General features: G+C 72.3%; 293 protein-coding genes, 1 rRNA gene and 2 pseudogenes. 117 read left to right on the plus strand and 179 right to left on the minus strand.

Translation table 11 applies throughout. The features are described 5' to 3' along the window. Both ACFYYW_RS30935 and ACFYYW_RS30940 read left to right on the plus strand, forming a co-directional pair. Positions 1–204, plus strand: a pseudogene (locus ACFYYW_RS30935) (hypothetical protein); the annotation flags it as partial. After that, positions 201–371 (plus strand): hypothetical protein, encoded by a 171-nt coding sequence (locus tag ACFYYW_RS30940; RefSeq protein WP_387653824.1) that lies wholly within the window; start codon positions 201–203, stop codon positions 369–371. The pseudogene ACFYYW_RS30935 and the gene ACFYYW_RS30940, both read left to right, overlap by 4 nt. A gap of 123 nt (positions 372–494) precedes the next feature. Here ACFYYW_RS30940 and ACFYYW_RS30945 read toward each other — a convergent pair whose 3' ends face one another. The 5 genes from ACFYYW_RS30945 to ACFYYW_RS30965 all read right to left on the minus strand — a co-directional run bounded on the left by ACFYYW_RS30945 (position 495) and on the right by ACFYYW_RS30965 (position 3982). Continuing rightward, positions 495–1061 carry a DUF4291 domain-containing protein gene (locus ACFYYW_RS30945; protein WP_387653827.1) on the minus strand — a complete coding sequence of 189 codons (567 nt, stop codon included), beginning with the start codon at positions 1059–1061 and terminating at the stop codon, positions 495–497. 54 nt (positions 1062–1115) lie between these two features. Beyond that, positions 1116–1499: an SMI1/KNR4 family protein gene (locus ACFYYW_RS30950; RefSeq protein ID WP_387653830.1), complete on the minus strand. Its 384-nt coding sequence runs from the start codon at positions 1497–1499 to the stop codon at positions 1116–1118. A 98-nt stretch (positions 1500–1597) separates the two neighbouring features. Continuing rightward, positions 1598–2197: an SMI1/KNR4 family protein gene (locus ACFYYW_RS30955; RefSeq protein WP_387653833.1), complete on the minus strand. Its 600-nt coding sequence runs from the start codon at positions 2195–2197 to the stop codon at positions 1598–1600. Positions 2198–2279: 82 nt separating this feature from the next. Further along, positions 2280–2846, minus strand: coding sequence for an exonuclease domain-containing protein (locus tag ACFYYW_RS30960; protein WP_387653836.1), 567 nt, complete (start codon positions 2844–2846; stop codon positions 2280–2282). Between the two features lie 80 nt (positions 2847–2926). Beyond that, a complete protein-coding gene (locus ACFYYW_RS30965; RefSeq protein WP_387653839.1) occupies positions 2927–3982 on the minus strand; it encodes a winged helix DNA-binding domain-containing protein in 1056 nt (351 codons plus the stop codon). A 9-nt stretch (positions 3983–3991) separates the two neighbouring features. Here ACFYYW_RS30965 and ACFYYW_RS30970 point away from each other — a divergent pair, with 9 nt between their 5' ends. Together ACFYYW_RS30970 and ACFYYW_RS30975 are read left to right on the plus strand one after the other, a co-directional pair. Beyond that, on the plus strand, positions 3992–5170 hold the full coding sequence (locus tag ACFYYW_RS30970) for a cysteine desulfurase-like protein (protein ID WP_352326538.1): 1179 nt from the start codon (positions 3992–3994) through the stop codon (positions 5168–5170). Between the two features lie 43 nt (positions 5171–5213). Beyond that, a complete protein-coding gene (locus ACFYYW_RS30975; RefSeq protein ID WP_352326539.1) occupies positions 5214–5810 on the plus strand; it encodes a CoA pyrophosphatase in 597 nt (198 codons plus the stop codon). Positions 5811–5828: 18 nt separating this feature from the next. On the opposite strand, the gene ACFYYW_RS30980 is transcribed toward ACFYYW_RS30975, so the two are convergent. The 3 genes from ACFYYW_RS30980 to ACFYYW_RS30990 form a co-directional block, all read right to left on the minus strand. Next, positions 5829–7496, minus strand: a complete 1668-nt coding sequence (locus tag ACFYYW_RS30980; RefSeq protein WP_364417302.1) for an acetolactate synthase large subunit — start codon at positions 7494–7496, stop codon at positions 5829–5831. A 116-nt stretch (positions 7497–7612) separates the two neighbouring features. After that, a complete protein-coding gene (locus ACFYYW_RS30985) occupies positions 7613–7924 on the minus strand; it encodes a hypothetical protein (RefSeq protein ID WP_352326542.1) in 312 nt (103 codons plus the stop codon). An 84-nt stretch (positions 7925–8008) separates the two neighbouring features. Continuing rightward, on the minus strand, positions 8009–9979 hold the full coding sequence (locus ACFYYW_RS30990) for a HelD family protein (RefSeq protein WP_387653844.1): 1971 nt from the start codon (positions 9977–9979) through the stop codon (positions 8009–8011). Positions 9980–10045: 66 nt separating this feature from the next. Between ACFYYW_RS30990 and ACFYYW_RS30995 the strand changes: the two genes are divergently transcribed. The 5 genes from ACFYYW_RS30995 to ACFYYW_RS31015 all read left to right on the plus strand — a co-directional run bounded on the left by ACFYYW_RS30995 (position 10046) and on the right by ACFYYW_RS31015 (position 14425). Continuing rightward, complete coding sequence (locus ACFYYW_RS30995; RefSeq protein WP_387653847.1) at positions 10046–10660, plus strand: TetR family transcriptional regulator; 615 nt, start codon at positions 10046–10048, stop codon at positions 10658–10660. Between the two features lie 239 nt (positions 10661–10899). Next, positions 10900–11577, plus strand: a complete 678-nt coding sequence (locus ACFYYW_RS31000) for a lysophospholipid acyltransferase family protein (RefSeq protein WP_387653850.1) — start codon at positions 10900–10902, stop codon at positions 11575–11577. Positions 11578–11655: 78 nt separating this feature from the next. Continuing rightward, entirely contained in the window at positions 11656–13230 is a 1575-nt protein-coding gene (locus ACFYYW_RS31005) for a penicillin-binding transpeptidase domain-containing protein (protein ID WP_387653852.1), read from the plus strand. 86 nt (positions 13231–13316) lie between these two features. Continuing rightward, the gene (locus tag ACFYYW_RS31010) at positions 13317–13961 is read left to right on the plus strand and encodes a GntR family transcriptional regulator (RefSeq protein ID WP_387653854.1); all 645 of its coding nucleotides are present in this window, start codon (positions 13317–13319) and stop codon (positions 13959–13961) included. Then, positions 13958–14425, plus strand: coding sequence for an OsmC family protein (locus tag ACFYYW_RS31015; RefSeq protein ID WP_387653855.1), 468 nt, complete (start codon positions 13958–13960; stop codon positions 14423–14425). Before ACFYYW_RS31010 ends, ACFYYW_RS31015 begins: the two co-directional genes overlap by 4 nt. A gap of 24 nt (positions 14426–14449) precedes the next feature. Here the strand turns inward: ACFYYW_RS31015 and ACFYYW_RS31020 are convergent, their stop codons facing one another. Beyond that, positions 14450–14728: a DUF3040 domain-containing protein gene (locus ACFYYW_RS31020; RefSeq protein ID WP_352328164.1), complete on the minus strand. Its 279-nt coding sequence runs from the start codon at positions 14726–14728 to the stop codon at positions 14450–14452. Between the two features lie 134 nt (positions 14729–14862). Here ACFYYW_RS31020 and ACFYYW_RS31025 point away from each other — a divergent pair, with 134 nt between their 5' ends. The 6 genes from ACFYYW_RS31025 to ACFYYW_RS31050 all read left to right on the plus strand — a co-directional run bounded on the left by ACFYYW_RS31025 (position 14863) and on the right by ACFYYW_RS31050 (position 27867). After that, positions 14863–15906: an Rv2578c family radical SAM protein gene (locus tag ACFYYW_RS31025; RefSeq protein WP_387653856.1), complete on the plus strand. Its 1044-nt coding sequence runs from the start codon at positions 14863–14865 to the stop codon at positions 15904–15906. Positions 15907–16074: 168 nt separating this feature from the next. Continuing rightward, a complete protein-coding gene (locus ACFYYW_RS31030; RefSeq protein WP_387653858.1) occupies positions 16075–18723 on the plus strand; it encodes a GTP-binding protein in 2649 nt (882 codons plus the stop codon). Between the two features lie 272 nt (positions 18724–18995). Further along, positions 18996–22130: a PDZ domain-containing protein gene (locus ACFYYW_RS31035; protein ID WP_352328285.1), complete on the plus strand. Its 3135-nt coding sequence runs from the start codon at positions 18996–18998 to the stop codon at positions 22128–22130. A gap of 134 nt (positions 22131–22264) precedes the next feature. After that, positions 22265–23647, plus strand: coding sequence for a glycosyltransferase family 4 protein (locus ACFYYW_RS31040; protein ID WP_387653861.1), 1383 nt, complete (start codon positions 22265–22267; stop codon positions 23645–23647). Positions 23648–23897: 250 nt separating this feature from the next. After that, positions 23898–24611 (plus strand): HNH endonuclease family protein, encoded by a 714-nt coding sequence (locus ACFYYW_RS31045; protein ID WP_352328283.1) that lies wholly within the window; start codon positions 23898–23900, stop codon positions 24609–24611. A 79-nt stretch (positions 24612–24690) separates the two neighbouring features. Beyond that, positions 24691–27867: a S8 family serine peptidase gene (locus tag ACFYYW_RS31050; protein WP_387653863.1), complete on the plus strand. Its 3177-nt coding sequence runs from the start codon at positions 24691–24693 to the stop codon at positions 27865–27867. Between the two features lie 86 nt (positions 27868–27953). On the opposite strand, the gene ACFYYW_RS31055 is transcribed toward ACFYYW_RS31050, so the two are convergent. The 3 genes from ACFYYW_RS31055 to ACFYYW_RS31065 all read right to left on the minus strand — a co-directional run bounded on the left by ACFYYW_RS31055 (position 27954) and on the right by ACFYYW_RS31065 (position 30324). Then, positions 27954–28817, minus strand: a complete 864-nt coding sequence (locus tag ACFYYW_RS31055; RefSeq protein WP_387653865.1) for a CU044_5270 family protein — start codon at positions 28815–28817, stop codon at positions 27954–27956. Further along, positions 28814–29374 (minus strand): RNA polymerase sigma factor, encoded by a 561-nt coding sequence (locus ACFYYW_RS31060; protein ID WP_387653867.1) that lies wholly within the window; start codon positions 29372–29374, stop codon positions 28814–28816. The genes ACFYYW_RS31055 and ACFYYW_RS31060 overlap by 4 nt, the downstream gene beginning before the upstream one ends. A 119-nt stretch (positions 29375–29493) precedes the next feature. Then, positions 29494–30324, minus strand: a complete 831-nt coding sequence (locus tag ACFYYW_RS31065; RefSeq protein WP_352329028.1) for a GDSL-type esterase/lipase family protein — start codon at positions 30322–30324, stop codon at positions 29494–29496. Between the two features lie 218 nt (positions 30325–30542). Between ACFYYW_RS31065 and ACFYYW_RS31070 the strand changes: the two genes are divergently transcribed. Further along, positions 30543–31778, plus strand: coding sequence for an isochorismate synthase (locus ACFYYW_RS31070; RefSeq protein WP_352329030.1), 1236 nt, complete (start codon positions 30543–30545; stop codon positions 31776–31778). A gap of 6 nt (positions 31779–31784) precedes the next feature. Here ACFYYW_RS31070 and ACFYYW_RS31075 read toward each other — a convergent pair whose 3' ends face one another. Continuing rightward, the gene (locus ACFYYW_RS31075) at positions 31785–32405 is read right to left on the minus strand and encodes a YigZ family protein (protein ID WP_387653870.1); all 621 of its coding nucleotides are present in this window, start codon (positions 32403–32405) and stop codon (positions 31785–31787) included. 135 nt (positions 32406–32540) lie between these two features. Here ACFYYW_RS31075 and ACFYYW_RS31080 point away from each other — a divergent pair, with 135 nt between their 5' ends. The 3 genes from ACFYYW_RS31080 to ACFYYW_RS31090 all read left to right on the plus strand — a co-directional run bounded on the left by ACFYYW_RS31080 (position 32541) and on the right by ACFYYW_RS31090 (position 37538). Further along, positions 32541–34568, plus strand: a complete 2028-nt coding sequence (locus ACFYYW_RS31080; RefSeq protein WP_364417286.1) for a hydantoinase/oxoprolinase family protein — start codon at positions 32541–32543, stop codon at positions 34566–34568. Continuing rightward, complete coding sequence (locus tag ACFYYW_RS31085; protein WP_387653872.1) at positions 34565–36193, plus strand: hydantoinase B/oxoprolinase family protein; 1629 nt, start codon at positions 34565–34567, stop codon at positions 36191–36193. Before ACFYYW_RS31080 ends, ACFYYW_RS31085 begins: the two co-directional genes overlap by 4 nt. Positions 36194–36317: 124 nt before the next feature. After that, the gene (locus ACFYYW_RS31090; protein ID WP_387653874.1) at positions 36318–37538 is read left to right on the plus strand and encodes a hypothetical protein; all 1221 of its coding nucleotides are present in this window, start codon (positions 36318–36320) and stop codon (positions 37536–37538) included. A 21-nt stretch (positions 37539–37559) separates the two neighbouring features. Here ACFYYW_RS31090 and ACFYYW_RS31095 read toward each other — a convergent pair whose 3' ends face one another. From ACFYYW_RS31095 to ACFYYW_RS31135, 9 genes are all read right to left on the minus strand, one after another. Next, the gene (locus tag ACFYYW_RS31095) at positions 37560–39065 is read right to left on the minus strand and encodes a PucR family transcriptional regulator (RefSeq protein WP_387653876.1); all 1506 of its coding nucleotides are present in this window, start codon (positions 39063–39065) and stop codon (positions 37560–37562) included. Then, positions 39062–40117 carry a DUF917 domain-containing protein gene (locus ACFYYW_RS31100; RefSeq protein ID WP_387653878.1) on the minus strand — a complete coding sequence of 352 codons (1056 nt, stop codon included), beginning with the start codon at positions 40115–40117 and terminating at the stop codon, positions 39062–39064. The genes ACFYYW_RS31095 and ACFYYW_RS31100 overlap by 4 nt, the downstream gene beginning before the upstream one ends. Beyond that, the gene (locus tag ACFYYW_RS31105) at positions 40114–41049 is read right to left on the minus strand and encodes a hypothetical protein (RefSeq protein ID WP_364392849.1); all 936 of its coding nucleotides are present in this window, start codon (positions 41047–41049) and stop codon (positions 40114–40116) included. Before ACFYYW_RS31105 ends, ACFYYW_RS31100 begins: the two co-directional genes overlap by 4 nt. Continuing rightward, entirely contained in the window at positions 41046–42365 is a 1320-nt protein-coding gene (locus tag ACFYYW_RS31110) for an MFS transporter (RefSeq protein ID WP_364392852.1), read from the minus strand. The genes ACFYYW_RS31105 and ACFYYW_RS31110 overlap by 4 nt, the downstream gene beginning before the upstream one ends. 212 nt (positions 42366–42577) lie before the next feature. Then, positions 42578–42994: a nuclear transport factor 2 family protein gene (locus tag ACFYYW_RS31115; protein WP_352324761.1), complete on the minus strand. Its 417-nt coding sequence runs from the start codon at positions 42992–42994 to the stop codon at positions 42578–42580. A gap of 88 nt (positions 42995–43082) precedes the next feature. After that, complete coding sequence (locus ACFYYW_RS31120) at positions 43083–44042, minus strand: alpha/beta hydrolase (protein ID WP_352324760.1); 960 nt, start codon at positions 44040–44042, stop codon at positions 43083–43085. A gap of 108 nt (positions 44043–44150) precedes the next feature. Continuing rightward, positions 44151–44906: an ATP-binding cassette domain-containing protein gene (locus ACFYYW_RS31125; RefSeq protein ID WP_387653881.1), complete on the minus strand. Its 756-nt coding sequence runs from the start codon at positions 44904–44906 to the stop codon at positions 44151–44153. Next, complete coding sequence (locus ACFYYW_RS31130; protein ID WP_352324758.1) at positions 44903–45943, minus strand: ABC transporter permease; 1041 nt, start codon at positions 45941–45943, stop codon at positions 44903–44905. Before ACFYYW_RS31130 ends, ACFYYW_RS31125 begins: the two co-directional genes overlap by 4 nt. A gap of 34 nt (positions 45944–45977) precedes the next feature. Next, positions 45978–46958 (minus strand): sugar ABC transporter substrate-binding protein, encoded by a 981-nt coding sequence (locus tag ACFYYW_RS31135; RefSeq protein WP_387653883.1) that lies wholly within the window; start codon positions 46956–46958, stop codon positions 45978–45980. Positions 46959–47088: 130 nt separating this feature from the next. On the opposite strand from ACFYYW_RS31135, the gene ACFYYW_RS31140 reads away from it, so the two are divergent. Further along, a complete protein-coding gene (locus ACFYYW_RS31140) occupies positions 47089–47727 on the plus strand; it encodes a TetR/AcrR family transcriptional regulator (protein WP_352324756.1) in 639 nt (212 codons plus the stop codon). On the opposite strand, the gene ACFYYW_RS31145 is transcribed toward ACFYYW_RS31140, so the two are convergent. Together ACFYYW_RS31145 and ACFYYW_RS31150 are read right to left on the minus strand one after the other, a co-directional pair. Then, the gene (locus ACFYYW_RS31145; protein ID WP_387653885.1) at positions 47724–48566 is read right to left on the minus strand and encodes an HpcH/HpaI aldolase/citrate lyase family protein; all 843 of its coding nucleotides are present in this window, start codon (positions 48564–48566) and stop codon (positions 47724–47726) included. The genes ACFYYW_RS31140 and ACFYYW_RS31145 overlap by 4 nt on opposite strands. After that, the gene (locus tag ACFYYW_RS31150; RefSeq protein WP_387653887.1) at positions 48563–49750 is read right to left on the minus strand and encodes a CaiB/BaiF CoA transferase family protein; all 1188 of its coding nucleotides are present in this window, start codon (positions 49748–49750) and stop codon (positions 48563–48565) included. The genes ACFYYW_RS31145 and ACFYYW_RS31150 overlap by 4 nt, the downstream gene beginning before the upstream one ends. 60 nt (positions 49751–49810) lie before the next feature. Between ACFYYW_RS31150 and ACFYYW_RS31155 the strand changes: the two genes are divergently transcribed. The 4 genes from ACFYYW_RS31155 (at position 49811) to ACFYYW_RS31170 (ending at position 52767) form a co-directional block, all read left to right on the plus strand. Further along, positions 49811–50464, plus strand: a complete 654-nt coding sequence (locus tag ACFYYW_RS31155; RefSeq protein ID WP_387653889.1) for a GntR family transcriptional regulator — start codon at positions 49811–49813, stop codon at positions 50462–50464. A gap of 110 nt (positions 50465–50574) precedes the next feature. After that, positions 50575–51300: a hypothetical protein gene (locus tag ACFYYW_RS31160; protein ID WP_352324752.1), complete on the plus strand. Its 726-nt coding sequence runs from the start codon at positions 50575–50577 to the stop codon at positions 51298–51300. After that, a complete protein-coding gene (locus ACFYYW_RS31165; protein WP_387653892.1) occupies positions 51297–51998 on the plus strand; it encodes an HAD family hydrolase in 702 nt (233 codons plus the stop codon). Before ACFYYW_RS31160 ends, ACFYYW_RS31165 begins: the two co-directional genes overlap by 4 nt. Positions 51999–52026: 28 nt before the next feature. Beyond that, a complete protein-coding gene (locus ACFYYW_RS31170; RefSeq protein ID WP_352324750.1) occupies positions 52027–52767 on the plus strand; it encodes a GntR family transcriptional regulator in 741 nt (246 codons plus the stop codon). Here the strand turns inward: ACFYYW_RS31170 and ACFYYW_RS31175 are convergent. The 3 genes from ACFYYW_RS31175 to ACFYYW_RS31185 all read right to left on the minus strand — a co-directional run bounded on the left by ACFYYW_RS31175 (position 52711) and on the right by ACFYYW_RS31185 (position 55771). Next, positions 52711–53358, minus strand: coding sequence for a DedA family protein (locus tag ACFYYW_RS31175; protein ID WP_352324749.1), 648 nt, complete (start codon positions 53356–53358; stop codon positions 52711–52713). The genes ACFYYW_RS31170 and ACFYYW_RS31175 overlap by 57 nt on opposite strands. Positions 53359–53539: 181 nt before the next feature. Then, the gene (locus ACFYYW_RS31180) at positions 53540–54043 is read right to left on the minus strand and encodes a MarR family transcriptional regulator (protein ID WP_352364113.1); all 504 of its coding nucleotides are present in this window, start codon (positions 54041–54043) and stop codon (positions 53540–53542) included. A gap of 84 nt (positions 54044–54127) precedes the next feature. Beyond that, positions 54128–55771, minus strand: coding sequence for an FUSC family protein (locus tag ACFYYW_RS31185; protein ID WP_387653897.1), 1644 nt, complete (start codon positions 55769–55771; stop codon positions 54128–54130). A 261-nt stretch (positions 55772–56032) separates the two neighbouring features. Between ACFYYW_RS31185 and ACFYYW_RS31190 the strand changes: the two genes are divergently transcribed. Continuing rightward, positions 56033–56431 (plus strand): DUF3592 domain-containing protein, encoded by a 399-nt coding sequence (locus ACFYYW_RS31190; RefSeq protein ID WP_352324746.1) that lies wholly within the window; start codon positions 56033–56035, stop codon positions 56429–56431. Between the two features lie 25 nt (positions 56432–56456). On the opposite strand, the gene ACFYYW_RS31195 is transcribed toward ACFYYW_RS31190, so the two are convergent. After that, complete coding sequence (locus ACFYYW_RS31195; RefSeq protein ID WP_387653900.1) at positions 56457–58541, minus strand: alpha-galactosidase; 2085 nt, start codon at positions 58539–58541, stop codon at positions 56457–56459. Positions 58542–58820: 279 nt separating this feature from the next. On the opposite strand from ACFYYW_RS31195, the gene ACFYYW_RS31200 reads away from it, so the two are divergent. Then, on the plus strand, positions 58821–59153 hold the full coding sequence (locus ACFYYW_RS31200) for an STAS domain-containing protein (protein ID WP_352324744.1): 333 nt from the start codon (positions 58821–58823) through the stop codon (positions 59151–59153). Between the two features lie 36 nt (positions 59154–59189). Further along, complete coding sequence (locus ACFYYW_RS31205) at positions 59190–60605, plus strand: RNB domain-containing ribonuclease (RefSeq protein WP_387654294.1); 1416 nt, start codon at positions 59190–59192, stop codon at positions 60603–60605. 147 nt (positions 60606–60752) lie between these two features. Here ACFYYW_RS31205 and ACFYYW_RS31210 read toward each other — a convergent pair whose 3' ends face one another. From ACFYYW_RS31210 to ACFYYW_RS31255, 10 genes are all read right to left on the minus strand, one after another. Further along, the gene (locus ACFYYW_RS31210) at positions 60753–60923 is read right to left on the minus strand and encodes a hypothetical protein (RefSeq protein WP_352331507.1); all 171 of its coding nucleotides are present in this window, start codon (positions 60921–60923) and stop codon (positions 60753–60755) included. 251 nt (positions 60924–61174) lie between these two features. Beyond that, positions 61175–61753, minus strand: a complete 579-nt coding sequence (locus tag ACFYYW_RS31215; protein ID WP_387653904.1) for a TetR/AcrR family transcriptional regulator — start codon at positions 61751–61753, stop codon at positions 61175–61177. A 129-nt stretch (positions 61754–61882) separates the two neighbouring features. Beyond that, positions 61883–63532 (minus strand): ABC transporter ATP-binding protein, encoded by a 1650-nt coding sequence (locus ACFYYW_RS31220; protein WP_387653907.1) that lies wholly within the window; start codon positions 63530–63532, stop codon positions 61883–61885. A gap of 578 nt (positions 63533–64110) precedes the next feature. Further along, positions 64111–66837, minus strand: coding sequence for a DEAD/DEAH box helicase (locus ACFYYW_RS31225; protein ID WP_352328569.1), 2727 nt, complete (start codon positions 66835–66837; stop codon positions 64111–64113). A gap of 79 nt (positions 66838–66916) precedes the next feature. Then, positions 66917–67801 (minus strand): diacylglycerol/lipid kinase family protein, encoded by an 885-nt coding sequence (locus tag ACFYYW_RS31230; RefSeq protein ID WP_387653910.1) that lies wholly within the window; start codon positions 67799–67801, stop codon positions 66917–66919. Positions 67802–67817: 16 nt separating this feature from the next. After that, positions 67818–68723 (minus strand): twin-arginine translocase subunit TatC, encoded by a 906-nt coding sequence (tatC, locus tag ACFYYW_RS31235; RefSeq protein ID WP_387653912.1) that lies wholly within the window; start codon positions 68721–68723, stop codon positions 67818–67820. A 35-nt stretch (positions 68724–68758) separates the two neighbouring features. Continuing rightward, positions 68759–69115: a Sec-independent protein translocase subunit TatA gene (tatA, locus tag ACFYYW_RS31240; protein WP_387653915.1), complete on the minus strand. Its 357-nt coding sequence runs from the start codon at positions 69113–69115 to the stop codon at positions 68759–68761. A 13-nt stretch (positions 69116–69128) separates the two neighbouring features. Then, positions 69129–69347: a hypothetical protein gene (locus ACFYYW_RS31245; protein ID WP_387653918.1), complete on the minus strand. Its 219-nt coding sequence runs from the start codon at positions 69345–69347 to the stop codon at positions 69129–69131. Continuing rightward, complete coding sequence (locus ACFYYW_RS31250; RefSeq protein ID WP_387653920.1) at positions 69344–70312, minus strand: helix-turn-helix transcriptional regulator; 969 nt, start codon at positions 70310–70312, stop codon at positions 69344–69346. Before ACFYYW_RS31250 ends, ACFYYW_RS31245 begins: the two co-directional genes overlap by 4 nt. After that, positions 70309–71271, minus strand: coding sequence for a WYL domain-containing protein (locus ACFYYW_RS31255; protein ID WP_352328580.1), 963 nt, complete (start codon positions 71269–71271; stop codon positions 70309–70311). The genes ACFYYW_RS31250 and ACFYYW_RS31255 overlap by 4 nt, the downstream gene beginning before the upstream one ends. Before the next feature lie 38 nt (positions 71272–71309). Between ACFYYW_RS31255 and ACFYYW_RS31260 the strand changes: the two genes are divergently transcribed. After that, positions 71310–72377 (plus strand): DUF3866 family protein, encoded by a 1068-nt coding sequence (locus tag ACFYYW_RS31260; protein ID WP_387653923.1) that lies wholly within the window; start codon positions 71310–71312, stop codon positions 72375–72377. Here the strand turns inward: ACFYYW_RS31260 and ACFYYW_RS31265 are convergent. The 8 genes from ACFYYW_RS31265 to prcB form a co-directional block, all read right to left on the minus strand. Next, entirely contained in the window at positions 72323–72802 is a 480-nt protein-coding gene (locus ACFYYW_RS31265) for a DUF3291 domain-containing protein (protein WP_387653926.1), read from the minus strand. The genes ACFYYW_RS31260 and ACFYYW_RS31265 overlap by 55 nt on opposite strands. A gap of 33 nt (positions 72803–72835) precedes the next feature. After that, positions 72836–73483 (minus strand): helix-turn-helix domain-containing protein, encoded by a 648-nt coding sequence (locus ACFYYW_RS31270; protein ID WP_364341809.1) that lies wholly within the window; start codon positions 73481–73483, stop codon positions 72836–72838. A gap of 19 nt (positions 73484–73502) precedes the next feature. Then, positions 73503–74429 (minus strand): FKBP-type peptidyl-prolyl cis-trans isomerase, encoded by a 927-nt coding sequence (locus ACFYYW_RS31275; protein ID WP_387653929.1) that lies wholly within the window; start codon positions 74427–74429, stop codon positions 73503–73505. 94 nt (positions 74430–74523) lie between these two features. Next, entirely contained in the window at positions 74524–75423 is a 900-nt protein-coding gene (locus ACFYYW_RS31280; protein WP_387654297.1) for an FKBP-type peptidyl-prolyl cis-trans isomerase, read from the minus strand. Positions 75424–75551: 128 nt separating this feature from the next. Then, positions 75552–76910 (minus strand): Pup--protein ligase, encoded by a 1359-nt coding sequence (gene pafA / locus ACFYYW_RS31285; protein WP_125642647.1) that lies wholly within the window; start codon positions 76908–76910, stop codon positions 75552–75554. 136 nt (positions 76911–77046) lie between these two features. Next, positions 77047–77616: a hypothetical protein gene (locus tag ACFYYW_RS31290; protein ID WP_387653933.1), complete on the minus strand. Its 570-nt coding sequence runs from the start codon at positions 77614–77616 to the stop codon at positions 77047–77049. 153 nt (positions 77617–77769) lie between these two features. Continuing rightward, positions 77770–78645 (minus strand): proteasome subunit alpha, encoded by an 876-nt coding sequence (gene prcA, locus ACFYYW_RS31295; RefSeq protein ID WP_387653936.1) that lies wholly within the window; start codon positions 78643–78645, stop codon positions 77770–77772. Positions 78646–78666: 21 nt separating this feature from the next. Further along, on the minus strand, positions 78667–79515 hold the full coding sequence (gene prcB, locus ACFYYW_RS31300; protein ID WP_387653939.1) for a proteasome subunit beta: 849 nt from the start codon (positions 79513–79515) through the stop codon (positions 78667–78669). Positions 79516–79685: 170 nt separating this feature from the next. Here prcB and ACFYYW_RS31305 point away from each other — a divergent pair, with 170 nt between their 5' ends. Genes ACFYYW_RS31305 through ACFYYW_RS31325 form a run of 5 tightly spaced genes read left to right on the plus strand, consistent with a single transcriptional unit; the run spans position 79686 to position 84876 of the window. Continuing rightward, positions 79686–81050 carry an extracellular solute-binding protein gene (locus ACFYYW_RS31305; RefSeq protein ID WP_387653941.1) on the plus strand — a complete coding sequence of 455 codons (1365 nt, stop codon included), beginning with the start codon at positions 79686–79688 and terminating at the stop codon, positions 81048–81050. Beyond that, positions 81025–81951, plus strand: a complete 927-nt coding sequence (locus ACFYYW_RS31310; protein ID WP_387653944.1) for a carbohydrate ABC transporter permease — start codon at positions 81025–81027, stop codon at positions 81949–81951. The genes ACFYYW_RS31305 and ACFYYW_RS31310 overlap by 26 nt, the downstream gene beginning before the upstream one ends. Next, positions 81948–82766: a carbohydrate ABC transporter permease gene (locus ACFYYW_RS31315; protein WP_352364067.1), complete on the plus strand. Its 819-nt coding sequence runs from the start codon at positions 81948–81950 to the stop codon at positions 82764–82766. Before ACFYYW_RS31310 ends, ACFYYW_RS31315 begins: the two co-directional genes overlap by 4 nt. Further along, a complete protein-coding gene (locus ACFYYW_RS31320) occupies positions 82763–83809 on the plus strand; it encodes an ABC transporter ATP-binding protein (protein WP_387653947.1) in 1047 nt (348 codons plus the stop codon). The genes ACFYYW_RS31315 and ACFYYW_RS31320 overlap by 4 nt, the downstream gene beginning before the upstream one ends. A 32-nt stretch (positions 83810–83841) precedes the next feature. Continuing rightward, complete coding sequence (locus tag ACFYYW_RS31325; RefSeq protein WP_387653950.1) at positions 83842–84876, plus strand: DNA polymerase IV; 1035 nt, start codon at positions 83842–83844, stop codon at positions 84874–84876. Between the two features lie 97 nt (positions 84877–84973). On the opposite strand, the gene ACFYYW_RS31330 is transcribed toward ACFYYW_RS31325, so the two are convergent. Next, positions 84974–85183, minus strand: coding sequence for a ubiquitin-like protein Pup (locus ACFYYW_RS31330; protein WP_132622197.1), 210 nt, complete (start codon positions 85181–85183; stop codon positions 84974–84976). Between the two features lie 149 nt (positions 85184–85332). Here ACFYYW_RS31330 and ACFYYW_RS31335 point away from each other — a divergent pair, with 149 nt between their 5' ends. Next, positions 85333–85737 (plus strand): hypothetical protein, encoded by a 405-nt coding sequence (locus tag ACFYYW_RS31335; RefSeq protein ID WP_387653952.1) that lies wholly within the window; start codon positions 85333–85335, stop codon positions 85735–85737. A 25-nt stretch (positions 85738–85762) separates the two neighbouring features. Here the strand turns inward: ACFYYW_RS31335 and dop are convergent, their stop codons facing one another. From dop to ACFYYW_RS31365, 6 genes are all read right to left on the minus strand, one after another. After that, the gene (dop, locus tag ACFYYW_RS31340; protein WP_352327588.1) at positions 85763–87280 is read right to left on the minus strand and encodes a depupylase/deamidase Dop; all 1518 of its coding nucleotides are present in this window, start codon (positions 87278–87280) and stop codon (positions 85763–85765) included. 86 nt (positions 87281–87366) lie between these two features. Beyond that, positions 87367–88446 carry an acyltransferase family protein gene (locus ACFYYW_RS31345; RefSeq protein WP_387653955.1) on the minus strand — a complete coding sequence of 360 codons (1080 nt, stop codon included), beginning with the start codon at positions 88444–88446 and terminating at the stop codon, positions 87367–87369. Positions 88447–88512: 66 nt separating this feature from the next. Next, a complete protein-coding gene (locus ACFYYW_RS31350; protein ID WP_387653957.1) occupies positions 88513–89532 on the minus strand; it encodes a pyridoxal-phosphate dependent enzyme in 1020 nt (339 codons plus the stop codon). Positions 89533–89597: 65 nt separating this feature from the next. Then, on the minus strand, positions 89598–91856 hold the full coding sequence (gene hypF / locus ACFYYW_RS31355) for a carbamoyltransferase HypF (RefSeq protein WP_387653959.1): 2259 nt from the start codon (positions 91854–91856) through the stop codon (positions 89598–89600). Positions 91857–92063: 207 nt separating this feature from the next. Next, positions 92064–93827 (minus strand): proteasome ATPase, encoded by a 1764-nt coding sequence (gene arc / locus ACFYYW_RS31360; protein ID WP_352364052.1) that lies wholly within the window; start codon positions 93825–93827, stop codon positions 92064–92066. A gap of 204 nt (positions 93828–94031) precedes the next feature. Next, the gene (locus tag ACFYYW_RS31365) at positions 94032–94883 is read right to left on the minus strand and encodes a tRNA (adenine-N1)-methyltransferase (protein ID WP_352326892.1); all 852 of its coding nucleotides are present in this window, start codon (positions 94881–94883) and stop codon (positions 94032–94034) included. A 55-nt stretch (positions 94884–94938) separates the two neighbouring features. Here ACFYYW_RS31365 and ACFYYW_RS31370 point away from each other — a divergent pair, with 55 nt between their 5' ends. After that, positions 94939–96030: a GNAT family N-acetyltransferase gene (locus ACFYYW_RS31370; protein WP_387653963.1), complete on the plus strand. Its 1092-nt coding sequence runs from the start codon at positions 94939–94941 to the stop codon at positions 96028–96030. A gap of 188 nt (positions 96031–96218) precedes the next feature. Next, a complete protein-coding gene (locus ACFYYW_RS31375) occupies positions 96219–96689 on the plus strand; it encodes a hypothetical protein (protein WP_387653965.1) in 471 nt (156 codons plus the stop codon). 368 nt (positions 96690–97057) lie between these two features. Here the strand turns inward: ACFYYW_RS31375 and ACFYYW_RS31380 are convergent, their stop codons facing one another. After that, positions 97058–98572 (minus strand): FHA domain-containing protein, encoded by a 1515-nt coding sequence (locus tag ACFYYW_RS31380; RefSeq protein WP_387653967.1) that lies wholly within the window; start codon positions 98570–98572, stop codon positions 97058–97060. A 317-nt stretch (positions 98573–98889) separates the two neighbouring features. Beyond that, complete coding sequence (locus tag ACFYYW_RS31385; RefSeq protein WP_352326888.1) at positions 98890–100026, minus strand: site-2 protease family protein; 1137 nt, start codon at positions 100024–100026, stop codon at positions 98890–98892. Between the two features lie 116 nt (positions 100027–100142). On the opposite strand from ACFYYW_RS31385, the gene ACFYYW_RS31390 reads away from it, so the two are divergent. From ACFYYW_RS31390 to ACFYYW_RS31400, 3 genes are all read left to right on the plus strand, one after another. Then, entirely contained in the window at positions 100143–101003 is an 861-nt protein-coding gene (locus ACFYYW_RS31390; RefSeq protein ID WP_352326887.1) for a RecB family exonuclease, read from the plus strand. A gap of 72 nt (positions 101004–101075) precedes the next feature. After that, positions 101076–102251 carry a sensor histidine kinase gene (locus ACFYYW_RS31395; RefSeq protein WP_352326886.1) on the plus strand — a complete coding sequence of 392 codons (1176 nt, stop codon included), beginning with the start codon at positions 101076–101078 and terminating at the stop codon, positions 102249–102251. Next, the gene (locus tag ACFYYW_RS31400) at positions 102248–102931 is read left to right on the plus strand and encodes a response regulator transcription factor (protein WP_352326885.1); all 684 of its coding nucleotides are present in this window, start codon (positions 102248–102250) and stop codon (positions 102929–102931) included. The genes ACFYYW_RS31395 and ACFYYW_RS31400 overlap by 4 nt, the downstream gene beginning before the upstream one ends. Positions 102932–102988: 57 nt before the next feature. Here the strand turns inward: ACFYYW_RS31400 and ACFYYW_RS31405 are convergent, their stop codons facing one another. From ACFYYW_RS31405 to metH, 8 genes are all read right to left on the minus strand, one after another. After that, entirely contained in the window at positions 102989–104020 is a 1032-nt protein-coding gene (locus tag ACFYYW_RS31405; RefSeq protein ID WP_387653972.1) for an ABC transporter ATP-binding protein, read from the minus strand. Beyond that, on the minus strand, positions 104017–105045 hold the full coding sequence (locus ACFYYW_RS31410) for an ABC transporter ATP-binding protein (protein ID WP_352326883.1): 1029 nt from the start codon (positions 105043–105045) through the stop codon (positions 104017–104019). The genes ACFYYW_RS31405 and ACFYYW_RS31410 overlap by 4 nt, the downstream gene beginning before the upstream one ends. Continuing rightward, complete coding sequence (locus ACFYYW_RS31415; protein WP_352364030.1) at positions 105042–106055, minus strand: ABC transporter permease; 1014 nt, start codon at positions 106053–106055, stop codon at positions 105042–105044. Before ACFYYW_RS31415 ends, ACFYYW_RS31410 begins: the two co-directional genes overlap by 4 nt. 93 nt (positions 106056–106148) lie before the next feature. Next, positions 106149–107915, minus strand: a complete 1767-nt coding sequence (locus tag ACFYYW_RS31420; RefSeq protein ID WP_387653976.1) for an ABC transporter substrate-binding protein — start codon at positions 107913–107915, stop codon at positions 106149–106151. 63 nt (positions 107916–107978) lie between these two features. Further along, complete coding sequence (locus ACFYYW_RS31425; protein WP_352330502.1) at positions 107979–108977, minus strand: ABC transporter permease; 999 nt, start codon at positions 108975–108977, stop codon at positions 107979–107981. Positions 108978–109251: 274 nt separating this feature from the next. Further along, positions 109252–109716, minus strand: a complete 465-nt coding sequence (locus ACFYYW_RS31430; RefSeq protein WP_387653979.1) for a cellulose synthase — start codon at positions 109714–109716, stop codon at positions 109252–109254. Between the two features lie 85 nt (positions 109717–109801). Continuing rightward, positions 109802–110443, minus strand: coding sequence for an HAD family hydrolase (locus ACFYYW_RS31435; RefSeq protein ID WP_387653982.1), 642 nt, complete (start codon positions 110441–110443; stop codon positions 109802–109804). Positions 110444–110464: 21 nt separating this feature from the next. Then, positions 110465–113929, minus strand: a complete 3465-nt coding sequence (metH, locus tag ACFYYW_RS31440) for a methionine synthase (protein ID WP_352325652.1) — start codon at positions 113927–113929, stop codon at positions 110465–110467. A gap of 307 nt (positions 113930–114236) precedes the next feature. Here metH and ACFYYW_RS31445 point away from each other — a divergent pair, with 307 nt between their 5' ends. After that, the gene (locus ACFYYW_RS31445; protein WP_352325653.1) at positions 114237–115091 is read left to right on the plus strand and encodes a PAC2 family protein; all 855 of its coding nucleotides are present in this window, start codon (positions 114237–114239) and stop codon (positions 115089–115091) included. Positions 115092–115429: 338 nt separating this feature from the next. Here the strand turns inward: ACFYYW_RS31445 and ACFYYW_RS31450 are convergent, their stop codons facing one another. Then, positions 115430–116332, minus strand: coding sequence for a sirohydrochlorin chelatase (locus ACFYYW_RS31450; RefSeq protein ID WP_387653985.1), 903 nt, complete (start codon positions 116330–116332; stop codon positions 115430–115432). After that, complete coding sequence (locus ACFYYW_RS31455; protein ID WP_387653987.1) at positions 116329–117594, minus strand: uroporphyrinogen-III synthase; 1266 nt, start codon at positions 117592–117594, stop codon at positions 116329–116331. The genes ACFYYW_RS31450 and ACFYYW_RS31455 overlap by 4 nt, the downstream gene beginning before the upstream one ends. A gap of 254 nt (positions 117595–117848) precedes the next feature. Here ACFYYW_RS31455 and ACFYYW_RS31460 point away from each other — a divergent pair, with 254 nt between their 5' ends. Beyond that, the gene (locus ACFYYW_RS31460) at positions 117849–118331 is read left to right on the plus strand and encodes a peptide deformylase (protein ID WP_364392895.1); all 483 of its coding nucleotides are present in this window, start codon (positions 117849–117851) and stop codon (positions 118329–118331) included. On the opposite strand, the gene ACFYYW_RS31465 is transcribed toward ACFYYW_RS31460, so the two are convergent. The 3 genes from ACFYYW_RS31465 to ACFYYW_RS31475 form a co-directional block, all read right to left on the minus strand. Beyond that, positions 118267–118551 carry a WhiB family transcriptional regulator gene (locus ACFYYW_RS31465; protein ID WP_352325670.1) on the minus strand — a complete coding sequence of 95 codons (285 nt, stop codon included), beginning with the start codon at positions 118549–118551 and terminating at the stop codon, positions 118267–118269. The genes ACFYYW_RS31460 and ACFYYW_RS31465 overlap by 65 nt on opposite strands. Positions 118552–118674: 123 nt before the next feature. Then, a complete protein-coding gene (locus ACFYYW_RS31470) occupies positions 118675–119595 on the minus strand; it encodes a glycosyltransferase (protein ID WP_387653990.1) in 921 nt (306 codons plus the stop codon). After that, positions 119592–120185 (minus strand): D-glycero-alpha-D-manno-heptose-1,7-bisphosphate 7-phosphatase, encoded by a 594-nt coding sequence (locus ACFYYW_RS31475; protein WP_387653993.1) that lies wholly within the window; start codon positions 120183–120185, stop codon positions 119592–119594. The genes ACFYYW_RS31470 and ACFYYW_RS31475 overlap by 4 nt, the downstream gene beginning before the upstream one ends. A 172-nt stretch (positions 120186–120357) precedes the next feature. Here ACFYYW_RS31475 and ACFYYW_RS31480 point away from each other — a divergent pair, with 172 nt between their 5' ends. Genes ACFYYW_RS31480 through ACFYYW_RS31520 form a run of 9 tightly spaced genes read left to right on the plus strand, consistent with a single transcriptional unit; the run spans position 120358 to position 129799 of the window. Then, a complete protein-coding gene (locus ACFYYW_RS31480) occupies positions 120358–121989 on the plus strand; it encodes a carbamoyltransferase C-terminal domain-containing protein (RefSeq protein WP_352325658.1) in 1632 nt (543 codons plus the stop codon). Next, entirely contained in the window at positions 121986–123005 is a 1020-nt protein-coding gene (locus ACFYYW_RS31485; RefSeq protein WP_387653995.1) for a glycosyltransferase family 2 protein, read from the plus strand. Before ACFYYW_RS31480 ends, ACFYYW_RS31485 begins: the two co-directional genes overlap by 4 nt. Then, a complete protein-coding gene (locus tag ACFYYW_RS31490) occupies positions 123002–124225 on the plus strand; it encodes a glycosyltransferase family 9 protein (RefSeq protein WP_387653998.1) in 1224 nt (407 codons plus the stop codon). Before ACFYYW_RS31485 ends, ACFYYW_RS31490 begins: the two co-directional genes overlap by 4 nt. Further along, positions 124222–125412 carry a glycosyltransferase gene (locus tag ACFYYW_RS31495; RefSeq protein WP_387654001.1) on the plus strand — a complete coding sequence of 397 codons (1191 nt, stop codon included), beginning with the start codon at positions 124222–124224 and terminating at the stop codon, positions 125410–125412. The genes ACFYYW_RS31490 and ACFYYW_RS31495 overlap by 4 nt, the downstream gene beginning before the upstream one ends. Before the next feature lie 2 nt (positions 125413–125414). Continuing rightward, the gene (locus ACFYYW_RS31500; RefSeq protein WP_352325663.1) at positions 125415–125963 is read left to right on the plus strand and encodes an SIS domain-containing protein; all 549 of its coding nucleotides are present in this window, start codon (positions 125415–125417) and stop codon (positions 125961–125963) included. Then, positions 125963–127306, plus strand: coding sequence for a PfkB family carbohydrate kinase (locus ACFYYW_RS31505; protein ID WP_387654003.1), 1344 nt, complete (start codon positions 125963–125965; stop codon positions 127304–127306). Before ACFYYW_RS31500 ends, ACFYYW_RS31505 begins: the two co-directional genes overlap by 1 nt. Next, on the plus strand, positions 127303–127977 hold the full coding sequence (locus ACFYYW_RS31510; RefSeq protein ID WP_352325665.1) for an SDR family oxidoreductase: 675 nt from the start codon (positions 127303–127305) through the stop codon (positions 127975–127977). Before ACFYYW_RS31505 ends, ACFYYW_RS31510 begins: the two co-directional genes overlap by 4 nt. Beyond that, on the plus strand, positions 127968–128840 hold the full coding sequence (locus ACFYYW_RS31515) for a glycosyltransferase family 9 protein (RefSeq protein WP_387654006.1): 873 nt from the start codon (positions 127968–127970) through the stop codon (positions 128838–128840). The genes ACFYYW_RS31510 and ACFYYW_RS31515 overlap by 10 nt, the downstream gene beginning before the upstream one ends. Beyond that, entirely contained in the window at positions 128837–129799 is a 963-nt protein-coding gene (locus tag ACFYYW_RS31520; protein ID WP_364392904.1) for a UDP-glucuronic acid decarboxylase family protein, read from the plus strand. The genes ACFYYW_RS31515 and ACFYYW_RS31520 overlap by 4 nt, the downstream gene beginning before the upstream one ends. Before the next feature lie 222 nt (positions 129800–130021). Here the strand turns inward: ACFYYW_RS31520 and mshC are convergent, their stop codons facing one another. From mshC to ACFYYW_RS31545, 5 genes are read right to left on the minus strand one after another with little or no spacing between them, the layout of a single operon-like run. After that, entirely contained in the window at positions 130022–131239 is a 1218-nt protein-coding gene (gene mshC, locus ACFYYW_RS31525) for a cysteine--1-D-myo-inosityl 2-amino-2-deoxy-alpha-D-glucopyranoside ligase (protein ID WP_364392907.1), read from the minus strand. After that, entirely contained in the window at positions 131236–131892 is a 657-nt protein-coding gene (locus tag ACFYYW_RS31530) for an NRDE family protein (protein WP_352327875.1), read from the minus strand. Before ACFYYW_RS31530 ends, mshC begins: the two co-directional genes overlap by 4 nt. Before the next feature lie 31 nt (positions 131893–131923). Continuing rightward, the gene (locus ACFYYW_RS31535; protein ID WP_352327876.1) at positions 131924–132688 is read right to left on the minus strand and encodes an SCO1664 family protein; all 765 of its coding nucleotides are present in this window, start codon (positions 132686–132688) and stop codon (positions 131924–131926) included. Further along, a complete protein-coding gene (locus ACFYYW_RS31540; RefSeq protein WP_352363409.1) occupies positions 132685–133233 on the minus strand; it encodes a DUF3090 domain-containing protein in 549 nt (182 codons plus the stop codon). The genes ACFYYW_RS31535 and ACFYYW_RS31540 overlap by 4 nt, the downstream gene beginning before the upstream one ends. Before the next feature lie 9 nt (positions 133234–133242). Continuing rightward, entirely contained in the window at positions 133243–133929 is a 687-nt protein-coding gene (locus ACFYYW_RS31545; RefSeq protein ID WP_352327878.1) for a histidine phosphatase family protein, read from the minus strand. 146 nt (positions 133930–134075) lie between these two features. Here ACFYYW_RS31545 and ACFYYW_RS31550 point away from each other — a divergent pair, with 146 nt between their 5' ends. Further along, complete coding sequence (locus tag ACFYYW_RS31550; RefSeq protein ID WP_352327879.1) at positions 134076–135023, plus strand: aldo/keto reductase; 948 nt, start codon at positions 134076–134078, stop codon at positions 135021–135023. A gap of 127 nt (positions 135024–135150) precedes the next feature. Then, complete coding sequence (locus ACFYYW_RS31555; RefSeq protein WP_387654015.1) at positions 135151–136044, plus strand: hypothetical protein; 894 nt, start codon at positions 135151–135153, stop codon at positions 136042–136044. A 7-nt stretch (positions 136045–136051) separates the two neighbouring features. Here the strand turns inward: ACFYYW_RS31555 and fabI are convergent, their stop codons facing one another. Both fabI and ACFYYW_RS31565 read right to left on the minus strand, forming a co-directional pair. Then, the gene (fabI, locus tag ACFYYW_RS31560; RefSeq protein WP_352327881.1) at positions 136052–136816 is read right to left on the minus strand and encodes an enoyl-ACP reductase FabI; all 765 of its coding nucleotides are present in this window, start codon (positions 136814–136816) and stop codon (positions 136052–136054) included. A 1-nt stretch (position 136817) separates the two neighbouring features. After that, a complete protein-coding gene (locus tag ACFYYW_RS31565; RefSeq protein ID WP_352327882.1) occupies positions 136818–137513 on the minus strand; it encodes a beta-ketoacyl-ACP reductase in 696 nt (231 codons plus the stop codon). A gap of 77 nt (positions 137514–137590) precedes the next feature. Between ACFYYW_RS31565 and ACFYYW_RS31570 the strand changes: the two genes are divergently transcribed. Both ACFYYW_RS31570 and ACFYYW_RS31575 read left to right on the plus strand, forming a co-directional pair. After that, complete coding sequence (locus ACFYYW_RS31570; RefSeq protein ID WP_352327883.1) at positions 137591–139084, plus strand: TldD/PmbA family protein; 1494 nt, start codon at positions 137591–137593, stop codon at positions 139082–139084. A 14-nt stretch (positions 139085–139098) separates the two neighbouring features. After that, on the plus strand, positions 139099–140457 hold the full coding sequence (locus ACFYYW_RS31575) for a metallopeptidase TldD-related protein (protein ID WP_352327884.1): 1359 nt from the start codon (positions 139099–139101) through the stop codon (positions 140455–140457). 197 nt (positions 140458–140654) lie between these two features. Here the strand turns inward: ACFYYW_RS31575 and ACFYYW_RS31580 are convergent, their stop codons facing one another. After that, positions 140655–140867, minus strand: coding sequence for a dodecin (locus ACFYYW_RS31580; RefSeq protein WP_125642491.1), 213 nt, complete (start codon positions 140865–140867; stop codon positions 140655–140657). A gap of 99 nt (positions 140868–140966) precedes the next feature. Between ACFYYW_RS31580 and ACFYYW_RS31585 the strand changes: the two genes are divergently transcribed. Then, the gene (locus ACFYYW_RS31585) at positions 140967–141281 is read left to right on the plus strand and encodes a DUF3099 domain-containing protein (protein WP_352331545.1); all 315 of its coding nucleotides are present in this window, start codon (positions 140967–140969) and stop codon (positions 141279–141281) included. A gap of 314 nt (positions 141282–141595) precedes the next feature. On the opposite strand, the gene ACFYYW_RS31590 is transcribed toward ACFYYW_RS31585, so the two are convergent. From ACFYYW_RS31590 to ACFYYW_RS31600, 3 genes are all read right to left on the minus strand, one after another. Further along, positions 141596–142414: an NTP transferase domain-containing protein gene (locus ACFYYW_RS31590; RefSeq protein WP_387654020.1), complete on the minus strand. Its 819-nt coding sequence runs from the start codon at positions 142412–142414 to the stop codon at positions 141596–141598. 1 nt (position 142415) lies between these two features. Then, complete coding sequence (gene moaA, locus ACFYYW_RS31595) at positions 142416–143405, minus strand: GTP 3',8-cyclase MoaA (protein ID WP_352330876.1); 990 nt, start codon at positions 143403–143405, stop codon at positions 142416–142418. 126 nt (positions 143406–143531) lie between these two features. Continuing rightward, on the minus strand, positions 143532–143897 hold the full coding sequence (locus ACFYYW_RS31600) for a helix-turn-helix domain-containing protein (RefSeq protein WP_352330878.1): 366 nt from the start codon (positions 143895–143897) through the stop codon (positions 143532–143534). Positions 143898–144008: 111 nt separating this feature from the next. Between ACFYYW_RS31600 and ACFYYW_RS31605 the strand changes: the two genes are divergently transcribed. After that, positions 144009–144662 carry an NAD(P)H-binding protein gene (locus ACFYYW_RS31605; protein ID WP_352330880.1) on the plus strand — a complete coding sequence of 218 codons (654 nt, stop codon included), beginning with the start codon at positions 144009–144011 and terminating at the stop codon, positions 144660–144662. A 157-nt stretch (positions 144663–144819) separates the two neighbouring features. Here ACFYYW_RS31605 and ACFYYW_RS31610 read toward each other — a convergent pair whose 3' ends face one another. The 3 genes from ACFYYW_RS31610 to ACFYYW_RS31620 form a co-directional block, all read right to left on the minus strand. Beyond that, a complete protein-coding gene (locus ACFYYW_RS31610) occupies positions 144820–145314 on the minus strand; it encodes a hypothetical protein (RefSeq protein WP_387654024.1) in 495 nt (164 codons plus the stop codon). A gap of 153 nt (positions 145315–145467) precedes the next feature. Further along, positions 145468–146568, minus strand: coding sequence for a hypothetical protein (locus ACFYYW_RS31615; RefSeq protein ID WP_387654026.1), 1101 nt, complete (start codon positions 146566–146568; stop codon positions 145468–145470). 89 nt (positions 146569–146657) lie between these two features. Then, the gene (locus ACFYYW_RS31620; protein WP_387654029.1) at positions 146658–148502 is read right to left on the minus strand and encodes an AMP-dependent synthetase/ligase; all 1845 of its coding nucleotides are present in this window, start codon (positions 148500–148502) and stop codon (positions 146658–146660) included. A 148-nt stretch (positions 148503–148650) separates the two neighbouring features. Between ACFYYW_RS31620 and ACFYYW_RS31625 the strand changes: the two genes are divergently transcribed. Together ACFYYW_RS31625 and ACFYYW_RS31630 are read left to right on the plus strand one after the other, a co-directional pair. Beyond that, on the plus strand, positions 148651–150141 hold the full coding sequence (locus ACFYYW_RS31625; protein WP_387654032.1) for a peptide MFS transporter: 1491 nt from the start codon (positions 148651–148653) through the stop codon (positions 150139–150141). Between the two features lie 11 nt (positions 150142–150152). After that, entirely contained in the window at positions 150153–150767 is a 615-nt protein-coding gene (locus ACFYYW_RS31630; protein ID WP_352327323.1) for a trimeric intracellular cation channel family protein, read from the plus strand. 49 nt (positions 150768–150816) lie between these two features. Here the strand turns inward: ACFYYW_RS31630 and ACFYYW_RS31635 are convergent, their stop codons facing one another. After that, complete coding sequence (locus ACFYYW_RS31635) at positions 150817–152223, minus strand: PLP-dependent aminotransferase family protein (RefSeq protein WP_387654035.1); 1407 nt, start codon at positions 152221–152223, stop codon at positions 150817–150819. Between the two features lie 87 nt (positions 152224–152310). Here ACFYYW_RS31635 and ACFYYW_RS31640 point away from each other — a divergent pair, with 87 nt between their 5' ends. The 3 genes from ACFYYW_RS31640 (at position 152311) to ACFYYW_RS31650 (ending at position 156060) form a co-directional block, all read left to right on the plus strand. Next, entirely contained in the window at positions 152311–152913 is a 603-nt protein-coding gene (locus tag ACFYYW_RS31640; protein ID WP_352327321.1) for a hypothetical protein, read from the plus strand. Between the two features lie 76 nt (positions 152914–152989). Next, positions 152990–154759, plus strand: a complete 1770-nt coding sequence (locus tag ACFYYW_RS31645; protein WP_387654038.1) for a glycoside hydrolase family 15 protein — start codon at positions 152990–152992, stop codon at positions 154757–154759. A 131-nt stretch (positions 154760–154890) separates the two neighbouring features. Next, positions 154891–156060 carry an NAD(P)/FAD-dependent oxidoreductase gene (locus tag ACFYYW_RS31650; protein ID WP_352327319.1) on the plus strand — a complete coding sequence of 390 codons (1170 nt, stop codon included), beginning with the start codon at positions 154891–154893 and terminating at the stop codon, positions 156058–156060. Positions 156061–156144: 84 nt separating this feature from the next. On the opposite strand, the gene ACFYYW_RS31655 is transcribed toward ACFYYW_RS31650, so the two are convergent. After that, on the minus strand, positions 156145–157017 hold the full coding sequence (locus ACFYYW_RS31655; protein WP_387654041.1) for a UbiA family prenyltransferase: 873 nt from the start codon (positions 157015–157017) through the stop codon (positions 156145–156147). Positions 157018–157143: 126 nt separating this feature from the next. Between ACFYYW_RS31655 and ACFYYW_RS31660 the strand changes: the two genes are divergently transcribed. The 4 genes from ACFYYW_RS31660 to ACFYYW_RS31675 all read left to right on the plus strand — a co-directional run bounded on the left by ACFYYW_RS31660 (position 157144) and on the right by ACFYYW_RS31675 (position 160794). After that, entirely contained in the window at positions 157144–158217 is a 1074-nt protein-coding gene (locus tag ACFYYW_RS31660) for a type III polyketide synthase (protein WP_387654043.1), read from the plus strand. Positions 158218–158251: 34 nt separating this feature from the next. Continuing rightward, the gene (locus ACFYYW_RS31665; RefSeq protein ID WP_387654045.1) at positions 158252–158773 is read left to right on the plus strand and encodes an isoprenylcysteine carboxyl methyltransferase family protein; all 522 of its coding nucleotides are present in this window, start codon (positions 158252–158254) and stop codon (positions 158771–158773) included. Between the two features lie 45 nt (positions 158774–158818). Next, positions 158819–159832, plus strand: a complete 1014-nt coding sequence (locus tag ACFYYW_RS31670) for an NAD(P)/FAD-dependent oxidoreductase (RefSeq protein WP_387654048.1) — start codon at positions 158819–158821, stop codon at positions 159830–159832. A 107-nt stretch (positions 159833–159939) separates the two neighbouring features. Beyond that, complete coding sequence (locus ACFYYW_RS31675) at positions 159940–160794, plus strand: dioxygenase (RefSeq protein WP_387654050.1); 855 nt, start codon at positions 159940–159942, stop codon at positions 160792–160794. On the opposite strand, the gene ACFYYW_RS31680 is transcribed toward ACFYYW_RS31675, so the two are convergent. Further along, on the minus strand, positions 160757–161368 hold the full coding sequence (locus ACFYYW_RS31680; RefSeq protein WP_387654053.1) for a TetR/AcrR family transcriptional regulator: 612 nt from the start codon (positions 161366–161368) through the stop codon (positions 160757–160759). The genes ACFYYW_RS31675 and ACFYYW_RS31680 overlap by 38 nt on opposite strands. Positions 161369–161467: 99 nt before the next feature. Between ACFYYW_RS31680 and ACFYYW_RS31685 the strand changes: the two genes are divergently transcribed. After that, positions 161468–162430, plus strand: coding sequence for an NADP-dependent oxidoreductase (locus ACFYYW_RS31685; protein WP_387654055.1), 963 nt, complete (start codon positions 161468–161470; stop codon positions 162428–162430). Between the two features lie 107 nt (positions 162431–162537). Here ACFYYW_RS31685 and ACFYYW_RS31690 read toward each other — a convergent pair whose 3' ends face one another. Continuing rightward, positions 162538–164127, minus strand: coding sequence for a glycoside hydrolase family 27 protein (locus ACFYYW_RS31690; protein WP_387654057.1), 1590 nt, complete (start codon positions 164125–164127; stop codon positions 162538–162540). Between the two features lie 236 nt (positions 164128–164363). Between ACFYYW_RS31690 and ACFYYW_RS31695 the strand changes: the two genes are divergently transcribed. Next, positions 164364–164966, plus strand: coding sequence for a hypothetical protein (locus ACFYYW_RS31695; protein WP_364419860.1), 603 nt, complete (start codon positions 164364–164366; stop codon positions 164964–164966). Between the two features lie 60 nt (positions 164967–165026). On the opposite strand, the gene ACFYYW_RS31700 is transcribed toward ACFYYW_RS31695, so the two are convergent. Beyond that, on the minus strand, positions 165027–166616 hold the full coding sequence (locus tag ACFYYW_RS31700; protein ID WP_387654060.1) for a protein kinase: 1590 nt from the start codon (positions 166614–166616) through the stop codon (positions 165027–165029). Positions 166617–166808: 192 nt separating this feature from the next. Here ACFYYW_RS31700 and ACFYYW_RS31705 point away from each other — a divergent pair, with 192 nt between their 5' ends. Next, positions 166809–167777, plus strand: a complete 969-nt coding sequence (locus ACFYYW_RS31705) for an NAD-dependent epimerase/dehydratase family protein (protein ID WP_387654062.1) — start codon at positions 166809–166811, stop codon at positions 167775–167777. Positions 167778–167820: 43 nt separating this feature from the next. Here ACFYYW_RS31705 and ACFYYW_RS31710 read toward each other — a convergent pair whose 3' ends face one another. The 6 genes from ACFYYW_RS31710 to ACFYYW_RS31735 all read right to left on the minus strand — a co-directional run bounded on the left by ACFYYW_RS31710 (position 167821) and on the right by ACFYYW_RS31735 (position 185133). Beyond that, a complete protein-coding gene (locus ACFYYW_RS31710; protein ID WP_387654064.1) occupies positions 167821–168909 on the minus strand; it encodes a helix-turn-helix domain-containing protein in 1089 nt (362 codons plus the stop codon). Positions 168910–168966: 57 nt separating this feature from the next. Then, positions 168967–171399 (minus strand): S8 family serine peptidase, encoded by a 2433-nt coding sequence (locus tag ACFYYW_RS31715; RefSeq protein WP_387654066.1) that lies wholly within the window; start codon positions 171397–171399, stop codon positions 168967–168969. Positions 171400–171529: 130 nt separating this feature from the next. Then, a complete protein-coding gene (locus tag ACFYYW_RS31720; protein ID WP_387654068.1) occupies positions 171530–173203 on the minus strand; it encodes a BTAD domain-containing putative transcriptional regulator in 1674 nt (557 codons plus the stop codon). A 269-nt stretch (positions 173204–173472) separates the two neighbouring features. After that, positions 173473–173778, minus strand: coding sequence for a hypothetical protein (locus ACFYYW_RS31725; RefSeq protein WP_387654070.1), 306 nt, complete (start codon positions 173776–173778; stop codon positions 173473–173475). After that, complete coding sequence (locus tag ACFYYW_RS31730; RefSeq protein WP_387654072.1) at positions 173778–180626, minus strand: polymorphic toxin-type HINT domain-containing protein; 6849 nt, start codon at positions 180624–180626, stop codon at positions 173778–173780. Before ACFYYW_RS31730 ends, ACFYYW_RS31725 begins: the two co-directional genes overlap by 1 nt. 76 nt (positions 180627–180702) lie before the next feature. After that, positions 180703–185133 (minus strand): LamG-like jellyroll fold domain-containing protein, encoded by a 4431-nt coding sequence (locus tag ACFYYW_RS31735; protein WP_387654074.1) that lies wholly within the window; start codon positions 185131–185133, stop codon positions 180703–180705. 190 nt (positions 185134–185323) lie between these two features. Between ACFYYW_RS31735 and rraA the strand changes: the two genes are divergently transcribed. Both rraA and ACFYYW_RS31745 read left to right on the plus strand, forming a co-directional pair. Beyond that, positions 185324–185794 carry a ribonuclease E activity regulator RraA gene (gene rraA / locus ACFYYW_RS31740; RefSeq protein ID WP_387654076.1) on the plus strand — a complete coding sequence of 157 codons (471 nt, stop codon included), beginning with the start codon at positions 185324–185326 and terminating at the stop codon, positions 185792–185794. Between the two features lie 77 nt (positions 185795–185871). After that, positions 185872–186183, plus strand: coding sequence for an EthD family reductase (locus tag ACFYYW_RS31745; RefSeq protein WP_387654078.1), 312 nt, complete (start codon positions 185872–185874; stop codon positions 186181–186183). Positions 186184–186237: 54 nt separating this feature from the next. Here ACFYYW_RS31745 and ACFYYW_RS31750 read toward each other — a convergent pair whose 3' ends face one another. Beyond that, positions 186238–186795: a hypothetical protein gene (locus ACFYYW_RS31750; protein ID WP_387654079.1), complete on the minus strand. Its 558-nt coding sequence runs from the start codon at positions 186793–186795 to the stop codon at positions 186238–186240. A 401-nt stretch (positions 186796–187196) separates the two neighbouring features. Then, positions 187197–187466, minus strand: a complete 270-nt coding sequence (locus ACFYYW_RS31755) for a hypothetical protein (protein WP_387654081.1) — start codon at positions 187464–187466, stop codon at positions 187197–187199. Positions 187467–187574: 108 nt separating this feature from the next. Here ACFYYW_RS31755 and ACFYYW_RS31760 point away from each other — a divergent pair, with 108 nt between their 5' ends. The 6 genes from ACFYYW_RS31760 (at position 187575) to ACFYYW_RS31785 (ending at position 193235) form a co-directional block, all read left to right on the plus strand. Beyond that, a complete protein-coding gene (locus tag ACFYYW_RS31760; RefSeq protein ID WP_387654082.1) occupies positions 187575–188807 on the plus strand; it encodes a sensor histidine kinase in 1233 nt (410 codons plus the stop codon). Continuing rightward, the gene (locus ACFYYW_RS31765) at positions 188795–189433 is read left to right on the plus strand and encodes a response regulator (RefSeq protein WP_387654085.1); all 639 of its coding nucleotides are present in this window, start codon (positions 188795–188797) and stop codon (positions 189431–189433) included. Before ACFYYW_RS31760 ends, ACFYYW_RS31765 begins: the two co-directional genes overlap by 13 nt. 181 nt (positions 189434–189614) lie before the next feature. Beyond that, entirely contained in the window at positions 189615–190973 is a 1359-nt protein-coding gene (locus ACFYYW_RS31770; RefSeq protein ID WP_387654087.1) for an erythromycin esterase family protein, read from the plus strand. 144 nt (positions 190974–191117) lie between these two features. Then, complete coding sequence (locus ACFYYW_RS31775; protein ID WP_364421180.1) at positions 191118–191648, plus strand: hypothetical protein; 531 nt, start codon at positions 191118–191120, stop codon at positions 191646–191648. Between the two features lie 3 nt (positions 191649–191651). Further along, the gene (locus tag ACFYYW_RS31780) at positions 191652–192128 is read left to right on the plus strand and encodes a Tfp pilus assembly protein FimT/FimU (protein WP_387654090.1); all 477 of its coding nucleotides are present in this window, start codon (positions 191652–191654) and stop codon (positions 192126–192128) included. Positions 192129–192200: 72 nt separating this feature from the next. Beyond that, positions 192201–193235, plus strand: coding sequence for a DUF5685 family protein (locus tag ACFYYW_RS31785; RefSeq protein WP_387654093.1), 1035 nt, complete (start codon positions 192201–192203; stop codon positions 193233–193235). A gap of 27 nt (positions 193236–193262) precedes the next feature. On the opposite strand, the gene ACFYYW_RS31790 is transcribed toward ACFYYW_RS31785, so the two are convergent. Both ACFYYW_RS31790 and ACFYYW_RS31795 read right to left on the minus strand, forming a co-directional pair. Further along, positions 193263–193997 (minus strand): GNAT family N-acetyltransferase, encoded by a 735-nt coding sequence (locus ACFYYW_RS31790; protein WP_387654096.1) that lies wholly within the window; start codon positions 193995–193997, stop codon positions 193263–193265. Between the two features lie 120 nt (positions 193998–194117). After that, complete coding sequence (locus tag ACFYYW_RS31795) at positions 194118–194768, minus strand: nitroreductase family protein (RefSeq protein ID WP_352326979.1); 651 nt, start codon at positions 194766–194768, stop codon at positions 194118–194120. A 132-nt stretch (positions 194769–194900) separates the two neighbouring features. Here ACFYYW_RS31795 and ACFYYW_RS31800 point away from each other — a divergent pair, with 132 nt between their 5' ends. Next, positions 194901–195731, plus strand: coding sequence for an SAM-dependent methyltransferase (locus tag ACFYYW_RS31800; RefSeq protein WP_387654100.1), 831 nt, complete (start codon positions 194901–194903; stop codon positions 195729–195731). Between the two features lie 3 nt (positions 195732–195734). On the opposite strand, the gene ACFYYW_RS31805 is transcribed toward ACFYYW_RS31800, so the two are convergent. The 5 genes from ACFYYW_RS31805 to ACFYYW_RS31825 form a co-directional block, all read right to left on the minus strand. Next, entirely contained in the window at positions 195735–199904 is a 4170-nt protein-coding gene (locus tag ACFYYW_RS31805) for a trypsin-like peptidase domain-containing protein (protein ID WP_387654301.1), read from the minus strand. A 134-nt stretch (positions 199905–200038) separates the two neighbouring features. Then, positions 200039–200596, minus strand: a complete 558-nt coding sequence (locus ACFYYW_RS31810; protein ID WP_387654079.1) for a hypothetical protein — start codon at positions 200594–200596, stop codon at positions 200039–200041. A 365-nt stretch (positions 200597–200961) separates the two neighbouring features. Beyond that, the gene (locus ACFYYW_RS31815) at positions 200962–202992 is read right to left on the minus strand and encodes a M14 family zinc carboxypeptidase (protein ID WP_387654103.1); all 2031 of its coding nucleotides are present in this window, start codon (positions 202990–202992) and stop codon (positions 200962–200964) included. A 78-nt stretch (positions 202993–203070) separates the two neighbouring features. Next, a complete protein-coding gene (locus tag ACFYYW_RS31820; protein WP_387654106.1) occupies positions 203071–204003 on the minus strand; it encodes an alpha/beta fold hydrolase in 933 nt (310 codons plus the stop codon). A gap of 87 nt (positions 204004–204090) precedes the next feature. After that, the gene (locus tag ACFYYW_RS31825; RefSeq protein ID WP_387654109.1) at positions 204091–205518 is read right to left on the minus strand and encodes a PucR family transcriptional regulator; all 1428 of its coding nucleotides are present in this window, start codon (positions 205516–205518) and stop codon (positions 204091–204093) included. Positions 205519–205607: 89 nt separating this feature from the next. Here ACFYYW_RS31825 and ACFYYW_RS31830 point away from each other — a divergent pair, with 89 nt between their 5' ends. The 5 genes from ACFYYW_RS31830 (at position 205608) to ACFYYW_RS31850 (ending at position 212148) form a co-directional block, all read left to right on the plus strand. Then, positions 205608–206699 (plus strand): DUF917 domain-containing protein, encoded by a 1092-nt coding sequence (locus ACFYYW_RS31830; protein ID WP_387654111.1) that lies wholly within the window; start codon positions 205608–205610, stop codon positions 206697–206699. Next, positions 206696–208012 (plus strand): hydantoinase/oxoprolinase N-terminal domain-containing protein, encoded by a 1317-nt coding sequence (locus tag ACFYYW_RS31835; RefSeq protein WP_387654113.1) that lies wholly within the window; start codon positions 206696–206698, stop codon positions 208010–208012. The genes ACFYYW_RS31830 and ACFYYW_RS31835 overlap by 4 nt, the downstream gene beginning before the upstream one ends. A 137-nt stretch (positions 208013–208149) precedes the next feature. Further along, a complete protein-coding gene (locus ACFYYW_RS31840) occupies positions 208150–209469 on the plus strand; it encodes a cytosine permease (RefSeq protein ID WP_352329663.1) in 1320 nt (439 codons plus the stop codon). A gap of 104 nt (positions 209470–209573) precedes the next feature. Continuing rightward, entirely contained in the window at positions 209574–211091 is a 1518-nt protein-coding gene (locus ACFYYW_RS31845) for a hydantoinase/oxoprolinase family protein (RefSeq protein ID WP_352329662.1), read from the plus strand. Next, the gene (locus ACFYYW_RS31850) at positions 211084–212148 is read left to right on the plus strand and encodes a DUF917 domain-containing protein (RefSeq protein ID WP_387654116.1); all 1065 of its coding nucleotides are present in this window, start codon (positions 211084–211086) and stop codon (positions 212146–212148) included. The genes ACFYYW_RS31845 and ACFYYW_RS31850 overlap by 8 nt, the downstream gene beginning before the upstream one ends. On the opposite strand, the gene ACFYYW_RS31855 is transcribed toward ACFYYW_RS31850, so the two are convergent. The 7 genes from ACFYYW_RS31855 to ACFYYW_RS31885 form a co-directional block, all read right to left on the minus strand. After that, on the minus strand, positions 212118–212405 hold the full coding sequence (locus ACFYYW_RS31855) for a YchJ family metal-binding protein (protein ID WP_352329658.1): 288 nt from the start codon (positions 212403–212405) through the stop codon (positions 212118–212120). The genes ACFYYW_RS31850 and ACFYYW_RS31855 overlap by 31 nt on opposite strands. 159 nt (positions 212406–212564) lie before the next feature. Beyond that, complete coding sequence (locus ACFYYW_RS31860) at positions 212565–213416, minus strand: NAD-dependent protein deacetylase (RefSeq protein WP_387654119.1); 852 nt, start codon at positions 213414–213416, stop codon at positions 212565–212567. A 9-nt stretch (positions 213417–213425) separates the two neighbouring features. Then, positions 213426–213806 carry a VOC family protein gene (locus ACFYYW_RS31865; protein ID WP_387654121.1) on the minus strand — a complete coding sequence of 127 codons (381 nt, stop codon included), beginning with the start codon at positions 213804–213806 and terminating at the stop codon, positions 213426–213428. 209 nt (positions 213807–214015) lie between these two features. Further along, positions 214016–214873 carry a hypothetical protein gene (locus tag ACFYYW_RS31870; RefSeq protein WP_387654124.1) on the minus strand — a complete coding sequence of 286 codons (858 nt, stop codon included), beginning with the start codon at positions 214871–214873 and terminating at the stop codon, positions 214016–214018. Positions 214874–215026: 153 nt separating this feature from the next. Continuing rightward, positions 215027–215878 carry a hypothetical protein gene (locus ACFYYW_RS31875; protein ID WP_387654127.1) on the minus strand — a complete coding sequence of 284 codons (852 nt, stop codon included), beginning with the start codon at positions 215876–215878 and terminating at the stop codon, positions 215027–215029. A gap of 232 nt (positions 215879–216110) precedes the next feature. Next, positions 216111–217901, minus strand: coding sequence for an ABC transporter ATP-binding protein (locus ACFYYW_RS31880; RefSeq protein ID WP_387654130.1), 1791 nt, complete (start codon positions 217899–217901; stop codon positions 216111–216113). Positions 217902–217954: 53 nt separating this feature from the next. Next, entirely contained in the window at positions 217955–219727 is a 1773-nt protein-coding gene (locus tag ACFYYW_RS31885; protein ID WP_387654133.1) for an ABC transporter ATP-binding protein, read from the minus strand. 297 nt (positions 219728–220024) lie between these two features. Between ACFYYW_RS31885 and ACFYYW_RS31890 the strand changes: the two genes are divergently transcribed. From ACFYYW_RS31890 to ACFYYW_RS31910, 5 genes are all read left to right on the plus strand, one after another. After that, on the plus strand, positions 220025–226018 hold the full coding sequence (locus ACFYYW_RS31890; RefSeq protein WP_387654136.1) for a phospholipase A2: 5994 nt from the start codon (positions 220025–220027) through the stop codon (positions 226016–226018). Between the two features lie 152 nt (positions 226019–226170). After that, on the plus strand, positions 226171–229176 hold the full coding sequence (locus ACFYYW_RS31895; protein ID WP_387654139.1) for a BTAD domain-containing putative transcriptional regulator: 3006 nt from the start codon (positions 226171–226173) through the stop codon (positions 229174–229176). Between the two features lie 70 nt (positions 229177–229246). Continuing rightward, on the plus strand, positions 229247–229618 hold the full coding sequence (locus ACFYYW_RS31900) for a hypothetical protein (protein WP_387654142.1): 372 nt from the start codon (positions 229247–229249) through the stop codon (positions 229616–229618). A gap of 74 nt (positions 229619–229692) precedes the next feature. Beyond that, complete coding sequence (locus ACFYYW_RS31905; RefSeq protein ID WP_387654144.1) at positions 229693–232008, plus strand: ATP-binding cassette domain-containing protein; 2316 nt, start codon at positions 229693–229695, stop codon at positions 232006–232008. 205 nt (positions 232009–232213) lie between these two features. Then, positions 232214–234937, plus strand: a complete 2724-nt coding sequence (locus ACFYYW_RS31910) for a BTAD domain-containing putative transcriptional regulator (protein ID WP_387654147.1) — start codon at positions 232214–232216, stop codon at positions 234935–234937. An 88-nt stretch (positions 234938–235025) separates the two neighbouring features. Here the strand turns inward: ACFYYW_RS31910 and ACFYYW_RS31915 are convergent, their stop codons facing one another. Both ACFYYW_RS31915 and ACFYYW_RS31920 read right to left on the minus strand, forming a co-directional pair. Then, on the minus strand, positions 235026–235901 hold the full coding sequence (locus tag ACFYYW_RS31915) for a hypothetical protein (RefSeq protein ID WP_387654149.1): 876 nt from the start codon (positions 235899–235901) through the stop codon (positions 235026–235028). A gap of 41 nt (positions 235902–235942) precedes the next feature. After that, positions 235943–236836, minus strand: coding sequence for an LD-carboxypeptidase (locus ACFYYW_RS31920; protein ID WP_387654152.1), 894 nt, complete (start codon positions 236834–236836; stop codon positions 235943–235945). 101 nt (positions 236837–236937) lie between these two features. Here ACFYYW_RS31920 and ACFYYW_RS31925 point away from each other — a divergent pair, with 101 nt between their 5' ends. Then, positions 236938–237822 (plus strand): sulfotransferase family protein, encoded by an 885-nt coding sequence (locus ACFYYW_RS31925; protein WP_387654155.1) that lies wholly within the window; start codon positions 236938–236940, stop codon positions 237820–237822. On the opposite strand, the gene ACFYYW_RS31930 is transcribed toward ACFYYW_RS31925, so the two are convergent. The 5 genes from ACFYYW_RS31930 to ACFYYW_RS31950 all read right to left on the minus strand — a co-directional run bounded on the left by ACFYYW_RS31930 (position 237794) and on the right by ACFYYW_RS31950 (position 243423). Then, positions 237794–239683 carry an ABC transporter ATP-binding protein gene (locus ACFYYW_RS31930; protein ID WP_387654158.1) on the minus strand — a complete coding sequence of 630 codons (1890 nt, stop codon included), beginning with the start codon at positions 239681–239683 and terminating at the stop codon, positions 237794–237796. The genes ACFYYW_RS31925 and ACFYYW_RS31930 overlap by 29 nt on opposite strands. 103 nt (positions 239684–239786) lie before the next feature. Next, positions 239787–240614 (minus strand): enoyl-CoA hydratase/isomerase family protein, encoded by an 828-nt coding sequence (locus ACFYYW_RS31935; protein ID WP_387654161.1) that lies wholly within the window; start codon positions 240612–240614, stop codon positions 239787–239789. Positions 240615–240759: 145 nt separating this feature from the next. After that, positions 240760–240975 (minus strand): helix-turn-helix domain-containing protein, encoded by a 216-nt coding sequence (locus ACFYYW_RS31940; protein ID WP_125642298.1) that lies wholly within the window; start codon positions 240973–240975, stop codon positions 240760–240762. Between the two features lie 113 nt (positions 240976–241088). Beyond that, positions 241089–242687 (minus strand): ABC-F family ATP-binding cassette domain-containing protein, encoded by a 1599-nt coding sequence (locus tag ACFYYW_RS31945; protein ID WP_352325517.1) that lies wholly within the window; start codon positions 242685–242687, stop codon positions 241089–241091. A gap of 157 nt (positions 242688–242844) precedes the next feature. Next, positions 242845–243423 carry a TetR/AcrR family transcriptional regulator gene (locus ACFYYW_RS31950; RefSeq protein ID WP_387654165.1) on the minus strand — a complete coding sequence of 193 codons (579 nt, stop codon included), beginning with the start codon at positions 243421–243423 and terminating at the stop codon, positions 242845–242847. Positions 243424–243509: 86 nt separating this feature from the next. Here ACFYYW_RS31950 and ACFYYW_RS31955 point away from each other — a divergent pair, with 86 nt between their 5' ends. After that, positions 243510–244334, plus strand: coding sequence for an NAD(P)H-binding protein (locus tag ACFYYW_RS31955; protein ID WP_387654168.1), 825 nt, complete (start codon positions 243510–243512; stop codon positions 244332–244334). 23 nt (positions 244335–244357) lie between these two features. Here ACFYYW_RS31955 and ACFYYW_RS31960 read toward each other — a convergent pair whose 3' ends face one another. Next, positions 244358–245011, minus strand: a complete 654-nt coding sequence (locus tag ACFYYW_RS31960; protein ID WP_387654171.1) for an acVLRF1 family peptidyl-tRNA hydrolase — start codon at positions 245009–245011, stop codon at positions 244358–244360. Positions 245012–245130: 119 nt separating this feature from the next. Here ACFYYW_RS31960 and ACFYYW_RS31965 point away from each other — a divergent pair, with 119 nt between their 5' ends. After that, positions 245131–246156 (plus strand): EAL domain-containing protein, encoded by a 1026-nt coding sequence (locus ACFYYW_RS31965; protein ID WP_352325522.1) that lies wholly within the window; start codon positions 245131–245133, stop codon positions 246154–246156. 104 nt (positions 246157–246260) lie between these two features. Here the strand turns inward: ACFYYW_RS31965 and ACFYYW_RS31970 are convergent, their stop codons facing one another. The 6 genes from ACFYYW_RS31970 to ACFYYW_RS31995 all read right to left on the minus strand — a co-directional run bounded on the left by ACFYYW_RS31970 (position 246261) and on the right by ACFYYW_RS31995 (position 250850). Further along, complete coding sequence (locus ACFYYW_RS31970; RefSeq protein ID WP_352325523.1) at positions 246261–246866, minus strand: response regulator transcription factor; 606 nt, start codon at positions 246864–246866, stop codon at positions 246261–246263. Next, positions 246863–247996 carry a sensor histidine kinase gene (locus ACFYYW_RS31975; protein ID WP_387654174.1) on the minus strand — a complete coding sequence of 378 codons (1134 nt, stop codon included), beginning with the start codon at positions 247994–247996 and terminating at the stop codon, positions 246863–246865. The genes ACFYYW_RS31970 and ACFYYW_RS31975 overlap by 4 nt, the downstream gene beginning before the upstream one ends. Next, a complete protein-coding gene (locus ACFYYW_RS31980) occupies positions 247993–248727 on the minus strand; it encodes an ABC transporter permease (protein ID WP_352325525.1) in 735 nt (244 codons plus the stop codon). Before ACFYYW_RS31980 ends, ACFYYW_RS31975 begins: the two co-directional genes overlap by 4 nt. Further along, positions 248727–249611, minus strand: coding sequence for an ABC transporter ATP-binding protein (locus tag ACFYYW_RS31985; protein ID WP_352325526.1), 885 nt, complete (start codon positions 249609–249611; stop codon positions 248727–248729). The genes ACFYYW_RS31980 and ACFYYW_RS31985 overlap by 1 nt, the downstream gene beginning before the upstream one ends. A 70-nt stretch (positions 249612–249681) precedes the next feature. Then, the gene (gene hisG / locus ACFYYW_RS31990) at positions 249682–250527 is read right to left on the minus strand and encodes an ATP phosphoribosyltransferase (protein WP_352325534.1); all 846 of its coding nucleotides are present in this window, start codon (positions 250525–250527) and stop codon (positions 249682–249684) included. A gap of 59 nt (positions 250528–250586) precedes the next feature. Further along, positions 250587–250850 carry a phosphoribosyl-ATP diphosphatase gene (locus ACFYYW_RS31995; RefSeq protein ID WP_189652386.1) on the minus strand — a complete coding sequence of 88 codons (264 nt, stop codon included), beginning with the start codon at positions 250848–250850 and terminating at the stop codon, positions 250587–250589. A gap of 150 nt (positions 250851–251000) precedes the next feature. On the opposite strand from ACFYYW_RS31995, the gene ACFYYW_RS32000 reads away from it, so the two are divergent. Further along, positions 251001–252023, plus strand: a complete 1023-nt coding sequence (locus ACFYYW_RS32000) for an aminotransferase class V-fold PLP-dependent enzyme (protein WP_387654177.1) — start codon at positions 251001–251003, stop codon at positions 252021–252023. A 75-nt stretch (positions 252024–252098) separates the two neighbouring features. Here ACFYYW_RS32000 and ACFYYW_RS32005 read toward each other — a convergent pair whose 3' ends face one another. The 11 genes from ACFYYW_RS32005 to ACFYYW_RS32055 all read right to left on the minus strand — a co-directional run bounded on the left by ACFYYW_RS32005 (position 252099) and on the right by ACFYYW_RS32055 (position 262861). Then, entirely contained in the window at positions 252099–254015 is a 1917-nt protein-coding gene (locus tag ACFYYW_RS32005) for a DEAD/DEAH box helicase (RefSeq protein ID WP_387654179.1), read from the minus strand. A 308-nt stretch (positions 254016–254323) separates the two neighbouring features. Next, a complete protein-coding gene (locus ACFYYW_RS32010) occupies positions 254324–254683 on the minus strand; it encodes a metal-sulfur cluster assembly factor (RefSeq protein ID WP_352325530.1) in 360 nt (119 codons plus the stop codon). Continuing rightward, entirely contained in the window at positions 254680–255117 is a 438-nt protein-coding gene (gene sufU, locus ACFYYW_RS32015; protein WP_352325531.1) for a Fe-S cluster assembly sulfur transfer protein SufU, read from the minus strand. Before sufU ends, ACFYYW_RS32010 begins: the two co-directional genes overlap by 4 nt. Positions 255118–255119: 2 nt before the next feature. Further along, complete coding sequence (locus tag ACFYYW_RS32020; RefSeq protein WP_352325532.1) at positions 255120–256376, minus strand: cysteine desulfurase; 1257 nt, start codon at positions 256374–256376, stop codon at positions 255120–255122. After that, on the minus strand, positions 256373–257119 hold the full coding sequence (gene sufC / locus ACFYYW_RS32025) for a Fe-S cluster assembly ATPase SufC (RefSeq protein ID WP_352325533.1): 747 nt from the start codon (positions 257117–257119) through the stop codon (positions 256373–256375). The genes ACFYYW_RS32020 and sufC overlap by 4 nt, the downstream gene beginning before the upstream one ends. A gap of 2 nt (positions 257120–257121) precedes the next feature. After that, positions 257122–257439, minus strand: coding sequence for a non-heme iron oxygenase ferredoxin subunit (locus ACFYYW_RS32030; RefSeq protein ID WP_352325535.1), 318 nt, complete (start codon positions 257437–257439; stop codon positions 257122–257124). Further along, positions 257436–258557, minus strand: a complete 1122-nt coding sequence (gene sufD, locus ACFYYW_RS32035; RefSeq protein WP_352364378.1) for a Fe-S cluster assembly protein SufD — start codon at positions 258555–258557, stop codon at positions 257436–257438. Before sufD ends, ACFYYW_RS32030 begins: the two co-directional genes overlap by 4 nt. Beyond that, positions 258557–259969 carry a Fe-S cluster assembly protein SufB gene (gene sufB / locus ACFYYW_RS32040; protein ID WP_352328769.1) on the minus strand — a complete coding sequence of 471 codons (1413 nt, stop codon included), beginning with the start codon at positions 259967–259969 and terminating at the stop codon, positions 258557–258559. The genes sufD and sufB overlap by 1 nt, the downstream gene beginning before the upstream one ends. Continuing rightward, entirely contained in the window at positions 259966–260664 is a 699-nt protein-coding gene (locus ACFYYW_RS32045; RefSeq protein WP_352328768.1) for a metalloregulator ArsR/SmtB family transcription factor, read from the minus strand. Before ACFYYW_RS32045 ends, sufB begins: the two co-directional genes overlap by 4 nt. A 91-nt stretch (positions 260665–260755) precedes the next feature. Beyond that, entirely contained in the window at positions 260756–261991 is a 1236-nt protein-coding gene (locus ACFYYW_RS32050) for a multidrug effflux MFS transporter (protein WP_387654185.1), read from the minus strand. 93 nt (positions 261992–262084) lie between these two features. Further along, a complete protein-coding gene (locus ACFYYW_RS32055) occupies positions 262085–262861 on the minus strand; it encodes a VOC family protein (protein WP_387654188.1) in 777 nt (258 codons plus the stop codon). A gap of 156 nt (positions 262862–263017) precedes the next feature. Between ACFYYW_RS32055 and ACFYYW_RS32060 the strand changes: the two genes are divergently transcribed. The 3 genes from ACFYYW_RS32060 (at position 263018) to ACFYYW_RS32070 (ending at position 265742) form a co-directional block, all read left to right on the plus strand. Then, positions 263018–263926 carry an ABC transporter ATP-binding protein gene (locus ACFYYW_RS32060; RefSeq protein ID WP_352328762.1) on the plus strand — a complete coding sequence of 303 codons (909 nt, stop codon included), beginning with the start codon at positions 263018–263020 and terminating at the stop codon, positions 263924–263926. Further along, positions 263923–264693: an ABC transporter permease gene (locus ACFYYW_RS32065; RefSeq protein WP_387654190.1), complete on the plus strand. Its 771-nt coding sequence runs from the start codon at positions 263923–263925 to the stop codon at positions 264691–264693. Before ACFYYW_RS32060 ends, ACFYYW_RS32065 begins: the two co-directional genes overlap by 4 nt. 131 nt (positions 264694–264824) lie before the next feature. Continuing rightward, a complete protein-coding gene (locus tag ACFYYW_RS32070) occupies positions 264825–265742 on the plus strand; it encodes an EamA family transporter (protein ID WP_352328758.1) in 918 nt (305 codons plus the stop codon). A gap of 256 nt (positions 265743–265998) precedes the next feature. On the opposite strand, the gene ACFYYW_RS32075 is transcribed toward ACFYYW_RS32070, so the two are convergent. From ACFYYW_RS32075 to ACFYYW_RS32085, 3 genes are read right to left on the minus strand one after another with little or no spacing between them, the layout of a single operon-like run. Continuing rightward, positions 265999–266667, minus strand: coding sequence for a GntR family transcriptional regulator (locus tag ACFYYW_RS32075; protein ID WP_352328043.1), 669 nt, complete (start codon positions 266665–266667; stop codon positions 265999–266001). Between the two features lie 12 nt (positions 266668–266679). Further along, the gene (locus tag ACFYYW_RS32080; RefSeq protein WP_387654194.1) at positions 266680–267693 is read right to left on the minus strand and encodes an ornithine cyclodeaminase family protein; all 1014 of its coding nucleotides are present in this window, start codon (positions 267691–267693) and stop codon (positions 266680–266682) included. Further along, positions 267690–268670, minus strand: coding sequence for a proline racemase family protein (locus ACFYYW_RS32085; RefSeq protein WP_387654196.1), 981 nt, complete (start codon positions 268668–268670; stop codon positions 267690–267692). Before ACFYYW_RS32085 ends, ACFYYW_RS32080 begins: the two co-directional genes overlap by 4 nt. A 117-nt stretch (positions 268671–268787) precedes the next feature. Between ACFYYW_RS32085 and ACFYYW_RS32090 the strand changes: the two genes are divergently transcribed. Together ACFYYW_RS32090 and ACFYYW_RS32095 are read left to right on the plus strand one after the other, a co-directional pair. Then, positions 268788–269774: a heme A synthase gene (locus tag ACFYYW_RS32090; protein WP_387654199.1), complete on the plus strand. Its 987-nt coding sequence runs from the start codon at positions 268788–268790 to the stop codon at positions 269772–269774. Between the two features lie 22 nt (positions 269775–269796). Then, positions 269797–270504 (plus strand): vancomycin high temperature exclusion protein, encoded by a 708-nt coding sequence (locus ACFYYW_RS32095; RefSeq protein ID WP_387654202.1) that lies wholly within the window; start codon positions 269797–269799, stop codon positions 270502–270504. Here ACFYYW_RS32095 and ACFYYW_RS32100 read toward each other — a convergent pair. Both ACFYYW_RS32100 and ACFYYW_RS32105 read right to left on the minus strand, forming a co-directional pair. Further along, a complete protein-coding gene (locus ACFYYW_RS32100) occupies positions 270480–271670 on the minus strand; it encodes a PrsW family intramembrane metalloprotease (protein ID WP_352364398.1) in 1191 nt (396 codons plus the stop codon). The genes ACFYYW_RS32095 and ACFYYW_RS32100 overlap by 25 nt on opposite strands. A 125-nt stretch (positions 271671–271795) precedes the next feature. After that, complete coding sequence (locus tag ACFYYW_RS32105) at positions 271796–272740, minus strand: heme o synthase (protein WP_352364400.1); 945 nt, start codon at positions 272738–272740, stop codon at positions 271796–271798. A 335-nt stretch (positions 272741–273075) separates the two neighbouring features. On the opposite strand from ACFYYW_RS32105, the gene tkt reads away from it, so the two are divergent. Genes tkt through pgl form a run of 6 tightly spaced genes read left to right on the plus strand, consistent with a single transcriptional unit; the run spans position 273076 to position 281135 of the window. Continuing rightward, on the plus strand, positions 273076–275106 hold the full coding sequence (gene tkt, locus ACFYYW_RS32110) for a transketolase (RefSeq protein ID WP_387654304.1): 2031 nt from the start codon (positions 273076–273078) through the stop codon (positions 275104–275106). Between the two features lie 7 nt (positions 275107–275113). Further along, on the plus strand, positions 275114–276205 hold the full coding sequence (gene tal, locus ACFYYW_RS32115) for a transaldolase (protein ID WP_364393688.1): 1092 nt from the start codon (positions 275114–275116) through the stop codon (positions 276203–276205). Further along, positions 276202–277818 (plus strand): glucose-6-phosphate isomerase, encoded by a 1617-nt coding sequence (locus ACFYYW_RS32120; RefSeq protein ID WP_364393691.1) that lies wholly within the window; start codon positions 276202–276204, stop codon positions 277816–277818. The genes tal and ACFYYW_RS32120 overlap by 4 nt, the downstream gene beginning before the upstream one ends. A gap of 1 nt (position 277819) precedes the next feature. After that, positions 277820–279421: a glucose-6-phosphate dehydrogenase gene (gene zwf / locus ACFYYW_RS32125; protein WP_364417364.1), complete on the plus strand. Its 1602-nt coding sequence runs from the start codon at positions 277820–277822 to the stop codon at positions 279419–279421. Beyond that, the gene (gene opcA / locus ACFYYW_RS32130) at positions 279421–280335 is read left to right on the plus strand and encodes a glucose-6-phosphate dehydrogenase assembly protein OpcA (protein WP_352323011.1); all 915 of its coding nucleotides are present in this window, start codon (positions 279421–279423) and stop codon (positions 280333–280335) included. Before zwf ends, opcA begins: the two co-directional genes overlap by 1 nt. A gap of 26 nt (positions 280336–280361) precedes the next feature. Next, positions 280362–281135, plus strand: coding sequence for a 6-phosphogluconolactonase (pgl, locus tag ACFYYW_RS32135; RefSeq protein WP_352323012.1), 774 nt, complete (start codon positions 280362–280364; stop codon positions 281133–281135). Between the two features lie 3 nt (positions 281136–281138). Here pgl and ACFYYW_RS32140 read toward each other — a convergent pair whose 3' ends face one another. From ACFYYW_RS32140 to add, 4 genes are all read right to left on the minus strand, one after another. Continuing rightward, the gene (locus ACFYYW_RS32140; protein ID WP_387654208.1) at positions 281139–281717 is read right to left on the minus strand and encodes a hypothetical protein; all 579 of its coding nucleotides are present in this window, start codon (positions 281715–281717) and stop codon (positions 281139–281141) included. Continuing rightward, entirely contained in the window at positions 281710–283815 is a 2106-nt protein-coding gene (locus ACFYYW_RS32145; RefSeq protein WP_387654211.1) for a hypothetical protein, read from the minus strand. Before ACFYYW_RS32145 ends, ACFYYW_RS32140 begins: the two co-directional genes overlap by 8 nt. Next, positions 283812–284063, minus strand: a complete 252-nt coding sequence (locus ACFYYW_RS32150; protein ID WP_352323015.1) for a hypothetical protein — start codon at positions 284061–284063, stop codon at positions 283812–283814. The genes ACFYYW_RS32145 and ACFYYW_RS32150 overlap by 4 nt, the downstream gene beginning before the upstream one ends. Positions 284064–284192: 129 nt before the next feature. Continuing rightward, the gene (gene add, locus ACFYYW_RS32155; protein ID WP_387654214.1) at positions 284193–285212 is read right to left on the minus strand and encodes an adenosine deaminase; all 1020 of its coding nucleotides are present in this window, start codon (positions 285210–285212) and stop codon (positions 284193–284195) included. Positions 285213–285314: 102 nt separating this feature from the next. Here add and ACFYYW_RS32160 point away from each other — a divergent pair, with 102 nt between their 5' ends. Next, positions 285315–286154, plus strand: coding sequence for a class I SAM-dependent methyltransferase (locus ACFYYW_RS32160; RefSeq protein WP_387654216.1), 840 nt, complete (start codon positions 285315–285317; stop codon positions 286152–286154). A 208-nt stretch (positions 286155–286362) separates the two neighbouring features. Here the strand turns inward: ACFYYW_RS32160 and ACFYYW_RS32165 are convergent, their stop codons facing one another. Both ACFYYW_RS32165 and ACFYYW_RS32170 read right to left on the minus strand, forming a co-directional pair. Beyond that, positions 286363–287232: an oxidoreductase gene (locus tag ACFYYW_RS32165; protein ID WP_387654219.1), complete on the minus strand. Its 870-nt coding sequence runs from the start codon at positions 287230–287232 to the stop codon at positions 286363–286365. Positions 287233–287271: 39 nt separating this feature from the next. After that, positions 287272–288096, minus strand: a complete 825-nt coding sequence (locus ACFYYW_RS32170) for a hypothetical protein (RefSeq protein WP_387654222.1) — start codon at positions 288094–288096, stop codon at positions 287272–287274. Between the two features lie 74 nt (positions 288097–288170). Between ACFYYW_RS32170 and ACFYYW_RS32175 the strand changes: the two are divergent. Then, positions 288171–288587: pseudogene (locus tag ACFYYW_RS32175) on the plus strand (Clp protease N-terminal domain-containing protein); the annotation flags it as partial. Positions 288588–288834: 247 nt separating this feature from the next. Here the strand turns inward: ACFYYW_RS32175 and ACFYYW_RS32180 are convergent. Together ACFYYW_RS32180 and ACFYYW_RS32185 are read right to left on the minus strand one after the other, a co-directional pair. Beyond that, positions 288835–289305, minus strand: coding sequence for a hypothetical protein (locus tag ACFYYW_RS32180; protein ID WP_352323020.1), 471 nt, complete (start codon positions 289303–289305; stop codon positions 288835–288837). 190 nt (positions 289306–289495) lie between these two features. After that, positions 289496–289864 carry a helix-turn-helix transcriptional regulator gene (locus ACFYYW_RS32185; protein ID WP_387654224.1) on the minus strand — a complete coding sequence of 123 codons (369 nt, stop codon included), beginning with the start codon at positions 289862–289864 and terminating at the stop codon, positions 289496–289498. Between the two features lie 167 nt (positions 289865–290031). On the opposite strand from ACFYYW_RS32185, the gene ACFYYW_RS32190 reads away from it, so the two are divergent. Further along, the gene (locus ACFYYW_RS32190) at positions 290032–290415 is read left to right on the plus strand and encodes an STAS domain-containing protein (protein ID WP_387654227.1); all 384 of its coding nucleotides are present in this window, start codon (positions 290032–290034) and stop codon (positions 290413–290415) included. A 238-nt stretch (positions 290416–290653) separates the two neighbouring features. Continuing rightward, positions 290654–291187, plus strand: a complete 534-nt coding sequence (locus tag ACFYYW_RS32195) for a hypothetical protein (RefSeq protein WP_387654229.1) — start codon at positions 290654–290656, stop codon at positions 291185–291187. Positions 291188–291295: 108 nt separating this feature from the next. On the opposite strand, the gene ACFYYW_RS32200 is transcribed toward ACFYYW_RS32195, so the two are convergent. Further along, entirely contained in the window at positions 291296–292312 is a 1017-nt protein-coding gene (locus ACFYYW_RS32200) for a GNAT family N-acetyltransferase (RefSeq protein WP_387654231.1), read from the minus strand. 336 nt (positions 292313–292648) lie between these two features. Between ACFYYW_RS32200 and ACFYYW_RS32205 the strand changes: the two genes are divergently transcribed. Continuing rightward, the gene (locus ACFYYW_RS32205) at positions 292649–294025 is read left to right on the plus strand and encodes an NAD(P)/FAD-dependent oxidoreductase (RefSeq protein ID WP_387654233.1); all 1377 of its coding nucleotides are present in this window, start codon (positions 292649–292651) and stop codon (positions 294023–294025) included. 39 nt (positions 294026–294064) lie between these two features. Beyond that, complete coding sequence (locus ACFYYW_RS32210; RefSeq protein ID WP_387654236.1) at positions 294065–295669, plus strand: amidohydrolase; 1605 nt, start codon at positions 294065–294067, stop codon at positions 295667–295669. 49 nt (positions 295670–295718) lie between these two features. On the opposite strand, the gene ACFYYW_RS32215 is transcribed toward ACFYYW_RS32210, so the two are convergent. The 5 genes from ACFYYW_RS32215 to gap all read right to left on the minus strand — a co-directional run bounded on the left by ACFYYW_RS32215 (position 295719) and on the right by gap (position 299484). Further along, positions 295719–296063 (minus strand): RNA polymerase-binding protein RbpA, encoded by a 345-nt coding sequence (locus ACFYYW_RS32215; protein WP_082310244.1) that lies wholly within the window; start codon positions 296061–296063, stop codon positions 295719–295721. Positions 296064–296137: 74 nt separating this feature from the next. Next, positions 296138–296368 carry a preprotein translocase subunit SecG gene (secG, locus tag ACFYYW_RS32220; protein WP_090942947.1) on the minus strand — a complete coding sequence of 77 codons (231 nt, stop codon included), beginning with the start codon at positions 296366–296368 and terminating at the stop codon, positions 296138–296140. A gap of 99 nt (positions 296369–296467) precedes the next feature. After that, positions 296468–297253 carry a triose-phosphate isomerase gene (gene tpiA, locus ACFYYW_RS32225; RefSeq protein WP_352323027.1) on the minus strand — a complete coding sequence of 262 codons (786 nt, stop codon included), beginning with the start codon at positions 297251–297253 and terminating at the stop codon, positions 296468–296470. 1 nt (position 297254) lies between these two features. Further along, positions 297255–298442 carry a phosphoglycerate kinase gene (locus ACFYYW_RS32230; protein ID WP_387654240.1) on the minus strand — a complete coding sequence of 396 codons (1188 nt, stop codon included), beginning with the start codon at positions 298440–298442 and terminating at the stop codon, positions 297255–297257. A 37-nt stretch (positions 298443–298479) separates the two neighbouring features. Beyond that, positions 298480–299484: a type I glyceraldehyde-3-phosphate dehydrogenase gene (gap, locus tag ACFYYW_RS32235; RefSeq protein ID WP_352323029.1), complete on the minus strand. Its 1005-nt coding sequence runs from the start codon at positions 299482–299484 to the stop codon at positions 298480–298482. Between the two features lie 182 nt (positions 299485–299666). On the opposite strand from gap, the gene ACFYYW_RS32240 reads away from it, so the two are divergent. Next, the gene (locus ACFYYW_RS32240) at positions 299667–300365 is read left to right on the plus strand and encodes a hypothetical protein (RefSeq protein ID WP_387654243.1); all 699 of its coding nucleotides are present in this window, start codon (positions 299667–299669) and stop codon (positions 300363–300365) included. A 187-nt stretch (positions 300366–300552) separates the two neighbouring features. On the opposite strand, the gene whiA is transcribed toward ACFYYW_RS32240, so the two are convergent. The 7 genes from whiA to ACFYYW_RS32275 all read right to left on the minus strand — a co-directional run bounded on the left by whiA (position 300553) and on the right by ACFYYW_RS32275 (position 307131). Further along, positions 300553–301533 (minus strand): DNA-binding protein WhiA, encoded by a 981-nt coding sequence (gene whiA / locus ACFYYW_RS32245; RefSeq protein ID WP_138714326.1) that lies wholly within the window; start codon positions 301531–301533, stop codon positions 300553–300555. A gap of 72 nt (positions 301534–301605) precedes the next feature. Continuing rightward, a complete protein-coding gene (yvcK, locus tag ACFYYW_RS32250) occupies positions 301606–302562 on the minus strand; it encodes a uridine diphosphate-N-acetylglucosamine-binding protein YvcK (RefSeq protein ID WP_352323040.1) in 957 nt (318 codons plus the stop codon). Positions 302563–302573: 11 nt separating this feature from the next. Continuing rightward, a complete protein-coding gene (rapZ, locus tag ACFYYW_RS32255) occupies positions 302574–303440 on the minus strand; it encodes an RNase adapter RapZ (protein WP_352323031.1) in 867 nt (288 codons plus the stop codon). 44 nt (positions 303441–303484) lie between these two features. Beyond that, on the minus strand, positions 303485–305389 hold the full coding sequence (uvrC, locus tag ACFYYW_RS32260; RefSeq protein WP_352323041.1) for an excinuclease ABC subunit UvrC: 1905 nt from the start codon (positions 305387–305389) through the stop codon (positions 303485–303487). A gap of 105 nt (positions 305390–305494) precedes the next feature. Next, entirely contained in the window at positions 305495–305947 is a 453-nt protein-coding gene (locus tag ACFYYW_RS32265) for a Rieske (2Fe-2S) protein (RefSeq protein WP_387654247.1), read from the minus strand. A gap of 76 nt (positions 305948–306023) precedes the next feature. Continuing rightward, positions 306024–306491, minus strand: a complete 468-nt coding sequence (locus ACFYYW_RS32270; RefSeq protein ID WP_352323033.1) for a Rieske (2Fe-2S) protein — start codon at positions 306489–306491, stop codon at positions 306024–306026. Positions 306492–306714: 223 nt separating this feature from the next. Further along, positions 306715–307131, minus strand: coding sequence for a Rieske (2Fe-2S) protein (locus ACFYYW_RS32275; RefSeq protein WP_352323034.1), 417 nt, complete (start codon positions 307129–307131; stop codon positions 306715–306717). A 220-nt stretch (positions 307132–307351) separates the two neighbouring features. On the opposite strand from ACFYYW_RS32275, the gene ACFYYW_RS32280 reads away from it, so the two are divergent. Beyond that, positions 307352–308098 carry a DUF2306 domain-containing protein gene (locus tag ACFYYW_RS32280; RefSeq protein ID WP_387654250.1) on the plus strand — a complete coding sequence of 249 codons (747 nt, stop codon included), beginning with the start codon at positions 307352–307354 and terminating at the stop codon, positions 308096–308098. A gap of 178 nt (positions 308099–308276) precedes the next feature. Here ACFYYW_RS32280 and uvrA read toward each other — a convergent pair whose 3' ends face one another. After that, on the minus strand, positions 308277–311117 hold the full coding sequence (gene uvrA, locus ACFYYW_RS32285) for an excinuclease ABC subunit UvrA (RefSeq protein WP_352323036.1): 2841 nt from the start codon (positions 311115–311117) through the stop codon (positions 308277–308279). Positions 311118–311334: 217 nt separating this feature from the next. On the opposite strand from uvrA, the gene ACFYYW_RS32290 reads away from it, so the two are divergent. Further along, positions 311335–312126 carry a maleylpyruvate isomerase family mycothiol-dependent enzyme gene (locus tag ACFYYW_RS32290; RefSeq protein ID WP_387654253.1) on the plus strand — a complete coding sequence of 264 codons (792 nt, stop codon included), beginning with the start codon at positions 311335–311337 and terminating at the stop codon, positions 312124–312126. Continuing rightward, entirely contained in the window at positions 312123–312779 is a 657-nt protein-coding gene (locus ACFYYW_RS32295) for an MBL fold metallo-hydrolase (protein WP_387654255.1), read from the plus strand. The genes ACFYYW_RS32290 and ACFYYW_RS32295 overlap by 4 nt, the downstream gene beginning before the upstream one ends. A 1-nt stretch (position 312780) precedes the next feature. On the opposite strand, the gene ACFYYW_RS32300 is transcribed toward ACFYYW_RS32295, so the two are convergent. The 13 genes from ACFYYW_RS32300 to ACFYYW_RS32360 form a co-directional block, all read right to left on the minus strand. After that, on the minus strand, positions 312781–313056 hold the full coding sequence (locus ACFYYW_RS32300) for a hypothetical protein (protein ID WP_352323039.1): 276 nt from the start codon (positions 313054–313056) through the stop codon (positions 312781–312783). Positions 313057–313091: 35 nt separating this feature from the next. Then, a complete protein-coding gene (pssA, locus tag ACFYYW_RS32305) occupies positions 313092–313919 on the minus strand; it encodes a CDP-diacylglycerol--serine O-phosphatidyltransferase (protein ID WP_357983442.1) in 828 nt (275 codons plus the stop codon). Next, positions 313906–314547 (minus strand): phosphatidylserine decarboxylase, encoded by a 642-nt coding sequence (locus ACFYYW_RS32310; RefSeq protein WP_352329585.1) that lies wholly within the window; start codon positions 314545–314547, stop codon positions 313906–313908. Before ACFYYW_RS32310 ends, pssA begins: the two co-directional genes overlap by 14 nt. A gap of 108 nt (positions 314548–314655) precedes the next feature. Beyond that, on the minus strand, positions 314656–315639 hold the full coding sequence (locus ACFYYW_RS32315) for a TerC family protein (protein ID WP_352329586.1): 984 nt from the start codon (positions 315637–315639) through the stop codon (positions 314656–314658). Between the two features lie 176 nt (positions 315640–315815). Then, a complete protein-coding gene (locus ACFYYW_RS32320; protein WP_387654259.1) occupies positions 315816–316931 on the minus strand; it encodes a glycosyltransferase in 1116 nt (371 codons plus the stop codon). 677 nt (positions 316932–317608) lie between these two features. Then, a complete protein-coding gene (murJ, locus tag ACFYYW_RS32325; RefSeq protein ID WP_387654262.1) occupies positions 317609–319201 on the minus strand; it encodes a murein biosynthesis integral membrane protein MurJ in 1593 nt (530 codons plus the stop codon). A gap of 72 nt (positions 319202–319273) precedes the next feature. Then, positions 319274–320125 (minus strand): hypothetical protein, encoded by an 852-nt coding sequence (locus ACFYYW_RS32330; protein WP_387654264.1) that lies wholly within the window; start codon positions 320123–320125, stop codon positions 319274–319276. Position 320126: 1 nt separating this feature from the next. Then, the gene (locus tag ACFYYW_RS32335; protein WP_387654267.1) at positions 320127–321101 is read right to left on the minus strand and encodes a copper transporter; all 975 of its coding nucleotides are present in this window, start codon (positions 321099–321101) and stop codon (positions 320127–320129) included. Beyond that, complete coding sequence (steA, locus tag ACFYYW_RS32340) at positions 321098–322294, minus strand: putative cytokinetic ring protein SteA (protein ID WP_387654308.1); 1197 nt, start codon at positions 322292–322294, stop codon at positions 321098–321100. Before steA ends, ACFYYW_RS32335 begins: the two co-directional genes overlap by 4 nt. Positions 322295–322367: 73 nt before the next feature. Continuing rightward, entirely contained in the window at positions 322368–324077 is a 1710-nt protein-coding gene (recN, locus tag ACFYYW_RS32345) for a DNA repair protein RecN (RefSeq protein WP_352326211.1), read from the minus strand. A gap of 94 nt (positions 324078–324171) precedes the next feature. Further along, complete coding sequence (locus tag ACFYYW_RS32350; RefSeq protein WP_352326210.1) at positions 324172–325074, minus strand: NAD kinase; 903 nt, start codon at positions 325072–325074, stop codon at positions 324172–324174. Further along, positions 325071–325883, minus strand: a complete 813-nt coding sequence (locus ACFYYW_RS32355; protein ID WP_387654271.1) for a TlyA family RNA methyltransferase — start codon at positions 325881–325883, stop codon at positions 325071–325073. Before ACFYYW_RS32355 ends, ACFYYW_RS32350 begins: the two co-directional genes overlap by 4 nt. Further along, on the minus strand, positions 325880–326053 hold the full coding sequence (locus ACFYYW_RS32360) for a hypothetical protein (protein ID WP_352326208.1): 174 nt from the start codon (positions 326051–326053) through the stop codon (positions 325880–325882). Before ACFYYW_RS32360 ends, ACFYYW_RS32355 begins: the two co-directional genes overlap by 4 nt. Before the next feature lie 127 nt (positions 326054–326180). Here ACFYYW_RS32360 and ACFYYW_RS32365 point away from each other — a divergent pair, with 127 nt between their 5' ends. Next, a complete protein-coding gene (locus tag ACFYYW_RS32365; RefSeq protein ID WP_387654273.1) occupies positions 326181–326528 on the plus strand; it encodes an SCP2 sterol-binding domain-containing protein in 348 nt (115 codons plus the stop codon). Between the two features lie 537 nt (positions 326529–327065). On the opposite strand, the gene ACFYYW_RS32370 is transcribed toward ACFYYW_RS32365, so the two are convergent. After that, complete coding sequence (locus ACFYYW_RS32370; protein WP_387654276.1) at positions 327066–328037, minus strand: HAD-IIA family hydrolase; 972 nt, start codon at positions 328035–328037, stop codon at positions 327066–327068. A 121-nt stretch (positions 328038–328158) separates the two neighbouring features. Here ACFYYW_RS32370 and ACFYYW_RS32375 point away from each other — a divergent pair, with 121 nt between their 5' ends. Beyond that, positions 328159–328575 (plus strand): TipAS antibiotic-recognition domain-containing protein, encoded by a 417-nt coding sequence (locus ACFYYW_RS32375; RefSeq protein ID WP_387654278.1) that lies wholly within the window; start codon positions 328159–328161, stop codon positions 328573–328575. 810 nt (positions 328576–329385) lie between these two features. Here ACFYYW_RS32375 and ACFYYW_RS32380 read toward each other — a convergent pair. Further along, a complete protein-coding gene (locus tag ACFYYW_RS32380) occupies positions 329386–329811 on the minus strand; it encodes a tetratricopeptide repeat protein (protein WP_352326203.1) in 426 nt (141 codons plus the stop codon). Between the two features lie 114 nt (positions 329812–329925). Between ACFYYW_RS32380 and ACFYYW_RS32385 the strand changes: the two genes are divergently transcribed. Further along, entirely contained in the window at positions 329926–331545 is a 1620-nt protein-coding gene (locus ACFYYW_RS32385; protein WP_387654280.1) for a DUF1015 family protein, read from the plus strand. A gap of 82 nt (positions 331546–331627) precedes the next feature. Here ACFYYW_RS32385 and ACFYYW_RS32390 read toward each other — a convergent pair whose 3' ends face one another. Further along, the gene (locus tag ACFYYW_RS32390; protein WP_387654283.1) at positions 331628–332020 is read right to left on the minus strand and encodes a single-stranded DNA-binding protein; all 393 of its coding nucleotides are present in this window, start codon (positions 332018–332020) and stop codon (positions 331628–331630) included. 83 nt (positions 332021–332103) lie between these two features. Here ACFYYW_RS32390 and ACFYYW_RS32395 point away from each other — a divergent pair, with 83 nt between their 5' ends. Further along, complete coding sequence (locus ACFYYW_RS32395) at positions 332104–333057, plus strand: MBL fold metallo-hydrolase (protein WP_387654286.1); 954 nt, start codon at positions 332104–332106, stop codon at positions 333055–333057. Positions 333058–333137: 80 nt separating this feature from the next. On the opposite strand, the gene ACFYYW_RS32400 is transcribed toward ACFYYW_RS32395, so the two are convergent. After that, positions 333138–334166, minus strand: a complete 1029-nt coding sequence (locus ACFYYW_RS32400) for a hypothetical protein (protein WP_387654289.1) — start codon at positions 334164–334166, stop codon at positions 333138–333140. Here ACFYYW_RS32400 and ACFYYW_RS32405 point away from each other — a divergent pair. Continuing rightward, complete coding sequence (locus ACFYYW_RS32405; RefSeq protein WP_387654292.1) at positions 334110–335537, plus strand: hypothetical protein; 1428 nt, start codon at positions 334110–334112, stop codon at positions 335535–335537. The genes ACFYYW_RS32400 and ACFYYW_RS32405 overlap by 57 nt on opposite strands. Positions 335538–336541: 1004 nt before the next feature. Here ACFYYW_RS32405 and rrf read toward each other — a convergent pair. Continuing rightward, positions 336542–336619 (minus strand): 5S ribosomal RNA (gene rrf / locus ACFYYW_RS32410); the annotation flags it as partial.

Raw genomic sequence — 336619 nt, forward strand, 5'->3', positions numbered from 1 at the left:
TTCCCCGGCTGGCTACGCCAACGCATCGAAGCGATCATCTGGACGTTGAAAAACCAGCTCGGCCTCGAACGCCACAATGCCCGCACCACCGACGGTCTTTGGGCGCGGGTCAGCCAACGCGTCCTCGCCCTCAACGCCGCGATCTGGCACAACTGGAACACCGGCGCCCCCGTGAAACGATCACTGACTGCCTACGACCATTGACCCAAATTCACATCAGCGATCTAGCCCGGCACGCCCGCACGCCCGCTGAGCGCGAACAGCGCTCGGGGGCGAGGAGGCGAGAGCGCTTCACCAGATGGGGCGGCAAGGTGCGCGTGACGGCCCCACCCGCCAAGCAGGTCTACTCGCGCGGCGAGAGCGGCAGCTGACTCCCGCCTGCCGCAGCCGGTGGTGGACTCTTCCCGGTGTTGCCTGGCGGCATCACCCCACGGCGTCCGCGACCGGCCAGAACCGCGGCGAACGGCACACCCATGTGCCTCTCCGGCCGGCCGTCATTTGCCCGGGGAAAGGAGGCTTTCCAGCGTCCGCGGCAGTGGATACACCCGCTCGGCGGGGAACAGCCGCTGGGCCTTGGCGGCGTGCCCGGTCTGCGTCAACACCGTGGCCTTGCGGACCTGAGGAGTCAGGTCGGTGAGGCTGACGATCCAGTCGTCGGTGAAGGTGCGGATCAGCCTGCGGCCGATGCCGACCTGGATGCTGTAGTGGTTCAGTGCCGCGCCGCGCGACGAACGTTCCGGGTCCCACTGGACATGTACGGCCGCCTCGGCCACAGCCGCCGGATCCGCGGTCGTGAGCACGGCCTGGGACAAGGCCTCCTCCCACCCCTGCCGGGTCATCCGCACTGCGAGAACGCGCTCCTGACCGGGTTTGCGGGCCCAGTTGCTGCGATGCATGAGCCACAGGAACGAGGGCTTGATCCAGGTCATCCGGTGGAACGAGAACGGCGCAACGAAACGGCCCGCTCGCAGCGCCGCGTCGGCGATGACAGGCGCGTACGCCTGGTAGACCACGATCGTGTCAGCGTCGTAGTCCGCGCGAATCTGGTACTGGGGTGCCATGCGCTGCACCCTGCCATCCGGCGCACGCACATCGCGAAGCCTTTTCGCCTCCGGTCAGAGCGACTCGCTGACGGCTGTTTCGAGCGATTCGATCCAGGACGCGAAGTCCGCGGCCACGACGTCGAAGCCCGCAGGGTCCAGATCGCCCAGATCGGAGGAGAACACGGCGGAGTCCGGGTCGTCGGCACGCAGCAGGAATCCGCAGCCGCCGCTGTCGTCGCCGACGAGGAGGAATCCCGGCGCATACCGCGCGACCTCGTGAGTGGCGTTGCGTTCACCGATGTCCCCCGCCGAGTACACCACGACACCGGACTCCGTGTGCAGGCCGTCCCGCACCCGCCACAGCGCCACCAGCGGAGCCGGAAGGCTCATCGCCGTCTCGGCCCGCGCCCGCATCACGTCGTCCGGCGTCGCCAGCCTCGGAGCCACTCTCGCCACTCTGCACTCCTCCCGCCCGAAGCGCGGTTCGTCATGAGGCGACCGCGCCGGTCGCCGGCATCGACGAGCGGCTGCGACCAGCACTCTCGCGACCAGCCCTACTGGCCGGCTGACCGCGGCGAACCGAAGCCGGCGTCCGATCTCGCCTTCCAGCGCTTCTGTTCTTCGAGCCAGTGCACGTAGCGCGGCGAGGCGTTACGCAGGTCGACGCTGAGGGGGTAGGGGTCGTGCTCGTCCAGGAGCAGCATGCGCAGGAATTCGACCATGCCGCAGGGGAAGAGCGTGAAGTCCTCACGGGTGTGCCGGCCGCAGACCAGGACAGGCCACCGGTCGGGGTCGGGGTCGGTGGTCAGCCAGCACAGGATGTCGGGGCCCGAAGTGATGCCCCAGGCGAGGATGTGGTCCGGGTCGATGTCGAGCCCTTCCTGACCGCCCAGCATCTTCCAGATGTCACGGGCGTTCTCCGTCTCCTCCTCGAACGTCCCGGGGTCCCACTGGATGTACTCCTTGGGCAGCGGCATGAGGATGCCGACCTCGGCGAACGAGCCGGCGCCATAGACGGACATGAAGGCCATGTAGTCACGCGGGAACCGCGTGCCCCACCGCGCCTCTGCCGCCGACCAGTCGATCTCCTCGTCCGCGCCGAGATCCGGGGGCAGGATCTCGGTCAGCGCTGCGATGCCTGTCGGGCCTTCCACGGCAATCCCTTCGACGACGTGGCCGGGGAGTCTACGAGATCACACCGACACAACGCCGCGACGGGGTCGGTCGCACCGGGACCTAGAGGGCCGGCCATGCCCCGCGGCCCAACAGGTCGAGGACGAGTGCCGCGATGTTCCACGCGTCGTCCTCGCCGCGGTGATGGCGTCCCTCCAGCGGCAGTCCGGCGATCCGCAGAGCGTGATCCATGCCGGGTTTCTTAGGCAGCCCGTACGCCGCCGCGAACACGGCCTTGGCGTTGGTGTGGGTGCGTTCCGTCGGATGGCCGAACGGGTAGGCCACCCCGTCGGCCCGACTCTGCCGAGCGAACTGCCGGCGGTCGTACTCGCCCCAGCTCGCCCACGCACGCTCCCCGGCGTCGTGCTCCTCGACAAGGATCCGGCATGCCTCGGCGAAGGTGACGCCCTGTTCCACCTCGGCTTGCGTCAGGCCGGTCAGTTCCGTGCAGAAGTCACTCACCGCCGATCGGACCGGGCGGACCAGGATGCGGTGCCGGGAGACCCGCCGCCGTGCCGACACGTCCACGACGGTGAGGCCGATCTCGATGATCTCGTTGACGGAGCCGGGCGGCGGCTGTCCGTCCCAGCAGGTGGCTTCCACGTCGATGACGTTCAACAGGCGGCGCATGGCCCGAGGGTAGGGATACGCACCCGGTTCCGGCACCTCGATTTCTCACCACTCTCACCGACGCGACTGGCAGACCCTCTTCAGTTGGGTGGGGTGTGTTCGAGGGTGTGGGTGGTCGCGTCCGGTTCGGCGAAGGCGAGCAGTGCCAGGCCCTCCTCCTCCAGCACGTCCAGTGGCGTCGGCGCGGCGAAGGGGCTGATGAGGAGCTTGGCCTTCTTGCCGGACCGCTTGATCTGCCAGGTCCCCGCCGCGAACCCGTCCACCAGGTACGTGGCCTTGATCCGCAGGTTCTTGGTCGCCACCAGCGGCCTGAACTCGTCCGCCAGCACCCGCGTGCGGTCGGCGTGCCCCAGGACGAGGTTGTCGAAGTCGGGCAGGAAGCGCACCGGCGCGGGCACGTCGCCGCCCGGACGCGGCGCGCCGGGCAGGTCGAACAGTTCGCGTCCCGTCTCGTCGGCGAGCCTGTCCAGCTCCATCCCCTTCATGACGGCCCGCATCCCGCCCAGTCCCGACCAGGTCTGGACGTCGGCGGGCGTGGCCGGGCCGAACGCGGCGAGGTACCGCTCGACCAGGCGTTCCACGCTGGGCGCCGGGTCCAGTTCGACGGCGGGCAGCCCGAAGGCGGACTCGCGCGGGAAACTCCACCGGTCCTGCGTCGGCACCATGACCAGCGGCGTCATCATGCGCACGGCGTAACCGAGCACCCGCTCGTCCGTGCCGGGGAACTCCTTCAGCAGCAGCGGCCGCAGCTCGTTGAAGGTCAGCGGCCCGTCGGCGAGCAGCCGGTCGGCGACGGCGGCGACGGCCTCGAAGTCGACGCCCTCGAACCGGCGCGCGGCGGCGGCCAGCATGGGACGCAGCAGCGGACGGAAGGACGCGTAGTCCTCCGCCGTCACCAGGTGCAGCGTGGCCCGCATCATCGTCGCCCGCACCAGGTCGCCCGCGTGCAGCGAGTCGTGCAGGTCGTCGCGCCGGAACCCGGCCAGCCGCGTCCACACCCCCAGGTAGGGCGGCCGCGGCTCCTGGGCCTGCAGCCCGGCCAGCCGGTGCACGACGTCGGCCGGGCGGCCCTCGTGCCGGGCGAGGAGGTGCTGCCGGGCCAAGGTCGCGCGGTTGAGGTCTCTGAGGGTGAGCATCTACTTATCATGCCTTTCCCCCTGGAGTCCGTACGTTCCTCCTATCCTGCGCTTTCCGATGGTTTCGCCTACCTTGACGGCGCGGCCGGCACCCAGACGCCGCAGTCGGTGATCGACGCCATCTCCGCCGCCTACCGGGCCGGGCTCGGCAACGTGGGCGGCGCGTTCCCCGCCAGCCGCCGGGCGGACGAGATCGTCGCCGCCTGCCGGGCCGCCGTCGCGGACCTGGTCGGCGGCCGTCCCGAGGGCGTGATCCTCGGCCCGAACATGACGACGCTGACGTACCGGCTGGCCAGGGCGCTGACCGGGCCGGGCGACGAGGTGGTGGTCTCCAGGCTGGACCACGACGCGAACGTGCGCCCCTGGACCCAGACGGGCGCCGCCGTCCGCTGGGCCGAGGTGGACGCGGTGACCGGCGAGCTCCCGGTCGACCAGTACGCCGACCTGATCGGCGAGCGGACCAAGGTCGTCGCGGTGACGGCGGCCAGCAACATCCTCGGCACCCGTCCCGACGTGGCCGCCATCGCCGAGCTGGCCCACCGCGCGGGCGCCCTGCTGTACGTGGACGGCGTGCACGCCACCCCGCACGGCCCGGTGGACATGCGGGCGCTGGGCGCCGACTTCTACGCCACCAGCGCCTACAAGTGGTCGGGGCCGCACGTGGGGGCCGTCGTCGCCGACCCGGCGCTGCTGGAGACGGTCCGCCCGGCCAAGTTGCGGCCCTCCCCCGACACCGTGCCGGAGAGGTTCGAGACGGGTACGTCCGCGTTCGCCGACCTGGCCGGGGTCACCGCGGCCGTCGACCACCTGGCCGCCATGGTCCCCGGCGCCGGCACCCGCCGCGAACGTCTCCTCGCCTCGATGGCCGCCGCCGAGGAGCACGAGCTGGAGCTGTTCGCCGGCCTGATCTCCGGCCTGGAGACGATGCCCCACGTCACCCTGCTCGGCAAACCCGCCAGGCGCACCGCGACCGCCTACTTCACCGTCGCCGGGCACACCCCGCGCCAGGTCGCCGAGCATCTGGCCGGGCTGGGGGTGAACGTCTGGAACGGCCACAACTACGCCTGGGAGCTGACCGGCGCGCTCGGCGTGCGCGACTCGGGCGGCGCCGTCCGCGCGGGCCTGGTCCACTACAACGACCGCTCGGACGTCGACCGCCTGCTGGAGGGGGTGGCCGCCCTCTCCTGACGGGCCCTCGGCCCGTACGGGCGGGGCGTGAGATCCTGAGGGGATGCTGCCCCCGATCGACGTGCTGCGCGAGCAGGTCGCCGCTCGTCTCGCCGCCTTCGACCGCCGGGAGGTGCCGCCCGTCTCAGGGGTGCGCCGGGCGGCCGTGACGGTGTGCGTGCTGGAGGACGCCGAGCGCGTCCCGTACACGGTGCTGATCCGCAGGGCGGCGCGGGGGCGCAACCCGGGGCAGTGGGCGCTGCCGGGCGGGCGGCTCGACGACGGCGAGCTGCCGGTGGAGGCGGCGCTGCGCGAGCTGGCCGAGGAGGTCGGGGTGACCGGCGTGGCGGTGGCCGGGCTGCTCGACGACTTCGTCGCCGACTCCGGGTTCGTGATCACTCCCGTGGTGGCGTTCGGGGGCCGTCAGGAGCCGGTGGGCGACGCCCATGAGGTGGCCTCGGTGCACGCGGTGCCGCTGGAGCGGTTCCTCGCGCCGGGCGTGCCGCGCTGGCAGGGCGAGCTGCTGCAGATGCCGCTCGGTCCGGACATCGTGATCCACGCGCCGACCGGGGCGATCCTGTGGCAGTTCGCCGAGGTGGCGCTGCGCGGGCGCGAACAGCGGGTGTTCGACGTCGCGCAGCCCCACTGGACGAGAACCTGACCCGACCGCCCCCGCAGGCTAGAAGGGGCCGGTGAGTTCGCCGAGCTTGCCGGTCAGCTCCAGGTTGGCCGCGTAGTCGACGGGCACCGCGATCACCGACACCGTCTCGTCGGCCAGCGCCTTGCGCAGCGTGGGCAGCAGCTCCCCGGCGCTGGTGACCCGGTAGCCGCGGGCGCCGAAGCTCTCGGCGTAGGCGACGAAGTCGGGGTTGCCGAAGCGGATGCCCGAGTGGCGGCCGAGCTCCAGGTCCATCTTCCACTCGATCAGCCCGTACGCGTCGTCGACCCACACCAGGACCGTGATCGGGACGCGCTCGCGAACGGCCGTCTCCAGCTCCTGGGAGTTCATCAGGAACGCCCCGTCGCCGGTGGCGGCCAGCACCTTGCGGTCGGGGAAGGCCAGCTTGGCGGCCAGCGCCCCGGGCACCGCGAACCCCATCGAGGACAGCCCGTTGGAGACCAGCATCGTGTTGGGCTCGTACGTCGGGTACATGCGGGCCATCCACATCTTCACCGCGCCGGTGTCGGCCAGCACGATGTCCTCGCGGCCCATGGCCTGCCTGATGTCGGCGACCACGCGCCGCGGCGACAGCGGGAAGCCGTCCTCCGCGCGACCCTGCTCCAGCTCCTCGCGCATCAGCCGGCGGATCTTCTCGCCGGTGCCGTTGAGCTCGAAACGGCGCGGGACGGCGTCGGCGAGCGCGTCCAGCGACCGGGAGATGTCGCCGTGCACCCCGACGGCCACCGGGTAGTGGTCGTCGACCTCGGCGGGGAACCGGTGGAGGTGGATGATCTCCTTGTCGCGGTTCGGGTTGATCTTGACGGGGTCGAACTCCTGGAGCTCGTAGCCGACGCTGATCAGCGCGTCCGCCTCGTCGAAGCCGAAGTTGACGTAGTCGTGGCGCATGAAGCCGACCGCGCCCAGCGCGTGCGGGTGGTCGTCGGGGAAGACGCCCTTGCCGTTGAACGTGGTGGCCACCGGCAGCCCGAGCCGCTCGGAGAAACGCACCAGCGCGGCGGCGGCCCCGGCCCGGACGGCACCGTGCCCGGCCAGCACGATCGGCCTGCGCGCGCGGGCCAGCACGTCGGCCGCGCGGGCGATCTGGGCGGCCGAGGGGTCTTGGGGGCGTACGACGTTGACCGGCAGCGGCCCGAGGCCGGCCGGCACGGGAGCCGACTCGACGTCTTCGGGGATGGCCAGGTAGACGGCGCCGGGCCGCTCGGTCTGGGCGGTCTTGAACGCCTTGCGGATCATCTCGGGCAGGGCCAGGGCCGTGGGGGCGAGGTCGGCCCATTTGGTGATCGGCCGGAACAGCGACACCAGGTCGACCACCTGGTGCGACTCCTTGTAGATGCGGTCGAGGCCGACCTGGGCGGTGATCGCCACGACGGGGGTGCTGTTGGTGGTGGCGTCGGCCACGCCGAGCTGCAGGTTGATCGCGCCGGGGCCGAGCGTGGCCGAGGCCACCCCCGCCTTGCCGGTGAGCCTGCCGTAGATCTCGGCCATGAACGCCGCGCCCTGCTCGTGCCGGACGAGGATGTAGCGGATGGAGGAGTCGTTGAGCGCATCGACGAAGTGGATGTTCTCCTCGCCGGGGATGCCGAAGACGTACTCGACGCCTTCCGCCTCCAGGGCTCGCACGATCAGATGGGCCGCGTCCGCCTGCGAGGACACCTGCGGGGACATGGTTAACGCCTTCTTCCATGAGCGACTGCGTCCCTGACAGCACCCGGCAGGCGCGCTTCATTCCGGGACGCGGCCCTGTGCCCGCGCGACGGCGGATCTCACGCGGGCACAGCGGGTCAGGAGCCCAGCGCGCGCGTGGCCAGCGCGCCGAGGACCATGCCGACGACCATGCAGGCCGCGGCGGCGATGGCGGCCCACTTGCCCAGGGACTCGCCGCGGGTGTGGCCGACGATGCCCAGCACGATGCCGGCCAGGCCGAACAGGATCGGTATGAACAGGATGGCCACCGCGGCGCTGACGAACCCGATGATCGACAGGATCTGGGCGCCCTGCCGCTGCGGCGGCCGGTCGTAGGGCGGCGGCTGCGGCCGGCGCCCTTCGCGGGTGTGCTCGTCGTCGCCCGGGGGCGGTTCTTGCGAAGCGGTCATTCTCCGGCTCCCTCGTGAAGTGAATCACATCACACACCAGAGCCGTGGGCCTGTCGAGCCGCCGAGTCCAGACATCTGCCCATTTCAGAAGGGTTTTGACGGGCGGGAAAGCTGAGGGGGAAGGGGTTCGGCGTGGACGACGTCGAGCCGGGAGACCGCGCGGGTGAGGGCGACGTACAGGCGGTTGAGTCCGCGCGGCTCGGCCGCGACGACGGCGGCCGGCTCGGCGAGCACCACGTGGTCGTACTCCAGGCCCTTGCACATCGAGGCGGGTATGACGCTCAGCCGCTCGCCCAGGTCCAGCCCCTCGTCCCAGAGCGCGCAGGTGATCGCCTCGACGTGGGCGTCGGCCGCGATCACCCCGATCGACCCCTCGAACCCGCCCGCCTCCCGGACGGCCGCCACGACCCCCTTCTCCAGCTCGGCCGTCGCGATGACGCGCAGCCTGCCGTCGGCGCGGTGGGAGCGGGTGGGGGGCACGTCGGCGTCGAGCGCGGCCAGCAGCGTGTTGGCCAGCTCCACGACCACGCCGGGCACGCGGAAGCCGGTGGTCAGCTCGACGATCCGGCCGCCGGGACTGCCGAGCAGCTCCAGGTGCTCCGGCCACGACCTGGCCGCCCACGGCGTGGTGCCCTGGGCCAGGTCGCCGAGCACGGTCAGCGAGCCGTGCTCGCTGCGCCTGGCCACGGCCCGGCACTGCATGGGCGACAGGTCCTGGGCCTCGTCCACGATGACGTGGCCGTAGCCGCGGGGGCGTTCCAGCAGGCAGGCCAGCTCGTCCAGCAGCACCAGGTCGGCCTCGGTCCATGCGGCGCTCTTGGCGCCGCACGGCGGGCCTGGCCTGGCCAGCGCGGCGCGTTCGGCGTCGGTCAGCAGGCCCTGGGGCGGGGCGCTGAGGACCTCGTTCAGCACGTCCTCGGGGCGGACGGCGGGCCAGGTCGCGTCGAGCGCCGGGGCGAGCGCCCGGCCGATGCGGCGTTCCCAGGCGGCGTTGCAGGTCCGGCCGCGGGCCTCGGCCTGCCGCCGCATCGCCGCCACCGTCCTGGCCCTGACGCGTTCGCGGCCGATCCCGTACGGCAGGGCGGCCCGCCTGGTGTCCTCCACGATGCGGCGAAGCTCGTCCTCGCCGACGCGCCAGCGGTAGGAGCCGTCGGCCACCACGGCGGGCTCGGCGGGCCTGCGGATGCGGCCGTACAGCGCGCGGCGCAGCACCTCCGCCATCCGGACGTCGTGCTTGACCGCCGCGGCCGCCGCGGAGTCGACGGCCCGTACGGGGTGGGCGCCGAGCAGCCCTTCCAGGGTGGTCTGCTCGACGTCCACCTCGCCGAGCGCGGGCAGCACGGCCGAGATGTAGCCGAGGAAGGTCCGGTTCGGGCCGAGCACCAGGACGCCGGAGCGTTCGAGGCGGCGGCGGTGGGCGTACAGCAGGTAGGCGGCCCGGTGCAGGCCGACGGCGGTCTTGCCGGTGCCGGGGGCGCCCTGGACGCAGATGGTGGTGTCGAGGTCGGCGCGGACGAGGTCGTCCTGCTCGGGCTGGATGGTGGCGACGATGTCGCGCATCGGGCCGACGCGGGGGCGTTCGATCTCGGCGGCCAGGAGCGCGCCGCCGCCCTCCTGCCCCGCGCCGAGAAGCTCGTCCTCGTAGCCGGTCAGCGTGCTGCCCGACCAGCCGAAACGGCGGCGTACCTCGACGCCCTGGGGGTCGCGGGCGCCGGCGCGGTAGAACGCGCGCGCCACGGGCGCGCGCCAGTCGATCACCACCGGCGGCCCGCCGTGCTCGCCGGCGATGTGCCGCCGGCCGATGTGGTACGCCCGCCCGCGGTGCTCGGCCGAGTCCTGGCCGAAGTCGAGCCGGCCGAAGAACGGCGGCCCGTCGGGCTCCTCGCTCAGCTCCTTGGCCAGGCTCTTGAGATGGCGGCCGAGCCGCTCCGCGCTGTAGCGGTCGCCGGCGACGGTCTCGCCGACGATCACGTTCTCCCGCGCGCCCTCCAGCATCCTGCGCAGCCCCGCCCTGCATCGTTCGACGTGACGCCGTTCGTCGTCGAGCGTGCCCATGCCCACCTCCAAAGCGTTAACTCGGTTAAGACATTGACCAGGTTAACACTTTGATAGAGTGCGGTCATGACGGGACTGCGGGAGCTGCAGCGGCAGCGGGTGCACGAGGCCATCTCGACGGCGGCGATCGCGCTCTTCCTGGAACGCGGCTTCGACGAGGTGCCGGTGACCGAGATCGCGGCGGCGGCCGGGGTGTCCAAGCCGACACTGTTCAAATACTTCCCGACCAAGGAGGACCTCGTCCTGCACCGGTTCGCCGACCACAAGGGCGAGGCGGCCCGCGTGGTGCGCGGGCGGGCGCCCGGCGAGCACCCGGTCGCGGCGCTGCGCCGCCACCACCTCGACGGCCTGGCCGCCCACGACCCCGTCACCGGGCTCAACGACGACCCCGAGGTGCTGGCCTTCCACCGCATGGTGTTCGACACGCCCAGCCTGGCCGTGCGCCTGTTCCACCACATGAGCCAGGACGAGGCCGAGCTGACCGAGGCCCTGGCCGAGTGCATGGACGAGCTGACCGCCGCGCTGCTGGCCGCCCAGGCGCTGGCCGTGCAGCGGGTGCTGGCCCGCCGCACCTGGGCGCAGCTCGCCGGGGGCCGCCCTCTGGCCGAGGCCGAGGCCGACGCGGTGCGCGCCGCCGAACACGCCTTCGCGCTGCTCATGGACGGCCCCGCCGGCCCCTGAACTCCGGCGTCCAGGTCACGCGCGCCCCATCCGGCGGGCACGATTACCTCCAACGCCAGAGGCTGTGCTTAACTCGGAAATGCCGATGTGGCTGTGTCCCCCGGGCCGCAAATTACCGCCTTCACGGAATACCGTTCGGCTGGAACCGTGTTGTGCACCTCGCCGAGGAGGCGACCACCACATCGGCCTTAAAGCTTTCCGGGCGTCCCGCTGCCTTAGGGTGGCAAGGTTGACTGCCCATGATCCAGGAGAGCCCGTTGCTGTACGAAGTGGTCAAGTTCGCCGCCGCGCCGCTCGCCCACGCGATGTGCCGGCCGCACATCACCGGCGCCGCGAACGTGCCGAGGGTCGGCCCGGCCATCCTGGCGGCCAACCACCTCTCCGTGCTCGACTCCTTCCTGCTGCCCGCGCTGCTCCCCCGGCGCGTCACGTTCACCGCCAAGAACGAGTACTTCGACGGCAACCCCGTCTCCGGCTTCTTCATGCGCCTGGGCGGCAGCCTGCCGATCGACCGCGAGAGCGCCCACGCCGCCCAGGCCATGCTCGACGCCGCCGCCGAGCTGCTGGAGCGCGGCGAGCTGTTCGGCATCCACCCCGAGGGCACCCGCTCCCCCGACGGCCGCCTCTACCGCGGCAAGGTCGGCGTGGCCTGGCTGGCGCTCAAGACGGGCGCACCCGTGCTGCCGGTGGCGCTCAAGGGCACCGAGAAGGTGCTGCCGGTCGGCGCCAAGGTGCCCAGGCCCGCCAAGATCGGCATCTCGATCGGCCGGCCCATGCGTTTCGAGGGCGACCACACCAAGGCGCGCGACCGGCGCCGGGTCACCGACGAGGTCATGGAGGCCGTCCAGAAGCTGTCCGGCCAGGAGTACGTGCCCGCGTACGCCTCCAGCTTCAAGACCGCCAATGGAACGACGTGACCGGTCACCGCTAGGCTCTGACACCTGACGTCGAGGACCGGGGGCTGACCAGTGGCGCGGGGCCGTACCATCGCGATCGTGTCGGTGTCCGCCGTGCTCGTGGCGGGGGCCGCGGGCGGGGGCGCCTACTACCTGCTGCGCACCAAGGGCACGCCGGGCGAGACGGCGCAGCGCTTCGCCGCCGCCTGGCAGGCCGGCGACAAGGCCGCCATGACCGCCGAGCTGGCCACCCGGCAGCAGCTCACCGCCTACGACCAGCAGCGCGCCGCGCTCGGCGTCGAGTCGGCCACGGTCAAGCTGGGGCGCGTCGTCGAGGGCGACGGCCGGGCCAAGGTGCCCTACACCGCGACCCTGGCGCTGAAGAACATCGGCTCCTGGTCCTACGACGGGCAGCTCGACCTGGTGGTGGCCGACCGCACGTGGAAGGTCGACTGGCGGCCTGCCACGCTGCACCCGCAGCTGACCGCGGGGGCGGCGTTCGCCCTCAAGACGAGCTGGCCGCAGCGCGCGAAGATCACCGACGCCGACGGCGGCCGCATCGACACCGGCACGTCCGGCGGCTCGGTGCAGCAGCTCGTCGGCTACCTCGACAAGGCCACCAAGAAGGACGTCGCCAAGCTCGGCACCTCCTACAAGGTGGGGCAGGCGATCGGGCGCGGCGGCCTGCAGGAGACGTTCCAGAAGCGGCTGGCCGGCACCCCCACCACGCAGATCCAGCTCGGCGGCAAGACCCTCGGCACCATCGAGGGCACCGACGGCAAGCCCGTCGAGACCTCGCTCGACCCGCGGGCGCAGGCGGCGGCCGTGACCGCGGTCAAAGACGTCGCCAAGCCCACCTCCATGGTCGCCATCCGGCCCTCCACGGGCGAGATCCTGGCCGTGGTCAACAACCAGGGCGGCTTCAACCGGGCCCTCGACGGCCGCTACCCGCCCGGCTCCACGTTCAAGGCGGTCACCGCGATCGGCCTGCTGGCGGCCGGCCTGTCGCCCGCCGACAAGGTCACCTGCCCGATGTACGCCACCGTCGGCGGGCTGAAGATCCGCAACTCGGAGAAGGAGGAGTTCGGCTCGCTGTCCTTCCTCGACTCCTTCGCCCACTCGTGCAACACCACCTTCGCGCCGCTGGCCGAACAGCGGCTCGGCGCCGACAAGCTGCTCAAGACGGCAGAAGGCGTCGGCTTCAACCAGCCGCTCAACATCGGCGTGCCGGCCACGAAGGCCAGCTTCCCGCGGGCCCAGTCCGACGCCGAGCTGGCCGCCGAGTCCTTCGGCCAGGGCAGGATCACCGCGAGCCCGCTGTCGATGGCCTCGGTCGCCGCCGCCATCGCCGACGGCACGTGGCGGCCGCCCACGCTGGTGCCCTCGCTCAAGCAGCAGGCCGACGAGCAGCCGCTGCCCAAGGGGGTCAAGGAGCAGCTGCACAGCATGATGGCGGCCGTGGTCTCCAAGGGCACCGCCAGGGGCAGCGGCCTGCCGGCCGGCACCCACGGCAAGACCGGCACGGCCGAGTTCGGCACCGGCGACAAGCTCGACACCCACGCCTGGTTCATGGGGTTCAAGGGCGACGTGGCCTTCGCGGTGGTCGTGGAGGGGGGCGGCACGGGCGGCAAGGTCGCGGCCCCGGTCGCGGCCACCTTCCTCAAGGGCCTCTGACCTCTCCTCAAGGACAGCTCCTGCCTCCTCTCGCACGGCCGGTCGTGCATTGCATGCAATGTATGCAAAGAGCTAGAGTCGCGTCCGTGCAGAGCGATGTGGCCTGGAGCCGGTTGCGGGAGCTGATCCTCGACGGCGCCTACCCGCCAGGGGCGCGGCTGACCGAGACGGAGGTCGCGGCGGGCCTGGAGATGAGCCGCACCCCGGTGCGCGAGGCGCTGCGGGCGCTGACCGCCGACGGGCTGGTGCGCCCGGCCGGGCGTGGGGTGGTCGTCGTGGCCCTGGAGCCGTCCGCGCTGGAGGACGCCTACCAGGTGCGGGCGGCCCTGGAGGCGCTCACGGCCGAGCTGGCGGCCACCCGCCAGGGCGAGGGGCGCATCGCCCCCGCCGACCTGGCCTCGCTGCGGCAGGTCGCCGACGCCACGGCGGCCGCCACCGCGCAGGGCCGGCTCGGCGAGGCCGTCGGGCTCAACCGCCGCTTCCACCGGCGGATCGCCGAGCTGGCGGCCAACGCCGTCGCGCTGCACACGCTGGAGCGCGTGTGGGACCAGATCCAGGTGTCCACGTTGCGCTCGCTGGCGCCGCCGTCCCGTCCGGCGCACGTCTCCGGCCAGCACGAGCAGCTTCTCGCCGCGATCAGCGAGGCCCGGCCGCAGGACGCCGCGGCCATCGCCCGCGCGCACGTCCTCGACACCCGCGCCGTCACTCACAGCAAGGACGAACCCGCATGACCCGCCACCACACGTACACCACCACCGTGACCTGGACCGGCAACCGGGGCACCGGCACCAGCGGCTACCGCGACTACGACCGCGACCACGACCTGTCCGCCGAGGGCCCGCCGGTCATCGCGGGCAGCTCCGACCCGGCCTTCCGCGGCGACCCCGCCCGCTGGAACCCCGAGCAGCTGCTGGTCGGCTCGCTCTCCCAGTGCCACATGTTGTGGTATCTGCACCTGTGCGCCGAGGCGGGCGTCGTGGTCACCTCGTACGCCGACCACGCGGCGGGCACCATGGCCGAGAGCAGGACCGGCGGCCACTTCACCGAGGTCGTGCTGCGCCCCGAGGTGACCGTGGCCGCGCCGGAGATGGCCGAGACCGCCGCCCGCCTGCACGAGGACGCCCACAAGGCGTGCTTCATCGCCGCCTCGGTCAACTTCCCGGTACGCCACGAGCCGACCGTCCGCACGGCCTGAGGCAGGCCGACGATCCGGGAGAGGTCAGCGCGAGGCGGCCAGGGCCACGGCGGTGGCGGCCTCGTGCTGGAGCACCATGATCAGCAGGGTGGCCACCAGCGTCGCGATGAGCACCCAGCTGATCACGATGATGACCGTCGACCGGCGTGGCCGCCTGTGGCCCGGCTGCCCCTTCGCCCTCGCCTCGCTGCGACGGGCCCGCTCGTTGAACGACTCGAGCCGGGCGACGAGCCGCGGATCGTCGTCGACGAGGTGCTGCTCGATCTGGGCCAGCATTCGCTCCTCGTCCTGCGACCAGGCCATAGACGCACCTCCGGAACGCAAGCACTGTGGCGTGTTCCTCCCCAACCATGAAGATCATTAGCCTTGACGTGACCCCCTAATTACCGCCTCTTTTCGGTTTGCGATCACGCTCGAACTTTTGTTCTAATCATGGGATGCGCTGGGACAACCTGCGCCTGACCGGGCCCGGTCAGGCCGATCCAGCCGTGCCGTTGTTCGCCCGCGGCGCGGTCACCCGTACGTTCGACACGCCCGAGTTCAGAGGGATGACCTTCTACGAGGTCCAGGCCCGGTCCGTCATCAACCGGGTGCCGGGGGCGAGCCGGGTGCCGTTCGAGTACACGATCAACCCCTACCGCGGGTGCGGGCATCGCTGCGTCTACTGCTTCGCCCGCAAGACGCACGAATACCTCGATCTCGACGCCGGGGCCGACTTCGACTCGCAGATCGTCGTCAAGGTCAACGCGGCCGAGCTGGCCCGCAAGGAGCTGGCCGCGGCCCGCTGGGGCGGCCACCACGTGGCCATGGGCACCAACGTCGACTGCTACCAGCGCGCCGAGGGCCGCTACCGGCTCATGCGGGGCATCCTGGCCGCGCTGCGCGACGCCGCCAACCCGTTCTCGGTACTCACCAAGGGCACGCTGATCCTGCGCGACCTCGATCTGCTCACCGAGGCGGCCGAGGTCACCGACGTCAGCACGAGCATGTCGGTCGGGTTCGTCGACGAGGCGGTGTGGCGCGGGGCCGAGCCCGGAACGCCCAACCCGCGGCGGCGGCTGGAGGCGTGCGCCACGCTCAACGACAACGGGGTGGCGTGCGGGGTGCTGATGGCGCCGATCCTGCCGTACCTGACCGACTCCCCCGCCCAGCTCGAACGCACCGTCAAGGAGATCGCCGAGGCCGGCGCGACCCACATCGCCCCGATCGTCCTGCACCTGCGGCCGGGGGCGCGCGAGTGGTGGCTGAGCTGGCTCGGGCGCGAGCACCCGCGCCTGGTGCCGCGCTATCTGGAGCTGTACGGCCGCGGCGCCTACGCCCCCGCCTCCTACCAGGACCGCGTCGTCGCCCAGGTCAAGGAGCTGGCCCGGCGCCACGGGGTCGGCAGAGCCACGCCCGCCATGGCCCGCCGCGTGCCGCCCCGCCGGACGCCCGGCGCCGTCCCGGCCGTCGCAGAGCCGGAGCAGCTTCGCCTGTTGTGACCCCGTACGACTGGTATGACCCGGTTTAAATCGGTGGCCTGCCGGCCCGCCCCGCTGGCAGGATGACCGGGCACCAGCCGGACGACGTTCAGGAGCACGAGATGCGGCGCCGCCCAGAGATCTTCCAGCGCCCCATTGGCACGAGAGTTCTCGAGGGCTCCACCACTCATGCACATCCTGAACATCGGCATCCTCGCGCACGTAGACGCGGGCAAGACCAGCCTCACTGAGCGGCTGCTGTTCGAGACCGGGGTCATCACGCGCCTCGGCAGCGTCGACGACGGCAGCACGCAGACCGACAGCGGCGAGATCGAACGCCGCCGCGGCATCACCATCCGCTCGGCGGTGGCCTCGTTCACCATGGGCGACCTGCGGGTCAACCTGGTGGACACGCCGGGCCACGCCGACTTCGTGGCCGAGGTCGAACGCGCGCTCGGCGTGCTCGACGGCGCCGTCCTGGTGGTGTCGGCCGTGGAGGGCGTGCAGCCGCACACGCGGGTCCTGATGAAGACGCTGCGGCGGTTGCGGCTGCCCACGCTGATCTTCGTGAACAAGATCGACCGGATGGGGGCCCGGGAGGCGGGGGTGCTCGCCGAGGTCCGGCGGTGGTTGTCGCCGCGAGCGGTCGCGCTCAACACGGTGAGCGGCATCGGCGGCCCGTCCGCCACCACCCACCCCTTCACCTTCGCCCCACCCCCCTTCAGCACCACCCCGAGCGCCCCACCCCCTCACCCCCTCGCCTCCCCTCCCCTCGCCTCTGGGCCCGCTTCTCGCGACCTGGCTCCCTCCGAGCCCATCACCTCCGGGCCCCTCGCCTCCGGGCCCGCTTCCCGCGGCCCGGCTCCCTCCGAGCCCATCACCTCCGTTTCCCCGTCCTCCGGGGCCGCTCCCAGGGACCCGGCCCCCGCCACCCGACCCCTCCCCTTGACTTCCTCGACGTCCGGAGCGGCTTCCGGCGACCCGGCCGTCGCATCCCGCTCCCCCGTCGTCGCTCCCCCGGCCTCTGGGGGTGCTCCCCGCTCAGGGGTGGCGGGCGGCGGCTCGAAGGAGGTGGTGCGGGCCACTGGGCCCGTCGATGCCGATCCCGCCAGTACGGAGCCCGAGACGACGCATGACGCCAGGCCCGACGTGAGGCCCCACGCGAGTCCCGAGGCAGGGCCTGAGGCGGGGCCCGAGGCGGGGGTCAGCGCGAGGGCCGACCTCAGAGCCGACGCAGTGGCCGGCGCGGGGGCCGACGTGGGGGCAGGGGCCGACGCAGGGGACGGCTTGGAGGCGGCTGGGATGGTGGCGGCTGAGCTGTTGGCTGAGGGGGATGACGGGCTGTTGGAGTTGCTCGTCGATGACGTGGTTCCGGGGGCGGGGCGGGTGCGGGAGGCGCTTGCGGCGCAGTGCGCGGCGGGCGAGGCGCATCCGGTGTTGTTCGGGTCAGCGATCACCGGCGAGGGGGTGGCCGAGCTGCTCGGGGCGGTCCGGCTGCTTCCCGCGGTTCCCCAGCCCCCGGCCGGCGCGGATAGAAGCGCCGGCCGCATGACGGCGGCGGCCGGAGGCGGGCCCCTTGGGCTGGCGGCGGCTGTGGAGCTGGACCGTCACGGGGTGCGCGGCATGACGGCCGAGCCCGCGACGACCACGCCCACAACGGCGACACCCACGACGGCGGCGGCTACAAAAACGACGGTGGCTGCAACGACAGCGGCGGCTGAAGCGACGGCGGTGGGCGTGGTGTTTGTGGTGGAGCGGGGGCGGGGTGGGGAGAAGGTGGCGTATCTGCGGATGTGGAGCGGGGAACTCCGGGCGCGGGAGCGGGTGACGTTTCTGCGGCGGGGGCCGGGTGGGGGCGTCCATGCGTACGAGGGGCGGCCGAGCGGGGTGGTCGTCGTCGGGTCCGGGGCGCGGGTGGCGGTGGCGGGCGACATCGCCACGGTCCGGGGCGTGCCGGGGATCCGGGTCGGCGACCGGCTGGGCGATCCGGGCCCGGCGCAGCAGGCCCATTTCACGCCGCCCAGCCTGGAGACCGTCGTACGCCCCCGGGTCCCCGGCCAGGAGCCGCGCCTGCACGCCGCGCTGGTCGCGCTGGCCGAGCAGGACCCGCTGATCGGCACCCGTACGCTGCCCGGCGGCCGGACGTCGGTCCTGCTGTACGGGGAGGTCCAGAAGGAGGTCATCGGCGAGACCCTGGCCAGGGACTTCGGCGTGGAGGCGGAGTTCGAGCCGAGCCGTCCGGTGTACTTCGAGCGTCCGGCGGGCACCGGGACGGCCCGGGAGGAGATGCGCCAGGCCGGGGACGCGTTCATGGCGACGGTGGGCCTGCGGGTCGAGCCGGCCGCGCCGGGCTCGGGCGTGCTCTACCGGCTGGAGGTCGATCTGGGCTCGTTGCCGATGGCCTTCCACCGGGCGATCGAGGAGAGCGTGCGGGGCGGCCTGGGGGCGGGCCCGCACGGGTGGCCGGTCACCGACGTGCTGGTCACGCTGACGGCGACGGGTTACGCCTCCCCGGTCACGACCGCCGGCGACTTCCGCGGGCAGGCGCGGGCCGTGCTGGCCGCGGCGCTGCGCAGGGCCGGCACCAGGGTGTACGAGCCGTGCCACCGTTTCGAGGCGGAGGTGCCCGCCGACGCCTTCGCCGCCGTGTCGTCCCGCCTGGCCGGGCTGGGCGCGGTCCTGGACGGCACGAGCAGGCGGGACGGGACGTGGGTGCTCGAAGGGGAGATCCCGGCGGCGGCCGTGCACGAGGCCGAGCGGCGACTGCCGGGGCTGTCGCGCGGCGAGGGGGGGTGGTGGTCACGTCCGTCCGGAGATCGCCCGATTAGCGCGCGATAGGCGGTATGTCGGTTATCTGAGATAGATGGGTATTAATCCGCCATAGTGTGCCAATCGGGCGCAACCGTTTCAGGGGGAAACGATGGCTGACACGAAGAAGAAACCGGCCACCAAGTCGGGCAAGGCCAAGAAGCAGGCGATCAAGACGAGCCGCCAGGCCAAGGAGACCAAGAAGGAAACCAGAAGGACCGACGAGGGATGACCCCGTGAGGTGAATCGCGCAGCCGGGGGCCGGCGGCCCCCGGCTGTCCGGTGGAAGAGGAGCTGCGCACATGTCGGCCTATCTCCGCTTTCCCACTGTCTTTCAGGACGTGGTGGTCTTCGCCGCCGAGGACGACCTGTGGATGGTCTCGGCCCAGGGCGGCCGCGCGTTCCGCCTGACCGCCGGCGCGGCCGAGGCCGGCTACCCGCGCATCTCCCCGCGCGGCGACCAGATCGCGTTCGTCGGCCGGGAGGAGGGCCCGGAGGAGGTCTACGTGATGCCGGCCGTCGGCGGCGCCGCGCGCCGGGTCACCTTCCACGGCGCCCGCTGCACGGTCACCGGCTGGGACCACGAGGGCCGCATCCTGTACGCCAGCGACCAGTCCCAGCCGTTCGCCGGGCGCAAATGGCTGCACCGCGTGGCGCCGGGCGGGGTGCCGCAGCGGCTGCCGTACGGACCGGCGAACTCGATCGCCCACGGCCCCGACGGGATGATCGTGCTCGGCCGCAACACCGCCGACCCCGCGCGCTGGAAGCGCTACCGCGGCGGCACAGTCGGCGACCTGTGGATCGACACCGACGGCGACGGCGAGTTCAGGCGGCTGATCCGGCTGCCGGGGAACCTGGCCTCGCCGTGCTGGAGCGGCCGGCGGGTCTGCTTCCTGTCCGACCACGAGGGGGTCGGGAACGTCTACTCCTGCCTTCCGGACGGCGGCGACCTGCGCAGGCACACCCACCACGAGGACTACTACGCGCGCAACCTGTCCGGCGACGGCCACCGGCTGGTCTACCACGCCGGCGCCGACCTGTACCTGCTGGAGCCGGACGAGGAGCCGGACGACGGGCCGGACGACGGGCCCAGGCGGCTGGAGGTGCGGCTGGCCAGCTCCAGGACGCAGCGCAACCGCCGGTTCGTCGACGCCGAGGACTACCTCGACAGCGCGACCCTCAGCCCGGACGGCAGCGCGCTGGCGATCACCTCGCGCGGCAAGGCGTACGCGATGGCCGACTGGGAGGGCCCGGTGAGCCAGCACGGCGAGCCGGACGGCGTCCGCTACCGCTTCCTGACCTGGCTGAACGACGGCGTGCGGCTGATCGCCGCGGCCAGCGGCGAGTCCGACGAGGAGACGCTGGTCGTCCTGGAGGGCCACGAGGGCGGCTGCGGCGTCGAGGTGGCCCGGCTGGGCCGGATCAACGAGCTGGTCCCCGACCCCGCGCACGACCGCGTGGCCGTCGTCAACCACCGCCACGAGCTGTACCTGCTGGACCTGGCCACGGGCGCGGCCACCCTGGTGGAACGCAACCCGCACGGGCCGCCCGAGGACCCGGCCTGGTCGCACGACGGGCAGTGGCTGGCCTACGCCGGGCCGCTCAACGCCCAGACGACCGCGATCAAGCTGCACCACCCGGAGACCGGCCGGACGGTGGCCGCCTCCGAGCCGGTGCTCAAGGACTCGATGCCGGCCTTCGACCCCCAGGGCCGCTACCTGTACTTCATCGGCCAGCGGGTCTTCTCGCCCGTCTACGACCAGTTGCAGTTCGACCTGGGCTTCCCGCTGGGCACCCGGCCGTATGCGATCGCGCTGCGGGCCGACGCGCCCGACCCGTTCGTGCCGGGACGGCGTCCCCTCAACGGCAAGGACGAGGAGGAGGACGAGCCGGCGGAGGCCGTCCGGGTGGACCTGGACGGGCTGGCCGCCCGCGTCACCGCCTTCCCGCTGCCGGAGGGCCGTTACGAGGGGGTGGCTGGGCTCAAGGGCAAGGCGCTGCTGCTGACCAGCCCGCTGGAGGGCGAGAACACCCTGCACCTGTACGACTTCGCCAAGGGCAGGAACGAGACGTTCGCCGACGGCGTCACCGCGTTCGAGCTGGGCCGCGACCACAAGACGCTGCTGTACCGGGCCGGCAGCCGGCTGCGCGTGGTCAGGGCCGGCGAGGTGCCCGAGCACGACGACGACCCGCCGGGCCGCGAGAGCGGCTGGATCGACCTGTCGCGCATCAAGGTGTCGGTGGCGCCGGAGTCGGAGTGGCGGCAGATGTTCCGGGAGGCGTGGCGGCTGCAGCGGGAGAACTTCTGGACCGAGGACATGGCCGGCATCGACTGGCCGGGCGTCTACCGGCGTTACGAGCCGCTGGTGGACCGGGTCACCACCCGGGGCGAGTTCTCCGACCTGCTGTGGGAGCTGCACGGCGAGCTGGGCACCAGCCACGCCTACGAGAGCGGCGGCGAGTACCGTCCCGGGCCGGACTACAGCCAGGGCAAGCTGGGGGTCGACTGGGACTACCGGGACGGCGTCTACCACGTGCGCGCGATCGTCACCGGCGACCCGTGGGACCCCGAAGCCACCTCGCCGCTGAACCGCCTGGGGCTGGACGTGCGGCCGGGGGACGCGGTGCTGGCCATCAACGGCGCGCCCATCGGCCGCGCGGCCACCCCGAACGAGCGGCTGGTCAACCAGGCCGGCGAGGAGGTGGAGCTGACCCTGCGACGCGAGGAGCGGGTGTTCACGGTGACCGTGCGCGCGCTGGCCGACGAGCAGCCCGCCCGTTACCGCGACTGGGTGAACCTCAACCGCGCCGAGTGCCACGAGCGGTCCGGCGGGCGCATCGGCTACCTGCACGTCCCCGACATGGGCACCGAGGGGTTCGGCGAGTTCCACCGTGGCTTCCTGGCCGAGTACGACCGGCACGCCCTCATCGTGGACGTGCGCTTCAACGGCGGCGGGCACGTCTCGGCGCTGCTGCTGGAGAAGCTGGCCAGGCGGCGGCTCGGCTACGACTACCCGCGGTGGGGGGACCCGGAGCCGTACCCGCCGGAGTCGCCGCGCGGGCCGCTGGTGGCCATCACCAACGAGTGGGCGGGCTCGGACGGCGACATCTTCAGCCACACCTTCAAGCTGCTCAAGCTGGGCCCGCTGGTCGGCAAGCGCACCTGGGGCGGGGTGATCGGCATCTGGCCGCGCCACCGGCTCGCCGACGGGACCGTGACCACGCAGCCGGAGTTCTCCTTCGCCTTCGACGACGTCGGCTGGCAGGTGGAGAACTACGGCACGGATCCCGACATCGAGGTCGACATCACCCCGCAGGACTACGCCAAAGGCATCGACACGCAGCTGGAGCGGGCCATCGACGTCGCCCTGGGCCTGCTTGCCGAGCATTCGCCGCATACGCCGGATCCGTCGCATCGGCCAGGTATGCAACCTTAGGATCCTCTTGGGCGTCTAAAGATCATAGGCGGGGAAAGCGCACAGGGGATGACATGTGCACTCCGCTCGCGCGCGGCCTGACGACCGGCCTCGCGCGTACGCGAATGCAACCGAGCACAAGGGGGATCGTCCAGGTGCGCGCACTGGCACGCAGGGGGAAGTCGGCGATGGTCCGGTTGTACCGGGGGTACAACCGCCGCAAGGCACGCAACGCGCCGCCGCCGTCGACCGACCGCATCAGGATCCTGCTCCTGCACGCCAACGGCATGGGCGGGACGATCAGGACGGTGTTCAACCTGGCCGGTTACCTGGCCGAGAAGCACGACGTCGAGATCGTCAGCATCCTGAAGGAGGCCGAGGAGCCGTTCTTCCCGATCGACCCGCGGGTGCGCTTCCGCTTCCTGGACGACCGGCTCAAGCCGAGCCCCGATCCGCTGCGGGCGATGTTGTCGAAGTTCCCCAGCAAGCTGATCCCGCCGGAGGAGACGGCCTACCACCGCTTCACCCTGTGGACCGACTACAAGCTGGCCCGCTACATCCGCTCGCTCGACAGCGGCGTGCTCATGGCCACCCGTCCCGGGCTCAACCTGGCCATGGCGCAGTTAGCGCAGCCGGGCGTGATCACCATCGGGCAGGAGCACGTGGCCCTGCGCACCCAGGCCGAGCCGATGCAGAAGCTGATCAAGTGGCGGTACCGGCGGATGGACGCCCTGGTCACCCTCACCAAGGCCGACCTGCGCGACTACCGCAGCACGCTGCCGAAGAAGCCGAAGAAGCTGGCGCGCATCCCCAATGCCGTCCCGCCGATGAGCGGCGAGGTGTCCAGGCTGGACGCCAAGGTCGTCGTCGCCGTGGGCCGGATGACCCGGCTCAAGGGCTTCCACCGGCTGATCACCGCGTGGGAGACCGTCGCCGCCGCGCACCCCGACTGGAAGCTGCGCATCTTCGGCGCCGGGCCGCAGCAGGACAACCTGGCGGCGCAGATCGTCGAGGCCGGGCTCGAGGGCAAGGTGGAGCTGCCGGGGCCGACCAGCGACGTGGGGGCCGAGCTGGAGAAGGCGTCGATCTTCGTGCTCAGCTCGCGGCACGAGGGCTTCCCGATGACGATCCTGGAGGCCATGGCCAAGGGGCTGGCCATCGTCAGCTTCAACAGCCCGCACGGCCCCAAGGAGATGATCACTGACGAGGTGGACGGGCTGCTGGTCAAGCCGCGTACCAACGCCAACCTGGCGGCCGCGATCATGCGGGTCATCGAGGACGAGCCGCTGCGCCGGTCGCTGGCGGCGGGCGCGCTGGAGACGGCGCGCACGTACGACGTGAACGCGGTGGGCGAGAAGTGGGACGAGCTGCTGGCCGAACTGGTGGCCCGCCGCAACGGCACGTACGTCCGCCCGCTCCGCCCCGTCCCGGACGCCGCCCCCGAAGCCACCCCGGAAGCCGCCACCGAACCCGCCACCGGCCCCGGCGAGGCCGCCACGCCCGCCGAGGCCACCGAGCCGGCCGGTCCCCGGGCCTGACGGTCCCCGGGCCTGACGGTCCCCGGGCCTGACGGTCCCCGGGCCTGACGGGACGGGCGTCACGTCGCCGAGCCGGTTTTCCACCGGCTCGGCGAAGACGGGCGCCGGGAATCCCGCGCCACCGCCATTACCGCGGTGCGGCGTGAACCGCCTGGTGTGGGTGATCAGTGACGGAAGCCTTCCTGTGTCAAATCCGGCGATGGCGGGAATTCTCTAGACAACTTCGCCCGCGGGAACCACGGAGGGCCGCTTGAGCACGAAGGTCGCCGTCGCGATCCTCGCCGGAGCCGTCATCGTCGTTTCCTTCGCCGGCAGCGCCAAGAGCCCCGCCGCCACCGCCGCCAGCCCCCTCAGCAACGCCAGCGGGACGCTGCCCGGCCTCGCCCCGATCCTGTCCGACGGCGACAAGGCCAGGGCGCGCGGCCTCATCGGCCGCTTACGCGTCAAGGGCCGCGGCCCCAACACCGGCTACGCCCGCAGCCGGTACGGCGAGAACTGGGCCGACACCGCCACCGGCGTGCCCTACGCCCGCAACGGCTGCCGCACCCGCGACGACCTGCTCGCCCGCGACGGCACCGGCGTCGAGTACCGGCCCGGGTCGAGCTGCGAGGTCGTCGCCATGGAGCTGACCGACCCCTACACCGGCCGGCTCATCTCCTGGCACAAGTCCGAGGCCGACGAGGTGCAGGTGGACCACGTGGTGCCGCTCAACTACGGGTGGCGCATGGGCGCGCCGCGCTGGCCGATGGCGAAACGCCTGGACTTCGCCAACGACCCGCTCAACCTGTTACCCGTCGACGGCCGCGCCAACGAGGAGAAGGACGCCTCCGGCCCGGCCGGCTGGCTGCCTCCCCAGCGCCGCGTCCGCTGCGCGTACGTCACCCGGTTCGCCCAGGTCGCGCTCAAGTACGACCTGCCCGTGACCAGGGCCGACAAGAACGCCATGCTCGCGCAGTGCCGCTAGCCCCGGGCCCCAGGGAAGAAGAATCCACCCTTCTGTGAACAAGAGGAGAAACGCTCGATTTCTCTTCTTGTGAGGATCAATGATGTTAGGCAAGGGACTGCTGGCAGCGGTCCTGGCAGGCACGCTGAGTGTGGGCGCGACCACGGGAACCCGCCCGGCCGACGCGGGCCAGGCAGGCCCCGGACAGCCGCGCCCCGGCACGACCGGGGGCGTGACGCTGCTGACCGGCGACCGTGTCGTGGTCACGGGCAGGAGCTTCCGGGTGGAGCCGGGGGCGGGCCGGGAGGTGTACTTCTCCTCCGGATACCGCGACGGGCATCTGTACGTCGTCCCGTCCGACGCCGGGCCCCTGGTCGCCCGGGGAGTGCTGGACGAGCGGCTGTTCGACGTCACCCAGTTGCTCGCCTGGCGTTACGGCGACGCGGACACGCCCGACATCCCGCTGCTCACACAGTCGCCGGCGGGAACGGCCCCCGCGCTGAAGGGCTCCGCGACGACCCGGCGGCTGACCAGCCTGGGCATGACGGCGCAGCGGGTGGCCAAGAAGAGCGCCGGCGAGACGTGGCGGAGCCTGGTCGGCGGGGCGTCCACGCTGGCCGCGGGCAAGGGCAGGATCTGGCTGGACGGGCGGCGTTCGTACACCCTGGACCGCAGCACCCGGCAGATCGGCGCGACCGAGGCGTGGCAGCGGGGTCTCACCGGACAGGGCGTCACGGTCGCCGTGCTCGACAGCGGGTACGACCCCACGCATCCCGACCTGAAGGACGTGGTCACCCAGTCGCGGAACTTCTCCGACGAGCCCGACATCACTGATCGTCTCGGGCACGGCACGCACGTCACCTCGATCATCGCCGGCGCCGGCGAGAAGTACCGCGGCGTGGCGCCGGGAGCCCGCATCGCCTTCGGCAAGCTGGGCACGCAGATCAGCGACTCCGCGATCCTGGCCGGCATGGAGTGGGCCGCCACGGAGGTCAAGGCCAAGATCATCAACATGAGTTTCGGCAGCCCCGACGAACCCGGCCTCGACCCGATCGAACAGGCGGTGAACACCCTGTCGCAGAAGACCGGCGCCCTGTTCGTGGTGGCCGCGGGCAACGACGGCGGCGAGGGCACCGTGAACAGCCCCGGCAGCGCGGACGCCGCGCTGACCGTCGGCGCGGTGGACCGCTCCGACCAGCCGGCCGACTTCTCCAGCAGGGGCCCGCGCAGCGGCGACCACGCGGTCAAGCCGGACGTCACCGCCCCTGGCGTGGACATCGTGGCCGCCGCCGCGGCGGACACCGCCGACGGAACCCACGTGGCGATGAGCGGCACGTCGATGGCGGCCCCGCACGTGGCGGGAGCGGCGGCCATCCTCGCCCAGCGTCACCCCGGCTGGAGCGGGCAGCAGCTCAAGGCGGCGCTCGTCGGCAGCGCCCGGCCGACCGCCGGCGCCACGCCGTACCAGCAGGGCACCGGGCGGGTGGACGTGCCGCGCTCGCTGGACCAGGAGGTGATCGCCGCTCCCACCGGCGTGTGGGCCGCGTTCCCGTACGGGCAGCCGGGCGAGCGGCGGGCCACCGGGAAGATCACTTACACCAACGCCGGGACCGCGCCCGTCACCCTGGACCTCACGACCGACTCGGACGTGCTCACGCTCTCGCCACAGCGGCTGGAGGTGCCCGCGGGCGGGCAGGCGTCGGTCACGGTGACGATCGACGCCGAGGGCGAGAGCCCCGGCGACCATCCGGGAATCGTCACCGCCACGGCCGGTGACACGGTGGTCCGCACCCCGGCCGGGGCGTACGTGGAGCCGGAGTCCTATGACGTCACGGTGGCCGTCCTGGGCAGGGACGGGGCCGCCGCCGAGGACGTGCAGGGCGTCGTCTACGACCAGGCGACCGGCGCGCAGCGCACCCTCGTCTTCCACGGCGGCACTGCCAGGATCAGGCTGCCGAAGGGACACTGGAACCTCTACACCGAGATCGTCGGGAGGGCGGAGCACAGCCTGACGCTCGCGCACCGGCCGTTCGAGGTCGGCGACGCCGACGTGTCCCTGACGGTCGACGGCCGTGAGGCGAAGCGGTTCACGTTCACGGTCGACGACCCCACTGCCGTCCCCGATCCCGCGTTCGCGCTCACCATGGTCAACGGCCCCTGGAACGCCACGATGGCCGCGTTCAACTTCCGCGGCGGCTTCCACGTCCTCCCGATGCGGCAACCGGGGTTCGCCTACCTGGCCCAGACCGTCTGGACCAAGAAGGACACGACGCCCAGCCCGTACCGCTACGACCTCGTGGACCGCCGTACGGACGGCTTCCCCGACGCCCCCGGGTACGCCGCGCGGACCCGGGACATGGTCAAGGCGACCGAGACCTACCGCTCGGCCGTCCCGGGCGCCACCGGCACGCTGACCTCCGGGCCGGTGCCGCCCGGCGGCGCCCTTGCGGCGGGGCTGACCACCTGGGACATCCCGCTGCCGAGCAGCCTGACGCGGTACCTCACGCCGGGGCTGGCGTGGAACGACGAGTTCAGGGCGGGCGGCCTGACCGAGCTCGGCACCGGCCCGGTGCGCGACAGGAAGTTCACCCAGCTCTGGAACGCCGCGGTGACCGGCCCCTCGTTCGCCGTCACCGGCGGCAGCCGCACCGGCGACAGGCTCGACTTCCCCATCGACGGCATGTACACCAGCGGCGTCCCCGGCCGTACCGGCATGGACGAGACCGCGACCGGCACCCTCACCCTGACCGGGAAGGGAAAGGAGATCGCCAGGACCGGCATCTCCGGCTGCACCCCCTACCCGGGTGCGAGGTGCGTGCTCACCGCCAGGCTGCCGGAGGCGGACACCGCCTACACGCTGACCGCCTCCTCCCGGCGGCCGGAGGCGGGGCTGTCCACGGGCGTCGACGCCGTCTGGACGTTCCGCTCCGCCCGTACGGCCAAGGCCCGGCCCCTGCCGCTGATGGCCGTGCGCTACGCACCGCAGGGCCTCGACGACGGCAACCGCGCCGAGCCGGGCTCGCGGACCACCGTGCCGATCCGGGTCGAGCGGGCTCCCGGCGCCCGAGCGGCGGCCGTCTCCTCGATCACGCTGGAGGCGTCCGCCGACGACGGGCGGACGTGGCGGCCGGTGCGCGTCCTGGCGACCGGATCGGGCTGGACGGCACGGCTGGACAACCCGACCACTCCGGGGTACGTCTCGCTGCGCGCCACCGTCACCGACCAGGCGGGCGACGGCGTCACCCAGACCGTGACCCGCGCCTACGCCGTCGGCTGACGGCCGAGCCGCCGGTCAGGCGGGCGGACCGGGCACGGGCCGGGGCGTCCCCCCGGCCCGTGCCCGGTCGCGGGCAGACCTGCGATTCACCGAGGGAGCCGGTCGGTCCACTCGGTGTCCACGGAGAAGAACCCGGCGTTGAACGCGATGCTGCCGTCGTCGAGGATGACGAGGTCGGCGCGGACCACCCGGGCCTTGTCGGGATCGACGACCAGTTCGAGGTCGTCCTCACCGCCGTCGGGGTCGGGAAAGCGCAGATGCCGGCCGCCTTCGACCGCGCCCACGTCCACCAGCCCCGGTGTCGCGGCGAGCGCGCGGAACGCGGCCGAGCGGACCGCCGTGGGCGTCGGCAGGTCGGTGATCAGCGCGAGCAGGGTGAGGGTCGGATCGCCGCGGATCTCGGACGCGGACATGTTCGCCTCTTCGCCCTTGCGCGCGACGATCCACGCCTTCAGCGCCTCCGGGTCCGTCGGCAGCCCTTCGAGCTCCTCGAAGCTCACCTCGGCGCCCTTGAGGCTGAGCGTCCGCGCGGCCGGCGCCGGTACGACGGCGTCCGGGGGGCCGTCCTCCATGCCCCTGGTCCAGCGCCTGCCGTCGCGCCTGGTCCAGCTCTCCATCGGCGCGCTGCCCGTCTCGAACCCCTTGTGCGTGACGTGCCAGTACGTCCCGGAGCCTTGAGGCGTGCGTTCCGCGGTGACGGCGGCCATGAGCAGGACCTCCTTGCCCGTGACCGACGCGCCGTCGTTCACGGGCGCCCCCGCGGTGAACACGACCGCCGCGGCGGAACCGGCGGCGGCGGCCAGGGCGGCTCCCGCCACGAACCAGCCCATGCGCCGGCGCGCCCGGCCCGACCGCGCCCGTCGCCTGAGGCGCTCCCGGCCGCGCGCGACCGCCCCGGCGGACGGCTCCGGCTCGCCCAGCAGAGTGGCGATCTCGTCCAGGTCGTTCATGGGTGGGTCTCCTTGTCGGTGATGGCCTGGATCTTGGCGCGGGCCCGGCTGAGCCGCGACCCCACCGTGCCGAGGGAAATGCCGAGCGCCTGGGCGATCTCGTTGTAGCTGAGCTGGCCCAGCGCCAGGAGCAGCAGCACGTCACGCTCGCCGCCGTTCAGCGAGGCGAGCGCCATGGCCAGGTACGGCTGCGCGGTCGCGGCGGTGACGACCCGGTTCTCGTGCCCTTCCACGACCGGCACGGGCCCGAGCCGGGCCAGCACCCGGTACCGGCGGGCCTCCTTGTGACGATGCCGGGCCACCAGGTTCGTGGCGATGCCGAGCAGCCAGGGCCGCAGAGCACCTCTTTCCACCTCGAAGCGGTCACGCCGGTCGAACGCCAGCAGGAACGTCTCGGCGGCGATGTCCTCGGCCACCTGGGCGCCCAGGCGTCCGGCCACGTACCGGTAGACGTCATGGAAATACCGGTCGTACACGGCGGTGAACAGCTCAGGGTTCCGCCGGTAGCCGGCGACGAGGGCGGCGTCGGTCACCTGCTCGCCCACGTCGGCGGTCATGTGCCGGTCTCCGTCATGAGTGTGCCTTCCGGTGGGTGATCATTACTTTCACCCATCCTTTGCGGCGTACGCGGCTTTTCTTCCCGCGTGCCGGAAGGCGGCCACTCAGCAGGGCCGGGCTAGCGCGGGTCCTCCCAGACGAAGCCGTGCTCGAACGTCTGCTCGGCCAGCGCCTTCTGCCCGGCGAGGTTGGGGTGGAAGAAGTCCCACTTGCTGACGTGGTCGAGCGTGAACGGGAAGGAGAAGATCGCGCCCTCGTCGGTGTCGCAGGAGGGCCCCATCGCCGCGCAGGCCAGCGCCGCCTCCCTGTTGTAGGCCATCACCCGCGCCCGCACCCGGGCCCGCCGCTCGACGTCGGCCTTCTTCACCGAGGCCGGGTCGGCCAGCATCGTCTGGCAGATCCTCCCGACGGTCCAGAACGTACGGGCCAGCGGGTTGCCCTTGCCGACCTGCCACAACCGCCGCAGATCGGGGACGCTGGCGATGAACACCCTGGCCTGCGGCATGCCGGCACGCAGGGCCGACAGCGCGGCGTCCATGCGCCGGCGGTAGAGCGCGACCGGCGTCATCTCCCGCTCGGTACGCTTGCACGCGTCCTGGGCGCCTATGAGGATCGTCACATAATCGGCCTTCGCCGCGATCGCCTGGTTGACCTGACCGAGCAGATCGGCGCTCGTGGAACCGGGCACCGCGAAGTTCTCCCGATGGAGCGTTCCAGCCAGGCCCCGCAGCCGGAGGTAGTGGCTGTCCACCTGCGCGTTGTCGCCGGCCGCCCAGGAGCGGGCCGCGCAGGAGACGTACCAGCCGCAGGCGTTGAAGCCCGTGGAGATCGAGTCGCCCAGCGCCGCCATCGTCTCAGGGACGGGCTGAGCTGCGACGACGGCCTGCGCGGGGCCCGAGGCGGCCAGGACGAGGAGGGCGGTGACGACGGGGGACAGACGACCGATCATGGCCCCAAAGGTAGGGAGTCGATCATGGCCGCACCATGACCTTCAGGGGAGGTCTGCCTTTTCAGGACCGTCTTCCTATCGCCGCTTGACAGTGCGTCCGCGACCTGGGCGCCCTCAATAAACGTCAAGATCCGGTTATTTCCTGGCTCGTGGGCAGTAACACCGCATTAACGGGGGTCCGAGTCGAACGTGTTCAGTTCCCGCATAGAGTGTCTTGAGTGAGTGTCGCGCTCGGAACAACCCGCCCGCTACCGGTTCGCACCACCCCTGTCGGCGACCCCGGTGACCTGCTGGCATCCCTCCCGAAGACGGCGCCCTACGCCTGGATCAGGAACGGCGAGGGCCTGGTGGGATGGGGCCAGGCCGCCCGCGTCGCCGTGCCGCCGGGCCCCGGCCGCTTCGCCTGGGCCCGCGAGTGGCTGCGCACCGTCCTCGGCGACGCACCCGCCGACGACGCCGGGCGCGCCCCCGGCTCCGGCTCCGGCCCCGTCGCCTTCGGCAGCTTCACCTTCGACGAGGACGCCCCCGGGTCCGTGCTCGTCGTCCCCCGCGCCGTGCTCGCCCGCCGCGGCGGCCGCGCCTGGCTCACCACCGTCGGCGAGGCCCCGCTGGAGACCTTCAGCCCCATCCGCGAGCCCGGCCGCATCAGCTACGGCGACGGCAGCCTCACCGCCCCCCAATGGGAGCACGTCGTCGCCCGGGCCGCCCGCCGCATCCGCGACGGCGAACTGGAGAAGGTCGTGCTCGCCCGCGACCTGCTCGCCACCGCCGAGCACCCCATCGACGTGCGCCTGCTGCTGACCCGGCTGGCCCGGCGCTACCCCGAGTGCTACACCTTCTCCGTCGCCGGCCTCGTCGGCGCCACCCCCGAACTGCTCATCCGCCGCACCGGCCAGGAGATCGAGTCCCTCGTCCTGGCCGGCACCACCGCCCGCGGCACCGGCCCGGCCGACGACGTCGCCCGCGGCGCCGCGCTGTTCGCCTCCCAGAAGGACCGCCACGAGCACGAGTGCGCCATCGCCTCCGTGCGCCAGACCCTCGCCCCCCTCTGCTCCTCCCTGCACACCCCCGACGAGCCCGAACTCCTCGTGCTCCCCAACGTCCAGCACCTGGCCAGCCACGTCACCGGGCGGCTGGCCGACGGCGCGTCCGTGCTCGACGTGGTGGCCGCCATGCACCCCACCGCCGCCGTCGGCGGCACCCCGACCGACACCGCCATCAAGGTCATCCGCGAGCTGGAGGGCATGGACCGCGCCGGTTACGCGGGCCCCGTCGGCTGGATCGACGCCCACGGCGACGGCGAATGGGGCATCGCCCTGCGCTCGGGGCTGATCGAGGGCAACCGCGCCCGGCTGTTCGCCGGCGGCGGCATCATGGGCAACTCCGACCCGGCCGCCGAGCTGGCCGAGGCCCAGGCCAAGTTCCGCGTCATGCAGTACGCCCTGGAGGGCTGAGCGGCCTCAGCCGGGCACGTGCACACCCTCGCCCACCTCGACGCGGGCCCGGCCGGCCGTCAGCGCGGCCACCCACTCGCCGAACGCCGCCACCTCGTCCTCCCCCACCGCCACCGAGAACGTCACCCCGGCCGCGTAGGTCACCTCGCGCAGCGCGTAGCGGGAGGCGCGCAGGTCGTTCTCCACCCGGCCGGCCTGGTCGTGGGCCACCGAGACGCTCACCAGCCTGGCCGGGACCATCCGCACCGGCTGCACCAGGTCGAGCGTCTCGGTCACCGCTCCCCCGTAGGCGCGCACCAGCCCGCCCGCGCCCAGCAGGACGCCGCCGAAATAGCGCGTGACCACCGCGACCACGTCGTTGAACCCCCGGCCGACCAGCGCCTGGACCATCGGCGTGCCCGCCGTGCCGCCGGGCTCGCCGTCGTCGTCGCCCTTCTGCAGCCGCCCGCCGATCACGTACGCGGTGCAGTTGTGGGTGGCGCCGGCGTGCTCGCGGCGGCGGGCGGCGATGAACGCGGCGGCCTCCTCGACGGTACGGGCGGGGGCCAGCGCGCAGACGAACCGGGAGCGGCGCACCTCGGTCTCGTGCTCGACGCCGGCCGCGAGGGTGAGGTACGACTGGGACACGCCCGCCAGGCTACCGCCTTTACGTTGTAGATTTCTGAGCGGGTGCACCGGGTTGAGCGCGATGCACGGGAGGCGGCCCTTCCCTGTGCAGGACGCCCATGATCGCGGCGCCGTCCCGCGCGTACGGTGCGGCGCATGACCTATCGCGTCGCCATGGACATCGGCGGCACCTTCACCGACGTCGTCTGCTACGACGAGCGCACGGGGGCCGTCACCGCCTCGAAGGCGCCCACCACGCCGGGGGACCTGGCCGAGGGCGTGTTCGCCGCGCTCGGCCGGGTCGTGGACGACCCCGCGGACATCTCCTTCTTCGTGCACGGCACCACGCAGGGACTGAACGCCCTGCTGGAGCGCAAGGGCGCGCGGGTGCTGCTGCTGGCGAGCCGGGGCGCCGGGGACGTCTACCGGATCGCCCGCGGCAACCGCGACCGCATGTTCGACCTGCGTTACCGCAAGCCGTCGCCGCTCGTGCCGCGTCAGGACGTGATGGAGGCCGGCGGCCGTCTCGACCACCGGGGCCGCGAGCTGGAGCCCCTCGACGAGGAGGCGGTGCGGCGGGCCGCGCGGCGCGCCCGCGAGGAGGGCTTCGACGCCGTCGCCGTGTGCCTGCTGTTCTCCTTCGCCGACCCCGCGCACGAGCTGCGCGCGGGCGAGATCCTGCGGGCCGAGCTCGGCGAGGACGTGCTCGTGGTGCTCTCGCACGAGGTCGCGCGGGAGTGGCGCGAGTACGAGCGCACCTCCTCGGCCGTGCTGGAGGCCTACACCGGGCCGGTCGTGCGCAGGTACCTGGCCAGGATCGAGCGGCGCTTCGCCGAGCGCGGCCTGTCGGTGCCGGTGCACGTGATGCAGTCGTCGGGCGGGCTGGTCAACGCCTCGTACGCGATGCGGCGGCCGTTGCAGACTTTGCTGTCGGGGCCGGTCGGCGGCACGATGGGCGGCGTCGCCGCGGCCCGCATGCTGGGCCGGGAGAACGCGATCTGCGTGGACATGGGCGGCACCTCCTTCGACGTCTCGCTCGTGGTGAACGGGCGGCCCGACGTCAGCGCCGAGGCCCGCATCGAGGGCTACCCGGTGCTCATGCCCATCGTGAACCTGCACACCATCGGCGCGGGCGGCGGCTCGATCGCCTACGCCGAGGCGGGCGCGCTGCGCGTCGGCCCGGAGTCGGCCGGGGCCGTGCCGGGCCCGGCCTGCTACGGCCGGGGCGGCACCCGGCCCACCGTGACCGACGCGAACGTGGTGCTCGGCCGGGTGGACCCGGCCTGGTTCGCGGGCGGGCTGATGACGCTGGACGAGGAGGCGGCGGGCGCGGCCGTGGTCACCCTGGCGCGGGAGCTGGACCTGGACCCGCTGCGGCTGGCCGAGGGCGTGTGCGACGTGGCCAACGCCAAGATGGCCCAGGCGATCCGCACGCTGACGGTCGAGCACGGGGTGGAGCCGCGGGAGTTCGCGCTGGTCGCCTTCGGCGGCGCGGGCGCGATGCACGCCGTCTTCATCGCCCGTGAGCTGGGCATCTCCGAGGTGGTCGTGCCGCGCTTCCCGGGGGCGTTCTCGGCCTGGGGGATGCTGGAGGCGGACGTGCGGCGGGACCTGACGCACCCGTACTTCCGGCCGCAGGACACGCTCGACGGCGACGACCTGGCCGCGAACCTGGCGAGACTGGAGCGGGAGGCGCTGGAGGCGCTGGCCGGGCAGGGCGTCCCGGAGGAGCGGCGCCGGGTCGAGCACGCCGTGGACATGCGCTACGAGGGCCAGGACTACACGCTCACCGTCCCGCTGCGCGACGCCGCCGAGCCGGGCGAGCCGGGCTTCCTCGCCGCGGTCGCGGCCCGCTACGCCGAGGCCCACACCAGCCGGTACGGCCACGCCACCCCCGAGGCGCCGGTCGAGTTCGTCATGCTGCGCAGCACCGGGTTCGGCTCCTTCCCGCGCGCCGCCGCCGGGGCCGCCGAGCCGCGCGAGGAGACGTCCGGGAACGTCCGGGACGTGATCTTCGACGGGGTGGTGCACCGCACGCCCGTCTTGCGGCGGGCGGGCCTGTCCGGCTCGTTCGCCGGGCCCGCGATCGTGGTCGAGGAGACCGCGACCACGGTCATCCCGCCGGGCTGCCTGGCGGCCGTCGACGACAACGGTTTCCTCATCGTGAAGGTGGACGTCCAGTGATCGACCCCGTGACCACCGAGATCATCCGGTGTGCTCTGCTGCAGGCGGCCGAGGACATGAACACCACGCTGATCCGCAGCTCGTACACGCCGGTGATCTACGAGGCCAAGGACTGCGCGGTGGCGCTGCTCGACCGCGACCACAACGTGCTCGGGCAGTCGTCCGGCCTGCCGATCTTCCTGGGCAACCTGGAGGTGTGCACCCGCGAGACCGAGCGCATGTACGGCCGCGAGGTGTGGCAGGAGGGCGACGTGTGGGTGCTGAACGACTCCTACGTCGGCGGCACCCACCTCAACGACGTCACCGTCTACGGCCCGATCTTCGCCGGCGGCGAGCTGGCCGGGTTCGCCGCCTCCCGCGCCCACTGGCTGGACGTCGGCTCCAAGGACCCGGGCGGCTCGATGGACTCCACCTCGATCTTCCAGGAGGGTCTGCGGCTGGGCCCGGTGAAGGTGTACGCGGGCGGGCGGCCGTGCCGCGACCTGCACGAGGTGATCGCCCGCAACGTGCGCTTCCCGCACGCCACGCTCGGCGACATGCGGGCCCAGGTGAGCTGCGCGATGACCGGCCAGCGGCGGCTGCAGGAGATCGTCTCGCGCTGGGGCCTGGAGACGGTCATGGCCGCCCGGGACGAGATCTTCGCCCAGACCGAGCGCATGGAACGCCAGGCCATCGCCGCGATCCCCGACGGCGTGTACGAGGCGTCCGGCTTCCTCGACAACGACGGCATCGACCTGGCCACGCCGCTGCCGGTGAACGTGCGCGTCACGGTGTCGGGCGAGTCGATGCACGTGGACCTGACCGACTGCGCCGACCAGGCCCGCGGGCCGGTCAACTGCGGCGCGGCGCAGGCCGTGGCGGCGGTGCGGGTGGGGTACAAGCTCCTGGTGTCGGGGGACGTGCCGCTCAACGGCGGCTCCTTCCGCCCGCTGAGCGTCGAGACGCGGCCGGGCTCGATGCTGGCCGCGCGGTCGCCGGCCGCCTGCCAGTACTACTACTCCCACCTCGGGCTGCTCATCGACCTGGTGGTCAAGGCGCTGGCCCCGGCGCTGCCGGGCAAGGCGGCGGCGGCCTCGTACGGGGACTCGATGATCGTGCAGTTCACCGGGACCGACCCGCGTACCGGGAAGTTGTACGTCTCCCAGGAGGCAACCGTCGGCGGCTGGGGGGCGTGGGAGGGCGGCGACGGCGAGTCGTGCCTGATCAACAATGTCAACGGCTCGCTGCGGGACATGCCGATCGAGGTGCTGGAGACGCTGTTCCCGGTCCGGGTGCGCCGGTACGAGGTGCGCCCGGACACCGGCGGCGCCGGTCAGTGGCGCGGCGGCAACGGCGTGGTGCGGGAGTACGAGTTCTGCGGCGACACCTCGTTGTCGTTGTGGTTCGAGCGCTCGGTCACGCCGGCGTGGGGGCTGGCCGGCGGCGCGGCGGGCGCTCCCCCGCGGGTGACGCTCAATCCCGGCACGGCGGGCGAGCGCCGGATGCTCAAGGTCAACGCCCTGCCGGTGTCGGCCGGTGACGTGCTGCGCTGCGAGTCCGGCGGAGGCGGCGGCTACGGCCCGGCCGACCGCCGCTCCCCGCAGGCGCGCGCGGCCGACCTGGCCGAGGGCATGATCACGAACTGATCCGCATTCGACCGAAAATCGCACGGATTGTTCTCCGGTCTGTGAAGATGATCGACAACGCGGGGGCACGCGAAGCCTGGGGAGGCTGTGTCCCCGTCATGACCATCTTCACGAGGGGACTCTCATGACTGCGTTACGAACACGCCTTCTCGCGGGCTCGGCCGCGCTCGCCGCGGGCCTGGCCGCGGTCGCCGTGCTGACGCCGGCCGCGCCCGCCTCGGCCGCCCGGGTGGAGGCCGCCTGCTCCGACGCCCCCGGCGACGCCGCGGCGATCCAGGCCGCCATCGACTCCTCCAAGGACGGCGACGAGATCGTCATCAAGGGGCCGTGCCTGATCAACGCCACGATCAGCCTGGCCGACCGGCGCACCTACCGGGGCGACGCCAAGGCCGGCACGGTGCTCAAGCAGGCCGACGGCGCCAACCTGCCCGCGGTGCTGGCCTCCAAGGGCTGGCTGGAGGACACCGAGTTCAGCGGCGAGAGCGTGCGCGTCGAGCGGCTGACCATCGACGGCAACCGCGACCACAACACCGGCACGGTCGGCCTGCTGCTGCGCTCGTGGAACACCCGGGTCTACGACGTGGACATCTACGGCACGCCGTCCGACGGCATCCGCATCAGCAACCCGTCCAGGAACGGCACGACGCTGCGCAACACGATGGTCAACAGCGTCATCAGCGACGTCTACATCGAGGGCGCCGCCGAGGCCGGGATCCGCGTCGTCGACCCCGGCAACTCCGTCACCGACTGGACGCTGCAGCGCTCCTGGATCGGCTTCAGCGGCACCCACGCCATCCAGAGCGACAACGCGGCCGGCTGGACGATGAGCGGCCTGCACCTGTACGCGACCCCGAAGAACGCCATCGACGCCCACCGCTGCTTCGGCACCTCGATCCAGGACAACTACATCGAGGACTTCGGCGCCGAGAGCACGGCGGGCCAGACGTACTACGGCATCCGCTGCGACCTGCAGGGCGACGCCGCCACCACGATCACCGGCAACCGCGTGCACAAGTTCCTGCCGCCCCCGAACGCGCTGGCCGAGCTGCGCAAGGCCCGCCAGAGCGGTGCGGCGCCGCCCGAGCGCAAGATCGCCGCGACCGGCCCGCTCCCCGACGGCGTGGACTTCGTCTACCTGGCGCTGGACGCGGTCAACTACGGCGCGGGCCACGCCGCGATCACCGGCAACACCGTCGTCGGCCACGGCACCAAGCGCGAGACCGGCATCCTGCTGGCCAAGGGCGAGGGCGAGTCGATGTCGGTCGCCTCCTCGGGCAACCTCCTCGACGGCGTCGGGAAGCGGCGCAAGGTCGGCGCGGGCGTCCATCTCAACAGGGGTTACTGATCCGGCGACGCCGCCTCCCGCTCAGCGCAGCAGCACGTGGCAAGCGAGCTGCAGCGCCAGGCGGGTGGCGGCGTCGTCCAGGTCGAAGCCGGCGGCCTTGATGCGGTCCAGGCGGGTGGTGACCGTGTTGCGGTGCACGCCCAGGCGTTCGGCGGCCTTGAGCGCGCCGCCCTCGTCCAGCACGGCGGCCAGCGTCACCAGCAGCGTGCCGTCCTTGTCGACGGCCAGCAGCGGCTGGAGCACGACGGTCGCCGGGGCGCGCAGCACCCCCGCCGGGAGCGCGCCGAGCAGCTCGGCCGGTCCCATCCGGTCGGCTCGGGCCACCGTGCCCGCGCCGGCCACGAACGCCGCCGCCTCGGCGCCGAGCAGCGACTCCTCCACCGCCTCCAGCCCCTCCACCGCCGCGCCCACCCCGGCCGCGCACGGCCAGGGCATGCCGTGCACGCAGCGCCGCAGGTGCTCGGCGAGGTCGCCGGGCGGCTCCGGCGACCACCCGGCCCAGCCCTCGCCGCGCCGCAGCACCGGCACCTGGCCCAGCGCCGCGGTGACCAGCGCCTGCACCAGCGGCCCGTCGTCGGCCAGCGCCCCCATCGGGCGGACGTGGTAGGCGGTCAGCGTGCCGCGCACCCCCCACCCCAGCGCCACCGCCTCCGCCGGGGCTCCCTCCAGCCAGATGCCGCCGTCGCCGGCCGGCTCGTGGGCCGGCCGGCCGGCCGCGAGCAGCCGCCGGGCCAGCGCCGACTGCAGCGCGAAGTCGCGCGAGGCGCGCAGGCGCTCCTGGGCCGCCCACGCCGCCAGCGGGGCCACCGCCAGGCCCAGCACGGTCCGCACCACCGCGGGCCAGCCGGGCGAGCGGGACGTGCCGGCGGCCACCAGCGTCCCGAGCGCCGGGCCCTCCTGTCCGGGCACCTCGACCTCGGCCGCCCACCGGGACCCCGGCGGCCGGGCCGGCTCGTGCTCGCCCGGCGCGCGGGCGGCGCTCTGGCGGCCGGCGACGTGCAGGCCGTACCGGTCGAGGAAGGCCACCGACGTGCCGGGCAGCTCGGCGTTGAGCACCCCGAGCACCCGCCGCGCCGAGGGGCCGGCGTCGGCCAGCCGGGTCGCGCAGCGGGCGACGAGCTGGGTGCGGGCCGCCTCCGGCCTGGAGGCGGCCGAGGCGACCCGGACGGCGACGATCAGCGGGTCCTCGTCCACGAAGATCAGGGTGACGCCGAGCCGTTCGGCCAGCACCTCGCCCGACCCGGCGCTCAGGCCGCCCGACGGCGCGATCACGCAGGCCGCCGCCTGCTCCCAGGCCCGGCGCATGGCCATCTCGACCGCCCAGCCGCCGCCGGCCGCCGCGCCGATCAGCACGACCGCCGTGTGGGGCGTCACCGCGCCGAACACCGACAGGTCGTCCACGATGCGGACCTGGTGCACGGGGTTGTCGCCGCTGCCGTACATCCGGGCCCCGGCCAGCGGGCCCGCGTTGACCAGCTCCGCCACCGTGACCGGCGCCTCCCAGCCGGGCTCGCGCAGGCCGCTCACGGCGACTCCGCCCGCTGCTCGAACGGGATCCCGAACGCCCGCAGCCCGCCCAGCGCGAGCCCCGCGTCCGTGTGCCAGACCGGCGCGGCCTTGACCACCATGATCTCCACCTCCATGCCGGGCGCCGCCTTGTCGACGTCCACGACCAGGCCGTCGGCCGACGAGATCATGCAGATCTGGTCCGGCGCCATCGCCACCGGCGCCCCGTCGGCCAGGGCGAGCACGATCTCGTTGTGCGCCTCCAGCCGGACGAGCCTGCGCAGGCCGCCCGTCTCCTGCACCACGATGCTGGAGGGCAGCGAGGGCATGGCCACGTCGGCGCCGTGCCCCGTGCTGCCCTCGACGGCCAGGATGCGGCCCGCGCACAGCGTGCGCACCCCGTACGGGGCCGCCGCCGAGCGCGGCGCGCCGGCCACTCCGGCCGCCAGCAGCAGGCTGACCGTGCCCGGCACCAGCACCCGGGCCAGGTCCCCGGCCGCCATCGGGTAGCAGGCGGCCACCGCCCACCCGCCCACCGCCAGCACGACGGGACGCAGCAGCTCCTCCACCCGGCCGCCCGCGGTCTCCAGCAGCACCAGCTCCCCCGACGCCCCGGCCAGCGCCATCGGGGACGCGCTCAGCCCGCCCAGCGTGTACGTCGTCTGCTCCACCAGCGGGAACACCCGGCCCGTCCCGTCGCCGTCGACCAGCGGCACGCCCAGGGCCGCCGCGGCGACCAGCGGGATCAGCGCGTTCTCGGCCGCCAGGTTGAGCGCCGCCACGGCGCCGGCCCGCTCCCCCAGCCGCCGCTCCAGCGCCCGCACCGCCCGTACGGGCTCGTCGCCCGCGGGCAGCTGCTCGCCCAGCGCGGTCGTGGACCCGACCAGGCTGACCACCATGCACAAGGTCCCCGGGTCCAGCTCGTGCGCGGCGGCCAGCTCGACGCCGTCGCCGAGCACCGACTCCGCCCAGGCGAGGGTGAGACCGTAGGACGACTCGCCCGCGCCCGTGGCGAACAGCCGCGACCCCGCCGAGAAGCGGCGCAGCTCATCGGGGCCGACGAGCCGGGTCACGGCGTCGCGCCTTCGGCCGTGACGCGCACCCGGTAGAAGCCGTCGGGCAGGTAGGACAGCGGGTTGACGGTGGTCTCGGCGATCCGGGCGAAGCCGGGCGCGGCGCCGGCGCTGACCACCCGGGTCAGGGCCTCGTCCCTGGCGTCCTGCAGCGCCCGGTCCAGCTCGGCCCGGCCGCGGGCCTGCACGATGCGCTCCACCTGGGCCTCGGGACGGGCGAGCGCCGCCCCGTAGGCCGCGGCCAGCAGGTCCTCGCCCGCCGGCTCGATCACCTGGAACGGCGCCGGGACGTCCGCCGTGGCCAGGGCGGCCCGGCCGCGGCGCAGGCTGGTCGTCCCGCCGCGGTCGCAGGCCCGCGGGTACCTGCGGAAGTAGTGCGCCGACACCAGGCCGCTGCCGGTGCGGGCGAAGAACACCGGCACCCCGGGCAGCTCCCGCGCCACCCGGTCGGCGATCCGGCCCGCCTCGGGGCCGAGCGCCGCGTTCCGGATCGCGTGCGCCTCGCGTTCCCGCAGGCCGGGGCGGCCGAACTCGTACGACAGCGTGATCCTGGCCGCGGGCACCTCGGCGGCGATGATCGCGGCCACCGCCAGCTCGTGGTCGGCCAGCATCGGCGAGCCGGTCGCCGTCACCGCGAAGTCGAGCAGGCCGCAGCCAGCGGCGAAGGCGCGCACCGCGCCGGTGTCCAGCGGGGCCAGCGGGCGGCCGGTCAGGCTGTGCCCGCCGCGCACGATCGTGGCCACCCCCGGGTCGGCCACCGGCCGCAGCACCGGCGGGCACGGCCCGCCGACGCGGATCGCGGCCACCGGCGCGCGCGGCATCCCGTCGAGGTCGACCGCCACGCAGGCGCGTACGGCCTGCGACGGCGGCGCGCCGTCGCCGACGGCCACCACCGCCGGCGACGGCCCGTCCAGCGCGACGCCGAGGATCACTCCAGCTCGCGCCCTTCGGTCTCGGGCAGCGGCATGGCCAGCAGCGCCGTGGCCACCATGAACGCGTTGATCACCAGCATCGTCGCGGTGAAGCCGGTGGCGTGGGCCAGCAGCGCGCCCACGGCCGACGGCGCGACCGTGGTGGCCACGAGCTGGGAGGCCGTGGCCCAGGAGTAACCGGTGCCGCGCAGGGCGGTGGGGTAGAACTCGCCGTTCCAGGTGTTCCAGACGCCCCACGCGCCCAGGCTGAAGAACGACAGGACGAAGTTGCCCAGGTACAGGCCGGTCAGGCTGCTCGCCGTGGCGAACCACAGGCCGCCCAGCACGGCGGCGACGACGTAGAACAGGAAGACCTTCTTGCGGCCGAACCGGCCGGTCAGCAGGGACGCGCTCACGTACCCGGGGATCATCATCAGCGCGCTGAGCGCGGCGAAGCCGAGCGAGGCCGACAGCGACAGGCCCTTGGCCTGCAGCAGCGTCGGCAGCCAGGTCTGCAGCCCCCAGTAGCCCCAGTTGAAGACGAAGTTGAGCAGCAGCATGAGCACGGTGATCCGGGCCAGCCGGCCGCGGAACAGGTCCATGGGGTTGCCCGCGCGCTCGCTCGCCACAGTCCCGGCGACGGTGAACGTGGCCTCGGCGTCGGGGCTGCCCAGGAGACGGAGCACGGCCCGCGCCTCCTCCTGCCGCCCGCGGGCGGCCAGCCAGTACGGCGACTCGGGCACCCACGCCCTGATCGCGAACGCCCACAGCCCGGCCGCCGCGCTGGCGATGACCACGACGTGCCAGCCGAGCCCGCCGAGCGTCACCGAGGCGGCGATGGCCGCCAGCATGCCGATGGGCCAGCCGATCGACAGGTAGACCGCGGCCCGGCCCCGGTGCCTGGTCGGCAGCAGTTCCAGGAAGAGCGGGAAGGTGATCGTGTAGACCCCGGCCAGCGCGAGCCCGGAGCAGACGCGCAGCGCGACCAGGGTCTCCATGTTCGGCGCGAACGCCGAGGCGAGCGCGATCACGCCGTAGGCCAGCAGCGACCAGAACGCGGTCGGCCGGCGTCCGACGCGGTCGGCGAGCGGCCCCCAGACCAGCACGCCGGGGATCATGCCGAAGGCCACCGCCGACAGCACGACGCCGATCCCGGCCTCGTCGATGCCGAACGCCGGCCCGAGGTCGCCGGAGACGTAGACCAGGGCCAGCTGCTCCCAGGACTCGATGACGAAGGCGATGAACAGGGCGAGCGCGATGAGCACGTGCCGGCGGGAGAACGGCATCCGGTCGAACGCCGCCCCGATGGGGAGCGTCGGTGCGTCGGTGGCGGTCATGCAAGCTCCTCGGAGGGGGGCGCGAAGTATTGCCGCACCATAGGGCCGTCCCCCTTCCGCCTCGGTGTGCGCGACGCCCGGCCGGGGCCGGCCCGGCTGTGCGCGGCGCACTGCCGGGGTCGCTGCCGGATCACCGCCGCTGTCACTGCCGGGGCACTGCCGCTGTCACTGCCGGGGCCGTCGCGCCGCGCGCCCCGCGCCCGGTCACGTCGTCAGGGCGTGTCCGCGCGCACGTCGTCGGTGTGCGGCCTGGTGCACGAGCTGAGCGTGTTCTCGTGCACGTGCACGATCTTCCACTCGCCGTCCACCAGGCGCAGCACGCTCGTCGTCCGGACGAGTTCGGGGTCGCCCTGCTCGAAGTCCACCTGCAGCAGGTACCGGGCCAGGGCGGTGTCGCCCCACACGTCCACGATCTCGTCGATGGGCCGGACGGAGGTCTCCGCCGGGCCGTCCGACGGCCGCGCGTCGCGTACTCTGTCGAGCTGCCGCCTGCTGGTGATCAGGCCGGGCTCGGCGGAGTCCCAGATCGTGGCCTCCGGGTGGAGGAGCCGGTCGATGCCCTGCCTGTCGCCTCGCGCGTAGGCGTCGTACATGCCGGTAATAACGGCCCAGACAGCGTCGCGTGCCACGCTTCCGTACTCCTTTGGCTTGGTTGAGAAATATCGTTCTTTCTCACCGTATGGGCAGCGCGGAACGCAGGCGTCTTTACGTTGTAGATCAGGGGTTCAGCCACTCGCGCAGTTTGCCGACCGCCAGGCTCATGGCGGCCTTGTTGGCGTTGGTGTCGCGCAGCAGGTCCACCATGGCGAAGTCGTGCACCATCCCCGCCAGCTCGACCGCCGTGACGTCGTTGCCCGCCTCCCGCAGCCGGGCGGCGTACGCCTCGCCCTCGTCCCGCAGCACGTCGGCCTGGCCGTTCAGCACCAGGGCCGGTGGCAGGCCGCGCAGCTCCTGGTCGCTCGCGCGCAGCGGCGAGGCGTGGCTCTCCGCGCGCTGCGCCGGATCTGTCGTGTACTGGTCCCAGAACCACTTCATACCGTCCCGGTTGAGGTAGTAGCCCGTGGCGAACTGCTTGTAGGACTCGGTGTCGAAGTTCGCGTCCGTGACGGGGTAGAACAACACCTGGCCGAGCAGCCGCACGTCACCGCGCTCCTTGGCCATGAGCGTGAGCACGATCGACATGTTGCCGCCCACCGAGTCCCCGGCCACGGCCATGCGGGAGGGGTCCAGGCCCTTCTCCGCGCCGTGCTCGGCCACCCACTGGGCGGCGGCGTAGTTCTGCTCGATCTGCGTGGGGTACTTCGCCTCGGGCGCGCGGTCGTACTCGGGGAAGACGACGGCGGCGCCGGTGCGCACGGCCAGCTCGCGCACGAGCCGGTCGTGCGTGTGCGCCGAGCCGAACACCCAGCCCGCGCCGTGGATGTAGAAGATGACCGGCAGCGTGCCCGTGGCCCCCTTGGGCTTGACGATGCGCACCGGGACGATGCCCGTCGGGCCGCCCTGCACCTGGATCCACTCCTCGTCGATCTCCGGCTTGGGCACGCCCGGGTCGGACTGCAGCTTCTCCAGGACCTCGCGGCCCTGCTCGGGCGGGAGCTCGTAGATGAAGGGGCGCTTGGCGTTGGCGTCGGCGAACTCCTGCGCCGCCTTCTCCAGCACGATCTGCTTGCTGATCATCGTTGTCACGGTGGCCGTCCCCGGTCGTCAGTGTGGTCCACCCCGGTTCCTGCCTTGGCCTGCCTCGATCCGATCGCCCGGTTGCGTCAAATTCCCGTCAAGCGGCGCTCATTCGCGCCGGAGCTCGTGGTCCAGCTCCGCCAGCTCCGCGCCGCCGGCCATCAGCGCGGTCAGCTCGTCCTTGCCGATGTCGGACTTGGCGTACTCCCCCATGCTGGTCCCGCGGTTGAGCAGCAGGAACCGGTCGCCGACCGGGTAGGCGTGGTGCGGGTTGTGGGTGATGAACACCACGCCGAGCCCCCGGTCGCGGGCGCGGGCGATGTAGCGCAGCACCACGCCCGCCTGCTTGACGCCCAGCGCCGAGGTGGGCTCGTCCAGGATGAGGACGCGCGCGCCGAAGTGCACGGCCCTGGCGATGGCGACCGACTGCCGCTCGCCGCCGGACAGCGTGCCGACGGGCTGGTCGACGTCCCGGATGTCGATGCCCATGGCGCGCAGCTCCTCCGCCGCCGTCCGCCGGGCCCCGGCCACGTCGAAGGCGATCCCCTTGCGGGGTTCGGAGCCGAGGAAGAAGTTCCGCCAGACCGACATGAGCGGGATCATCGCCAGGTCCTGGTAGACGGTGGCGATGCCGCGGTCGAGCGCCTCGCGCGGGCTGGAGAAGCGCACCTCGGCGCCGTCCACCAGGTAGGTCCCCGTGTCGTGCTGGTGCACACCGGCGAGGATCTTGATGAGGGTGGACTTGCCGGCGCCGTTGTCGCCGAGCACGCAGGTGACCGAGCCCGCCTCCACCCCCATCGACACGCCGCGCAGGGCCAGCACCGAGCCGAACGTCTTGCCGATGTCGCGGGTCTGCAGGATCAATGCCGCACCTCCTCGGCGTAGCGCCGGACCATCCGGTTGGCCAGCGTGGCGAGCAGCAGCATGGCTCCGAGGAAGAACTTGAACCAGTCGGCGTCCCAGCCCAGGAACACGATGCCCTTGTCGGCCATGCCGAAGATCACCGCGCCGATGGAGGCGCCGACGGCGGAGCCGTACCCGCCGGTCAGCAGGCAGCCGCCGATGACGGCCGCGATGATGTAGATGAACTCCTGCCCGATGCCGATGTTGGCCTGGACGGAGGTGTAGCGCAGCGCCAGGATCGAGCCGACCAGCCAGGCGGCCACCGCCGTGGTCATGAACAGCGCGATCTTCGTCCGGGCCGCCGGCACCCCGACCGCCCGCGCGGCCTGCTCGTCGCCGCCCACGGCGAAGATCCAGTTGCCCGGCCTGGAGCGCATGAGCACCCAGGTGGCCAGCGCGGTGATCGCGATCCACCACAGGATCGCCACCCGGAACGACGTGCCGCCGATCTGGATCGTGCCCGCGAGCAGCGCGCTGGCGCCGTCGAACCCGGCCGCCCGGCGCAGCCCGCCGACCTGGACGGTTCCGGTGATGGCCTTGGTGACGCCGAGGTTGACGCCCTGCAGCATGAGGAACGTGCCCAGCGTGACGATGAAGCTGGGCAGCTTCGTCCGGGTCACCACCAGGCCGTTGGCGAACCCCACGGCGAGCGCCACGACCAGCCCGGCCAGCATCGCCGGCCACACGCCGAACCCGTAACGGGTGGCCAGCGTGACCAGGATCAGCCCGCTGGTGCCGGTCAGCACGCCCGCCGACAGGTCGAACTCGCCGCCGATCATGAGCAGCGCCACCGCGACCGCCATGATCCCGAGCGTGGCGGCCGGGTCGAGCCAGTTGGCGATCCCGGCGGGCGAGCGGAACACCTCCGACTGCGCGGCGAAGAACGCGAACACCACGACCAGCCCCACCACGGCGCCGAGCTCCGGCCGGACGATCAGGCGGCGGGCCAGGCCGACCCGGGCGACCCGCTCGTCGGCCCGCGCGGGGGCGGCCGTCATCGGCGCCCCTCCCCGCCTTCATGCCGGCGGCCGCTCATCGGGTGCCCGCCTCGGCCAGCTTGGCCACCTGCTCGGCGTTGTCCTTGGTGACGAACCCGGGCCCGGTGTTGACCGGCAGCCCGCCGCCGACGGTGTTGAGGTTGTCCTTGTACAGCTTCAGGAACGTGATCGGCAGGTAGCCCTGCAGGTACTGCTGCTGGTCGACGGCGAACAGGATCTCGCCGTCCTTGATCGCGGCGACCACGTCGCCCGACAGGTCGAAGGTGGCGAGTCTCGCCTGCGAGCCCGAGTCCTTGATCGCGTCCCTGGCCGCCACGGCGACCGCCGGGTTGAGCGCGAGCACGCCGTTGACCTGCTTGTCCGACTGCAGCTTGGCGGTGACCTTGGAGGTCACGTCGGCCAGGTTGGCGACGTCCACCTGCAGGCGCTCGACCGTGCCGCCCAGGGTCTGCTCGGCGCCCTTGCAGCGCTGGTCGAGGCCGACGTTGCCGGCCTCGTGCACGACGCACAGCAGCTTGGTGACGCCCGCGGCCTTGAGCTGCTCGCCCGCGCCGCGGCCGGCCACGTCCTCGGACTGGCCGACGTGGGTGAGGGCGCCGAACGCCTTGGAGGAGTCGGCCCCGGAGTTGATGGTGACGACCGGGATCTTCGCCGCGACGGCCTTGCCGACGGCCTCCTTGAGCGCGTCGGGGTTGGCCATGGAGACGACGAGGCCGTCCACCTTCTCCGCGACGGCCTGGTCGATGAGCTGCGACTGCTTGGCGGGGTCGCCGTCGCCCTGGTAGGTGACCTTGACGCCGTACTGCTTGCCGGCGGCCTCGGCGCCGTTCTTGACGACGTCCCAGAAGGCGTCCCCGGCGCCGCCGTGGGTGATGACGGCGAAGCGGCCGCCGCCGCCCGCCGGGGCGGCGGCCGAGCCTGGCGCGGCGCTCTGCGCGCCCTGCTCGCCGGGGGAGGAACAGCTGGTCAGGGCGAGTACGCCGGCCAGCGCCAGCACGATCGGGGTACGTCTCATCGAATACCTCCAAGACCAACGGGCTAGCCTGGTTCTACCGCAATGTGATCTCTTTGTATAGACATACGGACCAGCGCTTCGATCACCGTCGGAAGTAGAACGGAATCTTTCGTTCCCGTATGCTGGAGGCATGACCAGCGCACCCATGAGCGGCCGCAAGGCGCAGGCGGCCCGCAACGACGAGTTGATCCTCCAGGCGGCCAGGGCGGTCTTCACCGCCGATCCGGGCGCGCCCATCGCGGCCGTGGCCGAGAAGGCGGGCGTCGGGATCAGCGCGCTCTACCGCCGCTACCCCAGCAAGGAGGCGTTGCTGCAGAAGTTGTGCGGCGACGGGCTGAAGCTCTACGCCGCCGTGGCCCAGCGGGCGATGGACGACGAGGGCGACCCCTGGGAGGCGTTCGCCTCCTACCTGCGCGGCATCGTGGACGCCGACACCAACTCCCTGACGATCAAGCTGGCCGGCACCTTCCAGCCGACGGAGGAGCTCTACCACGACGCCGTCCACGCCGGAGACCTGGCCACCCGGCTGCACCGCCGGGCGGTCGAGGCGGGCGTGCTGCGGGCCGACGTCACGGTGGCCGACATCGCGCTGCTGTTCGAGCAGATCGCCTCGATCAAGCTGGGCGACGAGGAGCGCACCTCCCAGCTCCGCCACCGCTACCTGACGCTGATGATGGACTCGCTGCGGGTGCCGCCCGCCCACCGCGACCTGCCCGGCCCGGCCCCGGCGGACGAGGAGCTGCAGGTCCGCTGGTACCCCTCCCGTTAGCCGGGTCCGGGCCGGTCGGCGGGGGCGAGCCGGCGGGCCAGGTCCAGCACGCGGCGGGCCCTGGCCAGGACCGGGGCGTCCACGAAGCGGCCGTCGGGCAGGGCGACCGCCCCCGCGCCGGCGCCCGTGCCCGCCCGCTCGGCCGCCTCGACGATCTCGGCGGCCCTGGCCGTCTCCTCCTCGGTGGGGCGGAAGGCCCGCCGGATGGCCGGGAGCTGTGCGGGGTGGATGGCGGTCCTGCCGAACAGGCCGAGCGCGCGGCCGGCCCGGCAGGAGGCGAGGAGCCCGTCCTCGTCCTTGATGTCGGGGTAGACCGACATGGGCACCGGCGGCAGGCCCGCCGCCGCGGCGGCCAGGACGACCTGCAGCCTGAGCTGGTTCATGGCGGTCTCGTCGGTGAGGGACAGCTCGGCGGCCAGGTCCTGCTCGCCCAGCGCCACGCCGGCCACCCGCGGGTGCGCGGCCACGGCGCGGGCCTCGACGATCCCGGCCGCCGACTCCAGCAGCGCGTACATGGGGGCCGTGCCGGGCAGGGCGTCCAGCGCGGCGGCCGACTCGACCTTGGGCAGCCGTACGGCGTCGGCCAGCTCGCCCACGGCCGCCAGGTCCGCCAGGCCGCGCGCGGTCGTCACGTCGTTCACCCGGACGTGGATCGCCGGCCCGGCCTGCCTGGGCCCGCGCAGGTAGGCGACGGCGTGGGCGCGGGCGGCGTCCTTGGCGGCGGGCGCGACCGCGTCCTCCAGGTCGACGATGACGACGTCGGCGCCCGAGGCGGCGGCCTTGGCGAAGCGCTCAGGGCGGTCGCCGGGCACGTACAGCCAGGTGACGGGGGCGTTCACGCGATCACCCCGGCCGCGCGCAGGGCCGCGACGGTCTCGGCCGGGTAGTCCAGCTCGCCGAGCACCTCGTCGGTGTCGTGGCCGAGCGGGCGGCCCGGCCAGCGGATCTCGCCGGGCGTCTCCGACAGGCGGAACAGCACGTTCTGCAGGGTGACCGTGCCGAGCTCCTCGTCCGGCAGCTCGACGAACGTGCCGAGCGCGGCGTACTGCGGGTCGGTCGCCAGGTCGGTGACGTCGTAGATGGGGGCGACGGCGGCCTGGGCCTCCTCGAAGCGGGCGATCACCTCGTCGGCGTCGCGGGCGGCGATCCAGGTGGCGACCGCCTCGTCCAGCTCGTCCACGTGCTGGACGCGGCCGTGACCGCTGGCGAACCACGGCTGCTCGACCAGGTCGGGCCGCCCGACCAGCGTGACGACCCGCTCGGCGATCGGCTGGGCGCTGGTGGAGACAGCCACCCAGCGGCCGTCGCGGGTGCGGTAGGTGTTGCGCGGGGCGTTGCTGCTGGACCGGTTGCCGGTGCGCCGCGGCACCACCCCGAGCGCCTTGTACGCGGTCATCTGCGGCCCGAGCAGGCCCAGGATCGGCTCGATGATGGCCAGGTCGATCACCTGCCCGCGGCCGGTCGCCGCACGGGCGTGCAGCGCCACCATGATCGCGTACGACATGGCCAGACCGGCGATGCCGTCGGCCAGGGCCAGCGGCGGCAGGGTCGGGGGGCCGTCCGGCTCGCCGGTCATGGCCGCGAACCCGCTCATGGCCTCGGCCAGCGTGCCGAACCCCGGCCGCCCGGCCATCGGACCGATCTGCCCGAACCCGGTCATCCGGGCCACGATCAGCCGCGGGTTGGCCTTGAGCAGGTCCTCGGGCGCGAGGTTCCAGCGTTCCAGGGTGCCGGGACGGAAGTTCTCGATCAGCACGTCGGAGCGCTCGGCCAGGCGGCGCAGGATCTCCTGGCCCTCGGCGCGGGACAGGTCGACGGCGGCGGTGCGCTTGTTGCGGGACAACGACTTCCACCACAGGCCGACGCCGTCCACCGAGGCGCCGTGGCCGCGCGAGGGGTCGCCGCGGCGCGGGTGCTCGATCTTGATCACGTCGGCGCCGAAGTCGCCGAGCATCATCGCGGCGGAGGGACCGGCGAACAGCGTCGCCGCGTCGATGACCCGCAGGCCGGCGAGACTTGTCATAGTTTGTAAGTTATAAGAAATAAGTAATAGCCGCGACCGGCCGTGCGAGAGACTGGGGACATGACAGCCAGCGAGCCCACGCCGCCCATGAGCAAGGCCGACTACGTCTACAGCGTGCTGCTGGACGAGATCCGCGGCGGCCGCATCCCGGGCGGCACCGCCCTGCGCGCCGGGGCCGTCGCCCGGCGGCTCGGCGTCTCGGTCACCCCCGTGCGCGAGGCGCTGCGGCGGCTGGAGAAGGACCGGCTGATCAGCTACGAGGCCCACCACGGCGCGACCGTCATCGACCTCGGCGACGACGCCCTGGCCGAGTACTACGGGCTGCGCGCGGTCGTCGAGGGCCTGGGCGCGCGGCTGGCCGCCGCCCGGATCACCGCAGGCGACCTGGCCGGGCTGCGCGACCTGCACCGCGAGATGGCCGCCGACGCCGAGCAGGGCAGGCACGACCGGCTGGCCGAGCAGAGCAGCCGCTTCCACCTGCGCATCGTCGACATCGGCGGCCCGGCCTTCCTCGGCGCCCACGCCAGGTCGGTGCGCCACGGCGTCCCGGTGCCCGCCGAGGCGTCGCTGTGGCTCGACCCGGAGCAGGTCGGGCGGCAGCTCCAGGCGCACGAGCGGCTGCTGGCCGCCCTGGAGGCGGGCGACGCCGACGCCGCGGAACGCGTCATGATCGACCACATCCGGCAGGCGGGCGAGTACCGCAAGCACCACTGATGACAAACATCATCGTTCACCACCGGTTCATTGATTCAGCGTGACGGGTGTTGCACGATGAGTCACTCTGATGGTCTTGCCGCGACCCCGACGTCGAAGGAGCCGACACTGTGGCGGACGTGTGGACGCTCAATCCCGACTACCGCACCCCCCGGGTCCCCACAGACCAGGCCACCGAACCCGGCCCCTGGCGCCACCCCGACGGCCAGGTGATGAACGGCGCCTACGAGCGCAGGCGTCCCAGGCGGCGCACCGAGGTCGTCACCGTCTGGTACGGCTACGCGCTGAGCCGCTGCCTGGGCCCCCGCATGCCGCGTTTCAGCAGCCCGCTGGTCTCGGCCTGGAACCCGGTGCTGGCCCAGGGCCTGAGCTGCGACCCGGGGTCGCCGACGCCGTACCGCGACGAGCACTGGTGCGACCGCTGGATCGCCGAGGCCCTGCTGTACGGGCGCAAGCCGTACGGCACCTTCACCCTGCCCGCCGAGGAGGCGCTGCGCTGGTTCGCCAGGAGCGGCGGCACCGGCCTGGTCTACCGGGCGCGCGCCGAAGGCGCGGCCGTCCGGGTCGTGGCCGGCACCACCGAGCCCTACGAGCGGCTCTTCGACCTCGACTCCCTGATCGCCGACTACCACGAGGCCCTGCCCCCCGCGCGGGCCGCGGCCGAGGTGGCGGCGCTGGAAGCGCATCGCGGCCTGTCCCCCGCCCTGGCCTACGTGCTGGGCGAGGACGCCGAGGCGCGCTTCGCCGCCGCGCCGCGCTCGGTGCGCGGCCTCACCCTGGGCTACCCGCCGCGCGAGACGGCCGCCCGCGTCGCCGCCGATATGCTCGCCGGGTGAGCGGCGGAATCAAGGGCATCCTGTTCGACCTCGACGGCACTCTGCTCGACCATCGCGGCGCGGCCGACGCCGCGATCACCGCGTGGGCGTCGGAGCTGGCCCCCGGCCATCCCCGCCTGCCCGAGGTCGCCGCGCTGTGGGCGGCGCTGGAGATCCCCCACCTGGCCGCCTGGCAGGCCGGCGAGTGCTCCTGGCAGGAGCAGCGCCGCCGCCGGGTGCGCGCCCTGTGCCGGGAGCTGTCCGTCGAGGCGCCCGCCGACCTGGAGGCCGCCTTCGCCAGCTACGCCGACCACTACCGGCGCGGCTGGGCCGCCTACCCCGACGTGGCCCCGGCGCTGGCCGAGCTGCGCGGCTACACGCTGGGCGTGCTGACCAACGGGACGCAGGGCGTGCAGGAGGCGAAGATCCGGGCGCTCGGCCTCGACGTGGGCCCGGTGCTGACCGGCGAGTGCCTGGACGGGCACTTCAAGCCGTCCGCCGCCTGCTACGCCGCCGCCGCGCGGGCCCTCGGGCTGCCGCCCGGGCAGGTGCTGCTGGTGGGCGACGACCTCGACAACGACGTACGCGGCCCGGCGGCGGCCGGCATGCCCTCGGTGTGGATCGACCGGCTGGGCGTCGAGGCGGCGCCGGCCGGGTTCCCTCGCCTCACCTCGCTCGCCGGGCTGCCCGCACTGCTCGCCACGCGCTATTTGTCTTGACATTCTGACCTCGGTTAGGCTGCTCAGCATGACCCCGAACCTGGCCATCGACCTGGACCGATCCAGCCCCGTGCCGCTCTACTTCCAGGTGGCCGAGCAGATCGCCGAGGCGATCCGGCGCGGCGACCTGGCGCCCGGCTCCCGGCTGGACAACGAGATCCTGCTCGCCGACAAGCTCGGCCTGTCCAGGCCGACGATCCGCCAGGCGATCCAATACCTCGTGGACAAGGGCCTGCTGGTGCGCAAGCGCGGCGTCGGCACCCAGGTGGTGCACGGCCAGGTCAAGCGCTCGGTAGAGCTGACCAGCCTCTACGACGACCTGCGCCGCTCGGGCCAGGAGCCGGCCACGCAGGTGCTCGCGCTGGAGCCGCGCCCGGTCGAGGAGGACAAGGCGGCCATCCTCGGCGTCCAGCCCGGCACCGAGATCCTCTACCTCGAACGCCTGCGCTTCGCCGCCGGCGAGCCGCTCGCCGTGCTGCACAACTGGCTGCCGCTGGGCCTGGCCCCGCTCTCGGCCGCCGACCTGGAGGGCCGCGGCCTGTACGAGCTGCTGCGCGGCGCGGGTGTGCGCATGCGGGTGGCCAACCAGCGCATCGGGGCCCGCGCCGCCGGCCAGGTCGAGGCCAAGCTGCTCGACGAGCGCCGCGGCGCGCCGCTGCTCACCATGATCAGGACGACGTACGACGACCAGGGCCGGGCCGTCGAGCACGGCTCACACGTCTATCGGGCCTCGCACTACTCCCTCGAGGTCACCCTCATCGAGCGCTGAGGCCGCGCGGCGCTTGAGGTAGAGCGTGGTGCCGATGCCGAACAGCACGGCCACCCCGAGCCCGACCCAGGAGAAGCCCTTCAGCCACTTCTCGGCCACCATGCCGAGGTAGTAGATCACCGCGGTGGTGCCGCCCGCCCACACGATGCCGCCCAGCACGTTCGCCACGGCGAACCGCCAGTACGGCATGCGCAGCGCCCCCGCCAGCGGCCCGGCCAGGATGCGCAGCAGCGCGATGAAGCGGCCGACGAACACGGCCCAGACGCCGTACCGGTGGAAATAGTTCTCGGCCTTGGCGACGTGACGGGGGCCGAAGTGGCGGGGGAAGCGGCGGCCCAGCCGTTCGAACAGCCGGCGGCCGCCCTTGCGCCCGATGGCGTAGCCGGCGGAGTCGCCCACGATCGCCCCCGCGCTCGCGCAGACGCCGACGGCGACCGGGCTGACCACGCCTTTGGCGGACAGAATGGCGGCGCTGACCAGCACGATCTCGCCGGGCAGCGGGATGCCGAGGCTCTCCAGGCCGATCACGAGCGCGACCATCGCGCACAACCAGGCGGCGGGGATCGCTTGCAGCCATTCGTCGATATGCACGCGGCCACCCTAACCCCGCTCCCCGCCTCCTCCATCCCTCCGCCACCCGAACCTCACGCCCGCGCCGCACGCCCGAACCTCACGCCCGAACCTCACGCCCGAGCCGCACGCCCGGACCGCACGCCCGGACCGCTTTGCCGGGCCGCGCTTCCCGGGGCCGGCGGGCGGAGGCGGCGGGGGCTCAGCCGAGCAGGCCGCCGAGGCGGCCCTCCAGGACGAGCAGCAGTTCGGCCAGCAGGTCGGCGAGCTGGCGTTCGCGGTCGCGGGGAAGCCCCTCCAGCAGCTCGGTCTCGTAGTCGAGCTGCTCGGGCAGCAGGCGCAGGATCAGCTCCCTGCCGCGGCCGGTCAGCGAGAGGTGGGCGACGCGCCGGTCCCGCTCGTCCACCCGCCGGGCGACCAGGCCGATCTCCTCCAGCCGCCGGACCCGCTTGGTCACCGCGGCTCCCGAGGCGAACGTCTCGCGGGCGAGCCTGCCCGGCGTCAGCTCGCCGCCGACCCTGAGCAGGGCGCACAGCAGGTCGTACTCGGGACGGCTGACCCCGGCGCGCCCGAGCGGGGCGTCGGCGGCCTGTTGCAGGAGCGCGGCGCAGCGGTTGAGCCTGCCGATGACGGCGATCGTGTCGAGGTCGGCGTCGGGAAGGACCTGCCGCCACTGCCGCAACGCCTTCGCGACGGCGTCCTCCACGTGCTCGTTCCTCTCATCGTGCCGATCTTCCGGTGGCTCCGATCGTACGCGCCGGCGGCGCCGCCCCGGCCCCGGGCGGGGCGATCAGGCGTACAGGGTGGCGAGTCTGCGGTGGCCGGCGCGCTCGGCGGCGGCGATGCGCTCGTGGGGCAGCGCCGCGGGCCACCACTCGCCCGCGGCGACGTCGGCCGCTTCGCGGACCTCCACCAGCGCCGCGCGGAGCCGGTCACGCTCCCCCGGTTCCGGCGTCCCGGCCAGCATCCGTTCCAGACGTACGAGCCCCGCCCGTACGCGCCGGGCCGCCCGCCGGTCCGGCACCAGCACGCAGGCCAGCAGCCCCGCCGCGGCGCCGAGACACGTGTCCAGCCAGCGATCGGCCACGAGCTCGGCCACCGGCCGCGTCCCGGCGAACTCCCCCATGAGGATGGCCATCGGCGTGACGAAGACGCTTCCCAGCCAGTAGTTGCGCGTGATGGCCGCCTCCGTCGCGAACTGCAACGCCAGGACGGCCACGACGAGCGCCGCCGCGCCCAGCCGGGTCACGGGGGCGACCAAGGTGAACAGCCCGACGCCCAGCAGGTTGCCGACGACGCGCTGGATCGCGCGGCTCCAGGACAGGGTGGCGTTGGCCGCGAACACGGCCGCCGCCGTCACCACCGCCCAGTACGGCCTGCCCACCCCCAGCGCCATCGACCCCCACCCGGCCACAGCGGCCCCGGCGAACACCGTCCCGACGACCCGCCACCGCCTCGCCACCTCCGCCACCACCACCCGCACGCCGCCGGAACCTTCCGCCGACTCCCCCGCGACGCCCGCCGGTTCGGCCCGCTCGCCCGCGGCGGGCGCGACCTCGCGCGGGGACGGCAGCGGACGACCTTTACGCAGATCCCGCGCCCATCCGCCAAGCTCTCCCGCGACGACCCGCCGCACGCCCCCCGAAGCGCCCGGACTGGTCTGCCCGGCGATCCCGGCGATCCCGGCCACCCCGGCCACCCCGGCGGCGGCCGACTCGGCGCGGACCAGCAGCCGGGCCAGCGCGTCGCGGCGCCGGGCGGGGACGCCGGAGCGCAGCAGCGTCTGCCAAGCGGCGTTGACCGCCGCCGCAGCGGCATGGCGGGCCCGGTGGTCCGCGGCGGCCTCGCGCCCCTCGCGGAGGGCGCCGGGGCCGGGGGCCGTGCGCAGGAGGTGGGCGGTGGATTCGAGGGCGCGGGCGACGGCGACGCGTTCGGGGCCGTCGGGGCGGAGGAGGCCCGGGGCCATGCCGACCGTCCAGGCGAGGAGCCCGCCGAGCAGCCCGAGGCCGACGTGGGCGGGCACGTCGCCCAGTTCCTGCGGTACGAACACCGCGCCGGCCGCGACGAACGTGAGCACGACGTTCCCCGGCGGCCCGATCCGGGTGGCGTCGCAGACCGCCTTGTGCAGCCCGGCCAGCAGGGCGGCCACCGCCACCCGGACGGCGACCGAGCCGGTGAGGGCCGAGGCGGCCAGCGCGACCGCCGTGCCGGCCGTCATGCCCAGCACCACCCAGGCCAGCGCCCTGCCACGGGCCGCGTACGGCAGGCCGTGACCGTACAGGGCGCACATCGAGCCGGCGGCGGCGTAGGGCACGAGGTCGAGCCGTCCGGCCCACAGGAGGGCCAGCAGCGGAACGGCGAGGGCGACGACGGCGCTCAGGGCGGGTTTGTGCCAGATGTCGCCGACAGGCCCCAGACGCAGCGCCGCACGCACGGGCAGCCGCGCACGCCACCCCGCCGACGCCACAGGGGACGGCGAGAGGCGGGACGACCGGGATCGGGCTCGGGGTCTGCGGGCGCTGGACATCCCCAAAAGGTTACCAGGTGTTTTACCCGTGAAATAAACCAGGTCGGCGACGGGATCTTGCAACCGGCGATCAAGCGGCGGTCAAGCCGTCCCGGCTAGAAACTCCTTCGAGAACAGACGGGACGAGCCGCCCGGACGCCGGGCGGAGGACAGAACTGGGGAAGCACAGTGACCACGGGAATCTTGCTGGCTGTGGCGATCACCGCCGGGACGACGCTGATCACGGCCGCGGTCGGCGTGCCGTTCCTGATCATGGCGAGGAACGGCCGGCGGCTCCTGGCGACCGGGATTCCCGCGCAGGCCGTGGTGGAGTCGATGGCCGACACCCACATGTCCGTCAACGACCAGCCCGTCGTCAGCTTCGGGCTGGTGGTCCAGCCGCACGAGGGCCCCGCCTACCGGGTCGCCCACCGCCAGACGCTGCCGCGCATACCCATGGGCCTGGTGGTCCCGGGCGCGGTGCTGCCCGTGAAGGTGGACCCGGCCCGCCCGGACCGGGTGCGCATCGACTGGGCGGCCTGGCGCCCCTCCCCCGCCGACGCCCCCTGGCGCCCGGCCGCCCACTGACCGCCGGGGCACGGCGAGCGCTCGGCTAGCTGGGCCGCCCCACCCGTTCGACCTCGAAGACCAGCGCCGAGGCCGGGCGCAGCGCGGGCCCCGGCAACCCGAGCTCGGCCAGCGCCGCCCCCGGCAGCCGCGCCGGCGCGAACACCCACTGCGGCAACCCCGCGCCCTCCGGCAGCGGCCCTGCGGCGCGCACCTCGTACAGCGCGGCCGGGTCGAGCCCCGGCAGCCGCAACGGATCGGGGCTGACGGTGACGCGGCTGGCGAGCTGGACGCAGGCGAACACGGCCCGTTCGGGCAGCACGACCCCGTGTACCAGCGTCGAGGGGTCGGGATGGTCGGCCCGCACGACCCGGCCCGCGTGCAGCACCGGCCGCAGCCGCTTGTGCAGCGCGATCCAGACGCCCAGCTCCTCCAGTTCCTGCGGGGTCGCCGAGGTCAGGTCCCACTCCACGCCCATGTGGCCGAACATCGCGGTCGCCGCCCGGAAGGCGAGCGGCAGCGCGCGGCCGGTGATGTGGTCGTGGGGCGCGCCCACGTGGCAGCCCATGCGGTCCGGCGGCACCAGCAGCCCGGTCCAGCGCTGGATGGCCTGCCTGTCGAGGGCGTCGTTGCTGTCGGAGGCCCACACGCGGTCGGTGCGGGCCAGGACGCCGTAGTCGATGCGGGCGCCGCCCGACGAGCACGACTCGATCTCCAGCCGGGGGTGGCGGCGGCGCAGCTCGTCGATCAGCCGGTAGGCCGCGGCCGTCTGGGCGTGCACGCCGGGTGTCCCGTCGTGGACGGGCTCGGCCAGGTCGCGGTTGTGGTCCCACTTGATGTAGTCCAGCGCGTACTCGCGGGTCAGCGTGTCCAGGCGGTCGAGGAGGTAGTCGTAGACCTCGGGCCGGGCCAGGTCGAGCACCTGCTGGTTGCGCCAGAGCGCGGGCGGACGGGCGGCGCGGGCGAGGATCCAGTCGGGGTGGGCGCGGGCCAGGTCGGAGTCGGGGTTGACCATCTCGGGCTCGAACCACAGGCCGAACTGCAGGCCCAGCCCGCGTACGTGCTCGGCCAGCGGGTGCAGGCCGCCGGGCCACACGTCCTCGTCGACGTACCAGTCGCCGAGCCCGGCGCGGTCGTGGCGGCGGTGGCGGAACCAGCCGTCGTCGAGCACGAACCGTTCGACGCCGGCGGCGGCCGCCTTGTCGGCCAGCTCGCGCAGCCGGTCGAGGCCGTGGTCGAAGTAGGTGGCCTCCCAGTTGTTCAGGGTGACCGGGCGCACCGGGAGGGGACGGGCGGCCCGCAGGTGGTCGTGCAGACGGCCGGCGGCCTCGTCCAGGCCGCTGCCGGACCAGGTGAAGTAGACCCACGGGGTGCTGTAGGCGCCGTCCTGGGCGAGGGTGATCTCGCCGGGTTCGAGCAGTTCGCCGGCGGCCAGCACGGCCTGGCCCTCGACGAGCCGTTCGGCGTAGTGGACGTGGCCGCCGCTCCAGCCGGCGTGCACGGCCCACACCTCGCCGGACCGGAAACCGAAACCGGGCGTGCCGGCGACGAGCAGGCCGGTCGCGTCGTGCCCGGTACGGCCGCGCCGGCTCTCCCGCGACCACACCCCCTGCCCGAACTCCCTGCGCTGCGGCACCTTCTCCAGCGCCCACCGTCCGGTGAAGTCCAGCAGCTCCCCGGCCCTGGCGGGCAGCGGCAGCGCGCACGTCAACCCCTGCAGCCGGTACGGCGAGGCGGCGGTGTTGGTCACCGTGTGCCGCATCATGACGACGCCGGAGGCGTCCATCACCAGCTCGCTGAGCAGCCGCAACCCCGCCTCGGCGTCCACGGCGGCGACGGCGACGCGGCCGCCCGCGCCCGGCTCGGCCGCCGTCTCGACGCTCTCGGCGCTCCAGCGCACCGGCCAGTGCTCACCAGCCCGGTCACCGGACAGGCCCGGCCGGCCGAACCAGGACTCGTCCTGGCCGGGCAGCAGCGCCAGCGCGGGGGTCAGCGACAGCAGGGCGGGCGCCAGGTCGGCGCCGGTGACCGCGCCGAGGTCGGCGCCGTAGTGCCGCACCCGCGGCAGCCCGGCGCCGGAGTCGTCGAGCACCAGGGCCGAGCCGGCGGCGGAAAGGATGACGGGGGGCACGTCACGCTCCTCGAAGTCGGTGGATCACGTGGAACGAGACGTTACCGGGCAGTACACCCCCGCCCGCAACGCCCGCAACACCCGTGGGGCCGGTCGCGGCGGGCTCCTCGCACGGAGGGGGCCTGCTCCGCGAGCCCGGACAGGAGGGCATGTACACTCCTCTTCGGAAACAGACCGTAGCGCTGCGTGACGATCGTCCCATCCGGCGCCTTCGGCCAGGGGCGGGTCCCCGTAGTCAGCACCACTTTCCTCCGCCCGGACCAACAGCGGGGAGCCGACATGGATTCTCTTCACCTGACCACCAGCCGCCACGACACGACCGTGACCGTCTCCCTGAGCGGCGAGCTCGACATCGCCACCACCGAGGCCGTCCGCGGCCACCTGCTCGGCGTGCTGGAGGAGGCCGGGCGCGCGCGGCGGCCGGACATGTCGGTGGTGATCGAGGTGGGCGGCCTGTCCTTCATCGACGCGGCCGGGCTCGGCATCCTGGTCTCCCTGCACAACCAGGCCGCCCGCGGGCACACCAGCCTGCGGCTGGCCAACGTCCCGCCCAACATGAAGCGGCTGCTGCGCATCACCGGCCTCGACGCCCATTTGACGCCCCAGTCGTGACGGTACGCCCGCCTTGAGTAGGTTGAGGGCGTGTCGATGATTCAGGTTCCTGGCCCGATCCCCGCCAGGCTGGAGGACGGGTTCGACCGCGTCCTGCGCGAGCAGCGGCTGCCCGCCGGCTTCCCCCAGGACGTGCTCGACGAGGCCGACTGGGTGGCGCAGGTGCCCAGGCTTGACGCCAAAGACCTGACCGACGTGCCGTTCGTGACCATCGACCCGCCGGGCTCGATGGACCTCGACCAGGCCCTGCACCTGGAACGGCTGCGCGACGGCTACCGCGTCTGGTACGCCATCGCCGACGTCGGGGCCTTCGTCCGGCCGGGCGGGCAGATCGACGCCGAGGCCCGTACCAGGGGTGAGACGGTGTACCTGCCGGTGGGCAGGGTGCCGCTGCATCCCAAGGTGCTCTCGGAGGGCGCGGCGAGCCTGCTGCCGGGCGCGATCCGTCCGGCCGCGGTCTGGCGCGTCGACCTCGACGCCGAGGGCCGGATCGTCGGCGCCGACGTGCAGCGCGCCCGGGTGCGCAGCCGCGAGCGGCTCGACTACGCCTACGTGCAGGCGGCCGTGGACACCGGCACCGCCGACGGCACCCTGAGCCTGCTGGCCGAGATCGGCGGGCTGCGGCTGGGGCTGGAGCGGGCGCGCGGCGGCGTCACCCTGCCCACGCCCGAGCAGGAGGTCGTCCGGGACGCCGACGGCGGCTACCGGCTGGAGTTCCGCGTGCCGCTGCCCGCCGAGGCGTGGAACGCCCAGATCTCGCTGCTCACCGGCATGGCCGCCGCCTCGATGATGCTGGACGCCGAGGTCGGCATCCTGCGCGTGCTGCCCGCGCCGCAGCCGGACGACCTGGCCAAGGTGCGCAGGGTCGCGCAGGCGCTCGGCGTGCCGTGGCCCGAGGGCGCCGGTTACGGGGAGGTCGTGCACGACCTCGACCCGAAGAACCCGCAGCAGGCGGCGTTCCTGCAGGAGTCGAAGGTGCTGCTGCGCGGCGCCGGGTACGCGGCCTTCGACGGCGCGCCGCCCAAGCTGGCCGAGCACGCGGCGGTGGCGGCGCCGTACGCGCACGTCACGGCGCCGCTGCGGCGCCTGGTGGACCGGTACGCGACCGAGGTGTGCCTGGCCGTCGCGGCGGGCGAGCCGGTGCCCTCCGAGATACGGGCCGCGCTGCCGCTGCTGCCCGACATCATGTCGGCGACCGGCCGCCGCGCCGGGGCGGTCGACCGGGCCTGCGTGGATCTGGTGGAGGCGTTCCTGTTGCGGGAGCGGATCGGCCAGTCGTTCGAGGCGATGGTGATCGACGTGGACGAGCGCCGCGGCGGCGGTCAGGTGCAGCTCGTCGAGCCGGCCGTGATCGCCCGCTGCGACGGCGTCCTGCCGCTGGGCGAGCGGGTCACCGTCCGCCTGACGCAGGCCGACCCGGCCACCCGCGAGGTCCGCTTCACCCTGGCCTGAAGCCCGCCGCGCCCCTGGCCTGAAGCCCGCCGCGAGGCCGCCCTTCGCGGGCACGGCGAGTCGCCGCGCCCCCGGGCGACCGCGGGCACGGCGAGGGCCGCGCGCCGGACGTTCTCGCGCGCGGCCCGGGGGGGGGCGGACCTGCCCTCACCGCTTGAGCGGCGACCATCCCGCGCCGACCCCCAGCAGGTGGAGGGCGACGCACAGCAGCCCGGCCGTGGTGAGCGTGCCCGCGGTGAGCACGTTGCCGACGGCGGTGCCGGCGATGTCGAAGATCAGGGCGAGCAGGAAGAACAGGGCGGCGATGAGAGCGAACACGGGTTACCTCCCGAGCTGACCGGACCCCGGCCCGATGGGCCTGAAGGGGATCCCTTTCCTACGTCTTGGGGATGTCCGCCGGATTCGGCGGAGAAACTGCCCCGAGGGTGACGATGTGTAGCCATATGACGACACCCTCTTGACCGGCCGGTCAGTCGGCCCAGCCCGTCCCGCCGCACGTCGCGTCCGTCAGCACCTCCCGCCGCACCTCACGGCGGCGTCAGCACGTCCCACTGCACCTCACTTCGGCGTCAGTCGGCGCCGGCGCGCATGCCGTCGCACATCACCGCGGCCGGCCGCCCGGCCGCGCCCCTGCCCCGCGCGTGGCGTTCGGCGGCCACCGCGCCGCGCAGCAGGTCGCGGACGTCGTCGGCGGACAGGTCGCGGCGCACGGCCCCGGCGCGCTGCGCGCGGGCCAGCAGCCGCCCGATCGCGTCGGCGAGGTCGGCCTCCAGCGCCGGGCCGGGCCGCAGCGCCGGCTCCGCGCCGCCGTCCAGCAGGTCGCACAGCGCCTGGTGGGCCGCGGCCTGCTCGGCGACCCGGCAGAACCAGCCGAAGAAGGCCCGCCCGGCGTCCTCGGCGGTGGCCAGCGCGCGGGCGTCGGCCACGAAACGTTCGGCCCGGCCCAGCAGCACGGCCTCCAGCAGCGCCTCCTCGGTGGGGAAGTGCCGGTGAACGGTGCCGACCCCGAACCCGGCGCGGCGGGCGATCTCGTCGAGGGAGATGGTCAGCCCGTCGGCGGTCAGCGCCTCCTGCGCGATCTGCAGGACCCGCTCGCGGTTGCGGCGGGCGTCGGCGCGTAACGGCCGGGCGGAGCTGTGGTCGCCCATGGGGAACCTGCCTTCGGCAAGCGGAGGGAGGGCTCCGATTCTACCGGGCGGTAGCCCGGCGTGGCGCGGCCGCCCGCCCTGGCCGGAGCCAGGAGGGGCGGCCGCAGGCGGACCTGTGGCACCCGCCGCTCAGGGCGGCGCCGCCAGCGGCGGCCGGAGGCCGAACGAGCCGACGCGCTTGAGCCTGATGCGCTCCTCGCGGGGCACCGGCTCCAGCTCCACGGTTCGCGCGCCCTCCGGCACGTGACGCAGGTCGTGGGTGATGAGGATGGTCGTGCGCCCGGCCATCAGCCGCCGCAGCGGCTTCATGACCTGGGCGACGGTGGCGTCGTCCAGCCCGGTCATCGGCTCGTCGAGCACCAGGACGGGCGCGTCGCGCAGGATGGCCCTGGCGATCCCGATCCGCTGCCGCTGGCCGCCGGACAGCAGCCGGCCCCGCTGCCCGACCGGGGTGTCGTACCCCTGGGGCAGCAGCTTGACGAAGTCGTGCACGCCCGCCGCCTCGGCCGCCCTGATCACCTCGCCGAGCGAGGCGTCCGGCCGGCCGTAGGCGATGTTGTCGCGTACGGACCCCGAGAACAGCAGCGTCTCCTGGTGCAGGATCGCCACGTTGGCACGCAGCGACTCCCGCGTCAGGCCCCTGATGTCGCGGCCGTCGAGCAGGATGCGGCCGCGTTCCGGGTCGTAGAAGCGCAGCAGCAGCTTGGCCACCGTCGACTTGCCGCTCCCGCTGGGCCCGGTGCAGACGACGAGCTCGCCGGGCCCGGCGGTGAACGACACATCGCGCACGGCGGGCCGGGTGCGTCCCGGATAGGTGAAGCCGACGCCGTCGAACTCCACCCGTCCCTCGGCCCGGCCGGGCAGCGCCACCGCCCCCTCGGGGTCGGTGACGAGGGGCCGGACGCGCAGGACCTCGATCACCCGGTCGGATCCCGCCGCCGCCTCCGACACCGTCAGCGCGAGCTCCCCCAGGCTCTGCACGGCCGGGTAGAGCATCGCCAGGTAGGCGGCGAAGGCGAGCAGGCCGCCCAGGGTGAGCCGTCCGGAGACGATCTCCCAGGCGCCGAACCCGATGATGACGATCAGGCAGACCGTCTCGATGACCTGGACGACGGGCTGGTAGAGCCCCGACAGCCAGGCCTGGGACAGGTTGGCGCGCAGCCAGCGGCGGCCCTCGCCGTGCAGGCGCCCGGACTCGGCCGCCTGCCGGTTGTAGGCCTGGACGAGCGCCTGGTTGGCCAGGCCCTCCTCCAGCACGCTGTTCATGGCGCCGTTGCTGAGCCGCTCGCGCGCCGCCGCCGTCCTGAACCTGGCCGCGAACAGCTTCGAGACGACCAGGAACGCCGGGATCAGCGCCATCGTGACGAGGGCGAGGTCCCAGCGGATGAGGAAGGCGGCGCCGGCGAAGAACACCACGCTGGCCGCGGTGGTGAACAGTTTGACCAGGCCGGAGCCGACCAGTTCCTCGATGGCCTGGATGTCGTCGGTCAGCCGGGCCATGAGGTCGCCGAGCCGCCGGTTCTCCGAGAAGTCCGGCGACAGGGTCTGGATGTGCGCGAACACGCGGTCGCGCAGGGCGAGCAGGAAACGTTCCGCGCCGTAGGCCGTGGCGTACGTCCCGACGAAGGACGTCAGCCCGGCGAGGGCGGCGAGCCCGAGCCAGGTGAAGGCGGGCGCCCAGAAGGCGTCCAGATCGCGTGTGGCGAGCACGTCGTCCGTGATGTGCCCGAACAGGCGGATCGCGGCGACCTCGCAGAGTGCTGCGAGGACGGCGAACACCACGCCACACGCGAAGAACCGGCGCAGACCTTTGGTGTCCGGCCAGAACTCGCGAAAGGTTCGACGGATGGAAACGGCGGGAGCGAGTTCACGGCCGGAGAGCGTAAGGGAGAGCCGGCGGCTGGGCCGCCGGCTCTCACGGGGTTGCTCTACCACCCCCAGCCCCACCACCTGCGGTAGTTGCAGCAGCGACGGCGGTACCACCGACGACGGCGGCAGCGCCAGGACTCCTGGAAGCCGGGCTGGGTCAGCTGGTTGTTAGCCATCTCTTCCTCCCCCGTATGGCTGTTCCATTCGACAAATGGGACGATACCCACGAATTCGCCGCAAATCACCCGAACTTCGGCCGTTAAAGGGAGAATTGACCGGTGAATCCCGGCCACAAAGGCAGTTCTGCCGGCCACTTAAATGCGCCGTAAATCGCCAAATCCGCTTATGGCGGTCACGAAACGCTCAAAGATGCTCCTCAGAACTGGTTCTCACCTCATCGGAAAACCCGAAGGGCGGGCGGATCCGGCCGGATCCGCCCGCCCTTCGCGCGCATTCCCGCGGCTCAGGCGAGCCCCCAAGGCGAGCCCTCAGGTGAGCGACGAGTACGCCACGACGCCGCGCCGCATGGCGTCCATCGCCTTGCCCGCGGTCTGCTTGATCTTGCTGCCCTCGGGGGCCGCGTTCCCGAGCTGGCCGAGCAGGTCCATCAGCTGCTTGATCCAGCGCACGAAGTCGCCGGCCGCCAGCTCGTTGCCGGCCACGCCCTCCAGCAGCACCGCGTCGAGGCTGTGGCCCTTGGCCCAGCGGAACGCCGCCCAGGCGAACCCCAGATCGGGCTCGCGGATGGTGGACAGCCCGTGGTCGGACTCGATGCCCTCCAGCTCGCCCCACAGCCGGATCATGGACGACAGCGCGTCCTGGGCCCGCCCGGCCGGGATCTTGGGACGGCGCGCGTCGTCGGACTGCCGGGACTCGAACACCAGCGCCGACACGCACGCGGCCAGCTCGGCCGGTTCGAGCTCCTCCCACAGGCCGCCGCGCAGGCACTCGGCGGTCAGCAGGTCGAGCTCGGTGTAGAGGCGGCCCAGGCGGCGGCCCTCGTCGGTGACGGCCTCACCGTCGAGGTAGCCCAGCTGCTCCAGCACCGAGCAGATGCGGTCGAAGGTGCGGGAGATGACGTGGGAGCGGCCCTCGACGCGGCGGCGCAGCCCCTCGGTCTCGCGCTGCAGCTTGTAGTAGCGCTCGGCCCAGCGGGCGTGGTCCTCCCGCTCGTCGCAGCCGTGGCAGGGGTGCTGGCGGATGCGCCGGCGCAGCTCGATGACCTCGTCGTCGTCGATCGAGTGGTCGCGCGCCCTGGCCGGCTTGCCGAGGTCGCGGTCGCCGATCTTGGCCAGCAGGGTGGAGACGAGGTTGGCGCGTTCCTTCGGCGAGCGGCCGTTGAAGTTCTTCGGGATGCGCAGCTTCTCCAGCGGCTCGACCGGCACCGGGAAGTCGGCCGGGTCGAGCTTCTTGACCTGCTTGCCGATCGTCAGCACCAGCGGGCTCGGGCCGTGGCCGCGCGGGTTGCGCCCCGGGTCGAGCACGATCGCCAGGCCCGCCCGGCGCCCGCCCGGCACCCGGATCACGTCGCCGGGCTGCAGCGCCTCCAGCGAGCGCACCGCCGCCGCGCGCCGGGCCGCGCCGCGCTGCTTGGACAGCTCGGCCTCGCGATCGGACAGACGCCGGCGCAGCGCGGCGTATTCCGGGAAGTCGCCCAGGTGGCACGTCATGGCCTCCTGGTAACCCTCCAGGGCCTCCTCGTGCTTGCGCAGCTGCTTGGCCAGGCCCACGACCGCCCGGTCGGCCTGGAACTGCGCGAAGGACTCCTCCAGCAGCGTGCGGGCGCGCTCGCGGCCGAACTGGCCCACCAAATTGACGGCCATGTTGTAGGACGGCTGGAAGCTGGAGCGCAGCGGGTAGGTGCGGGTGCCGGCCAGCCCGGCCACCGACAGCGGGTCCATGCCCGGCTGCCACAGCACCACCGCGTGCCCCTCGACGTCGATGCCGCGCCGCCCGGCCCGCCCGGTGAGCTGGGTGTACTCGCCCGGGGTGAGGTCGGCGTGGGTCTCGCCGTTCCACTTGTCGAGCTTCTCGATCACCACGCTGCGCGCGGGCATGTTGATGCCGAGCGCCAGCGTCTCGGTGGCGAAGACGGCCTTGACCAGGCCGCGGGTGAACAGCTCCTCGACGACCTCCTTGAAGGCCGGCAGCATGCCCGCGTGGTGGGCGGCCAGGCCGCGCTCCAGGCAGTCGCGCCACTCCAGGTAGCCCAGCACGGCCAGGTCTTCGTCGGGCAGGTGGGCGGTGCGCTCGTCGACGAGCTGCCTGATCTCGTGGCGCTCGCGGTCGGTGGTCAGCCGGATGCCGGCGTAGAGGCACTGCTGCACCGCCGCCTGGCAGCCGGCCCGCGAGAAGATGAAGGTGATCGCCGGGAGCAGCCCCTCGGAGTCGAGCTTCTCGATCACCTGGACGCGGTCGGGCGGACGCGAGCGGTGGACCTTGCCGTAGCCGCCGCGCCCGCGCCGCCCGGCCATCAGCCGCTCGGCGTCGCGCGTCACCCGCATCAGCGCGGGGTTGATGCGCGGCGTCAGGTCGTCGGTCATGAACATGTCGTAGACGCGGTTGCCGACCATCATGTGCTGCCACAGCGGCACCGGCCGGTGCTCGTCGACGATGACCGTGGTGTCGCCGCGCACCTCGCCCAGCCACTCGCCGAACTCCTCGGCGTTGCTGACCGTGGCCGACAGCGCCACCAGGCGCACCGACTCCGGCAGGTGGATGATGACCTCTTCCCACACCGCGCCGCGGAAGCGGTCGGCGAGGTAGTGGACCTCGTCCATGACGGCGAAGCCCAGCCCGGCCAGCGTGGCCGAGCCGGCGTAGAGCATGTTGCGCAGCACCTCGGTGGTCATGACCACGATCGGGGCCTCGCCGTTGACGCTGTTGTCGCCCGTCAGCAGGCCGACCTTGGCCGTGCCGTAGCGCTTGACCAGGTCGTTGTACTTCTGGTTGGACAGCGCCTTGATGGGGGTGGTGTAGAAGCACTTGCGGCCCTGCTCCAGGGCCAGGTGCACGGCGAACTCGCCGACGACCGTCTTGCCCGACCCGGTGGGCGCGGCCACCAGGACGCCGTCGCCCGCCTCCAGGGCCCGGCAGGCGTCGAGCTGGAAGTCGTCGAGCTCGAAGTCGTAGAGACCGCGGAACGATCTCAGCGCCCCTCCGTCGTCCCCGTGCTTCTGACGGAAGGCCGCGTAGCGTTCCGCTGGCGTTGTCATACCCGTCAGCCTACCGAAATCGCCATTCCGGTCCGTCCCGGCGGACTCGGCCCGCGGCGAACAGCCCTCACGTCGCGGCTCAGGTGAGCACGCGGAGCGCGCCGGGCTGGATCTCGCAGCTGACCGGCACCGGCCCCACGCGCTCGCCGTCGGCGTAGGCCACCACGTCGGCCGCCTCCAGCGTGACCCGGCGGGCCCGCCGCACCGACACCGCCGGGTGCCCCACGTGGGTGCCCCGGTAGACGCCCGGGAAGACGCGCAGGAACTCTCCCTTGGACACCGCGCCGACCATCATCACGTCGAGCAGGCCGTCGTCGGGCGAGGCGTCGGGGCACACGCGCATGCCGGCCCCGTAGGAGCGGGTGTTGGCCACGGCGACCATCATGGCCTCCTGCTCGACCACCTCGCCGTCGTCGAGCGTGACCCGGAACGGGATGGGCCGGAAGGCGCGCAGCTCCTCGGCCACCGCCACCAGGTAGCGGCCCTTGCCGGGCGGCCAGGTGCGCCGGTTGGCGCGTTCGTTGACGCGCGAGTCGAAGCCGCAGCACAGCACCCCGGCGAACAGCTCCTCCGACTCCCCCGCCCGCACGCGGGCCGCGTCGACCGGCCGGGCCCGCATCCGCAGCACGGTCCTGGCCGCGGCCAGCGGCTCGCGCGCCAGCCCCAGGGCGGCGGCGAAGTCGTTGCCGGTGCCGGCCGGGATGATGCCGAGCGGCACGTCGGTGCCCGCCACGGCCTGGACGGCCAGGTGCACCAGCCCGTCGCCGCCGAAGGCGACCAGCGCGTCGGGGCGCTCGGCGACGGCGGTGCAGGCACGTTCGAGGGCGTCGGCGGCGTCCGTGCCGACGATCACCGACAGCTCGGCGCCGCCGGCCCGCAACCGGCGGGCGACGGGTTCGAGCAGTCGCAGGGTGCGCCCGCCGCGTGCGGCGGGGTTGACGAGCAGGGCGATTTGGGGGGCCACGCCCGGAACCTATCGCCTATCGGGCGCCGTCGGAATCCTCGGTGTCGGACGCAGGGTGGGACGCGGTGTCGGACGCGATGTCGGACGGGGTGTCGGCCAGCGGCGAGGCCTCGTCGTCGGACAGGTGCGAGAAGTCCTCGCCCGCGGGCCTGCGGCGCTCCCGCACGTACATGAAGAGCTCGGCGAGGAAGTACAGGATGATCATCGGCGCGGCCAGCGCCATCATGGTGAGCGGGTCGCCACCGGGGGTGATGACCGCCCCGAAGACGAACATCGCGAAGATCACCGTACGCCGGTGCTTCTTGACGGCCGCGTGGGACAGGACGCCGATGACGTTGAGGAAGACCAGCAGCAACGGCAGCTCGAACGACACGCCGAAGATCAACAACATGATCAGGACGTAGTCGAGGTACTCGTCGATCGAGATCGTCGCGACGGTGTCCTCGAGCGAGAAGCTCAGCAGGATGCCGAGGCTGGTGTCCATGATGACGTAGGCCAGGCCCGCGCCGAACACGAACAGCGGGACGGCCAGGCCGAGGAACGCGATGGAGTAGCGCTTCTCGTTGCGGTAGAGGGCCGGGGTGACGAAGGCCCAGATCTGGTAGAGCCAGACCGGTGAGGCCACCACGACGCCCACCATCGCCGAGACCTTCAGGGTGATGAAGAAGGACTGGAAGATGCCGTTGTAGACCAGGCTGCAGTGACCGTTGAGCTGGCGCGACTGCACCGTCTCGCAGTAGGGCGCGCGCAGCGCCTCCCACACCGGGTCGAACAGCATCCAGCCGACGACGATGCCCACGACCACCGCGAGAACCGAGATGAGCAGCCTGTTGCGCAACTCGCGCAGGTGCTCCATGAGCGGCATCCGGCCCTCGGGGTCGGGGGCCGATCCGGACTCTCTCGACCGTTTGAGCAGCGCCATTCGCACGTCCAGGGGTGAAGGAGGAGGAAGGGGGGTCAGCCTTGCTTGTCGGCCTGGGCGGCGCTGGCGCGCAGGCGGGCGGCCTGCTCCTCGAGCTGGCGGGCCTGCTCCTCGGCCGAGAGCGCCGGGGCGGCGGCGGGGGCCGGGGCGGGAGCGGGGGTGATCGGCTGCGGTGCGGGCTGCTGGGCCGGAGCCGGAGCCGGGGCCTGCTGCGCCTGGACCGTGGTGTGGGGCGTGTCGTCGTCGTCATCGCGGAGCTTGGCGGTCTCCGACTTGAAGATGCGCAGCGACCTGCCGACGCCCCTGGCCACGTCGGGCAGCTTCTTGGCACCGAACAGCAGGACGAGCACGCCTGCGATGATCAGGAGCTCGGGAACTCCAAGGTTCGACATGAAACGTCCTTTATCAGCGAGTGCCGGTCTTCAGCCCCGATGGTACGCCCCCAGGGGCCGTGGTCTCATCCTTCCGGGGCGTCAATCTGGGCTGCCCCCGCTCCAGACGCGCCTTCGCCGCGGCGACCTCCCTCGTCAGGGTGCGTGCCGCGGCGGCGGCCCGGGCGCCCGCGACGCCGAGCACGGCCAGCCCGGCCAGGACCAGCCCGGCGGCCAAGAAGATCCACGTCATGGGTGCTGAGCGTACAGGGCCAGGGCCCGCTCGGCCTCCTCGCGCACGGTCTCGGCCATCGCGGGCGGGAAGAGCACCCGGCCGGTGTCGCCGAGCCGCAGCGCCAGCTTGACGATCCAGTCCTCGTCACGCGCCCGCAACGAGATCTTCAGCCGTCCTTCACCGAGCTCGGTGACCTCCTCGCACGGGTAGTACTCGGCCACCCACCGCCCGGCGGCGCTGACCTCCAGCTCGACCAGCTCGTCGGTCGGCGAGGGACGGAAGACGCCGCGGGTGACGTCGATGGGCTCGGCCTCGGCCGGCGGGTCGGCCGGCACGTCGAGCACGTCGACGCCGAGCACCCGGTCGAGCCGGAACAGCCGCATCGCCTCGGCCCGGTAGCACCAGCCCTCCAGGTAGGTGCGGCCGTCGGCGACCACGACCCGGGTCGGGTCGACCTCACGCGGGGTGACCTCGTCGCGCCCCGGCACGTAGTAGCGCAGCGACAGCCGGCGCCGGGCGGTGAGCCCCTCGCGCACCCGGCCGAGCGCGTCGGGGGCGGCCTCGACGTCGAAGGCGACCTGGCTGCTGACGGTGGCCGCGCCCTCGCCCGCGGCGCGCTCCAGCTTGGCCACCACGCGCGGCAGCGCGTCGCCGGCGGCCACGTCGGCCAGCTCGGGCGTGGCGGCCAGCATGCGCAGCGCGACCAGCAGCGCGCTGGCCTCGTCGATGCCGAGCCGCAGCGGCCGGGCGATGGTGTCGGCGTTGTCGATGATGATCTCGCCGCCGTCCCAGGAGACGTCGATGAGGTCGCCGGGGGTGTGGCCGGGCAGGCCGCACATCCACACCAGCTGCAGGTCGTCGATGAGCTGCTTCTCGCTCAGCCCGAACACCTCGGCGACCTCGCCGACCTGGGCCCCCGGGTGGGACATCAGGTACGGCACCAGCGCCAGCAGCCTGGGCAGCCGGTCAGCCGAACCGCTCATGCCAGGGCTCCCTTCAGACGGCGGATGACGGCCTCGCGGGCGTCGGGCGGCCCGACCACCTCGACGTCGGCGCCGAGGCTGGCCATCCAGCCCGCGAGGCGTTCGGGGTCGGCGAAGGCCAGCTCGGCCTCGTCCCAGCCGTCGGCGCGCGGGTGCACGGCCCTGGCGAGCTGGCGCAGGCCCTCGCAGGTGCCCCGGCGCACCCGGATGACGGCGACGCGCTCGTCCACGGGCTCCTCGGGGAAGCCGACCATGGCCCGCAGGTCGACCCCGTGGGGCACCTCGACGGCGCCGGGGCGGCCGAGGGCGGTGACCGGCCCGGCGATACGGCTGAGGCGGAAGGCGCGCGGCGCGGCGCGGTCGCGGTCGAACCCGGCCAGGTACCAGCGCCCGCGCCGGCTCACCACGCCCCACGGCTCGACGGTGCGGGCGCGCACGGTCTCGCTGCCGGAGGCGCGGTAGTCGAAGCGCACCACGCGGCGGTCGCGCACGGCGTCCCACAGGGCGGGGAAGGCCGGGTCACGGGTGTCGACGCGCAGCTCCAGGGCGCCGCCGCCGATCGGGCCGCCGACCGGCTCGTCGGTGGCCACGCCGGCGGCGCGCAGCTTCAGCAGCGCCCCCGAGGCGGCCTCGGCCAGGCTGGCCCGCTGCCACACCTGCGCCGCCAGGCCCAGCACGGCGGCCTCGTCGGGCTCCAGGGTGATCTCCGGCAGCTCGTAGGACTGCGGGTCGATGCGGTAGCCCGGCTCGTCCTCCCACGGGTCGCGTACGACGTCGATGGGGATGCCGATCTCGCGCAGCTCGTTCTTGTCGCGTTCGAACATGCGCTGGAACGCCTCGTCGCCGTCGCGGTCGTAGCCGGGAACCGCCTGGCGGATCTGCTCGGCCGACAGCGGGCGACGGGTGGCGAGCAGGCAGATCACCAGATTCAGCAACCGCTCGGTCTTACGGCGCGACATCTGCCTCACTCCTCCTTCATCGACGCTACCCTGCCCCCGTGATCAGATGGCGCAAGGGCGAGGTTGTCCGGATCCGACGCGAGTGGCCGGGAGCGGTGGAGCTGGATGTCGCCGTCCCCGAAGGTGAGTGCCGGGCACTGGCCTACCCCCCGTTGGTGGGCCGCCCGGAACCCGGTGACGAGGTACTGCTCAACACGACCGCACTCGCGATGGGTCTCGGTACGGGAGGTTACGCCATGGTGGTGGCCGTCCCGAACCGTTTGCCGCAAGATCCGGTCGGACCAGGGCACCTGGTGAAGGCACGCTACACGCCGCTGCAGGCCACGGTGCTGGGCGCCGACGAGCAGGATTCGCCGTTCCACGACGTCCTGAGCGAGGCCGACGACCTGGCCGGGATGCCGGTGATCGTGGCCGACCTGCACTCCGCGCTGGCCCCGATCCTGTCCGGCCTGTACGACGGCGCCCCCGGCCTGCGGGTGGCGTACGTGATGCAGGACGGCGGCGCGCTGCCCGCCTGGTTCTCGATGTCGGCGGCCCGGCTGCGCGAGACCGGCTGGCTGGCCGGGGTGGTGACGACGGGTCAGGCGTTCGGCGGCGACGTCGAGACGGTCACCGTCCACACGGGGCTGCTGGCGGCCAGGCACGTGCTGCGGGCCGACGTGGCGATCGTCACGCAGGGCCCCGGCAACCTGGGCACGGGCACCCGCTGGGGCTTCTCGGGCGTGGCGGCGGGCGAGGCGGTCAACGCCGCCGGGGTGCTGGGCGGCCGTCCGGTGGCGGCGCTGCGGGTCAGCGAGGGCGACGCACGCGAGCGGCACGTCGGCGTCTCCCACCACTCGCTGACCGCCTACGGCCGGGTCGCGCTGTCGCCGGCCGACGTGGCGGTGCCGCAGCTGCCCGGCGCGTTCGGCGAGCGGGTGCGCGAGCAGGCCGGGCCGCTGGCGGCCCGGCACCGGCTGGTGCCGGTGCCGGTGGACGGCCTGCACGAGGCGCTGCGCGCCGCGCCCGTGAAGCTGTCCACCATGGGCAGGGGCCTGGAGGAGGACCTGCCCTACTTCCTGACCTCGGCGGCGGCGGGCAGGCTGGCGGCCTCGCTGCTGTCGTAGGAGTCCTTGTACGTGAACGCCTCGGGGCTCGGCCCCTGGGTCCTGAGGCGTTCCAGCCGCCGCATGCCCTCGGCCAGCGAGGGGATGTGCCCCTCGGGCACCCACCACATCACCATGTAGGGCTCGGCCACGCGCAGGAACCACTCCCTGCGCCGGCGCAGCACGCCCAGGTGCACGCTGCGGTAGGTGAAGTCCCACAGGGTCTGCAGCGACTCCCAGACCGAGAAGTTGATCAGCAGGTGGTCGCCGTAGTCGTGCGTGACGGTGGCGGTGGGGTCGCTCTCGCTCTCCTTCATCCGCCACACGAAGCCGGGGGCCTCGTCGGCGACGGCGTTGACGGGTTCGAGCAGGGCGACGAACTCGGCGAGTTCGGGGGCGTCGATGGGCGCGCGCAGGTGCGCGACGTTGAGCTGGGCCAGATGCATGGGGCTCAGCACATCACTCTCACGGCTTCTATGTCAATCTTCATTTGTTTTAGAAAGCGAGACGCAGCACTCCCCCGGCCGCGGATCCAGCCGCGCCCTGCCCGGGTCCTCCCCCATGCCCTCCAGCAGCCCCTGGCACAGCGCCAGGTTCATCGAGCACACCAGCAGCGGCTGCTCCTGGGACAGCAGGTGGAAGGGGCAGTTGCGCAGCCGCAGCGCGCCGCCCTCGTCGTAGGGCTCGTAGCCGCGCTCGCGCAGCACCCGGTCGACGGGCTCGCCGCCGCGTCCCCTGCCGATGCGCGCGCCCGCCCGGCGGGCCGCCTGCTCGGCCTGCTCCTCGGCGCCGAGCAGCTCCACCACGTCGGCCAGCACCGCGGCGGGCGTCGCGTAGTCGCGCGGGGGCAGGCTGACCGTGCGCTCGCCCTTGGCCCTGCGGTAGACCTTGGCCGGGCGGCCGCTGCCCGGGCCCTTCCTGTCCTGGGGGCGAAAGCCGCTCTCCAGCAGCCCGGCCTCGACGAGCTTGTCGAGGTGGTGGCCGGCCAGCGTCCTGGACACGCCGGCCGCCTCGGCCGCCTCGCCCCTGCCGACGTCGCCGCCGCCGGCCGTCACGGCCTCGTACAGGCTGCGGCGCACGGGGTCGTGCAGCAGGCCGAGCGCCTGCAGGTCGTCGTCACTGCTCACAGCCGGAGTCTACGGAGCCTCAGTAGGCGGCCAGGACGTCCACGACGAACACGAGGGTGTCGGAGCCCTTGATCCCGTACGCGGGATGGCCCGGCGCGCCGTAGCCGTAGGCGGGCGGGACGATCATCAGCACCCGGCTGCCGACCGGCACCCCGTCCAGCGCCTTGTCCCACGCCTTGATCACGGTGCCGTCGCCGATCCGGAACGCCTTCGGCAGGCCGGTCGACCAGGTGGCGTCGAAGACCTCGCGCCGGGCCCAGATCGCGCCCTCGTACTGGGTGACCAGGAGCCGGCCGGCCCGCACCGGGCTGCCGCTCCCCCGCCGCAGGACCTTGGCCGTGAAGGCGCGCGGCGGCGCGGCGTCCGGGATCGTCACCTTCGGCCGCTCGCCGCCGGTCACGCGGACGCCGGCCAGCGACCCGCCGGCCGCCTCGACCGAGGCGCCCTTGCGGTGGGCGCCCAGGATGTCCACGACGTAGACCAGGTCGTCGGCCGGGCCGAGGCCACGCGGCGGGGCTGCGCCGAAGCCCTGGTCGGGCGGGACGGCCGCGAGCACCCTGCTGCCCACCGTACGGCCGCGCAGCGCCCTGCCGAGCCCCGGCAGCAGCGAGCCCACCGGGAAGGCCGCCGGGGCGCCCCGGTTGAAGCTGGAGTCGACCAGGCGGTTGTCACGGCCGTCCCAGACGTGCGCGGTGTACTGGACGACCGCGACGTCGTCGTCGCTCAGCCGGTCGCCGCCGCCCGTGGTCAGCTCGGCGACCTGGAGATCGGCGGCGGGCCGGCCGGCGGGGAAGACGATCGTGGGCCGGGCGCCGAACGCGCCGCCCACCTTCAGGTCGAGTTTCCGCTCCGCCTCGGGTGCGGGGCCGCCGGCCGTCGGGCCCGTGCAGGCGGCGGCCAGCAGAAGCAGCAGCGCCAGCGACGGCACGATCGTACGGCGGCGCATCTGCCCTCCCACGACGAAGCGGCCCGGCGGCGAGAGGCCACCGGGCCACGAGATGCTACCGCCTCGTCGGACGGCCCGTCAGGAGATCACCCGGTCAGGAGGCCGCCAGCACGTCGACCACGAACACCAGCGTGCTCTTGGCGGGGATCTTGTCCTGGGCCTGGTCGCCGTAGCCGAGGTCCGGCGGGATGCTCATCACGACCCGGCTGCCGACCGGCACCCCGGCCAGGCCCTTCTGCCAGCCCTGGATCACGTTCGCGAGCGGGAACTCGGCCGGCTCGCCGCGCTCCCAGCTGGAGTCGAACTGGCTGTCGGTGCCCCAGATCTTGCCCGTGTAGTGGACCGTCAGCGTCTGGGTGGGCTGCACCTTGGCGCCGGTGCCCTCGATGAGGGTCTTGACCACCAGCTCCTTGGACGGCTTCTCGTCGGTCTTGGTGGTCAGCGTCGGGGCCTTCTCCCCGCCCGGGTTGTCCACCTTGACGCCCTTGAGGGTCTGGCCGGTCTCCTTGCCCGTGGCCGCCTTCAGCGCGGGCGGCCGGGCGCCGACCACGTCGAGCACGAACACCTTCGTCGGCTCGGCGCCGGCCGTGGCCTGGCCCGCCGGAGCCGAGTCGTTGGCCAGCACGGCCAGCAGCCGGCCGCCGTGCTTGACCTTCGTGAAGCCGTCGCGCAGCACCTGCGGCAGCTGCTCGTTGACGGGGACCGTCTCGGGCTGCTTGGTGTCGTAGGAGGAGCCCTGGATCGCGTTGCCCTTGCCGTCCCAGTTGTAGACGGTCAGGTTGACGATCAGCTTGTCGCCGGTCTTGACCTCGGGGCCGGTGCCCGGCTGGATCACCTGGTAGGAGGACTTCGTCGCCGGCGAGCCGGCGGGGAAGGTCACCGTGGGCTTGACGCCCACGTTCCCGGTGACGGTGAGCCCGGCCGAGCCGGTGCTGGTGGCGGCGCCTCCGTTCGCCCCGGCGTCGGTGTCGCCGCACGCTGCGGCGAAGAACATCAAAGGCACGGCTGCCAGTACGGCCAGAGCGCGGCGCATGGATTTCCCTCGGAAAAGACGTCAGATTCGCGTCACCCTACCCGACATCGAGGTAGGGCCGAGGTAAACACCACACCCCGGCCGTTGCCTCACATGCCGGCGATGAGCTTGTCGACGCGCTCGTCCACGCTGCGGAAGGGGTCCTTGCACAGCACCGTGCGCTGGGCCTGGTCGTTCAGCTTCAGGTGAACCCAGTCGACGGTGAAGTCGCGCCGCTTCTCCTGCGCCTTGCGGATGAACTCGCCGCGCAGGCGCGCCCTGGTGGTCTGCGGCGGCACCGACTTGGCCTCGAAAATCTTCAGGTCGGAGGCCACCCGCTCGACCGAGCCGCGCTTCTGCAGCAGGTAGAACAGGCCGCGCTTGCGGTGGACGTCGTGGTAGGCCAGGTCGAGCTGGGCCACCCTGGGCGAGGACAGCGGCAGGTCGTACTTCTTGCGGTAGCGCTCGATCAGCTGGTATTTGGTCACCCAGTCGATCTCGCGCGAGACCAGGTCGAGGTCGCCGGTCTCGACCGCGCGCAGCGTGCGCTCCCACAGCTCCAGCACCCGGCGGGTGATGGCGTCGCCGCCGCGCCGGTCGACGAAGTCCTGGGCCTTGGACAGGTACTCCTGCTGGATCTCCAGGCTGGAGGCCTCCCGGCCGTTGGCCAGGCGCACCCGGCGGCGGCCGGTCATGTCGTGGGAGACCTCGCGGATGGCCCTGATCGGGTTCTCCAGGGACAGGTCGCGCATCACCGTGCCGGCCTCGATCATGCGCAGCACCAGGTCGGTCGCGCCGACCTTGAGCAGCATCGTGGTCTCGCTCATGTTCGAGTCGCCGACGATCACGTGCAGGCGGCGGAAGCGCTCGGCGTCGGCGTGCGGCTCGTCGCGGGTGTTGATGATCGGCCGGGACCGGGTGGTGGCGCTGGAGACGCCCTCCCAGATGTGCTCGGCCCGCTGCGAGACGCAGTAGACGGCGCCGCGCGGCGTCTGGAGCACCTTGCCCGCCCCGCACACGATCTGCCGGGTCACCAGGAACGGGATCAGCACGTCGGCCAGGCGGCCGAACTCGCCGTGCCGGCCCACCAGGTAGTTCTCGTGGCAGCCGTAGGAGTTGCCGGCCGAGTCGGTGTTGTTCTTGAACAGGTAGATGTCACCCGCGATGCCCTCTTCGCGCAGGCGTTTCTCGGCGTCGACGAGAAGGCCTTCAAGGATGCGCTCGCCCGCCTTGTCGTGGGTGACGAGTTCGATGACGTTGTCACACTCGGGTGTTGCGTACTCAGGATGGCTGCCCACGTCGAGGTAGAGACGTGCGCCGTTGCGGAGGAAGACGTTGCTCGATCGGCCCCAGGACACGACCCGCCGGAACAGGTAGCGCGCGACCTCGTCGGGGGACAGCCTGCGCTGTCCCCTGAACGTGCAGGTCACGCCGTACTCGTTCTCCAGCCCGAAGATGCGACGATCCATCACCTCACACTATGCCCACGGATCGGCGATCGGGAGAGATCTTCACAGGTGTTTTCCGGCGGACGTCCCATTTGCCAGATTTGCTGGGTGGGTTTTACCAGGTCCGCGCCCGCCCCCGCGAAGCGCGGAGCCGGGATCACGGGGTGTAGATCTCCTGCACCTTGACGATCTTGCCCTTGTGCACCGTGATGAGCGACGGCTGCCGCTGCTTGTCGTGCCGCTTGACCAGGACGGACGTGGGGCAGCGCTTGGCGCCCAGGCCGGTGTTGCGGTCGACGGTCATGGCCGCCATCGTCGGCTTGCAGCCGTAGGCCGACAGGAAGACGACGTCCTTGGCGATCGGGGAGGCGTAGGCCGTCACGTCGCCCTCGGGCGGGCCGACGAAGTAGCCCTCGGTGGTCTTGGACCGCTTCCACTTGATGGGCTCGTACTCGGCGACGCCGTCGCGCACGTCGGTGATCCAGCCGCGCAGGATGCCGCTGCGGCGGGAGGAGATGCCCTTGGTGAAGTCGTGGCCGGGGTCGGCCTGGAAGCTCGTGCCGAAGATCGCGGGCTTCTTGTACGCCGGGTAGGCCGTGGCCGTCTTACCGGTCGTGGCGGCGCCCGCGGTGGCCGTCGTGGTGGCCGCGTGGGCGGCGACGCCGGAGGCCAGCAGCGCGGCGGCGGCGGTGCCGCCGGCGAGGAGGGTGCGCATCGTTGTGTTCACGCTTGCTGAGATCCCACCTCGCGCCCCGCGGTTCACCGCCATGCGGGTGATACAGGTCACACAGCGCGGGCCCCTGTGGCGGGCGGTGAGCTCATGGGACAGGGCGGGGGCCGCCATGGCGGCCCCCGCCCTGTCCCGGCGGTCTCGGAAGGCTCAGAGCGGCCCGGAGCCGTCGTCGACGTCGCCCTCGGGGCCCGTGGGCGGACCGGTCGGCGGCGCGGTGGGCGGCGTGGCGGGCGGGGTGGTGGGCGGGGTCTCCGGCGTCTCGGACGGCTCCGCCGCGGGCCCGGTCGCCGGGGCCTCGGGCGGCGTGCTGGGCGGCGTGCTGGACGGCGTGGTGGACGTCGTCGTCTGGGCGAGCAGGCGCTCCAGGCGTGCGCCCGTCAGCCGCAGGAACTTGCGGTGCTCGCGGTTGCGGTCGAGCACCGCGACCTCCAGTTGGGCGACCGGCGGCCGCTCGCCGCCCGGCTCGGTGAGCGCCGTCAGCGCCACCTCGAGGGCGTCGGCCAGCGACATCGACTCGCGGTAGCGCTCCTTGAGCCGCCCGGCCACGGCGTCGGCCTGGCCGCCCATGGCCGCGAAGCCGTGCTCGTCGAACACCGAGCCGTCGAAGGTCAGCCGGTAGATGGCGTCGCCGTCGGGGCTGTCGCCGACCTCGGCGACGACGACCTCCACCTCCAGCGACTTGATCGACTCGGTGAAGATGCGGCCCAGGTTGGAGGCGTAGAGGTTGGCCAGCCCGCGGCCGGTCACGTCGGAGCGGTCGTAGGTGTAGCCGTTGATGTCGGCGTAGCGGATGCCGCCGAGGCGCAGCTCCTCGAACTCGTTGTAGCGGCCGACGGCGGCGAACCCGATGCGGTCGTAGATCTCGCTGATCTTGTGCAGCGCCCGCGACGGGTTGGGCGCCACGAACAGAATGCCGTCGACGTACTGCAACACGACGACCGACCGGCCCCGCGCGATGCCCTTGCGCGCGTAGTCGGCCTTGTCCCGCATGATCTGCTCAGGGGACGCATATCCAAAAGGCATGGACACGGGCAGTGGTCCTTTCTAGCGCAGCGGGGCGATGGGGCCGTCGGGCGAGATCATCCGGGCCTCCAGCATCTGTTCGACCTTGGCGGCCACCTGCTGGTCGGTCAGCCTGCGGAAGCCGTCGGCGTCGATCACCGACACGATCGGCCAGATCTTCCTGGACACGTCGGGCCCGCCGGTCGCCGAGTCGTCGTCGGCCGCGTCGTAAAGGGCCTGGATCACCGTCATCACCATGTCGTCGGCCGAGGCGCCGTCGCGGTAGAGCTTCTTCAGCGAGCCGCGGGCGAAGATCGAGCCGGAGCCGATGGCGTCGAACCGGTCGCGCTCGTAGGGGCCGCCCGCCACGTCGTAGCTGAAGATGCGGCCCTCGTCGCGGTCGGGGTCGTAGGCCGCGAACAGCGGCACCACCACCAGGCCCTGCATCGCCATGCCGAGGTTGCCGCGGATCATGGTGGCCAGGCGGTTGGCCTTGCCCGCCACCGACAGCGTGCGGCCCTCCATCTTCTCGTAGTGCTCCAGCTCCACGCGGTAGAGGCGGGCCATCTCGATGCCGGTGCTGGCCGTGCCCGCGATGCCCATGCACGAGTAGTCGTCGGCGCGGAACACCTTCTCGATGTCACGCTGCGAGATGATGTTCCCCGACGTGGCCCGCCGGTCGCCCGCCATCACCACGCCGCCGGCGAAGGTGGCGGCCACGATCGTGGTCGCGTGCGGGACCTGGTCGCCGATCGGAGTGGCCAGCGCCTGGTGACGCTGCGGCAGCAACTCGGGCGCGTACGAGCCGACGAACTCGGTGAACGAGGAGTTCCCTGAGTTTCGGAAAAGCTGGTCCACCAGGCCGACGGGCAGATCCCTGTTCGATGCCACGCGACTCCCTCCCAACATCAGTGTCTCTAGGCCGACCCTACTCATGTTGCGCTGCTGTCTGCACTTCCCACGATCAGCTCACGGCGAACCGTTCATCAGATCGTTTCTTTACGCCCGCCACACCCCGTGCGATTGTCGGTATGTCTGCACGTCCTGAACAGGAGGCCGACTTGCGACTCCCCAGCCGGCCCGCGCTCGTCGCGGCAGCAGCCGTCCTGGCCCTCACCTCCTGCGGCTCCGGCGACCAGTCCGGGGGCAGCATCACCCTCACCATCACCGCCAACTCCATCGAGGGCGGCAAGAACTCCGAGTCCGCCACGTGGATCAAGAAGTGGGTCATCCCCGAGTTCGAGAAGACCCACCAGAACGTCAAGGTGCTCTTCCAGGGCAACGGCGTGGACGACGAGCAGTACAAGACCAAGATCGCTCTGGACCTCAAGTCCAGGACCGGGGCCGACGTCATCGACCTCGACGGCATCTGGGTCGGCGAGTTCGCCCAGGCCGGATACATCAAGCCGCTCACCGAGGTCGGCGGCGCCGGCGTCGAGCAGTGGGAGGGCTGGTCGCAGATCCCGCAGGCCGTCCAGGGCCTCGGCATCTTCGACGGCAAGAAGTACGGCCTGCCCCAGGGCACCGACGGCCGCGTGCTGTTCTACAACAAGGCGCTGTTCAGGAAGGCCGGGCTGCCCGAGACCTGGCAGCCGACCAGCTGGCAGCAGATCATCGACGCCGGTGTCAAGCTCAAGGCGGCCGGGGTGCCCACGCCCGTCCAGATCGACGCCGGCACCGCCATGGGCGAGGCCACCACCATGCAGGGCGTGCTGCCCCTGCTGGCCGGCGCCGGGGCGGAGATCTACGCCTCCGGCAAGTGGACCGGCGCCTCCCAGGCCGTCAAGGACGTCCTCGGCTTCTACCAGCAGATCTACGGCGGCAGCGGGCTCGGCGACCCCAAGCTCCAGCAGGAGGCCAAGGGCCGGGACAAGTCCTTCGCGCAGTTCGCCGCCGGCAAGATCGCCATCCTGGCCGAGAGCGACTACTTCTGGCGCTCGGTCATCGAGCCCAAGGCCGGGGTCGCCCCCATGCCCGACCGCGACCAGGTCGTGGGCTACGCCAAGATCCCGGCCAGGCAGCCCGGCGGCGGCATCCGCGGCCAGGACTTCGTCAGCATGTCCGGCGGGGCCGTGCGCGTGCTCAACCCCTTCTCCAAGAACCCCAAGGCGGCCTGGGAGCTGCTGGCCTTCATGCACTCGGCCGCCGCGACCAAGTCGCAGCTGGCCGGGCAGGCCCGTGTCAGCGCCCGCACCGACGTCAACGAAGAGGTGCTGAGCGCCGACCCCATGCTCAAGTTCGTCGCCGACGAGGTGCTGCCCATCACCGCCTACCGGCCGGGCCTGGCCGTCTACCCGCAGGTCTCCACCGCCCTGCAGGAGGCCACCGCGGCCGTCGTGGCCGGGAAGAGCGCCGACGAGGCGGCCGCGGCGTACCGGAGCAAGCTGGAGGGACTGGTCGGTGGCGCGGCCAACGTCGGCGGCTGACGCCGCGGGGCTGGGCCGGGGCAGGGCGGTCGCGTTCGTCCTGCCCGCCCTGGTCCTGATCGGCGTCTTCCTGCTCTTCCCCGCCCTGTGGACCATCTACCTCGGCCTGACCGATTACCGGCTGACCGGCCTGGCCGCCGCCGACCCCCGGGTCGTCGGCCTGGACAACTACACCGCCACGCTCGCCGACCCGCGCTTCCTGTCCTCGTTGTGGCTCACCCTGCTGTACGTCGGCGGCTCGGCCGTCGTCGGGCAGGCCGGGCTGGGCTTCGCCCTGGCCTGGATCCTGCGCTCGCGCACCGGCCCGCTGCGCCGGGTCGTCGAGGGCGCGGTGCTGCTGTCGTGGATCCTGCCCAGCACCGTGGTCGGCATGTTGTGGTTCGCGCTGCTCGACCGCGACGACGGCACGCTCAACGCCCTGCTGCACACGCCCGGGTTCGCCTGGCTGCTGGACTACCCGCTGCTGTCGATCATCGTCTTCAACGTGTGGCGCGGCACCGCGTTCTCGATGATGCTCTACTCGGCCGCCCTGGAGAACGTGCCGCCCTCGCACCTGGAGACCGCCAGGCTGGCCGGCGCGAGCGTGCCGCAGCAGCTGCGCGACGTGGTGCTGCCCGCCATCAGACGGCACGTCCTGACGAACCTGCTGCTGATCAGCCTGTGGACGTTCAACGACTTCACGCCGTTCGTGCTGACCGGCGGCGGGCCCGAGGGCCGCTCGGAGATCCTGCCCGTGTACGTCTACCGCGTCGCGCTCCAGGACGGCCAGCTCGGCGTCGGCGCCGCCATCTCCTTCCTCATCCTGCTGATCAACCTCGTCTTCGCCCTGGCCTACCTGCGGTTGCTGCGCGGACGCCGCCGCACCCGGGAGGTCGCCGCCGCCGGAGGACCGCCCGCATGATCCGCCACACGCTCGGACGGCTGGCCGCCACCGTGTTCGTCGCCGTCGTCCTGGCCTTCTTCGCGCTGCCCATGCTCTGGCTGGCCAGCGCGCCCTTCGACGACACGCCGACGATCACCACGTCGATCCCCGAGTTCACGTTGCGCAACTTCGCCGCCGTCCTGGACAACCCGTACGCGCTGGGCTCGATACGCAACTCGCTGATCCAGGGGGGCGGGGCGGCGGTGCTGGTCGTCGTCCTGTCGGCGCTGGCCGCCTACGCCCTGTCGCGGGTCCGGCTGCCCGGCCGCGACGTGCTGCTCTACCTGCTCCTGCTGCTGTCGTCCGTGGTCACCGGCACCGCGGCGATGGTGCCGATCTTCGAGCTGGCCACCCGGCTCGGTCTCATCGACACCCATCTCGGCGTCGTCCTCGTGGTCTCGGCCGGTCTGCTGCCGGCCGCGATCTTCATCCTCAAGGACTTCATGGACGAGACGCCCACCTCCTACGAGGAGTCGGCCCGGGTCTTCGGCGCCTCGTCGCTGCAGATCCTGCGGCACATCGTGGTCCCGCTGGTCCGGCCGGGGCTGGCGACCATCGCCGTGTGGGCGCTGGCCAGCGTGTGGGGCGGGTTCCTGTTCCAGTTCATCCTGCTGCGCGACCCCGAGAAGGCGCCCGGCTCGATCATCCTCTACACGCTCTACACCGAGGGCGGCGCGCCCCGGCTCGACCTCATCTCCGCCTTCTCGCTGCTGTACTCCCTGCCGGTGGTGCTGATGTACCTGTTCGTCTCCCAGCGGTACGGTTTCCGCTTCCACGGAGGAATCAAGCGTTGATCTCCCTGCACGGCCTGACCAAGGTGTTCCCCGGGGGCGTACGCGCGCTCGACGGCCTCGCGCTCACCATCGAGGACGGCGAGTTCTTCGCCCTGCTCGGCCCCTCCGGCTGCGGCAAGACCACCCTCCTGCGCAGCATCGCCGGCCTGGAGACCCCCACCTCCGGGACCGTCGCCATCAACGGCAAGGACGTCACCGCGCTGCCGCCGGGCGAGCGCGACGTCGCCATGGTCTTCCAGGACTACGCGATCTTCCCCCACATGGACGTCACCGCCAACATCGCCTACCCGCTGCGCATCAGGAAGGTGCCCCGCGCCCGGCGGGCGGAGAAGGCAGCCGAGGTCGCGGCCCGGCTCAGCCTCACCGAGCTGCTGCTGCGGCGTCCGTCCGAGCTGTCCGGCGGCCAGCAGCAGCGGGTGGCGCTGGCCCGCGCGATCGCCTGCCACCCGGCCGCTTTCCTGTTCGACGAGCCGCTGTCCAACCTCGACGCCCGCCTGCGCCTGGAGGCGCGCACCTTCCTCAAGCGGCTGCAGCGGGAGCTGGCCGTCACCACCGTGTTCGTCACCCACGACCAGGCCGAGGCGCTCGCGCTGGCCGACCGCATCGCCGTCATGTCCAGGGGCTCGATGATCCAGGTGGGCACGCCGGCGGAGATCTTCCACCGGCCGGCCACCACGTTCGTGGCCTCCTTCATCGGCTCCACCCCGATGAACCTGCTGCCCGCCGAGGTCACCGGCTCCGGGCTCAAGGTGGCCGGCGCCCTGCGCCCGCTGCCCGCGGGCCTGACCCCGGACGACGACGTCCCCGTGACGTACGGCGTACGCCCGGAGTACATGGACCTGTCCCCCGCCGAGCGCCCGGACGCCTTCCCCGGCGTCGTCTCCGTCCTGGAGAACATGGGCACCCACACCCTCATCACCCTGGAGTCCCCGGACGCGCTCATCCAGACCGTCGTGCCGGAGGGCGAGGAGCCGCCGCTCGGCGCCGCCCGCTGGGCCGTGCCGCGCCGCGCCCTGGTGTACCGCGACGACCGGCTGCTGTGACCCCGGGGCGGCCCGCCTCGCATACTGGACCCATGGCCAGGGCCTGGATCCTGCACGTCGACCTCGACCAGTTCATCGCCGCCGTCGAGCTGCTGCGCCATCCCGAGCTGCGCGGCAGGCCCGTCGTCGTGGGCGGTTCCGGCGACCCCGCCCAGCCGCGCACGGTCGCCGCGACCGCCACCTACGAGGCCCGCGCGCACGGCGTGCGCTCCGGCATGCCGCTGCGCACGGCGCTGCGGCGCTGCCCGGACGCCGTCTTCCTGCCCAGCGACCCGCCCGCCTACGAGGCCGCCTCCGAGCGCGTCATGGCCGCCCTGCGCGACCTGCCGGTGCTGGTGGAGGTCTGGGGCTGGGACGAGGCGTTCGTCGGCGCCACGACCGACGACCCCGAGGCGCTGGCGGCCGACCTGCGGCGGGTCGTGCTCGACCGCACCACGCTGAGCTGCTCGGTCGGCATCGGCGACAACAAGCACCAGGCCAAGCTGGCCTCGGCCTTCGCCAAACCGGCCGGCGTCTACCGCCTGACCGGCGAGAACTGGGCGGAGGTGATGAACGACCGGCCGACCGACGCGCTGTGGGGCATCGGCGCCCGGACGGCGAAGAAGCTCGCCGGGCTCGGCCTGCGCACGGTCGCCGACCTGGCCGCCGCCGACCCCGCCGAGCTGGCCCGCGCCTTCGGTCCGGTGAACGGCCCCTGGTACCGCTATCTGGCCCTCGGCAAGGGCGAGGCCGAGGTGGACACCACTCCCTGGGTGGCCCGCGGTCACAGCCGCGAGATCACCTTCCCCCGCGACCTCACCGATCGTGAGGCCGTCGCCGGGCAGGTGGCCGATCTGGCCGGGCAGGTCGCCCGCGACGCCGTGGCGGCGGGGCGTCTCTGCGCGCGGGTGACGGTCAAGGTGCGTTTCACCCCGTTCCTGACCCGTACCCGGCAGTGCACGCTCCCGGAGCCCACGGCCGACGCCGGCGCGCTGACCGAGGCGGCGCTCGCCGCGCTGGGCCGCTTCGACCTGGACCGCCCGGTCCGGCTGCTCGGCGTGGCGGTCGACTACACGGCGCCCGACTGAACAGCACTGGGCTGGTCCGAGGAGTGAGCCCCGGCCGCATCGGCCGGGGCTCATCCTTCCCCATGGTCAGAGCGGTGAGGACAAGGCCCTACTGGCCCTACTCGCCACCCTTTTGCACATAGGAACGCACGAATTCCTCTGCGTTCTCTTCGAGCACTTCGTCGATTTCGTCCAGGATCGCATCCACATCGTCAGTGAGCTTCTCCTGTCGCTCCTGCACGTCCGGCGCCGCCGAGGCCTCGGTCTCCTCAACTTCGGCCTCACGCCGGCCGGTCTGCTTCTGCCCGCCGGTGTCCTTGGTTGCCATGTCCTACCTCCGCTTGGGGGACTGCCTCCAAGGCATATCTTCCCCGAACCGGACGACATTTCGCGTCGAACACCCTGCGATCTTGGCGGCTTGACTGGATAGCGCTCCTATCCAATAATGGATCCACCTATACACAAGGAGATCCCGACATGTCACCTTCGTCGCTGCACACGGCAGGTGTGCTCCTCATCACAGTCCCCGGCGTCGCGTTCGGCGGCGTGACCCTGCTGCGGTTCCTCATGCGCAACGAGCCGGGCTATCTGGACAACCCCGTCCGCAGGGGCCTGTGGCGGGCCGGGCACGCGCACGCGGGCGTCCTGGTGCTGTTCAGCCTGGTCGCGATGGTGTACGTGGACCAGGCGAGCCTGTCCGAAGGCCTGAAGGCGCTGACGCGCACGCTCATCGTGGCCGCGCCCATCCTGATGCCGCTGGGCTTCTTCCTGTCGGTGCTGCGTCCGCGCGACACCAAGCCGAACCGGCTGATCTGGCTGACCGCCGTGGGCGGCGCGTCACTGGCCGCGGGCACGCTGACGCTCGGCATCGGCCTGCTGTGAGCCCCGGGACGGCCCGGGGCTTCGGCTACTCCCCGTTGCCGGTCAGCGCCGCGACCAGCTCGGCCGCGGTGCGGCAGCGGTCGAAGAGCTCGCCGACGTGCGCCTTGGTGCCGCGCAGCGGTTCCAGCGTGGGCACGCGCTGCAGGGACTCCCGGCCGGGGATGTCGAAGATCACCGAGTCCCAGGAGGCGGCGGCCACCGACTCGCTGTACTGGCTCAGGCAGCGCCCGCGGAAGTAGGCGCGGGTGTCGGTCGGCGGCAGCTCGATCGCGCGCTCGACCTCCTCCTCGCTGATCAGGCGCTGCATGCGCCCGCGCGCCACGAGCCGGTTGTACAGGCCGCGGTCGGGGCGGATGTCGGAGTACTGGAGGTCGACGAGCTGCAGCCGCGGGTGGGACCAGGGCAGGCTGTCGCGGGTGCGGTAGCCCTCCAGCAGCTCCAGCTTGGCGACCCAGTCGAGCTCGCGCGAGAGCTGCATCGGGTCCTCGGCCAGGCGCGTGAGCACGGACTCCCAGCGGTCGAGGACGTCCTTGTTCATCTCGTCCTGGGCGGTGCCGCGTTCCTCGACGTACTTGCGGGCCTGCTCCAGGTACTCCATCTGGAGCTGCACGGCGGTGAGCTTGCGGCCGTCGCGCATCGGGATCTCGTAGCGGCAGGTCGGGTCGTGGCTGACCGCCCGCAACGACTGGACGGGGTTCTCCACGGCCAGGTCGCGGGTCAGGAAGCCCTCCTCGATCATGGCCAGGACGAGCGCGGTGGAGCCGAGCTTGAGATAGGTGGAGATCTCCGACATGTTGGCGTCGCCGATGATCACGTGCAACCGGCGGTACTTCTCCGGGTCGGCGTGCGGCTCGTCGCGGGTGTTGATGATGGGCCGCTTGAGCGTGGTCTCCAGGCCGACCTCGACTTCGAAGAAGTCGGCGCGCTGGCTGATCTGGAAGCCCTCGCCGCGGGAGTCCTGGCCGATGCCGACCTTGCCCGCGCCGGTGACGACCTGCCGCGAGACGAAGAACGGCGTCAGGTGCCGGACGATGTCGGCGAACGGCGTGGCGCGCCGCATCAGGTAGTTCTCGTGGCAGCCGTAGGAGGCGCCCTTGGCGTCGGTGTTGTTCTTGTAGAGCTGGATCGGCGCGTTGGACGGGATCGCCGAGGCGCGGGTGGCCGCGTCGTACATCACGCGCTCCCCGGCCTTGTCCCAGATGACCGCGGCCCGCGGGTTGGTGCACTCCGGCGAGGAGTACTCCGGATGAGCGTGGTCGACGTAGAGCCTGGCCCCGTTGGTGAGGATGACGTTGGCCAGCCCGAGGTCCTCGTCGGTGAGCTGGCTGGGGTCGGCGACCTCGCGGGCCAGGTCGAAGCCGCGCGCGTCGCGCAGCGGGTTCTCCTCCTCGAAGTCCCAGCGCGCTCTGCGCGCGCGGGCCGCCGAGGCGGCCAGGTAGGCGTTCACGACCTGGGAGGAGGTCACCATCGCGTTGGCGCCTGGCTGACCTGGTACGGAGATGCCGTATTCGGTCTCGATGCCCATCACCCGACGCACCGTCATGCAACACCCTCTGTTCGTCCGGATCTGCCTATCCGCCGTTTATATGCCCGAGCCTATGCCCTTCACAGTGCCCCGAGGCCACAGAGTTATGGCACCGACGCCTTCTGAATCTGTACGGCGGAGCTTGTTGTGGTTTGCGGTGATCTGCGGGGCTTGAGGAGTCGCTGGATCGGCCGTTCGGCAAAGGAGTAGATCAGATACGACAGCACGACGGCGGCCAGAGTCGTGACCAGGGCCACCGCCCAGGGGGGCAGGTCGCCGGTGAGCAGCGGGATGAGCGCCGCCGCGGTGACCCCATGGAAGAGGTAAAGCGGGTAAGTGGTGGCGCCCAGCGCGGTGAGCGTCCTGGAGGGTTTGAGGCGGATGAGGCCGAGGGCGACCAGGGCCATGGCGGCGAAGATCAGGGTGAGGGTGACGATCACGCTGGTGTCGGTGACGGGCATGTTCTTGAACCCGGCGGCGTCGATGCGGCGGTGCACGCGGCCCAGCGCGGCGGGCACGGCCATGGCGTATCCGGCTGCGACGTACAGCCACGGGAGCAGGGCCTTGCGGTTCTGGTGGATGAGATACAGGGCCATGCCGGCGACGAAGTAGGGGGCGTAGTCGGGCATGACGATCTCCTTCAGCAGATCGTTCTCCACGAACCTGGCGGCCAGCGCGGCGGCCAGCCAGATGCCCGAGAAGACCAGCACGCGCCCGTACGTGACGCCGACGATCACCAGGATCGCGATCAGCAGGTAGAACCGCAGCTCGGCCCAGAGCGACCAGTAGACGCCGCTGGCGTCGGCCACCTTGAACAGCCGCTGGAACATGGTGGCGTTCACCAGGTACTGGCCTGGTGAAAGTTTTGGGTCCAGCGCGGTCGCGCCGGTCAGCCCGTACAGGGCCGCCACCGCGCCGAGGCTCAGCCAGTACGCCGGGTAGAGCCGCACCAGCCGCGACCGGGCGAACGCCCCCAGCCCCCGCCCCCACACGGTCATGAGGATGACGAACCCGCTGATGACGAAGAACAGCTCCACGCCGAGGATGCCCAGCCCGGCGAAGGGCGCCAGCGCGGGGAACAGCGCGGCGGGCCTGGCCCCCCAGACCGAGGCGAAGGCCACCAGGTAGTGGAAGGCGACGACCGCCAGGGCGGCGAGGAAGCGCAGCAGGTCGAGCTCGGCCAACCGGCCGTCTCCCCGAGCATGCTTTGGCCGGTTAGCTTGATGCACGCCCCTTTGACGACCCGCTGATCACTTTGGTTCCACAGGTCCCTCCGTTCCCACCAGCAACACGCGCGCGGCCGGGCCCAGGGCGATCGCCTCGCGGGTGCCCGGGTCGAGGGCGAGCAGCCCGGCGGCCCCCGCCGCGCCGCACTCCGACAGCGCCACCCCGCGTTCGGCCAGCAGCGCGGCGGCCTGCGCGGCCTGCTCGTCGGCCACGGTGACGAACAGGTCGGCCTGGCGGCTCAGCAGGTCGAAGGCGATCAGGGACGGTTCCAGGCAGTCGAGCCGGCCCAGGCGCGTGGGCGAGCCGGTCGCGTGCACCGGCCGTCCCGCGCGGGCGCTCTCCAGCAGGCAGGGTGCGCCGTCGGGCTCGACGACGACGATCGTCGGCTGCTCGCCCCAGCGGTCGCGCGTGTACCCGGCCGCGGCGGCGGCCAGCCCGCCCACCCCGGCCTGCACGAACACGTGGGTGGGCGGGATCTCGATCTCGTCGAACAGGACGGTGTAGCCGCGCATCACGTCCAGGGGGATGTCGTCGTAGCCCTCCCAGGAGGTGTCGGCGACCAGGCGCCAGCCGTGCTCCTGGGAGGCGTGCAGGGCGGCGGCCAGGCTGGCGTCGTAGTCGCCGCCCTCGCGGCGGACCTCGGCGTCCAGGGCGCGCAGCCGGTGCGCGAACGGCTCGGGCACCTGCTCGCTGAGGTAGACCACGCAGTGCGCGCCGAGCTCCCTGGCCCCGGCCGCGACGGAGATGCCGTGGTTGCCGGCGCTGGCGCAGACGTACGTCGTGCCGCCGCCGTCGCGTTCGGACAGCCGGTGCACGGCGTAGGCCCCGCCGAGCGCCTTGAAGCTGCCCAGGCCCATGCGGCCGCTCTCGTCCTTGACGTGCACGGTGCCCGCCCCGGCCAGATCGGTCAGGGTGTGCACGGGCGTGGGCCGGTAGGCGGGGTGCCGTGCGAAGTGGGCGCGGGCGCGCCGGGCGTGCTCCACGCCGATCAGCTCACGGTCGCGTTCGGCGTAGGGCGTGCGGCCGGGGTTGAAGAAGTGCATGATCGCCATGCTAGGACGGGCCGGGCGGCGTTCCCCGGCACCCGGCGGGCGCGCCCGGCCCCAAGTCACGAGGAGCGGTCCCGGGCGGCGGCCACGGCGGCCTGGCCGAGGCTGAGGCCGCCGTCGCCGGGCGGCACCCGGATGTGGGTGAGCACCCGGAACCCGGCCCCGCGCAGGCGCTCGACGGCCCGTTCGAGCAGCAGCGCGTTCTGCAGCACCGAGCCCGACAGCGCCACGGTGTTCAGGCCGGCGCCGTCCCTGATCATGACGCAGCAGCGCACGACGGCGTCGGCCACGCCGTTGTGGAAGCGGCCCGCGATCGAGCCGGTGGCGATCCCGGCCGCGACGTCGGCGGCGGCGGCCCGGACGAGGTCGGCGGCGTGCACGACGAGCAGGTCGCCCTCGGTGATGGTCGCCGGGTACGAGCCGCTCTCGGCCGGGTCGGCGCGCTGTTCGAGCTCGGCGGCCGCCTGCCCCTCGTAGGTGACGGCGTCCCGGATGCCGAGCAGCGCCGAGACGGCGTCGAACAGCGGCCCGGCGCTGGAGGTCATGGGCGCGCCCAGCCCGGTGCGGGTCCGGGCGAGCACGTCCGGCCAGTGGGCGGCGTTGCGGCGGACGACGTCCAGGCCGGGGTGCTCATCGCGCAGGTAGGCGGCGGCCATGCGCCACGGCTGGCGGAGCGCGGCGGCGCCGCCGGGCATCGGGACCAGGGCCAGGTGGCCGAGCCGGTGGAAGGAGGTCAGGTCGGCGCGCAGGAACTCGCCGCCCCACAGCGTGCCGTCCAGGCCGTGGCCGGGGCCGTCGAGGGCCACGCCGATCACCGGGCCCGTCTCGCCGTTGTCGGCCAGGCAGGAGGCGATGTGGGCGTGGTGGTGCTGGACGCCGACCAGCTCGACGCCGGTCAGCTCCAGGGCGTGCCTGGTGGACAGGTAGCCGGGGTCGAGGTCGTGGGCGACGACCTCGGGACGGATGTCGAACAGGCCGCAGAAGTGGTCGATGCCCTCGACGAAGGAGCGCAGGGTCTCCTGGTCGTCCAGGTCGCCGATGTGCTGGGACAGGAACGCGCGCCGGCCGCGTACCAGGCAGAAGGTGCTGCGCAGCTCGGCGCCGCAGGCCAGCACCGGGCGGGGCGCGGGACGGCGCAGCGTGAGCGGCTCGGGCGCGTGGCCGCGGGCGCGGCGCAGCACGGTGTGCCCGCCGGACCAGGGGCGCAGCACCGAGTCGTCGGCGGGGACGTGGATGGCCCGGTCGTGGACGAGGAAGGCGTCGGCGATGCCGCCGAGCCGGGTGATCGTGTCGGCGTCCTCGTAGGCGATGGGCTCGTCGCCGACGCTGCCGCTGGTCAGGACCATCGGCCCGGCCAGCTCCGCGAGCAGCAGGTGGTGCAGCGGCGTGCAGGGCAGCATCAGGCCGAGGTCGCGGCTGCCGGGCGCGACGGCGTCGGCGACGGGCGCGCCGGGCAACCGGGGCAGCAGCACGATCGGACGCGCGCGACCGGTGAGCAGCGCGGCGCCCTGCCCGTCGACCGCGCACAGCCGGCCGGCCTGGTCGAGGTCGGCGACCATGACGGCGAACGGCTTCTCCGCGCGGTGCTTGCGGGCCCGCAGCGCCGCGGCGGCCTCCTGGTGGGCGGCGGCCACGGCCAGGTGGAACCCGCCCAGCCCCTTGACGGCGACGACGCGGCCGGCCCGCAGCAGGGTCGCGCAGGCGCTGACCGGGTCGCCGCACAGCTCGGCGCCGCGGGCGTCCAGCAGACGCAGGGACGGGCCGCAGGCCGGGCAGCAGGTGGACTCCGCGCGGAAGTGGCGGTCGCCGGGGTCGTGGTACTCGGCCGAGCAGTCGGCGCACATCGCGAACCCGGCCATGGTGGTCAGCAGCCGGTCGTAGGGCACGCCGCGCACGACGGTGAAGCGCGGCCCGCAGTTGGCGCAGGCGATGAACGGGTAGCGATGGCGGCGTCCGGCCGGGTCGGCCAGCTCGCGCAGGCAGTCGTCGCAGGTGGCCAGGTCGGCCGGGACGAGCGCGCGGCGCGGGCCGGCCGGGTCGCCGGCGGCGATGCTGAAGCCCCGGTGGCCCGCGGGCGGGCCGCTGACGACGGTGACGCTCTCGATCTCCGACAGGGCGGGCGCGTCGCGCTCCAGCGCGGTCAGGAACTCCTCGACCCCGGCCAGGGCGCCCTCGACCTCGATGAACACCCCCTCGACGTCGTTGCGCACGCGGCCGGCCAGGCCGAGCCTGCTGGCCAGCGAATACACGAAGGGACGGAACCCCACGCCCTGCACGACGCCTTCGACGCGGACGTCCACCCGTTTACGGACGGTCACAGGCCCCAGTGTGCGCCTCGCCGGGCCGGCTTGTACGCCGGATGACGCGTGTCGCGGACTTCCTGTCAGGAAGTCACGTGCCCATCTCCCCCGGCGGACATGGAAAGGGCTCACGTCGAACGCGAACACCCTGTCCAAGGTGACATCTCCCCCGGCGGGCATGGAAAGGGCCGCGCGGACGGCCGCGCGGCCCTTTCCAGACGTTCCCTACAGGTACTGGCCGGTGTTGGCGACCGTGTCGATCGAACGGCCGGCCTCGGTGCCCTGCTTGCCGGAGACCAGCGTGCGGATGTAGACGATCCGCTCGCCCTTCTTGCCGGAGATGCGGGCCCAGTCGTCGGGGTTGGTGGTGTTGGGCAGGTCTTCGTTCTCGGAGAACTCGTCGACGCAGGCGGTGAGCAGGTGTTGCACCCGCAGGCCCTTCTGGCCGCTCTCCAGGAACTGCTTGATGGCCATCTTCTTGCCCCGGTCGACGATGTTCTGGATCATCGCGCCGGAGTTGAAGTCCTTGAAGTAGAGGACTTCCTTGTCACCGTTGGCGTAGGTCACCTCGAGGAAGCGGTTCTCCTCGCTCTCGGTGTACATGCGCTCCACCACACTCTGGATCATGCCGTGGATCGTCGCCTCGCGAGAGTCGCCGTGCTCGGACAGATCGTCGGGGTGCAGGGGAAGGTCGGCCAGCAGGTACTTGGAGAAGATGTCCTTGGCCGCCTCGGCGTCGGGCCGCTCGATCTTGATCTTCACGTCCAGGCGGCCCGGCCGCAGGATCGCGGGGTCGATCATGTCCTCGCGGTTGGAGGCGCCGATCACGATGACGTTCTCCAGGCCCTCGACGCCGTCGATCTCCGACAGCAGCTGAGGGACGATGGTGTTCTCCACGTCGGACGAGACGCCGGAGCCTCGGGTGCGGAAGATCGAGTCCATCTCGTCGAAGAACACGATCACCGGGGTGCCCTCGGAGGCCTTCTCACGGGCCCGCTGGAAGACCAGGCGGATGTGCCGCTCGGTCTCGCCGACGTACTTGTTGAGCAGCTCCGGGCCCTTGATGTTGAGGAAGAAGCTCTTGCCGGACTGGCCGGTCTTCTCCGCGACCTGCTTGGCCAGGGAGTTGGCGACCGCCTTGGCGATGAGCGTCTTGCCGCAGCCGGGCGGGCCGTAGAGCAGCACGCCCTTCGGGGGACGGAGTTTGTGCTCGCGGAACAGGTCGGCGTGCAGGTAGGGCAGCTCGATGGCGTCCCTGATCTGCTCGATCTGCCGCATGAGCCCGCCGATCTCCTCGTAGGAGATGTCGGGGACCTCCTCGAGCACGAGCTCTTCGACTTCGGACTTGGGTATGCGCTCGTAGACGTAGCCGGAGCGGGGTTCGAGCAGGAGCGAGTCACCGGCCCTGATGGGCTGGCCGACCAGCGAGTCGGCCAGTCGCACGACGCGCTCCTCGTCGGCGTGCGAGATGACCAGGGCCCGCTTGCCCTCGTCCAGTAGTTCCTTGAGCATGACGATCTCGCCGACCTCTTCGTAGCCGAGTGCCTCGACCACGTTGAGTGCTTCGTTGAGCATGACCTCCTGGCCACGCCTCAGCGAGTCGACGTCGACGGCGGGGCTGACGTTCACCCGGAGCTTGCGCCCTCCGGTGAACACCTCGATCGTGCCGTCTTCTCGGGCTTCAAGGAAGGTGCCGAAGCCGGACGGCGGCTGCGCCAGCCGGTCGACCTCCTCCTTGAGAGCGACGATCTGGTCCCGGGCCTCCTTGAGTGTGGCCACCAGGCGCTCGTTCTGGCCTGTCACGGCCGCGAGATTCGCCTGTGCCTCATGGAGACGCTCTTCGAGGACTCTGGCCTGACGGGGTGACTCGGCCAGCTTCCGCCTCAGCGCGGTGATCTCCTCCTGCAGGAAGGAGACCTGTGTTGAAAGATCAGCGACCTCCCGTTCGCGCTGCGCGGCTCGAGCCTCAGCATCATCGCGAGCTGCCACGCCCCGTCACCTCCTTCCCAGTCGAGGGCGACTACTAAGGACCTTACCTATCTCGGGCCCCTCCGTAACCTGGCCGGGCAGTGTTCGTCGAGTGACATGCAGTATTCGGTGAATAATCCCCAATGGTGCGTTTAATACTCCCAGCATATGAACACGGCGATCTGTTCCCGTGTCACGCACCAACGCACCCTCGTGGCCAAATTGTCATAGTTCCTCGGTGGTTCCCTTCGGTCGGCGGCGTCGCGGTGGCGGCGTCACTCCGTCTGCCATGCGGCGGGCGCTGACGAGGAAGCCGGTGTGGCCGATCATCCGATGATCGGGACGTACCGCGAGCCCTTCGACATGCCAGTCGCGAACCAGGGTCTCCCACGCATGAGGCTCGGTGAAACACCCGTGATCGCGAATGGCCTCCACGGTCTTGGACATCTGGGTGGTGGTGGCGACATAGCAGCAGATCACGCCGCCCGGCGTGAGGGCCTTGGCGGCGGCGTCGACGCACTCCCAGGGGGCGAGCATGTCGAGGATGACGCGGTCGACGTCGGCCTCGTCGATCGAGGAGACCAGGTCGCCGACGACCAGGCGCCAGTTGTCCTCCATCGGGTCGCCGAAGAACTTCTCCACGTTCTTGCGGGCCACCTCGGAGAACTCCTCGCGGCGCTCGTAGGAGGTGACGTGGCCCTCGGGGCCGACGGCGCGCAGCAGGAAGCAGGTCAGGGCGCCGGAGCCGACGCCGGCCTCGATCACCCGGGCGCCGGGGAAGACGTCGGCCATGCCGACGATCATCGAGGCGTCCTTGGGGTAGATGACGGCCGCGCCGCGCGGCATCGCCAGCGTGTAGTCCTGGAGCAGGTGGCGGAAGGCGAGGTAGGCGGTGCCGCCGGAGGACCGCACGACGGAGCCTTCAGGCTGCCCGATCAGCTCGCTGTGCGGGATGGCGCCCTTGTGCGTGTGGAAGACGCCGTCCTGCTTGAGCGTGATCGTGTGGCGCTTGTTCTTGGGGTCGGTGAGCTGCACCTGATCCCCTGCCTGGAACGGCCCATGCCTGCGGAAACCCATGTCGGCAAGGTTATATGGGTTTCTCACGCCTCCGGACGCACGGTATCTATGGGGGATGCTCCCGCGCGACGTGATCTCCACCGGCCCCCTGATCCTGCGAATGCCCGCCGACCCCGACGCCGAGGCGATCGCGCGCATGATGGACGATCCCGTCACCGCCCGGCATCTGCCGCTGGTGCCGTCGCCGTACCGGATCGAGGACGCCCGCGCCTACCTGAAGTTCGCCGAGGACAAGTGGGCCTCGGGCGGCGCGGAGTGGGCCGTCACCGAGGACGGCCGCTACTGCGGCGCGATCGGGGTGCAGCCGCCCGACCGCTGGGGCACGGTCGAGATCGGCTACGTGGTGGCGCCGTGGGCGCGCGGCAGGGGCGTGGCCGCCCGGGCCGCCAGGGCGGTGTCCGACTGGCTGGCCGACCAGGGTGTGCACCGGGTGGAGCTGCAGGCCGAGGTGGAGAACGTGGCCAGCCTCAGGGTCGCGCTCAGGGCCGGGTTCCGCGAGGAGGGCCGGCGGCGCAGGGCCAAGCGGCTGCGCGACGGGCGGTGGGTCGACCTGGTGTCCTTCGCCCGGATCGCCGGGGAGCCGGCGGTGGCCGAGGAGCCGTACCTGCCCTTCTTCGACGGCGGCGAGCTGACCGACGGCGTGGTGCGGCTCGTGCCGCTCGCGGTGGAGGACGCCCCCGAGTACCACCGGATGATGTGCGACCCGAGCGTGACCGCCTACTCCCTGACCCCGCCCGGCTCCCTGGAGGAGGACGAGCAGCGCTGCCGCTGCACCGGCTACTGGTGGGTCACCGGCCAGCGGATCGAGCTGGCGGTCAGGGACGCCGCCACCGGCGCGTTCGCCGGGCACCTCCAGCTCATGCAGGTCGTCCCCGTGCTCGGGCAGGCCATGATCGGCTACTCGCTGGTGCCGGATTTCCGCGGCAGGGGGTTCATGACCCGCGCGGTGCGGCTGCTGGTCGACTGGGCGTTCGCGCGCACGGCCCTGCATCGGGTGGTGGCGGGCACCGACGTGGAGAACACGGCCTCGCACGCGGTGCTGGAACGTGCCGGTTTCAGCAGGGAGAGCCTGCATCGCGAGCTGTTCCCGAAGCCGGACGGCACGCGGGCGGACGACGTGGAGTGGGTGCGGCTGCGCCCGTCGTGAACCGCTCCACCGGCTCTGCCTGCGAAATGCGGAAAAATCGCAATTTCCTGTTGAGGGCTAGTCAGGAGCCGCGTCGAGGGTGATACTCCGGGGCACCGTTCGGAGTTTCGCGTGATCGGGCCGCGCGATCTCTTCCCCCTCCAACCGAGGGAATCACCGCGATGCCAAACAACCGTGTCGATATCGCCATGCGTGAACTCATCACCGCGTTCTCGTGCCTTGAGGTCGCCGACGTGATCGAACGGCTCGCGCGCGGCGCGGCGGCCGTGGCGGGCACCGCGTACGCCGGGTTTGTCCACGTGGACGTGCTGCGGCGGGACGCCCGTCCGCTGCACGTCCACGCGCCGCGGGGAGACCCGCTGCGGGTGCGGCGGTGGTTGTCGGGGTCGGGGGTGCTGAAGGAGCTGGCCGTCGCGGAGGGGGCGCTACGGCTGGCGCGGGACGAGACGATGGGCGAGCCGGGCTTCCTGGCCGTGCCTGTGCCGGCGCAGGTCCGCGACCACGCGTTCGTGTGGGTGGCGGGACGCGGCTTCCAGGAGCGGGACGAACACCTGCTGAGCCGGTACGCGACGGCGGCGGGACGGGCGGTGGAAGGGGTCCGCGGACTGGAGGCCGCCGTGCGACTGCTTCGCGGCGTCCGCCCCCTCCGCCCCACCTGACCCTCCGCCCCAACAGCCCACTCGGGACGCCCGGGACACCCGGCCGCCTCGGGACGCCCGGGACACCTGACCGCCTCGGGACGCCCGGGACACCTGACCGCCTCGGGACGGCCGGCCCGTTCGCACGGCCGGCCCCTTTGGGGCGGCCTGGATCTCTCTTTCCGAGAGGGCCGCAGACCCGGTCCTGACTTTTCCCGAAATATCGCCCAGCACCCGCGAAATACCCTTACTCACCCACTCCCCCGCCCCCGGCAATTCCCATTCAGCTATTCGACAGCAGACCTATCCGACGCATTTCCCTAAGGGTTTTCCGGAAACGCGAACGCCCGCACCCCCGGGAAAGAGGTGCGGGCGGACGGAGGCCAGGATCAGCCCCGATGGGCCTCGAACCGGAGGGTGCGGGAGACGCCCACCCGGACCGTCGTGCCGGGGGCGATGGTGACCGGCTCGTTCGGCGGGATGTCGTAGAAGTTGGGGTCGCCGGGCGGCTGGATCTGGGTGCCGTTGACCGAGCCGAGGTCGACCAGGTTGACGTCCCAGCCGTCGAGGGCCACCCGCAGGTGGCGGCGCGAGACCGAGCCGTCGGGGCTGGTGACCTTGGCGGGCCTGGCCGAGCCGCCCGCCACCTCGGGCGCGCGCTCGGGGTCACGGCCCAGCAGGTAGTCGCTCTCCAGCGGCAGCGCCGTGCCGTCGTCGAGGATGAGCACCCCGAGCGAGGGCCGCGGCCCCTTGTACGGCACCAGCGTCCGCTGCACCAGGGCGATGCCGCAGACGGCGCAGTAGGGCACCCTGGGGTCGTTGAAGTGGTCGTTCTTGCAGTCGACCCCGTAGACCAGCGGGCGGTCGCCGTGGTCGCCCTGCTGCTCCTGCGGCGGCGGCCCCGGGTGGTCGAAGTGCTCCGGCGGGCCGAGCACGGGCGGGGCCGGCTGGTCGAAGTGATCGGGTGGGCCCATGTGCTGCTGCGGCTGGTCGGCCATACCGTTGCCGGACGGCGGCAGCTCGTCGTAGGACGGGAACTGCTGCTGGGGCTCGGGGTGGGGCTGCTCCTGCGCGGGCAGGAAGGGCGGCTGGTCCTGGGGCGGGAGGTAGGGCGGCTGCTCGTGCCCGAACGGGGCCTGCTCCTGGCCGAAGGGCGGCTGGTCCAGCGACGGCGGGCCGGAGTGGGGACCGGGCTGGGGGCCGGGGTGCGGGACGCCGGCCTGCGCGCCCGAGGGCGGACCCTGGACGATCGGCGGCTGGTCGGCCAGCGGGTAGGGAGGCCGTTCGACGGGCCGTTCCGCCGGCCGCTCGACCGGCCGCTCGGGAGGCGGGGCCAGGTCGGGCTCCATGTGCAGGGCCGTGTTGGGCATCTCGCTGGTGAGCGGCCTGGACCGGTCGGCCGCCTGCCCCTGGGGACGGACGTGCGACGGCTGGTCGGTGAGGTCGCCGATCAGGCCGCCGCCGTGGACGACGCCCCCCTCGAAGCCGACCGCGGGATGCGCACTGCCGGCGCCGGGCAGGGTGAGCTCGACGCGCTCGACCGGGCCGCTGATCAGCCGGTCGGCCCAGGTGAGGGAGTCGCTGCCGGCCAGGCGCGTCTCGCCGCCGGAGGTGCTGACCGAGGCCGAGGCCGAGCCGCTGACCAGCACGGCCACGCCGCCGCCCACGGGACCGGCGACCGCGCACGTGGCCGGGTCGCCCGCCATGTTGGCGGCCAGCACCTGCGCCGCGCGGCGGGCCAGCGCCCGGCCGTCGCCGCCGGAGGCCGCCGTCTCGCGCAGCGCCTCGATCAGGCCGTCGGCGGCCGCCTCGCCCGCGTCGCACACCAGCAGCAGGCCGCCGATGTAGGCGACCAGCCCGTCGCCGGGAAGGGGACGCACCACTCCGAAGCCCTGGCCGCTCATGCGCCCTCCCTCATGACGACCGTGCTGCGCTCATCGGTGCCCTCGCTGCGCTCGGTCACTCAACTCTCCTCCCCGGAAGCCGGCGGTATTACGGCACCCGCACTGCCGTGCCGGCCACCAGCCATACGCATACCCAGACGACGACGCCGTGTCGCGGCCCAGGCGTCTCGATTCGGTGAACCGGTGGACCACGACCAACCCGTCAACTGTGCAAGTTCGGCCAAACAGAAGACTATCGGCCTGCCGTCCTGGCATCGAAATCGCCGGGCTACGGGAAGTGGCCGGACAAGACCTTAGCCGCAAACGCGCCGGGCATGTCAGACCCCGGTGAAGACGCGGTTGACGTCGGCGGTGGCGAGCACGCCGTAGATGTCGCCGCCGTGCTCCACCAGCAGGTACTCCCCCGCGGGAGCCGAGCGCATGGCGTCGATGAGCGGCTCGCCGGTCAGGTCGGCGGCCAGCACCATGGTCGGTTCGAGCGCCTTGGCCAGCGAGCCCACGTCGACCCACGGGCGCCGGTGCTCGGGGGTGGCCTGGACGGCGGCCTCGTTGACGATGGCGACCGGCCGTCCGTCGTGGTCGACCACCACCATGGCGCCGGCCCGCTGCTCGGCGGCCTGCCGCAGCGCCTCGGCCAGCGGCGTCTCGGCCGCCACCGGGATCGCCCTGCGGGCCAGCGCGCGCGCGTTGACCTGCGGGATGCGGGCGCGGATGCGGGCCACGCGCAGCGACTGGGTGGCGCCCATCCAGATGAAGGAGGCCAGCACCACCGGCCACAGCAGCTCGACGGGGTCGAACTCCTGCCCGCTCGTCATCGACGTCGCGAACGGCAGGACGACCAGCAGCACGGCCAGCACGCGCCCGCCCCAGGCGGCCACGACCGTGCCGGAGCCGGGGTTCCTGGTCAGCTTCCACACGCCCGCGCGCAGCATCCGGCCGCCGTCGAGCGGCAGGCCGGGCAGCAGGTTGAACACGCCGACGATGAGGTTGGCCACCCACAGCTGCCAGATGAGCACCTCGGCGATGCCGCCGTCGTTGATCACGTACGTGTCGGCGAGCAGGCCGAGCCCGGCCAGGCCCAGCGACAGGGCCGGCCCGGCGGCGGCGACCAGGAACTCCTTGCCCGGCGTGGGCGGCTCCTTCTCGATCTCCGACACGCCGCCGAGGAAGTAGAGGGTGATCCGGCGCACCGGCAGGCCGAACGCCTTGGCCAGCACGCTGTGGGCCAGCTCGTGCAGCAGCACCGAGACGTAGAGCAGCACGGCGAAGACGAAGGCCACCGCGTAGGCGACGGTGTTGTCCAGCTCGGGCAGCATGTCGCGCATGCGGGGGCCGAACATGACGGTGATGAAGGCAGCGACGATGAACCACGTCCAGGAGACGTACACCGGGATGCCGAAGGGCCGCCCCATCCGAAGGCCGGGGAACTCCTGACGCGGGCTCTGCTCGCTCACCGCACTCCTCGTACGTCCATTACGTGCTGTTGCTGCCTCGATGCTACGCGCCGGATCACGTGATCCTCGTCCCGGCGAGGGTTATTCTGTCGGGCTCTTGACCTAGAGTGCGGTGCATGACGTTGACCGAACCGGTGATCATCGGAGCTCTCTCCCCGTCCCGGGCAGGCGATTTCATGACCTGTCCCCTGCTCTACCGGTTCCGGGTCATCGACCAGCTGCCCGAGAAACCCTCCCCCGCGGCCGTGCGCGGCACCGTGGTGCACGCCGTGCTGGAGCGGCTCTACGACCTGCCGGCGCCGCGCCGGTCGGTGCAGGCGGCGCTGGAGCTGCTGGAGCCCCAGTGGCAGCGGCTGCTGCAGGAGGACGAGCAGTACGCGCGGATGTTCGCCGACGACGCCGAGCAGGCCGAGTGGCTGGCGCAGGCGCGGGCGATGCTGGAGCGCTACTTCACGCTGGAGGACCCGACCCGGCTGGAGCCGGCCGAGCGCGAGCTCTACGTGCAGGCGGTGCTGGAGGGCGGCCTGATGCTGCGGGGCTACGTCGACCGGCTCGACGTGGCGCCCACCGGCGAGGTCCGGGTGGTCGACTACAAGACGGGCAGCGCGCCCGGCCCCGACTTCGAGGCCAAGGCGCTGTTCCAGATGAAGTTCTACGCGCTGGTGCTGTGGCGGCTGCGCGGGCAGGTGCCCCGGCTGCTGCAGCTGGTCTACCTGGGCGGGCGCGGCGAGGTGCTGCGTTACGCCCCCGACGAGGCCGACCTGCTGGCCACCGAGCGCAAGGTGATGGCGCTGTGGACGGCGATCGAGCGGGCGCTGGAGACCGGCGAGTGGCGGGCGCGCCGCAGCAAGCTGTGCGACTGGTGCGACCACCAGGCGTTGTGCCCGGAGTTCGGCGGCACCCCGCCGCCGGTGCCCGACCGCCAGCCGGGCGACACGGTGCGCAGCAACCGGCGCGCGGCCACCGACGAGCTGTAGCCCTCCGACAGGCCGCCCCTTATCCTCCAAAGGGAGGAGTTCAAGGCTCTCACCTGGGCCTACAGTGAAGCGGTGCGGATCGACCGACCCCTGTTCCACGACACGGTCCTGGCCGTGGTGGTGGCCGCGGCCTCGGTGACGCTCTTCCTCCTCTACGGGCCCGAGCGCCTGGAGCCGGCGGAGCTGACGACGGTGAGCATGCGCGCGCCCGACGGGCTCGGGGCGTCGCTGCTGGTGCTGGCCGCCGCGCCCATCGCGGTGCGCAGGCGCTGGCCGCTGGCGGCGCTGTGCGCGGGCCTGATCCCCGAGACGGCGCTGACCGCGCTGGGTTACGGCACCGGCGCGTCGGGGGTGTCCAGCCTGGTGCTGGTGTACTCGGTGGCCTCCAACCGGGGGCTGGCGGTGGCGCTGGGCGGGCTGCTGGTCTCGCTGCTGACGTACGCGGTGGGGGCGCTGGCGGGCCCGGTCACGCCGCCGGGCGTGAGCGGGCACGTGGTGGCGGTCCTGGTGTTGCTGGCGGTCTGGGGGGCGGGCAGGAGCCTGCGGCTGCGGCGGGCGTACCTGGAGGAGCTGCGCGACCGGGCGGCCAGGCTGGAGCGGGCCCACGCGGCCGACACGCGGGCCGCTCGGGCCGAGGAGCGCTCGCGCATCGCCCGTGAGCTGCACGACGTGGTGGCCCACCACGTGAGCGTGATGACGGTGCAGGCGGCCGCGGCGCGGCGGGTGCTGGCCGCCGATCCCGACCTGGCGCGGGAGGCGCTGTCGGCGATCGAGAACACCGGGCGGCTGGCCATGTCCGAGATGCGCAACATCGTGGGCGTGCTGCGGACCGACGCGCGGGCCGAGCTGGGGCCGCAGCCGGGCGTGGGCGACCTGCCGGGGCTGGTGGAGCAGATGCGCGAGGCGGGGCTGCCCACGCGGCTGCAGGTGGAGGGCGAGCCGCGGCCGCTGCCCGCCGGGGTCGACCTGGCCGCCTACCGGCTGGTCCAGGAGGGGCTGACGAACAGCCTGCGGCACGCGGGGGCCGGGGCCGAGGCGGTGGTCACCGTCTCCCACGACCCCTCGGGCCTTGACGTACGCGTCGAGGACGACGGCCGGGGCACGGCGCCGGCGGCCGACCGGCCGGGCCACGGTCTGGTCGGCATTCGCGAGCGGGTCGCACTCTATGGTGGAATTCTGAACATCGGTCCGCGACCGGGGGGCGGTTTCGAGGTGCGGGCGAGGTTCCCGTTGAAGGACGGCCAATGACGATCAGAGTGCTGCTGGTGGACGACCAGCCGCTGCTGCGCACGGGATTCCGCCTGATCTTGGAGGCCGAGTCCGACATCACGGTGGTCGGCCAGGCCGGCGACGGCAACGGCGCGATGGAGCAGACCAGGGCGCTGCTGCCCGACGTGGTGCTCATGGACATCCGCATGCCGGGCGTCGACGGCATCGAGGCGACCCGCCGGATCGTGCGGGAGGCCGCGCCCACCGCGCACGTGCCGAAGGTGCTGGTGCTGACCACGTTCGACCTCGACGAGTACATCGTGGAGGCGCTGCGGTCGGGGGCGTCGGGCTTCCTGCTGAAGGACGTGCCGCCCGACGAGCTGGTGCAGGCGATCCGGGTGGTGGCGGCGGGCGACGCGATCGTGGCGCCGAGCGTGACCAGGCGGCTGCTCGACCGGTTCTCCAAGCGGCTGCCCTCGGCCTACGAGCAGGCCACGCCGGCCCGTCTCGACCGGCTGACCGAGCGGGAGCTGGAGGTGCTGCGGCTGATCGCCAAGGGCATGTCCAACGCGGAGATCGCGGCCAAGCTCGTGGTGAGCGAGACGACGGTCAAGACGCACGTGGGCAACGTGCTGACCAAGCTGGGGCTGCGCGACCGGGTGCAGGCCGTGGTGCTGGCGTACGAGACCGGGCTGATCACGCCCGGCGCGATGTCCTGAGGCCGCCGCCCCGGCAGGAGGGCGGCGGCCGCAAGGTCAGGCCCCGGTCAGGCCGGTTCAGGCCTGGGTCGCCGCGGCGGTCGCGGCGGCGGGCGCGTTCTCCGGGAAGTGGCAGGCCACGCGGTGGCCGCCGGCCAGCTCCTCCAGGGGAGGCTCGACCGTCTTGCAGATCTCCTGCGCCTTCCAGCAGCGGGTGTGGAAGCGGCAGGCCGGCGGCGGGTTGAGCGGGCTCGGCACGTCGCCGGTGAGCCTGATGCGCTCGCGTTCCTTGCGCGCCTTGGGGTCGGGCACGGGCACGGCCGACAGCAGGGCGTTGGTGTAGGGGTGCATCGGCGTGCTGTAGAGGCTCTTGCGGTCGGCGATCTCGACGATCTTGCCCAGGTACATGACCGCGACCCGGTCGCTGATGTGGCGCACCACCGACAGGTCGTGGGCGATCACGACGTAGGTCAGGTCGAGCTCGTTCTGCAGGTCCTCCAGCAGGTTGACGACCTGGGCCTGGATGGACACGTCGAGCGCGGAGACCGGCTCGTCGGCGATGATGAGCTTGGGCTTGAGCGCGAGCGTGCGGGCGATGCCGATGCGCTGCCGCTGACCGCCGGAGAACTCGTGCGGGTAGCGGTTGTAGTGCTCGGGGTTGAGCCCGACCAGGGCGAGGATGTCCTGGACCGCCTTCTTGACGCCGTTCTCGGTCTGCACGCCCTGGATGCGGAACGGCGCGCCGACGATGGTGCCGACGGTGTGGCGGGGGTTCAGCGACGAGAACGGGTCCTGGAAGATCATCTGCATGTCGCGGCGGAGCGGCCTGAGCCTGCCCTGCCCCATGTGCGTGATGTCCTGGCCCTCGAAGACGACCTTGCCGCCGGTCGGCTCAAGGAGCCTGGTGACCAGGCGGCCGGTGGTGGACTTGCCGCAGCCGGACTCCCCCACCAGGCCGAGCGTCTCGCCCTTGTAGACGTCGAAGCTGACCCCGTCGACCGCCTTGACGGCGCCGACCTGCCGCTTGAGCAGGCCCTTCGTCACCGGGAAGTGCTTCTCCAGCCCCTGGACGGAAAGAAGCGGCTCGTTCGCGGTCACCGTCTCGCTCACTGGCTCTCCAGCACTGGCTTGATCTCGTTCTCCCACAGCTCCCGCCGCTCCGTCCTGCTCATGTGGCAGCGCACCAGGTGGCCGCCCTCGGTCTCGATCAGGCCGGGCACCTCACCGCTGGACTTGCCCCCGGTGCGCTCGGCGTAGGGACAGCGGGGGTGGAAGGCGCAGCCCGGAGGCACGTTGATCAGGGACGGCGGCGAGCCCTTGATCGGCAGCAGCCGTTCGGTGGGCTCCCGGTCGAGGCGGGGCATCGATCCCAGTAGACCCCATGTGTAGGGGTGCTCGGGACGGTAGAAGATGTCGTCGGCGGTGCCGTACTCGATGCACTTGCCGCCGTACATGACCAGGATGTCGTCGGACAGCTCGGCCACCACGCCCAGGTCGTGGGTGATGATGATCAGCGCGGAGTTGAACTCGCGCTGCAGGTCGACCATGAGGTCGAGGATCTGGGCCTGCACGGTCACGTCGAGCGCGGTGGTCGGCTCGTCGGCGATGAGCAGTTCGGGGTCGCACGACAGCGCCATGGCGATCATCGCGCGCTGGCGCATGCCGCCGGAGAACTCGTGCGGGTAGGAGTCGACGCGGCGCTGCGGCTCGGGGATGCCCACGCGGCCCAGCATGTCCACGGCGTGCTTCTTGGCGACGGCCTTGGTGACCTTGTGGTGGATCCGGTACGCCTCGACGATCTGGTCGCCCACTGTGTAGAAGGGGTGCATGGCCGACAGCGGGTCCTGGAAGATCATCGCCATCTTCTTGCCGCGCAGCCCGCGCACGTGCTCCTGCGAGGCGCCCACGAGCTCCTCGCCGTCGAGCCAGATCTCGCCCGAGACGTTGGCGCCCTTGCCCTTGTGCAGGCCGAGGATGCCGAGGCTGGTCACCGACTTGCCCGAGCCGGACTCGCCGACGATGCCGAGGGTCTTGCCGCGTTCGAGACTGAAGGTCAGCCCGTCGACGGACCTGACCAGGCCGTCGTCGGTCGGGAAGTGGATCTTCAGGTCCTTGACGTCGAGAAAGGGACTCACGCCAGCCTCACTCTCGGGTCAACGACCGCGTAGAGCAGGTCGACGATCAGGTTGGCCAGGATGATGAAGGCCGCCGCGACGATCGTGACGCCCATCACCTGGGGAAGGTCGTTGTTGCTGATGGCGTCGACGGCGTACTTGCCGATGCCGGGCAGCGAGAAGGTGCTCTCGGTCAGGACGGCGCCGCCGAGCAGCAGCCCCAGGTCGAGACCGAACATGGTGACCACGGGGGTGAGCGTGGCCCGCAACCCGTGTTTGAGCACCACCTTCCGCTCGGGCAGGCCCTTGGCCCTGGCCGTGCGGATGTAGTCCTCCGACATGGTCTCCAGCATGCCCGCGCGGGTGAGGCGGGCGTAGCCGGCGGCGTACAGGAAGGCGAGCGTCACCCAGGGCAGCATGAGGTTGTTGGCCCAGGTGAGCGGGTCTTCGCTGATCGGCACCCAGTCGGCCACGTCGCCGACCAGGCCGAGCTGGTCGCGGAAGATGGCCAGGGAGACGATGCCGGTGAAGAAGATCGGCAGCGAGACGCCGGCCAGGGCGATGCCCATGGACAGGCGGTCGAAGAAGCTGCCGCGGCGCAGCGCCGACAACACGCCGGTGGCCACGCCGAAGATGACCCACACCACGGCCGCGCCCAGCGCCAGCGACAAGGTGATCGGCAGGCGGTTGAGCAGGTCGGGCAGGACCGGGTTCTGGCTGACGTAGCTGTAGCCGAAGCAGGGCGCCGGGCAGTGCTCGATGCCGGGGCCGTAGTTGCGGTCGACGCCGACGAAGATGCCCTGCACGAAACGTCCGTACTGGACCAGGATCGGGTCGTAGAAGCCGAGGCGCACAGCCGTGTCGTGGATCACCTCGGCGTTGGCCGCCTTGCCCACGTACCGGGAGGCCAGGTCGTCAGCGGACATCCCAGCGAGCCGAGGCACGAGGAAGAAGATGGCGAACGTCGCGATGCTCACCACGAAGAGCAGCATGACGGCCGCTATCAACCGTCTGAGAATGTATGTGAACACTGATCTCGGCCATGGCGGCCGGGCTTTGTGAGCCCGGCCGCCGAAGCCTTCACCTGCTTTCGGTACGTGACGTTCCGGCAGTTAGCGCCGTTGCTACTGGGTGCTCAGCGTGAGGAACTCGTACATGCCCCAGTTCTGGGAGACGAAGACGTTCTTCAGCTGCGGCGGACGGTAGAACAGGCCGTGCGCCCAGACGTAGGGAAGGATGTAGGCCGACTCCATGACCTGCTTGTCGACGGCGGCCCAGATGCTGTTGCGCTTGGTCGCGTCGGTCTCGCCCGCGGCCTGGTCGATCAGCTCGTCGATCTTGGGGTCCTTCACGCCGAGGTTGGTGTTACCGGCGGGACGGATGACCCGGCTGTCGACGATCTGCTGGAAGAAGCCGAAGCCCTCGGGGTAGTCGGCGCCCCAGCCGTAGACCATGAGGCCCAGGTTGTTCTTCTTGGCGAAGTCGGGCTTGCCGGCGTACAGCTTGAAGTAGTCACCCTGCGGGAAGCCCTTGAGCTCCAGCTTGATGCCCACGCGGCCCAGCGACTGCTGCAGCGACTCGGCGGTCTGCTTCTCGGCCGAGCGCTCGTTGCGGAAGGAGATGGTGGTGCTGAAGCCGTTGGGCTGGCCACAGGCCGCCAGTTCTTCCTTGGCCTTGGCGATGTCACCGGTCGGGTTGGCCTCGACGCCGTAGGGGTCGATCTTCTCGTAGCCGGTCATCTTGGCCGGCATGAGGCTGAGGGCCACGTCGCCACCGGCGTCCGGGCCGCCGTAGGCGCCCTGGATGGCCGAGCGGTCCGTCGCGTACAGCACGGCCTTGCGGCAGTGGATGTTGTCGAACGGCGGCACGTCACCGTTGATGTTGGTGAACCAGGTGCGGTCGATCGGGGCCGAGTCGGCGTACTGCTTGACCTTCTCGTCGGTCAGGACCTTCTTGCGGGCGTTGGCCGCCACGCCGGTGCTGTTGACCTTGACGTCGATCTTGCCGGAGAGCAGACGCTGGTCGAGGTCGTCCTCGTTCTGGCCGAGCAGCACCTCGATCGAGTCGTTGAGCTGCTTGCGGTTGGGGTCGGTCGCCGCGTCCCAGTTCGGGTTCTTGACGAGCTCGATGCGCTTGGTGAGCTCGTGCGACTTGAACATGTACGGGCCGGTCGCGACCGGGTGCTCCTTGTACTTCGAGCCGGTGTCCTTGGCCTCGGGCACGGGGGCCGTCTGCGGGAGCATGGCGAAGTAGTCGAAACCGCCGTACGCCTTCTTCAGGTGGAAGACGATCGTCTGGTCGTCGGGGGTCTCGATCGCCTTGAAGTCGTCGAGCTTGCCCTTCATCTTGTACGGGCCGGTGTAGCTGCCGACGTCGAGCCAGTCGTTGAAGTACGTCGGGCCGCTGGGCAGGATGTCCTTGTCCAGCGAGCGCGCCACGCCGTACTTGACGTCCTTCGAGGTCACGGGGGTGCCGTCCTCGAACTTGACGCCCTTGCGCAGCTTGTACGTCCACGTCTTGCCGCCGTCGCTCGGCGTGCCCAGGCCCTCGGCGAGGTCGCCGACGAGCTGCAGGCCCTCCTCGCCGGGAACCGGCTTGAACATGGTGAGCGCGCGCGTGTAGAGGCGGGCGAAGTTCCAGGCGTAGCCGTAGTACATGTCGCCCGGGTCCACCGAGTCGAAGTCGCCGGGCATGCCCATGTGGAGGGTGCCGCCGACCTTGTCCGACGGGTTGATGACCGCCGTCACACCCGCGTTGTACTTGCTGGACGGCTTGTCGTCGCTGCCCGAGCCGCTGGTGTTCTTGCTGCCACCGCCGCCGCCGCACGCGGAGACGACCACGGCGAGAGCGGCGGTCACCGCGATCGCCGACGCCTTAGATCTCATCTTCATCGACCTGACACACCCCTTGAATCTAGGAGTTGAGAGAACTTGCGGATAACTACTCACGAGGCCTTATCGGGCCTTGGGATCGAAGGCGTCCCTGAGGCCGTCACCGAGCAGGTTGAACGCCAGCACGGTGATGAAGATCGCGAGGCCGGGGAAGATCATGAAGTTGGGCGCCACGTCGTAGTTGTGGACCGCCTCAGCCAGCATGCCTCCCCACGTGGGGGTCGGCGGCCGCACGCCCACGCCGAGGAAGGAGAGTGCGGCCTCGAACAGGATGTTCGACGGGATCAGCAGCGTCGAGTACACGAGGATCGGCGCGAGCAGGTTGGGCAGGATCTCCTTGAACAGGATCGTGTGGTTGCGCGCGCCCAGGCTTCTGGAGGCGTCGACGAACTCCCGCTCGCGCAGGGAGAGCGTCTGGCCCCGGATGATGCGCCCGATGTAGGGCCAGTTGAAGAAGCCGATGATGAACACCAGCAGGCTGATCCTGAGGGTGTCGCCCGACATGCCGAACGCCTTGTCGGGGATGACGCCGGCCAGCGCCAGCGCGAACACCAGCAGCGGGAAGGCGAGGAAGATGTCCATCAGGCGGGAGATGATGGTGTCGATCCAGCCGCCGAAGAAGCCGGCGATCATGCCGAGCACGGTGCCGATCACCACGCACAGCAGCGTCGCGAAGAACGCGATCAGCAGCGAGATGCGGGCGCCGTACAGGATCCGGCTGAACAGGTCGCGGCCCGTGGTGGGCTCGACACCGAACAGGAAGTCCCAGCTCATGCCGCCGAAGGCGCCGATCGGAGCCTGGATCGCCGGGTCGATCTTCTCCCGGTGCCATTCGGCCGGGTCGTGACCGAGCCACGACACCAGCAGCGGCGCGAAGATCGCCACGAGGATCAGCAGGACGATGACGATGCCGCCGGTCATCGCGATGCGGTCGCGCTTGAGGCGCATCCAGGCGATCTGCCCGAGGGAACGCCCCCGGATGACTGAAGACTCCGCCCCCTCAAGAACGGTCTCCGGCCCGGCCTCGACGGCCGAGTCAGGAAGATCGAGCGGTGCGGTCATGCCAGTGGCCCCCTGGATTCCAGACGACGTCGTCCGTGTCGGCGCGACCCGGTCAGGGTAGTGCGCCCGTGCAAGGCGAGTCCGCAGAGTCGCGGCCCCAGGAGGCAGAATCTATGGCCTGAGCTGGTATGACCAGTCCCTCAGCGCTCGATGTGGCTCAACTGTGATTGACGCGAAACTTATTCGTATCGATCTTGATGTGAATGTCTACGGGCCGTCCCGGTTGGGTCTCGGAACTGTGACAGTGCCGATCCACGACCGTTTCCGTCCGAAATCAGCTGATGCCGCGGCGCTTCAGAAGCGCTTCGATATCGGAGAAGTCATCGTCGTTCTTGGGGGTCTTCGGGGCCACCGACGGCTGGGTCTTGTTCGCTACGGGCTGAACCGGCGGCTTCCCGCCCGGCTCGGGAGCGGCCTTCTTCTTGCGCCCCACGGACAGCCTGCGGCCGCGCATCACCCCGGACACCACGAACAGCACGGCGGCCAGGCCCGCCACGGCCACGCCGGCCCACACCATCGGGTTGAGCACCAGCCCGGTGACGAACCCCACCGCGGTCGCCCCGATCGTCCACAGCGCGCTGAGCGCGCCGGTCAGGTAGGCCGCCACCGGCAGCAGGGACCAGGCCGCCAGCCGCATCCCCGCGGCCGCTCCCCGGCGCCTGAAGGCCAGGAAGCTCAGCACCAGCCCCACCGCCGTCACCCCGGCGCACAGCGGCAACCAGGCGATCTGATTGAACATTACGGCCGCCCCTCGTCTCGACTACGCCTTCCATCCTGGCACGCGAAACGACGGGGGCCCCTCCTCCGCGAGGACCAGACGCCCCCTAGGGGATCAGCGCGCGCAGATCGGCGACGCCGACGTCGGCCAGCGAGGAGACCACCAGACGGCCGGGGGCCGGCTCGACGGGCAGCAGGTTGGGCACGGCCACGACGGCGCAGCCGGCCGCCGTGGCGGCCGCCACACCGTTGGGTGAGTCCTCCAGCACCACGCAGCGCACCGGCTCGACGCCGAGCAGCCCGGCGGCCTTGAGGTAGGGCTCGGGGTCGGGCTTGGTCCGCTCGACGTCGGCGGCGGTGACGACGAGGTCGAAGCGGTCTTCGCCGAAGCCCTTCAGCACGGCCTCGGCGATCTCCCGCATCGACGAGGTGACCAGGCCGACCGGCACCCCCTCGTCGCGCAGCGCCTCCAGCAGCTCCGCGGCCCCCGGCATGACGGCGACGCCCTCGGCCAGGCGCTCGACCATGCCGGAGACCATCCACTCCTGCACCGTCGGCGCCGGCACGTCGGCCCCGGAGACGGCGAGCATGTAGTCGAGCGTGCGCTCCATGGACCCGCCGACCAGGTGGGCCTGGTGCTGCGGCGTCCACTCGGCGCCGAGCCTGGCCATCACCCTGGTCTCGATCTCCAGCCAGACCTTCTCGCTGTCGACGAGCAGGCCGTCCATGTCGAAGAAGACCGCTTCCACGTGCTTTCCCCCGATGACGAACTAGACGTTGAAGTACTTGGCCTCGGGGTGGTGCGCGACCAGCGCCGAGGTGGCCTGCTCGGGGTGGAGCTGGAACTCCTCCGACAGGCTGACGCCGATGCGCCCCGGGTCGAGCAGCTCGAACAGCTGCTGCTGGTCCTCCAGGTTGGGGCAGGCCGGGTAGCCGAAGGAGTAGCGGCAGCCCTGGATGTTGACCTTCAGCATGTCGTCGAGGGTCTCCTGGCCGCCGATGCCCCACTCCGAGCGCACCCGGGCGTGCCAGTACTCGGCCAGCGCCTCGGTGAGCTGCACCGACAGGCCGTGCAGCTCCAGGTAGTCGCGGTAGGCGTCCTTGGCGAACAGCTCGGCGGTGGCCTGGGAGATCTTGGCCCCCATGGTGGCCACCTGGAAGCCGACGACGTCGACCTCGCCGGAGTCCTTGCCGCGGAAGAAGTCGGCCAGGCACAGGTGCCGGTCGCGGCGCTGGCGCGGGAAGGTGAAGCGGGTGCGCTCGTTGCCGTCGTCGCCCAGGATGATCAGCGAGTCGCCGTCGCTGACGCACGGGAAGTAGCCGTAGACGACGGCCGCCTCCAGCAGGCCCTCGGTCTGCATGCGCTCCAGCCACATGCGCAGCCTGGGCCGGCCCTCGGTCTCGACCAGCTCCTCGTAGCCGGGCCCGTCGCCGCCCCTGGTGGGCTTGAGGCCCCACTGGCCCAGGAACAGGGCGCGCTCGTCGAGGAAGGCCGCGTACTCGTTCAGCGAGATGCCCTTGACCACGCGGTCGCCGTGGAAGGGCGGCGTGGGCACCGGGTTGTCGGCGGCCACGTCGGAGCGGGCCGGCAGCTCCTCGACCGGGGTGCGCTGCAGCACCGCGCCGGTCTTGACCCGCCGCTCGCGCAGCGGCGGCAGCGTGGCGCCCTCGACGCCGCGCTTGACGGCCATGAACGAGTCCATCAGCCGCAGCCCCTCGAAAGCGTCGCGGGCGTAGCGCACCTCGCCCTCGAACAGCTCGGCGAGGTCCTGCTCGACGTAGGCGCGGGTGAGCGCGGCGCCGCCGAGCAGCACCGGGTACTTCTCCGACAGGCCCCTGGAGTTCATCTCCTCCAGGTTCTCCTTCATGATGACCGTCGACTTCACCAGCAGCCCGGACATGCCGATCACGTCGGCCTTCTGCTCGTCAGCGGCCTCCAGGATGGCCGAGACCGGCTGCTTGATGCCGAGGTTGACCACCTGGTAGCCGTTGTTGGACAGGATGATGTCCACCAGGTTCTTGCCGATGTCGTGCACGTCGCCCTTGACCGTGGCCAGCACGATGCGGCCCTTGGTCTCGCCCTCGACGCGGTCCATGTGCGGCTCCAGGTAGGCCACGGCGGCCTTCATCACCTCGGCCGACTGCAACACGAACGGCAGCTGCATCTGGCCGGAGCCGAACAGCTCGCCGACCGTCTTCATGCCGTCGAGCAGCACCTCGTTGATGATCTCCAGCGCGGGCCGCTGGGTGAGCGCGTCGTCGAGGTCGGCCTCCAGGCCCTTGCGCTCGCCGTCGATGATGCGCCGCTTGAGCCGCTCCCACAGCGGCAGCGCGGCCAGCTCCTCGGCCTTGCCGGCGCGCATGGCCGCGGCGTCGACGCCCTCGAACAGGTCCATGAAGCGCTGCAACGGGTCGTAGCCCTCGCGGCGGCGGTCGTAGACCATGTCGAGCGCCACCTGGCGCTGCTCGTCGGGGATGCGGGCCATCGGCAGGATCTTGGAGGCGTGCACGATGGCGGAGTCGAGGCCGGCGTTGACGCACTCGTTGAGGAACACCGAGTTGAGCACCATGCGGGCGGCCGGGTTGAGACCGAAGCTGATGTTGGACAGCCCCAATGTGGTCTGCACGCCCGGGTAGCGGCGCTTGAGCTCGCGGATGGCCTCGATGGTCTCCAGGCCGTCGCGCCTGGTCTCCTCCTGCCCCGTCGCGATGGGGAAGGTCAGGCAGTCGACGATGATGTCCTCGACGCGCATGCCCCAGTTGCCGGTCAGGTCCTCGATGAGGCGGGTGGCCACGCGCACCTTCCAGTCGGCGGTGCGGGCCTGGCCCTCCTCGTCGATGGTCAGCGCGACGACGGCCGCGCCGTGCTCGCGCACCAGGCGCATGATCTTCTGGAAGCGGGAGTCGGGGCCGTCGCCGTCCTCGTAGTTGACGGAGTTGACGGCCGCCCGGCCGCCGAGCATCTCCAGACCCGCCTGGAGCACGGCGGGCTCGGTGGAGTCGAGCATGATCGGCAGCGTGGAGGCCGTGGCGAAGCGGAAGGCCAGCTCCTTCATGTCGGCCACGCCGTCGCGGCCGACGTAGTCGACGCACAGGTCGAGCATGTGGGCGCCGTCGCGGGCCTGGTCGCGGGCGGTCTCCACGCAGTCGTCCCAGCGGCCCTCCAGCATCGCCTCGCGGAAGGCCTTGGAGCCGTTGGTGTTGCAGCGCTCGCCGATGGCCAGGTAGGAGGTGTCCTGGCGGAAGGGGACCGTCTGGTAGAGGGAGGAGGCGCCGGGCTCGGGGTGGGGGCGGCGCGCGACCGGCTCCTTGCCGCGCACCCGCTCGACCACCTGGCGCAGGTGCTCGGGGGTGGTGCCGCAGCAGCCGCCGACCAGCGACAGGCCGTAGTCGCGGGCGAAGGTCTCGTGCGCGTCGGCCAGCTCCTGCGCCGACAGCGGGTAGTACGCGCCGTCGGAGGTGAGCACCGGCAGGCCGGCGTTGGGCATGCAGGACAGCTTGAGCCGGGAGTGGCGGGCGAGGTAGCGCAGGTGCTCGCTCATCTCGGCCGGGCCGGTCGCGCAGTTGAGCCCGACGATGTCGACGCCGAGCGGCTCGATCGCGGTGAGCGCGGCGCCGATCTCCGAGCCGAGCAGCATCGCGCCGTTGGTCTCGATCGTCACCTGGGCGATGATCGGGACGTCCCGGCCGGCGGCCTCGACGGCCCGCTTGGCGCCGATGACGGCGGCCTTGACCTGGAGCAGGTCCTGGCAGGTCTCGATGATGAGCGCGTCGGCGCCGCCCGCGATCAGGCCGGCCGCGTTGTCGCGGTAGGCGTCGCGCAGGCTGCGGTAGGGCAGGTGGCCCAGCGTCGGCAGCTTGGTGCCAGGACCCATCGAGCCGAGGACGAAGCGCGGCTGCTCGGGCGTGGACCAGTGGTCGGCCCGCTCGCGGGCGATGCGGGCGCCGGCCTCGGAGTACTCGAAGACGCGCTCGCCGATGTCGTACTCGCCGAGCGCGGCCAGGTTGGCGCCGAAGGTGTTGGTCTCGACGCAGTCGACGCCGACGGCGAAGTACGCGTCGTGCACGCCCTGGACGATGTCGGGACGGGTGACGTTGAGGACCTCGTTGCAGCCCTCGTGCCCCTCGAAGTCGTCGAGCGTCGGGTCCTGCGCCTGGAGCATCGTGCCCATAGCCCCGTCGGCCACGATCACGCGCTGGGACAACACTTCTCGGAAGGACGGGGAGATGCTCATGCCGTAGAGCTTATCGGCTGAGTCCCGACCGCTTATTCTTCCGCCTGTCAATTGACACAGCGTCCAATACCGGTGGGCCCGTCCGGCTCTCCCGGCGTCGTCCCGGTGGGCGGTCCGCCCCCTTTCGGGGTGATCCGCTAGGGGCGAACGAAAGGGAGGGGTGAGCGCGGTGGGACGGGGGATAGTCGCGTGGTGGGCTGGGCGAAAGGGGTGGGCCGGTGGCTCGGAGCGTTCGCGGGGAGATCGGTGACGCCGACGCCTGCTTACCGCATAGGCTTAGCGCGATGAGGGAGAGAGGAGGCGACACGTGATCGAGCTCGAAGGGCTCCCCGAGCTCGTCGACCCGGTGCTCATTGCCGCGTTCGAGGGGTGGAACGACGCGGGCGAGGCTTCCAGCGGTGTGATCGCCCATCTCGAGTCGTCCTGGAAGGCCGAGCCGCTGATCGCGCTCGACCCCGACGACTACTACGACTTCCAGGTCACCCGTCCCGTGGTGGAGATGGGCGACGGGCTGACCCGGTCCATCGTGTGGCCGACGACGCGGCTGTTCCACGCCCGTCCGCCGGGCAGCGAGCGCGACGTCGTGCTGCTGCGCGGCATCGAGCCCAACATGCGCTGGCGCTCGTTCTGCGCCGACATCATCCAGGTCTGCCGCGAGCTGGGCGTCGAGCTGGCGGTCATGCTGGGCGCGCTGCTCAACGACTCCCCGCACACCCGTCCGGTGCCGATCCTGGGCGGGGCCACCGACGAGGCGCTGGCCCGTTCCACCAACCTGGAGCTCAGCCGCTACGAGGGCCCCACCGGCATCGTCGGCGTGCTCCAGCACGCCTTCGGCGAGGCCGGGCTCGACGCCATCTCGCTGTGGGCCTCGGTGCCCCACTACGTCGCCCAGCCGCCCAACCCGAAGGCGACCCTCGCGCTGCTGCGCCGCATGGAGGACGTGCTGGAGATCCCGATGCCGCTCGGCGACCTCGACGAGGAGGCGCGCGCCTGGGAGCGCGGCGTCGACGAGCTGGCCTCGCAGGACAGCGAGGTGGCCGAATACGTCAAGGAGCTGGAGGAGCGCAAGGACGCGGCCGAGCTGCCGGAGGCGAGCGGCGACGCGATCGCCGCCGAGTTCGAACGCTACCTGCGCCGCCGCGACCGCGACACCGACAGCTGACCTTCGGGGCCCCTTTCCACCCGACGGCCGAGTACTGGGCCCATCCCCCGCTGCCACACCCGACGGCCGGGCGTCGGGGCCCGTCCCGCCTCAGACCGTCACGCCTCGACGGGCCGGTTCCCGGAGCGGTCCCGTGGCACGGTCGTCTCACTCCGAAGGTCACCCCGCCTCAGGCCGTCACGCTCCGACGGGCCGGTTCCCGGAGCGGTCCCGTGGCACGGTCGTCTCACTCCGAAGGTCACCCCGCCTCAGGCCGTCACGCTCCGGGGCCGGTTCCGGGAGCAGTCCCGTGGCACGGTCCCCCCATCCGACGGCCTCCTCCCGGAGCAGGTCGGGGGCTACGGCCTGGCGGTGGGGGCCGGGTGGGGGTGGCGGTGTGCGAGGGACTGGTCGTAGCGGTGCCAGATCAGGGTGGTCACGGCGGGGTCCGGGACGAGCGGGGCGGTGACCAGGTCGGCGCCCGAGGCGGCCAGCCGATCGTGGAAGAAGCCGGGGGCCAGCACGTACGAGGCCACCACCACGCGGCCACGGGACGTCCTGCGCGCCTGGTCCACCGCGTCGGGCAGCGACGGCGTCCCCGAGGCGGCGAAGGCCGCCGTGACCGGCCGCGACAGGCGTACCGAGAGCCGCCGGGCCGCGGCCCGGACGTCGGCGAGCCCCGCGGGGTCGGACGAGCCCGCCGCGCCCAGGATCACCGTGTCGTCGGCGCGCAGCCCCGCCTGGGCCAGCGTCCGGACGAGCGCCGAGGTCAGCAGGTCGTGCGGCCCCAGCGGGCCGGCCACCAGCGCGTCCGGACGGTGGGCGGCGACCACCTCGGGCAGGTCGACGTGCACGTGGTAGCCCCCGGCCAGCAGCAACGGCACGACCACCACCGGCCCCGGCACGGCGGGCAGCACGTCGGCGAGCAGCGGCGCGCTGATCTCCAGAAAACTCGGCTCGACCCGGCGCCCGGGGCGCGCACTGCGGACCGAGCGGGCGAGTGCCGCCAAGGCCCGCTCCCCCGACGCACTCCGCGTACCGTGCGCGGCCAGCACCAGCGTTGGCAGCGTCCCGTCCTCCAGCCCGGACGCCTCTACCAGCGGGGAGCCACCCACCTGGACGGGCGCCCCCACCAGACGGGACGCCCCCACCTGAGCCGGCGCACTTACCAGACGGGACATGAGGTCGGCGGGCTGGTCGAGGGTTATGGGATCGGCGGGCTGGTCGGGAGTTATGCGGTGGGTGGGCTGGTCGGAGGTCATGGGGTGGGGTCGTGGGGGCAGGCCAGGCGGTAGCCGCGTTTGACGACCGTCTCGACGATGCCGGCCGGCCCCAGGGCCCGGCGCAGCCGGGTGACGGCCATCTCCACCGCGTGCTCGGCCGAGTCGCGGGCCGGGCTGCCCGGCAGGACCGTACGCAGGTCGGCGCGGGAGACCACGTGCCCAGGCTTGTCGGCCAGGCGTTTGAGCACCGCCATCGGCGCGGGCGGCAGCGGGCGCAGGTCGCCGTCCACGACGACGGCGTGGCCGCGCACCTCCAGCCGGTGCCCGCCCGCGACCAGCCGGGTGACGCCGTGCTCGGGCAGGTGCCTGGCCAGGGCGCGGGCCAGGGCGCCGAGACGGGAACGGTCGGGCTGCAGGACGCGTACGCCGCGCGAGGTCAGCGGCTCGGCCGTCACGGGACCGACGCAGGCGGCCACGACGGACCCGCCGAACGCGGCCAGCAGAGCGTCCTCCAGCCCGTCGGAGCGGGCCGCGCCGAGCATGGCATGGACGGCGGGCGCGCTGGTGAAGGCCACCGCGTCCACCGCGCCGGAGACGGCCTGGCTGATCAGGCGGCGCAGGGGCGAGCCGTCGCGCCAGGGCAGCCACCGGTAGACCGGGATCTCGATCACCTCGGCCCCGGCCGCGCGCAGGGCCGCCACGAAGGCGGTGAGCGGCTCGCCGTGCTGCTGGACCGCGATGCGCCGGCCGCGCAGGTCCTGGGCGAGCAGGTACTCCTTGACCTCGTCGCAGGACTCGGTGACGGGCGTCCAGTGGTCGGTCAGCCCGGCGGCCCGTACGGCTCCCCTGGCCTTGGGGCCGCGGGTGAGCAGGCGGGCCCTGCCGAGGTGGTCGCCGAGGTCGGCGGACAGGCCCCAGCCCTCGGCGGCGGCCATCCAGCCGCGGAAGCCGACGCCGGTGGTGACGACCACGTCGTCCAGGGGGGCCTGGAGGGTGTGCCGGGTGGCGGCGAGCAGGTCGGCGTCCTCGGCCAGGGGCACCAGGCGGATGGCGGGGGCGCTGACGACGCGTGCGCCGCGCCGCGCCAGCAGCGCGGCGAACTCCTCCCGCCGCCGCGTGGCGGTCACCCCGATGGTGAACCCGGCCAGCGCGTCGGGCGCCGTCTCGGGAGATCCCTGGACGAACCCGGCCGGCGCGTGGGGGGCCGTCTCGGGAGACCCTTCGGTGAACCCGGACGACGCGGCGGGCGCCGTCTCAGGAGACCCTTGGGGGAATCCGGTCGGCGCGGCGGGGGCCGTCATGGGGGGTCCTTCGGGAGGGGCGGTCATGCCGGTGCCTCCGGGCGGGTGGGGCCCGGCCGGGCCCCGAGCGCTCGGCCGGGCGTCACAGGCGCGGGCGACGCAAGTGAGATCACCCTCCGATCCTGCTTTCGGCTGATTTCACCCTTGGGTCTCCGCTGTTACCGCTGTGCTACAAGGCACGGCCTTCAGGGTTGAGGGGATCCGGCGACGGGAACCGTTCCGCATGATGATCGCGGCGTTTCGGGGAGTTGCGGGTGACGGTCCCTATTCGTGTGTTCGACGATCCGGTGCTCCGCGTGGTGGCGGAGCCGGTGCACGACTTCGACCGGGAGCTGCGGCGCCTGGTGAAGTCCCTGACGCTCACCCTGCGGGCGGGGACGGGCCGGGCGGGCCTGTCGGCCCCGCAGATCGGCGAGCCGGTGCGGGTGCTCGTCTACTCCTACGACGGCCGTTCCGGTCATCTGGTCAACCCGCGGCTGGAGCTGTCGGAGCGGCGGATCACCGCCGACGAGGCGTGCCTGTCGGCGCCGGGCCTGTGGCGTCCGCTGGAACGCTCCTACATGGTCACGGCGCGCGGCCGCGACATGTTCGGCAAGCCGGTGACGCTACGGGCGCTGGGCGTGCTGGCGAGGGTGCTGCAACACGAGGCCGATCATCTCGACGGGGTGCTGTTCAGCGACCACCTCGAAGCTGAGGAGCGGGAACGCTTTCTTGCCGAGGCACTGCCGGCGCGCTGAGCTCACGCCGCTGTTCGGGGTCGGTGCCGCCCCACACGCCGTGCGCCTGCCGGGTGTCCAGCGCGTACTGCAGGCAGGGCCGGCGCACGGGGCACCGGCCGCAGATGGTCTTGGCCTTCTCGACCTGCGAGCGGCCGGGGCCTTCGAGCGAGATCGGGAAGAACAGTTCGGGGTCCAGTTCCAGGCAGGCTGCCCTGCGTGACCAGTTGAGCATCATCATGCCCATCGCGCCTACCCATGCCTTCCGGCGTCATACCTGTCAGATCCCGGCTCGAATTCCGGCCCGGATCCCGGCTCGGACCGCAGCCCGGATCGCGGCTCGGATCGCGGACAGGATCCCGGCTCAGATCTCGGCCAGCAGCCGGTCCCAGTCCCGCAGGAACCTGGGCAGGCCGTAGCGGGCCAGGGCGGCGGCCCGCGCGGCCTTGCCGGCCTGGGCGGCCCGCTCGGGGTCGGTGACGAAGGCGTGCAGGGCGTCGGCCAGCACGTCCACCCTGGTGGAGATCACCCCGGCCTCCGGCGGCACCGCCTCGACGGCCTCGGTCGTGGCCAGCGCCACGACGGGCAGGCCGAGGGTCATGGCCTCGATGAGGGCCAGGCCCAGCGACGTCCAGCGGTAGGGGTGCAGGTAGGCGCGTCTGCGGGCCAGGGCGGCGTGCATGACGTGCTGCGCCAGGTCCTCGTAGGTGCCGTACGGCAGGCCGTCCACCTTCATGCCGAACACGTCCAGCGGGACGCGCTCGGCGAAGCGCGGCAGCAGGTCGGTGCCGGCGACCCTGGTACGGCGTACCGGCTCGTTGACCACGACGCCGGCCCTGGCCAGCTCGCCGGTGTACAGGTGGCCGGGGTCGGGGACGCCGTGCTCGATCACGCGGGTGGGCGCCCGGCCGTTGTCCCAGAACAGCTCGTTGAAGTGGGTGACGTGCACGATGGTGACGTCGTCCTGGCCGGACAGCGGGTGCCTGGTCCGCGGGACGTCGCCGGCCGGGGTGTTGTGCTCGACGTACACGCCGGGCACCGCGCGGCCGAGCCACTCGCGGGCCAGGTCGATCTCGTGCGGCCGCTGGTAGACGACCACGTCGATCGGCTCGTCGCGGAGCCGGTCGTAGGCCACCTCGCGGACGTTGTCCGGCCAGTCGTAGGTGGCGGCGCGCCCCCTGCCGTCGGGACCGCGGCCGGGGACGAGCGGCAGCACGTAGTCGTGGCCGCCGCTGACGAAGGCGCTGGTCCACGCCCCGTGGACGTGCCAGATGAGGATCCTCACCAGCGGCTCCAGCCCATGGCCCGGGCCCAGGGCGCGGACGAGGCCGCCGCTACGGGCATCTCGGGCGCGCTGAGCACCCGGTCGACGACGTCGGTGAGATCGTCGGCGACCTCGGCCGCCTGCTCGATCTCCTCCTCCAGCGTCTGCCCGGTCGGCACGAGGATGCCCCGGGCCCCGGCGGCCCTGGCCGCCTCCATGTCCCGGCCGATGTCGCCGACCACCACGCAGTCGCGCGGGCTGACGTCGAGGACGGCGGCCGCCCTGATCACCAGCCCCGGCGCCGGTTTGCGGCAGGTGCAGCCGTCGGCGTCGTCGTGCACGCAGATGGCCCAGGCGTCGAACGGCCCGAGCAGCTCCTCCACCCTGGCGTTCACCTGGTCCATCTCGTCCGGCGAGAGCAGACCCTTGGCCACGCCGGACTGGTTGGTGACCACCGCGACGGGCACGTCGGCCCGGCGGAGCCTGCCGAGCGCCTCGACCGCTCCCGGCATGGGCTCGACGAGGCGCGGGTCGCCGTTGTACGGCACGTCTTTGATCAGGGTTCCGTCCCGGTCGAAGAGGACGGCCCCGGGACGTCGCTTTTCGAACACCTTTCACCTCCGTCGCCGGTCCGGCAGCTACCCGGGCCGTCACCCGGCAAACAACTACGGAGAGTGACCAACCCCAGGCGGTTACGCCCGTTTTCGCATCTCCCGAGGTAGCCCCAGGTTTGAGAGCCGCTTCTCTCGGTAGCGGTTCTCGACATCTGCGGGGGAGGAAACGATGAAGTTTCTCGGCATCAACGCGATCTTCCACGACCCGGCCGCGGCCCTGGTCGTCGACGGGAGGATCGTGGCCGCGGCGGAGGAGGAGCGCTTCAGCCGCCGCAAGCACGGCAAACGGCCGCTGGCGTTCTCCGCGTGGGAGCTGCCCGAGCAGGCCGCCGCCTGGTGCCTGCACGAGGCGGGCCTGTCCCCCGAGGACCTGGACGCCGTGGCCTACTCCTACGACCCGGCGCTGGTCGTCCAGCGGCCGGAGGGCGACTGGGAGGACCTGCGCACGAAGTACGCCGTCCGGGCGCCCGCCTTCCTGGCGACCGCGCTGCCGGGCCTGGACGCCGGGCAGGTCACGTACGTGCCGCACCACGTGGCGCACGCCGCCTCGGCCGGCCTGGCCTCCCCCTGGCGCGACTGCGCGGTGCTGGTGTGCGACGGGCGCGGCGAGAACGTCTCGCACCTGGCCGGCCGCTACCGCGACGGCGAGCTGGAGGTGCTGGCCGCCCAGGAGCTGCCGCACTCGCTCGGCCTGATGTACGAGGACGTCACCCAGCACCTGGGCTTCCTGCGCTCCAGCGACGAGTACAAGGTCATGGCCATGGCCTCCTACGGCCGGCCGCGCCACCTGGAGTCGCTGCGCGAGATCATCTACACGACCGGCGACGGCGGTTTCCGCGTCGAGCCGGTCGACTGGAACGTCTACGTCAAGGCCCTGGCCATGGGCGAGCCGTGGACCTCCGACCACGCCGACCTGGCCGCCAGCGTGCAGGCCCGGCTGGAGGAGGTGCTGCTGGAGCTGGCCCGCTGGCTGCACGAGCGCACCGGCGAACGGCGGCTCGCGCTGGCCGGTGGGGTGGCGCTGAACTGCGTGGCCAACACCCGGCTGCTGGACGAGGGGCCGTTCGAGGAGGTGTGGGCCCAGCCGGCCGCCGGCGACTCCGGCACGGCGCTGGGCGGCGCGCTGCACCTGGCGCAGACCTACGGCGAGCCGGCCGGTCCCATGCCGGGCGCGGCGCTCGGGCGCGGGTTCACCGACGAGGAGCTGGGCGCCTGGCTGGACGTGGCGCGGGTGCCGTACACGCGGCCGGCCGACCTGGGCGCGGCGGTGGCCGCCGAACTGGCCGCCGACCGGATCGTGGCCTGGTTCCAGGGCCGCTCCGAGTACGGGCCGCGGGCGCTCGGCCGCCGGTCGCTGCTGGCCCATCCGGGGCACGCGGGCAACACCGAGCGGCTCAACGACGTCAAGGGCCGGGAGCAGTTCCGGCCGATCGCGCCCATGGTCCTGGAGTCCAGGGCGCCGGAGATCTTCGGGCGGGGGCCGGTGCCCTCGCCGTACATGCTGTTCGTGCACGACGTGCGCGAGCCGTGGCGGGACCGCATCCCGGCGGTGGTGCACGTGGACGGCACCGCGCGCATCCAGACGATCTCGCCGGCCGACGACCCGCTGATGGCGCGGGTGCTGACCGAGTTCGAGGCGCGCACGGGGCTGCCGGTGGTGGTCAACACGAGCCTGAACACCGCGGGCCGGCCGATGGTCGACGACCCGCGGGACGCGCTGGAGTGCTTCGGCTCCTCGCCGGTGGACGTGCTGGCGCTGGGCCCGTACCTGGTGCGGCGCGGGGAGGTGTTCGCGTCGTGATCACCGTCGTGATCCCGACCATCGGCCGCGCCACGCTGCGGGAGACGCTGGCGGCGGTGGGCCGGACGCTGCCGGTGATCGTGGTGGACGACCGGCCGGCGGACGCCGCCGCGCTGGAGCTGCCCGATCACGTGCGGGTCGTGCGCTCGGGCGGCCGCGGCCCGGCCGCGGCGCGCAACGCCGGCTGGCGGGCCGCCGGGACGCCCTGGGTGGTGTTCCTCGACGACGACGTGATCCCCGCGCCCGGGTGGGCCGAGGCGGTCTGGAAGGACCTGGTGGACCTGCCCGAGGACGTGGGCGGCAGCCAGGGCCGGATCGAGGTGCCGCGACCGGCCGGCCGGCGGCCCACCGACGCCGAGCGGCACACGCTGGGGCTCTCGGACGCGCTGTGGGTGACGGCCGACATGGCCTACCGGCGTTCGGTGCTGGAGCAGACCGGCGGGTTCGACGAACGTTTCCCCCGGGCCTACCGGGAGGACGCCGACATCGCGCTGCGGGTGACGCGGGCGGGCCACCGGCTGGTCGCGGGCGAGCGGGTGACCACGCACCCGGTGCGCCAGGACGGGTTCTGGGCGAGCGTGCGTTTCCAGCGCGGCAACGCCGACGACGCGCTGATGCGGCGCCTGCACGGGCCGGGCTGGCGTCAGGCCATCGGCGGCTCGGGCGGCCGGCTGCGCCGCCACGCCGCGACCTCGGCCGCCGCGCTCACGGCCGCCGCCCTCGGCCTGGCCGCCACGGTGGCCCGCCCGTCCGGGAGAGGGCGCGCGGGCGTGCGGGCCGGGAGGCGGCCCCACGGCCGGTCCGTCAGGCGGCTCGGCCGGTGGCGGGCGTTGCCGGTGCTGGCCGCGGTCGCCGGCGCCCTGTGGGCCGCGATGACCGCCGAGTTCGCCTGGCGGCGCATCGCCCCAGGGCCGCGTACCCCGCGCGAGGTGTGGCGCATGGCCGTCACCAGCGTGGTGATCCCGCCGGTCGCCTGTGTGCACCGGCTTCGGGGGGAATGGAGGTGGCGGCGATGAGACGTCGCGATCCGGCGCATCGGTGCGGCCGCGGCCGTACGAAGGCCACACAGTGCCACGGCAAGGCCGGACGGGCCACCGCCCGCAAGCCCGCGGAACCCGCCACAGCGGAGACCACGGCGCAGACCACGGCGGCGGCCGGCACGCTGGAGGCGGCGGTGTGCCAGGCGGCCGGGGAGCACGGCGGCGGCCGGGGGCGCGTCCTGGTGGCGCGGCTCGACGACGCCGGAGACGTCCTGCTGGCCGGGCCCGCCACCCGCGCCGTGCGCACGCTCGCCGACGAGCTGCTCTTCCTGGCCGGTCCCAACGGCCGGGCCGCCGCCGAGCTGCTGCCCGGCGTGGACCGGGTGATCGAGTGGCGGGCGCCGTGGATCGACCACTCCCCCGCCGCCGTGTCCAACGCCCAGGTCGCCGACCTGATCGCCCGGGTCAAGGGCGTGGACGAGGCGCTGATCCTGACCTCCTTCCACCAGTCGGCGCTGCCGCTGGCCCTGCTGCTGCGGATGGCCGGCGTGCGGCGCGTCTGCGCGATCAGCAACGACTACCCCGGCTCGCTCCTGGACGTCCGGCACGTCGTGGACGAGACGATCGACGTGCCCGAGGCCGAGCGCATGCTGGCCGTCGCGCGGGCGGCCGGGTTCGATCTGCCGCCCGGCGACGACGGCAAACTGGCTGTTCGGCGGCCCTTGCCGGATATCGGCCGGGAAAGCGGGCATCTCCTAGGCGTCGGCGGCGCTGCCGATGAACGCTCGTACGTCGTGGTGCATCCAGGGACGTCAGCCCCCGCCAGAACGTGGCCCGCCGACAGGCATCGGCAGGCCGTCAGGGAGCTGGTGGACGACGGGCACCGGGTCGTCGTGACCGGCAAGGAACGTGACCTCACCGCCTACGTGGCCTGCGACGCGGCAGTCGACCTCGGGGGCAGGACCACGCTCGCTGAGCTGGCCGCCGTGATCGAAGGCGCCAGTGTGCTGGTGGCCGGCAACACCGGTCCGGCGCACCTGGCCGCGGCGGTCGGCACGCCGGTCGTGAGCCTGTTCGCCCCTGTCGTCCCCGCCGCTCGATGGGCCCCGTACGGCGTTCCCACGGTGCTGCTCGGCGACCAGCAGGCGCCCTGCTCGGGAAGCAGGGCGCGCACCTGTCCGGTGGCCGGGCACCCATGCCTGTCCCTGGTGACAAGTGAGCAGGTGGTCAAGGCAGTGAGGGAGCTGACGCAGTGAAGGTCGATCTCATCTCCGAACACGCCGATCCGCTGGCGGCGATCGGTGGCGTGGACGCGGGCGGGCAGAACGTCTACGTCGCGCACCTGGCCGTCGCACTGGCCGAGCGCGGGCACACGGTCGTCGTCCACACCAGACGCTCGGCGCGGTCGCAGCCCGACGCGGTGACCATGGCGCCCGGCGTCACGGTCGAGTACGTCACGGCGGGCCCGGCCGCGGTCGTGCCGAAGGACGAGCTGCCGCCGTACATGCCGGAGTTCACCGAACGCCTGGCCGACCGCTGGGCGGCCGACCCGCCGGACGTGGCCCACGCGCACTTCTGGATGAGCGGCCAGGCGGCCCTGCGGGCCGCCAGGGGCGTGCCGGTGGTGCAGACCTTCCACGCGCTCGGGACCGTGAAGCGGCGCTGGCAGGGCGAGGCCGACACCAGCCCGGCGCACCGGATCGACACCGAGCGCGAGATCGGCAAGCGGGCCGACGCGGTGCTGGCCACCTGCAGCGACGAGGTGAGCGAGCTGTGCGCGATGGGCGTGCCCGAGCGGCGCGTCACGGTGGTGCCCTGCGGGGTGGACCTGACGGCGTTCCGCCCGCAGGGGCCGGTCGCGCCGCGCGCGGGCGCCAAGGTGGTGCTCAGCATCGGCCGGATGGTGCCGCGCAAGGGCGTGGACACCTTGATCGCCGCGCTGCGCCAGCTTCCGGACGCCGACCTGGTGATCGCCGGCGGCGGCCCGGACGACGAGGAGGAGACCGCGCGGCTGCGCGACCTGGCCCTCGCCTACGGGCTCCAGGACCGGGTGCACCTGATCGGCAGCGTCCCGCGCACGCACGTGCCGGCGTTGATGCGCTCGGCCGACGTCGTGGTCACCGTGCCCTGGTACGAGCCGTTCGGGATGGTCCCGATCGAGGCGATGGCCTGCGGCGTGCCCGTCGTGGCCTCGGCGGTCGGCGGCCACCTGGACACGGTCGCGGGCTGCGGCGTGCTGGTCCCGCCGCGCCGCCCGCGGGCGCTGGCCAGGGCGCTGCGCGACGTGCTCGCCGCCCCAGGCAGGCGCGCGGCGCTGGGCGCCGCGGGAGCGCGGCGGGCCCGCGAGCGGTACGGCTGGTCCCGCATCGCCGAGCAGACCGAGGCGGTGTACACGCAGGTCATCGACGGCAAGCTCTGCCGCCTGGCCGCTCTGGGGGGTTGATCATGGACAGACATCTGGAAAAGCTCTGGACCACGCTGGAGAAGGTCGACGACCACGCGGTCACCATCCGCGCCTGGGGCGGCAAGCTGGCCGGCGTGCTGTCGGCCGGCGGCCGGCTGCTGGCCTGCGGCAACGGCGGGTCGGCGGCCGAGGCCCAGCACCTGACGGCCGAGCTGGTGGGCCGCTTCAGGGACGACCGGCCCCCGTACGCGGCGATCCCGCTGCACGGCGACAGCTCCTCGATGACCGCGATCGCCAACGACTTCGGCCACGAGGAGGTCTACGCCCGCCAGGTGCGGGCGCACGGCCGTCCCGGTGACGTGCTGATGTGCCTGTCGACCAGCGGCGGCAGCCCGAACGTGCTGGCCGCGGCCAGGGCGGCGCAGGAGGTCGGCGTCGTCGCCTGGGCGCTGACCGGGCCCGCGCCGAACCCGCTGGCCGACCTGTGCGACGAGGCGGTGGCCGTGCCCGCGCAAGAGACGGCCACCGTCCAGGAGGTGCACCTCGCCATGATCCACCTGCTCTGCGACGCCATCGAGGAGGCCGTCTGATGGGCCCCCTCGTCGTCATCGGCGACACTCTGCTCGACGTGGACGTCGAGGGCGACAGCGAGCGGCTGTGCCCGGACGCGCCGGTCCCGGTGGTCGACATCGCGGCCGAGCGCGCCCGTCCGGGCGGCGCCGGGCTGGCCGCGCTGCTGGCCGCGCGGGACGGCGCGGAGGTGGTGCTGATCACCGCGATCGGCGACGACCCCGACGGTCACCGCCTGTGCGCGCTGCTGTCGGAGGAGGTCGAGCTGGTACGCCTGCCGCTGAACGGCGGGACCGTGCGCAAGACCAGGGTCAGGTCGAGGGGCCAGACCATGCTCCGGCTCGACAGCGGCGACGGCGTCGCCCGGTCCGACCCGCCCGGCGAGATCCCCGAGGAGATCACGGCGGTGCTGGCCCGCGCCGGCGCCGTGCTGGTCTCCGACTACGGCAGGGGCGTGGCCGGCCTGGCCCGGGAGTTGCTGCGCGGGGCCCGCGTACCGGTCGTGTGGGACCCGCACCCCCGAGGCGGGCCGCCCATGCCGGGCTGCACGCTGGTTACGCCGAGCGAGGCGGAGGCCCGGATGTGGTGCCCGGACGGTTACCGCGGCCCCGACCACGCGGCCCGCCGCCTGGTGCGGGAGCTGCGCGCGGCAGCCGTGGCGGTCACCACCGGCGGCAACGGCGCCACGCTGGCCGTCCAGGGCGGCCCGCTGACGCGGGTGCCGCCGCCGGTGACGGCGGCGGGGCAGGACGCGTGCGGGGCGGGCGACCGGTTCGCCGGCGCCGCGGCGCTCGCGCTGCGGGACGGCGCGGACGTCGAGGAGGCGGTCACCATCGGCGTCGGCGAGGCCTCGCGCTTCGTCGAGCGCGGCGGGGCCGCCACCGTCAGGACCCAGGAACAGCGGCTCGGCGACCGGCCGCGCACCGCGCTGGAGGTGGCCAGGCTCACCCGGGCGCAGGGCGGCCGGCTGATCGCCACCGGCGGCTGTTTCGACCTGTTGCACGCGGGGCACGTGAGCCTCCTGCGGCGGGCCAGGGCGCTGGGCGACGCTCTCGTCGTCTGCGTCAACTCCGACGACTCGGTGCGCAGGCTGAAGGGGCCGTCCAGGCCCGTCGTCGACGCGCGTGACCGGGTCGAGGTGCTGCGGGCGCTGAGCTGCGTGGACGCGGTCCTGGTGTTCGAGGAGGACACCCCGGCCGAGTCCATCGAGCTGCTGCGGCCCGACGTGTGGGTGAAGGGCGGGGACTACGAGGGGGAAGTCCTGCCCGAGTCAGAGGTCCTGGAGCGGCTCGGCGCCGAGTTCGTCGCGCTCAGCACGCTGCCGGGACGTTCGACCAGCAATCTGATCAGGGAGATCCAGTGAATATTTTGATCACCGGGGGCGCCTCCGGTCTCGGCCTGGCCACCGCCGAAGCGGTCGAGAAGGAGGGCTGGCGGGCGCTCGTCGTGGACGTGCGCGAGCCGGACCAGCGCTTCGACCACGTCACGGCCGACCTGGCCGACCGCGGGCAGGCCGAACGGGCCGTGCACGAGCTCGCCGAGCGGGCCGGCGGCCTGGACGGCGTGGTGACCGCGGCCGGCATCGACGCCTGCGGACGCCTGGAGGACGTGCCCGCCGACGACTGGGAGCGGGTGATCCAGGTCAACCTGCTCGGCACGGCCGCCGTCGTCCGGGCGGCGCTGCCGTACCTGAAGCGCACCCGCGGCAAGGTGGTGACCTGCGCCTCGACGCTCGGGCTGCGCCCGCTGAGCGACGCCTCGGCGTACTCGGCCTCGAAGTTCGGCGTCGTCGGCTTCACCAGGGGGCTGGCGGTCGAGCTGCGCGGCGAGGTGGGGGTGACCCTGCTGATCCCGGGCGGCATGCGGACGAGCTTCTTCGACGGGCGTCCCGAGCAGTACAAGCCGGGCCCGGAAGCGGGGCTGAACGACCCGGCCCACGTCGCCCAGACCGTCGTGTTCGCGCTCCGGCAGCCGGCCGGGTGCGAGGTCAGAGAGCTGGTCGTCTGCCCCTCCACGGAGACGTCATGGCCCTAGAACTGCTGGCGTTGCGCGGGCTCGGCCTGGGCGACCTGCTCACGGCCGTCCCCGCGCTGCGGGCGCTGCGGCAGTCGTTTCCCGGGCACCGGATCACGCTGGCCGCGCCGAAGTCCCTGGAGGCCCTGCTGCCGCTGATCGGCGCGCTGGACGCCCAGGTGGACGTGTCCGGGCCGGGCCCGGTGCCGTTCCGGCGGCCCGACATCGCGGTCAACCTGCACGGCAAGGGGCCGCAGAGCATCGAGGCGCTGCGCGCCACCGACCCGGGGCGGCTGATCAGCTTCGGCGTCGGCCCGCCATGGCAGGACGGCGTGCACGAGGTGCGGCGCTGGTGCGGCCTGCTGGAGTGGCACGGCATCCCCGCCGACCCGGAGGACCTGACGCTCGGCATCTCCGACCGGACGGGCCCGGTGATCGTGCATCCGGGGGCCGCCTACCCGGCGCGGCGCTGGCCGCCCGAGCGGTTCGCCGAGGTCGCGGCGGCGCTGGACGACGTGGTCGTCACCGGCAACGCCGAAGAGGTGCCGATCGCCGGCAAGGTCGCCGAGCTGGCCCGGCTGCCGCCGGAGCGCATGCTGGCCGGCCGTACCCGGCTGGCCGACCTGATCGACCTGGTCAGCCGGGCCCGGCTGGTGGTCTGCGGCGACACCGGGGTCGCGCACCTGGCGACGGCGTTCTGCGTGCCGTCGGTGGTGCTGTTCGGCCCGGTGCCGCCGTCGGAGTGGGGGCCGCCGCCCGGCTGGCGGCACGTGGCCCTGTGGGCCGGTCGCAAGGGCGACCCGCACGGCCTGCGCCCCGATCCCGGCCTGCTCAGGATCGAGGTGTCGGAAGTGGTCGACGCAGCTCTGGAGGTCACGTCATGAGGGCTCTGGTCACCGGCGGAGCCGGCTTCCTCGGTTCCTACCTGTGCGAACGCCTGCTGGAGGAGGGCGCCGAGGTCATCTGCATGGACAGTTTCCTGACCGGCGGCCCGCGCAACGTCGAGCACCTGCTGGACAACCCGGCCTTCCGGCTCATCGAGAGCGACCTGACCGGGTACGTGCACGTCCCGGGCCGGGTGGACCTGGTGCTGCACTTCGCCTCGGCCGCCTCGCCGGCCGACTACCTGCGCTACCCGATCGAGACGTTGCGGGTGGGCAGCGTGGGCACCCTGCACGCGCTCGGGCTGGCCAGGGAGAAGGGCGCCCGGTTCGTCCTGGCGTCCACCAGCGAGGTGTACGGCGACCCGCTGGAGCACCCGCAGAAGGAGACGTACTGGGGGAACGTCAACCCGGTCGGCCCGCGCAGCGTGTACGACGAGGCCAAACGCTTCGCCGAGTCGCTGACCACCGCCTACCGGCACTCGCGCGGCACCGACACCGGGATCGTGCGCATCTTCAACACCTACGGCCCGCGCATGCGCCCGTTCGACGGCCGGGCGATCCCGACGTTCATCCGCCAGTCGCTGAAGGGCGAGCCGCTGACCATCACCGGCGACGGCTCCCAGACCAGGTCGATCTGCTACGTGGACGACACCGTCTCGGGCATCCTGGCCATGGCCCGCAGCGACTTCACCGGCCCGGTCAACATCGGCAACCCGGACGAGCTGACCATGCTGGAGCTGGCCGGCCTCATCCGCGACCTGACCGGTTCGGCCTCGGAGATCGAGTTCATCGACCGGCCCGCCGACGATCCGAAGGTGCGCCGGCCCGACACCACCCTGGCCGCCGAGCGGCTGGGCTGGCGGGCGGAGGTGCCCGCCAAGGAGGGGCTGCGGCGCACGATCGAGTGGTTCACCGCGGAGCTCGCCGCGAACGACAGGTTCGAGGAGCTGCGTGTGTGACGGAGAACGCCGAGGGATCGGCGACTCCACGGGAGGTCGTGGGCCGGGCGCGAAAGCCCCGGCCCACGACCGTGCCCGGCCGGTGCGCGCGGCCCGGCGTGAGCGGGCGGCGGTCGTACGGAAGGCGGTCGTACGGAAGGCGGTCGTGCAGAAGGCGGTCGTGCAGAAGGCGGTCGTGCGGAAGGCGGTCGTGCGGAAGGCGGTCGTACGGAGAGCGGTTCGTCAGAGGGCGATGCCGAGCAGGGCGTCGGTCAGGTCCTTGACCAGGCCGGGCTGCTGCGGCCCGCCCTCGGCCAGCGCCCGCTCGGCCCAGGCGTCGATCGCGGCCAGCGCGCCCGGCGAGTCGAGGTCGTCGGCCATCCGCTCGCGGACCGTGGCCAGCAGTTCCTCCGCGCGCGGCGCGCCCTGCAGGGCGACGGCCGAGCGCCACAGCGCGAGCCGGCGCTCGGCGGCGGCGAGCTGGCCGGGCGTGTACTCCCAGTCCTCCCGGTAGTGGTGGGCCAGCAGGACGAGCCGCACGGCCATCGGGTCGTGCTGCTGCCGCAGCCGGCTGACGAACACCAGGTTGCCCCTGGACTTCGACATCTTCTCGCCGTCGAGCGCCACCATGCCCGCGTGCGTGTAGAACTTGGCGAACGGCCACTCCCCCGTGGCCGCGTGCCCCTCGGAGGCGCCGCACTCGTGGTGCGGGAAGATCAGGTCGGAGCCGCCGCCCGCCACGTCGTAGCCGGGGCCGAGGTTGCGCAGCGCGATCGCGGTGCACTCGATGTGCCAGCCGGGACGCCCCCGGCCCAGGCTGCTCTCCCAGGCCGGCTCGCCGGGCCGCTCGGCCCGCCACAGCAGCCAGTCGAGCGGGTGCCGCTTGCCCGGCCGGTCGGGGTCGCCGCCGCGCTCGGCGGACAGGGCCAGCATCTCGGCCTCGTCGTAGCCGGACACCTGGCCGAACTTGGGGGCGTCGGCCACCTTGAAGTAGACGTCGCCGTCGAGGTCGTAGGTGCAGCCCTTGGCGGCCAGCTCGGTGATCAGGTCGGCGACGTGGCCCACGACCTCGGTGACGCCGACGTACTCGCGCGGCGGCAGGATGCGCAGGGCCTCCATGTCGGTGCGGAACAGCTCGATCTCGCGCTCGGCCAGTTCCTGCCAGTCGATGCCGGTCTGGGCGGCCCGTTCCAGCAGCGGGTCGTCCACGTCGGTGGCGTTCTGGGTGTAGTGGACCTCGTGCCCGGCGTCCCGCCACATCCGGCCCACCAGGTCGAAGGCGTGGTAGGTGTTGGCGTGGCCGAGGTGGGTGGCGTCGTAGGGGGTGATGCCGCAGACGTACATCCGGGCGGTGGGGCCGGGATCGGTCTGCCGCACCTGCCTCGTCGTCGTGTCGTAGAGACGCAGCGGAATGCTCTCACCTGGGAGCTTGGGGATGTTCTGGGCAGACCACGATCTCATGCCTTTGAGCCTATCCGTGCCGTAAGGTCCGTGAACTCGTAGGCGGTGTCGTCCTGGCCCAGGGTGACCCGCATCACCGACAGCGAGGCGTAGACGCGGCCGTCGGGCAGGGTGTTGCGCACCAGGAGGGCGTCCGGCCGGTCGGAGTGCGCGCCGGTGATCAGCTCGGCCCAGTCGGGCGCGCTCGCGAAGCGCGGCAGGTGGGCCCGTACGCGGCCGGCGTCCGGGTCGAGGCCGGTGTTGACGACCATGCTGGTGCCCTCGGGCAGGGCGGAGGCGGTGAGGCGGTCGCCGTCCCAGCTGAACAGCCGCACCTGGGACAGGTCGGCGAGCACGAGGTGGAAGGGGTCGTAGCGGGTCAGGTCGACGTCCGGGACGCCGCCCGTGGACACCGCGAGCAGGGCCAGGTCGCCGCGGGAGACCCGGGTGGTCTCGGGGGCCTGCCTGCCGTGGCCGTTGAGGAGGGCGGCGGCGCGGCAGGCGGACGGGGAGACGGCCATCCAGGTGCCGCCGCCCTTGAGGTCACGGCCGCCGATCACCCCGGGATGCTCGGGCCAGTGCTCCCCGGGCGCCTCCCAGGGGCGGTCGGTGAGCTCGTCCCGCACGCCCATGAGGGTCAGCGGCTCCCCGGTTCTCACGATCAGCGTGCACATGCGGCAAAGGGTATAAAACCCGCACCAGTTCTCAGATGGGGGGCCAGGGAACGGCCGGCCACCCTTCCGACGGGTACGGATGCACGCCGGTGTCCAGCAGCCGCCTGACCCGCCGCCAGGTGGCCTCCACCTCGGCCAGCGTGAGCAGCTCGCGCAGCCGCCGCCCCAGCGAGCCCGACTCCAGGTCGCGCTCCAGCTTGGCCAGCACCGCCACCGCCTCCCGCGCCAGCGGCTTGCCCCGCCACTGCCACAGCACGGTCCGCAGTTTGTCCTCGACCGAGAAGCAGACGCCGTGGTCGACGCCGTAGACGTGTCCGGTCGGCAGCGGCAGCAGGTGACCGCCCTTGCGGTCGGCGTTGTTGACCACCGCGTCGAACACCGCCATCCGGCGCACCACCGGGTTGCGGCTCTTGACCAGCCGCATCAGGTCGATCTCGCGCTCGGTGTCGATCCACAGCTGGCACATGCCGGGCCCGAACGGGCCCTCGCGGTAGACGGTCGGCGGCACGATGCGCCATCCGGTCGCCTGGGAGACCTCGTAGGCGGCCACCTCACGGGCGGCGAGGGTGCCGTCGGGGAAGTCCCACAGGGGGCGCTCGCCGCGCACGGGCTTGTAGACGCAGGCGGCGCTGCGGCCGCCCAGCTTGATCGAGCAGTAGAGGGTCATGTTGGTGGCCTCGACCAGGCGGCCGGCCACCTCCAGGCGCCCGTCGCGCAGCAGCGTGAGCGCCTCCTCCTCCTGCATGATCGGCCCCTGTGGTGGCTTGACGGCCGGTTCGCTCTCAGGAGCGGTCATGAAGCCGCCTCACCCCCGCGGTAGCCGTTGAGTCGGACGCAGACATGGCCTTCGGCGTCGAGCGGCTGCCCGCACAGGGGACAGGGAGGCCGGCCCGCCGCCACGATCTGGAGCGCCCTGCGGGTGAAGGCCCGTGCGGCGCCGGCGCTGATCCGCACCCGCAGCACGGCGGGGTCGGGGCCGTCGAGGTCCTCCTCGTCGATGACCTCCTGGGCCTCGATCACCACCTGGGACTTGTCGTCGTCCCAGGCCAGCGCCATGGTGCCGACCCGGAAGTCCTCCGCGACCGGCACGTCGAGGGGGGCGTCGTCGGCCAGGTCGGCCGGAGCCAGCGCGGGCACGTGCGCGGTGCCTCCGCTCAGCCGCAGAACCTCGTCGAGCAGCTCGTCGAGCCTGCCCGCGAGCGCAGCCACCTGCAGCTTCTCCAGCGCCACGGTGGTCAGTCTGCCCTCGGCCCTGGCCTGCAGAAAAAAGACCCGCGCGCCCGGCTGCCCCAGGGCGCCGGCGACGAACCTCTCCGGTGGGTCGTAGTCGAAGACCGGCATAGCCTGACCTTACGTGGTCCCGGGTCCACCGCCGACGGCGGCATCGCTCCCGGTGATGTTTTCTCCCCCGTCTTTCTCCTCCGAATCCTCGGGCAACCGCAATTCCCCCATATCGTTAATCCTGAGAACAAAGGGACGCAAGGGGGCATAGCGAATCACGGTGAGGGCCGCAGGATCGGCTGTTATCCGCTGAAAATGATCGAGGTGCAGCCCCAGAGCGTCCGCCACGATCGCCTTGATGACGTCTCCGTGGGTGCACGCCAGGTAGACACCCTTCAACCCGAGGCGTCGATTCCACTCCCGGACCGCGGCGACCGCCCGATGTTGCATATCGGCCAGCGACTCCCCTTCCGGAAATGTCACCGCACTGGGATGCGCCTGCACGGTCTGCCAGAGCGGCTCCTGCGCGAGCTCCTTGAGCGGGCGGCCCGTCCAGGTGCCGTAACCGCACTCGATCAGCCGCTCGTCGACGAGCACGTCCGCCCCGCGGCCCTTGGCGACGGCCTCGGCGGTCTCCCGGCAGCGTTCGAGCGGGCTGGAGACGACGGCGTCGAGCCGGACCCCGGCAATGCGGCCGGCCAGCGCCTCGGCCTGCGCCCGCCCGGCCTCGCTCAGGTGCACCCCTGGGGTGCGCCCGGCCAGCACCGGCCCGGTGAGGTCGGTCAGCCCGTGGCGGGCCAGCAGAAGGGTGGTCACACCAGCAAGTGTCGCAGGCGCGGATCACCATGTTTCACGCACCTGCGAGAAAACTTCGCATCCACCCGCCGCCACGCTCCTCACCAGGCAGGACATTGGAGCGGCGGACTGGCGGGCGGGCCCGTTCTTGGTAACCTGGCGGGATCATGGAGCAGCGCTATGTCGGCCGCAGCGGCCTGTCGGTGTCCCGGCTGGGGCTCGGCACGATGACCTGGGGCCGTGACACCGACCCGGAGGAGGCGGCCGCCCAGCTCCGTTCGTTCCTCGACGCGGGCGGCACCCTCGTCGACACCGCCGACGTCTACACCGGCGGCGACTCCGAGCGGCTGCTCGGCCGCATGCTGCGCGACTCCGTGCCGCGCTCGGAACTGGTGATCTCCACCAAGGCCGTGGTCACCCCGACCGGCCGCCGGCCGCGCGACGCCTCCAGGCGCCACCTGATCGCCGCCGTCGACGAGTCGCTCAACCGGCTCGGCCTCGACTACGTCGACCTGTGGCAGCTGCACACCTACGACGCCGAGGTGCCGCTGGAGGAGACCCTGGCCGCCCTCGACGCGATCGTCTCCTCCGGCCGGGCCGTCTACGCCGGCGTGTGCGATTACGCGGGCTGGCAGCTCGCCGCCGCCGCGGTCACCCAGAAGTCGGTCCCCGGCCGCATCCCGATCACCTCGGCCCAGGTCGAGTACTCGTTGCTGGCCCGCGAGCCCGAGCGCGAGCTGCTGCCCGCCGCCGCCCACCTCGACGTCGGCGTGCTGGCCTGGTCGCCGCTCGGCCGGGGGGTGCTGACCGGCAAGTACCGCACCGGCATCCCGGCCGACTCCCGCGCCGCGACGCCGCACTTCGCCGACTTCGTCCGGCCCTATCTCGACGAGCGCGGCCGCAGCGTGGTCGAGTCGGTCACCACCGCCGCCGACGGGCTCGGCGTCTCGCCGCTGGCGGTGGCGCTGTCGTGGGTCCGCGACCAGCCGGGGGTGGCCTCGGCGATCGTCGGCGCCCGCACCCACACGCAGCTCAAAGGGATACTGTCGGCCGAGGACGTCGTGCTCCCGATCGAGATCCGGGAGGCGCTCGATGACGTGTCCTCGCTCGACTGACGACGAACGAGAGCGCAACTCGCGTATCACTAGTCGATACCGAATCGCAACTTTACCGGGAAAAAGCCTGCGTCTGACGGGCCTTGTCCATAAGGATTTCCTCCTGAAGCGATACAGGAGGGGACGGATGGGGAGCAGGACCGCGATCTCGGCCGGAGTGCTCGCGGTGGCGCTGGGGGCGATCCCGGTGGGGGCGCCGGCCGCTTCCGCCGCCGTCCAGGGCTGCCCGGGCGAGGGGGGCCTGCTCTCGGGGGTCACCGACACGCTGTGCGACGTCGTCGGCGCGCTCACGGGCACGGTCGACGACGTGACCGGCGGCAAGGCCGACCCGGTGACCAAGGGCGTCGACAAGGCCACCGGCGAGGTGCTCGGCACCGTCGGCGACGCCGTGCCGACCGGCAGGCCCGGCAAACCGTCCCGATCGGACCGCCCCTCCCCCAGCCCCAGCCACCCCGACCTGGTGCCCGAGACGCTGAAGGACGTGTGCCTGCCGGTGCTGGCCTGCGGCGACCAGGGCGTGCTCCGGTCGCTGACACCCCGATCCACCCCGACGGCCTCGACCGGGATCGAGACCGACACCGAGACCGGGCCGGAGACCGAGGCCGGGCACCGCCGGGGCGACCGGCCGCGCGAGCGCGAGACCGACGAGGCCACCGCGCCGCTGCCGACCCAGCCGCCCACGCCGCCCTCCGCGCAGCCGCAGCCCACGCCGTACACGCTGGACGACGAGCGGCCGGTCACCGCCGAGGAGCCGACCGCCGATCCCGACGACTCGCGGGTGGAGCTGCTGTGGCCCAACCCGTTCGGGCGCGAGCTGGCCGTGCCGCTGCGCGACCAGCGGGTGGTGCGGCCCAGCCCGCCGGCTCACGACGTGCTGGGCACCGTGCTGACGATCGTGCTGCTGGGGTCGGCGGTGCTGGCCACCCGGATCGTGCAGCAGCGGCGGCACCGGGCCGAGCCGAGCGAGTCGATCCCGTTCGAGCCGGCCCCGGCGGGCAGCGGCAGGCACCGCCTGGCGTGAGGCGCGCTCAGCCGCCGATGGCGTGCGCGCCGCCGTCGACGTGCACGATCTCGCCGGTGGTGGCGGGGAACCAGTCGGACATGAGCGCCACGCACGCCTTGGCGGCCGGGACGGTGTCGGTGAGGTCCCAGCCCAGCGGCGAGCGCTCGGGCCAGCTCTCCTCGAACTCCTTGAAGCCCGGGATCGACTTGGCGGCCATCGTGCGCAGCGGCCCCGCCGAGACCAGGTTGACCCGGATGTTGTGCTTGCCCAGGTCGCGGGCGAGGTAGCGGCTGCACGACTCGAGGCCGGCCTTGGCCACGCCCATCCAGTCGTAGACCGGCCAGGCCTTGGAGGCGTCGAAGTCGAGGCCGACGACCGCGCCGCCCTCCTTCATCAGCGGCAGGCAGGCCACGGCCAGCGACTTGAACGAGTACGTGGAGACCTGCAGGGCGGTGGCGACGTCCTCCCACGGCGTGTTGAGGAAGTTGCCGCCGAGGGCGCTCTGCGGCGCGAACCCGATGGAGTGCACGACGCCGTCGAGCCCGTCGACGTGCTCGCCCACGCGGGCGGCCAGCGTGTCGAGCTGGTCGGTGTCCTGGACGTCGAGCTCCAGCACCGGCGGGGTCTGGGGCAGCCGCTTGGCGATGCGCTCGACCAGGCTCAGCCGGCCGAACCCGGTGAGCACCACCGTGGCGCCCTCCTCCTGGGCCAGCTTGGCCACCGAGAAGGCGATGGAGGCGTCGGTGAGCACGCCGGTCACGAGGATCCGCTTGCCTTCGAGAATTCCCACGTCAGTGCCCCATTCCGAGTCCGCCGTCGACCGGGATCACGGCCCCGGTGATGTACGAGGCGTCGTCGCCGGCCAGGAAGCGGACGACGCGCGCGATCTCCGCGGGGGCGGCCTGCCGCCCGAGCGGGATGTTCTTGACGATGGCCTCCTGGTCGAGGCCGGCCGTCATGTCGGTGGCCACGAAGCCGGGCGCGACCACGTTGACGGTGATGTTGCGCGAGCCGTACTCGCGGGCCAGGGAGCGGGCGAAGCCGACCAGGCCGGCCTTGGAGGCGGCGTAGTTGGCCTGGCCCGCCTGACCGGACAGGCCGACCACGGAGGAGATCAGGATGATGCGGCCGCGCTTCATCTTCATCATGGGCCTGATGGCGCGCTTGGCCACGCGGTAGGCCCCGGTCAGGTTGGCGTCGATGACGTCGGTGAAGGTCTCCTCCTTCATCATCGCCAGCAGGGTGTCCTGGGTGATGCCCGCGTTGGAGACGAGGACCTCGACCGGCCCCTGCTCGGCCTCGACCTTGTCGAAGGCGGCCTCGACCTCGGCCGTGCTGGTGACGTCGCAGCGGACGCCGAACAGACCCTCCGGCGGCTCCCCCGATCGGTAGGTGACCGCGACGGCGTCGCCGGCCGCGGCGAGTTCACGGGCGATCGCGAGGCCGATGCCGCGATTGCCTCCGGTGACGAGTACAGAGCGTGCCATGGCATCTGACGCTATCTCTTACTTGCGGGTATCCGCTTGTCCGGGTGGTACAAGATCACAGGGTTAGGATCGTGGACATGCGCCAGATCGATCCCGACTTCCTGGAACTGCCGCTGCGGCAGCTCGCGGACGCGGCCCTGCAACGCGCCCGCGACCTCGGCGCCGAGCACGCCGACTTCCGGCTCGAACGCGTCAGGGCCGAGACGCTGCGCCTGTACGACGCCCGCCTCGAAGGCGCCCTCGACGCCGACGACCTCGGTTACGCGGTCCGTGTCGTCAAGGGTGGCACATGGGGGTTCGCGGCCGGCATCCACCTGACCCCGCAGGCCGCCGCGGCCGTGGCCGAGCAGGCGGTGCGGGTGGCCGAGGTGAGCGCGCCGGTCAACCGGGAGCCCATCGAGCTGGCGCCCGAGCCGGTGCACGCCGACGCGGTGTGGGTCTCCGACTACGACGTCGACCCGTTCGAGGTGCCCTCCGCCGACAAGGTGGGGCTGCTGGCCGACTGGTCGGCCGGGCTGCTCAAGGGCGCCGACCACGTCTCGGCGCGGCTGTTGCAGGTCAAGGAGCAGAAGTTCTACGCCGACACCGCGGGCACCGTGACCACGCAGCAGCGCGTGCGGGTGCATCCGTCGCTCAACGCGATGAAGGCGCACGAGGGCGGCTTCGACGACATGTCCACCATCGCGCCGCCGGTCGGCCGCGGCTACGAGTACCTGACCGGCACGGGCTGGGACTGGCCGGCCGAGCTGGGCCGGCTGCCCGAGCTGCTGGCCGAGAAGCTGGCCGCGCCCTCGGTAGAGGCGGGCGACTACGACCTGGTGATCGACCCGTCCAACCTGTGGCTGACGATCCACGAGTCGATCGGCCACGCCACCGAGCTCGACCGCGCGCTGGGCTACGAGGCCGCCTATGCCGGCACCAGCTTCGCCACCTTCGACCAGCTCGGCGAGCTGGTCTACGGCTCGCCGCTGATGAACGTCACCGGCGACCGCACGGTCACCCACGGCCTGGCCACGGTCGGCTACGACGACGAGGGCGTGCGCGGGCAGAGCTTCGACATCGTCAAGGACGGCGTGCTGGTGGGCTACCAGCTCGACCGGCGGATGGCGCTGATGAAGGGGTTCGGGCGCTCCAACGGGTGCGCCTTCGCCGACTCCCCCGGCCACATGCCGATCCAGCGCATGGCGAACGTGTCGCTGGCCGCCGCGCCCGGCGGGCCCTCCACCGAGGAGCTGATCGCGGGCGTGGAGCGCGGCCTGTACATCGTGGGCGACAAGAGCTGGTCGATCGACATGCAGCGCTACAACTTCCAGTTCACCGGGCAGCGGGCGTACCGGATCTCGCACGGAAAGCTGGCCGGGCAGGTCAGAGACTTCGCCTACCAGGCCACCACGACCGATTTCTGGCAGTCGATGGACGGCGTCGGCGGGCCGGGCACGTACGTGCTGGGCGGCGCCTTCAACTGCGGCAAGGGCCAGCCGGGGCAGGTCGCGCCGGTCAGCCACGGATGCCCGTCGGCGCTGTTCAGGGGCGTGCGCGTGCTCAACACGGTGCAGGAGGGCGGCAAGTGACTACTCCGCAGGAGATGGTGGAGAGGGCTCTGGAGCTCTCCGCGAACGACGGCTGCGTGGTGCTGGTGGACGAGGGCTCCACGGCCAACCTGCGCTTCGCGGGCAACACGCTGACCACCAACGGCGTGGCCCGGTCGTCCCGGCTGACCGTGATCTCGGTGGCTGGGCAGGGCGTGGGCGTGGTCTCGCGCTCGGCCGTGCGCGCCGACCAGCTGCCCGACGTGGTCGCGGCGGCCGACCGGGCGGCCCGCGAGGCCCGGCCGGCCGAGGACGCCCGCCCGCTGGTCGAGGGCGGCCCGGCCGCCCCTGGCTGGGACGACGAGGTGCGGCCGACCGACATCGGGGTGTTCGAGCGGTTCGCGCCCGCGCTGGGCGAGGCGTTCTCGGCCGCCGAGTCCGGCGACAGGAAGCTCTACGGCTTCGCCGAGCACTCCCTCACCTCGACCTTCCTCGGCACCTCCACCGGCGTGCGGCTGCGGCACGACCAGCCGACCGGCCGCCTGGAGCTCAACGCCAAGTCCGGCGACCTGAAGCGGTCGGCCTGGACCGGCGTGTTCACCGAGGACTTCGCCGACGTCGACGTGGCCGCGCTCGACGCCTCGCTGGCCCAGCGCCTGGAGTGGGCCAAGAACCGGGTCGACCTGCCCGCGGGCCGCTACGAGACGCTGCTGCCGCCGAGCGCGGTGGCCGACCTGATGATCTACCTGTACTGGTCGGCGGGCGCCAGGGACGCGCTCGACGGCCGTTCGGTGTTCTCCGGGCCGGGCGGCGGCACGCGGGTGGGCGAGCAGCTCGCCACGCTGCCGATCACGCTGTCCAGCGATCCGCGGGCCGCGGGCATCTCGTGCGCGCCGTTCGTCACCGCGCACGCCTCCAGCCGCGACGCCTCGGTGTTCGACAACGGCCTGCCGCTGGGCCCGACCGACTGGATCCGGGACGGCCGGCTGGAGTCGCTGCTCCAGACCCGCTACTCGGCCGAGCTGAGCGGGCTGCCGGTGACGCCCGGCATCGACAACCTGGTCATGTCGGGCCCGGCGGAGGGCGCCCGTTCGCTGGAGGAGATGATCGCTTCGACGCGGCGCGGGCTGCTCGTCACCTGCCTGTGGTACATCCGGGCGGTCGATCCGCAGACGCTGCTGGTCACGGGCCTCACCCGCGACGGCGTCTACCTGGTGGAGCACGGCGAGGTCGTGGGCGAGGTGAACAACTTCCGGTTCAACGAGAGCCCGGTCGACCTGCTCGGGCGCGTCACGGAGGTGGGGGCGGCCGAGCGCACGCTGCCCCGCGAGTGGAACGACTACTTCCAGCGCACGGTGATGCCGCCGGTGCGGGTGCCGGACTTCAACATGTCGACGGTCAGCCAGGCGAGCTGACCCTCGCCCGCATCACGGCCGTCCATCACGGCCGTCCATCACGGCCGTACGCGCCCGCCGTCCCGCGAATCGAGCGGGGCGGCGGGCGTCGTCGTGCCGGCGGCCGTCCGTGAGGCTCCCAGCGGGCCGGAGGGCGGGCCGGGGCCGGGACGGGTGTCAGCGGGCCGGGGCGCCGGCCCCGGGCCGTCCGGGGACGGTCAGGAGTCCTCCAGGCGGAAGCCCACCTTCATGCCCACCTGGTAGTGCGCGATCTCGCCGCCGTCGAGGTGGCCGCGGATCTCGGTGACCTCGAACCAGTCCAGGTGGCGCAGGGTCTGCGAGGCCCGCTGGAGGCCGTTGCGGATGGCCTGGTCAAGGCTCTCCCCCGACGTGCCGACTATCTCAGTGACCCGATACGTTCGATCCGTCATCTCCCCATCCTCCTTACTCGAAGGCCATGATCGCATGACCCTCCTCATCGCCCGGCCGCGCCGTCGCGCCCTGCCCGTACGAGGTCTACCGTGGAAGGTATGAAGGGGTGGCGCAAGAAGCCGGACGTCCACCAGGTCACCGACGCCAGACCCTCGCTGACGGCCGACATCCGCAAGCGTGAGGTCGCCTACCTGATCAAGATGGGCATCCGGACGATCTGCCTGATCCTGGCGGTCGTGGTGCCGGTGCCGTGGCCCTACCGGCTGCTGTTCATCGCCGGGGCAGTGTTTTTGCCATACATTGCCGTAATCGGGGCCAATGAGCGCAGCGAGGGCGCGCCACCGCCCGACTTTCAGTCCCCCGAGGCTAACCAAACCGAGATACCGCTGCATCGACGCGAGATCGGGTCGTGACTAAGTCTTGACGCATCCCATGGGTTGTAGGTGTACGCTTTAGGCAAGCGCTCCGGTCCCCCGTCGGAGTGCTGGTGCCGGCGTTCCGGGCCCCCGTCGGAACGCCGATGAAGCGACGCCGGGTGGTTTGCCCCCGTAACCACCCGGCGTCGCCCTTTTCCTGGCCAGCCCTTTGCATTGGACGATCAGTCCCCCGTGCCGGCCGGAGTCCGATAGGACCGCTTTCCCGAAATCGTTTACACCGGCCTCCTCCTCGCAATTCACAGGAAATCTGGAGGAAGCGGTCGGCTTGACTTCAAGAGTTCGTTCGAGTGTCAGCCGTCAGTCAGCGTCTCGGTGGTCGCCTGCTCCCAGTTCTTCGCCAATGTGATCAGTCTGGCGACGGCGTCCTCGGGGGCGCTTCCCGCGCCCTGGGCCAGCCCGAGCAGGTAGGCGGTGAGCGGCGCGGCGGGCCTGGCCACCCCGTGGGCGACCTCCTTGGTCAGGTCGAGGACCAGGTCGCGGTCCACACGGGCGGGGTCGACGCCCAGCTCCTTGCACACCAGCGCCGTCCACTCGGCGAGTACGTTCATGCGAGCCTCCTTCAGGTCGTCCATCGTGTCGCAGTCGAACCACGGCCGGCCCGGCGAGGCCAGCCGCGTTCCGGTCAGGGGGCCCAGCAGGCCCTTGAGGGAACGCCCGGCGTAGGCGGCGAGCGCCGCCCGCAGCTCCGCAACCGGCCAGGCGCCGACGAGCCACTGCTCGCGGCCGTCGTCGTCGACCATGACCGCCCCCGCGCCGGGACGGGCCGCCGCCAGCAGCTCCCGCACGTGCGCGGCCGTCAGGAACGGCAGGTCGCCGGCGAGCAGCACCAGCCACGGCGCGTCGACCTCGCGCAGCCCGGCGGCCAGCGCGGGGACGGGCCCGCCGCCCGGCGGGTCCTCCCGGGTGAACACGACCCCGGGCAGCTCCCGGCGCGGCCCGACGACGACCGTGCGGCGCGCGCCGGACGCCGCCGCGACCACCCGCTCGACCAGCGGACGCCCGCCGACGGCCAGGCCGGGCTTGTCCGCGCCGCCCAGCCGGCGGGCCGCTCCCCCGGCCAGGACGACCGCGTCGAAGAAGTCGAGGGGGTCGAGGGGGTCGAGGGGCACGTCAGCCGCCGATGGCCGACATCGGCCTGGACGGCTGGAGGAAGGACGGGTCGTCGATGCCGTGCCCGGCGCGCTTGCGGGCGACCGCGGCGACCCAGCGGGCGGCCAGGTCGTCGTCGGAGGCGCCGGCGCGCATGGCGGTCTTGAGGTCGGACTCCTCGGTGGCGAACAGGCAGTTGCGCACCTGGCCGTCGGCGGTGAGCCGGACGCGGTCGCAGGCGCCGCAGAACGGGCGCGTCACCGAGCCGATCACGCCGACCCGGGCCGGGCCGCCGTCGACCAGGAACCGCTCGGCCGGGGCGCTGCCGCGCTGCTCCGTGTCGTCGGGCGTCAGGTCGAAGGCGGCCGAGAGGCGTTCGAGGATCTCGTCGGCGGTGATCATGCCTTCGCGGGTCCAGCCGTGCTGGGCGTCGAGCGGCATCTGCTCGATGAAGCGCAGCTCGTAGCCGCGCTCCAGGCAGAAGCGCAGCAGCGGCACGGCCTCGTGGTCGTTGACGCCGCGCATGAGCACCGCGTTGACCTTGACCGGGCGCAGGCCCGCCGCGTCGGCGGCGGCCATCCCGGCGATGACGTCGGCGTGCCGGTCGCGGTGGGCGAGCCGCTTGAACGTGGCCGGGTCGAGCGTGTCGAGGGAGACGTTGACCCGGTCGAGGCCGGCCTTCGCCAGCGGCTCGGCCAGGCGGGCCAGGCCGATGCCGTTGGTGGTCAGCAGCACCTGAGGACGCGGGCCGAGGGCGGTGGTGCGGGCGACGATGTCGACCAGCTCGCGCCGCAGCAGCGGCTCGCCGCCCGTGTAGCGCACCTCGGTGATGCCCAGCCGCTCGACGCCGACGCGCACCAGCCGGACGATCTCGTCGGCCGTCAGCAACTGGGCGTTGGGCAGCCAGTCGAGCCCTTCGGGCGGCATGCAGTACGTGCAGCGCAGATTGCACTTGTCCGTGAGGGACACCCGCAGATCCGTGGCCACCCGTCCGAACGAGTCTCGCAACATGGGGCGTCACCTCCTGTCCGTTTCGCCAGAGAGCCAGACTACGACGGGTGTCGCGCGGCGCTCAAAACCGCCCGCCCGTCCCTGGCGGGCAACGCGCCGCGCCGGTGATCGATTCCGCGGGGGCCGTCAGGGGTGGGCGGCGTGCCAGGACTCGCGGGCGTCGATGAGCTCCGACAGGTGCCGCCTGGACCACTCGCAGCCGGCCGCCATGGGCGCGAGCAGGCTGCGGCCGAGGGGGGTCAGCGCGTACTCGACGCGGGGCGGGATCTCGGGGTAGGCCGTGCGGGTGAGCAGGCCGTCGCGTTCCATGGCGCGCAGGGACGCGGTGAGGACCTTCGGGGTGATGCCGCGCAGCGGGACCTGCAGCTCGGTGAAGCGTCTCGGGCCCTGCTCCAGACAACGGATGATCTTGGCGGTCCACTTGTCGCCGACGCGGACGGGGGCGACGTGGGTACAGGCGGCGAACATGTCGGGGTCAAGGGGTTCGGCCATGGCGTCCATGCTAGGCGGCGCAGGCTCACTATCGTTGCGGGAAGTGACCGTCGGGCGTCTACCGTCTGCCGGGCGGCCGGGTGTGCCGGCCGCTGGACGGAATGGTGGACGATGAGCAGGATCGTGGTTTTCGGCGGCGGCGGACGGACCGGCGCGCGGGTGGTCGGGCAGGCGTTGGAGCGCGGGCACGAGGTGACGGCCGTGGTCCGCGACCCGGCCCGGTACGCGGGGCCGTCCGGCGACGGCGTGCGCGTGGTCGCCGGTGACGTGACCGACCGGGAGAGCGTGGCGGCGGTCGCGGCGGGGCACGACGTGGCGGTGCAGGCGAGCGTCCGGCTGGACGTGCCGTCCGCGGAGTTCTACACGGCGGCGGCGCGGGCGCTGACCGGCGGGCTGGCCGCGGCGGGCGTGCCCCGGCTGGTGGCGGTGGGCATCGGCACCCTGCTGGAGGTCGCGCCGGGCACGCGGCTGGTGGACACCCCCGGCTTCCCCGAGGACGCCCGGACGTTCTCCCTCGGGCACGCCGCCGAGCTGGAGGTGTTCCGCGAGGAGGGCGGGGCGCTGGACTGGGTGGTGATCGCGCCGCCGCCGGTGGTGCTGGACGACCGGGCGGAGCGCAGCGGACGGCACCGCTTCGGCGGGGACCAGGTCATGGCCGCCGAGGAGGGCGGGCCGGTGTTCTCCTACGCCGATCTGGCGGCGGCGGTGGTGGCCGAGATCGAGGACCCGCGGCACCACCGGGTTCAGGTCGCCGTGGGTTACTGAACCGGCGCCGTCAGGGCACGCGCCGCCCGCAGCTCCCCCTCAGCTCCCCGCCGCTCGGCGACGGCGGGCCCGGGAACCGCCCCGGACATGCCGGAAGCCCGGCCGCGAGGCCGGGCTTCCGCCTGGTGTCGCCAGTGGCGGCTTGCGCCTGGTGTCGCTAGTGGCGGCGGCCGCCGTAGACCTTCACCCAGTCCTTGCCCTCGGAGGGGGCCAGGTACCTGGAGCCCTCGAAGACGGCACGCCAGGTGCCCGAGGTGTAGGCCCGCTCGCTGGTGCGGAAGGAACCGTCCCGGTTCGTCCGCACCGACTCGACGTAGTCCCACTCGCCGCTGCCGTCGGCCTGGAAGAGGATCACGACCCGCTTCCACGCCAGACGGTGCCAGCGCTCGCTGTCCTTGCAGTAGTCGGCGTGGTGCACCGCGACGAACCCGCTGATGTAGTCCTCGTCGCAGGACACCGACAGCTTGCCCTGGATGTCGAGGGCCCTGCCGCGCCGCGCCGGCTCGGGGTTGACGTCGAGCTGGAGGCTCGTGCTCCCACCCGCGAAGTCGGGATCGGGGTCCGGGTCCGCCAGGGCGGGCGCGGCGGCCGTGGCCACCATCGTGGCGCCCAGGGCTGCCGCGGCCAGTCCGGCGGCTAGACGTCGCATCATCAAAAACAAATCCTTCCCCGTCTCGGACGCGCCCCAGGGACGGGACACGTCAACGCCTAATGACGCTGAAGGGTAAAGAAAAGTTGCGATACGACACATCACAATCGGATAACGACAAATACCCCGTCGACTTTTTGCGCGTGTTTTATTACGCTAACTGGCGATTTGTCGGGGTTTAGTGGTGTATGGCGCGTAATGGGGGTTTCCTGGGAAGTGCACGCGCCACAGGCCGCCCCTCCTGGGCGGCACGGTCTGCACGAAGGCCCCGGCCGCGTCGGTCGTCGTCTCGGCCACGTCCTCCCAGGCCGGCGAGCCTTCCCCACGCCACTGGAGGCGCAGCCGCTGTTTGGCGTACGGCCCGAAGTCGGTGAAGCCGCGCGGGTCGATCCTGGTCAGCGAGCCGCGCAGGCGCACACCCCCGGCGGACTTCGGCGACCTCTCCACCCGGACGGACGACAGCCTGGTCGCCCTCCTGAGCTCGAAGGAGGCGTATTCGGTGACCGTGGCGCCGTCGGCGTCCCTGGCGGTGGCGCTGATCGTCCAGGTGCCGGTCGGGTAGAAGCGGTTCAGCTTCTTGTCGGGCAGGAAACGCCAGGTCTGCCAGTCGGCCGCCATCCGGGCCGGCGGAACCGCCCCCTGGCGCCACACCAGCCGGGGCGGCGGCGTGCCGGTGGAGGGGGCCTTCTGCAGGTCGACCCCGGGCTCGGCGGCGACCGTCAGGGGCAGCGGCATCAGGGCCCGCAGCCCCTCGACCGGGCCGCCGGAAGCCGGGTTCGCGTACGCGCTCCCCGGCGTGGCGGCGGCCGGGCCGGCCGGCGACGCCGACGATCCGGACGGCCCCGCGGGCCCGGCCGACTCTGCGGACCCGGCTGGCTCTGCGGACCCGGCGGGCGCCGACGACGACTCGGGCCCCGCGGGCGAAGAGGACGACTCGGGCCAGGAAACGGCCGGAGGCTGGAGGCCGGGTTCGGCGGCGGGCGGGAGGTCGGAGGCGTCCTCCACCGGGGGCTTGGCCGACAGCAGCGGGCCGGGCGGGGCGCCGGGCTCGACCTTGACGGTGACGCCGTTCTTGCCGCGCGCGCCCCGCGCGATCACGTCGATCACCAGGCTCACCGAGTCGTGGGCCCCCACGACCGGGTTCGCGGGCCGTACGGTGATGGCGCGGATGGCGAGCTCGGTCGCGGCGGGATACGCAGGCACGGGCGCCGTGAGCGACCCCGCCGCGAGCGAGACGAGAAGGAGGCTTCTGGTCATGAGCGAGACGCTAGGAACCGCCCGGTCATGACCAGGACCGCGACACGCACCCCTTATGGCAAAGCCGACAGGGCCGCCGGGGCCGCGGGTCAGCGCGTCTCGCCGTAGAGGGACTCGATGACGTCGGCGTACTTGGCGTGGATGACGCGCCGCTTCAGCTTCAGGCTCGGCGTGAGCTCCTCGGTCTCGGCGGTCCACTCGGTGCCGAGCAGCGCCCACCGCTTGACCTGCTGCACCCTGGCCAGCCTGGCGTTGGCGGCCTCGACGGCGGCGGCGACCTCCTTGAGGACGTCGGGGTGCTCGGCCAGCTCGGCCAGGGAGGCGAAGGCGATGCCGCGGGCCTGCGCCCAGCCCGGCGCGGTCTCGCCGTCGAGGGTCAGGACGGCCACCGGGTGCGGCCGGTTGTCGCCGTAGGCCAGGGCCTGGCCGATGAGCAGGTGCTCCTTGAGGTGGTTCTCGATCTCGGCGGGCGAGACGTTCTCGCCGCCGGCGGTGATGATGAGCTCCTTCTTGCGATCGACGACGCGGTAGAAGCCGTCGTCGTCGACCGTGCCGATGTCGCCGGTGTGCAGCCAGCCGTCGTCGTCGAGCAGCTCGGCGGTGGCCTCGGGGCGGTTGAGGTAGCCGCCGGTGTTGAGCGGGCTGCGGGTGAGGATCTCGCCGTCCTCGGCGATGCGGACCTCGACGCCGGGCTCGGCCCTGCCGACGGTGCCCAGGCGGTAGCAGGTGGGGCTGTTGCCGGTGAAGGCGCCGGTGGTCTCGGTCATGCCGTAGACGTCGATGACCTTGAGGCCGAGGCCGGCGTAGAAGTGCTGGACCTCGGCGGGCAGGGGGGCGGCGCCGGTCGCGGTCCACTCGGCGCGGTCGAAGCCGATCATGCCGCGGACGACGGACAGCAGGGCCGCGTCGGCCTTGTCGTAGGCGGCCTGGATCTCGGGGGTGATCGTGCCGCCGTACTGGCCGGCCTCGACGTAGGCGGCGCCGGCCGCCATGGCCTCGCGTACGGCGGCCTGCTGCTCGGGCGGCTGGGTGGCGAGCACGGCCAGCAGCCGGGCCATCATCTTCTCCCACACGCGCGGCACGCCGAAGAACATCATCGGCCTGACCTGGCCGAGCGTGGCGCCGAGGTTGGCCAGGTCGGTGCAGAAGTGCACGTGCGAGATCTTGACCAGCGGGAGGTAGAGGCTGAGGATGCGCTCGGCGATGTGGGCGTAGGTGAGGTAGGAGATCTGGGTGCCGTGCGTCGGCAGCGAGGTGATGCGGTCGGTGGCGGCGGCCTCGTAGAAGACGTTGGTGTGGGTGAGCGGCACGCCCTTGGGCATGCCGGTGGTGCCCGAGGTGTAGAGCACGGTGACGACGTCGCCGGCGGCCACCTCGCGGGCGCGGGCCTCGACGGCGGCCTCGTCCTCGGCCAGGCGGGCGCGGCCCAGGTCGAGGAAGTCGGCCCAGGACAGGAACCGCTCGTCGTCGGGGGCGCCGTCGAGCATGATGATCCGGCGCAGGCCGTCGAGCCGGTCGAGCACCGGCTGCCAGCGGGCCAGCTCGGCGGGGCCGCCCAGCACGGCGAAGCGGGCGCCCACGTCGGCGGCCACGAACGCGATCTGGTCTGGCGCGAAGGTGGAGTAGACGGTGCAGCCCACGCCGCCGGCGTGCACCGCCCCGAGGTCGGCCAGCACGTGCTCGCTGCGGTTGACCATCATGATCGCGACGGACTCGCCGCGCTGCAGGCCGAGGGCGGCGAAGGCGGCCGCGATCTCCAGGATGCGCCGCCGCGCCTGGCCGTAGGTCAGCGTGGTCCAGCCGCCGGAGCCCTCGGGGTCGGAGTACGCGGGTGCGTCGGGGTGCTCGGCGGCGACCTGCCTGAGCTGTTCGCAGACGGTGCGACCGGCGATCTCCCGCTCGATGTCGGCCCGTACGTCGAGGACTTCGGCCATGGCACCCGCCTCCAGTCAGTAATCACTTGCACAGGTGGCATGCATCGCACCACACCCTCTGGGCAGCGGCAAGACCCCCGCGGGAAACAGTCGGCCCGGTCACGTAGAGTGATCGTTCAGGTGCCGTACGTGTCTCGGGGGGACGGGCATGAGCAAGGGCGGAAGGACCTTCTTCGGGCATCCGTGGGGGCTGGCGACCCTGTTCTCCACGGAGATGTGGGAACGCTTCAGCTGGTACGGCCTGCGGGCGATCCTGGCCACGTTCATGGCGGCCTCGCCCGCCCACAAGGGCCTCGGCATGTCGCAGGAGACCGCGCAGGCGGTGGTCGGCGTCTACGGGGCGCTGATCTACCTGGTGGCGCTGCCCGGCGGCTGGATCGCCGACCGCGTGCTCGGGGCGCGCAGGTCGGTGTTCTGGGGCGGGTTCGTCATCATGCTGGGCCACATCAGCATGGCGATCCCGGTGACGACGTCGTTCTTCGTCTGGCTGGGGCTGCTGCTCATCATCAGCGGCACGGGCCTGCTCAAGCCGAACATCTCGGTCATGGTCGGCCGCCTGTACGGCGAGGACGAGGACGGCCGCCGCGACGCCGGCTTCTCCCTGTTCTACCTGGGCATCAACCTGGGCGCCTTCTTCGCGCCGCTCGTCGTCGGCTGGCTGGCCGACGGCGACCGCTGGCACCTGGGCTTCAGCGCCGCCGCCGTCGGCATGGCCCTCGGCCTCCTGCAGTACGTCTGGGGCGGCCGGAACCTGCGCGGCGTCGGGGAGCGTCCCGGCGTGCGGCTGACGCCGCCCGAGCGCCGCCGGTTCGGCCGGGTGGCCGGGGCGGGCGTGGCGGTGACCGCGCTCGCGCTCGGCGCGTGGGCGGCCACGGGCACGCTCACCATCGACCGTCTGGCGCTGGCGATCACGATCGTCATCCTGATCGTGCCGGTGGTCTACTTCGCCTACATCCTGCTGGGCAGCCACAGCCTCACCGACGAGGAGCGCAGCCGGATGAAGGCCTACATCTGGCTGTTCGTGGCGGCGGCGATCTTCTGGATGATCTACGACCTGGCGCCGAGCAAGCTGCTGTTCTTCGCCGCCGACCACACCCGGCTGGAGCTGTTCGGAGTGCCGATCCAGGCGGCGACGACGCAGTCGTTCAACCCGCTGTTCATCATGATCTTCGTGCCGGTGTTCGCGGCGTTGTGGGTGAAGCTCGGGGTGCGGGTGAGCACGCCGCAGAAGTTCGGGTTCGCGCTGGTCATGGTGGGGCTGAGCTTCGTGGTGATGGCGATCGCCGCCGGGCTGGCGACCGGCGGGCGGGTGTCGGTGTGGTGGCTGGTGCTGGTCTACCTGATCCAGGTGTTCGGCGAGCTGTCGCTGAGCCCGGTCGGGCTGTCGGTGACGACGAAGCTGGCGCCGGAGGCGTTCAAGGGGCAGATGCTGGGGATCTGGTTCATCGCGGTGTCGGTGGGCGACGCGGTCGGCGGCCAGACGGGGCGGCTCACCCGTTACCTGTCCGACCCGATGTACTACCTGGTGCTGGCGATCATGGCGATCGCGGCCGGGGCGGCGCTGTTCCTGTTCACGCGGAAACTGCGGGTGCTCATGGCCGAGCACTACCATGCGGCGGCCATGCCGCCGATCCGGTAAAAACATCCAACGTGTCTGAAATTCTCGACCTTGTCGGTATTTTTGTCTTCGCACTGACCGGTGCGCTCATGGGTGTGCGCAAGCGGCTCGACGTGGTCGGGATGGGCGTCCTGGCCGAGATGACGGCGCTCGGCGGCGGCCTGGTCCGCGATCTCATTCTCAACGTGCGGCCGGCCGCCTTCCAGAGCCTGGGATACGTGCTGGTGCCGGTGGCCGCCACGGTGATCGTCTTCTTCTGGCATCCGCACGTGGCCCGGGTGATGCCGGTCATCATGGTGCTCGACGCGGCCGGCCTCGGCCTGTTCGCGGCCGTCGGCACCGAGAAGGCCCTGGAGTACGGACTCAGCCCGCTGCACGCCACCATCCTCGGCGTCACGACGGCCGTCGGCGGCGGCGTGATCCGCGACGTGCTGGCCGGCGAGATCCCCACGCTGCTGTACGACCGCCAGCTCTACGCGGTGCCCGCCCTGCTGGGCTCGGCCGTGATGGCGGGCCTGTCCACGGCCGGGATGCACGGCTGGCCGGCCACGCTCGCCGCCGCGCTGCTGGCCTTCGGCCTGCGCATCACCGCGATGCGCCGCAACTGGCGGGCCCCCCTGGCCAAGGGCGCCGAGGAGCACTCCTAGCCCCCACACCACGCGCGAGCAGCCCCCGCACCACGCGCGGGCGAGTCGCTCACACCATCGGCACGAGCGAGTCGGGGTGGCGGCGGGCGCCGGTGGGGCCCTGGGCACGGGCGCGGGCGATGCGGGCGACGGCGTCGGCCACGGTCTCGGGCGGCAGGGTGAACGGCAGCCGCAGGTAGCCCTCCAGCGTGCCTTCCAGGCCGAACCACGGCCCGGGGGCCAGGCGCACACCGTGGGAGAAGGCCGCGTCGGCGAGCGTGGTGGAGGTGTCGCCGTTGAGCCGCACCCACAGCGTGCCGCCGCCGCCGGGCAGCGTGTACGTCCACTCCGGCAGGTGCCGGGCCAGCGCGGCGGTCAGCGCGTCCCGCGAGGCGCGCAGGCCGCGCAGGCGTTCGGCCCGGGTCTGCGCCATCCGCTCGAACAGGCGGGCGGTGACCAGTTGCTCCATGACGGGGCTGGAGATGTCGACGACCGCGCGGTGCCGGGCCAGCCGGCGGGCCAGCGCGGCCGTGGTGCGGATCCAGCCGATGCGCAGGCCGCCCCACCACAACTTGGACGCCGACCCGATGCTGATCACCCGGCTGTCGGTGTCGAAGGCGGCCATCGGCGCGGTGCGCGGCACGTCGTCCAGGGCCAGCTCGCTCCAGGTCTCGTCGACCAGCAGGACGACGTCGTTGCGGCGGGCCGCGCCGGCGACGGCGGCGCGGGTGGCGTCGTCCATGAGGGCGCCGGTGGGGTTGTGGAAGTCGGGCATGAGGTAGGCCAGGCGGGCGGCCGACTGCCGCATCGTGGCGGCCATCAGGTCGGGCTGCCAGCCCTCGTGCGAGATGCCGAAGGGCACGATGCGGGCGCCGTACTGGCGGGCCACGTCGATGGCGTGCGGGTAGGTCGGCGACTCGACCATGACGGGGTCGCCGGGGCCGATCAGCAGCCCGGCCACGAGCTGGATGGCGTGCTGGGAGCCGGTGGTGACGACGATCTGGTCCGGCCGGGTGGCCAGGCCGCGCTCGGTGTAGCGGGCGGCGACGCGCTCGCGCAGGACCGGCAGGCCCATGGGGTCGTAGCCGTTGCCCATGCCGTACCTGGGCAGGTCGTCCAGGGCCTCGGCCATGGCCTCGCGCAACGCGGACGGCGCGGGCGGGGCGGCGCAGTGGAGCTGGATCAGGCCGTCGTCGCCGGTGGACAGCCAGGGGTTCTCGCGGGTGCTGGCCGGGTCGGGCAGGGTGGTCCAGCTTCCCGAGCCCTGCCTGCTGTCCAGGTAGCCGCGCTCGCGCAGCAGGTCGTAGGCGGAGGTGACGGTGGTGCGGCTGACGCCCAGGGTCTCGGCCAGGTGGCGCTCCGCGGGCATGCGCACGCGTACGGGGATCTGGCCGTCCATGATGAGCGCGCGCACGCCGTCGGCCAGGGCGCGGTAGTACGGGCGCGCGGCCGGATCGACGTCGACCAGCCTTGCCACCTGCACAGCCGACAAATGCCTCATAAGGCCACTTTCGCTGATTGGCCCTGTTTTGGCAACCAGGTGGCCTGCCACCATGAGGCCATCATGAGCGAAGCAACCGTCCCCCGCCTGAGTTCCCTCCCCTCCCGCCTCCTGCGCCTGTACGGCGGCCTGGCCCTGTACGGCGCCGGCATCGGGCTGCAGGTGGAGTCGGGCCTCGGCAACGACCCCTGGGACGTCTTCCACCAGGGCCTAGCCCTGCGGCTGGACGTGTCCATCGGCACCGTCATCATCGGCGTCGGCGCCCTGGTGATGCTGCTGTGGATCCCGCTGCGCCAGCGGCCCGGCCTGGGCACGATCAGCAACGTGGTGTTCCTCGGCCTGTTCGCCGACGCGGCGATCCTGCTGCTGCCCACGCCGTCCCACCTGGCCGTCCAGGCGCTGTACGTGGCGCTCGGCGTGGTCGCGATCGCGCTGGCCACCGTGCTCTACATCGGGGCGGGCCTGGGCCCGGGGCCGCGCGACGGCGTCATGACCGGACTGGTGCGGCTCGGGCTGTCCGTCCGGCTGGCCCGTTTCCTCATCGAGCTGACCGTGCTGGCCGTGGGCTGGCTGCTCGGCGGCAGCGTCGGCGTCGGGACGCTGGTCTTCGCCCTCGCCATCGGCCCGCTGACCCAGCTGTTCACCCGCTGGTTCCCCTTGTCGTGATCCCGCGCCGGGGCCGTCCTGACGCGACAGGCCCGACCCGGCGCGGGATCACCCGCGCGCGAGTAGCGTCTTCGGCATGCGGATTGAGGACTACGCGCTGATCGGAGACATGCAGTCGGCCGCACTGGTGGCGAGGGACGGTTCCATCGACTGGCTCTGCCTGCCCAGGTTCGACTCCCCCTCGTGCTTCGCGGCCCTGCTGGGCAGCGAGCGCAACGGCCACTGGTGGCTGGGGCCGGCGGGCCCGGCGGCCCGGCGGCCGGCCACCCGGCGCCGCTACCGGCCCGACACGCTCATCCTGGAGAGCGAGTGGGACACCCCGACCGGCACCGTCCGGGTGATCGACTTCATGCCCCCGCGCGACCGGAACCCCGACGTCGTGCGCATCGTCGAGGGGGTCTCGGGCAGCGTCGAGGTCTCCACCCAGCTGCGCGTGCGCTTCGACTACGGGCGCATCGTGCCGTGGGTGCGCCGGACGAACGGCCACCTGCAGGCCGTCGGCGGCCCCGACTCGGTGTGGCTGCACTCCCCCGTCCCGCTCAAGGGCGGCGACTACGCCCACCGGGCCACGTTCACCGTCAACGCGGGCGACCGGCTGCCGTTCGTGTTCACCTGGCACCCCTCCCACGAGCCGATGCCGCCGCGCATCGACGCCGAGGAGCAGCTCGCCGAGACCGAGACCATGTGGACCGAGTGGGTCGGCAAGTGCGCCTACCAGGGCCCCTACCGGGAGGCGGTGACCCGGTCGCTGATCACGCTGAAGGGGCTGACGTACGCGCCGACCGGCGGCATCGTGGCCGCGCCCACCACGTCCCTGCCCGAGGACATCGGCGGCGTGCGCAACTGGGACTACCGGTTCTGCTGGCTGCGCGACGCCACGATGACGCTCGACGCGCTGATCAGCTCGGGCTACCTCGACGAGGCCGCCGACTGGCGGTCCTGGCTGCTGCGCACCATCGCCGGGCGTCCTCAGGACCTGCAGATCATGTACGGCGTCGCCGGCGAGCGCCGGCTGCCCGAGCTGCGCCTCGACTGGCTGGACGGCTACGAGGGCTCCCGCCCGGTCCGCATCGGCAACGAGGCGGTCCAGCAGCTCCAGCTCGACGTCTACGGCGAGGTGATGAACTGCCTCTACGTCTCCCGCACCCGCGGCCTGGCCGCCGACGAGCGCGCCTGGTCGATCCAGCGCCAGCTCCTCGACTACGTGGAGGAGCACTGGGACGAGCCCGACGAGGGCCTGTGGGAGGTGCGCGGCCCGCGCCGGCACTTCGTGCACTCCAAGGTGATGTGCTGGGTCGCCCTCGACCGGGCCGTCAAGTACGTCGAGAGCTTCGGCCGCACCGGCCCGGTCGACCGGTGGCGCACGCTGCGCGACGCGATCCACGCCGAGATCTGCGACAAGGGCTTCGACTCCCACCGCAACACCTTCACCCAGTCGTACGGGTCGTCGGAGCTGGACGCGGCGCTGCTGATGATCCCGGTGGTGGGCTTCCTGCCGCCCGACGACCCCCGGGTGACCGGCACGGTGGCGGCGATCGAGAAGGAGCTCATGTCCGACGGGTTCGTCCTGCGTTATCCGCTGGCCGCCGACAACGACGTCGACGGCCTGCCCGGCGGTGAGGGCGCGTTCCTGGCGTGCAGCTTCTGGCTGGTGGAGGTGATGGCGATGCAGGGCCGCAAGGAGGAGGCGCGGGAGCTGTTCGAACGCCTGCTGGAGCTGCGCAACGACGTCGGGCTGCTGGCCGAGGAGTACGACCCGCGCTACGGGCGCCTGGTGGGCAACTTCCCGCAGGCGTTCAGCCACGTGCCTCTGATCCACGCCGCCCGCGCGCTGTCGCGGGCGTGACCCGGCGGGGAACGGGTCTCCCCCACCGTGCCGGACGGGACACCGGCGGGAACGGGCTTCCCCCGCCGCGCCGGACGGGACACCGGCGGGAACGGGTTTCCTTCACCGCACCGGGTGGGACTAGACCTCGCATGGGTGAGGAATGGGACCTGGCGGTCGTGGGCGCGGGACCGGCGGGCTCGGCGGCGGCGCTGCGGGCCGTCCAGCTGCGGCCGGACCTGCGGGTGGTGCTGCTCGACCGGGCCGGCTTCCCCCGCGACAAGCCGTGCGGCGACGGCATCGCCGCGCACGGGCGCGACGAGCTGGCCCGGCTGGGCCTGCCGGATCTCATCGACGACTACCGGCCCACGCCCCGGCTGACCGTGGTCTCGCCGGGCGGGCTGCGCGTCTCGGCCGAGGCGGCCCGGCCCAACCACGTGGTGCCGCGCCGGGTGTTCGACGCGCGGCTGGTGGCGGCGGCCGGGGCCAGGGGCGTCGAGGTGCGCCGCCACCGCGTCAGGGAGCTGGCCCAGGACGGGTCCTGGGTCGTCCTGGACGGGCGGCTGCGGGCCCGCGCGGTGGTGGCGGCCGACGGGGCCTACTCGGCGGTGCGCCGGCTGATCGGACTGCCCGCGGCGGGCGAGCGGCACACCGCCCTGGCCGTGCGCGGCTACGCCGACGTGCCCGAGGCCGATGACGTGCAGCTCATCGCGATGCAGCGGGCGGGCTGGCCGGCCTACGCGTGGTCGTTCCCTATCGGCGACGGCACCGCGAACGTCGGGTTCGGCATGCTGCTGCCCCGGCTGCGGGCGGCGGGGGCGCCGGGCCGCCAGGTGCTGCACGGCAGGCTGGCCGAGCTGCTGCCCGACCGGCCCGCGCGCGACCTGCGCGCCCATCACCTGCCGCTGTCGACCGGGCGGCCCGCGCCGGGCGCCGGGCGGGTGCTGCTCGCCGGGGACGCGGCGGGGCTGGTCAACCCGCTGACCGGCGAGGGCATCTACTACGCGCTGCTGTCGGGACGGCTGGCGGCCGAGGCCGTCGTCGAGGCGGCGGCCGAGACGCCGGGCGACCCCCTGGCGCGGTACCGGGCCAAGCTGCGCGGCGCGCTGGGGCGGCACCTGCGCACGACCGACGTGCTGGCCCGGCTGGCCCAGTCGCCAGGGTTCATCGACGCGGCGATCGCGACCGCCGCGCGCCGCAAGGAGGTGTTCGACCTGCTGGTGGAGGTCGGGCTCGGCGCCGGGACGGTGCCCGCGCCGCTGGCCCTGGCCGTGGGCCTGCGCTGGCTGCGCGGCGCGGCACGCCTGCCCCGCCACGGTTGACCCACACTCGGGCCGTCAGCGCAGCACCACGGCTCGGCAGTCAGCGCAGCACCGCAGCTCAGACCGTCAGGGCCGCGCCGTGGCTCAGGCGGTCAGGGTGGCGCCGTTGGCGAGCAGCAGGAGCACGTCCACGGCCGCCACGGCGACGGCGGTGACGAACGGCGCCCGCGCCGACCGGCCGGCCAGCAGCGCTCCCCCGGCCGTGAGCAGCACCGCGGCCGCCATGGCCGCCCACCCCGCCACCCCCGGGCCGCCCGCGGGCCCGAGGACGAGCAGGCAGGTGGCGGCCAGCAGCGGCACCGGCGCCAGCAGCCGTACGCGCGCCGCCCCCAGCCGCTGCGGCCACCCGCGCACGCCGGTCGCCAGGTCGCCCTCGATGTCGGGCAGCACGTTGGCCAGATGCGCGCCCACGCCCAGCAGCGCCGCCGCGGCGACCGCCCACCACGCCGGCCACGGCTCCCCGGGCAGGCCCAGCGTCACGAACGCCGGCAGCACCCCGAACCCGACGGCGTACGGCGCCCACGACAGGACGGTGGCCTTCAGGCCGAAGTCGTACCCCCAGGCCCCCAGCACGCCCGCCAGGTGCGCCAGCCCCGCCGTACGGCCCGAGGCCAGGGAGAGCGGCACGCACAGGGCGAGGGCCGTCAGCGCGGCCACCCGAACGGCCGTCACGCTCACCGTGCCGTCGGCGGCCGGTTTGCCCGTGCGACCGGCGGCGGCGTCGCGCCCGGCGTCGAGCGCGTCGTTGCACCAGCCGATCGACAACTGCCCGGCCAGCACCGCGGCGGCCACCAGGACGCAGCCGGCCGGGTCCCGGCCCGCCGCCACGGCCAGCGCGGTGACCAGGGCGGTCACCGCCACGGTCGGGCCCGGATGGCAGGCCAGCGCCAGCGCGACGGCCGTGCGGACCGGCCCGCCGCGCACGACGGCGGCGGCCGCGGGATCCGGGTCGGTCACACGGTGATCGTAGACCGGGAGATCCCGGACGAGAATTCCCACGCGCCGCCCATGGCTTAAATGACCATCCTTGCGGGAAGCGTGCGGGGAGTGGATGTTGTGGGCGACCTGTCGAGGGAGCACTGCATGACCCGAATCTCCGCAGTCCGTTGTGCGTTCCCTCCCCACCGCTACCCGCAGTCCGAGCTCACCGACATGGCCGCCCGCCTGTGCCTGCCCGAAGGCGCCGACCGCCGCCTGCTCGACCGTCTGCACCGCAGCGCCCGCGTGGAGCACCGCAACCTCGCCCTGCCCATCGACCGCTACGAGAAGCTGAACGGCTTCGGCGCGGCCAACGACGCCTTCGTCTCCGTCGCGGTCGAGCTGGGGCTGGAGAGCGTGAAGGCCGCCCTGGACGCCGCCGAGCTGGAGCCGACCGACGTCGACCTGATCATGTTCACGTCGGTGACCGGCATCGCCGCGCCGTCCGTGGACGCCCGGCTGGCCGCCGGGCTCGGGCTGCGTCCCGACGTCAAGCGGGTGCCCGTCTTCGGCCTGGGCTGCGTGGCGGGCGCGGCGGGCATCGCCCGGCTGCACGACTACCTGCGCGGCTGGCCGGACCACGTGGCCGTGCTGCTGTCGGTGGAGCTGTGCTCGCTGACCCTGCAGCGCGGCGACTCCTCGCCCGCGAACCTGGTCGCCAGCGCGCTGTTCGGCGACGGCGCGGCGGCCGTGGTCGCCAGCGGCGGCGGGCGGGGCACGTCCGGGCCCGCCGCCGGGCCCGCCGGGCCCACGGTCGTCGCCACCCGCAGCCACCTGTATCCCGGCTCCGAGCACGTCATGGGCTGGCAGGTGGGCGACACCGGGTTCCGGGTCATGCTGGACGCCAGCGTCCCCGCCGTGGTGCGCCGCTACCTGGCCGACGACGTGCACGGGTTCCTGGCCGAGCACGGGATCACCGCCGGGGACGTGACGGCCTGGGTGTGCCATCCGGGCGGGCCGAAGGTGCTGGAGGCGGTGTCGGAGGTGCTGGAGCTGCCCGTGGGCGCGCTCGACGTGACATGGCGCTCGCTGGCGGCCAACGGCAACCTGTCGTCGTCCTCGGTCCTGCACGTGCTCGGCGAGACCCTGGCCGGGGAACCGCCCGCGCCGGGGAGCTGGGGGCTGGTCATCGCGATGGGCCCCGGCTTCTGCTCCGAGCTCGTGCTGCTGCGCTGGTAGTCCCCCGTCCCTGCGATCGGCTGGTGGTTGGCCTGTGACCTGGTATCTGGTGCTCATCGTGCTCGTCGGCCTGGAACGTCTGGCCGAACTGGTCGTCGCCAGGCGGAACGCCGCGTGGAGCATGGCGCGCGGCGGCGTGGTGACCGGGCGGGGGCACTATCCGTGGATGGTGGCCCTGCACACCGGGCTGCTGGTGTGCGCGCCGCTGGAGGTGGCCCTGGCCGGGCGGCCGTTCGTGCCCGCGCTCGGCTGGCCGATGCTGGCGGTGGTCGTGGCGGCCCAGGGGCTGCGGTGGTGGTGCATCACCGCGCTCGGGCCGCGGTGGAACACGCAGGTGATCGTGGTGCCGGGGCTGCCGCTGGTGCGGCGGGGGCCGTACCGGCTGGCGTGGTTGCGGCACCCCAACTACGTGGCGGTGGCGGCCGAGGGGCTGGCGCTGCCGCTGGTGCACACGGCGTGGCTGACGGCGCTGGCGTTCACGCTGCTCAACGCCGCGCTGATGGTGGTGCGCATCCGGTGCGAGAACGCCGCGCTCGCCCTCGCGGCCAAGGCGTGAACCGGTGATCGACGTGCCGGCGGCGGACGGCCGGGAGGCGGGCCGGTGATCGACGTGCTGGTGGCGGGCGGCGGGCCGGCGGGGCTGGCCACGGCGATCCACGCGGCGCTGGCCGGGATGGAGGCGGTCGTCGTCGAGCCACGCGCCGCGCCGGTGGACAAGGCGTGCGGCGAGGGCGTCATGCCGGGCGGGGTGGCCGCGCTGGCCGCGATGGGCGCGCCGGTCGAGGGCCGCGGCTTCCGCGGCATCCACTACCTCGACGGGCGGCGGGAGGCGCGGGCCGCGTTCGCCGCCGGGCCTGGGCTCGGCGTCCGGCGCACGAGCCTGCACGCCGCGCTCTGGCAGCGGGCCGTCGAGCTGGGCGTCAAGACGGTCACCGGCCGGATCACCCGCGCCGACCAGGACCGCGACGGCGTGAGCGCGATCGGGCTGCGGGCCCGCTGGCTGGTGGCCGCCGACGGCCTGCACTCGCCGCTGCGCCGCTCGCTCGGCCTCGACCTGCCGGCACGCGGCCCCCGCCGGTACGGCCTGCGCAGGCACTACCGGATCGAGCCGTGGAGCGACTTCGTCGAGGTCCACTGGTCGGGGGCGGGCGAGGCGTACGTCACGCCGGTCGGCGACGACCTGGTGGGCGTCGCGGTGCTCAGCTCGGCGCGGCGCGGCTTCGAGGAGCACCTGCGCGGCTTCCCCGGGCTGGCCCGCCGCCTGAGCGGCCCGGCCGTCACCCCGGTGCGGGGCGCGGGCCCGCTGCGCCAGGCGGTGCGCTCCCGCCGCGCCGGCCGGGTGCTGCTGGTCGGCGACGCCGCCGGTTACGTGGACGCGCTCACCGGCGAGGGCGTCTCGCTGGCCGTGCGCTCGGCGGAGCTGCTGGTCGGGTGCCTGGCGGCGGACCGTCCGCAGGACTACGACGGCGCGTGGCTGCGGCTGTCGCGCACGCACCGGCTGCTGACGGCGGCGCTGGTGCAGGCCGCCCGCCGCCCCGGCACGGCCCGCCTGGTGGTCCCGGCGGCGCGCCGGCTGCCCCGCCTGTTCGCCGGCGTGGTCCGCGTGCTGGCCTGAGCCTCCCCCGTGCTGGCCTGAGCCTTCCACGTGCTGGCCCGAGCCTTCCCCGGGCCCCGGCCGGAGGCCGATAATGAACCCCACGGTCCCCGCCAAGGACGGTCGCCATGACAGACAAGCTCGTGCGGCAGGTGCTCGACCAGGTGGACGCCCCCGACCCGCGGGTCGGCGAGATCGTCTCCGCGCTGATCGCCCACCTGCACGCGTTCGTGGACGAGGTGCGTCCCACCGAGGCCGAGTGGCGGGCCGGGCTCGCCTTCCTCGCCGAGACCGGCCGGTGGTGCACGCCGGACCGCGACGAGTTCGTGCTGCTGTCGGACATGCTCGGCCTCACCTCCGCCGTGGACGACGTCAACCACGCCGGCCCCGACAACATGACGCCCTCCTCGGTCGAGGGCCCCTTCCACTCCCCCGCCCCGCAGCGCGAGCCCGGCGCGTGGATCAGCGAGGGCCCCGAGCGCGGTCGCGGGACGCCGATGGTCGTGCACGGACGGGTGCTGTCCTGCGACGGCACGCCGCTGCCCGGCGCGACCGTGGACGTGTGGCAGGCGGCCGACAACGGCCTCTACGACAGCCAGGACGACGCCCAGCGGCCCGGCAACCTGCGCGGCCTGTTCACCGCCGGCGCGGAGGGCCGCTACTGGTTCCGCACGGTCCGCCCGAGCAGCTACCCGGTGCCGACCGACGGCACCGCCGGCCGGCTGCTGGCCGCGATCGGGCGGCACCCGATGCGCCCGGCCCACCTGCACTACCAGGTCGCCGCGCCCGGCCACCGGCCGCTGACCACCCACGTGTTCCTGGCCGGCGACCCCTACCTGGGCTCCGACGCCGCGTTCGCGGTCAAGGACGAGCTGGTGCGGCGGCCGGTGCCGGGTGCCGGCGGCTGGGGGATGGAGGGGCCGTACGAGGAGGTCGAGTTCGACGTCAGGCTGGCGCCGCCGGGGTGGGCGCCGGGCCGGTGAGCCGCTCCTGGGGGCGCAGGCCGTCCATGATCAGGCCGAACAGGTGGTCGCCGCGGGCGGCCAGCGAGGGTGCCTGGTCGGCGATCCAGCTCACCGCGCTGGCCAGCGCGAACAGGTCGAGCCCGGTCACGTCGGCGCGCACCTCGCCGGTCGCCTGGGCGCGTTCCAGGAGCCGTCCGCCCGCCTGGCGCATGGCGTGGCAGGAGGCGTGCAGCGGCGAGCCCTCGTCGTTGATCGTGGCCATCATCGAGGCGGCCAGCCCCCGGTAGGCGCCCGCGCCCTCGACGAACGAGCGCAGCCACTCCACCAGCGCCTCGTGCGGCGCGGCGGCGCCGGCCAGCGCCCTGGCGCGTTCGGCGAGCAGGTCGAAGCGCTGCCGCAGCAGCGCCTCCAGCAGCGCCTCCCTGGTCGGGAAGTGCCGGTAGAGGGTGCCGAGGCCGACCTCTGCGCGGCGCGCGACGTCGCGCAGGGACGCCTCCGTGCCCTGCTCCTCGATGACGGCGGCGGCCACGGCCAGGATGCGCTCCCGGTTGCGCTGGGCGTCGGCGCGCTGGGTCCGGGGTGTGGAGGTCATCCGATACCTTCCGGCGATTGACAAGCGGAGCAGTGCTCCGGTTATGATCCGGAACACTGCTCCGCATCATAGCGGCGCCCGTCTCCCCGAGGAGAATCGATGATGAAGGCCATCCGCGTGCACGAGACCGGCGGCCCCGAGGTCCTGCGCCTGGAGGAGGTGCCCCGGCCCGTGCCGCAGGCCGGCGAGGTCCTGGTGCGGGTGCGCGCCGCCGCGCTCAACCCGCCCGACTGGTACGCCCGCCGGGGGTTCGCCAACATCCCGCCGTCGATGCGGCCGGAGATCCCGCTGCCCTTCACCCCCGGCTCGGACGTGTCGGGCGTCGTGACGGCCGTCGGCCCCGGCGTCACCGAGTGGCGGGAGGGCGACGAGGTGTACGGCCTCGTCCGCTTCCCGCGCGTCGGCGACGAGGGCGGCAGGGGGTACGCCGAGTACACCACCGCCCCGGCCGGCCACCTGGCCCGCAAGCCCGCCTCGGTGGACCACGTCACCGCCGCCGCGGTGCCGATGGCCGGGCTCACCGCCTACCAGTACGTCCACGACATCATCGGGCTGCGGCCCGGCAGCCGGGTCCTGGTCAACGGCGCGGCCGGCGGCGTCGGACACTTCGCCGTCCAGCTCGCCGCGGACCTCGGCGCGCACGTCATCGGCGTCGCCTCCGGGCGGCACGAGGCGTTCCTGAAGGACCTGGGCGTGGCCGAGTTCGTCGACTACACCCGGGTCCGGCCGCAGGACGCGGTGCGCGACGTGGACTGCCTGATCGACACCGTGGGCGGCCCCGGCGGCCACACGCTGCTGCCCGCGCTCAAGGACGGCGGCACGCTCAGCCCGGTCTTCTTCGGCGACTACCACGACGAGGAGCTCGCCCGGCGCGGCATCGAGCGCCGCGGCGGCCAGGTGCACTCCGACGGGGCCCAGATGGCCGCGCTGGCCGAGCTGATCGACGCCGGGCGGCTGCGCGTCGGCGTCGACAGCGTCTTCCCGCTGGAGGAGGCCCCGAAGGCGCACGAACGCGCCGAGCGGGGCCACATCCAGGGGAAGATCGTCCTGCGCGTGGCCTGAGGGGGCCTGAGGTGGGCCTGGGCACGGCCTGCTCCAGCGGGTGGTCCGGGTCGCGCACGGCCGGAGCGGGATCCGGCCCGGGTCCACCGCTGGGCGGCCGGAGCGGGTCAGGAACGGGTCCACCGCTGGTTGGCGCCGCCGTGGCAGGTCCAGATGACGAGCCGGGTGCCGTTGGCGGTGGCGTTGCCCGGCACGTCGAGGCACTTGTTCGCGCCGACGGCCGTGACCGTGCCGTCGGCGCCGAGCCGCCACTGCTGGTTGGTCTGGCCGTTGCAGTCCCAGATGATCACGCGGGTGCCGTCGGCGGTGCCGCGGTCGTACACGTCGAGGCACTTGCCGCCGTAGACGCGCAGCTCGCCCGCGGTGGTGGGGGTCCACTGCTGGTTGGCGCCGCCGTTGCAGTCCCAGATCTGGACCTGGGTGCCGCCGGTCTGGGACGCGCCGGGCACGTCCAGGCACCTGCCGGAGCCGGCGCCCTTGAGCGCGGTGGCCGCGGGGGGCGTGCCGCCGCCGGTGACGACGTACATGGCGGCTCCGTGGGCCGGGACTGAGGCGCTGATCGTGCCCGCCGACGAGCCGGTCGTGTGGGCCCACAGGTCGCGTACGGAGTAGCCGGCGGCGGCGCCGAGGCCGAGCGCGGAGGCGGTGGTGGAGACGGTGGCCGTGGCGCCGCCCCGGTTGAGCAGCACGACGGCGACCGAGCCCGTGCCCGTGCCGGTCGCGGCCATCGGCTTGCGCCAGACCTCCAGGTCTCCGCTGTCGGCGATCTTGTGCCCCTGCCGGCCGCCCCAGTCCTGGTCGACGGCGATGACCTCGCCGTTGGTCAGGATCGCCCGCGTGTCGGCGCTCATCGAGCGCAGGTCGTTGCCCGCGACGAGCGGCGCGTTGAGCAGCGCCCAGAGGCTGAAGTGGGCCCGCGACTCGGTGGCCGTGAGCCCGGCGTTGCCGACCTCCAGCATGTCCGGGTCGTTCCAGCCGCCCGGCCCCGAGTACGCCGCGAGGCCCGCCTGGCTGTCCAGGATGCCCATGACCGAGCCCCAGTTCGCCTGGATGTCGCCTGTGGTGCGCCAGGAGTTGCCGACCGGCATGCCCCAGGTCCAGACGTTGTCCTGGCCCCAGTTGCACAGGCTGTAGAGGATGGGCCAGCCGGTGGCGGCCAGCGCGTCGCGCATGGCGGTGTAGCGCTGCTGCGCGCTCTGCCCGAGGTGGTCGCCGCAGTTGTCGTACTTGAGGTAGTCCACGCCCCAGGACGCCCACAGGGCCGCGTCCCTGCGCTCGTTGCCGAGGCTGGCCGGGTAGCCCGCGCAGGTCGTGGTGCCGGCCGAGGAGTAGATGCCGAGCTTGAGCCCCTTGCCGTGCACGTAGTCGGCGACGGCCTTGACGCCGCCGGGGAACTTCTGCGGGTCGGGGACGAGGTCGCCGGCCGCGTTGCGGGTCCTGGTGGACCAGCAGTCGTCGATGTTGACGTAGGTGTAGCCGGCCGCGGCCATGCCGGAGGCGACCATGGCGTCGGCCGTCTGCCTGACGAGGGTGTCGCTGACCGAGCAGCCGAAGCTGTTCCAGTCGTTCCACCCCATCTGGGGCGTTCTGGCCAGGCCGTTGTCCAGAGCGGCGGCGGGTGGCGCGAGGCCGGCGACGGCGGTCAGGCAGGTCGCGGTGAGGGCCAGGGCGAGGGTTGACCGAAGGATCGCACGCATGGGACTCCTTCAACACCGAGGGGTGAGGACCCAACATGATCCGACCGAATCGAACAGGATCGTCCGTCGATTTGCGTGCGAAGTCAAGGGGTCTTGAGGGATTCTGTTGCCTGCCGTTCGGCGCGCAAAGGGCTGCCGACGGGGTGCCCCGGAGCCCTCCGGGCCGCGTTTCAAGTCGCTGACCTGCGGTTACTATCTGTAGCGGTTAGATCATCGACAGTGATTGGATCGGTGTGATGCGACGACTTATCGCAACACTTGTCTCTTGCGCCACCGCCGGCGCCCTTCCGCTCGTCACCGCCGGTCCGGCTGCCGCCGACCCGCGTCCCGAGCCGTTCTCGTACGTGGCTCCGGAGTACGACATCAGGGGTCCGTACATCGGCGCCGACGACCCGTGGTGGCACGGCCACCACCACAACCGGCACCACGGCGACCACCAGTGGGACGGCGACCGTCCCTGGGACGGCGACCGCGACAAGGACGACGACCGCTGCAAGGACGACGACGACCGGCACCACGGCGACCACCGCTGGGACGACAACCGCTGGGACGGCGACAAGGACGACGACCACTGCAAGGACGACGACGACCGGTACAAGGACGACGACCGCTACCGCGACGAGGACGGCGACGACGACCGTTACCGGAACGAGGAGCGTGACGACGACGACCGCTACCGGGACGGCGACCGCGACTGGGGCTACAACTACCGGTACGTGACCTCGCTGCGCTGCCGTCTCGGCGGTGGCGCCGTCGTACGTAGCTGGCACAGCCCGACCAGGCTGGCCTGCTACGGCGGACGGTACAACGGATACTGGGTGGTCAGCTACGGGCTGTGATGCCCGTGGCTGCCATCAGGGCGGGTCCGCACCACGCGGGCCCGCCCTTCTCGTGCCCGCCTACGGCGCGCACATGGTGAACCTGACCGCCTTCGTCCTGGGCGACGGGGTCAGGATCCGGTAGGCGACGGTGTGCCTGCCGGCCGAGGGGGTGACGAGCCTCCGGGAGCTGACGTAGCCGCTGCGGCTGTTCGCGGGGAAGCGGGACGAGCCGCGCTCGATGACCCTGCCGTCGTAGAGCCACTGGTAGGTGTAGGCGGCGCCGGGGCGGGTGGCGTTCACTCCGGCGGCGAAGTTCACCGCGCCGGTGTAGCAGGTGACCCCGGCGGAGTTGATCGTCGAGGAGCCCTGGACCCGCACGTACGCCAGGGCGAACGCGGCCCTCCCGGTGGTGGCGGGCGGCGTCGTGGAGCGTTCCGACGGGGCCGTGGCGGAGGGGGTGGGGCGCGTCGAGCGGCGCTGCGGCGTCCTCGTGGGCCTCGACGCGGCCGTGCCGTGCCGGGACGGTCCCGCCGAGGCGGACGTGCGCACGGGCTCATGGGCGGAGCGCACCTCGGCGTCCGCCTGCCGCTTGCCGGAGTTCCACACCACGACGCCGGCCGCCACCGACACGGCCACCGCCCCGGCCGCCAGCGCCAGCACCGGCGACCGCCGTCCCACCGCCCACCTGGACCGGCCCGCCGGCGAGGCGACCGGACCGTCGGCCGGCACCGCTGGATCGTCTCGATGATCCCTGGGAAGCTCCCCGGCCGTCACCGCGGGAGCGTCCCGATGGCCCTCAGGGGGCTCCGGCGGGGCGGGGCGGGGCTCGCCCAGGACGAGCGGCAGGACCGCCGCCATGGGCGGGCGCGCCTGCGGATCCTTGGCCAGGCAGGCGCGGACGATGTCGCGCAGCGGCTCGGGCAGGTCGCCGAGCTGGGGCTCGCCGCGCAGGATGCGGCCGGCGACCGCGGGCGGGGCGTCGTCGCCGAACGGCGGCCGGCCCGTGGCGGCGAACACCATCACCGACGCCCAGGCGAAGACGTCCGCCGCCGCTCCCGACGTCGCTCCCGACGCTGCCCCCGACGTCGTCCCCGACGCTGCCACCGACGCGCGTCCGTCCAGTTGCTCCGGCGCCATGTACGCCACCGCGCCGCCGTCGGAGCCGTGGCCGGGCCCGGTGCCCGCGCCGGCGCGGCCGGAGCCCGGGCCGGTTCCCGCGGTGCCGAAGCCGACCAGGCGCGCGCCGTCCCGGCCGAGCAGCACGCTGGACGGCTTGAGGTCGCCGTGCGTGAGTCCCGCCCGGTGCACCGCGGCCAGCCCCGTGGCCGTGCCCACCGCCAGGTGCCGCAGGTTGCCGCCGCCGAGCCGGCCCACCTCGGCCAGCGACGGCCCCTCCACGTACTCGCTCACGATGTACGACAGCCGCCCCCAGGCCGCGTCGAGCACCCGCGCGACGCCCGGCGAGTCCACCCGGCGGGCCGCCTCGGTCAGGGCGGCGAACCGCTCACCGGCCACGATCCCGTGCAGGACCTTGACGGCCACGGGCCGCCCGTCCGGCCCCTGGCCGAGGTAGACGACCCCCTGCCCGCCGGAGGCCAGCCATCCGGTGATCCGGTGGGCCCCCAAGGACGTGGGATCGCCAGGACGTAAGGGCTCGGCGTTCGGCATGAGGCGGTGACTCCTGGGACAGCAGCGGTACCGAATCATGAACTTTAGCGGGATGAATGAGGATCCGCCGCCCCCAGGTTCACCTCGCCGTCAGCGCACGAGCCCCTCGCTGGACAGCCGCCGGGTCCTCGTACTACGTTAATCATCAGTACTACTGACGATCAGTGGTACTGACGACAAGGAGTTGCGGTAATGATCCTCATCACGGGCGGGCTCGGTTTCATCGGCATGCACACCGCGCGAGCGCTGCTCGACCTCGGCGAGTCCGTGGTGCTCGTCCAGCGCCGGGCCCCCGAGGTGCCCGCGCCGCTGACCGGCGAGGCCGAGGGACGGCTCGTCGTCGAGCGGGCCGACCTGACCGACCGGGCGGCGCTGCTCGCCCTGGGCGACCGGCACAAGATAACTGGAATCGTGCACCTGGCGGGCTCGATGCCCTGGCCGGTGGACGCGTACGAGCCGGTCGAGGGGGTCGAGAAGTCCGTCGCGAGCCTGCTCAACGTCTTCCATGCCGCCACCGAATGGCAGGTGTCCCGGCTCGGCCTGGCCAGCACCATCGGCGTCTACGGCGGCGTCGAGGCCCCGGGCCCGCTGGCCGAGGACCTGCCGCTGACGATGTCGGCCGGCCACCCGATCCCGACGTTCAAGAAGATCGGCGAGCTGATGGCCGGCCATCTGGCCGAGACCGCCGGGCTGGAGGTGGTCAACCTCCGCATCGGCGCGATCTGGGGGCCGCTCGGCCACGCGCGTTCGCCGTTCTTCCTCCTGCCGCAGCTCGTGCACGCCGCCGTCCGGGGCGTCGCGCCGGACCTGGCCAGCCCCGCGTGGGGCGCGTACGCCGGGGACGGCGGCGACCTGTGCTACGTCAAGGACTGCGGGCGGGCCATCGCCCTGCTCCAGACGGCCGAGCGGCTGCGCCACCGCACGTACAACGTCGCCACCGGCCGGATGACCACCAACGGCGAGGTCGCCGCGGCGATCCGGCGGGCCGTGCCCGGCGCGGACGTCGAGCTGCGGGAGGGCCGCGACCCCGCCGGCCCCGGCCGCGACCTGTGCCTCGACATCACCCGGCTGCGCGAGGACACCGGATTCGAGCCCGCCTACGACACCGGCTCCGGCATCGCCGACTACGTCTCCTGGCTGCGCGCGGGACACGCCCGCTGACCGCGCCCGGCCGCACGGGGCGCACGTGGCACCCGGCGGCTGCTCAGCGCCGGTCCAGGCACCCCTGCCTGCCCAGCAGCCGGAACGCCCGCGCGGCCGGCGGCGGCAGGGCGCGGTAGGACCCGGGGAACACCGTCCGTACGGCGGCGGGCCGGTCGGCGCCTCCTTGTTCGGCGGCCAGGTCACCGACGAGGTCGGTCATGGTGAGCGACGGGTTCACCACCAGGTGCTCGGCCACGATGCGCAGCGCCAGCGGGAGATATCCGCACAACCGCGTCATGCCGGCGACGGCCCAGGGCTCGGCGGCGACGCGCTCCGCGCCGGCGGCGGCGGCCAGCAGGTCGGCGGACTCGGCGGCGGTCAGGGTGCCCAGGGCGATGTGGTGGGCGCCGTCCCGGGCGACCAGCCCGCCCAGCCGGTGGCGGCTGGTCACCAGCACCAGGCAGCCGGGGTTGCCGGGCAGCAGCGCGCGGACCTGGTCCGTGGAGGCGGCGTCGTCCAGCAGGACGAGCATGCGCCGGTCGCCGATCAGGCTGCGGAACAGGGCCGCCCGCTCCCCCACGTCGCCGGGCAGGCGCCGCAGGTCCGGGGCGAGAGCCCGGACGAGCTGGGCCAGCGCCTCGGCGGGCGGCAGCGGCCCCCGTTCGGCGTCGGAGCCGCGCAGGTCGAGGTGGAGCTGACCGTCCGGGAAAAGGCCGGCCACGCGGTGCGCGAAGTGCACGGCGAGCGCGCTCTTGCCGACTCCGGCGACGCCGTCGATCACCGCGATCGCGATGGCGTTGCCGGAGTCCGGCATCAGGCCCGCGAGACGGGCGAGCTCGGCGGAACGCCCGGTGAAGCCCGGCACGTCGTGCGGGAGCTGCGCCGGACGCGGCCGCTCGGGAGGACCGGCCACGGCCAGCTCCCACAGCGCCACCAGGCGCGCGGTGTCGCCGCAGCACGCCTTGCTGATGGCCTCGACGGCCTGGCGGGACGGCAGCAGCTTGCCGCTGAGGTACCGCTGGAGCGAGGACTTGCTGCAGTGCGTGTGCCCGGCCAGCTGCACCAGCCCGAGACCGGAGGCGGCCTTGAGCAGGCTGAGTTCGGCCGCGAGCATGCGGGCGTGGATGCCGTTCACCACTGCGGGGCTCATCCGCCCGCCTCCTTTTCCGGGGTTCGCAGGACGTTCCAGGCGCGGGTGACCGGGGGGTCAGGCGTTCGCGAAGTAGGCGTACAGGTCGACGTCGACGCTCACCTGCCCGGTTCCCTCGTTCTTCAGCACCACCGACCCGTCGGGGCGTACGGCGGCGATGGCGGACCCGACGGCGTCCTTGCCCGCCGGGTAGGAGACGACGCGGGCGGTCGAGGGCCCGCTCGGCGGCAGCACCGAGACGGTCCCGGCGGCCGCCCCCCGCGCGGCCACGGTCAGCGCGACCGCGGTGACGCCGGAGGCGGGCAGGCCGGTGAAGCGCACGGCCTTGGTGCCCCCCGCCGGGATCGCCAGGGCCCGTCCCGCGGACGTGGGACGGACGGCCTTGACCAGCCCGCCGCGCCGCTCGGCGGTGAAGTAGCCGGTGACGTCCACGGAGATCTCGACGTTGTCGTAGCCGAGGTTGTGCACGTTGATCTTGCCGTCCTGGCCCGGTTTGACGATCGTGTGGAACTGCGTGGTGAGGTTCGCCGGGTAGTCGATGTTGGCGTCCACGGGGTAGGCGTCGCCGGCGGCGTACACGCGTACGGTGCCGGTCGACGGGCTCTTCAGCACCACGGTGAGGGCGACCTGGGCGACCCCGGCGGCGGGCAGGCCGTTCATGCCGGCGACGGACAGCTCGTGGTTGCCCAGCGCGGGGATGACGGTGTGGTCGGCCATCCGGGCGGGCGTGACGGGGAAGTAGGTGCCGCCCACGGCAGCGGCCGCCCTGTCGAGGGTGTGGCCGTGCGCGTCGAGCGTCACCTTGACGGGTCCCGTCCCGCGGTTGACCACCTTGACCTTCCCGTCGGCGCCGACCCTGGCGATGATCATCGTGGAGGCGTAGCGGGAGGTGTCGTAGGCGAGCACCTTGCCGTCCGGTTCCTGCTCGTCGGAGGCGTGCACGGTGATCGTCCCGGTGTTGAAGAAGTCGCCCTTGGCGCTGACGTTGAGCGCGACGGACCGCACGCCCTGCGCGGGCAGCCCGGCCACGCCCGCCACCTGCACGATCATGGTGGAGTTGGCGCTGATCCGGACGTTGTCCAGGATCCTGCCCCGCGAGTGGAAGTACTGGTCGGGCCCCGGCCGGGGCGTCGCGTCCAGGGCGGCGGCGTCGAGCTGGATGCGGGGCGTGGTGGCGCCCGTGTAGGCGATCGGGCGCCCCGTCTCCTTGAGCTTGGCCTCCAGCGCCGCGGGGCCGAGCCCGGGGAACGCCTGGCTCAGCACCGCGAGCGCCCCCGCGACGTGCGGCGCGGCCATGGACGTGCCGCTCATCGACGCCCAGCGGTCGCCGGGCACGGAGGAGACGATGTCGCTGCCGGGGGCCAGCAGGTCCAGGAGCGGGCCGCGGTTGCTGAAGGAGGACAGGACGTCGGCGTCGGTGGTGCTGCCCACGGCGACGGCCGACGAGATGCAGGCGGGGGCGGCCACCGCGTTCGGGTAGGCGTCGTTGCCGGCCGCGACGACGGTGGCGACCCCGGCCGCCAGCAGGGCGTCGATGGCGGCCTTGCGCGGGTCGGTGTCGCAGGCCGCGGTGTGCATGCCGCTGCCCAGGCTCAGGTTGACCGCCACGATGGGCAGGGTCGCCTTCAGCGCCTGGACCTTCTCCAGCGCGGCCAGCTGGGCGCTGGAGAAGCTGAGCAGGCACGGCGCGCCGCCGGAGCCGCAGAAGTCGTCGGAGTCGAACCTGCTGAAGATCTGGATGGCCACGAGGCCGGCGCCCGGCGCGACCCCGCTCCCACCGTCGCCGTCGATGCCCTCGCCGTCGCCGGCGATGATCCCGGCCACGTGCGTGCCGTGGGAGCAGTCCAGCAGCTCGTCGGAGCAGCCGCCGCTCTCGGCGTCGGCCGAGCCCGGGCCGTCCTGCCTGGGGGCGCCGTCCGGGCACAGGCTGGTGGCGGAGTAGTCGGGGTCGGCGGGCGAGAAGCACGCCTCGGCCAGCACGCGGCCGCCGAGGAAGGGGTGGCCGGTGGCGACGCCGGTGTCCAGCACGGCCACGGCGGTGCCCGCGCCGGTCAGCCCGGCCGCCCTGGTGCGGTCGCCGCCGATCAGCGGGACGCTCTGCCCGAGGGCCGGCGGCACCGGCCGGTCCTCGGACACGCTGAGCACACCCGGCCGGGCGGCGAGCCGCTGGAGGCCCGCCTGGTCGGTCCGCAGGGTGACCACGGGCAGGCGTGACAGCGTCTGGAGCACCTGGCCGGCGCCGGAGCCGGAGACGGCGGCCAGCTCGTCGCGATCCCTGGTCACGACGTTGACCCGGATCCTGCCTCCGGAGTCGAGCTTGCGGGCCAGCCCGGGCTCCACCCACGGGCCGTTCCCTCGCTGCCCGGCGTCCGCCGGCTGCCCCGCCGCGGCGGCCGGCGAGCCGGTCGCGACGGCGAGCGAGGAGAGCAGGATCGCCGTCAGGACGAGCACCCGGTGGATGGCCGCCGTGACGGTGGAAGATCGCCTCATGAGGCTCTCCTTCGGCGCGGGAGGAAGATGCCCGCGCAATGTACGCGGCCCCTGTTGCCACCCGTTTGCCAGCGACGTCAGCGCCCTTTGCGTCGGGAATGCCGGGGATATCCGACGGAAGCCGGGGACGTCAGCGCCCTTCGCGGCTGCCGATGCGGCTGAAGATGGCGGTCGACTCCTGGCGGGCGGCGCCGGCGTGCGCGGCCTCGCCGTTGCGCGACTCCAGGCGGGCCAGCACGGAGAGCGTGCGGGCGCGCCACAGCGGCAGCTCCAGCGTGTCCCACAGGTCGAGCGAGGCGGACAGCGCGGCCTTGGACTCGGCCGCCGCGCCCTGCTCCAGGCGCAGCTCGCCGAGCGTCCGCAGGCCGAGCGCGCGGCCGAAGCGGTCGTCCTGGCGGGTGAAGACGCGCAGGCTCGCCTGGAGCGCCCGCTCGGCCTGCGGCAGGTCCCCCACGCGGATCCGGATCTTGGCCAGCGACTGGTCGGCGTAGGCCGTCCCGTGCGGGTCGGACAGGGCGGCGAACAGGCGGCGGGACTCGCGGGTCCTGGTCGCGGCGTGCCCGTACTCGCCCCTCGCCCGGTGCACCAGGCCGATGCTGCGCTGCAGCAGCGCCTGGCAGCGCAGGTCACCGATCTTCTGGTACGTCCGCAGCGCGCGGCTGAGCAGCCACAACGCCAGTTCGTCGTCGCCGCGTTCGCGTTCCACGAAGCCCAGCATGTAGATGGCGTGGGCGTGCCCGGCCTGGTCACCGAGGGCGGAGAAGAGCGAGGCCGCCTCCAGCAGGTCGGTCTCCCCCTCGGCGAACCAGCCGCCCTCGGCCCGCACGGTGCCCAGCCCGGACAGGGCGGCCGCCAGGTGCCGCCGGTCGCCGAGCCGCTGGAAGGCCCGCCGGGCCTCCTCGTAGGCGGCGACGGACTCGGCGAAGCGGTCCTGGGCGAAGCGGATCCGGCCCAGGCCGAGCATCACCAGCCCCTCCCCCTCCAGGTCGCCGGACCTCCTGACGGTCTCGGGGCCGCCGACGCCGCCCGGCCCGGCCCGGCCGCCGAGGCGGGGGTCGCCGCGCAGGATGTCCAGGCGCAGCCGTACCAGGGCGGGGCCGGGATCGAGCCCCAGTTCCTCGTTCAGGTGCGCGCGTGACCGTTCGAAGACGTCCAGGGCCTCGGCGATGCGGCCGGAGCGGTAGAGCGCGAGCATCAGCAGGCCGGCCAGCCGCTCCCGGGTGGGCGCGGTCGCCACCTCCTCGGCCAGCGCGCCGAGGACCTGCCGGTGCCGGCCGAGCCGCAACGACGCCTCGGCGTGCTCCTCGATCGCCTCGCGCCGCGCCTCCTCCAGCCGGACGCACAGCGTGTCGCGGGCGGCGCCGACGGCCGCCTCGTCGAGCACCGGGCCACGCCACAACTCCAGCGCCTGCCGCAGCAGCCCGGCCTTCTCCTCGTCGTCGTCACTGGCCCCGGCCCGCTCCTTCAGCACGGCGAACCGGTGCGCGTCCACGGCCATGGGATCGATGCGCAACCCGTAGCCGGAGCCGGTGGCGAAGACCTCCACGTCGCTTCCGGCTACGCCGGCGAGCAGGCCGCGCAGCCGCGACACGAGCACCTGGACCTGCCTGCGCGCGCCCTGCGGCGCCCCTTCGGGCCAGAGCACCTCGACCAGGCGCTGGAGCGGGACGACCCGGCCGGCCGACAGAGCCAGCACGCCGAGCAGCAGCCGCTGCTGCCGCCTGCGCAACACCACCGGCGCGCCCGCCCACCGGAACTCGACCGCCCCCAGCACCCGAACGCCGTCGTACGGTGAATTGATCACGTCCCCATGATTGACCGACTGTCGAAGCCCACGGTCAACCGATATTCAACCGAGACAAATCCTGCATTTCTCCGGAGAAACCTTGGCGACTCCGATACGTGGGCGATATCCGACTGAGACGAACCCACAGCCGAGAGGAGGCAAGTCACATTCCGTAACGCTTCCTCGAACATAACCAGCGCGGCGCGGATGCATCCAGAAGGCGTTTCCCTGGCACCCGGGACCGGCTTCACGGGTGCAGCCGGTCCCTCCCGCGTGCCGAACGGGCACTAATCCACGTAGCCCCTTCTGCCGTGATCGACGTGCACCGCGGAGATGATGTCCGCCTCGACGGATATGGCGACCCAGTAATCCTTCCGGCAGTTCTCGCACTCGACATATCCGGCGCCTTCGAAGTCGCCTCCTTCGGGGCGCGCCGAGGGAAATCGCAGGCCCTTCGTCCCCCACTCGACACGGTCCCCCACCCGGTAAGGCCGCAGCTCGAGAAGCCCGAATTGGAACTCCGCCTCGGCCTCGCCGGTATATCCGCACCTGGGGCACGTTTCCGTGAAGGACAGCAGGTTGTAGCTGCCCATCAGGGCATCACCCTGCGGAGGGACACCCCTGGGAGCCGGAGGGTTTGCGTGACGAAATTGGTCAGGTTCCGCTCCATCGTCACCGCGGTCATCCCGCTGGCGGCCGCGAAGCCCACCAACGCGGCGTCACCCCGTCCCTTCGCTCCCACCACGGCGTTGAAGGCCGTCCGGAATTCCGAGGAGGAAGCCCACTCCGCGGCCTGCTGACCGGTGATCGTCTGGATGTTGTTCTCCTCGAGGAACCGACGCCTTGCGTTCAGCCCGTTGGTGACGTTGAGGAATTCGTGTCGCTGGTTCGGCGTGATGTACACCGTCGAAGCGTTCTGGATCTCGGCCAGCGCCTGTTCGTGGCCCCCTATCGCCTTCACCATGAGGTCGTTGTCGGCGAGGATTCCGCAGTTGTGAACGAGGACCGAGGTGTCCCCGGTCACGACATAGTACGTGTGAAGGTCGGCGACGGTGAGGTTGTGGACGCGGGCCTGGGCGGTCCACGCCTTGACCGCCTTGATCTGGACGTAGGTGCCGGCGGCCGTACGGAGGAGTTGGCCGGGACGTAAGTCCTTGGCTTCGCGCCAGCTCCCCGCGTCCGCCACCCAGAAGGGGTGACCGTCTGTGGCGACGATGTCGCGGGTGCTGCCGCCGCCACTGTCCACGGTGACGGTGACCAGGTTCTTGGGGCCTTCACCGGCGATGGTGGCGGTGACGTCCTTGGCCTCCGTGCGGCCGGTCTCCGGGTCGGTGGCCATGACCTTGTCGCCGGGTTTCAGCTGGTCGATGCGTTTGGTCAGACCGCCGGCGAGCAGGACCTTGGTTCCCGGGACGAAACTGTTGGACAAGGGACAGGAGCCGCCCGCCGAGGGATTCTTGCTGCGTTTGCCCGCGCGGGCTATCAGGCCGTCCAGGGCGGCTATTTTCTTGTTGATGTCGTCGATCTTGGCGTCGATGGCTTCGATGGCGCGGCGGGCCGCCTTGATGGCGCCCTGGACCTTTTTGTAGATCTTGATGCCCATCCGGACCCTGGTGGCCAGTTTCCAGATCAGGCCGCCGATCTTCTTGGCCGGCACGAATTCCAGGATCAGGCTGACGCAACTGCCGACGCTGCCGCCTAAACAGCCTTTTATGTCATCTATTTTCAGGAAATCTTTGATGAATCCGATGCCTGCGGCCTTCAAGGCTTCGAGCACCGCGTTCCGCTTGGCGGTCTGCTGCTGTTGCTGCCGCTCGTTCTGTTGCGAGTCGCGGGCGTTGTTGAGGCGTTTTCTGGCGCCGTCCCGATCGCAGGGGCCTTCGCAGTCCGGGTTGTCGTGGTCCTCGCCCGGCCCGCAGGGCGGCGCGATGGAGTGGAAGCAGCCGACGCCGGTGCAGCAGGGTTTCCTGCCCGTGGGGTCGGCCAGGGTGGGGGGATTGTTGTTGGCGTAGTTGTAGCCGTTCATCTGCTGGGAGTCGCCCATCTGGATGAGGGGGTCGACGGAGATGAAGCGGCCGGTGAGCGGGTCGTAGCTGCGGGCCCCGAGCGTGGTCAGGTCGGTGCTGGTGTCGTTGATGCCGCCGACGAATCCGCGCTGGTGGCCCTGGGGCCAGGCGCCCTGGCTGCCGCGCAGGGCGCCGAAGGGGGTGTAGCGGCGCTGGCTGAGGGCGCCGGTCTCGGCGTTGATGGCCAGTTCGGCGGTGCCGTGGTGGTCGCCGAGGACGTAGGTGACCCCGGTGGTGGTCCGCATGGCGTTGCCGACGAAGCGGCTGGCCGTGGGGCTGGTGGCCCCCTTGACCAGGTGCACCTCCAGGCCGGGCAGGTAGAGGGTGGTGCCGTCCTTGTCGCGCCGGATGAGCCGCTCGCCGTCGGCGGTGTAGAGGAAGCGGGTCTCGCCCTTCTTGTCGTCGTTGACCTTGACGAGCTCGCCTTCGGCGTCCCAGGTCAGCGTCTGGTTGCTCGCCTGGGTGCGGCGCTCGACGGTGTTGCCGGAGGCGTCGTAGGCGAAGGAGGCGGCGCCGGGGACCGTGGTGAGGCGGTGGGCCTTGGCCGGGTCGTAGACGTAGGTCCGGTCCGACTGCTGGACGCCGCCCGCCGGGCCGGCGCCGTAGAGGGACTCGCTGCGGCGGTTGCCGGTGTCGTCGTAGGTGTAGGCGGCGCGGTAGGGGGCCGGGCCGCCGACGGTGGCGTTCGCGCCGGTGGCGGCGCAGGCCGCGTCGCCGTCCTGGGTCCAGGCCTCCGACAGGCGGGACAGCTCGTCGTAGCGGAAGCACTGGTTGTCGACGCCGTCGCGGGAGGTGTCCTTGATCTGGGTGATGTTCCCGGCGGGCTGGTAGGCGTACTGGGTGCTGCGGTCGGTGCCGGCCATGCCGAAGTGCCAGGTGGTGGCCTTGGCCAGGCGGCCGGTGCCGAACTCGTAGTCGAAGGTCTGGTCGATCTGCTTGCCGTCGCCGCCGGACTGCATGCGCAGGCCGATGACCCGGCCGGTCTTGGTGTAGTCGGTGCCGACGAGGTACGTCGACAGCTGGGACTTGGTGGAGACCAGGCGGCCGAGGTCGTCGTAGGTGTAGGCGATGTTCTCGGCGGGCAGCCCGCCGACGGCGGGGCTGCTGCTCGCGGCGACGCTGCCGTCGAGGTTGTAGCTGGTGTCGAAGACGTACCCCTGGGCGGGCGCCAGGCCGCCCTCGACGGCGGGCAGGACCACCCGGCTGCGCTGCGGGCGGTCCAGGTTGTCGTACGCCTCCACCTGCGTGGTGTACCGGTCGGTGCCGACGATGCGGGTGGAGCTGGTGAGCTGGCCCTTGCGGACGGTGTCGTACACCCACTCGGCGATCTTGGTGCCGGGCGACGACGTGGTGGCGTCGTACTTGGCGACCATGCGGTCGAGCCCGTCGTACTCGATGCCGATCTTCTGGTTGCGGGCGTCGGTCGTCAGGACCGGCCGGTCGAGGTTGTCGTAGGCGGTCTTCTCGACGCCGCGGTCGGGGTCGTTCGACTGCACCCGGCGGCCGAGCAGGTCGTAGCTGTAGGACCAGACCTGGTTGCCCGGGCCGGTCACCGACTCCTGCTGGCCGCGGTGGTTGTAGGCGAACTTGGTGACGACCGGCCCGGCGGCCGTCTGCTGCTGGATCTCACGGGTACGCCCGTGCACGTCGGTGTAGGTGGTGACCGGGGTGCCGCCGGACGGGGGCACGACCTTGGTCCAGTCGCCGCCGTACTCGTAACGGGTGCTCCACAGCTCGTTGACGTCGCCGTCGCTGTTGCCGGACAGCAGCCGTTCGGCGAGCAGCCGCCCGCGGCCGTCGTAGGTGTTCCACAGCTGCGACTCCACCGCGCCCACGGTGGCCACCCCGAACCGCTTGGGCTCGGGGTCGCCGTCGGCGTAGTAGGGCGCGAAGGTGTAGTGCACCTGCCCGGCCCCGTTGTAGACGCTGTCGGAGACGATCCGGCCCCTGGTGTCGCCGTTCTTGCCGGGGGCCTGCGACTGCCTGGGCCGCAGCCACCCGTCGAACAGCGTGTACGACGTCTGCTGGCCGCCTTCGCCGGTCAGCGTCTTGGCGCCCACGGCCACGATCGCGCCGGCGTTGACGAGGTACTGGTACTCGTTGTCGGGCGTCATGCTCGTCGTGCGGCCCGGTCCCCAGACCTTCGAGGTGCGGCCCAGCGCGTCCCGCTGCGCGACGGTCACCTTTCCGGCCGCGTTGGTCTCCCGCGTCGCCAGGCCCCACGCCGGGTCGAGCACCCGGGTCGTGACCATGGCCGAGTCGGGGTCGTCGGCGCGGGCCCGCGGGGTGGTGGTGACCACCTGCGTGGTGACGCCGTGCGCCTCGGTGTAGTCGGTGGAGGTGGTCAGCCCGGCGGCGTCGGCGACGGTCTTGGGGCGTCCCAGGTCGTCGTAGGTCGACCGGGCGATCACCTGGTAGCCGGTGATCGCGGTCGCCGAGGCGGTGTTCCCGCGTTCGGTCCTGGTCACGTCGCCGTGCACGGGCGCGGCCTTGAACGCCTTGTCGTCGTAGTAGGTGCGCGCGTCGGCGATCAGGTCGGTGAGCAGGTTCGGGGTGTCGGCGCAGCGGCGGGCCACCGTGGTCACCCGGGCCGGCAGGCGCAGCACCCGCGCCCCGTCGGCGGTCAGCTCGGTCCTGGTGCACTCCTCGTCGCCGGCGACGCCCACCTCGCCCTCGTCGTCGGTGGTCAGCGCGGCGCCGGTGGTCAGGTCGAACTCGGTCACGGTCGAGTGGGTCTGCTGCCAGGACAGGCCGACCAGGCCGAAGGTGCGGGTGGACCTGGTGCCGGTCAGGTTGGCGGTGATCGTGCCCCACGGGCGGGACCTGGAGGCCGTCTGGTGGTACCACGGCGTGCTGATCGACTTGCTCACCGGCACGCCGCCGGCCTTGTCGTAGGTCACGGTGCGCAGGGTGGTGCCGTGCAGGGACTCGTGGTCGGTGTACGTGCCGCCCTCGCCGTCGTCCACGGTGACGGTCTTGGTGCCGCCGGAGACCGAGGCGCGGTCGCCGTTCATGCCCTGGAAGTACCAGTAGTCGGTCTGGGACGGCGTGCCGCCGCTGGCCGCGCTGGTGGCCCCGCCGATCACGCGGACCTTGTCGAAGCCACGCCAGTTCGACCAGGTCTTGAACTTCTCCGGCGTGATGCCGTCGTCGTCGGCGTAGTGCCAGGCGGGCTTGCCGATGCTGTAGTCGTAGCGGGTGACCATGTCCGAGCCGCCGCCGGTCAGGTCGGTCTGGATCAGCTCGCGGACGACGTACTTGTGGAACCAGTCCAGGCTCGGGTCGGCGCCACCGTTGGAGTTCTGCCAGAACGTCGGGAAGCACAGCCGGCGGTTGCTCGCCGGTTGCGGCACATCGGAGGGGCTGCAGTCCATCCCCGAGTACGTGACGTCGAGCTTGCCGCCGGTCTCGTTCTGGATCGAGGCCACCCGCTCCTTGACGAACGGGCCGACGTCGTCGCCGAGCTTGTCCACCCGGTTGGCCAGCTGCTGGTAGACGAAGCTCACCGGCGGCATGGTGACCGGCGCCGCACCGGCGTGCCCGGTGTGGACGATGTCGGTGAGCTTGAGCTGCCGGTCCACGTCGGCCACGCCCCACAGGTGCTTGAACTCCCAGGAGTCCACGTCGCGGTGGCCGGTGCCGGCCGCGTTGACGACCTTGGTGGTGACCTTCGTCAGGCGCTTGCGGGTCCAGAAGCTCGGCGAGGCCGTGCCCTTGCCGTCCTTGCACTCGGTGCCCTCGTCGCAGTTCATGTCCCAGGGCACGTCCGGCCAGCGGGTCGGATGGGCGGAGATGTCGGCGCACTCGGCCGCGGTCAGCAGGCAGCGCTCGGCGTTGGTGAAGTCGACCCGGGCGGGCGGCGTGGCCGGGAACAGGTCGCCGGTGCGCAGGCCGTACTGGATGGAGGTGAGGTAGCCGCCGCGGTCGTAGGCGGTGTCGTCGGCGGCGCGCAGGTTGCGGCCGTAGCGGTTCTGCTCCTTGGCGTAGTAGAAGGTCACCGCGTTGCCGTGGGTGTCCTCGATGTAGTCGAGGTTCCACCGCCAGGTCTGACGGCACCAGGAGTCCTTGAAGGCGTCCTTGTGGCACGGTTCGCCGGCGTCGTCGCCGAACACCGGGACGTCCCAGGCGGAGTTCGTCTGGGGTTTGCCGGAGGTCCAGCCCGGCAGGCGGTTCTTGCCGAAGTAGTACTGCGTGCCGTCGGCGGTGGTCACGCGCCAGTACTCGTTGTCCTCGTCGCCGTTGGCGGTGTCGGCGGCGGTGCCGGTGAGGCGCTGGACCCGGGTGCCGTCGTCCCTGGCCAGGACCCAGGTGTCGGGGCCGGTCGGGACGAGCTCGCCGCCCGATCCGCCGAGGGCGAGCGTGGCGTTGTCGTAGGCCCAGCACTGGTCCATCGGCTCGACCTGGTAGGTCGGGTCCTTGGGGACGCCGTCGTCCTTGCAGGACTTGTACTTGCGCTCGATGTACCCGGGCGACAGCTCGAAGCCGTCGCCGAGCCAGGACGCCTGGTTGTTGGTGGTCGCGGTGCGCCCGTCGATGGAGGCCGCGGAGTAGTTGACCACCAGGTTCGGCACCAGCCCGCCCGGCACCGGGGGCACCCGCAGCGGGTAGGACCAGGTGAAGTCGCCCGTCTGCGGGCTGACCTGCCAGGTCGCCGACGGCGACAGCGAGGTGACGCCGAAGTCGCCCTTGTCCCCCGACGTCCCGGAGGTGACGGCCAGCACCATCGGCTCGGCGGCGAGGTCGACGTCGGCGCTGAGCGTCCTGGTCGCGGTGTCGTTGCGGCCCTTCAGCGGCACGGCCCGGCGGCACTCGGCCTTGTCCGGGCTGGTCAGGGCACATGCGGGCAGGGCCGCCAGGCGCACCCGGGAACCGAAGCCGCCTCCGTAGGCTTCGGCGAAGGGGGCGTAGTCCACCTTCATCGTGACCTTGCCCGGCGGTCCCGACGTGCGGGCCGCGGTGAAGATCGGGCCGCCGACCCCCGCGCGCTGCGAGGCCGCGCGGTCGTGGGTCTGGATGCGCACCCGCCCGGCGGCGGAGGCGGCGTCGGCCGCCGTCGCGGACAGCGTGCCCGCCTTGCGGGCGGCGGCGGACGCCGGGGGGGCCGCCAGGTCCACCTCGACCGTGCCGGGCGCGGGCCAGGCGGCCACGGGGTCGGGGGCCTTCGGTTCGCTGATCCGTGGTTTCACCGCGGCGGGCCGGCCGGGCACGACCCGTTCCCGGTCGACGGGTTTGGGCCGGTCTCGCTCGGCGGCGGCGCTCGCGGAGGGGAGCGTCGCGGGCACGACCATCAGGCCGACCGTGAGCAGCAGCGTGAGGGCCGCGCGGAGCAGCCGGGACCAGGAAGAGCGACGTCGGCGTGCGGCATGGACGCGCATGCCGTACCTCCCAGGGAAGAGAGCGGAAGCGGCAGCAGGGACGGCGGGGGCGCCGGCGCGGCGCCCCCGCCCCGGGTCAGTCGGGGGTGTTGTCGTTGAGCGCGTCTTCGGAGACGACCGACATCTCCGACCACAGGGCCAGCAGGTCGATCAGGCTCTCGTCGGCGGGGCCGCGCAGCACCCACACGTCGTCGACGTGGCCCGACCAGTTCAGGCCCGTCCCGCCGCGGCCGAGCTGGGCCGAGGTGATGGGGCCCGACAGGGCGACGTCGTTGCGGTAGGACTTGACCTCGGCCTCCGGAGCCGCTTCGAGGGTGCCGTTCACCCAGAACTCCAGCGTCTTCTCCCGGGCCCGGTAGACGATCGCCAGGTGGTCCCAGTCGCCGAACCCGGTGTGGAAGGCGGGGTGTTCCACGGCGGCGCCGCCGGGGATCTCCACGACGTACCGGCCGGTCTCGCCCATGTCCGGGTCGCCGCGGGCGGGGTCGAACTTCACCGTCAGCGCGCTGCCGGTGGCCATGGGCAGGTTCAGCAGGGTCATCGCCTTGCGCGCCTGGCCGCTGGTCTCCACCCAGGCCGAGAGGGTGAAGCTCTCCCGCGGATCGAGCACGGCCGACTCGACGGCCGCGTAGTCGCCGGTCGCGCCCGGCAGGCGCAGGGAGCCGGGCACGACGCTGTTGCTCATGGGGGTCCTGGCCACGAAGCGGGCCGCGCCGTACAGCTTGACGGGGGTTCTGGGCGCCTCGCCGCTGTCGTCGGGGACGTTGTTGAGGTGCCACTTGTGCGTCACCGTCAGCATCTCCTTGGACAGCGCCGCCGCCTCCTCGACGCTGACGACCCGGTCGTAGACGCGGACGTCGTCGATCTTGCCGGGGAAGTGGTCGAGCGGCTGGGCGCCCCACAGGACCCGGCCGATGGTCAGCGGGCCGTTGGCCGCCCAGGCGCTGGTGTAGTCCATCTCGGTGCCGGGCTCGCCGTTGACGTAGATGCGCACCTTCTTGGCCACCGAGTCGAAGACGCCCATCAGGTGCGTCCATTCGCCGGGTCTGGCCTGTTTCGCCGACCACGCGCTGGCCGAGGCCGCCGAGGTCGAGTCGGCGTTCATGCGCCAGAACACCCATTTGCGGTTCGGCGCGTCGTAGCGCAGGCAGAAGCCGGACACGTTGCCGCCGTCCTGGGCCAGCACGGTGGCGTAGGAGGAGGGCAGGACGTCCGGCAGCTTCGCCCACGCCGTCACCGTGAAGCTCTTGGTGGTGTCGAGCACCGCGGCGTCGGTACGGGCGTAGGCGGTGGTGCCGTTGCCGGCCATCGCCGTGCCGCGGGAACCGGCCACGCCGAGCTGCGGCGTGCCCGCGGTACGGGCCGGGTAGCGGCCGCCGGTCTCCGCCAGGGTGGTGGCGCCGGCCGGGTCGTTGAGCTTCCAGTGGGCCTTCGGCCCGCGGCCGGGCGCGACCCGGAACCGGTAGACGGCCGAGCCCTTGGAGTAGTTGCCCGCCTGGTCCTTGACGCGGACGTAGAGGCTGTTGCTGCCGACGACCCTGGGCAGGATCTGCACCGTCTCGGTGGCGCTGCCGGCGGTCCTCTTGCGGAACTGGGTGGGGTCGTCGTTGACCGCGTAGGCCCACTCGGTCACCGACGGGTCGAAGGTGATGACGAACCGGCCGTAGCGGCCCATGCCGTCCTGCGGCGTCTGCGCCGGGTCGAGGGGGTTCTCCGCGACGTATCCGTCGGCGCCGGACGAGGTGATCACCGGCAGCGGCGGCGCCTTGGTGTCGAAGACGAAGTAGCAGGCGGTCGCCGCCCCGGCCGAGCTCCACGGCCCCCTGCCCTTGCGACTGTCCTGGGCCCGGACCTGCCAGTTGACGACGGTGTTCTCCGGCAGCAGCCCGCGCGGCACCTGCGCCATGAAGCTGTTGCCCGCCTTGCCGGACCTGGCGCTCTTGGCCGACGTGAGGTACCGCCATTCCTTGTTCTGGCCGGCGGCGTTCTTCCACGACACCAGGAACTCGGCCTGCACCTTGTCGGCCGTGCGGTTGTAGGTGTCGGGGTCGCGGAGGTTCTTGGCGATCAGCTTCGGCGTGGACCAGTTGAACACCGACGGGTTGCCCGGCCCCTTGCACGGGCCGCCCGGCTCCATCTCCAGCTGGCTCATCTTCGGCTGCAGCGGCGGCCGGTTGTAGTGCACCCGCAGGTAGGCGCGCGACTCGAACCGCTTCCAGCCGAGCTGGTCGCCCTCGTCGGCGGCGCGCAGGCCGAAGGTGGTGTCCCGCCAGCCCTTCTGCGCCGCCTCCTTGACGCCCGAGGTCACGTTGAACAGCACGTCACCGGCCGGGCAGGACTTGGCGGCGCAGCCCGACCACCCCTTGGCCACGTTGCGGCTGTCCAGCTTGCGCAGCCAGTTGTCGGAGGTGGAGTTCCAGGTGGAGTGCTTGCCGAACGCCTTGGCCAGGTGGATGTTGACCGGCCGCTTGCTGCCCGAGGCGGCCCACACCTCCCGTACGTGGAACTCGGCGGAGAGGACCTGCTTGCCGGCCAGCCAGCCGGTGGGGATGCGGTAGAACAGCCGCTTCTTGTGCGGGGAGCCGCAGCTCTTACCGCTGGAGGGCAGGCCGATCGGACATCGGCCCATGCCCTGGTCCTTGGTGAAGTTGTAGATCTCGAACCCGCTGCTGGCCACCATGAGGTTCGCCGAGCTCATCGGCGTGCGGTACATCGGGTCGATGTAGACGGGGAACGTCGTGTCGGCCGCGGTCAGCATGGCCGGGTCGGGGGTCAGCGTGAGCTGCCCCTGGCCCAGTTCGGTGCCGATCGTGGCGATCTTCGACGCGTCGCCGGGGGCGCCGTCCGTGGCGTGGGTGGTCGGCGGGTCGACCGGGCCGTCCTCGCCCACCATGCCCGTGCCCGCCGCGGGGGGCGCGGCCGCCGAGTCCCACATGACGGGCCTGGGCGCCTCGAAGATCACCGCGCCGTTGTCGGGGTCGACCGCCTCCTGCGTGCCGTCGGCGCCGGTGCTCACCGTCAGCGTCGGCGCGGACAGGCCGAGGGTCAGGCTGGCCAGCCGGGGGTCCTGGGCGGCGGCGGGGGTCTTCACCACCAGCGTGTGGGCGAAACCGTCCGCGGTGGCCCGCACGCGCAGGTCCACGTCCGGCCCGAGCACGCCGGCGTACACGGCGGTGTCGCCGTCCAGGGTCGGCGTGGGCAGCGCGGTCGGCCAGGTCAGCGACATGGTGTGGCCGGAGCGGGTGAGCGTGGCCATCGGCCCCGTCCCGCCGGCCGACAGCCTGAGGTCCACCAGCGAGGAGTACGGCCGGACCGTCCCGTCCTGGAACCGCAGGCCGTTGTACAGGGGGACCCACGTGTCGCCCTGCTTCTTCCTGATCGGGGCGAGCCGGTCGTTGACGTACATCGTGCCTTCGGGGGTGGCGTACACCTCGCGTGTCTCGCCCCGCTCGGCCAGCACCTCCACCAGTTGCCCCGTGGCCTCGGCGGCGGCCAGCGCCTCGGCCTCGGTCGGCTTGGGATCGGTGGAGACGGTCCACTTCTGCTCGGTCAGCGAGACGTTGTCCAGGAAGGCCGTCAGCGCGCCCTGGCCGCCGAGCTGGAAGGTGAGCGCCGCCGTGGTGGTGTCGGCGGTGGAGTCGAAGGTGTAGGAGAAGTGTTGCGGCTGGTCCGGCAGCTCCACGTCCGTGGCGAAGATCTCCGGGCAGGTCTCGACGTCCTCGCAGAGCACGGCCCTGATGGTCGCCGCGGCGCTGGCGTGGGCGTCGAAGGAGAGCGTGTAGGTCTTCTTGGCCTGCAACGTGCGCCCGAGCTGGCGCAGGTGGGCCTGCCCCGGTTCGGTGGTGCCGTCGGCCACGGTGACCTTGAGCACGCCGTTCTCGACCGCCGTCGTGGTCGGCCCGGCGGCCTCCCATGACGCGGCGTCCGTGGTGAACTCCCCGTTGATCAGCAGCTTCTTGCTGAACGAGCCCCGTCCGTAGAAGGCGACCTTCTGGTACGTCCAGCCTTCGGCGAGCGCGCGTGCCTTCTCCGCCTCGCCGATCGCGTACCGGTGGGAAGGGCCCTTGACGAGCTGGTGGACCGGGAGCAGCCCGTCCCCGCCCGCGGCCTGCGCGTGGAAGCGCACGCCCTCGTCCACGTAGCCCTGCGCGACGGCCTGGTCGCGCTCGCTCTGGTCGATGGTGAAGATGCGGTCGCCGCCCGCCTTGCGCAGGCCGGTGACCGGGGACAGCCCCGTCACCGCCTCGCGCGAGACGTGCAGCACCTGCCCCTCAGGGGTGTAACCCCATTTCGTCACCGCGCTGTCGTACTCCGTCTCCCAGGAGGTGAACAGCGTGTTGTCGGTGCCGGTGGTGCCCCGTAGCCGGAACAGGGGTTTGACCATCCACGCGGTGGCGGCGTCCACCGCTTCGGCGACCGCCTGCGGCGGCGTCCACACCGTGCCGGCCAGGCCGCCCACGGCGAGCGACGCCGCTGCCAGGACGGCCGTCCACCTTCGTAACCCCATCCGTACTCCCCTGGTACACGATCGCGTGGCGTGCGTTCCGCCACAGCATCGATCGGCCCGGGCCGCCGGGGTAGGGCGCGGCCGCCGGTTGGGAAAACGTGGGAAACGCTTCCCGCCCGGGCCGACGCCCGGCGGGCCGCGCGTGGCAGCATGAACGCGACCGCTGACACCCCCGCCGGGAAGGGCCCCCATGAACACCGCGGACCTGTACGACGAGCGCGGCGACGAGCTCGACTCCTGCGACCTGCAGCTGCGCCAGTACGGCGGCCGCCGCGCCTTCCACGGCACGATCGCCACCGTGCGCTGCCATCAGGACAACGCCCTGCTCAAGGCGGTCCTGTCGGAGCCGGGCGAGGGCCGGGTCCTGGTGGTGGACGGCGGCGGCTCGCTGCACGCCGCGCTGATGGGCGACATGATCGCGGGCGCGGCGGTGGCGGCCGGATGGGCGGGCGTGGTGATCCACGGCGCCGTCCGGGACGTGACGGCGCTGCGCGAGCTCGACCTCGGCGTGAAGGCCCTGGGTTCCAACCCCCGCAAGAGCGGCAAGACGGGCGCGGGCGAGCGGGACGTGCCGGTGACGTTCGGCGGCGTCACGTTCTCGCCGGGGGCCGAGCTGTTCAGCGACCACGACGGGATCCTGGTCACCCGCGTACCGGTCTGACGTCGCCGTCCGGCGGCCTTCCACGGGGGCGCCGGGGTGTGGTTTCGTGACAGGACATCACGATCCGGAGGCGGACCATGGCATTCCAGCTCATCGTTCTCTACCACCACCCCGAGGACGTCGCGGCCTTCGACCGGCACTACGACGAGATCCACGCGCCCCTGGCGGCCAAGCTTCCGGGCCTGCGGGCCTACACCGTGCAGCGGCCGGTGGCCGGTGGCGGGCAGCGGCCCGCCTACCACCTGGTCGCGGTGCTGACCTGGGACGACGAGCAGTCGTTCCGCGCGGCGATGAGCAGCGAGGAGGGGCAGGCGGCGGTCGCCGACGTGGGCGAGTTCGCCGGGTCGGGGGTCACGATGACGACGGGGCCGTCAGGTTCGGTGCTCTGAACACGCGTGAAGGGCGTCCCCCGCGGGGAACGCCCTTCACTTCGCGCGCGCGTGTTACTTCTTGACCGACACCGGAGCCGTGCCGGTGTCCTGCTGACGCCAGGCACCCGTGTCGAACGCCACCGGAGCCGCCTTGCGGCCCACACCGTCACCCCACTTGGTGACCACGTACTGGATCTTGATGTGACCCTCGCCCTTCACACCGTCCACACCCAGCGTCTCCGGGTTGAACCGGCCACCGGTCAGCTCCGCGAACGTCTTGGCGTCCAGGTCCAGCATCACCCCACGGCTGGAGGGGTCACCAGGACCACGGTCACCCACGAAGAACGGCAGCTTCTTACCCTGGTAGACCACGTAACCCTCGGTCATCAGCGGCCACGACGGCGAAGCCGCCAGACCCTTCTGCATCGGCTTGCCGGCAGCCGGCAGACCCGTGTCACCCGCGCGACCCGAGGAGTCGTCCCAGAAGTAGGACGCCGTCGTCGAACCGGCCAGCACACCCTGACCGTTCACATCCGCATCAGCGTGCGCGGGATGAGCGGCGGCACCGATCGTCAGCGCCGACAGCGCAGCGGCGGAAAGCATGGCGAAAGAACGCAGGCGAGCAGTCATCAGCAGTCTCCTTGGTGACATCGATCATCAGGGGGGCATGCGCTCGCTTGACTCAGACAAGACATGAAGGTCGTAGCCGGGCACCAAAGCCATCGGTCGCTACGTGGAGCGCAATGGGGGCGGACCCGAAGGGGTCACTCACCCGCCAACAGGTACAACGCTAACCCAAGAAACGGACAAACGCAAACCAAACACCCTAAATCGGGCAAAGATCTACCTGTGAACCGTAAACCACGGGCAAACAGCCTCAATCACTGTCAAAGCCCACGGGGTATGCGTATGTAAACCACTGGCAAGCTCCCGGCATTCCCCTCATGACCTGGGCGTTCTTCCGCGGCCGGGCCGCCGCGCCCACCAGGCGCAGACGGCCTCCTCGGTACGCCGGCGAAGGACGACGTGGCTCAGGTCCTGCGCCTGCTCACGTGATGCACGATGAGGACGGCGACGCACACGATGGCGACGGCGCCCGAGACCAGGCCGAGCGACCAGCCACGGCCGGTGCTGTTGGCGATCAGGTTGACGACCGAGCTGGCCATCAGGACGAGCCAGAGCAGGGCGCGCAGCGCGAGCGCGCCTTTGCTCAGCGGGGGCCTGCCCGCCGCGTGCCGGGAGGTGGCCCGCGGGGTGGCGGCGTCGGAGTCAGGGCTGGAGATGCGATAGGGATCGGTCATGGCCAGAACCCTAGAAACGGGCCCGATCTGCGGAAATCCCGCACGCTGCCGGGCCGTGGTACAGCGGGCTGGAGCAAGTTGTGTCCCCTTTCACCTACTATGGCGCCAGTGTTGCGGGGAATCCTGGAAAGTCTCGAACGGCTGGCCGGCGGGCTGGGCACCGCCTTCATGGCCGTCATCGTCGCGCTGTGCTGGCTGGTGGTGGCCGCGTTGAGCCTGGTCGGGGTCGGCCTGGCGCTGGTCCCGGCGATGGTCGCGATGACCAGGGCCGCGGCCGAGTGGGAACGCAGGCGCCTGGCCGGCGCGGGTGTCGAGATCGTCAGCCCGTACCAGCTGTCCGCCGAGCAGTTGCCCCGAGGCTGGGCGGCCAGGATGCGGGCGGCCCGTGCCGACCCGGCGACCTGGCGCGACCTCGGCTGGCTGGCCCTCTACGCCGTGGTGGGCCCGGTCTGCGGCCTGCTCGGGCTGGTCATGCCGGTGGCGGCGCTGCGGGAAGTCACCTACCCGTTCTACTGGCAGACGCTGGCGCGCGAGGATCAGCTCACCAACTTCGCCGTCCCGGTCACCACCTGGCCGGGCGCGATCGCCACCTCGGTGATCGGCCTGGCCGTCGTGGTCGCCCTGGTCCGCCTCTTCCCCGCGCTGGCGCGCCTGCAGGCGCTGCCCGCCAGGAAACTGCTGGTCCCGCACGCCTCGATCGACCTGTCGCAACGCATCGCGCAGCTGACCGTGACCCGCGCGGGGGCGCTGCGCGCGCACGCCGTCGAACTGCGCCGCATCGAGCGGGCCCTGCACGACGGCGCGCAGAACCGGCTGAACGCGGTCGTGGTCACGGTGGCCGCGGCCGAACGTGCTCTGCAACGCGATCCCGCCCTGGCGGCGCACGCACTGGAACGCGCCAGGAACGCGGCCGAGCAGGCGCTGGCGGAGCTGCGCGGCGTCGTGCGCGCGATCCTGCCGCCGATCCTGGAGGACAAGGGGCTGGCCGGCGCGCTGGACGCGCTGGCCGCCGGATGCTCGGTGCCCTGCCAGGTGCGGGTGGGTGAGCTCGCCGTGGTGCCGTTGTCGGTGGAGAGCGCCGCCTACTTCACCGTGGCCGAGGCGCTGACCAACGTGGGCAAGCACAGCGGCGCCCGGCACGCGGAGGTCGTCGTCGAACGTGCGGGCCCGATGCTGCGCGTCCAGGTGCGTGACGACGGCAAGGGCGGCGCCCGCGATGACGCGGGCACCGGGCTGGCCGGCGTGCGCCGCCGCGTCGAGGCCCATGACGGAACGATGACGCTGACCAGCCCCGACGGGGGGCCTACTGTGATCGAGGTGGAACTGCCGTGCGAGTCGTGATCGCTGAGGATGACGCGCTGCTGCGCGAGGGCCTGGTGCTGTTGCTGAGCGGGGAGGGCATCGAGGTGGCCGCGGCCGCGAGCGACCCCGAGGGGTTTCTGGCCGCGGTCGAAGAGCACCGGCCCGATGTGGCGGTGGTGGATGTGCGCATGCCGCCCACCCACACGGACGAGGGCATCCGGGCGGCCGTGGCGGCCAAGCGCCTGCAGCCGGGCCTGGGCGTCCTGGTGCTGTCGGCGCACGTCGAGCAGGCGTTCGCGACCGACCTGCTGGCCGCCGGCACGCACGGGGTCGGCTATCTGCTCAAGGAGCGGGTCGGCAAGGTCGAGCAGTTCCTGGAGGCGCTGAACCGGGTCGCCGACGGCGGCACCGCCATCGACCCGGACGTGGTGGCCCAGCTGTTCACCCGCCGCCGCGACCCCCTGGCCGAGTTCACGCCGCGTGAACGCGAGGTGCTCGCGCTGATGGCCGAAGGGCTGGGCAACCTGGCCATCGCCGACAAGATGGTGATCACCGAGGGGGCGGTGCACAAGCACATCCGCAACATCTTCGCCAAGCTCGACCTGGCGCCCAGCGATCGTATGGACCGGCGGGTCGCCGCCGTGCTGCGCTACCTCGGCGCCTGAGGCGGCCCGGCAGATCGCCCTCTGCCACCCGGCCTCCGGACGACGGCCTGGTGAACGGGACCGCGGGCGGCGTGCGGTAGCCAGCACCACCATCGACCGGCCAGCGGGCGGGATCGAAACCGCCCACGCCGCTCCCTACGTTGGTGACTGCTTCATTCGACACCCAACGTAAGGACCTGTCTTGTCGAGCAACACTCTGCGTCGTACCGTGCCGGTCACCCTGGCGCTGGCGGCCTGTCTGACGAGCCTGAGCGCTCCGGCGTTCGCCACCTCCGCCCCCGCCGCCGCCGGCGTCTCCACGACGGCCGCCGACGCCGGCCAGGAGCGGGTGGTCGCGGACCTGGAGCGCAACGCCCAGGAACTGCGCAGCACCGTCCCGGGCGGTGAGTCCGGCGACCTGCGGGCGTTGTCGGCGATGACCAAGGGCGCCACCATCGTCGGGATCGGCGAGGCCACGCACGGCTCGAAGGAGCTGTTCACGCTGCGGCACCGGCTGTTCCGGCACCTGGTGCAGACCCAGGGCTTCACCACGCTGGCGCTGGAGGCGACCTGGTCGGCCGGCGTCCGCCTGGACGCGTACGTGCGCACCGGCAAGGGCGACCTGCGCACGATCATGGCCGAGGAGTTCCAGCAGTCCTACGGCGCGTGGAGGACCCAGGAGTGGATGGACCTGTACGAGTGGATGCGCGACTACAACCGCACCGCCGCACGCAAGCTGCGCGTGATGGGGTTCGACATCGGCGACGTCCACCCCGACCAGTACCGGCGCATCATCGACTGGGCCAAGAAGCACCAGCCGTCGATCGAGGCCGAACTGCGTCGCCGCTACGCGGGCCTGCTCGCCCTGCCCGGCGGTGTGGAGCAGCGGATGAACACCCTGGCCGAACTGCCTGCCGAGCGGCGCACCGCCCTGGCCGGTGACGCGCAGGCCGCCTACCGCCTGCTGGAGAAGGGCGGCAAGGCGAGCCCGACGGTCCTGCAGGAGGCCCGCGTCATCGTCCAGATGACCACCATGTACGCATCGGAGGGGTCGGCCCTGCACCGTCACCGTGACCGGTCCATGGCCGAGAACACCGTGTGGTGGCAGCGCCACACCGGCAGCAAGACCGTGGCGGCCGCGCACAACGGGCACGTCGGCTACGTCTCGGCCTGGCCCGACCTCTACCCGGTCACCCAGGGGGCCGTGCTGCGCTCGCTGGCCGGCACCTCCTACGTGGCCATCGGCACCACCATCCACAGCGGCCGCTTCCGCGCCATCGACCCCAAGACCGGCAAGGTCGCGGTCTTCGACACCGGCGCTCCCGTCGCGGCCAGCAGCGAGGCCGTCCTGGACCGGGTGCGCTACCGCGACTACTACGTGGACCTGCGCCGCGCCGGCCGTACGCCGTCCACCCGGGCGTGGCTGGACACCGCCCGTCCGACCTTCACCATCCCGGCCACGTACGTGCCCGAGCAGTTCAACCGGCCGCTGGCGCTGGGAGCGGCCTTCGACGCGATCGTGCACCTCAACCGCGTCAAGGAGGCCACCCCGCTGCCCTGACCGCGTCCCGCGGAGGCCGGGCCCGCGGGCCCGGCCGCCGGCGCCTCCGCCGCTCCCAGCCAACTGCAAAGGGGATGCAAGCCCGTTCCCAGTGCCGTCCGAGATCATCGCGCCAGCGTCACCGCAACAGACACGAGGTGAGGAATGGCGACGACGATCAGCGCGTCCACGCTCAACGGACGGCACCACAAGGCGGCACTCACGGTCTTCATGCTCATCGTGGTGGCCCACTGGGCCGAGCACCTGGTCCAGGCCGTGCAGGTCTACGTCTGGGGGTGGCCGCTGAGCGAGGCCCGCGGGGTGCTGGGCCTGCCGTTCCCGTGGCTGGTGACCTCGGAGTGGATGCACTACGGGTACGCGCTGCTCATGCTCGTGGGCCTGGTCCTGCTGCGCAAGGGGTTCGCCGGCCGTTCGCGCACGTGGTGGAACATCTCCCTGGGCATCCAGGTCTGGCACCACATGGAGCACCTGCTGCTGCTCGTGCAGAAGATCACCGGGCTCTACCTGCTCGGACGGCCGGTCCCGACCAGCGTCCTGCAGATCTTCCTGCCCCGGATGGAGCTGCACCTGTTCTACAACGCGGTCGTCTTCGCGCCGATGGTGGTGGCGATGCTGCTCCACCGGCGGGCCGCCGAGCACGGCGGGGCCGCCTGCACCTGCGCGGTGGCGCACTAGCTCATGGCGGTCACCAGACGACGTCCGGGCGGGTTCACGGTGGTGCTGGCCGTCGTGGGGCTGTCGCTGCTGTTCGTGTCCGTGCCCGAGTTCGGCCCGGTCCTGCGGGCCGCCCGCGCCGACGGGGTGAGCGGCGCGTTCACCGCCCGGGAGCTGCGGTGCGTGCGGCATCCCGGGCACGAGTCCTGCGTCTGGGCCGGGGACTTCACCTCCGGCGACGGACGGATCCGGCGGCGCGACGTCGAGCTGTACGGCAGCGACCGCGGCACCCTGGCGGCGGGACAGGCCACCGCGGCCGTGGACACGGGCCGCCTGACCCGCGTCTACGGGCCGGAGGGCTCGGACGAGTGGCTGTTCACCGCGCTGCTCACGCTGGCCGGGGCGGCCGTGCTGACGGTGGCGGCCAGGCGGGCCCGCCGCCCCGCGCCTGAACCCGCGCCTGAACCCGCGCCTGAACCCGCGCCTGAACCCCGGGCCTGAACCCCGCGGTGCCGCGTACGGGCGATCGCCCGTACGATTCCTCCAGCGTTTTCCGGATCTTGTGAGGTTCGTGTGTTCGGGATCATCCGTCCGTGCGGCGAGCACGGGTGCGCGGCGGTGCGCGCGGCGTGGCGGGCGCACCTGTGCGGGCTCTGCCTGACCCTGCGGGACGGGCAGGGGCACGCCGCCCGGCTGACCACCAACTACGACACGCTGATCCTCTCGGTGCTGACCGAGGCCCAGCTCCCGGCCGCCGTGCCGCACCGGACGGCCGGACCGTGCGCGTTGCGCGGGTTCCGCTCCGCCGACGTGGTGGACGCCCGCGGTCACGGCGCCCGGCTGGCGGCGGGGGTGTCGCTCGTCCTGGCCGCGGGCAGGCTGCGCGACCAGGTGGCCGACGGGGACGCCGTCCCGGCCACGGCCCCGGCCCGCCGGCTGCTCGCGGCGCGCTGGGAGGCGGGCGGCGCCAGGCTGGCCTCCGGCGTCGGCTTCGACACCGCCGTGTTGTCGGCGACGGTCGACCGGCAGCTCGAACGCGAGCGCCGGGCCCTCACCGCGCCGATGGACGTGCTCGACCTCACGGCGCCCGCCGAGGAGGCGGTGGCGGCGGCCTTCGCCCACACCGCGGTGCTGGCCGGACGGCCGGGGAACGCGGCGGCGCTGGCCGAGGCGGGCCGGTTCTTCGGCCGCGTCGCGCACCTCCTGGACGCCGTCGAGGACCAGGCGGCCGACGACGAGCGGGGCGCGTTCAACCCGCTGACCGCCACCGGCACCGGCCGCGAGCGGGCGCGGCGGCTGTGCGACGACGCCGCCCACGGGCTCGCCCTCGCCGTGGCCGACCTGGAGCTGGACGAGCGGCACCTGGTGGAGCGGCTGCTCGGCGCCGAGGTGCGCCGGGCGGTCGAGCGCGCGTTCGGCGCGGCCTCCTACCGGCGTCCCGGCTGGATCCGCAGGTCGGCGGCGGGGGTGGTGACGTTCCTGACCTGCGGGGTCTGGCGGCCACGGTGGAGCAAGAAGGCGGGACGGCCCTGCTGTGAGCGCTGCTACCTGGACAACTGCAGCAGCTGCGACTGCCCCGACTGCGGCGGCTGCTGCGACTGCGGCTGAGCCGGCCGCCGGGGAGCCGCGGGACGGTCAGGGGGCCGAGATGTGCAGGACCTCGCCCGCCTTGTGGTAGCCGACGCGGGCGTAGACGCGGCCCGCGGCGTCGTCGGCCGGGGTGAGGAACGGCATGGTGATGCCGGCGTCGACGCCCGCCCTGGTCAGCAGGGCGGTGACGGCTCCGCCGATGCCGCGCCGCCGGTGCGTGTCGCGCACGGCGATGCCGGCGACCTCGGCCACGCCCTCCTGGGGGCCGCCGAGCTGGCCGGCGCCGACGACCTCGCCGGTGGCGGCGTCGACGGCCGCGGCCACCAGGCCGCCCCGGCCGAGCACGCCGCGCAGCCGCGCGACGTCGTGCTCACCCGCCTCGGGCGCGTCGAAGGCCGCGTTCATCACCCGCGCGACCTGCCACAGGCCGGCGTCGTCGGTCACCAGCGTGAGCCGTACGGCGGCGTCGGCGGGCGGCTCGGCCGCCCACCCGGCCGGGCACACCAGCAGCGGGAAGCGCCCCTCGACGGTGAACCCGGCGGCCAGCAGGGCCTCCTCCACCTTGGGCGCGACCTGCGGCACGTACTCCAGCCGGGGTGTCCTGGCCCGCTCGCGGAAGGCGGCGGCCAGCGCGGCCACCTGCTCGCCGGTGGGCGCGAGGTCGTCGTCGGGGACGGCGTAGTTGAACGGCGGCGCGTCGTCGTGCTCGTCGAAGCGGATCAGGAACGGCCCGGACCGGTGTGCCCCGGTTCCGGCCGCCGCTCGAAGGTATGCGTGCACGCGGGCGCCCAGCAAGTGAAGTCCTCTCGGTCGACGTACGACGGTCACGACGGTCACAAGGTAGGGCCGCGCCCGCCGCCCGACAAGCGGTTTTCCCGGCGCCCCCGGAGGGGCGCCCGGTCACCAGCGGTCGAGATGCAGCACCTCGTCGAGCGGCTGCCGCGCGGCGGGCCGGAAGGTCTCCCCCGTGTAGTACGCGGTGGGCAGCAGCACGCCCTGGCGCACCTCGGCCGGGATGCCGAGCAGCTCGGCGATCTCGCTCTCGTACTCCAGGTGCAGGGTGGTCCACGCGCTGCCGAGGCCGCGGGCGCGGGCGGCGAGCATGTAGCTCCACGCGGCGGGCAGCAGCGAGCCCCACAGCCCCGCCTGGTTGCCCTCGGGCAGGCGCCCGCCGGGCAGCTCGATCGCGCCGATCACCAGCACCGGGACGTCGCCCATGTGCTCGGCCAGGTAGGCGGCGCTGCCGCTGACGCGCTCCTGGACCGCCGCGCGCGCCGGGTCGTCGCGGAACATCGAGCGGGCCGAGCCGTCCGAGGTGTAGTAGCTGTTCCACGACCGCCGGTAGTAGTCGCCGATCACCTTGCGCCGTTCGGGGTCGGTGACCACGATCCAGTGCCATCCCTGCCGGTTGCCGCCGCTGGGCGCCTGGAGCGCGACCTCCAGGCTCTGGCGGACCAGCTCCGCCGGGACCGGGCGGGACAGGTCGAGGCGCCTGCGCACGCTGCGGGTGGTGGTGAGGAGGGTGTCCGGGGCCAGTGGTTCGATCGTCATGGGCTCATCATGTCAACGCGAGCCGCCGGAATCCCGTAGCCCGTACGGCTCGGCCCTGGCCTGATTTTTCCGCGCCCCGGGACGTATGATCACGCCAGCCGGACTCGCCCGACGCAACCGAAGGAGCCGACCGTGGCCGACGACGAGCAGGGCGCGCACGCCCCCGACGTGGACACCACCAAGCCCAGCGTCGCCCGGGTCTACGACTACATGCTCGGCGGCAAGGACAACTTCGAGATCGACCGCGAGGTGGCCCAGATGGCGCTCCGGATCGCCCCGGACGCCCCGCAGGCGGCCCGGTCGAACCGGGACTTCCTGGCGCGCGTCGTCCGCGACCTGGTCGTCGAGGCGGGCATCCGCCAGTTCCTGGACATCGGGTCGGGGCTGCCCACGCAGGGCAACGTGCACGAGATCGCCCAGGCGGCCGCCCCGGGCTGCCGGGTGGTCTACGTCGACCACGACCCGATCGTGCTGGTCCACGGCCGGGCCCTGCTCGCGGTCGACGACGGCACCACCGTCATCGAGGCCGACATCCGGCGGCCCGACGACGTCCTCGACCACCCCGAGACCAGACAGCTGCTCGACCTCGACGAGCCGGTGGGCCTGCTGCTGTTCGGGATCCTGCACCACCTGTCGGACGAGGAGGACCCGGCCGGCATCGCCGCGCGCCTGGTCGGACGGCTCGCGCCCGGCAGCCACGTCGCCGTCTCCCACTTCCACAACCCGATGGAGGAGCGCCCGGAGGTGTCGCGGCAGGCGTTCGAGGCCGAGCGGCTGTTCAACGACACCATGGGCACCGGGCGGTGGCGCACCCGCGAGGAGATCCTCGGCTTCTTCGACGGCCTGGAGCTGCTGGAGCCCGGCCTGGTGCCGCTGGCCGAGTGGCGGCCGGAGCCGGGTTACCGGCCGGCCCTGGGCATCACGTACCACACCTTCCTGGGCGGGGTCGGGCGCAAGCCGTGACGGTCAGCAGACCGCGTCCGGCAGGGCGATCGGCACCTGCTGCCGGTCGCCGGGCGTGAAGCGGCGGCCGAACACCTCGCACAGCCGCGCCCGCCAGGCGCCGGGGTCGAGCCGGAGCAGGTCGGTGGAGTAGCCCGTGGCGCCGTCGCCGCCCTTGAGGCGCAGCAGCAGCGAGCCGTCGGGTGAGATGTCGAGGAAGTCCTGGGCCTGGCGGAAGGTGTAGCCCTCCTCGTAGGACACCCCGGCATCGCCGAGCCCGAACACGCTGATCTCCCGCTCGCGGAACAGGAACAGCCGGCCCGCGTTCTCCGGCATGATCGAGGTCATGCGCTCGCCGCCGCGGATGTTCTCGCCCGACGAGCGCAGCGGGCCGAGCACCTTCCTGAGCGGGTGGGTGAGCCACACCTCGGGCAGCATGCCGCTGCGGAACAGCAGCAGGTGGGTGCCCGCGCGGTCGAAGACGAACCCGCTGACGACGTCGGAGCCCACGGTCAGCCGCCGGTCCTTGACCTCCTCGCCGGTGCGCAGGTCGATCGTGCGCAGATGGTCGGCGCCCTGCACGGCGACCATCAGGTGATCGGCGCTCCACGGGCTGACCTGCACCTCCGTGACGACCGTGCCGGGGCCGGCGACGTCGAAGGCGCTCTTGCGGCGGCCGGTGACCGGCTCCCAGCGCTCCAGGCGGCGGCCGGCGAAGGTGAACAGGTCGCCGTCCTTGAAGAAGTAGGTCAGGTGTGTGCCCTCGGGCGGCCGGGTGGTGGTGACCTCGGCGAGGGGGGACAGCGAGGGCAGCGCGCGGACGGCGACCTTGGCGGGGGCGACGGCGTCGGCGAGCAGACGTCCTGACGCGTCCACGACCGGGTCGCCGTCGGCGTCGAGGCCCTTCGGGCTCTTGGCGCGGGAGACGTCGGCCAGGGTGCGCTGCGGCTCGCCGGTCTCCATGAGGCGCAGCCGGGCGCCGCCGTCGGCCTGGGCGACCATCCGGGTGCCGCCCTGGAGCAGCGCCGGGTTGCCGATGAGCTGCTCGCCGTCGCGCAGCGCGGTCAACACCAGGGTGTCGGGCGACCTGGTGAGCAGTTCCTGCGCGCCGGGCGCGCCCACCAGCGCGACCGGGGCGGCGCTGGTCTGGGCGTCGATCCAGGCGCGCGACAGGGTGCGGCCGGCGGCCAGGTCGACCAGCTCCCAGCCGGAGGCGCCCTGCTCGGCCACCCGCTTTCCCCCGCGGTCGACGACGAACGCGCCGCACGGGCGTCCGGCCTGGAAGCCGCCCAGCCGCTTGCCGTCGCGCACCGCGAAGCCCGTGTACGTGGCGGCGCGGCCGTCGTCGCCGGTGCGGCAGGTCACGGCGGTGGCGCCGTCGCCGGAGACGGCCAGGCCGTCGGCCGGGCCGAGCTCGCGGATGGTCAGCTGCCGCCACACCGGGCTGCCCTTGCTGGCGTAGACCTTGGCCACGCCCTTCTCCCGGACGACCAGGGTGGTGGCGTCGGGGCCGAACCGGACCAGGTCGGCGGGCAGGTCGTACACCCAGGTGCGGGCGGCGCCGGTGGCGCCCAGCGACTGGAGCACGAGCTTCTTCGGGCCCGCGGTGACGATCCAGCCGTCGTCGCCGTCCGCCCTGACGTCGGCGACGGGCTCGGCGGCGGTGAGCTCGCCGGCCGGGGCCGGCCGGTCCTGGCGGGCCAGGACGTGGCCCTGGTCGAGCAGCTCGCCGTCGCGCGGGTCGACGCGGTGCCAGACCATGCCGCCGTCGTCGAGGGCGTAGGCGATCAGGCCGCCGTCGGCGGAGACCGCCGGTCGGCTGGTGCCGCCCCGGTCGGGCAGGTGGACGGGCCGGTAACGCCCGTCGGGGCCGCGGGTGAACAGCGTGGCGCGGCCGGCGGCGGAGGTGGTGGTGGCCAGCAGGACGCGGGCGTCGTCGCTGGCGTCGGCGGCGGTGATCGAGCCGAGCGCGCCTGTGGCCACGCCCGTGGTGTAGCGGTGTTCGACGTAGCGCTGCAGGAGCTGGGCCCTGGCCTCCTGGGTGGGGGCCGCGCGGTAGGCGCCGACGGCGAGCAGCGACGACAGCTCGGGGTCGCGTTCGGCCAGGTCGGCCGAGGCGCCCGCCAGGGCGCGGGAGCGGGACTCGGCGGCCCGCTGCTCGCCGATCCGGCCCTGGTAGAGCGTCCAGGCGACCAGCGAGAGGACGGTCAGCAGCGCCACCCCCGCGCCGGTGATCGCGCCCCGGCGGCGCAGCGTGCGGCGTCGCTGACGGCGGCGGCCCTGGCGCAGGTAGTCGTGCTCGTCCTCGGTCAGGTCGCCGGGCCGCTCGGCGAGCCAGCGGGCGGCGGCGGCCAGCTCGGGCGGGCCGGGGAGCCGGTCGGGGGCACGCCCGGCCTGCCGCCAGCGGCCCATGTCCTGGTGAAGCAGGTCACGCCATTCGAGGAACTTCAGGTCGGCGGCCACGATCCCGGCCAACCTGGGCCATTCGGTGATCAGCGCCTCGTGGGCGAGTTCGACGGTCTGGCGGCCGTCCTCGCCGGTGTCCATGACGAGCAGCCGCCCGGCGGCCAGCCGGCCGGCCGTCGCCCAGCGCTGCTCCCCCGCCTCCTCGCGGGTGACCCGGCGGCGCAGCGGCGCGTGCGCGCCGGCGGCGACCCGGACGAGCCGGGACAGCAGTTCCTGCCCGGCGGCGCTGTCCTGCTCGGGCACGCACGCCGCCCAGACCTGCTCGGCCTGCGCGCCCAGGGCGCCGCGCACGCCGCGGCACGCCTCGTAGGAGGTGTGGGTGATGCGGCCGCCCTGCTGCTCGTGCCAGAGGCGGTCCAGCAGGAAGCCGATCAGCGGCAGGGCGCCGGGCGCGCCGCCGGCGTCGGCCAGGATGCGGTCGACCAGGCCGGGGTCGTACGTCACGGCGGGGACGGCGTCCAGCGGCGCCTCGACGGCCTGCCGGAGCTGGTCGCGGGTCATGGGGGTGAGCCCGTAGGTCTCGCGGCCGAGCGCGCCGCCGAGCGCGGGGTGGGACAGGGCGGCGGGCAGGAAGTCCGCGCGCAGCGTGAACAGCACCCGGACGGCCGGGCAGGCGCGGGCCGCGACCAGCACCCCGGCCGCCTCCTCCGCCTGCTCGGGGTCGCCGACCAGCAGTTCCTCGGCCTGGTCGACGACGAGCAGCAGGCCGGTCGCGCCGGTGTCGCGCAGGACCTGGGCGACGACGTCGGGCAGGCGGCCGTTCCGCAGCGGCTCGCGCAGCGCGTCGGCCCTGGCCAGCGCGTCGGCCCCGGTCAGGCCGGGGTGCGACAGGGCGGCCAGTTCGGCGGCGAGCGCGTCGGGCCAGGAGCGTACGGCGAGGGGGCGCAGGACGACGACCTGGCAGCCCTGGCGGCGCATGGCGGGCACGACCCCGGCCAGGGCCAGCGAGGACTTGCCGCAGCCGGACGGCCCGGTGAGCGTGACCTCGGGGTGGGCTTGGAGGAGGCGGGCGATCCGGGCGGTCTCGACGTCGCGGCCGAAGAAGACGGCGGCGTCGTCCTCGCGGAAGGCCGACAGCCCGCGGAACGGCGAGGCCGGCCGTACGGTCGCGGCCAGGCCGGGGACGGCGCGGGTGAGCGACCGGGTGGGGATCACGAACGCCTGGCGGGGCCCGCCGGGCTGGGCCGCGACCACCATGCCGACGACGTCGCCGAGCTCGACGTCCCAGACGGGGCTGCCGCTGAAGCCGCTCTCGATCGGCACGCCGCGGGGGTCGTCGGGGGCGCACTGGAGCCAGCCCTGCTGGGTGCCGCCGAGCAGCCGGCCGGTGTGCCAGCCGCCGCCGCGCAGGCCGTGCGGGAACCCGGCGACGACGACCCGGTGGCCCCACAGGCTGCGCGGCTCGGCCATGCGCAGCGGGCGCCCGCCCGGGGGCGCGGCGTCCAGGCGCAGGACGGCGATGTCGCCCGAGCCGTCGTCGGCGGTGTGGACCCAGTGCTCGACGTGGGCGCGCACGGGCGTGTGGTCGCCGGCGAAGGGCAGCTCGACGGTGACCCAGGCGTCCGGCGGGGGCGGGCCGTCGGCGTGGTCCAGGGCGCCGGAGACGACGTGGGCGCAGGTGAGGGCGCGGTCGGGCGCGATGAGGAAGCCCGCGCCCGCCACGGCCCCCTGCGGGCCGCGCACGCGCAGGACGGCGAGGTTCAGCGCCTCGTCGGGGCCCGTCTCCATCACTTGCGGTCACCGCCCGTCACTCCATGTGGTCAGACGAACCAGTATGGCGGGTGGGCGGGGCGGCGTTTGCCGTTCCTTGACATGCGTGAAGGGCGTCCCCCGAGGGGAACGCCCTTCACTTCGCGCGCGTGTTACTTCTTGACCGACACCGGAGCCGTGCCGGTGTCCTGCTGACGCCAGGCACCCGTGTCGAACGCCACCGGAGCCGCCTTGCGGCCCACACCGTCACCCCACTTGGTGACCACGTACTGGATCTTGATGTGACCCTCGCCCTTCACACCGTCCACACCCAGCGTCTCCGGGTTGAACCGGCCACCGGTCAGCTCCGCGAACGTCTTGGCGTCCAGGTCCAGCATCACCCCACGACTGGAGGGGTCACCAGGACCACGGTCACCCACGAAGAACGGCAGCTTCTTACCCTGATAGACCACGTAACCCTCGGTCATCAGCGGCCACGACGGCGAAGCCGCCAGACCCTTCTGCATCGGCTTGCCGGCAGCCGGCAGACCCGTGTCACCCGCACGACCCGAGGAGTCGTCCCAGAAGTAGGACGCCGTCGTCGAACCGGCCAGCACACCCTGACCGTTCACATCCGCATCAGCATGCGCGGGATGAGCCGCGGCACCGATCGTCAGCGCCGACAGCGCAGCGGCGGAAAGCATGGCGAAAGAACGCAGGCGAGCAGTCATCAGCAGTCTCCTTGGTGACATCGATCATCAGGGGGGCATGCGCTCGCTTGACTCAGACAAGACATGAAGGTCGTAGCCGGGCACCAACGCCATCGGTCGCTACGTGGAGCGCAATGGGGGCGGACCCGAAGGGGTCACTCACCCGCCAACAGGTACAACGCTAACCCAAGAAACGGACAAACGCAAACCAAACACCCTAAATCGGGCAAAGATCTACCCCTGAACCGTAAACCCCGGGCAAGCCACCCCAACATGGGCAAAAGCCCAGGTCACTGGCGCGGGGTGTCCGTATGTAAACCCCGGGCAACGCGCGGGCATTCCCGGCCCCCGCGAACGCCATGACCTGGGCACGAGCCGCGCGGCGGTCAGGGCCTGCGGTAGTCGGCCGCCACCCCCACCAGCGAGATCAGGCCCGCGGCGAACTCCATCGCCTCGGCGTGCCCCTCCTCGAACGGCGGCTGGAAGCCCACGCCCTCCCACGTCCGCGCGGCCGGGTTCCACAGGTCGGCGCCGACCTCGAAGTCCCAGCCGTAGACGCCGTGCTCGTACCAGAGCTCGTCGGCGGAGTTGCCGGCCGCCGAGTAGAGCACGTCGGTCACCGGCCCGGTCTGCTGCGGCCAGATGACCGTGCCGCGCTCGGCGGCGATGGCCTGCTCGATCGTGCGGGCCGAGCGCGTGAAGTACGCCTCCTCCTGGGCGCTCGGCCTGGGCAGCGCCACGCGGCCGTCGAGCTTGTACGCCCCGGGCGGCCACATGAAGTAGCCGCCGTAGCTGTGCACGTTCATGGCGAACCGGATGTTGCGGTACGTCTCAGCCAGCCACATCACGTTGCGGCTCTCCGGCTCCGAATGCTCGGCCGGACCGGCGTACGTGCCGCTCTGGCAGTTGGCCGAGGCGCCGAAGTAGCCGTCCGACAGGGAGCCGACGGCGTAGTTGCGGTTGACGTCCACGCCCCAGGTGTTGCGCTGCGCCGGGTCGGACTGGGCGGCCGGGCAGTGGTTGGTCATGTTCTTCCGCTGGCCGTTGAAGTCGTAGAAGCTGTAGTTCGCGCCGTCGGGGTTGACGGTGGGGACGATGAAGATGTCGGTGCGCTGCAGCAGCCTGCGGGTGGCCGCGTCGTGGGCGTAGTTGCGCAGCAGCCGCTCGGCGGCCTCGACGGTGACCAGCGGCGCCACCCATTCCCTGGCGTGCTCCTGGGCGTAGGCCAGCACGCCGGTGCGCGAGCCGTCGCGGTGGACGCCGACGCGCAGCGCCAGCACCCGCATGGGCTTGCGGGAGACGTCGGCGGGCGCCTTGAGCGAGTCGGTGAGCCGGGTGGCGGGGGCCGCGGCCATGACGCCGGCGCCGGGGTCGGTGCGGTAGGCGGCGGCCTTCAGCCCGGTGCCCGGCGCGGCGTTGATCGCGGCGACGACCTGGGCGGCGGTGCTGACCGGAGTGCCGGAGCCGTCGGTGGCCAGGCTCACCGTCACCTGCTTGCCGGCCACGCTCACCTGGAGCGGCCGGTCCGGCGCGCCGGGGGCGACGAGCTCGACGGACAGGTCGTTGCCGCCCTCGGAGCCGTAGGCGTCGGAGGTGACCACGATCGCGGCGCCGGGCGGCGTGCCGATCAGCGCCTGGGCGCGGCGGCGGTAGCCGTTGGTGAGGTTGGGCAGCGGGATGACGTCGGTGAGCGACGGGTAGCGCCGGTGCAGCGCCTGGATGCGCTCGTTGAGCTGGGCGGGCGGCATGTACTGGGTGACGAAGTCCTTCTGGTAGCCCGGCGACCGGTGGTCGGGGCGCTCCCCGTCGGGCCATTCCCGGACGCGGGCCTCGGCCGTGCCGCCGCTCGCCGAGGTGACCGTGACGCGCTGCGGCTCGGCCGGCACCGGGGCGGGCGTGCTGAACTGGTGGCCCAGGTAGGCGCCGGCGTCCACGTACGGGACCATCGCGACCTGGCCGGTGGCGCCGCGGCGGCCCGTCCAGGTGGCGGTGAGTGCGGCCGTCTCGCCCGCGCTGCTGCTGGCCTCGACCGACAGGAAGTACCCGTCGCGGGACTTGTACCAGACGGCCCGTTCGATGACGATCTGGTCCTGCGCGGCGGTGGCGGACGGCGCCTGCCGGGTGGCGGGCGGCGTGCCGGACGCCAGGCCCACGCCGATCGCCCGCAGCTCGGCGAGCTTGCCGGCGGTGAGCACGGCGTCCACCTGGACGCTGCCGTCGGCCTGCGGACGGACCCGCTCGGTCAGGTCGGCGCCGGAGGCGACCAGCCGCTCCATCGCGGCCCTGTCGGGCACGGAGAGCGTGACCAGCGACGCCGGCTCGGGGTCGGCCGGCCCCGCCACCGCCGGCAGCGACGACGGCCCGGAGGCGAGGAACGTCGAGACGACGATCATCAGGATGACTGCGGACGCCCTCAAGCCACGCATCGGCTCCTCCAGGATCACCGGTATCCCGATCATTGAAAGCCGACTTGACCCAACCGGCAAGACCCAGTTTCACCTTTTTGTGAAGGCGGCGACGTCCCGAATCGCCGTGACGACCAGATCCGGCTGCCGGTACTGGACGTAGTGCTCGGAGGTGCCGGCCACCACCACCCGCCCGCGCGTGGACCGGGCGGCCACCCGCCGGGCCTGGTCGAGGACGCTGCGCGGCCCGCCGGACGGGACGACGACCACGACCGGCGGCGCGCCCGGCCCCTCCGCCGTCCCGGCGACCTCCCGCGCGCTGTCCAGCGACGCCCACGCCTCGGCCCTGGCCGCGGCCATGCTGCCCGGCCCGTAGACGACGGGGGCGGCGGCGCGCGCCGCCGGCGTGGCGTCGCCGGGCACCAGGAGATCCCCGGCCAGCCGGAGCAGGCCCATCCTGGCCAGCGCCTGGTTGGCGGTGAGCTGGGCGGCCATCAGCGGCCGGGACACCCGCATGGCCGCCACCGCCTCCTCGTCGGTGGCGTCGATCAGCACCAGGCCCGCCGTCACGTCCGGGTACCGGGCGGCGAACAGGCGGACGATCTGGCCGCCGTAGGAGTGCCCGGCCAGGACGTACGGGCCGGGCTCGCCCGCGGCGGCCAGAAGCGCGCGCAGTTCCCCAGCCGCCCGGCCCGCGGTACGCGGCCCTGGACCCTCCTCGCTCCAGGCGTAGCCGGCCCGGTCGTAGGAGCACACGCGCAGCCCGGCCGACAACCGCCGCTGGACCACCTCCCAGCTCGCGCTGGACTCCACCAGGCCCGCCTCCAGCACCACCACCGGGCCGCCGGATCCCGTGCAGCGCAGGTGCAGGCGGTGGCCGCCGACGTTCACCAGGCGGCCCGGGGGCGGGTAGCGCGTGGCGTCGCCGCGCCGGACGGCGCTCTCGTAACCGAGCCCCGCACAGGCGGCCAGCAGCAGCAGCAGCCCCGCACACCAGGCGGCCAGCCGCCGCACTCTCGTCATGCCACCGAATCTAGGGATCCGGCCTCCCGGTTTCCTCGTCCTGGCGGGCGAACGCGGGCTGGGAGCTGGGTCCCGCGGGGCCGTCCTTCAGCGGGAGGAGGCCGCCCGGCAGGCCAGCTGGAGTGCCAGGCGTTGCCGCGGGTCGGCGAGGTCGGCCTGGAGCAGGGTCTCGATGCGGCGCACGTTCCTGCTGACGGCGTTGCGGTGCAGGTGCAGCTCCTCGGCGGCGCGGGCGGGCGAGCCGTTGTGGTCGAGGTAGGCGCGCAGGATGGCCAGGAGGTGGGCGGTCCGCTCGCCGCCGAGGTCGAGGATCGGTTGCAGCAGCTCCCGGACGGCGTGCTGGGCGGCGTCGGAGGCGTACCACTCCTCCAGCATGCGGTCGAGGCCGGCCAGGTCGTAGGTGGCCAGCGGCAGGGTGCTGCGGCGCAGCGCCGTACGCGCCTCGGAGGCGGAGGTGCGCAGGCCGACCAGGCCCTGGTGGGCGGTGCTGACCCCGCAACGCAGCTCGGCGCCCGCCGGGCGGACCCGTTCGAGCAAGCGGGCGGCGTCGCGCACCGCCTCGCGCAGGCCCGCCCTGCCCTGGTCGCGCCGCTGGCTGCGGACCACGATCAGCGCGTCGCCGGCGAGCGCGGCGTTCCAGGCGGCGCCGCCCAGCTCGCGGGCCGCGCGCACGGCCCGCGAGGCGGCGGTCTCCAGCAGGGCGTACCGCTCCTGGCCGCCGTCGGCCGGGCCGTCCGCGGCGGCGTCCGGGGTCTTCGCGGGGTCCTTCGCGGGTTCCAGGCGCAGGACGACGTGCCAGTCGTCGATCGGCAGGCCGAGGGCCCTGGCGCGGGGGGCCAGCTCCTGGGCCTGGTTCTCGGGGGCGACCAGCAGCTCGGTGAGGAGCTGGGCGCGGGACCGTCCGGGCAGTTCGTCGGACGGGCCCGCGGCGGCGGCCAGGGCGGCGACCCTGAGCACGATCCCGGCGGCCCGGTCGAAGTGCGTGCCGGCCGGCTCGCCGGGCTGGGCGGTGAACGCGCCGCCGTCGGCCCGGACGGGACGGCCGAGAGCCGCGCCGGCCGCCTCGGCGATGCGCTCGGGCACGCCGCCCGCTCCCGCCACGGCCTCGGCGGCGCGCGCCGTACGGACCAGCGCCTCGGCGGCGTCGCCCGCGATGGCCCGGTCGACGGCCACCACCAGCTCCGCCAGGTCGCCGCCGGCGGCCGCCAGCAGCGCGACCCCGCCGCGCTCGGCCAGCGCGGCGGCGCTCCGGTCGACCGCGGCCTCCAGGGCCTCCAGGGCCTGCGCGGACTCCGCGGTGAGCACGAGCGCCACGGCGCCGGCCGCGGCGGCGTCGCGCAGCGCGACGTCGAGCCGGTAGCCGGCCGCCTGCCGGGAGGCCGCGACCGTCAGGACCAGCACCGACCCCGGCGGCTGGCCCGCGATCCGGCCCAGGTCCTCCACCAGGCGCACGCCCGAAGCCGCCGCCGGCACCCCCGGCCCGGCCAGCGGACGCAGCTCTTCCAGCAGGAACATGCCATCAGTGTGCCATCGGCACACGAAGCCCGGCAAAAAGGTGCGGCGGGAACATCCGCCTTGACCTGCGGCTTCGTAACCTCGACAGCATGGACATCGACACCGGGCTGCTGCCCGCCTTCGCCCGCGGCTGTGCCGTGCTGGGCTCGGGCGGCGGCGGCCCCGTGACCATCGCCCGCGCCGCGGCGCTGCAGGCGCTGGAGGACCACGGGCCGGTACGCGTCGTGCAGCCCGCCGAGCTGGACCCCGAGCTGCTGGTCATGCCCGTGGGCACGGCGGGCTCCTCGGCCGTCATGTCCGAGCGCGTCGGCGGCACCGACGAGCCCGTCTACCTGCGCGACAAGATCGAGGAGCTGTACGGCGCGCCCGTCGGCGCGGTGCTGGCCAGCGAGATCGGCGGCGCGAACGGCTGCCTGGCGGTGGCCTGGGCGGCCCGGGTCGGCCTGCCGCTGGTGGACGCCGACGGGATGAGCCGCGCCTTCCCCCGCATGGACCAGACGGTGATGCAGCTGCGCGGCATCGCGCCCACCCCCGCCGTGCTGTGCGACGAGCGCGGCCGGACCGTCGTCGTCGACCGGGTGACCGGCGGCTGGCTGGAACGGCTGGTACGGGCGTCGCTGGAGGCGTTCGGCGGCCAGGTCGCGACCAGCGAGTACATCATGCGCGGCGACCAGGTGGCCGGCGCCACCGCGCTCGGCTCGGTGACCCGGGCCGTGCGCCTCGGGACGCGGCTGCCCGATCCGCTGATCACCGGCAAGGTCGCCGAGACGGCCGGGTCGATCCTGGTCGAAGGGCTCGGGTACGACCAGGGGCGGCTGGTCCGCGTCCAGGCGGGCAGCGAGTTCCTGGCCGTCGTCGAGGACGGCGTGCCGCTGGCCGTGGTGCCCGACGTGATCGCGATGCTGGACACGCGCACGGGCGAGGTCGTGCAGGCCGAGCAGGTCCGGTACGGGCTGCGGGTGAGCGTGGTGCGCGTCCCGTGCGACCCGGTCTGGCACACGCCCGAAGGGCTGCGGCTGGCCGGGCCCGCCGCGTTCGGTCTCACCGGCCTTGCCACCCCTCCCCCACCGCAGGCGCCCCCCGCCACCGCGACGCGGGAAACCCCGGCGGGCACGGCCTTCAGCCCCTCCCCCACCGGGTCCACCGGGCCCTCCCCAGCCGGGCGGGAGGCGGGGGCGTGAGGGCCGGGGTGGACGTCGGGCCGACCAACACCGACGCTGCCGTCCTCGCCGACGACGGCAGCGTGCTGGCCACCGTCAAGATCGCGTCGATCCCCGGCGACCCGGTGGCCTGCGTGCGCAACGCGCTGGCACGCCTGCCGATGGACGGCGAGCCGGTCCAGGTCGCCGTCGGCCTGCGCGGCGCCGCCACGGCCGTGACCAGGCGGTCCGGGCTGCGCAAGGTGGCCGTGCTGCGCATCGCGGGCGTGTCGGCGACCGCCGTGCGCCCGCTGTCCGGCTGGCCGCCCGACCTGCGCGCCGCGGTGAACGCCGGCACCGCCGTCGTGGACGGCGGCGGCGGTCTCGACCGCGAGGACCGCACGCCCCTCGACCGCGACGCCGTGGCCCGCTTCGCCGCGCAGGTGGCCGGCGCCGCGCAGGCCGTCGCCGTCGCGGGCCTGTTCTCGCCCCTGGACGGCGAGCAGGAGCGCGAGGCCGCCGAGATCGTCCGGGCGGAGCTGGGCGAGGGCGTGCCGATCGCGCTGTCGGCCGACCTCGGCTCGCTCGGCCTGCTGGAACGCGAGAACGCGACCGTGCTGGACGCCGCCCTGTCGGGGTTCGCGGGCGCGGTCTCCGGCGGGCTGGCCACCGCGCTGGCGGGCCTGTGCCCGGGGGCGGCGGTGTTCGTGACCCGCGGCGACGGCACGCTGATGAGCCTGGAGCACCTGGCCCGCCATCCCGGGCTCAGCCTGGGCAGCGGCCCGGCGAGCGTGCTGCGCGGCGCCGGCGCCCTGACCGGGCTCGGTGACGCGGTGGTCGCCGACGTGGGCGCCACCCGCGTCCGGGTCGGCGTGCTGGCCGGCGGTTATCCGGAGGAGGCCGTGGGCGGCGCGGACATCGGCGGCGTGCCCGTCGGGCTGCGCATCCCCGGGCTCATCAGGGTGCCGCGGCCGGTCGACCCGACCGAGCTGGCCGAGGCCGTGGACCGGCTGCAGCCGGGCGCCGGGCTGCTGCCGCTCGTGGTCGTGGGCGGCGGTGAGCACGCCGTGCCGGAGGGGCTGCATCCCGCGCACGGGCCGGCGGCCGGCGCCATCGGCGCGGCGGTCAGCCCGGTCGGCGGCCAGTACGAGCGCATCGTGCGCCTGCCCGACCGCTCGGCGCTGGCGGCGGCGCTCGAACCCGTCGCCGAGGAGGCCAGGGCGGCGGCCGTCCGCGCGGGGGCCGATCCGCGGCGGGTGCGGGTCATCGGCGTGGAGGAGATCCCGCTCGCGTACCTGCCCGGCCCGTTCGTCCGGCTGCGCGCCCGCGCCGCCGGGCCGCCCTCGCTCCTGTGACCGCCCGCTTCTCCGACCGTCCGCTCCTCTGACCGCCCGCTTCTCCGATCGCCCGCTTCTCCGACCGCCCGCTTCCCTGACCGCCCGCTCCTCTGACCGCCCCCGTGCACGACCCCCCGACGCGAAGGAAGACCACCATGACCGACTCCGACTACCCCCTGGAGCGGGTGCCGCAGGCCGCCCGCTACTCCTGGTTCAACGTGGCCGTGCAGCGGTTCGGCCAGCTCTCCGACCTGACGCAGTTCCTGCTGGGCGCCACGCTCGGCGCCGGGCTGTCGTTCTGGGGGGCGTTCTGGGCGTTCACGCTGGGCTCGGTGATCCTGGAGGTGGTGTGCATCTTCGTCGGCATCGCCGGGATGCGCGAGGGCCTGTCCACCTCCATGCTGGCCCGCTGGACCGGCTTCGGCCGGTACGGCTCCACGATCATCGGCGTGATCATCGCCCTGAGCCTGTTCGGCTGGTTCGGCGTGCAGACCGCGGTCTTCGCTTCGGGCCTGCACTCGATCATGTCCTGGCTGCCGCTCTGGGCGTGGGCCATGATCGCCGGCATCGGCGTGACGCTGCTGGTCATCCGGGGGTTCAAGGCGATGGGGATGACGGCGTTCATCACCGTGCCGGCGTTCCTCGGCCTGGCCGGCTGGGCGATGTGGGTGGAAATTTCGCGACATGACCTGGGGTCGCTGGTGGCGTCGCCGCCGTTCGGCGAGCCGATCAGCATCGCGACCGGCGCCACCATCGTGGCCGGCTCCTACATCATCGGCGCGGTGACCACGCCCGACATGACCAGGTTCAACCGCAACACCGGCGACGTCGTCAAGCAGACCCTCGTCGGCATCTCCCTCGGCGAGTACGTGCTCGGCCTGGCCGGCGTGCTGCTGGCCTACGCGGTCAAGTCCTCGGACGTGATCGCGATCATCACCGCCTCCTCCGGCGTGATCGGCGTCATCGTCCTCATCTCGGCCACCGTGAAGATCAACAACTGGAACCTGTACTCCGCCGCGCTCGGCCTGCTCAACGCCGTGGAGTCCACGGTCGGGGTGCGGCTGAACCGGGTCGCCGTCACCATCGGCATCGGCGTCCTGGGCAGCGTGCTGGCCGCCGCCGGGATCCTGGAGCGCTTCACCGACTTCCTGCTGATCCTCGGCGTCATCACGCCGCCCGTGGCCGGGATCATGGTCGCCGAGTACTTCGTGGTGCGCCGCTGGCGCCCGGTGCTGGACGCCTCCCGCGCCACCGGCACGCTGCCCGAGACCGAGCCGACGTGGGTGCCCGCCACGCTGGTCATCTGGGCCGCCGCCGCGCTGGTCGGCTGGCTCAGCGACCACTACCAGTGGATCGGCATCCCCGCCCTGAACTCCCTCATCCTCGCGGGCCTGGGCTACGTCGTCGCGGGCCGGCTCGGCCTGGTCCGCGGCACCCGCGAGGTCCCCGTCGAGCGGCCCGCGCTCACCGTCTGAGAGTCGCACGGCCCGCGCTCATCGTCCGAGAGTCGAGCGACCCGCGCTCACCGTCCGAGAGTCGCACGGCCCGCGCTCACCGTCCGAGAAGAGAGTCCTCCTTCATGCGTATCGGCATCGACGTGGGCGGCACCAACACCGACGCCGCCCTCATCGGCGACGACGGCCAGGTGCTGGCCACCGTCAAGTCCCCCACCACCGCGGACGTCACGGGCGGCGTCGCCGCCGCCCTGGCCGGCCTGGGCGCCACCCGGGTGTCCGCGGTGATGATCGGCACCACCCACTTCGTCAACGCCCTGGTGGAGGCCGCCCGGCTGGAGCCGGTCGCGGCCGTCCGGCTCGGCCTGCCCGCCACGGCCGCGCTGCCGCCGCTGGTGGACTGGCCCGACCGCCTGCGCCAGGCGGTCGAGGGCGCGGTCTACCTGTGCCACGGCGGCTGCGAGTACGACGGCGCCCCCATCTCCCCCCTCGACCCGGACGAGCTGCGCGGCGTCGCCGCCGACATCAGGCGGCGCGGCCTGCGCACGGTCGCGATCTCCTCGGTGTTCTCCCCGGTCAGCGACGCCGACGAGCACGAGGCCGCGCGGATCCTGGCCGCCGAGCTGGGCCCCGAGGTGCACCTGTCGCTGTCCTGCGAGATCGGCCGGGTCGGCCTGCTGGCCAGGGAGAACGCCACGATCGTGAACGCCGCCCTGCGCCCGCTGGCCGGCCGGACCGTGGCCGCCTTCGGCGAGGCGCTGCGGGTGGCCGGGATCGACGCGCCGCTGTTCCTGTCCCAGAACGACGGCACCCTCATGGACGTGGACCAGGCCCGCCGCTACCCGGTGGCCACGTTCGCGTCGGGGCCGACGAACTCGATGCGCGGCGCGGCGTACCTGTCGGGGCTGACCGACTGCGCGGTGGTGGACATCGGCGGCACCACGTCCGACGTGGGCATCCTGGTCGGCGGGTTCCCGCGCGAGGCCGCCGGCGAGGCGCTGGTCGCCGAGGTGCGCACCAACTTCCGCATCCCCGACGTGTTGTCGATCGGCATCGGCGGCGGCTCGCTGGTCGCCGAGGACGGCACCACCGGCCCGCGCAGCGTCGGCTACCGGCTGACCGAGGAGGCGCTGGTGTTCGGCGGCGGCACGCTGACCGCCACCGACCTGGCCGTGGCCGCCGGGCTGGCCGACATCGGCGACCGCGACAGGGTCGCGCACGTCGACCCGCAGCGTCCGCTCAAGCTCATCGCCGAGCGCGTCTCGGAGGCGGTCGACCGCATGCGCACCTCGTCCGCGCCGCTGCCCGTCGTGCTGGTGGGCGGCGGCAGCGTGCTCATCCAGGAGCTGCCCGGCTTCGACGACGTGCGCCGCCCGGCGCACTTCGAGGTGGCCAACGCGGTCGGCGCGGCCATCGCCCAGGTCGGCGGCGAGGTGGACCGGGTCTTCTCCGGCCCCCGCGAGCGCATCCTGGAGGAGGCCAAGAGCGAGGCGATCATCCGCGCCGAGCGCGGCGGCGCCCGCGCGGGCAGCGTGCGGATCGTGGACGTGGAGGAGCTGCCGCTCGCCTACCTGCCCGGCGACGCCACCCGGATCAGGGTGAAGGCCGTCGGCGACCTGGACCTGGAGAAGATCGATGCGTGAGATCGGAATCGACCGGCTGGACGACATGGCGCGCGGCGCCGGGATCCTCGGCACCGGCGGCGGCGGCGACCCGTACGTGGGCAAGCTGCTGGCCCGCGAGGCCATCCGCAGGCACGGTCCCGTGCCGCTGGTGGCCATCGACGAGGTGCCCGCGGACGCGACCGTCGTGGCGGTCTCCGGCATGGGGGCGCCGACCGTGCTGCTGGAGAAGTTGCCGGCGGGCACCGAGGAGCTGACCGCGCTGCGCGCCCTGGAGGCGGTGCTCGGCCGTCCGGCCACGCACATCGTGCCGATCGAGGTCGGCGGCGTGAACTCGATGATCCCGATCGCCGCCGCCGCCCAGGCGGGCCTGCCGATCGTGGACGGCGACGCGATGGGCCGCGCCTTCCCCGAGGCGCAGATGGTGCTGCCGACGCTGATCGGCGTGCCGAACACGCCGATGGCGCTGGCCGACGACAAGGGCAACACGCTGGTGCTGGAGACGGTGTCCAACGTGTGGGCCGAGCGCCTGGCCAGGGCGGCGTGCGTGCAGATGGGCTGCCAGGTCTCCTGCGCCGACACCGTCATGCGCGGCGACCAGCTGCGCGACGGTCTGGTGCCGGCCACGCTGACGCTGGCCGAGGACCTGGGCCGGGCCGTGCGACTGGCCCGCGCCGGGCACGCCGACCCGGTGGCGGCGGCCCTGGACGTGCTGGGCGGCCTCAAGCTGTTCACCGGCAAGGTCGTGGACGTCGAGCGCCGCACCACCGGCGGCTTCGCCCGCGGCCAGGCCCGCCTGGAGGGCACCGGCACGCTGGAGCTCAGCTTCCAGAACGAGCACCTGCTGGCCCGCCGGGACGGCGAGATCGTGGCCACCACGCCCGACCTGATCTGCGTCCTGGACAGCGACTCGGGCGAGCCGGTCACCACCGAGGCCATGCGCTACGGCCTGCGCGTCACGGTCATCGCCGTGCCCTGCGACCCGCGCTGGACCTCGCCGGGCGGCCTCGAACTGGCCGGGCCGCGGTACTTCGGCTACGACTGCGACTACCGGCCGCTCGCCACGACCCCGGCGTAGACCCAGCGGCCGTCCAGCCGGACGAACCTGCTGTGCTCGTCGAGCACGCCCGGCACCCGCCGGTTGACGAAGTGGGCGCGGAACCGCACGGTGCCCTCGGTGTGGACGGGGCTGCCGCCGGTGCTCTCCAGCACCTCCAGCTCCGTCCAGGCGACCTTCCTGTCGAGGTCGAGGCGGGCCGGGCGGTCGGCGGGATGCCAGGTGGCCATGAGGTAGGCCTCGTCGCCCACGGCGAACGCGCTGAACCTGGACCGCATGAGCGACTCCGCGGTGGGGGCCGACCCCTCACCGCGGTGGTATCTCCCGCAGCACTCCGCGTAGGACGCGGGCAGACCGCAGGGGCATGGACGAGGAGGCATGCCCCCCATTGTGCCGCCCCCGCGCCGCCTTGCGCTCCGCCCGGTGCGGGCGTGGGGTCAGAGGCGGGCGGCCAGCTCGGTCAGGGTCGCCCCGAGCGGGGCGTCGAGCAGGAGGGCGGCGTCGGCGTCGGCGCCGGTCGGGCCCTGGTTGACGATGGCGACGGGCAGCCCGAGCTCGGCCGCCCTGGTGACGAAGCGCAGCCCCGACCTGATCGCCAGCGACGACCCCAGCACGAGCAGCGAGCGCGCCCCGCCCACGAGCGCGAAGCACTCCGCCACCCGATCCCTCGGCACGTTCTCGCCGAAGAAGATCACGTCGGGCTTCAGCAGGCCTCCGCAGGTGACGCAGTCGACCACCTGGAACCCGGCGACCTGGGCGTCGGTGAGGGCGGCGTCGCCGTCAGGGTTGACCCGCCCCTCGGCGGCCCAGCGCGGATTGGCCGCGCTGAGGCGGCGCTCCAGCTCGGCGCGCGGGGTACGTTCGCGGCACGACAGGCACACGACGCGGTCGAGGCCGCCGTGCAGCTCGATCACCCGGCGCGCCCCGGCGGCCTGGTGGAGGCCGTCGACGTTCTGGGTGACGATGCCGGCCAGCAGCCCACGCCGCTCCAGCTCGGCCACCGCGCGGTGGCCGGCGTTGGGGGCGGCCCGGCCGATCTGCCGCCAGCCGACGTGGCTGCGCGCCCAGTAGCGCCGCCGCGCCTCGGCGCTGCCGGTGAAGCGCTGGTACGTCATCGGCTCGGCGCGCCGCGCCCGTCCGGTCGGGCCCCGATAGTCGGGAATGCCGGACTCGGTGGACAGCCCGGCCCCGCTGAGCACCACGACCCCGCCACCGGCCACCAGCTCGGCCAGCGACGCGATCGCGGGCGCCGTCACGGGTGCCGTCGCAGTCTCTTGCACACCATCCATAATGCCCGGTCAGAGATAGTTGCTGAGCTCGACCAGGTTCCCGTCGGGGTCCCGCAGGTAGACGCTCCTGATGGGGCCGAGCGCTCCGGTGCGCTCCACCGGGCCCTCCTCGATCCCGACGCGGTGGCGGGCCAGCTCGTCCATGACCGTCTCGATGGGGTCGGCGACAATCAGGCACAGGTCGGCGCTGCCCGGGACGGGCCGGGCCGCCTTCGGCTCGAACTCGCGACCCGCCTCATGCAGGTTGATCTTGCTCTGCCCGAACGCCAGCGCCCGCCGCCCCTCACCGAACGTCACCGCCTCCATCCCCAGCACCGTGGTGTAGAAGCGCACCGCCACCTCCACATCGGCAACAGTCAGCACCAGATGATCCAGACGGTCGATCCTCATGTTTCCCTCACTCCCCGATCGGCTCTCCGCCCCATAGTCTCCGCATCTCGGGACACGTCCGCAGCAACTCCCCAGCGGCCCGCGTCCTCTCCAGGCTGTCCGGCATGGCGGCCAGATCGCGGCAAATGCCCGCCTCGACTTCCCCATCGGACTCGCATCCGGAAGCGCCGACTGCACCGGGATCGCTGTGGGCGATGCAGCCATGTTGATCACTTTCCCGACGGGTCGGCGTTGACAATTCGCACCCAAGCGATCATGGGGCTGTTCAACATCTCGATTTGGTCCTTGCCTGATGCCACATCGACATAACCGTAAACGAGCCCCTGGTTCGCCCGCTGTCGGAGATCGGCAAGGCTGAGCCCGAAGTGGCGCAGCATCAGGTCGGCGTCCCGATCGAGCCTGGACACCCAATATCGAAATTCTTCCAGCTGATTGCCGTCAGGGTCGCCGGCCCGTCCCATCAGCCTTCTGATCTCGGGACTCCAATCCCATCCGATCGGCTCCACCCTCGACCGAAGAAGACCAGCCCCTCTCGAAGGAGCCTTGAAAGGGCTGAAGAAGACGACATCTGCCGCATTCAGCTTACCGTCAGCAGCGTTACCCTTGACGAATTCAGCATAGTCGCCCCAGGGAATGCCTTTCCTGAAACCAACCACCAGTTCATACGTCGTTGCAGGTTGGGCCTCAAGTGTCGCCTGAACGGCCTTCGCCGACGTCTCCCCGTAGGTGGCGGGATTGGATATGACGCTCGACAGATACGTTCTCTCGATTCGCGGCGAAACGATCGAGCCATCAAGCCTCAACTCGTACTCGACATTGCCGTACAAGGACGATTTGCGCGCATCATAGCCTTTCGGCTGCAGACGGACTCGCACCTTCCTGCTCTTGTCCAGCGACCCCAAGCTCGCACGGCACGAGCTGGCCGAATAATCTCCCGACTCGCGAACATGATAAGCAGTGTTGGTTATCTTCGCCGCCCCCACCAGGGCGAACTTATCCCGGTCGAAGCCGCTACCGCAGCCCCACGGCCCGGGCCAGAGCAACCAAGCAGTCCCAGCGATCACCATGCAGGCTACGACTGAAACAGCAACTGCAGGTCGGGTTGGACGCCTCGCCATCGACCGTTCACCCCTCAATCGTGACCGTAACTCCGAGAATCTGCCACACCGATCGCCTGATCCCACACCGCAGCGCCGACCGCCACCCCTGGGTCCTGCCATTCAAGAAGAATGCAGGAAGCCGATGTCGGTGAGTTCGATTCGCGCCACCTCTGGCTGCTGCATGAGCCACGCCAGCACCTCCGGCGTCGATTCTGTGATGAACCCGTACACCTTCGGCTCGCGGGCGCGCGATTGCAGTTCTTCGTACCGGAGGCCGATTCGCTCCAGCGGTTGTGCATCCTCGGGTCTGAGAGACCGCGCCCACGCTTGGAACTGTGCGGCCAATCCCTGCGTACAAGGCCCGGACGGGAGCCTGTATTCGCAGTTGTTGACGTCCCACGAGAGCGGCTTCTGCCCGGATGCACCCGGAGAGAGGAGAACTGCTTCAATGTCAAGGGGTTGCGGCATGGGCGGGGTGGTTGGAAGTCTCTTTTCGAGGAGTGGCTGCTTCAGCTTCACCACTGCCTGTAGTAGTACCTCGGTCCGGCTCAGTCTGGACAGGGTGCGCTTGAGGTCTGCTCGACTCAGGAGAGTCTCATCCTGGTCATCGGCAAACCGTTGCAGTGCTCCGCTGAGCCGTATGCCGGCTATCGAAGGCATGGCGAAGAGTCCGCCTTGCCGCAAGCGGATGGCGTCATGTTGCGGGTAGCTCTCGTCGTGCCGCAGGCGTCGTGAGTCGAGCACGACCTCGATGTCTCCATCTTCTCCGACACCCTCAGATATGGTGTGGCCATCCCGGGCCAGCTGATCGAACTCGACACGGATGTCGGAGTTCGCCGCACCGAACGCGTTCAGCAGGACGTATCGGATCCGCTCGTTCCCGATACTGCTGTCCCACCCCTGTCGTGGAGCCAGAGAACGCCAGCCCAACCATGCCGCGCAAGCTCCGACGACCAACACCGAAATCGACATCAGTATGCGGCGGTGCAAATCTGCCGTCCATCCTTGAGGTGAGTCGAGCTACGTAAAGCAGGCCGGAATCGCCCAGCAGAAAAGGCATCCTTGCAGGGAAGCCTGAACCTCGGGAACTTAAGAAGTCGGAAGCTTGCATTCCGGCCTCGGGCCCAAGGTAGTACATAGACCTTCGATCTGGACCGAGTTGCACTCCTCGGCGTGCTTCCGTCAGGCCCTCCGGAAAACGGGGTTAGCTGGACGCTTCGATCGGTTCTCCGTTCCATAGTCTGCGCATCTCCGGACACGTACGCAGCAACTCCCCCAGCGGGCCGCGTCCCACGACCTGGCCACGGTCGAGGACGACCACCTGGTCGGCGCGTTCGAGGGCGGCCCGGCGGGAGGAGACCACCAGCAGCGTGGCGGGGCCGTGCCGGGCGATGCGCTCCCACAGCAGGTTCTCGGTCCCGACGTCCAGGGCGGACGACACGTCGTCCACGACGAGCAGGTCCGGGGCGCGGACCAGGGCGCGGGCGGCGGTGGCGCGCTGCACCTGGCCGCCCGACAGACGCACGCCCCGGGGGCCGACGACGGTCTCCAGGCCGTCCGGCATGGCGGCCAGGTCGTCCTCGAAGGCGGCGAGTTCCAGGGCACGGGCCAGGTCGTCGTCGTCCGCGGGCAGGCCGAGGAGCAGGTTCTCGCGCAGGGTCTCCGAGAACAGGCGCGGGATCTGGCTCGCGTACGCCGCCCGTCCGGGAACCAGGAACGCGCCGGGGTCGGGCACCGGACGCCCGTTCCAGGTGATCGTCCCGGCGTCCCGGGGCAGCAGGCCGAGCAGGGCGCGCACCAGCGTGGTCTTGCCCGCGCCGACGGCCCCGGTGACGACGGTGAACGTGCCGCGCCGCAGCGTCAGGTCCACGTCGTGCACCCCGCGCCCACCGGGGTGCCGCACGCTCAACCCCCGCACCTCCAGCACCTCCAGCGTCGTCGGCGCGGCCGGGAGGCGGGTCGTGGGCGGGCCGTCCGGGGCTGGGGCGGGGTGGAGGGGGTGGGGGTGGGTCAGGTCGGGGGTGTTCTGGTGGGGGGCGAGGAGGGTGGTCAGGCGTTCGGCTGAGACGTCCGCCCTCGGCAGGCGGTACAGGATGGAGCCGATGGTGCGCGGCAGCGCGGTCAGCCAGCCGACGTAGCTGGTGAACAGCGCGAGGTCGCCCACGGTGAACTCGCCGCGCCGCATCGCCCCCGCGGCCAGCAGCAGCACGACGCCGACGCCCAGCTCCACCGTGGTGCCCGTGGCGGCCTCCAGCAGGTCGGTGGCCAGGCGGCTGCGTACGGCGGCGTCGCGGCGGCGGGCGTTGAGCGTGCGCAGGCGGTCCAGCGCCGCCCGTTCGGCCCCGGCCGTCTTCAGCGTGAGCACGCCGCCGAACAGTTCGCCGACGAAGGCCGTCACGCCCGCGCCCAGTTCCCTGGCCTGCTGGTGACGCCACCTGATCACCCGTCCCATGAGCCTGCTCAGCACGCCGATCGCGAGCATCGGCACGACCAGTGTCACGGTGACGACGGGGTCGATGGAAATCATGACCGCCAGCGCCGCCCCGCCGAACAACACGCCTCCGGCCAGGGGGACCGACTCGTCGGCGAGCTCGACCAGCTCGGCCACGTCGTCGCGCAGCCGGGCCAGCGACTCGCCCGGGGAGCGCGGCAGCCGGGCGGCGACCGCGCCGGGCGCGGTCAGCACCGAGCCCAGGACGTTGGCGCGCAGCAGCGTGGCCGCCGCGTCCCACCAGTAGGAGCCGTAGGACCAGGCGAACACCAGGACGATCCCGCGGACCAGCTCGACGCCAGCGAACGCCGCGCACAACCACAACGACTGCCGCAGCGTCGCCGGGCTGTGCCCGCTGATCTGGTCGAAGAGCTGTCGCAGCACGAGGCCGCCGCCGAGCGGGAGCACGTGAACCGGCAGCCACAGCAGGATCTGCAGCACGTACAGGCGCACGTCGAAGCCGACCAGGCGGCCCGCCACGCCCAGGGCCCGGCACGCGCTCACCGGCTCACCCCGGCGGTGGCCGGGAGCCGGCCGGACCCGAGCCCGGCGGGCGCTCATCGGCTCACCCCCGCCGCGTCCAGGAGCCGGCCGAACCTGCTGCCGGGGTCGGCGGCCAGGTCGGCGCGGCGGCCGTACTCGACGAGCTTGCCGCGTTCCAGTACGGCGATCTTGTCCACGTGCGCCAGGGAGGAGAGCCGGTGCGCGATGAGCACGCCGGTCCGCCCGTCCAGCAGCCGCCGTACGCCGTCCTCGACGTGCCGTTCGGTGGCCGGGTCGAGCCTGCTGGACGCCTCGTCCAGGATCACCAGGCCGGGGTCGGCCAGGAAGGCCCGCGCGAAGGCGAGCAGCTGCGCCTCCCCCGCCGACAGGCCGCCGGGCTCGCCGTCGAGCCCGCCGGGCAGCGCGGCCAGCCATCCGCCGAGCCCCACCCCGGCCAGCACCTCCAGCAGGTGAGCGTCATCGTGGCGGGGGTCGGTCAGGGCGCCGAACAGGGTGAGGTTGTCGCGGACGCTGCCGTCGAACAGCCGTACGTCCTGGGTGACCACGCCGACCCGGCGGCGCAGCGACTCCGGGTCGCACTCGCGCAGGTCGAGGCCGCCGATCTCGACCGTGCCGCCGGTCGGGTCGTACAGGCGCAGCAGCAGCTTGGCGAGGGTGGTCTTGCCGCTGCCGGTGCGTCCGACCAGGCCCAGGCGTTCGCCGGGGGCCAGGGTGAGGGTGATGCCCGACAGCGCGCTCTCGCCGTCGTCGGGGTAGGCGAAGCTCACGTCGTCCAGCCGCAGGCCGAGCGCGCCCGAGGCGGGCAGCGGCCGGGGCGCGGCGCGGACGGGCAGCGCCGGGCGCTCGGCCAGCAGGGAGCCGATGCGGGCGAACCCGGCCAGCGCCCCCTGGAACTGCCTGAGCTGGTCGATCAGCCGCTCGAACGGCGTGCGGATCATCACGGTGTACTGGAAGATCAGCACGGCGGTGCCGACGGTGAGCGCCCCGGCGTGCAGCAGCCAGGCGGCCAGGGCGAGCATCAGCGCGGTCCCGGCCGCGAACGCCACGTTGGTGGCCGCGAGCAGGCCGCCCGCGATGCGCGAGCCGTGCCACTCGGCGCGGAACCAGGCCGCGGCGACCTGGTGGAAGCGGCCGAGCGCGTGCTCGCCCGCGCCGTTGGCCCGCAGGTCCTCGGCCCCGGCCAGCCGTTCTTCGAGGTGGCCGTAGAGTGCGGCGCTCGCCTGCCGCGACCGGGTCGCCGACGGCACGGCGAGCCGCTGCGCGCCCGCCATGGCGAGCCCGGTCAGCAGGCAGTAGGCCAGCAGCGCCGCGCCCAGCCGCAGGTCGACGGTGAACACGACGGCGAGCACGCCGGCCAGCAGCAGCAGCCCGGCCACGACGTCGAGGACGAAGGCGACGACGAAGTCGGCCACGGCGGCCACGTCGCCGTCGACGCGTTCGATCAGCTCGCCGGGCGAGTGGCGGGCGTGGAAGGCCAGGTCGAGGCCGAGCACGTGCCCGGCCAGGTGTTCGCGCAGGCGGTTGGTGCCGTCCCAGGCCAGGCGGCCGGCGAGCCAGGCGGCGGCCATGCGGGCGGCCTGACCGGCGGCGGCCAGTCCGAGGTAGCCGAGCGCGATCACGATCAGGTGGCGCAGCCCGGCGCCACCGGCGGCGTCGTCGACGAAGCGGCGGGTGACGTGCGGGGCGGCCAGCGGCAGCGCGGTGGCCGCGGCGGTGGCGGCGCCGAGCGCGAGCGCGGCGGGCGGGCCGGGCCGCAGGTGGCGCAGGGCCTGCCGGGCGGGTCTAGCTACATGCGGAGGTGTCCTGGTGAGCGGGGATCTCGACAAGCGTCATGCCCTCTGGATAGGTGGGTGTCCTGTGCTGGGAGGTCATGAACGCTGTCCTCATCGGTCCGCTCCTTCGTCCGGCGATCGGTGCCGCCGGGAAGTACAACAGCCGCCCGCGCAGCGCCGCAACCGGTTTTGGCCGCCTACGCGATCTATACGCCGCCTATACAGCCGCTGCTCACGCTGAGCACCGAACGGCCTTACACCCCCCGCGGAGGTTGGACGGTGTTGAAGAAACCCAGGCGGCTGACTCCCTTACCGCCGCTCGTCGTCCTGTTGCTGACATCCACGGCCCTCGTGCCGCTTCCCGCGCGGGCCGCACCGCCCGCGCCCGCCAAGGCCCAGGCGGCGGTCGTCTGCCCGGACGAGATGCCCACCGAGATCTCCGCCCGGCTGGCCGCGGCGGTCTGCGGCAAGCGCGTCAAGGCGGTCTCGCTGACCACCGGGACGGACGAGTTCTTCGTCAACCCGACCGGCACGGTCACCCAGGAGCACCGCTACCGCCCGGTCCGGGTCAGGCGGGGCGAGGCGTGGGTGCCCGCCGACCCGACGCTCGCGGCGAGCCAGGACGGCACGGTCGCGCCGAAGGCCGCCGCGGTCTCCTACAGCTTCTCCGGCGGCGGCGACGGCCCGCTGGTCACCGCCACCGAGCGGGGCACCCGGCTCACCCTCGGCACGCCGCTCGGCGCCCTGCCCAAACCGGTGCTGGACGGCGCCACCGCCACCTACCCCGACGTGCTGCCGGGCGTGGACCTGGTGCTGACCGCGGACGTGGACGGCTTCGCCGAGAAGCTCGTCGTCAGGACCCGGCAGGCCGCGGCGAACCCGGCGCTGAAGGAGCTGACGTTCGCCACGTCGGTGAAGAAGGGCGAGGTCAGGACCGACAGGCACGGCAACGTCTCGGTCCTGGACGCCGAGGGCGAGCCGGTGTTCGGCTCGGCGGCGCCGGAGATGTGGGACGCCGCCACCGAGTCGGCCATGACCCGCAACCCGGCCACCCCGGCGCTGGCCGCCCAGCCGGGCCGGCGGGCCAGGATGGGCGTGCGGCTGTCGGGCCGCGAGCTGCGCGTCACCCCCGACGCCGCGCTGCTGGCCGATCCGGCCACGGTCTACCCGGTGACGATCGACCCGAGCTTCACCTCGGCCAAGTCCGGCTGGACGTACGTGGACTCGGCCTATCCCACCAGCGCGTACTGGAACTCGGCGAACGACGCGACGGCCGGCACCAGCAACGGCGGCGGCTACAAGCGGCGCTCGTTCTTCAACATGGGCCTGTCGGGCCTGGCCGGCAAGCACATCACGGCGGCTACGTTCAATATCAAGGAGACGTGGGCCTGGTCCTGCTCGGCGCGGAACGTCGAGCTGCACAGGACCGCGGCCGTCGGCTCGGGCACGACGTGGAACAACCAGCCCGCCTCGAACCTGAGCATCGGCGCCAAGAACGTCGCCTACGGCTGGTCGTCGGCCGGTCAGGGCGGCGCGTCGAGCTGCCCGGCGGCCTGGGTCGGCTGGGACGTCACCAGCGCGGTGCAGAGCGTGGTGAGCGCGAACGGCACGTCGGTCACCTTCATGGTCAAGGCCGGCAGCGAGACCGACAACTACTACTGGAAGCGCTTCGCCAACAACCCCAACATCGCGATCACCTACAACTCGCTGCCGGGCACGCCGTCGGCCCTGGCCGTCGCGCCCTGCTCGGTGTGCGCCGGCCCGGCCGTGGTGGGCGCGGCGCAGCCGACGCTGTCGGCCAAGGTGAGCGACGCCGACGGGCAGGCGCAGCGGGCCGACTTCGAGATCTGGACGGCCGACCACGCGACCAAGGTGACCGGCGGCTCGGCCGCGAACGTGGCGAACGGCGCCACCGCCTCCTGGAAGGCCGGCACGGCCCTGGCGAGCACGTCGTACGCCTGGCGGGTGCGCTCGTACGACGGCACCGACTACGGTCCCTGGTCGGCGTGGTTCGCCTTCACGGTGGACGCCGCCCCGCCGCCCGCCCCCGAGGTGTCCTCCGCCGACTACCCGGAGGACGCCTGGGCCAAGGGCGCGGGCCAGGCCGGCCAGTTCACCATCACGCCGGCCTCGGCCGACGCGTCCTCGGTGCTGTGGTCGTTCGACGGCGGCGCCCAGCAGTCGGCCGCCAACTCCGGCGCGCCGCACACGGTGAGCTGGACGCCGCCCGCCGACGGCCCGCACACGCTCAAGGCGTGGGTCAAGGACAAGGCGGGCAACCTGTCGGAGCCGACGACGTACGCGTTCAACGCGGGCGGCTCGGCGGTCACCTCGCCCAAGGACGGGCAGTCCACCGCCCGCCGGACGGTCCTGTCGGCCACGGGCAGCGCGGGGCTGAGCGCGGTCACCTTCTCCTACCGGCGCGGCGAGGCCGACACCTGGCACCAGGTGCCGGCAGCCGACGTGCGCAGGAAGTCCGACGGGTCGGCGATCGCCTGGCCGGTGGCGATGAGCGCGGGCGCCTCCCCCCAGCTGGTCTGGGACACCACGCACACGCTGGCCGAGGACGGCTCGATCGAGATCAGGGCCGAGTTCGTCACCTCCTCGGGCACGGCCGCCTCCCAGCCGGTGGACCTGGTCGTGGACCGGGACGGCGAGGGCGCCTCCACCCAGCCGGTCGGCCCCGGCTCGGTCAACACGCTGACCGGCGACTTCAGGATGGCCGCCACGGACGCCAACGTGTACGGCATCGGCCTGATGCGCTCGTTCTCCTCGCGTGACCCGCGCAAGGGCTCGGCGCTGCCGGGCGTGGCGGCGATCTTCGGCACCGAGTGGACGCCGACCGGGCTCGCCCAGTCGGGCCAGGGCACGTTCGCCCAGCTCCGGGCCACCTCCGCCACCTCGGTCGAGTTGAGCGGCGAGGGCTCGGCGGTGGCCTTCACCAAGAACGCCGACGGCTCGTACGAGCCGCAGCAGGACGCGGCGAGCCTGAAGCTGACCTTCGACGCCGCGGCCGACCGCTACACCCTGTCGGACGCGAACTCGGCCGAGCGCACGGTGTTCGCCAAGGTGGACGCCGCCGCGCCGATCTACCTGGTGCGGGCGGTCTACCCGGCCAGCGGCAAGGGCAGCACGGCGTTCGTGTGGCAGTCGGTGACCGGCTCGGACGGCAAGGCGCTGGCCCGGCCGGTCAAGATCATCGCGCCGTCGTACACGCAGGCCGACTGCGACGTGGACACGCTGGCGAGCCTGCCGCAGGGCTGCCGGCTGATCAAGCTGGACTACGCCACCACCACGACGGCGGGCGCGCAGCTCGGCGACGTGGCCGGGCAGGTCAAGGCGATCAGCCTGTGGGAGGGCGGCGCGAGCGCGCCGCTGGGCCTGTCGGAGTACCGCTACGACGACCTGGGCCGCCTGCGCGAGCAGTGGAACCCGGCCACCCCCGACATCAGGACGCGCTACGACTACGACCTCGGCGGCCGGGTGAACCGCTACACCCCGCCCGGCGAGCTGCCGTGGACGTTCGCCTACGGCAAGGCCGGCAACGCCGACACCGCCGCGGACGGCATGCTGCTCGCCGTCTCCCGCCCGACGCTGCGGCCCGGCACGCCGAGCGAGACGAACGGCACCGCGGTCACGTCGGTGGTCTACGACGTGCCGATCAGCGGGACGGGCGCGCCGTACGCGATGAGCGAGACGGCCACGGCCGCCTGGGGGCAGAGCGACTCCCCGGTGGACGCGACCGCGATCTTCCCGGCCGACCAGGTGCCGGCCAACCACACCGGGCGCGGCGGCCTGGCCGCCTCCGACTACGGCCGCGCCACGATCACCTACCTGAACGCCTCCGGTCAGACGGTCAACCGGGTGGAGCCCGGCGGCGCGGTCTCCACCAGCCAGTACGACGCGCAGGGCAACACGGTGTTGTCGCTGTCGGCCGGCAACAGGGCGCTCGCCCTGGCCCAGACGCCGGACGCGGGCGCCGAGCTGACCCGGCTCGGCCTGCTCAACGCCTCGCCCGCCGACCGGGCGCGGCTGCTGGCCGAGGAGTCCGCCTACAGCTCCGACGGGCAGCGGATGGTCTCCGAGCTCGGCCCGCTGCACCTGGTCACGCTGAACGGCACGCAGGTCGCGGCCAGGAAGCACACGGTCAACACCTTCGACGAGGGCCGGCCGGCCGACGCCAAGGTGTCGAACCTGGCCACGACGGTGGCGGTGGGCGCGTACGTGCCCGGCGCGGCCGCCGACGCCGACGTGCGCACGAGCCGGACGTACTACGACTGGAACACCGGCAAGAGCGTCAGGACGGTGGAGGACCCCGGCGGCCTGGCGATCACCAAGACCACGACGTACGACTCCGACGGCCGGGTGGTCGCCACCACGATGCCGAAGTCGTCGGGCGACGACGCGGGCACCACGACCAGCGAGTACTACACCGCCGACGGCACCGGCGCGTGCGGCGGCAAGGCCGAGTGGGCCGGGCAGCTGTGCCGGACGAGGTCGAAGACGGGCGTCGGCGACAGCGGCACCCGTCCGGCCGAGCTGGTCACCAAGGTGTACGCCTACGAGCCCGGCGGCCGCGTGTCGTCGGTGACCGAGACGGCCAACGGGGTGACCAGGACCACGACGACCACGTACAACCCGGCGGGCGACATCGTGAAGACGGTCGTGTCCGGCGGGGCCGGGACGGCGGTGCCCGAGGTGAGCACCACCTACGACGCGGCCGGGCGGGCGGTCAGGACGACGGCCTCCAACGGCACCTCGATCACCCGCGAGTACGACGCGCTGGGCCGCCAGACGTCCTACACCGACGCCGACGGCGGCGTCACCAGGGTCGAGTACGACGCCCTCGACCGCATCACCAGGAAGACCGACGGCGCGCCCTCGACGGTCACCTACGCCTACGACGACGTGCGCGGCGCGCTGTCCACCATGACCGACTCGGTGACGGGGACGTTCACCGCCACGTACACCGTCGACGGCTCGATCAGCCACGAGAACCTGCCGGGCGGCCTGTCCTACGACCTGGCCCGGGACCCGTCCGGCGCGCCGGTCTCGCGGGTCTACCGGACGGCGGCGGGGACGCGGCTGCTGGACGACTCGGTGACCTGGTCGATCCACGGCCAGCAGGTGAGCCACAACGGGCTGTCCGCCCAGAGGATCGGCTACGACAAACTGGGCCGGATCGCCTCGGTGGACGACACCGTGAGCGGCCTGTGCTCGCGCCGGGCCTACGGCTACGACGCCAACTCCAACAGGACGGGGCTGACCACGAGCGCCTGTGACGGCTCGGGGGCGGTCACCGAGAACCACGCCTACGACGGCGGCGACCGGCTGGCCGACGCCGGCTACGAGTACGACGCCTACGGCCGCACCACGGCCACGCCGGCCGGGCTGAAGGCGGAGTACTACACCACCGACCTGATGCGGCAGATGACGTCGGGGGCGGTGCGGCAGTCGTACACGCTGGACCCGGAGCTGCGCCGCAACACCACCACGCTGGAGCAGCTGTCCGGCGGCACGTGGAGCGCGGCCGGCAAGCGGGTCGAGCACTTCGACGCCGACGACGACACGCCCGCCTGGGTCGTGGAGGGCGGCGCGGTCACCAGGAACGTGCACTCCATCTCCGGCGGCCTGGCCGCGGTCACCTCGGCGACCGGGGACGTGCGGCTGCAGCTGACGAACCTGCACGACGACATCAACGTGGTCTACGCCGACGGCGTGCCGCTGGCGCTGGACTTCGACGAGTTCGGCAACCCGCGCGCCGGCCAGCCCGCGATGCGTTACGGCTGGCACGGCGCGGCCGAGCGGGCCGCCGACACCCCCGACGGCACGATCCTCATGGGCGTGCGCCTCTACCAGCCCAGACTGGGCCGGTTCCTGCAGACCGACCCGGTGGAGGGCGGCAGCGCCAACGCCTACGACTACGCCAACCAGTCGCCGACCTCCAACGCCGACCTGGACGGCAAGAAGTGGTACTGGTGCACCAACTTCTGGCACTTCGCCTTCAACCACTGCGGCGTCAGCTACGCCTACTACCACGGCAGCTGGCGTTACGTGCACTGGAAGAAGACGCCGGCCGGCTGGTGGGTGCGCGGCGTGTACTACGACTACTGCACCAAGTCACCCGACAAGCCGCTCGGCTACGACTTCCGCCAGGCGTGCATGATGCACGACTACGGGTACGCCCTGCGCAATATGGGGTATATCCACAGCAAGTACCAGGTCGACTACATCTTCTATTACGTCCTGTACTGGGGCGTCTGCTCCCACTACTTCTTCAAGGGGACATGTCGCAGCATCGCGTACGCGTACTTCCTTTCGGTGGTCGCCTTCGGCCACCCGTGACCTAGGATGAACCACCGGCGGGAGCTACCACGAAAGGCTCCCGCCGGTGCCTTTTTCTCCCGGTCGGCGCAGGGTTGACGGGAGTCGGACGTTGATGCACATTGAAGCAGCTTTGATCTTCCTTGTGCACCAACGTCCTTGCGGGGAGCGCGATGGAGTTCGCCGTACTTGGGCCGCTTCACGTCTCGGGTGACCAAGGGCCGCTGCCGCTCGGCGTCGGCAAGCAGCGCACCCTGCTGGCCGAGCTCCTGTGCCGGGCCGGCCGCCCGGTCTCCCCCGCCACGCTCGTCGAGGCCCTGTGGGAGCAGCGCCCGCCGCGCACCGCCGCCGACAACCTCCGCCTGTACGTGCACCAGCTCCGCCGGACGCTCGGCCAGGACCGCATCACCCGCACCGACGCCGGATTCGTGCTGGCCGTGCACCCCGGCGAGCTGGACGCCGAACGCTTCGAGACCCTGGCCGGCCGGGGCGGCGACGCGCTGTCCGGCGGCGACCACGAACAGGCCGCCGCGCTGCTGCGGCAGGCGCTGGAGTTGTGGCGCGGGCCCGTCTACGCGGGGCTGAACCTCACCGCCGGGCTGCGCGACCACGCCCGCCGCCTGGAGGAGGAGCGCCTGGCCGCGCTGGAGCACCGGATCGAGGCCGACCTGGCCCGCGGCCTGCACGCCGTGCTCATCGCGGAGCTGACCGAGCTGGTCGCCGAGCACCCGCTGCGCGAACGCCCGCGCCGCCAGCTCATGCTCGCCCTGGCCCGGTCCGGACGGCAGGCCGAGGCGCTGGCCAGCTACCGCGAGGCCCGCCGGGTGTTCGCCGCCGAGCTGGGCCTCGACCCCGGCGCCGAGCTCAACCGCCTGCACCAGGCCATCCTCACCGGCACCCTCGGCCCGGCCCCCGGCGGCGCGGCCGGCGGCGCCGGTGGCGCCGCCGGGCCCGCGGCCCGCTCCCCCGCCCAGCTCCCGACCGACATCTCCGACTTCACCGGACGCGGCGAGCAGCTCGCCCAGCTCACGTCCCTGCTCGGCGACGAACCGCCGCAGGGCCCCGGCCAGGTGCGGATGTGCGTGATCGCGGGCATGGGCGGCGTCGGCAAGACCACGCTGGCCGTGCACGCCGCGCACCGCATCGCCCGCCACTACCCCGACGGCCAGCTGCACACGAACCTGCACGGCGCCGAGGCCAGCCCGGCCGACCCCGGACAGGTGCTGGCCGCCTTCCTCACCGCGCTCGGCGTGCCGCGCTCCACGCTGCCCGAGAGCGTGGACGAGCGGGCCGCGCTGTTCCGCAGCAGCCTGGCCGAGCGGCGCATGCTGATCGTGCTCGACAACGCCGCCTCCGAGCAGCAGGTGCGCCCGCTGCTGCCCGGCACGTCCGGCTGCGCCGTCATCATCACCAGCAGGGCCAGGCTGAGCGGCCTGTCCGGCGCCGCCCTGATCGAGCTGTCGGTGCTGCACCTGCGGCAGGGCGTGCGCCTGCTGGCCAGGATCGCCGGCGCCGGGCGGGTGGAGGCCGAGCCGGAGGCGGCGGCGGAGATCGTCCGGCTCTCCGACGGGATCCCGCTGGCCGTGCGGGTGGCCGGGGCCCGGCTGGTGGCCCGGCCGCACTGGCCGCTGACCCGGCTGGCCGGGCAGCTCAAGGACGAACGACGGCGGCTCGACCAGTTCGCGACCGGCGACCTGGCGGTCCGGGCGAGCCTGGCGCTCAGCTACGTGGGGCTGGAACCGGCCGCGCGGCGGGCCTTCCGGCTGCTCGGCACGCTGGAGGTGCCCGACTTCGCCGGATGGGTGGCGGGCGCGCTGCTGGACGTGCCCGTACCGGTGGGCGAGGAGCTGGTGGAGTCGCTGGTGGACACCCAGCTCGTGCTGATCAGCGGCGTCGATCCGGCCGGGCAGCCGCGCTACCGCTTCCACGACCTGGTCCGCCTGTACGCCCGCGAACGCGCCGAGCTGGAGGACCGGCCCGAGGCGGTCGCGGCGGCGCTCGGCCGGGCCTTCGGCGGCTGGCTGGCGCTGGCCGAGCAGGCGACCGAACGCGTCCAGGGCAGCTCCTCGGCCATCATCCACGGCTCGGCCCCGCGCTGGAGCTCGCCCGACGGCACGCCATGGGAGATCCGGCAGGACCCGATGGCCTGGTTCGACACCGAGCGCACCGCGCTGGTCGCGGCGATCCGGCAGGCGTGCGCGCTCGGCCTGGCCGAGGTCGCCTGGGACACCGCCTGCTGCGCCGAGCGCTACTTCGACGTCAGCGGCCTGTTCGACGACTGGCGGGCGCTGCACGAGCGGGTGCTGGCCGCCTGCCTGGCCGCCGGCGACCGGCTGGGCGAGGCGGTGATCAGGCGCGGCCTCATGCACGCCACCACCTGGACCGAGACCGGCGGCGCCATGGCCGCCCAGTACGACGGCGCCGAACGCCTGATCGCCATGTTCACCGAGCTGGACGAGCGGCGCGGCCTGTCCGACGCGTACGTGCTGCGCGCCTGGGGCGAGGCGGCCAGGGGCGACATGGCGCAGGGCCTGCGCTCGGGCCGCCTCGCGCTGGAGCTGGCCGAACGCAGCGGCCACCAGGGCGGCGAGGCCAGGGCGCACGTGTGCATGGCGGTCGCCTACGGCACCAGGGACATCAGGATGGCCATCGTCCACCTGCTGCGCGGCCTCGACCTGGCCGCCAAGCTCGGCAACCCCCGCTTCGAGGCCACGACCCTGCAGTTCCTCGGCCTCGCGCACGCCCACGCCAAGGAGTTCGAGGCCGGGCTGGAGTACATGGTGCGGGCGCTGGCCATCTACCGGCAGATCCGCGACCCGCTGCTGGAGGCGATGGGCCTGGTCGCGCTGGCCAAGCTGTACGCCGGCCACCACGACCCGCGGGCCAGGGCGGTCGCCGAGGCGGCCGAGCTGCTGAGCCGCTCCCACAGGCTGGCCCACCACCGGGCCGACGCGCTGTGGGTGCTGGGCGCGGTGGACCTGGCCGAGGGCCGGGTGGCGGAGGCCGTCGCGCACCTGGAGGAGTCGGTGCGGCTGTGGCGCGCGCGGGGCTGGCAGGAGTTCCTGGCGGGAGCGCTGGACAGCCTGGCCGAGGCGTACGCGGCGGCGGGTGACCCGGCGGCGGCGGCCGCGGCCCGGCTGGAGGCTCAGTCGCTTGCCGGTTCTCCTCAGACGGGTTGAGTATCCGAGCGCTCGTGTCCCCGTCCTCGTCTCGGGCATGCTGGCCCTCACCACCTGTGTGAGGAGAGAGATGCCGCGTTCCGCCCTGCTGTGGGCCGTGATCCTGATCGCCGGAGGCGTCGCCGCCGTGGCCGTGTGCGTGCTCACCGCGCCCGCGGTCGCGCCCGGCGCGACGAAGGACGTCCTGGACTCCCCGGCGCTTGTTCCGGCCTTCGCCGCGCTGGCGGTCCTGGCCGGGCTGGCCGCGTGGGCCGTCCCGCATCCGTTGTGGGGGGCCGTCGCCGCCGCGCCGTTCTTCGTGCACTTCGCCGCCGGGGTGGTGGGCGAGCTGCGCGGGGGCGGGCAGGGGTTGTGGCCGGTCGGGCTGATGTTCCTGGCCGGCCTGACGTTGCTGCCCCTGGCCGCCTCGCTCGTCACGTCGCTGGTCGCCAGATCCCGCTGAGCCCCACGGCGACCGTACTGCGTACGGTACGATCGCCTACCCGCTCCCCATTTGATGTGACAAGAAGGGATTCCGTGGCCTCCAGCGCCAAGCCCGACGCCGTACGCACCCGATCCGCCGATCACACCGCCGCCGACAGCCACGACGTCATCCAGGTCCGCGGCGCCCGCGAGAACAACCTCACCGGCGTCGACCTCGACCTGCCCAAGCGCCGCCTCACCGTGTTCACCGGCGTGTCCGGCTCGGGGAAGTCCTCGCTCGTCTTCGACACGATCGCCGCGGAGTCCCGGCGGCTGATCGACGAGACGTACACCACGTTCGTCCAGAACTTCATGCCGAGCCTGGCCCGTCCCGACGTGGACTCGCTGCGGAACCTCAGCGCGGCGATCATCGTGGACCAGGAGCGGATGGGCGCCAACGCCCGCTCGACCGTGGGCACCGCCACCGACACCTACACAATGCTCCGGATCCTGTTCAGCCGGCTGGGCTCCCCGCAGGTCGGGCCGCCGTTCGCGTTCAGCTTCAACCGCGCCGAGGGCATGTGCCCCGAGTGCGAGGGGCTCGGCAAGGTCGCCGGCGTCGACGTCGACGAGCTGGTGGACCGGGACAAGTCGCTGAACGAGGGCGCCATCAAGATCCCGGGGTACGCGGTCGACACCTGGTACTGGCAGATCATGGTCGGCTCGGGCCTGTACGACCCCGACACCAAGCTGCGCGACTTCACCCCCGAGCAGTGGGCGGACCTGCTCGACAAGCCCGCCACGAAGATCAAGTACGGCACCAGCAACTTCACCTACGAAGGGCTGGTCACCAAGGTCAAGCGCCAGTACCTGGCCAAGGACCGCGAGTCGATGCAGCCGCAGGCGCGCGCCTTCGCCGACCGGGCGCTCAAGCTGACCGGCTGCACCGCCTGCGGCGGCTCCCGCCTGAACGAGGCCGCCCGGTCCTCCCGCATCGACGGCCGCAACATCGCCGACTGCTCGGCCATGCAGATCAACGACCTGGCCGAGTTCGTCAAGGGCATCGACGACCCGAGCGTGGGCCCGGTGCTCCAGGGGCTGCGCGACACGCTGGACTCACTGGTCGAGATCGGCCTCGGCTACCTCAGCCTCGACCGCGAGTCCGGCACGCTGTCGGGCGGCGAGGCCCAGCGGGTGAAGATGGTGCGGCACCTCACCTCCAGCCTGACCGACGTCACCTACGTCTTCGACGAGCCGACGGCCGGGCTGCACCCGCACGACATCCAGCGGATGAACAACCTGCTGCTCCAGCTGCGCGACAAGGGCAACACCGTGCTCGTGGTCGAGCACAAGCCCGAGGTGATCGAGATCGCCGACCACATCGTGGACCTCGGTCCCGGCGCGGGCACCGGCGGCGGCCGCATCTGCTACGCCGGCGACCTCGACGGGCTGCCCGCCTCGGGCACGCTGACCGGCCGCTACCTCGGCCACCGGGCCGCGCTGCGTTCCTCCGTCCGCCCGGCCAAGGGGCAGCTGGAGGTGCGCGGCGCCACCCTGCACAACCTGCGCGGCGTGGACGTGGACATCCCGCTCGGGGTGCTCACCGTCGTCACGGGCGTGGCCGGCTCGGGCAAGAGCTCCCTCATCCACGGGTACGTGTCCGGCCGCGAGGGCGTGGTGGTCGCCGACCAGTCGCCGATCCGCGGGTCGCGGCGCAGCAACCCGGCCACGTACACGGGCGTGCTGGACCCCATCCGCACGGCGTTCGCCAAGGCCAACGGGGTCAAGCCGGCCCTGTTCAGCGCCAACTCCGAGGGCGCCTGCCCGGCCTGCAAGGGCATCGGCCTGATCTACACCGAGCTGGCGATGATGGCCGACGTGGCCTCGGTGTGCGAGGCGTGCGAGGGGCGGCGGTTCACGCCGGAGGTGCTGACGTACCGGCTGCGCGGCAAGAACATCAGCGAGGTGCTGGAGATGCCGGTGGCCGAGGCGCGCGAGTTCTTCCCCAGCGGCCAGGCCAGGACGATCCTCGACCGCCTGCACTCGGTCGGCCTGGGCTACCTCGGGCTCGGCCAGCCGCTCACCACGCTGTCGGGCGGCGAGCGCCAGCGGCTCAAGCTGGCCATCCACATGGCCAGGAACGGCACCACGTACGTGCTGGACGAGCCCACCACCGGCCTGCATCTGGCCGACGTGGACCAGCTCCTGTCCCTGCTCGACCGGCTGGTGGACGACGGCAACACGGTCATCGTCATCGAGCACCACCAGGCGGTGATGGCCCACGCCGACTGGATCGTCGACCTGGGTCCCGGCGCCGGCCACGACGGCGGCCAGGTGGTGTTCACCGGCACCCCGGCCGAGCTGGTGGCGAAGGGCGACTCGCTCACCGCCGTGCACCTGCGCGAGTACGTGGGCCACCAGGCCCCGTAGCGGACCGGCCCTCCCGGGCGACGCGCCCGGGAGGGCCGACGCCGTCGCGCCCGCACCAGGGCGGCGGCGCCGCCCGGCGGGGGGACGAACTGACCGGGATAACCTCACCCGGCCGCCTGAGCGATTTCTCAATGACCTCTCAATGCCGTCTCGAAGACGTGACAACAGGGGATGAACCGGCGCCCCTTGATTAGGCTTGAAGATCATGATGATTCGGTTGCTCGGACCGGTGGAGCTGGAGCGCGCGGATCAGTCCGGACCGGTACGCCCCCCGCAGGCCGCGCTCGCGCTCGCCGCGCTGGCCTGGGAGGCGGGCCGGGTCGTGCCCGTCGAGACGTTGCTGGCCCGGATCTGGGGCGAGCACGTGCCGACGGGCGCGCGGAACACGCTGCACACGATCATCACCCGGCTGCGCCGGGAGGTGCTCGGCGACGAGGGCCGCGTGCTGCGCCAGGTCGGCGGCTACCTGCTCGACGTGGCCGAGCCGGGCGTGGACCTGCGGCGTTTCCGGAGCCTGGCCGAGGGGGCGGCGACGGCGGCCGATCCCCGTCCGCCGCTGGAGGAGGCGCTGGCGTTGTGGCGCGGCGACCCGCTGGCGGGGCTGCCGGGCGAATGGACCGAGCGGGTGCGGCGGCGGCTGTGGGAGGAGCGCAAGGAGGTCGTGCTGCGCTGGGCCCGTACGGTGTCGGCCGAGGACCCCGGGGCCGCGGCCGCGGCACTGTCGCCGCTGGCCGAGGCATACCCGCTGGACGAGCTGGTGGCCGGCGCGCTCATCGAGGCGCTGCACGAGGGCGGCCGGACCGCCGAGGCGCTGGCCCGCTACGCCGCCGTACGCCGCACCCTGGCCGAGGAGCTGGGCGTCGAACCCGGCGCCGCCCTGCGCGAACTCCACCACCTGCTGCTGCGAACCGGCGGGACGGGCCGCACCCGCGGGGACGCGGCGAATGTGACCGCGCCGCCCGTGCCCGCGCAGTTGCCCGCCGGGCTCGCCGGTTTCGTGGGCCGCGAGGCCGAGCTGGCGCGCCTGGCCGGCGCCGCGGCCGTCTGCGTGATCTCGGGGCCGCCCGGCGTCGGCAAGTCCTCGCTGGCGCTGCACTGGGCGCACCACCACCGCGACCGGTTCCCCGGCGGCCAGCTCCACGCCCGTCTCGGCGGCCTCGACCCGGCCGACGCCGCCGCCGTCCTGTCCCGCTTCCTGGGCGCGCTCGGCGTGCCGGAGTCCCGGATCCCGCTGGGCGTCGAGGACCGGACCGGGCTCTACCGCAGCCTGCTGGCCACCCGCCGGGTGCTCGTCCTGCTGGACGACGCCCGCGCCGCCGACCAGGTCACCCCGCTCCTGGCCACCGCGCCCGGCTGCCTGACGCTGGTCACCAGCCGGACGGAGCTGCCCGCGCTGTCGGTCACCATGGGCGCGTCCCTGCTGCACCTGGACACCCTCACCGCCGAGGAGTCCCGCCATCTCCTGGCCGCCCGGGTGGGCGAGGCGCGCCTGGCCGCCGAACCCGAGGCCGCGGAGCTGATCGTCGACCGGTGCGGCCGGCTGCCGCTGGCGCTGGCCATCGTGGCCGCCCGGACGGTACGCCGGTCCGACCTGCCGCTGGCCGACATCGCCGCCGATCTGGAACGCGCGGACGCCGACCTGGAGCCGTTCGCCGACGCCGATCCGGCGATCGACCTGCGGGCCGTGTTCGGCCGGTCGTACCGGGAGCTGCCGGAGGAGGCGGCGCGGCTGTTCCGCCTGCTCGGGCAGGCGCCCCCGCACCTTTCGCCGGCCGCGGTCGCGAGCCTGGCCGGCCTACCCGTGGAGCAGACGCGCAGGCTCGTGGACCTGCTCCACCGGGCCAACCTCGTCGAGCTGTCCGCCCGCGACCGCCCGAGGCTGCACGACCTGCTGCGGGCCTACGCCGTCGAGCAGGCCCGCAGCACCGACCGGCGCGCCGCCCGCGGGGCCGCGATCCGCCGCCTGCTGGACCACTACCTGCACTCGGCCTGCGCGGCCAGCGCCGTCTGCTACCCCTACCGTGAGCACGTCCGGCGGGGGCGGCCGGCCCGCGGCGTCACCCCGGAGCGCTTCACCGGCCCGGAAGAGGCTCTGAGCTGGTACGCCACGGAGTCGGCGGTGCTGCCCGCGCTGGTGGGCGAGGCCGCGCGGGCGGGGCTGGACCGGCACGCCTGGCAGCTCGCCTGGGCGTTCGGCGAGTTCATGCAGCGCCGCGGCCTGTGGGAGGAGAGCCTGCGCGTCCAGACGGTGGCGCTGGAGTGCGCCGCGCGGCTCGGCGACCGGCTGGCGCAGGCCGGATGCCACAGCGGCCTGGCCCGCGCGCACGCCAGGCTCGGCTCCGACCGGCAGGCGGTCGAGCACTTCGACCGGGCCATCGAGCTGCACCAGGGCCTCGGCGAGCCGGTCCTGGAGGCGCACCTGCACCTCGGCCAGGCCGTCGCGGTCAGCCGGGTGCGGCCGGGCGAGGAACTGCGGCACGCGTTGCGGGCCCAGCAGCTGTTCGAGAAGGGCGGCGACGCCATCGGCCAGGCCCGCGCGCTGAACACCGCGGGCTGGTGGCGGGCCCAGCTCGGCCAGTACGACCAGGCGTACGCCGACTGCTGCCGGGCGCAGCGCATCCTGGCCGACCTCGGCTACGCCCAGGGCGAGGGCCACGCGTGGGACAGCATCGCGTACGTGCTGGAGGCCAAGGGCGACCACCCGGGCGCGGTGGCCTGCTACGAGCGGGCGGCCGCGCTCCTGCTGTCCTGCGACGACCTGCACCCTGCCGCCCAGACGCTGGTCCGGCTCGGCGAGACGCACGCCGCCGCCGGCGACCGCGCGGGCGCCCTGGACGCCTGGCGGCGGGCCGTGGAGTGCTACGAGACGCTCGGCGACGCCGAGGCCGAGACGATCCGCACCCGCTGCGCGGTCCTGCGCCGCCACTGACGAGAGCGCCCCCGAAAGAGCCGCACCTGACGAGGGCGACCTATGAAAGAGCCGCCGCTGACGAGGGCGCCCCCTGGAAGGAGGGCGCTCAGACGGCCAGGCGGGCCAGGATGCGGGCGAACTCCGGCGGCGGCGCCACCACCAGCCTCGTCTGCCCCTGCTGCACCACGATGTCGGCCTTGATCAGCGTCAGCCGTCCCTGGTGCCACCAGTAGACCTGCGCGCTCAGCCCGCCGGTGCGGGCCGCGTGCACCCGCAGCCGTTCGATGGCGCGCACCACCCCGATGCCGTCCACCGGGCGCACCAGCACCGTGTACGGGTCGGGCAGCACCACCAGCACCCCGTCGGCGGGCACGGCGAGGTGGTCGCCGAGCCAGCGCAGATGCGTGGCGGCCGACGGGCTCCTGCCGGTCAGCCGGGTCACCGGCGTGCCGCCCAGTTCGATGCGCTCGACCTGCAGCCGCTCGGCCCGCCGGACGTTCGCCACGGCCAGGTCGAGCGCCTGAGCCGTCGGGACGGGCCAGCAGCCGGCCTCCTCGGGCCGCACCAGACGCGAGCCGACGGTCAGCAGCTCCACCAGGTCGGCGTTGAGGTGCCGCCCCACCACCCGGGTCAGGTCGGGGACCTCGTCCACCGCCTCCACCCGGGTGCGCAGCAGGGGCGCGGCCTGGTCGAGGTCGCAGGCGTCGTAACGCTCGTCCGCGGTGGCCAGGGCGTGCGCGAGGTGCTCGGAGACCAGCACCGGCCAGTCCTCCCTGGCCCGGCGCCCGGCCTCGCGGCGCAGCCCGGTCAGCTTCACCACCAGCTCCGCGACGCCGTCGCCGCGCAGGGTCAGCGACGCGCCGTCGCGGGCGAACTCGCACACGAACCCCAGGGACTCCGCGACGAGGCCGAGCAGGGAGTCGAGGTCGACGTCCTCGATCGGCCGGCGGGAGGGCTCCCGGTCACGCCTGAAGAAGCTCACACACCGTCCCCTCTGTCGGATTCGTCCCTTTCGGTGTCTTCCTACCTTGCCTGCTCGCCGTCGCGGAACGGACCAGCCAGGGAGCACGATTCGGTATCGATAACCCCAAGCTCCCCCAGCCACACGCTCATCTGTGGTGACCCGTGCCCCACCGGAAGCCCGGCCACCACGGGCACCCCGAGCGGCGCCAGCCGGTCGGCCAGCACCGGGTACGGGTCGCCGCAGTCCACCCACGACCCGAGCGCGATGCCCCGCACGCCGTCGAACGCCCCGGCCTGCAGCAGCTGCGTCAGCATCCGGTCGATCCGGTACGGCTCCTCCCCGATGTCCTCCAGCAGCGCCAGCTTGCCGTCGAAGGAAGGCTGGTACCGGGTGCCGCACATCGAGGCCAGCAGCGACAGGTTGCCCCCGGTGAGCACGCCCTCGGCCCGTCCTGGCGCCAGCACCCGGTCGCCCCGCACGGTCGCGCTCTCCCCGGCCAGCGCCGCCCACAGGCTCTCCCACGAACGCGGCTCGGGGCCCTGCTCGGCGGCGATCGTGTCGCAGGCGGTCATCGGCCCGTGCAGCGTCGGCACGCCCAGCTCGATCGCGAAGGCGTTGTGCAGGGCCGTGATGTCGCTCGACCCGACCAGCACCTTGGGCCCGGCCGCGCGCATGGCGTCCCAGTCGAGCAGGCCGAGCAGCCGGGCCGCGCCGTAGCCGCCCCTGCCGCAGAACACCACCGACACGGCCGGGTCGCACCAGGCGGCCTGGAGGTCGGCGGCGCGGGCGGCGTCCTGGCCGGCCAGGTAGTCGAGGTCCTGGCGGTCGAGCGCGTGCGCCCCGGCCACCACCTTCAGCCCGAGGGCCTCCAGCCGCTCGACGCCGCGCTGGAACAGGACGGGTGAGGGCGGCCCCGACGGCATGACGATCGCGACGGTGTCACCTTGCTGCATCGGTCAACTCCTGCAGGCCTGGGAGCGCCGGGGCCCGGGTAAGCACCGAAACGCTGATTGGCTCGTTCACCTGCCAAACGGTGTCACACTTGTGGTCCAGTATGCGACTTCCGCCCCACATCCTCGTGGTCAACGGCATCAAGGTCCGCAGGCCCGTCTTCCTGCTCGGCGCCCCGCACTCCGGCGCGGACCTGCTGGCCCGCGCCCTCAAACGCTCCCCGGGCTTCCACGTCACGACCGGCCGCGCGAGCGTGGCGCACGTCGTGTACGCCTTCGCCCGCAAACCGTCCATCGGCCGCACGTCGGGCGCGGTGCGCGTGCTGCGCGACGCGCTGGCCGAGTCCTGGCAGGTCTCCCCGCGCTCGTGCGGGCAGTGCGCCGAGCCGTGCCGGGAGGCGGGCGGGGTGACCGGCAGCGGGCCGTGTGTGGAGCCCGGAGAGGTGACGCGGTTCGGCGACGGCAGCCCCGACCTGCTCTACAGCGCGCCGGTGCTGCTCCAGGCGTTCCCCGACGCCCGGTTCGTCCAGCTCATCAGGGACGGCAGGGACGCCGTCGCCGGCATGCTCGGCGACCCGGCGTGCCTGGCCTGGTTCAAGCCCGCGATGCTCTCCGACAGCACCGAGTTCCCCAACGCCTTCCTCGGCGTCAACAAGGACGAGCACCTCGACCGCTGGAAGGGCATGCCCGCGGCGGGCAAGGCGGCGCTGCGCTGGCGCAGCGCCGTGCGGCTGAGCGCCGAGCTGCGCCGGGAGCTGCCCGAGCGGCAGCTCCTCACCGTCCGCTACGAGGACCTGGTGCTCAAGCCCGCCGACACGCTCGCCGCGCTCACCGAGTTCCTGGAGACGCGGGTGTCCAAGGTCGCGCTGTACGGCTCGCGCGTCCCCGAGGTCGGCGCCTGGCGGGCCCGGCTGCGGCCAGCCGACCTGGAGCTGGTGGAGAAGGTCGCCCGGCAGGAGCTCACCCGGCTGGGCTACCTCCCGAGCTGAACTGGGTGCGGTACAGCTCGGCGTAGTGGCCGCCGCGCGCCAGCAGCTCCTCGTGCCGGCCGCGCTCGGCCACGCGCCCGTCGTGCACCACGAGGATCTCGTCGGCCTCCCTGATCGTGGACAGCCGGTGGGCGATGACCAGCGACGTACGTCCGTGCAGGGCCGTCTTGAGCGCGAGCTGCACGGCCGCCTCGGACTCGGAGTCGAGGTGCGCGGTCGCCTCGTCGAGCACGACCACGCGCGGCGCCTTCAGCAGCAGCCTGGCCAGCGCGAGCCGCTGCTTCTCGCCGCCGGACAGCCGGTAGCCGCGGTCGCCGACGACGGTGTCGAGCCCGTCGGGCAGCCCCTCGACGAGGTCGCCGATCTGCGCGGCGCGCAGGGCGTCGCGGATCTCCTCGTCGCTCGCGCCGGGCCTGGCGTAGCGGAGGTTGGCCCCGATCGTGTCGTGGAACAGGTGGGCGTCCTGCATGACGACGCCGACGGTGTCGCGCAGCGAGTCGAGCGTGGCCTCGCGCACGTCGAGCCCGTTGATCCGGACGGCCCCCTCGTTGACGTCGTAGAGCCGGGAGACCAGGGAGGTGATGGTGGTCTTGCCCGCGCCGGAGTGACCGACCAACGCGATCATCTCGCCCGGCCGGGCGGTGAAGGAGACGCCCTTCAGCACCTCCTGCGACGGGCCCCCGGAGTCCTGGCGGGCCACCGACTCCAGGGAGGCGAGCGAGACCTCCTCGGCCGCCGGGTAGCGGAAACGCACGTCGTCGAACTCGATGGTGACCGTCCCCTCGGGCACCGGACGCGCGCCGGGCCGCTGCGCGACCATCGGCTTGAGGTCGAGGATCTCGAAGACGCGGTCGAAGCTGACCAGCGCCGTCATCACGTCGACGTGCACGTTGGACAGGGACGTCAGCGGGCCGTACAGGCGCATCAGCAGGGCGGTCAGGGCCACCAGCGTGCCCAGCTCGAAGGCGCCGCCGACGGCGAGCACGCCGCCGATGCCGTAGACCAGCGCGGTGGCCAGGGCGGCGACCAGGCCGAGCGCGACCCGGAAGACCGTGCCGTACATGCCGACGGTCACGCCGACGTCGCGGACGCGGGCCGCGCGGGCGGCGAAGGTGGCCGCGTCGTCCTCGGGCCGGCCGTAGAGCTTGGCGACCATCGCGCCGGCCACGTTGAAGCGCTCGGTGGTGACCGAGCTCATCTCGGCGTCGAGCTGCATCTGCTCGCGGGTCAGCGCGGACATGCGCCGGCCGACGTATTTGGCGGGCACGATGAAGATCGGCAGCAGCACCAGCGCGACCAGCGTGACCTGCCACGACAGCGCCAGCATCGCGCCCAGCACCAGGACCAGGCTGACCACGTTGGACACCACGGACGACAGCGTGCTGGTCAGCGCCCGCTGGGCGCCGATCACGTCGCTGTTGAGCCTGCTGACCAGCGCGCCGGTCTGCGCCCGCATGAAGAAGGCCACCGGCATGCGCTGCACGTGGTCGAAGACCTCGGTGCGCAGGTCGTAGATGAGCCCTTCGCCGATGCGCGCGGAGAACCAGCGCTGCGCCAGCGTCAGCGCGGCGTCGAGGACGGCCAGCGCGCCGATGGCCACGGCCAGGCCGATCACGACGTCGGTGCGGCCGGTCAGGATGCCGTCGTCGATGATCGCCTTCATCAACAGCGGGTTGGCCACCACGATCACCGCCCCGGCCACCACGAGCAGCAGGAACGCCGCGATCTTCCTGGTGTGCGGGCGCGCGTGCCGGCCGATGCGCCGGACCGTGCCCGGCGCGATGCGCTGCTTGGTCACCGAGCCGTCACGGCGCAGCGACATCCAGACCTGAGGGCCGAAGCCCCCTCCCATCATCGCCATACGGGGGATCCCTCCTCCTCCCCCGGATTCAGCGTCGAGAGGTCCGCCGGCGATTCCGCGATCCGCTCACGGCGAACCGGAGCCCCGCCTCCGGCCGGCCGTCCTAACGCGGGCCGAACAGGGCTTTGATGCGCTCGGCCTGCTCCCTGCCCTCGGCCGCACTCTGCTCCTCCAGGGTGCGCGCCCGCGCCCCCTGGAGGAGGCGCTTCGTCGCCACTGCCGCGTCCCGGTTCGTCGACAGCAGCTCCGCGATCTTGTTCTGTACGGTCTTGTCCAGGTCGCCCCCGGCGACCACCTGCTCCGCGAGGCCGATGCGCATGGCCTCCTCGGCGTACACGTTCCTGGCGGTCAGGCAGATGTCGATCGCCTTGGCCAGTCCGACCAGCTCGACCAGGGGTTTGGTCCCCGTCAGATCCGGGACCAGGCCCAGTGCGGGCTCTTTCATGCAGAAGGTGACGTCGTCGGCCACGATGCGCAGGTCACAGGCGAGCGCGAGCTGGAACCCCGCGCCGATCGCGTGCCCCTGCACGGCGGCGATGGAGACGATCTCCGGGCGGCGCAGCCACAGGAAACCGTCCTGTGCCTGACGTATACGCTGCTCGAAGGTCTCGCCGTCGGTTGCGGCGGCCGAGCTGAACGAGCCCTGTCCGGGCACTCCCTCCGGTGTGAACATCCGCAGGTCGATTCCTGCCGAGAAGGACGGTCCCTCACCTTTCACGACGACGACGCGCACCTGTTCGGGAAGGCTCTCCCCGATGCGAGCCAACGCCGACCATGTCGCGAACGTCTGGGCGTTGCGCTTTTCCGGCCGGTCCAGCGTGATCGTCGCTATCTCACCGTCCACCTCATAGCGAAGCCCGATCTCCGCCAGCCTTTCGGCAGAGACGTCCTCCGCGTGCCCCCCGCGCTGTGGTGCCTGTGCTTCCGCCATCGCCTGCTCCCTTTGTCCGGTCGCGCACGGGGTGCGCCACCAAGGCTGACCGTCGCGCCCGAGCTTACAGAATATGATTCTGGCTCGGGCGCGACAGCGACTGACTAGGGACGGGCGGCTGCGGTCGCACGTACCGAGGCAGCCGTCAGCGCTTGGACTTGCCTCGAGTCGCCCCGCCGCGCCCGCGCAGAGTCACACCGGACTCGCTAAGGATGCGGTGGATGAACCCGTAGGACCGACCGGTCGAAGCGGCCAGGGCGCGGATGCTCTCGCCCTGCGCGTAGCGCTTCTTGAGATCGCCGGCCAGTTTTTCCCGGTCGGCCCCGGTGACCCGGGTGCCCTTCTTCAGTGTCTCGGCCACGAGTACCTCCTGTAGTGCCGGACTTCCGCAGCGTTACTCCGCCATGATCAGTCATTTCAGCGGGATCGGCTACCTACTCCACGGGAAAAGATCCGTACCCACTCAAATTAAGATCAGGCAAGTGCCACAAGATCGGAAAATTCGTCGCTCCACGCGTCTTCAGTTCCGTCAGGCAGCAAGATCACCCTATCCGGTGACAAGGCGTCAACGGCACCCTCGTCATGGGTGACGAGGACGATTGCTCCTGAATACGACCTCAGAGCGTTGAGAACCTGCTCGCGGCTGACCGGATCGAGGTTGTTCGTGGGCTCGTCGAGCAGCAGGACGTTGGCGCTCGACAACACCAGGATCGCCAGCGCGAGCCGGGTCTTCTCGCCGCCGGACAGGACACCGGCGGGCTTGTCGACGTCGTCGCCGGAGAACAGGAACGAGCCGAGGACCTTGCGCAGCTCGGTGTCGGTGAACTCGCCGCCCGCCGAGCGCATGTTCTCCAGCAGCGTGCGGGAGGGGTCGAGGGTCTCGTGCTCCTGGGCGTAGTAGCCGACCTTCAGGCCGTGGCCGGGCCGCAGCTCGCCGGTGTCGGGGGACTCGATGCCGCCGAGTATGCGCAGCAGCGTGGTCTTGCCGGCGCCGTTGAGGCCGAGGATGACGACCCTGTGACCTCGGTCGATGGCCACGTTGACGTCGGTGAACACCTCCAGGGAGCCGTAGGACTTCGACAGGCCCTCGGCCATGAGCGGCGTGCGGCCGCACGGCAGGGGCTCGGGGAAGCGCAGACGGGCGACCTTGTCGCTCTGGCGCTCCTCCTCGGTGCCGGCCAGCAGCCGGTGGGCGCGGCGCATCATGTCCTGGGCCGCCTTGGCCTTGGTGGCCTTGGCGCGCATCTTGTCGGCCTGGGCCAGCAGCGCGCCCGCCTGCTTCTCGGCGTTGGCGCGCTCGCGCTTCCTGCGCTTCTCGTCGGTCTCGCGCTGGGCCAGGTAGGCCGTCCAGCCGACGTTGTAGTGGTCGATCACCGAGCGGTTGGCGTCGAGGTGGAGGACCTTGTTGACCGTGGCTTCAAGAAGGCCGACGTCGTGACTGATGATCACCAAGCCACCTTGATGAGATCGCAAAAAATCACGAAGCCACCCGATTGAGTCAGCATCTAGGTGGTTTGTCGGCTCGTCGAGAAGGAGAGTTTCCGCTCCGCTGAAAAGAATTCGCGCCAATTCCACGCGGCGCCGCTGACCGCCGGAAAGCGTTTGCAACGTCTGCCCGAGTACCCGGTCGGGCAGGCCGAGGCTGGAGGCGATGGAGGCGGCCTCGGACTCGGCCGCGTAGCCGCCGAGCACGTGCATCTGGTCTTCGAGCCTGCCGTACTGCTTGACGGCCTTCTCGCGGGTGCGCTCGTCGGCGGAGGACATGCCGACCTCGGCCTCGCGCAGCTTGCGCAGGACCTCGTCAAGGCCGCGCGCGGACAGGATGCGGTCGCGGGCCAGCACCTGAAGGTCGCCCGTACGGGGGTCCTGGGGCAGGTAGCCGATGCTGCCGGAGGAGGTGACCGAGCCCGCGGCGGGCAGCGCCTCCCCCGCGAGCACCTTGGTCAGGGTGGTCTTGCCCGCGCCGTTGCGGCCGACCAGACCTATCTTGTCGCCGGGGTTGACCCGGAAGGAGGCGTTCTCGATGAGCAGGCGCGCGCCCGCGCGCAGCTCGATGTCACTGGCGATGATCATATTGGCGGACACTCCCGAGCTAGGAAACGAGGATTGGGCGTGCGACCGCCGGTCAATCGGGAGTATGCATACAGATCAGTGTAGGGCCCCCGTGCCAGGCGCTACCTCTGCTTATAGGGGCTCCAGGTGCCCTCCGGTACGCGTGGGACGGGTGCCGTCAGGCGGGCAGCGAAGTGGCGGCGCCGGCGGCCATCCCGTCGAGCATGAGGTGCAGGTACTTCTCCGGACGCGCGGCCACGGGGGCGGGCAGCCCGTCGGGGTGGCAGGTGAAGACGTTGAGCAGGCTGACGACGTCCTCCCAGGTCACGTCGGGACGCATGCCGCCCTCGGCCTGGGCCTGGCCGACGAGCTCCTGGAGCAGCCCCAGCCAGCGCTCCTTGCTCTCGGCGAACTCCGCCGTGCCCGCGATGGCCTCCTGCGGCAGGTGGGCCAGCGCGGCGGCCAGCGCGACGCGGCCGGGGGCGGCGGCCCACAGCACGAAGCCGCGCAGCGCGCCCCAGGCGTCCTTCTCGCGGTCGACGGCGCGCTCCAGGGCCTCGGCCAGCGACTGGACGTAATGCTCGCCCAGCGCGGCGATGAGGGCGTCACGGTCGGGGAAGCGGCGGTAGAGGGTGCCGACGCCGACGCCGGCCTGCCGCGCGATGAGCTCCATGGGCGCGTTGACGCCGCGCTCGGCCATCACCCGGGCGGCCGCGTCGAGGATCTTGACCAGGTTCCTTCTGGCGTCCGCGCGCACGTCCCGACCCCCTAAGTGGACGAACTGTTTCCGCTTAGTGTACCGTCCAGGCAAGCGGACGAAGAGATTCCACTTAGGAGGACACCATGATCGTGATCACCGGCGCGACCGGTTCCATCGGCCGGGCCCTGGTCGCCCAGCTCGCCGGCCAGGACGTGCTCGCGGTCTCGCGTACCGCTGCCGACCTGGGCGTACGGCACGCCGTCGGCGACTTCACCCGGCCGGGGACGATCGGCCGGCTGCTGTCCCCCGGCGACCGGCTGTTCCTCAACAGCTCGCCGTTCCCCGGGTTCGCCGAGCGGCTCAACGAGGTCATCGACCTGGCCGCCGAGGCGGGCGTGGCGCAGATCGTCGAGGTCTCCGTACGCGACGCCGCCCCCGGCGCCGCGCTCAGCGCCGGACCCCACGGCGAGGTAGACGAGCACCTGCGGGCCTCCGGCGTGCCGCACGCCGTCCTGCAGCCGACCGGGTTCATGCAGAACCTGCTCGGCGAGGTGCACGGCGACCGCTTCCACGGCTCCTGGGGCGCCGGCGCGATGAACTACATCGACGCCAGGGACATCGCCGCGGTGGCCGCCGCCCTGCTGACCCGGCCCGTGGGCGCATCGGGCTCGTACCTGCTGACCGGGCCCGAGTCGCCCACCCACGAGGAGATCGCGGCGACGCTGACCCGCGTGCTCGGGCGGCCGATCTCCTACGTGGACCTGCCGGTGCCCGAGATGGCCGCGCGGCTGGCCGGGCAGGGGATCCCGGAGCCGTTCGCCACCGAGCTGGCCACCACGCAGGCGACGCTGGGCCGGACCGGCTGGGCGGAGATCACCACCACCGTCGAGGAGGTCACCGGCCGCCCGCCCCGCACCCTGGCCGCCTTCGCCGCCGACCACGCCGACGCCTTCCTCCCGGCGTCCTGACCGCCCGATCTAACCCTCAGGGCTCAGGACGGGTCCACCACCCGGATCCGGACGGCCCGGAACCGGGCGGGCGCGTCGCGCAGGACCGCGAGCCTCGGGTCGGGCACCACCAGGAACGGCTCGCTCTCCAGCGCGAACACCGGCGCGAGCCGCCGGTCGCCGCGCAGCGCGTCGACCGCCCGCCGGTCGCCGCCGAGCACCACCGCCTCCAGCTCGCCGAGCCGCGGCACGAGCACCCGCACCGCCGTCTCCGCCGCGCTGTCGAACGCCTGGGCCGCCTGCTTCTGCCGCCTCCTGGCGAAGCGCTGCTGCGACCACCCGCCGGCCGCCGTACGGCCCTGCACCAGCCGGGAGCCGACCTTGGAGTCCAGCAGCTCGGCGCCGTGGAACACCCCGGCCGCGTAACCGCCGAGCCGGACCAGCAGCACGCCCACCCGCCGCGCGGCCTGCGCGTGCGCGACCAGCCCGGTCACGTGCGGCGGGCCCGGGGTCATGGGCGGGAACGGCACGTGCAGCTCGGCCAGCGCGCCGTCGGCGGCGGTCAGGCGGACCACGCGGTCGTCGCCGGCGGCCTCGAAGGGCCCGTGGCGGCCGGCGAACCTGTCGATCCAGGGGTGCACGCGCTCGGGCGGCACCGTGACCCAGCGGCCGCCGCCTCTGGCCGGACGCGCGCTCATGCGGGAAGGGTAACCGAACGACATTCCCTTCACGAGAAGGGGGGAACTATAGCGGAAATGTCGGTGAACTTCGTTTCGGAGGGGTTCTGCCGAAACCGTGCCGGTCGGATCATCTGAACGTGTCCTCCCTGCTCACCAGCCCTGTAGTGGATCTCGACAACGGGGCCGTCATCGCTCAGCCCGCCGTCGTCGACCCGGCGGGCGTCCTCCGGGCGGCGCCGCTGCCCATGGTGCTGCCGCTGCCCCTGCACGTGGTGCTCTCGGGCGCCGGGGCGCTGGCGCCACTGCACGAGGCCCTGCGGCGGGCGGGCAGGCATCCTCGTGAGGCGATCCTGATGCTCACCGGAACGTGCCAGGAGCAGGACCGCCGCCTGCTGAAGGTCGGCCTCGACGGGCTGCGCACGATCGGCTACCTGCTGGGCTTCGCCGACGTGGGCGCGGGCGGCCCGGCGCTGGACGTCGTCACCGACTCCGCGCCGTACCTGCTGGCGCTGGACGAGGAGCTGGTGACCAGGTTGCCCGGCGACCACCGGGCGGCGGCCGTGGCCCGCGCGGTGGTGACGCTGGCCCGCGGGATCGGCGCGCACGTGATGGCCCCGGGCGTCGAGCGCGAGGGGCAGGTGGCGGTGGCCCGCGGCCTGGGCGTGCGCCTGGCCCACGGCCCGCTGCTGGCGCCCGGCCCCGACGGCAAGATCCGGGTGCCGCTCCCGGTGGCCGACGAGTCGCCGGACACGCTGATGCTCGGCCCGCGGGTGCAGGAACTGCTGCTCCCGGCGGTGACGCTGCCGGCCGGGGCCAAGGCGGAGGAGGTCGTGGCGGCGTTCGGGCACGAGCCCACGATCACCAGCGTGATCCTGGTGGACGAGTACCAGCGCCCCAAGGGCAGCCTCGACCGCAGCCGCTTCCTGCTGTCCTTCGCCGCCCGGTACGGGCACGCCCTGCACGGCGCCAAGCCCGCCCAGCGCCTGGCCGACCCGCCGCGCACGGTCCCGAGGACGACCCCCGCCATCGCCGCCATGCAGGCCGCCGGCCGGGACGCCGCCCGCATCTACGACGACCTGGTGGTCACGGACGAGCTCAACCGCTGCCTGGGCATCGTCCGGGTGTCGGACCTGATCCGCCAGATCGCCGCCATGCGGACCTGAGGTCCAGCCGCGCCCGGCCAGACGCAGCCCGGCCAGACCCGGCCCGGCCAGACCCAGCCCGCCAGACCCAGCCCGCCAGACCCAGCCCGCCAGACCCGGCCCGGCTAGACCCAGCCCTGGGCCTTGGCCCGCCGCACGGCCTCGATGCGGTTGCGCGCGTGCGTCTTCTGGATGGCCGCGGACAGGTAGTTGCGCACCGTGCCCTCCGACAGGTGCAGGCGGCGGGCGATGTCCCCGATCGTGGAGCCGTCGGCGGCGGCGGCCAGCACGTCGCGCTCGCGCGCCGACAGCGGGTTCGGCCCCGCGCTCAGCGCCGCCGCGGCCAGCCCCGGGTCGATGACCCGCTCCCCCGCCTGCACCCGGCGGATGGCCGCCGCGAGGTCCTTGGCCGGGCTGTCCTTGACCAGGAACGCCACCGCCCCCGCCTCCATCGCGGTGCGCAGGTAGCCGGGCCGCCCGAACGTGGTCAGGATCATCACCCGGCAGCCCGGCACCCGGGCGGCGATCTCGGCGGCGGCGGTGAGGCCGTCCTTGCCGGGCATCTCGATGTCCAGCAGCGCGATGTCGGGGGTCGCGGCGACCGCGACGGCGACGGCCTCGTCCCCGTCGGCGGCCTCGCCGACCACCTCGATGTCGGGCTCCAGGCCGAGCAGCGAGGCCAGCGCGCCGCGGATCATGCCCTGGTCCTCGGCCAGCATCACCCGGATCACGCGGCCGTCCCCACCCTGACCGGCACGAGCACCCGCAGCCGGAACCCGCCCTTGGGCGCGCCGCCGGCCTCCATGGTGCCGCCCGCGCCCGTCACCCGTTCGCGCAGGCCGCTGAGCCCGCTGCCGGTGCCCTGCGGCTCGCCGCCGCGTCCGTCGTCCATGATCTCAAGGGTGGCGTGTTCGCCGTCGTACGTCACCTGGATCTCGCAACGGGCGGCCCGCGCGTGCCGTACGACGTTGGTGACGCCCTCGCGCACCGCCCAGCCGAACAGCCCGTCGAGCAGGTCGGGCAGCGGCGTGCCCGACACCCGCACCTCGGCCCGCACGCCCGCCGCCCGCAGCACCGACCGGGCGCCGTCGATCTCCTCCGACAGGCTGCGCTGCCGGTAGCCGGTGACCGCCTCGCGCACCTCCACCAGCGCCTGCCTGGCCACGGACTCGATGTCGGCGATCTCCTGCCGCACCTGCGGCGACTCCTCGGCCAGCCGCCCGGCCAGCTCGCTCTTGAGCACGATCAGCGACAGGCTGTGGCCGAGCAGGTCGTGCAGGTCGCGGGCGATGCGCAGGCGCTCCTCCGTGGCCGCCAGCCTGGCCACCTCGCCCTGCGCCTGCTGCAGCTGCAGCGTCAGCATCCGGCTGTTGCGGATGCTGATGAACAGCACGCCCAGCGTGACGACCTGCAGCCCCAGCACGACGACGCCGGCGAACTCGTCGCCGGTCAGCACCCCGGCCGCCACCACCACCGCCAGGTTCACGCCCACCCCCGCCAGCGCCCAGGCGGGCGGGAGGGTGAACCCGTAGAGCACGACCGTGTAGACCGGCAGGGTGAGCCAGGCGCCGCCGAAGGCGAACGCGCTGACCACCGCGATCACCGCGGTCACCCCGAGCAGGGGGAAGGTGGCCCGTGAACGCTCGTGGAAGCTCTTGGCGCTGATCACCGTGCCGGCGAAGCAGCCGATGAAGGCGACCAGCGCCACGGCCCCCCAGAACGCCCGGGCGCCGGTGACGCCGCCCGCGACGATCTCGGCGATCGGGAAGACGAGGTAGACCATGCCGACGGACATCCCGAGCAGTCGCCGCCTGGGCGACGGCCGCCCGTCACCGAAGTGCAGCTTGTCGGCGAAACTCATGCCCGAACAGTAGCCCGGCGGTAGAGGTAGGCGGCAGCCCCGCCCAGGACGACCGCCCATCCGCCGACCACCAGCACGTCGGTCATCGCGACGCCCTTCCCGGCGACGATGCTCCAGCCGAGGCTCGCGTAGTGGTAGGAGGGCATGATGTCGGCCACGGTCCGCATGGTGTCGCCGAACACCTCGGGCGGGAACCACAGGCCGCCCGCGATGGCCAGGACGAACATGCAGATCATCGCGGCCGGCTGCGCGGCGTCGGCCGTCAGCAGCGACCCGATCGCCAGGCCCAGCGCGATGAACGGGATCGTCCCCAGCCACATGGCCAGCAGCAGCGGCACCCACCGCCCGACCGGCATCGACACGCCCTGCTGGACGATCCCGACGACGGCCACCAGCAGCAGCGAGGGCAGCACGAGCAGCATGGCGGTGCCGAGCTTGGTGGCGATGATCATCCAGTTCGGCAGCGGGGTGATCTGGAGCTGGCGCAGCCAGCCGGACTGCCGCTCGGTCGCCCACGGCACCGCCGAGCTCATCATCGACGAGGCCAGCGCCCCGTAGGCGGCCATGGAGACCATCAGCACGACGCTGTAGCTCACCCCGGCGCCGTCGGTCTGCTTGCCGTAGATGTTGGCGTTGATCAGGTACAGCACGACCGGGAAGATGACCACGAAGATGATGTAGCGCCGGTTGCGCAGCATGCGCATCGCCTCGGTCTTGGCGTAGAACAGCATCAGGACTCCCTGGTGAGCGCGAGGAAGGCGTCTTCGAGGTCGGCGCCGGTGAGCTGGAGGCCGCGCACGTCGAGCTCGGTGCCACGGAACAGGGCGGCCACGGTCGCGTCGGGGTCGGAGGTGTGCAGCGTGGCGGTGCCGGCGGCGACCTCGACGGCGGTGACGCCGGGCAGCCGGTCGAGCCCGGCCGCGGGCTGGTCGCCCAGCGTGAAGCGCACGACCTGCCCGCCCACGCCCGCCTTGATCTCGGCGGCGGTGCCGTCGGCGGCCAGCCGGCCGCGGGCGATGACGATCACCCGGTCGGAGTGCTCGTCGGCCTCCTCCAGGTAGTGGGTGGCGAACAGCACGGTCCTGCCGCCGGCGGCGTAGTCGTGCATGCTGGCCCAGAACCGCAGCCTGGACTCCACGTCCATGGCCGCGGTCGGCTCGTCGAGCAGCAGGATCTTCGGCGCGCCCGCGATGGCCAGGGCGAACCTGACGCGCTGCGTCTGGCCGCCGGACAGCTTGTTCGCGCGCCGCTTGACCAGGTCCGACAGATCGGCCAGCTTGAGGATCTCGGCCAGCGGCAGCGGGTCGGGATAGAGCCTGCGGACGACCTCGATGAGCTCCTTGACCGACAGCTCGGGGATGAGGGCGCCGTTCTGGAGCATCGCGCCCAGCTCGCCGGAGCGCACCGCGTGGTCGGGCGTGCGGCCGTGGATGGTGATCGTGCCGCTGGTGGGACGCAGCAGGCCGAGCAGCATGTTGATCGAGGTGGACTTGCCCGCGCCGTTGGGGCCGAGCAGGGCCACGGTCTTGCCTGGCTCGATGGCGAGCGAGAGGTCGTCGACGGCAAGCACGTCCCCGTAGCGCTTGCTGACCTGGTCGAACACGATGGCGTTCATGTCAGCAAACGCTACGGGCGCGGCTTTTCCCCCGTTAGTGTGATCCTTCCGGGGTTGACGGTGACATTTGTCAGAGGCGGCAGGCGTAGATGTCGGTGACCAGGATGGCCCGCGCGCCGATGTCCCAGAGCTGGTCCATCACCTGCTGGTGGCCCTTGCGCCGGACCATGGCCCGGACGGCGACCCAGCCCTCGCGGTGGAGCGGCGAGACCGTGGGCCCCTCCATGCCGGGCGTGAGGGCGATGGCCTCCTCGATGCGCTCGGCACGGATGTCGTAGTCCATCATGACGAAGTCGCGGGCGTGCACGACGCCCTGCAGCCGGCGGACGAGCTGGCCCATGCCCGGCGTCTCCGGCGCGCTCTGCCGCTTGATCAGCACGCCCTCCGAGCGCATGATCGGCTCGCCGAACACCTCCAGGCCGACGTTGCGCAGCGTGGTTCCGGTCTCGACGACGTCGGCGACCGCGTCGGCCACGCCGAGCCGGATCGCGGTCTCGACGGCGCCGTCGAGTTTGATCACGCGGGCGTCGACGCCCTGGTCGGACAGGTACTTGTCGAGCAGCCCCGCGTAGGAGGTGGCGATGCGCTGTCCGTCGAGGTCTTTCACCGACGACATCGTGCCCGCCTTGGCGGCCAGCCGGAAGGTGGAGCCGCCGAAGCCGAGCGGCATGATCTCCTCGACCGGCGCGCCGGAGTCGATCAGCATGTCGCGGCCGGTGATGCCGAGGTCGAGGGTGCCCTCCCCGACGTAGACGGCGATGTCACGGGGACGCAGGAAGAACAGCTCGCAGCCGTTGTCCTCGTCGACGACGACGAGCTCCTTGCTGTCCCTGCGGGACCGGTAGCCGGCCTCCTTGAGCATGTTCTGGGCGGCTTCGCTGAGCGCGCCCTTGTTCGGTACGGCCAGACGCAGCATGTTCGGGTCTTCTTCCTCACTCATGGTCGACGGGGACGCCGGGGCGGGCGCGAGGCGCCCTAGAGATGCTTGTACACCTCGTCGAGCCCGATGCCCTTGGCGATCATGAGCACCTGCACGTGGTAGAGGAGCTGGGAGATCTCCTCCGCCGCCCTGTCGTTCGACTCGTGCTCGGCGGCCATCCAGCTCTCGGCGGCCTCCTCGACGACCTTCTTGCCGATGGCATGCACGCCGGCGTCGAGCGCGGCCACGGTGCCCGAGCCCGCGGGCCTGGTACGCGCCTTGTCTGACAGCTCGGCGAACAGCTCTTCGAAGGTCTTCATGGTCTCTCTCGTCGGTCGGTTTGCGTGCCTGACAAGCCTAGTCTGCGCGCGACGGTGACGCCGCCCGGAGTCCGCCACGCGAGACGGCCGCTTCCTGCCCGTCGCCCGGGCGCCGCTTGGTCTCCGCGGGGCCGTTCTAGGCTGGTGGTCATGGACATCGTGACCGTGGGCAAGCTCTGGGACGCCGATCCCGGCTGGCTCAACACCCCTTCGTACGGCCTTCCGCCCCGCCCGGCCTTCGAGGAGTTGCAGGCCGTGCTCACCGAGTGGCGGCACGGCCGCGCCGACTGGGCCCCCTGGGACGCCTCGGTCGGCCGGGCCCGCACGGCCTTCGCCCACCTGGTCGGCGCCGAGCCGGCCGACGTGACGGTCGGCTCGACGGTGTCGCAGATCATGTCCACGGTGGCCACCGCGCTGCCGCCGGGGGCGCGGGTGCTGGTGCCGGAGATCGAGTTCACCAGCAACCTGTTCCCGTGGGCGGTGGCGGCCGAGGTCGAGACCGTGCCCGCCGATCGCCTGGCCGACGCCGTCACGAGCCGCACCGACGCCGTCGCCTTCAGCCTCGTGCAGTCGGCCACCGGCTACGTGACGCCGCTGCACGACGTCGTCGCCGCCGCCCGCGCCCACGACGCGCTGGTCATCGCCGACGGCTCCCAGGCGTGCGGGTGGCTGCCGGTGTCGGTGGCCGACGGGATCGACGTGCTGGCGTGCGCGGCCTACAAGTGGCTCATGGCGCCGCGCGGGGCCGCGTTCGGGTACCTGTCGCCCCGGGTGCGCTCCCTGATGCGGCCGCTGGCGGCCAACTGGTACGCCGGCGACGATCCGGGCGGCTCCTACTACGGGCCGCCGCTGCGGCTGGCCGCCGACGCGCGCGCCTTCGACCTGTCGCCGGCCTGGTTCTGCTACGTCGGCGCGGCGCCCGCGCTCGAACTGCTCAACGAGATCGGCGCCCAGCGGGTGCACGAGCACGACGTCGGGCTGGCCAACCGGTTCAGGGCCGGGCTGGGGCTGGAACCGGCCGACTCGGCGATCGTGTCGGTGGAGGCGCCGGGCGAGCGGCTGGCGGCGGCCGGCATCCGCGCCGCGGTGCGCGCCGGCCGGGTCCGGGCGGGCTTCCACGTCTACAACACCGTCGACGACGTCGACCGTGCTCTCGACGTCCTGACCTCGTAGCAGGCCCGGGCACGACGAAGCCCGCCGCCCCTCCCCTGCGGGAGGCGCGACGGGCAGTCGGTCGTTCAGCCGGGGTCAGCGCTCGAAGCGGCGGCCGCCCCCGTTGTTGCGGCGGAACCCGCCGTTGCCGCGCTCCTCGGAACGGAAGCCGCCGCCGGAGCGGAAGCCGTCGCGGGGGGCGCGCTCGTCGGAGCGGGCGGGCCGGTCACGGTCGCCCGAGAACGGGCGGCCACGGTCGGCGCCGAAGCGGCCGCGGTCGTCGGCGCGGAAACCGCCGCCGCCGCTGCGCTGGCCGTCACGGAACCCGCCGCCACGCGGCCCCTCGGAGCGGTAGCCGCGGTCGTCCTGACGGAACGGCCGGTCCTCGGACCGGAAGCCGCCACGGTCGTCCTGACGGGCGGGACGGTCGTCGGAGCGGAAACCGCCGCGGTCGTCCTGGCGGGGACGGTCGTCGGAGCGGAAACCGCCGCGCGGCCGGTCGCCACGCCTGCGGTCCTCGCCGAACGTGCGCGGCTCGCCGGAGCGCTGCCCGCCGCCGAAGGGCCGCTCGCCCTCGGCGTGCCGGCGCGGACGACGGTCCTCGCCGGACTCCTCGTGGCGGCGCGGACGGCGGTCGTCGCCGCCGGCGAAGGCGCCGTCCTCGTGCCGACGCGGACGGCGCTCGCCGTCGAACTCGCGGCGCGGACGACGCCCGCCCCGGCGCTCGGCGCCGCCGTGACCGCCCTCACGGCGCGGGCGCAGCGGCTTGCGGACATCGGGCTCCCACACGGGGATGGCCTCGCCGGTCGGCGTCCTGGCCCCGGCCACCTCGGCCAGCCGGGGGTGCCCCGGGGTGGCCTTGAGCCGGAACGGGTGGATGCCGGCGCGCCTGGTCAGGGCGTCGGTCGAGCGGCGCTCGTTGGGCAGCACCAGGGTGACGACGGTGCCCTTCTCGCCCGCACGGGCGGTACGGCCGCCGCGGTGCAGGTAGCTCTTGTGGTCCTGCGGCGGGTCGACGTGCAGCACCAGGCTGATGTTGTCGACGTGGATGCCGCGGGCCGCGACGTCGGTGCAGACCAGCACGTTGATCGAGCCCTCGCGGAACTCGGCCAGGATGCGGGTGCGCTGGTTCTGGCGCTTGCCGCCGTGCAGGCCGCCGGCCTTGATGCCGACCCGGGCGAGCTGCTTGCACAGCCGGTCGACGCCGTGCTGGGTGCGGACGAAGATGATCGTACGGCCCTCGCGGTTGGCGATCTCGGCCGTGACGTCGAACTTGTCGTCCCGCGTGACCTGCATCACGTGGTGCTCCATGGTGTCGACCGGCGAGGTCGCCGGAGCCACGGAGTGGGTGATCGGGTCCTTGAGGAAGCGGCGCACCAGCTTGTCGACGTCGCCGTCGAGGGTGGCCGAGAACAGCAGGCGCTGCCCGTCGGTCGGGGTCTGGGCCAGCAGCTCGGTGACGACGGGGAAGAAGCCGAGGTCGCACATGTGGTCGGCCTCGTCGAGGACGGAGACCTCGACCTGCGCCAGCGAGCACTCGCCCTGCCGGATCAGGTCGCCCAGGCGGCCCGGGGTGGCGATCACGATGTCGACGCCGCGGCGCAGGGCCTCGATCTGCTTGCCCATGGACATGCCGCCCACGACGACCTTCATCCGCAGCCCGAGGCCGCGGCCGAGCGGTTCGAGCGCGTCGTGCACCTGAAGGGCCAGCTCACGGGTGGGCACAAGGATCATCGCGCGCGGGTGGCCGGCGGCGGGCCGCACCCCCGCGATGCGAGCCATGGTCGGCAAACCGAAGGCCAGGGTCTTGCCCGAGCCGGTCTGGCCACGGCCCAGGACGTCATGGCCGGCGAGCACGTCGGGGATCGTCGCACTCTGGATGGGGAACGGGCTGTCGATGCCCTGCTTGGCCAGGCCGCTGATGAGCGGCTTGGGAAGGCCGAGCAGTTCGAACTCCGACGGGCCCGCCTCGGGGGCGGTCTCGTCGAACGCGGGCATGACAGCGTCAAGCATGGTCACGAAATTCGTGCCTTTCAGTCGAAGTGGCGCGTCACTTCTGCGAAAGGACGAGCCGGGACATACGGCCTGATGCCGTACAAGTTGCAGTACGCCCGCCATCGAGGCGGGACTTCACAGGGGGGATACACCGGGGCACCGGCCGCAGGCGGCGCGATGACGCGAGATGAGGCGTCTGGTGTATACCTGGTGCCAACGCCGGGGATGTTATCGGATATTCCCTGACGGGGTACGGACCTTCCGAAACCCTTCGTCGGCACACTGAAACGGCTGACGCCCAACGCCAGCCGTTACAGCTAGAAAGATCAGACGTTGAAGCCTAGCATACGGAGCTGCTCACGCCCCTCGTCGGTGATTTTGTCGGGGCCCCACGGCGGCAGCCAGACCCAATTGATCTTCACGTCGGAGACCATGCCCTCCAGGGCGGAGTGGGCCTGGTCCTCGATGACGTCGGTCAGCGGGCAGGCCGCGCTGGTCAGCGTCATGTCGATGGTGGCCACCGGCTGACCGGCGTCGGACGGGTCGAGGTTGAGCCCGTAGATCAGCCCCAGGTCGACGACGTTGATGCCGAGCTCGGGGTCGACGACGTCCTTGAGCGCCTCCATGACCTCCTCGACGGTGGTGTCACCGTCGAAGCCGGTCGGAGTCTCCACAGGCTTGCTCATTGGGCACTCCTCACCACAGCGTCCTTGTAGGCCATCCACGACAGCAGCGCGCACTTGACGCGTGCCGGGAACTTGGCCACGCCCGCGAACGCCACCGCGTCCCCGAGCACTTCCTCGTCGGCCTCGACCTGCCCCCGGCCCTGCATGAGCCGGGTGAACTCGTCGACCACCGACAGCGACTCCTCGACCGTCGAGCCGGTGGCCAGCTCGTGCAGCACGGAGGCGGCCGCCTGGCTGATCGAGCAGCCCTGGCCGTCGTAGGAGACGTCTTCGATCTTACCGGCGTCGCCCACCCTGACCCGCAGCGTGATCTCGTCGCCGCACGTCGGGTTCACGTGGTGAACCTCGGCGTCGTACGGCTCGCGCAGCCCCCGCCCCTGCGGGTGCTTGTAGTGTTCCAGGATCAGCTCCTGGTACATCGACTCGCCGATCATGGCTATGCGAACACCTTCTGAACGTGATGGAGGCCGCGGACCAGGGCGTCGATCTCGCCCGTGGTGTTGTACAGGTAGAACGACGCCCGCGTGGTCGCCGGTATTCCGAACCGCAGGTGCAGCGGGCGCGCGCAGTGGTGCCCGACGCGGACGGCGACCCCGAACTGGTCGTCCAGGATCTGCCCCACATCGTGGGGGTGTATGCCTTCCAGCGTGAACGACAACGTGCTGCCGCGCTCGTCGAGGGAGTCGGGCCCGATCAGCCGCAGCGACGGCACCTCGCGCAGGGCGTCGAGGGCGTAGGCCGTCAGCGAGCGCTCGTGCGCCTCGATGGCGTCCATGCCGACCGCGGTGAGGTAGTCGACCGCCGCACCCAGGCCGATGGCCTCGACGATGGGCGGCGTGCCGGCCTCGAACTTGTGCGGGATCGGCGCGTACGTCGAGCGGTCCATCCAGACCGCCTCGATCATCTCGCCGCCGCCCAGGAACGGCGGCATGGCCTCCAGCAGCTCGGTACGGCCCCACAGCACGCCGATGCCCGAGGGACCGACCATCTTGTGGCCGGTGAAGGCCACGAAGTCGGCGCCCAGCGCGGCCATGTCCACCGGGTGGTGCGGCACGGACTGGGAGGCGTCGAGCATGATCAGCGCGCCGACCTCGTGCGCCCGCGCGGCCACGGCGGTGACCGGGTTGACCGTGCCGAGCACGTTCGACTGGTGGGCGATCGAGACGATCTTCGTCCGCTCGGTGACGACGGCCGGGTCGAAGTCGAGCCGCCCGTCGTCGGTGACGCCGAACCACTTCAGCGTCGCGCCGGTGCGCTGCGCGAGCATCTGCCACGGCACGATGTTGGAGTGGTGCTCCATCTCGGAGATGACGATCTCGTCACCGGGGCCGAGGGTGAAGCGGGGGTCGGTGCTGGCGGGGTTGCCGAAGGAGTAGGCCACGAGGTTGAGGGCCTCGGAGGCGTTCTTGGTGAAGATCACCTCATCGCGCGAGCCCGCCCCGACGAACGCCGCCACCTTGTCGCGCGCGCCCTCGTACGCCTCGGTCGACTCCGAGCCGAGCACGTGCATGGCCCGCCCGACGTTGCTGTAGTGCAGCGCCAGGTGGTCGCGCATGGTGTCGATGACCTGGTTGGGCTTCTGCGAGGAGTTGCCCGAGTCGAGGTAGACGAGCGGGCGCCCGTCGGGCAGCTCGCGGGAGAAGACCGGGAAATCCTTCCTGATCTTCTCCACGTCCAAGCTGGTGGAAGTCATGCAGATGCCTTCGTGTACTGCTCGTAGCCCTCGGCCTCGAGCTTGTCGGCCAGCTCCGGCCCGCCCTCCTCGACGATCCGGCCGCCGGCGAAGACGTGCACGAAGTCGGGCTTCACGTAGCGCAGGATGCGGGTGTAGTGGGTGATCAGCAGCACGCCGGTCTCACCCGTGGAGCGGAAGCGGTTGATGCCCTCGGAGACCACGCGCAGCGCGTCGACGTCGAGGCCGGAGTCGGTCTCGTCGAGCACGGCGATCTTCGGCTTGAGCAGCTCCAGCTGGAGGATCTCGTGGCGCTTCTTCTCGCCGCCGGAGAAGCCCTCGTTGAGGTTGCGCTGGGCGAAGGCGGCGTCGATGGACAGCGCGTCCATGCCGGCCTTGAGGTCCTTGGCGAACTCGCGCAGCTTGGGCGCCTCGCCGCGGACCGAGGTGACGGCCGAGCGCAGGAAGTTCGACACCGACACGCCGGGGACCTCGACCGGGTACTGCATGGCGAGGAACAGGCCGGCGCGGGCGCGCTCGTCGACCGACAGCTCCAGCAGGTCGACGCCGTCGAGCAGCACCTGGCCGCCGGTGATCGTGTACTTGGGGTGACCGGCGATCGCGTAGGCGAGGGTGGACTTGCCCGAGCCGTTGGGGCCCATGATGGCGTGCGTCTCGCCGGACTTCACCGTCAGGTTGACGCCGCGCAGGATTTCCTTGTCCTCGACGGCGACCTTGAGGTCACGGATCTCTAGGGTGGACACGTTTATGACTCCTTCGAGAGCGAGACGAGGACGTCGTCGCCGTCGATCTTGACTGTGTAGACGTTCACGGGTTTGGTGGCGGGCGGGCCGGTGGGCTTGCCGGAGCGCACGTCGAAGCACGAGCCGTGCAGCCAGCACTCCAGCGTGCCGTCGTAGACCTCGCCCTCGCTGAGCTTCACCTCGGCGTGCGAGCAGACGTCGTGCAGGGCGAAGACGTCGGCGCCCTTGCGCACCAGCGCCACCGGGGTCTCCCCGACCTCGACGCCGATGACGCCGCCGTCGGGGATGTCGGCGACCTGGCAGACCTTCTCGAAACTCATCGCGCGAGCTCCGCCTCCACCGCGGCCAGCACGCGGTCGCGGATCTCCTCGATCTGGATCTTCTCGATGAGCTGGCCGAGGAAGCCCCTGATGACCAGGCGGCGGGCCTCGTCGTAGGGGATGCCGCGGGCCTGGAGGTAGAAGATGTGCTCGTCGTCGAGGCGGCCCGAGGCCGAGGCGTGCCCGGCTCCGGCGACCTCGCCGGTGAGGATCTCCAGGTTGGGGACCGAGTCGGCGCGGGCGCCGTCGGTGAGGATGAGGTTGCGGTTGAGCTCGTAGGTGTCGGTGCCCTCGGCCTCGACCCTGATGATCACGTCGCCGATCCAGACGGCGTGCGCGTCCTGCCCCTGCAGCGCGCCGCGGTAGTCGACGTTGCTCTTGCAGTTGGGCTGGGAGTGGTCGACCAGGAGGCGGTGCTCCAGGTGCTGTCCTGCGTCGACGAAGTAGACGCCGGACATGTCGGCGTCGCCGCCGGGCGCGGTGTAGGCCACGCTGGGCGAGAGCCGGACCAGGTCGCCGCCGAGGGTCACCACGAAGCTGCGGAAGGTCGCGTCCTTGGCGAGCTGGGCGTGGTGGTGGGAGACGTGCACGGCGTCGTCGTCCCAGTCCTGGAGGCTGACGACCTTGAGGTTGGCGCCGTCGCCGACGACGAACTCGATGTTGTCGGCGTAGACGGCGCTGCCCTTGTGGTCGAGCACGACCACGGCCTCGGCCATCGGCTCCACCTTGACCACGATGTGGCCGTAGGCGGCGCCGTCGCCCTCACCGGTCAGGGTGAGCACGGTCGGCTTCGAGGTGACGGCCTCGCGCGGCACCGTGATCACGGTCGCCTTCTCGAAGCTGTTCCACGCCTGCGCGCTGACCCGGTCGGTGGGCGTGAACGCCTTGCCGACGCGGGCGTCGTCGCGCCCGACCGTCTCGACGACGACCTCGGGCGCGGCCTCGACGTCGAGGCGCACGTGGCCCACGGGGTCGGCCTTGCCGTTGTGCAGGCCCTTCAGGCGGGACAGCGGCGTGAAGCGCCACGACTCCTCGCGCCCGGTCGGGACCTCGAAGTCGTCCAGGTCGTAGGACGCCTTCTCGTGCAGGGTCGACAGGGGCTTCTCGTTCAGGCCCATCAGCCGACGGCTCCTTCCATCTGCAGCTCGATCAGCCGGTTGAGCTCGAGCGCGTATTCCATGGGCAGCTCGCGGGCGATCGGCTCGACGAAGCCGCGCACGATCATCGCCATGGCCTCGTCCTCGCCGAGCCCGCGGCTCATGAGGTAGAAGAGCTGGTCCTCGCTGACCTTGGAGACCGTGGCCTCGTGGCCCATCGAGACGTCGTCCTCGCGCACGTCGACGTACGGGTAGGTGTCGGAGCGGCTGATCTGGTCGACCAGGAGCGCGTCGCACTTGACGGTGCTGGCGCTGCCGTGGGCGCCCTCCTCGATCTGCACGAGACCGCGGTAGGAGGTGCGGCCGCCGCCGCGCGCCACCGACTTGGAGATGACGCTGGAGCTGGTGTTGGGCGCCAGGTGCACCATCTTGGAACCGGCGTCCTGGTGCTGGCCCTCGCCGGCGAAGGCGACGCTCAGCGTCTCGCCCTTGGCGTGCTCGCCCATCAGGTAGACGGCCGGGTACTTCATCGTGACCTTGGAGCCGATGTTGCCGTCGATCCACTCCATGGTCGCGCCCTCGTAGGCGACGGCGCGCTTGGTGACCAGGTTGTAGACGTTGTTCGACCAGTTCTGGATGGTCGTGTAACGGCAGCGGGCGTTCTTCTTCACGATGATCTCGACGACCGCGCTGTGCAGCGAGTCGGAGGAGTAGATCGGCGCGGTGCAGCCCTCGACGTAGTGGACGTAGGAGTTCTCGTCGACGACGATCAGGGTGCGCTCGAACTGGCCCATGTTCTCGGTGTTGATCCGGAAGTAGGCCTGCAGCGGGATCTCGACCTCGACGTTCGGCGGCACGTAGATGAACGAGCCACCGGACCACACGGCGGTGTTGAGCGCGGCGAACTTGTTGTCGCCGACCGGGATCACCGAGCCGAAGTACTCCTTGAAGAGCTCCTCGTGCTCCTTCAGGCCCGTGTCGGTGTCGACGAAGATGACGCCCTTCTCCTCAAGGTCCTCACGGATCTTGTGGTAGACGACCTCCGACTCGTACTGGGCCGCGACGCCGGCGATGAGGCGCTGCTTCTCCGCCTCGGGGATGCCGAGCTTGTCGTAGGTGTTCTTGATGTCGGCGGGCAGCTCGTCCCAGGAAGCGGCCTGCTTCTCGGTCGAGCGCACGAAGTACTTGATGTTGTCGAAGTCGATGCCGGTGAGGTCGGAGCCCCAGGTGGGCAGCGGCTTCTTGTCGAACAGGCGGAGGCCCTTCAGGCGAAGGTCGAGCATCCACTCCGGCTCGTTCTTGAGCGCGGAGATGTTGCGGACGACCTCCTCGGACAGGCCACGCTTGGCCGCCGCGCCCGCGGCATCCGGGTCGGCCCAGCCGAACTTGTAATTCCCGAGGCCTTCCAGCTCCGGGCGGTCGGTGACAGTCACCTTCCGGTCTCCTTGCTCTTGTCTCTGTGTGCGGATTCAGCCAGCGACTTGGGGCTCACGTGGGTCGTGCAGACCCCGTCGCCGTGCGCGATCGTGGCCAGGCGCTGCACCGGGGTGCCGAGCAGTTGCGCGAACGCCTCCGTCTCGGCCTCGCAGAGCTGCGGGAACTCCGCGGCCGCGTGAGCCACCGGGCAGTGGTGCTGGCAGAGCTGGTCGCCGCCCGACTTGGCCTTGCTGGCCGAGGCGGCGTACCCCTCTGCCGACAGCGCCTGCGCCAGCACCTGTACGCGCTGGTCCGCCGGCACCGTCCGCATGACCGGCTCCAGCCGCGTCAGCAGGCTCGACACCTGCGAGCGGGCGAAGTCGGTCACGGCTTCTCGCCCCATGCGCTCGGCCAGGAAGCGGAGTGCGCTCCCGGCGAGGTCGTCATAGGCGTGCTCGAAAGCACTGCGCCCCGCGTCGGTGATGGCGAACAGCTTGGCGGGCCGTCCGCGCCCGCGCTGACCGCGCGGCCTGACCGTGCGAGGCTCTATCATTCCCTCGGCCAGCAACGCGTCGAGGTGCCTGCGCACCGCGGCGGGCGTCAGCCCCAGCCGCTCGCCGAGCGAGGCGGCCGTCACGGGACCATGCTCAAGGATCAGCCTGGCGACGCGCGCGCGGGTGCTGCGCTCGCTACCGGGCTCGATCGTGGGCATGTTTTTCACAACATCAGTGTGCCGTAATTCCTTCCCGCTGCACAAACGAATCGGAGCAGGCCACCAATGGAATTGCTCACGCAGGTAAGGCTTACCTAACCTTTCGGCGTCCCAGGATCGCGAACGCGAGCGTGGAGCAGACGATGAGGCCGAGCATCACGCAGGCCATCGGCACGGCCGTGCCCTCGCCGGCCAGGCCGACCAGCGGGGCCGCCACGGCGCCCAGCGCGAACTGCAGCACGCCGAGCAGCGCCGAGGCGCTGCCGGCGATCTGGGCGGGCTGCCCGGCCAGCGCCAGCGCGCCGGTGCCGGGCAGGACGAGCCCCTGACCCAGCATGATCACGAACAGGCCCGCCACGATGCCGGCCAGGCCGAGCCCGGTGAGCGCGGCGGTCAGCAGCAGCCCGGCGCCCACCAGGCCGGTGACCAGCCCGATGACGACCAGGCGGGCGGGCTCCACGCGGCCCGACAGGCGGCCGCCGAGCTGGGCCATCGCGGTCAGGCCGAGCGCGTTGAGCCCGAAGATGAGCGAGTACTGCTGCGGGGTGGCGCCGTACACCTGCTGGAGCACGAACGGCGAGCCGGAGATGTAGCCGAACATCGCCGCGAAGGCCAGCCCCGCGGTGAGGGCGCAGCCCATGAACGAGCGGTCGCGCAGGAGCTGCCAGAAGGTGCGCACGGTGTGCCCCAGCCCGCCGCTCTCGCGCCGGTCGGCGGGCAGCGTCTCGCGCACCCCCGGCAGCACGGCCAGCAGCAGCACGAGCCCGGCGACGCTGAGCGCCACGAACACGCCGCGCCAGGAGGTGAAGGCGAGCAATTGGGCCCCGGCGATGGGGGCGAGGATCGGCGCCAGGCCGCTGACCAGCATCAGCGTGGCGAAGATGCGGGCGATGGCGGCGCCGTCGTACAGGTCGCGGACGACCGCGCGCACGATGACCAGCGCCGCCCCGCCCAGGACGCCCTGCAGCAGCCGCAGGACGATCAGCACGGGCACCGACGGCGCGAACGCGCACAGCAGCGAGGCCACCATGAACCCCGACACGCCCACGATCAGCGGGACGCGCCGCCCGCGCACGTCGCTGACCGGGCCGGCGACGACCTGGCCGACGGAGACGCCGATCAGACAGGCGGTGAGGGTGAGCTGGACCTGCGCGGGAGCGCTGAGCATCTCCTCGGTGATGGCGGGCAGGGCGGGCAGGTACATGTCGATGGACAGCGGGCCGATCGCCGACAGCGCGCCCAGGATGACCAGCAGCAGCCCCCGCCTCCCGCCCTTGGTCTCGCCCTTGCTCCCAATGGCGGCGGACGCGGCTTCTGCCACGGACATGCGTGAACCCCTTCCCCTCGCAGGCCGATGACCCACGAGGGCCGAGGGATCAAACCGGGATTCGGTCCTCCTAATTCCCGGTTATCAGATATTTCATGATGTTTCGTTGAGCTGGATGACCCCGAACGCCGCGCCCTGCGGATCGATGAGCTGCGCGAACCGGCCGGGCGGCGCCTCGGTCACGCCGGTGAGCACGTCGGCGCCCGCGTCGGCGGCGGCGTGCAGGGCCGCGTCGAGGTCGGCGACCGCGAAATAGGTCAGCCAGAACGACGGCAGCTCCGCCGGGGCCTCGTCGGGCATCGGGATCATCCCCGCGACGGCCGCCTCCCCCGTCACCCACTCGGTGTACGCCATGCCGCCCAGGTCGGACGTGCGGGACCGCCAGCCGAAGACCGCCGAGTAGAAGCGCTCGGCGGCCGGCGCGTCCCGCGTGCACAGCTCGTTCCAGCAGAACGCGCCGGGCTCGTCGACCAGCTCCGCCCCCGCGTGGGCGGCCGCCTGCCAGGCGCCGGCGGACGAGCCGTCGGGGGCCCGCAGGACGACCATGGTGCCCTCGTCGAAGACCGCCATGGGCTCCGCCACGACGGTGCCGCCGGCGTCCCTGACCCGGCCGGCCAGCGCGGCGGCGTCGTCGGTGGCGACGTAGGTGTTCCAGAGCGAGGCGGCGCCGCCGTCGCGGACGGGGCCGATCCCGGCGACCTTGCTGCCCTCGTGGACGAACATCCCGTAGCCGCCGGCCGCCGGGTCGTCGACCATGTCGGCCCGCCAGCCGAACAGGTTCCCGTAGAACCGGACCGAGCCGGGGACGTCGGTGCTGGCCAGGTCCACCCAGCACGGAACTCCTGGGTCGTATGCACTGCGTCGCGACATGTGGAGCTCATCGCCGTCCTTCCCCCGGTTCTCACGCCTTTCCGGGGAACGGTCCGGTCAAGGGCCGTCCATTTCCGGGCAGGGCCGTCCGACGGGCGTTCGCCGGGCGCGTACCTGGGGGCCGGACCGCCCGGCGCAGTCCCTAAACTCGTGGCCATGGATTCCCCAGCCGTCGAGATCGTCGACCTGGTCAAACGCTACGGCGGCCGGACCGCCCTCGACGGCCTCACCCTGCGGGCCGGCCGCGGCGCGGTCACCGCCGTCCTCGGGCCCAACGGCGCGGGCAAGACGTCCACGGTCGAGATCTGCGAGGGGTTCCGCAACGCCGACTCCGGCACGGTCCGGGTGCTCGGCCTGTCGCCCACGCAGCCCGAGCTGCGGCCGCGCGTCGGGGTGATGCTCCAGGCCGGCGGGGTGCCGCCGGCGATGCGCTGCGCCGAGTGGCTGCGCCTGGTCGCGCGCTTCTACGCCCGTCCCCACGACCCCGGGGCGCTGCTGACCCGGCTCGGGCTGGCCGAGCACGCGCGCACCCCCTACCGGCGGCTGTCGGGCGGGCAGCAGCAGCGGCTGTCGCTGGCCGCGGCCGTGATCGGCAGGCCGGAGCTGGTGTTCCTCGACGAGCCGACCGCCGGGCTCGACCCGCAGGCCCGGCACGCCTGCTGGGACCTGGTCGGCGAACTGCGCGGCGCGGGGGTGTCGGTGGTGCTGACCACCCACCACATGGAGGAGGCCGAGCGGCTGGCCGACCACGTCGTGATCATCGACAGGGGGCGCGTGGTGGCCGAGGGCAGCCCGGCCTCGCTGACCGGGGCCGAGCGGCAGCTCAGGTTCAGGGCCAGGCCGGGGCTCACGCTGGAGGAGCTGCTCAACGCGCTCCCGGTGGGCAGCGCGGCCAAGGAGTCGCCGGCCGGCCATTACATCATCGAGGGCCAGGTGGGGCCCGAGCTGCTGGCCACCGTCACGGCCTGGTGCGCGGCGGAGGGCGTCACGGCCGACGACCTGCGCATCGAGCGCCGTACCCTCGAAGACGTCTTCCTCGAACTGACCGGCAGGGAGCTGCGATGACCCCCGCGCTCGACCTCTCGCCCGCGCCGGGCGCCGCGCCGTTCCCGCGCATGGTGCTCGCGCAGGCCGGCTCGGAGGTCCGCACGATGCTCCGCAACGGCGAGCAGCTCCTGCTCACCCTGATCATCCCGGTGCTGCTGCTGGTCGGCTTCTCGCTGGCGCCGCTGGTCGACGTCGGCGGCGGCCGGCGGGTCGACTTCCTGGCGCCCGGCGTGCTGGCCCTGGCCGTCATGTCCACGGCCTTCACCGGGCAGGCCATCGGCACGGGCTTCGAGCGCCGTTACGGCGTGCTCAAGCGGCTGGGCGCGACCCCGCTGTCCAGGGCCGGGCTCATGCTGGCCAAGACGGCCGCGGTGGTGGCCGTGGAGGTCATCCAGGCGGCGGTGATCGTGGCCGTGGGGCTGGCGCTGGGCTGGCGTCCCCACGGCTCGTTCCTGGCCGCCGCGGTGCTGGTCGTGCTGGGGACGGCGGCCTTCAGCGGCCTCGGCCTGCTCATGGCGGGCACGCTGCGGGCCGAGGCGACGCTGGCCGCGGCCAACCTGGTCTACCTGGTGCTGCTGGGCGCCGGCGGGGTGATCTTCCCGCTGTCGAAGTTCCCCGAGGGCGCGCGGCCGGTCCTGGAGCTGCTGCCGATCTCGGCGCTGACCGGGGGCCTGCGCGCGGTGCTCGCCCAGGGGGCGGCGCTGCCGCTGGGGCCGGTGCTCGTCCTGGCCGGCTGGGCCGTGCTGACCCTGGCGCTGGTCTCGCGGCTGTTCCGCTGGGAGTGAAGGGCCTGTCCCGCTGGGAGTGAAGGGGCTGTTCCGCTGGGGGTGAGGCGGCACGCCACCCCGCGTGCGGAGATGTCGTCCGAGGTCAGTACGCTCTGGACGACCGCCCCACCTTCCGCGCGAGGAGTCCCGTGACCGACTTCGCCCTCGACGATCCCTTCGATCGCCGCCCGGCGCTGCCCCGGCCCGGCCGCCTGCTGCGCCAGGCCGCGGACTCGATCCCGCCCTCGTCGCTCGTCCTGCTGTCCATCGTCTCGGTGCAGCTCGGGGCCGCGTTCGCCAAGAACCTGTTCGCCGTGCTGCCGCCGAGCGCCGTGGTGTTCCTGCGCATCGCGGCGGGCGGCCTGATCATGGCCGCGGTGGCCAGGCCGAAGCTGCGGGGGCTCGGGTGGCGCGACTGGGCGGTCGGGGCCGGTTTCGGCCTGACGCTCGCGCTGATGAACCTGTCGTACTACGAGGCCCTGTCGCGGCTGCCGATGGGCGTCGCGGTGGCGATCGAGTTCCTCGGCCCGCTGGGCGTGGCCGTGGCCGCCTCCCGGCGCCGGCTCGACCTGGCCTGGATCGGCCTGGCGGGCCTCGGCGTGGCGCTGCTGGCGCCCTGGGGGCAGCAGGCGTCGGCGGCGTGGTGGCTCGGCATCGGGTTCGCCCTGGTGGCGGGCGCGTGCTGGGCGGCCTACATCCTGCTGTCGGCGGCGGCCGGACGGCGTTTCCCGGGCACGACCGGGCTGTCGTTCGCGATGATCGTCTCGACCCTGGTGATCGCGCCGGTGGGCGTCACGACCGGCGGCGCCGACCTGCTGCAGCCGTCGTTGCTGCTGATCGGGCTGGGCGTGGGGCTGCTGTCGTCGGTGATCCCGTACTCGCTGGAGCTCCACGCGCTGCGGCGCATGCCCAAGCACGTGTTCGGCATTCTGATGAGCCTGGAGCCGGCCGTGGCGGCGCTGGCGGGCGTGCTGGTGCTGGGTGAGGTCCTGCACGTGCAGCAGTGGGCGGCGATCGTGTGCGTCGTGGCCGCGAGCCTCGGCTCGACGAGGATGACCGGGCGGTAGCCGCCGCTGGGCGGCAGGAACGCCCGAGGAGGTGCCGCCGCGCGCCCGCGGGGATGGGGATCTCTCGGGCGCGCGGCGGAGGGCTCGGCTTGAGGTGGGCGGGTCGCCGAGCCCGGTGAAGGTCAGCGGATGCGGGCATCCGCGTGACCGGGCCTGTGAGGCTTCACGTAGATCAGTTCGTGAAAGCTTTCACAAACACATTACCTCAAAACGGACAAACCTTCTTAATTCGGACGGTAAAGAAACGCGGCGGGCGTCAGTGCTCGGCCCAGATGCCCCGGACGTGACCGATGTGCTCGCCCATCAGGTGGCCGACCGCCTTGCCGTCGCCGCTCTTGAGCGCGTCGAGCATGGCCAGGTGCTCCCGGGCGGAGTCGGTCAGCGAGCCGCGCTCGGCCAGCTGCGACAGGCCGTAGAGCCGGGCCCGGTTGCGCAGGTCGCGCACCACCTCCACCAGGTGGACGTTGCCCGCCAGCGCCAGCAGCTCCAGGTGGAAGCGCAGGTCGGCGTCGATGTAGGCGAGCAGGTCGGCCCGGTCGGCGGCCGTGACGATCTCCTCGGCGATCGGGCGCAGCCGTTCGAACTCCTCGGCGCGGGCGCTGTCGGCCAGCCGCGCGACGGTGGGCACCTCGATCAGCTCGCGGATCTGGGTCAGCTCGTCGAGGTCGCGGTCGGACAGCTCGGTCACCCGGAAGCCCTTGTTGCGCACGGCCTCGACCAGGCCCTCCTTGGCCAGGTCGAGCATGGCCTCGCGGACCGGCGTGGCCGAGACGCCGAACTGCGCGGCGAGCACGGGCGCGGAGTAGACGACCCCCGGCCGCATCTCACCGGTGATCAGCGCGGCCCGCAGCGCGTGCGCGACCTGCTCGCGCAGGCTCTGCCGCTCCCCCACCATCGGCAGGTCGAGCCGGTCCTCGGCAGCCATCCGCCTTCCCTCCTACTTCCACGCCTCGTACGCGGCCGCGGCGACCACCAGGTCCTGCCACGCCATGCCCGTGCTCTTGAACACCCGCGGGCCCGGACCGGCCACCACCCTTCCGGCGATCAGCTCGGCGAGGTTCCCGGCGAGATGACCAGAGGTGATCGTACCGTGGCGGATCGGGATGATCACGTCGCCGGCTTCTTCCAGGGCGGCCGATCTGGCCTCGACGACCACGGTGGCGCGGGCGACGAGGTCGCCGTCGAGCTCGCGGACGCCGGGCTCGTGCGATCCGACCGCGACCACGGTGACGCCGTCCCGGGCGAGCTTACCGGGGAACAGCGGCTGCGCGGCCGTGGTGCAGCAGGCGATGAGGTCGGCGGCCCGGATCGCGTCGGCCACCGCGCCGGGCAGCGCCGCGGCTTCGGCGGTGGGAGCTTCGGCGGTGGGAGCTTCGGCGGTCAAGGGCTCGCTGGTCGGAGGGCCGGCGGTCAGGGGGGTGGCGGTCAGGTCCAGGGCGCGGCAGCGGGCGGCCAGGGCGGCGGCGCGGGCGGGGTCGCGGCCCACGATCGTGACGTGCTCGACGGGCCGCACCTCGCGCAGGGCCAGGACGTGCCCGTACGCCTGCGGCCCGCTGCCGAACACCACCAGGCGGCGCGCGTCCGGCTCGGCCAGGCGGGCGACGGCCAAGGCGGAGACGGCGGGCGTGCGCAGGGACGTGAGCGCGATGCCGTCCAGGGCGGCCAGCGGGGCCAGGGTCGGGCCGTCCAGCAGCAGGTACGTCCCCTGGATGCGGGGCAGCCCGCGCCCGGGGTTGGCGGGCGTGACGGTGACGGCCTTGACCCCGGCGTAGCGGCCGGCGGCGGCGGGCATGAGCAGGAGCTGCCCGGCCGGCAGGTCCACGGCCGGCCGCCGGGGCGTCAGCTCGGGGTCGAGCCCGTCGCGCAGGGCCTGTTCGAGCACGGCCACCGCGCGGCCGACCGGCACCAGCCGTTCCAGCACCGGCCCGTCGATGTAGGGAAGAGCGCTCATCGCAGCGTGAACCCCGTTCCGATCGGGTCGTCGGGATCGAGCTCGAAGACGTGCCGGCCGGTGCGGTAGGCCATGCCCTCGATCTCCGGCACGATCCCCTCGGCCGTCACCCCGGCCACCCGCGCCCGGAAGACCGACCCGACGACGCTCTCGTGCACCAGGGCGCCGCGCAGGCCCGCCTCGTGCAGCAGCGCCATCCTGGCGGCGGTGCCCGACCCGCAGGGCGACCGGTCCACCTCGCCGTCGGCGAAGACGGTGACGTTGCGCTGCCGGACGCTCCCGTCGGCGCCCGCCGGCCCGCCGTCCGGCAGGCCGTCGTAGAAGATCACGCCGTAGACGCCGGACAGGCGGTCGTCGCGGGGGTGGCGGGTGGCGGGGTGGCCGGCCAGGGCGGACTTGATGCGGCGGGCGTGCCCGACGAGGGCGGTCAGGTGGCGGGGCTCGACGGACAGGCCCACCTCCCCAGCCGAAATAGACGCATAAATCGCCCCGCCGTACGAAATATCAACCTTCGTTCCGGCGACGGCCACGTCCCGGGCGATCACGTACGAAGGGACGCTCACGAACGTCACCCCCGCCACCCGCCCGCCCGAGCACCGCACCCGCGCCCTGACCCGCCCCGACGGCACGTCCACCACCACGTCGGTCTCCCCGTCGGGGTCGGCCTCGACCAGCCCCTCCTGCACCGCGTAGGCCCCGAGGGCGATCGTGCCGTGCCCGCAGGCGGTGGAGAAGCCGTCCTTGTGCCAGAACAGCGCGCCGAGATGCGCCCCGGCGTCGTCGGGCGGGACCAGGAAGCAGCCGTACATGTCGGCGTGCCCGCGCGGCTCGTGGCACAGCAGCCGCCTGACGTGGTCGGCGTGCGCGGGCGCGTTCTCCCGCCGGGTGGGCACGTCCGCCCCGGGGATCTCGGGTACGCCCCCGGTCACGATCCGGAACGGCTCGCCGCCCGTGTGGTAGTCGACAGTAGTGATCACAGTTCGAAAGCCCTCCGGGACCGGGTCGAGGAAGCCGCCAGGAGTAACATGTCACATTGTCACGTTCTGGAGAAGCCCCTGACGGGACCGTGCCACCCGGCCCGTACCATCGTTGACGTGAAGGAATCCACCGGCCGCCCCAACGTCCTCGTCCGCGCAGTGCGCTCGTTCTGGGCGCCGACCGCGCGCTCGATGCGCGGCTGGGCGCTGGCCTCCGTGGTGGCCAACGCCGGCATCGCGGTGACCGGCGCGGGCGTGCGGGTGACCGGTTCCGGGCTCGGCTGCCCGACCTGGCCGAGGTGCACGCCCGACAGTTTCGTGCCGATCGCCCATCCCGAGACGTCGATGCTCACGATGCTCATCGAGTTCGGCAACCGGCTGCTGACGTTCCTGGTGCTGGCGGTGGGCGCGGCGTGCGTCATCGCGGCGCTGCGCCTGGTCCCGCGCCGGCGGGCGCTGGTCCGCCTGGCGCTGCTGCAGCCGGCGGGCGTGCTGGCCCAGGCCCTGTGGGGCGGGCTGGTGGTCAGGAGCGCGCTCAACCCGTTCACGGTCGGCATGCACTTCCTGATCTCCATGGCCCTGATCGCCGCCTGCTGGATGCTCTACGCCCGCGCCGGCGAGGGCGACGGCCCGGCCGCGGAGGTCGCCCACCGCGACGTCCGGCGGCTCGGCCACGCGCTGCTCGCGGCCACGGCGGTGCTGCTGGCGGCGGGGGTGGTGGTCAGCGGCACCGGCCCGCACTCGGGCGACGTCATCGCCTCGCGGTTCGGCTTCGACATCGAGACCGTGGCCCGGCTGCACGCCGACATCGTCTACGTGGTCGTCGGCCTGACGTTCGCGCTGCTGTTCGCGCTGCGCGTGACCGGCGCGCCCCGGGCCGCCAGGCGGGCCGCGCTCGGGCTGTTCGTCGTGGAGGTGGGCCAGGGCGTGATCGGCTACACCCAGTACTTCCTGGCCGTGCCGGCCGCGCTGGTGCTGCTGCACGTGCTCGGCGCCTCGCTGGTGTGGATCGCCGCGCTGCGGGTGGTCACCTCGCTGCGCAGCAGAGGCCCGCTGGAGGCCCCGGCGGCCGCCGCTCACACGGAAGCGCCCGCTCCGGTCTGACCGTTGTGCGATGGTATGGGGTGTGCTGCGACTCCCTAGTCTCTCGCGCAGGCTGCTGCGCCGTACGTACCAGGGGCTGGTGCTGGTCAGCGTGCTCGCGCTGGCGCCCATGACGTGGGCCTGGCTCGACAGCTCGCCGCACCGCGTGGTGGCCGACACCGGCGGCTGGCTGGGCCGGGTGCCGCCCGCGCAGGTCGCGCTGGTGCTCGGCGCGGGGTTGTGGCGCACGCAGCCCACGCCCATGCTGGCCCGCCGGCTCGACGTGGCCGCCGAGCTCTACCGGGCGGGCAAGGTGCGGGCGCTGCTGCTGTCGGGCGACAACAGCCGCAAGGAGTACGACGAGCCCACCGCCATGCGCGACTACCTGCTGCGCAAGGGCGTGCCGGCCGACGTGATCGTGCTCGACTACGCCGGGTTCGACACCTGGGACTCCTGCGTACGGGCCCGCCGGGTGTTCGGCGCCGAGCGGGTCACCGTCGTCACCCAGGTCTTCCACCTGCCGAGGGCCGTCGCGCTGTGCCGGACGGCCGGCCTGGAGACCTTCGGCGTGGGCGACGACTCCACCCGCCAGTGGGCGGCCGCCACGTACGCCTACGCCACCCGGGAGCTGCTGGCCACCGGCAAGGCCGTCGTGGACGCGCTGCTGCTGCACTCCGACCCGGTCTACCCCGGCCCGCGCGAGGTCTCGCTGACCGAGATCCTGGCTCAGCGGGGCGCGCCGGGCGCGTAACCGGGCGGCGGGGTGCCCCTGGCCATCCGGCGGGCGTGCACGGGCGGCACCGGGAAGTCGGCGCGGGCGGTGCTCATGCACTCCAGCAGGGCCCGCTGCTCCTCGTGGAAGGCCTGCTCGTCGACGATGTGGCGGGCCGCCCGCTCGTGCAGCAGGCCCAGCTCGGTGGCGGCGAGCTGGTAGTCGCGCATGGCGCGCACCCCTCGTTTGCCGCCGTAAGCCCTGGCCCACTGCCTGGCCTGGCGGCGCCTGGCGAACGTGGACAACATGTAGATGTCGGCCGGCCCGACCAGCCTGGTCGGCTCGTACGGCGGCAGGTAGGTCTGGATGAGCGCGACGATGCGCCGCCGGTCCCTGAAGACCACACCGATCAGCACGACGAGCACCACCAGCAGCGCCAGGTAGGCCACCACGAGCCCGGGGAAGCCGCCGTAGGAGGCCAGGCCGTTCCACAGGCCGTGCAGGATCATCGCCCCCGACCAGCCGGCCAGCACCAGGAAGACCCGCTCGGGCCCCTGGCGCTGGGCCGCGTAGGCGACGGCCACCCCGATCATCGAGCTGAACAGCGGATGGGCGAACGGCGACAGGATGCCGCGCAGCACCACGGTGACCGCCAGGCTGCTGACGCCGTTGCCGTTGAGCGCCGACAGGTAGTAGCTGACGTTCTCGCTCATGGCGAAGCCGAGGCCGACCATGCTGGCGTAGATGATGCCGTCGGTGGGGCCGTCGAGCTCGGCCCGGCGGAACTTGAGCAGGCCGAGCAGCACCAGGCCCTTCATCGTCTCCTCGACCACCGGCGCGCCGAAGGTGGCCGCCAGGTTGCGGGCGCTGGTCGGCGAGAGCTTGGCGGTGTCGATGAAGTAGTGGAGGTTGAGCGAGTTGATCGCGCCGGCGACCAGCACGGCGATGCCCGCGCCCCAGGCGAAGGCGAAGATCAGATTGCTGCGCGGCTCCGGCTCCATGCGGTCGAGCGCCAGCACGGCGGCCAGCAGCAGCGGCACCGGCGCCAGGGCGAGCCCGAGCGCGATGAAGAACTGCACCGGCTCGCCGTTGATCACGTCGAAGGAGAACGAGACCAGGGCGCAGATGCCGGTGAGGACCAGCCCGGTGATCAACGCGAACGACGGGCGGTCCTTCAACACCCAGCGTGGATCACGGGTCGCCATACCGTGACTTTAACGGATCGAAGGGCCGGGGTCCGTGCCGACCGCCCGCGCGGGACAGCCACTCCTCACCGTCCGGACACGCGCCTGGCGGCCCTCGCGCACGGCGGTCGGGACGGTCACGGCGCTCAGGCCAGCAGCGGGTCGATCGCGACGGCGAGGAAGAGCAGCGCGAGGTAGGCGTTGGACCAGTGGAAGAAGCGCATCGGGCGCAGGTCGACGCCGCTCTTGCCGGCGTTGAGCCGGGCCAGCAGACGGTGGACCTCCCACAGGCAGACCACGCCGAGCACGACCGCGACGACCGGGTAGAACAGCGTGGTGCCGGCCACCGGCCACAGGGCCAGCGAGCACAGCACGGTCGCCCAGGTGTAGGCCACGGACTCCAGGATCACCCGCCGCTCGGTGGCCACCACCGGCAGCATCGGCACCTTGGCCGCCGCGTAGTCCTCCTTGTAGCGCATGGCGAGGGTCCAGGTGTGGGGCGGCGTCCAGAAGAACACCACGCCGAACAGCACCAGGGGCGCCCAGTCGAGCCGCTCGGTGATGCCCGCCCAGCCGATCATGACCGGCATGCAGCCCGCGATGCCGCCCCAGACGATGTTCTGGGCCGTGCGGCGCTTGAGCACCATCGAGTAGACGATGACGTAGAACAGGATCGCGCCGGTGGACAGCGCCGCGGCCAGCCAATTGGTGGTGAGCCACAGGCCAACAGTGGACAAAATCCCCAGGACGATCCCGAAGACCAGCGCGCCGCGCGGCGACACCTGGTGCCGGGCCAGCGGCCGGCGGCGGGTGCGGCGCATCTTCTGGTCGATGTCGCGGTCGACGTAGCAGTTGAGCGCGTTGGCGCTGCCCGCCGACAGGGTGCCGAAGACCATGACGGCGATCGACTTCCACAGCGGCGGCAGGCCGCCGGCCGCCAGGAACATCACCGGGAGGGTCGTGATCAGCAGCAGCTCGATGATCCGCGGCTTGGTGAGCGCGACGTAGGCCTTCACGACCATGCCGAACGTGCGCGGCGCCCCGGGCTCGGTCGAGGGAGCCGTGGCCTGCCTGTTGGTCAGCACCGTCAAGGCGCTTCCAGCCTGTGCGGAGTCAACGCGTAACCTCTGATTAGAGCGGATCGATGAGTGGCGCCGTGGCGCCTCTGCGAACAAACAAACTGTAGTCGCAGGGGCGGACGGTCCGGCCAATGGGGGGCTTGCGCCATTCATGGACACGCGAGGGTGGAATGGGAATCGATCGCCAGCTCCACTCGGTTAGGGTCCCGTGTGGGCGGGATAGCCAACAGGTACTGCCAAATGACAACTAGATTCCGGAGATCGAGCACTTGAGCACCGAACTCGTGCCAGCCCTTGAATGGACCGACCTCGACAAGAAGGCCGTCGACGTCGTCCGGGCCCTGGCGATGGACGCAGTGGAGAAGGCGGGCTCGGGTCATCCCGGCACCGCCATGAGCCTGGCCCCCGCCGCATACCTGCTGTTCCAGCGCGTGATGCGTCACGACCCCAGCGACCCCAACTGGGCGGGCCGTGACCGGTTCGTGCTGTCGTGCGGCCACACCAGCCTGACGCTCTACATCCAGCTCTACCTGTCGGGCTACGGCCTGACGCTCGACGACCTGCGGCGGCTGCGCCAGTGGGACAGCCTGACGCCGGGGCACCCCGAGCACGGCCACACCGCCGGCGTGGAGACCACCACCGGCCCGCTCGGGCAGGGCCTGGGCAACGCGGTCGGCATGGCGATGGCGGCCCGCCGCGAGCGCGGCCTGTTCGACCCCGACGCCGAGCGCGGCGCCTCGCCGTTCGACCACCACATCTGGTGCTTCGTCAGCGACGGCGACATCGAGGAGGGCATCAGCCACGAGGCCAGCGCCCTGGCCGGCCACCAGAAGCTCGGCAACCTCGTCGTCCTGTACGACGACAACCACATCTCCATCGAGGACGACACCCTCATCGCCAAGTCCGAGGACGTCGTCAAGCGTTACGAGGCCTACGGCTGGCACACCGAGAGCGTCGACTGGACCGCCGGCGGCGAGTACGAGGAGGACGTCCAGGCGCTGTACGAGGCGCTGGAGGCGGCCAAGGCCGAGACCGACCGGCCCTCCTTCATCCGGCTGCGCACGATCATCGGCTGGCCGGCGCCGAACAAGAAGAACACCGGCAAGATCCATGGCGCGGCCCTGGGCGAGGCGGAGATCGCCGCGACCAAGGAGATCCTGGGCATGGACCCGGCCAAGAGCTTCGACGTGCCGGCCGAGGTGCTGCAGCACGCCCGCGAGGTGGTCGCGCGCGGCCGTACCGAGCGCGCCGAGTGGGACAAGGGTTACGCCGAATGGCGCCTGGCCAACCCCGAGCGGGCCAAGGAGTTCGACCGCATCTCCCACCGCGAGCTGCCCGCCGGCTGGGCCACGGCCCTGCCGGAGTTCGAGACCGGCTCCTCGATGGCCACCCGCAAGGCCAGCGGCGAGGTGCTGGGCGCGCTGGCGCCGGTGCTGCCCGAGCTGTGGGGCGGCTCGGCCGACCTGGCCGAGTCGAACCTGACCACGATGAAGGGCGAGCCGTCCTTCATCCCCGAGGAGTACCAGACCAAGGACTTCCCCGGTAACCGCTACGGCCGCACGCTGCACTTCGGCATCCGCGAGCACGCCATGGGCGCCATCCTCAACGGCATCGCCCTGCACGGCGGCACCCGCCCCTACGGCGGCACGTTCCTGGTCTTCTCCGACTACATGCGCCCCTCGGTGCGCCTGGCCGCGCTGATGAAGCTGCCGGTCACCTACGTCTGGACGCACGACTCCATCGGCCTGGGCGAGGACGGCCCCACCCACCAGCCGATCGAGCACCTGTGGGCGCTGCGCGCCATCCCCGGCCTCGACGTCGTCCGCCCGGCCGACGCCAACGAGACCGCGCACGCGTGGAAGACGATCCTGGAGCACACCGACCGTCCCGCCGCCCTGGCTCTGACCAGGCAGAACGTGCCGGTCTACGAGGGCACGAGCGCCGAGGGCGTGGCCCGCGGCGGCTACGTGCTGCGCGAGGCGTCCGACGGCCAGCCGCACGTGATCATCATCGCCACCGGCAGCGAGGTCGAGGTGGCCGTGCAGGGCCGCGAGCTGCTGGAGGCGCAGGGCATCCCGGCACGAGTGGTGTCGATGCCGTGTGTCGAGTGGTTCAACGGGCAGGACTCCGCTTACCGGCAGACCGTCCTGCCGAGCTCGATCAGGGCTCGGGTCGCGGTCGAGGCCGGCGTCGCGCTCGGCTGGCACCAGTTCGTCGGCGAGTGCGGCGAAGTGGTCAGCCTGGAGCACTTCGGCGCCTCGGCGCCGTACAAGACGCTGTACGAGCAGTTCGGGCTCACGGCCGAGCGCGTGGCGGCCGCGGCCAAGGCGAGCCTCGCCAAGCTGGGTCAGGACAAGGGCGAGACGACGGGAAACTGAGAAGAAGATGAGCGAGAACCTCAACAAGCTGTCCGGCCAGGGCGTTTCCATCTGGCTCGACGACATCAGCCGCGAACGGCTGCGCACGGGCAACCTCGACCAGCTGATCCGCGAGAAGAACGTCGTCGGGGTCACCTCCAACCCGACGATCTTCGCCAGCGCGCTCAGCAAGGGCGACGCCTACAACGCCCAGCTCCACGACCTGGCCGTGCGCGGCGTCACCGTGGAGGAGGCCGTACGCGCCATCACCACGTACGACATCCGCTGGGCCGCCGACGTGCTGCGCCCGGTCTACGACGCCACCGGCGGCGTGGACGGCCGCGTCTCGCTGGAGGTCGACCCGCGCCTCGCTCGTGAGAGCGAGAAGACCGTGGCCGAGGCCAGGGCGCTGTGGTGGATGGTCGACCGGCCCAACCTGTTCATCAAGATCCCGGCCACGCTCGAGGGCCTGCCCGCGATCACGCAGGCGCTGTCGGAGGGCATCAGCGTCAACGTCACGCTGATCTTCTCCCTGGAGCGCTACCGCGCGGTCATGGACGCCTGGCTGGCCGGCCTGGAGGCCGCGCAGGCCAAGGGCCTGGACCTGGCCACGATCGAGTCGGTGGCCTCGTTCTTCGTCAGCCGCGTCGACACCGAGATCGACAAGCGGCTCGACAAGCTCGGCAAGCCGGAGCTGAAGGGCAAGGCCGGCATCGCCAACGCGCGCCTGGCCTACGCCGCCTACGAGGAGGTCGTCAGCTCCGAGCGCTGGCAGCGGCTGCGCGCGGCGGGCGCCCGTCCGCAGCGTCCGCTGTGGGCCTCGACCGGGGTGAAGAACCCCGACTACTCCGACACCATGTACGTCGACCAGCTCGTCGCCCCCGGCACCGTCAACACGATGCCGGAGAAGACGCTCGACGCCACCGCCGACCACGCCCAGGTCACCGGCGACACCGTGCGCCCCTTCTACGAGCAGGCCTGGAACACCATGGCCGCGCTCAAGGACGCCGGCATCGACTACGACGACGTCGTGCGCGTGCTGGAGGAGGAGGGCGTCGAGAAGTTCGAGGCGTCCTGGAACGAGCTGCTGGAGAGCGTCACCAAGAATCTGGTGCCATGATCGAGGTGTCCTACCGCGAGGAGGGGGTGGCCGCGGCCGCCTCCTCCGTCGCGGGGCGCCTCGTCGCCGACGGCGTGCCCGCGCGGCTGGCCGGCGGCGACCCCACCCTGTGGGGCGAGGACGCCGAGGCGGTGGCGGCGGTCCGGCTGGGCTGGCTGACGCTGCCGCGCACCTCCCGCGAGCTCCTTCCCGAGCTGGGCAAGCTCGTGGAGCGGGCGCGCGCCGAGGGCCTGACGAACGTGGTGCTGGCCGGGATGGGCGGCTCGTCGCTGGCTCCCGAGGTGATCTGCCAGACCGCCGACGTGCCGCTGACCGTGCTCGACACGACCGACCCCGCGCAGGTCCGGCGGGCGCTGACCGACCTGCTGGAGTCCACGGTCGTGGTGGTGGCCAGCAAGAGCGGCTCGACCGTCGAGACCGACTGCCACCTGCGCATCTACGAACAGATCTTCACCGAGGCGGGCATCTCGCCCGCCGACCGGATCGTGGTCGTCACCGACCACGGCTCGCCGCTGGAGCAGCGGGCCGTCGACGGCGGCTACCACCTGGTCCTGGCCGTCCCCGACGTGGGCGGCCGCTATTCGGCGCTGTCGGCGTTCGGGCTGGTGCCGAGCGCGCTGGCCGGGGCCGACGTCGAGCGGCTGCTCGACGACGCCGAGGAGGTGCTGCCGCTGCTGTCCCTCGACACCGGCAACCCCGGCCTCGACCTGGGCGCGGCCCTCGGCGGCGCGGCGCTGGCCGGGCGCGACAAGCTCGTGCTGGAGGACCAGCTGTCCGGCATCAACGGGCTGCCCGACTGGATCGAGCAGCTCGTCGCCGAGTCCACCGGCAAGCAGGGCAGGGGCATCCTGCCGATCGTCAACGCCGACCCCAACCACACCAGCGACGAGCTGGTCGTCGCGATCGAGTCCGACGACGGCGCCGTGCGCGTCGACGGGCCGCTCGGCGGCCAGTTCCTGGTCTGGGAGTACGCGACGGCCGTGGCCGGGCTGCTGCTGGAGATCGACCCGTTCGACCAGCCGAACGTGGCCGAGTCCAAGGAGAACACCGCGGCCCTGCTGGCCCTGCCCGACCTGCCGCTCGGCGCGCCCGCGCTGGTCGACGGGCCCGTCGAGGTCTACGGCGCGGTCCGCTCCCACGACCTGCCCGGCGTGCTGGCCGAGCTGCTGAAGGCCATCCCGCACGACGGCTACCTGGCCGTGATGGCCTACCTCGACCGGCTGGCCGCCTTCGACGCGCCGGTGCCCGAGGGGGCCGACTTCGAGCAGATGACCGACGCGTGGATGATGGCCGACGCGGCCACGCTGCGCGCCCTGCTCGCCATCCGCACCAACCGGCCGGTGACGTTCGGATGGGGGCCGCGTTTCCTGCACTCGACCGGCCAATACCACAAGGGCGGGCCGCAGAACGGCGTGTTCCTGCAAATCACGGGTGCGGTGACCGACGACGTCGCCGTCCCCGGGCAGCCGTACACGCTGGGGCGGCTCCAGCTCGCGCAGGCGCTGGGCGACCTGGCCGCGCTGGAGACGCGCGGACGGCCCACCGTACGCCTGCATTTGACGGACCGCGCGACGGGTGTCGCGCATTTGCTCGCAGCCGCACAGGAGGTTTGAGATGACTGACGAAGCATCTCCTGAGGAGGAGGTCGTCGCGGTGGCGGCGGCCGTGGCGAACACCGCCACGACATTGGAGGTCGCCGAGGCCAACCCCTTGCGCGACCCGCGTGACAAGCGGCTGCCGCGGGTGGCGGGGCCGTGCGTGCTGGTGCTGTTCGGCGTGACGGGCGACCTGGCCAAGCGCAAGCTGCTGCCGGCCATTTACGACCTGGGCAACCGCGGCCTGCTGCCGCCCGGTTTCTCGCTGGTCGGTTTCGCCAGGCGCGACTGGAAGGACCAGGACTTCGCGCAGTTGACGCACGACGCGGTCAAGGCGCACGCGCGTACGCCGTTCCGCGAGGAGGTCTGGAAGCAGATCCTCGAGGGCATCCATTTCGTCCCGGGCGAGTTCTCCGACGACGGAGCCTTCGACGCGCTGGCGATGGCGTTGGCCGAGATCGACCAGACCCGCGGCACGGGCGGCAACTACGCTTTCTACCTGTCCGTCCCGCCCAAGTTCTTCCCCGTGGTGGTCGAGCAGCTCAAGCGCACCGGGCTGTCCGACGCGCCCGAGGGGTCGTGGCGGCGGGTGGTCATCGAGAAGCCGTTCGGCCACGACCTGCAGTCGGCCCACGAGCTGAACGAGATCACCACGTCGGCGTTCCCGGAGAGCTCGATCTTCCGGATCGACCACTACCTGGGCAAGGAGACCGTCCAGAACATCCTGGCGCTGCGCTTCGCCAACAACCTGTACGAGCCCATCTGGAACCGCAGCTTCGTCGACCACGTGCAGATCACCATGGCCGAGGACATCGGCATCGGCGGGCGCGCCGGCTACTACGACGGCATCGGCGCGGCCCGCGACGTGATCCAGAACCACCTGCTCCAACTGCTCGCGCTGGTCGCCATGGAGGACCCGACCTCCTTCGACGCCTCGGCGCTGCGCCGGGAGAAGGAGAAGGTGCTCAAGGCGGTGCGGCTGCCGTCCAACCTGGGGCTCAACACCGCCCGCGGCCAGTACGCGGCCGGGTGGCAGGGCGGCGAGAAGGTGGTCGGCTACCTCCAGGAGGAGGGCATCTCCGCCGAGTCCACCACCGAGACGTACGCGGCCGTCAAGCTGGAGATCGCCAACCGGCGGTGGGCCGGGGTGCCGTTCTACCTGCGTACCGGCAAGCGGCTGGGCCGCCGGGTCACCGAGGTGGCCGTGGTGTTCCAGCGGGCGCCGCACCTGCCCTTCAGCAAGACCGACACCGAGATCCTCGGCCAGAACGCCCTGGTCATCCGCGTGCAGCCGGACGAGGGCATCACCGTGCGGTTCGGGTCGAAGGTCCCGGGCACCGCCATGGAGGTGCGCGACGTGTCCATGGACTTCGCCTACGGCGAGTCGTTCCTGGAGTCCTCGCCCGAGGCGTACGAGCGGCTGCTGCTCGACGTCATGATCGGCGACCCGCCGCTCTTCCCGCACCAGCGCGAGGTCGAGCTGTCCTGGACGATCCTCGACCCGATCGAGGACTTCTGGGCCACGCAGGGACAGCCCGAGGCCTACGAGTCGGGCTCGTGGGGCCCGGAGTCGGCCGACGCGATGATGGCGCGCGACGGCCGCGTGTGGAGGAGACTCTAGTGACGACTTTCATGCTGTCGGACACGACGGCCGGCAAGATCTCGGCGCAGCTCATGCTGCTGCGCCACCAGATGGGCGCGCCCGCCATCGGCATGGTGCTGACCCTCGTGGTGGTCTCCGAGGAGCGCCATCAGTACGACGCGCTGCGCGCCGCCACCGAGGCGGCCCGCGAGCACCCCTCGCGCATCATCGTGGTGATCAAGCGGGAGGAGGCCGAGCCCAACCGGCTCGACGCCGAGCTGCGCATCGGCGAGAACACGCCGGGCGAGGTCGTGGTGCTGCGCCTGTACGGCGAGCTGACCCAGCACGCCGACTCCGTCGTCAGCCCCTTGCTGCTGCCCGACACCCCCGTGGTGGCCTGGTGGCCGGGCGCGGCCCCCGACGTGCCTTCCAAGGACGCGATCGGCGCCCTGGCCCAGCGGCGCATCACCGACGCCAAGGGCTTCGAGAACGGCGGCGCCGCGTCGCTGGTCACCCGTGCCAAGGGGTACGCCCCCGGCGACACCGACCTGGCCTGGGCCAGGCTGACGCCGTGGCGCAGCCTGCTGGCCGCCGCGTTCGACCAGCCGGTGGGCAAGGTGCGCAAGGGCGTGGTGGAGGCCAGCGCCGGGCACCCGAGCGCGCCGCTGCTGGCGGCCTGGTTGTCGGAGCGGCTGGGCGCGCCGGTCAAGGTGGGCGAGTCGGCCGGTCCCGGTCTGACCGCCGTACGCCTGCAGACCGGCGACGGCGAGCTGTCGGTCATGCGTTCCGACGCGCGGCTGGCCACGCTGTCGCGGCCCGGCCAGCCCGACCGGAACGTGGCCCTGGCCAGGCGGCACACCTCCGAGCTGATGGCCGAGGAGCTGCGCCGGCTGGACAGCGACGAGGTCTACGAGGCCGCAGTCAAGCGCTTCGCCCGTACGTACAAGGGCTGACCCCCTCCACCTGAGAAAGAAGTGTCGTGAGCGTTCCCAACGTTGTCGTGCACCGCGACGCCGACGTCCTGGCCAAGGCCGTGGCGGCGCGCATCATCACGCGCCTGGTCGACGTGCAGTCGGCCAAGGGGTCGGCCTCGATCGTGCTGACCGGCGGCACGGTCGGCATCGCCACGCTGGCCGCCATCGCCGCCACTCCAGCCCGTGACGCCGTCGACTGGCGGCGCCTGGACGTCTGGTGGGGCGACGAACGTTTCGTGCCCACCGGCGACAAGGAACGCAACGAGACCGGCGCCCGCCAGGCGCTGCTCGACCACGTGGACCTGGACCCCGCCCGCATCCACGTGATGCGCGGCCCCGACTCCGGCATGACGGCCGAGGAGTCGGCCGAGGCGTACGCCGCCGAGCTGCGCGCCGCGGCCCGCCCCGAGGACCACGGCCCGGTGCCGGCCTTCGACGTCATGCTGCTCGGCATGGGCCCCGACGCGCACGTGGCCTCGCTGTTCCCCGGCATGCCCGCCCTGTACGACACGCGCCCGGTCGTCTCCGTGCACGGCTCCCCCAAGCCGCCCCCCACCCGCATCTCCCTGACCCTGCCCGCCATCCAGGCGGCGCGCGAGGTGTGGGTGGTGGCGGCCGGCGAGGAGAAGTCGGGCGCGGTCCGCCTGGCGCTGTCGGACTCGGGGCACGTCCAGGTGCCGGCGGCCGGCGCCCGCGGCCGGGCCGGCACCCTGTTCCTGCTGGACCGCGCCGCCGCCGCCAAGATCCCCCCAGAACTGGGCCGCCTGGCCTCCCCCTGACGCTCAACGCGGATCGGCGGCGGGAGTACAGGCGAACATCTCGCCGTACCGGCGCTGCGCGATCCGCACGAGCTGAACGAGGTCGTCGTCCTGGTCCCGTGCGGGGTTCCTCATGATAGTGATGCCGATGAACGGGCTCGCGGCCCCGCACCGGAACCAGACGCCCGCGCTGCGGAACGGGTACAGCCGGGCCTTGAAGTCGTGTATCTGCCCCTTGCCCAGCTCGGGCGGCAACTGCACGGGAGAGCCGTCCTTCCCGTGGGCGGCGAAGGTCTCGAAGATCTCCGGGCGAGCCGACACGTCGTAGCTCGTGATGACGAGGCTGCGCTCGTCGTTGGACACCACACACGTGTTCCCCACCGGGTGCCTGCTGTTGGGACCTGCCTTGTACGAGCCGGTGTAACCGGTCAGCTCGGCGAGCGCGGCACGCGGGACGAAGTTGCACAGGTAGGGCGGCGCGTCGGCGACGGGCCGCCGTACCGGTGAAGGCGTCTGCGCCGGGGTGGTCGTCCGGCCCGGTGTGCAGGCGGCGGCCGAGACGGCGAGGAGCAGGCAGAGCAGCGCCGGCAGCGGCCTAGCCATGGTGTTCCCCGGTCTTGTCGGGCTTCCTCATGTGGCTGGTGAACTCGCCGGTGCCGGTCCTCGTCATCCCTTGCGCGTCGCCGAAGTCGCTGGGGATGGTGGTGTGCCGTTCCATCCACTGCAGGAACGCGTCGTATTCGTCGTGGTTCATCGAGGCCGGTGGCTTGACGCGCGGCGGGTCACCGACCACGAAGGGCTGCCCTTCCAACTGCTTGTGGTCGTAGTGCTCGTGCGTGATCGCGGAGGATTCGAGCATCTGTCTCACCAGCTGGTCGACGACCTCCTCGTTCTCGGCCCCTTCCGCGACGCTCTTGACGGTGTGCCCGCCGCCGTGCCCGGCCTGATCGAGCATCCACTTGCCCGCGCTGGTGTAGCCGTCCTTCACGAAGTTCTCGTACGCGGCCTTGGCCGCCTCGATGCCCGCCTTCCCCACGAGCCCGGCGCCGGGTACGGGGATCTCGCCGATGCCCATCTCGACCAGCTTCATGAGCTCGGCGTCCGCCGCGTCCGCCTCCTGCCCTCTCGCGATCAGAGCCTGTCCGCGCGCCTCCATGAGATGCCCGAGGCCGCGGGCGTCGTTGGTCACCACGTTCTTCAGCATCGTGTCGTTGCCGGTCATGATCGCTTCGTCGACATCACGCCGCATGTGGCCGATCTCTCCCATGAGCAGGTTGTCGTAGGCCCTGTCGTCGGCGGCCAGGTCGAGCGTGACCAGGTCGAGGTCCGCGGCGCCGAACCGGCCGATGGAATGCCCCGCGTTGTCGCTGGTGAGCTCGCCGTCGGCGGCCCTGGGAGCGTTCTTGTAGAAGGCCGCGGACAGGTCGTCGGCGTGGTCGCCCAGGACGCGGCCCATGTTGTCGCGGATTCCCGACAGGTCGTCGAGCTCGGACGGGTCGGCGAAGACGACCTTGCCCGTTTCGTCGAGCGTCACGTGGGGCCGTACGTCGTCGGCGTAGATCTGGGTGGCCAGGACGGCCAAGGACTTGGACAGGTCGTCCTGGCCCTTCATCGCGGCCTCCATGGCACGGCCCAGCGACTCGCCGTGATCGCCCATGGCCCACTGCGGGCGGCGGTCGTGCATCAGGTATCTCAGCAGCTCACGGTCGGCGAGCAGCGCCTGGGCCGGCTCCCTGCCGCTGGCCGCGACGGCCAGCAGCGCGCCGATCGGGTCGGCCGCCCCGATCTCGTCGGTGTCCTGGAACGGGCGGGAGACGGCGGGGGCGGGCAGGTTGTAGACGTCGGTGTCACGGGGCAGGAAGCGCACTCCGTGCTCCTTGAGGTGGTCGCGATCCCAGCGGATCATGTCGCGGCCGATCGTGCGCATGAACCACGGGCTGTACGGTTCCCGCTCCCCCGCCGCCAGGATCTGGCCGAGCGCCCAGTAGCCGGGAGCGGTGAGCCCGCCCATGCCGGGCGCCGGTGTCTCCTCGCGCCCGCGTCTGCGTAGTTCGTCCAGGAAGCGGGTGCCGAGGCGTGGGGTGCCTTCCTTGGCGACGGTGGCGTGGGCGAGGGCCGTCGCCAGCACGGAAAGCAGCTCCTGGTGCTGCTCACGCAGCTTGCGCCCCTGCTCCGGGCCCTGGTCGAGCGCCATGCGCACGCGGGCCGACAACTGCACGGGCAGGGTGGTGAGCGCCTGCGGGCCGAGCTTGTCCAGCAGGGCGGTGGCGAAGCGTGGGTCGCTCATCCGGCTCTTGAAGGCGGCGAGCTTCCTCAGCGCGTCCTGGTCGCCGCGTCCGGCCGCCGCGACCAGTCCCGCGGCCTGTTCCGCCTCGGCGCGCACTTGGGACGGGATCAGCCGCCCTTCGTCGACCCGGACCGCGCCGGGCTGCACCACGGAGCCGGGGACGGGGTGGCCGAAGACGTCGGTGTCGACCTTCTCGGTCTCGTAGGCCAGGTCGCGCCGCCGGTACAGGTCGGGCGCCTGCTCGGTCAGCCAGCGGGCCGCCCGGTCGATGGCGGCGACCCCGGGGTGGCTCATCCTGATCCCCGCCAGGATCGCGCGAAGCTCGCCCGCGCAGCCTGTCAGGGCCTGGCCCGCCTCCTGCACGCCCTGTCCGAGCCGGTGCATCTCGCGCGGGTCGAGGGAGGAGAACGTCACAGGTTCCTCCGCTCGTCGAGGGAGTAGCGGGCGGCCTCCTCGCGGAGCTCCTCGACGATCTCCCGCAGGCCGCGCCACACCTCCAGCCTGCGGCGCGCCAGGTCCTGGGCGAAGGCGTCGGCGGCCGGGCCCGTCCAGGTGCGTCCGTCCGCCATCTGGCGCACGGCCTCGTCGAGGCAGTGCCAGTGCCGGTCGGACAGCGCCTGCACGCGGCGCTGAGCCTCCAGCAGGTCCGCCGGAGTAGTCATGTGAACCTCCCACCGACCGTGGTACGCACGCCGCGCCCCCTCAGGCTCAATCCGTGCTCCACGATGCCAGGAGAGTCCGGCCGCGTCACGCCGTTCGGTGAGGACGGCATGACGCGACGTGTCTGCCCGTCAGAGGGCGGCGGTCAGGGTGTCGATCTCCTTGAGGAGGGTCTGCTTGCGGTCGGGGGTCAGGTAGGAGGCGTTGACGGCGTTGCGGGCCAGCTGGGCAAGCTCGGTGGCGCCCAGGCCGAGCACGTGGGCGGCGGCGCGGTACTCCCCCGCCAGCGTGGTGGCGAACATGGGCGGGTCGTCGCTGTTGAGGGTGACGTACAGGCCCTCCTCCAGCATCCGGGGCAGCGGGTGGGCGGCGAGCTCGGGCACCTGGCCGGTGCAGACGTTGGAGGTGGGGCAGACGTCCAGGGGGAGCTGGGTCTCGCGCAGGTGGGCCACGAGGCGGGGGTCGGACAGGCAGTTGATGCCGTGGCCGATGCGCTCGGCGCCGTAGCCCTCGATGACCTCCCACATCGTCTCGGGGCCGCTCATCTCGCCGCCGTGCGGGACGCTGTGCAGGCCGGCGGCGCGTGCGGCGGTGAAGGCGTCGCGGTAGGCGTCGCGGTACTTGGGGCGGTCCTGTTCGATGCCTCCGATGCCGAAACCTACCAATGCGGCGGGAGGTTCGCGCAGAGCGTGGTCGACGGTGATCCGGGCGGCCTCCTCGCCGTACTCGCCGGGGATGTCGAAGATGTAGGCCATCTCCACGCCGTGGTCGGTCAGTGAGCGGCGGGCGGCCATGTCGAGGGCCTCGGTCACCTCGCGCATGGGCATGCCGACCATGTGGTGGGCGTACGGGGTGACCTGCAGCTCGGCGTACCGGCCGCCCTGCCCGGCGAGGTCCCTGGCCAGGCCGAGGACGAGGGTGGCGACGTCCTCGGGCTCGCGGACGAGGCTGTTGACGGCCTGGTACACGCGGGCGAAGTGGGGGAAGTCGAGGAAGGTGTAGAAGCGGCGCAGTTCCTCCTCGGAGGTCGGGACCTCGCTGCCGGGATGCCGCCGGGACAGCTCCAGCACGGTGTCGACCGAGGCCGATCCGACCAGATGTACGTGCAGCTCCACCTTGGGCAGCGCGTCGATGAAGGCGTCGATGGTCATGGCGACGACCATAAGCCTGAGATTTCCCTCTGAGACAGGGGAAGGGGCGAAATTTCACGGCAAGATGTCAGGATTCGGGTTGCGCGGGTAGGCTCCTGGTTCGTGAGGGATCCTGAGGCCTACGACCGCGGCTTCGCGCGGCTCAGCTCGCACACCGTCCAGCCTCTGCTCGCCGCCGTGACGCGAGACGCCGTGACGCCGGGCACGGCCGAGCCCCCAGGCATCGCCGCGCCCCCGGGCGCCGACGTGACGGCCTTGCCGGACGGCCGGGAGGCGGAGCGGCGTCCGGAGCGGATTCTCGACGTCGGATGCGGCACCGGCGTGGTCACGGCGGCCGCTCTCGCAGCCGGTGCCGAGGTCACTGCCGTGGACGCCGACCCCGCCATGCTGGAGCTGCTCGCCCGCCGCCACCCCGCCGCCACGGTCCGCCGGGCCACCCTGCCCGTCCTGCCGTTCGAGGACGCCTCCTTCGACGCCGTGGCGGGCAACTTCGTCGTCAACCACGTCGCCGACGTCCCGGCGACGCTCGCGGAGCTGCGCCGGGTGCTGCGTCCCGGCGGCGCCGTCGCGCTGACCTGGTGGAAGTCCGACGAGATGACGGCCACGAACGTCTTCGCCGAGGCCCTGGCGGCGGCAGGAGTGCCGTACGAACCCCCGGTCCGCCCCTTCTCCGCCGTTGAACGGCCGGAACGCTTCGCCGCGTCGCTGGAGGAGTCGGGCTTCACGGCCGTGGACGTGCGCACGCTGCGCTGGCGGCACCTGGTGGACGTCGCCGCCTGGTGGAGCGGCGTCGTCGAGGCGGGCGGCCCGCGTTTCGAGACGATCACCCGCCAGCCGCCGGAGACCTACGCCCGCATTCGGGCCTGCTACGACCGCCTGGCCGCCCCGTACGCCGGCACGGGCTTCCCCGTCTGCGCCCACCTGGCCCGCGGCATACGCTGACCGGATCAGGACCGGCGGGCCGGCCACGCCGCCGACCGGCTCCTCGCCGAAGAGCGGCCCGGTGAAGATCATGGCTGCCACGCCAGAGCCTCAGGCGACCTGTGGACAGCTGCGTCGAGCTCGCCAGCCCACTCGACCAGGACGCGCCGCCTACCGACCTTGTGGGCGCGCAAGGCCCCGGCGAGTGTCCGGGGCCGCGGCAGGTTGTTCAGCGGGGGGCGACCTCCTCGAACCGTACGCCTGTGAGCTGCGCGGACACCTCCCACAGCCGCCGGGCGACCTCCTCGGACCTGGCCGTCTCCGAGGGCGTGAGCAGCTTCAGCCGAGGGCCGACGAACTCGCCGCCGGTGATGTCCGGGGAGGTGGCGGCGTACAGGGAGGAGGCGGCGCCGGCGTCGGCCGACTGCAGGAACAGGCGCAGGAGGGGCTGCAGGGGCCCCAGCTTGACGAAGCGGGTCGCGGTGGCACTCGGGTGGGTGGCCACGCTGATCAGCCGCACACCGGCCCTGTCGGCCCGTCGCTGGAGCTCCAGGGTGAAGAGCAGGTTGGCGAGCTTGGACCGTCCGTACGCGCTCATCCGGCCGTACCCGCGTTCCAGGGCGAGGTCGTCGAAGTCGAGCCTGCCCATGGAGTGCGCGTCGCTGGAGACGGTGACCACGCGCGCGTGCGGGGCGGCCAGGAGCCGTGGCAGGAGCAGGCCGGTGAGCGCGAAGTGGCCGAGGTGGTTGGTGGCGAACTGCAGCTCCCAGCCGTCCTTGGTCACCTGACGGGGGATCAGGCCGATCCCGGCGTTGTTGACCAGGAGGTCCACCTTGTCCACCGTGTCGGCGAAGCGCCGGATCGAGGACTGGTCGGCCAGGTCGAGGGCGCCGTACCTGACGTCGGCCCCCGGCACGGCCCGCCGGATCTCGGCCACGGCCGCCTCGCCCTTGTCCGCCGAGCGGGCGGCCACGACGACGCGGGCTCCGTGCCGGGCCAGCTCGCGGGCGGTGGGCAGGCCGATGCCGCTGTTGGCGCCGGTCACGATGGCCGTGGTGCCGGTGAGGTCCGGGATGTCGGCTGGCGTCCAGGGGGCCATCGCCCCTCCTTGCAGGTGTACGAGCGCGTTTCGTGCACCTTAGTCCAGTCGGCGGCGGGCGTGGCGCTCCTCGCGGCGGGTGACCTCCAGACGTTGCCGGACCTCCTCCAGCCGTTTGCGCGCCTTGGCGAGCTTGCGTTCCAGCCGGGCGACCTTCTCGGCACGCTCGTCGTAGTCGCGGGTGACCGACTCCAGGGCCTCGGCCCACTCCCGGTGAGCCGCCTCGGCCTCGGCGCGCTCCTTCGCCTTTCTGGCCTCCCTGGCCTCCCTGGCCTCCCGGGCCTGCCTGGCCTCGGCCTCCGCCCGCGTCCGCGCCTCGGCCGCCGGGTCCTTCCCGGCCCGTCCCCGACCACGCGAATCGGGCCGGGACCCGCTGGAAGGCCCACTGGGAGGCGCGGCGGAAGGGGCGGGGGCGAAGCCGCTGTAGCTGAGCGGTTTGGCCAGGCGGCCGGCCCGCACCTGGTCGGCGGCTCCGGCCTCCACGACGGCGGCGTCCAGCGTCTGGTCCACCTCCGAGGCGGCCGCCGCCGACAGGCCGCCGGCCTGCCTGGCCAGCCTCGCCACCCTGGCGGTCGCCTCGCCGCGCGCCCGGGTCAGCTCGGCCAGCGCTCCGGCGTCCTGCGCCTGCCAGGCCGCGCGCAGCCGCTCCCCCACGCCGAGCAGTTCGGCCAGCTCGGCGGGGTGCTCCCGGGCCAGCCGGTTGACCGCCCAGGCCGAAACGGTGGGCTTGCGCAGCTTGGCGATGTCGCGCGAGAGCCGTACGTCGCCCGCCTCCTTGGCCGCGCGGACCTCGGCCGCGCGGGCGGCGGTGAACTCCGCCGGCGGGACTGCGTAGAGGCGGCCGGCCACCTCGTCAAGATCCACACAGGACAAATACCCCACGCGGCGCGGTTTGTAGCGCATAGTGGAGGCAGCCCCAGTCGAACGGAGGCCCCCCGGTGTTCGAACGCTTCACCGACCGTGCGCGCAGGGTCGTCGTGCTCGCCCAGGAGGAGGCGCGGCAGATGAGCCACGACTACATCGGCACGGAACACATCCTGCTGGGCCTCATCCACGAGGGCGAGGGGCTGGCCGCGCTGGTGCTCGACGGCTGCGGCGTGGAGCTGGAGCACGTACGCGCCTTCGTGGAGCGCGTGGCGGGCCGCGGGGCCAGCTCGCCGAGCGGGCACATCCCCTTCACCCCGCGCGCCAAGAAGGTGCTGGAGCTGTCCCTGCGCGAGGCCCTGCAACTGCGCCACAACTACATCGGCACCGAGCACATCCTGCTCGGGCTGATCCGGGAGGGCGAGGGCCTGGCCGCCCTGGCTCTGGCGGACACCGGCGCCGACCTGGCCGACGTCCGGCAGCGCCTGCTCGACCGGGTGGGCCGCGGCACCAGGGAACGTCCGACGGAGGTGTACTTCGGCGGCGGCTCGGTGCTCGCCGAACGGCTCACCCGCATCGAGGAGAGCCTGGAACGCATCGAGCGCCACCTGGGCATCGGCCCCGCCGCCGCCGACCCGGACGAGCCCAAGACGCCCACGCAGGAAGGGCCGCGCGAGGAAGGCCTGGGCTGAGCGACCGGCAGCCCCTGACCGGCAGGCAGGCGCGCGTTCGCGGCGTTCAGGAGTGGGCGGCGCGGATCTCCGTCACGGTGAACTCGTCGACGATGTGCCTGTTCTGCACCAGGAACCCCACCACCCCCGCCACCGCCTCCGCGCCCAGGGCGGCCCGCACGCGGGCGCTCAAGAGGTAGACGAGGGGCGTCGCCGGCTGGGTGAGAGTGAGGTCGCGGTCGTGGCGGTGCACGTCCTGCAGCGCCCTGATGGGGATCGGCCGCTCAGTGGTGAACCACACCGCGACCTCCCAGAGCGGCTGCGCCGGACCGACGTCGGCACAGACGTGGTAGCAGGTGACGCAGCCATGCGCGGCATGCCGGCCATGCGGACAGGTCCACTGGAGGACGTCGGCCGCGCTCTGGGGCTGGGCGCCCAGGACGGCTGCTTCGGTGACGCGGCGGCGCGCCCGCCTCGGCCGGTCCTCCCACGGGGAGACGGAGTCACTGCTGATGATCGGATCCCTTCGCGGCTGCACCCCAGGACATCCAAGCCTAGTCTCGTCAGCGGCCCTGTGTCCGAGCGGCGGGAGTCGCCTGCGAGAGCCTTGCCCGAAGCAATGGCTTGAGGACTCCACGACCACAGCCTGGACGTCAGGAACACCGCCAAGAGCTCCGGGAATCCGGTTCTTCGCGGCCCCGCGACACGCCTTCGGGTCATGGCCGCGGTCAGTTGTCCTGGAGCGCCTGCCGGGGCAGGTCTCGTTCGGTGAACATGTCCACCAGCAGGCGGATGGGCAGTTCCGCCTCGGTGGGATAGCGGAAGTGCTGGTCCAGGTTGAGGTGGTAGTGGTTGCGGCGGCCTACCCGCTCGCGCACGACATAGCCGCCCTGGTGCAGGTCGGAGACGATGCTCTGCACCGTGCGCTCGGTGATGTCCAGGGTGGCGGCGATGTCGCGGAGGCGGGCCTCCGGATGGCGGGCGATCTCCAGCAGGACCCGGGCGTGATGGGTGAGGAAGGTCCACCGGCGCTCGTCCGCACGGCCGGCCACCGCCTCATCGGCTCGTGCGTCCACTGACGTGTCGGAGATGCGCATCCCGACAGCATTTCACGAAGGGACTGTGCAGAAAACTCTTTCCGGTATTGTATTTCGGGATTACAGTTGGGGCTGCCTCGGCAAGCACATGGTCCCCACATCGGGGAGAAGCGATGCCCATTCCCGGAGGCAGCCATCGTGAACCACCGAACCGAGGGGGCATCGTCATGACCCCGCTACTGATCGACTCGTGGGACACACCCGGCGCGGTGGTGGTCACCGTGACAGGCGAAATCGACACCACCAACGCCCTCCGCCTGCAGGAGTACCTGATCCGGGCGGCTCGGGCCGGCGTCCCGGTGGTGCTCGACCTCGCCGCGATGACCTTCATGGACAGCAAGGGGCTGCAGGCGCTGATCCACGTGCACGACGAACTGCGCGCTGTCGGAGGCGGTCTGCACCTGGCGGCCGTCCAGGGCACCCCCGCCCGGCTCTTGGAGATCACCGGCGTAGCGGACTTCCTGAACGTCCACCCCAGCGTCGACCATGCGCTGACCGCCCTGGACGAGCCGGACGCGGGCGACTCCTTCCCCGAGCGGAACCCCGCCTGACCACTCGCCTGCACACGGCGCCCCGACGCACGCTCGACCCTTGACCGCCCGGCCGTAGCGAGCCGGCGCGGGCCTCCCCGCGGGCACCCCTCACCGGCGGAATCCCGCATGGCACACCCCTTCTCCCTGTGCCCGGGATCACTGGCGCAGTGGGTATTTGTGCGCCGACCGACCAGCCTGGCGGCGTGTGTACTACCCGAGGCCCGCAATCCGGCGGACCGCTTCATCAGGGGGATACATGTTCACGTCAGGAAGACCAGGACGCACCGCTGCGTTCGCCGCCGCCATGTGCGTGGCCGGAATCGGCGCCGCGCTCGCCTCGCCGGCGCAGGCGGCCACCGTGTACAAGGAGCTCGAATACCGCGGCAACGCCTCCAGGCTGGTCCTGTCCGCGGAGGCGAACTTCAACGGTTCCTTCGTCGTGCTGAAGGCCGACACCAACAGCGCGCTCGGCCAGTGGGCGCAGACCGCGACCGCCTCCTCGGGCGGCGGGCAGCCCGCCTTCGTCTACACGCTGCGGGCCAGCCTGGAGACGGGCTCTCCGCTGTGCCTGACCGCCAGGAACGTCGTGGACGTGGTCGTGGCCGCGTGCGACGACACCGACAGCCAGAAGTGGTTCCACCCCACCGCCGTGTCAGGCCCTGGCGGCACCCTGCCGACCAAGAACGTCGCCAACCTCCGGCACCTGGGGCAGAGCCAGTCTCCGCAGGCGACATCGTTGTCGCTGTTCGGGCCGATCGGCGTGCACTTCTGGGCCAAGCGCACCGCCTGAGCCATCGAGGCGGCCAGGCGTGGATCCCAGTGCTCCTGAGCTGGTGTCCCTCTGGTCACATCGGCGCCGGCGAAGGCGCGGTCCTGACCGGGGCCGCGCCGTCGCGAGTCACACCATGGCGGCGACGGACAGGCGGGCCTCGATCACGCCGGGATCGTCGGTGGGGCCGACGGCGGCGCCCAGCCTGGCCATGAGCCGGTGCATGCGCATGTTGTCCGACAACATGGTGGCGCGGATCTCGGCGAAGCCGTGGTTGCGGGCGGCGTCGATGAGGATGCGGGCGAGCGCGGCGCCCAGGCCGCGGCCCTGCCAGCCGTCCTCGACGAGGAAGGCGAGTTCGGCGGCGCCGGGGTCGGCGCGGTACATGAGGCTGGCCAGGGCGATGACCTGGCCGTCGTGGCAGGCGACGACGGACTCGCCGCGGTCGCGGTCGCACAGCCGGTCGAACATGCGCGGCGGCAGGGACGGCATGGCGGTGAAGTAGCGGAAGCGGCGCGAGGCGGGGGTGCAGCGGTCGTGGAGGTCGCGCACGGCCTCGCGGAAGGCGGGCGTCAGGGGGCGGACGTCGACCTCGGTGTTGTCGGCCAGGCGCAGGGACCGGTCGCTGCCGGCGGGTTCGGTGGGGGGCTGGGCGAGCCGGACGAAGGCGGCGGCGCGAGCGGCCTCGGTGAGGGTGAAGGGCAGCTCGCGGCGGCGCAGCTGGATGACGCGTTTGGGGGCGACGGGGATGACGAGCTGGTGGGGGTCGGGCAGTTCGCTCACGGGCTCACCGTAGGCCCAGCGGGCGGAGTCCGCGCGCAGCAGGTCGGCCAGGATCGCCGGCAGGCGCCATGGCTGGGCGTGCAGGCGGGCGGCGAGGAGGAGGGCGCGAGTGGTCTCGTCGGCGAGCTCGTGGGCGGCGGCGGGAACGACGTGGACGCGACGTCCGCCGGCGGCTTCCAGGGCGGCGGCGACGTCTTCGGCGGAGGCGGGGACCTCGGCGACGAACTCGTCGACGGTGCCGGCGGTGTCCGGCTGCACGGACAGGCCGAGGATGTTGCCGCCGCGCTCGGCCAGGGCGGTGGCGAGGGAGGCGAGGCGTCCGGGTCGCTCGTCGACGGTGGCGCGGATGCGCATGTAGGCCATGGGGTCCCCTTCCGTTGTGATTCCAGCGTGGAAGAGGTGTGTTACGGGGTTGCTACACGGTGGTGGCTCCGCCGTTTCGTTTGCCGATTTGCGGCTTTTTGTGGTCTTCGCCCAGCTCCAGGCGCCGCCGTGGCGTTCCACCGAGACCTGCATGACCGCCTCGGGGGCCCGCCGGGAGTGGAGGCCGGCCGTCCGGTTCGCTCGTGGTCCGGACGCGCACGAATCCCGCGAGGAGGAGCACGCCGGGGTACGTGCCCCACCCGCAGACGACGGGTTTCATCACGAATTTCGTCGTGAGATGCGCCACCTAATCCCGATATAGCAGGATATGGGGCCATGAATGCGCGAGTTCCCTTGTCGTCCGGATTCGTCAACGGTGACGTGTCCTTCTGGTACCGCTCGTCCGGGGTGCCGGAGCCCGGTCCGCGGCTCGACGGCGACCTGCAGGCCGACGTGGCGATCGTCGGGGCCGGCTACACGGGGCTGTGGACCGCGTACTACCTCAAGAAGGCCCGCCCCTCGCTCCGGGTGGTGCTGCTGGAGCAGGAGTTCGCCGGGTTCGGCGCCTCGGGACGCAACGGCGGCTGGCTCACCGGCGACCTGGCCGGCTCCCACGAACGGTACGGCTCGGGCGCCCGCCGGCTGCAGCGCGAGATGTACGCCTCCATCGACGAGGTCATCGCGGTCTGCGAGCACGAGTCGATCGACTGCGACATCGTCAAGGGCGGCGTGGTGAACGTGGCCCGCACCCCCGCCCAGGCCGACCGGCTGCGCGCCTCGGTGGCCGCCGCCCGCGCCTGGGGCATCGAGGAGGCGGACCTGCGGCTGGCCGACCCCTCGGAGCACGTGCGCGTGGCGGGTGCCCTGGCGGCCTCCTGGAGCCCCCACTGCGCCCGCATCCAGCCCGCCAAGCTGGCCCAGGGGCTGGCCAGGGCCGTACGCGACCTCGGCGTCCCGGTCTACGAGCGCACCCCGGTCACCGAGATCGCCCCCGGCCGGGCGGTGACCCCGTACGGGACGGTCACGGCGGCGTACGTCATCCGCGCCACCGAGGGCTTCACCGCCCGCCTGAACGGCCTGCGCCGCCAGTGGCTGCCCATGAACAGCTCCATGATCGTCACCGAGCCGCTCCCCGCCTCCTTCTGGGACGAGGTCGGCTGGCGGGGCGCCGAACTGCTCGGCGACCTCGCGCACTACTACATGTACGCCCAGCGCACCACCGACGACCGCATCGCCTTCGGCGGGCGGGGCCGTCCCTACCTGTACGGCTCCCGCATCGACGCCCGCGGCCGCACCCACGAGTGGACGGTCGAGGCCCTGTGGCGGCTCTTGGTCGACTTCTTCCCCGCGGCCCGCTCCTCCTCGGTCGCGCACGCCTGGTCGGGCGTGCTGGGCGTGCCGCGCGACTGGTGCTCGACCGTGCACGTGGACCGCGCGACCGGCCTGGGCTGGGCCGGCGGGTACACCGGACATGGCGTGACCACGACGAACCTCGCCGGACGCACCCTTCGTGATCTCATACTCGGGACGGAGACGGAGCTGACGTCCCTGCCGTGGGTGGGGCGCAAGGTGCGCTCCTGGGAGCCCGAGCCGCTGCGCTGGATGGGGGTGCACGCGATGTACCGCCTGTACCGGGTGGCCGACCACCGGGAGCGCTCCATGCCCCGTACCTCCGCCCTGGCCCGCTTCGCCGACCTGATCACCGGTCACTGACCCCGTACCGGGAACCGCACTGAGAAAGGGAGAACCTCCATGAACATCCTCTTCCGTGGCGGAGGCGCCTTCATCGGCGGCGCCGTGCGGCGCGACGCCGTGCTGGTGCGGGACGGGGTGATCGCCGCCGTCGGCCCGGAGGGCGAGCTGTCCCGCAGCGCCCCCGGCCACGACACCGTCGACCTGGACGGCGGCCTGCTCACCCCGGGCTTCATCGACGCGCACATGCACCCGGTACAAGCCGGACTCGAACGAGCAAAGTGCGACTTGTCAGAGATTTTCGGCCTAGACGCCTACATCGCCAAGATCTCCGACTACGCCACGAAAAATCCAGAAAAAGAGTGGATCGACGGCGGAGGCTGGGACATGTCAGCCTTCCCCAACGGCCTCCCCCACCGCTCCCAGCTCGACTTCCTCGACCGCCCCGCCTACCTCATCCAGCGTGACCACCACGCCGCCTGGGTCAACTCCCGCGCCCTCGACCTGGCCGGCATCACCCGCGACACCCCCGACCCCGCCGACGGCAGGATCGAGCGCGACGCCGACGGCACCCCCTCGGGCGTCCTGCACGAGGGCGCGATGGACCTCGTCGGCCTGCTGGCCCCCCGGCCGACCGCCGAGGACCAGACCCGGGCCCTGGCCGAGGCCGAGCAGCACCTGTTCTCGCTGGGCGTCACCGGCTGGCAGGACGCCATCGTGGGCTCGTACGCCGGCTCGGACGACCAGCTTCCCACCTACCTCGACGCCGCCCGCGCGGGGCGGCTGCGCGCCCGCGTGGTGGGCGCGCTGTGGTGGGACAGGACGCGCGGCGAGGACCAGATCGAGGACCTGGTCCGCAGGCGGGCCGCCGCCGAGGGGCTGGACCGGTTCGCCGCCACCTCCGTCAAGATCATGCAGGACGGCATCACGGAGAACTTCACCGCCGCGACGCTGGAGCCGTACTGCCGGTGCGGCGGCACGGGCCTGTCCTACGTCGATCCCGGCAAGCTCAAGCGGTACGTCGCCGAGCTGGACCGGCTGGGCTTCCAGGTGCACTTCCACGCCATCGGCGAACGTGCCGTGCGCGAGGCCCTGGACAGCTTCGAGGGCACCGACCCGGCCAACCGCCACCACATCGCCCACCTGCAGATCATCGAGCCCTCCGACGTGCCGCGCTTCGCCGCGCTGGGCGTCACGGCCAACCTGCAGCCCCTGTGGGCCACCCACCACGCCCAGATGGACGAGCTGACGCTGCCGTTCCTGGGTGAGCCGCGCTCGTCGTGGCAGTACCCCTTCAAGGATCTGCAGGCGCACGGCACCCGGTTCTGCGCGGGCAGCGACTGGCCGGTCTCCGACGCCGACCCGATCCAGGGCATGCACGTGGCGGTGAACCGTACCGAACCGGGCGGATCGGTGCACGCGGGCTACCCGACGGCGCAGACGCCGTTCCTGCCCGGCCAGCGCCTCGACCTGGCCACGGCGTTGACCGCCTACACCGAGGGGTCGGCCTGGATCAACCGCTCGCCGGCGGGCGTGATCGCGCCCGGCCGCCCGGCCGACCTGGTGGTGCTCGACCGCGACCCCTTCGAGCTGCCCCCGGCTGACATCTGGACGACGCGGGTGCGCATGACGTTCGTCGACGGCGTGGCGGTGCACGGCCGGTGACGCGCGAAGGGCCCCGGTGACCAGCACCAGGGCCCTTCCGACGGCTCGCCTACCAGGGGGACTTGTTGTTGCGCAGGCGCTCCAGTGCCTCCTCGAGGATCGCCTTGCCGTCCTTGTCGCTCCGGCGCTCCTTCACGTAGGCCAGGTGCGTCTTGTACGGCTCGTTCTTGGGCGGGGCAGGCGGGGCCTCCTCGTCCTGTCCGGCTGGGAGGCCGCAACGTGGGCAATCCCACATCTCGGGGACCGCCGCGTCGCTGGCGAAACTGGGGCGCGTCTCGTGCATGTTGGCGCACCAGAACGAGACCCGCACTCTCGGAGCTGCCTCGCCGCGCTCGGCCTCCCCCATAGGGCCGGCGCCGACTCGGCTGCCACGGATCGCGTTGCCACTACCCACGGATGAACTCCTCGCTCGATCGCCCCGCGTCGTGACACGGGGGGAGAATCACTGTCACGCGTTAATCAGTTGTCTCAGGGCCGCATGAGCAGGCCGAGAGCGATGATGCAGACGAACCAGACGGTGCCCGTGATGACGGTCAGCCGGTCGAGGTTGCGCTCCACCACCGAGGAACCACCGAAGTTCGACGAGAAACCGCCGCCGAACATGTCAGACAGGCCGCCACCCTTGCCCTTGTGGAGCAGGACGAGCAGGATCATGAGACCGCTCGCCAGGATGAGGGCGATGGAGATTCCGATTTCCACGGTATGCCTGTTCCTTCAGTGCTCTGTTACGCGTGACGATTCAAACTTGCCTCTTGAGGGTACGGCCTGGTGTCAAGTCGCACCCTCAGAACGACTCAGTTAGCCAGGCAATTCGGAGAATCGGCAGATCTTGGCGAACTCCCCGGCGTCGATGCTGGCACCTCCCACGAGCGCGCCGTCGACATCGGGTTGAGCCATGATCCCCACGATATTGCCGGACTTGACCGAGCCACCGTAAAGGATACGGACCGCGGAGGCCACTTCGGGGTCGTAGAGCTCCGCGAGTCTCACTCGCAACGCTCCGCAGACCTCCTGGGCGTCCTCCGGGGTGGCCACCTCGCCCGTGCCGATCGCCCACACGGGCTCGTAGGCCACCACTATCGATTTTGCCTGCTCGGCGCTGATTTTGCGCAGGGCGCCGTCGAGTTGACCGAGACTGTGCGCGATGTGGCCGCCCTCTTGCCGCACGGCCAGCCCCTCGCCCACGCACAGGATGGGCGTGAGCGAGTGCCGGTAGGCCGCCTGCACCTTGGCGTTGACGAGGTCGTCGTCCTCGCCGTGGTACTGGCGGCGCTCGGAGTGGCCGATGACCACGTACGTGCAGCCGAGCTTGGCCAGCATGACGCCCGACACCTCGCCGGTGTAGGCGCCGCCGTCGTACTGGGACAGGTCCTGAGCCCCGTAGACGATGCGCAGCTTGTCGCCGTCGACCAGCGTCTGGACGCTGCGCAGGTCGGTGAAGGGCGGCAGGACGGCCACGTCGGCCTTGTCGAAGTCCTTGTCGCTGAGCGCGAACGCCAGCTTCTGGACCAGGGCGATGGCCTCAAGGTGATTGAGGTTCATCTTCCAGTTGCCGGCGATGAGCGGCTTGCGCTGCTGGGCCACCTCAGTCCTCCAGAGCCGCGAGTCCGGGAAGGGTCTTGCCCTCAAGGTATTCCAGGCTGGCCCCGCCGCCGGTGGAGATGTGCGAGAAACCGTCCTCGGGCAGGCCCAGCCTGCGCACGGCCGCCGCGGAGTCGCCGCCGCCGACCACCGTGAAGGCGTCGGAGCCGATGAGCGCCTCGGCCACCGCCCTGGTGCCGCCGGAGAACGCGTCGAACTCGAACACGCCCATCGGCCCGTTCCAGAAGACGGTCTTGGCGTCGGCCAGCTTGCTCGCGAACAGCTCGCGCGTCCTGGGGCCGATGTCGAGCCCCTCGCGGTCGGCCGGGATCGCGGTGGCCTCGACCACCTCGTGCTCGGCGTCGGCCGCGAAGGTGACGGCCGCCAGCACGTCGACCGGCAGCACGAGGTCGACGCCCCGCTTGCCGGCCTCGGCGAGGAAGCCGCGCACCTGGTCGAGCTGGTCCTCCTGGAGCAGCGACCGGCCCACCTCGTGGCCCTGGGCCTTGAGGAAGGTGTAGGCCATGCCGCCGCCGATCAGCAGCCGGTCGACCTTGGTGAGCAGGTTGGCGATGACGCCCAGCTTGTCGGAGACCTTGGCCCCGCCCAGGACGACCACGTAGGGACGCTCGGTGTCCTCGGTCAGCCTGCGCAGCACCTCGACCTCGGCCACGACCAGCCCGCCGGCCGCGTGCGGCAGCAGCTCGGGCACGTCGTAGACGCTGGCGTGCTTGCGGTGCACCGCGCCGAACCCGTCGCCGACGTAGAGGTCGGCCAGGGCGGCCAGCTTCTCGGCGAACGCGCCGCGGGCGGCGTCGTCCTTGGACTCCTCGCCGGGCTCGTAGCGCAGGTTCTCCAGCAGGGCGACCTGGCCCTCCTGGAGGGCCTCGACCGTCTGCCGCGCGCTGTCGCCGACCACGTCGGTGGCGAAGGCGACGTCCTGGCCGAGCAGCTCGCCCAGGCGGGCGGCCACCGGCCGGAGCGAGTACTCGGGGTTGACCTTGCCCTTGGGCCTGCCCAGATGGGCGCAGACGACGACCTTGGCGCCGCGCCCGGCCAGCGCCTGGATCGTCGGCACCGACGCGCGGATGCGGCCGTCGTCGGTGATCCTCTCCCCGTCGAGCGGAACGTTGAGGTCGGCGCGCACGAGCACGCGCCGCCCCTTGACGTCGAGATCGTCGAGCGTGCGCATGCTCATGCTCCTGTTCCCGCAGCGGCCTCGGTCACCCTCACAGGTCGCGGCCGACCAGCTCGATCAGGTCGGCGAGGCGGTTGGAGTAGCCCCACTCGTTGTCGTACCAGCCGACGACCTTGACCTGGTTGCCGATGACCTTGGTGAGGCCGGCGTCGAAGATGCAGGAGTGGGGGTCGGTGACGATGTCGGAGGAGACGATCTCGTCCTCGGTGTAGCTGAGGATGCCCTTGAGCGGGCCGTCGGCGGCGGCCTTGACCGCGGCGTTGACCTCCTCGGCGGTGACCTCGCGGCTGACGTCGACGGTGAGGTCGGTGGCCGAGCCGGTGGGGATCGGCACGCGCATGGCGAAGCCGTCGAGCTTGCCCTTGAGCTCGGGCAGCACCAGGCCGATGGCCTTGGCGGCGCCGGTGGAGGTGGGCACCACGTTGAGGGCGGCGGCGCGGGCGCGGCGCAGGTCCTTGTGCGGGCCGTCCTGCAGGTTCTGGTCCTGCGTGTAGGCGTGGATGGTGGTCATCAGACCCTTCTCGATGGTGAAGGTGTCGTGGATGACCTTGGCCATCGGGGCCAGGCAGTTGGTGGTGCAGGACGCGTTGGAGATGATCGTGTGGCTGGCCGGGTCGTAGACGTCCTCGTTGACGCCCATCACGATGGTGACGTCCTCGTTCTTGGCCGGCGCGGAGATGATGACCTTCTTGGCGCCGTTGTCGGCGTGCACCTTGGCCTTGGAGGCGTCGGTGAACAGGCCGGTGGACTCCACCACGACGTCGACGCCGAGGTCGCCCCAGGGCAGCTTGGCCGGGTCGCGCTCCGCGAACGCCTTGATCGCCTTGCCGTCGACGGTGATCTCGTCACTGGAGGCCTTCACCTCGTACGGCAGACGGCCCAGGATGCTGTCGTACTTCAGCAGGTGGGCGAGCGTCGCGTTGTCGGTCAGGTCGTTGACCGCGACGATCTCGATGTCCTTGCCGCTGGCGGCGACCGCGCGCCAGAAGTTGCGACCGATGCGGCCGAAGCCGTTGACGCCTACGCGGATGCTCACGGAAACCGATCTCCTCGAACAGATGGCGGTTGAATCTCAACCACGAACACTATCGGACCCAAATTGGTTTAGACCACTGCAGGTACCGCCCTGCGTATCCCCGTTCAGGGGGCGCAATTTGCGAGCTTCGAGTAAAGTGCCCGACTCGTCGGAGTAAATTCGTGCATTCTCTGGGGGCTGAGATGTCACATAAGCGGTCCGGCCTGCTTCCTAGACTGATCACGGGGCTGGTCGCCGCGCTGGTCTGCGCGGCGGCCCTGGGGCTCGCGGTGCTGTTCCAGGACCGGCTGCCGAAGGCCGTGGCCACGCTGGGCAACGGCCACGCCCTGTCGGTGACGCTGTCGCTCCTGATCGCGCTGCTGGTCGCCCTGGCCGTGGGCGCGGCCCGCCCGCGCAACCGGGCGCTGCCGGTGGTGGCCGCCCTGTACGCGGCGGCGGCCGTCGCCGGCGGCCAGATCTCGGGCGTGTCCGTCATGCTCGGCGCCGCGCGGCACACCTCCGCGACCGGCACGCCCTTCTCCCCGCGGATCGGCGACATCACGGCGGCCAACGCCGGCGAGGGGCTTCCCCGCGCCCTGGCGGTCTACCGCGAGCCGCTCGCGCAGACCTGGCAGATGTGGCTGTACATCGCCGTCGCCGCCGTGGCGGCGCTTCTGCTGGTCACGCTGCGCGTCTTCCGCGTACGCCGCGCCGACCGGGCCGCTCAGGCCGCCCAGGAGGCGGCGGAGGAGGCCGGGCAGGAGTACCGGGCGCCCTTCGAGCCCGCGCAACCGCCCGCCCAGTCGTCCGCACAGTCGTCCGCACAGGTGCTCGCGCAGTCGCCCGGGCAGCAGGCCGCGCCCGCGGACCTGTTCACGCCGCGCAAGCCCGCCAGGGATTGACGGACGCCCACTCAGCAGCCGTCGGACGGCCCACAGCGCGCTTCGTCACGGCGAGCGGCCCGTGAGCCCTCACGACCGGCCATGACGGGCCTGCAGGGACGTCGGCGCGTGCGGGCCACCGCGCGGAGCCGTACGGGATGGGGGTCTCCCGGACGGCGGCGCGGGCGCCCGCACGGCGGCGAGCCCGCTACGGCGCCAGCATGTCGACGGTGAGGTTGGCCTCGGTGTTGGGGATGCCCAGGTCGGAGGCGCGTTTGTCGGCCATCGCCAGCAGCCGCCTGATGCGCCCGGCGATGGCGTCCTTGGTCAGCGGCGGGTCGGCGATCTGACCCAGTTCCTCCAGCGACGCCTGCTTGTGCTCCACCCGCAGCCGCCCGGCCACCACCAGGTGGTCCGGCGCCTCCTCGCCGAGGATCTCCAGCGCGCGCTGCACCCGCGCGCCCGCCGCGACGGCCGCCCGCGCCGAACGCCGCAGGTTGGCGTCGTCGAAGTTGGCCAGCCGGTTGGCCGTCGCCCGCACCTCGCGGCGCATCCGGCGCTCCTCCCAGGCCAGCACGCTGTCGTGCGCGCCGAGGCGGGTGAGCAGCGCGCTGATCGCGTCGCCGTCGCGGACCACGACGCGGTCGACGCCGCGCACCTCCCGGGCCTTGGCGTGGATCTTCAGCCGCCGGGCCGAGCCGACCAGCGCGAGCGCGGCCTCCGGCCCCGGGCAGGTGACCTCCAGGGACATCGAACGCCCCGGCTCGGTCAGCGAGCCGTGCGCCAGGAAGGCGCCCCGCCAGGCGGCCTCGGCGTCGCAGGCCGCGCCGGCCACGACCTGCCGGGGCAGGCCGCGCACCGGGCGCCCGTGGTTGTCGATCAGGCCCGTCTGCCGGGCCAGCGCCTCACCGTCGCGGTAGACGCGCACCACGTACCGCGAGCCCTTGCGCAGCCCGGCCGGCGCGAGCACGAGCACCTCGGCCTTGTGGCCGAACACCTCGCCGATGTCCTTGATCAGCCGCCGCGCGGTGGCGTTGGTGTCGAGCTCGGCCTCGATCACGATGCGGCCGCCCACCAGGTGCAGGCCGCTGGCGAACCGCAGCAGCGTGGAAACCTCCGCCTTGCGGCAGCACGGTTTCAGCACCGGCAGGCGGCTCAGTTCGTCCTTCACCACACCTGTCATCGCCATAAGCGTTAGTCCTTCCCCCATTCAGACCGGCTCCCGCCAGTCTCTCGCACCTTCGCGCCACGCCGACCAGGATCAACGCTTCTGGAGGAAAATCTCGTCCAGGACGGAGGCAAGACGTCGTGGGTCATGCCGGGGCGAGCCGTCGGCGGCGGCCACGTCGGCCAGGACGAGCCGGGCGCCGAGCGCCGCCGCGGCCTTGTCCAGGGCGTCGAGGTCGTCGACCACGCCGGTGTCGGCCAGCACGACGTCGAAGGCCAGGTCGGGGGCGTGCTGGCGGAGCACCTCCAGGTGCTGCTGGGGGGAGAAGTCGTCGGTCTCGCCCGGCTGGGGGGCCAGGTTGAGGGTGACGAGCCGCTTGGCCTTGCTGTCGTGCAGCGCGCGGGCCAGCTCGGGGACCTTCAGGTGCGGCAACACGCTGGTGAACCACGAGCCCGGCCCGAACACCAGCCAGTCGGCCTCGTGCACCGCGGCGACCGCCTCGGGACGCGCGGGCGGGTCTTCGGGCACCAGGGAGATGGCCTGCACCCGGCCCGGCGTGAGCGCGCAGGCGACCTGGCCGCGCACGGTCGAGGTGACGCCGTCGAGCTCGACCTCGGCCACGATGTCGAGCGGCACCGAGGCCATCGGCAGCACCCTGCCGTGCGCGCCGAGCAGCCGGCCCACCCAGTCGAGGCCGGCCACCGAGTCGCCGAGCAGCTCCCACAGCGCCACGATCAGCAGGTTGCCGACGGCGTGCCCGTGGAGCTCGCCCTCGCTGCGGAAGCGGTGCTGGACGACCTCGCTCCAGGTGATGCCCCACTCGTCGTCGCCGCACAGCGCGGCCAGCGCCATGCGCAGGTCGCCGGGCGGCAGCACGCCGAGCTCGCGGCGCAGCCGGCCGCTGGAGCCGCCGTCGTCGGCCACGGTCACCACCGCGGTCAGCCGGTCGGTCACGACCCGTAAGGCCGACAGCGAGGCGTAGAGCCCGTGGCCGCCGCCGAGGGCCACCACGCGGGGACCGTTCAGCGGATGGGGCAGCCCCGCCTCCATACGTTCATGGGTCACTCCCGCCCCACATCCCGGTGACTGACCTGGACCTCCATGCCGCGGTCGCGCAGGCGGGCGGCGACCTGCTCGGCCATGGCCACGCTGCGGTGCTTGCCGCCGGTGCAGCCCACGGCCAGGGTCGCGTAGCTCTTGCCCTCGCGGGCGTAGCCGGTGGCGACGACCTGCAGGACCTCCTCGTAGGCGTCGAGGAACTCCTTGGCGCCCGGCTGGCCGAGCACGTAGTCGCTGACGGGCGCGTCGAGGCCGTTCATCGGCCGCAGCTCGGGCACCCAGTGGGGGTTGGGCAGGAACCGACAGTCGACGACGAGGTCGGCGTCGACCGGCAGGCCGTACTTGAACCCGAACGAGACGACGTTGAGCCGCAGCCCCGGACGGTCATCGCCGCCGAAGTAGGCGACGATCTTGTTGCGCAGGTCGTGCACGTTGTGGGACGAGGTGTCGATCACCAGGTCGGCGTTGGCCCGCACCTCGCGCAGGATGCCGCGCTCGCGGGTGATGCCGTCGACCAGGCGGCCCTCGCCCTGCAGCGGGTGGGGCCGGCGGACGTTCTCGAACCTGCGCACCAGCTCCTCGTCGCTGGCCTCGAGGAAGACGACCCGTACGCGCACGCCGCGGCCCTCCAGCTCCTCGATGGCCGCGTTGAGGTCGGTGGTGAAGGCCAGGCTGCGCACGTCGACGACCGCGGCCACCTTGTCGGCGGCCAGCTTGACCTTGCCCGCCTCCTCCGCCATCGCGAACAGCAGCCCCGGCGGCAGGTTGTCGATGACGAACCAGCCCAGGTCTTCCAGCGCCTTGGCGGCCGTGCTGCGCCCCGCCCCGGACATGCCGGTGACGATGACGAACGCCGGCTCGGTGCTCATGGCCTCACTCCGTTCGCCGACACCCTGCGCTCCCTCGCGGGTGTTCACGATGTATCTCCCTTCAGCGTCGACACGATGACCTCGGCGAGGGCCGGCCCGATGCCGGGAACCTCGCAGATCTCGGTCGCGCTGGCCTCGCGTAGCTTCTTGACGGAGCCGAAGTGCTTGAGCAACGCCTGCCTGCGCGCCGGCCCGAGGCCGGGCACGCCGTCGAGCGCGCTCTCCTTCACTGACTTGGACCTCTTGGAACGATGGTAGGTGATGGCGAACCTGTGTGCTTCGTCGCGGACGCGTTGCAGCAGGTAGAGACCTTCACTTGAACGAGGCATGATCACTGGCTGGTCGTCGCCGGGCAGCCACACCTCCTCCAGGCGCTTGGCCAGGCCGCACACCGCGACGTCGTCGATGCCGAGCTCGTCGAGCGCCCGCTGCGCGGCGGCCGCCTGGGGGCCCGCGCCGTCGACGACGACCAGGTTGGGCGGGTAGGCGAACTTGCGCGGTTTGCCGGTCTCGGGGTCGATGGGCCCGTGGCCGTCGTCGTCCTCGGCGGCCAGCTCGCCGGTGGCCGAACGTTCCTCCAGGTAACGCCGGAACCGCCGCATGATCACCTCGTGGATCGAGGCGACGTCGCCCTCCTTGGTCTTGATCGCGAAGCGCCGGTACTCGCTCTTGCGCGCCAGCCCGTCCTCGAAGACCACCATGGACGCCACGACGTTCTCGCCCTGCAGGTGGGAGACGTCGTAACACTCGACGCGCAGCGGCGCCTGGTCGAGGTCGAGCGCGTCGGCGATCTCCTGCAGCGCCTTGCTGCGCGTGGTCAGGTCGCCGGCGCGGCGGATCTTGTGCTGGGCCAGCGACTCCTTGGCGTTGCGCTCGACGGTCTCCATCAGCGCCTTCTTGTCGCCGCGCTGCGGGACGCGCACCTCCACCCGGGCCCTGCGCTGCTCGGTCAGCAGCTCGGCGACCGCCTCGGCGTCGGGCGGCAGCGCGGGCACGAGCACCTCGCGCGGCATCGACTCGGGGCCGGCCTCGCCGTACATCTGCAGCAGGAACTGCTCGACCAGCTCGCCGGGCGAGGTCTCCTCGACCTTGTCGACCACCCAGCCCCGCTGACCGCGGATGCGGCCCCCGCGCACGTAGAACACCTGGACGGCGGCCTCCAGCGGATCCTCGGCCAGCGCGATCACGTCGGCGTCGGTGGCCTCGCCGAGCACCACGGCCTGCTTCTCCAGCGCGCGCTGCAACGCCTGGATGTCGTCGCGCAGCCGGGCCGCCCGCTCGTACTCCTGCTCGGCGGCCGCCTCGCGCATGTCCTTCTCGAGGCGCTTGATGAAGCGAGTGGTGTTGCCCGCCATGAAGTCGCAGAAGTCTTCGGCCAGCTCGCGGTGCTCCTGCGGGGTCACCCGGCCCACGCACGGCGCCGAGCACTTGTCGATGTAGCCCAGCAGGCACGGACGGCCGATCTGCCCGGCCCGCTTGAACACCCCGGCGCTGCACGTGCGCACCGGGAAGACGCGCAGCAGCAGGTCGACGGTCTCGCGGATGGCCCAGGCGTGCGAGTAGGGGCCGAAGTAGCGGGTGCCCTTGCGCTTGGCGCCACGCATGACCTGGACGCGCGGGAAGTCCTCCCCCATCGTCACCGCGAGGTAGGGGTAGGACTTGTCGTCGCGGTACTTGACGTTGAAGCGCGGGTCGAACTCCTTGATCCAGGAGTATTCGAGCTGCAGCGCCTCGACCTCGGTGCCGACGACGGTCCAGTCGACGTCGGCGGCCGTGGTGAGCATCGACTGGGTGCGCGGATGCAGCGCGGAGAAGTCGGCGAAGTAGGAGTTGAGCCGCTGCCGCAGGCTCTTGGCCTTACCAACGTAGATCACCCGGCCGTGCGCGTCCCTGAACCGGTAGACCCCCGGCGACTCGGGGATCGAACCTGGTCTGGGCCGGAAACTCAAGGGGCTGCCCGCTGCTCTCGCCACGGTCAAAGACTAGTAGGCGCCACCGACAAGGTGACCCGCCGAGCTTCGGACGGCACGACGGGACTCACCACGTTCCCCGGGTCAGGCCAGGGTGATCTGGTCGCCCTCCACCTTGATCTGCTGGGCGGCCAGCGGCTTGTCGGCCGGCCCATTGGTGACCGAGCCGTCGGCGATGTCGAACTTGCTGCCGTGGCACGGGCACACGATCGCGCCGTCCGCGACGCTGGCCACCGGGCAGCCCTTGTGCGTGCAGATCGCGCTGAAGGCCTTGAACTCGCCCGCCGTCGGCTGCGTCACCACGATCTTCTGGTCCTTGAAGATCTTGCCGCCGCCGACGGGGATGTCGGCGGTCTTGGCCAGCGCGCCGCCGGACTGCGGGGCACTCGACTGCGGGGCGCCGGACTGCGATGCGCCCGGCTGGGCCGCGCTCGACTGGCCGCCCGCGTCGGGCGCGGTGGCCGCCGGGGTCTCGGTGCTTCCGCCGCAGGCGCTGATCGCCAGGGCCAGCCCGCCCGCGCCCACACCCGCTATCACTGCCCGACGGCTTCGAAGGTCATCTCCCATGCGTCCCACCCAACCGGAGGCAGGTGAGAAATTCATGAGACGGGGATTAGGCGAGTCTGATCTTGTCGCCGTCCACGGTGATCTTCTTCTCGGCGAGCGGCGCGCCGGCGGGGCCGTCGGCCACCGAACCGTCCTCGATCTTGAACTTGCTGCCGTGGCAGGGGCAGTTGATGGTGCCGTTCGAGACGGCGGCGACCGTGCATCCCGCATGGGTGCAGATCGCCGTGAACGCCTTGAACTCCCCCTCGGTCGGCTGCGTCACCACGATCTTCTGGTCCTTGAAGACCGTGCCGCCGCCGACCTGGATGTCACTGGTGTCGGCCAGCGCCTTGGCCTTCTTCTTCGCCTTCTTCTTGGGCTCCGACGACGGCTCCTCGGCGTCCGGTTCCTTCGCGGCCGGCGCCTCGTTCGCCGCCGTCGTCGGCGAACCGTAGCTCGCGCACGCCGTCAGAACCGCCGCGAGCCCGGCGCCTCCGGCGCCGAGCATGACCGTCCGGCGCGTCGTTTCTGTCATGGTGCGTCCTCCCAGGTCTCGGTCTCACATGCAGGTACGGCCGGTGCCCCCGCACCGGTTCAGCCTGCACGCCCCCAATCCCGGAAACCATGCACAATTACCCAGAACAAGCTCTCCGGCCCGCCCCCGAACCACGAGCGCGGTCCTCAGACAGGTCACGGGCCTGCGCTCTCAGACCGCGTCCTCAGACCACGTCCTCAGACCACGTCCTCAGACCACGTCCTCAGACCACGACGATGGCGTCGCCCTCCACCTTGACCTGGTAGACCGTCAGCGGCGCGGTCGCCGGCCCCTTGGTGGCCTGGCCGCTGTCGGCGGCGAACTCGCTGCCGTGGCACGCGCACGTGATGACGTTGTCCTTCGGCCTGCCCACCGTGCATCCCTTATGGGTGCAGACCGCGCTGAACGCCTTGTAGACGCCCTTCGTGGGCTGCGTGACCACGATCCGCCACTCCTGCACGATCGTGCCGCCGCCGACGGGCACGTCCGCCGTCTTGGCCAGCACCTTGCCCTTGATCCCCGACGCCGGCTGCGCCTTGGCGTCCCCTGCCCCGCACCCGGCCAGCGCCAGCCCGCACGCGGCCACCCCCGCCACGCCGAGCACTTCGCGCCGCCCGATGCCGCTGCTGTTTTCGGGCATGGCTTCGCCCTGATTCGTCACCGTCATGATTCAGCCGACCCTTCGCGTCTCCGCCGACCCCCAGCAGGTCAAGCCGTTACCCGTGCCTCAACTTTATTGGCCCCACCCCTCGGTCCGCCCATCGGGTGACCGATACGGTCACCGTCGCGGCAACGAGCGGGCGGCGCACGGTCAGCGGACGGTACGCCCGCGGTCAGCGCCGGGCGCGAGCGTGTCGCTCATGACACTCACCGAGACTCCCACTCCCACGACGTCCGGGCCGCGCTGGTGGCGGCGTCCGTGGGTCGCCCCGCTCGCGGTGCTGGCGATCGCGTTCGTCGCCTTCTCCCTGCCGCCCTACCTGTCGCTGGATCCGAGCCGGTCGCGGGTGCCCGCGCCCGACTTCTTCCCGCCGCACTTCGCGGTGCTCTCCCTGCACGTGATCTTCGGCTCGATCGCGATGATCTCGTGCTGCTTACAGGTCTGGCCGTGGTTCCGGGCCCGCCATCCGCGGGCCCACCGCGTGATCGGCCGGGTGTACGTCTTCGGCGGCTGCCTGCCCGGCGGCCTGCTGGGCCTGGCGGTCAGCCTGGCCACGCCCTTCGGCCCGGTGACCAGGGCCAGCGGCGTGGTGCTGGCGCTGCTCTGGCTGGGCTGCACTCTGGCCGGCTGGCGGATGGCCAGGCAGCGCAGGTTCGTCGATCACCGCAGGTGGATGATCCGCAGCTTCGCCCTGACGATGTCGATCATCACCAACCGCCTGTGGGGCGCGGTGTTCGTCATCACGCTGTCACCGCAGCTCGACACCACCTTCCACGGCGACCAGGCGTTGCTGGCCGCCACGGTCGGCGCGCTGAGCGCCTGGCTGGGCTGGGTGCTGCCGCTGCTGTTCGCCGAGTGGTGGCTGGAGCGCGGCGACGCCGCCAAGCGCCGCCGCCGCGCCCGAGCCACCGCCCTGACCTCCAGCGAACCCCGCGCCACCACCTGACCAGGCAGGCCACAGCCGCACACCGGGCCACCACCCGCCCCACAGCGAGACGGACCCCACCCGACTCGCAGTGAGACGAGTCCCACCCGAGCCGCCACCTGCCTCGCAGTGAGACGGGCTCACCCGAACCGCCACCCGACTCGCGGTGAGACGAGCCCCACCCGAGCCGGCGCCTGCCTCAGAGCGACAGGATCTTCCGCAGGAAGCGCCCGGTGTGGCTCTCGTTGACCAGCGCCACCTCTTCGGGCGTGCCCGCGGCCACGAGCGTGCCGCCGCGGGACCCGCCTTCGGGGCCCATGTCGATGATCCAGTCGGCGGTCTTGATGACGTCGAGGTTGTGCTCGATGACGATCACCGTGTTCCCGCCGTCGACCAGCCGCCCGAGCACGCCGAGCAGCCGGCGGATGTCCTCGAAGTGCAGGCCGGTGGTGGGCTCGTCGAGCACGTAGATCGTCCGCCCGGTCTGGCGGCGCTGCAGCTCGGAGGCGAGCTTGACGCGCTGCGCCTCGCCGCCGGACAACGTGGTCGCCGGCTGCCCGAGCCGCACGTAGCCCAGGCCGACGTCGTTGAGCGTCTGCAGGTGCCGCTTGATCGCCGGGATCGCGTCGAAGAAGGCCAGCGCCTCCTCGATCGGCATGTCGAGCACCTCGGCGATCGTCTTGCCCTTGTAGTGGACCTCCAGCGTCTCCCGGTTGTACCGGGCGCCGTGGCAGACCTCACAGGGGACGTAGACGTCCGGCAGGAAGTTCATCTCGATCTTGATCGTGCCGTCGCCCGCGCACGCCTCGCAGCGCCCGCCCTTGACGTTGAAGCTGAACCGCCCGGGCTGGTAGCCGCGCACCTTGGCCTCGGCCGTCTGGGCGAACAGCTTGCGAACGTGGTCGAAGACCCCGGTGTACGTGGCCGGGTTGGAGCGCGGCGTACGGCCGATCGGCGACTGGTCGACGTGCACGACCTTGTCCACCTGGTCCATGCCGTTGATGCGGGAGTGCCGCCCCGGCACCGTGCGGGCGCCGTTGAGCTCCTTGGCCAGCGCGTTGTAGAGGATGTCGTTGACCAGCGTCGACTTGCCCGACCCGGACACGCCGGTCACCGCCGTGAACACGCCCAGCGGGAACTCGATGTCGACGCCCTTGAGGTTGTGCTCGCGCGCGCCCTTGACCGTGATCTGCCGCTTCTTGTCGCGCTTGCGGCGCTTGGCCGGGATCGGGATGCTCCGGCGTCCCGACAGGTACTGGCCCGTCATGGACTCCTCGCTGGCGAGGAGCTCCTGGACGGTGCCGGACACCACGACCTGGCCGCCGTGCTCGCCGGCGCCGGGACCGATGTCGACCACCCAGTCGGCGGCGGCGATGGTGTCCTCGTCGTGCTCGACGACGATCAGCGTGTTGCCCATGTCGCGCAGCCTGATCAGCGTGTCGAGCAGGCGCATGTTGTCACGCTGGTGCAGGCCGATGGACGGCTCGTCCAGCACGTAGAGGACGCCGACCAGCCCGGAGCCGATCTGCGTGGCCAGCCGGATGCGCTGGGCCTCGCCACCGGCGAGGGTGGCGGCGGCGCGGTCCATGGTGAGGTAGTCGAGGCCGACGTCGAGCAGGAAGCCCATGCGGGCGTTGATCTCCTTGACCACCCGCTCGGCGATGTGCATGTCACGGTCGGACAGCTTCAGCTCGGCCAGGAACTTCGCGCACTCGCCGATCGACATGGCCGCGACCTCGGCGATCGACCTGTCGTCGACGGTGACGGCGAGGGTGACCGGCTTGAGCCGGGCGCCCTTGCAGGCCGGGCACGGGATCTCGCGCATGTAGCCCTCGAAGCGCTCGCGCGTGGCGTCGCTCTCGGCCTCGGCGTGCCGGCGCTGCACCCAGGGGATGACGCCGTCGAAGGTGGTGTAGTAGGAGCGCTGGCGGCCGTAACGGTTGCTGTAGCGGACGTGCACCTGCTCGTCGTGGCCGTACAGCAGCGACTTCTGGGCCTTCTTGGGCAGCCGCTCCCACGGCGTGTCGAGGGTGAACCCGACCGTGTGGCCGAGCGCCTCGATCAGCCGGACGAAGTACTCGCTGGTGTGGCCGCCGGACCACGGGTGCAGCGCGCCGTCGCCGAGCGTGCGCTCGGGGTCGGGCACCACCAGGTCGGGGTCGACCTCCATCTTGGTGCCGAGGCCGGTGCACTCGGGGCAGGCGCCGAAGGGCGAGTTGAAGGAGAACGAGCGCGGCTCCAGCTCCTCGAACGACAGGTCGTCGTAGGGGCAGTAGAGGTGCTCGGAGTAGAAGCGCTCACGGCCCGGGTCGTCTTCCGGCAGGTCGACGAACTCCAGCGTGATCGTGCCGCCGGACAGCTGCAGCGCGGTCTCGACGGAGTCGGTGAGCCGGCGGCGCGAGGACTCCTTGACCGACAGGCGGTCGACGATGACCTCGATGTCGTGCTTCTCGTACTTCTTCAGCGTCGGCGGCTCCTCCAGCCGCACGACCGTGCCGTCGACCCTGGCCCGCGCGAAGCCCTTGGTCTGCAGCTCGCGGAACAGCTCGGCGTACTCGCCCTTGCGGCCGCGGATGACGGGGGCGAGCACCTGGAAACGGGTGCCCTCCTCCAGGTCCATCACGCGGTCGACGATCTGCTGCGGCATCTGCCGGGCGATCGGACGGCCGCAGGCCGGGCAGTGGGGCTTGCCGATGCGCGCCCACAGCAGGCGCAGGTAGTCGTAGACCTCGGTGATGGTGCCGACGGTCGAGCGGGGGTTCTTGCTGGTGGCCTTCTGGTCGATGGACACCGCGGGCGACAGACCCTCGATGAAGTCGACGTCGGGCTTGTCCATCTGGCCGAGGAACTGGCGGGCGTAGGCCGACAAGGACTCGACGTAGCGCCGCTGGCCCTCAGCGAAGATCGTGTCGAAGGCCAGGCTCGACTTGCCGGAGCCGGACAGGCCGGTGAAGACGATCAGCGAGTCTCGCGGCAGGTCAAGCGAGACGTCCTTGAGGTTGTGTTCTCGTGCACCACGCACGATCAGGCGGTCTGCCACGGCGATCCCGGAGGTCGAAAGGCGGATAGGTCCACGGGGGATGGTAGACGGGGGCACCGACATTTTCGGCGAGCCGATCCCCGGCCCCCGAAAATCCGTCCTTCACAGGTTACGGCCATCTCCCGCGTCGGCAGGAGCCCTTTGAGAGTCAACCACTTGACCTGCCGCTTTATGCCCGCACCCGACCTTGGACACCTAAGTGATGAAATATCCGGACATGACTGTTCTACCCGCGGTGCAGGCCGAACTCGCCTCCGCGACCGACCTGCTGCTGGCCACGGCCGCGTCCCTGTCCGACGCCGACGTCGCGGCCCCGTCCCTGCTGCCCGGCTGGACCAGAGGGCACGTGCTGGCCCACCTGGCCGGCAACGCGCGCTCCCACCTCCGCCTCCTCACCTGGGCGAGGACGGGCGTCGAGACCCCGCAGTACCCCTCCCTGGAGGCCAGGACCGCCGAGATCGAGGCCGCCGCCGCCCGTCCGGCCGCGCGCCACCTGGCCGACCTGGCCGACAGCGCCGCGCGCCTGGCCGCCGCGATCCGCGATCTGCCCGCCGCGGCGTGGCCGGCGCCCGTCCGCGGCATGCGGCCGCCGTCGCATCCCGCCTGGTACGTCCTGGTACGCCGGCTGCGCGAGGTGGGCATGCACCACGTGGACCTGGACGCCGGGTACGGCCCCCGCGACTGGCCGGAGACGTTCGTCCATCGCGAACTGCACGACCTCCGCCGATCCTGGCCGTACGACCGCAGCACGGTGAGCGAGGTCGTCCTGACCGGCGAGCCGGGGCAAAGGTGGCAGAACCTCGGCCAGGGTCCTGCCGTGCAGGGACGACCGGCCGACATGCTGGCCTGGTTGACGGGAAGGTCGGACGGCGAGGGCGTTACCCTGGTGCCCGCGGGACAGCCGTCGCCGCCTGGTGACGGTGGCGCGCTCCTTCCCGAGCCGCCGCCGTGGCTGACGATGCCGGCCCCCGCTGATCTGCCCGCGACGCCCCCGAAGGACTACCCATGACCTACACCGGCGACGTCCGGGTCGGCGGCCCCGCCGACGTGCGCGAGCTGCCCGCCCTGACCATCTCCAAGCTGGCGGTCGGCCCCCACGACAACAACGCCTACCTGCTGCGTTCCACCGAGACCGGCGACGAGCTGCTGATCGACGCCGCGGCCGACGCCGACCGGCTGCTGGCGCTCGTCGGCGACCAGCCGCTCGGCGCGATCGTCACCACCCACCAGCACGGCGACCACTGGCAGGCCCTGGAACAGGTGTCCAGGGTCACCGGCGCCGAGGTGATCGCCCATCCGCTCGACGCGCCCGCCCTGCCCGTCCCGGTCGGCCGCACGGTCGACCACGGCGACACGATCGCCCTCGGCCCGGTCAGCCTGGAGGTCATCCACCTGCGCGGCCACACGCCCGGCTCGATCGCGCTGCTCTACGACGGCGGCCCCGACGGCCGTCACCTGTTCACCGGCGACTCCCTGTTCCCCGGCGGGGTGGGCAACACCGGCCGGGACCTGGAGCGTTTCGAGCGCCTCTACACCGACGTCACCGAGCGCATCTTCGACCGCCTGCCCGACGACACCTGGGTCTACCCCGGCCATGGCAAGGACACGACGCTCGGCGCCGAACGTCCCTCGCTGCCCGAGTGGAAGGCCAGAGGCTGGTAGCTCACCTGCCCGCGGCCAGTACGCGCACGATGCGCCCGGCCGCCAGGGCGGGATCGTCGGCCAGGCCCACGAGCTCGCCCCACGACCAGCGGTAGAACCACCCTTCGGGCAGCGGCACGCAGTCGATCGTCTCGGCCAGCAGCGCGGTGTCGGGATCGCTGATCCGCAGCGCGGGCGGGTCGGCCCGCAGGGTGGCGGTCAGCCCGCGCTGCTCCAGCTCGGTGGCCAGCTTGCCGAGGTAGTACGTACGCGTGTGCTCGCGCGGCATGGCCGACATGAATCCATCAAAGCCGAAGATGGACGAAAAATCCCCTAGTTGCCGATTCGCTCGGCTTCCTTGCGCAGCTCCCGCTTGTAGAACAACATGCGCAGCGGGATCGCCGCGACGAGCGCGATCTGCATGGTCGCGCCGATCTTGATCGGCAGGTCGCCGCCTTCCGGCCAGGCCACCCAGAACGTGAGGAAGGCCACGTTCACCATGATCCACCCTAGGACGACCGCCGCGAGCTGCCCCTTCGGCTTGGGGTACTCGATCCGGCTGACCATCAGCCAGGCCACGCCGAGCACCGCGAACAGCGCCCAGATGCTGGGCTGGAACAGCAGCACGATGGAGATGACGGTCATGGCGCCCATGGGGATGGGCAGGCCCATGAAGTCGCCGCTCTTGGTCTTGACGCACGCGAAGCGCGCCAGCCGTACGACACCGGCGACCAGCACGGCCGCCGCGGCGGTGACCACCGCGATGAACGGCACCGAAGGCGGCGCGCCGACCCCCCAGATCACGACCATGAACGCGGGCGCGAACCCGAAGCTGATCACGTCGGCCAGGTTGTCCAGCTCGGCGCCCATCGCCGAGGCGCGGAAGCGCCGCGCCACGAGCCCGTCGAACAGGTCGCAGGTCGCGCCGATGAGCAGCAGGACGATGGCGGTGGCGAAGTAGCTCGGCGTGGGCGTGAACTTGCCGTCGGCGACCGTGAGCTGCTGAATCGCCGAGTAGGCCAGGACGCAGACGGCGAGGAACCCGCAGACCGCGTTGCCCAGCGAGAGCGAGTCCGCGGCGGACAGGCGGAACGCCTTGCCCACGGGGCCGCGGGGCTCTTCCTCGCCCGCCTGCCAGCTGCCGGCGTCAGCCGTGGTCAATTCTGGTCACCCCCGCAACCGTCTTCTCCCCCACGGTCACCGCGGGCGAGATGCCTTCGGGAAGGTAGATGTCGACCCGCGAGCCGAACCGGATGAGCCCGATGCGCTCGGTCTGCGCCACCTTGGCCCCGGCGCTCAGGTACGGCACGATCCGGCGCGCCACGGCGCCCGCGATCTGCACCATCTCGATGTCGCCCAGCGCGGTCTCGAAATGCCACACCACGCGCTCGTTCTGGTCGCTGTCCTTGTTGAACGCCGGCAGGAACCCACCCGCGACATGCTGCACGGACGTGACATTTCCCGCAAGAGGGGCACGATTGACGTGCACGTTCAGGGGACTCATGAAGATCGCGACGCGGGTGCGGCCGTCCGGCCAGGGGTCGATGCTCTGCACCACGCCGTCGGCGGGCGACAGGATGCGCCCCTCGCCAGGAGTGCGCTCGGGGTCGCGGAAGAACCAGAGCATGCCGCCCGTGAGCGCACCCAGCGGGGCCGCAGCCAGGGCCCAGCGCCGGTCTCGGCGCGTCAGCAGCGCGGTGGCGGCCGCCGCGGCCGCCGTCGGGAGGAGCCACGGGGAGACCCCGCGCGCGAGCCGGACGCGGCTCGACTTAGCAGAATCGTCTGACACGTACAACCTTTGGTGGTGACTGGACTAGGCGCTTTGCCATGCTGTTACGGAACTCGCAACTATTACACGGCGCAACTACACAAGCAAAGCGCCTCGATAGCCGTTCCGCTAGACCTGCTCCGGGTGCGTGTGCTCGCCTTCGCCGCTCGTCATGCGGGCTTTGATCAGGCTCGCAACCGTGGTGATCGCCATGGTGGAGCCGATGACCGTGAGCGACACCCAGATGGGAATTTCGGGTGCCCAGGTGACGCCGCTGGCATGCAACGCCTCCATTATCAGCTTAACCCCGATGAACCCGAGGATGAACGCCAAACCATAGCTGATGTAGACGAGTCGCTGCAGCAACCCACCCAGCAGGAAGTAAAGCTGACGCAGCCCCATCAGGGCAAACGCGTTGGCCGTGAAGACGACGTAGGGGTCTTTGGTGAGCCCGAAGATGGCCGGAATCGAGTCGAGGGCGAACAGCAGGTCGGTGGTGCCGATGGCGACCATCACGATGAGCATGGGGGTCACCATGCGGCGGCCGTCGATCTTGACGCTGACCTTCGAGCCGACGTACCCCTCGGTGGTCGGGAACGCCCGGCGCACCCACCTGAGCAGGATGTTCTCGTTGAACTCGTCTTCCTCGCCCTTGAGGTGCTGCCGGATCAGGTTGACGGCGGTGTAGACCAGGAAGGCGCCGAAGACGTAGAAAAGCCAGCTGAACCGCTCCAGCGCGGCGGCGCCGAGCGCGATGAAGATGCCGCGCATGACCAGCGCGAGCACGATGCCGACGAGCAGCACCTTGTGCTGGTAGGGCCGCGGCACCGCGAACCTGCTCATGATGATGAAGAAGATGAACAGGTTGTCGACGCTCAAGCTGTACTCAGTGATGTAACCGGCGAAGAACTCCCCCGCCTTGTCGGCCCCGAAGGTGGCCCACAACCCCACACCGAACAACGCGGCCAGGGCGACATAGAAGGTGACCCAATATCCGGCCTGCCGCATGGAGAACTCACGGGCTTCACCGCGGTCGACGATCCAAAGGTCAAAGGCGAGGACGACCAGCAAACCACCAATGACGGCGATCCAGGCCCACACGGGTACGGTCACGATTCAAACCCTCCGGCATGCATGACTCATTGCCGGAGGTCTCTCCCGCCCGCGAACAACGCGGACCGGCAGCCCCGGGGGCCCCGTGGAGCGGGGCTGCACCGTGATGACGAGGCTGTCGCGAAGGGATACTCCCCTCCCTAACCCACGCAGTATACGCCGACACTCTGATCTCATCATCCATTCGATCTTGCCCCCTCGTACACCCCGAGGACGCTCTCCACGGCATCGTCACCGTCCGGCAACTCCCGTCCGCGCCGGGCCGCCGCCTCGGCCATCGTCCGCGCGATCCCGGGCTCGCCCAGGACCTTGCGCAACGCGTTGCGCAGCCCTTCGGCGTCCCCGTACGGCACCAGCAGCCCTGCGTCGCCGACCAGCCACGGGATCCCGCCGACGTCGGAGGCCACCACCGGCTTGCCCGCCATCAGTGCCTCGCTGAGGCTGAGCGGCAACCCTTCCCAGCGACTGCAGTTGACCACGACGGACGCGGCCGCCAGCAGGTCGGGGACGTCGTCCCGGTCTCCGAGGAGCAGGACGGGAAGGCTCCGGGACCGGATCCGGTCCTCCAGTTCCGCCCGCAACGGCCCCTCGCCCGCGACGGCGAACAGGGGCGCCGGCGACTCCCACGGCCCGGCCGCCACGTCCAGCAGGGTGTCGAGCCCCTTCTGCTGAGCGAGCCGGCCGATCGTCAGCACCAGGGGACGATCACCCGCCCCCAGTTCCTCCCGCACCTCCTCCGGCCTGCGCCGGGCGGGCCGGAGCGGAGGCGCGGGCACCACCGCCTCCGCCACCTCCCGAGCTCCCAGGACGGTCATCCGCTCCGCCAGATCCGGCGAGACCACCAGCACCCGGTCGGCCCCCCGCGCCACGATCCGCTCCAGCACCCCGTAGACGAACCCCACGAAACCGCCGGCGGTAAGCGCATTGTGCAAGGTGACCACCACTCCCGGCCCCCTCCCCTCCCGGCCGCTTGTCCCTTGAGTCTTGAACGCTCTCAGTGCCAGGCTCGCCAGCGCCCCCGCTCGCAGGCCATGGGCGTGCACGACGTCGGCGTCGCGCGTCAGCCGCCGGATCGCGAGCACCGCGCGCAGGTCGTTCAGCGGATGCGGCCGGTCGGAGACGGGCACCTCGGCGAACGTGGCTCCCGCGGCCCGGAAGGAGAACGCCTCCTCGACACTCCCCGGGCCCACCACCGCCGCCTGATGGCCGCGCTGCACCAGCCCTTCGACGAGCATCCGTACATGCCGCCCGGTCCCACCCGACGTGGTCCCCATCACAAAAGCCACCCGCACGACCCCTCCTGAGCCCTCACCGGAAACCGCAGCCACACCTCAAAGCTGAAACCGTAGCCCGTATCACCCCGCAGCTTCCCGATCTCACCCACCCCACCTACACCCCATACCGGCCCCCACAGGCTCAAGGGCTGCCGGCCCCCAACCGCCACACCCTCGCCCGCAAGCCATGACCATCACCCAAGCACCAACCGCACAGGCCCCCGCCCGAAGCCAAGGATCCAAGGATCCGAAGCCATGACACCGTCTTGATGCCAGGCAGCTCGACAGCTTCTGCGCCTCACGGGCCAACATCCCAAGAGTGTGATCGCTTTCACAGACCGGCCAACCCCGTGCGCCTGGCCCACGAGAGGTCAAGCACCTCTGCACCATGCGCCCGACGCCCCCTCCGAGGCCAGCCACGCCTGAAGGCCACCGCACCCGACGGTCTGCGATGCTCGTCGCCAACGGCAACCAGCCCTACAACGGCAAACCCCAGAAGCCGTACGCGCCCCCACAAGGAGCCCCAAAAGCCGCAGGCGCCGCAGCCGTTCCAGCCCCAGAAGCCCTGCGGGACCAGCCGTCCGAGCGTCAGGAGCCGCACACCAACAGCCGTCCGCCCCGGAAGCCGTGCGCGACGATCAGGAACCGTCGAAGCGCACCCACCGAAGCCAAAGCACAGGATCAGTGGCGGTGGATCAGCCGCCCCGTCGGAGCAGCCCGGCCACCACCCTGGCATCCGGCCGGTCCACCACCGCAACGACGGCAGCCCCCACCGCCACGGCGACCACCGCCGCCAGCACCACCGCGCCCACGTTCGGCCAGATGCCCGAGACCCCGAGCCACCTCACCACCCCGGCCCCCGCCAGGTACCCCAGCACACCACCGGCGACCGCCGCCCCCGCCGCCCGGGGCAGCCCCGCCGCGGCACCGCTCCCCCGCGACCGGACCACGGCCCCGAGCAGCACCACCCCACCTGCTGTCATCCCGATGCTCATCCCCAACGCCATCCCGCCGATCTTCCACCCGGCGGGCAGCACCAGCACGAGGACGGTCTGCGCGACGATGACGACCAGCCACCCCGCCACCGTCCCGGTGGCAGCCGCCCGCCCGAGCCCGGCCGCGTAGAGCACCCGGCTCAGGTGGGCGATGAGCCCGTAGCCGACGATGCCCGGCGCGAACAGCGCGATCGCCAGGGCGAGCTGAGGCGGCGGCACCTCGCTCCTGCCTCCCAGGAACACCACCGCGCCAGGCCCCGACACGGCGGCCAGTACCCCAGCGGCCAGCCCCGTGACCAGCACCACGGCCCGCGTGGTCCGCGCCGCCAGCGCCGAGAACGCGACCGTGTCGCCTGCCTGCGCCGACAGCCGGGGGAACGCGCTGGTGGCGATCGGCACGGCCAGCACCGCGTACGGCACGAGATAGATCGCCCACGCGTAGTTGTAGATGGTGAGGGCCCCGTTGCCGATCGCCTTGTTCGACAGCAGCACGACGACGATCATGGCGGCCTGCTGGGCCAGCAGCGCCGCGATCCCGGCCAGGGCGAGCCTGCGCACCTGCCCGGCCACGCCGTCGGGGAAGCGTAAGGTGGGCCGCCACCGCAGCCCCAGCCGCGACACGGGCCCGACGACGGTCAGCACGAGCGAGAGCACGCCCAGGCTGGTGCCCACCGACAGGGCCAGCTCGGCCGGGCCGGGCAGGTGAGCCGGGTCAACGATCCCCGAGCTGAGCGGCACGAACAGCAGGTACGCCACGATGACCACGATGCTGGACACCAGCGGCGCGACCGCGGGCCCGGCGAAGCGGTTGTGCGACTGCAGCACGCCGTAGAGCACGACGGCCACGCCGTACAGCGGGATCTGGGGGGCGAAGACGACCAGCATGCGGGTGGCGAGGGCGACGAGCTGGGTCGTGTCGCATCCGCTGACGGCCTCGCCGAGGAACAGCCCGATGACCGGCCGGGCGAACAGCGCGGTGAGCGCCCCCAGCGGCACCAGGACCACGACGACCCACGTCAGCAGCGCCGAGCTGATGTGCCCGGTGCGCTCGCGCGAGGCGGCGGCCCCGGCCAGCACCGGCACCACCATGCCCGCCAGCGCACCTCCGACGACGACCTCGAAGACGATGTTGGGGATCTGGTTGGCCGTCATGTACGCGGTGGACAGGCAGTTGGTGCCGACGGTCTGGGCGAAGGCGTACTGCTTGGCGAAGCCGGCGATCCGGGCCAGCACGGTGATCGCCCCGATGAGCAGGGCGCCACCCGCCACGCCCCGCGCCGTCACGCTTCGCACCCGGCCTCCCCCGCCCAGCATCCGGTCACGCCGACATCCTGGCAGGTGCCACCGACAATCGTGCGCGGAGGGTCACACGTGGTCGACGGGACGCCGCCCGAGCATGTCGATCCGGTTGAGCACCGGGTTGGCGGCGATGACCTTGGTGAAGCTGACCTTCTCCGAGGCCGCGGTGAGCGCCGCGACCGTGCCCAGGAGGACGAGCCTGCCGGGCCTGCCGAGCTTGGTGACCGCGGCGAGCCCGAGCAGGGCGCCGAGCGAGTTGGCGCCCGCGTCGCCGAGCATGGCGCGCTCGCCGAGGTCGTCGGGCAGCAGCGCCGCGGCGGCGCCCAGCGGCACGGCGGCCAGGGCCGCGGCGGCGGGCGAGGACCGCAGCAGCGAGACGGCCAGCAGCGGCCCGCCGGCCAGCAGCCCGACCTTGATCGCCCGTCCGGGACGCAGGTCGAACAGGTTGGCGAGGTTGGCGGCGCCCGCGATGGCCGCGCCGTTGACCAGGGTGTCGACGGGCCCGTCGGAGACCAGGGCCGCGGCGCCTAGCCCGGTGGCGCCGATCCCGAGGATCTTGACGGCGCCGCTGGTGACCTCACCGCGGGCCAGAGCCGTCAGGTGACCCTTGAAACCCTTGGAGGACGTGGTGCCGTAGAGGTCGTCGTAGGCGCCGAGAGCGCCGGTGCCGACGCCGGCCAGCACCGCGGCCAGCCGGGTACGCGGCGTCAGGCCGGGCGTGAGCGCGGCCGCAGCGCCGGAGCCCGCCACGAACGCGGGCCCCTCCAGCAGGGTGATGGGCTCGCCGCGGTGGTTCTTGCGCGTCCAGCGCCCGCCCAGGTCGGCTGGACGGTTCCGGGTGAAGGCGGAGTAGGCGGCACGGGCGGCGGCGGCACCGATCGCAGCGCCGGCCAGCGCGTAGAGCAGGCCACGGGCCATGTCAGCTCCCTGACTGGGTCGGTGAGGGTGTGGTGGTCGGCAGCGCGGGCTGGGTGGCCGAGGCCCCCTTGCCGATGCCGTACTGGCCGGCCCGCCCGCTCAGTTGCTCCCGGAGAGCGTAGACGACCACGACCCGGCCCGTGGGCATATCGACGGTATCGACGGTGGACACGCGCTTGGCGACGTCGCCGTCGTCGCGCAGGGCGCTGACGGCGCCCCCGGTGACGGCCGTGTTGGCGGCGCTGCCGGTCAGCACCGCGCCCTTGCCGGCGGCGTCGAGCCGGTCGGCGAGCGAGACGAGCGCGCCCAGCTGGGTCTCGGCCTGTTCCCCCTCGTACGCCTTCTCCGGCGCGAACATCACCGCGAGCATGGCCCGCTTGACGGGGTCGCCGTCGGTGCTGACCAGCCCGCCCGCCTCGAACCCGCTGATGACGGCGGCGGTCGCGGCGTTGGGGGTGCCCGCCTGGGCCTGGTCGGTGGTGAGCAGCGTGGAGGCGAGAAGCGCGCCGGCCTTGTCCCAGACGGTCGCCGTGGACGGGAAGACCATGTCGACCGGTTTGAGCTGGTTGACCAGGCCGTCGAGCACACCGCTGCGGTCGGGGTCGAAGAACTTCTCGGTCAGCGTCACGCGCCCGCTCACCTCGGCGCCCGCCTCCTCCAGCACCTGCTGCTCGGCCTCGCGGAACGTGGTGCTCGACCCCGGCGACTCGACCAGCAGCACGCGCTGCCCGGTCAGCTCGCCCGCCACCAGCTTCGGGGTGACGCTGCTGACGAAGGCGTCGTTGCCCGCCTCGCGCCCCTGGAGCTGGTCGATCTGCACGCGCAGCTCGTCCTTGGTCTTGGTGAGCTGCGCGGAGATCTCCTGCGCGGACTTGACCGCGGGCTCCTGCAGCAGCGTGGTGCCCAGGACGATCCCGACCGCCAGCGCCAGGAAGATCGCGACGATGGAGACGACGTGGTAGCGAAAATCGATCACGAGAAGAGTCCGACCAGCCAGAAGATGAATGCGTTCCAGACGTCTTGCAGACCGTTCAGCCAGGTCTGGCCGAGCGGCGACAGGAAGAGCGCCACCCCCATGGTGATCAGGGCCGTGATCACCAGCATCAGGAGCTGGGAGGTGGTGATGCGGCTGCGGTAGAGCCTGCTGACGCCCTTGGCGTCGATGAGCTTGCTGCCGATGATCAGCCGGGTCAGGAAGGTGCTGGCCATGCCGGAGCGGCCCTTGTCGAGGAACTCCTCCAGGGTGCCATGGGTGCCGACCGCGACGATCAGCTCGGCGCCCTTGTCGTCGGCCAGGAGCATCGCGATGTCCTCGCTGGTGCCGGTGGCCGGGAAGATGACCGCCTCGCGGCCGAGCTGGTGCACCCGCTCCAGGCCGGGGGCCCGGCCGTCGCGGTAGGCGTGCACGACGAGCTCGGCGCCGCAGGTCAGGGCCTTGGTCGAGACGGAGTCGAAGTCGCCCACGATCACGTCGGGGAGGTAGCCGGCCTCCAGCAGCGCGTCGGCGCCGCCGTCGACGCCGACGAGGACGGGGCGGTATTCCCTGATGTAGGGGCGGAGGGTGGCGATGTCTTCCTTGTAGTGATATCCGCGCACCACGATGAGGACATGTCTGCCCTCCATCGGGGTGCGGATCTCAGGCACGCCGACTCCGTCGATGAGAAGCTTGCCCTCACCACGAACGTACTCCATCGTGTTGACGGCGAAGGCCTCGATCTGCACGGCCAGCCCGGCGCGCGCCTCGGCCATGGCGGCCTCGACGGCCTCGGCCGTCTGTTCGTCGCCTTTGCCCACGACGTCGTCGTCGAGGTAGATCACGCCCTCGTGGAGGCGGATGACGTCGCCGTCCTTGACGCGTTCGAACAGCTCGGGATTGGCGTTGTCGACGAACGGCACGCCCGCGTCGAGCAGGATCTGCGGACCCAGGTTGGGATAGCGGCCGCTGATGCCCGCGGCGACGTTGACCACAGCCGCCGCGCCGCACGCGACGAGCGCCTCCGCGCTGACCCGGTCAACGTCGACATGGTCGATAATCGCTATTTCCCCGGGCTGGAGGCGCTTGGTCAGCCTCTTGGTTCGCCGGTCGATTCTCGCCACTGCCGTCACACCGGGAAGGTCATCGACCTTCCTGCCACGGAGGCCCGGCATCTTGCTCCCCGGAACCTTCATCATGACCATCCTGCCAGAGGGAAACAGCGCCGGGGCCAAGCACTACGCCGCGTGTCCACTATGTCACGCTGAATCACCTGTCGGCCGCTGCGAGCCCGAGCAGCTCCTCCGCGTGCGCCCGGCCGAGTTCGGAGTCCTCCAGACCGGCCAGCATGCGCGACAGTTCGCGGACGCGTCCCTCGTGGTTGAGCGTGACGACACCGCTGCGCACGACGCTGCCGTCGCTGGCCTTCTCGACGACCAGATGCTGGTCGGCGAAGGCCGCCACCTGCGGGAGGTGGGTGACGACGATCACCTGCGCGGTGCGCGCGAGGCGGGCCAGCCGGCGCCCGATCTCGACCGCGGCCTTGCCGCCGACCCCCGCGTCGACCTCGTCGAACACGAACGTCGGCACCGGGTCGGCACCGGCGAACACGACCTCGATGGCGAGCATGACGCGGCTCAGCTCACCGCCGGAGGCGCCCTTGTTGAGCGGCAGCGGCGGCGCGGCGGGGTGGGCGGCCATCCGCAGCTCCACCTCGTCGACGCCCTCCGGGCCGAACTCGGCGCTCTGGGTGAGCTGCACCACGACCCGGGCGTGGGGCATGGCCAGCGCGGTCAGCTCTTCGGTCACGGCCTGGCCGAAGCGCTCGGCGGCGGCCTCACGCACCTTGGTGAGCTCGGCGGCCAGGGTGGTGAGCCTGGTGGTGAGCTCCTCGTGCTCGCGGGTGAGCTCCTCGATGCGCTCGTCGTCGCCTTCGAGCTCGCCCAGGCGGGCGGCCGCCTGCTGGGCCCAGGCCAGCACCCCTGCGCTGTCCTCGGCGTATTTCCTGATCAGGCTGCCCAGCACGGACCTGCGCTCCTGCACGGCTCCGAGACGGGCGGGGTCGGCCTCGATGGACTCGGCGTAGGCGGCCAGGTCGGTGGCGACGTCGGAGATCAGGTATCCGGCCTCGGCGAGCCGGTCGGCCACGCCGGCGAGCTGCGGGTCGTAGTCGCGCACGGCCTCGACGGCCGCGCGGGCCTCCCCGAGCAGCGAGATCACGTCACGGGCGCCGCCGCCGGCCTCCATCGGGTCGCCGAGCAGCGCGGTGTGGGACGTGGTGGCGGCGCTGCGCAACGCGTCGGCGTGCGAGAGGCGCTCCTCCTCCTCGCGCAGGTCGGCGTCCTCGCCCGGCTTGGGGTCGACCTTCTCGATCTCCTCCAGGCCGAACCGCAGCCGGTCGGCCTCCTGGGCACGCTCCCTGGCCTGGGTGGTCAGCTCGTCGAGCAGCGCCCCGACCTGCTTGTGCCGCTTGTACGCCTGCGCATACGCCCGCAACGGCTTGACCAGCTCGTTTCCGGCGTAACGGTCGAGCGCGGCGCGCTGCCTGGCGGCCTGCAGCAGCCGCTGCTGGTCCATCTGCCCGTGCACCGCCACCAGGTCGTCGGCCAGGTACGTCAGCGTTCCGACGGGCACCGTGCGGCCCCCGAGCCAGGCCCTGGAGCGGCCCTCGGCCGAGACGGTGCGCGAGATGATCAACTCGCCGTCCTCGACCTCACCGCCGAGGTCCTCGACCTGCTGGGCGACCCGGCCGCCGGGCTCGACGACGAGAGTGCCCTCTACGGTCGCCTTGTCAGCCCCCGGACGGATGCGCGAGGGATCGGCCCGGCCGCCGAACAGCAGCCCGAGCCCCGTGACGACCATCGTCTTGCCCGCGCCGGTCTCGCCGGTGACCACGTTGAAGCCCGGCGAAAGCTCGAGTACGGCCTCGTCGATGACGCCGAGCCCCTGGATGCGGACCTCCTCGACCCTTGGTCGCACTGCCCACTCCCGTCACTGCCGTGCCTGATGGCCGGTCGATTGTCTCCGGACATCTGTTGCCCATGGGATCCTACGCGCTCCGCCCTCCATTCATTCAGGGTCGCACTCTCCCGCGCCATCCCTGAACCGGTAGTTCGAACTTGGCGACCAGCCTGTCGGTGAAGGGCGCGCCGGTGTTCTCGATGCCGTGCAGACGGGCCAGGCGCACCGGCTCGGCGCCCCTGCGCACCTCCACCCGCGACCCGGAGGGCAGCTCGAAACGACGGCGGCCGTCGCACCACAGAACCCCGCCCGGCGTGTCCGGCAGGATCTCCACGGCCATCGTGGACCGTGGCGAGACCACCAGCGGCCGGGCGAACAGCGCGTGGGCGCTGATCGGCACCAGGAGCAGCGCCTCCACCTCCGGCCAGACCACCGGCCCGCCGGCCGAGAACGCATACGCCGTCGAACCCGTCGGAGTGGCGCATATCACGCCGTCGCAGCCCCAGCGGGAAAGCGGCCGCCCGTCGATCTCGGCGACCACCTCCAGCATGCGTTCCTGCTTCTCCACGGTGACCTCGTTGAGCGCCCACGTGTCGGCGATCACCCGGCCGTTCTGCCTGGCCAGGACGTCGATCGTCATGCGCTCCTCGACGTCGTAGCGCCCGGCGACCACGCTGTCGACCGCCGTCGCCAGGTCGGCCACCTCCGCCTCGGCCAGGAACCCGACGTGCCCGAGGTTGACCCCGAGCAGCGGCGTGCCTGCGGGCTTGGCCAGCTCGGCCGAGCGCAGCAGCGAGCCGTCGCCGCCGAGCACGATCATGACCTCGGCGTCCTTGGCCGAACCGGGGTCGTCGCTGGGCACGACCTCCACCCCGCCACAGCCGATGTCACGCGCCTCGGTGTCCAGGACGCGTACGTTGATGCCCGCCCCGACCAGCCGGTTGATGACCAGACGGGCGCTCTCGACGGCGGCGCCCCGCCCGGTGTGGACGGCGACCAGCACGGTCCGGTTCATTGCGGCCCTTCCGCGACGGCACGCTGGATCTCGGCATCGAGCTCGGCGACGGGCGGATCACCCTCTCCTTTGCCCAGCCACAGCAGGTATTCGACATTTCCGGACGGACCGGGCAGCGGGCTCGCGGTCACGCCCCGCACGCTCAGCCCCAGTTCCTGCGCCTTGGCCGCCGCCTCGCGCACCGACCTGGCCCGCAGCTCGGGGTCGCGCACCACGCCGCCCGCGCCCACGAGCTCCTTGCCCACCTCGAACTGCGGCTTGACCAGCATGACGAAGTCGGCCCGCGGCGCGGCGACCTGCGCCAGCGCGGGCAGCACGAGCCGCAGCGAGATGAACGACAGGTCGCCGACGACCAGCGTGGGCGGCTCGCCGACCATCTCAGGGGTCAGGTCGCGCACGTTGACGCGTTCCATCACGGTCACCCGCTCGTCGGTGCGCAGCGACCAGGCGAGCTGGCCGTAACCGACGTCGACGGCGAGCACGTGGGCCGCGCCGTGGCGCAGCAGCACGTCGGTGAAGCCTCCCGTGGAGGCTCCCGCGTCGAGGCACCTGCGCCCGTCCACCGACAGGCTCTTGAACGCCTCCAGCGCCCCGAGCAGTTTGTGCGCTCCCCGCGAAACATAGTCGGGACCGTCGGCCGACTCGGCGACGACGATGGCCGAGGCGGTGTCGACCTGGGTCGCGGGCTTGTGCGCCTGCTGGCCGCCCACGCTGACCCGCCCGGCCTCGATGAGCTGGGCGGCCTGCTCCCGCGACCTGGCCAGCCCGCGGCGCACCAGCTCGCTGTCGAGACGGATCCGCCGGCTCACCGCTCGCCCAGCGCTTCGTCGCCCGCACCCGCGAGAGTGGACTCCAGCCCGGCGAACGCCTCCTCGAACACCGCCACGTGCTCGTTCACCGGCAGCTCGCCCACACGACCGAGACCGGCCACGATGGCGTCGACCCGCTCGTCACCGGTCTCCTCCGGCAGCTCACTCATGACTCGACCGTAACGCCTCGGGCGAGCGCCCGGGACCTTGGCAGGCGTGTCACGCGTTGAAGCTCATACGGGGGTGCTAGTGATGTGGAACGCTACCGACCGCAAAGGGAAAGAAAGGATGCCCAACATGGCAAGCGTCGAGGAGTGCCGGGCGGCACTGGCCAGGCTCGTCGCCCAGTTCGACGAGATCGGCGCGGAGGATCGTGCCAAACACGTGGTGGAACGCACGGTCAGCGCCCGGGTGTCCGACCTCGACGTGATCTTCTTCGGGCGGCTGCATCACGGGGGGCTCGACCCGTTCACCGAGGAGCCGCCGGCGGGCGGCAAACCGGCCGATGTGAAGATCACCATCGCGAGCGACGACCTGGTCGCGCTGGTCGACGGCGAACTGGACCTGGGCCGTGCCCTGCTCGGAGGGCGGGTGAAGATCGACGCGAGCTTCGGCGACCTGCTGCGCCTGCGCAAGCTGATCTGACCGGGTCCGTGCCATGCGCGCGTTCGCTGTCAGGCGACTCTTCGGTGTCCTGCGCGGCCGTTCAGCGTGTGTGTTCGCCATGAGGCAACTACTCAGTGCGTGTTCGCCGTCAGGCAACTACTCGGTGCGTGTTCGTCGTCAAGCAACTACTCGGCGCGTGTGTTCGCGATCAGGCAACTACTCAGCGCGTGCGTTAACTGTTAGGCGACAAGCGAACAGCGAACCTGCCCCCTCATCCCCCGACCGACTGAGCCGCCCTCCGGCGGCCACGTCGCCCCCATCTGACGACGCTTTTCCCGACCAGCCCACACCCCGCAATCACGGCGCTGCCCCTGCACCACTCGCGTGCACGAGTCCCGCGTCGTGCGGACCGTGGCTACCGGCCGTGCCCGCTGGCGTGCCGGCTCGACGAGTCCGGCGTGGTGCGGGCTGTGGAAGGGGGACACCGTCACAAATGGGCTCGTGGGCTCCTGGCCGCTGCCAGGAGGGAAAGGGCAGGGTCGAGGCGGCCGGCCCCCTCCGCCCGTCCTGATCGCCTCAGCCCACGCGCTGCAGGACGTCCTTGACCGCGTCCTCCCCGATCTGCCCTTCGCCCGCGGCCGTCCAGGCGGCGTCGCAGGCCGCGCGCAAGCCGTCGATCCGGCTGCCGTCGCCTTCGAGGTGCAACGCCCCGTCGCGCCACTCGGCCCGCCATCCCCGGCAGGCGCCGTCCCGCACGTCGGGATAGGGCTGCACCAGCGCGCCGAGGTCCTCGGCCAGGTACGTGGGCCGATGCCGGGGCGCGGCGGTCAGCACGTCGAGCGGAGTGGCCACCCCGGTGAACACCAGCAGGCTCTCCACCCCCGCGTTGGAGGCCCCTTCGATGTCGGTGTCCAGCCGATCCCCCACGACCAGCGGCCGCCGAGCGCCGGTACGGATCATCGACTCCCGGTGCAGCGGCGGATCCGGCTTACCGGCGTACACCGGTTCGACCCCGGTGGCGGCGGCGATGACCCGGACCATTGCCCCGTTCCCCGGCAGTTCGCCCCGCCCGGTCGGCATGGTGCTGTCACCGTTGGAGGCCACGAACAGCGCGCCCTGCCGTACGGCCAGCGCCCCCTCCGACAGCAGGGCGTACGACAGACCGGGAGCGATCCCCTGAACCACCGCAGCGGGCGACTCGGCCGCGACGGACACCGGCCTGAGTCCATGAGCCCGTACGGCCACCCGCAGCCCCGACCCGCCCACGACCAGCACCGCGGCGCCCGGAGCCACCCGCTCGGCGACGAGCCGCGCGGCCGCCTGCGCCGAGGTCACCACATCGGCCGCCATGGCAGGAATGCCGAGTTCCCGCAGGTGGGCGGCGATGGCGGCGGGCGTCCTGGAGGCGTTGTTGGTCACGTAGGCGAGCCGGACCCCCTTGCCCTGCGCCTCCTCCAGCGCCTGTCTCGCCCCGGGTACCGCGTGCTGTCCGAGGTAGACCACACCGTCGAGGTCGAGCAGCAGGGTGTCATAGCCGTCAATCAGCACAGCGCCTCTTCCCGTTTGACTCTCACGCCGCGTGAGACTTTAGCGTCGCCTTCGTACCCCGCCACAGGAAGCCTTCTCCTCGTGGATCGGGAAACCCGTAACCGACACCGGAAGGACAACCATGCCCCAGGAACGCGCAGAACCCCTCGGCGCCCCGAACCATGACGCGTACGCGGCCGAGGCCGAGCAACGCTGGGGCGGCACACACGCCTGGGCCGAATCCGCCCGCCGCACGTCGGCGTACACGGAGGAGGACTGGCAGCGGCACGAAGCCGAGGCGACCGCCCTCTCGGCCCGCCTCGCCGACGCGATGCACACAGACGTCCCGGCCGACGGCGCCCTCGCGATGGACCTGGCCGAGGAACATCGCGCCCATCTCTCGCGCTGGTTCTACGACTGCACGTACGACATCCACCGCGGCCTCGCCGACCTGTACGTCTCCGACCCCCGCTTCACCGCCGCCTTCGACCGCACCTCCCCCGGCCTGGCCGCCTACCTCCGATCCGCCATCCTCGCCAACGCCACCCGCCACGCCTGACCCCCACCACCATGCGCGTACGGAGGGCGGCGGCCGACGAGCCCGGAACTGAGGCCACGGCCGCTCCTCAATGCACCGTTCTGCCACGCAAAAACCGGTCAAACACCCTCACGGCGGCCTTCTTCCATGATGGTTTGGCAGCCAAATACGGCCAAGGCATGCCTACCCCTTACGCGAGGGCAGCCAGATGCAGCCGTGGCATGCCCGGACGCTCAAGCAGGCACCGCCTGGGCAGCCACGACAACTGCATTCGCCGCACCACGTTCCTCGGGCGCTCTCCTGGGAAACCACCGCACAGGCCCCTCTTGTCCCAGTGGTGAGACCTCGCACGGCCTATCACCGTGGTGCCCTTACAACCCGAGTGGGTCGCCCAGCAGCCAGGGTCGCCACTCCTCCGGTATCGGTCGGAGTCGTCACAACCGGCCAGGTGCTCGGGGTCGACGGCGGGCTGTGCCGTGATGTCCCCCGCGCCGCCTTCAGCGGCTGCTGTCTCCCGGCCGCCGTCAGCGGCTGGGGAACGCGCGGACATAGCCGCCCATGCGCGACGGCGTTGTCGCTGAGGCCCTGGAAGAACCTCAGTGACAACGCCACCCCAATGGACCCACCAGGGCACGGATCGCCGCCCTCCAGCGCAGGACCAGGCCAAGGAAGCGATCTGCTGCGACGCCGCCCGATCAGCACGACAGGCAGCAAGCACACATCGCAGGGCGGCCTCCCAACCGAGTCAACGCCCCCGGAAAAGGACCGAAACGCCTGGCACAGTCGCTTGGGAGACGCCGGCCATGGTCGGCCCCGCGCGCCGCCTGCCGCCTACATCTCTCGGCGAGCCCTCAACGTCGCCCGCACACTCTTCAAGGCCGACACATAATGCCGCTCGTCCGGCCGCATGGCCACCGCGATGGCCAGCGGCTCCTGGGCCCCTTCCAGATCCCCCGTACGCCACAACGACAAGCCCAGCCCGAAGTACGCATAATCCTCAGCCGGGTTCGCATCCACGATCTGCCGGAAGCTGGCCGCGGCCTCCGCGTACTGACGGGAGTTGAACTGCGCCCGAGCCAGCGCCTCGAGGATGCTCCGGGACTGCGGCTCAGCAGCGGCGGCCCGTTCCAGCAAAGCCGCGGCAGCAGCCGGGCTCCCCTCCTTCAGCAACTTCACACCACGCTGATACCAGTCGTAAACACCGCCCCCGGGAACGCCACCCACGGACTCATCGTGACCATTTCCGCCCTGAACCATGCGTGAGGACTCCTTCATCGCCGGACGACGAACCTCGCTCCCCCTCCGCCGCGTAAGGGGCGCGACAGCAAACGATTGGGGCAACTCCTGGTAGGCGCAAGCATTTATGGGAGCATGCCCGGTATGGGGACTCCTGAACTGCCGGTGCCGGACGGACTGGTGCTACGGCCCTTCCGAGGCGTACGTTTCGATGTCGAAGATCCCGCCAAGGTGACCTCCCCACCGTACGACCTGATCAGCGACGCGGACGTCGAAGCCCTCCTTGCCTCCCACCCGAACAACGTCGTCCGCCTCATCCTTCCCTGCAACCCAGAAGCGACACCCGCCACCGAACCCGGCACCCCTCGTGGCACGGCCGGGACCCCGTCCAGACTCCGCCACCGGACCGAAGTGCCGCTGGAAGCGCGTTACTCCGAGGCCAGGGACACGCTGAGGGCCTGGCTGGACGCCGGCGTCCTCGTGGCCGACGACACCCCCGCCCTGTACGTGTACGAGCAGAGCGGCCCGCACGTCCTCCAGCGCGGCCTGATCGGCGACGTCGGCCTGGTCGATCCCGCCGAACGCGTCATCCTCCCCCACGAGGACGTCATGCCCGGCCCCATCGCCGACCGGCTGGCCCTCATGAGCACCACAGAGGCCAACCTCGAACCCATCTTCCTCCTTTACAACGGCGACAACGGCAGGGCGACCCGCCTGGTGGACGAGGTCGCCGCCAAACGACCGCCCCTCGTCACGGCCGGAACCGAGGACGGCCTCACCCACCGGCTGTGGGCGATCACCGACCCGGACGAGATAGACGCCATCAACGCCGACCTGCGCAACCGTCAAGCCCTGATCGCCGACGGCCACCACCGGTACGCCACCTACCGCGTCCTCCAGCGTCAGGAACACGCCGCCCGCCAAGCCCTGCGGGACGGGACGCACCAGGCCACGCCCAACGACCGGTCGCAGGAAGCCCCCCAGCCCTCTCAGCACGTCCCCCTCAACGCACCCCCGAGCATGCCCACCCACAACTCCCAGGGCGCATCACACCCGTCCACCGCGCCGGACCACCCCGTAACACCCTCTCCCAGCCCAATCGCCTCGTTCCGACACGAGCTGACCGATCACCTGGCCCATCCGTCAGCGGAGCCGGCCTCCGCCCCGACCCAACCCCGGCAGGCGCTGGGCCCCTGGGACTTCGGGCTCGCCCTGATCGTCGACTCCACCGCCTACCCGCCCGACCTCAAGGCCATCCACCGCGTCATCCCCGGTCTCCCCTTGACCGAGGCCGCCGCCAGGGCCAGGGGCGCCTGGCAGGTGCACGACTACGACGACCTGGCGCAGGGCCTGGAGGCACTGCAGAACGCGGCCGAACCCGCCTTCCTCCTCGCCGGGGAGAGCGGCACGCATCTGCTCACCGACCCCGACCCGGTGCAGCTCAACCTGGCGATGCCGGACGGCCATTCGGACCGCTGGAACTCGCTGAACACCTCCATCCTCAGCGAGTTCATCCTGCCCAAGGTGTGGGGCATGGAGGACGACGAGCGGGCGGTACGCATCGTCCACCACGACACCGAGGCGGCGTTGCGGCTCGCGATCCAGACGGGCGGCACAGCCGTCATCCTCAAGCCGCTCATGGTCGACGACGTGCTGGCGGTCGCCGCGGGGGGCGAACGAGTGCCCCGCAAGTCCACCTCCTTCGGCCCCAAACCGCGTACCGGCCTGGTCCTGCGCACGTTCGCCATCGACTGACGCCACCCCTGCCGCGTAGCCACGCCTCCCCTGCCCATCGCCGAGCGCTCTCCAGGGCGGCGCCTGACCATCGCCGACAACGTCACCCCGCCCCGGCCAGCTGAGCCACCTGCCGTGGCCCCCGGCTCGCCACTACCTCTTCAGACGGCTCAGGAGCCGTCTCCTCGACAGGTCTGACGGCACCGACCTCCACCTCGTACCGCCAGATCTTGGCGGCGGCCGGGCCGAAGACCCGGCAGCGGAACGCGCCCGTCACCTCGATGAAGTCCCGCGGTTTGAGACCTCGCACGATCTGCGCGACCTCGGGATCGAACGTGACGCACGGGATGCTGTCGGTGAGAGCCGCGCCTCGCCGGTGCCTGCGCCGCCGGCGTACGATGACGCGCCACTTCGTGGCCATGTCGCCGCTCGGCATCGCGTATTCCTCGACCGCCGCCGACAGCCGCCCCACCAGCACGACCTCGTTCCGATCCATTGTCGTCCTCCCGTTTGTGTTCCGGAGGAGATCACTCTCTACGATGAGGGGAAGCCCGGATCGATACGAACGTCGTTCTGGGGATGACGGATGTACGCGCGGGAGTGCCTGTGGACAACATCACCGCACTAGGCGGCGACGTCTATGAGATCGACACCAAGATGGCCGGATACTCAGGCATCACCGCCGGCTACCTGATCCTGGGAGATCGGCCGTGCCTGGTGGAGACGGGCACCTCGACCTCGTCCCCCGTGGTGCGCGACGCGCTCGCCTCGCTCGGCGTCGGCCCGGACGACCTGGCCACCGTGGTGGTGACCCATATCCACCTGGACCATGCGGGCGGTGTGGGGGACATCGCGAAGTTCTTCCCGTCCGCGCAGGTGGTCGTACACGAGAAGGGTGCGCGCCATCTGGCCGATCCGTCGCGTCTGATGGCCAGCGCCCGGATGGTCTGGGGTGACCAGCTCGACACCCTCTTCGGCGAGCTGTCCCCCACCGAGGCCGAGCGCATCGTCGCCCTGGGCGACACCGGCGCCATCGACCTGGGCAACGGCCGCACGCTGAGCAGCCACTACTCGCCCGGCCACGCCAAGCACCACGTCGGCCTGATCGACTCCGCCACCGGAGACCTCTACGTCGGGGACGCCGCGGGCGTGTACCTCCCCCAGACCGGCGACCTGCGCCCCGCCACGCCGCCGCCGGACTTCGACCTTCAGACGGCCCTCGACTCGATCGCCCTGTTCCAGGCCCTTGGTCCGCAACGGTTGCTGTTCAGCCACTACGGGCCGGTCGGCGCCGTCCAGGAGACCCTTGAGCGATCCGCCGAGGAGCTCCGGGTCTGGGTGGATCTCACCCGCCAGGCACACTCCGAGGGCCTCGACCTCGATCACGCGGTCGCCATGGTCCGCGACCGCACCAAGGAGCGCTACACCGCCCTGCAGTCGGACGACGTGACGGCCGAGCAGTTCGAACTGCTGAGCGGCGCCCCGTCGAACGTCGCGGGCATCCTCCACTGGCTCAACCGCGTCGAACGATGACCACCGGCTGACCAGACCCCGTACGACACAAAAGCTCCGCCGTACCCCTGATCATCAGGGGTACGGCGGAGCCTCAACACCTACTCGCCGTTCTTCTTCGGCCGGTCCTGAGCGGATTCGTCCGTCTCGACTTCCAGCACGTCACCGAAGTCCGGCTCGATGAACGCAGGCGTGATCCCCGGCGTCCCGGCCTCCGTCGGCTTGCCTTCCTCGCCGCGGTCCGCGGGCTCGCCCGCCTCCGGCTCGGCCGCCTCAGCAACGACGGCGTCCTTCGGCTCGACAGGCTCGACAGGCTCGACCGGCTCGACAAGTTCAGCAGACACGGCAGGCTCGGAGACCTCGGGCTCCAGGAGGTCGTCCGCCTCGGCCAGGGCCTCGGCGTCCTCTTCCTCCTCCTCGGTCAGCTTGCCCTCGTCGGCGACGCCGGCGTCGTCGAAGTCGTCCTCGGAGTCGAGGTCCTCCTCGAAGTCCTCCTCGACGTCCTCGATGACGGCTCCGGTGAGCTCGGCGTAGCGCTCGGCCGCGTCCGTCTCGCCGTCCTCGTCGAAGGCCATCGCCCGGGCGAACCAGTCCGTCGCCGCCTCCTGATGCCCGGCGTCGGCCAGGGCGTCCGCATAGGCGAACGCGAGGCGCGCCGACCACGGCTTGGGCTGCGGGTCGCGCAGCTCGGGCAGGCGCTGGAGGGTGATCACGGCCGCGTCCTGCTGGCCGAGGTCACGCCGGGCCCCCGACTCGACGATGGTCAGCTCGATGCGTCCGGCCCGGTCGAGGCGCTCGGCCTCCGGCGAACGTACGAGATCGATGGCCCGCTCCGGACGGCCCAGACCGCGCTCGCAGTCGGCCATGACCGGCAGGTACGCGTCCGACCCCGTCATCCTCCTGGCCGCACGCAGGTCGCTGAGCGCCTCGGAGAAGTGCCCGGCCCGATAGGCGACGATGCCCGCGGCCTCGCGCACGACACCGATGCGCGCGGCGAACCGACGCGCCACCTTGGTGTGTTCGTGCGCCTTGTCGGGGTCGTCCTCCTCCAGGGCGCGCTCCGCCGCGACCAGGTGCCTGCCGACCAGGTCGGAGAGGTCACCGGGCAGCGAACGCAGTTCCTCGCGCACTTCCTTGTCGAGCTCTTCCGCAGTGATGTCGGGCGCCACCTCGGGCAGCCTCTCGCGCTGCGGGGCGTCGGAGTCGCGATCCTCCCGGCCGTACCTGGCGCGGGTGCCGCCGCCCGGACGCGCCCCGCGGTCGTCACGCGAGAACGGACGCGACTCACGGTAACCGCCACCCTCGCGACGAGGCCCGTAGGAGTCGTCGCGGCGCGGGCCGCGGTCGTAGCCACCCTCGCGACGCGGACCCCGGTCGAACCCCTCACGACGCTGCCCGCCGCCCCGGTCATCACGGAACCCGCCCTCGCGACGCGGCCCCCGATCGAAGCCCTCTCGACGCGGACCACGGTCGAAGCCTTCGCGACGCGGACCACGGTCGAAGCCCTCACTGCGGGGGCCACGCTCCGAGCCCTCACCACGAGGACCACGGTCATAGCCTTCCCGGCGCGGGCCACGGTCACCGAAGCGGTCGTCCCGGCGCTCCCCGAACCCGCTGCCCTCACGGCGCGGGCCCCGGTCGAAACCTTCACGACGCGGCCCGCGGTCGAAGCCTTCTCGGCGCGGCCCGCGGTCGAAGCCCTCGCGACGCGGGCCCCGGTCGAAACCCTCACGCCGCGGCCCCTGCTCGAAACCCTCCCGACGCGGACCACGGTCATAGCCTTCACGGCGCGGACCCCGGTCGCCGAAGCCGCCGCCCTCACGGCGCGGCCCACGGTCACCGAAGCCGCCGCCTTCACGACGCGGGCCCCGGTCGCCGTAGCCGCTACCCTCACGCCGAGGTCCGCGATCCTGGAAGGGACGACGCTCGTCACCCTCCCTGCGCGGCCCGCGGTCGAAACCCTCCCGGCGAGGACCACGATCGAAGCCCTCACGACGCGGACTCCGGTCGGAACCCTCACGACGCGGACCCCGGTCGCCGTAGCCGCCGCCCTCACGACGCGGCCCACGGTCCTGGTAAGGACGGCGGTCATCGCCCTCACGGCGCGGCCCACGATCACCCCGGTCCTGGTAAGGACGACGCTCGTCACCCTCACGACGCGGCCCGCGGTCGAAGCCTTCCCGGCGAGGACCACGATCGAAGCCCTCGCGACGCGGACCCCGGTCGGAACCCTCACGACGCGGGCCGCGATCGCCGTACCGGCTCTCGCGTCGCTCGCCGTAGCCACCGCCGCCCTCGCGACGCTCGCCGTAGCTGCCTCCGCCTTCACGGCGGTCACCGTAGCCACCCTCGCGGCGGGGTCCGCGGTCGTCCCGGTCGCGGTAGGGGCGGCCCTCGTCCCGGAAACCGCCCTCACGCCGAGGCGCACGCTCGTCGCGGGAACCCTCCCCGCCTCGGGGCGCTCTGTCCTCGCGGTTGTACGGCCGCGGCCGGCCCTCTGAACGGAACGGACGATCGCCACCGGAATCACGCCCGCGAGAGCCGTATCCGCCAGTCCTGCCGCCGCTGGAGCGCCTGTCCCCGTAGTCGCCGCGCCCGCGCTGTCCGCCGTCCGATCCGTCTTCTCTGTTCACTTCTGGTCCATTTCGTTGGCTCACTCAGCGGACTCACAACGCCGGTCCACCGTGGCTGGTCGCCGCCCGTCCTCGGGCCTTACGCGACGAAGGCCACCCGTGGGGGTGGCCCGCTCCCCCCAGCCTAGCAAGCCCCCGACCGTTCACGAGCCCTCCAGCCACCCACGACCATTCGACCAACCGGCCTCCCACCTTCGCCGCCACCTACAGAACGACACTCACCAGAACGGTGCGGGAGGGATCTCATGTCGCAACCGAACACCCGAAGAACAGGAAGTCCCCTCAGCTGTATCTGGCCCACATCCTTATCAACGTGTTCCCGGAGCATCGGAGAAGCCTCTGAACGATCAGTTCCACGAACGGGCCTGTGGCTTGGGAATGGCTCCTCACACCTACTGTGCGCCAGGGGCTCAGAGAATGCCTCTGCTCTGATGCGACACCGATCCAGAAGGCAAGAGGGCGGCGACTAGCGCACCGCTCACCGCTCCTCCCGGTCGTGGCGGCCGAGAATTTGCACGATTCGACGGTGGGCTCACCGCCACCACCCCTGGCCGTCTTACGAAGCTCATAAACGTCGCGCCCGCTCTCAACGCGTGCAAGCGGGACGTCCGCCGGGGTCGCTGTGCTTGTATCCAACGGGGTCAAGCCCGGGTGTGGTCGCCGCGTCAACACATGGGGGTGCTCACAGCGCACCGCCCCCGGCAGGCGGCTCCGTGTTCGCGAACCGGCTGGCAGGACGCCACTGGCGGCCGGCCCTGTTACACCGAACCCAACTCTCAAGGCGTCCTGCATGCCCCTGAAGCTCTTCATCGAGAAATGTGTACAACGCAAAGAAGCCCCACACGAACCGTGTGGGGCTTCTTCGAAAGATTGTCCGGCGGTGACCTACTCTCCCACACCCTCCCGAGTGCAGTACCATCGGCGCAGAGAAGCTTAACTTCCGGGTTCGG

Origin of the sequence: Nonomuraea sp. NPDC001831, from assembly GCF_042892035.1 — a bacterium.
Taxonomy (GTDB): domain Bacteria; phylum Actinomycetota; class Actinomycetes; order Streptosporangiales; family Streptosporangiaceae; genus Nonomuraea.

Bases quoted from the DNA above. Each gene is read 5' to 3' on its own strand.
- ACFYYW_RS30945 (WP_387653827.1), bottom strand. From the start codon at position 1,061: ATGGCACCCCAGTACCAGATTCGCGCGGACTACGACGCTGACACGATC.
- ACFYYW_RS30960 (WP_387653836.1), bottom strand. From the start codon at position 2,846: ATGCGCCGCCTGTTGAACGTCATCGACGTGGAAGCCACCTGCTGGGAC.
- ACFYYW_RS30965 (WP_387653839.1), bottom strand. From the start codon at position 3,982: ATGCTCACCCTCAGAGACCTCAACCGCGCGACCTTGGCCCGGCAGCAC.
- ACFYYW_RS30970 (WP_352326538.1), top strand. From the start codon at position 3,992: ATGCCTTTCCCCCTGGAGTCCGTACGTTCCTCCTATCCTGCGCTTTCC.
- ACFYYW_RS30975 (WP_352326539.1), top strand. From the start codon at position 5,214: ATGCTGCCCCCGATCGACGTGCTGCGCGAGCAGGTCGCCGCTCGTCTC.
- ACFYYW_RS30980 (WP_364417302.1), bottom strand. From the start codon at position 7,496: ATGTCCCCGCAGGTGTCCTCGCAGGCGGACGCGGCCCATCTGATCGTG.
- ACFYYW_RS30985 (WP_352326542.1), bottom strand. From the start codon at position 7,924: ATGACCGCTTCGCAAGAACCGCCCCCGGGCGACGACGAGCACACCCGC.
- ACFYYW_RS30990 (WP_387653844.1), bottom strand. From the start codon at position 9,979: ATGGGCACGCTCGACGACGAACGGCGTCACGTCGAACGATGCAGGGCG.
- ACFYYW_RS30995 (WP_387653847.1), top strand. From the start codon at position 10,046: ATGACGGGACTGCGGGAGCTGCAGCGGCAGCGGGTGCACGAGGCCATC.
- ACFYYW_RS31000 (WP_387653850.1), top strand. From the start codon at position 10,900: ATGATCCAGGAGAGCCCGTTGCTGTACGAAGTGGTCAAGTTCGCCGCC.
- ACFYYW_RS31015 (WP_387653855.1), top strand. From the start codon at position 13,958: ATGACCCGCCACCACACGTACACCACCACCGTGACCTGGACCGGCAAC.
- ACFYYW_RS31020 (WP_352328164.1), bottom strand. From the start codon at position 14,728: ATGGCCTGGTCGCAGGACGAGGAGCGAATGCTGGCCCAGATCGAGCAG.
- ACFYYW_RS31025 (WP_387653856.1), top strand. From the start codon at position 14,863: ATGCGCTGGGACAACCTGCGCCTGACCGGGCCCGGTCAGGCCGATCCA.
- ACFYYW_RS31030 (WP_387653858.1), top strand. From the start codon at position 16,075: ATGCACATCCTGAACATCGGCATCCTCGCGCACGTAGACGCGGGCAAG.
- ACFYYW_RS31035 (WP_352328285.1), top strand. From the start codon at position 18,996: ATGTCGGCCTATCTCCGCTTTCCCACTGTCTTTCAGGACGTGGTGGTC.
- ACFYYW_RS31050 (WP_387653863.1), top strand. From the start codon at position 24,691: ATGATGTTAGGCAAGGGACTGCTGGCAGCGGTCCTGGCAGGCACGCTG.
- ACFYYW_RS31055 (WP_387653865.1), bottom strand. From the start codon at position 28,817: ATGAACGACCTGGACGAGATCGCCACTCTGCTGGGCGAGCCGGAGCCG.
- ACFYYW_RS31060 (WP_387653867.1), bottom strand. From the start codon at position 29,374: ATGACCGCCGACGTGGGCGAGCAGGTGACCGACGCCGCCCTCGTCGCC.
- ACFYYW_RS31065 (WP_352329028.1), bottom strand. From the start codon at position 30,324: ATGATCGGTCGTCTGTCCCCCGTCGTCACCGCCCTCCTCGTCCTGGCC.
- ACFYYW_RS31080 (WP_364417286.1), top strand. From the start codon at position 32,541: ATGACCTATCGCGTCGCCATGGACATCGGCGGCACCTTCACCGACGTC.
- ACFYYW_RS31090 (WP_387653874.1), top strand. From the start codon at position 36,318: ATGACTGCGTTACGAACACGCCTTCTCGCGGGCTCGGCCGCGCTCGCC.
- ACFYYW_RS31110 (WP_364392852.1), bottom strand. From the start codon at position 42,365: ATGACCGCCACCGACGCACCGACGCTCCCCATCGGGGCGGCGTTCGAC.
- ACFYYW_RS31120 (WP_352324760.1), bottom strand. From the start codon at position 44,042: ATGATCAGCAAGCAGATCGTGCTGGAGAAGGCGGCGCAGGAGTTCGCC.
- ACFYYW_RS31130 (WP_352324758.1), bottom strand. From the start codon at position 45,943: ATGACGGCCGCCCCCGCGCGGGCCGACGAGCGGGTCGCCCGGGTCGGC.
- ACFYYW_RS31135 (WP_387653883.1), bottom strand. From the start codon at position 46,958: ATGAGACGTACCCCGATCGTGCTGGCGCTGGCCGGCGTACTCGCCCTG.
- ACFYYW_RS31140 (WP_352324756.1), top strand. From the start codon at position 47,089: ATGACCAGCGCACCCATGAGCGGCCGCAAGGCGCAGGCGGCCCGCAAC.
- ACFYYW_RS31150 (WP_387653887.1), bottom strand. From the start codon at position 49,750: ATGACAAGTCTCGCCGGCCTGCGGGTCATCGACGCGGCGACGCTGTTC.
- ACFYYW_RS31155 (WP_387653889.1), top strand. From the start codon at position 49,811: ATGACAGCCAGCGAGCCCACGCCGCCCATGAGCAAGGCCGACTACGTC.
- ACFYYW_RS31170 (WP_352324750.1), top strand. From the start codon at position 52,027: ATGACCCCGAACCTGGCCATCGACCTGGACCGATCCAGCCCCGTGCCG.
- ACFYYW_RS31200 (WP_352324744.1), top strand. From the start codon at position 58,821: ATGGATTCTCTTCACCTGACCACCAGCCGCCACGACACGACCGTGACC.
- ACFYYW_RS31205 (WP_387654294.1), top strand. From the start codon at position 59,190: ATGATTCAGGTTCCTGGCCCGATCCCCGCCAGGCTGGAGGACGGGTTC.
- ACFYYW_RS31215 (WP_387653904.1), bottom strand. From the start codon at position 61,753: ATGGGCGACCACAGCTCCGCCCGGCCGTTACGCGCCGACGCCCGCCGC.
- ACFYYW_RS31225 (WP_352328569.1), bottom strand. From the start codon at position 66,837: ATGACAACGCCAGCGGAACGCTACGCGGCCTTCCGTCAGAAGCACGGG.
- tatC (WP_387653912.1), bottom strand. From the start codon at position 68,723: ATGGCGCTGCTCAAACGGTCGAGAGAGTCCGGATCGGCCCCCGACCCC.
- tatA (WP_387653915.1), bottom strand. From the start codon at position 69,115: ATGTCGAACCTTGGAGTTCCCGAGCTCCTGATCATCGCAGGCGTGCTC.
- ACFYYW_RS31245 (WP_387653918.1), bottom strand. From the start codon at position 69,347: ATGACGTGGATCTTCTTGGCCGCCGGGCTGGTCCTGGCCGGGCTGGCC.
- ACFYYW_RS31250 (WP_387653920.1), bottom strand. From the start codon at position 70,312: ATGAGCGGTTCGGCTGACCGGCTGCCCAGGCTGCTGGCGCTGGTGCCG.
- ACFYYW_RS31255 (WP_352328580.1), bottom strand. From the start codon at position 71,271: ATGTCGCGCCGTAAGACCGAGCGGTTGCTGAATCTGGTGATCTGCCTG.
- ACFYYW_RS31265 (WP_387653926.1), bottom strand. From the start codon at position 72,802: ATGCATCTGGCCCAGCTCAACGTCGCGCACCTGCGCGCGCCCATCGAC.
- ACFYYW_RS31275 (WP_387653929.1), bottom strand. From the start codon at position 74,429: ATGCGCCGCCGTACGATCGTGCCGTCGCTGGCGCTGCTGCTTCTGCTG.
- ACFYYW_RS31280 (WP_387654297.1), bottom strand. From the start codon at position 75,423: ATGTTCTTCGCCGCAGCGTGCGGCGACACCGACGCCGGGGCGAACGGA.
- pafA (WP_125642647.1), bottom strand. From the start codon at position 76,910: ATGGATCGTCGCATCTTCGGGCTGGAGAACGAGTACGGCGTGACCTGC.
- prcA (WP_387653936.1), bottom strand. From the start codon at position 78,645: ATGCCTTTTGGATATGCGTCCCCTGAGCAGATCATGCGGGACAAGGCC.
- ACFYYW_RS31315 (WP_352364067.1), top strand. From the start codon at position 81,948: ATGATCCGCCACACGCTCGGACGGCTGGCCGCCACCGTGTTCGTCGCC.
- ACFYYW_RS31325 (WP_387653950.1), top strand. From the start codon at position 83,842: ATGGCCAGGGCCTGGATCCTGCACGTCGACCTCGACCAGTTCATCGCC.
- ACFYYW_RS31330 (WP_132622197.1), bottom strand. From the start codon at position 85,183: ATGGCAACCAAGGACACCGGCGGGCAGAAGCAGACCGGCCGGCGTGAG.
- ACFYYW_RS31335 (WP_387653952.1), top strand. From the start codon at position 85,333: ATGTCACCTTCGTCGCTGCACACGGCAGGTGTGCTCCTCATCACAGTC.
- dop (WP_352327588.1), bottom strand. From the start codon at position 87,280: ATGACGGTGCGTCGGGTGATGGGCATCGAGACCGAATACGGCATCTCC.
- ACFYYW_RS31350 (WP_387653957.1), bottom strand. From the start codon at position 89,532: ATGCACTTCTTCAACCCCGGCCGCACGCCCTACGCCGAACGCGACCGT.
- ACFYYW_RS31365 (WP_352326892.1), bottom strand. From the start codon at position 94,883: ATGGGTTTCCGCAGGCATGGGCCGTTCCAGGCAGGGGATCAGGTGCAG.
- ACFYYW_RS31370 (WP_387653963.1), top strand. From the start codon at position 94,939: ATGCTCCCGCGCGACGTGATCTCCACCGGCCCCCTGATCCTGCGAATG.
- ACFYYW_RS31375 (WP_387653965.1), top strand. From the start codon at position 96,219: ATGCGTGAACTCATCACCGCGTTCTCGTGCCTTGAGGTCGCCGACGTG.
- ACFYYW_RS31380 (WP_387653967.1), bottom strand. From the start codon at position 98,572: ATGAGCGGCCAGGGCTTCGGAGTGGTGCGTCCCCTTCCCGGCGACGGG.
- ACFYYW_RS31390 (WP_352326887.1), top strand. From the start codon at position 100,143: ATGACGTTGACCGAACCGGTGATCATCGGAGCTCTCTCCCCGTCCCGG.
- ACFYYW_RS31400 (WP_352326885.1), top strand. From the start codon at position 102,248: ATGACGATCAGAGTGCTGCTGGTGGACGACCAGCCGCTGCTGCGCACG.
- ACFYYW_RS31420 (WP_387653976.1), bottom strand. From the start codon at position 107,915: ATGAAGATGAGATCTAAGGCGTCGGCGATCGCGGTGACCGCCGCTCTC.
- ACFYYW_RS31425 (WP_352330502.1), bottom strand. From the start codon at position 108,977: ATGACCGCACCGCTCGATCTTCCTGACTCGGCCGTCGAGGCCGGGCCG.
- ACFYYW_RS31430 (WP_387653979.1), bottom strand. From the start codon at position 109,716: ATGTTCAATCAGATCGCCTGGTTGCCGCTGTGCGCCGGGGTGACGGCG.
- metH (WP_352325652.1), bottom strand. From the start codon at position 113,929: ATGAGCATCTCCCCGTCCTTCCGAGAAGTGTTGTCCCAGCGCGTGATC.
- ACFYYW_RS31450 (WP_387653985.1), bottom strand. From the start codon at position 116,332: ATGACCTCCGACCAGCCCACCCACCGCATAACTCCCGACCAGCCCGCC.
- ACFYYW_RS31455 (WP_387653987.1), bottom strand. From the start codon at position 117,594: ATGACGGCCCCCGCCGCGCCGACCGGATTCCCCCAAGGGTCTCCTGAG.
- ACFYYW_RS31465 (WP_352325670.1), bottom strand. From the start codon at position 118,551: ATGATGATGCTCAACTGGTCACGCAGGGCAGCCTGCCTGGAACTGGAC.
- ACFYYW_RS31480 (WP_352325658.1), top strand. From the start codon at position 120,358: ATGAAGTTTCTCGGCATCAACGCGATCTTCCACGACCCGGCCGCGGCC.
- ACFYYW_RS31490 (WP_387653998.1), top strand. From the start codon at position 123,002: ATGAGACGTCGCGATCCGGCGCATCGGTGCGGCCGCGGCCGTACGAAG.
- ACFYYW_RS31500 (WP_352325663.1), top strand. From the start codon at position 125,415: ATGGACAGACATCTGGAAAAGCTCTGGACCACGCTGGAGAAGGTCGAC.
- ACFYYW_RS31505 (WP_387654003.1), top strand. From the start codon at position 125,963: ATGGGCCCCCTCGTCGTCATCGGCGACACTCTGCTCGACGTGGACGTC.
- ACFYYW_RS31515 (WP_387654006.1), top strand. From the start codon at position 127,968: ATGGCCCTAGAACTGCTGGCGTTGCGCGGGCTCGGCCTGGGCGACCTG.
- ACFYYW_RS31520 (WP_364392904.1), top strand. From the start codon at position 128,837: ATGAGGGCTCTGGTCACCGGCGGAGCCGGCTTCCTCGGTTCCTACCTG.
- mshC (WP_364392907.1), bottom strand. From the start codon at position 131,239: ATGAGATCGTGGTCTGCCCAGAACATCCCCAAGCTCCCAGGTGAGAGC.
- ACFYYW_RS31530 (WP_352327875.1), bottom strand. From the start codon at position 131,892: ATGTGCACGCTGATCGTGAGAACCGGGGAGCCGCTGACCCTCATGGGC.
- ACFYYW_RS31535 (WP_352327876.1), bottom strand. From the start codon at position 132,688: ATGACCGCTCCTGAGAGCGAACCGGCCGTCAAGCCACCACAGGGGCCG.
- ACFYYW_RS31540 (WP_352363409.1), bottom strand. From the start codon at position 133,233: ATGCCGGTCTTCGACTACGACCCACCGGAGAGGTTCGTCGCCGGCGCC.
- ACFYYW_RS31550 (WP_352327879.1), top strand. From the start codon at position 134,076: ATGGAGCAGCGCTATGTCGGCCGCAGCGGCCTGTCGGTGTCCCGGCTG.
- ACFYYW_RS31555 (WP_387654015.1), top strand. From the start codon at position 135,151: ATGGGGAGCAGGACCGCGATCTCGGCCGGAGTGCTCGCGGTGGCGCTG.
- ACFYYW_RS31565 (WP_352327882.1), bottom strand. From the start codon at position 137,513: ATGGCACGCTCTGTACTCGTCACCGGAGGCAATCGCGGCATCGGCCTC.
- ACFYYW_RS31570 (WP_352327883.1), top strand. From the start codon at position 137,591: ATGCGCCAGATCGATCCCGACTTCCTGGAACTGCCGCTGCGGCAGCTC.
- ACFYYW_RS31575 (WP_352327884.1), top strand. From the start codon at position 139,099: ATGGTGGAGAGGGCTCTGGAGCTCTCCGCGAACGACGGCTGCGTGGTG.
- ACFYYW_RS31580 (WP_125642491.1), bottom strand. From the start codon at position 140,867: ATGACGGATCGAACGTATCGGGTCACTGAGATAGTCGGCACGTCGGGG.
- ACFYYW_RS31585 (WP_352331545.1), top strand. From the start codon at position 140,967: ATGAAGGGGTGGCGCAAGAAGCCGGACGTCCACCAGGTCACCGACGCC.
- moaA (WP_352330876.1), bottom strand. From the start codon at position 143,405: ATGTTGCGAGACTCGTTCGGACGGGTGGCCACGGATCTGCGGGTGTCC.
- ACFYYW_RS31600 (WP_352330878.1), bottom strand. From the start codon at position 143,897: ATGGCCGAACCCCTTGACCCCGACATGTTCGCCGCCTGTACCCACGTC.
- ACFYYW_RS31605 (WP_352330880.1), top strand. From the start codon at position 144,009: ATGAGCAGGATCGTGGTTTTCGGCGGCGGCGGACGGACCGGCGCGCGG.
- ACFYYW_RS31610 (WP_387654024.1), bottom strand. From the start codon at position 145,314: ATGATGCGACGTCTAGCCGCCGGACTGGCCGCGGCAGCCCTGGGCGCC.
- ACFYYW_RS31615 (WP_387654026.1), bottom strand. From the start codon at position 146,568: ATGACCAGAAGCCTCCTTCTCGTCTCGCTCGCGGCGGGGTCGCTCACG.
- ACFYYW_RS31620 (WP_387654029.1), bottom strand. From the start codon at position 148,502: ATGGCCGAAGTCCTCGACGTACGGGCCGACATCGAGCGGGAGATCGCC.
- ACFYYW_RS31625 (WP_387654032.1), top strand. From the start codon at position 148,651: ATGAGCAAGGGCGGAAGGACCTTCTTCGGGCATCCGTGGGGGCTGGCG.
- ACFYYW_RS31640 (WP_352327321.1), top strand. From the start codon at position 152,311: ATGAGCGAAGCAACCGTCCCCCGCCTGAGTTCCCTCCCCTCCCGCCTC.
- ACFYYW_RS31645 (WP_387654038.1), top strand. From the start codon at position 152,990: ATGCGGATTGAGGACTACGCGCTGATCGGAGACATGCAGTCGGCCGCA.
- ACFYYW_RS31650 (WP_352327319.1), top strand. From the start codon at position 154,891: ATGGGTGAGGAATGGGACCTGGCGGTCGTGGGCGCGGGACCGGCGGGC.
- ACFYYW_RS31660 (WP_387654043.1), top strand. From the start codon at position 157,144: ATGACCCGAATCTCCGCAGTCCGTTGTGCGTTCCCTCCCCACCGCTAC.
- ACFYYW_RS31675 (WP_387654050.1), top strand. From the start codon at position 159,940: ATGACAGACAAGCTCGTGCGGCAGGTGCTCGACCAGGTGGACGCCCCC.
- ACFYYW_RS31680 (WP_387654053.1), bottom strand. From the start codon at position 161,368: ATGACCTCCACACCCCGGACCCAGCGCGCCGACGCCCAGCGCAACCGG.
- ACFYYW_RS31685 (WP_387654055.1), top strand. From the start codon at position 161,468: ATGATGAAGGCCATCCGCGTGCACGAGACCGGCGGCCCCGAGGTCCTG.
- ACFYYW_RS31690 (WP_387654057.1), bottom strand. From the start codon at position 164,127: ATGCGTGCGATCCTTCGGTCAACCCTCGCCCTGGCCCTCACCGCGACC.
- ACFYYW_RS31695 (WP_364419860.1), top strand. From the start codon at position 164,364: ATGCGACGACTTATCGCAACACTTGTCTCTTGCGCCACCGCCGGCGCC.
- ACFYYW_RS31700 (WP_387654060.1), bottom strand. From the start codon at position 166,616: ATGCCGAACGCCGAGCCCTTACGTCCTGGCGATCCCACGTCCTTGGGG.
- ACFYYW_RS31705 (WP_387654062.1), top strand. From the start codon at position 166,809: ATGATCCTCATCACGGGCGGGCTCGGTTTCATCGGCATGCACACCGCG.
- ACFYYW_RS31710 (WP_387654064.1), bottom strand. From the start codon at position 168,909: ATGAGCCCCGCAGTGGTGAACGGCATCCACGCCCGCATGCTCGCGGCC.
- ACFYYW_RS31715 (WP_387654066.1), bottom strand. From the start codon at position 171,399: ATGAGGCGATCTTCCACCGTCACGGCGGCCATCCACCGGGTGCTCGTC.
- ACFYYW_RS31725 (WP_387654070.1), bottom strand. From the start codon at position 173,778: ATGGGCAGCTACAACCTGCTGTCCTTCACGGAAACGTGCCCCAGGTGC.
- ACFYYW_RS31730 (WP_387654072.1), bottom strand. From the start codon at position 180,626: ATGCGCGTCCATGCCGCACGCCGACGTCGCTCTTCCTGGTCCCGGCTG.
- ACFYYW_RS31735 (WP_387654074.1), bottom strand. From the start codon at position 185,133: ATGGGGTTACGAAGGTGGACGGCCGTCCTGGCAGCGGCGTCGCTCGCC.
- rraA (WP_387654076.1), top strand. From the start codon at position 185,324: ATGAACACCGCGGACCTGTACGACGAGCGCGGCGACGAGCTCGACTCC.
- ACFYYW_RS31745 (WP_387654078.1), top strand. From the start codon at position 185,872: ATGGCATTCCAGCTCATCGTTCTCTACCACCACCCCGAGGACGTCGCG.
- ACFYYW_RS31750 (WP_387654079.1), bottom strand. From the start codon at position 186,795: ATGACTGCTCGCCTGCGTTCTTTCGCCATGCTTTCCGCCGCTGCGCTG.
- ACFYYW_RS31755 (WP_387654081.1), bottom strand. From the start codon at position 187,466: ATGACCGATCCCTATCGCATCTCCAGCCCTGACTCCGACGCCGCCACC.
- ACFYYW_RS31775 (WP_364421180.1), top strand. From the start codon at position 191,118: ATGGCGACGACGATCAGCGCGTCCACGCTCAACGGACGGCACCACAAG.
- ACFYYW_RS31780 (WP_387654090.1), top strand. From the start codon at position 191,652: ATGGCGGTCACCAGACGACGTCCGGGCGGGTTCACGGTGGTGCTGGCC.
- ACFYYW_RS31795 (WP_352326979.1), bottom strand. From the start codon at position 194,768: ATGACGATCGAACCACTGGCCCCGGACACCCTCCTCACCACCACCCGC.
- ACFYYW_RS31805 (WP_387654301.1), bottom strand. From the start codon at position 199,904: ATGGAGACGGGCCCCGACGAGGCGCTGAACCTCGCCGTCCTGCGCGTG.
- ACFYYW_RS31810 (WP_387654079.1), bottom strand. From the start codon at position 200,596: ATGACTGCTCGCCTGCGTTCTTTCGCCATGCTTTCCGCCGCTGCGCTG.
- ACFYYW_RS31820 (WP_387654106.1), bottom strand. From the start codon at position 204,003: ATGACGAGAGTGCGGCGGCTGGCCGCCTGGTGTGCGGGGCTGCTGCTG.
- ACFYYW_RS31825 (WP_387654109.1), bottom strand. From the start codon at position 205,518: ATGTTCCTGCTGGAAGAGCTGCGTCCGCTGGCCGGGCCGGGGGTGCCG.
- ACFYYW_RS31830 (WP_387654111.1), top strand. From the start codon at position 205,608: ATGGACATCGACACCGGGCTGCTGCCCGCCTTCGCCCGCGGCTGTGCC.
- ACFYYW_RS31840 (WP_352329663.1), top strand. From the start codon at position 208,150: ATGACCGACTCCGACTACCCCCTGGAGCGGGTGCCGCAGGCCGCCCGC.
- ACFYYW_RS31845 (WP_352329662.1), top strand. From the start codon at position 209,574: ATGCGTATCGGCATCGACGTGGGCGGCACCAACACCGACGCCGCCCTC.
- ACFYYW_RS31850 (WP_387654116.1), top strand. From the start codon at position 211,084: ATGCGTGAGATCGGAATCGACCGGCTGGACGACATGGCGCGCGGCGCC.
- ACFYYW_RS31855 (WP_352329658.1), bottom strand. From the start codon at position 212,405: ATGCGGTCCAGGTTCAGCGCGTTCGCCGTGGGCGACGAGGCCTACCTC.
- ACFYYW_RS31860 (WP_387654119.1), bottom strand. From the start codon at position 213,416: ATGGATGGTGTGCAAGAGACTGCGACGGCACCCGTGACGGCGCCCGCG.
- ACFYYW_RS31865 (WP_387654121.1), bottom strand. From the start codon at position 213,806: ATGAGGATCGACCGTCTGGATCATCTGGTGCTGACTGTTGCCGATGTG.
- ACFYYW_RS31870 (WP_387654124.1), bottom strand. From the start codon at position 214,873: ATGGTGATCGCTGGGACTGCTTGGTTGCTCTGGCCCGGGCCGTGGGGC.
- ACFYYW_RS31875 (WP_387654127.1), bottom strand. From the start codon at position 215,878: ATGTCGATTTCGGTGTTGGTCGTCGGAGCTTGCGCGGCATGGTTGGGC.
- ACFYYW_RS31895 (WP_387654139.1), top strand. From the start codon at position 226,171: ATGGAGTTCGCCGTACTTGGGCCGCTTCACGTCTCGGGTGACCAAGGG.
- ACFYYW_RS31900 (WP_387654142.1), top strand. From the start codon at position 229,247: ATGCCGCGTTCCGCCCTGCTGTGGGCCGTGATCCTGATCGCCGGAGGC.
- ACFYYW_RS31910 (WP_387654147.1), top strand. From the start codon at position 232,214: ATGATGATTCGGTTGCTCGGACCGGTGGAGCTGGAGCGCGCGGATCAG.
- ACFYYW_RS31920 (WP_387654152.1), bottom strand. From the start codon at position 236,836: ATGCAGCAAGGTGACACCGTCGCGATCGTCATGCCGTCGGGGCCGCCC.
- ACFYYW_RS31925 (WP_387654155.1), top strand. From the start codon at position 236,938: ATGCGACTTCCGCCCCACATCCTCGTGGTCAACGGCATCAAGGTCCGC.
- ACFYYW_RS31930 (WP_387654158.1), bottom strand. From the start codon at position 239,683: ATGGCGATGATGGGAGGGGGCTTCGGCCCTCAGGTCTGGATGTCGCTG.
- ACFYYW_RS31935 (WP_387654161.1), bottom strand. From the start codon at position 240,614: ATGGCGGAAGCACAGGCACCACAGCGCGGGGGGCACGCGGAGGACGTC.
- ACFYYW_RS31945 (WP_352325517.1), bottom strand. From the start codon at position 242,687: ATGATCATCGCCAGTGACATCGAGCTGCGCGCGGGCGCGCGCCTGCTC.
- ACFYYW_RS31955 (WP_387654168.1), top strand. From the start codon at position 243,510: ATGATCGTGATCACCGGCGCGACCGGTTCCATCGGCCGGGCCCTGGTC.
- ACFYYW_RS31960 (WP_387654171.1), bottom strand. From the start codon at position 245,011: ATGAGCGCGCGTCCGGCCAGAGGCGGCGGCCGCTGGGTCACGGTGCCG.
- ACFYYW_RS31975 (WP_387654174.1), bottom strand. From the start codon at position 247,996: ATGAGTTTCGCCGACAAGCTGCACTTCGGTGACGGGCGGCCGTCGCCC.
- ACFYYW_RS31980 (WP_352325525.1), bottom strand. From the start codon at position 248,727: ATGCTGTTCTACGCCAAGACCGAGGCGATGCGCATGCTGCGCAACCGG.
- ACFYYW_RS31985 (WP_352325526.1), bottom strand. From the start codon at position 249,611: ATGAACGCCATCGTGTTCGACCAGGTCAGCAAGCGCTACGGGGACGTG.
- hisG (WP_352325534.1), bottom strand. From the start codon at position 250,527: ATGCTGCGTCTGGCCGTACCGAACAAGGGCGCGCTCAGCGAAGCCGCC.
- ACFYYW_RS31995 (WP_189652386.1), bottom strand. From the start codon at position 250,850: ATGAAGACCTTCGAAGAGCTGTTCGCCGAGCTGTCAGACAAGGCGCGT.
- ACFYYW_RS32000 (WP_387654177.1), top strand. From the start codon at position 251,001: ATGGACATCGTGACCGTGGGCAAGCTCTGGGACGCCGATCCCGGCTGG.
- ACFYYW_RS32005 (WP_387654179.1), bottom strand. From the start codon at position 254,015: ATGCTTGACGCTGTCATGCCCGCGTTCGACGAGACCGCCCCCGAGGCG.
- ACFYYW_RS32010 (WP_352325530.1), bottom strand. From the start codon at position 254,683: ATGAGCAAGCCTGTGGAGACTCCGACCGGCTTCGACGGTGACACCACC.
- sufU (WP_352325531.1), bottom strand. From the start codon at position 255,117: ATGATCGGCGAGTCGATGTACCAGGAGCTGATCCTGGAACACTACAAG.
- ACFYYW_RS32020 (WP_352325532.1), bottom strand. From the start codon at position 256,376: ATGACTTCCACCAGCTTGGACGTGGAGAAGATCAGGAAGGATTTCCCG.
- ACFYYW_RS32030 (WP_352325535.1), bottom strand. From the start codon at position 257,439: ATGAGTTTCGAGAAGGTCTGCCAGGTCGCCGACATCCCCGACGGCGGC.
- sufD (WP_352364378.1), bottom strand. From the start codon at position 258,557: ATGGGCCTGAACGAGAAGCCCCTGTCGACCCTGCACGAGAAGGCGTCC.
- ACFYYW_RS32045 (WP_352328768.1), bottom strand. From the start codon at position 260,664: ATGCCCACGATCGAGCCCGGTAGCGAGCGCAGCACCCGCGCGCGCGTC.
- ACFYYW_RS32050 (WP_387654185.1), bottom strand. From the start codon at position 261,991: ATGTCCGTGGCAGAAGCCGCGTCCGCCGCCATTGGGAGCAAGGGCGAG.
- ACFYYW_RS32055 (WP_387654188.1), bottom strand. From the start codon at position 262,861: ATGTCGCGACGCAGTGCATACGACCCAGGAGTTCCGTGCTGGGTGGAC.
- ACFYYW_RS32060 (WP_352328762.1), top strand. From the start codon at position 263,018: ATGGATTCCCCAGCCGTCGAGATCGTCGACCTGGTCAAACGCTACGGC.
- ACFYYW_RS32065 (WP_387654190.1), top strand. From the start codon at position 263,923: ATGACCCCCGCGCTCGACCTCTCGCCCGCGCCGGGCGCCGCGCCGTTC.
- ACFYYW_RS32075 (WP_352328043.1), bottom strand. From the start codon at position 266,667: ATGGCTGCCGAGGACCGGCTCGACCTGCCGATGGTGGGGGAGCGGCAG.
- ACFYYW_RS32080 (WP_387654194.1), bottom strand. From the start codon at position 267,693: ATGAGCGCTCTTCCCTACATCGACGGGCCGGTGCTGGAACGGCTGGTG.
- ACFYYW_RS32100 (WP_352364398.1), bottom strand. From the start codon at position 271,670: ATGGCGACCCGTGATCCACGCTGGGTGTTGAAGGACCGCCCGTCGTTC.
- tkt (WP_387654304.1), top strand. From the start codon at position 273,076: ATGGACGCAGTGGAGAAGGCGGGCTCGGGTCATCCCGGCACCGCCATG.
- tal (WP_364393688.1), top strand. From the start codon at position 275,114: ATGAGCGAGAACCTCAACAAGCTGTCCGGCCAGGGCGTTTCCATCTGG.
- ACFYYW_RS32120 (WP_364393691.1), top strand. From the start codon at position 276,202: ATGATCGAGGTGTCCTACCGCGAGGAGGGGGTGGCCGCGGCCGCCTCC.
- zwf (WP_364417364.1), top strand. From the start codon at position 277,820: ATGACTGACGAAGCATCTCCTGAGGAGGAGGTCGTCGCGGTGGCGGCG.
- ACFYYW_RS32140 (WP_387654208.1), bottom strand. From the start codon at position 281,717: ATGGCTAGGCCGCTGCCGGCGCTGCTCTGCCTGCTCCTCGCCGTCTCG.
- ACFYYW_RS32150 (WP_352323015.1), bottom strand. From the start codon at position 284,063: ATGACTACTCCGGCGGACCTGCTGGAGGCTCAGCGCCGCGTGCAGGCG.
- add (WP_387654214.1), bottom strand. From the start codon at position 285,212: ATGACCATCGACGCCTTCATCGACGCGCTGCCCAAGGTGGAGCTGCAC.
- ACFYYW_RS32165 (WP_387654219.1), bottom strand. From the start codon at position 287,232: ATGGCCCCCTGGACGCCAGCCGACATCCCGGACCTCACCGGCACCACG.
- ACFYYW_RS32185 (WP_387654224.1), bottom strand. From the start codon at position 289,864: ATGCGCATCTCCGACACGTCAGTGGACGCACGAGCCGATGAGGCGGTG.
- ACFYYW_RS32190 (WP_387654227.1), top strand. From the start codon at position 290,032: ATGACCCCGCTACTGATCGACTCGTGGGACACACCCGGCGCGGTGGTG.
- ACFYYW_RS32195 (WP_387654229.1), top strand. From the start codon at position 290,654: ATGTTCACGTCAGGAAGACCAGGACGCACCGCTGCGTTCGCCGCCGCC.
- ACFYYW_RS32200 (WP_387654231.1), bottom strand. From the start codon at position 292,312: ATGGCCTACATGCGCATCCGCGCCACCGTCGACGAGCGACCCGGACGC.
- ACFYYW_RS32205 (WP_387654233.1), top strand. From the start codon at position 292,649: ATGAATGCGCGAGTTCCCTTGTCGTCCGGATTCGTCAACGGTGACGTG.
- ACFYYW_RS32210 (WP_387654236.1), top strand. From the start codon at position 294,065: ATGAACATCCTCTTCCGTGGCGGAGGCGCCTTCATCGGCGGCGCCGTG.
- ACFYYW_RS32230 (WP_387654240.1), bottom strand. From the start codon at position 298,442: ATGCGCACGCTCGACGATCTCGACGTCAAGGGGCGGCGCGTGCTCGTG.
- ACFYYW_RS32240 (WP_387654243.1), top strand. From the start codon at position 299,667: ATGTCACATAAGCGGTCCGGCCTGCTTCCTAGACTGATCACGGGGCTG.
- whiA (WP_138714326.1), bottom strand. From the start codon at position 301,533: ATGGCGATGACAGGTGTGGTGAAGGACGAACTGAGCCGCCTGCCGGTG.
- yvcK (WP_352323040.1), bottom strand. From the start codon at position 302,562: ATGGAGGCGGGGCTGCCCCATCCGCTGAACGGTCCCCGCGTGGTGGCC.
- rapZ (WP_352323031.1), bottom strand. From the start codon at position 303,440: ATGAGCACCGAGCCGGCGTTCGTCATCGTCACCGGCATGTCCGGGGCG.
- ACFYYW_RS32270 (WP_352323033.1), bottom strand. From the start codon at position 306,491: ATGACAGAAACGACGCGCCGGACGGTCATGCTCGGCGCCGGAGGCGCC.
- ACFYYW_RS32275 (WP_352323034.1), bottom strand. From the start codon at position 307,131: ATGCCCGAAAACAGCAGCGGCATCGGGCGGCGCGAAGTGCTCGGCGTG.
- ACFYYW_RS32280 (WP_387654250.1), top strand. From the start codon at position 307,352: ATGACACTCACCGAGACTCCCACTCCCACGACGTCCGGGCCGCGCTGG.
- ACFYYW_RS32290 (WP_387654253.1), top strand. From the start codon at position 311,335: ATGACTGTTCTACCCGCGGTGCAGGCCGAACTCGCCTCCGCGACCGAC.
- ACFYYW_RS32295 (WP_387654255.1), top strand. From the start codon at position 312,123: ATGACCTACACCGGCGACGTCCGGGTCGGCGGCCCCGCCGACGTGCGC.
- ACFYYW_RS32300 (WP_352323039.1), bottom strand. From the start codon at position 313,056: ATGTCGGCCATGCCGCGCGAGCACACGCGTACGTACTACCTCGGCAAG.
- ACFYYW_RS32330 (WP_387654264.1), bottom strand. From the start codon at position 320,125: ATGGCCCGTGGCCTGCTCTACGCGCTGGCCGGCGCTGCGATCGGTGCC.
- steA (WP_387654308.1), bottom strand. From the start codon at position 322,294: ATGAAGGTTCCGGGGAGCAAGATGCCGGGCCTCCGTGGCAGGAAGGTC.
- ACFYYW_RS32350 (WP_352326210.1), bottom strand. From the start codon at position 325,074: ATGAACCGGACCGTGCTGGTCGCCGTCCACACCGGGCGGGGCGCCGCC.
- ACFYYW_RS32360 (WP_352326208.1), bottom strand. From the start codon at position 326,053: ATGAGTGAGCTGCCGGAGGAGACCGGTGACGAGCGGGTCGACGCCATC.
- ACFYYW_RS32365 (WP_387654273.1), top strand. From the start codon at position 326,181: ATGGCAAGCGTCGAGGAGTGCCGGGCGGCACTGGCCAGGCTCGTCGCC.
- ACFYYW_RS32375 (WP_387654278.1), top strand. From the start codon at position 328,159: ATGCCCCAGGAACGCGCAGAACCCCTCGGCGCCCCGAACCATGACGCG.
- ACFYYW_RS32380 (WP_352326203.1), bottom strand. From the start codon at position 329,811: ATGGTTCAGGGCGGAAATGGTCACGATGAGTCCGTGGGTGGCGTTCCC.
- ACFYYW_RS32385 (WP_387654280.1), top strand. From the start codon at position 329,926: ATGCCCGGTATGGGGACTCCTGAACTGCCGGTGCCGGACGGACTGGTG.
- ACFYYW_RS32390 (WP_387654283.1), bottom strand. From the start codon at position 332,020: ATGGATCGGAACGAGGTCGTGCTGGTGGGGCGGCTGTCGGCGGCGGTC.
- ACFYYW_RS32395 (WP_387654286.1), top strand. From the start codon at position 332,104: ATGACGGATGTACGCGCGGGAGTGCCTGTGGACAACATCACCGCACTA.